Raw genomic sequence first — 454,018 nt, 5'->3', positions numbered from 1 at the left:
GAGGCCGCGCGAGCGCTGAAGTCCGATTGCCCGACGACGATGCCCGCCAAGAACGCGCCCAGCGCCATCGACGCGCCGAAGAGCTTGGCTGAGCCCACGGCGATGCCCAGCGCGAGCACGAGCACGCTCAACGTGAAGAGCTCGCGCGAGCGAGTCTTGGACACGTACCCCAGGAGGGCCGGCACGAAGCGCTTGCCCACAAGGAGCGTGAAGGCCACGAGGAGCGCCACCTTGACGACGGCGATGCCGACGGCGGAGAGGGCGCCCGCGAGCGTCGTCGACTTGCCGCCCGCCATCGCGGGGAGCAGCACGAGCACGAGCACCGTCAGCAAATCTTCGACGACGAGCCAGCCGACGGTCATGTGCCCCGTGCGCGTCTGCAGCGCCTCGTTGTCGGTGAGCACGCGAAGGAGCACGACTGTGCTGGCGACGGCGATGGCGAGGCCGAAGACGACGCCCGACGCGAACGAGGAGCCGAAGGCCTGCGAGACGAGCGCGCCAAGCAGCGTCGCCGCCGTGACGCCGACGAACGCCCCTGGGATGGCCACCATGCGAACGGCGAGGAGCTCTTTGACGTGAAAGCTCAGGCCCACGCCGAACATCAGGAGGATGATCCCGATCTCCGCCAGCTCGTGGGCGATCTCTGAATGGGCGACGAACCCCGGCGTGAAGGGCCCTACGGCGACGCCCGCGAGGAGGTACCCGACGATGGGCGAGAGCTTGAGGCGCTGGGCGCAGAAGCCGAGGACCAACGCCGCCGTGAGGCCACCGGTGAGCGTAAGGATGAGGTCCATGGGGGGCGTCTCGCGGCCGGCCCGTGGAGGCTAGGTGCGCCGGAGGTTCCCGACAAGGCGCGGTGGGGCCGAGGGATGGGTGGGCGCAACAAAACGTGGGCGACACCTTGTGTCGAGACGCAACTTCTCCGGCGCCTCTGCCGATAGACCTCGCATGAGTTCGTTCCGTCGGCACGAGGTGCTCGTCTCGCTGTTCCAGACGCGCCCTCCGCTGGCGGCCGAGGTCTTGCGACTCCTCGGCGTCGCGGTGCCGTCGGGCGCGCGCCTACGGACGGATTCGGCCGATCTGACGCAGATCACGCCGACGCAATACCGGGCGGATCTCGTGGTGGTGCTCGAGCGGGCGGAGCGGCCCGTGCTGGGCATCGTGGTTGAGGTGCAGTTCAAGCGCGACCTGGGGAAGCGCTACTCGTGGCCGGTCTACGCGTCGACGTTGCGAGCGCGACTCAAGTGTCCGGTCTGCGTGCTCGTGGTGGCGCCCACGGAGGCGATGGCGAAGTGGTGCGCCAAGCCGGTGGAGTTGGGGCCACACTTCACGTTTGCACCGTTCGTGCTCGGCCCGAGCGCGATTCCGTATGTTACTGACGAAGCGGAGGCCAAACGCGCGCCGGAGTTGGCGGTGCTGTCGGTGTTGGCGCACGGCCGCGAACCCGATGTCGTGCGCCTCGCGGTGCCGGCGCTCGCGGCCGTCGCGACGTTGGCGAGCGACTCCGGGGTGCTATATTCCGACGTCATCTACGAAGTAGTCTGGCTGGTGCGGCGCCCGCGGCGAAGGCAGCACTGGAGGAGCAGATGGACATCCGCAAGTACGAGTTTCAAAGCGATTTCGCCAAGAAGCACCAGGCCAAGGGCCGCGCAGAGGGCCGCGAGGAGGGCCTCGCGGAAGGTGCTCGCGGTGCGAAGGTCGCGGCGCTGCTAGCGTTCCTCGATGCTCGCGGTCTCGCCGTTTCCCCCGCGGAGCAAGAGACGATCGCCGCCTGCAACGACGACGCTGTGCTCACGCGCTGGATTCGCAAGGCGGCAACGGCAGCGACCGTCGCAGAGGTCTTCGCCGAAGGGTGACGGAGGGCGCCCGCGTCGCGCGCCTTTTCGCCTCTGCGTGAACGCTCAGGTCAAGAACACCAGCAGCCCCTCGCCGCTCTTGGCGCCACCTTCGATGAACTCCTTCAGGTCCACGAAGTAGCCCAGGAGGTACTTCAGGTTCTCGTCGCGCTCCGCGTCCCGGCTCCACACGTCCGGGTAGATCTCGAGGTGCGTCATGGCGGCAGGGTTGAAACGTTCCGCCAGCACCTCTGGCGTGAGCGGGGCCAGGGCGCCAACGAGTTCGCGCACCTCGGCGTTCAGGAAGGCGCGCGCTGGTCCGTAGCCAACATCCACGTCGCCGACTGGCCGCCCGCCCGCGACGAGGAAGTTGAGTGGCGCGCTCCCCTCCCAGGCGGTCCCGGTGAAGAGGTAGTGGAGCCCGTGCCACGCCTTGTCGACGTCGAGGTCGGAGAAGCCTTGTTCGTCCAAAAAGTCGACGACCGACTCGGGGTCCTCCAGCAGAGCCAGGAGCCGCGCGTCCGGCACTCGTCGAAAGTTTCCGATCATGCTCATGGCTCGTCCTCCCGGTGGCGGATGCGATTGTAGGTGGCGCGCAACGCGCGGAGCCACTGCTGCGGTGCGCCTCGTCCTTCTGGCCCCTCGCTCAGCCTCTGCCCTCTTGCGGAGCCTCAGGCTCCAGCCGCAGCCTGCACCTCCTTCTTTCTTCGCCCGGCCACGCAACGTCTCCAACGGCCCCGCCGAAGAGTCCTGCATGGTCGCCGGCGAGCACGTGGTGGTGCTCTCGCTAGTCTGCTCACGTCGCTGGCATGGGCCCGGGCTCGATTCCGCACTCCGCGGGCGGTCGGAGGCCACGCACCGCCGAGGCGACGCTGCTTTGTGCGCGCCTACGGCAGAACCGCGGTGCCTGATTCTGCGCCAAAAACCGTCGCATCGCACAGCCGGTACTTGCGGTTACCGCAATGCGTGGTACGGTATCTGTGCTCGCTGAGCCGGTCGCGCCCGATGCGCTTCGGCGCATCATCCGGGAGGCCCTTGCCACTGGGACAGTGTCCTTCTCAAGGCATGCTTGCGGTGAGCTGGAGAAGGACCGGAAGACGACGGGCGACGCTATCAACGTCCTCCGCGGCGGTGTCGTTCGTGCGGGCGAGCGCGAGAACGGCTCCTGGCGCTATCGCGTCGAGACCGCCCGGATGGTCGTCGTCATCGCCGTACGCAGCGAATCCGTCATCGTCGTCGTCACGGCATGGAAGGTGAAATCATGAAGTGCCTCAGTTGCGGAGCGAAGATGGTCACGACGACGGAGCCGCTCTTCCACTACACGGTGAGCGGTCTCTCGAACGTGTACCTCGCCAACGTGGATGTCTCGCGCTGCCGAAAGTGCCACGAAGAGGAGGTCGCGATTCCTCGCATCGAGCAGCTCCACAAGGCGCTCGCGACGATCATCGTGAAGCAGACGTCGCGACTCGCGGCAGAGGAGATCCGCTTCCTCCGAAAGACCATGGGCTTGTCGGGGGCGGACTTCGCTCGGCGCATCGACGTGACGGCGTCGCAAGTGTCGCGGTGGGAGCGTGGGCACGAGACGATGAGCCACATGGCGGAGCGGCTCTTGCGGTTGATGGTCGTGACGGAGAGCCCGGTGATGGACTACTCCACAGAACTCTTCGAGCGGATCGCTGAAGATGTGCCCCGATCGCGAAAGCGTGTCGTCGCCAAGACGGCCGGCGGCTGGCAGGCCCGGATCGCCGCTGCATAGGCCGCAAGCGGCGAGCACCACCGCGGGGGGGGGGGGCGCGCCGGCCCGAACTCGGGCGTGCAGGACTCTCGGTTTGGTGCCTCGCCCTTCTGGATTCTCGCTCAGCCTCTTGCTCCAGCCTTGTCCAACAGCCTGCTCGAGCATGGACCTGGGGTCACAACGTGCCCGACAAGGCGCGGTGGCACCCTAGTTTGGCCGACCACGAGGGCGACCGGATATGATGCCGCCATGTCGACGAGACCGCTGGCCAGGTGCGTAGGCGTCGCCGCGTCTCTCGCCGTCGTCGTCGCCGGCGCGGCGGTGACCTCGCAGGCTCGTGCCGACGATGTCTCCTGCGCCGTCTCAGCGGAGACCGCGCAATCGCTCCGCAGGGAAAAGAAGCTCCTTCGGGCCAGAGACGAGCTCGTCAAGTGTAGCGATCCCAAGTGCCCGAGCTTCGTTCGGGGTGACTGCGTGCGCTGGCTCGAGGAGCTGAAGGCCACGTTGCCCACGGTCGTCGTGCGGGCCGTCGACGGTGCCGGCAACGACGTCCTCTCCGCGAGGGTTCGTGTCGATCAAACGCTCGACGCATCGCTCGGCGTTGCCGTCCCTCTCGATCCCGGACCCCACGTGATCACGGTGGAGAGCGCCGGCGCACGCGGAGAGGCGAAGCTCCTGGTGGCGGAGGCCGAGAAGAGCCGCGTCGTGGTGGTGCCGCTCACGGCGAGCTCAGCCGGCGCGGGCGCTCCCGCGAAGCCCACACCCGAGGCCTTGAGCCCGGGGCCGAGTCCATGGGCTTACGTGGCGGGCGGGGTCGGTGCCGCGGGCCTCGTGACGTTTGGTGTGCTGCAGCTCGTCGCGCAAGGCGAATACGACGATCTCAAGAAGGAGTGCGGCAACGCCTGCGAGCCGTCGCGCGTGGATCCCATTCGAACGAAGGTGGTGGCGTCTGCCGTCGCGCTAGGGGTCGGCGTCTTGGGCAGCGGCGTGAGCCTCTGGCTCTTCACACGCCCGCGTTCGTCCGCCGTGGGCGGTGCGGCGAACGTGAGCGTTGCGCCGACGGCCGATGGCGGCGTGGCGACGCGGCTTCGTGTGAGGTTTTAGGTCCCCCCCCCCCCCCCCCCCCCCCCCCCCCCCCCCCCCCCCCCCCCCCCCCCCCGCCCCCCCCCCGGCCCCCCGCCCACCCCCCGCCCCCCCCCCCCCCCCCCCCCCCCCGCCCGGGCCCCCCCCCCCCCCCCGGCCGGGGCCCCCCCCCCCCCCCGCCCCCCCCGCCCCCCCCCCCCCCCCCCGCCCCCCCCCCCCCGCCCCCGCCCGCCCCGCCCCCCCCCCCCCCCCCCCCCCCCCCCCCCCCCCCCCCCCCCCCCCCCCCCCCCCCCCCCCCCCCCCCCGCCCCCCCCCCCCCCCCCCCTCCGGGGCCGGCGGCCGGGCCCCCCCCCCCCCCCCCCCCCGCCCCCCCCCCCCCCCCCCCCCCCCCCCCCCCCCCCCCCCCCGCGGCGGGGGGCCCCCCCCCCCGGCCGCGCCCCCCGGCCGTCCCCCCCCCCCCCCCCCTCCCCCCCCCCCCCCCCCCCCCCCCCCCCCCCCCCACCCCCCCCCCCCCCCCCCCCCCCCCCCCCCCCCCCCCCGCGCCCGCCCCCCCCCCCGCGCCCCCCCCCCCCCCCCCCCCCCCCCCCCCCCCGGCCCCACCCCACCCTCCCCCCCCCCCTACCCCCCCCCCCCCGCCCCCCCCCCCCCCCCCCCCCCCCCCCACGCCCCCCCCCCCCCCCCCCTCCCCCCCCCCCCCCCGGGGGGGGCCGCGCCCCCCCCCCCCCCCCCCCCCCCCCCCCCCCCCCCCCCCCCCCCCCCCCCGCGGGGGGCGCCCGCCCCCCCCCCCCCCCCCCCCCCCCCCCCCCCCCCCCCCCCCCCCCCCCCGGGGGCGGGCCCGCCCGCGGCGGCCCCCCCCGGCCCCCCCCCCCCCCCCGCCCCCCCGGGCCCCCCCCCCCCTCCCCCCCCCCCGGGGGGGCCCCCCCCCCCCCCCGCCCCCGGCCCCCCCTTTTTCCGGGGGCGGCCGCCGCCCCCCCCCCCCCCCCCCCCCCCCCCCCCCCCCCCCCCCCCCCGCCCCGCCGCCCCGCCCCCGCCCCCCGGCTCCCCCCCCCCGCGGCCCCCCCCTTGCGGGCCCGCCCGGCCTTCTGCCCCCCCCTTTTTCCCCGCCCCCCCCCCGCCCCCCGGGGGGGGGGGGGCCCCCGGCGGGGGGGGGGGGGGGGGGCCCCGGGCGGCCCCCCCCCCCGGGGGGGGGGGGGGGGGGGCGGGGGGGGGGGGGGCCCCCCCCCCCCCCGGGCGGGGGGGGGGGGGGGCGGCCCGGGGGGGGGGGGGGGGGGCGCGGGGGGGGGGGGGGGGGGGGGGGGCCCCCCGGGCCCGGGGGGCCCGGGGGGGGGGGGGGGCCCGGGGGGGGGGGGGGGGGGCCGCGGGGCGGGGGGGGGGGGGGCGGGGGGGGCGGGGGGGCGGGGGCCGCCGCCGGCGCCGGGGGGGGGGCGGGGGGGGGCCCCCGGGGGGGGGGGGGGGGGGCCGGGGCCCCCCGGCGGGGGGGGGGGGGGGGGGGGGGGGGGCGGGGGGCCCGGCGGGGGGCCGGGGGGGGGGGGGGGGGGGGGGGGGGCGGGGAAGGGGGGGGGGGGGGGGGGGGGGGGGGGGGGGGCCGGGGGGGCGGGGGGCCGCGGGCCGCCCCCCGCCCCGGGCCCCCCCCCCCCGCCCCCCGGGGGGGGGGGGAGGCCCCCCCCCCCGGGAAAAGCCCCCGGGGGCCCCCGCCGGGGGGGGGGGGGCCCCCCCCCGGCCCCGCGCCCCCCCGGCCCGAGAAAAAAGGGGGGGGGGGGGGGGGGGGGGGGGGGGGGGGGGGGGGGGCCGGGCGGGCCCCGGGGGGGGGGGGGGGGGGGGGGGGGGGGGGGGGGGGGCGGGGGGGGGGGGGGGGGGGGGCCGGGGAAAAGGCGCCCCCCCCGGGGGGCCGGGGGGGGCCCCCGGGGGGGGGGGGGGGGGGGGGGGGGGGGGGGGGGGCCCCCCCCCGGGGGCGGGGGGGGCCGGGCGCGGGGGGGGGCGGGGGGGGGCGGGCGAGGCCCCGCGGCCCCAAGAAAAAAGCGCCGGCGGGGGGCGGGGCGGGGCCGGCCGGGGGGGGGGGGCGCGGGGGGGGGGGGGCGGGGGCCCCCGGGGGGGCGGGGTGGGTTGGGGGGGGGCCGGCGGGGGGGGCGGGGGGGCGGGGGGGGGGGCCGCCCCAGGCCCCCCCCGCGCCCGCGCGGGCCGGGGGGGGGGGCGCCCGGGGCCGGCCTCGGGGGCCGGGGGGGGGGGGGGCCCCCGTGTCGGGGGGGCCCCCGGGCCTCTACTTCGCCCGTCGCGCCTTGAGCCGTTGAAAGTGCCTGCGCGCGAGGCCCGAGGCGTCGGCGGCGCGCGAGACATTGCCGTTGTGCGCCGTGAGCGCGCGCTCGACGTAACGTCGTTCGAGCTCGAGGTTGATCTTCGCGCGCGCCGCGGCGAAGGGGAGGTCCTCGTTGATCACCGCTTCGAGGAAGTCGCCGTCGCCCTCGCTCGGTGCGCCGCTCGCGCTCGCGCCCGACGCGTAGGCGTCATGCGGCAGCGCGGCCGCCGCGTCCTCCGTCACGGAGTCTTCGCCCAACGCGAGGGCTCGCGCCACGGCGTTTCGGAGCTCCCTTAGGTTCCCCGGCCACGCGTGCTCTTCCCAGCGCGCGACGAGGCGTGGGGAAGGCGTGCCCACGCCACCGAGCGCGGTCCAGATGCGCGGCGCGAGGAAGCGAACGTCGCCGGCGCGCTCGCGCAAAGGCGGCAGCTCGATGCGTCCGACGGCGAGCCGGTGAAAGAGGTCGTCGCGAAACCTCCCTGCCTGGATTTCGCGATCGAGATCGCGCCGCGTCGCGCAGAGGATCCGCGCCTCGAAGTGGATCCACTTGTCGCCGCCGACGCGTCGCACCTCGCCCCGCTCGATGGCGCGGAGGAGCTTGGGCTGAAGGTTGAGGTCGAGATCGCCGATCTCGTCGATGAGGAGCGTGCCCCCGTGCGCTTGTTCGAAGACGCCCTTGCGCGACGTGACCGCCCCCGTGAAGGCGCCGCGCTCGTGACCAAAGAGCTCCGACTCGACGAGGTTGGGCGGCACCGCCGTGCAGTCGAAGACCACGAAGGGCCCCGCTGCGAGCGGACCTTGCTCGTGCAGTGATTCGGCGAGGACCTCTTTGCCGGTGCCCGTCTCGCCTTCGATGAGGACCGGCACGAAGCTCGCAGCGAGCTTCTGCGCCAAGGGATAGATGCGGCGCATGGCGCGGCTCTGGCCCCACACGCGGCCGAAGTGCTCGCCCTCGGGCACCATGGCTCCGGACCCCGCGGCCCTGTGCGTGACGCGGAGCGCGGTGCCTCCGACGCGCAAGGTCTCGCCGCCCGAGAGCCAAGCCTGGCCGACGCGCACGTGATCCACGAAGGTGCCGTTAGTCGACCCCAGGTCGCGCACCTCGAGCCGGTTGCCGACGATCTCCAGCGACACGTGCCGCCGCGAGACGCTGGCGTCGGTGAGCCTCAGATCGGCCGTCGCCGACGTGCCCACGAGGAGGCGCGCCGGGCTCGCTCCGTCGAGCTCGATGGCGCTCCCCACGTCGGGCCCCTCGGCGACTTCTACAAGGAACGTGCCGTCGGGGAGCGTCGTGGCGGCCGTGCGAAGCAGCGTTCTCACATCTTCCACGGGCTCCACGCTACCACGCCGCAAAAGGCCGCTGGCGCTGGTAACATCCGGGGACGGATGAAGAAGATCGGCAGCTACGTGCTGCTCGGCGACATCGCGTCGGGCGGCATGGCGTCGGTGCACCTCGGTCGCATGTCGGGCGCCGCTGGGTTTACGCGCACCGTGGCCATCAAGCGGCTGCATCCGCAATACGCGCGCGATCCCGAGTTCGTGTCGATGTTCCTCGACGAAGCGAGGCTCGCGGCGCGCGTGCGCCACCCCAACGTGGTGCCCACGCTTGACGTCGTCGCCGCCGACGGCGAGCTCTTCCTCGTGATGGAGTACGTCGAAGGCGAGTCGCTCTCGCGGCTCCTCCACCGGTTCGCAGGCAAGAACGAGCGACTGCCGTTGCCGATTGTGGCGAGCGTGCTCGCCGGCACGCTGCACGGTCTCCACGCGGCGCACGAGGCGAAGGGCGACTACGGCGAGAGCCTCGACATCGTGCACCGCGACGTGTCGCCGCAGAACATGATGGTCGGCGCCGACGGCATGGTGCGCGTGCTCGACTTCGGCATCGCCAAGGCCGCGGGCCGCTTTCACACCACGCGCGAAGGCACGGTGAAGGGCAAGCTCCCGTACATGGCGCCGGAGCACATTCGCGGGCAAGCGGTGTCGCGCCGGACGGACATCTACGCGGCCGGCGTTGTCTTGTGGGAGTGCCTCGTGGGCGAGCGGCTCTTTCATGGCGACGAGGCGCACATCTTGGAGCGCGTCCTCTTGGGAACCATCCCGGCACCGAGCTCGAAGATCCCCGGCATTCCCCCGGCGCTGGATACCGTGGTGGCTCGCGCGACGGCGCGCGCGCCTTCCGAGCGCTACGAAACGGCCGCCGACATGGCGCAGGCCATCGAACGGGCGGTGAGGCCGGCGCTCGCGTCCGAGATCGCCCAGTGGCTCGATTGGGTGGCCGGCCACTCGCTGAAGGTGCGCGCGGCGCGCGCCGCAGAGCAGCTTCAGAGCGACTCCGACAGCGATCTCAAGGCGCCGCCGGTGCTGTCGCCGCTCGTCGATCCGGTCAATGAGAGCACCACGATGCTCCGCACGCCGACCGGCTGGGCGCGCTTCCGTGGCCGATCGCGGCTCGTACCGGCGGCGGTGCTCGTCGCGTTGCTCGGCGCTGGCGCCACCGTCCTCGCGATGAGGAGCGCCGCTTCGCCGTCGGCCGCGGCGCCGGCGCCTTCGAGCGACGACACGTCGCGCGCGGCCGCGCTCGCTCCCGCGAGCGCAGTGGCGCCTCCGCCGGCGTCCGCAGCTCCGGAAGAGCCTCGGCCCGCGGCCTCGTCGAAGGCGTCGCCGGTCGCGTCGTCGCCGCCCGTCGCGTCAGCGCGGCCAACGCCAAGCCCAACGCCCACCCCGAAGCCGCGTCCGCAGGTGAAGCGTGTGGATTGCACGATTCCCTTCACGGTCAACGCGCAGGGCGAGCGAACGTATCGTCGCGAGTGTCTGGGGCGCTGAACGAACCCGTCAGCGTGTGAGCGCTTCAGCGCGCGCAGCCGATGCGCTTGGTGTCGACCGCGATCTCGTCGAACCATAGGTCGAGGTTCGCCGTCGTTGTCGCCTGGACCCCAACTTGGAGCGTGTCGATCTGCGTCGTAGGCACGCCGCCGAGCGACACGTCGAAGGGCTCCGTGTCGAGCCACGCGCGCACCGTACCGATGCCGGCGTCGTCGGGCGCGATCTCCATCTCAAGGCATGCCCAACGATCGCGCGGGATCGCCAGCGCCGAGGGAGCGCCAGCGTAGTTTGGCGGTGCCCGCAACAGAAAGCGCCCGTCGCCAAGGCTTGCGACATCGGCCCCGGGGTAGCCGGCGCCGTTGAAGTAGAAGTAGAGCATCCCGGTGTTCGGGAGCGGTTGGCCGCCGGGCGCGTAGAGGAACACACGGGCGAACGTCGACTGCCAAGGTTTTGCGAAGGCGATGGGGGCGGCGACGTACGACGGGGCCGAGGTCACGCCAGCGTCGAGGTGCACGTGCAGCGCACCGGCGCCGCGAGCCGCCCGCGCCGTATCGGGGAACGCCGTTGGCGGCGTGTACCACGGTGCGCCGAGCGAGGCGCCCTCGAAGCCGTCGCACAGAAGCCAAGTGCCAGCGTCGCAGAGCGACGGGCCACCGAGGAGCACGGCGGGGCCATCACTACCTGCGTCCGGCCATGGAGTCGTGGGCGCGTCGGCGCTCCCATCGACCGCCGGACGAGCGTCCGTTGCCTTCGCCGCGTCCTCGCCGGCCGGGCCCACGCCGCCCCCGCTCTCGCTTGAGAGATCGCTCAACGAACGAAAGAACATGCACGACGAAAGAAGCGCCACCCCAGCGGTGAGTGCCACGTAGGTGGGGCGCATGTGCACGTGTTTGGTTTACGACGACGACGGCCTCGTGTCATCTCGGCTGCGCACCGGGGAGCCGGCTGCGTATCGCAAATCGTCGAGGTTCGTCGGCCGCCGCCGGCCAAGCGCTGTACCCTGGGCGGGATGCCATCCGACGGAAGCCGCAGCACGCCTTGAGCAACGTGGGCCTCTACCTCCTTGTGCTCATCGCCCTGACGTTGGTTAACGCCTTCTTTTCCGCGTCAGAGATCGCGATCCTCTCGGTTCGCAAGACTCGCCTTCGCGAGCTAGGCGAAGCCGGCGAGGGCGCGGCGTTGGTGGCGCTTCAGCTCCGCGAAGATCCGGAGCGGTTCCTTGCGACGGTGCAAGTCGGCATCACCGTCGTGGGGGCGACAGCGGGCGCGTTCGGCGGCTTGGTCCTCGACGAACCTTTCGCGGCGTTTCTGCGCGCGCACGGCCTGGGCGTCGTCGCCGCCGAGCGCGTGGCCTTTGCGCTCGTCGTTTCCTTGGTCTCGGTCCTCTCGGTGGTCGTCGGTGAGCTTGTGCCGAAGTCGCTCGCCCTTCGCTCCGCGGAGACCGTTGCGCTGCTTGTGAGTCGACCGCTTTACCTTCTATCCCGGCTCGCCGCGCCGATCGTCTGGGCTCTGACGAAGCTCTCGAACCTCGTGCTCCGCCCGTTTCGCGATCAAACCAACTTCACGGAGGCGCGCGTCACGGTGGAGGAGCTCCACCTGATGGTGGGTGAGGCGGCGGCGGCCGGCACTGTCGATAAGGAGACTGGCGAAATCGCGACGCGGGCCATCGAGCTCGGGAACCTCCGCGCCTATTCGGTCATGGTGCCGCGCCGCGAGGTCGTGTGGCTCGCCGCCGACGCGTCGCGTGAGCACGTGGAACGAACGCTGCGCGACACACCCCACGCGCGCTACCCGATCACCGGGCCTGATCACGAGGTGCAGGGGTATGTCTTGGCGCGGGAGATCTACGCGCAGCTCCTTGAAGGAAAACTCGACCTCGCCGTGCTCGTCCGCGATTGCCCGACGTTTTCGTCGGAGACCTCCGCCGTCGCCATCTTGCGCACGCTGCAGGGCGCTCGCACCGAGATCGGCCTCATCGTCGACGAAGGCGGCTTTCCCGTGGGCCTCGTGTCGATCGAGACGCTGGCCGAAGAGCTCTTCGGTGAGATCGTGGCGGAGCACGAGAAGCACTCGACGAGCATCATGCCGACGCCGGCCGCGCCATCCGTCGACGCGCCTCCCAAGCGATCGTTCTTGGTGCGCGGAGAAACGCCCCTTCACGAGGTGAACCGAGAGCTGGACCTCGACCTTCCCATCGACGCCAACGCGTCAACGCTGGGGGGGCTCGTGCTCGCCATCTGCGGCCGCTTCCCCGAGCGCGGGCATTCGCTGACGCTGCCGGGTGGCGTCGCTGCGCAGGTCGTCGAGACCTCGCCGCGGCGCGTGCTCCTGGTTCGCCTCGAGGTTGACGCGCGCTGAGTCCGGGCCGTCGGCAACCGTTTTCCGGCACATCCGCGCGCGTCGGAAGTCAGCTTCCGGCTTCTTCGAGGGTGCGCGCACTCCTTCCTACGATTCGGCACGTGGAACGCGTCGTGCTTTGGGCGCGCTCGCATCGCCCCCGAAAGGACGTCCACCATGGTTCGTTTTGCTCGCGCTCTCGTTTTTCTCCCGCTCGCGCTGTTGGCCCCGGCGTGCAGCGCATCGCACGATGCGGATGACGGCGACGCAGCCGCGACGGCGGAGCTTCGCGCGCTGTCGTCGGCCGAGATCATCGGCACGCTCAGCTACGGGGAAACGAGCGCACCGGTCTCCTACGAGAGCACGCCCACGTACCGCGCGTTTCGCTTTCAAGGCGCGGCTGGGGACCAAGTCGAAGCGTGGGTCCGTTCGACGGACGGCGACGCGCGCGGGTGGATTGTCACGAGCGCCTTCAAGAACGTTGTCTCCAACGACAACGCGGACGGCAGCACGCTCGACGCGAAGCTCGTCGCCACGCTCAAGAGCACCGGCACCTACTACGTCGTCTTCCGCGACAAGGCGTCGGAGGACGCCACGTTCACCGTCTCGCTGGCCAAGACCAACGCCGGCGGTACGGGAGGCGGCGGTGGTAACGGCGGCGGAGGCACGGGAGGAGGCAACGGAGGAGGCAACGGAGGAGGCAACGGCGGAGGCTCGGGCGGTGGTTCGTCGTCCGATCCCTTCAGCGCCGCGAGCTGCACCGGCGCTCCGCTCACGGCGTCGGACGTCTTCGGCATGCTCGACGTGAGTCGCGGCGTCCTCGAGAAGAAGGCCGGACGCTTCGCGCTCCGCCACCGCTCGCGCGCCTGTTACGCGGGGCAGGCCTGCTCCGCGTGGCGCGAGGGCGGCAGTGAAGTCACCGCGCCCTTCACGCACGTCACCGGGACCTTCACCACGGACGAAGCCGAGCGCTACTACCGCCTCCGCACCGAGGGTGACGTCATCGTCTCGTTCCAGGGGAACTCGCCCAAGGTTCGCGTGCGCGGCGACCAATTCCAGGGCTCCTGGGGCGCGAGCCTCACGCCGACCTACGTGTCCCAATCGCTCGAGCTGGCCGCCGTCTCACCGGGCACCGTCAACGACGCCGCCCTCCTCGTCGACTACGTCTGGAGTCCGTCGCTCGGTTGCCCCAACGGTCATTGCACCGGCAATGCCTCGGTGCCCGGCAAGGTGCAGGCGAATTGGTCCGGCAAGCCGCTCAAGGTGCACGGCGTGATGACGAAAGCCTGCGTGCGCCTCGTGCAGACGGGGTCCGAAGCGAAGAAGGACGCGAACAACAACGACTACACGCTCGAGAACGAGCTGGTCGTGCTCGGCAACTTCGCGAACGCGACGTGTCAGCCGAAGACGTGCGCCGAGGCCGGCTACACCTGCGGCCAGCTCGACGACGGCTGCGGGGCCAAGCTCGCGTGCGGCCAGTGTTCGAACACGCAGACGTGCGAGACGACGGCGGGGCCGAACCATTGCCGACCCGACACCGCGCAAGAGTCCTGCGCGCGCGGCGGTCGCGTGTACTGCCAAGGGCACACGGGCTGCTACGATTCCTGCTTCTGAGAGGCCTGCCCGCCGCGGGTCGCCGCCCGCCCCCTCCCCCCCCCCCGGGCCCCCGCCCCCGAGTGGGTCCAGGCGACCTCGCCAACCGACCTTGCGACGTTCAATAGGTCGCGAGGCTCGACATTCCGGTGACCACCTCGAGGTGGCACGTCGTCTTGAAGTCACCTTCGTCGATGCACTCAATCGAGAGTCGAGTGCCTGGCGCGACCGCGTCTCGCGGGCCGTGCAGACCTTCGATGATCACACCTAGGCCGCGGCCGCTAGGATGGCCCTCGAACGCGTTGAAAAGGCGACCCGCCTTCTCGCGCTCCGTGATCTCCGTCCGGTAGGTGACCAGGCCGCCGGCGCGAAGCTCACGAGCTACGGCCCGGGGGACGATGCCGACGTCGCACTTGATGTAAGAATCGGAGCCCATGGCCCCTGCGGTGACATCGGGCTCGCCGGGGTGATTCAGGCAACTCAGGCTGAAGACACCGGGCGTCGCGATGGTCTTGCTCCCGAGCGGGCGTTGGTGTCCTCGGGGTTCGTCGCGCCAGCCGCCGCCCGACACGGGTACGTTCATCATGTCGAACAGGCGCTCGGCGTTGGCCCCCCTGATGGTGTACGCGCCTGAGACGCCTTGAGGGGTGGGGACGAGCGACTGCTCGCACCGCAACGCACGCATGGGCACGTTCGAGCGGACGATGGGTGCCTCGAACCACGCGGCGACGATCGGCTCGCCCCGCTCGGTGGCCGCCCGCCCCGTGTCGTTCCAGAGCGCGGCGGGGAACGTGACCTCACCGTCGGTGAGCACTTCCCGCGACGCCGAGGCGGACGTGGCCTTGAACGCCACGGAGACGTCGTTGCCTCGACGCGTGGTGGTGACGTCAAAGACGCCGTCGCGCGGCCCCGCGTAGGCTTCGAGTCCGGGCGGGATCGCACCGGCCCGGCCTTCTGACACCATGATGGAAGGTTGCCCGATCGGGCGCAGGAAGAAGCGGAGCCCGCCGCAGCGTAGCTCGCGCTCGGGAAACACCGACGCCACTGGCGCCGTCTCGAGCGCCCCCTCCGAGTCCTCCTCCGGAGGCGCGGCGGCATCGCCACACCCAAGCGCGAAGAGGATCGATGCGGCCGCCAAGGTTCGTTTGGAGTTCATGCCGGCGAGGGAGCAAGGAGCGGCCGCGCGCGGGACGGCCGTGTGATCGAGAGAGGCGCCCTCCTCGCCCTGGAAAAACAGGTCGCCCGCGTGGGCGCGCCCTTCGCCCAGGAGAGACCGACGGGCATGGATCCCCGTGGCGAGACCATGGCTGTGAAGCCCCCTGCTGACGGGGAGCATCAGGCAAACCGAACGCGCGTCGCATCATGGGTAGCGGCACCGGCGAGTGTGCTAGTCCCTAGGCCGGTGCCCTCATTCAGTGGGCGCCGGCCGCCCTTTCGCCATGCGCACTCGCGAGGATCTCGCCAAAGACGCCGCCCAACACGTCGGCACCACGTTCGCGGGCAAGTGGCACATCGACGCGCTCTTGGGCATCGGGGCCTCGGCCGCCGTCTTCGCCGCAACCCACCGCAACAAGAGCCGCGTGGCCATCAAGCTGATGCACCGGCACCTCGCCTCCGACCCGCGGCGCAAGGAGGCGTTCCTGCGCGAGGCCTACGTCGCCAACAGCGTCGAGCACCCGGCCGTCGTACGGATCTTCGACGACGGCATCGAAGGCGGACAGCCCTTCTTCGTCGCCGAGCTGCTCTCGGGAGTGACCTTGGCGGACGCGCAACGCGAAGCCGGCGGCAGGCTCCCGTGGACAGACGTCGTGCGCGCCATGGAGACGCTCCTCGACGTCCTCGCCGTCGCTCACGGAGCGGGGGTCTTGCATCGTGACATCAAGCCCTCGAACCTCTTTCGCGAGGCGAAGGGGGCCGTTCGCGTGCTCGACTTCGGGCTCGCGTCGCTGGCCCCGGAAGACGCCGACCACGCCGACCTCTCAGAAGGGGGACCCTCAGAAGGGGGAGACGAGGAGCAAGGTCCCGTCGGAACGCCTGGCTACATGGCGCCGGAGCAAGCGTCGGCGCGCACCGACCTCATCGACGCGCGCAGCGATCTGTGGTCCGTCGGCGCGACGGCGCTCTTTCTGCTCACCGGCCGCTTCGTGCACGACGCGCAGACGACGCAAGAACTCATGGCGCGCATCGCCACGCAGCCGGCGAGGGCGGCTCGCGACGTGGCCCCGGAACTCCCCCCAGCCGTGGCCGCCTGGCTCGATCGAGCGCTCAAGTTCTCGCGCGTCGAGCGCTTTCAATCGGCGGAGGAGATGCGCTCGGCGCTCAGCGCCATCGAACGTGGGCTCGCGGAGACGTCGACGAAGGTCACCGTCGCGCGTGCCGCGGGCGAAGGTCCCACTGCGCAACCTCGCCCGTCATCGTGGGCCTTGTGGCTCCCCGTCCTGCTCGTCGCGCCGGTCGCCTGGTTTCTTGCGACGCGTGCGCCTGTGCCAGCACCGGCGTCTTCCGTCGATGCCGGGCCGCCGGCGCCGGCCAGTGTGAGCGCGGTGCCGGTCGTTTCGAGCGTCCCGCCGGCGCCGCCGCCGGCCGCATCGCAAGACGCTGCGCCCAGCAAGGTGATCGTGCGGTCGCCGCTGCGCGTCGCCCCGTCCGCCGTGGCGCCGCTGCCGTCGGCGAGCGCCGTGGATCCGCTCGACCGACGGATGTGACGAAGCGCGCGGCGTCGCTACGGGCCGAGCACATAGAGCGTATCGGCGAAGGGAACGTAGACGCTCCCGTCGGCGCCGAGCGCCGGTGCCTGGAGATCGGCGCTGCTCAAATCAATGGGAACGGCCCAACGCTCTGCGCCGTCAGGGGCCAGCGACACGACGCGCGCGTCAGGCGTCTTGACGTGCGCGAACACGAGATCACCGTCGCCGGTCGCGATGAGGCCGCCGCGGCGGCCAGAGAGCGGCGTGGCGGTGGTGGCTCCGTTCGACGCGTCGAGGAAGAGCAGGTCGAAGCCGTCGCCGAACCACGCGCCCGTGGTTGTCAGCGCAGGAAAGAGCGCTCCCGCATTTCCGCTGCCGGCGCCCTTCGTGGCGACGACGGTACCGGTGGAGGTGAACACGGAGAGGCCCGTCAGGCTGCGCACCACGATCTGCCCCTGGCCGTCGACGGCCGGCACCGTCGAGGGCTTCGACGCGAGCGGCTTCGTCCAATTGAACGTGCCGCCGGGGTTGAACGAAACCAGCCGCGCGTCGGTGCTCCCGAGGGCGGCCCCTTGCACGACCACGAGCGAGCCCGTCGCCGTCGCGGTGACGGCGCCATGAAAGAACGCAGCGCTCCCGTCCAACGCGAAGGTCCACGCGTCGCTGCCGTCGGAGGCAAACGCGCGAACGGAGGCGCCAGCCGTGACCACCACGGTGCCGTCGCCCAAGATCAAGGGCGCGCCCACCGCCGTGCCCAGCTGTTTGGTCCAATTGACGACGCCGCCGCGCGAAAGCGCGACCAGCGCGTTGCCCGCCGCCACATAGATAGGGCCGCCGGCCGCGAGGACCGGTGCGCCGACCTCGGGGACCACGTAGGCCGGCGAGCCGCTCACGTCGGTGCGCCAAAGCTCTTTGGTGCCGCCGATGGCGACGACGTAGTTGCGCAGCGAGCTGTCGGCCAGCTCGGTCACGAGCCCGTACGCGACGCCCGCGCCGTCGACGGCCACGCTGCTCGCGAACCACGTGAACGTCGACGACCCGGTCGTGGGTGCGAGCGCGACGCGGCGTCGAAGTTTCGGCGCCGCCAGCGAGGGTGCTGCCGAGCGGTTGGGGCGCGTCGGGCAAAACCCCGGCATGGGCCACGACGCGGTGACGTCGAGGCCGCCGCGATCGCCGCACTCGGGTAGCGATACCTGCGCGTCGCCGCCCGCGTCCTTGCTGCGCGCGTCCGCCGGCGGCGCATCGTCTGCTCTGTCGGAGGCGGCGCTCGCATCGGAGGCGTTAGCGTCGTCGGGGGATTCCTCCTCGCGCGCGACGCGGTTGAAGTCTGCGCCGATGAGGCCTTCGCACGCCGCGAGCGTCGCGACGCACACGACGGGAGCGATGCGGGCGCGCCAGGGCTTCACACAAGTGAGAATGGCCCAGCGGCGTCGTCGTCGCAACGTCGCTCGCGTGGATCGCGCGAGAAGACTTTTTCCGCATCGCGGAAACGTTTTTCCGAGCGAACGCTCAGAGCTCTTCGAGGTAACGAAACACCGTGCGTGGCGTCACGAGGAGGGCCTCGGCGGCAGCGGTGCGGTTGCCGCCGAAGCGCGCGACGACCTCTCGCACGTACTCCTTAAGGTACTCGTCGCGGGCCAACGCCAACGGGCGCACGAAGCTCGCGTCGGGCACGACACCGAAGCCCAGGTCGACCTCCGTGAGCGACGACCCCTCCGCCATCACGACCGCGCGTCGCACCGTGGCTTCGAGCTCCCTCACGTTGCCGTCCCATCGCGCCTTGCGCATGGCCGCGAGCGCCCCATCGGTGAACGTGAGCTCTGGCCGGTTCGCGGCTCGCCGCTCGCGCCGCAGGAAATGGGCCGCGAGCTCGATGACGTCGCCGCCCCGCTCACGGAGCGGCGGCAACGTCAGCGTCACGCCGGCGATGCGAAAATACAGGTCTTGGCGGAAGGCCTTCTGCGCGACCGCTTCTTCGAGCGCTCGGTTCGTCGCGCACACGATGCGCACGTCGACGGCGACGCTCGCCTCGTCGCCCACAGGCGTGACGCGGCCTTCCTGGAGGACGCGCAAGAGTGCGACTTGTTGCGCGAGCGGCATGTCGCCGATCTCGTCGAGGAAGAGCGTTCCGCCGTCGGCGGAGCGAAAGAAGCCGGGGCGATCGCGGACCGCCTGCGTGAACGCGCCGCGCTTGTGCCCGAAGAGCTCGCTTGCGAGGAGGTCTGGCGCGATGGCGCCGCAGTGAACCGCCACGAAGGGGCCGCTGGCGCGCGCGCTGAGCCGATGGATCTCGTGGGCCACGACCTCTTTGCCAGTGCCGGTCTCGCCGAGGAGGAGCACCGGCACCGTCGCCGCCGCCACCTTGCGGACACGTGCCACAAGTTCGCGCGTCGGCGCGGCACCGCCGAGGATGCGCGTCGCTTCGCCGCGCGGCGAGTCGCCTAGTTGGTCGAGCCGCGTCTCGAGCGAGGCGCGCTCCCGCGCCGTTTGCATGAGCGAAGCGGCGAGCTCGGCGTAAAGCGTGGCGACCTCGACGAGGCGCGCGTCGTCGCCGTTTGAGGCACGCGGCGCGTCGGCTCGCCGGCTCAGATAGAGGGCACCGCGGATGCGCTCGCCGGCGCGGACCGGTGCCGCGAAGACCGTGCGCCCGGCGCCGCCGAGGACGCTCGCCTGCGACATCAAGTCGGGGTCGATGCGCGTGTCGGCGACGAAGATCGGCTCGCCTCCGTCGCGGAGTCGTCGGAGTAGCGTTCGGCTGTAGAGCGCCTCTTCTTCCGAGAGATCGCCCCGAGTCGTCGACGCAAAGCTCGAAGCGTCGCCTTCTTCCGTGAACGCCAGCAGGGTCCCGGAGGTCGTTTGCGTGAGCGCGAGCGCGTCGTCGAGGAGCTGCGTCGCAAGCTCGCTGGCGCGAGCCGTCGCGGGCTCGTCGACCGACGCTTCCGCCGGAGCCGTCGTGGCCTTTGCCAGAGCGACCAGGCGGTGGCACAAATCGACGATCGTCGCCGAGGACGCGTCGCCCGGCGTCTTGGACGCGCTCGTCGTCGTTGTCGTCAGGGGCGCGCCGCTCCGTTGGAACCACAAGGCCGTGCGGCCCGCGATCATTAGATCGCCGTGTTGCAACAGGTGCGTCCGGGGCCGGTGGCCGTTGACCGCGAGCGGCAACGCGTGGCGCACGAGCAGGTAGGTCGTTCCGTCGCGCTGAATGGAGCAGTGAATGCTCGCCAGCTCCGGATCGGCGATCCGGAGGTTCACGTCGCTGCCACTTCCGACGGTGATCACCTCGGCGTCGAGGGGACACGTTTGGGGAGTGCCCGTGCCGTCGAAGAACACGAGACGGGGAGAGCCGTCCATCGCCCGAGACTACCCCATCGAGGGCGGTATCGAGCACGTTTGCGGCGGCGCGCGAGGTGTTACCTTCCGATCATGCGCGGCGCTGCATGTGGAGGCCTCCCGCTCGGCGTTGGCCTCATTGTGGCTGCCATGGCGTTGACGACGTTCGCGTCGGCGGAGCCGCTCAACCCTGCCGCCACAGCCGACGCGCTCTTTCGGGAAGGCCGTGCCGCGGCGAGCCGTGGCGACGTCGCGGCGGCTGCGAAGCTCTTCGCCGAGAGCGAGCGATTGAGCCCGGCACCGGGCACCCGGTTGAATCTGGCGCTCGCGGAAGAGCGGCTCGGCAAGCTTCTGCCGGCGTGGGAGCACGCTCGCTCGGCGCTCGACAAGCTCGAGCCTGCCGATGAGCGGCATCGCATCGCCGCCGAGCTCTTCGCGCGCCTCGACGCGCGCGTCCCTCGCCTCAAGCTCGTCGGCGACTTGCCCCCTTCGGCGCGCATCGAGCTCGATGGACTTGCGCTCGACGCGGCGAGCTTGCGCGTCGCCTTGCCGGTCGCCGTCGGTGAACACCGCGTGCGCGTCTCCAAAGACGGACACGCGGACGCGCAGCTTCGCCGCACCGTCGCCGAAGGCGAGCGCGCCGAGTTGCTTGTGGCCGTGGGGGCACCGCTCCCCCTTGCCGCAAAGGGCGCCGGAACCGCGCCGCCCGTCGCTCCATCGCGCAGCGCCTGGCCCCGAAAGGCCGCGTGGATAGGCCTCGCCGTGGGCGGCGCCGCGCTCGCCGCTTCGGCCGTCACCGGCGCGCTCGCGCTCAGTCGGAAAGGCGACGTGGATGCCGGTTGCGACGACACCGGCTGCGACGCGGCAGGGCTCGACGCCGCGCGCTCTGGCAAGACCCTCGCGCTCACGTCCACCGTCGCGGGCATCACCGGCGCCGCTTTTGTGGCGGCCGGCGTCACAATCCTGCTTGTGGTTCCGTCACCGGGAGCCCCGAGCCGCGGCGAGGCATTCGTGGGCTTGCGCATCCCGCTCCGCTGAGCTCAATCGAGCAGGCCGAGCGCGTGCGCCGCGCGCATCGCCACGACGCGGAGGTGCATGTCGGGAACGAGCGGAAGGTTCTGCCGTATTTCACGAAGCGGCACCCACCTGAGGCCTTCGCGCTTCGTCGGCTCCTGACGCTGCACCTCGAAGGCGTAAGGATGAACCACCTCCGGCGTGATGCCCGGCGCGGGGTGATACGACCCGCCGAGCGAATAGGCGCGGGCCGTTTGAATGCCGTATTCGGCGCGGAGGCGCTCTCGCGCAAACTCGAGCGCAGCCCGCCGCGCGCGGAGGCCACGGGGAAGCCGCCACGCGGGCGTGACCAGCAACGCCGAGCTGCCGGAGAACGCCTGCGCCGCGGGCAAGTCGTCGTCGTCCACGCCGAGGTAGAACTCGCCGCCGATGCGAGCCACCACCGCCGCCGCGAGGGTGCTGGGCGACAAGGTTCGCGGTACCACTCGCTCGAGCACCCGTTCGCCAACGACGCGCGCGTCCCCATCGAGCTCGCGGATGGTGCTGGCCGCGAGCTCGAGAAACCCGGCGCTCTCGGAAGCGCGAGCAAAGGCGCGTCGCCGCGGTCGCGCTTCGAGGGCGCCCCACGTTGTGACGCGTTCCGGCAGGACCGTCGCCGGCGCGAACTCGAGGGCCTCGCCGAGGTAGGGGCCCAAAGGCAGCCTTTCTTGAGCGAAGAGCGCGTGCACCGCCAGCTCGAGGCGCGCGTCGGGCAAGCCGCCCACCTGGGCGGCGCGCAGCACCTGACGAGCTTCGAGGGCGCGCACGCGTCCCGACGTGCTCCAGCCGGAAAAATTGGCGACGGTTTCGGCGATGAGCATCTCGTCGATCTCGACGAAGACCGTGCGCACCTCCTCTTGGATGCCGCCCGGCGACGGATAAAACAGCGGCCCCGGCGTCATCTGGTGAATCGCCTCGGGGCCAAGGCCGAGGACCTCGAAGAGCGCCTCTTCGACCGTTTGGCCGATGGGCTTTTCACCCTGCCTCGCGTTGAGCGGTTCGGTTACGTAGGGCGAGGGCCTTCCGCCGTCGAGCGCGTCTTCGCCGGCCGGCGCCGCCGCGAGGAGGGGACGCGGGTAGCTCATTCGAGCCACGACGAAGCGCTCCGGACCGCTCGTGAAGGTGGGCACGATGTCGACGAGCAGGTTGGGCTTGCGCACAAGATCGCGGAGGCGCCCGCTCTTCTGCTCTCGGTAGTGGGTCATTTCGAGGTAGCCGAGTGGCGCAGCGTCAGCGCCGACCTCGAAGCGCACGCCCTCACCGGGTAAGACACGCTCGCCGGCGATGACGTAGTTGGTGGGCGGCAAGTCGAGCGGCACGCCGGCCTCGTCGTAAAGCGCGCACTTGCCGTCGAGGCGGTTTCTCACGATCCACGGGTTGTGAATCGGCGCCGACGCGAGCAGGCGCAATCCCAGTGACGCGAAGACCTGCTCGAAGCGCTCTTGGGTGAAGTACGTGTACTCCTCCTTCACCTCCGCTTCCCAATCGGCGCGGTAGTCCTTTCGCAGCAAAAACTCGGCGGCGAGCTTGCGAGTGGTTCGAAAGCGCCGAAACCCTGGCGCCGGCTTCGGGCCCGCGTCGACTCCGCGCTCGAAGGTAAAGCCGGGCTCGTCGTGGAGGCTCCGAAACTCGCGCGCAAACCGCTCAAAGAGCGCCGCCGTCGAAGCGCTGCGCGGATCGTCGGTCGCGGCTCCATCGTTGTCCAAGACGTCGAGGAGCACGAGGTCGCTCTCCGGCCGTCGCCCTTGACGGGTCGGGTCGACGAAGTCACGGACGACGAGCACGCCGTGGGCCTTGAGAGCCTTGACCTGCACCATGAGCGCGTCCGCAGCGTTGCCGTGACGGTAGCCGCCGAACGACGTCACGTGGTGCAAGACGGAGCTGTTGAAGATGCCGTCGACGCTCTCATCATCGAAGACTGGCTTGGCGATGTCGCCGGCCACGAACGACAGGTTGTCGCGGCGGTACTTCTCCTTGGCCAACGTCACCATGGTCGGATCGAGGTCGACGCCCACGACATCGAGCTCCGGATAGAGCGCGGCGAGCGCTTCGCTGCCGGCGCCCGAGCCCATGCCCATGTCGGCGACGCGCCCGCGGCACAGAAGGTACGCGGCCGTCACGGCGACCTTCTGCTTCATCGCCGCGTCCATGCTCGCGAGGTAGCGTTCGTAGGCGGCCGGATCTCCACGGCGCGGCGGTGACGAAGGTCGGCTCATTGGACCGCCAGCGTAACCGCATGCGGCGCCGTTCGTGCGCGCTCGCGCGACGGAGCGCCTCGATTCGATCTACATTCGCGCCCCACGATGGGACGCGTCACCTTGGCCTTCGCGTTCGCCTTCGCGTTCACGGGCGCGCCCCGCCTCGCCTCGGCCCAGTCGACAGCGCCTCCCATCACCGACAACCGGTACACGCTCCAGTTTCATCAAGGCCCCGTCACCACGGCCACCCGCATCATCGGCCTCGGCGGCGCCTACGCGGCGCTCGCCGAATACACCGAGGGGGTCTACGCGAACAGCGCGGCCTCGGCGGTCCGTGTTCCGTGGAGTGTGTCCCGCTTCGACTACGACTTGAGCCCATCGATCACGGTCCCGGGCGCGTTTCAGCACACGGACTTTGAGAATCGAGGCCGCGTCGGCACGACCAACCGGTTCGACAACTCGCTGAACGTCGGCTTCGGGTTTCAGGCTCAATACGGCGCCTTCGGAGCCACCTTGGCCCTCGACTACAACTCCTTCGACTTGCGTGAAGCCGGCGCACGAACGCGAAGCGGCCAGATCGGTCTCCACCGCGGCATCACCTCCATCGGCTACGCGCTCTTCGAGGGCCAGCTCCTCCTCGGCGTCGGAGTCCGCGGCGCGTTTCTCGGTGTCGTCGACGGCATCCCGAACTTCGGCTCCGTCGGCATCGGTGGCCATTTCGGCGGCATCTATGCACCGGCGGGGCTACCGCTTCGGCTCGGCGCGAGCTACCGCGACGCCGTGGAGGTGACCAAGATCCGCGGCGTCGAGACGCGGTCCGATGGAGCCGAGGTCGCCGTGGGCCGCATTCTGCCGGACCGCGCCGCCTTGCCGTGGGAGTTGCAGCTAGGCCTCATGCTCGGCCTCGGCGGCTACCCCGACAACAACAAGTGGATCGACCCCGACGTCGACGAAGCGCCGCTCCGGGCACGGCTCGAGTCGGCGCGACTCGAGAGGGCCGCCGCCTACTCGCAAGAGGTCTCGAGCGCGGCGCCCGCAGCGCGCGGTGCGTTGCTCGCGCGACTCGAAGCCGACGAGCGCGCGCTTCGGGCCCAAGAGGACGAGGCCCTGCGACAGAACTTCCGTTGGCTCGAGCGGAAGCGCGCGGCGCGCTGGGAGAGTTGGTCGAGGCGAGGCGTCATGCTGGCCGGCGACTTGCTGCTGACGGGGCCCTCGTCGCGTCCGTCCATCGGCATCGAGGACTTCCTCGATCAGCGGGTCGTTCCCTTCGGGCAGACGCTCACCGTGTCGCCGCGTCTCGGCGTCGAGACGGAGCTTGTGCCGCACTACGTCAAGGTGCGAACGGGGACCTACGTCGAGCCGTCGCGCTTCGAGGAGGGCGCGCCGCGCCAACACTTCACGGCGGGCGTCGACTTTCGTCTCTTCGTCTTCAACCCGCTGGGCCTCTTGAGCTCCGCCCCCATGCGCCTCCGTCTCGTTGCCGATGTCGCGCCTCGCTACACCAACTACGGCTTCGCCCTCGGCACTTGGCACTGAGCGCCAAGCGCGCGCGCGTCACGTCACCTCCTCACGCTCGAGCAGCTCTTTGGTTGTCGCCGCGTCGACGCGCAAGACGAGCACCTTCTCACGCTCCACCACGACGAAGCCCGGCGGCGAGCCCTTCGGCTTTCGGATGTAGCGGCGCTCGGCGTATTGCACGTCGACGACCGTCTCGTCGCGAGCGTCGGAGAAGTGCGCCGCCAAGTGCGCCGCGTCCACGAGGTCTTCGGAAGGACACGTCTTGCCCTTTTCGAGGACCGCGATCACGTGCGCACCGGTGCGCTCCTTCGCGTGCACCCACAGATCGAACGGACGCGCGACGTGGAGCGTGAGCTCGTCGTTGTCTGTGGCGCCTTTCCCCACGAAGAGGCGCCGCCCACTCTGCGCGAGGAACGTGCGATACGCGACGCGGCGCCCAAGACCAAGGCGGTCTTTGCCGGTCGCCGAAGCGCCTCTCGCCGCCGCGCCCGGCAGCGTCACGTCGCGCGGCGCCACACGTTTGGCCTCGCGTCCGAGGCCCTCGATCTCTTCGAGCGACTCACTCGTGGTGAGCCGCGCCTTTAGATCGCAGAGCGCCGCGAGGTTCTTCTCCACGACGGCCAGGCGCTCCTCGGCGACGCGCGCGCCGAGGCGCAGTCGCTTGGCGCGCTTGAACATGGCGGCGACCTGCTCGCTCGCGCCCTTCGCCGGATCGAGGGCGACGCGCATGGGCACCGCCTCGCCCGTGGACCAGTCGGTCACGACGAGCTCGCGGGCGCCGCGTGGGGCACGTTTCGCTTCCGCCACGAGCCACTGAGCCTGTGCCGCGAGGGCGCCGGCTTCGTGGATCTTGGCTAGATCCCCGCGCACCGCCTCGGCGCGTCGCTCGATGCGTTTGGCCCCCTTGTCGATGGCGCCTCGAAGCTCGTCGCGCCTTTGATCGAGGGCCAGCGTGGCGACTTCAAGGACGAGCTCGCGGCCGCGCGCGAGCCAACGCTCCCGCGCCTCATCGGAGGCGTCGATGAAGGGCGTGAGCTCGCGGGTCGCGCCGCCGTCGACATCGCTGACGACGACGCGCGCGCGTTCCGCGACGATACGCCGGAGCGTTCCCTTCTGGTCGATGAGGATCTCGCGGGCCCCAAGCGCGAGGACGCGCGCGCCGACGAGCGATTCTTCGCGCGCCTTCATGCGCGGCGCGCCGCCCGGCAGCCGGCCGCCCCACGCGCGCTTTCGGTCATCGCCTTCGAGCAGCGCAACCTCGCCGCCGCCCCGCGTGGCGGCCGCCAGGATCCATGAGCTCTGGCCGGGGACCCGCACCTTGAGGACGAGCAGGCGGTCGGTGCTGTCGACCTCTTGCACGAGCGCGCTTGGTGCCTCGTCGTCCGTCATAGGAAGCGAGGCTAGCAGCGACCGAGAGGGGTTTATCTCGACGAAACCGCACTGGAGACGTCAGGTGAGGTTGTGTAGGGACGCAATTTCGGCCACGTCTTCCAGGCTCATGGTGTTTTCACGCGCGCTCGTCCCCTCGCTCCTATTTTCCATCATTGGCCTCGCGGCCGCCTGCGGCTCCAGCGACCGAGACCCGGTCTCCGCCAACGCGGACGGCGGCGCGGGAAACGGCGTCGGCAATGGCCAGCCTGGTTTCGGCGGTCCCGGCACCGAGCCGAGCGATGCCACGCCGCCCGCCGTCGGCACGCTGACGGGCAAAGTCGTGATGCCCGAGGGCACGATCCCCGTGTCCGACGCCCTCGTGTACCTCACCTCGCAGGTGCCGGAGCCGATCCCGACGGGCGCTTATTGCGACAAGTGCGTCGCGCTCTCGAGCTACGCCTTCACGTACTCGAAGCCCGACGGCACCTTCGAGCTTCCGGCGTACGCCACCGGCGACCAATACCTGGTGGTCCAGAAGGGCCAGTTTCGGCGCTACCGCACCATCACCGTCGTCCCTGGACCGCAGGTCGTGCCCGATGGACGCACGCGCCTGCCCGGCAAGAACAACGCGCAGCTCGGCGACACGGTCCCGCGGATGCTCATCTGGCCGGGGAGCTGGGATCACGTCGAGCGCTCCCTCAAGAAGATCGGTCTCGAGGAGTTCGACAAGTTCGAGCCGGGCTTCGACTTCAACGCTCCCGCCGCGAAGATGAAGGAGTTTCCGAACTACCACATGATCTTCCTGCCCTGCTCGGGCACCGTGAAGCTGGGCGAGTCGCCCCAATGTGGCGTGCTCGTCGACGACGGCCTCATGAATGCCAGCAAGGACTTCGTGGCGAAGGGCGGCAAGCTCTACGTCACCGACTGGAGCTACGAATACGTTCGGCAAGGGTGGAAGGGCGCGCTCACTTGGGAAGGTGAGTCCGCCCAAATCGGCTCGGCATGTCAGGGCGGCGGCGGCGAGGCGGCGGCGAGCTGGGACGATCCGTCGCTCAAGAACTGGATGGTCGCCATCGGCGAGGGCAGCGCCTCCGTTAAAGGGGCCTGGACGACCCTCAAGAGCGCCAACCCCGTGCCCGTCGTCGACGAGAACGGCGCCACGAAGACCGAGGCGCCCAAGGTTTGGGTCTCTTCCGGTGGCCGCCCGACGACGGTGTCCTTCCAAGACCGCTGCGGTCGCGTCCTCTACAGCACGTACCACACGGAGGGCTCCGACTCGTCGATCGGAGGCACCGGCGAGTTCCTGGCGCAAGAGAAGGCGCTCATGCACATCCTCCTCGAGGTTGGCGTCTGCGTGGGACCGAAGCCCCAGCCGCCCCCCAAATAGCGCCGGCAGCGCCAATGGGCGCCCGTTGATCGTTGACCCCACGGGGGCATCGGGGCAGCATCCCGGTTCGTCCAAAGAGGAGGTCAGGGTCCGCCAATGCCTATGGGTCGTCCCCGTTTCGATCCGCGCCAACAAGGTCGCGGCGGTTTTCAGACGCGCGTCAACCATCGAATTCGTGTGCCGGAGGTGCGCGTCATCGGCGCCGATGGCTCCATGCTCGGTGTACTCGCGACACACGACGCGCTTCGCATGGCGCAAGAGCAGGGCCTCGACCTCGTAGAGGTGAACCCGAAGGCAGAGCCTCCGGTCTGCAAGATCCTCGACTTCGGAAAGCACAAGTACGAAGAGAAGAAGAAGGCCGCTGAAGCCAAGCGCAAGCAGACGGTCATCGAGATCAAAGAGGTCAAGCTTCGGCCCAAGACCGACGACCACGACCTCGAGGTCAAGATTCGCCACGCTCGTCGCTTCATCGAGTCGGGCCACAAGTGCAAGATCACGGTGCGCTTCCGCGGCCGCGAGATCGCGCACCCGCAAAAGGCGCAAGAGCAGCTCGAGCACTTCGTCAAGGGCACGGAGGACATCGCGAACCTCGAAGCCCGACCGATGATGGAAGGCCGCACCATGACGGTGCTCCTCGCGCCGAAGCCGCAGGTCATGCAAAAGGTCGCTCAGGCCAAGATCGCCGCCGAGAAGGCGCGGCAGCTGGCCGAACGTGAAGGCCGTGAGCCGCCGCCGCCGAGCGCCTCGCTTCCGGACCTCCCGGATGACGACGACGACGACGATGACGACGACGATGATGACGACGACGACGATGGAGACGGCGAAGCGGAAGCCGAAGGCGGCAAAGCCTGACATCGCATGACCGCTCGGCTGAGTCGCTCGTGTCCTCGAGTCGTGTCTCGAGCAAGGGCGGCACCAGCCGAGCGGATGATTTGATCGCGAGGGAATGATGCGAAGAGGTGCCGTCGCCAGCGTCTTGGTCGCCCTAGCCCTCGCCCTAGCCCTCGCCGGCGGGCAAGCCCACGCCGCGCTTACGCCGAGCGAGCTGGCGCAAGTGCGCGACGCGGTCGCTGGCGCCCGCGGCGGCGCGTCGCCGGCGAAGATCCGAGCCCTCATCGCGCGTCCCGACCTGTCCGACGACGAGGCGTCGGCGGCGCTGTCGCAGGCGCTCCAACAGGTCGCGTTCACGCCGGCTCGCGCGCAGCTCCTCAAGGACGTCGTCTTTGGCGGAGCGTCGGTGGCCTCGCGGCCCGTGCTCGCCTTGGCTGTCGTGCGAGCGCTCCTCGCTCGCGCCGACGCGCTGCTCTTGAAGCAGGGCGCCGCGCTCCCCGACGACACCGACGCGCTCGCCGAGCTCTTGCGCATCTACGCCTACCTCGACAAGGAGATCGCCGGCGCGCCGGGCCGTCGAGGCGTCGGTCGCGAACCGCAAAACGGCATCTCGCTCGCGGCCTACGACGACGCGGCGAAGGCGCTTTCGCAGCACCTCGAGCGGCACGCCAAGTGGCTTCGCGACGACGTGAAGCTCCCGCCGGGCGCTACGCGTGTTCGAGCTCAAGCGAAGCTCGCGCTGCTCGACATGATGAACGAGAGCGCGACGATGCGCGTCGAAGCGGCCGACCGGCTCGGGCTCGTCGGTGCGCGGCGCTCGTTTTACACGGAGCTCGGCGTCCTCGTGCTCGACACGGGCGTTGCCGATGACGCACGCGTCGACCGCGTGCGCGCCATTGTGTCTCGCATGCCTGGCGCCCGCGACGGCACCAGCGCCATCTACTTCGGTGAGCTGAAGCCCGAGCTCGTGGCGCGCGGTGCGGTGCTGGGCGTCAAGAATTCACTCGAAGCCGGCGCCGGCCAGAACAAGGTCTCGCCGGCGGCCCGCGAGAATGTGTTCCCCGACGACGTCGAGCCGAGCGCGTCCGATCCCGTCTCCGTCGACCTCGCGCGCGAGCTCTCCACCTTCGTCGTGGCGCGCGCCATGGGGCGGCGGGCGGAGCTACAGGGGCGCATCGAGCGCGACACGCGCGCGGTCCAAGGTGACGCGTCGCGACTCTTCGGCGGCGAACTCAAGGGTGAAGCGCAGGCGGCGCTCGGCGTCTCGTTCTTGCTGCTCGACGCTCCCCGCACCCTCGATCTCGCGATGTCACGCTTCCTGAGCGGGCGGCCCGAGACGGCGGCGCTCTTCTCCGATGCCCTCGGTGTCCTCGCGACGCACGCGTCACCGCGTGAGGGATCCCCGGGCCTCGCCATCGCCCTCGGCCGGCCGAGCGGAGACGGCACGACGGAGACGGTGTGGGCGACCGAGGTCGAACTCTTTCCCGACGGCAGCGCCCGAAAGTTCACGCTCCTCGGCGCCAAGTGGGAGCTCCTGCGGGGTGAGTCCGGCGTCGTCACCGCGGTGCGGCGCAACGGCGGAGCCGTCACCTTGGCGGCGCTGCCGTCGGTTCGCGTAGCCGTCCGCGATGCCGCCGAGTGGCGCGGCGCCGGGCTCTATTTCACGCGGCTCGCCGGGACCCCAAGGGCCGGCATCGACAGCAACGGGCGCCTGCGGCTCGTCGGCACCGGCGATCGAAACTTCGATTCCATCTTCACAGCGACGCCGGGCCCCGACGTCGTCGTCGACGCGGACTTGAAGGTCTTCGGTGCCCCCGGAGGCTTGCTGGGCCGTGCGGCACCTGGCGAATCGGGCTTCCGGGGCGTCGGCCTCTTCGTCGACCCAAACCCGAAAGCGGGGACCATGAAGCTCGCGCTGCGCGCCGTGCTTGATTCGGGAGCGGGCTCGGAGATCGTGCCGTCCCAGGAGGTTCGCTACGCGCCAACGCTCCACGTGCGCATGGCCCTCAAGGGCAACAAAGTGGACGTGACCGCCGGCGGCGTCACCTTCAAGGGAACGCTGCCGCCGGGCTTGGCGTCCGGTGGCGTGGGCCTAGAGGCCGATCACGGCGCGAGCGTCGAGGTCTCAGGGCTGACGATCAAGAGGCACTGAGTTGGTGAATCGTGACGTGCGCGCGCGCTCAGCCGGCGCGGGCGACGCGCCGGTAGCCGATCTTCGTGAGCGCCTCGTCGACGACGTGGCCACGCACCTTCGGGTCTTGGTCGGCGTCGGCGGTGAGCACGAGGCGGTGCCCGATGACCGCCGGCGCGACGGCGCGGATGTCGTCGGGGACGACGTAGATGCGGCCGCTGACGAGCGCCCAGGCCTTCGCCGCTTGGACGAGCGCGAGCGTCGCACGCGGACTGGCGCCGAGCGCCACCTTGGGGTGACTCCGCGTGAAGGCCGTGAGTCCAACGGCGTAGTCGATGAGATCGTCTTCGACGTGAATGCGCGCCGCGATGCCCTGCAGGGTGATCACGTCGGCGGGGTTTAGGAGCGGCTTGATGACCGGCGGGTCGATGCCGTAGGTGCGCACCATCTGCGCCTCTTCACGGGCCTGCGGGTAGCCCATGGGCACGCGCACGAGGAAGCGGTCGATCTGGGCCTCGGGCAGCGGGTAGGTGCCCTCGAGGTCGATGGGGTTTTGCGTGGCGAGGACCACGAAGGGCAGGGGCAGCTCGAAGCGATCGCCCTCGATGGTGACCTGCCGCTCCTGCATGGCTTCGAGGAGCGCCGACTGCGTCTTCGCCGGCGCGCGGTTGATTTCGTCGGCCAAGACGACGTTCGCGAAGATGGGCCCGGCGCGCAGCGCGAAGGTCTGCTCCTTGGGCGACAGGACGTAGGTGCCCGTGATGTCCGCCGGCAAGAGATCGGGCGTGAACTGAATGCGTCGTCCGGTGCAGCCGAGTGCTGTTGCGAAGGCCTTGACCAAGGTCGTCTTGGCCACGCCGGGCACACCTTCGAGCAGCACGTGCCCGCGCGCCAGGAGCGCGATGATCATGAGGTCGAGCGCGCGCGTCGAGCCGATGTACGCCCGCGCGACCTCTTTCCTCAGGTCATCAACCCGTTCTTTGGCAGCGGCGACTTCGTTGGCGTTGGCTTGCACAGGGGATCCTTCTGACGCGACCGAACGCTCATTCTTTCACGGAACGCCCGGCTGCGTCATGGAAGCAACGGAGCTGCCGTCCCGCTTTCGACGTTCGGCGGCGTCGACGAGTCGCTTGATGGTCGCCGCCGTCTTGAGAACCTCCGAATCCGCCACGTTGCCCAGCGCCGCCGCGCGGCGAGAGACGACCAGCGTTTCGATGTGTGCGAGGCGCGTGAAGAGCTCCTTCAGCTCGTGGAGCTCGCCTGCGCGAAGCAACTCGCTGCGCTCGAGCTCGTTCAGCAGCGAGCCGTGGGACGGAATCCGATCGAGCTCGAGCAGGCCGGCGAAGCGCTCTTCGAGGGCGCTCTTGAGCTCCAGCATGGCCAGCGCTCGCGAGGTCCCCCGCGCCGCCAAGACCTCCACGTGTCCGGCGACGCCGCCCTGCGCGACGAGCGGGATGGGCCGCGTGAACCGGGGTGCCACGGGCCGATGAACGCGCGCGCCGTTGTTGCCCACCCAGAGGACGAGGCCGAGGCCGACCAACACGGCCAGCGCGTAGAGTCCTCCCGCCGGCAGACCGTCGCGCCGCACCGTTTGGGCCATGTCGCGGATGCCGCGCAGACGTTCGCCCAGCTCGATGGAGCTGCCGTCGTCGCCGTAGGTGCCGCGCTGCTCGAAGGCGCCGGTGATGACGTAGACGAAGCCGTCGCGCTTGCCCCACGTGTCTTGGTCAGCGGCGTAGCCGATGAGGCCGCGGGCGAAACCGCGGTTGCCCGGGTAGCGGAGCATGCGGTTCATCACGATCGACGGGTCGCCGACGGCGAGGAACCGGCCCTTGCCGACCATGCCGGCCACGGCCACGTTGACCGGCTCGCCGGCCGTTCGGCGAATCGCGAGCAAAGACGAGAGGTCGTTGTGCTTGATGCCCGTCGGATGGTTCAAGACCACGCGCTGAACGCCCGCGACGACGGGGTGCGCGCCGTCGGCTTCGGCCACCGCCAATTGGGCGTTGTCGAGGATCGTCGATGACGGATTCGCCGGCGCGGCGATGCGTCGCAAGCTGAAGTGTTCGAGGAGCGCCTCCCCGGTGCCGTAGTCGTCGAGGAGGAGCACGCGCCCGCCCTCGCGCATGAAGCGCGCGAAGCTGCCGACGTCGAGCGAACGCTCGGGGTGAATCATGACGACCGTGTCGATGGGGCGCAAAGCCCCGAGGTCGATGTGGTCCTGCGCGCGCACCCTCGCGTCGCCCAGGTCATCGCGCGCGAGGCGCACGAAGTCGGCGCACCCCTCCCAGTCGCTGCCGATGACGTCAAAGGGTCGCGCCGAGGCGGGCCGCGCGCCGAGCAAGACGAAGACCCAGACCAACGTACCGAGCGCGAAGCTGACCAAGCGCGCAGCGTCGGGGAAGGGGCGAGGTGGTCTCGGCATGGTGGGCATGACCCGGTGCGTCAAGCGGCGGACTCAATGACGCAGCAAGAAACCCCGAGTGTATCGGAAACTCGAGGGCCGTCGTGGGCGTCTGTCGTGGGCGATGGCGCCGGCCACCCCACATGCCCGGAGGCCTCATTTTTTGCGCGCATCTTGCCTTTGGCGCTTTGGTCGCTAACCATGAAAGGATCGGTTCCGCTTTGCAGGGTCCCCCATCTTCGGGCCAGAATGGAAGGCGTCCCCCATGCTCCCCCCCTTCATCATCGAACAGATTCGGAAGCGTGAAGAGGAAGCGAAGCGTGGGCGCGAGGAGCAGCCGCAGCTTGAGATGCCGCTCGAGCGGCCCCGGCCCCCGCAGGTGGAGCCCGAGCGGGACGACATCGAGCGCGGCATCGTGATCGTTCAGCTCTAGCTCTAGCGCCCCCGACGGGCGCCGCTTGGGCGCGGGTAAATCCGCGTGGACACGGGGGAACGGGCTTACTAGTCTGCGCCCCGTTGAAAGGCTTCGCACCCCCCCGTAGCCGAGCCCTCAGCGGGGCCGGCGGCCACGATCGCGGCCACGCTCCCGCCCCCGCAGTGGCGAGGCGCTTGCCTCGGCTCGGCGTCCTCGCGCTTGCCTTTCTCGCAGGCTGCTTCGCCTCAGGCGACGGCACCGAGCCGCCGCCCGACCGCTTCAATTTCCCGGTGGGTCTCGCCGTTTCCCCCGGCGGCGCGGTGCTCTTTGCCGCGAACTCCAACTTCGACCTCCAGTGGAGCGGCGGCACCGTCGAGGCGTACGATCTCGTAGCCGTCCGTCGGGACGTCGTGTCGATGATTCAGTCGCCGGCGACCTTCCCGAAGGACCGCCTCGTCGACCCGCGGGGGCTGGAGCAGTGCGGCGTCGCCAGTCCGCCGCAGGGCTCGGCCACCACCCTCGGGCAGCAGTGCGCGCCGCCGGTGCGCTCCGAGACCTATTTCCGGAACTCCGCCACCATCGGCGCCTTCGCGACCGACCTCCAGATGTCCCCCGACGGTCGGAGGCTCTTCATTCCCGTGCGCGGCGACGCGTCGCTCACGTGGCTCGACGTGGCGAGCGACAAGAACGAAAACCCCGCCGATCCCTTCCGGCTCGACTGCGGGCAAGGCGGCGAGCGCCGCTGCAACGCCGCCCACCGTGCCGGCAACAACCCCGACGAGCCCGGCAACACGCGCCGGCTGACCTTGCCGGGAGAGCCCTTCGGCCTCGCCCTCAGCGAACAGGGCGACTTCGCCCTTGTCACGCATCAAACGCAGACCAAGACGAGCTTGCTTCGAACCGGCGCGGCGGTCGCGGGCGGGCCGGCGACGGCTCCGTCGCTTCAATTTGTCGTCGACGGCGTCACCAACGGCGGCGTCGGCATCGCCGCCGTGCCCCACGACCCGGACGCGTTTCCCGCGTGCCTGCGAACCACGGCCAACGACCCGAAGTCCGCCCTGCGCGATCCCGCCGCGTGTGCCGCCGCGTTGCCGCGGCCCGCGTTTATCCAGACGAGCCGCGCCGCCGCAAAGATCGACCTGCTGCGACTCTACGAAGACGAGGGCTACCAGGGCGATCCGTCGCAGCCTCGCCGTCCGTTCTTGCAACGCGAACGACAGGTCGATGTCGTCGCCAACGCCGGCAACTTCGACTCTCGCGGCATCGCCGTGGATCCGACGCCGCGCATCGCGTGCAAGGCCCGCATCGGCAAGAACGTCACCGGCGCGGAGCTCGACCGGCAGGTCCTCGCCTGCGCCCGGCTACCGGCTCGCGTCTTCGTGGCCAACCGCTCGCCGGCGTCGCTGCTCATCGGCACGCTCGGCCAGGAGGGGGTCGATGGCGCGCTCTACGATCCCGATCTCCTATCCATCAAAACCAGCGTGCCGCTCTCCTTCGGCCCATCGCGCGTCTACCTGGCGCCCGTCGTCGAGACCGACGGAACCTACGGCCTGCGCGTCTTCGTCGTGTGCTTCGACGCGTCGGTGATTTACGTCTTCGACCCGAACTCGAACACCGTCGAGAACATCATCCGCGTCGGCGACGGCCCCTTCGCCATGGCCTTCGATCCGTTCGACCTCGGCGACGTCGCCAAGGGCAACGCCGTGCCCTTCGATTCCGTGAGCACCACCGTTCGCCGCTTTCGCTTCGCCTACGTGGCTATCTTCCGCAACTCGCACGTGCAGGTGCTCGACCTCGACAATTCGGTGCCGAAGATCGCGGGAAAGTACACGTATCAACAGATCGTCTACAACCTCGGCGAGCCTACGGCGCCAAAGGGAGGGCTCTAGGTCATGCGTCGCTTCGATCGCGTGGCCTCGGCGCTCACGGCTGGTGTCTTCGTCGTCGTCGGGGGCGCCGCCGTCAGCTGCAGCCGCACCGTCGACCCGGTGCCGCTTCGGACCTTCGAGCGCGCCCAGAACATGGACGTCGTCTGCCTCGAAGTGGCCGATGCTCAGGGCAACGCCTTGCCGCTACCGCGCCCCGCGGCTCAGAATCGCTGCACCGCCGCGCCGGCCGGCTCGCTGACCTTCGCGACGCACCACCTCTTTGGGCTAGTGACGCAGACGGCGCGCGGTGAAGTCGCCGTCGTCGACCTCACGGCGGGGCGCATCGTCGACCTCGATCAGTCCACTCCAGGCATCAACTTCCTCACCGTTGGGACCTTGCCCACCGACGTGGTCTCGGCGCCGAACGGTGCCATCAGCTTCGTGGCGACGGCCGAGCCCAACAAGTGGGCCATCTACGCCCTCCCGAGCGCGCCTCCTGCGCAAAACCCCCGCGAGTCGCGGGGCATTCTCGGCGACGGCTTTGGCATGGGCATTCCCACCATCGCCGATTTTCCGGTCTGCTCCCTCCCGCAGGCGCCATCCTCGATGGCCATCATGCCGCGGCCCGGCGACCCCTTCGGCGGCTACGATCTCGCAGTCATCTTGCCGGGTGTCGGCCGCTCGCCCACGAAGCTCGCGGTGATTTCGCCCGAGCCGCTGCTCGTCGGCGCCAAGGTCGAGAGCGGACCGGTGAGCATCGAGCCGGGCTCACTCTCGCCGTGCCCCATTCGCGCCGTGGTCGAGCTCAGCGGAAATATGCCGACGGCGGTGCCGCTCGGCGCGCGCTGGAGCGACGGCGTCGGCTACGTCGACGGCGGCGTGAAGACGCCCGTGCTGGTCGGCTCGACGTGTGCGGCGTCCGAGTCTACGGGGTCGCCCGACGGCGGTTCCGATGCAGGCGCGGGCGACGCAGCCGCCAGCGACGCCGCGTCGCCCGACGGCGGCGCCGACGCGTCACCGGAAGGGACCGTCGCGATCCCGCCCTTGCCCGGGGACACGCCGCGCGCGGTGCGCATGGCGAAAGACGGTGACACGCTCTACCTCGCCGACGAAGCGCTCCCGCTCATTCACGTGATCGACTGGAGCGACCCAGCCGGGCCCCGCGAGCTTTCGCCCCTCGTGGCTACGAGCGCGAGCAACATCGCGCGTCGCGTCTCGGTGGGCGCCATCGCCGTGAGCCCCGCGACGCGCGACTACAAGCGCTACCTCTACGCCGTCGACCGGCACGACGGCAGCATCATGGTCTTCGACGTCACCGAGCGACCCTCGGCGCAATCGAACGCGGCCCGCGTTCCCATGCGCAGACCCCACCCGGAGCTCAATCCGCTCGCGCCGGTGGATCGCATCGCCTTTGCGTCGGCGGTGGAGTCGCTCGCCTTCGTGCGTCACGATTTTCCGCTCGTCTCCGAGCAAGATCGGCCCCTCACGGCGGCGCGCACGGGGCTCTTGTGCAACCCAAATCCGAACGCGAACGCCGACCCCGATCGCGGCATCGAGCTCCCATTCCGCGATCCCGGCGCGTATTACCGCTTCGGCGCGCCGGCCGGCGCCGAGCTGCGCGAGCTCGGGCCCTTGCGGCTCCGGGGCGTGTTTGCGTTTGCGACGCTCACCAGCGGCCAGATGGCTGTCATCGACGTCGACGACTGGGATGCCCCGTGTCGCCGTCCCGATCCGATGGGCGTCAAGACCCGCGCCGCCGGCGCCGGGTTCGTTGAAACGGACGAGACCGCGTCGCTCGGGCCGCCGATCTTCTCGCAGCGCTCGGGCGCCGGCGTCCGCTCGTTGGGCGTGAGCGACCTTGCCCCGCTGATGCCCGAGCCGGCCTCGCGCGACGACCTCGATCCGTACCATGCGCCTGTGTCGTTCTACACGTCGAACGGCGGGGCCGTGTCGACGGGCGTCACCAACGAGGCGTTCTTCCCCGTCAGTGCGCCGCACCGGCCGCGCTCCCTCTTTCTCCTCCGTCGCGATCCGACCAACGGAATTCACATCCCCTACTTGCCGGGTCTTGCGCAGCTCCGCTCCAAGGGCTCGCCCATCAACACCGTGGGGCCCAACTCGCTCCGGCATCCCCTCATGCTGCCGACGTTCTCGGCGCTGCCCGACCCCGGTCAGGTGAAGACGCCGACGGAGCCGCGCCCCGCTGGGCGTGAGCTCAGCAAGGATCAGGCGCTCCTCGACGTCGCGCACTTGCCGCTCGAGAGCGCTACCGCCGACGTTCGCTTTGCCTGGGAAGACCCCGAGGTTCACGTCGATCAAGACTGGACGCTGACCTACGAAGGTATCGTCCCAGGTTTCGATCAGGTGACGGCGACCGTGGAGCCGAAGACGTCACCGGGCAACGGTCCCGACTACACGTCGGCTGTGTTGCGCGTTCCCAACGGCCTCTTGTGCCAGAAGGGCGTCGTCGATCAGCGCGTGGCGTCGCAGCGCTCCAAGGAGCTCCTCGACGCCTTCGCGTCGGCGACGCTCGCGAGCGACGGCGGCCCGCTGCTCGCGCCGCCGCGCCGCCTCGAGCACAAGCTCGGCGACTACGTTCAGGTCATCGACGACCTCTTGCCGTCGGATCACCCCTATTGGGGCACGCAGGAGCCCGCCGGCGATAGCTGCTGGGAGCCCGAGTTTTCGACCGCCGATGCCCGCTACGGCTTGTGCAGCCGGACCTTCGGCGTCGCCTCCGACGAGAGCCTCCGCCGCGATTTTCCCATCGTCGAGGCCTACGACGACCGGCTCGTCATCGGCGCCTACGGCGACGAAGATCCGGCAAACCCCACCGTGGCTCGGCGCGAAGTCGTCGTGCAAGACCCGGGCAAAGCGCCGTTCTTGAAGCTCCTGCGCTGCTGCTTCCATCGGCAGGTGCGCTTCAACGTGCGCGCGGGGGCCGAGTGGGTCGCCAAGGGCAGCGTCAGCGGCTTCCTCCACTCGATGACCAGCGGCGAGGGTGGTGCGTGCGTTCCGTCGTGTCGTCCCGAGGACGCGCTCTTGAACGGCCGCGCGCCGCAGCTCCCGCGGCCCCTCGGCATCGACGCGTCGGTGCCTCCGCCGAGCGGCCTCAGCGCCGAAGAGTGGCGCGCTCGTGTGGCGCGGCGCCGTGAGGCGCTCAAGGCGTTCTTGAGTCGCACGAGTCCGCTGGCCTTCCGAAACCCGATGTTCTCCGTCCTCATGTGGAACGAGACCGACGCTGCGCGCGGCGATTCGCCGCCGGAGCGCGACTTCGAGTGGGCGTTCGCGGTACGTGGGCAATATTCGCCCTTGGCCGTTAATCTCGGGGCGCGCACCGTCGCCGTGAGCCCGCAAACACTGAAGTTCATCGAGCCGCTGCGACAGCTCGCCGTCGTCGACGCTTCGAATCAGGGTCTGCAGCTCTTCGACCTTCGCACCTTGACCGCGGTTCGCGAACCGTACTTCTGAGGAGTCATGGCCAAGGGGGGCGCCGAGGCAACGCCGGTGATGCGGCAGTGGCACGCCGCGAAGGCGGCGCACCGCGACTCGCTGCTCTTCTTCCGGCTCGGTGACTTCTACGAGCTCTTCTTCGAAGACGCCGTGCTTGCGTCGCGGCTCCTCGACCTCACGCTGACGAGCCGCAACCGCGGCGCCGCCGACGAGATCCCCATGGCTGGCGTGCCGTACCACGCGGCAAGCTCGTACATTCAGCGGCTCCTCGACCAGGGCCACAAGGTGGCGTTGTGCGAGCAAATGGCCGACCCGAGCAAGGTGAAGGGCATCGTGCCGCGCGAGGTCGTGCGGGTCGTGACGCCCTCCATCGTCTTCGACGAAGCGGGGCTCGAGGCGCGCGAGAACCTCTACCTCGTCGCCGTCGCCGCCGAGGGCGGCGCCTTTGGCGTCGCGTCGCTCGACGTGTCGACGGGCGAGCTCTCCGCGTGCGCGCCGCCTGACGCGGCCGGCGTGCTCGCGGTGCTGGCGCGACTCGCGCCGCGCGAGCTGCTCGTCGAGCCGGGCGCCGCGGCCGTGGCGGCCGACTTTCGCGCCACTCGGCCTCACGTCGTCGTGCGCGAGACCGATGCTGCGCTCGCCGCTCGCGAAGTGAAGAGCGCACTGGCGGCGGTGCTCGGTGACGCGGAAGCGTCGCGCCTCTTTGGGGAAGAGGCGAACGGCAAAGCCGGCGCGGCGGGCAGCGGCGCGGCGCCTACACCGCTACTCTTGCGGGCCGCGGCCCGGTGCCTCCTCTTCGCGCGGGCCTGCGAGCCGGGCCGGGCGCTCCCCGTCGACCGCCTCGTCGTCCAAGAGCTCGGCGAGACGCTCGTGCTCGATGAGTCGACGCAGGGACACCTGGAGCTGGTGCGCTCCGTCGACGGTGAGAAGTCGTCGTCGCTGCTCGCCACCATCGACGAGACGAAGACCGCTGCCGGCGCGCGCCTCCTAAGGCGCCGTCTCCTGTCGCCGCGCGCCAACGTGGCCGAGGTGCGCCGCCGCCACGACGCCGTCGAGCTCTTCGTGACGCAACCGGGCCTGCGCTCGGAGGTCCGAAGCCGCCTCGCGAAAGTCTCGGATCTCGAGCGCCTGACCGTGCGCCTCTGCGTCGGCCGCGCCACGCCGCGCGATCTCGCCGCCCTCAGGACCTCGTTGGCCGAGCTGCCAGCGCTCAACAAGGCACTCACGGAGTGCCCCGACAAGAGCGCCCGCGATGCCTTGGAGGTTTCGGCGAAGGGCCCGTGGCTCGACCTGTGCGCCGACCTTTGCAGCGAGCTCTCCCGCGCCGTCGCCGAGGAGCCGCCGCTCAAGGTCTCCGACGGCGGCGTCATTCGCGAAGGTTGGGACAAGGAGCTCGACGAAGCGCGCTCCATGAAGCGCGACGGCCAACAGCACATTGTGGAGCTCGAGACGCGCCTCAAGGAGCAGTCGCACATCGGCAGCCTGAAGCTCCGCTACACGCGCGTCTTCGGCTGGTACATCGAGGTGACGCGCACCCACGTGTCGAAAGTGCCGGCGACGTGGCGGCGCAAGCAAACGGTCTCGACGGGTGAACGGTACTCGTCCGACGAGCTCGACGCGCTCGCGGCGAAGATCGCCCACGCCGAGGAGCGCTCCGACGAGCGCGAGCGAGAGTTGTACGCCGAGCTGGTCACGCGCCTCGCGACGCACGCGGCGAGGCTGCGCGCCGTGGCCGATCGACTGGCCGCGTGGGACGTGGCCTCGTCGCTGGCGGAGGTGGCGCACAAATACGACTTCGTGCGCCCCGAGGTCGACGAGTCGCTCGCCATTGAAATCGAAGACGGTCGCCACCCGGTCGTCGAGAAGCTCGCGGCGCTCGGCCGTTTCGTTCCCAACGACGTGCTCCTCGACGCGGGCGATGACGCTGCGAAGGCCGACCGCTCGCGCCTTTGGCTCGTGACGGGGCCCAACATGGCCGGCAAGTCGACCTTGATGCGGCAAGTGGCGCTCATCGTGATCTTGGCCCAAATGGGCAGCTTCGTGCCGGCGCGCCGCGCACGCATCGGCGTCGTCGACCGCGTCCTCACGCGCGTCGGCGCCAGCGACAACCTCGCCCGCGGCGACAGCACCTTCATGGTGGAGATGAAGGAGACCGCCAACGTCCTTCGGCGAGCCACCAAGCGGTCTCTCGTGGTGCTCGATGAGATCGGTCGAGGCACGAGCACCTTCGACGGGCTCGCCATCGCGTGGGCCGTCGCCGAATACCTTCACGACGTGGTGCGCTGCCGCGCCATGTTCGCGACGCACTACCACGAGCTGACCTCGCTCTCGGAGACGCGTGACGCGCTCGAGAACTGGAGCGTCTCGGCGCGCGAGCACGACGGCGACATCGTCTTCTTCCACAAGCTGCAGCGCGGCGCCGCGTCGCGGAGCTACGGCGTCGCCTGCGCGAAGCTCGCCGGTCTACCGGAGCTTGTCCTCGCGCGCGCGCGGACGCTGCTCACGGAGCTCGAGCGCGGGGCCGCGCCGGCCGCCGGGCAGCCAGCCCCAAAACGACGACGCGCACCGCAGCTCGGGCTCTTCGAAGCGGAGGCCCCTGCCGCGCCGGCGCCAGCGCCGCATCCGGCCCTCGACGCGCTTCGCGAGCTCGACCTCAACCGAATGACGCCCATCGAGGCGCTCTCGTTCCTCGCCGAGATGAAGAAGTCGCTGTAACCGCTACTCGGCCGCGCACGTCGACGCGGCCGGCGCTTTTGGATCGAGCAAGAAGTCGGTCACGAGATCGCGGACGCACTTGCTATGGATCGCCGCCGCGTGCCCCTCGCCCTCGTAGATGACGAGGTGTGAGCCGTTCCCGAGGGCGCTCACCATGGCGGCGCCGTCGGCGAAGCTCGTGATGGGATCGTGGCGCCCCGCGATGATCAGCGCCGGCGGCGCGGCGGCTGCGCCGGCCAACGACGGCGGCGGTCGGGGCGTCTGGAAGGGCCACGAAACGCAGAGCGGAAATGGCGCGAGCGCGCTTCCAGCCGAAGGCGACGCGACCAGGGTCTCGCGAAGCGAATTGACGGTGGTGCTGGCGTCGAAGGGCAGGTCGACGCAGCTCACCGTCAGGAGTCCTTCGAAGCGACCATCGTAGGTGCCGCTGGCGGAGCGGCCCAGCGCGAGGTCGGCGGCCGAGAGCGCCGTCGTCGCGTCGCCGCCCTCGAGGGCCGCGAGCGTCGCGCCAAAGGTGGTCCAGTTGCCGGTGCGCAGGCCATCGGCGACGGTGCCTTCGAAGTCGACCGGCGACAGCGTGCGGCCCGCGCCCGCGATTCCCGGCGGCGTTCGAACCTTGGCGCCGACCGCTGCAAAGGCTGCGGCGATCTCGGCCTTGGGCTTCCCGCCATGAAACGGGCAGGACGCGCTCGCTTCGCAGGCGCCGAAGAATCGATCGAGCCCCTCGTCACGGCCGGCGCCGCGCCGCGCGAGCTGCGCGTTCAAGTCCTTTGGCAAAAGCACCGGCGCATCAAAGGCGAAGGCCCGCGCGCGCGAAGGGAAGAGCGCCGTGTAGACGGCGCCGAGCCAGGTGCCGTAGGAAAATCCCAGATAGTTGAGCTTCTCTTCGCCGAGCGCTTGCCGAATGACGTCGAGGTCCCGCGCCGCGTTTTCGACGTGCATGCTCGAGAGGAGCGCGGCGTCCGCGTTTTTGGTGCACCCTGCAACAAATTCCTGACGCAGCGCCTCGGCCGCGGCCGCGGATCCATCGCCTCGGAGCGTTAGATCGGTCGCTCGCATGCGGTCGAGGAACGCGTCGTCGACGCACTTTGCCGGTGAACTCTGGCCCGTGCCTCGCCAATCGAAGGCCACGATGTCGAAGCGATCGATGGCCCGGGAAAATCCTACGCGGAGCTGCAGGTACTGTTTTGGCAGGTCCGTGACCATCGAAATGCCAGGACCGCCAGGGTTGACGACCACGGTGCCGGCCCGCTCCGCGGGCTTCTTCGCTGGGGCGCGCAGCAAGCGAAGCTCCAGCGTCTTGCCGGAGGGGTTTTGGTGGTCGAGCGGCACCAGCACGGAGCCGCATTCGAACGTCTCTTGGCAAGGCGTCCAAACGACGGGCGCGCCGATGACGGGGGCGGGAGGGCCTGCGTCGACGGCGGCGGCGGGCGGAGCTGCCTTGGGGTCGTCGGTGCAGGCGATGGTTGCGAGGGCGGCAAAGGAGGCGAAGCGGACGAGCTTGGTCATATCAGTCGCGACGGTAAGCGGCCGTGACGGCCTCGGCCTTGGAGCAAACGTGGAGCTTTCGGTAGAGGCTTCGAACGTGATGGCGCACCGTGTTGATGCTCATCGAGAGCATGTTGCCCACCTCGTCGTAGGTGGCTCCCTTGGCGAACAGCTCCATGATCTCGCGCTCCCGTTCGGTCAGCGTTGCGAGCTCCGGCGTGGCCTTGAGCTCGGCCCGCGGCGCCTTCTGCCGAAACTCGTCGATGAGGCGCCGCGCGATGGTCGGTGAGATGGGCGCGCCGCCGTCTCGCAGAACCGCCAACGCCTCGGCCACGCGGCCCGCGGCGGCGTCGCTCTTGAGGAGGTAGCCGCTGGCGCCAGCGCTCAGCGCTTGGAAGACGCTCTCGTCGTCGTCCCAAACGGTGAGGACGAGCACGCTCATGCCGCTGGCCGTCGCGAGAGCGATGAGCTCGGTTCCGTTCCCGTCGGGGAGGCCAAGGTCGAAGATGCCGAGCTTCGCCTTGCCCGAGGCGATGAGTTCGCGTCCGCCCTTCACGTCGCCGGCCTCTCCGGCCACCTCGAAGGCGGGGGCCTCCGAGATCTGTCGCACGAGGCCCCTTCGCACGAAGGGGTCGTCTTCCACGACGAGGACGGGCTGGCGCACGGTTGAACTATAGCCAGGATTTCCCACCGGGCTTGTCATTATCGGGCCTGTCATTTGAGGGGCCGAATCGCCTCCCGTGTACACTCCCGCTCGCATCGTGGCCGAGTCGCTCGCACCCAGCATCTCCGCGGAGAACCAGCCCGACGCCGTAGGAAGCTTCGACTCGGAGCGGGCCGAGGCCATCCGCATGCGTTCGCGGTGGATCTGGGCTGCGTCGATCGCGGTTTGGGTCGCCAGTTTCCTTTGGTTCGACCTCGCGGTGTTCCCCTCGCGAACGTTCGCCTTCGCCGTTCGCGGACCGGAGATCGTTCTCGCGGCCGGGTTCCTCGTTTGGCTGCGGCGGCCGAGGCCGCTCGTGGTGCTCGAGGCGGCGCAGGTGGTGGCGTGGGCGCTGATGGCTGCCGTCAGCGCGTGGGCCCTCTCTGCGGTGCCTCCCGACAAGCTCCCCGCGAAGGTCGCAAGCCTCGCCATCTCCGTGCTCGTCGTCTGCCCCCTCGCGGCTTTCTCGTGGCAAGCCACGGCGGTCATCGGCGTGATCACCGTCTTGGCCCTGTCGACGCTCCGCTTTCTTGGGCAGGGCTCGCTCCTGACGCTGGTGCTGACGGCCGTCGGCTTCGGTTACGGTGTCCTCATCGTCGCCGCCGCCGCCCGCGATCGACTCAAGCGCTCCGAATACGACGCGCGCGTCGCGCTCCGCGAGGCCAACTTGCGTCTGCGCCACGAGGACGAGCTTCGGCGGCGACTCTTCGTCAACCTGAGTCACGACTTTCGTACGCCGCTTGGCGTCATCCGGGGCGAAGCGGCGCTCTTGCGCGCCCTCGGCCGCGAAGAGGAGGAGGCCGCCGCGCTGCTCCGCATCGAGGGCAACGCTCGCTCCCTCACGGACTTGACCGATCAGTTGCTCGACTTGGCCCGCCTCGAGGCGGGACAACTCGCGCGGAGGCCGCGCCGCTGCGACGTCTCCATGTTCGCGCGCGACGCCGCAGCGCTCCTCGAGCGCCCCGGCGCGGAGCGACGCGTCGTCACGCGAACGACGGACGCGTGCGTGGCCCTCGTTGATCCGGGGCACCTGCAGCGCATTCTCCAGAACCTGGTCGCCAATGGCCTGCGTCACGCGACCGGCGTCGTGACCGTTCACGTGACCCGGGCCGATGAGCGCGTCGTCGTGGAGGTCTCCGACGACGGACACATCCCGGAGGAGCGCCGCGCAAAGATCTTCGAACGCTTCGTCACCTTCGCGGCAGAAGGGAGCACTTCTTCGGGCATTGGGCTCCCCTTGGCGCGCGAGCTCGCGACGCTCAACGGCGGGACGCTCGTGCTCTTGCCTCAGGCGACGACGACCTTTCGGCTCGAGCTGCCTCGCGTCGAGGGCCCCGCCGACCTTCACGCGGACGCCGTCGAGGCGCCGGACGCCGCCGGCCCCGCACGGGCCGCGCCGCCCGCGGCCGATCACACGGCGCCGTCGGCGAAGCGCGTGCTCGTCGTCGAAGACAACGAGGACATGGCGGCCATGTTGGTCCGCGTCCTTGGCGCGACCTTTCACGTCGAGCGCGTCGGGACCGTCGCGCAAGCGCTCGCATCGCTCGAGCACGACACGCCCGACGCGGTGCTCTCGGACATCATGCTCCCCGACGGTTCGGGGTACGACGTGCTCGCCGCGATTCGAGGTCGACGCGAAGGGGAGACGGTTCCGGTGGTGTTCGCCTCGGCTCTCGGTGAGGTCGACGAACGCGTCCGCGGTCTCGCCGCTGGCGCCGACGACTACGTCGCCAAGCCCTTCGCGCCGGAGGAGCTGCGCCGACGCATCCTGTCGGCCATCGAGCGGGCCGAGAGTCGGCGGCGCGCCCTCGACGTGCAGCGCGATGCGCTCCTCATGGAGATCCACGACGGCGTGAGCGCGAGCCTCTCGCGCGCGGCGATCCTCCTCGCCGATCCGGCGCCCGACGCCAGCTCGCACGCCCGCGACGCCATCAAGGACGGTCTCGACGAGGTGCGTGCCATCACGCGCCTCCTGTCGCCTCGGCCCACCGACTGGCGCACGCTCGTCGGGGAGATTCGTCGGCCGATGGCCGACGCTTGTCGCGCCGGCGGCCTCGCCTTCGAGTTCGATGCGGAGGAGCCCGAAAGCGCCACCGGTGTCCCCGCCGCCATCGCGCACACGTTGCGTCGTGTCGCGCGCGAGGCGACGACGAACACCCTCAAGCACGCGCACGCGAAGCGCCTCGTTTGCCGACTGACGCGAACACCGGCATTCGCGTTGCGGGTCGAGGACGACGGCGTGGGCCTCGCCCCCGATCGCCGCGAAGGGCAGGGGCTCGGCATCATGCAAAGGCGGGCGGCTCGCCTCGGCGCTGTGATCAGCGTTCGCGCCGGTGCCACCCGAGGCACCATCGTCGAGGTCACCTTTGGCGATGGGTGACGCCTCGCCGCGTGGTTTTTCCCTCGCGGGCTACGCGATGGTCGCCGGCGCCGCGGCTTCGTGGGGGCTCTGGCCGCTGTTTCTTCGCCGCGCGGAAGCGCGAGGCGCCATACCTCCGGAGCTCGAGTCGACGGTGGCGCTCGTGATGCTGACGGTTGTCGGTGGCGTGACCATGCTTCGCGATCGCTCGCCGGCGAAGGCGAGCGCGCGCGCGTGGGCCGGCGTCGTCTGGCTGGGCATCACCGACGCGCTCAACGTCGTCTTGTTCTTTCGCGCCATTCAGCTGACGACGGTTGCCGTCGCCGTGCTCACGCACTACCTCGCGCCGATTCTCGTCGCGCTCGGGGCGCCGCTCGTGCTTGGCGAGAAGGTCACCAAGCGAACCTTCGTCGCGGTGTTCGTGTCGCTCACGGGGCTCGTGTTGCTTCTTGATCCGCTACACGTGGCGTCGGCGTCGCCGAAGCTCATCCTCGGGGCGGCCTCGGGCGCCGCGAGCGCGCTGTTCTACGCGTCGAGCGTGCTCACCAACAAGCGCCTCGCGCCGGTCTTCTCTGGCAGCGAGCTGGCGTTCTATCACGGCCTCGTGGCGGTCCCGTTGGTCGCGGCGCTCGTCCCGGCCTCGGCCTGGATGTCGGTGGCGCGCGAGGCCTGGCCGTGGCTCATGGGCGGCGCCGTCGGTCCCGGCGCCGTGGCGGGGCTCGTCTTCGTTTGGGGCCTTCGCCGCGTGCCCGCCGCTCACGCGTCGGCGCTCACGCTCCTCGAACCCCTCGTGGCGGTGCTCGTCGGCGTCCTCGTCTTTGGCGAAGTGCCGACGCCCATCGGTGGCGTTGGCGCGCTCATGGTCCTCGCCGGCGCGGCCATCGTGGTCTCGTCGCGGAAAGCGGGAACCGCCGCATCGAGCGGCTAGCGTGGTGAGGCAGAACGACGCGTCGGCGAGTCGGAGCGCGCGCCCTTAGAACGGCGCGTGGTGCGCCTCCGGCACGCCCTGCTGCGTTGGCGGCTCAGCCGCTCGCGGCGACGTGCGCCGAATAGGCCGCCACGTCCATGAGGTCGCCCGCGTCGCCAGAGGGCGCGATGGCGACCATCCACGCTTTGCCGTAGCAGTCTTCGTTGACCAGCTCGGGCTTTGATTCGAGGTCGCGGTTCAGGCGGACGATCTTCCCGGAGACCGGCGCGTAGAGATCGCTGAGCGTCTTGACGCTCTCGATGGTGCCGAAGGCTTTGCCCTTCTCGATCGTGTCGCCCTCTTTGGCGTCGAAGCTCACGAGCGTGATGTCGCCGAGCTGCTCCACGGCGAACTGCGTGATGCCGACGACCATCTCGGTCGCGCTCGTCTTCGCCCACTCGTGGTCTTTGGTGTACTTGAGGTCCGCCGGGAACTGGTTCGACATGGGCGCTCTCTCTTCTTCTCGCTGGATCGGTTGGTCAGAGGTGAAATCGCAATCGCCTTCGCAAGGGAGGTCGGCTCAGGCCTTCTTCGCCTTGTAGAACGGCACGGGCACGACAACGGCTTCGATGTTCTTGCCGCGGCAGTCGACGAAGAACTTCGTACCGATGGCGGCCATCGCGGCCGGCAAGTAGCCGAGGCCGATGTTCTTGCCGACGGTCGGCGCCGGGCTGCCGCTCGTGCAGAGGCCGACCTCTTTGCCTTCGAGATCGCGCAGCGGGTAGCCGTGACGTGCGATGCCGCGGCCCGTGACCTCGAAGCCCACGAGCTTTCGCGAAAGGCCCGCGGCCTTCACCTTCTCGAGGGCCGCGCGACCGACGAAGTCGCCCTTGTCCATCTTGACGATCCAACCGAGGCCCGCCTCGAGGGGGTTGGTCGTCTCGTCGATGTCGTTGCCGTAGAGCGACAAGCGCGCTTCGAGGCGGAGCGTGTCGCGGGCGCCAAGGCCCGCGGGCAAGAGGCCCAGCGGCGTGCCGACTTCCATGAGGGCGCGGAAGAGCTGGGGCGAATCGTTCCAGGGGCAGAAGATCTCGACGCCGTCTTCGCCTGTGTAACCGGTGCGGGCGACTCGGCATGGGACGCCGGCGAGCGTGGCGTTCTTGAAGTGGAAGCTCCCGAGCGCCGCGAGGCCGGGGCCCTCGCCACCGAGGCCCGCCAAGATGGCGAAGGCCTTGGGGCCCTGGAGGGCGATGAGCGCCGTCTTGTCGCTCTCGTCGGCGAAGTCGCAGTGGTCGACCGACGCCTTCTGGAACACGCCCACGATCTTGTCGCGGTTCGACGCGTTGCAGACGACGAGCATCTCTTCTTCGCCGGTGCGGTAGACGATGAGGTCGTCGAGGATCGTGCCTCCCTCGTTGCAAGCGCAGGTGTAACGCGCCTGGCCGACCGCGAGGCCCATGACGTCACCGGTGACGAGGTAGTTCACGACGGCGCGCGCATGCTCGCCGCGCAAGAACAGCTCGCCCATGTGGCAGACGTCGAAGATCCCGGCGGCCGTGCGCACCGCTTGGTGCTCGGCGGAGATGCCGGCGTATTGGACGGGCATCTCCCAACCGGCGAAGGGCACGATTCGGCCCCCGAGCTTCTTGTGCTCTTCGTAGAGGGGCGTTCGACGGAGGGGTTGTTCGCTCATCGGAAAGGCCTCTTTTGCCTGGGTAGGGCCGTCCGGCACCCACGGCTCTCTGCTCTTACTCCCACCGGCGCCGGAAGGGTAGACTGTCCCCATGGCCACGCCGTGGGATCGCCCCAGCCGCGAATACAACGAGGAGTGGGTGCCGCGCTTCGTTCCGTATCTTCGCGACCTCGTCTCCGAGCTGGCCCTCGACGACGGAGAGCGCGTCCTCGTCCCGTGTTGCGGCACGGGCGCCGAGGTCGTCGCCGTGGCACGGGAGGTCGGCGCCTCGCACGTTCGCGCGACGGAGCTCGACGAGGCCCTCGCCAAGGAGGCCCGCGCGCGCCTCGACGCGGCGGGCTTCCCCGACGCTCAGCTGTCCGTGGCGCCCGCTGAGGACGTCTCGGGCGGCTCTTGGGACGCCGTCGTGTGCGCCTTTGGTCTCTGGCAGCTCGACCACCGGGTCGACGTGCTCCGCGCGTGGCGCGGCGCTCTGACGACGAAGGGCAAGGTCGGCGTTCTGACCTGGGGGCCCCCCGAGGAGCACGACCCGTTCGAGCGGATGATGCGGTGCCTCGCCGAGCGCGAGCCGGCGTTGGCGCTCGTGCCGCCGCGGATTCACTCAGGCCGCGACTCGATGGAGTCCATGTTTGAAGAAGCGGGCCTCAGCCTCGTTCGCCACACGGTGCTCCGCCACACGTTGTCGTTTCCGTCGGCGGAGGCGTTCGTGAAGGCGCTCCGCTATGCGCGGGGCTTCGACGTGGCCTTTGCGGCGCTCGACGAGACGCGCCTGGGCCTCGTCCTGGCGCGATTTTACGAGGAAGTTGGCGGGCCGAGCGCGCCGCTGCCCTGGGATCCGCCGGCCACGCTGGCCATCGCCGCAAACCCCGGCACCGAGGTCACGCTCTTCTCGCGGCCGTCGCTGCGCGCCAGCAAGCCTGCCTGACGGCGCCTTCCGCCAGCGAATGGCGCGAGAAATCCGCTTCGGGCCCCCTTGCTCCCAGGGCTCCGTGCGTGTAGTTCCTTCCGCCTGAACCTCGGGTCATGGCCGGAGCCAATCGGTCGGTCCGAGCCCCGTGAGGAGATCCATGGCGCGTTATCAGTTCACGTCTGAGTCCGTTACCGAAGGCCACCCGGACAAGATCTGCGATCAGATCTCGGACGCGATTCTCGACGGCATTCTTGCCCAGGACCCGAAGGCTCGCGTCGCTGGCGAGAGCCTCGCGAAGACCGGCATGGTCGTCGTCGCCGGCGAGATCACGACGTCCGCTTGGGTCGACATCCCGACCATCGTCCGCAACACGGTCCGCGAGATCGGCTACGTCCACTCGGACATGGGCTTCGACGCGACGACGTGCGCCGTCCTCTCGGCCATCGAGAAGCAGAGCCCGGACATCGCGCAGGGCGTCAGCGAAGGCGAAGGCCTCTACAAGGAGCAAGGCGCCGGCGATCAGGGCCTCATGTTCGGCTTCGCGTGCGACGAGACGCCGAACCTCATGCCCGCGCCCATCGACTACGCCCACCAGCTCGCGCTGCAGCTCTCGCAGATCCGCAAGATGGGCCAGGTTGATTTCCTCCGCCCCGACGGCAAGACGCAAGTCACCCTCGAGTACGAAAACGACAAGCCGGTGCGCATCGACGCCATCGTCGTGTCGAGCCAGCACTCGGAGTCGGTGAAGCACAAGACGCTCAAGGAAGCCGTTGTCGATCTCGTCATCGACAAGGTGATCCCCAAGAAGCTCATGGACAAGAACACGAAGATCCACGTCAACCCGACGGGTCGCTTCGTGGTCGGTGGTCCCATGGGCGACTGCGGCCTCACGGGCCGCAAGATCATCGTCGACACCTACGGCGGCATGGGCCGTCACGGTGGTGGCGCCTTCTCGGGCAAGGACCCGTCGAAGGTCGACCGCTCGGCTTGCTACTACGCGCGCTACATCGCGAAGAACGTCGTCGCCTCGGGCGTCGCGCGTCGCTGCGAAGTGCAGATCGCGTACGCCATCGGCGTCGCGAAGCCCGTCGGCGTTCACGTCAACACCTTCGGCACCGGCAAGGTCTCCGACGAGAAGCTCGAGAAGTACATCCTCGAGCACTTCGACATGCGCCCCAAGGCGCTCATCGACGAGCTCGGCCTCCTCGCGCCGGTCTACCGCCAGACGGCGGCCTACGGCCACTTCGGCCGCGCCGGCTTCGCCTGGGAGAAGACCAACCGCGCCGACGCCATCGCGTCGGACCTCATGGGCTCCAAGGTCAAGGCGGCTCCTGCGGCGGCGAAGGTTGTCGCGAAGGTCGTCGGCAAGGCCTCCGCCAAGACCAACGGCAACGGCGCTCACACCAACGGCGCGACCAACGGTCACGGCGTCAAGGCCGTGAAGGCGGCGAAGAAGCCGGTCGTCTCCGCGAAGCCCGTCGTCTCGGCGAAGCCGGTCGCGAAGGTCAACACGAAGGCCGCGCCCGCGCCCGCGCCCAAGGCCGGCAAAGGCAAGAAGCCCGCGAAGAAGGGCAAGATGCTCGACGCGACGAACTGAGTTCGCGCGCCTCGTCGAGTCGTCCACGAGCCCGGCTGCCAGCGATGGCGCCGGGCTCGCGGCTTTTGTTGGTCCAGTGCAGTGCAGCCGCCCAGGTCGACTTGGTCAGCGGGGCGCGGCCCCCTACGGCCAACTCGGGAAGATCTGGGTTCGCTACTTGCGCACCTTCACCACTTCGCCACGCGATTCCCTTGTGGGTCAACTGGCCTGGCGGTTGCTAGTCCCGTGACATGAGACCCTCCATCCTTTCTTTGCTCCTCACGTGCTCACTCTTCGCCTGCTCCGCGGGCCCAACGCCCGAAGCGGCTACCGATGAAGGCGCCGTCGTTGGCAGCGAGCCGAACCTCGCCCAGTTGCTCTCCGCGACTCGACACGTAAGCAGCCAGCGCGATGGCGCGTACGCCTCGGTCGGGCTGGACCGAAAGGTGAAGGCTGCTATCGCGACGCTCAAGCCCGCGGGCGAGGTAGCCGGCGGGGTCCCGTGCACGCAGCCGGCGACTACCCTCACGTTCGAAGAGATCGAGCTGTCGCCCCTCGCAACGGCGACGATTCAGTGCGGTCGCGGAAGTCTCGCCATCACCAACGGCGCCACTCACGCCATTGTCGTCGACGAAGCTGCTCTGGGCCTCGTCTTTGCGGAAGAGGCGCGCCTCGGCGACGCGATGTGGGAGTGGCACGACGTCACCGTCTGGGGCGGTGAGAAGGAATCCGAGGCGGTCCCCCGCGAGAGGGCCGGCAGCGCTGATCACGGCGCTGCGACTCGAGCAGGAGCCGGTATCGACGATTCCGTCACCGATTGGCGAGAGCACGTTCGCCATCCACCTGAACTCCGTGGGGGAAGCCCGCGGCCTCAACCGCGTCCACGTGTTCGTCAACGCGGCGAAACCCAGCGAGTCCGTTGGCGTCCGTGGCGAAATCGACCAAGGCGAAGGCGCAGTATCACCAGGATCGGCACGATCGTCGTCGACGCGACGCCCTTCCTCCGGATGGTCCCCGCGCTGATGAGGCGGGCGGCGGCGCGGGCCGGCCCGGTGAGCGTTCCGTAGAAGGAAAGAGGCCCGGTGCGAGCCGGGCCTCTGCGCTATCCTCCCCGCTCCACTCGAAGGAGAACGCGCCATGGCCACGCTTTTGGAACAGCTCAAGGGAATGACGGTCGTCGTCGCCGACACGGGCGACATCGAGTCCATGAGGAAGTTCCTCCCGCGTGACGCGACGACGAACCCGTCGCTCATTCAGCAGGCGGCGGGCATGCCCGAATACGCGCCGATCATCGACGAGGCGCTCGTTTGGGCGAAAAAAGAGATGGGCGCCAACGCGTCGCCCATCGCCGTCGTCAAGAAGGCCGTCGATCGCCTCGCCGTCGAGTTCGGCCTGCGCATCCTCAAGATCGTCCCGGGCCGCGTCTCCACGGAGGTCGACGCGCGACTCTCCTTCGACACGGCGGCGACCATCGAGAAGGCCCACTCGCTCATCAAGATGTACGAAGCGGCCGGCACCTCGCGCGACCGCATCTTGATCAAGATCGCCTCCACCTGGGAGGGCATCAAGGCCGCCGAGGTCCTCGAGAAGGAGGGCATCCACTGCAACATGACGTTGCTCTTCGGGATGCACCAGGCGGTCGCTTGCGCCGACGCCAAGGCCACGCTCATCTCTCCCTTCGTCGGTCGCATCCTCGACTGGCACAAGAAGGAGCACAACCGCGACTACGTCGGCGCGGAAGATCCGGGCGTCATCAGCGTCTCGCGCATCTATGCGTACTACAAGCAGTTCGGCATCAAGACGGAGGTCATGGGCGCGAGCTTCCGCAACACCGGCGAGATCGTCGAGCTGGCCGGCTGCGATCTCTTGACCATCTCGCCGTCGCTTCTGGCGGAGCTCGAGAAGACCGAGGGCACGCTCGTGCGCAAGCTCGATCCAGAGAAGCGCGACCCGAAGCTCGAGGCCATGAAGATGGATCAGGCGACGTTCCGCGCCATGCACGAGCAAGATCGCATGGCGAACGACAAGCTCGCCGAGGGAATCGCCGCCTTCAGCAAGGCCCTCGAGACGCTCGAAACGAAGCTCGAAGCGCGCCTCGCGAGCGTCTAAGCTCGCGCCGCCCGGTATCGGGCGAGTCGCGGCACTGCCCCGGCATTCGTTGCAAAGGCCCCGCTACGACGTCGCGGCGGACTCCAGCGGCGGCCCCGACGGCGCCGTCGGGGTGGGCGCGGCTCGCCGCTCGCGCGCCTGCTCGCGGCGGCGCATGAGGAAGAACACCACCGGAACCGTCATGCGTGACAGCGCCAGCGAGGCGATCTCGCCGGCCATCAGGGAGATCGCGAGCCCCTGAAAGATCGGGTCGAACAAGATCACCGCTGCACCCGCGACGACGGCCGCCGCCGTGAGCAGCATGGGCCGAAACCGAATCGCCCCCGCGTCGACCACTGCACGTTCGAGCGTTGCGCCTTCTGCCAGTCGTTGCTCGATGAAGTCGACCAAGATGATGGAGTTGCGCACGACGATGCCCGCGCCAGCGATGAAACCGATCATCGAGGTCGCGGTGAAGAACGCGCCTAGCGCACCGTGCGCCGGCAGAATGCCCACGAGCGAGAAGGGAATCGCGCTCATGATGACGAGCGGCGTCTTGAAGGACTGGAACCACGCAACGTTGAGCACGTAGATGAGGATGAGCACGGCCGCGAACGCCATCCCGAGATCGCGGAAGACCTCGTAGGTGATGTGCCACTCGCCGTCCCACTTCATGGCGAGCTTGTCGCTGAAGAACGGTTGCGTGGCCGTGTGTTGCTCGAGGCGGTAGCCCTCCGGCAGGACCATCTTGTCGAGCTTCGGGCCCAGCGCCAGGATCGCGTAGACCGGGCTCTCGACGGCGCCCGCCACGTCGGCCGTCACGTAGACGACGGGCATGAGGTTCTTGTGAAAGATGCTCTTGTCTTGGAGCGTGCGCTCTACCGTGACCAGCTCACCGATGCTCACGAGCTTGCCGTCTCGGCCCGCCACTCGCAGCGCCCGGAGACGTTCGAGATCAGAGCGCATGGCGCGATCGAGGCGCACTTGGATGGTCACGTCCTCACTCTCGCGCTCGTCGCGTACGAGGCCCGGTGACTCGCCGCTGGACGCGAGGCGGAGCGTTCGTGCGATCTCGACCTCACTGACGCCGCTCAGCGCCGCCTTCTCGCGGTCGACCACGAGCCGCTCCTTCACGAGGTCGTCCTCCACGTAGGTGTCCACATCGACGACGCCCTCACTCTGCTCGAGGAGCTGCTCCACCTGCTTGGCGACGGCGACCTGTCGCTCGTAGTCGGGGCCGTAGATCTCGGCGACCATCGTCGCGAGCACCGGCGGTCCCGGCGGGACCTCCGCCACCTTAAGCCGCGCCTTCGACGCTTCCGCGATGGGGCGGATGGCCTCGCGGACGCGCTTGGCAATGGCGTGGCTCTGAGCCTTGCGGTCTCCCCGCTCCACGAGGTTGACCTGGATGTCGGCGACGTTGGAGCCCTGGCGCATGAAGTAGTGCCGCACCAGGCCATTGAAGTTGTAGGGGCCCGAGGTCCCCACGTACGTCTGGTAGGAGCGGACCTCGGGCTGTTTGGCCACGACGTCAGCGACCGCCTGCGCGACGGCGTCGGTGCGTTCGAGCGATGTGCCCTCGGGCATGTCGACGATGATCTGGAATTCGCTCTTGTTGTCGAAGGGCAGCATCTTCACGCGAACCCACTTCACGGCCACGAGCCCCATGGCGCCGATGAGGAGCACCACGACGCCGCCGAGGAACCACCGCCTCAGGCTGGCAACCGCCAGGAGCGCGCCCATGACGCGGCGGTAGAGCAGGGTAGGGCGTCCTTCGACCTCTTCGTGGCCGTGCTCGCCGCCGCACTTCATGAGTCGAACGGTGGCCCACGGCGTCACGACGAAGGCGACGAGCAGCGAGAAGAGCATCGCCGCCGTCGCGCCGATGGGGATGGGTCGTATGTAGGGGCCCATGAGGCCGCCAACGAAGGCCATCGGGAGGATCGCCGCGATGACCGTCATGGTGGCGAGGATCGTCGGGTTCCCCACCTCGTCGACGGCTCGGATGGCGATGTCCGTCGGGCTGACGCCCTTGTTCTCCGGCAGCCGGCAGTGGCGCGTGATGTTCTCGACGACGACGATGGCGTCGTCGACCAAGATGCCGATCGAGAAGATGAGCGCGAAGAGCGTGATGCGGTTGAGCGTGTATCCGTAGAGCCAGAAGACCGTCAGCGTGAGCGCCAGCGTCGCGGGGATGGCCAACATGACGATGGCCGACTCACGCCGGCCGAGCGTCAGCCAAATGAGCAGCGCAACGCTCACGACCGCGATGCCCATGTGCAAGAGCAGCTCGTTGCTCTTCTCGGCGGCGGTAGCGCCGTAGTCGCGCGTGAGCGACACGCGAACGTCGCCGGGGATCAAGGACCCCTTCTGCGAATCGAGCTTGCGCGTGACGTCCGCGACGACGTCGACGGCGTTCAGGCCCTTGTGTTTTGCGATGGAGAGCGTCACCGCGGGCGCGGGGCCGTCACGGGCGGCTCGCTCGTCGTCCACGGCGGCGCTGCCAGCGCCAAATCGCACGTAGGTCGACGGTTCGTCGGGGCCATCCACGATGCGCGCGACGTCCCTCACGAAGACCGGGTGGCCGTCGCTCGCTGCCACCACGACGTTCCCGACGTCGCGGGCGTTGGTCAGCACCGAGCCCACCTCGAGCAGGAGCTCGCGATCACCGGTGTTCATCGCTCCCGCAGCGACCCGCTGGTTGGCGGCGCCCATCGCGTTGGCGACGAGGACGGGCGTGACACCGCGAGCGGTCATGGCTTCCGGGTCGAGAAGCACGCGCACCGAACGACGCTCGCCGCCGGTGATCGATACCTCGCTCACTCCGGGGACCTGCTTGACGTGTTGGCCAAGCTCGGCGGCCACGCGCCGCAACTCGTAGCCCGAGTAGCGGGTGCTCCATAGCGTGATCGCGAGAACGGGGACGTCGTCGATGGACCGAACCTTGACGAGCGGCGCCGAGGCGCCCGGGGGGACGATGTCCATGTGGGCCGCGAGCTTTTGCTGGAGGCGCACCATGCTCCGCTCTTCGTCCTCGCCGACCTTGAAGCGAACGATCACCGACGAGAGGCCGGGGCTGGAGGTCGAATAGACGTATTCGACCCCCGGGATCTCCCACAGGAGGCGCTCGAGCGGTTTGGTGACGCGCTGTTCGACCTCCTTGGCGGAGGCGCCAGGCATGCGCACGAAGACGTCGCTCATGGGGACGACGATCTGCGGCTCCTCCTCGCGCGGAAGCTTCCAGACGGCGAGCGCGCCGAGCAACACCGATGCGACGAGCAAGAGTGGCGTCAGCTTGGAGTGGATGAACGCGCGCGCGAGTCGGCCAGCGGCGCCGAGCTTGATGGGGGCGGTCACAGCTTTGCTCCGAGGCGAGCGCCGTCCTTCGCGCCGGTTCCGGGAGCGCCTACGACGCGCTCACCGGGACCGAGCCCCGAAAGAATCTCCGTCCACGGTCCCTGCGTTTCCCCGCGCGTGACCATCCGCAGCCTCAGTCGATCGCCCTCGGCGACGAAGACGCGATCGAGCGCTCCGAGCGAGGTGATGGCCGCCGTGGGGACGACGAGCCGCGACTTCTGCCCCGTTCGGAAGGTGACGCGCGCGAACATGCCAGGCCGCAGCCCCTGGGTCTCTTCGGGGAGGTCGACCTTCACGAGAAACGCGCGGGACGCGACGTCCACGGCAGGCACAACTTCGGAGATCTGTCCCGTGGCGGGCGCGCCGGTGGCACCGACGTCGACGGTCACGGCGTCGCCCAAGAGGACGCTCGCCGCGCGCGACTCCTCAACGTACGTCTCGACGCGCAGCCTGCCGTCCTGCTCGAGGACCAAGATGGGCATGCCCGGCGTCGCGAGATTGCCCGGGTCCGCGCGGCGCTCGATGACGCGCCCCGCGAAGGGAGCCGTGATGCGCGCGTAGTCGAGCGTGGCCTGCGCCTCACCGACCTCGGCCTTCGCTTGGTCGATGCGGGCCGCCGACGAGCGAACGCGCGCCTCGGCCATCGCTTCCTGCGCCGCGGCGGAGCGCCAACGCGCCTCGGTGTCGTCGAACTCCTGGCGAGACACGGCCTTCTCCGCGAACAAGGCCGCCGCGCGGTCGTGGCTGGTCTTCGCGATGCGCGCCGCGACCTGGGCCGCGCGTAGCGCGTTTTCGGCCTCCGTCTTCGCTTCAAGCGACTGCTCAAGGCCGGCGCGGGTCCGCCGAACGCCTGCCGCGACGTCGTTGGCTTCAAGCACTGCGAGAAGCTGGCCCGCGACCACGCGAGCGCCGGGCGTTACGGCAATCGTGCGCACGTAGCCTGTCGTCTTGCTCGTGAGGACTGCCGTCGAGCGACCACGGACCGTGCCGCTCGTGCGATAGAGCGTGTCGAGGAGCTCCTCGCGTGCGGGGGCCAGGTTGAGCGCGTCGGCGCCGAGCACGGGGACTGGCGGGCCATCGGTCGTGGGGGGGTGGCCGCAAGCGACCAGGTGAGGGAGCGCGGTGAGGAGCACCCACGGCATCGAGGTTCGGAAGGTGAAGGCCATACGTCGTCGGAGTTCGAGCCCCCAACGAAGCAGAAGGATTCGCGCGCCACCGAAAATGGCGGCGCGGGCCCTCCCTTTTTTGCGAGAGGACGGTGGAGGAGCGCCGCGGGCGCGGGGCGCCAGGCGTTGCGCACGCGACCGTCAGGGGCAGGTGACGGCGGCGAAGGTGAAGCCACCTACGCTGGAACCCGAGTGGGTGACGCCAATCGGCGTGAGGGCGCCTGTCGTCACATTGACGGTCACGAGATTGAACGGATTGGACCCCGCCAGCTGCCAGGCGTACACAGTCGACGTCGTCGGGTGGACCGCAATCCCTGTCAGCTGCGCGTTGCCAGCCGCGGGCCAGACGGTGGTCGGCGCGCTCGTCGTGGCGTTGATGGAGCTGAAGGCGGACGACCACGTTCCCGAGAGCGTCGCATCGACGGCGAGGAGCGAGCCCTGGTAGGGCGTCATGAGGTCAATGTCACCCGCGCTGGAGCCCAGCACGGTGAGCGCGCCCGTGGTGACGTTGACGCTCGCGAGCGCCTCGCTAGCGTTGTCGACGCCGTTCTGACTAAGGGCCACGTAGAGCGGGCTGCCGTTCCCACTGAACGCCAAGCCCTCGGGGAGTGTCACCGTTCCTCCCGCGATCGACAGCGTGGGGCCCGAAGTGACGACGCCCGTGCACGGATCGACGGTCACCAGCCGGTAGCTGGGGCCCGCCTCCACCACGAGGCCGAACATGGTGGTCCCGTTGAAGGCAAGGCGATACGGCTCCGGCGAGATGGAGCCCACGATCGCCTGCGCCGCCGTCGCCAGGTTGAAGCGCACGAGCATTCCGTCGTGCGTCGCAAAAAGCGCGGGGGCGGGGCCCGCGTCGGCTGCGTCGGCTGCGTCTGTGGACGGCGCATCGGCGCTCGCATCGGTGCTCGCTTCGAGCGCCGCGTCGGGGCCCGCGTCGGAGCTCGACTCTACAGCGGCGTCCTTGGGCGCGGTCGCATCGGCGGCGGCATCGATCGCCGACGCCTCGGCGACGCCCGTGTCGCTCGTCGACGTGCCATCCGTTCCCGCGTCGAGTCGAGCCGCGTCGAAGGATGCGTCCACCGTCGCCGGTGTTACGGACGGGTCCTCGTCGTCGCCACAGGCCACGGCCGCGAGGAGCGCGGCCAAGCTGATCACGACCCCACCCCCAAGACGGATCTTCATCCCCGCTGCGTAACAGGCCCCGGCACAGGCGTCACCCCCCGCGAAGCGTGGGGCCCAAGTAGGGCTTCCGTTGCCGCCGTGTCCTGGTCGGCGCGTCGTTCGATAGCGGGTCGAGGTCGCGGGCTCAGGAGCGCACGAGCTGCCTGGTGGCAGCTCGCGCGGAGGTGCTGGCCCATAGGCACCCCGTAAGCCCTCACTTCATCGACTTGGCAACCTCGTCGACGAGCGCGAGCGAAGCTCCCGACAATTCGAGCATCGTCTTGTTGAAGGCCTTCTCGGAGAAGGCCGCGCCAAGCCGGGCCTTGGTGTCCTCTTTGGCCTTGCGGATCCCTTCGGCTCCAACGCGGTACGCAAGCGCCTGCCCTGCAAAGGACGCGTAGCGGTCGACCTCGAACTCGATCTCGTCGTCGGCCATCGTGAGGCGATCTTTCATGTATTGAATCGCTTGGTCACGCGTCCAGTCCTTCGCGTGGATCCCGGTGTCGACCACCAGCCGCACGGCCCGAAGCATGAGGTTTCCTTGGGCCCCTAGGCGCGCGAGGGCCGTACCCCGGACGGTTCCCTGCTTGTAAGCGTTTGGCTGTTCGAGCCGAATCATTTCCGCGTAGAGGGCTGCGCCCTCGACCACGGACGTGGAGCCAAAGAGCGACCCATACGGCGAGATCGCATTGGCCTGCAGGCCCTTGGCCGCAACGTCTTGCAGGTAGTGCGTGAACTCGTGCGTCACGACCGCGTCGTGCTCGAAGGCCGGCTTGTCCTTCGTGAAGATCGTGAAAGTGTCGCTTCCGATCACGTAGTAGGCGGACCCGGCGCGATCGTCGACGTAGTCCACCGAGGGCGCGGCAACGGTCGTCCCCAGCCCCCAGACGTCGTCCACCCACTCGGACTTCAACAGCGACGCCACGACGCCGTCCACGTGGGTCTTCGCGGCCGCCGGGGTCGCTGGCGTCCACTCGGGCTGCGTCTGGATCTTCGCGAGCGCGTCGCTGAGCTTCGTGTCGGTGATCGACAACGCGGTCAGGTTCGTGCGCATCGCGGTGTCGAGCTCGGACACGCGTTGAAGCCCGAGCGCGTGGATGTCGTCGACCGAGAGCGTCGACCCGGTGTGGACCTTGACCTGGCTCGCGTAGAACGTCTTGCCAACAGTGCCCATGGCGCCGTACCCGAAGGTGGTGCGCGCGCTCGGAAGGATCTTGGTCTCGAGCTCGGCCGCGTGCTTGAGGATGGCCGGGACGACGACCGTCTCGACGATGGTGTTGACGAGCGGCTGCCATGCGTCTTGGTCGGTCTGCGACACCGAGTCCTCGAACACCAACGCCGCGAAGGGATTGTCGGCCACAACCCCGTAGTAGGTCTTGAGGTTGGCGATGGACGCCTCGACGATGGGCTTGGAGGCCACGAGCCCTTTGGCTGCGCCGGCCACGAGGTTGTCCGTCCTCTGCTGCAAGTACCGGGGGATTTCCTTGTACTTCGCAATGAGCGCGTCGATGTCGGCTTTGGCGCGAATCGTCTGGACCTGGGGCGTCAAGGACAAGTTGTCGACGACGTCCACGAGGTTGGACTGCTCCCAAAGCTCAGTGGTCGCATCACGTCGAGCAAGCGCGTCGAACAGGGAGCTCAAGGCTTTGTCATGCTCGATCTTCTCAACGAGTGTGAGCTTGGTGACATCTATCGTCTTGAGCTTGACGTCGAGGGCGGCGCAGCGGCCGTAGTACTTGGTGAACTCCGCCGGAGAGAGGTCGTCGAGCACGGCGTCGAACGTCGCGAACACCTGCGCTGGCTGCCCACGAAGGTGAGTGGCGGATGTGCTCGGCGAAGACGGCCTTGATGATGTCGCGCGGTGCCTGAAGCGCATCGATGTCCGGATACGCCGACGGCGTCGACGCGTCGACGACCGGCGTGTTGGGCGTCGGCGGCGTCGGCGGCGTCGGCGGGGACTCGACTTGCGGGGTGGTGTTCTCGCCGGTGGCGTCTTCGCTGCACGCGAAGAGCCCAAGGACCATGACGGCAACGAACGACAACGAACGCGGAGCGATGAGTTTCATAGGTCTCTTCTGATGCACGGGTGTTCGAGGGGGGCCTGTTTCATGAGAAGAACGCGCTCCGCAGGCGTGCGTCGCGGTCCGTCGGGGACGCGGGACTCTTGATTGGCGGGTCGCGCGCTGCTTGCGGCCGCGCCCCGCCGGTCAATCACTTCCAGGAGCACCCGTTGCCGCAGCACCGGCCGATGTACCAGCACGTGCCGCACTGGCTCCGGCACGTCGTCAAGCTCGTGTACTCGCGGCCGCAAGTGCCTTCGTACCGGTTGGTGCACACGGCTTGCGTGTCGAGGTTGGACTCGACGTCGACGGTGACTTCGTCGTCGGAGACAGACGACTCGGGCGGCGTGGCGCCGCAGGCGACGGAGGCGCAGGCGAGGAGCGAGGCGAGCAAGAGAACGAGCTTGTTCATCGAGACCTTTCGGAGCTTCGGGCACAGACGGCCGTTGCGGTGTGGACTTGCCCGGCGCGAGGCGAACTGATCTCAGTAAAGAAACGCGATCGTTTTTATGCCTCCCAACGGCCCTCGACGCAGGCGCCGGCGTGATGAGAGACGTCGAAGCCCCGCGATCGAGAGCGAGAGCGAGAACGAGCTCGCCGTCTTCCGCGGCCAGCCGGTTTGCGCACGACGTGAAAAGTCCCTGTCGCCCAGGGCGCACGCACTGTGAACGCGTGATGACCCCTCGCGTCGTTCCTCTCAAAGTTCTCGCACCTTCAGCGGTCGGCGGGGGGCCTTGTGGCGGGCACGCAGGTTGCGTAAGGCGCGCCCCATGCCCCTGAACCGAGTTCGTGTCGTTGGCGTCGCTGGCGCTGCCCTTTCCCTGGTCCTCATTGCCTGTAGCGGCGGCTCCGGCTCTGGCGGTGGCGGTGGTGTTACCGCCACCGGTTCGCCCGTCCCCGCCGACCAGATCGGCAAGGCCTACGTCCAGAAGCTCTGCGCGGCCATCCAACCTTGTTGTGCCCAGAATGGCTTCGCCGATGACTTCAAGACGTGTGAGCAAGGCGCCGCGGCCGTCCAGGCAGAGCTCGACAAGGAGCGCACCGAGCACCCCGAGTACGTCTACGACGCGCAGAAGGCGGGCAACTGCATCGCCAAGATGGCGGCCGCCCTCAGCACGTGCGCGCCCAGCAAGTCCGCGTTCGACGAGGATGACGATCCGGATTGCGAGGGCCTCCTCCGAGGCAACAACACCCCCGGCCAGTCCTGCAAGTCGTCGAGCGATTGCGGGCTGGGCGCGTATCGGTCCACGTGTTTCCGCCAGGGCACCAGCCCAAGCGACGAAGGCGTCTGCATCGCGCTCAAGGCCCCGACCGAGGGCGACTCGTGCATCACCACCGGCGTGGTGCCGAAGGCCGACACCACGTACGCATCGTGCGGCGTCGACCCCACGCTCCAGTGCGACCCCGAGACCAAAGCGTGCAAGAAGCTCGTGGTCAAAGCACTCGGCGACGCCTGCATCGGGTCGGGCCTCGAATGTGGCTCGAGCGCCTATTGCGACTCCGCGACCAAGAAATGCACGGCCAGGCTGAAGGCGGGCGCTTCTTGCGATCCCGCTGCGACGGCGGCGTGCGAGACCCGCTGCGACTCCGACACCAAGAAATGCCTGACCAACGAGATCCGCAAGAAGGCCTGCGCGGGCTCCCTCGGCTGAAGGCCTCGCTTCGGCGGAACGAGCGCCGAACTGACGTGCCTGCGGAACACCGACGACGCGACGCTCACGCGCTGGCTTCGCGAGCCTGCAACGGTGGCGACCGTCGCCGAGGTCTTCGCCGAAGGGTGACCGCACGCCTTCCGCCCCAGGTTTAGCCTCCGGCTGGCCACGAGCCGGACGAAGAGCGGATTGCCGTACCCGCGCTCAGGGGTGAGCGCCTAGGCCGTCCGCTAGACGTCGTTGATGGTGGCGTCACGCAGGAGCCGGTAGTCCTGCGCCGCTTGCCACTAACGTGCGGGCGAGATGGCGAATGTGCGCCACCAGGGCTCGTTCCGCGTGGGCCGGCCCGCCGGTGAGCCGCTCGAGCCGTTCGGTTCGGAAGCGGGGGATCGCACGTTCCGCGTCTTGCGTAACGACGTGCACCTCGCTCGTCGAGCTCAGGCACTCCACCACCAGCTGCGCAACACGTTCCCACGTGATGATGTCCCGATCGACGCATAGGTAAGCGGGAAGGGGATTCGGCGCCGCGGTGAGGAGGCGGACCACGTTCGCGACGGTGGACACATCCGAGAATTGACGCCCGTCGTCTCGCCTTGCCTCGATGGGACGGCCCTCCACGGCAGCAGCCACCATCTCCGCGATGCGATCAGGGCTCCGAAAGGAGCCATCAGCGAACGCTGGCGGACCGACAACGGGGCCGGGACGAACCACGACACCTGTCATCGGGTGGACGGCGCACGCGGCGCGGAGGAACAGCTCTCCCGCTGCCTTCGTGGCGCCGTAGAGATCGCTGGCGCCTAGGCAGCTCTCCTCGCACATCTCGCTCGAGAACGGGCGGTGCACGGCCGCCGACGAGATGTAGATGCACCTCTTCACGCCGACGCTTCCCGCCGCGTCGAATAGCCTCGCTGCGACGGCGACGTCTCGCACGTCGAGCTCCGCGCGGGGATCACCCCAGAGCAGCGCCGCATGCACGCACGCATCGTGCCCCGGCAGCGCGTCGGCAACGCGCGCGCCGTCTTCGAGGTCCGTCAGGGCGATGCTCAGCCGACGATGCTCTGCGAATGGCCCTAGCTTGCCTGGCGACCGCACCACCGCAGTGACCTCGTGCCCGGCCTCGAGCAGGTCGCGCAAGATGTGGAGGCCAACGTATCCGCCAGCGCCTGTCAGGAAGGTTCGAATGAGACTGCCTCGGCTACGGGCGCCGGCCCGCATGCCTCGATGAAGATCAGGCGCTTGTGTACCGCGAAGAGGCCGCGAATGCAGCCGTCGTCGGCACGTCTCCTCGTTGGCTCCCCGACCTGGGTTTCTCTTCTGTTCGTTGCGAGCGGTCGCAAGAAGGACCCCAGGACGGGGCGTGCCGCCCTCAGCGGGCTGCGCCGAGTACCTCGCGACACCGACCACCGCGACGACAGTCCCATCCGGCGCGCTCGCGATGGTCGGGTTCGACTTCGGGCCGCGGTGCGCCGCAACGGTGGTCCATTTGGACGAGCGAAACGCGTACCTCGTCGCGGCTCGGCACTGCCTCGTTCGTGTTGGCGTACCGCCGAGCCGCGCACGCGTGTACCTGCCCCGCGAAGACAAGGATGGAATGTTCTGGGAGCCGCGGCCCATTCGTCGCGTCTTCGTCGGCCCGGGCGGCGAACACGTGGAGCCGTGGGACGACTTCGTCTTCGATCTCGGCGATTGGAGCGTCCTTGAGGTCGAGCGCGATCCCACCATGGTCGCGATCCCGCCTGTCGTGGACCCACTACCGTGCGCTGCTCGCAGTGAGCGACCCTGCGGCCCGCGCCTTCTACGAGATCGAGGCCGAGCGCGAGAACTGGTCGACGCCCCACCTTGAGCGTCAGATCTTCATGTCCCCTCTTCGGCGTCGCGAAGCTCGGCACGAACCTGCTCGAACAGCTCGGGCGGCGGAGGGTTGCGTCCCATCTTTCCGAACAACTGAAGGGCCTACCGGTATCGCTCCGCCGCGCGGGCGCCGAAGCCCCTGTGAACGTCGCACCGGGCGAGCCCGAGCAACGCTCTCGACCGGAGTGCCGTCACATCCGACTCGGGCACGTCCGCACAGATATCGCTGGCCCGTCGATAGAGCGAGGCGGCAGACTCGCACGTGCCATCCTCGTCGGCGGTCGTGAAGATCGGCGCGGCTCGGCTCGAACGGCTGTCAAAACTCGCACTTGGAAGTCACGGCTTCCGCCCACGGCGCTCGAGTCGTCCCCGCGGGCCGCGGCGTCGCGCCCGCGGTGCGCCCTCATCGTTCGCACCAGTCTTCGATGCGTGGGGGGGAGGGCACGACCGGTGGACGCGTTACCCTGAGCCATGGCCGACGCGCTCGACGCCGTTCCGTGGTCGACCCTCGAGGTCCTCGAGGGATCGCCCGACGACCTTCCCATCCTCCTCCGGAAGATGCGAGGAGGATGGACGCCGACATCGCGCTTCGACGGACCCACGACCGACCCGGGCGACCTGCTCTACATGGCGATCGCGGAGCTGGGGTCGACGCAGGGAACGTGCCTCACGAGCGCCGCACCCGACGTCGCGTCGTTCCTGGTGGACGACGTGGACCACCTCGAAGGAGACAACGCCGTGTCGGTGCTCTCGATGTTGAGCGTGATCGCGCACGGCATCGGATGGCGCTCGGGAAAGGTCGACGACGAGCTCACCAAACGGTGCGCGACCGCCGTCGAACGTGGATACGCGTCATACGTTCGTCGGCTGAGCGATCCCTCTCCGGGAGTGCGCGAGTTTGCGGCGAGGCTCGTCGGCGCGTACCCCGCGCGAGCGCGTGAGGCGTGTCACGAGGTCGAGCGTCGCCTCTTCGTCGAGACCGAACGCCACATCGCCGAGATCTTGCTGAACGCTACGTGGGTCCGAGACGGCGGGCTCTCGTCGGAGACACTCGGCGAGCTCGCGCGCTCCGAAGCCGTGGTCTCTCCGGCGGCGGCGCTCTTGCTCGCACGCCGTGATTCGGACCCGGAGGTCGTTGCGTCCGTCGTCGCGCGGATCGGCCAGGCGTGGCCGTACGCGAAAACGAGCGAGATCGTCTGGCACCTGGCGAATGCGCCGGAGGACGCAGTGTTTCCACCTCTCCTCCGCACGTTTCAGAATGCGACGCACGAGGCCGCGTGGGACGTCGCGAAGTCGCTGCTCTGGGTCGTGGCGCGTTCGCGTCTCGGATCGCACCCGCCGCGACCTCCGCGACCGATGGTGTTTGTCGACGCGAGGATCGGGGAGGAGGGGAGGACGATCCCCGTCTTCGACGCGTCGCCATGCCCGGAAGACACCACCGAGCCTTCGGCGACGACGTACGAGGTGATGAAACTGGTCCAGTCCTGGAGCGGTCGCGACGAGAGCGACTTCGCCGACGCCCTCGCTTGGGCGGTGAACATCGCGCTGCCGGTCCCCCCGGCCGATCTTCGACCGGCGGAGCGCGCCGCACTCGAGGCGATCGCCGAGAATCCTTGGTACTGGAGCGCGAAGATCGACGGGACGGACACGAGCGATCTTCTCGAGGTGTTCGGCTTTCCGCGCGAGCGAGAGGCGGTCCTCGCGCTCCTCGAGTGACGCGGGGAAGGGATCACCCCGCGCGTAGCCGGCGGTATCCTCTGGGTTGGCCCTCGTGAGCTTCTTCAATACGTATCGCCGAATCGGTCGCGGGCAGAGCGTGAGCCATGCGTGGATCGAGCTTCACCGCCTCGTCGAGCGTATGCGCGCACGTTCGGCCTCCGCTTCGGGTTCGTCTTCGATGAGCTCGGGTCGCGCTTCGACTTCGCGCGCGCGCCGCGCGAGCGCTGGCCGAACCTCGCGACGATCAAGGCCGCCACACGCTTCCTCTACGGCGCACGCGCGGCGCTGCTCTCGCCGCTTCGTTTGCGTCGCTGGCTCTGGCCCGGCCGCGATTCCGCACGCCTCACGCGATGGCCGACCCATCGCGCCCGACGTGGCGTTCTCGGGCTTGGGCTACGGTCGCGGGACCCCAGCGCTTGCTACGACCAACGGGGGCCCTATACTGTTCCCTGTACAGGAAAGAATTATGCCGAAGGCCCTCTCCGCCGCCGAAGTCGTCGCGTTCACCGGGCTCGAAGAGCGCCGCGTGCGGAAGGACGTGGAGTACGGCTTCTTCGGCTCGGCGAGCCCGCCGCGCTTCGAGCTTCCTGCGGTGGTCTACTTTCGAGCCGTGGCCGAGCTTGGTTTCGACCTCGGCGTGGAAGACCGGAAGAAGCTCTACCTTCTCATCCGCGACGCTCTCAAGGCGAAGCCTCCTCCCGCTCGCCTCGCGCTAAGCGCCATCACCGAGCTCAAGCTCGGCGACATCGTGAGCGACGTGAAGCGAAAGCTCGAACGCTTCGAGGCGTGGAAAGCGAAGCTCGCCGTCGACGAACGCGTCTTGGGAGGAGAGCCGGTCTTCTCAAAGAGTCGCCTCGCCGTTCGCCAAGTCGGCGGCATGTTGCTGAAGGGCGCGTCGCCCGCGCACGTGCGCGAGGACTACCCCTACCTCAAGGACGAAGACCTCGAGTTTGCGAGGCTTTACGCGCTCGCTTACCCGCGAGTCGGTCGCCCTCGTGAAGCTTCTGCTCGATGAGAACATTTCGCCCAAGGTGGCGGAGAAGCTAGATCAAGGGCACTCGGGTCCCCGTCTCCGTCGTGCTCGACAACCTCGCTGCCGGGCTCTCCGAGGCGGAGATGAGCACGCACTCACGCAGCGTGGTCGAGCCAGGCGAGGATCGCCCGCCTCAGCGCGGCATGGAGCGAGATGCCCTCCTTCTTCGCGCGCCGTTCGAGCTTCTCCCAGACATCGTCGGGAAAGCGGACCGATCGCGGCGAGGTGCCTCCGACCTCTTCGAGCTTGCGTGGACGACCGCGCCCGACCTGGACGGTGATCCCTTCCTTCGCGATGCGCGCAGCGTAGGGATTCGAACGCGCCCGAACCTTGGTGAAGTCCACCTCCGGGATGTCCTTGAGAGACGCCTTCGAGGGCTCCTGATGCTTGCTCTTCGGCTTGGTCTTAGTCGCCTTCTTCATAACGCCTCCGTTCTGCACGGGTAGCCATCCGCGCGCTGATGAGCCGGATCTCGTCGTCGTGCCTCTCGATGAAGACCGTGACGAGCACGCGCTCGGTAAAGGACATGCCGATGAGGAGCGCCCGCTCTGGATGGGCGTCGTCATCCACGATGATGGCAAGCGGGTCGGCGAAGGACGTGACCGCCTCTTCAAAGGGGATGCCGTGCTTCTTCCGGTTCGCGCGAGCTTTCGTCGGGTCCCAGACATAGCGCACGAGGAAAGTGTATTACACTAGTGAAGCGGCGCAAGCGCGTCGCAGAGGTCTCCGCGCTCCGCCCTGGGAGCAAGCCAGGCGAGGTATCTACCTCGGGGCGGCGCTCGAGGTGCCCGCTGGCGGCGGAGGTGTCGGGGACGAGGAGGATGACGCGGCCGGGGCGGTGGGAGGCGCGCCCGGCGGCACGACCTGGGTGCGCGCGGCGACGGCTGCGACCCGGACGCGGCGCACGAGATCGACGAAGTCGCTAGCCTGCTTCTTGTGCTCGGCTTTCGAGTCCTTCGCCGACTTGTCGCGCGTGGCTCGCGCCTCGGCTTCGTTGAGCTTCGCTTCAAGCGCGGCGATGCTTGCCGCCAGGTTATCGATGTCACGCGTGATGACATTGATCTGCGCCGCGAGCGCCGCGATGGACTTGTCTAGCTCGGAGATGGAGGCCTCTAGCGTGGCAATGGCTTTGTTGAGGCGCGCCCTCGCTGCGGCTGCGGAGTCCTGCTCCGGGTCCAGCTGGGCCAGCTCGCTGCGCAGCGTGGCCGCCTGCTGTGCGACTCGGGAGCGTTGCGCCGCCACCAACGCCATTTTCTGGCGCGTCGAAGCGACGATGGAACTCAGGCTCTTGAGCTGGTCGCCTTTGGCAATCAAGGACTTCAATTCGTCGGACAGCAATCTCCCGCCGTCGGCATAGTCGGTCGTGCCGGGCGCGGCGATCCAGGTGGCGAGCGACGGGTTCGACTGTGCGCCCGCCAAGGTGGCAATGACGACCGCCGCGACGAGGGCGGCTCCGAAAGACCTGACGAAGCGCATGCCCATGGGAGCCTTCTCGGGGAAAGCTAGCCCTGCGTTCGCAGATCAGCTAGCGCAAAGGCCGCGAGCGTGGTGTTCTGCGGGCAAGGCGAGGCCGGAATGATGAGCGAGCCTTGGTGGGGCCGTCGCCCTTCACGCTGATCTTGCGAGGCTGCTCGGCGGGGGACGTCCTCTCGAACGCGGCTACGGGGAACGCGACCTTGTGCCTCGCCCAAATGACGAGAGCCCCGGAGCCAATGGCGCCGGGGCTCTTCGCTTCGCGTCGCGAGCGGCGTTCGTCAGATGTCGTAGTAGAGGAAGAACTCGTGCGGCGTGGGCCGCATGCGGATCGGGTTCAGCTCCTTGGTCCGCTTGTAGTCGAGCCACTCGTGAACGGCGTCGCGCGTGAAGACGTCGCCGCGGAGCAAGAACTCGTGATCGCGCTCGAGGGCGCCGAGCGCGTCTTCGAGACCGCCGGGCATCTGCGGGATGTCTTTGAGCTCTTCGGGGCTGAGCGCGTAGATGTCCTTGTCCATGGGCTCGCCGGGGTGAATCTTGTTCTGCACGCCGTCCAAGCCGGCCATGAGCATGGCGCTGAAGGCGAGGTACGGGTTGCAGCTCGGATCGGGGAAGCGAACCTCGATGCGGCGCGCCTTCGGTGACGGCCCGCTGATTGGGATGCGGATCGACGCCGAACGGTTGCGGCTCGAGTACGCGAGGTTGACCGGCGCTTCGAAGCCCGGCACCAAGCGTCGGTAAGAGTTCGTCGTCGGGTTGGTGAGCGCGGCGATGGTCTTCGCGTGCTTCAAGACGCCGCCGATGTAGTGGAGCGCCGTGTCGCTGAGGCCCGCGTAGCCGTCGCCGCCGAAGAGCGGCTTGCCCTCGAACCACAGCGACTGGTGCGTGTGCATGCCCGAGCCGTTGTCGCCGAAGAGCGGCTTCGGCATGAACGTGGCGCTCTTGCCGTTGCGCCGCGCGACGTTCTTGACGACGTACTTGAACCACATGAGCTGGTCGGCGCACTCGAGCAGCGGCGCGAAGCGAACGCCGAGCTCGCACTGGCCGCCGGAGGCGACCTCGTGGTGACCGACCTCGACCTCCACGCCCGTCTCCATGAGCGTCGTCATCATCTCGGCGCGCAAGTCGCCGAGCGTGTCGGTGGGCGACACGGGGAAGTAGCCTTCCTTGTGACGAACCTTGTAACCGAGGTTCGGGTACTCCTCGCGGCCGCTGTTCCAGGCGCCCTCGGCGCTGTCTAGGAAGTAGAAGCCGCAGTTGGGCTGCGACTGATCGAAGCGCACGTCGTCGAAGACGAAGAACTCCGCCTCGGGGCCCATGAAGCAGGTGTCGGCGATGCCCGTCTGGCGCATGTACGCGACGGCCTTCTTGGCGATGTGCCGCGGATCGCGCGAGTAGGGCTGCTTGGTGATCGGATCGAAGACCGAACAGACGAGGTGCAGCGTCGGGTACTTGTGGAACGGATCGATCTTCGCCGTCGACGGATCGGGGATGATCAACATGTCCGACGCGTTGATCGGCTGCCAGCCACGGATCGACGAGCCGTCGAAGCCGATGCCGTCCTCGAAGAGCGCTTCGTCGAGGCGCGAGACGGGGATCGTCGTGTGTTGCCACACACCCGGGAAGTCGATGAACTTCAGGTCGACGAATTGGACGTTGTTCTTCTTCGCGAGCTCGATGACTTCCTTGACCTTCATGGCTTCCTCTCCGTCCTTCCGCGGGGCGCCATGTTCGGAGGCGCCCCCAAAAACGTGAAACTCTCTCAGATGGCGTCTCGTCCGCGTTCGCCGGTGCGAATGCGCACCGCCTCTTCGATCGACGAAACGAAAATTTTCCCGTCGCCGATGCGGCCCGTCTTGGCCGACTTTTCGATGGCGTCGAGCACGTCCTGCACGAGCTCGTCGGGCACGACGACCTCGACCTTCACCTTGGGAACGAAGTCGACGACGTAGGCGGAGCCGCGGTAGACCTCCTTTTTGCCTCCCGTGCGCCCAAATCCCTTAACTTCGGTGACGGTCATGCCCTGCACGCCAACTTCGGCGAGGGCGTCTTTGACCTCATCGAGCTTGAAGGGCTTGATGACTGCTTCGACCTTCTTCATGGCTGCTCTCTCGGATCTCTCGAAGTCTTCCCGGGCCGGCGCCGGAGCGGGCGCTTGCGCGCCGCGGCCGAACGCGACGCCAGGCGTAGCAAGGCTCACGTTTCAGGAAGGTTTCGTCCGATGACTTCCTGGCCCATCGGCTCGTACCCGACGCCCGTGGAGCGCGTGCTGGTTGGTTCGGGGGCCGGTTCGGGGGCGAATGCCCTGTGGATAAAGCGCGACGACGTGACCCACGCCGACTACGGCGGCAACAAGGTGCGGAAGCTCGAGCACGTCCTTCAAGAGGCCGCCCAGAAGGGGCATCGCAAGCTCCTGACGGTCGGCGCGGCGGGGAGCCACCACGTGCTCGCGACGGCGCTCTTTGGCCAACGCGCGGGCTTCGAGGTCCATGCGGTGCTCGTGCCCCAGCCGAAGACGCCCGCCGGCCCGACGAACCTTCGCGCGGCGTTGGCGCAGGGCCTTCGGCCTCACGTCGCGTCGAATTGGGTGACCGCGGGCGCGAAGCTTGCGGCGCTTCGCGATGACGCGACGACCTTCGTGGCGGTAGGCGGCTCCGACATTCCCGGGACCCGCGGCTACGTCGACGCGGCGCACGAGCTTGCGCGCCAAGTCGAAGCCGGCGAGCTGCCGGAGCCGTCGCGCATCTTCGTGACCTTGGGCTCCGGCGGTACGGCCGTCGGTCTCGCGCTTGGTCTCGCCCAAACCAAGCTCAAGACCCGCGTCGTTGGCGTGTGCATCGCCGACCCCGCCGCGGTGATCCGCAAGTATGCGCGTTGGCTTCTCGGGCGCGTCGCCGCGCTGATCGCACCCGACGCGCGCGGGCGCGCCTCACGAAGGCGGCGCTCGAGCGCCTCACCTTTTCGAGGGACTTCCTCGGCAAAGGCTACGGGCACGCGACAGACGCCGGCGCGGCCGCGACGCGCGCCGCGCGCAGCGTCGGCATCACGCTCGATCCCACGTACACGGCGAAATGTTTCGCCGCGGTGCTGTCAGCCCTCGAAGGCACGGAGCCGACGGCCTCTACGCCCGTCTCGGGAGTCTCGGGAGACTCGGGAGACGGGGAGCCGCTCCTTTACTGGCACACGCTCTCGAGCGCACCGCTCGAGCCGCTGCTCGTGGGCGCGCCGCCGGAGCTTCCGCCCGAGCTCGAAAGGCTCTTTCGATGAAGCGTCTCCCGCTGTTTTTGACGTGCGCGCTCGTGCTGCTCCCGCTCGTGGCGGAAGGCGCGCCGCGCGTGACGGTCTTCGACGACGGCGTGAAGCTCCGCGGTGAGCGTGAGCGGCCGCTGCCCAAGTCGCCCTGGTCCGACGGCCCCATCGAGCAGTTTGCGCTCCGCGGCGAGACCCTGGGCCTCGAACTCGTCGTCGACGCCGACGAGGCGCTCTCGGGGCTGCACGTCGAGATCGTGTTTCCGAAGGCGCCGACCGTTGAGGCCGCGTCGTTCTCGCAACGCTTCGTTCACGTGAAGAGGCCGAGCGGCAACGACCGCGAGCCGGGCTCCCTCGCGTTCACCAAAGAGGCCGCCCCGCTGGCCGATGCGTTCGTCGGGCTTTTGGCCGACGCCCTCGTGCCGAGCCCGCTCGACTTGGAGCGTGGCGCGCGCGGAGCGCTGTGGGTTGACCTTCACGTCCCCGAGTCCACCGCCGCCGGCGCCTACGACGGAGAGCTCCTCGTCTCCTCCACGACAGGCATCGTGGCGCGACGCGCGCTGCGCCTCGAGGTCGGCGCGTCGGCGTTGCCGTACATGGCGGCGAAGGTCTCGCTCTTCTACGATCCGTCGACGCTCGACAAGCGCATGGGGAGTCGCGCCGCCGAGCCCTCGCTGCGTCGCCTCTTTCACGAGCACCACCTGAGCGCCTTCGCGGAGCGCCGCACGCCCGACGCCATCGACCTCGATCTCGAGGCCTTGCGCGGCGATCTCTATCGACCTCCCGCGTACCGCGGGCCCGGCGTTGGCGTCGGCGAAGGCGTCTTCGCCATCGGTGCCTACGGCTCCCTCGGTGAGCCAACGCCGCCGGGCCTCAAGATCGTGGAGCAGTTCGTCGAACGCATCGAGAAGGCCGGCGCGCTGCCCTCGACCACCGTGTTCCTCTACGCCGTCGACGAGGACTGCAAAAGTCCGCGCGCAAGCCGGTGGCGTGCGCTCCTCGAAGGCTCACCCGCCAGGCGACACGTGAAGGTGGGCGCGACGTGTCACGAATCGCCGCTTCGCCAAGCGGCCGAGCTGACGATGCTGCCGGCCACGTCGTACGACGCCTTCGCCGCCGACGCGGCGCGCGCGCAGGGAAAGCTCGTGTGGGCCTACAACGGCCTCCGCCCTCACGCGGGGCCGCTCATGCTCGACGTGCCGGCGACGGATCTTCGCGCCAACGCGTGGATCAGCGAACGCTACCGCGTCGAGCGATGGTTCTATTGGGAGTCGACCTACGTGCTCGATCAGAACCGAGGCGGGCAGGGGGGCGCCGTCGGCTGGGATCCGTACGTCGTCGCCGAGACGTTTCACAACGCCGACGGCGACTACGCCATGGGCGACGGCAACCTCGTCTACCCCGGCAAGCAGCTCCACGGCATGACGAGCTTCAACGAAGACGCCTTCTACCCCTCGGTGCGCCTCAAGAACCTCCGCCGCGGCGTCCTCGATGCAGGATACATTCAGCTCGCCAAGGAGCGGGATCCGCTCCGCGCCGACGCGCTCGTGCGCCGGATGATCCCCGGTGCGCTTCGCGAGGTGCAGCGCGTACCGGCGGCCTGGTCGAGCGACGCCGACGACTGGCGCAAGGCGCGGCGAGAGCTCTTCGAGATCATCCGGGGCCCAAAAGCTGCGCCGCCCAACGAGCGCTTCGGTCCGAGTCCCCTCGGTTGGGCCGCCGCCATCGCGACGTTCGTGGGCCTCGCTGGCGTTGGCCTTCGGGGCCGGAAGCGCTCCTGATCGGCCCTGCTCTTACGCCTCATGCGCCGGACAAGGATGGACCAGGAGGGATCCACTTGGCGCTGCCGACAGGCGCCCACACTAGGTTTTCAGGCGCCGGCGCACGGCATGGCCCCTGCAGACGTGGGCGCATGCTCCGCAAAGCGCTCCTTGGAATCGTCCCCGCTCTTGTCGCGTTTGGCTGTTCGGCCGCGCCATCCAACGATGAAGGGACCGACGCGTTTGGTGAGCTGACGAGCGACGAGGCGACCTTCCTCGACTTTCAGTTCGAGGGCGAGGTCATCGCGCCGAGCACCGTCGTCGCGCGGCAGGCGATCATCACGCAGCTCTATTACACCGAAGGCCGCCTCACCCACTTGGGCGGCAACTCGCGCCCCGGGTACGTGAAGCTCAAGGGCGTGAAGAGCGAGCCCGCCGGCGAGGGTCTGCAGAAGATCAAGTACAAGGCCGAGCTCCCGGTCCTGTGGCCCGCACGGACGCGCCAGCCCACGGAGTATCGCGTGGCCTACCCGCGGCAGGTCGATCAGGCGTCGCTCGACGCGTTCAACGCCAAATACGACGGACGCTGCGGCAAGAACGAATACGGCCAAGCCACCTTCTGGCACGACTTCGACCCCGGCGTGGAAGGCTGCACGCTCGACGCGGATGTTGTCGCCGTCCGCGCGCGCGTCGTCCCGAGCGCCGGCGTGTCCTCCGAGATCAAGTACCCCCAATACAACAAGCTCTACGAAGACGACCTCTTGAAGGTCGTGACCGTGGTTGGCCTCGACGGTTGGACCGACAGTCCGGGTGACGTGGGCGTTCACGTCTTCGAGCGCTTCATCAGCGACGTGAAGGGGCTCATCACCGACGAGCGCGAGGTGTCTCGCGGGGTCAACGACTTCGTCCTGCGTGACGTCACCGTGACCGGCAAAGTGAGCGGCAAGAACTACGAGCACACGTTCTTGCTCGTGAGCCAGATGGAGCACGCCAACGAGTCGTTCTACCGCCGCTTCGACGAGGTGACGGCGAAGGCCGACATCGTCACGTACGACGGCCACTCGGGCCTCGGCAAGAACATCAAGGCCGTGACCTCGCGCGGCGCCGTGGAGCGCGGCCAGTACCAGATCTGGTTCTTGGACGGCTGCAACAGCCTCGGCTACGTCGACGCGTCGTTCACCGAGCGCCGCCGCACCGCCAACGGTCGCACCGATCCGAAGGGCACCAAGTTCCTCGACCTCATCGGCAACGCGCTGCCGTCGCAGTGGCCTTGGGACGAGTCCACGAGCTTCAAGCTCGTCCGTGCACTCTCGAACCCCGATGCGCCGAAGACCTACGACCAGATCTTGGACGAGTTCCCCTCGAACCAAGTGGCCGCGGTCATCGGCGACGAGGACAACACGTACAACCCTCGCTGACGCCTCGCTGGGCCGAGCGCAGCGTCACCGTTCGCGAAGCAGCTCGCGCGCGACCTCGACGTCGGAGAACGAGACCTTCTCGGTGCCAATGAGCTGCTCGGTCTCGTGGCCGCGACCCAAGATCAGAATCGCGTCGTTGGGTGCCGCGTTCGCGAGCGCTTTGGCGATGGCGCGCCGCCGGTCGAGCTCTACCTCGACCTTGGCGCCGCCGACGATGCCGCGCTTGATGGCGGCGGCGATGTCTTGTGCTCGCTCGGTGCGCGGGTTGTCGGACGTCAGGATGATGCGGTCGGCCTTCGAGGCCGCGGCGCCCATGGGGCCGCGCTTGCCTTTGTCACGGTTGCCGCCGGCGCCGAAGACGACCGTGAGCTTGCCTTCGCCCTTGGGGCAAAGCTCTCGCGCCGTCGCCACCGTCCGGAAGATCGCGTCGGGCGTGTGCGCGAAGTCGACGACGACGTAGGGCGCACGCGCGATGACCTCGAAGCGCCCCGGAGGCGCCGGTGTCTTGGCGATGGCCTCCGCAGCCACGTCCGGCGGGACGCCGGCGAGCGTGGCGGCGAGCTGCGCGGCCAAGAGATTCTCCACGAAGATGCTGCCGATGCCTTGGGTCCGGAGCACGGCCGGCGAAAGGCTCGCGTCGCCTTCACACTCGACCGTGGTGCCGTCCCACGAGGTCGTGATGGTCTTCGCCGTGAGCTCCGCCGGGAACGTCGGCTCGCCGCGCGCAGCGACGGCGTAGGCTACGACCCGACCGGCCTTGGGCGAGACGATCTCCTTGAGGAGCGCGCACGCCGGGTCGGAAGCGTTCAAGACGATGGAACCGCCGTCGGTGACGTGCATGAAGAGCTGCGCCTTGCTCGCGAGGTAGTGCTCCGGCGTGCCATGCGAGTCGAGGTGATCGTGCGAGAGGTTCGTGAAGGCGGCGACGTCCGCCGGCCAAGCCTTCGCGAAGCCTAGGGCCAACGCTTCGCTGGTGTATTCGACGGCGGCGAAGCGGCCCCCGCGCTCGAGGCACCGCGCCATGTGCGCGATGAAGCCGTCGTAGTCCTTCGACAGATCGGCGAGCAGCTCGTCATCGAGGAACGCGCCGACCGTGGTGGTGCGTGCCACGGGCTTGTGCACCGCTCCGAGCGCGGCCGCGATCCACGTGGTCGTCGACGTCTTGCCGTTGATGCCCGTCACGCCGACGATGACCAATTGCTTCTTCCAGCTGGGGGGCGACGGAATCTGGGCCACGGCGACGAGCCTCCGTCCGCGATTCTACCGCTTGCCGGTCTCAGTAGTCGTCGCTGGAGCCGCCGCCGCCGAAATCGCCGCCGCCGGAGTAATCGCCCGACGAGCCGCCGCCAAAGGGGCCACCGCCGTCGTCGCCGCCGCCCCCTCCACCGCCGCCTCCTCCGCCTCCGAAGCCGCCTCCGCCGAAGAAGATGATGGGACCACCCCCACCGCCGTAGCCCCCGCTGTCGCGACCGTCGTGGCCGCGCCTCGGACCGCGCAGGCGGCCGATGAGGCTGATGAACCCAAAGAACAAGAGGAAGACGACACCGATGACGATGATGGGCGCGACGCCGAAGCTCGGACCTCCGCCCCGCACCCCCTTCTTGCTCTTGACGGGGGCGGCGGCCGGATCTTTCGCGAGCGCGGCGTAGATGCCGTCGACGCCTGCGTCGACGGCCTCGCGGAAGCGGTCTTCTTTGAGGAGCGGGCCGACGCGGTCGTGGAGGATGACGTTTGTTTGAAGATCCGTCAGCGCGCCGCCGACGCCCTTGCCCGTTTCGATGCGGATCTTTCGCTCCGCGGGGGCGATGAGGAGCAAGACGCCGTTGTCTTGGTCTTTCCCATCTTTGTCCTTGGAGCCGAGGCGCCAGGCGCGCGCGGTTTGGTACGCCACGTCCTCGACGGGATCACCCTCGAGCGACGCAGGGAGGTAGACCGCCACCACGAAGCCCGTGGCGCGACGATGCTTCTCGATCTTTGCCGACAGGTACGAGCGCTCACCGGCCGTCAGCTTGCCCGCGGCGTCGACGACGTTGCTCGTCATGGGCGGCGCCGTGTGACCCGCGCGCGCCACGAGCGGCGCGAAGAGAACCACGAGCGCTGCCGCAATCGCGAGCAGCCACGGCCTGAACGAGATCATCTTCATCGGGCTCCGATTCGAACGACGGTTCGCGGAGTGCCACACGACGCGACGGGCGCGCGCGCGTCTGCGCGCGCCTCGGGCGACGGGCAGCGCCGTCTCAGAAGGCAACTTTGGGAGCCGCCTCGGAGCCGGCCGTAGCCTGGAAGTACTCGCGCTTCTTGAAGGGCTTGCCCGTCGCCTTGTTGACGACGCTGCCGCTGATCTTGCCAAGCTCCGCGTTGTAGAGCTTGACCGCCTCGTTGAACTGTTCGCGGCTGCGAAGGAGTCGGTTCTCGGTGCCTTCGAGCTGCACCTGCAGATCGCGGAAGCCCTGATTGGCCTTCAGGTCCGGGTATTTCTCTTGGACCATCATGAGGCGAGAGAGCGAGCCCTTGAGCTCGTCTTGCGCCTTCTGGAAGGCCTTCATCTTCTCCGGATCGGAGAGGTCTTCGCTCGTGAGCTTGATGCTTGTGGCGTTGGCCCGCGCGTCGCTCACGCTCTTCAGCGTTTGCTCCTCGTGCGTGGCGGAGCCTTTGACGGTCGCCACCAAGTTTGGAACGAGGTCCGATCGCCGTTGGTATTGAGCCTGGAGGTCGGCCCACTTTTGGTCCACCGTCGCGTCGCGTTCGACGAGCTCGTCGTACTTCTGGCAACCGACGAGCGTGCTCGCCGGTACCGAGAGCGTGAAGAGCGCCGCGAGGAAGGTGAAGGCCCGGAACTTGCGGAGGAGGTCGATCATGGTCGTGCGCGAGAACGTAAGCGCGACCCCCGGGGTGTGCAATGGCTCCGCTAGCGATCGTGGCCGAAGCGGCGGGGGCGTCGTCTGGTGACGACATGGCGGGAATGAACCGGCGGAGCGGCGGGTCTCCATGACAGACCCGGCGGCGAGAACGCCCCGCGTCGCCCCAACAAGGAGGTCATCACCCAGCACCGTGACGCGCGACTGAGCCCGAGCGATCCTCCCCCGACGCTGGCTCAGCCGTTACCGAATGTCAGCCCCGCGGTCGTTCCTCCCCATGATCGCTGGCGACGATGTTCGGACGCCCCTCCCACGCGCGCTCCCGGGCGCGTGCGAGGGGCGCTTTTCTTTTGTCTCGTAAGTGTCGGAAAATACTTGGCGAGCGGGCGCCATGCGGGTCCAAAATCGTTGCGCCCTTGCACCTGGATCACCGAGTGCCATACCCCCGCTCGTTCGCGGAGGGTGCATGACTCGAGCGTGGTGCGTACTCGGAGCGTTGGCGGTGACGGTGCTCGGCGCGTTTGGGCCCATTGCGTTTGGCGCCTCGAGCGACGATCCGCAGGGCCTGGCTCCCATCAGCGATGAGTGGCGCGTCCGCGAAGGTGTGTGTGCGGCCTTCGGCAACGAAGCCTTCCTGTGTCCGGCCCTCAAGACGGGCAACCGAAGCGTCGAGCTGAAGCGTCGTCTCGCCGCACGCGTCTCCGTCTCCGCCGCGAACGCGCGCGCGCTCTAAGACTCGCTCTCCGAGCGTGGACGACGACGCGCCTTGCCGTGTCATTGCGCGTCCGCGCCTCTATGATTGGACGTCCGTGCAGCGCATCGCGTCTCGCTTGGTCGCCTTCGCCGCCGCGCTCCTTGGGTCGAGCTGCGGCAGCGACGTCATCGTGGGCATCAACCCTGTCGGCGATGCGGCATCGCCGGGAGCGGACGCGGGGGCCGAGGATGCGGCCGCTCTCAGCGACGCCAGCGCCGACGGCGCGTCCGGCGACGGCGCGGAGCCGTTGGTTGAGACCGGCGCGCTTGCCGCCGCTTCCCAAGGCGCGAATGGCTGGCTCGTTGCGGGGCACGCCGGCGGGCCGACGGGGAACGAGGCGAGCAGCGACGCCTGGTGGAGGTTCGTTGCAGCCGACGGAGCGGGACTCGCGGAGCAGCGCGTCGACGTCGCCGGCGGCAGCGATCGCATCACGGCGTCGCTCGCGTACCCAGACGGCGGTTACGTCGTGGCGGGCACGGCGACGAGCGGCGCGTCGACGCCGAGCATCGCCTGGTTGCGGCGGCTGCGCCCCGACGGCAGCGAGCTCTGGACGAGGACCTTCGACGACGGCGCAAACCCCATGACGGCCGAGGCGCTAGCACTCGGCACCACGGGCTCGATCATCGTCGCGGGAAACGAAGGAACGCCCATCGACGGTTGGGTCGCGCGGTTGCAAGCCGATGGCACCCTGTCCTTTCGGCTCGACTTGCGCGGCAGCGGCGGGAAGGGCACGCGCGTCTTCGCCGTGGGCGTAAGCCAACTCGACCACGTCTTCGCCGGTGGTCAGCGGACAGTCATCACCGACGCTGGCGTCGTGGACGTGCCCACGATCCTGCAAGTGGGGCCGCTCGGCGATCTCTTCAACTCGTCGACGTCGCGCTTCGCAGCGGGGACGACAGGGACTGTGCGCGGGGTGATGCTGGTCGCGCCCGACACGTTCGTCCTCTGCGCCGACACGAGCCTCGGTCCCGCTCTTGCCCGCATCGACGGACTCTTCACGAAGAGTGAGGTCTACACCTATGCGACGCCTGTCGTGACGCGCCTCGCAAGCTGCGCCTTCGCCACCGATGGCTCGGTGCTCCTCGGCGGCACCGCAGGAGCCGCGACGGGAGCCGCGCCTTGGATCGCGAAACATGATCTCGCTTCGTTTGCGCCGCGTTGGACGCGCAGCCCCGCGGTCGCGCGGCCGACCTCGGGCCTCGCTGTCGCCGCGGGAGCTGGCGGCGTTGGGCTCCTGGCAGGCCGAAGCGAAGGACCGAGCGCCACGTGGTGGAGCGTCGAAGCGCCGTGAAGCGTGAGCCCGTCGCTACGCGGCGAAGGCCGCCGCGAGTTGCGCGTCGATGGCGACGTCGGTCGTGGCCTTCGCGATGGCGAGCTCCGTGACGAGCATCGTTCGCGCCTGCGCGTGAAGCTTGCGCTCGCCGAAGCTCAGCGGCTTCGTCGCCGCAGCGCGGACCATCTCTCGGAGCACCTCGGCGACGGCCTGCCGCTCGCCGCTGCGAAGCATGTCGCCGTAGGCGCGCATGCGCTTCTGAAACGGGCGCGAGTCCCGTTCGAAGGGAGGCTCTTTGATGAAGGCCATCAGGGCGTCGGCCTCCGCGGCGCTCATGATCGGTCGAAGGCGCAAGGCCTCCGGTTTGGCGGCTCCCGCTTCGGGGACGGGAAGGAGCACCCTGCCGGCGGACGCCACGAGCTTCAGCTCGCAGAAGTGACGCGCTTTGCCGTCGACCTCTCTCTCCACGATACCGACGATCTCCACCACGCCGTGTTGCGGGTGCACGGCCCGCGCGCCCGGCGTGAGGAGCTCGCGCTTGCCCGGAGACTTGTTCTTCTTGGCGCTCGTTGGCGCGGCCTTGATACGTGAAGCGGAAGTCATGTCGGTGAAGCGTCCGGGGATGCCGCCCTATTCCCACGTCGCGCGCTGCTGTTGCACCTGACGCGATCGGTCGGCTGCGGGAATGTTCCGGCGTCGACGGACACGAGCTCAAACCCGCGTAAGACAAGCGAAGCGAGGTGTACGCACCGGGCACCTCAGTGAGTCATGGTGCTTCCTATCGACGCGGCCTTGTCGAGTCGCGGTTGCCCAGCCGCGCTCGGCTCGTACGTTCACGGCCGGTTCGACAAACGCCGGTTCGACAAACCCGGGGGCTTATCGGGGGAGCAGGAGCACACAGCATGACGAATCAAGATGCGATTGAAGATGCGCTGTCGGGGGTTCGCAAAGTGCCCGGCGTAGAGGCGTGCCTCGTGGTGTCTCGAGCGGAAGCGACGGTGCGAACTGAAGGGGGCCAGGCCGTCGATCCCGAGGTCCTGGCGTCCGCCGCGACCTTCGCCCGCATTCTTCTCTCAGGCACCGCGGAGCGGCTCGGCGAGTTTGTCGGCACGCATCGCTTCGCCGCGCGCCGCATCGAAGACGTCGTGGTGTGCGTCATCGCCACGGCCGAGACCGACGAGAACACGCTTCACCGGAAGCTCAACGTGATGGCCATCGACGTTCAAGTGCGTCGCTCGAAGGAGGGGCCCGAGCCCATCGTCGCGCAACTCCGCGACGCCTACTGGTCCACAGCGGGCGGGCTCTCGGCGATCGTGTTCGACCGTGCGATGGCCGACCTAGGGCAGTCGCGGCGCCTCGGCGACCTCGTGGAAGTGCGACGCGTGGTCGTGGAGCTGGCGTCGAGCGTGACACCGCCGGCGGCTCGCCTCGCGCTTCTTCGTCGCATCGACCAGCTCCTCAATGAGGCAACGTCGGCGAAGACGCCATCGACAACGATGCGCGCCGTCGGTCCCGCCCGCCGCTTCGCCACGCCGCCCACGAAGGGACGCAAGACGACCGTGCCGCAGATGGCCGCCATCGCGAGCGTCGCGCGGGAGACCATCGGCGCCTTCGGCGATCTCGTGGTGCGTCGTGCGCTCGAGACGATCCAGAAAGACGACACGACGCCCGTCGACGCGGAAGCGTTGCTGGAGGCCGTGGCCGCGCAGCTCCCCGAGCATAAGCGCGCCCAGTTTCTCGTCGAAGGCCGGGCGGCGCTTGAAGGCGGCGAGGCGCCCCGCTGAGCGCCTCGCTTGGGGATCGCGCCCCGGCCCGCTAGATCACTCCTCGTCGGTGCGCAGCTTGGCGAGGACGCCCAAGTCTTCGAGCGTCGAGGTGTCGCCCTGGGTGACGGTGCCAGCGGCGACGTCCTTGAGCAGGCGTCGCATGATCTTGCCGCTGCGCGTCTTCGGCAGCGAGTCGGTGAAGCGAATCTGATCGGGGCGCGCGAACTTCCCGATCTCCTTTTCGATGTGCTCCATCAGCTTGGCCTTGGCCGCGTCGCCGACGGGCTGACCCTGCTTGAGCGTCACGAAGACGACGAGCGCTTGGCCCTTGAGGTCGTCGGGCTTGCCGACGGCGGCGGCCTCGGCGACCGACGGGTGACTCACGAGGGCGCTCTCGATCTCCGCGGTGCCGATGCGGTGTCCCGCCACGTTGAGCACGTCGTCGATGCGGCCGACGACCCAGTGGTAGCCGTCTTCGTCTTTGCGCGCGCCGTCACCCGTGAAGTAGACGCCCTTGACCTGGTTCCAATAGGTCTCGAAATAGCGGTCGTCGTCGCCGAAGATCGTGCGCGCCATCGACGGCCAGGGCCTCTTCAGCGTGAGCTTCCCGCCCACGTTGGCGCCGCACGGTTCGCCCTTGTCGTTGACGATCTCGGCCTCCACGCCGAACATCGGCAGCCCCGTCGAGCCGGGCTTCGAGTAGCTCGCGCCCGGCAGCGTCGTCATCATGATGGCGCCCGTCTCCGTCTGCCACCAGGTGTCGACCACGGGACAGCGGCCTCCGCCGATCACGCGGTGATACCAGACCCAGGCCTCCGGGTTGATGGGCTCGCCGACGCTGCCCAAGAGGCGAAGGCTCGACATGTCGTATTTGTTGGGCCAGTCGTCGCCCCAACGAATGAAGGCGCGGATGGCCGTCGGCGCTGTGTAGAGGATCGACACGCCGTGTCGCTCGATGATGTGCCAAAAGCGGCCCGGATCCGGGAAGTTCGGCGCGCCTTCGTACATGAGGCACGACGCGCCAACGGAGAGCGGCCCGTAGACCATGTAGCTATGGCCCGTCACCCAGCCGACGTCGGCGGTGCACCAGTAGAGATCGCTGGGCTTCATGTCGAAGACGTATTTCGTCGTGACGTGGATGCCCGCGAGGTAGCCCGCCGTGGTGTGGAGCAAGCCCTTGGGCTTTCCCGTGGAGCCGGACGTGTAGAGGATGAAGAGCGGGTGCTCGGCGTCGAAGGCCGGCGGGTGCTTGGCCATCTGCATGAGGTCGGCGCTGACGTCGCGGGCGCGGAGGTCGTCCCACCAGATGTCGCGGCCTTCCTTCATGACCACCGGCGCCTTCTCAGGACCGATGCGGCGGCAAACGACGACCTTCTCGATGGTTGGCGATTGGGCCACCGCGTCGTCGGCCATCTTCTTCAGCGGAACGACGTTGCCTCGGCGCCACGCGCCGTCTTGCGTGAGCAGCACCTTCGCTTTGCAGTCGTTGATGCGATCGCGCAGGGCCTCCGCCGAGAACCCGCCGAAGACGACCGAGTGGGTCGCGCCGAGCCGCGCGCAGGCGAGCATCGCGATCGCCGCCTCGGGCACCATGCCCATGTAGATGGCGACGCGATCGCCTGGCTCCACGCCGAGCGAGGCCAGCGCCGCCGTCATTTTCACGACCTCGCGGTGGAGCTCGAAATACGTGAGCGTGCGCGTGTCGCCGGGTTCGCCTTCCCACACGAGCGCTGCGCGCGTGCGCGCCTCTGTCTGAAGGTGCCGGTCGAGGCAGCTCTCCGTCAGGTTGAGCTTGGCGCCCACGAAGAACTTCGCCTTCGGCAAGGTCCACTCGCAGAAGCTCGTCCACGGCTGCCGGAACACGAGGTCCTGCGTCTCGGCCTTCCAGAACTCGGCCGGCTCGGCGAGCGACTTCTTGTACATCGCCTCGTATTCGGCGTGCGAGCGGACGCGCGCCTTGTCGACGAACGTGTCGCTGGGGGCAAACCGTCGATCTTCCTTCAGACGTGACTCGATGCCGTCGGACATGGTGCGCTCCGCTTGCGAGAAAAGAGGCCGATGCTCCCGGGGAGTCCCCGAGGACGCGGCGAACGTACTCGCCTCGCTGGCCCATGAAAAGACGCCCGGCGCTCCTTTTCGGAAGGACTCACGGACGTCGGCTTCGCGCTGGTTCCGCGCTGGCTCCGCGCGTCGCGCCGTGGTTCATTCGCCCCATGAGTCGGCCCTTTCTGCTCTCGTTCGCGGTTCTCTCGATGGCTTGCGGTGGAAAGGCCCCGCCGGCGCCCGACGCGCCACCGGCCGCGGCGCCTGCCTCGGGAGGTGAAGGCGCCGCAGCAGGGCCAGCGTCAGGCCCGGCGTCAGGAGCGGCCTCGAGTGCCGAGCCCGCGAAGGCGTCGATGCCCACGGACTGCGCTTCCAAAGACGGAGACATTTGCCTGCCCGATGCGGCCTTCGTGAAGCGCCTCTGCAACGGCTCCTTCCCCGACGCGGCGCTTCGCTTCTTCCAGGGCAACGCGCCGTGGACGCGCGCCTACATGACGCGTGACGTTGATGGCTGGAACGCCGAGGGGGGCGCCGCCGCGCGCGCCCGCCTCGCGACCGCCGAAGAGGTCGTCCTCCTTCGTCGCAGGAGTCCGCCACCCGGCGGCATGCAAGTGGGGAGCGGCGCCGGCTTCCTCGTGCTGCGCGTCGACGGCTCTTGTTACACGTTCGACGACCTCGAGGTCACTCGCAAGAAGCCGAGTTCGCCGCGCAGCGGACCCGTCGTCTTCCGCTACCTCGACGAGGGCACGCAAAGCGCACTCTTGAAGAATGCACGCATCGAGGCCGCGTATCAGCGGCGGCGAAAGGAGTGCAAGGGCGCCACGAGCGGCTCTGTCACGAAGGCGTGCGAGTCGGCGGATGTGGACCTCGCAAGGGCCGTGCCGGAGGAGCTTCGCAAGGGCGGGCTCGAACTGCCGACGCCCGCGCGAATCCCGTAAAATCGACGGCCTTCGCCCGCGGAAAACACCTCGAGAAACCAAGGGCTTTTTCGCCTGTGGGTACGAGATATTGAACACCCCACCTTGCGGGCGGCCCCCAGAAGCCTCAGCCTGAACGGACCGATGACGACGCTACGCGGGAACGGTTGGCTGAGCGAAGCGCCCATCAACCTCGTCCCGCGTGAATGGCTCAAGATTCGCGGCCGCGCCGAGCTAGCCAAGTGCCTCTTCCTGCCAGCGTCGCCCTTCGCAAGGAAGGCGTCCCGTAGCACGCAGCCGCTCGACGCCGACACGCTCGTCGACGTGCACGTCGGCGATGAGGCTCGCGCCGATTGGCGGCGTGGCGAGCGGCGACCCACGCCCGTTCGGTCCACGGCAGAGCGCGAATACGTTCGCCGCGTCGCTCCGCTGCGCCACGCTCGCGTCTTTCAGATGCCTCTTCCTCTGGCGGAGGCCGATGCGCGCCGCGCCGCCGACGTCATGCCACGGCTCCCCGTCGCCGAGCCCTGGAGCTCGCCGTGGTTCTTGGGCTTGCTGCTCGTGCTCGCTCCGCCGATCGGTGTTGCCGCGCTGTGGACGTCCCCGCGCTACGACCGCGATGCGCGCTGGGCGCTGACGATCACGAGCTGCGTCTTCATGGCCTTCGCGGCCGTTGTCGCGTTGACGCTTCGATAGCGTCGTGAGTTCGGGGAACGGTCGCGGGCTACCGCTCCGAGCCGACGCGGAGATCGCGGAAGAGCCGCAGGCCGTCGCGGAGCGCCCAGCTACCGGACACGACGAAGATGACCGCCGCCGCGAGCGGCAGCAGCGACCGATCTCCCCGCGACATCGCCATGGCCGTCATGACGACGGCGCCGACGAGGCTCAGCGCTCCCGTGAGCGTGCGCTTGTAAGCGACGGCTTTTACGAAGCCACGATCGACGGGCCGGTTCATCGACTGCATCGGCGGACCATAGTGCGAATGGCGCCACGGCGCGACGGCCGAAATCGCTCCTCGGACGGCCAACGGCGAGGTTTTCGCCTTCGCAGTTGGCTCCTCGGGGCTTCCCGAGCACAATCCGCCCGTGGCGCTCTCCAAGCCGAAGCTCGTTCCGCAAATCAGCACCCTCTGGGACTACCCGTCGCAACACTACGGGGACGGTGCGCAGGGCAGTCAGGCGTTCCGTGGCGCCACGCCCTCCTACGTCATTTGGAACGTGGTGCATCGCTTCACGGCGGAAGGCGCCAAGGTGCTCGACCCGTTCTGCGGCAGCGGAACCACCCTCGACGTCTGCCGTGACCTCGGTCGACAGGGCCTTGGCTTTGACCTCGCGCCAACACGCCCCGACATCAAACAGGCAGACGCCCGCAGCCTGCCGCTGAAGAGCGGCAGCGTCGAGCTCGTCTTCATGGACCCGCCCTACGCCGACAACCTCGACTACTCCGACGACGCCCGTTGCATCGGCAAGCTCAAAGCCGACGGCCGCTACCAGCGCGCCATGCGCCTCGTCCTCACGGAGTGCGCCCGCGTGCTCAAGGACGAAGCCATGCTGGCCATCTACGTGTGCGACGTGTTCAAGAAGGACAAGGGCTTCTTCCCCTTGGGCTTTGAGCTCTTCGAGATGGCGAAGGCCGACTTCATCCCGCACGACGTCGTCTGCGTGACGCGCCACAACAAGACGCTCGAGATGGGGAACTACCGGCGCGCGGCCGACGAGGGAAACTTCTTCTTGCGCGGCTTCAACTACCTCCTTCTCTTTCGCAAGCGCTCGGCGAAAGAGAAGAAGGACCAGGCATAATGCGTCGCCGCGTGCGAGGTCAGCGCGAGTCGGTGTGGTGCATGGAGGCGAGCTGCGCCCGCAGTCGCTCGAGCGAAGCCTTGAGCTCTTTGCGGAGATCTTCGGTCTTCGGATCTTTGGGGGAGAGGCCCAGGAGCGCGATCTGAGCGGTGATCTTGAGCTTCTCCTTGTAGAGGGCCATCGAATGTTCGGTCCGCCACGGCGGCTTTCCGGCGGCGATGCCGCTCAAGAACTCCGACATCGTGAGGTCGCACTGGACGATGTCCTTGAGGTTCTTGCCCTCGATGGCGACGTCACTGCCGCTGCAGCTGCTCGGCGCGTCGACAGGCGCCACTAGTTCGCCGTCCTTGCCGAGGTAGATCGCAAAGGCGCGCTCGTCGCCGCCGACGCCGATGTGGCGATAGGGCGGCAGCACGATCTGAGGAATCGGCACGTGCCGCGGCAGCATCGAGACCTGATCCTTCTCGTTGACGAAGCGGAAGACGCGCGTGCCGGTCTGCTTCGCGCGGGAAGCGAGCGTGGTCGCGAACTCCTCGTCGCCGATGCGCGGCGAGCCGAAGGCGTAGAGCGCGGTCACCGGGATGTACTTCTCCTCGCAGGTGCCCGCCAGGTCGAGCTGGTTGAAGACCCCGCCGATGCAGCTGTCGAAGAGCAGGTGGTGCATGGCGATCTGCCCCACGGCGCCGCCGAGGCTGTGCCCGATGACATAGAGCGGAAGCTTCGATCGGCCCGCGTCGCCGTGCTCCTTGGCGAGCCGGTCGCGGATTTGCGACCACACAGACTTCACCCCGAGGAAGTACCCCGAGTGGGCCTTGCCAAGGCCGGCGCGGTTGTTCGAGACCACGCCGCCTGGGTTGACGCCGTTGACCTGCGCGTTGGTTAGCGCGTCTTGTAGGACGCCGTCTTCGCTGCCGCGGAAGACGAGGAAGCCGGCGCTAGCCGTCTTCACGTACATGCCGTTGGTGCCGTTGATGATGGGATGCGTTCGCGGATCGAGGCCGCTCTTCTTGGCCTCGAAGATGAGGACGTCCTTCTCGCGGACGTCGCCGACGCCGAGCTGCTTCAGCACCGCGGCCATCTCGGCGGGAGACTTCTCGAGGTAGACGGCCTTCGCCAAGACGGCGGCGCCGTAGGCGTTTCGAGCGTCGACGCCCTGCTGCTCTTCGGGCGAGTTCACGCGGAACTGGAAGCGGTCGCCCTGGAGCTCCGCCGGAAGCGACAGGGCGCCTTCCTCGGTCTCTTCGGTGGCGGGCTCGGAGGAGCAGCCGGCGCCGGCCAAGGCCAGCGTCACTGCGGCGGCGAGTGCGGATGCGGAGGATCTCATGGCAGGTGGTGTAGCAACCTACATGCCGGCCCTCCCGTGCCGAAATGAGCGGTTTTTGCGCCGCTCAGATGGACACGCCCCGATCCGGATGGCGCTTCGCGCGACCGGGAACGACCAAACGATCGCCAACGCATGTGCGGAGGATGTCCGTCAAATACCTCCGCGCTCGGGTCGCCCTCGTAGGCCACACACCCGCGTGACGGCACGGCCGGACCGCCACAGCGGGCTCCTGCCCGAGCGGTCCCGTCAGCGGCGGAGGGTGCGACTACTCGGCGGGGGTGGCCGGTCGCATCGTGAGCGGGCTCGTCCAGTGACGACGCTTCATGGCCTCGATGCGTGACAGGAAGAGCTTGCGCTGAAGCTCAAGCGGCTCGGGGAGTTGGGCTCCGAGCGACTGGAAGAACTCGCCGTCGGCCTCGAGCTCCGCTTTCCACTCGTCGAGGTCGATGGCCGTCGCCGCGTTGACTTGCTCCGCCGAGATGTTGAGGCCCGAGAGGTCGAGGTCGCCCGCCTTGGGGACCCAACCGAAGGGCGTCTCTTGGCCGCCGACGCGGAGCCGCGCACGGTCGACGATCCACTTGAGGGCGCGCATGTTCTCGCCGAAGCCTGGCCAGAGGAACTTGCCGTCTTTGCCCTGGCGGAACCAGTTCACCATGAAGATCTTCGGCGGGTTCTGGATCTCCGCCTGCATCTCGAGCCAGTGCTGGAAGTACTCGGCCATATTGTAGCCGCAGAAGGGCAACATCGCGAACGGGTCGCGGCGCACGACGCCGACCTTCCCCGTGGCGGCGGCCGTCGTTTCGGAGCCGAGCGTGGCGCCGAAGAAGACGCCGTGGGCCCAGTTGAACGACTGGATGACGAGCGGGATCGTCGTGGCGCGCCGGCCGCCGAAGATGATCGCGCTGATGGGGACGCCTTCGGGATCTTCCGCGAAGCGGGAGAGCGCCGGGTTGTTCGTCATCGGCGCCGTGAAGCGCGAGTTCGGGTGCGCGGCCTTCTCCGTTGACCCCTTCTTCCAGGGGCGGCCCTGCCAGTCGGTCAGCTCTTCGGGAACCTCGCCGTCTTTGCCTTCCCACCAGACGTCGCCGTCGGCGGTCTTCGCGACGTTCGTGAAGAGCGTGTCCTTCGCGACGGTGAGCATCGCGTTGGGGTTCGACTTCATGCTCGTGCCGGGCGCGACGCCGAAGTAGCCGAACTCGGGGTTCACGGCGCGGAGGCGACCATCAGCGCCGACCTTCATCCACGCGATGTCGTCACCAACGGTCCAGATCTTCCAGCCGCGGAAGCGCTCCGGCGGGATCATCATCGCGAAGTTGGTCTTGCCGCACGCGCTGGGGAACGCCGCAGCCACGTACGTCATCTCGCCCTCGGGGCTCTCCACGCCGAGGATCAACATGTGCTCGGCGAGCCAACCCTCGTTGCGGCCGAGGAAGCTCCCGATGCGGAGCGCGAGGCACTTCTTGCCGAGGAGGACGTTGCCGCCGTATCCCGAGCCGACAGACCAGATGGTGTTGTCGTGGGGGAAGTGGCAGATGAAGCGGCGGTCCGGGTTGCAGTCGAGCACCGAGTGGAGGCCCCGGTTGAACTCATCGCCCTGGCCGAGCTGCTTGAGCGCGATCTTCCCCATGCGCGTCATGATCCGCATGTTGAGGGCGACGTAGACGCTGTCGGTGAGCTCGATGCCGACCTTCGCGAGCGGCGAGCCGGGCGGGCCCATGATGTACGGCACGACGTACATCGTGCGGCCCTTCATGGAGCCCTCGAAGAGCGGCAGGACCTTCGCTTCGGCGTCGGCCGGCGACATCCAGTTGTTGGTGGGGCCCGCGTCTTCCTTCTTCGGCGTGCAGATGAAGGTGAGCTGCTCGACGCGCGCCACGTCGTTCGGGTTGGAGCGGTGGAGGTAGCAGCCGGGGAGCTTCGTCTGGTTGAGGGGCTCGAGGATCCCTTGCGCGACGGCCAGCTCGGTGAGCCGAGCTTTCTCCTCCTCCGACCCGTCGCAAAAGACGACTTGGTCGGGCTTGCAGAGGAGGGCCATTTCTTTGACCCAGTTGAGGAGGTGCGCGTTGTCCGTGAGGGGGGTCTTGAGTTCCATGTGGCGGGGTCGGCTTTACCCCAAATTCCACGGCGGCGCACCAGGCGGCGAGCGCTTTGTTGCGGCGACTCACGCATCGCGTCACGGCTGCGTCACCCCGCCAGCGCGCACGTCCAACGGTCCATGGCTTTCCGCGTTGCTGGCTCCCGTTCGACCGCGTCGCTCGCGACCGATACTCTTCCTTGGGTGCGTCGCTCCCTTCGCTCCATGCCGATGATCTGCGCGTCGCTCTTCGCAGCGACGCTTTCCGCTTGCTCGTCGGCACCTTCGACGGCCCACCTTGCGGTGCCAGCGGCGCCGCCTCCGAAGGACGACGGCTCCGCGTCGCAAGGTGGGCACGGGGGCACCGCCCACGCCGCCGCCTTGGAACAGCTCAAGGTCTCCAAGTTGGACGCGCGGAACGATAGGCAAAACAGCGTTCGCATGGTCCTCCCCGACGCGCCCAACTGGACGCGCGTCAAGTTCTGGGGCGTGCCCAGCCTGATGGCCTTTCGCTACGGCAAGGACCATCACGCCATCGTCGGCGGTTGGGTCATCGAAGGTGACGCCGCCGATGGCAGCGGCAGCTGCGCCAGGGCCTTCGAGCGCGTGGCGCAGCCCGTCGTCGACGCGTTCTCGGTGGAGCTTGAGCACGAGGCGCCCCACGCCTTTGTCTGGCATTTTCACAAGGATCCGACGCCGCAGATCGTCCCCGTCGACGCGGTCTTTGCAAAAATGGCGACCCTCGCCGCGCGCGAGCGATACGCCGCCGCGTATGCGGCGTACCCGGCCTGGCGCGGTCGCTGTTTGGTGGTAGGGGTTGCGGTGCCCGCTCGCGAAGACGAGCCGCGCGCCCGGCAGGTGCGCGACCGCTTCGTGCACGAGGTCTTCCCCAAGGTCGAGGTGCTCGCTGAGAGCGAGCCGAAAGAACGGTACTGACATTGGCTTTCGCCCGTCGTTCTCGGAGGACAGGTCGCGTCGTCTTCGCGTTCGCGGTCGCCACGGCTGCGGCATGTGGTGGCGCCAGCGAATTTACGATCCCCGATGGCGACGAGGCCGACGGGGCACCGGCGGCCGACGGTGGCTCGTTGGCGGAGAGCGACGGCCAAAGCCCGGGGAACGACGGCGGTGGCGGAAGCGAAGGCGGGGTTGACGCTGGCAGCGATGCGACGGTGACGGACGACGCGGGAGCAGATGGCTCTGTCGATGCCACGGTGGACGCCTCGGGGGCCGATGGTGCCTTCGTCGATGCGGGAAACGAAGGTGGCCACGACGGCGGCGCCGACGCGGCGACGAACGAGGCTGGAGGCGATGCGTCGTGGCCCGACGCGGCGACCGACGGCGGAGCCTTCGACGCGTCGGCGGACGCCGCCTCCGACGCCGGGGCGTTCGACGCTGAGACCGACGGCGGAGTCGTGGTCGACGGGGGCGTCGACAGCGGCGCCGACGCCGGCCTCGTCGACGCGGGGCTATGCCCCGCGCCGGACATCTTCGATCTCGATCGCCACGTTTACGTCGACAAGGCGGCTCTCGCTGCCGGCAACGGCTCGCTTGCGTGTCCCTTCACGACGCTCGCCTCGGCGATCCTGTTGGGCGCGCCGGCCGGCGGCGCCCAACTCACGATCCACGTGAACGGCTCCGGCGGCACCGTCTACAACGAAGCGGCGCTCGTCGGGCCCGCCGTGACGCTCACGTCGGCGTATCCCGGCGTGGGGGCCGCCGATCCGTCGCGCGTGACGCTCAAGGCGAACGTCGATTGCGCCGGCATCAAGTGCGCCGTGAACGTCCTCGGCGGCACCGTCGAAGGCTTCACAGTGCAAGCGGCGGCCGGCACCAACGTCCACGGTATCCGCGGCAGCGGCTCGCCCACGCTCCGCCATGTCACGGTCGACGGAGTCACCGGCAACGGCATCTACCTCGTCGCCGGCGGCGGCACCGTGGGCCCTGGCGTCTACGCGACCAACAACGGGGCCAGCGGGCTCGTCGTCGGCGGCGCCGTCAACAAGGTCGGCGCGCCGTCGCTGCACGTCGTCGCCGGGGGTCGTGGCAATCGGTTCAACGGCAACGCTCTCTACGGCATTCACGTCGCCGACGCCTACGCCAACGTGACGATCGAACAGGCCGACGCCCAGTCGAATCAGCACACGGGCGTCCTTTTGGTGCCCGAGGCGACCTCCGCTCACGCGCTCCAGAAGATCGACGCGAGCAAGAACGCGGTCGCCGGCATGCGCGTGTCGCGCGGCCCGGCCAAGGTCGCTGACGGTGCCTTCGACGAAAACGGCATTCACGGGCTCTTCATTGGCAACGGCACCGACCTCAATGCGACCGTGGTCATCGACACGGTGCGCAGCAACGACAACGGTGGCGACGGAGTCCGCCTCGACACGGCCCACACGGCTGAAATCAGCGCTCTCACGGCGCGCCGCAACGGCAAGAGCCCCGGGTCCCTGGGTGGCGGCGCCGGACTCTTCATCGGTGTGGGCACGAGCGCGAAGCTTCGCGGCTCTGTGTTCCTCGAGAACTCCGTGGGCGTTGTCTTCAACCAGCGACGCAATGGTAATGGCGTCGTGCTCTTGTTGTTCGATGTCGGTGTGTCGCTGGCAGATCTCGGCGGAAACCGCTTTGTGGCGACGTCGACGGGCAACAACAAACTCGGCGGTCTCTGCATCTCCCGCTCCGGAGCCGCGGGCAGTCAACTCGCCGTCGGTAACGCTTGGTCGGCCTGTGCGCCAACCCAGACGGCCATCACGGCAAGCGGCGCCGGCTGCTACGACGCGCCTTCGTACGGTGACGTGCTCTACGTCCCCTTCAGCACGGTCGTCGCGCCGGTCGATACGGGCGGCGTGTCGGCGCCGGCGTGTACGCGCGGGACTCCTTAAGGAACCGAGAAGAGGTGGTTCCGCGGCTTGAACCGCAGGAGTGCGGCCTTCACCTTGTCGTCGCTCGTCCAATCCACCAGGAACGCGGCAGCGAGGAGCGAAACGGCGGCCACGCCGACGGTTGAGACGAGGAGGATGTTGGTCCGGTCTTCGGCCGAATGGGCGTTGTCGAGCTTCGTACGCGACGTGCGATCCGCCTCGAAGGCGTCTTTCTTATCGAGCGTGTCGGTGTACGAATAGATCGTCGCGCCGGTACCGATGGCCGCGAGCGTCCCGCCAACGACCACGACCCACGGTGGCAGCGGCTTCTTGGACGCGTTGGTCGCGATCGGTGGAGGCGGTGGCGGCGTCTCGCGCGTGACCACCTCGAGGCTCACGCTGATGTGATCGCCAGCGGCCACGGTGATGACTTTGCGCACCGGCTTGCCGTCGACCTCGCCGGTGGCCACGTGCTCGCCAGGCACGACCCACAGGCGCGGCGTCGAGAGTGATGCGCCGTCGACCTTCACGCCGACGACGTCGTTGGTCACGACCTCGAGTCGGCCGAGGCGCTTGTCGAGCTCTCGGATGGCGCCGGTGGCGCGGTCGCGATCCGGTGCATCGGCGGGGGCCTCTCCCAGGTAGCGCTCGAGGAGGTTGGCGGCGCGAACGTCTTCGCCGGCGCGGAGCCAAGCGCGGGCGGCGGCCCAGAGCGCCGAGTGGTGCGGTGAAAGCTTGTAGGCTTGCTCGAAGCTCTCCGCGGAGCGGCGGAAATCACCCTTGCCGAAGGCGCGTTCACCCTCTTCGTAAGCCCCTTTGGCCGACTTCTTCTTGCCGGCATCGGAGCTCGATTCGCCCGCCGCTCGTTGCGCAAGGGCCGGTCGCGGCGACAGCACGCCGGCGAGCGCGACCGACGTCACGAGCGCGAGAAGGGTGGCACGACGGCGAGCCCACACGAAGGCAGGATAACCCGGCCATCACGGCTCCGCCCAAGTTGTGCGTCACGGCGAGCCGCGCCGGCTGCGGTCAAACGGCTTTCCGCCGCGAAAGCCGCCGTTCCGCGCCGATTTGTGGCCTTCGCACGAATCCGCGCCGCTTGTAAGCGGCCCGCCGCGACGCTACGAGTGCGATCGCCAAACCAACCCGAGGTTTCGATGTCCGTTTCCCTCTCGCATCCTGACCGTTTCGTCCGTCGCCACATTGGTCCTAGCCCGCACGACCGCGCGAAAATGCTCGCAACCCTGGAGGTCGCCTCCATCGATGCGCTCATCAACGAGACGATCCCGGCGAGCATTCGCACGGCGAAGCCGCTCTCGGTGCCGCCGGCCCTCTCCGAGTGGGAGCTCTTGGCGGAGGCGCGACGGCTGGCCGAGCTGAACGGCCGTCATCGCTCGTTCATCGGGCAGGGTTACTACGACACCATGACGCCGCCGGTGATCTTGCGCAACATCGTGCAGAACCCCGGTTGGTACACGCAATACACGCCGTACCAAGCTGAGATCGCGCAGGGACGACTCGAAGCGCTGCTCAACTTCCAGACGATGGTGTCGGACCTGACGGGGCTGCCGGTCGCCAATGCGTCACTGCTCGACGAGGCCACGGCCGCCGCCGAGGCGATGCACCTGGCCTACGAATTCAAGGGTGGCGAGAAGCAGAACGCCTTCTTCGTCGACTCGGGATGCCTCGCCTCGACGCTCGATGTGGTGAGGACACGCGCCAAGGCGCTCGGTGTCGACGTCATCGTCGGCGACTTCCGCACGGCCGATCTCACGCGCTTGGCGAGCGGTGTCTTCGGCGCGCTGGTTCAGTACCCAACGGCCGATGGCGCGATCTTCGACTACCGCGCCTTTGGCGAGAAGGTTCATGCGGCCGGCGGCCTCTTCGTGGTGGCGGCCGACCTCCTGGCGCTGACGCTCCTTTCGCCGCCCGGCGAGTTTGGCGCTGACGTGGCGCTCGGAAGCTCGCAGCGCTTCGGTGTCCCGCTCGGGTATGGCGGACCGCACGCTGCGTTCTTCTCGGCGCGTGAAGAATTTGTACGAAAGCTCCCGGGCCGGATCATCGGCGTCTCCGCCGACGCCGCCGGGCGCCCCGCGTTTCGCATGGCGCTGCAAACGCGCGAGCAGCACATCCGGCGCGAGAAGGCGACGAGCAACATCTGCACGGCGCAGGCGCTCTTGGCCATCGTGGCCGGCATGTACGCCGTGTACCACGGCCCCGAGGGGCTCAAGGCCATCGCGGAGCGTGTCCACGGCATGACGACGGTCCTCGCGGAAGGACTCCGCGCGAGGGGGCGCAACGTCGGCGACGCGCCGTTCTTCGACACCCTCGTCATGCACGGCGCGGAGGCGGAGATCGCGACATGCCACGCTCGTGCCAACGCGGCGCACGTCAACCTGCGCGTCATCGACAAGACGCGCGTCGGCGTGAGCCTCGACGAGGCCACGACCGTCGCCGACATCGACACGCTTCTTGCGGTCCTCGGCGGCGACAAGCCCAACGCCGAGACCGCTACGTCGCTCGCGGCGCGCGTGACGGCGGAGGTGCCGGCGGGGCTGAAGCGCTCGTCGACCTACCTCACCCACGCGGTCTTCCACGCGCATCGCTCGGAGACGGAGATGCTCCGCTACATGCGGATGCTCGAAGGGCGCGATCTGTCGCTCGCGCATTCGATGATCCCCCTCGGGTCGTGCACCATGAAGCTCAACGCGACAGCGGAGATGATCCCCATCACCGAGCCCGGCTGGAATTCCGTGCACCCCTACGCGCCGCGCGAACAGATTCGGGGCTACGAGGTCGTGTTCCGGGAGCTGGAGGCGGCGCTCGCCGACGCCACGGGCTTTGCGGCGGTTTCGCTCCAGCCCAACGCCGGCTCGCAGGGCGAATACGCCGGCCTCTTGGCCATCCGCGGGTACCACGAGAGCCGGGGCGAGGGGCATCGCAAGGTCTGCCTCATTCCTCAGTCGGCGCACGGGACCAACCCTGCGTCGGCGGTCATGGCGGGCATGCAGGTCGTGGTCGTGAAGACCGACGCGAGCGGCAACATCGATCTCGCCGATCTTGAGACGCAAGCCACAGCGCACGCGAAGGAGCTCGCTGCGCTGATGGTGACCTATCCGTCAACGCACGGCGTCTTCGAAGAGGGCATCCGGCGCGTGTGCGAGATCGTCCACGGCAAGGGCGGCCAGGTTTACATGGACGGCGCCAACATGAACGCCATGGTGGGCCTGTGCCGACCGGGCGAGATCGGCGCGGACGTTTGCCACATCAACCTGCACAAGACGTTCTGCATTCCGCACGGCGGAGGTGGGCCCGGCATGGGCCCCATCGCCGTCGCCGCCCACCTGGCGAAGTTCCTCCCGGGCCATTCTGTTGTGCCGCTGGAGGGCCGCGACGTGGTGGGCGCCGTTTCGCAGGCGCCGTGGGGGAGCGCGAGCATCCTGCTCATCTCTTGGGCCTACGTTCGGATGATGGGCGCCGAAGGCCTCACCGATGCGACGAAGATGGCCATCGCGAACGCCAACTACATCGCCAAGCGCCTCGCGCCGCACTACCCCATCGTCTACGTAGGCAAAGAGGGCCGCGTCGCCCACGAGTGCATCTTCGACGTGCGCGGCCTGAAGAAGACCGCCGGCGTCGAAGTCGACGACATCGCCAAGCGCCTGATGGACTACGGGTTCCACGCGCCGACCATGTCGTTCCCGATCCCGGGGACGCTCATGGTCGAGCCGACGGAGAGCGAATCGTTGGCGGAGCTCGACCGGTTCTGCGACGCGATGATCGCCATCCGCCAAGAGATCCGTCATGTCGAGGAAGGGCGCTGGCCGAAAGACCAGAACCCTCTCAAGAACGCACCGCATACGCTCTCGGCCGTCACGGCCAACGAGTGGACGCACCCCTATTCGCGCGAAGAGGCTGCCTTCCCCAGCGCCGCGACGCGCGAACGGAAGTTCTGGCCGCACGTCGCCCGCATCAACAACGCCCTCGGCGATCGCCACCTCGTCTGCACGTGCCCGCCCATGGAAGCCTACGCGCGCTGAGTGCGCACCGCAGGGCGCAGAAGCGCGTCAGACCAAACCCACGCTCGAGCGCCTAAATGTCGGCCAACGTTGGGGCGCGCGTCTTCCGCGCGGCGGTGCGCTTGGCCGCCTCGCTGAGGACGCTCGCCGCCGTGTCAATGTCGCCGGCCATGAGCAATGCGCTCCTCGCCTCCTCGGCGATGGCGCCGCGGGCAATGGACGCCAAAATCTGAATTTCGTCCTCGTAGCGGTCGGGCACGAGGAGCAACAAGAACACGATGCGGGCGGGCTCCCCGTCGGGCGCGTCGAAGTCGATGCCCTCGGGGGCGATGCCGAGGGCCAGGATCGGCTCCGTGAGTCCGTCGATTTGGGCGTGCGGAACCGCCACGCCATCGCCGAGGCCCGTGGGCGCCACCTGTTCGCGCTCGGTCACCGCGAGGCGGGCCTGCTCGGCGAGGTGACCCAGCTTCGGTTCGAGCATGGCCGCAAGCTCCCTTATCGCGTCGGTCGCGTTGCGACTCTTCAACGGCCGTATGAAGGCGCCGCGCCGGAGGAGCGTGACGACGCGCTCCTCTTCCTTCGTGTAGAGCAGGCGCTTCATCATGGGGCCGCTCAAGAGCGAAGTGCCGATGGCCATGACCACGAGGGCGACGAACACTTGCTCTTTCAGTAGCCCCGCCTCGAGGGCCAAGAGCGCGAGGATGATTTCCATGGCCCCACGCGCGTTCAGGCCAAAGCCCACAGCACCGGCCTCGCGCCAATTGAAGCCGCCCACCTTGGCGCCGAGCGTGCAGCCGACGACCTTCGTGACGCTCGCGATGGTGAAGACGAGAATGCAGAGACGCGGGTCGAAGGCTCGAAAGAAGTCGACGCGGAGCCCCAACGAAGCAAAAAATACCGGGGCGAAGACGCTCGTCACAAAATCGTGAATCGTGGCTCGCGTACGCTCGCGAAGCGACGGGCTGTCGCCAATAGCAACCCCCACGATGAAACTACCGAGGACGGCGTGCACGCCGAGCGCTTCCGTAACGGAGGCGCCGACCAGTGCCAGAACGATGACCAGCGACACGACGCCGCCGCTCGACTCACCGAAGCGAGATAGCAAGCGATCGATGGCGGAACGGCCCACGGTGAGCAGCGCGCCCCCGAAAGCCAAGGTAAGTCCGACGGTGATCGAGAGGCGTTGAACGTCGAGCGCACCGCCGCGCATCGGCCCCACGAGCACCGAGAAGCCGAGCCAACCAACCAGGTCGTTGACCATGGCGGCCGACATCACGACGAGGCCGAGATCGGTCTTGAAGAGTCCGAGGTCGAGTAGCGTCTTGGCGATGACCGGGAGCGCCGAGATGGACAGCGCGACGCCCATGAAGAGGGCGAAGAGACCGCGCCGGTCCGGTGCGATGAGATCGCTGTCGGGAAGCGCGAGGCCGAGAACGATGCCGCCGGCCAAGGGGGCGAGCATTCCGAAGGTGCTCGCAAAGATGGCCTCACGGCCGCGTCGCAGCACGATGCCGAGATCGACCTCGAGGCCAGCGACGACGAGGAGCAGCACCACCGCCAGCGTCGTGTAGCCCGAGAGCATCTGGCGCATGGCGGTGCCATGGAAGAGCGCCTGCCCCAAAGAGGGGAGCGCACGTGACAGCACCGTGGGGCCGAGGAGAATCCCAGCCAGAATTTCGCCGACCACCAGCGGGAGCCCCAGCTTGCGACCGAGCTCGCCCACGAGCTTCGCCGTGCCAAGGAGCACGGCAAGGGCGATGAGGAAGCGCAGCGTGTCGTGGTCGTTCAAGGAGGCTCTGCGTCGGACGCGATGGGGCGGGCAGCCTAGCGCACTTCGACGATTCCCACCTGCCGCGTCGCCGAACGCGGGGGCGCCGTCAGCCCGTCTGTGCCGCTTCCGCGACGACCGTGGCGGCGAAGTCGGCGAGCGGGATCGGGCCAAGCTCGCCGCGGTCGCGAGAGCGAACACCAACGGTGCCCGCCTCTTCTTCCTTGCCGCCAACGACGCAGAGGTAAGGCAGGCGCTGGAGCCGAGCGTTTCGGATCTTCGCGCCGAGTTTGTCGGGCCCCAGGTCCGCGGTGACGCGAAGGCCCCGGTCGGAGAGCTCGCCGGCGACGCGCTCAGCGTAGCCGTTGAACTTCTCGCTCACCGTGAGGATCGCGACCTGCGTCGGCGCGAGCCACGTCGGGAAGTTCCCGCCGCAGTGCTCGAGGTAGACGCTGAAGAAGCGCTCAAGCGACCCGAGCACGGCGCGGTGGAGCATCACGGGCCGATGTGGCTTGCCGTCCTCGCCAACGAAATGGAGGTCGAAGCGCTCCGGCAGGTTGGGATCGTATTGAATCGTCCCGAGTTGCCAGCTTCGCTTCAGTGCGTCTTGCACATGAAACTCGACCTTCGGGCCATAGAACGCGCCTTCGCCTTCGGCGATCTCGAAGGTGAGGCCCGCGCGCTTGAGGCCCTCGGCGAGGGCATTCTCCGCGAGATCCCAATATTCGTCGGCGCCGACCCGCTTCTCGGGACGCGTCGCCAGCTTGACGTCGACCTTGGTGAACCCGAAGGCGCCGTAGGCCTCGTAGAGCATCTTGATGAAGCTCTCCATCTCGGCCGGCACGCTCTCGGGCGCGCAGAAGACGTGGGCGTCGTCTTGGCAGAAGGAGCGAACGCGCGAGAGCCCGTGGACGACGCCGCCACGTTCGTAACGGTGCAGGCGGCCGAAGTCCGCCACGCGCCACGGCAGCTCACGGTACGAGCGAAGTCGTGAGCCGAAGATCACGCAGTGGCTCGGGCAGTTCATCGGCTTGATGGCGTACGCGTGCTCCTGCAGGTGCTCGGCAAATTGCTTCGCCGTGACGGTCTTCGCGGCGTCTTTGCCGGCGCCGCCGCTAGCCGTCGTGCCGAGGGCCTCTTCGAGGAGGTCTTCGGTCCACAGGCGGTACATGTTGTCGTTGTAGTTGCCGAGGTGGCCGCTCGTGCGAAAGAGCTTCGGGTCAAACGCTTGCGGGGTGATGACCTCCTCGTAGCCGTACTTCACGTAGAGCTTGCGCACGTAGTCGACGAGGCGGTTGTAGACGAACGCGCCCTTCGGCAGAAAAAACGGCATCGCCGGCGCGACGCCGTCGAAGAGGAAGAGGTCGAGCTCTTTGCCGAGCTTGCGGTGATCGCGAGCCTTCGCGTCCTCGATGCGCTTCAGGTGCTCGTCCAACGCCTCCTTCGAAGGAAACGCTGTGCCGTAAATGCGCTGGAGCATGGGGTTGCGCTCGTCGCCACGCCAATAGGCGCCCGCCACGCTCGTCAGCTTGATCGCGGCCAAGAAGCCCGTGCTGGGGACGTGTGGGCCGCTGCAGAGGTCGACCCACTCTTCGCCGCTCTTGCCGTGCCGGTAGAGGCTGATGTCATCGCCGGCAGGGATGCGCTCGATGATCTCCTTCTTGTACGTCTCGTTCATGCTCGCGAAGAGGCGGAGCGCCTCGTCGCGACTCACGATGTCGCGGCGGAACGGCGAGTCGGCCTTCACGATGGCGGCCATGGCCTCTTCGATCTTGGCGAGATCGTCCTCCGTGAAGCCGCCGCCGGGCTTGTCGAAGTCGTAGTAAAAGCCGTCTTCGATGGCCGGGCCGATGGTGACCTTGGTGCCCGGAAACAGGCGCTGCACGGCGTCGGCCATGACGTGGGCCGAAGAGTGGCGGATGACCTCGAGGCCCTCGGCATCGGTGCGCCGAACGGGCGTGAGCGTCTCGGTCTCCAGGACAGGCGTGAAGAGGTCGACGATGCGCGAGCCGATTTTGACGGCGACGACGTCCTTGTCGAGTTGGCCTTTCGCGGAGAGCAGGTCCTTCGGGGTCTTCTTCATGGCAGGACGCGCACTATAACGCAAACGCGCCGACGGAGGCGGCGCTGCGCTCGTGACGTCGCCTCCCGCTCGCGGCCGCTACTTCCGGACGCCGCTCCTCGCCTGGCTCGCGCGGAGGTGAGCCACCTCGCGCTTGAGCGCGTCGAGCTCCTTCGCTTGCTCCTGGATCGCCGCAACCAACGTGCTGGCGTAGGCGTAGAGGTCCACCTGGTTCTTCTCGGCGTCGCCGGCGAAGGTCGTGGCGTGATCTTCGAGGATGAAGCCGAGCTTGCGGGACCCGGAGAGCGCCGGGTCCGTGTACTCGTAGGTGGCGAGGCGAATGTTCTGAACCTCGGCGGCGAGCGCCTGGGCTTCCGACGGAGAGAGGTAGCGAATGTCCTTCTTGGCGCGGCGCGTTGACGCGGGGCAGCCAATCGTCGGCGATGGATCGCGACTCCAAACGCCCTGGACGCAAAGGAGGTTGTTTTCCCGTTCGCAGCCGTAAGAGCAAAGCTGGCCCGCCTTGGCGCATGGCGTGCCGAGCTTCGGCCGCGCCGGCGCGCAGGCCGGATCCGCGTTGGGCGCCTGGCAGGCCCACTGCGCCGCTGGCAGCGGTTGGCAGATGGGGTAGGGGTTCGGGCACGTCGTGCAGTTGCACTGGAGCCCGTCCTCGTAGACGCAGAGGGCCGACTCGGGCGTGCAGCTTTGCCCTTGCGCCGCTTGCCTCGAGGCGGGGCACTTCGCGATGGGGAGCGCCTGACACTTGGGCGACGTGACTTCCCACTTGCCAGTGTCGCCGCAGGTCGCGAGGGTGTGGCAGGACGCGCGCGGATCGTCGCCGAATTCGCAGACGAGCCCCTTGCGGGCGCATGACTCGTTCGCCGACGGCGGTGTGGGCGGGCACGACGCCGCGGTGCTCGACGCGTCGCCCAGCGCCGTCGGCGCGTCGCTCCCGGTGCCGCCATCGCTGGGCCCCGTGCCGGTCCCCGTGCTGGTCGTCCCGCCGCACGCGACGAGCGACACGGTGGCAAGCATCGGGACGCCGATTCGCCGAAGGAAGGTCCTCATCGCGTTCACCTCATCGCGGAGGCAAACACGTCTACGCGCTTCGCGCTAGCGTCGTCCCCGGGACCGTCAACGTGTGTGCCGCGTCTCGGTGGCTCGCCCGTCCTCGTCTAGCAAACAGATGGCTTCTCGGTAGTCGGCGACGCGATAGGCCACCGTGCCTTGCTCGGAGACGCGGACCAAAGCCCTGCCTTCGCTCGTCTCGTCCACGCGGTACCCCACCACCTCACCACGCGCGACGCACTCCACGAAGCGAGCGCGCTCGCGCTCGCGACGCACCGCGAGCGTCGCAGCGACGAGCCCCAGCACCGCGCCGCCCAGCCCGACCCAGAGGGTGGGGGGGCGGTCGTGGAACGACGGGGCCCGCGTCATCAGGGCGAGCGCCAGCGTTGAGAGTGTCGCGCACGCTCCGGCCACGATGGCCTCCCCCCGCTCAGCGCCAGAGAGCCCTTTCTTCGCGAGGGACTGGGCCCACGCGATAGGCAGGCCGAAACACGCGAGCGTGCACAGGAGCGCGGGGACCCAAACGATCGACCCGAAGACGGCGATGAAGAGGAAGGCACTCGGAGCGTTTTCCATCACCGTGGCCCACGTGGCGCCGCGAGCGGCGGCCGCCCACGCGCAGGCGGCCGCCGTGTTGAGGATGGCGAGAGGAACCGACGCGAGCCATCCGACGCGCACCTTCGTCCCAAACGCTGTCCGGGAGGTTCGGAGGAGCCACGCCCAAAGGAGGCCTGCGAAGAGCGTGGGGCCGCCGGTGGCGGCGCTGGGAACATCGGGTACAAGAACGCCGAACACCGCTGCCGTGCAGGCCGACAGCGACAGCGCCACCGCCAGGATGTTGAGCCGCGGGATCAGCCTGAGGGAGCGGAACGGCGGAACCTCGGGCACCAGGGAAGCATACGCTCGCGTCGCGCTCGGTATTCCGACGATGCGGGCTCCCACGGACGTGCGGCCATGTGTGCGCTTGCGCGCGCTCAGAACCGCATCGCCATCGAGACGCTGGGGCCAACCGTCGTCACCGCATCGGCCTGGTGCATCAACGTGGCGAAGAGCTTCACTTCGTACCGGTCCATCACCAGGCCCGGACCAAGGCGCGCCATGACGAGGGGCGGCCCATCGGAGAACGAGGTCATGTCGAGGGCGCCATACACAACGACAGGACGAGCGGGGTAGATCCTCGTGTCGAAGCCGTAGCCGACGCCGCTGGCGCCCGAGATGCCCGACGCGCCGACCTTCAACACGAGCTCGGCGGGCAAGCGCGACGACCCGAAGAGGCTGAGGCCCGCGTTGACCGAGTAGTAGTCGAGGGTGCTCACCTTCGTGGCGTCGGGCTCCCAGAGGCGCATGAATTGCCCCTCGATGCGGACCGAGCTGAGCGAGAGGCTGGCCTGCGCACGCTGGGCGAAGATGCCGGCCGCGAAGGCCGTACCGTCGGTGCCGACCTCGATCCACCGGCCCGGGGGCGCATCCTCTCCGTCGATTCGTGTGTACGCGCCGCCTTTCTCGCCAGCATAGGGGTCTCGCGCCGGCTGGTACCACTCGCGCTCGCCGGACGGGGTCTCTCTTGAATTGGTGACGACAACGGGAGCGACGATGGCTCGGATCAGACCGTACGCGATGACTCCCGCCACCTCGCCCGAAGCGCTCGAGGAATCGGACGAGGACGACCACGAAGACGACGAGCCCGACGACGAACTCGACGACGAACTCGACGATGACGAGGACGAGGACGAGGACGAGGACGATGACGAAGAGCCGGAAGGCGCGTGCGACTTCTTGATGTTCTCAAGGGAGCCGCCGGCCGCTGCCGGCAGTGTTTGCGTCAAGCAGCTCGCGAGGACCGTCGCCAGGAGGAGGGAGCGCACGCCCACGGTGAAGCAAGGCCCAAGCCAACCGCGCAGCGGGCATTTCAGGGCGCTTTGCAGCGTCCGGCGCGGCTCCGTGAACGGCGCGAGGTGTGGCTTCCCAGCGTCACCCGCAAGGGACGAACGACATCCGGCGCCGTGGGCCGGCGTCAGCTCACGAGCTTGCAGAGCGCATCGGTAAACTGCGCCGTCGTGGCGGAGCCGCCGAGATCGCCGGTGCGCACCTCGCCGCGCTCGTAGACCGTGGTGATGGCGGAGGCGATCTTGTCGGCGACGGGCGACTGGCCGATGTGGTGGAGCATCATGACGGCGCTCTGAATGACGGCCGTCGGGTTGGCGACGCCCTTGCCGGCGATGTCCGGCGCGCTGCCGTGGACGGCCTCGAAGACCGCGTACTTCTCGCCGATGTTGGCGCCGGGAACGATGCCCAAGCCGCCCACGAGACCCGCGCCGAGGTCGCTCAAGATGTCGCCGTAGAGGTTCTCGGTGACGATGACGTCGAGCTTGTTGGCGTTTTTGATCATTTGCAGTGCGCACGCATCCACGATGATCTCGGCGGGCTCGATGCGCGGGTACCGGGTCGCGACTTTGCGGAAGCAATCGAGCAAGAGGCCGTCCGACAGCTTCATGATGTTGGCCTTGTGGACCACCGTGACGCGCTTGCGGCCCATGCGTTCGGCATAGGCGAAGGCAAACTCACAGATGCGCGTGCAGCCGCGCTCCGTGATGAGCTTGATGGACTGGGCCACACCGGGAAGGATCATCAGCTCGAGGCCGGCGTAGAGGTCTTCGGTGTTCTCGCGAACGATGACGATGTCTGTGCCCGGGAAGCGTGGCTCGAGGCCCGGCAGGCTCCGGACGGGCCGGAGGTTGGCGTAGAGGTCCAGCGTCTGGCGAAGCGTCACGTTGACGCTCTTGAAGCCCTTGCCGATGGGCGTCCCGATGGGGCCCTTCAGCGAGACTTGGTTGCGCTTGCAGGCCTCAAGGACGTCTTCGGGCAGCGTCGTCCCGCGCTTCTCGGCGACGGCGGCACCCGCCTCGTGGACCTCCCAGTCGACGAGCGCGCCGGCGGCGGCGAGCACGCGTTGCGTGGCCTGCGCGACCTCGGGGCCGATGCCGTCGCCGGGGATGAGCGTGATGGTGCGTCTCGACATGCGTGAGTCCTCGCGTCGCCGCCAAGGCCGAGAAAAGCGGCTCAGACGTCGAAGCGACGGATATAGCGGTGCGGGAGAGCCGAGCCAAGTCTCGCGTGTTGGATGTTGGACGAGGGCGACGCGCGCCGAGGATCGGCTCCTCCGGATCGGGCGCTGTCGAAGCCCGCATCGAGCACGGCGGTGCCCGAGTCCTCCGGTACGGGCGCCCGATAGCCAAGGATGTGCGTGCGAGTGTCGCGGGTTGCTACCCTTCACGAATGGCGAAGGCAGAGCGCTCGGTTCCCCGTGAACGGCCTGGTGCATCACGTCGTCGAGTGGACGCCGTCGGCACCAAGTCGAGGACCTGCGGTCTTGCTCTTGCACGGGTTCATGGATGTCGCGTCGTCCTGGGACGAGGTCGCCGACGTGCTCGCGGGAGCCGGCTACCGCGTCCTCGCGCCCGACCTTCGAGGCTTCGGCGCCGCGCCCCGCGCTGCCAGTGGGACGAGCTTCTACTTCCCCGACTACGTCGCCGACGTCGACGGTCTGGTCCGCGAATCGGTTCGGCCCGACGAAGCGCTCTTTGTCGTGGGCCATTCCATGGGCGGTACGGTCGCGACCTTGCTGGCCGGCACCTACCCCGAGCGCGTGAAGAAGCTCGCGGTGCTCGAGGGCCTCGGGCCCGCCGACACGCCGCTGGACGAGGGCCCGCGCCGCATGCGCGAGTTTGTGGAGACGACGCGGCGATACCGTGGCGAGCGGCATCGCACGATGCGTGATCTCGAGGAGGTGGTGTCTCGTCTCCGCATGGGCCACCCGACCGTCGACGACGCCACGCTGCGCGCCCACGCGGAGCGCCTCCGTGACGGCTCCCGCTGACGGGGAGGGATACGTCTGGGCCTACGATCCGCTCCATCGCGCTCGCTCGCCGTACCCGTTCCAGGCGGCGGCTTTTCGAGCTTTCGCAGCGGCCATCCAGTGTCCCGTCTTAATCGTCTCCGGCGGCCCCACGGGTTTTCACCCGCTCGATGAAGACGAACGCGTGGGAGCCTTTCGCACGCGTGAGATCGCGGTCATCGACGACGCCGGACACATGATGCACTGGACGCGTCCCGAGCGGCTGGCGGCCCTCATCGTGGCGTTCTTCGCGCGCTGAACGTCTCGAGGCCGAGCACGGTGAGGACGACCCGGTCGCCACGGCACGAGGCCGAGGGCGAGGGTGGCGCGTTGGAGGAGTCCCTCGGGGTTCCTTGCGAGGAGAAGCTCCCGCGGCCGCGTTCAGGTCACGCGCCGGCAAACTCTTTGACGGTGCGTTCGAGCTCGTCGGCCTCGCTGCGGTCGAGAAGCCCAACGGCGACGACGCCGAGGCGCTTCGGGTCGGCCAGCATCGCCGCGGCGCGTTTCAGCTCGGCGCGCGTGATGCCTTGGACCACGCGGGCTCGCTCGGCCGCCGACTCGGTGTGACCCGTCAGGGCCGTGAGGCCCACCAGCTCGGCCATCTCCTCTGGCGAATCGAGCGTGCCCTGCAGATGCCACGTGTGGCGCTCCTTGGCCTTGTCGACCTCCGCCTTCGTGGGACCCTCGGTCGCGAGCTCGGTGACGAGCGTCAGGATCTCCCGTGTGACGCGGTGCGTTCGCTCGTGAACGACGCCGGCAGCGAAATCCACGACGCCGTCGTCTTCGTAGCCATCGTAGCCAGCGCTGACGTCGTAGCAGAGCCCTTGGCTGTCGCAGATGCGGTGGTAAAGACGCGTCGACATGCCGTCGTCGATGACGCGCATCAACAGCTCGAGCGCGATTCGCTCGGGCGCTGTGCGGCCGACGGCGCGAAAGCAAACGCGCAGCTCGGTTTGGCTCGAGGCGTTCTCGACGAAGCGATAGAGCGCCCGCTTCTGCGGGCTCGGTGCCACGAGCGGCACGCGGTCGCCGGCGGGCATCTTCGCGAAGTACTTCTTGGCGAGGGCCTTGGCCTCTTTGGCGTCGACGGCGCCGCTGAAACACAAAACAGCGTTCTGGCCGGTGTAGTGCTTCTGGTGGTGCTTGCGGAGGAGCGGCACGTCGAAACGGCGAACGCTCTTTTCGGTGCCGGTGATGGTGAAGCCGAGCGGATGAGAACCGTAGAGGAGCGCGCGGGACAAGTTGTCGGCGTCGACCTGCCGTCCGTCGTCGTCGAGGTCTTCGAGGATCTCCTCGGCGACGATGCCCTTCTCGAGCTCCAGATCTTGAAACTCGGGCTTCTGCATGACGTGCGAGAAGAGGCGCGTCGCCTCGGCGAGGCTCTGCGGCGGCACCGTCACGGAGAACACGCCAAAGTCCGCGTGGGTTGCGCCATACAAGTAACTTCCGATGCGCTCGAAGGCGAAGTTAACCTCGTGGGCCGTCTTCAGCTCATCGGTTCCTCGGTAGAGCATGTGCTCGAGGAAGTGACTGATGCCGTTTTCCGCCGCCGTTTCGAAGCGCGAACCGACTCGCACGTAGAGCGCGAGGTGCGCCCGGTGAAGGTGGGGCTGCGGCGCCACGATGACGCGCAACCCCGAGGCGAGGCGACTCTCGTGGACGGTGGCGTTGTCGAGCTGCAAGGCGATGGGCTTCCGCGTCACTCCTCTTCCGAGAGCGGGGCGGCGCCGGCGTCGCGCGACGGCTCCTTCAGGTACGACTCGTTGGTCTTGACCTCGGCCTTCGCAGTCTCGCGGAGGCGGCGCAGGTAGAGCGAGAGGGCTTCGTTCTGCTTCGACGCCAAGAGCGTCTGCATGTACGTCTCGCGCTCCTTTTCGAACTCTTCCTTGGTGGCAGCCTTGCGCTCCTTCAACATGACGGCCACGAAGCCGTCCTCGCCGCGGAGCAGCTCCTTGTAGAGCTCGCCGGGCTTGCCGCTGAAGGCAAACGACAAGACGTTGACGGCCGCTTCACCGGTCAACACCGGGATCGGATCGCCACCGCGGTTGAAGGAGCTCGACGACTGCACCGTGGGGCGCTCGGGATCGTTCTCGAGGGTGACGACCTTCGCCGCGTACGGCGGTGCCACGGAAGCGACAGCGGCGCCGGCATCGCCCATGGCCGCCGAGCCCGCGTCGGCGCCAGCGGCCGCCCCTGACGGCGGTGGCATGACCGGCAGCGGTGCAAAGGGAGCTGGCGTCGCCTTGATGGTCGCGAGGGTGTCCTTCACGGAGTCTTCGGCGCTCTTGCCGGCCTTCATGGCGGCGTAGATTTTATCGCCCAGGCTCTTGGCGGCTTCGAGCGACTTCGACTTCTGGAACATGTCACGGGCGACGAACTTTGGTAGGGCCGCTTCGACCTCGGCGGCCTTCGACGGATCATCGCGCATGATGAGGTGGAAGCCGAACTGGGTCTCGACGGCGCCGGGCGTTGTTTCGCCGGGCTTGAGCGCCTTGGCCGCGACCTTGAACGGCTCGACGAACTTGTCGAGCATCTCGTCACCGTAGGCGCCGCCCTTGGGGGCGCTGCCGGGATCTTCCGACATCTCGCGGGCGACTTCACCGAAGGGCTCGCCGCGCTTGATGCGTGCCGCCGCTTCCGAGAGGCGCCCGAGCGCCAACGACTTGGCCTCGATGGTTGCGCTCGGATCGACCTTCACAAGAATGTGGCGAATCTGCTTCTCCTTGGGGACGGAGCCGTCTTTGTGGGAGGTCACGGCCGCTTCGATGAGCTTCTTGTTCGCCTCTTCGGCGGCCCACTTCTCCACCTCCGCGTCGGTGAAGGACACCGCGTGTTTCGCGGCGAACTTCTGGGAGACGTTCACGTAGGTGAGGCTCGCGGAGCTCTTCTCGGCGATGTAGCCCTCGAGGGCTTCGACCTCGCTTACGCGCACCGGTGCTCGGATGAGGTCGCGCATCTTCGCCGCCAAGAGCTCCCGCGACTGACTCTCGCGGAAGTCGGCGGGGGAACGGCCGGCGAAGAGCTTCACCGCGCGCTCGTACGTCTTCATGTCGAACTGCTTGGTCTTCGGGTCGCGGAAGTTCTCGAGGAAGCGGCCCTGTTCGATGCGGAGCGAATAGGCCATCGACTCCTTGTCGCTCGGCAGGCTCAAGCGAACGATGCCCGCGACGAGCTGATCGTTGAGCTCCGGTTCGGTGACCGTGAGCCCTAGTCGGCTCGCGTCGCTGATGAGCAGCTCGCGCTCGATGAGACCATCGACGACGACGCGGTTGATGCCCATCGATTGGGCCTGCGACGGGTCGCCGCCCATGCGGCGTAGGAACATGCGCCGCGCGCCGTTGTAGTCGCGCGGCGTCACGCAGTGACCCCGCACCACGACGACGCACTCTTCGCGGAGCGACATGCTCTTGCCCGACGCGCGGCCGCCCATGCCCGAGCCGAACCCGAAAACGAAGACGACGACGCACACGACGATGAGGGCGCCGTAAACGACGGACTTAACGCTCTGACTTCGGAAGGCTTCCATTGAGGGGAGAGCCATTAGCATGGCGTCCCGCCCCCGTGAATGTGCCCGTGGCTCTAACTCACGTGCGCGGGAACGTGCCCGTGCCCGTGCACGATTCTCGGCTCAGTTGGCTGGCCCCGGAGCGTCCGCGGGCACGTTCACGTGTACCGGGGGACCGGCGCCCCTAGTGGCGCGATTCCGCTGTCTTCGCAACGGAGAGCGCCAAGCGGAGCGCAGGGAGCGCGCCTTCGACGCCCGGCTCATCCTTCGCGAAAACCACCTCGTAGAAGGTGTCGAGCGTGATCTGCGGGTCGGACGGGTCGGTCACCGGCGCGACGCCGGTGGCGACCTCCCCAAAGCCTTGCGCGAGCAGCGGAGCCGCCAGCGCCCGGACGCGCTCGAAGAGCGCTGCCTCGTCCTCGCTCGGGTATGCGGCGCGGCGAATGCCCATGACCAGCCGAACCTGAAGCGGCTCCGCCGCTCGGACGCGAACGCCCGAGTCGAGGATGAGGTTTTCGCGCGCTCGGTCCGCGAGGATGACATCCTCACCGGCCGTTCGGTAGATCTCAAAGCCTGCGGAGATCAGCGCCTTCTTGAGCTCTTGGGGGGTTAGCGGCATCGATCAGCCTCGAGCCGCGACGCCCCCCGGTCCGCTGGCCCGTTCTCGGGAACCTGCCATTTGGATTTTCGCGCCACGACTTGACTGCCACCAGATTCTCGACGCCGCGCCAAAAGGTCAAGGTGCTTCGGGCGACGGGACCCCGCGGAGGCGAAATGGTGGGATCGGCGCATGTCCATCGGCTCGAATCTGGTACGCGTGGGGTGACACCTGCCCCCACCTGGCCGGCACCGTTGCCCGGCTGAGCGCCCGAAACAATTGAGAGATCGGAGAGGTGGCTGCAACAGAGAGTTCTACGCGGCTCCCGTCTGTGGGCCCCGATCCTGCACACAGGCAAGGCATGGCACGACGGAAGGCAGCCCAAAGTTCGATCAGCGCGGGAATTTGGCCGAAAAGTCAACTCGGGGCCCAGAGCCTGTACAATGAGCACGCTCGCTTTGAAAAATCGTAGGAGCCTCACACCGACGGCGGGCATTCCCACCGACCCCAGCGTCCACCAAATGCGGCGGGCGGGTCCTCGTCGCGAGGTGAGCGAGCGCATCGCGGTCAAGCGCACCGACGAATCGGTCTTGTCCGGCTGGGCGCTCAACATCAGCCGCGGCGGTTTGCGGGCCATTCTCGAGACCCACCTCGATCTCGGGGAAGAGATCGAGGTCACCGTCGGCGAGGAAGACACCGAAAAGTCGAAGCTCACGCGCCGCGGTCGCATCGTCTGGATTCAAGAGGAGTCCGACGGCGTGGTGGTCGGCGTCGAGTTCATGGGGACGTCAGGGACCCACCGGTCGGCGCCTCCGGCACCTCCACCCCGAACCGAATAGCGCTCCCGCGGGGCCGATTCCGGCTCCGCCACAGGTTGCGGGAACAAGCTTCGCTCCGCGGGCGTCGAAGAAGGACGCCCATGACCAAGGCAGTTCTTTCAGGCTGGCTCGGCCTGATGGCGGCGTTCGCCGTGCTCTTCGCGCCGGCCCTAGGGTTCGCGTCCTCCCCGGGGTTCGAGACGGAGCCCACCCTGGACGTCCGCATCGCGGCGGGTCCCATCCTGGCCCACGGGGCCTCGTCGTCGACGGAGCTCAGGGTGCACGTCGCCGTGGCGTCCGGCTCGGGCGCAGCGCTGAGGAGCGTGGTCGCCTCGGGGTGGGTTCTCTTACATGACGTGAGCGAGCCGGGCGCGCGAACGGTTTACAGCACGCACGTCACGACCCCCGTCGACCTCCGCGTCAAGGCGCGCGCCGGTCGGCGCTATCAAGTGGAGTTCATGCCCGACGAGCCGGCGAGTCGCTTCACTCGTCACACGACGACAACGGAGATGCCGAGCGCGAAGCCAGCCCTCGTCCTCGCTGTCGAGCTCCCCGTTACGATCGCGCAGCTCGTCACCTCGTGCGCGGACTGCCCGCCCGTTGAGTCGACGGCCGGCGAGCTGCCACACTTCGTAGACTCCTACGACAACGTGGCGATGACGCTGTTATCTCCGGCGCGCCTCGATCGCGACAACCCCGCCGAATGCGCGGCCCTCACGACGTGGGTTCAGCGGGGCGGCACCCTGCTCTTCGTCGTCCCCGCGAGCGATGCGCGCCGCGAGGGCGGAGCGGCGCGGTCCCTCGGCTGCGGCCTCGGGACGCTGCCGCGTCTGGGCGAGGACCTCGTGACCGAGCGGCGCGGCAGTGGCACGGTCGCGTTCGTCCGAGCGGAGGTCCTCGATGTCCGACCGAAGGCCGTCCGTGTGCTCGCGAGCGCCTCTTCGCTAGCGCGTCGCACCCACGCCACTCCGGTAAGCATCAGCGGCGTGCGGCGCTTCGGTCACATTCAGGGGCCGTGGCTCCTTGGTGCCGCGTCGGCGCTCGTCGCATTCGCGCTCGTGGGCGTTCCTTTTGCGGCGCGCGTGCGGCGCGCGCCGCCCTTGCACCGGCGTCTCGCGTGGTTGCCCGCCTTCGCGGCGCTTGCGCTGTCGCTGCTCTTGACCCTCGGAGCCTTCGCCCGGCCAACGCCTGGTGAGACGCTCTTGGCGGTGCATGAGCACACGAGCGGTGTCGTCGGTGGGCGCGCGAGCGTGGCTCACGGATTCGTGAGACCTCATGGCGTCGTTCGGTCGAAGCCGCTCTTCATGGGCGGGACTCTCTCCGAGGTCGACGACTACGCGCTCGCCGATCGCGGCCACTTCCGTGTGGAACGCGACGGCACGGTCCTGCTCAACGAAGGCAAAGGCCGCGACTTCGTCTACTACGTCGAGTCTTCGGCGGTGGACCTCCGCGGTGCCATCACCATCTCGTGCAGCAAGACGGAATGCACCGTCGACAATCAATCGGGTCACGAGCTGCTCGACGCGGAGCTCGTTCTGCCGCGACGGGGACAGATCGCGCTCGGTCGCGTCGACAAGCGCGCGACGGCGCCGATGGCCCGGCTCCGCGAGTTCCGCTCCGACGAAGAGCGGCCGGACCTAGTCCAGGTCGGCGTGCCTGCCGTGCTCGTCGCGGAGCAGCGCCCCTACGGGACCTACGCACGAACGGTGCGCGTTACCTGCTCGCACGACTGCGAGGCCGCCCGATGAGCACGGCGATTCGCGTGGAAGGGCTCGGCCATCGCTTTGGCGACGTCGACGCCATCGTCGACGTGTCGTTTACCGTGGGCCGCGGCGATGTCTTCGGCTTCATCGGGCCCAACGGCGCCGGCAAGACGACGACCATCCGGTCCATCGCCACGCTTCACGAACCCGATCGAGGGCACATCGAGGTGGCCGGTGTCGATGTGCGCGCCCGTCCCGAGGAGGCGCGTCGCCTCCTCGGTTACATGCCTGATCACGCTGGCGTCTACGAGCGCATCACGGCCGGCGAATACTTGGAGTTCTTCGCCGCCGTGCAGCGTTTGCCGCCGGCGCGTGTCGCCGAGGTCGTGGAGCTCACGGGCCTTGGCGCAACCATGGACCGCTACGTCTCGGAGCTCTCCAAGGGTCTCAAGCAACGCATGCAGCTCGCGCGTATTCTCTTGCACGATCCGGAGGTCCTCATCCTCGACGAGCCGGCGAGCGGCCTCGACCCGCGCGCCCGCATCGAGCTGCGCGAGCTCATCCTCGAGCTGCGGCGCCAGAAGAAGACGATCCTCCTGTCGAGCCACATCCTGACGGAGCTCTCCGACGTGTGCACGCACGTGGGGATCCTCGAGCGGGGACGCGTCGTGGCGTACGGCGCCATCGGGGAGATCGGTCGGAAGCTGGACGCTGCGACGCGCGAGCCCGAAAATGGCGTCTATCGCCGGAGCGGAGACCCGAATGCGCGGTCGGCAAAGATGCGGCTCATCGGGGAGCGGTCGCGCATCGAAGCGGTGCTGGCGTCAGTCCCGGGCATCCGTGACGTCCTCGTGTCGAACCTTGGGAGCGTGAGCCTCCGCTATGCCGGTGATGAGCGAATTCTGTCGGCTGCCGTGCGCGCCCTGGTCCTCGCCGACGTCGGCGTGTGCGGCGTTGAACCGGAGCAGAACGAGCTCGAGAGGATCTTTCTTCAAGTGACGCGAGGTGACGCTTGATGGCGATAACAGGGCATCTCCACCGCCTCCTTTCGAAAGATCCGCTTTGGACCCGCGAGTGGCGGGCCTCGTCGCGGCTGCCGCGAACTCCTTGGGCGCTCGCGGCCACGTCGCTCGCCATGACGGGCTTGCTCTTCGCCGTCGGCGCGGCTCAGAGCTCGATGAGCTTCGCCGCCGACATCGGGCAGGCGCTCTTTCATGCCTACGTTGGCACGAGCATCCTCTTCGTCACGCTCGTCGGCCCGGCCATCGCCGCGAGCAGCGTCGCCCTCGAGCGGGAAGGGCGCACCTGGGAGGCGCTCGTGATGGCGGGCCTCTCGCCGAGCCGCCTGGATCGCGGAAAATTTCTCGGCGCCTACTCCCACCTTTGCCTCTACATCTTCGCCCTCATTCCGGCGGCGGGTCTGCCCCTGCTCTACGGCGGCGTGTCGCACCGCGAGGTGCTCCTCGGCGTCACGATGGTGTTCGTCGCGGGGGCGCTGGCTGTGCGCTTCGGTCTCTTGCTCAGCGCCGCCGTGGCGAGCACGCGCACGGCGCTCCTAACGACGGTCCTCGCTTCCTCGCTGCTCGCGCTTGGCGTGGCGAGTCTCGGCTTCGGTGTCGGTCGTTGGCTGGTGAGGGAGGTCTTCCAGTTTTTCGGTAACAGTGACGACATCGTCCCGGTCTTTTGGCCGTTGGCCATGACGCGCGCGGCGGTGAACCTTGACTACGTTCGGTACCTCGTGGTGGCGCCGCTCGCTGGCGTGGGCCTCGCGTGGGTCGTCATGCGCGAGCTCACACTGTGGTTCCTGACGCCGCCGGTCCCCGGCGCGCGCGCGCGGCTTCGTCTCACGTTCGCCGCCGCCACGCCGGTCATCGGGGTCGTTCTCGGCCTGATGCCGAGGCGTCAGCCGGCGGAGGTCTTCACGCTGCTCGGCGCCATGGCGGCATACGCCTTCGGTGCTCTCCTGGTCCTCGGCGGCCGCGGCGGGCCCGGTTCGCGTTTCGTGCGCACCCCCGGCGCCATTCTTAAGTCGTCGCTTCTCGTTGTGGGCGTAGGTTCGCTTGGTCTCGTCCTCATTCCCATCGTCGCCAACGTCGTCTCTGGCATCGCGTCGCTTCGACCCCTCGCAGATGGCGAGTCATGCACGACCGATCACTCGTATTCGGTTCGCGCGATGCTCTTCTACGCCCCGAGCTTTCTCTTGTTCCTCTCGGGCGCCTACGCGCTCCTCGAGGTGAGGCTCCCGTCGGTGTCGGCTCCGCGCGTCGCGCTCTTGGGGATCGCTTTCGCCGCGGCCGTGGGGCCAGTCGTCCTCTCGATGCTGCTACGCCTCGCGAACGACGGCGAGAGGGTCGACGCTCCCGCTGCCTTCAGTCCGTTCGCCGTTCTCGGGCCTCTCAACATCGGTTGGGAGCTGGTGCGCGCCGCCGCGTTCGCGTGGGCGCTTGTCGGCGTCGTGTTGCTCGGCGTTGCCGCGGCGCTGGCGCGCTCATCCGCCGCGGCTAGCCGCCAAGTCCGCACGCCAACTTGATGTCGGTCTCGCGCACGTTCGTGCCCTTGACCGTGGCGCTCTGACCGCCGTTGAACTCGATGCGGAGCTTCTCTTTGGCGCCAGCCGTTCGCTCGATCTGGATGATGCCACCGGCCGACGGGCACGCGCCGCGACAGCGTTGGTAGTTGTCGACGGTCGTCTTGATGCCCGAGCCGTCAACGGTTCCTTCGGCCGTGCCGTCGAAGCGGAGGCACTGCTCACCGAGGCGCCAGCCGAGCTGCCACGCCACGGTGCGGGAGACTTCGCGATCGCGCATGGTCCGACCCGACAACTGCGCCTCGTAGCCCATCACGCGGTTCGCGCCGTCGGCGGAGACTGTGGCCTTGGCGTGAAAGTCTGCGGTCGCCTTCTGGATGGAGAGCGCGTCTCCGGTGATGTCGAGCACGAGGGCCTGCTGCGTCCCGATGACGGTCGTGGAATACGTGACCGTGACCTTGCCTCGGAGGCGCAAGAGGCCCCAAGGGCCCGCGCAGCCGTTGAACTGGTGCGTGACCGTCGTGCCGCTGATCTCGGTGACCAGGCAGTCGCTCGGCAGGAAGAAGTTGTTGGTGGCGCGGGCCCACTGGACCGCGCGCGCCGGTTGATCGAAGGCCGTCGCCGGCGTCGAGAGCGTGAGCGACGCCACGAGCGCTGACACGTGAGACTCGAGGTCGGCCGAATCGGAGCCGTTCTCGGCGAGCGTCGTGGTGGCAGGCGAGGGCTCGTCGGTCTTCGTCTTCTCACAGGCCGTCGCCACCCCGAGCAGGGCGACGAGCAGCGAGAGGGAGGCGATTCGCACGGGAGGAAAGACGAGCATGAAGCGTGCCTCCAGCGGGAGCGGCATTCGGCGACCCCAACGATAGCCGCAAACGAAAGATCATGGGCTTCCGTGGCGTTTCCGGGACGCCCGTGGACGTGGCCACGTTCACCCTGGACCCGCGCGGTGCCCGGATAAATGAGGGAAAAAGTCGTGTACTGTGGGGGCGGTATGAGCGAGCAAGGGGCCACGCGGGCAAGGGTTCTCCACTGGTTCGTTCGAGGAGGGGTCGTCAAAGCGCCCGGCCGCGAGCCGCTCGTCGTCGACGTCGATCCGGTGCTCGTCGGCCGCGACGAGGGCGCTCAGATCGTCTTTTCTGACCCGGAGGTCAGCGCGTTTCACTGCGAGCTTCGCGCCGTGGCCGAAGGCATCGCCGTTCGGGATCTCGGCAGCACCAACGGCACGTTCGTGGGCTCGCTCCGCGTTCGCGACGTGGTCGTCACTGAACCCACGGAGCTTGTGGTCGGTGGCACTCGGCTCTCCCTCGAACCCACGGCCAAACGTCGCGTCGACGTCGGCTTCTCTGACCGCTTTGGCGGCCTCGTAGGCCAGAGCCCGAAGATGCGCCGCGTCTTCTCGGTGCTCGAGAAGGTCGCGGCGACGCCGCTCAGCATCTTGATCCTGGGCGAGACGGGCACCGGCAAGGAGGTCGTGGCCAAGTCGGTGCACGAGGCGAGTCCCCGTCGCGACGGCCCCTTCGTGGTGGTGGACTGCGGGGCTATTCCGCAAGCGCTCGCCGAGAGCATCCTCTTCGGCCACGAGAAGGGCGCCTTCACGGGCGCGCACGAGCGGCGCAAAGGAGCCCTGGGCGATGCGCACGGCGGCACGCTCTTCTTGGACGAGCTGGGGGAGCTGCCGCTCGAGCTCCAACCCAAGCTCCTCCGTGCGCTCGCGGAGCGACAAGTCAAACGCGTGGGCAGCTCGACCGTTGAACCGATCGACGTTCGCGTGCTCGCGGCGACGCGTCGCGACCTCGGCACGGAGATGAACGAAGGACGGTTCCGCTCCGACTTGTTCTTCCGCATCGCTCAAGTGAAAGTCGAGCTTCCGGCCCTGCGGGAGCGGGTCGCCGACGTTCCCTTCCTCGTGGAAGAGATCTGCAAGCGCGTCGGCTATCCGCAACACACCTCCGCCGTCACCGAGTGGATCGAGCAGCGTATGGCGGGCTACGACTGGCCCGGCAACGTGCGCGAGCTCGTCAACGTCGCATCGGTCGCTGCCACGTTGGCCGACACGCCCGGTGCCATCGACGACGTCTTGACGCTGGCTCGCGAACACACTTCCGACGGTGAGCCCCGCGGAGAAGGCATGAGCGGCGGCGGCCCTGCGCCCACGGGTACCTTCACGGACGCGAAGCGGACCGCCATCGCCTCCTTCGAGCGAGACTACTTCAGCGGCCTGGTGAAACGTTCCAGCGGCAACGTGAGCGAGATGGCGCGGCAGGCCGGCATGGAGCGTCACCACGTGCGCGCGTACCTGCGAAAGTACAAGCTCGAGAAGGCCTAGCGCTCGAGCCGCTAGCGCGCCGTGACTCTAAGGTCGGAATCGACGCTTGCGATGCGTGCAGGTTGCAGTTGGCCGCGTGAACGTGGCTGAGCGGGCTCCGAGCGCGCACGATGGGTCCTCTTAGGCCTAGCGGAGGGTCCCATGAAATACGTCGTTGTTCTTGGCGCAGCACTTCATCTTGTCGCTTGCGGTGGGAGCGTCGAGGCGCCCGTCGCCGAGGGCGCGCCGCCGTCGATCGTCACGCCCGGCAAGGAGCCCGGCGGTGAAGCCGCTGCGCAGGCGCCGGCGACGGTGGCGCCCGCAGCGATGTGCAATTCGCCGGCGTCGGTGACGTTCTCCGCCAACATCGTGGATATCGCCGTCGATGCGACGCACGTGTGGGCTCTCGTCGCTCCCGCCGCTGACGCGTGGCGCGTCGAGCGTGCGCCCAAGTGCGGCGGTGCCATCGAGCTGGTGGGCGGCGAGTCAGCCACCCAGCCAAACGACTTCTCGGGGGAGGCAACCATGCCGCTGCGGTTGGGCGTCTCCGCGTCCACCGCCGTCGTGCTTGCCTGGAGTGCTTCCCAGTCAGTCGTTCGGCTGACGCGATCTGCTGGCGGCGTCACAAACAACCTGATGACGACGCTCTACGGGCCGAGCCACCAACCAGCCTTCGCGCCCCACGGCGGCGGAGCTATGTGGGTGCTAAACCAGGACCTCCACGATACCGGCTTGGGGCTCGGTGACGACCGCATTGTCGCCCGACAGATCGCCACGGACCAACCGAAGCTCGACCCGCACGTCGATGATCTCTCCGTCGATGGCGCATTCGCGTTTGGCACTGGCGCGGGTCGCGTCTTTCGCGTCGATGTCGCGACGCAGAAGGTGGCGCGGTCCGGCGTGCTGTTGATGGCCGAGGGCAAGCGCTTGGTTCGTGCCCTCGCCGGAGCTGTCTTCGTCATCGGTGCCGACGTCGCGCGTCTCTCGGCGGATCTCTCGCAAGTTCAGGCCTTCCCGTTGTCCGAGCACGGAGACCCGTTCGACGCGGCCCTCCACCCCGATTACCTGTTCTTCACAAAACCGCGGAGCGGCGGTCACTCGGAACTCTATCAGATGCGGAACGACGGGCGCGCCGTCCAGGCAGTCCCTGCTGTGCCTGGCGAAGGTGGCGAGCTGGCGGTGGACATGGCAGCGGTCTATGTTGGTCGCGGGAAGATCGTCGAGCGGATCGCGATTCAACCGCTCGCGCCGCGATGACGCCGAGAGCGCTTCAGAACGCGCGCCCGATGCCGCGCGTCGTCGTGCCGCCTTGGCCAGCGCCGGCGAGTGACGGTCTTGCCTCGAGCCTCGTGCGACCGCCGAAGAAATACCACGCCGCCAACGCGCCGGTTGCCACCGCGAGCGTGATGGGAATCGCCAACGTGGCGGCGTACGTCGTCTTCTTCGCGTCGTAGTCGGCCTGCTTGCGGAGGTTGGCTTCGCTCGCGCCTGGCTCGCTCGACAGTCGGTTTTGCTCCTGGAAGTCTTTCGCCGACGAGAAGGTGAGGACCGGCGCGAGGACCGACAGGGCTGTGGCGCCGCCGGCCACGAAGAGCACTCCTTTGGGGAAAGGTCGCTCTTCGACGGGCCAGAGCGCCGCCGGCGAAGCGCTCAGCGTGGGGGGCGGGGCCTTCGCGGGAAGGCGCACCACGGCGGCCTGCCCGGCGGCGACCTCCAGCACTTGCCGCGATTCGCGCGGCGAGCCGGGCTCCAACACGACGGTGTGCTGCCCCGGCGCCACGTAAGCCGTGAAGCCGGCGAGGCGCGCCTCGCTGCCGTCGATCATGACGGCAATGGCGCGCTCGCCCTCCGCCGGGACAACGATACGTCCCTTGGTCGAGGCCATTTCCGCGAGCTTGGCGCGGGCTACGTCCTCCTCCTTCTGGATGAGCTCTTCGATGACTTCACCGCGCTGGCGCCGTTCGGCGACCTGCGACAGGAAGCTCTCGTAGCGCTCGACGGCGCGCGTCGCGTCGCCGAAGAGCTCGTAGGCGCGCGCGAGGTTAAAGGCCAGCCGCCAGCCGCGCGCCGCACCGAGCTCGCGGTACACGGGCTCCCAAAATTGAATCGCCTCAGAGACGTTGCCCGCTTGGTAGCGAACGAGCCCCATGCGGAACCTCTCGCGGTAGGCGCTCATCGGGTCCTGCGCTTGGGGCTCGGCCTCTTGCGCGCGAACGAACGTCGGCGCGCTCGCGAGCGAGAAGGCGAGCCACGCCTGGAGAATGCACCGGCTAGATCGCATGCGGATCCACGTCGAGCGCCTTTGGCGTTGGCGTTGGCGTTGGCGTAGCGGGCGACGGCCCGGACGGCGCTGGCGTGACGGCCTTGGCTCCCGACCGCACCGCCCCCGGTGAACGCAGCGCAGCGCCGCCGCTCCGAGCGGGTGCAGGGGAGGTCGGGGTGACTAGGGTCCGAGCGGACGCCGTCCCTTCGGGACTCCGTCCAGTCATGTTCGAGGTCGAGGTCGAGGTCGAGGTCGAGGTCGAGGTCGAGGTCGAGGTCGAGGTCGAGGTCGAGGTCGGGGTCGAGGTCGGGGTCGAGGTCGAGGTCGAGGTCGAGGTCGAGGTCGGGGTCGGGGTGACTAGGGTCCTAGCGGACCCGTCGACATGCCTTTCCTCCGTCCCGTCGGGACTCCGTCCAGTAATGTTCGAGGTCGGTGTCGCGACGTCGGCGCTCGACTGGCGTACGCGCCATGCACCTGCGCCCGCCAACACCACTGTCCCCGCGGCCGCCCACAGCCATACCCTCGCAGGCTTGCGCGCTTCCGAAGGCCTATCCGCGGGTCCCGCGGTAGCGCGGCTCGGTGTCGCGGCGCCCGGCGGCAAGCTCTTCGAGGGCACGGCATGCGCTGCCCCGGCGTTGGCGGCGACGCGCTCGAGCTCTGCACGCCTCGCGGCGCCCGCGTCGTCGAAGAGCGTCGCCATGAGCGCGGTCAGGGCTGCGCCCACGTCATCACCTGCGACCGCTCCCAGCACTTCCGCGGCGGCGAGGCCCGACGGAGGACGATCCTCGGCGGAGCGCGCTACGAGCTTTCCGTAGAGCTCGATGAGCGGCGCCGGCGCGTTGGGAGAGTGAGCCTCGAGTGGCGGCGGCTCTGCGAGGGCGAGCTTGCGCATGACCTCCATGTCCGTGCCTTCCCACATGCGCCGGCCGGCGAGGCACTCGAAGAGCACGGCGCCGAGGCTGTAGAGATCGCTCCGCCGGTCGAGCGGATCGCCCATCGCCTGCTCCGGTGACATGTACGCGGCCTTGCCCTTCACCTCACCGGTGCGTGTAAAGCCGCGCTGATCGTCGATCTTGGCGACGCCGAAGTCGACGACCTTCACCTGGCCGTCGTAGGACACCATGATGTTGTGCGGCGACACGTCGCGGTGCACGACCCGCAGCGGTGCGCCGTCGGTGCTCTTGAGTTCGTGCGCCGCGTGCAGCCCCTCGGCGACGCGTGCAAGCACGCCAGCGACGAGGGGCGGCGCAAGCGCGACGCCCTTCTCGCGAGCGACCGTGAGCACGCGCGAGAGCGGCTCGCCCTCGACGTATTCCATCGCCATGAAGAGCTCGCCGTCGAGCTCGCCGAAGTCGAAGGCGTGCACGACGTTGGGGTGTTGGAGGAGCGCCGCCAGACGAGCCTCTCGCAAGAACATCTCGGCGTGGTGCGCCTTGGCCTCCGGAAGGAGGCGCTTGAGCGCCACGATGCGGTCTTCGCCATCGGGACGCGCCTCGAGGGCCACCTCCACGGTGCCCATGCCGCCGCGCCCCAGTGACATGAGCGTCCGGTAGCGCTCGCCGAGCTGTGAAGAGGCGCTCTTCCGTTTCTCTGTCGGGGCGGCCGCAGACATCGAAGGATTAAGTGTAGGCTGAGTCGCCACGCTCCGCGAAGCGCTTGCTCTCCACCCCGTGTTTCTGGCCCTGGCGCTGTCCGTCGCCGGTGTCGCACTCGTGTGCACGGCCTCCTGCTTGCCCGATCTCCAGATCGACGCGGCCCAGCCACCTCGTCCGCCAGGGGAGGATCGGTGCGGTGACGGCCGCATCGCAGCGGAGGGCGACGCCGGGGAGCAGTGCGACCCTGGCGACGCTGGCGTGGCCCCGGGATGCACCGCGCAGTGCGCTCTCGACTGCGCCGACGGGGTTTTGGATCCCGCCACGAACCATTGCTACTTTCGCGAGAAGGACGCCACCTTCAAGCAAGCGGGCGCCGCCTGCGCGTCGCGCGGCGCCCACATCGTTACGTTTCGCGATGGCGCCGAACGTCAGCTTGCGTCGTCGCTGGTCTCGGCGCTCAGTTGGGTTGGCCTCACCCAGGAGGTGGCGTCGGGCGGCTACGCCGCTGCCGCGGCAGGGGAGCCTGGTTTCGCCGCCGAGTGCCCCGGCTGTTTCGCCCCGGGCGACGGTGGCCCGTTCCCAAGAAGCCCAAGCGCGCCGGGCAACTGTGTCGCCGACGACGGGCGCGCTCCGAGCTACCTCCTCGTCGACTGCGCCTCGCCGCTCGCGGTCGTATGCGAGCGAGAGCCGCCCGGCGCCTTCGGCGATCAATGCAGCGGCGGTTATTGCGTGGCGGTCCCTGAGACGCGCGGCAAGAAGCGGTATCTCTATGTGCCCGTCCCGGCCGCCGCCGAGGAGGCCAAGGGTGGTTGCGAAGCCCTAGGCGGAAGCCTCGTTCTCTTCGACAGCGCGAGCGAGCGCGAGGCCGTCCTCGCCGAGCTCCAGCGGCTCGCCCTTCTGCGCAGCGCTCGACTGATCGCCGACGAAGCTTGGGTCGGCCTCGCCGCGCCCGGCGACGGTGGCGGCTTCCTTTGGGATGACGGTCGGGCCGAGTCGACGCGGCCGCCGCTTTGGGGGGTCTCCGAGCCTCGCCGCGCCGAGGGGCGCGCCGTCGTGTTGATTGTTCCACCGACCGCCGTTACCGACATCAGTGTGCAGCTTGCACGCGTCGTCGATGAGCGCGAGCGCCGCCCCTACCTGTGCCAGTACTGAAGCTCGACGCAAGCGCCGCGCCGTACGCCCTCAGTCCTTCTTCGCGATGCGCTCCTTCAGGCGCTGCACGACGAAGGGGAACTGTTGCGTCGGCTCGCTCATCATCCGGTTGAACTGGTCGTAGTAGTTCTTCGTGAGGCTCGAGTTCTCAGTGACGATGTCGACGACCTTGAAGGCGCCACCGCCGGTGTTCCTCAAGACGTAGTCGACCTGCACCGAGGGCTCGCGTGCCTTGCGCTTGTTTGTCGCCTCGGTCTTCACGCGAAATTCGCCCGCGCGGCCCTCGCGGGCGCCCTTGTAGTCGACGCTCCAGTCGAGCGTCTTGATGAGGTTCTTCCGGTAGTTCTTCTCCACGAGGCGTCGCAACAGGTCGCGGACCTCCTTCTTTTGGTCCTCCTTCAGCGTGGCCCAATGGTCGACGCACTTCTTGGTCGTTGGGCACGGCGTGCCGAAGGCGCGGCGCGTGAGCTCGTCGTAGTCGACGTAACTGTCGAGCGTTCCGGAGATCAGCTCGTCGCGCTTGGCCGATGCTGGCTGGCGCAGCAAGTTTGCGATGGTCTCGTTCTGCCGTTGCACGTAGGCCTGCGCCTCAGACGACTCGTCGGCGCGCGCAGGAGCCGCGAAGCCAAGGATGGCGACGATGACAAGGGCGGACAGGGCCCGGGCGACGGGCAGCGCGAAGCGTGACAATTGCGAAGAAAGCGGTTGTTTCATGGGGTCTGGTGCCGAGGGCGAGCGGCGGGAGATGCGGCCCCGAACTTGGTGCACCGCGGGGGAAGTTTCAAGCGCTCAGTGGCGAAGACGAGCAGGGAACGTGCCGGAGTCGGTGGGCGTGGGGCCCGAGGGCGGGGCGGGGGCAAAAACGAGCTGAGAATTGCGCACTTCGGTGGGTTTGACGAAGGCTGGTGGGGGGGCATTCAGGAGCCGTTGCCTGCCCCCGCGAGGGACACCGTGAACGCCGTGCCACGGGGCGTTCGGTCACGGATCGTGATGACGGCGCCGAAACGTGCGTGATCATCAACGATGCGTTTGACCACAGCGAGGCCAATGCCGGCGCCCTGAGAGCGCGATGAATAAAACGCGTCGAAGACCGTCGGCTTGACGGCGTCTGGGATGCCCGGCCCTTGATCGCTCACCGTGAGCTCCACCACGCCGCCGGCTCCGGGGTGCACCTCGACGTCGACGTCGCCGCGGGCCGGGCTTGCCTGAATGGCGTTGCGAACCAGATTCCACGCGACTTGCCGCATGTGCGCGCCATCGCAGAAGGCGACGGCCGTGTCGGGCCCGGAATAGCGAACGAAGACCTCGCCGCTAGAGCGGCGGGCCAACTCGACGACCTCCTTCGCGAGCGCCGCGATGTCGACCTGCGTGGGCTCCGGTGTCATGGGCTTCGCCAGATCGAGCATGTCCCCGACGAGCTCGTTCAACCGCGTCACCTCCCGCTGCACGATGTCGCAGAGGCGCCGGTCTTCGTCTTCGAGTCCCGGCGCTTCGCGGATCATCTCGACGGAGCCGGAGATGGACCCGAGCGGGTTGCGGATTTCGTGAGCGAGCCACGCGGAGATTCGGCCGAGCTCCGCCAAGCGCTCCGTTCGACGAACGCGCGCCTGCGCTTCCACCAGCGCCCCTCCGGTGATGCGTAGCCGATCGGCGAGGTAGCCGCCCAGGAGCGCCACGATGCCGATGCCGAGCGCGTTGAGCAGGAACGGGTAGGCGAGAAACGAGAGCGACGCCGGATACGCCGCCTGATCGCTCGGCGCGTCGATCCAATGAACGTGCAGCGCTATGCCGAGCAGCCCATAGAGGGCCACGCCGATGACACCGGCGAGGGCCGCGCCGCGAGCGCCGATGAGCACCGCGCCGGTCAGGCAGGTGAGCGCATAGAACGCCGTGGCTCCGCTTGCGGGTCCCCCTGACACGTAGACGATGGCCGTCCAGACGAACTGGTCGAAGATGACCTGGACGTGCGCCAGCCGGCGAAGCGTCAGGCGGCGCCGGTCGTCGCTTTCGCCGCGGGTCGTGTGACGGAGCACGGCCGCGTAGACGGCGCCGAGCGCGTACGAGACTCCGATGGCGCCGAGCACGACGCGCATGCTTCGGGGGTAACGCCCGAGGCCGCCGTCGAGGTAAAAGAAGGCGACGGCGCCGAGGATGAGCGTCAGGAAGACGAGCCGAAGGCCCGTGATCCACGAGAGCCGCGACCTTAGGCCGTGGTCCTTGTCGTCGGGCGTCTGCGGCCCCGGCGCCCACAACGAGGGTCTCAAGGGAGACCTCGTGAGGGACGCGCCCGGTCCCATGGCAAACGTCGTTTGCCACGGTCCGCCCCTCGCCTCATCAGTCGGCCTTGATCTTGCCGGCCAAGCTGAAGATCGGAAGGTACATGGCGATCAGAACGACGCCGACGGTACCGCCGATGCCGACCATGATGGATCGGTTCGATGAGGCTCGTCATGGCGCCGACGGCGACGTCGACCTCGTCTTCGTAGAAGTCAGCGATCTTCGAGAGCATCGCGTCGAGGGCGCCCGTCTGTTCGCCGACGCCGACCATCTGCACGACCATCGGCGGGAAGACGGCCGTTTGCATGAGCGGCTCCGCCATGTTCTTGCCCTCTGAGATCTTGAGGCGCGTGTACATGATGGCTTCTTCGACGATCACGTTACCTGCCGTCTTCGCCACGATCTCCATGGCGTCCATGATGGGCACGCCAGACGAGAGCAACGTGCCCAGCGTTCGCGTGAAGCGAGCCACGGCGATCTTCCGCATGACCGGCCCCATGACGGGCAGGTTCAGCATCAGCTTGTGAAAGAACTTTTTCCCCTTCGGAGTCTTGTACGTGTAGACGACGGTCACGCCGGTCACGATGAACCCGAGGATGATGAACCCGAGGTTGCCGACAAACGCTTCTGAGACGGCGATGACCATCTGCGTGAGCGCCGGCAGCTCGTCCTTCGAACCGAGATCCTTGAAGATCGTTTTGAAGGACGGGATGACGAAGCCGAGCAAGATGCCCAAGACGGCCATGAAGACGACCACGACGACCGACGGGTACACGAGCGCACCCCGCACTTGGCGGATGAGCTTCATGTTCTTTTCGTAGTAGACGGCGAGCCGCTGGAGGATCGTGTCGAGGATACCGCCCGCTTCGCCAGCCTGAACGAGGTTGCAATAGAGGTCGTCGAAGACCTTCGGGTGCTTGCGCAGCGCGTCGCTGAAGGTCGAGCCGGTCTCGACGTGGGCCTTCACGTCGCGGAGCACGTTGCCGAAGATCTTGTTGTCGGTCTGCGTCGACAGAATGTCGAGGCACTGAACGATGGGAAGGCCAGCGTCGATCATCGTCGCGAAGAGGCGCGTGAAGGTGACGAGATCTTTCGTCCCTACGCCGGAGCCGATGGTGAAGCCCATCGACCGGCCCTTCTTCTTCACCTTCGTGGGCGTGAGGTTCTGTTGACGGAGCCGCGCGTTGACCGCGTCCTCCGTGTCGGCCTCCATGAGGCCCTTCTTCACTTCTCCCGTTCGGGCTCGGGCCTCCCAGACGAACTCGGCCATCTTTGGACCGATAGCGTATCGTCTGCATTCGCTGGTGGTCAAAAGGCGAGAGGTCGATCGGTGCAGCGGCTGTCGTTTGAGCAAGCCAAGGGCCCTGTAGACGTGGCGAAAGCCCTGGTTTCGTCGGCCGTGGCCCCCGCTGCGGCGGCGGGCTTCGTCCGGGAAGGGGACGCCACCGGCCCCGTCGTCGGCGGTTTCTTTCGCCCCGGGCCTGGGCGCGCCGGCCGCCGCGGACGGACCCGAGCGCGTCTTCTTCGACCTCGCGAGCCTGACGAAGCCGCTCTTCGCCGTGGCTCTGGCCAAGAGCGCCGTGGACCGTCGCACCCCGCTTGCGGAACTGCTTACGGAAGCCGTCGGGACGCGGAGCGCGAGCGTGTCACTCGAGCGGCTCCTGTCTCATCGCGCCGGTCTCGAGGCCAACCTGCCCGTGTTTCAGTGGCTCCGAGAGGCACGAGACGAGCCGACGCGTTTCGCCACCCGTCGCTCCGCGCTTGAGCGAGCCGCCGACGCGCGTCGCCCGGGACTCGACGGACCCATTCCCGACGAGGGCTTCCCTCCGCTCTACAGCGACCTCGGCTACATGTTGGTCGGGGAGGCCGTGGCCCGCGCGCTCGGCAAGGTCGATGCGGGCGCCGTCATCGAGGACCTCCTCGTGTCCGCGCTGGGGCTTGAGTCCGAGCTGGGTACGGCGCGGGGCCTTGAGCGCCAGGGCGTCCGGCTCGGCACGAGAGCGGCGCCCACGGAAGACGTCGCTTGGCGCGGCGGCGTGATTCGCGGCGCGGTGCACGACGAAAACGCTTGGATGCTCACCGGTAGCGGCGGGAGCGGCCACGCTGGCATCTTCGGGACTGCTGCCGCGGTGCTCCGCTTTGCTCAGTTCGTTCTCGAGCACCGAGCCGGGTTCCCATGGACGACGGCCCGGCGGCCCGGCGGCTCGTTGCGCGCCGGCTTCGACGGCAAGAGCCCCGAGGGGTCGAGCGCCGGCGAGCGCATGGGCGACGATGCCTTCGGGCACCTCGGCTTCACCGGCACGAGCCTCTGGATCGACCCGACGCTCGGCGTCGCCGTGACGGTGCTCTCCAATCGCGTGCATCCCTCGCGCGAGTCGACGCTCATTCGCTCGGCGCGCCCCCTTGCGCACGACGCGTTGGTGCGCCTTGCCCTCGAAGGCGCGCCATGACCGAGGACATTGCGCGCCAGCACCTCTTCCGGCGACTCGGCGTCACCGTCGCTCTCTTTCATTCGCTCCTTCTCGTGGGCACCGTGGGGTACTTCCTCCTCGGCGCGGGTCGCTGGACGCTCTTCGACTGCTTCTACATGACGGTCATCACCGTCGCGACGGTGGGCTACGGCGAGCTGCCGGAGATGGCCGGCGTGCGCGGCGCGCGGCTCCTCACGATCGTGATGATCATGGGCGGCGTGGGCATCTTGGCGTACCTGCAGGCGTCCGTCACGGTGCTGCTCGTTGAGGGTTTTTGGAAAGGCGTTGAGAGGGAGGCGCATGAACAAGGCCATCGGGGCGCTCAAGGACCACGTCGTCGTTGCCGGCGCCGGCTCCACAGGAAAACATGTCATCGAAGAGCTCGTGAAGGTCAACGAGGCCTTCGTCGTCATCGATCACAGCGGCGAGCACTTGGAGCGAATCAACGAGGAGCTCGCCAACGGTAAGCTGCTCTTCGTGCGCGGCGACGCGACCGACGATCGGACGCTCTTGGCGGCCGGCGTCGAACGGGCGCGCGGCGTCGTCGCGGCGCTGACCCACGACAAGGACAACCTGTTCGTCACCCTGAGCGCGCGCAGCCTAAACGCCCACGCGCGCATCGTGGCGAAGGTCGTTGAGCCCGAGGCGGAAGCGAAGATGCTCAAGGCAGGAGCCTCGACCATCGTCAGCCCTGCGATGCTCGGCGGCCGTCGCATGGCCAGTGAGGTCGTGCGCCCCGAGGTGCACCGCTTCGTGGAAGAGATGCTGGCTGACAAGGGCGCCAACTTCCGGATGGAAGAGGTCCTCATCTCCGAAGGCTCGCCTTTCGTAGGCAAGAGCCTCTCGGACCTGCCCACGCGCGGCGAACTGCGCATTCTCGTGGTCGCCGCGAAGATGCCTGGCGGCGGCTTCGTCTACGATCCGGAGGGTGAGCTCGAGCTGATCGTGGGCACGAAGCTCATCGTCTTGGGGGAAGCGCCCAGCATCGCGAAGCTGCGCGTCGTCGTTCAACCGGCCTCGCGCTGAGGCGCGCGACTACTTCGGGCACTCGACGCAAACCGGGTCGCCCTGGGCGCAGACCTTTTGGCACCCCATGGGCATGAAGCGACCCGGCGCCTGCGGCGCGGACGTGGGCACGACGCGCCCTGGAGCTTTCCCGCGCTCATCGACCTTCTTCTCCAGCACCTTGCGCTGCGCCTCAAGCTCTCGCACGCGCTCCTCAAGGCGGCGCCGCTCCTCTTCCGTCTTGCCCTTGGCGCCCTCCTGTATCGAGCGCGTCTGTTCGTCGAGCTTGTCGATCTGGCTCTTTAGATCGAGCGCTTGGGCCTGGGCCGCCGCCGCCTCGCTGCGCGAGCGGCTGACGACGGCGATGGTGATGGCGCAGATCCCCACGAAGCCCAGCGATGCGGCCCCCAACATCCACGTGAGTCGACGCTTGCCGCTCCTCTCGCGGAGCATGACGAGCGCTCGCTCGTGGGCCTGCGCTTCTCGCAGTGCCGCGAGGCTTGACGCGTTCGCGGCCTCGGCGCGCGCCCGCTCGAGCTCGGCTTGCCTCAGGGCCTCGAGCTTCGCCGCCTCCTCGCGGGCGCGGCGTTCGGCTTCGCGACGCCTCTCCTCCTCGGCGGCCAGGCGTGCTCGCTCCGCGCTCTTTGCCGCCTCCTCCTCTGCGAGGCGCGCGCGCAGAAGCTCGTCGTTCATCCGCTGTCGCGCCAGGTCTTCCTGGCGTACGCGGTCCTCTTCGAGGCCCATCAGCTCCTGGAGCGAGAAGAGGACCGAACTCTCGTTTTTCGTGGCCATGCGTCACTCCGCAGCGCATTGGACAGCGGTGGGCTGACATTCTTGGGCGGCGCTTCGAGGTCTCGCGGCGTTTCCCTCGTCCCGGGGCCGACCTACCGCTTGGTCGCCCACAGGAGCATGCGATCGCCGAATTCGTGCGTGCGATATCCGCCGTCGTCGGCGGAGCGCATCGCGGCGTCCAACACGCTCGCTGACGCGAAGGCTTCAAGCAGGCGTCCGTGGCTCGTCCCGGCCTCATGGAGGCCCGTCAGGACGCCGTCGACGACGGCGAGCCGGTGATCCCTGTCGAGAATCAAGCCGGTCTCGCCTTCGCCGACGTCGAGTCCGTCGCCATTGCGAAACGCTCCTTCGAGGGCGCGAACCACCGTGGTGCCGACGGCCACGACGCGGCGCCCTTCGCGGCGCGCCAAAGAGAGCGCGTGGACCGTCTGTGACGGAAGCGCATAGCGCTCGCGCAAGGGCAGGCGCTCATCGTGGGCCTTGTCGCCGATGGAGGAGAGGCCGGCGCCGTGGGTGAGCGTCGCAACGGAAACGCCCGCGTCGTGAAGGGCCATCACGGTGCTCGCCGTGAGCCCCAAGCCGGCGGACGGCGTTTCCACGGACCAAGGCCTCGCGGCGAACGGCGTCTCGATGTCCCATGCGGCGAGGGGAGCCGGCACGTGGGCGTATTGCACCGGGCGCCCGTGGCGAAACACGTAGGCCGTGAAAGCGGCTCGAGGCGGCAGTGACGCACCGCCCGGGACGTCGAGAAATTGAACGCGCAGGATGCGACGGGGATACGTCCTGTCGACGCCAACGACCTCTGCCGTCGCACCGCCGTCGAGGGCGATGGTGTCGCCCGTCGCGAGCTCGGGAGCGTCTTTGCGATGCTCCGTCGGCGTCTGATGGTCGCCGTCACCGAAGACGGCGACGGTCCACTGAGGCGCACCAGGGCCCTCATGCCGCTGCGCGAGCCGGAGCTCGCACCGCTTGCCGAAGGCGGTGGCACGGAGCGAGGCCGGCAACGTGCCCGAGTCGTTCACCGCGAGAATGTCGCCGCGCGTGAGCAGGCGCGGCAGGTCGCTCAGGCTCGCGTGGGCGACGTGGTCGCGGATCACCACGAGAACGCGAGGCTCGGTGGACGCGGGCGCGCTCGCGGGGGTCAAAGGGGCGCTCCGTGCCGATCGACGCGCTGCCCGCGAGAGCTCGTCGCGGGAGCAAACAGGTGAGCCACGAGATCGCGTGCGACCGCCGCCGGCTTTGCCAGCGCGGTGCGGTCGGCATCGGGCAAGGCCTCGGCGTGCATCCACGTGTCCATCTCGCCGGGGTCGACGCTGACGAAGCGAAGCGCCGGCCAGGGCAACTCCGCGGCCCAGACGCTCATGAGTTGATCGAACGCTGCCTTCGACGCGCCATAAGCGCCCCAGCGCGGGTAGGCGGCCCGCGCCGCGTCGCTGGTCACGTGGACGACGAGGCCACGTCGGGAGAGGTTCATGTGGCCCACGAGGGCTTTTGTGAGACGAAAAGGGCCTATGACGTTGGTCTCAAAGACCTCGCTCATTGCCTCGCAGGAGAGCTCATCGAGGGGCCGCAAGGGAACCGGCCCTAGCGAGCTGGCGCAGTGGATGAGAGCCGTCGTTGCTTCGAGCGTGTCAGCGGCGACGGCGGCGATGCGATGCGTGTCCCGCTGGTCGGACACGTCTGCGGCGAGGCCAAACACCGAGGCCCGGGGCGTCTCTTCTCGGATCTGGGCGACGACGCCATCGATGTCGCGTTGACTCCGCGCAACCAAGAGGACGCGCGCACCGCGCCGTGCGAGCTCGGCACCGAGCGCGGCGCCAAGGCCCCGACCTCCGCCGGTAATGAGGACGCCTTCGCGAAGTGGCTCGTGGGACTGAAGTGGCTGGTGCATAGGACCTCCAAGGGAGACCTTGGCGCCGCGATGCCCACAGGAGAGCCTTCGTGACAATGTGTTGGAATAAGGCCAACCTGTCGTCGCCATGAGAATGGATCTGCCGTCGCGCTTGGCGAGGAACCTGAAGCAACTTCGCGAAACGAGGGGCGTCACGCAGCAGCAGATGGCCAAGCTCGCGGGCGTGCCCCGCGCTACTTGGTCGCACCTCGAGTCGGGCAGCGCCAACCCGACGCTTTCCGTCTTGGATCGCGTCGCGGAGTCGTTGCACGTGACGCTCGAAGAGCTCGTGGCGGCGCCGAAGGCCGCGTGCGAGTTCTTTCCCAAAAGTTCGCTCCGCGTCCAGCAGCGCGGCGAGGCGCTGATCCACAAGCTTTTGCCCGATCCGATCCCCGGAGTGGAGATCGATCGCTTCGAGCTCCCCGCACGGGCGCGACTGGTTGGGGTGCCGCACACGCCGGGGTCGCGCGAGTACTTGACCTGCGAGCGAGGGCAGCTCCAGCTCGTCGCCGCGTCCGAGACCTTCACGTTGACGCCGGGCGACGTCGTCGTCTTTCGCGGCGACCAGCGCCATTCGTACTCGAATCCTGGCAGCGCCGTGGCCATCGCGTATTCGGTCGTGCTCGTGACGCGGTAGCCGCGTGGCCATGCTGCTCTGCCGCTCTCTCGAGGCGAAACGCTGTCGAGCCGCGACCGGCCGCGCTCCTCACGCGGCGAACGTCTGAGCTAGAGTAGCCGCATGTGTCGCAACATTCGCGTCCTCCACCACTTCAAGCCGCCCACCACCGACGAGGAGATCCGCGCGGCTGCCCTGCAGTACGTGCGCAAGGTCAGCGGGCTCGCGAAGGTGCCGGTCGTGCCAGCGAGTGGGGCCAACGGCGAGCGGAAGCGGGAAGGGGACGCGGAGCGGCGACGCGCGGCGAAGGCCTTCGAGCGAGCGGTCCTTCAAGTCGCGGCATCGACGAAGGTGTTGCTCGGGCAGTTACCCGAGCGCGGCGAAGCACGCACCCGCGAGGGGGAGCGCGAGAAGGCGCGCGCTCGCTTCCGCGCGCGCTCCGCCTAGTACCCTGACACTCTGAAGTCGACAGGTTCGAGTTCGCCCCGCGACGAGCGCGCTACGCCGTCAGTGGCGCCACGCACGCCCCTCGACCACCGACGCGACGCGGACGCGCGGGAGCTCATCGCCGAAGCTTCGTTGACGAAAGCGCCGCGCGGCGGCGGCGATTTCGTGCGGAGGACTCTCGACGATGAGTGAAAGCGCGCGTCCGAACTGCTCCGAGCGCACCGTGGCGGTGCCGATCTGCGCGTCCACGTCTTTGCCAAGCTCTCGGCCGACCCCTAGCAACGTGGCCCACGCGGCGTACGAATACGCGTCGAAGCGCTCGCGAAAGAGAGAGCGCGACAAGAGAAGAATGTCGAGGAGCGGCGTGCCGCCGTCGGCCATCTGAGCGAGGTGCGCCGAAAGCTCGTCGCGGGCGCGCGCTGGCAACGAGCCAAAGACGGCGCCGAGCGGGTTCTTGACGCCGAGCAAGTCGGCGAGCACCGGAGGCACGGGGACGAGCCCCGCCGTGTAGTCGATGCGGTGCTGCACCTCGTGACGCTCGACGGAGCCGGTGAAGCGACGCCTCAGCCCCAAAAACGCGTCGAGCATGGCTCGCGACCGAAGCTCGCCGTGGATGCGCTCCCACTCGTCGAGCTCCCTCCGCGGGACGCGATGGGCGAGGTCCTGTTCGTAGTTGGCTTCCGGCAGGTACCGCCCCGGAACCCGCAAGACGAGACCGAGACCCGGCAACAGCGCGACCCACTTTCGCACGAGGGCTCGCCGCTCCGCCAAGAGATCGGCGAGCCTCAAGAACTCGGGCCGCTTCGCCTCTGTCTGCAATTCGAGGCGCAAGAGCTCGCCGGCGCGCTTCTCAATGGGCTTCATCCAGGGTTCTTGGTCGGCGGCGCCGCGGTCGTCGACCAGCTCAAAGGGCTCGCCGCCCTTGAGCGAGGGGCCGATGATGGTGACGAGATCGGTCTCGACGGCGTCGAGCACGACGAGTGCGTAGGGCGTTCTTGGCCTCGTGAAGCCCAGAAAGGGGAGCTTGAGCCTCAGCCTGTCGAGTCGCCAAAGGTGGATCGCGGGAACGCGCGCGCTCTCGACCTCGAAGGTGACTTCCCGCTCGATGTAGTAGCTCATCAAGAGCGGCCGATGACGCTCCTGGGTGACGAGGACGTCGCCGTCGACGAAGATCGGAATCTTCTTTTTCCGCAGCGCTTCGTCGAGGGCCGTCGCCGCGCGCACGAAGCCGTCGACCTCCGCCGTCTTGTCGCCGCGTGCCGCTTCCACGACGTCCGCCGCGCGGAGCAGCTCCCGGACCGCTGCCGAAGCCTCGGCACCGAGCGCCGTCTCCGCGCGCGGTGTCCCGAGCTCGGCGATGAGGACCTGGCGCTCTCTGCCCTCGGAGACGAGCGCCTTTGGGAGCGTCAGGCCGAGCAATTGCCCCTCCGTCGAGTCGAGCGGATCGTAGGGCTTTTGCGCTCGGCGCCAACCGAAGGCGAGGGCACCGGCAAGGGCGATGACCCCGAGCGCCGCCGCAACGGCGCGCCGATGGCGCGTCGATGGGCCGCGGGCGCGCAGGGCCTCGAGATCCCGTTCTTCTTCCTCAAGCTCGTCGGTCGACGCCGAAGTCATGATCAACGACGAGAGCGGGGACGGGAAAAGAGCGACGAGAGCAGGAGCAGCGCGAACGCGCCGCCCGCGACATAGGCGGCGTAGCGCGCAAAGCGCGGCTCGCCGTGGAAGTGAAGCTGGAGGGCCGCCATGCCGGCGGCGATGCCGATGGCCGTGTAGATGATCTGCCGCGCCGCTGCGTAGACGGTGTGCGCGCCTTCGCTGAGACCGCGCACGCGGACCTCCATCTCGCCGCGCGTCGCGCGCGTCAGGTACTTGCGCAAGTCGTCCGGCAGCGTGATGGCTTTGAGGGCCATCTCGCGCACCGTCTCGACGGCGAGCTGCGTGAAGTCGCGGTTGCCGAGGACAAAGTCCTGCAGGTACGGCTGAATGATCGCCATCGGGTTCAGGTGCGGATCGAGGGTCGCGCAGCAGCCGTAGAGCAGGAGCAGGGTTCGCTCGAGGAGCACCCAGTCTTTCGGCACGTGAAACGCGTCTGACAGCTCGCGCAGGCCCACGTTCATGCGCCGGAGGTCGAGCAGGTTCTCGAAGCCCCGCTGCGGGTCGATCTTGATGTCTTTGAGGTTGAGGCTCTCGAGGCGCACCTCTTCCTGAAAGCGTCGGTGAAAATGTTCGATGACCCGTTCGGCCATCACCTCGTCGCTGGCGCGGGAGAGAAATCCCATCTTGCGCAGCGCGCGGATCAACCGGTCGGTGTCGCGCCGAAGGACACCTTCGAGAAACTCTGGGATCCCCTCGCGCATGTCCGTCGAGAGCTCAGCCACAGCGCCGAAGTCGAGGAGCACGATGGCACCGTCGGAGCGGACGAGGATGTTCCCGGGGTGCGGATCGGCGTGGTAGACGCCGTCGACGAAGATCATCTGGCAGTAGAGCCGTACGAGCCGCGTTGCGAGCTCGCTCTTGTCGAGGCCGAGCTCGTCGAGCCGCGCCACGTCGACGACCTTGCTCCCTTCCACGAAGGTGGTCGTGAGCACGCGCTTCGTCGAGAGCGCGCCGACCGGGGTCGGGAAGACGACCCGCGGGTCGGTGACGAAGTTCTTGGCGATGCGCTCGATGCTCTGGGCCTCGCGCTCGAAGTCGAGCTCCTGCTTGAGCAGCTCCTTCACTTCCTTGTAGTAGGAGTCGAGCCCCTGGATCGGCACGAACCACTGCACGATGGTGAGGATGCGGCGAATCGTCACGAGGTCGAGGCGGACGATGCGGTCGATGTCCGCGTGCTGAACCTTGACGACGACGCGCCGGCCGTCGGGCAGCGTGGCCTCGTGCACCTGGCCCAAGGAAGCGCTCGCGATGGGCTCTTCGTGGATGTGCGCGAATAGGCTCGCGAGGGGCTTATCGAGCTCCGACTCGATGCGTCGCTTGATCTCCGCGAAGGGCCGCGGCGGCACTTGATCCTGCAAGCCTTCGAGCTCGGAGCGGAACTCCGGCGGCAGGAAGTTCGACAGGATCGACAGGAGCTGGCCGACCTTGATGAAGAGTCCCTGCAGCTCCAGGATCGTCGCCTCGACGCGGCGCGCGTTCTTCTGGTGGACCGCCGTGATCTTCTGTTCGCGGTAAGCGCGACCGAAGAAGCGCGTCTTCAGGCCGAGCCACAGGTAGCTCGCGAGCACGATGAACGTCGTGGAGTAAGCGCGCACGAAGCGCCAGCTCGCCGACGGCGGCGGTCTCGTCGCGAGTCCCTTGCGGGCGGGCCGCACGGAGGGCGGCGGCGGGGACACGCTCCGCCGCGGCGGCGGCAGGCTCGACGGGCGCGCCTCCGGCTCACGTCTCGGCTGCTCCCCGCTGAGATTCCCCATGGCCGTGTGGGGAGGTTACCGCAAACGCCGCGGCGTCATGGGGTCCGATGCACCCGCTCTGGGCGCCGCTCGTCTCGCCCCCTCCGCGGCGTGGAAACGCTACCCTGGGCGGCGCCATGGCCAAGTACGTCCTCGCCATCGATCAAGGCACCACCGGCTCCACCGCCATCCTCGTCTCGCCGGAAGGCGAAACGCGGGGGAAAGCGACCACCGAATTTCCGCAACACTTTCCCAAACCCGGGTGGGTTGAACACGACGCCCGGGAGATATGGGCGTCGGTTGCCGCGTCGGTGTCCTCGGCGTTGGCGGCAGCGCGCGTCGACGCGCACGACGTGGCCGCCATCGGCATCACGAACCAGCGCGAGACGACGCTCGTTTGGGACAAGAAGACCGGCGAGCCGATCCATCGCGCCGTGGTTTGGCAGTGTCGTCGAACCGCCGACGTCTGCGACCGGCTCAAGGCCGAGGGCCACGCGCGCTCGATCCTCGAGAAGACCGGGCTCGTCATCGACGCGTATTTCTCGGGAACGAAGGTCGCTTGGATCTTGGATCACGTCGAAGGTGCCCGCGCGCGCGCCCAGCGCGGCGAGCTCGCCTTTGGCACCATCGACAGCTACCTCATTCACATGCTGACGGGCGGAGGCGTGCACGTGACCGATGCCACGAACGCGTCGCGCACGTTGCTCATGAACCTCTCGCGCGTCGCGTGGGACGCGAGCCTATGCGAGCTGTTCCGCGTTCCCGAGAGCATGTTGCCGAAGATCGTCGGCTCCGCGGAGCCGATTGCGACGACGCGCGGCGTTGGGTTCTTGCCCGACGGGATTCCCATTGCCGGCATCGCCGGTGATCAGCAGGCGGCGCTCTTCGGGCAAGCGTGTTTCGCCGAAGGCGACGCCAAGTGCACTTACGGCACCGGCGCCTTCGCGCTGGTCAACATCGGCGAGCGGCCGGTGCTCTCCGACGCGGGGCTCGTCACCACCGTCGCGTGGCAGCTCGGTGGGAAGACGACGTATGCGCTCGAAGGCAGCTCCTTCATCGCCGGTGCCGCGGTGCAGTGGTTGAGGGATGGCCTCGGCATCATCCGCTCGGCGGAGGAGATCGAAGCGCTCGCCGCGAAGGTGGACTCGTCCGGCGGCGTGGCCTTCGTGCCGGCCTTGGCGGGCCTCGGCGCGCCCTATTGGGATCAAGGCGCGCGCGGCACCATCACGGGCATCACGCGCGGCACCACGGCGGCGCACCTCGCGCGCGCGACGCTCGAGGGCATCGCCTTTCAGGTTCGCGATCTCTTGGCGGCCATGGCCCGCGACGCCAAGCGCGACGTGGCCCGCTTGCGCGTCGACGGCGGCGCCGCGAGAAACGACCTCCTCATGCAGTTCCAGGCCGACATCGGCCCTGTGAAGGTCGAGCGCCCGCACGAGATCGAATCAACCGGCCGCGGCGCCGCGATGCTCGCGGCCGTTGGCGCCGGGCTCGCCAAGATGGAGGACGCTTCGCGTCGCGTCCGTATCGAGCGGAGCTTCGAGCCCACGATGACGGAGGGCGACCGAGCCGCTCATCTCGCGCGCTGGAGCGACGCCATCCTTCGCGCGCGCAGCCGCTGAGGCACGCTGAGCCGACGCGCCAGCCCTCCAGACATGGCTCCAGACATGGCCCTACACGGGGCCGCATCGGCGGATCTTTCACCGGGGGCCGCCTCGTGCGATTCTGAAGCGTACTTCCCTTGCTTTAGTGCCCAGGTCGCCAGCCACGCCCGGGGCCACGAGCCTTCCCTGCTTGGTTGCCTTGAAGGAGCCGCACATGTCTGATTCCACCAGCGAAAGCCGCCCACCCGCCAAGGGGGAGCCGGTCATTCGCGACGTGCCCGTCGATTGGGAGGCGTTGGAAGACGCCTTCGAAAACAACGCCCCGGAAGTCCACAGCTACCTCCACCTCTCGACGGGCGAAGTCCTCCGAGTCGTGGATGGCGTTGCCGACCCGCAGATGCACGTTCGCATCGCGTCCGACACCAACTACCTCCGCATCGATCCGGTCAGCTCCCGCGAGCAGTATCGCTGGATGGAGCGGTACATCCCGATGGTTGAGGATGACGAGATCCGCGAGAAGCTGACCCGCGCCATCGATGGCAAAGGCGCCTTTCGTCGCTTCAAGGACGTGCTCATGTCGCACGCGACGGAGCGGGAGCGGTGGTTCACCTTCCGCAGCGAACGCCTACGCACCTTCATGGAAGCGTGGCTTAGCGCTCACGCCATCAACGTGGTGCCGCGGCCCACTTGGAACGAAGTGCCACCGAGCGTCGAGAGTGATCCCATGCCCGAAAGCGTCCCGTCGTCGCCGGACCTCGAAGGGCCGAAGTCCCAGTCGGGGAGGCGGATCCGCAGCGCCGAATCGCTCCGTCAACAGCTCCGAGAGCTTGGCGAAGCCATCGGGCCTCGCGATCTCGAGATGATCGTCTCGTTCGCCGAGTTCTTGAAGGCGCGGCGCGCCGCACGAAGCTTTGCACATCACCATGAGCACCAGCTGCAGGAGCGCGAGTCACGGACCGTCGCCGTGCCGCCCTCGACGCCGAAGCTCGAAGGCGTGGAGTAGCGCGTTGTCCCTCGCAGCGTCGGTCGTGCGCGCCATGGTTCTGGCCGCCGTGCTGGTTGCGACGCCTCCCGCCTCTGCCGACGACGGAGAGACGTGGCTCGACGGCACGGCGGTTCGCTATTACGCGCCCGAGACGGGAGGCGCTGCGAAGCCCCTGTTCCTCACGCACCGCGTCGTGGCGTTTCAGGCGAAGCTTGAGGCCAAGGGCGAGGATTCGGCCAGCGACGGCCCGCAAGAGCGGCACGTGCGCGCAGCTGTGGACCGGCTCGTCGTGGAGGGCATTCTCTCGGCGCTTCCCCGCGAACGAGCCTCCGACGCCAAAGAGCTGGCGGCCCTCATCGCGCTCTTCCGCCAGGCTATCGTCGAGCGCGTTGGCGAGGCGACGCTCACGGAGCTGGCCCGCAGTGAAGGTCTATCGTCGGGCGAGGTCGACTCGATCCTTCGCCATAGGGCCCGCGCGGCCCTCTACGCCGACCGCGCCCTCGGCGCCGTGCTCTACCCGTCGGAGGACCAGCTCCGCGACGTCTTCCGCACGGCGCCGCACCCCTACCGCTCGCGCGCCTTCGACGAAGCGCGCGCGGCCTTCACCGTTTGGTTCGTCGAGGAGCGGCTGCGCGCCCTGGAGACGGCATTTTTGCAGGCGGCGCGCTCGCGCATCCGCGTGCTCCCCGTGAGGCGCTAGCCGTGGCATTGCTCCTTTTGGTGGGGTTGGCGCCGTGATGCCTCCCCGCGCTGCCCTTGTTCGTGTGGCCGCGATCACCGCTGGCCTCCTGCTCGCCGCCGCCGCCGTCTCGTTTGTTCCGCCGCGGCGCGCGACGCCGAGGAGCGAAGGGAAGCTCAGGGTCGGGCTCGTCCTCGACATCGGCGGCCGCGGCGACAAGAGCTTCAACGACGCTGCCTATCGCGGCGTAGAGCGCGCTATGGCCGAGCTTGGCGCAACGGTTGTGACCATCGAGCCTGCGTCCAGCGAAGATCGTGAAGCGGGCCTGCGGCTCTTCGCGGCCCAAGGCATGGACCTCGTGGTCGGCGTGGGGTTCATCTTTTCGCATGACCTCGACGTCGTGGCGCGCGCCTACCCAAAGGTGCGTTTTGCATGCATCGACTACGCGCCTTCTGCCGCGCCTCCCGCCAACGTCAGCGGGCTCGCTTTTCGCGAGGAGCAAGGCTCGTTCCTCGTGGGCGCCGTGGCGGGCCTCGTCTCAAAGACGAAACACGTGGGCTTCGTGGGCGGCATGACCATCCCGCTCATCAAGAAATTCGAGGTCGGCTACGCCGCCGGCGTCGCCGCCAGCTGCCCTTCCTGCGTTGTGCACGTGGCCTACGCTGGCTCGACGCCGGAGGCCTTTAAGGACCCGTCAAAGGGAAAGAGCCTCACGGTCGCGCAGATCGGCGCGTCCGCTGACGTCATCTTCCACGCCGCTGGCGCCACCGGGCACGGCGTCTTCGAAGCGGCGCGCGACGGCCGCGTCTTCGCGATAGGCGTCGACTCGGATCAGCACGACGAGATGCCCGGCACGGTGCTGACGAGCATGGTGAAGCAAGTCGACGTGGCGCTCTTCGAGACGATTCGCGCCGTCGGTGAGGGCCGCTTCAAGGGCGGCATGTCGACCTTCGGCCTCCGGGAACACGGCGTCGACTACGTTCACGAGGGGCCCCACGGCGCGCTCATCCCGCGGGAGGTCGTGCTGCGCGTCGCGGCGCTCAGAGCGGAAGTCGAGAGCGGGGCTCGCCCCGTGCCGGAGCGCTAGCGCGCGCCGTCACTTCCCGCAGGAGACCGTCCCGATGGGTTGGCAGATGCCGTTGCAGCACTCTTCCTGCGTGATGGGACCAGGCCCATAGGGCAAGAAGCCAATGACCGGCCCCCCACCGCAGGCGCGCTTGCACATGCCGCAGTTGAGCTCGCTGAAAAGAAGATCGGCTTCACAGCCGGTGCCCTTGGTCCCAAGGTGGAGGTCGTCATCGCAATCCGCGAAGCTGCCCTGGCAGCTCGACCACCGGCACTCGCCGGCCTGGCAACTGACGCCAGTGGCGTTGTCGGGGCCTCGGAGCGTGGTGCAGTCGACGCAGCCGACGCCGCAATGCGTGGCGTCGCTGTCGGGCACGCAGGCGTTGCCGCACTTGTGCGTGAGCTTGTCGCACTCGACGCCGCAAATGCCGCCGCTGCACGTCGCCGAGCCGTTGGGTGGGGAGGGGCAAGTCTGGCCGCCACCGTCGCCGCCGCTGCAGCCCCCGCAGTGCCTTGGGTCGGTGGTCTTGTCGATGCAGCTCCCAGTTCCGCAGTTGAGGAGCGGCGGGGTGCATCCGCCGACGCAGTTCCCCACGGTTCCCGTGAGTTCACACAAGGGCAAGCCGGGCGCGCACTTGACGTTGCATCCGCCGCAGTTGTTCGGATCCGAGAGGCCCGTCTCGCAGCCGTTTTCCGGTTTGCCATCGCAGTCGGCAAAGCCCACCTTGCAGGTTGGCTTGCACACGATCGCGCCGGCGTCGTTCCCGGCACAGGCGACCGCGGTGGCGTTGTCACCGGAGCACGCTTCGCACGTCGTTGAGCCACACCCGAAGTTCGGGTCGACGGGGTTAACGCAGGCCTGGAAGCTCGCGCAGAGCTTCTGGCCCGGTGGGCAAGTGAGCGCCGAGTCGATGAGCGCGCCGCCGCCGCCGTCGGAGACCGGCGTGACGTCCCCCGTTGACGCGTCGACGGTCACGACGTCGGCGGAGCCGTCGGCCGCCGCCGAGACCAAGAAGCCCTCCTCGTTGCCGAGCAGCGAGTTGCATCCGGCGAAGGTGACGAGGGCGCACGTGGAGGCGAGCAGCGTTGCGCGAAGGCTCATTGGAGCACGCCTCGCACCGTCAGGCCGGCGCCGCCGGGGAGCGCCACCGGCGCGAAGCCCACGTTGGCGCGCTTGGCGTTGGGCGCCGTGAAGAAGAGGACGGCTCCAGCAACCGCGATCGGTGCGCCAACGGCCACGAAGACCGTGGAGAGATTCCCTGCAGAAAGAGCATCCGCCCTTGCGGCCACGCCTTGCGCGTCGCACGAGCGGTTGTCTGGCTTGCAGTGGTCGTCGCCTTCGCTCTTCTTCGACATGGACAGCAGGCCAAAGACCCCGCCGACACCTAGGCCCGCCACGCCCAGCGCGCCAACAATCAAGCCCGCGGTCCGTTGAGTTGCGCCGCGCTCACTTCCTTCGGGCACCTCAGATGCAGCCGCTGCGCTGGGCGTAGCAACCTGTGACGGGGCAGCCACCGGCAGGTCTTCGAGCTGCGGGACGCTGAAGCGCGCCGCGCCGCCGTTGGGTGGAATCTGCACCTTTCCCGACCAGGGCTTCTTGCCTGGCGCCGTCACCTCGACGGCGTGCTCCCCCGGGTCGACGGGCAACGCGAGGCCCCACTGCGCCTTGCCGACGACCGTCGAGCTCCGCTTCACGGCGAGGCCTTCGAGGGACGCTTGCGGTCCCTCGACGACGACCGTCAGGCGCGAGAGCTTGGGTTCGAGCGCGGCGGCGCGGGCGCGCGCGTCGCTCTCGCGAGCGGCTTGGCCGGCGGCCTTCGCCTGAGCCGCGACGTCGAGGAACGCAGCCCACGCGCTGGCGACGCGTCCGAGCTTCTCGTAACAGTCGCCGAGGTTGTAGAGCGTTCCCATGCCCGGGTCTTGCCGCTGACTCTCCTCAAACTGAGGGCACGCCGACGCGTAGTTGCCTTGCGCGGCGAGCTTCTTGGCTTCGTTGAAGAGCGCTTCCGCGGCTGCGGCGTCACCGGCGAGGGCGACCCGGGGAGCGAGAAGACACGCGAGCGCGCCGAGACCAAGAAGCCATCTATTTGCGATCATCCCAGGAAGCTTTCTGCGGCGTTTGAGGAGCGGCGGGCGCGGCGCCTGAGGCGGGGCGCTTGGGCCTTATGGGGCGAGCCGATTCAGGCGAGGACATCGGTTTTCCAGCGCTCGCTGCGAGCGGCGCGGGCGCCGTGGCGGTGGCGGCCGCTTGCGCTGTCGACGAAGGTTCTGCGACCGAGGGTGCGGCCGCCGGTGTCGGTGCGACGGTGGCCGGCGGCGCCGGTTGCGTCGATGCGGGAGGCGCGGCCCGCGCGGCGACGGAGTCCTGGGCCACCGCGCCCCGCGGCGCTCCCCGCAAGAGCACAAACGCGCCGCCGACGAGCAAGAGCGCCGCCGCGCCGCCACCCACCAGGAGCGCCGTGGGCGAACGCTTGGCCTTCGGTTGTTCGTTGCCCCACGACGAAACGGTGGCGCTGACGGGGCTGGCGCTTCGCGCGCCCTTGCCCGAACCGGTGGCCGAGGCGCCGGGAGGCGCCGGCGCGTTCGAAGCGCCCGCCATCGCCGCGGCCACCACGTCGCGCTCGCTCGTCGTGGAGGCTCGTCCTGCCGCAAACGACGCCGAGCGGGCGATGCGCCGCGCGGATTCCTGTCCCGAAGGGGACGAGAACGGGACGAGCAACGCGGCGAGCTCGGCGACGTTGGCGACGCGATCGCCAGGCTTCTTCTCGAGGCACCGAAAAATGACGGCCTCGAGCTCCGGCGGAACATCATGACGCACGGACCCAATCGACGGCGGCGTGTCTTGAATGATCGACGCGCAGACCTGCGTCATGGTCTCGCCAATGAAGGGTGGCCGTCCGCAGAGCAGCTCATACAGGATGACGCCGACGGCCCAGATGTCGCTGCGAGCGTCGGCGTCTTTCGTCGCCCGCATCTGCTCCGGCGACATGTAGAGCGGCGAGCCCATGACGGCCTGCGTGCTCGTCATGCTCATGCTCTCGGCGGGCCCACCGCTGAGCTTGGAGATGCCAAAGTCGAGCACCTTGACGACGGGGACCCCAGAGGCCGAATGGGTCAGGAAGAGGTTCGCCGGCTTGAGATCACGGTGGACGATGCCAAGCGTGTGCGCTTCGGCGAGCGCGTCGCACGCCTGAAGGACGTGGTCGACCGCCTCAAGGAAGGGGAGGGGCCCGCGCGCTTCGAGCAGCTGCTCGAGATCTTGCCCCTCAAGAAATTCCATCACGATGTAGGGAGCGCCCGAGTCGAGCGAGCCGACGTCGTAGACGCGCACCACGTGCTCGCTGCGGATCTTGATGGCCGCGCGCGCCTCTCGCAAAAAGCGCGTGACCGCCTCGCCGCCATTCGGCGAGCTCTGCGTTGCACCCCGCAGGAGCTTGATGGCGACGCGCTCCTCGAGCTGGAGGTGGGTGGCTTCGAGGACGACGCCCATGCCGCCTTCGGCGATGAACCGCTCCACACGGTACTTGCCGGCCAGGACTTCTCCCGCCTGAGGCGCGTCGGGCGACTTCAAAGAAACCTCCAAAAGGGCCGCGTCGATCCACGAGCGGCAGCGCGTAAGTATCGCAAAGGCCCTTCGGCACCGCAAGGAAGGGGCCCGGGCTGCTGGGCGTGCGCCAACGTAGGCGTCGACCGCACCGTGGTACGGTGCGCCATGGCTCTCGTACATGGCGGAAGGCTCGTGGCCAAGGCGCTGCGACGCCACGGAACCACCCACCTCTTTACCCTCTGCGGCGGCCACATTCAGGCCATCTACGACGGGTGTTTGGACGAAGAGATTCGCGTCGTCGACGTGCGTCACGAGCAGACGGCGGGGCACGCCGCCGACGGCATGGCGCGCGTCACCGGCCGGCCTGGCGTGTGCGCCGTGACGGCAGGGCCCGGCGTCACGGACGTCGTCACCGCCGTCGCGAACGCGCAGCGCGCAGGCATACCCATGATCGTCATCGGCGGCGCCGGGCCCAAGGCCCTCTGCGACATGGGCTCGCTGCAGGACATGGACCACGTCGCGCTCATGCGTTCCATCACGAAGTGGAGCGTGCAGGTGCCCGAGACGCGCCGCATCGTCGAGTACATCGACGCGGCCTTTCGCGTGGCGCAGTCGAACGTGCCCGGCCCCGTGTTTCTCGAGATGCCGCTCGACCTCTTGATGAACTACCACGACGACGCCGACGCTCCCGCGACGGCGCCCTTCGCGACGCCACCCCGGCCGGGCCCCGACGAAGGCGCCATCGAGAGCGCGGCGGCGCTCCTCGCGAAGGCGGAGCGGCCCGCGGTGCTCGTTGGCTCGCAGCTCAAGTGGTCGGCCAACAAGGATGTCCTACGCAAGGTGGCCGACGCATGGGACGCAGCGTTCTTTCTAAACGGCATGGCGCGGGGCGCCTTGCCGGCGGCGCACGCGCACTTGTTCTCCCGCTCGCGGCGCTTCGCGCTGTCGCAGGCGGACGTCGTTCTCGTGATGGGCACGCCCTTCGACTTTCGCGTCGACTATGGCCGCAGCCCCACCTGGGCGGAGGGAGCGAAGCTCATCCAGGTCGACCTCGATGGTGCTGAGCTCGGGCGCAATCGCCGCGTCGACGTGGCGGTGGAAGCGGACACGGGCCTCGCGCTCGAGGCGCTCTTTGCGCGTGTGCCGCAGCTCCAGGCGCCGGCGTGGATCGCGGCGGTGCGCGCCGACGAGGACAAGCGACGCGCGAAGATGGCGGTCGAGATGGCGAGCGAAGCCTCACCGCCGAACCCGCTGCGCGTGTGCGCTGAGCTTGGCAAGCGCCTCGGGCCCAACGACATCGTCGTCGGCGACGGCGGTGACTTCGTCGCAACGGCGGCTTACGTCCTCAAGCTCGAGTGGCCGCAGCTCTGGATGGACCCGGGCCCGCTGGGCACGCTCGGCGTCGGGCCTGGGTATGCCATGGCCGCGAAGCTCGCGCGGCCCGCCGCGCGCGTCGTCATGGTCTACGGCGACGGCAGCTTCGGCCTCCACGCGATGGAGTTCGAGGCCATGTGCCGCCAGGACATCCCCGTCGTCGCCATCATCGGCAACGACGCCGGCTGGACGCAGATCCGGCGCGGGCAGGTCGAGCTCTACGGTGATGCCCGCGCGCCGGCGACGGCGCTTGACTACACGCGCTACGAGAAGGTCGTCGAGGCGTGTGGCGGCGTGGGCTTTTGGGTCGAGCGCGTGGAGGAGCTCGGGCCCGCGCTCGACGCCGCCTTCGCCGCGAAGAAGCCCGCTTGCGTGAACGTGAAGATCGCGTCGAGTGACTTCCGGAAGGGCGCCATCAGTGTTTGATGTGATCGGGGAGCGTCCCACGCAGCGCGCGGGCCTTCTGGTTTTGGTTGCCGTCGTCTCGCTGAGCGGCGCTTGGGCCTGCTCCGAGTCGGCCGGCAGCACCGCGATGGATGACGCCGGCGTCGACAGCTCGCTTGCGACGGACGGCGGCTTGGCACCTCTGCTCGATGGGTCGCATGACGCCGCAGGCCTAGGCGACGCTTCGAGCGCGGGTGACGCCAGCGCAGCAGACGTAGCCGACGCGGGCCCGTCCGAACTCACCGATGCGGGAGTGCTCCTCGACTCGGGATTCGTACGCCTACCGAAGACGCCCGGCGCGATTTATTGCCGTCACGACGAGGACTACTTCAAGGATGCCGGTCTTCGCGACTGCGTCGCGGGAACGGAGGCGTGCTGCGTTGGTCTGCCGTCGCGCTGCGTCTCCGATGGCGGCGCTGCGTGTGGTTTGCATGTCGCGTGCGAGGGGGCCGAGGACTGTCCTTCCGGCTCCAAGTGTTGCGAGGGCGACACCAGCGCTGGCGTGCGGACATATTGCGCCGTCAACTGCGCCGGGGTCGACACCGTGGTCTGCAGCCGCAACAGCGACTGCTCCGGTGTGCCCGGTACGAGTTGCTGCCATGTCACCGTTGGCGTCGACGCATCGCCCGGGGCCTACGTCTCGCTCAGCACCGTCACGGCCCCGGCGTGCTTGCCGCCGGTCGCTGCGGGACGCGTATGCGACGTGCCGTAACGGGCGGACCGTTGTTGCCAGAGCGGGCACGCGCGCAGCGGCAAGAGGCCCGGCGTGCGCACCGTCGCCTAGCGGCGCGCCGCGTTGAGCTTCGCGAGATCGGCGGGCGTCACCGCCCGTCGTGACCGGTACCGCGTCGTCGCCGCCCATTTGCCGACCGTCGTCACGTGGTCGTCCACCAGCGCGATCTTGGTCTCCAGTTTGCCACCGATGGTTGCAGCATAGTCGTTGTAGGATGCAACGAAACACGCGGTGGCCTTGACGTCGCCACGGACGACGAAGGGGCCCTCCGTGAAGATGGCCTTCGCTTTTACGTTGCCGCCCACGCAGATGACGCGCCCCTCGAAGTTGGTGAGCCGTCCTTTTACCGTGAGATCCCCGGTGACGACGAGGACGCGCGCGTCACACGAACCGTCGACGACGAGATCGCCGACGTGCACCAGGTAGGCGTCGCCCGCGGCGTGGGACATCTTGACGGGCCTGCGCGTGGTGGCGGCGGCGGCGACGCGGAGGCCGGCGGCGAGCACATCGTCTTGCTCTTGGCCGGCGAGTTCGAGGAGCAACGCCTCGGTTGTGCCGCTGCTCGTCGCTGCAAAGAAGGCGCTCGCGGCACGCGCCAGCGCGCGGTCGACGCTCGGCGAGAACGCACGAGCAGCCAGGAGCCGCTTTCGCGCGAGCAGGAACGCCTTCTTGTCGAGATCACCGGCGGCCGCTAGCAGCGGCTTGCCCTTGGACTGCTTGGCGGCGGCCTTCGTGAGGCGTGTCAGGAGCGGTACGGCGTCTTTGCCATGTTTCCACGCCCGCGCTTCGTCGAGCGGCGTGCGGCCACTTTGGGTCTTCGCGTCGACGGGGATGCCCTTGGCGACGAGGAGCTTCACGATGGCGACGCGACCGAAGCTCGCGGCGCGATGCAAGAGCGTGCCCTCATTCGCCAGCTTGTGATCCCACGGCACGCCAGCTTCGAAGAGCAACGCGAGCGGGCGCTCGTCACCCGACGTGGCGGCGCTGAAGGCGGCGTCTCGCTGCCCTGGGCCTAGGAGGGCCTTCCAGTTGGCGCCAGCGGTGAGCGCTTCCTTCATGCGCGCGAGGCACCGCTCGGCCTTTGCGGCGTCGTCCTTCCAGCCGTAGAAGGGGTAGTCGCTGACGGCCTGAAAGAGCTCCTTGGTTGCGGCAGCACTCATGCGAGCAGCGTAGCGAAAGGCACGCTGCGTTACGACGAGGCAGGGCTCATCCCAACCAGACCACCGTCACCCCGTCGCCGCCTTCGTCCCGTGTGCCGGGTCGCGAAAAGAGGACGATGGGGTGGCCCTTGACCTCCTGCCGAAACGCGTCGCGAAGGGCCCCGGTCCCGTGGCCGTGAATGACGAAGACGACCCCGCGGTCCTCGTTGAGCGATCGATCGAGGAACTGCATGGCCATGGAGACGCCATCGCTGGTCCGCATGCCGCGCACGTCGACTGTGTTGTCGCTCGTTTGGACGGCCACCTCGAGGGGGGCTCGAGACTTCGCCTCGCTCCGGCTCGCGTCGTTCTTTTGCGTCGCGGCTCGTGCCGCGCGTCGATCCGGGGCCGAGCGAAGTTCGGCCTCCGTAACGAGGAGTTTGAGCGGTCCCGCGGCGACGCGAACGCTGCCGTCGGCGAGGACCTCGACGACCTCTGCTTCGAATCGGAGCCGAGGCACGTAGACCGTCATCCCCTTCTTCAGCGTGCCGCGGACCACCGGCTCTCGTCGGGCGTCCCGCTCTTCACGAGGCGGCTCGAGCGGGCCCCCGACGGCGACCTGGCTCGCGATCCGATCGAGGGTGCGACCGGCCTCCTTCACGGCGGTGGGGTCGAGCTTCCTTGCACGCAGCTTCTCGTGGACTGCACGGAGCTCTTCTTTCGCGCGGCGAACGTTTGCCACGAGGTTCTCGGTCTCCCTTGAGAGCAGCTGACTGTCGCCGCGCCGCACGGCCTCGATCTCTTCGTCGAGGGCGCGCTTGGCGGCGACAGCCTCCTCGGCCTTGCGCTCGGCGTCGGCGCGAGCCAGCTCGAGGCCGCGGCGCTCGATCTCGAGGCGCCTCACGACCTCGTCGAAGGTCTTGTCTTCGCGAGAGAGGAAGCGCTCGGCGCGTTCGACGACCAGGCTGGGCATCCCGAAACGTCTCGCGACGGCGAGGGCGCTGGAGCTACCGGGAACCCCGAGCGTGACCTGGAAGGTCGGCGACATCGTGGACAGATCAAAGCCGACAGACGCGTTCTCGAAGCGCCCGTCGCCGGACGCGAGCATCTTGAGACCTTCGTAGTGCGTCGTCGCGACCACGGCGCCGCCGCGGGCGCAGAGCGAATCGAGAACGCCGGCGGCGAGGGCCTCGCCCTCGCGGGGGTCGGTGCCACCGGCGAGTTCGTCGAGGAGCACGAGGGCGCGATCGTGCGTCGCCTCAAGGATGTGAACGAGGTTCTTTACGTGTGCGCTGAAGGTCGAAAGGCTCGTCTTGATGCTTTGGCTGTCGCCGACGTCGCTGAGGACGGCGTCGAAGAGCCCCACCTTGCTGCCCTCCTGCGCCGCGATGGGCAGGCCCGCCCGCACCATGAGCGCCGCCAGGCCCAGCGTCTTGAGCGCGACGGTCTTGCCGCCCGCGTTGGGGCCGCTCACGACCACGGCGCGACCCGAATGCGCCGCAAGATCGCTCGCGACGACGCCGGCCGCCGGCGGTGCCAACATGAGCAGCGGGTGCCGCGCCCGGTGGAGCTCGAGCATCGGCGCGTCGGCGATCTCGGGGATCCATAACTCGAGATCGAGGGCGAGGCGTCCGACGGCGGCTTTCACGTCGGCCCACGCCAGCGCGTGAAGCGCGGCGCGCAAGCTCTCGATGACGCCGTGCACTGATGTGGAGAGCCGCGCCACGATGGCGAGCTCTTCGCGAGCGACGTCACCTTCGAGCATCTTCAGGCGATTGCCCAGCGGGATGACCGCGCGCGGCTCCACGAACACCGTCGCGCCGCTGCCGCTCGTGCCGTGCACGATGCCGGGGAAGCGCTCGTGGGCGTCGGAGCGAACGGGCAACACGAAGCGACCTTCGCGCTCCGTCACGAAGCGCTCTTGAATGAGCTTTTCGTGGCGCGTCATGAGATCGTCCAGCTTCTGCATCATGCGCGCGCGCGCCGCGAGCTTCTCCCCGCGAAGGCGCTTGAGCTCGGGGCTCGCGCGATCGGCGATGGTGCCGTCGGCGTCGATGGAGGCTGCGATCTCTCGCTCCAAGTCGTCGAGCGATGGGTCGGTGCTGCACGCGGCAAAGAGCGCCGGCAGCTCGCTCTGACGGGCCTGGAGGAATCGCCGGAGGTTGCGCGCCGCGCCGATGACCGCGCACAGGTCGCGGAGCTCGTAGGAGGAGAGAACGCCGAGCGCGGCGGCCCGGGCGACGGCGTCGTCGACGTCTGGCAGCGAGGCCGTTGGCAACGGATGTCCGTCGCGGGCGAGGCGGCAAGCCTCCTCGCTCTCGCGGAGCAGCACCCTTGAAGCGGCGTGGCTCTCGCCAAAGGGGAGCGCGAGGGCGAGCCTCTTTCCGAAGGGGGTCTCGGTTCTCGCCGCGATGGCTAGAAGGAGCGCGTCCCATTCCAAGTCGGCCCGTGTGCGCTCCGGGCAGAGCTCGCTCTCCTCGAAAACGTATTTCACCAGGGCCTTGCGCCGAAATCGGGGCTTGCCAAGGTTGGCAAACAAGCCCGATTTCGGCGGGATAGGAGAAGACCGTTCATCCGTTGGTATTCTGGTTTCGAGCGCATCACGTCGTGCAATGCGCTCACGCTGTCCTCGCCGCCGCGGGGCCGCTACGGCTTGTCGCCGCCGCCGGGGATGGCTCCGCTCGGCATCGGGTTTTGTTCGCGCTCGAGGTAGCGGAAGATGGTCCGCGGATCGACGCCAAGGTCGCGCGCGGTCTGCGTGCGGTTGCCGTTGTTGCGCTCGAGAACCTCAGGGACGTATTTGCGCTGGAACTCTTCCTTGGCCTTTTCGAGCGGCAGGATGGGGCTCTCGGCGTTCTGGCCGAGGTCGAGGTCGTCGGCGCCGAGGAGGTTCCGATCGCAGAGCACGAGACCCTTGCGGATGCGGTTCTCAAGCTGCCGGATGTTGCCGGGCCAGTTGTGCTTCTTGATGGCGGCGAGAGCCTGCGGCGTGAAGCCCTGGACCGGGGAGGCGAGCTCGTCGGCGTACTTGCTGAGGAGAGCCTTGGCGATGATGAGCACGTCGTCGCCGCGCTCTCGCAGCGGCGGCAGGAAGATGTTCACCACGTTGAGCCGGTAATAGAGGTCTTCGCGGAAGCGGCCTCCGCGGATCTCTTCCTCGAGGACCCGGTTGGTGGCCGCCACGATGCGAATGTCGACCTTCTCGGGCTTGGCGTCGCCGACGCGGTACACGACGCGCTCTTGAAGCGCGCGCAGGAGCTTGACCTGTAGGTTGAGCGGCAGCTCGCCGATCTCGTCGAGGAAGAGCGTGCCCTTGTCGGCCACCTGGAACTTGCCGGGACGGCTCGCGACGGCGCCGGTGAAGGCGCCCTTCACGTGGCCGAAGAGCTCGCTCTCGATGAGGTTCTCGGGAATGGCGCCGCAGTTGATGACCACAAAGGGGCCCGTGGCGCGGTTCGAGCGGCGGTGCACTTCACGGGCGATGAGCTCCTTGCCGGTGCCCGTCTCGCCGGTGATGAGGACGCTGATGTCCGTCGTCGCGACCTTCTGGAGCTTCCGATAGACCTCCATCATCGACGGGCAGCTACCGATGATCTCGCCGAAGCGCTTGTCCTTGAGCTCCGCGGCGAGCTTCTCTTTGTCGGCGCGGAGCGTTGAGAGCAGCATGGCGTTTTGGAGAATGAGCGACGCTTGACCCGCGAAGATCGAGAGGACGTCGAGCTGCGAGCGCTCGAAGAGGCCTTTGACTCGGTCGTTGCCGACGTACATGGCGCCGATGACGTGACCGTGCGTGATGAGCGGCGCGCACATGACGCTCGAGAGCCTTAGCGCGAGCACACTCTCGCTCGTGCCGAACTGGGTGTCGCTGAGGGCGTCGCTGACGATGATGGGGCGGCCTGTGTCGAGGACCTTCTTGACGATGCTGTCGGAGATGACGCCGGCGGTGCCCTCGATGGCTTCGCGCTTCACATGCCGTGAGGCGCGGACGACGGGCTTCCCCGGCTCGACCGTTCGCGTCTCGTCGAAGGCGTTGTCCATCAGGAGGATGAGGCCCTTCTCGCCGCCCGTCACTTCAAGGACCGCGTCGAGCATGGCCTCGAGGAGCGCGTCGATCTCCCGCAGCGTGAGCAGCTTCTCGCTGAACTCGAAGAGCTTCCGCACGCCGGCCAGCGCCGCGTCTTGCGGCACCGACGGAGGACTCGAGCTGCCGGCGTCGGAGGTACCGGGCGCCGCGGCCTGCGGTTCGTCGAAGATGCTGAAGGCGACTTCGGCGGTGCCAAGCGTTACGCGATCGCCGTGAACGAGGCGCGCGCGGCGCTTCTTCTTGCCGTTGATGAGGATCTCGGCTGTGCGGTCGACCTCCTCGAGGTTGAAGTCGCGCCCATCGAAGAGCACCTGAGCGTGAACCTCGGCAACGCCCGCGGCCGACAACGGCACGTCGTTACCTAGCGCACGACCTACCGTCGTGATGGGCTTGAAGATCGAGAAGGCGCGGGGCGCCCCCTCCGAGGGGAACCATTTGAGGGTGGGCATTTGGGCCAGAAAACCCCCGCATCGTCACACATCTTGCCTCGCACGTCGAACGCCGTCTCCAGCGCACCGACGCCCGCGCCTCACTCGGGGGGGGCGGGGCGAACGACTCGGGCGGCGGCATTTTTTGTTGCCAGCATCTTCCCCCGCCCGCCGAGACCATGCTTTTCTACGCCCATGACGAGACTTCTTGTCGCCGTGGTCGTTTTCGGAGCTCTCGGTTGCCTCGCCTGCGGCGGCAAAGAGAAGCCCCCGCTCACGCCTGACCAGGAAAATCCGGCGCTCCTCGGTGACTCCGGCGTCGAGATGCCGACGTCGCCGCCGCCCGCCAAGAAGTAACGCGCGCCGAAGGCGTCAGAACGCTTTCGAGAGGGTGAACAGGTTGCCACCAGCCTCGCCGCCGCTTTGCCAAGGGAGGCTCGGCGGTTTTGGTGCTTGGGCCATGCCGAAATCGAAGGGGGGCTTGTACGCGCCGACCCTTGGCAGCCTGGCGAGCGACGGAAGCGACGCAAGCCGTGAAGGCGCCGACGCGTTGCCGCTGCTCGCGGTGAAGACCGTTGCGAGCGCGAGGCCCGCGAGGCTGCCCACGCTGACGGCGATGAATCCGCGTTTCGGCTCGCCGTCGACGAACAAGTAGAGCGGGAAGACGAGGGCGCCCACGCCGGCGCCGAGGCCGTAGCCGATCCACATCGACTCTTGCATGTGCCACGAAGGCGTCCATGCCGTCGTCGTGAGGCCCGACGCGAGGAAGCCCACGTTGTAACCGACGAGCCCAGCGATGGAGGCCCCGTCCTTCCAGTCGCGACCGCTCACCCCGACGCCGAAAACGGTTCCCGAGAGCAGGCCCCAGGCCGCTCCGCTTCCGACAAACGCGAGGCCACGCGGCTCCGGGCGCGCCCACTCGCCGAAGATGTAGCCGCCGACCCCGCCGGCCGTTGCGCCGAGAAACGTGATGGTCGAGTAGGTCCGGAACTTCGTGCCATCGATGGCTTCGTTGCCCGTGTATTGCCAGTGAACACCCGAGATGCCGAGGCCTTCGACGGCGCCCAACATGAGGCCCGCCGCAAGCGAGCTCGGGACGCCGCGCGCGGGGTCTGTTTGCCGATCCCAAACGTAGGCGCCGATGGGCATGGCTGCGCCGAGTGTGATGGGCGCGATGATGGCGAGCCCCGGATCGGAGATCTTAAACAGCGAGTCGATCCACACGCCGGTGCCCACGCCGTAGCCGATGCTCGTCGCGTAGAGCGCGACCATCTCGCCGTCGTCGCGTTTGGCGTTCGGGGGCGGCGCGGCTGGCGGCGGCGCCGGTGGCGGCGGCGCGCCGTATCCGGGCGGCGGATAGCCTTGTTGGGGAGGCGGGTATCCCTGCTGCGGCGGCGGATAACCCTGGGGCGGCGGATAACCCTGTTGGGGAGGCGGGTAACCCTGCTGCTGCGGAGGGTAGCCTTGTTGGGGCGGAGGATAACCCTGCGGCGGCGGTTGTTGCGCAGGTGGGAAGCCTTGCGGCGGCGGCTGTTGTTGCGGCGGCGGCGCGAAGACCGGAGGCTGCTGGGCCGAGACCGGCGCGGCCACGAGGGTCGCCGCGGACGAAAACAAGGCGGCTGCGGCTGCGGCTGCGGCGCGCGGGAGCGCGAGAGCGGGCATCGTGAGCGCGAGAAGGCGGGTTGTGCGCAAGCGGAACCTCGGGGCGGCGAGAGCGAATGACCGAACCATCGCGGTTGCGATCAGCTGGGCGGATAATCGAATTCGAGAGAAAGGTCGCGTGCCATGAGCGTCTTGGCGGCCTCGGCCACAGGCTTGTCCTGGTAGAGCACCGCGTAGACCTCGTGGGTGATGGGCATCTCGACCTTGAGCTTGTTGCTGAGGTCAAAGGCGCTCTTGGCTGTTTTTACGCCTTCGGCGACGTGCCCAAGGCTGGCTAGGATTTCGCCCAAGCGGCGGCCCTTGCCAAGCTCGAAGCCTACCGTTCGGTTTCGGGATAGCTCGCCGGTGCACGTGAGGACCAGGTCCCCCATTCCCGACAAGCCCGCCAAGGTCAGCGGCGTCCCGCCGCGTGCAAAGGCGAGGCGAGCGATCTCGGCCAGTCCTCGCGTGATCAGGATGGCCCGCGTGTTGTTGCCGAGGCCCATTCCCTCGATGGCCCCGGCCGCGATGGCGATGACGTTCTTGAGCGCGCCCCCACACTCCACGCCGATGACGTCGTCGCTCCCGTAGACGCGCAGGTACGGGGTGTGGAATCGATGCATCACGGCGTCGCGCACCGCCGGGTTGCGGGACGCGATCACGACGCCCGTGGGGTGCTCCAGCGCGAGCTCCTTCGCGAAGCTCGGGCCGCTGAGGAACGCGAGGCGCGAGGTGACGTCGTGGTGGAGTTCGGCGGCGAGGACCTCGTCCATGAACATGAGCGAGTCGTTCTCGATGCCCTTGGTGGCGCTCACCACCGTTGCCCCTCGGGGGACCATCGGCGACGCCATGCGGGCCACCTCGCGGGTCGCGTGGCTTGGCGCGACGAAGACGACGAGGTCGGCGCCATCCAACGCGACGGAGAGACTGCTCGTGGCGCTCAGCGTCGACGGGAAGCGAGCGGCGGGAAGGTATTTCGAGTTTTCGTGGGCGCGGTTGATCTCATCGGCGAGGTCGCTTCGGCGCGCCCAAAGGCGGACGTGATCCCCCTTGTCCGCGAGGACCTTCGCGAGCGCCGAACCCCAGGAGCCCGCTCCGAGCACCGCTACGTTGCCCATGCGTGGAACGTATCATCATCGGTTGCGCCTTCGCAGGTCCTCGTCGGTTCGGGAAAGCGGACCGAGCGGGGCGCGGGCTCGCCGCGCTACCGACGGTCGAGCCGGTCCATGGCCGCATGAGGTAGGCTGCCGCCCGTCAATGCGAAGCTCACTCCTCCTCGCTGCTCTGGTGGTCACCGCCGCGTTTACGTCTGCTGGCTGCGCGTCCTGCACGAGCGGCCTCGGGCAGAGGGCGCTCGGCCTCATCGAAGGGCCGATCAATGACCCGTCGAATCGGTCGCTGCGTCGCTCGATTCTCTCGTGGGGCCTCGACGTCTTCTGCAAGGAGATGCTTCGTCGGAACGCGCCGCTCAAGCTCGTGGAGGAGTCCCCCGTCATCGGCCGCTACTACCCGTCGCAGTGCACGCAGTCGGAGCTCGATGGGGGCGATCTCGTCGTGACCTTTCAGGGGCGGGGCTACGCGTACACGAACTTGTCGAAGAAGCTGGCTTTCGCGAGCGGAGGCACGGTCCGGTACGACCAGGACTTCAAGATGGACGGGTCGACCATGTACGCGCACTTCCGCTCGAAGGAGGTGCGGGCGGCGGCGTTCAACGTCATCGCCATCGAGCAGCCGCTGGCGAATCTCATGAACCAGATCAACCCCGTCGCCGACAAGTTTGGAAAGCAGCTGCTCGATCAGAAGATCGCCGAAGGCTTTACCGTGATCCGCGAACCGAACGGTGAGGCCGATTTCTCGATGGGCATCCTCAACGTGGGGCAGCGGCCGATGCACCCCTTCGCGGTGCACGGCGACGCGAAGATTGTCTATGAGAACCTGCGCACCGAGGTGCACCAGAACGAGCGGGACTTCATCGGGCCCATCGAGGTTGAGGACTCGGGGCGCGCGCTCTTCGTCACGGCGAAGGTCGAGGGAGCCGGCGCGATGGACGTCTTGTTGATGGCGGCCGATGCGGGCGCCGCGGCGCTCGATGCGTACCTGTCGCAACCGAACGTGGGACCCATGGCGCCGCCGGTAGCGAGTGAGGTGCTCTCGCCGGATGCGGAACTCAGGAAGACGTGGCCCGTGCCGAAGGGGCGCTACTACGTGGTCATCGACCACACGCCCTACGCGGGAGCGACCAACCCGCCGGCGAACCTCCTCGACGACCGCGCGGGCGTCGTGAGCTACGCCGTCCAAATCGGTGACGCCCCTTAGGCTGCCGCGTCCAATTCCCGATGTCATCGGGGCGGGCGTCCGCCAGGATTCTCGATTCACGCATGTCGCGCTCGTCGGCCGCCCGATTCTCGCTTGCAGGCGAGGGAGCCGCAGAGCGTCGTTTCAGGTCCGTGGGAGCGGCGCCGTACGGTGCGTCGAGATGGCGCCGTCTCCGCGATCGCAAGCGAACCTAGGAACGGCTCGCGCGCCCCCACGCGAACCCTGATATGGTGCAACGGTGAGCGCGGAGGACACGCTCTCTTTGATTGGCCGCACGGTGGGCGGGCACTTCGTCGTGGAGGGCGTTGTGCACGCCGGTGCGCACTCGCTCGTCTACAGGGCCCTGCATAAGGGGCCCGATGAACCCGTTGCATTGCGGGTGCTCACGTTTGGCGGCGCAAACGAACCCGGGGCCGTCGACGCGTTCGTGAAGCGTTGGAAAGCCGAGATGACGCCGGTTACGTCCATCGTGATCGGCGACCCCCAACTGGTGCGCACCATCGAACTTGGGACCGCCGCGGCCGGCAACGGCACCTTCGCGCCCTTTGCCGCCGTCGAGTGGGTCGAGGGAAAGTGCCTCGCGGAGCAGGTCGCAGCCCACGGGCCCCGATCGCTGAGGGACGCCATGGCGCTGCTTCAGCCGGTTGCTGGCGCGCTCTCCTACGCGCACCGTTCCGGGGTTGCGCACGGGTCGCTATCTTCCCGCGGGCTATTCACGACCGTGACCGAGGACGGGCCCCAACTCCGACTCCTCGACCTCGGCATGTGGGTCCGCCTCGCGGAGCTTGTCCGCGAAACCCCCGTCGCTGCGTCCCTGCTCGTGAGCGCGTGGGCCGCCCCCGAGCACCTCGAGCCTGCGCTCGGCGATGTCGGCCTGCCGACGGACGTCTTTTCACTGGCCCTTATCGTCGCCGAGGTGGTGCGCGGCAAGTCCGTCGTACCCGGCGACGCCCCCGAATCGATCATCCGGAAAGAGCTTCTCCTTCCCCGCAAGCCAAAAGACATCGGTCTCAACGTGGGCGCGCACGCCGATCGCGTCCTCGCTCGCGCGCTGCTTCGCGACCCCAACGCGCGTTGGCCCGATGTCGCCATCTTTTGGAACGCGTTGCAAGCCGCTCTGGCCGACGACGACGCGGGCGCGCCCGCCTCCTGGCCGGAGGATCATGACACCGCGAAGCGCTTCAAGCTCCCCGCAGACTTGCCTGCTGATCAGTTCACGCCCACGGGAAAAACGCCGACGGGCATGACCCCTACAGGTCCCACCGCGCCAAATGGGGCACCGGCAAGCGGCGGTGGCCTGCCCGACTTCGACGACGGCGAGACGACGGAGATGCCTTCCTTCGATGCGGCCGTCACCGAACCGCTCGCGCCGCCCAATTCCCGACGTCTCATTCGTCAACCCGACGACGACGACCTTACGCCCGTGCAGTTCACGAGCTCGCAGCGGCAACGCGCTGCAAAGCAGATCGAGCCGGAGCGCAAAGAAGACGATACCGACGAGCGCCCGCCCTTTGTACCGCCGCCGGCCAAGGCCAAGGCGACGCCGTCGGAGCGCCGTCGCGCCGCGAAGCCAGGTGACCCGCCGCCTGAGGTGGCCGGCACCGGCCGGGCCACCGGCCTTCGCGTGATGAAGCCGCCGCCGGCCGCTCAGGTGGAGGTCAACAACCTGCCGAGCATCATGGTTGACGACGGCGTCGCGACCGAGGAACCCAGGACCGAGGACAAGACCGGCCGCACGCCGATGCCCTTTACGGGCGAAGACGACACGACCGTCGTTCAGTTCGACCAGCGACCCTCGACCAAGCCGCCCCGCGACAGCGCACGACCGCCGGGCCGCGGCCGCGCGGCGCGCTCGATGCCACCTCCGGCGCCCGCCCGCCGGTACGGCGTATCGGGACGTCGTGCGCGAGAGCGCCGACAGTTGCTCATCGTTGGGCTCGTCGTTTTCCTGGGGGTCGCCGTTGTCGCGGGGCTCGTTTTGGGGCTCCGCGTGTTCGGTCGCTGAGCCCGCCCCCCGTCGTCGGCGCGCGTCGAGTCACTTGAGTCGGGGCAGCCTACGACCGCCATCGCCTCCAGCCGCTCCGGAGAAGGGCACACCAAGCGCCGGGGCCAACACCGAACGGACGCTCTGCGAAGCGGCGTTCGGTCCTATCCGGCGGCGGCCCCCGTGGTATATCGGCCCCAGCCCATGACCACGAAGCCGGAAGAGGCGGCTCCGCCCGCGGAGGCTCACGCGGCCGAAGCCCCGGATGCTGCGTCGGCGCCTTACCGAGACGCGGCCATGGCCCCTCCGGTGCCGCCGCCGTCGCCGCTGCGTGCGCCGCTCCGCTCTGCGTATTGGGCCTTCTGGTTCTTCCTGCTTCCGTTTGTCTTCGCGAGTCTCTTTGTTTGGGGCCTGACGCCGCCGAGCGGACTTGAGCACGCCGGCGTCCTCGGCGCGCTCGAGGCCATCGTTCGCGAGCAGCCCGTGCCCGTCGGCATCGTGGCGTTCACCGCCTTTGCCATGGCCCTGTGGTCCGCTCACATGCGCCTGCCGCTCGCACGGTATGCATTCCCGGCCCTCCGCTCGGACCTCCCTGAGGCCATGCGCGTGCCGTTTCAGCGCGCCCAGACGTTGCTCGAAGAAGCCGACGCCATCGTCGAGAAGAACGCCGCGACCATTCGCCGCGACCTGTCGGCGAAGGAACAGGCGCAACTCGAAGAAGACCTCGAGGGCCTCCGCAAGGCCATGAGCCAGCGTCCCTTTAGCGAAGAGGCGTTCGTGGAGGCGCTCGTGCGCGCCGACGGCGAGGTCGACGTTCGCCTGGGTCGCTTCCGCAAGAGCGAGATTCGGGAGTACGTCGAGTCGATCCTCGTCGCGGTGGCCGTCGCCATGGCGCTTCGCGCCTTCGTGGTCGAGGCGTTCAAGATCCCCAGCGGCTCGATGATCCCGACGCTGATGTCGGCGATCACATCTTCGTGAACAAGTTCACCTACGGGCCTGCGATCCCCTTCACCAAGGCGCGACTTTGGACGCGCATGCCGCCGGAACGCGGCGACGTCATGGTCTTCGCGTACCCGGAGCAGCCAGAGCAAGACTTCATCAAGCGCGTCGTCGCCCTGCCGGGTGACAAGCTCGAGGTCAAAGCGGGCCACCCCATCATCAACGGTTGGGAGGTGCCCAGCTGCCTCGTCGGTGAGTTTTCGTACACCGCGCCCGACAGCGGTGGCAAACGCACGGGTGAGTTGTACATCGAGTTTCTCGAGGATGAGGCTTACCTCACGCTGTTCGAGCGGGACCGCACCGAACCCTACCAAGGCCCGTACTTCGTGAAGCCCGGTGAGGCGTGGGTGATGGGCGACAACCGCAACAACAGCCACGACTCGCGAATGTGGTGGGGCGGGCAAGGCGGCGGCGTTCCCTTCGAGAACATTCGCGGTCGCGCGCTCTTCGTTTGGCTCAGCGTCTCCGATGTCGGCATCGACTGGTCCCGTCTCGGCGCGCCCGTTATGGGCCGCCCTCGCCTCCCGGCCGCGATGCGCGGCCTCGAACCGGCTCTGGCGAAATGCCTTCGTGAGCGCCCCTCGCTCGACCGCACCCAACCGCCGAGGCCCAAATGAAGCTCATCCTCCTTGTACTGGCACTCGCAGGAGCCTCTTGCGCGGCGGCCGAAAAGGCGGCGCAAAAAGACCCGCAGCGCTGCGAACGCGACCCCGATTGCGCCTCCAAGCAGGGCAAGTCTCAGGATTGCGCCACGTCCTGCGCGGACAACATCGCGTGCATGGAACGCTGTCAGCAAATTCGCCGCGGCACGTCGCCCTGATCGGGAAAAAGCCGCCCCCTTCGGGTGCACCTTTGCAGGCCCGTGCTAGCTACCGGTCGTGCTGACAGCGGGCGCCATCGTCGCAAACCGTTTCCAGCTTGGCCGCCAGCTCGGTCAAGGTGGCATGGGGGCCGTCTGGTCCGCGACGCACACGGTTACAGGCAAGACCGTCGCGCTGAAGTTCTTGAGTGGCCCGAGCGAAGCCGACGACGACTCGCGGCGTCGCCTGCTCCGCGAAGCGCGAGCTGCCTGTAGCGTTCGTCATCCGAACGTCGTGCAAGTGCACGACGTCCTCGAGCTTGAGGGGGGCGCGCCCGTTCTCGTGATGGATCTGCTCGAAGGCGAATCGCTCGGCGATCGCCTTGAGCGCCAAACCAAGCTCCCGCCCGACGAGCTCGTCCGCCTCGTGGTGCCGATGGTGTCGGCGCTCGAAGCGGCCCATGCGCGGGGCGTCATCCACCGTGACATCAAGCCAGACAACGTCTTCCTCGCGAATCGACCCGACGGCTCCGTCGACGTGAAGGTGCTCGACTTCGGCATTGCAAAGGTCACCAAGCTCGATGAGTCGAGCCACGAGACGGCGAAGCTTACGGGGACGGGCGCGATGATGGGCACGCCTTACTACATGGCGCCCGAACAGGTTTACGGCGAGCGTGACCTCGACGCCCGCACCGACCTCTGGGCCACCGGCGTCCTCATGTACGAAGGCCTCGCGGGGGTGCGACCTTCCGAGGGGGCGAACCTCGGACAGATTCTCAAGCTTGTCACCCTCGGACCCTTCAAGCCCCTCCTTGAAGCGGCGCCATCGACGCCGCCTGCTCTCGCGCGCATCGTCGAGGCATGCCTCCAGCGTGATCGCGGTCGGCGCATCGCCTCCGCGCGCGAGCTTCGCGAGGCCTTGGAGCGCTTCCTTGCGGGCAACACCTTCGATGGCGCCGCGCTGCCGGCCGTCGAGCCTCCGCCGCCAACGCGCGAACCGGTGCGGAGCGTGCACCGCGGCCGCCGTGCGCTCATCGTCGCAGCGGCGCTGGTGCTCGCGGGAGCCGCCGGGGGCTTCGCATGGCTTGCGCCGACGCGGCACGGCGCGCCCGTGGGAGCGCGAGCGACCGCGCCGGCGAGCCCCGCTCCTCCTTCTCCTCCCGCACCCGTCGAGTCGTCGCCCACGACCGCTGCGCCCCAGCGAGTCGGTGCCGGCAGTGAATCGGTCGCCGGCGCCGTGAGCGCAGAGCCTTCGAAGCCGCCCGCGCCAGAGAGGCCAGGCGCGCGCCCCCGGCGCGCCGCGAGCCCGCGCCAAAGTCACCCATCAAGCCCGACAGCGACCGCACCGCAGGCGGCGTTGTCGCTAAGCCGCCCTTCTGATCATGTTGCTCCGTCGAGTCGCGCTCTTGGCGTTCGCTGCTGCGCTCTTGCTCGCCTCGTCGGCGTCCGCCGATGAGGCGGACACGAAAGGCGCCCGCGATGCGTTTCTTCGCGGCGCGAAGCTCGTGCGCGAAGCGCAGTGGGCCGAGGCGCTTGCCGCCTTCGAAGAGTCGGCGAAGGTGCGGCCCCACGCCGTCACGACCTTCAACATCGGGGCATGCCATCGCGCGACGGGGCGCTACATGCTCGCGCGGCGAGATTTCGAGCGCGCCCTTCGCGAGCACAAGAAGAGCGGCGAGAAGGAGCTGTCGCCGGCCCTCGCCGAAGAAACCCGCCGCGCCGTGGACGAGGTGACCAAGCTCCAAGCCACGTGGGACCTCGAGCTCCTACCCGACGAAGCCACCCTTTCCATCGACGGCGCGCCGCTCGAGGCCTTCACCGTCGACGACCGCTCCGTTCTGCTCGCCGGCACACTGCCACCGGGCCCCGGCGCGCCCGCGCCGAAGGGCGCCTTCCGCGTGCTCCTTGATCCCGGCAATCATGTGTTGACGGTCTCGCGACGTGGCTTCGCCGACGCGGTCCGCAACGAGACCCTCGCGCCGGGGACGACCAAGTCGCTGCGGCTCGAGCTCGACAAGTTGCCCGCCACGTTGCGCGTCGCCTCCGCACCGGAGGGTGGTCAGGTCACGCTCGACGACTTCGATGTAGGGCTCGCGCCCCTTACGATCTCGAGGCCCGCTGGCCGCTACCGCGTGACGGTGAAGAAGAAGGGGTTCTTGCCCTTCGAGACGCAGGCCGTCGTCGACCCAGGGCAAACGGTTGACGTGACCGCGAAGCTCTCCGTTGACAAGCCTTCGCTCGTGCAAAGGTGGTGGTTTTGGGCGGGCGCTGGCGTCGTCCTCGCCGGCGCGGCTACGACGACGTATTTCCTCACCCGCCCCGAGCCAGAGCGACCGCCCGTCGACGGCGGCGGACTCGGCTGGGCTGTCCGCGCGCCCTAGACCTGAGCTGGCGTCCTCGCTCAAGGGAGCTTACGGCGCCGCGTCGGCGCCGGAGAACGTGAGTTCGAGGCGGCTCCGGCAAAGGCGCACGAGGCTGTCAAACTCCGGCGGGCTCAGGCGCAAGCGCTCGCTCAGGAGGCGCTTGGTGCGCAGCAGAATTTGATCGCGCGCCGACTGGATCCAGCGCGCCGCCGTCGCACGGTGCACGCCGTAGATGCGTGCCACCTCGTCGAGCGTGAGGCCTTCGGTCACGTGAAGGCGCAGGGCGTTGCGTTCGTCCGCATCGAGGGAGCGGACGGCGTCACGGATCGCGTCACGGAACGGCGCCGCGTATCTGGCGCGGATGTTTTCGAGCTCCGGGTCGTCGGTCGCCTGCGCCACGCGGAGCAGCGGTTCGGCGTCATCGGTCGGCGCTGGCTCGAGCTTCTCGTGACGCCGCACGTCGATGGCAGTTCGCACGATCACGGCGCGGAGGAAGCTCACGAGCGCGCCGCGCCCGGCGTAGTTGAGAATCCGCGGTGGCGAGCTGGCGTCACCGACGAAGAGCTTTTCGCGGACCCGCTGACTGATCTCGTCGATGGCGGCACGATCGAGGCGGAAGCGCGACAGCGCGCCGACGAACTCTGCGGCGTAGCGGCGCTCGAACTCGGCGAGCGCGGCGGCGCTTCGCGCGCCGCAGGCGACCACCAGCGCCGCCTCGCCGAGGTGCGCCGGCGCCACGTCCTTCTCGACGCAGAACTTCGCCACCTGAGTGACAGAAGTGCCAAGGGCTGGAAGGTCGAGGCCTTCGAGCGCGTCCATGAGCTCGGCTTCGTTCACCGGGGGCACATCGACAGCGTAGACCCACCGCCGAGGCGGGTCGATCCACGAAACGTCGGCGCCAAAGATTCACCGCGCGTCGCGATGGACTGTGGAGCGCGCAGAGGGACGGCAGGCACGCGGAATTGGGTGGCCCTCGCATCATCGGCCCGCGCAATTCTGCGTACGAATCGCCGACTCCCCGCACTACACTACTGCCGTGGGTTGCCCCGACGAGAATGTCCTCGCGCTGCTCGCCGACGGGGAGCTGCCGACCGACGTCCGCGCCGACCACGCACGCCACCTCGACGAGTGTGCGGCCTGTCGCGAAACCGTGGGTAGTCTTGTGCGCCTCCGCCACGACCCCGCCCTCGCGCACACGGTGGCCAGCGAGCCACCGCCGCCCGGCTCCGCAGGGCGCACCGCGACACCGGCGACGGTGCACAGCCTCTTGCCAGGCGACGTTGTGGGCCGCTACCAGCTCGAGCGCATCTTGGGCGAAGGGGGCCTCGGCGTCGTTTGGGCTGCTCGCCACGTGCTGACGCGTAAGCCCGTGGCCCTGAAGTTCACGAAGTTCACCGATCCCGATCTGACCAAGCGTTTCCTCCGTGAAGCACGCGTGGGTGGCGTCTTGCGTCACCCTGCCGTCGTCGAGGTCCATGACATCTTCGAGTCGTCCCCGAACGGGCCGCTCGTCATGGTGATGGATCTGCTCGTCGGCGAATCGCTCGATCAGCTGCTCGCTCGTCGTGGCCGCATCACCGTGCCAGAGGCGCTCTTCGTCTTGCGACCCGTGTTGTCGGCACTCGCCGCCGCGCATGCCCTTGGCATCGTGCACCGTGACATTAAGCCCGCGAACATTTTTCTCGAGAGCGCCCATGACGGAACCGGCGCTGTTTCCGGCCGACTCCTCGACTTCGGGCTCGCGCGCCTCACGGCCACGGAAGGCGCCGCGGCGGCGACGAGCGTGCTCACGCGCGACAAGGCCTTCATGGGCACGCCGCACTACATGGCCCCGGAGCAGCTCTATGGCGAGAGCGACATTGATGCGCGCGCCGACGTTTGGGCCGTCGGGGTCGTTCTCTACGAGTGCTTGAGCGGCAAGAAGCCCTTCGAAGGCGGCAGCGTCGGGCAAATCATGCGGAGCGTTTCGGCGCGCCCGCTCTCGCCGCTGGCCGAGGTCGTCCCCGACGTGGCGCCCGACGTGGCGGCGGCCGTATCGGAGTGCCTGGAGCGCGACCGCGCGAAGCGCCCCTTCGACGTGACGCTGCTCTTGGCCGTCGCCGACCGCTGGCTCGGCGTCGTGTAGGAACGTCGGTTAGCGCCAGTCGTGCGCGGCTTCGGGCCGCATGTTACCGAGCGCGAGGGTCATCAGTTCTTGCGGAACCCAAGGTCGGTGCGTAAGCGCCATCGCGCCCACGCGGCGCATCGCCGAGTGTTCCCTCAAGCAGGCCTGGGCGAGTTCGCCAACGGTTTCTGCGGAGGGAAGACGTGCGTCAGGCTCGCGCGACAGCCACGGGTCGAACGCCGCGCGAAGTTCCTCCCACGGCAAGGCGCGGAGCCCGAGGCTGTCCAGGTCCTCGATGGAGAGGCATCGCGCGGCCCGCCCGAGGCGCAGAAGCGCCGCACCGCAGCCCCGAAGGCGCGTCGCTGGCGTTGCTTCCGCGAAGTCTCGGAGTCGATTGCGTGCCGCGTGAACGAACCACGCACCTTCGTCTCGTGGTGAAAAGGCCCGTCTGATGAACGCGTTGTACGCCGCGAAGGGGTTGTCGAGGACCGCGATGCGTCGGGCGCAGAGCAAGGTGGCGCCTAGGTCCCCGAAGGCCTGCACTGCGTCGTTCGCGATGAAGCCGGGGGCGGCGTAGAGGCGAGCGTCGGTTTCGGCGAACGCGGCATACTGAGGCACACTGGCTCGAGCGTTTCGTGATTCAACGAGACGGAAGATCCCAAAGCGGCGACAGAGCCCTGTGAGCTCTGCCGCGCGGCTCTGCGGATGGAGTTCACTATCCAGCATCAGGACCGGCGCGTCGGCGGAAGGCCACGCCGCTCCCTCCGCCGGGACTTCGGGAACGTCTCCCCCGGCCTCCCGGATGGTGTCCTCGGGGAGCGCGGGGCTTGCCGGTAGCTCGCGCGCTGTCACTTCAGCGACGAGCGCTGAGTGCGAGACGATGGCATTCACGAGCGTCGCCAGGTCGCGATCGCACGGCCATGGTGGAAGGTCCGTGACCGCGTGCAGGGCTCGTACGATGGGCCCTAGCGCCGCACGAGCCTCTTCCCACGGAAGCGCCCCAAGTCCGATGCGGCGCCACTCGGCGATGCTGCTCTCTCTCTCGCAGGCGCGGCCCAGGGACACGAGGGCCGCCTCGAACGTGCGGCGCTTGACGAGATCAAGAAGCGCAGGTTCGGGCGGGCCCGCCGCCGCAAGGCTGGCGACCGCGTGCTGCACGTTCCACAGGAGACCTTGGTGGCGTGTGAACTCTTGGCGAACGAAAAAATCGTGAGCGATGAAGGGATTCGCAAGCGCGAGGCGCGCGGAGACAAGGTCAACGGAACGACCGACGAGCGTGCGTAGCTCGTCGGTTGCCGCGCGACACGGTCGACCGTTCGGATCGAAGATTCGCGCGCGAAAGGACCCGTAAAACACGAAGTCGAGGTCCGAGTCCGGCCGAAACGGGCCGTTCTTCGCCGAGCCGACGAGTCGCAGCCGGTCGACCTCCCAGCGGCGGCAGAACTCCCCGAGGGTCTGCGATGAAAGCTCGACAAAAGGGGAGGCGCACTCAATGACGGGGGCACCCGCCGCCATTATGCGTAGATGGCGCCGAAGCCGTAGTCACCGAAACCGGCGTCGTTGCTGGGGCCCTCGTTGAACGCGCCGGCATCGAAGCCGCCGTCGCCGCCGCCACTGCTATCACCCGTATCACCGGTCGGCGACTCACCAAAGGCTCCGTAGTCCGATGCGGTGGCGCCAAACGAGCCGAAGTCCTGGCAGCCGTCGTACGACGGCCCGTACCCGACGAGATTGTCGGTTCCCGGGGGGCAGGTGAAGCTGGTCGTTCCGTTCTCGTTTTCGTAGGTGATGGTGTTTCCCTCGGTGGTGTAGGTGATGCCGGGCCCGTAGCCGCTCGGATCGTAGTCGGAGGCAACGTAGACGTCACCGCCGGTCGAGAGAGAGAGTTCCAGATCCGAGAGGGGCGCGAGCGTCGTCGTATTCATCGAGGTCTCCTTGTTGGGGTTTGCGTCTCCAAGCGGAGCACGTGGAGTGCCAACTCACCGTGACGACGGAGAGCGTGGATGCGGCGAACAAGAAGGAGCGGTTCGCGCCCGCGCGACAGCGCGCACCACAGCCAGTTCCTCGCAGCCCCGTCGACCGAGGAGGCTCTCCCGTCATCGTCGTGTGCCGACGTTGCGGTGTCGCGAGCTACCCGTCCCTCGCTTTTGACCGTGGCGTTCATTGCCGTCATGCGCGGCGGATTGCACTGCTTCGCGGCAAGCTGCCGCCCCAGCGTGCACAAGCGGAGAGCGCGCCGCCGCGAGGCTCCCGTTACGGCCGCGGCCGAATCGGGGGCTCACGAGTGCCGTCGACGGGAGCCGACTTGTTGCGTCGACGCGCGCGCGACGCCGATGGCGTGAAGCGTCGCGGAGCGCTCCCTGTCCCTCAGCGGCGTCGCTCGAACTGATACCGCGCCGGCTCCTCGCCGTGGACGTGCACGGTGATCCGTCGCTCTTCGAGCCGCGCGACAGCAAAGGCCTTGGCTGGGCGGCCCGGCGCGTCGTCGTCCAGGTTTTCGATGAGGCTCTGCACCGACACGTAAGGGATGCCCTCGATCACGTCGAGGTGGTTCCAGTGGACGTGACCGTTGACCACCAGCTCGACCTTCCGGGATGCCTCGAACACGTGACGCAGCGCCCTTCGGTCTCGCACGAGCGCGAGGTGCGGCGCCTTCGCAAACCAGCGGTTGCCGGTGAGGTCCTGCTCACTCGCAGGATGGTGCATGAAGACGACCGTCGGCCTTTGTGTTTCCGTCAAGTCCGCCTCGAGCCATCGGAGCTGCGCCAAGGGAATGCTCACGTCGACGTCCCTCTTTTCCAGCGTGTGGAGCACCACGAAATGAAAGGGCCCCTCGTCGAACGAGTAATGGAGCGGCGCCTCGCGAGGCCTCCCCCAGCTGGCGTTGAGCTCCTCTTTCCCGAGGTGGATCACGTCGTGGTTGCCCGCCACGTTGACGACAGGGGCACCTCCCTCCTTGAGGAGCGCTTGGCAGCGTCGGTAACGCTCGAGGTCGGCCTCGTAGGACTCGTCCTCAATGTCGTCTCCCAGGTTCACGAGGAGTTCGGGCTTCACGGTCTCCCTTAGCTCGCGAACAACCTCCTCCGTCAGCCGTGCGGCGTGATGGCTGAGCTTTCGCAGCTTTCCCTCGAAGCGGGCTTCCGGGCCGAAGTGAAGATCCGTCATGAAGGCCAGCGTGAGCACGGGCAAAGGATGCCATGTTCCCGCGGCGGCGAGACCCTGTAAGCTGCGCCTCCGTGGCCGAATCCGACGTCGTCGTGCGGCTCCGTGACGTGGCGAAGTCCTTTCGTCCGCGGCCCGGCGAGTCGAAAGCACCCGCGGCCCTCCGCGGCGTGTCGTTGGACGCTCACGCCGGCGAACGCATCGTCATTGTGGGCCCCTCCGGCTGCGGGAAGTCGACGCTCCTGCGTCTCATCGCTGGCCTCGACGTACCCGACGGCGGCACCATCTCCGTCGGCGGCCGGTCCCTTGAGGGCGTCGCGCCGCAAGATCGCGACGTGGCCATGGTCTTTCAGGGCTACGCCCTCTACCCCCACATGACGGTGGCCGAGAACATCGCGTTCCCGCTGCGCATGCGGCGCATGCCGGCGGCCGAGCGCGAGGCGGCCCTCTCCGAGGTCGCGCGCGTGCTCCGCATCGAAGCGCTCCTTCGGCGCCGGCCCGCGGAGCTCAGCGGCGGCGAACGTCAGCGGGTCGCCATCGGCCGCGCCCTGGTTCGTCGGCCCAAGGTCTTCCTCTTCGACGAGCCGCTGTCGAACCTCGACGCCGCGCTCCGCAACGACTTGCGTGTCGAACTCGCGCAAATCCTCCGCACGCTACGGGGCGCTTGCCTCTACGTCACCCATGACCAAGTCGAGGCCATGACGCTCGCCGATCGCATCGTCGTCATGAGCCAAGGCGCGGTCCGACAAGTCGCCACGCCGCGCGAACTCTACGAGAGGCCCGCCGACTCGTTCGTCGCGACCTTCGTCGGGACTCCGAAGATGAACGTGGTGCCGGGCGAGGTGCGAGAGGGGCTCGTGCGTTTTGGTCCTTTCGAAGCGGCGGATGCGTCGGCTTCCTTGCCCTCGAGCGTCCTCGTCGGTGTTCGCCCCGAAGACCTCGAGGTCGTGGACGCGCCGGGCGACGGTCCTTTCGAGGTCGTGGCGACCGAGCCGCTCGGCGCCGAGACGGTGCTCTTCCTGCGCGCCGGCGACCTCGACGTTCGCGTGCGACGAAGTGGCTTCGAGGTGCGCCGCCCCGGCGAACGCCTTCACGTGCGCGCGCGGACTGAGAAGCTTCACTTCTTCGACCCGTCCAAGGACGGTCTTCGGATCCCATGAGCCCGAACCGCCTCGCGCGCCGTTCGGTCCTCCTCGCGGGCGCTGCCGCGTCACTTGGGTGCTCGCGGCTCCCGGAGGAAGCCAGAGGGCGCGTCGTCGTTCCCTTCTGGTTCGCGTACGGCGGCAAGAACCGCGAGGTGCTCTTGGACCTCGTGCGCCGCTACCACGCGTCTCAGCGCGACGTCTTCATCGATGCGGTCTTTCAGGGGGACTACTTCGAGGCGCTCGCGAAAGTGCGGACCGCGCTCGCGGCCGGTGCCGCGCCACCGCTCACGCACGTCGTTGGCGAGGTCGTGCCCTACCTCGAACGCGCGGGCGTGCTCGAGCCGCTTGACGCGTACCCAGCGCTGCGCGCCACGCGCTTGGTGAAGGCGCTCGCGCAAGAGGGCGCCTACGCCGACCAAAGCGACCGCGCTCGCGTTGCCGTGCCGTTCAACCGGTCGACGCCCATCATGTTCGTCAACGCGGACCTCCTCGAACGGGAGAGCGTTGCGACGCCTCGCACCTGGACCGAGCTGCGCGCCGCCGCGGTGCGCCTCACCACGCGCTCACCGGTGCGCTGGGGCTTCGTGGTCCCCGTCTCCTGGTGGTTCTGGGTGGCCATGATGGGGCAAGTCGGCGGGCGCCTCGTCGACGGCGCCGGTGCGTTGACGCTCGGCGGTGAGGCTGGCGAAGAGGCCCTCCGATTCCTCCAGCGGCTCGTTCACGATGACCGCGTGATGCGGCCGCCGCCGGGCCGCGACTACAACGCGTGGTCGGCGGCGAACCAGGATTTTCTCTCGGGCCGCGCCGCGCTCCTTTGGACCAGCACCGCGTACGTTCGTTACCTGGAGGACAACGCGTCGTTTCGCGTCGTGGCGGCTCCGCTGCCGTTCCACGTGCGGCCCTCCGTGCCGACGGGCGGGACGTTCTTCGTGATCATGAAGGCGGCGCCTGCGGAGAAGAAGGCGGCGGCGGCAGACTTCCTCGCCTACATGTGCCGCGCCGACGCCGCGGCGGAGTTTGCGACGCGCACCGGCTACATCCCTGTCTCCGAGCCCGCCATCGAGAAGCTCCGCGCCGAGGGCTATTACGCGCGCTTTCCCAACGATGAAGTGGCCGTGCGTCAGCTTGAGCACGTCGAGCCTTGGCCTTGGTCGCCGGCGCTCTTCCGAGTGCAGCGCGACATTGTCGACCCACGCCTCGAGGATGCGGTCCTTCGGAACCTTTCGCCGCGCGAGGTCTTCGCCGAAGCGCGCGCGCTCGCGGCCAAGGCCATGGCTACGCAAAGGCGCGGCTCATGAGGCCCAAAGCGGCGCACCACCCGCTCGTCCTTACGGGACCGACGGCCCTGTTTCTCTCGCTCTTCTTTGCCGCGCCGGTCTTCGCGTCGGCCGCCTTGAGCTTCTTCGAGTGGGATCTGTTGACGCCACCGCGCTTCGTGGGCTGGGAGAACTACCGTGAGCTGCTGTTGGGCGCGGAGCTCGCGCGCATCGGCCTGCGGACGCTCTCGTTTAGCGCGCTCGTCGTCTCGGTGGGAACGAGCCTCGGGCTCGGGCTCGCGCTTCTGCTTCGGAGGCCCGGCGTCTTGTTCGCGCTGGCCCGCGGCGCCATTTTCAGCGCCTACGTCGTCAGCTGGGTGGCCGTCGCGCTCTTGTGGTTGTGGCTCCTCGATCCCGACGCCGGGCTCCTCGCCCGCGTCCTCGCCCGCGTGGGCCTACCCCGCCTCATGTTCCTCACCGATCCTGATCTCGCGCTCGTGACGCTGGCTATGGTCACTGTCTGGAAGACGACCGGCTACGCCATGGTCATCTTTCTTGGCGCCCTCGATGCGATCCCGAAGGCCCTCTCCGAGGCCGCAGCCCTCGATGGCGCGGGGCCTTTCGCCCGCTTTCGTTTCGTGATCTTGCCGGAGCTTCGTCCGACGGCAGCCTTCGTGGTGACGACGAGCCTCGTAGCCTCGTTCCAGGCCTTCGACGTGGTTCGCATCATGACGCAAGGTGGGCCCGCGAAGGCGACGACGCTGTTCGTCTACGCCATCTACGAGCAGATCTTCCTGAACCTCAGCGTCGGCAAGGCCAGCGCCCTCGCGACGGCGTTCCTGCTCCTCCTGGTGACGCTCTCGTGGCTCAACCTTCGCCTCTTTCGCGAGCGGGGGGCGCGCGCATGATGACGCGACGCGCGCCTCGCGCCTTCTTCGGCTCGCTCGCGCTGCTGTCGGCGCTCTTGTGGGTAGGGCCGTATGCCTGGATGGTCCTCACGTCACTCAAGTCGCTCAAGGACATCGTTTCGCGTCCCGACGGTATCCTGCCCGAGCATCCGACGCTCGGCGCCTACCGCGAGCTCTTCGCCACGCTCCCCGTGGGGCGAACGCTGCTCCTCACGGTCGCCATGGCCACGCTCATCGCGATGCTCCAGATCGTCCTCGCATTGCCCGCCGGCTACGCGCTCTCCAAGCTCGAGTGGCGGGGCCGCCGCGTTGTCTTCGGCCTCGTCCTCGCATGCCTCCTTGTGCCGGCGCAGGTGACCTTCGTGCCGCTCTACCTCGTTTTCGCGAAGCTTGGCCTCGTCAACACGATGGGAGCGCTCGTCTTGCCGTTTGCCGTGAGCGCCTTGGGGACGTTTCTCGTTCGGCAGGCGCTCCTCTCGGTGCCCGACGAGATCGTCGAAGCGGCGCGCCTCGACGGCGCCTCCGAGTTCGTCATCGTCTACCGCATCTTGGGGCCCATGGTGGCGCCCACCCTCGCGTCGCTCTTTCTCGTGAGCTTCGTCTTCCACTACAGCGACTATTTCTGGCCCCTCGTCATGACGACCGACGACGCCGTGCGGACACTGCCGCTGGGCGTCGCGCTCTTGCGTGAACAGGGAAGCGGTGTTCGCTGGCACGTTCTCATGGCCGGCAACGTGGTGCTCTCGGCGCCCGTCTTGCTGCTCTTCTCTGTCGTGCAAAAACAGCTCGTGCGTGGCCTCGCGCGGTGACACTTGCCGCTTCGCCTCGGCTACACTGAGCGGCCCGATGCTCAAGCCCATCGACCTCGACGTCCTCGCGCGCACCACCGACGAAATCTTCTCGCTCGACGAGCTCAAGAAGAAGCTCGCGAAGGGCAAGCCGCTCCGCATCAAATACGGCGTCGACGTGACAGCGCCGTTCCTCCACATCGGTCATGCCGTCAACCTTTGGATGATGCGCTACTTCCAAGAGCACGGGCACAAGGTCGTGTTCTTGATCGGCGACTTCACGACGCGCATCGGCGATCCCACCGGCAAGAGCGCGGCGCGCAAGGTGCCGCTCAAGGAGGAGATCGAACAGAACGCGCAGCACTTCATCGAGCAGGTCGGCAAGGTGCTCCTGACGGACCCGGCGGTCTTCGAGGTCCGTCGCAACGGCGACTGGTTCGACAAGATGAGCGTGGCCGAGTTCTTTCCGCTCTTGTCGATGGTCACGCACGCGAAGCTCGTGCAGCGCGACATGTTCCAGAAGCGCATCCGAGAGCACCAAGAGATCTACATGCACGAGATGCTCTACCCGCTGCTCCAGGGGTACGACTCGTTCATGCTCGAGTCAGACCTGACCATCGTCGGTAGCGATCAGCTCTTCAACGAGCTCATGGGGCGCTTCTACCAGGAGCGCTTCGGGCAAGAGCCGCAGATCGTCATGACGACGAAGATCACGCCGGGCACCGACGGCAAAGAGAAGCAGAGCAAGACGCTAGGCAACTACATCGCCCTCGCCGACACGCCACGCGACAAGTTCGGCAAGGTGATGAAGATTCCCGACGCGCTCATTGTGCAGTACTTCGAGGTCTACACCGATCATCCGATGGCCGAGATCCGCGACTACGCGAAGGAGCTCGAGAGCGGGAGCGTGAACCCGGCGGTGCTCAAGAAGAAGCTCGCGGGACGCGTCGTCGCCCGTTACCACGGCGACGAGGTCGCCACGCAAGAGGCCAACTGGTTCGAGGAGACCTTCTCGAAGCGCAAGGCACCGGAAGACGTGCCCGAGGTCCTGGTGCCGGCGCAGATCACGGTCCTCGACTTGGTCACCCAGTGCGACAAGACACTCTCGCGCAGCGATGCGCGTCGCCTCGTGCGGCAGGGAGCGGTCTCGGTGGCGGGCGAGACGATTCGCGGAGAAGGCGAGAACGACGTCCTCACGGACCTTGGCGGCAAGACCATTCAGATCGGCAAGCGCCGCTGGTTCAAGCTGCAGGTGAAGTAGCGCGCAGCGTGTGCGGCCTTCAGCGGCTGTCCAGGAGCTCCACGAAGAGCGCGTCGAGCGGCTCGAGGCTCTCGACGTACCGATAGGGCCCGCCCTGCACGCAGTCGTAGTCGGCGTCGCTGAAGTAGTTCGTCCCGCGCGGCGTGGCGACGCTGAGCGTTCGCATCGTCCCGGTCTTGGTGCACTCGCCGGGACGCTTCTGCTCTTGGAGGTCGGCGAGCACGGCGCGCACGCGCACGAGCTCGGAGGTGGCGTCGAGGATGAGTTCGGTCGTCACCATTTCGCGAGGGCCCGATGCGCTCGGGAAGCATCGCCGCGCCAGGAGGCGCCGACTCTTCACGCTGAGCGTGTATTCCGCCGTGCCGGGCGCGCAGTGGTCGTTCGGGGAGCTGAGGGCGCCGAGGACCGATCGCTCGAGGATCAAGAAATGGCTGTCGCTCGGAACGACGCGCACCGTGTCCTCGTTGACGGGCGGCGGGGGCGTGGCGGCGGCGACGCTGCTTGAGGGCGTGGCGTCCCGCCCGACGACCGATGGCCCGCCGTCACGGGAGGTGGCCCGCGTGCCTAGGTCGAGGTCGACCACTCCGCCACAGGCCGTCACCGACGCGAGAAGCAAGAACGCGGCGCGCATGGGCGGGACCCTAGCACCACGCGTGCCAAGGTCGCCGTCCCCGCCGGGTATCAGAAAGGCGGGTGCAGAACGGGCGGCGCTTCCCGTCCCGTGCGCTTCTGCCGTGCCAGCCTGTGCCTCGCGGCGTTGAGGTCGCTGAACCGCTCGGGCACCGCTACTCTGGGCGCGCATGGAACCCTGGATTCCGGCCCGCGTCGGTGACTCGGTCGAGGACGTCGACACGCCGGCCCTCGTGATCGATCTCGACGTACTGCTGGGGAACCTCGACGGGATGGCCGCCTACGCGCGCGCCGCCGGCGTGCGCTTGCGACCCCACGCGAAGAGCCACAAGTGCGTCGCCCTCGCCAAGTTGCAGCTCGCGCGGGGCGCCGTCGGCCTTTGCGCCCAGAAGGTTGGCGAGGCGGAGCCGTTCGTGACGGCCGGATGTGCCGACGTCCTTGTCACGAACGAGGTGGTCGGAAGAGCAAAACAAGCGCGCTTGGCCGCCCTCGCCGCTTCGCACCCAGCGGCGCGCCTCGGCATCGTCGTCGACGACGCGAGCAACGTCTTCGCTTGGCGTGACGCGTGTCACGCGGAGGGCGCTCGCCTCGACGTTTACATCGAGCTCGACGTGGGCCAACGGCGCGCCGGCCTGGAGACCTCCGATGAGGTCGTTCGTCTCGCGGGCCTCGTCCATGAGGCCGAACGGCTCTCGCTCCGTGGCCTTCACGCGTATCTAGGCTCGGCGCAACACGTACGAACACCGGAGGGGCGCCGTGCCGCCACCGCCGTCGCCATCGAGAAGGCGAGGCTCGCGCGGGCCGCCCTCGCGGCTGCCGGGCTCCCGTGCGAGATCGTGACGGGCGGCGGGACCGGGAGCTTCCCCTACGAATCGGCCAGCGGTGTCTACGACGAGCTTCAGCCGGGCTCCTACGCTCTGATGGACGTCGACTACGCCAAGAACGTTGCCGACTCGGCGACACCGAGCTTCGCCTCGGCGCTGCACATCTGGTCCACCGTGATGAGCGTGCGCGGCGATCGCGTCACGCTCGACGTCGGCACGAAGGCGCAGTCGACCGACTGCGGCCCGGCGCAGCCGATCTTGCCCGGGTTCCGCGCGCACGCCGTCAACGATGAGCACGCGATCCTTGTGCGCGACGGCGATGGCGCCGCGCCACCGCTCGGCGCGAAGCTCCGCCTCGTGCCCGGACACGTCGACCCGACGGTGAACCTTCACGATTGGTTCGTGGTCGTTCGCGCCGGTCGCGTCGTCGACCTGTGGCCCATCGACGCGCGCGGCGGCTTCTATTGACGCTGCGCGGTGTCAGCGCCGCGATCGTAGACATCTTGAAAGCGCAACATGTCGCCCAAGAACCGCTCATTGTTTCGCGGAAAGCCGCAAGCGGGCGCGAAGGCGTCGGCGTCTTTGTAGGTGCCGAAGAGCCGATCCCAAAGCGGGAGATCGGCGAAGTTGTACCGGTGAACGTCGAGTTGATGATGAATCGAGTGAAGCTCAGGCGTCTGGATGAAGTACTTGAGCCAACGGGGTGCCTTGAAGTTGGCGTGGTAGAAGTACTCGCCCGTGGCCGCGAAGAAGTTGTTCCAGAACGCGCCCTCGAGCGACACGCCGCAGAGCGGATACAAGACGAGGGCGCCGAGGACCGAGTCGCTGAAGATCTCGACGGGGTGCTTGTAGAACGACGTGGCGACCTCGATGCGCGCCGGCGAGTGATGCACCTGGTGAAAGATGCGCCAGAAGCCGTTGCGGTGCCGCAGGCGGTGCCAGAAATAGAAGAAGAAGGTCCCGACGAGCCAAGCGAGCGCCCCCTCGGCGGCCGGCGAGCCGAGCCGAGCGAGGCCAGCAAGCGAGGGGCCGCCGAGCCACGTGTTCCACACGCGGTTGAGCCCCAGCGTGATGACGAGTTGAGCGCCATTCAAAAGGAGCGCGCGCGCGTACCAGCCCGGGACGTGAGGCAGCGCACGCCCCGGGCGCACGCGCTCAAGGACCAGGAAGAAGAGCGTCGAGCCGATGGTGAAGACGGTGGGAAGGGCAAGCGTCATGGGGCACGCGGCGAAGGGCGGCGCTAGCGCGCCGGTGTCGGGAAGGGATCGGCGCCACGGAGCCGTTGCTCCACGAGACGCAAGAGGAGAGGAAGGGTGAGCGCGAAGACGACGGCGACGTAGGCTACGACATCGAAGCCGACGAGCTTGCGGTCCAGCGACGTCGACATGATGCGCGCCGATAGGCTTGCGCCAAGGCCCGCCGCGAGGTGCTGAACGGTCGATTGCAGCGACATGAAGCTAGCCCGCTCCGTCGGCCGGGGAACGCGCGAGGTGAGCGCCTGGTACGCGACGTTTCTCACCCCGTTCGCAAACATGAACGACATGAAGACGCCGTACATGCTGCCGAGGAAATGTGTGCTCCACGGGAGCGTGGCGGTGGTGGCGAAGCCCGCGTAGATGACAGCCGCTTGGATGACCGTCCCCACGGTGCCAACGCCCACGGCGCCGAAGCGATCGACGAGCTTTCCGGCGGCGCGCGTCGTGAAGAAGCTCACGATGCCACCTGCGAAGTACATGTATTTGAGCTGCGCCGTGGCCAGGCCCAAGTTGTTCTGGACGTAGGTCGAGATGTTCGGGATGAGAATGAATGCGCCCATGTTGACCGTCGCCGTCATGGCGTAGGAAGCCAGGACCACGTCGCGGCGCAAGAGCTCGACGGGAAAGCGCATGCGCTCGGGCGCCTTGTGCCCGAGCAAGTGGCCCCGGAGCGGGGGCAGGCGCGCCCGCACGATGGCCGTGAGGACGAGGCCCGTAGCCGCGATGGCATAGAGCGGCGTCTTCCACGTGCCCATCTCGGAGAGTGCAATGCCCAGCGGGACACCGAGCACCGACGCTGCCGCGAAGGCGCCCATGACCGCGCCAAAGGCCTTCCCGCGTCGCTCCTGCGGCACGACATCGGCAATGATGGCGAGCGAGATCGACGTCGCGGGTCCGCCGAAGGCGCCGGCCAACATGCGGGCGAGGACCAACGTCGTCATGCTCGTGGCGAGGCCGCCGGCGGCGGTGCCCAAGGAGAGGCCGATCATGGCGACCGTCAGGGCCGCGCGGCGCCCGAAGCGGTCCAGGAACATCGAGCCAAAGAACCCGGCGATGCCGGCGGCGAAGGTGTAAGCCGCCGTCGCGTCGGCGAGGTGCGACTCGGCCATGCCGATGGTCCGCGCGAGCTGCGGCCCAAGGGGCGCGAGGATCATGAAGTCGCAGATGTTGACGAACTGAACGGCCGCTACGAGGAAGAGCACGGAGCGCTCATCCGGCGCTCGCTCCTTCACTGCAGCCTCACCCATCGGATTCGTCTACCGCAACTCGCCAGCGGGCGGGGGACTATCGGCGCGCGCGACGCGCCAGAAAGGCGGTCGCCCGCCGTCCCGAGCAAAAGGGAAGGGCGGGCGACATGCAGCGGGCGCGCTGCGAGCGTTCAGCTCTTCTTTTGGTCCTTGTGCTTGCGACCGTGGTGCGAGCGCATCTCGTGCATGGCGGAGCGGACCGCCTTCGCCTCGTCTTGTGTGACGACGCCATCCGCAACGGCCTGCTTGGTCGCAGCGTTCACCTTGGTGACGCCAGCCTCGAAGCGATCGCGGATCTCCTTGGCCTTGTCAGCGGCGACGTTCTTCTCGGCGAGACGCTCCGATAGCTTCACGCGCATCTTGTTCACGCGAGTGTCGATGCGCTTCTGGAACTCATCGGCCTTCATCGGGAAAGAAGGCTTGTCCTTGGAGCCCCCGTCGTGGGCGCTGGCGACGGCGACAGTGCCGAAGGTGAAGAGGAGCGCGGTCGCAGCAAGGAGCATTCGCATGGGCTTCATGAGGGTTCCTTTGTTTTTCTTGGTTGTCGGTCGAGGCGAAGCAAGCAGGGTCGAAGCAAGCAAGCAGGCAGGCAGCAAGTCGCGGGACATCGAGCCCACCTTGCCAGCGTTGCGGGCCGTTCTCTCCGGCTCGCCAGTAAGACGCGCTGGTGCCCCCAAACGATTCGCCCCTTTACGCTTCTTCACGGCGAGACCGGTGCGTCGCTATCCTCGCGAAATGAGGACCCATACCGGCTGGCTCTTTGCCGCCGTTCAGCTCTTCTTCACGCTCTCGTGGACGGTGTACGTGGTCTTCCTTCCCGAGCTTGCGGGGCGCGTGGGCCTGGCCAGCTCCGTACCGACGCTCTTGCTCGCGGACCAGCTCGTCTTTCTCGCCACCGATCTGTGGGTCGGCCGCTACGCGGACCGTGCCCGTGACGTCTTCGTGCGCGGGGGCCGGTGGCTCGTGGCGGCCGTGGTCAGCTCGAGCCTCGCGTTTGTCCTCGTTCCTCACGCTCGAGGTCGCGCGTTGTTCTTGATCGTCGTCTTCGTGTGGGTCGCCGCCTCCGCGGCCTTGCGCGTTCCGCCGGCAGCGTTCCTCTCGCGCTTCGCCGGCCCGCGCGCCGGTCAGCGCGGCGCGGCGGCGTACGCCATGGGCATGGGGGTGGCCGGCGCGCTCGCGCCCTACGTGCAGATGCGCATCCGCGGCAAGAGTCCCGTTCTTCCCTTTGCGCTCTCAAGTGCGGCCGTCGTGATCGCAGCGCTGGCCCTCGTCTGGGCTCTCCGCGCGGAGCTCGACAAGGCGCTCAAGGACGACGGCGACGCTCCGCTCGATGCTCCGAAGACCGACGCGCCGGCGACGGTCGCAACGGCGGCAGCTCTGACGCTCGCCGACAAGCGCCGCCTCGCCGTCGCGGTGCTCGGCGCCGCAGCGGCCGCCGCGCTGGCCTTCCAGGTTCACTTTGCGCTTCGCTCCGCGGGGATCTTCATCAAGCTCGCGGGGCTTCCGTCCCTCCCCAACTTGATGCCCGTCTTCTGGGTCGGCTTCAGCCTCTCCATCTACCCCGTATCCCGCCTCGTGACAGCCCGCGGTGCGTTGCCGACCATGATCGCCGCCACGGCCTTCGGCGCCGCGGGGTCGCTAAGCGTCGAGTTCGCGCCGTCGCTCCCGACGGCCGTTGTCGGTCAGCTGGTGACAGGGGCTGCGTGGGCTGCGACCTTCGTGTCGGCCATGAGCGCGTGTTCAAGCCTCGGCCACGAAGGAGAGGAAGGACGCCTCCTTGGGCGATTCTTCGCGTTGCTTGCCGCGGCGACGTTTGCAAGGCTCGCCATCGTCACCGCCGGTGTCGACAAGTGGCCTTTCGTGGCGGGACGCCTTCGGCTTCTGGCGGCCGTCGCCTGGGGCGTTGCGGCGCTATGGCTGTTGCTCCGCGCGCGTCACGAGGTCCTCTCGCGGAATTCGAAAGGGGAGGCCCCCGCGACTTGAGTGTTTTCGTCGCACCGCGCTGGCGAGGGCGCTGGCGAGCGCGCTGGCGAGGCTGCGTCCCCTTCAAGACAACGTCTGGAGGATGTCGAAGAGCGCGTCGGCCACGGCGCGGGCGCCTCGCGGACGCTTGTCGCGGTCCTTCTCGAGGCAGGCGTCGACGAGCGTCGCGAGAGCGCGGGGCGCGTCGGGCCGAAGGTCAAGCAGGCGAGGCGGCGCGTCGAGCAAGACTTTGGAGAAGATCTCCGTGAGCGTCGAGAGCTCCGTTGTCGCGCGCGTCGCGATGAACGGCGGACGCCCGGAAGCCAGCTCGAAGAGCAAGACGCCGAGCCCCCAAACGTCGGTCTCCTTTGAGGGGCGCTCGCCGCGGCATTGCTCCGGGGCCATGTAGGGCGGCGACCCGATGACGCGACCATCCTTGCCGCGCGCGCCCGCCATTCGCGCCTCGGCGGCGCCGAGCCCGACGAGCGTCGTGGCGGGACCGTCGACGTAGACGTTGGACGGCGACAGATCCAGGTGCAAGACACCGGCGGCATGCGCGGCGTCGAGTGCCATCGCTACGCGCGCGACCGCTTGGACCGCGTCGGGGAGCGCGAGCGGGCCAGCGACGAGCGCTTCGGCGAGGGCGCGGCCTCTCCATCGCCACGCGAAGTAGTGACCTTGGTCCGCGGCGCCGACGGCGACGAGCGCACCCAAGTGTTCGTGTTCGACTTTCGCAGCCAGCTCGGCGCGCTCCGCGAAGCGACGCTCTCCCGCGCCCGACTCGACGGCGCGAGCGGGCACGATCTCGAGGAGCAACGCGGCCCTCGTCGCCGTGTCGTCGGCGAAGTGACGGCGATCGGGGGCCGATTCGCGAATGCGAAAGCGACCGGCTATGAGCTCGCCGGGCGCGAGCGCGGCCCTCATGCCCACGATGGAGGTGGCGGCGGCCGCGTCGCCGAGCAGGGCCGTGAGCGGATCGCTGTTGCCCGTCGTCGAGAAGGTGCGCGCGTCGGCGATGTCGAGGATGCCCTCGCTCGTGGCGTCCACGACGCCGAGGTCGTGGGGGCCCGGCCTCGATGGAACGGCACGCTCCTCCCGCAGCGGCACGAGGCGCGAGAGTAGGCCAGCGTCTCCCTCGCGGCCACGTGTCGCCGCGTCGTCGAAGGTGAGGTCGCCAAGGGTGAAGCGCCCGCGTTCGCGTTCTCGTTTGGGCAGCGGGCGGGCGACGACGCGCGTGGCACCAAATGCCGATGAGCGAACGCGGACGTCGGTGGCGAACACCTGCAGGAACCTTCCGCGCACCGCGGCGTCGGCGGCCCGCAGCGCGCCGAAGACGAGCGCGCAGGTCCAGGTCAACATCGCCACGAGCAGCACCAACGCGAGCCGCGGCTCGTCGCCGCTCCAATCGAGGCGCGCAGCAACGACGGCGGTCGTGAGTCCGCCGCTCAAGAGCGCGAGGTGGCCCGCGGGCACGCGCGCCCGGCGGTGAACGAAGCCCCACGTCTGCAAGACGATGCCATGCTCGTCGAGCAGGGCCTGCGCCAGCAGGGCCGCGCCTTCGGTGCTTTCGGTGCGCATCACCAACGTGCGGCCGGCGGCCGAGAGGCGAACGCGACTTGGCGCGTAGACGCGCGCCGTGCGCGGCAGCTCGGTGGCGGCCAAGATCGGCGTGTCGTCGACCGAGATGCCGCGGGCATCGACGCGAACGACTCCCTCGCGCGCCGCGCCCGTGCGAGCGAGCCAATAGCCGCCGCCCAAGCCGAAGACGAGAAGGAGCGGCGCGAGGAGACGCAAGAGCAGCGCGCCGTCGGGGTCGCCCTGCCAGTTCTCGGAGGCAAAGACGAAGGCCGTTGCCCCGAGACCCGCGAGCACGGCAGCCACGGCTGCGAGATGTCGCAGGCGCCCGGTGACGACAACGTTCGCTCGGACCGCCGTCGCCATCGCTTAGGGCACCTCACTCGCGCGAGCGCAGCTCCGAGGTGGGCTCCCCGTCGTGCCCGACCGCCTCGTGTCCGACCCCGTCGTGTCCGACCCCGTGGTGTCCGATTGGAGCGTCAGTTCGCCTTGCACGAGTCCCTGAATCCTTTGCCGCAGCCGGCGCTGGGGGCAGGAAGGTCGTAGTCGTCGCCGACGAGGGCTGGAGACGCTTCGAATTGGATGACCATCGACAGTGCGTCGCACTTCTTGGATTTGAAGTCGTCGCGCGAATCGGTCATGAGGTCGGCAGCGGAGCAGACGACGCTCTTCAGGGTTTGGTAGAGCAACGCCTTCGAAGGGCTGCAAAGGAAGGCCTCCTCCTCCGGTGCGGGGGCCTGATCGACGCGTAGCGCCCCGAGCCGCGAGAGCACGTCGTCGATGCTGGACCGGCCCCCGAAATAGCCGTCGGTGAGGCGAAAGGCTGCTGGCGTTGCCGTCGGCGTGTCGGGGCTGCCTTGAGGAATGTCGGCGCCCGCAGCGTCAAGCGGCACGAGGCGCGCCGAGAAAACGGGGCTGCCTGTCTCGAGGACCTGCGTTCCGAATACGATCGGCACGACCGTGCGAACGTCAGAACGGCGGGCATCGAAGACGAGGCGGTGGTCTTTGACCCAGGCGCGTCCCACGTTGCGGAGCGGGGTTACGCCGCCGTCCGCGTTTCGGACGACGGACTTGGACGGCACGGACCACCGGTCGGTGCCATCGAAGCGCGCCGGGTACGGAGCGCGCGGCGCTCCCCCTTCGACGAAGTAGCCGCAGCGTTCATCGGCGAGCTCGACGGCATGCGGTTCGCGGATGCCGAAGGATTCGATGAGGGACACCTCGACCTCGTCATCGTTGGCCTTGCCGTTGTAGCGGCTCAAGAAGATGAGGAGGTTGAGGATCCCGCAGCGGGCGACCCGGTCAACCGTTCCGCTGTAAGCGAAGCTGGCGCTGGGCACGCGCTCGATCTGCTTGTTCAGCTCGAAGAGGGCGTTGTCGACGCCCCCATCGAAGTCGCATCCCATCGTTACGAGGGGGCGAGCCGGAAGAACGCAGCTCGGATCGGAGCGACTCACGCCAGTGCGCGAATCGCACGTGCAGGTACCGTCGAGATCAAAGCCAATGGGCGTGCCGGCGTCGGCGCGCCCCGTGAGGTTCGCCGAGCGAACGGCGAACACCAGCGGTGGCAGGCTCTCGCCCGGGTCGGACGCGTCAGGCGGCTCACCCGGGCCTACGTGCGCGCAGGGGTCGAGCCCCGCGGCGTCCGTCCCCGCTTCCTCCGAAGGGCTGACGACGAAGTGATCGTCGCCGATTCCTACGAGCGAATGGCAGGCCGCGAGTGTGGCGAAGACGAACGAGCCAACAAGCAGGACCCGCAGCGCCTGCGACTTCAAGGGCGCGCACCCCACGCCTAGAGAGCTCCCCCGACGACGACCGCCGCGCCGCCCGCGAGCGGCACCGTCGCGGCGCGGAACAACGCCCTGCCGGCCGAAGGAGCCGACGACTTGGCCGTGAAGAACAAGAAGGCCCCGGCGGCGCCCAGCACGGCCCCCGCTGCAACGGCTACGTTCGCGACCACCGCCGCGTCATGCGCCGACTGGAGGCGCTCCGATGCGTCGTCCTTCGCGCTTTGCGTCGGGCAACGGTCACTCGGACACAGGTCCTTCGCGCCTTGGTTCTTGCTGATCGCGACCGCCCCAAACACGAGCCCGACGGCGACGCTGGCACCGCCGCCAGCCATGAGCGCGACGCCAGCGCCGCGCTGAATGCGTGGCGCCTCGGAGCGTGGCGCCGGCGGAGCTTCCATCGATAGGTGGGCCGGTTGCACGGGCGTCGCGAGCGGCGTCAGAGTGTCCGGCGGGACGGAGGACTCGTCTTCAAGCGGAGCGATGGAGACGAGCTGCCGGTCCGCCGTCGGCCCCACCACGGCGGTGTACATCCGCACCCGCTTATTCGGTGCCGACACCTCGATGACGTGTGTGCCCGGATCGACGGGGACCTCGCTGCCGAAGGCAGCCTCCGCGAGAGGGCGCCCATCGAGCAAGACGCGGAGGCCGTCGGTCCTCGCCTCCGCGGGTACGCGCAACGTCACGTAGGAGACGCTGGGAAAGACCTTGGCCTCGTGCTCGCGCGCAAGGGTGACGCGATCTTCGCGCCGTCCCAGTGACTCAGCGGCGACCTGCCGAAATTGAGCCCACGCCGACGCCGCCTTCCCGATGGTCTCATTGCACAATGCAAGGTTCAAGAGGGTGCCGGTCGCGGTCTTGTCTAGCTCGTAGGACGCACGGAACTTCTCGCAGGCGGCCGCGTGCTCGCCTTTTTGCGTAAGGGTGCGGCCTTCGAGGAAGAGCTTCTCCGCCAAGGGGCGATCCTGCTGGGCGCGCGCCGGAGTCGCGGTCGTCGCGCAGAGGACCACCAGCGCGAGGACCGCGAAGGGATGTTTCGGCGCGGAGCCCCAGGAGCGTTCGGCCGGACTTGCGCTGGTGTGGAGCGCAATCACGTCGTCAAAGCCTAGTGGCTTTCAGCCGTTGGGTCGAGCTTCGTGCTCGTGCCCCTGGGCCCGCTCCTATTTCCCCGGGGTGTCGTCGGCAAGGCCTTGGGCGCACTGGGCGGCGCCGACGCCGACGCCGACGCCGACGCCGACGCGGTGAGCATGGCGAGCGGCGTCGTCGTGACCCTGTCCGTCACGCTGGCCGCGGCCCCGGCCGGTGTCGAGCGCTCGCCGGGAGGTGACGCTGGTTGACTCGCGGGAGCGGACGGGGGCCCTCCAGGGCCACCAGACGGGCCACCAGATGCGGGAGCTGAAGGGGCGCGCACCACGAGACCGATCCCTCCTAGCAGCGTCGCCGCGACGACACCGAGCACGAGCGGTCGCCAGCGCCGCGCGGCCGCAGCCGGAGGTTGGTTCGACGCCCGGTTGTTGGCGACCCAGGGTTTTGCCGTTGGGTTGGTCGACGGTCGGGCAAGGCTCGCGGCGCGTTGGGCCTCGAGATCGGTCGCCGAGGGCGTGCGGTCGAGGCTTCCGAGGCGGACGATTCGCTCCACGAGGGCTCTCGATGCTTCGCTGCCGAAGGGGAGCAACGCGACGGCCAGCTCCCCGACGTTCTGGAAGCGCTGCGCGGCGTCCTTCTCGAGCGAGTGGAGGAGCACGGCCTCAAGGTTCTTGTCGATGGCCGGGCGCAGCTGACGAATGTCTTTGGGCGGATCGGTGAGGATGCAGGCGATGACGCTCGCGTAGGTCTCCGCTTCGAAGGGAGGCTCACCGGTGAGGAGCTTGAAGAGAATCACACCGAGGGACCACACGTCGGAGCGCGCATCGGCGTTCTTGGCGCCGCGCAGCTGCTCGGGCGACATGTACGCGGGCGAGCCCAGGACCGCGTGCGATGTCGTGATCTCCGCCTGACCGAAGTCACCAGCGGTCTTCGAAATCCCGAAGTCGAGCACCTTCACCAGCGGCGCGCCGTCCAGGCGTTGGGTCAGAAAGAGGTTCGACGGCTTGAGGTCGCGGTGGACGATGCCGCGGGCATGCGCCTCGGCCACGCCAACGGACGCCTGAAGGATGAGGTCGACGGCTTCTGTGACCGGGAACGGCCCATCGCGCCGGAGCAACTCGCCGAGGTCGTGCCCCGTCAGGTACTCCATCACGATGTAGGGCACCCCGTTGGGTAGGTTGCCCACGTCGCTGACCTGCGCCACGTGTTCGCTCTTGATGCGCACCGCCGCTTTGGCCTCGCGAGAGAAGCGCGCGACCGCTTCTGCGCTGCCGGTGGCGTCGGGTAGCAAGAACTTCATCGCGTACGGCTCGCCGAGCTCGAGGTGCGTGACCGCGACGACGAGGCCCATGCCACCCTGACCAAGCATCGCGTCGACACGGTACTTGTTGGCGATGACGTCGCCGACTTGGGGGAGCTTCGCCAGGTCGCCACCCCCGGCGAGGGTCACCGTCCTTCCATCGGGTTCGGAGCGCACCAATGGGGATTCTATCGACGGCCCAGGCCCCGCTTCAAGTCGACCCGGCAAAAACCCTGAGGATGCGCGGGTTTTCGGGAATCATCTGCTTGAAACCTCAAGCATTTGTGCTCGGCCCCTCGCCCGCGACAGGTGGCCGCACCGATCGCCTTCGATCGCTCCGCCCTCCATCGCCCGGAGAGCGCATAGGCTGAGCCTCGATGCCCCTCAAGAGTTACGCGTCGGCCGCCCTAGTCCTCCTCGTGCTCGTGTCCAGCTGCGGCAAAGGTGGCGACTTCGAGGGCCGCGTGACCATGACCGTCGCCCGCGCTGGCGCGCCCTCTTCCGAGATGGTCTTCGAGACCGCGGCCGGCCACGTGCGACTCGCGATGACGTCGGCAGGCGCGGGTGCCGGCGGCTACGCGCTCGTTCGTCCCGATGGGCTCGCCGTCTTTGTGTCGGAGGCGGACAAGGCATGGTCCGATCTGTCGATGGCCAAGAGTCGTGTCGCCATGGCCGAAGCCAATCCGCCTGGCACCGGCGCGCCGACCATCAAGCGCACGGGACGCCAAGAGAAGGTGGCCGACCAGTCCTGCGAGGTCTGGGAGATCGCGCACACGAGCGGCAAGCGCACGGAGGCGTGTATCGCGCAAAACTTCATCGGCTTCGATTTCGGAAGCCTCATGCCTGGCGCAGGGCCCTTCGCTGGCGGCACCGACGACGTGAAGAAGGAGAAACTCTTCCCGATGCGGTCCGTTGAATACGACGCCGCTGGCAAAGAGACCTCGCGCATGATCGTGACGCGCGTCGAGAAGACGCGCATCGACAAGGCACGCTTCGACGTGCCCAAGGACTACGCCTACGCAAAGAAGTGAGCGAAGGCGGCTCGCGGTGCGGTGCGGCCAGGCATGGCCCGCCGTTCGTCGTAGCTGGCTCAGCGGCGCCTTCGCCGTCGAGTCATCAGGGCGACGCCCAGCATCATTGCGACAGCGTCCTTCAACGCCGCCGAGTTCGGCGCCGCGCGGCAGCCGCCGCCGTCGTCCGTCCTCGTGGGGACCGCGTCCGATTGCGTCGTGCTGCCACCGGGATCGGGCGCGCCGGTGACGGGCAGGGGAGCGCCGCTCACGGAGGAGCCGCCGCTCGCGGCGCTCGCGTCAGGAGTCGTCGAGGTGGTGCCGCCGGCGTCGGTCGATGGCACCGCGGCGGCGTCTTTCGGTGTCCCGCCGGCGTCGCCTCCGGTCGTCACGCCTGCGTCACTGCCAACGATCGCCGCCGTGCACTTGCCCTGCGAGCAGACGGGCTTCGAGGCGCTGCACTGGCTCGCGCTGTTGCACGCCTGACACCCGCCGGCGCCGGCGCAATAGGCGGACGCGCACTGGTCGGCGCGTTGGCACACGTAGCCGTTTTGGAGCGGCGCGTCGCACACGTCACGGGCTCCGACGATGGTCCCAGCATCGTTGACGATTCCCTTGTGAACGCACGCCGTTGATGCGCACATTGCGTCGGTGGTGCAATCGGCGCCGTTGGGCTGTGTGCCGTCGGGCGCCGCGAGGCCCTTGGCGCGAAGCCACGTCGCCGTCTCCGGCGGGTAGAAGCCGACGGCGAAGTTCAATGAGCCGGCGTTGCAGAAGGTCGCCGACGCGCCGCCTTGGGTCACTCCGGCGAGGCGGTCCGCGCCCGACGAGGAGTCGATGAGCGCGCCGCCGCTGTCGCCCTTGCACGTCGAGCCAACGGCCGACTTCGTCTCGACCCAGCCGCCGGCGAACGCCTCCAGCGTGACCGACAGCTTGTTGCGGGCCGTGTTGGCGATGGAGCCATCGGGGTCGACGCGGCCATAGCCCACGCTGACGAAGGGCGCGCCCTTCGCGTAGGTGGCGTAGGTCGCCGGCGGCACGATGGGCAAGAGCGGTGTCGCTCCGCTGGCGCCGTTGAAGGTCACGACGGCGAGGTCGTGTTCGTTGTCGTAGAGACCACCTTGCGTGGTCGGGAAGAGTTCGAAGCTCGACGCGACGAAGCTCGACGTGGGCGTCGCCGAGTTCGGTCCGAAGCGAATCCCTATGTCCGACGCCGGCCCCGCGAAGCCGACGTAGCAGTGGGCCGACGTGACGATCATCCCCGTCGTCCCGGAAACGCGAACGCCGGTCCCGGCGCAGCTTGCAGAGGTCGTTGGCGACAGCTTGAGGCTCAGCGAGACGACCGCCGGGTGCGTCGTGTCGGCGGAGCCGCCGACGATCTCTTGGCTCGACGTTCCGTGGCGGGTCCCTTCGTGTGGCGCTTCGCCTTCTCGAGGCTCTTGGGTGCACGCGAAGGCGGGGACGAGGGCAAGGAGCGTCAACGCGAGGAGCCTTCGCCGCATCGGTCGAGCCTATCGTGGGGCTCGCACCAATGGAGCCCCAGCGCCGGCAAGTTCATCGCGCCTTTCCGTACCTCTCTGGATGTCCGGCGACCGGAGCGCTATAGAGGCCGCCTCATGGCAACCCCCAAAGCGCCCGCGCTCTCCGGCCCCGCCCTTCGCCAGCTTCGTGCGCTCGGCCACGATCTCAAGCCCGTCGTGATGCTCGGCAAAGACGGCATCACCGACGCGGTCACGGCGGCCGCGAGCGCCGCGCTCAAGACCCACGAGCTCATCAAGGTGAAGATCCAGTCGGAGGCGCCGGTGGATCGCCACGAGGGCGCCAGCGCGCTGGCCGAGGCCACCGGCTCCGCGTTGGTGCAGGTCCTCGGTCGGACGTTCCTCCTCTACAAGCGCGCCCCGAAGCCGAAGATCATCCTCGTCAAGCAACGCTCTGCCTAGCGACCGGCACGAACATGCATCGATTCACGGGGATCGATGCACTAAGGTGCCGCCGTGAGCCAACCGACCGACCCCAACGCGCCCTTCGAGCCCTACATCGCACCGGCCACGGTGATGCGCGAGCTGTCGGTACGGGGCCTCATCCTCGGGACCGTGCTCGGCATGGTCTTCGGCGCCTCCTCCTTGTACCTGGTCTTGAAGGTCGGCCTGACGGTCAGCGCGTCGATTCCGGTTGCCGTCATCTCCATCACGTTCTTCCGGCTGCTCTCCAAGCTCGGCATGAAGGACGCGACGATCCTCGAGAACAACATCGTGCAGACAGCCGGGAGCGCCGGCGAGTCCATCGCCTTTGGCGTTGGCGTCACCATGCCAGCGATCATGATCTTGGGCTTCGACCTGGAGGTCACCCGGGTGGCGCTCGTGGCAGTGCTCGGCGGCTTGCTCGGCATCCTCATGATGATTCCGTTGCGGCGGGCGCTCATCGTCCAGCAGCACGGCGTGCTCAAGTATCCCGAGGGAACCGCCTGCGCGGAGGTCCTCAAGGCCGGCGCATCCCCCGAGTCGCTCGCCGCCGCTTCGCCGTCCGCGCGAGCGGAGGCCGCCCGCCTCGGTGGAAACGACGTGAGCGCGAAGACCATCTTCGCGGGCTTCGGCATCGGGCTCCTCTACAAGACCGCGATGGTGGCGCTGAAAGGCTGGCGCGACACGCCGGAGAAGATCTTCGGTGCGCCGCTCAAGGCCGGGAGCCTGTCGTGTGAGATCTCGCCGGAGCTGCTCGGCGTCGGTTACATCATCGGACCGCGCATCGCCTCGGTCATGTGCGCCGGCGGCGCGCTCGCGTACCTCGTCCTCATTCCGCTCATCAAGTTCTTCGGCGAGGGCATGACGGTGGCGCTGCCGCCGGGCACGATTCCCATCGCCCAGATGGAACCGGGGCAGATTCGCAGCGCCTATGTCCTCTACATCGGCGCCGGCGCCGTCGCCGCCGGCGGCATGATCAGCCTGGCTCAATCGCTGCCCACCATCTGGCGCGGCCTCAAAGAGGGGCTTCGCGATTTTGCGCCGCGCGCCAACGCGACCGGTGGAAGCGCGGCCGGTAGAAAGGCGACCAGCGGAGCAAGCGGCGAAACGCCCCGCACGGAGCGCGACCTGCCGATGAAGACCGTGCTCATCGGCATGTTCGCGTTGGTCTTGGCCATCACGCTCGCGCCTCAACTGAAGATGAACGTGGCCGGAGCCGTGCTGGTCGTCGTTTTTGGGTTCCTCTTCGTCACCGTGTCGTCGCGGCTCACCGGCGAGATCGGCTCCTCCTCCAACCCTATCTCGGGCATGACGGTCGCCGCGCTGCTCTTGACGTGCCTCATCTTCTTGGTGCTCGGCTGGACCGGCTCCGGCTACTACGTGACGGCCCTGAGCATCGGCGCCGTCGTTTGCATCGCCGCCTCGAACGGCGGCACGACGTCGCAAGATCTCAAGACCGGGCACCTCCTCGGTGCGACGCCGCGGCTCCAGCAAGTCGCCATCCTCATCGGGGCCCTCGCTTCGGCGCTCGTGCTTGGTCCGATTCTCCTTCGCTTGAACGACACGGGGACCGTCTACGTGCCGGTCGCCAGCGCCAGCGCCGCGGCCAACGCCAGCACCGCCGCGCCGATGCACGTCGAAGCGAGCACGCTCCACGTGCGCGAACCGCTGAAGGGTGCGCAGGCGCAGGCCGACGCGAAGAGCTACCTCGTCTGGCACAAGCAAGACGACGTCGGCGGCCCGCCCGGCAAATACCTCGTCGACGACAAGGGCGACGCCGTCTACCTCGTCGACCCGGGCATCAACGGCACGCACGCCAAGCGGCCCGACGGCACGCCGGTCGCAAAGTTCGACGCGCCCAAGGCCACGCTCATGTCGTACATCATCAAGGGCATCCTCGATCGGCAGCTGCCCTGGGGGCTCGTGCTCTTCGGCGCGATGATCGCCGTCGTGCTGGAGATGAGCGGCATCCCATCGCTCGCCTTCGCCGTTGGCGTTTACCTGCCCATCTCGTCGTCGACGCCGATCCTCGTGGGCGGCGCCGTGCGATGGCTCGTCGACCGCGGCCGTCGCAAGAAGCTCCTCCTAAAGAAGCTCTCGGAAGAAGACATGGTGGCGGAGAGCGACAAGAGCCCCGGCGTGCTTATGTCGTCGGGCTACATCGCGGGTGGCGCCATCGCCGGCATCATCATCGCGGCCGTCGCCGGCGCCTTTGAGAAGGTCGACGCGCGGCTCGCCGATTGGGCCACGAAGAACAATCCGCTCTTCGCGGGGCCGCACGCCAACGCTCTCTCTCTCGTGCCCTTCGTGCTGATCGTCGTCGCGCTCTACCTTGTGGGTCGCGAGTTGGTCCTCTCGGCGAAGAACGTCGACGCGGGCTGACGGTCGTCGCGCCGTCACGGGGCGCTGTCGGCCCGCTGCACGGCGCGATTGCGCGCGCTCTTTGCCTCTCGCCCCAAGAAGCGGCCCGTCGCGGTCTTCGCCTTGCGAAGCGCTTCCGGCGTGCCCTCGAAGACGATCTCGCCGCCGTCGCCGCCACCTTCGGGGCCGAGCTCGACGACCCAGTCGGCGCTTTGGATGACGTCGGGATGATGCTCAATCACCACGAGCGTGTCGCCGCGATCGACGAGGCGATGCAAGACCGTGACGAGACGCTTCACGTCGGAGAGGTGGAGGCCCGTGGTGGGTTCGTCGAGCACGTAGACCGTCGGCTCGTGTTGCAGGCCGGCGGTGAGCTCGGCGGCGAGCTTGAGGCGCTGGGCTTCACCGCCGGAGAGCGTGTTGGAGCCCTGCCCGAGCGCGATGTATCCCACGCCGAGATCGCCCAGCGTGCGGAGCGGCGAAGCGATCTTCTTGTGTGCCTTGAAGACCTCTGCGGCGTCGTCGGCGGAGAGCCGCAGGACGTCACCGATCGACAGGCCTGCGTAGCGAATCTCGAGCGTCGCAGGCTCGAAGCGCGCGCCGCCGCAGGACGCGCACGGCGTGACGACGTCGGGCAGGAACGACATCTCCGAGACGATGACGCCCTGCCCATCGCACTCGGCGCAGCGACCGCCGCTCCCGGTGTTGAACGAGAAGCGCGCCGCCGTGTAGCCGCGCACCTTCGCGTCGGGCAGGCTCGCAAAGAGGCGCCTGATGTCGTCCCAAATGCCGAGGAAGGTGGCAGGCACGGAGCGCGGCGTTCGGCCGATGGGAGACTGATCGACGGCGACGGCGCGCTTCACGGCGCGCGCACCCTTGAGCGTCGTGCGGCCCAAGGGCACGTCGGCCACGAGGCCGAGGGTGCGACGCAGCGCCGGGTAGAAGATCTTGCGAACGAGCGTCGACTTGCCCGAGCCGCTCACGCCAGCCACAACCGTAAGGCGCCCGACGGGCACGGAGAAGGTCACGTTCTTCAGGTTGTGCGCCGAGGCTCCGCCGAGCACCAGCGCGCTCGACGCCGGGCTGCGGTTCGCGCGTACGACGCGGGTCCGATCGAGGAGAGCCGCTGCCGTCGGGGAGCGCGGATCCGCGAGGACCTCGTGAGCCGGTCCCTGCGCCATGACGTGGCCGCCCTGCCGGCCGCCGTGTGGGCCAAGATCGAGCACGTGGTCCGCCGCGGCGATGGTCTCGGCGTCGTGTTCGACGACCAGCACCGTGGAGCCGGTCTTCGTGAGGGCCCTCAAGTTGTCCAAGAGGCGCCCCGTGTCGCGCGGGTGAAGGCCGATGGTCGGCTCGTCGAGGACGTACAGCGCGCCCGTGAGGCCGCTGCCAATCTGCGCCGAGAGCCGCAGCCGCTGCATCTCGCCGCCGGACAACGTGTAGGCCGCGCGGTCCAGCGCCAAGTACCCGAGGCCGACGTTCTCGATAAAGGCGAGCCGCCTAAGGAGCTCTTTGTGCGCAGCGTCCGCGATGGCCGCGGCGCGACCCTGGAACCGGAAGTTCCGCGCGACGCGATGCGCGCTCGCGACGTCGTGTGCCAGGAACGACGGATAGGTATGGCCGAAGAGCCGAACGCCGCGCGGCACCGCCGACAGGCGCGTCCCGCCGCACTCGCGGCACGGCTTCGCGCCGCCGTCGCCAATGTCGGCCTCCGGATCTTCGGTGCCGCGACCTTCGCACCGCTCGCATTGCCCTTGCTTCGTGTTGAACGAGAACGTGCGCGGATCGACCTCCGGCACGCCGGTGCCGCACTTGGGGCAGGTCCGTGCCGTCGACCACAGCTCCTCCTTCGGATGCGGCGCTGCCGTCGGCGGGCCGCGCCGCACGCGGAGGGCGCCGTCGCCCCACGCGAGCGCGCGCTCGTAGGTCGACCGTTCGAGGTCCCGCAGCGGACCGTAGTGAACGATGAGGTCGACGGTGTGCTCCACCGCCTTCTGGAGGCGCGGCGGCGGATCGATGGCGACGATGGCGCCGTCGACGCGCGCGCTCTGGAGGCCTGCGCGGGCCGCCTGCGTGAAGAGATCGAGGTACGTGCCCTTCCGGGCGCGCACCGCCGGCGCGTACACCGTGACGGGGTCTTCGCCCGGCGACTCAACGAGCGTGCGAAAGAGATCCTCTTCCGAGAACGACTGCACCGCGGCGTCGCAACGCGGGCAGTGAAGGTCACCAACCTTCGCGTAGAGGAGCCTCAGGTAGTGCGCCGCTTCCGTCACCGTCGCGACCGTCGAGTTGCCACCGGCGCGCGTGAGCCGCTGCTCGAGCGCGATCGATGGGGGAACGCCCAAGACGCGCTCCACGTCGGGCCTTGGCAACGTTGGAAGGAACTGCCGCGCGTAGGGCGTCAGCGTCTCCATGAAACGACGCTGGCCTTCGGCGAAGACCACGTCGAACGCGAGCGACGACTTGCCCGAGCCGCTCGGGCCCGTCACCACCGAGAGCTTGCCATGGGGAATGCTGCACGAGACGTGTTTCAGGTTGTGCTCGGTCGCGTTCTCGACGGTGATCGCGTTTGGGGCGCGGCCCCGGTCCAGCGCGCCGCGGCGCGGAAGCGTGGTGCGCTCTCGGAGCGCGATGCCCGTTCGCGAGTCCGACGCGGCGAGGTCCTCCGGGGTGCCCTGCGCCACCACGCGGCCGCCCTCGGGCCCCCCCCCGGGGCCGAGGTCAATGATCCAGTCGGCGCTTCGGATGACGTCCAGATCGTGCTCGACGACGAGCACGCTGGCGCCCTCATCCACCAGCGCTCGAAGCGCGTCGATGACGTAGCGCGTGTCGCTGCCGTGCAAGCCGGCGCTCGGCTCGTCGACGACGAAGAGCGCGCCTTTCGCGTCTTGCGCGAGGGCGCGGGCGAGCTTCAGCCGTTGCGCCTCGCCGCCGGAGAGCGTCGACAGCGGTTGCCCAAGGGGCAGGTACCCGAGGCCAACCCGGACGAGCGGCGACAGCGCTCGATGGAGGACCGGGTCCTTCGCCTCTCTTGGGTGGAAGAGTTCGAGGGCCCGCGACGCCGGGAGCTCGAGCACCTCCGCCACCGACAAGCCACCGTGTTTCACCGCCAGGACCTCGGGGCGGAAGCGTTTTCCGAGGCACGCGGCGCACAAAATGGCGACGTCCGCGAGAAACTGCATCTCGACGGTCTCGTAGCCCTCGCCGGAGCATGTCTCGCAGCGGCCCGAGCCGGGCCCGCCGACGTTAAACGAAAAGTGCGAAGGCCCCAGGCCTCGCATTGTCGCTCCCGGCTCGGCGCCGAAGCGCGCGCGGAACCGGTCCCACGCTTTCGTGTAGGTTGCAGCGTTCCCCCGCGCCGTGCGACCGAGCGGCGATTGATCCACAAGGACGGCGCGCTTGAGCGAGCCGATGCCGTCGACCGTTCGGAGGCCCTTGGCTTCCGGGACCGAGACGTCGCCGAGGGCGCGGGCCACGGCGCGGTAGATCACGTCGCCGGCCAAGGTCGATTTGCCTGAACCGCTCGGTCCCGTGAGCGCACAAAGCACGCCGAGGGGAACGTCGACGTCGACGTTGACGAGATTGTTTGCCGACGCTCCGCGGACGCCGAGTGCACCGCTTGCGTTGCGGCGCTCGGTGACGGCCGAGCCCTTGCGATCTTCGGCGCTCCAGGCCGCACCCGTTGGGAGGTCGGTTCGCTTCGCGAGGGCCGCCGGCGTGCCGTCGAAGAGGACGTGGCCACCGTCGTGCCCGGCGCCGGGGCCCAGCTCGATGACGCGGTCGGCGCTCTCGATGAGCGTGCGGTCGTGTTCGATCAGCACGACGCCGTTGCCCGCGTCGGCGAGCCGCTGAATGGCGCGGCCCAAGGCCGGCACGTCGAGCGCGTGAAGGCCAACGGTCGGTTCGTCGAGGACGAAGAGCGCGCCCGTGAGCGACGCACCGAGGGCCGTCGTGAGACCAGCGCGCTGCGCCTCACCCCCCGACAGCGTGCGTGCCTGCCGATCCAACGTCAGGTAAGCGAGGCCGACGTCTTCGAGGTAACGAAGCCGTGCCCCGAGCTCTTGTTGGAGCCGCTTGCCTTGCGGATCAGCGACGACAAGGGCATCGAGGCTCGCGCGCGCCTCTGCGATGGTGGCGGCGTGCCAGTCTCGGAGGTTCTTGCCGCCGACGCGGTAGCTGAGCGGCACCACGCCGAGGCGCGCGCCCTGGCAGGCCGTGCAAGGGACGTAGTCGCGGTAGCGGGCCAGAAAGACGCGGACGTGCATCTTGTAGGTGCGCGACTCGAGCCACTTGAACCACGCGCGGACGCCTGGGTACTTACCGCCCTCCCAATCGCCTTCGCCTTCGAGGACGAGGGCGCGCTGCGCGTCCGTGAGCGACGCCCACGGCACGTCGAGGGGGATCTTCTTCTTCTTGGCGAAGCGGATGAGCGTCTCGCGCTCCCACTCGGAGCTCGAGCCGCTCCACGCGCGAATCGCGCCCTTCGCGAGCGACCTTGAGGTGTCGGGGATGACCTTCTCCCAGTCGATCTCGATGGTGCGGCCGAAGCCGCGGCAGGCGGGGCACGCGCCGAGCGGTGAGTTGTACGAGAAGAGCGCGGCTCGCGCCGGCTCGAAGGCCTTGCTGCACCGGGGGCAGGCGAGGCCTCGCGCTAGCGAGAGGCGCCTCGGCGCGCTCTCGTCGGTGCCCTCGACGAGCAGCTCGGCTCGGCCTTCTCCGCGGAGCCACGCTGTCTCGACGGCCTGCTGCAGGCGCCGTGTCTCGCGCTTGGCGAGCGTTGCGCGATCGAGCACGACCTCGAGGCGCACATCGGGTGCCGTTGCCTCGCTCGGCCTCACGTCGTCGACGTCGCGCAGCGTGCCGCCCACGACGAGGCGGCGGTAGCCCTCCTTCGCGAGTGTTTCGCGCAGCTCCAGGAACGCCTCCGCATCGGCCGCGCGGACCACGTAGCTCACGCGCACGCGCTCCTTCTCCGTGCCTTGTGCGAGGAGTCGCTCGACGGCCTCGGCGGCCGCCGTAGGGACCGCCAGCTCACCGCAGTCGGGACACATGGGGACGGCCTCTCGCGCGAAGAGTCCCGCGAGGTACGGCTCCAGGTCCGCCATGGTGGCGAGCGTCGAGCGGCTCGACTTGATGGGGGCGCGCCGATCGACGGCGACGGTGGCGGCGACGGGATCGAGCGAGTCGATGGGGGGGCGCGGCAAGCGTTCGAGGAATTGGCGCGCGTAGGGACTGAAGCTCTCCACGAAGCGCCGTTGGCCTTCCGCGTAAATCGTGTCGATGGCCAACGACGACTTGCCGGCGCCGCTCGGTCCCGTGAGGCACACGAGCTCGCCCGGCTCAAACGTCAGGCTGACGTTCTTGAGGTTGTGCGTGCGCGCGCCACGAAGGACTGCCGGGAGCATGGCGCGAGAAGGTAGCACCTCGGGTGCGGCGCCCAAGGGTAGCCGCGTGACCGGTTGCGAACGCTTCGGCCCTATTGGCCGATGGGCAGCGTGAGGCGGAAGCAGGCGCCTCGGCCGGCGCTCGGCAGGAGCGTCAGCGTCCCGCCGTGGGCCCGCGCGATGCGGCGGGCCAGCGGAAGGCCCATGCCCGTTCCGCCATCGCGGGAGCTCACGAGCGGCTCGAAGATCTTGTCGCCGAGGCTAGCCGGGACGCCCGGGCCGTCGTCTTCGACATCAACGGTCAAGAGTCCTCCGCTCGCTTCGCAGCGGGTCTGGATGCGAGGCCTTTCACCGCGCACTTGCACGGCGTTCTCGTAGAGCACCTTGAGGGCGCGGGCGAGCAGCCGATCGTGCGCGCGGAGTCGAGCGTCGCCGAGCGCGTCGACGAAGTGGGCGCAGCCCTCCGGAAGCTCGGCGCGCGCCAGCGCCACCACCTCGGCGATGTCAACCCACTCCCGGGTCAACGGCTCGTCGCGGGCGAGCGAGAACACGTCGTCGACGATGGCGCGCGCTCCGCGCACGCTACGCTCGATCTTCTCGAGGTGCGGTGCGCTCTCGGAAGGCTCGCGTTTGGCGAGGTAGGTGCTGCCATCGATGATGAGCAGGAGGTTTCGGAGCTCGTGGGCCACCTCGAAGGCGACCTCGCCAAGGAGCGCAAGGCGCTCGGCGCGATCGTCGTCCCCTGCGGCCCCGCTCATTTCGGAGGCATCGTATCGCGCTTCTCGCGCCGTCGCTTCTTTCGTTCCACGACGGCCCGGCGGCGAGCCTTGAGCCACTCGGTCGGTGCGCGGCCTTCGAGCGCCGGTTGCTCCGTGTGGTGCTCGTCGAAGGTGCCCGGCTCGTGACCCAGCTCAAAGACGGCGACCTCGCGTTTTCCGCGCTCGCCGAGCCGCAGCGGCATCACGGCGGCGCCGATGCCCGCGCCGACGTAGACCGCACCATCCGGCGGCTTGGCGGAGCGCGAGCCGTAGAGTCCGTGCACATACTTATGGCCCGCGAGGCGCCCCACCGAGAGCTCGTGGAGGCGCGCCAACGTGATCTGGCCGGCGTGCGTGTGACCGGAGAGGACGAAAGGCACGCCGGCCGCCCAAAGGCCGTCGGCCTCTTCGCCGATGTGTGAGAGCCCCAGCGTGGCCACGTTGGGCGTCAGACTCGCGATGGCCTTCGCGCGGTCGGCGTGCCCCGTGTAGGCGTCGTCGAGACCGAGCACTTGGAGTTTCTCCCCGCGCAAGGTGAGCGTCGTGACCTCGTTGGAGAGGACCAGCGCGCCGGCACGACTGAGCGCCCAGCGGACGCCCTCGGCGCCGGACCAGTAGTCGTGGTTGCCGAGAACGGCGATGACTGGCACGTGGAACGCCGAGACGACGCTTGTGAGCTCGTCCAGGAAGCGCTGGCTGTGGCACACGAAGTCGCCCGTCAAGACGACCAAGTCGGGCTCGGCTTCGTTGGCCAGGGTGGCGGCGTCGAGCTGCGCGCGCATCGGCGTAATGCGGCCAACGTGCAGATCCGTCAAATGCGCGATGCGGAGGTGTGAGAGCTGCTCTTTGTAGGCGACGGGCCCGGCGAAGTGGCGAACGCGGATGTTCGAGCGCTCCGCCCTCGCGGCCGACGCCGCCGGAAGCGAGCCGGGCAGCCGCATGCCGCCGCTGTGCGCCTTCGACGAGGGGTCCTGCGGAACGGACCGCGGCGAGGGCGGGCCCGATGGCGGGCCGGGCGGCGAAGACCTGGCCTCGTGGGAACGTCGGCTCACTCTTCTCACGGTCGCGCGTTCTTGGGGCCTTCGCAAGGTCCGGCGGCGAAATGGACGTGCGCGCGCGCCGTCCCCCTTCGTGCTATGCGAGGCGTCGCCGTCATGCCTCCCGAACCTGCCGATACCCCCGAACATTCCGAGCTGGAGCGCCGCATCGCGCTCCGCCGCACGTTCGCCATCATCTCGCACCCCGACGCGGGTAAGACGACGCTTACGGAAAAGCTGCTGCTTTACGGGGGTGCCATTCAGCTCGCCGGCGCCGTGAAGGCGAAGCGCGGGCGCGCCGCAGCCGTCAGCGACTGGATGGAAATGGAGCGTGAGCGCGGCATCTCCATCACCACGAGCGTCTTGCAGTTTCCCTATCGCGGCCTCTGCATGAACCTGCTGGACACGCCGGGCCACGCCGACTTCAGCGAGGACACCTACCGCACGCTGCACGCGGTCGACGGCGCCGTGATGCTGCTGGACTGCGCCAAGGGCGTTGAAGCGCAAACGAAGAAGCTGTTTCGCGTCTGCCGCCAGCGCAAGATCCCGATTTTTACGCTGGTCAACAAGATGGACCGGCCGGGCCGTGAGCCCTTCGAGCTCATCGGCGAGGTCGAGCATGTGCTCGGCATCGGCGTCTACCCGGTGACGTGGCCCATCTATCGTGGCGCGACGTTTCGCGGCGTCTACCACCGCGACTCGAAACAGGTATTCATGTTTGACGCCGGTCGCGCCGGTTCCAGCACGCAAGCGGGCTCCGAGCGCGCCGACTACGTGGCCACAGGCGTCGATGATCCGCGGCTCAAGGACGAGCTCGGCGACGAAGGCTACGCGCGACTCAAGGAAGACTCGCAGCTCCTCGAGATGGCCGGCGACGCCTTCGATCGCGAGAAGTTCTTGGCCGGCGACGTCTCGCCGATGTTCTTCGGTAGCGCCGTCAACAACTTCGGCATCCAGGCGTTCTTGGACGATTTTTGCGCGCGCATGCCGGGTCCCACACCGCGCGTCTCGTCGAAAGGCGTCGTCGCCACCGACGAGCCGTTCTCGGCCTTCGTCTTCAAGATCCAAGCGAACATGGATCGGCAACACCGCGATCGCGTGGCGTTCATCCGCATCTGCTCGGGCAAGCTCGAGCGCGGCTCGAAAGTGAACCATGTGCGCGAGGGTCGCTCGGTGCGCCTCGCCAACCCGACGACCTTCATGGCGCAGGAGCGCACCATCGTCGAAGAGGGCTTCGCCGGTGACGTGCTCGGCGTTTACGACCCGGGCATGTTCGAGATCGGCGACACGCTCACGGCCGGCGAGAAATTCACCTTCGAGGAGATTCCGAGCTTCGCGCCGGAGCACTTCGTACGTGTGGCGATGCTCGATCCGATGAGGCGAAAGCAGCTCAAGAAGGGGCTCGAGCAGCTCGCCCAAGAAGGCACGATCCAGCTCTACACGCCGGAGCGCGGCGGTGATCCGATCTTGGGCGCCGTCGGCCGGCTGCAGCTTGAGGTCGTCAAGCACCGCTTGAAGAGCGAATACGACGTCGACGCGCGCCTCGAGCCGCTGCAGTGCGATTTTGCGCGCTGGGTATCCAAGAAGGGGGGTGGCGACTTCGACCTCTTGGCCTTCGACCGCGAGCGCCTCGGAATTCCTGCGCGCGACGTGCGAGGGCGCGCCGTCGTGCTATTCGCCGGTGACTGGCAGCTTTCGAGCGCGAAGCGCGAGATGCCCGACATCGTCTACGCGGAGACGGCGCGCGGCGGCGAAGCGACTCAGCACGAGTGAGCCGCGCTTTCGCGCGCGGAAGTTCGAGAGGAATGCGGAGGCACGTCCTTAGCGACGACTCTTCCGCAACCATTGGACGAGATCACGAGCCGCCTCTTCGTCGGAGACGACCTCTTGGAACGCGAGCGTTTGCCGAATCTTCGCCGAGCTCACGACGAGATCGTTGGCGAGCGGCCCAAGGAGCGCGAGCTCGGGCGCGAGGGGCGCGTCGTCGTCGGCCTCCACGAGGCGAACCGTCTTGCCTGTGACACGCGCGAAAAGCGCGACGCGCTCGGCCATCGTTGGCGTGTGGCGCTCGCCAACGTTGAACACCAAGAACTCCTCGCCCGCCCGAGGGGCCCGCTCCGCCGCACGATGCTCGGCGGCCAGCGCGATGGCGTGAGCCACGTTCGCCACGTGGGCGTGAGTCAGTCGCAAGGGCGCGCCAGCGCGGCAAGGTAGCTCGCGCTCCTGCGGGTCTGAGGGCTCGTCCGACGTTCCGGTCCCGTCGATGGCATCGACGATGGCGCCGAAGCGCCGCTTCGGATCGCGCGAGCCGAAGACCCCGGGCAGCCGCAACACCGTCGTCGGCACGCGTGCGGCGCGCTCGCGGAAGTGCGCCTCGACGTCCTTCTTGTCGTAGTCGGGGCCGCCTTCGTGCGGAACGCCGAGCGCCTGAAACGGCTTCGGCACGGTGAGCGGCGATTGTTCCGTGACGAGGTCCTCAAGGTGGGCGCAGGGCAAGCCGTTGAGCCGCCCGAACTGCGCGTAGACGTCGAAGCTCGATAGCACCACGAGCGGTGCGCCGGCCGTTTCACAGGCGAGCCCCGTCGCTTCCGCGTCGGCACGCGACATGGCGCGCGTGTCGACGACGACGTCGGCCTTCGCGCGCGCCACAGCCAACGTGAGCGCTGACGGATCGCGGCGATCGACGAACACGTCGCTCACGCCCTCGCACTCGAGTGTGGTCGTTCCGCGATGGAGCACCGTCACGCGATGCCCGCGCGCGACGGCCGCGACGACGGCGGCGTGGCCGATGAAGCGGGTGCCGCCGATGAAGAGCAGGTGGGCCATCCTCGAGCTCCCTTCTTGCTACGGCGCGGGCGCCGCTGCAGCCTCCGTGCCTTGCGGCGCCTTTTGGGCGAACACGAGGACGTCGAGGCCGAACGCGAGCGCCACGCCGACAACGGTCCCGACGAAGTCCCACGTGAAGTCTCTCCACGACGGCGTGCCCAAGCCCAAGGCGTCGGCGCCTTCTTTGGCGGCTCCGACGCCGAGCCCCACGGCGCCGCCGAGGAGTGCGGCATCGAGTCGCTTGTCGAAGAGCAGCGAGCCCAAGCCGTACCCGCCGGCGCCGAGCGCAGCGCTCGCCCCGAAGTGGAGCGCCTTGTCGCGTCCGAACCAAGGGTCGGGGTCGTCGCTCGCCCGTGCGTCGGTCGCCAGCAGCACCCCCGCGGCCGCGCCCAAAAACGCGAATCGCGAAATCCAAGGACGGTTTGGGTGTGCGCGTTTCATGAAGTGCTTCGATAGGGAGCTTCGGCAGGGGTGAAGGGAGCACATTCCCGGCCTCCGAACCGGCCTCAGCGTTGAGCAGCGTAGAACACAACCCGCGGCCGGGTTTCGGGTTATCCTTGCGAGGGTTTTGTCCGGGGGCCCCTCCGGTAGCTCTGGCGACCAGCGCGACCAGCGCGACCGCCCCTCGAAACACTCACCGATGCGCCCTGTTCCCAACGAGTCGAGAATCCCGGTTGGCCAGATCCTGGTCGGCAAGTACCGCGTGACGCGCGAAATCGGGCGGGGCGGAATGGCGGCGGTCTACGAGGCTGAGCACCTGTCGCTCGGCAAGAAGGTGGCCGTCAAGGTGCTCGCCGCCGAGCTCGCCGCGTCGACCATCGTCATCGAGCGCTTCTTTCGCGAGGCCCGCGCCGCCGCGAGCATCAAGAGCCCTTACATCGTCGACGTCTACGACTCCGGTCGCCTCGAAGACGGTCGCCCGTTCATTTGCATGGAGATGCTCGATGGCGAGTCGCTCTACGATCGGATGGCGCGCGTCCGCATCATCGACGTGGAGACCACGCTCCGCGTCATCTCGCACTGCGCGAAGGCGCTCGCGAAGGCCCACGCCGCGGGGATCGTTCACCGCGATCTCAAGCCGGAGAACATCTTCCTCACGAAGGACGAGGAAGGGCAGAACCTCAGCAAGCTGCTCGATTTTGGGCTCGCGAAGTTCTACGAGCCGGTGTCGTCGCCGGATCAAAAGGCCGCCCGCCTGACGCGCGAAGGCGCCGTCTTCGGAACGCCCGCGTACATGTCGCCCGAGCAGGTGAAGGGACAAGGCTCGGTCGATCATCGCGCCGACCTGTGGGCCCTCGGCTGCATGGCCTTCGAGTGTCTCATCGGGCGCCCCGTGTGGAACACCGACCAAGGTGTGGCGATGACCTTCGCGGCCATCGCGACGCACCCCTTGCCGGTGCCTTCGCAGATTCGCCCCGATCTGCCGAAGGCCTTCGACCAGTGGTTCTTCCACGCACTCGAACGCGACGCCGACAAGCGCTTCCAATCGGCGCAGGAGCTCGCGTCGGCGCTCGTGCGCGCGTTTGGGCGCAACTCGAACCCTCACCTCGGCGAGAGCGACGACTTCTTCCCACGCACGCCGGCGCCTTCCGCGGAGGCGTTCAACCTCATTCCCACGGCGCCGCGCTCCTCGCCCAACGGTTTGCCGGTGCCGCCGGCGCCGCCGTCGGGCCCGCGCGGTCCCTCACCGGCGCCCTCGGAGAAGACGCTCAGCGCCGCCGAGATGCCGCCCACGTCGCGCAGCTCGCTGCAGCAGCCGACGATGCTGCAGGCGCGTCCGCCGTCGCCGCTTCGCTGGGCCCTCTCGTCGGTGCTCCTGATCGTCACGTCGCTCGCCGCGTACGTCGTGTGGGCCAATTACCTTCGGCCTCAGCTCTTCGCGCCGACGGTCATGTCGTCGGCGGTGCCGGTGGCGTCAACGACCGCCTCGGCGGCGCCCATGGTTCCGCAGAAGCCCGACGAACCGAAGTGGGTGGCGGTCATCGGTGAGGGCCAAAAGCTCTTCGCCGAGGGGGACTCGTCGGGTGCGCTCAAGAAGTTGCAAGATGCAACCCTCCTCGGCGCAGCCCCCGTGGCCAAGCTCTTCGCGGAGCAGATCCGCATGACCCAGCAGTCGCAAGGCGCCTGCAAAATGGCTTCGTTCTCGAGGCCGCGGACGATCCCGTCGCAGGGTCTCGGTCGTCCGACCGTCGTGCCGCTCGGCCGCGGCTCGCTCGTCGCGTGGACCGACGACCACGAGCAAGCGGGGCGCGAGCACGTCTACGCCGTCGTCCTCGACGAGTTCGGTCGCGCCGTGTCGGCGCCGCGCGACCTCACGCCGGAAGCCAACGAGATCATTCGCGGCTCGCTCCTCGGCGTCGGTGATCGGAGCGTCCTGCTCTATTGGGACCGCGCCGGCCGCGAGCCCGGCGTGCGGGTGCGCTGGATCGACGCCGACGGTCGCATCGGCGGCGGCAGCATCCTCGTGGGCGCCGGTCGCCCGGGAAACTACTGGCCTGCCATCGAGAAGTCACCCGATGGCTTCATCGTGGCGTGGCACGACGATCGCGACCGCGACGGCGACGACATCTTCCTGCGCAAGCTGGGCCCGGAGCTCGAGCCGCTTGGTTCGGAGGTTCGCGCGACCGACTACGCCGCCTTCGCCGGCCGCCCGGCGCACGCTCGCGTTCCTGACTTGGCCATCGCCGCGAGCAACGTGTTCCTCACGTACACGCTCGAGCGTGGGACGCAGCGACTCGTCTACCGCATGCGACTAGGCCTTGGCGGTCCGGAGCTCGCGAAAGGCCTCACCGAGCGCGCTGGCAAGACGCCGGACCGCGAGCTTGGCAAGGCGATGCTCGTCAACGAGGACAAAGCGCCCGGCGATGCACCGACGGTCGCTTGCGGCACCGAAGGTTGCTTCCTCGCCTGGCACGGCGAGAAGGGTGGCGCCTACGCGGCGCTCATCGATCCGAGCAAGGGCGACGTTGTTTGGCGGAAGAAGTTCGCAGAGAAGGGCGCGCGCCCGTCGCTCGGTGTCGGCGCCGACGGCTCGGTGGTGGTGGCCTTCTACGAGCAAGGGCGCCTCAAGATGGCGCACCTGTCGCGGGACGCGACCGTGAGCACACCCAGCACCATCGCCAAAGCGAGCGCAGACCAGCCACGACCGTGGATCGCGCCGGGCAAAGGGAAGGGGGAGTTCTTCCTGGCCTGGCAAGACAACGAGTCGCCCAACCGCGCGGAGCCGTATTCGGCGCGCGTGGTGTGCCGTCCGTGATGCCGCCGGGCGCTCCGCCGCCCCACACAACGGAAACGGCAACGGCAGCGGCGACGGCGACGAAAATGCAGTCTCGTTCGCGAATCTTGCTCGAGGCGCTCGTCGCGAGCGCCCTTGTGACGGCCGCCGTCGCCGCCGCGGCTCGCCTGCCGGAGCGCTTTGTTGCGTTCTCCGTCGGCGGGGCGTTTCTGTTCGCCACGTGGGTCTTGGTTTGGCGCAAAGACGACGCGACGGTTCAGCGCTACGGGCTCGCCTTCGGCGGTCTCGTCCTGCCGGGGCGCCTCGATCCGCGAGAGGTCCTCTCGCACGGCCTTGCCGCGGCGAAGTGGGCCCTCGGCTTCGCGCTCGTGACCTTTCCGCTATTTTTTTTCGGGTGGCGCTTCTACTGGGCGCCCTCACTCAGGTTTTCCCTCGAGACCCACGCCCTCACCTTTCTGAACCTGGCGCTCGGGCAGGTCGCCGTCATCGCGCTCCCGGAGGAGGCGTTCTATCGTGGCTACCTCCAGACGCGCCTCGGCGAAGCGTTCGAAAAGAAGGTCCGCATCGCCGGCGCCGAGCTCGGCTTCGAGCTGCTCTTGGCGAGCCTCATCTTCGCGCTCGGCCACGTGGCGACGATTCGGAATCCCGGGCGCCTCGCCGTGTTTTTTCCGGCGTTGCTCTTTGGTTTCTTGCGGGCGCGAACGGGCGGCGTCGGCGCGGGCGTCATGTACCACGCGATGTGCAACCTCTGGAGCGAGGCGCTGGGGCGCGGCTACGGGCTTTATTGACGATTTCTGATAAGGTGCCCGCCCCGTGAAGCACCGATCGACCCTCCTCCACGCCGCGTCGTCTTTCCTGCACGTCGGAGCGCCCGTCGTCACGTCCCTGCTCGTCGCGCTCGTCGCCGCCTGCAGCTCGTCGTCGCCGTCCGACGGCAACGCGCCGGCGGCTGACACCCCGGGCACCACCGCCGACCTCGACGCGGCCCTGAAGGCGCGCGCTTCGGCCTACTGCGGACGCGTCTTCGAGTGCTGCGAAGCGGCGTCCTCGTCGGAGCTCTTGCAGGTGTTTGCCGGCGGAAAGATCACCGCCGACACATGCCAAGCGGGCGTCACCGAGTGGCTGAAGACCCAATACACGGCGGCTGCCACGAGCCTTCAGCGCAAAGATCTGGACTTCTACCCGGCCCGCGAGAGCGCCTGCGCCAAAGAGGAAGCGGCCAAGACCTGCACCGACACCTTCGCCCTCGGTCGCGCGACGTCTCCCGTGGTCGCGTGTGCCAAGGCCTTCGTTGGCAAGGTCAAAGACGGCGCGTCGTGCACCACGTCGAGCGCCTGCGCGTCAGGCTTCTGCAAGCTCGTCGGTGAGGCGGGCACCTGCGCGCCGGTCCCCGCCGAGGGCGACACCTGCGACGCCGCGACCGACTGCGGCATCGGCGCGCTCTATTGCTCGCGCGCCAACAAGCCGCCGGCGTGCGCCTTTGGTCAAGGCGTCTGCCGCGCCCGCGAAGGCAAAGCCGACGGCGAGGCGTGCTGCAACCCCGAGGAGTGTGCCGGTCAGACCTGTTTGCCCAACAAGAAGGGCCAGCCGATCTGCAACGCCACCAAGATCCTGAAGTGCAGCAAGTGACGGAGCCCCGCGCTTCCGGCGAGGCCGTGGCCCCGAGGCTCGCCGTCGCATCGTTCCAAGACATCGTCGCGCGCGCCCTCGCCGAAGACGTCAGCTCCGGTGATCTCACCAGCGAGGCCTGCGTCTCCGGTGATGCGCGAGCCACCGCCTACGCCGTTGCGCGTAGCGAGCTGGTCGTATGCGGCGGCGACGTCTTCCGTCAGGTGTTCATGGCGCTCGATCCGAAGAGCGTCGTGACGCTGCTCGTGCCCGATGGCGCGGTCGTCCCGGCGGCAACCAAGATGTGGCGTGTCGAGGGCGAGGCGCGCGCCGTGCTCGCGGCGGAGCGCACGGCCCTCAACCTCACGCAGCGGATGTGCGGCGTCGCCACCATGGCGCGGCGCTACGTGGCCGCGCTCCCGGAGAATTCGAAGACGCGCGTCACCGACACGCGGAAGACGACGCCCGGCCTTCGCGTCCTTGAGCGTTATGCCGTGCGCGTCGGTGGCGCCAAGAACCACCGTGACAACCTGGGCGCCGCCGTCCTCATCAAGGACAACCATGTCGTGGCCGCCGGCGGCATCACGCGCGCCATCGAGCGGGCTCGCGCCTACGCGCCCCACACCTCGCGCATCGAATGCGAGGTCGACTCGCTCGTCCAGCTCGACGAAGCGATCGCCGCCGGCGCTGACATCATCCTGCTCGACAACATGAGCGACGAGGTCGTCGCGGAGGCGGTCAAGCGCGCCAAGGGGCGTGCGCTCCTCGAGGCCTCCGGCGGCATCACGTTGCCGCGCATCGCCACCCTCGCGCGCCTCGGCGTCGACGCCATCTCCGTAGGCGCGCTCACGCACTCGGCGCCGGCGGCCGACATCGGCCTCGACTTCGAGGGCTGACGATGTTGCAGCCGCCCGCAAAGCTGAGGCGCCCGGGGCTCGGCCCACGCGGCGTGTTGCCAGACCTAGCCTCGCTGACGGAGCGCATCGCCGCCCGCGGCATGACCCTCGGAGCGCCGCTCGAGCTCCTCGCCGAGACGACCTCCACGAACGACCTCGCCAAGGACGCGGCGCGCTCCGGCGCGCCGCACGGCGCGACCTTCGTGGCGGAGCGCCAAACGGCGGGTCGCGGTCGGCAAGGCCGCGTGTGGCTCGGCGAGCCGGGCGAGTCGTTGCTCTTCACCGTGCTGCTTCGTGTGCCCTGCGCGCTCTCGCGCCTCCCTCCGCTCGCGCTGGTCGCTGGCCTCGCGGTGCGCGACGCCATCGCGAAGGCCACCGCCACCGAGCCGCAGCTCAAGTGGCCCAACGATGTACTCCTCGGGCAAAGGAAGGTGGCCGGCGTGCTCGTCGAGGGGATCGTTCAGGGCGAACGCGCGACGGCCATCGTGGTGGGCGTCGGGATCAACGTGCACGCGCGCGTGTTCCCCGAAGCCATCGCCGAGGTGGCCACGTCGGTGGCGCTCCACGCCGAACGGCCGCTCGATCGAGCGGAGCTCCTCGCGGACGTCCTCGCGGGGCTTGACCGTGACGTCGGCCTCGTCGCAGCGCGCGGCGTCGGCATGGTGCACGCGCGCCTCACACGCGCCGACGCGCTCGTCGGCCGAGCCGTACGCTCCGACGACGGCGACGCCGGCACCGCTGACGGCATCGACGTCGAGGGCCGGCTCGTCGTCGTCCGCGCCGACAGGACGCGCGCTCGTTGGAGCTCCGGCGAAGTGCACCTCGAGGCGTAGGCGTCGCGGCGGCGAGCCCCCACGCCGCTCGGCATCCTCAGGCGCCCTTGTCTTTGGGCGGCCACGTGAGGCCCGGCGGCGGAAAGGCTGGCCGCGCGAGCAAGTAGCCCTGACCGAAGTGCGCGCCGGCGACCTTGACGGCTTCGAGCTCCTCCGCCGTCTCGATGCCTTCGGCGACAACGAGGGCCCCGAGATCGCGACAGAGGACGACGATGGATTTCACGAGTCGGTGCAGCCGCGTGTCCATCGTGAGGCCCGCGATGAGCTCACGGTCGAGCTTGACGACGCGCGGCAAGAGGTCGGCGATGTACTTGAGGTTCGAGTAGCCAGCGCCGAGGTCGTCGACGACGAGGTAGACGCCGCGTCCGCGGACCTCACGCAAGATGCTTTGGCACAGGTGGAAGTGGCTGAGGGGCACCCCCTCGGTGATCTCGAGGTAGACGTCCTCCGTGTGACGGAAGATCGGGTCGTCGGGTTGGACGATGAATCGTTCGTTCAGCTCGCTGGGGTGAACGTTCAAGAACAGAGGGTGCGTCGGGCAGGCTTCGATGGCCAGCTCGCGGATCAACCGTCCGAGCTCGCCGGTCACCTTCTCCGTCACCGCCGCTTCGAACAGGGCGGGAGGTCCGTTGAAGTCGGGGCTCTTGGTTCGGACGAGCGCCTCGTAGGCAAAAACACGATGCGTCTTGAGGTCGACCACCGGTTGGAAGACGACGAAGAGGTTGCGCTCTTCGAGGAGGCGCCGAATGGGGGGGGACACAGGGGGCTGCTGCACGGGGCGGGGTGCGCCGGGGCCGGCGAAGGCGATAGGAGAACGAAGGGACTAGGCTATCGCGGTTGTCCGGTCTGGGCAGCCATTCTCCACACCTGCCCGAAGGGCCAGGCCAGTAGGGCCTTTCCGGATGGATCCCGCTCCACCCATCTGGCGAACGCAAAGCGACACCGATGTCGGAAATTGTCGGAGAAAGCGGCGGACCTTCGCGGATTCGTGCTGGCACGCATGTCGCACCGGGTGGGGCATGATCCGCATGGCCCGCGTCCTTCTTATGTCAGGTTCGGTGGCGTTGGCCGCCGGGCTCGCCGTTGGCTGCTCCCAGGCCAACCTCGACGACGAGACCGAGGACGAGCTGGCGCTCCAGGCAGGTCGAACCAAGGACAACGTCCTGACGGACAACGAGCTCTTGGGGACGGGCAATGCGGTCAACCCGACGGCGGAGGAGATTCAGAAGCTCCTCGAGAAGACGCCGCACGGGGGCAGTCGCTCGGTGCTCGCTGACAAGAAGATTGCGATGGAGGACGGCTCCGGCGAGCTCCCCGTCTCGCAGGTCATCTACAACGCCGCGAAGCTCGGTGGCGTCAACCCGCTCGCGCTCCTCGTTCGGCTCCAGCTCGAGCAATCGCTCGTCGGCACGAAGGCCGGCCAGCTCACGCCCGAGAAGCTCGACCAGAAGCTCGCCATCGCCTTCGGCTGCGGGTGCCCCCACGCGCCCATCTGCAAGACCGAGCCGCAGAGCTACACCGGCTTCTACAACCAGGTCTCGTGCGCGGTCCGCGTTCTCAAGCAGCACATGGACTCGGTCAAGACGCGGGGCAAGACGTCGAGCGGCTGGGGTACGGCTGGCGTGACGAAGACCACGCAGGACGGCGTCGAGGTGACGCCGGAGAACGCCGCGACGGCTGTGCTCTACACGTATACGCCTTACGCCGGGCAGGACTACGGCGGCGCCAAGTCGCCCGACTGCAAGACGTCGACGGGTCAAGCGGGCTATTGCGCCGGCAACGCGCTCCACACGTTCCTTTGGGACAGCTACGCGTCGGCCATTCGAGGCGGCGTGGCGACGCCTGCGCGCCTCGAAGCAGGCGTCCAAGCACCGGTTACCGATGCGTCGGCTTCGCCGGCGCCCGTCATCGAGCAGCCCGACGTCTACGAGCCCCCCACGCCGCCGCCGCCGCCCGGCGAGTGCAGCGACGATTCGGCGTGCACCAGCAAGACGGCCGGCAAGGCCTGCCTCTACGACTACACTTGCGGCTGTTACGCCGACAGCGACTGCACCTCGGCCAAGCCGGTGTGTGACACGTCCACGAACCGCTGCAAGGCGCAGCCGGCCAACCCGAACCCGAACCCGACGCCAACGCCGAACCCCAACCCGGGTCTGCCGCGGCCGAACGGCGACGCGGGCCTCGGCCGTCTCTCCGACGCAGGGGCTGCGGCTCCCGAGTTGCTCACGCCCGCGCCCACGGCGCCCCGTCCCGCTGACGCTCCGGAGAACCGTCCCGCCGCGGGCGCACCGGGCGCCGGCATGGGCTACAACGCCGGCAACGAATACGGCGAGAACACCAGCTACACGGACGGCGGACCGAGCAAGAAGAAGAAGGCTGCCGCCAAAGATACCGGCGGTTGTTCCGTTGGCTCTGCCGGTCGCGAAGAGCTCCCCAGCTCGGTCTTCCTCGTCGCCGGTGTGGCCGCCATCTTCGCGGGCCGTCGCCGTCGCCGCGACTGAGCCACGTCGCGCGCGGGCCGACAGAAGGCGGCGACCCCGTCGACCCGAAATCGGTCTAGGCTCGCGGCCCCATGAAGGCCGCCCGTCTCTTCCTCATCGGTTCCGTCGCTGCGTCGCTCGCCTGCGGGGCGCCTTCGGTGACTCCCGTTCTGCCGGGGCCGGACGCAGCCGCTCCTCTTCCAACCGCCGCGCCCGCATCGACACTCGGCGACGAGGACGTGGCCAAGGCTAGCAAGGCCTACCTCGATCTCTTGCTCGAGCTGCGGCCTGAGGCCGCCAGCGAGCTGGGCATTCACGACGCCGACGACCGCCTTGAGGACCGCAGCGCCGTCGGCCAACAGAAGATCATCGACCGGCAGATGGCCATGGCCGCGGACGTGGCGCAGCGCTTCGCCGGCGCCACGCTCTCACGCGCGGCGAGCATCGACCTCCGGATCTTGCGGAGCGCCCTCGTCGTCGACGCTCGCTTTCGCAAGGAGCAGCGACCCTGGGCGCGCCGGCCCGATTTCTACTCGGAGCCGATGCAGGCGCTCTTCCAGATGACCGCGCGCGACTACGCGCCGGCGGCGGAGCGCGCCAAGAACGCGCTCGCGCGCATCGAAGCGATCCCCGCGTCGCTCAAGGAGGCGCGTGGCGTCTTGAAGGAGCCGCCGGCCGTCTGGGTTCAGGTCGGCATCGAATCGGCGGGCGGCGCCAAGGAGTTCTTCGACACCATGCGTCCCTTCTTGGAGAAGGCGCTCCCGAGCGAGAAGCCGCGCATCGCTGCGGCGCTCAAGGGGGCCCGCGACGCCTACGCCGAGTGGAAGACGTTCCTCGAGAAGGACGTGAAGCCCAGCGCTCCGAGCGGTGGCGAGTTCGCGTCGGGTCGCGAGTTTTTCGATTGGATGCTCAAGGAGCAATACTTCCTCGCGGAAGACGCCGACGCGCTCTTGACCATCGGCATCCGCGTCTTCGGCGAGACCGTCCAGAAGCTCGAGGAGGTCGCGCATCGCATCGATCCCGAGGTGCCCAAGGAAGGCGGATGGCAAGTCGTGGTGCGCCGCGTGAAGGGCAAACACCCGAGCGCCGCCGAGCTCTTGCCGGCGTATCGCAAGGAGATGGCGAGGGCGCGCAAGTTCCTCGTCGACAAAGACGTGGTCGCGATGCCGCCCGGCGATCAGTGCGACGTCATGGATACGCCGCCCTTTCAGCGGAGCACCGTTTCGGCGGCGTACGACCAACCGCCACCTTTCGCGAGTCAGACCAAGGGCCTGTTCTTCGTGACGCCCGTCGACAAGACCATGACGCGCGCGCAGAAGGAGCAGATGCTCCGCGAGAACGACTACGGCGACATCGTCGACACCGTCGTGCACGAGGCGTATCCGGGGCATCACCTGCAGCTGTCCTTTGCGCGACTGCATCCGTCGACGATCCGCAAGGCCACGGGCCCTAGCATCTTCTCCGAGGGCTGGGCGCTCTACACCGAAGAGCTCATGAGCGAGCTTGGCTACTACAAGGACGAGGAGCGGCTCATGCAGCTCGTCTGGACGCTTGTTCGCTCGGCGCGCGTCATGATCGACATCGGCCTTCACACGAAGAACATGACGTTTGAGCAGGCGGTGAAAACGCTCACCGATGAAGTGGGTCTTGAGCGCGAACTCGCGATGAGCGAGGTGAAGCGCTACACGATGACGCCGACGCAGCCGCTCGCCTATTTGATTGGACGCGAGAAGCTCTTCGCGCTCCGCGAGCGGGTCAAGGCGCGCGACGGTAAGGCGTTCTCGCTGAAGAAGTTTCACGAAGAGGTGCTGACGAAGGGCACCGTCGCGCCCTCGCTCGTGGAGGAAGAGATCTTCGGGAAGTGAAGGGAAGATTGGCGCGAGACCGCTACGGCGAGCGCAACAGATCGCGGGCGTCGAGTTCGACGGTGCGCTCTTCCGTGCCGCGGCGCAGCGTCACTCGGGTCTTCGCGCCCTCCGTCTTCGCCAGCAGCGTCCACGGTCGCTCGTAGGGATCGAGCTTGGCCAGGGTCGCCGACCCGACGGCCACGACCTCGTCGCCGACGGCCACGCCGGCCGCGCTTGCCGCGCTTCCCGGGAGGACCTGGAGGACCTGCGTCTGCGTCTCGAACGTATCGCCGAGGCCGATGCCGTACGTGAAGTACTTGGTCGGCGCCTCGACCTTGCGGTCGCGCGCTGGGGCGAGTCGCACGACGCTCTTGTCCTGATCGAACGTCACCATCAGGCTCTTCAGCGCGTCGCTCGGGTAGACGCCCAGGAAGGGCTTCTGGTCAGGGAACGACGGCGTCTCGATGAGCCCGTCGTCGGCCGTCCGGACCACCACCGAGCGCAAGTCGAGGGAGCCGACGCGCAACGAGCCGACCGTTGACAAGCGAGCCCAAAATTCGCCGATGCCCGACGGCGTGAAGAAGCCAGGCAAGGACGCCCGCGGAGCCGCCGCGTCGAGCGTTGTGAACGCTGAGGCCATGAGCACGCCGAGCGAGGCTCCCGAATCCACGAGCAGCCATCCCTCGAGGGACTCGGCTGCGCCCTTGACGAAGAAGTAGTGCTTTCGGAGGTACGGAACGTCTTCTGCGGGGCCGACGTGCCCGCACGCAGCGAGGTTGTCCTCTTCGCGGCCCTCGGCGAGCCACACGCGCTTGCGCGGGTAGTCGAGCGTCAAGAACGACTTCCCAACGAAGTCCATGCCGAGAACACCATCGACGGGCAGCTTGTATTGCGCCATGTCGGCCGAGCTCACCCGGGCCAATTTGGTCGTGATGCCGAGCGCCTTGAGCGTGACCTCGTCGCTCGCCGCGAGCTTCTTGCCGAGCACCGATTGGGGGGCGCCGGTGTCGAGGAGGAAGGTGTAGGGGCCTTCGCCGTTGACCTCTACGTCTACGACCACCTTCCCGCTGAGATCGCGGAACGCAACGCCTTCGGGGCAGGCGGCCTTTGCCAACGGCGCGGGGGGAGGCGCTGCTTCGGGCACGATGGTTGGCGACGGTGCGACTGCCTCGCTGCTGCTGCAGGCCAAGAACCCAACGCTGACGAGGAAGAGGAGCGTGTGCTTCATGCGCCTTGGGTAGGCCTTCGGGGCGCCCTCGGGCTTGGCGAATCGTGCGAAGCGATCGGTGGATCGTGCGAAAGCGCACGGTGTGGAGGCGTTCAGTCGAAATGCGCCGGAGATTGCCCTTGGCATGGCAAGTGCCACATCGAGGGTGTGGAGCGCAGTCGCTTTCAGCTTGGGTCGCTTTCCTGCGAGGCTCGCCGCATGGGGCCCGTCGCGCTCCGGTCCTGGCGAGGCGTGCTCGCGGGCGGCGTCCTTTTCGGGAAGAACTCCGCCCATCATGGCGTCGAGGTGGCGTGGACTCGCGCCGGAGGCCTCGACTACAAGATGGGAAGCGCGCTCCTCGAGGCCAAGCCGGGGCAGCTCATCGCGGTCAACGCGCAGACGGAGCACGTCACGAGCTTCGTGTCGCCGGACGTTCGTTGCACGGCGCTCGAGCTCGACGCTGCGTTCGTCGACCGCGTTGCCGAGGGCGCAGGACGCTCGCCTCGGTTCGCGGCCGAGCCCTTTGCCTTGGTCGCCGACACGGCGTCGCTCGGGCACCTCTTGCTGGCGCTCGAGGAGGAGGCGCGAGCGGAAGATACCGACCCGCAGATCGTCGAGTGCATGGTGGAGGCGCTGCTGCTGTCGCTCTGGCGGCGACTTCCTTCGCCGGCGGCCGAGGCACCGCTCAGCGCCTCGATGCGCGCCGCCGTCGAGCTCATGAAGAGTAGCCTCGCCGAACCGCTCGACGTCGGCACGATCGCGAAGCAAGTCGGCATGAGCCGCTTCCACTTCAGCCGCCGGTTTCGGGAAGCGACGGGTCGCTCGCCCTACGAGTACCTCCAGCGACTTCGTCTGACTCACGCGGCGACACTGCTGGAGCGCGGCACGCCGGTCACCGTCGCGGCCATCGACTCGGGTTTTGCCGATCCGGGACGCTTCGCGCGAGCCTTTCGCCGCGAGCTGGGCGTTCTGCCGAGCGCGTACCAGCGCGCTCGCGTAACACGCCGCCGCGCCCTCGCGTGAGCCGCCGCTCCCGACCGCGTGGCGGGCCATCGGGCCCGGTCCAGGCGCCTTTGGCGGTGGCGGCGAACGCCGCAGCGAGGCCTAATTCGTCCCGGACCGGTAGTCATTTACGGATGCCTTGACGGAGCCGCGTTCGCGCGGAAGAAAAACGCCACATGCGCACCTCCAAAACGCCGCTCTCGCCCCTTGTCGTTGGCCTCCTTGGTGCGCTGCTCGGTGCGACGGGGTGCGGCAGCGATGCCCGGCCCTCGGGCGTTCAGGCGAACGCGGACGCCGGCGCGGGCTCTGGACCCGGCGGCGCGAACGGCGTGGGCTTCGAAGCCGACGCCGCACCGACGGGCGGCCAGCCCGCCGGTTGCCAAGGCGGCCAGCCCGGCACCAAGGCCTCTGACATCACCATCGACGCGGCCTACGCATCCAAATACACGGCCTTCGACCTCGGTGAGATCCCGGGTCTGCCGAACGCGAAATACGGCGGCATCGTCCTCAAGGCCGGCGATGACAACACGCTCCTCGTAGGCGGCAACGCCAACTACGCGGGCGCGGGCGTCTATGAAGTTCCCGTCATTCGCAGCGCGTGCAAGCACATCGTCGGCTTCGCCGGCCCCGCGAAGAAGAAACACGCCGCCGACTACATCGATGGCGGGCTCGTCTACGGTCCCGGTGGCACGTTGCTCTTCGCCGCGTGGCCCATGGACGAAACGGTGCGGCAAAGCACCAACGGCATGTTGGGCCTCATCCAGCCCGGCGCGAGCGGCCCGAGCAAGAGCATCCACGGCGTGACGCTGGGCGTGGCGGAAGCGCTCGCCGCGCTGAACTTCGTCCCCACGGGCTTTCCCGGCGCGGGTCGCTTGAAGCTCGTCACCTGGGAAGGCGGGAGCTTCTACGACGCGACCTTCAAGCTCGATGGCAGCGGCCGCGTGGAGGACGTCACGAAGGCCGACTACCGGCTCACGGTCCCCGGCGGTCCCGAGGGCTTCGCCTACGTGCCGCAGGGCTCGCCGCTCTTCGGCCCTCCGAGCATGGTCATGTCCGAGTGGAGCAAAAATGGCGTGGCGACCTACGAGGTGGCCTCCGACGGCGATCCCATCCTCGCGACGCGGAAGACGTTCTTGACGGGCCTCTCGGGCGCCGAAGGCGCGTTCTTCGATCCGCTCACCGGCGACTTCGTCTTCTCGACATGGAACACGATGCGCCCCGAGCGGATCGTGGTTGTACTGGGCTTCGCGCCGATCACCGCGCCTCGCTGAAGCGACGGCGCTGACGTCAGACGAGAGCCGGGAGCACCAGTTCGGCGAGGCGGCGGCGCGACTTCAGGAAGTAGTGATCGCTGCCTGGCAGCACCGTGAGCGCGGCACCGATGGTCGTGGCGAGCTCCTCGGCCTCGGCCACGTCGCAAAACTCGTCGTCGTCGCCAACGAAGATCGCGATCGGCGCCGCGACCCCGCGCGCGTCTTCGATCACGAACTTGAAGACGCGCACCGCCGGCGCCACCAAGACGACGCGATCGATGTCGCGGGCCTCGTGCTCCGCCGCGGCCGCGCGCAGCGTGACCCACGTCCCGAAGGAGTATCCGCACGCGGAGAGCTTCGCCGACGGTGCACGACGCCGTGCCTCGTGGATGGCCGCCCGCACGTCTTCCACTTCGCCCACGCCCTTGCCGTAAGCGCCTTCACTGGTCCCCACGCCGCGGTAGTTGAAGCGCACCGTGCCCACGCGCTCGCCTGACTTCTCCGCGAGCACCTTCGCGATCGCGAGCACCACCGCGCTGTGCATCGTGCCGCCGTAGAGCGGGTGCGGATGCGCGAGGACGACGACGCGCTCGGCGCCGGCAGGGACGCGCACCGCGGCCTCGAGCGACGGCTCGCCGGAGAGCCCGGGCAGCGTGACGTGCTCCTCGCCGGTGACCCACGCCGGCGGTGAAACGACGGGTTTGTCGGGAACGGGCGGAAGCTCTTTGACGCGCGGCACGGCGTTCTCGCCTACACCGGCTCGAGGTCGACGTCGCAGTTGATGTCAGCGCAGGCCTGCTCGAGCTCGCCGCGGAGCGCGCGGAGCGGCACGTTCTTGGGCACCGTGACGCGCATCTCGACGGTGAAGAGCGGCCCGCCGGCGAAGGGCGCCGACTCGAGGCGGCTCTCGAGCTCTTCGATGTTGACGGCGTGCCTCTGCAAGAGGCTGCTCACCTTGTGCACGATGCCCGGCTGGTCGAGCGAGTAGACGCGCAGCTTGAAGGGGAGGCCGGCCGTCGGCTTCCAGCCTTCGGCCTCGCTCGCGAAGGTGAGCGCGAGGCCCATGCGCTGCGCATGCGGCGGCAACTCGTCGCGCAGCGCGCGCGCCGCGGCCTCTTCGCCCGAGACGAGGACGATCATCGCGAACTGCCCGCTCAGGTTGACCATGCGCGCGTCGGCGATGGAGAGGCCGCGGTCGACGAGCAGCTTCGTAAAGTCACCAACGAGCCCGGGCCGGTCGCGGCCGATGGCCGAGAGGATCACTTGCGCCATGGGCCGAAGGTAGCAGAGGCCCGCGCGCCGCGGGAAACGTCGGCGTGGCAGAGCCAACACCAGAACGTCGGCCGCGCGCTACTTCCCGAGCGCGTCGAGCGCCGCCAACAGCGCGTTGGCCTGCGCAGCCATCTGCGTGACGTCCATCGCTGGCTGATCGCGAATCTCGAACTCGACGAGCTCCGCGGCAGGAATGTCCTGCAGAAAGCGGCTCGGGGTCCGCGGCAGCGGCTTGCCGCGCATCATCCGGTGCTTGCAGCGCGTCAAGATGAGCTCGCTGCGCGCTCGCGTCACGCCCACGTAGAAGAGGCGGCGCTCTTCCTCCACGTCCGACGGCGCTTGCACGCCGGGCCCGGCGGGAGCGCTCGCGTCGTTGGCGCGCGGATCGAGGGTGCGTTGGTGCGGGAGGTAGCCCTCTTCGCAGCCAACGAGGTAGACGACGTCGAACTCGAGGCCCTTCGAGCCGTGGAGCGTCGAGAGCGTGACCATATCGCCGTCGTTTTCGTCTTCCGCCTCGTCATCGAACTTCAGCGTGAGCGCGTGGACGAATGCGGCCAGGTCGTCGACGGGATCTTTGCCCCGTTCGCCTTCGCGGGTGTCGCGCCTGGTGAAGGTGCCGAGCAAGCTCTCGACGTTGCCCCACCGGCGCGCTGCCGCGTCGGTCGTCGGTGAGCTGGCGTCGATGTCGCGCCTGAGGCCGATGCGCGTCGTGAGCTCCCGCGTCGCTTCGGCGACGCTCGCGCGCTCGACGAGGAGGCGCCGCCTCAGATCGCCGACGACGCGCTCCAAGTCTTTGCAGCCGGCGCGAGCCGCGTCGGAGATGCCGTCGATGCCGTCGACGCGCTCGACGGCTTGCCACAAGGACCAACCGCGCGCCGTCGCTTGAAGCGCGAGCCGCTCGAGGCTCGTCTCACCGACGCCGCGGGCCGGCGTGTTGATGACGCGCCGCAGACTGATCTCGTCGGTTCGGTTCAGCGCGAGCTTCAAGTACGAGAGGACATCCTTGACCTCTTTGCGCTCGAAGAACTGTTGTCCGCCGACGAGCCGGTAGGGGACGCCTTCGCTGCGGAGCTGCTCTTCGAGGAGCTTGGCTTGCCCGTTGGAGCGGTAGAGCACGGCGGCCTGCTTCGGCCGCATGCCCTCGTCGCGGATCTTTCGCTTGAGCTCGCGCACCACGTACGCGGCCTCGGCGTCGGGCGATGGCGCGGCGCCGAGCAAGACCTTCGTGTTGCTGTCCTTGTCAGTGAACAGGACCTTGCGATGCCGCACGTCGACGCGCTTCGCGATGACCGCGTTGGCCACCGAGATGATGGGCTTCACGGAGCGATAGTTCTGTTCGAGCTTCACCACCGTGGCGCCGGCGAAGTGCTCTTCGAAGTCGAGGATGTTGCGGACGTCGGCGCCGCGCCACGCGTAGATCGACTGGTCGTCGTCGCCGACGACGCAGATGTTCTTGTGGCCTTGCGCGAGGAGCCGCAAAAGCTCGAGCTGCGCGCGGTTCGTGTCTTGGTACTCGTCGACGAGCAAGAAGTGAAACCGCTCCTGCCATCGTTTCAAGACGTCGGGCCGCTCTTTCCAGACGCGCGCCACCTCGCACACGAGATCGTCGAAGTCGTAGGCCGAGAAGGCGCGAAGAGCCGCCTGGTAGCGCGGATAGACGATCTTGGTGATCTCCTCGTAGGGATCGTCCGAGTCGGGCAAGTCCTCCGGCGCCTGGAAGGCGTTCTTGGCGTTGGAGATGCGCGCCATGATCGCCGGCACGTCGAAGCGGCGGCCGCCGTCGATGGTGCGCATGACCTCCTTAAGCGCGGCGAGGCAGTCGCCCTGATCGAAGATCGTGAAGGGCTGCTTCGCTTTTCGCCGCTCTTCGCCGAGGACCATGAGGCCGAAGGAGTGAAAGGTGGAGATGGTCATGGGCCGGGCGCCGAGGCTGGTCGCCCCGCCGCGGCGGCTCGCAGGCGCCTTGCCCTTTCGAGGCGCACCCTTGCCGAGCGCGTGGGAGATGCGCTCCGCCATCTCGCCGGCGGCCTTGTTGGTGAACGTGAGCGCGCAAATCGCGCCCTCCGGAACGCCTCGCTCGACGAGCCGCACGATGCGCTGCGTGATGACGCGCGTTTTCCTGAGCCAGCGCCCGCGAGGACGAGCAAGGGGCCGAATTGGTGTTCGACGGCCTGCTTCTGGGCGGGGTTGAGGGGGAAGCTCATACGAACTCTGGCGAAGGCGGTCTCTGGGGCGATTGTCTAAAGAGCACGGCTGCACCGGCGGCGGAAGATTGACAGGCGAAGACACAGCCTTCGTCACAACTTTTTGTGGGACACGGAGGCGCGGAGCGGCCGTCAGCCCTGTGGAAAACTCGGCGCCCGAGCAGGTGACAGGCGGGCTCTAGCGGGAGGCGGGCACTACCGGGAGGGTGGCTCGGCCTTGCAGTCGCGCGCCGCCAAGAGGAGCGCGCTTCTGTCCTTCTCGCCGTCCTTGTCGCCGCCTTTGGCGCGGCGCTCCAAGACCTGGCGGATGGCGCGAAGGCCCGCGACATCGCGGGTCTCGCATGCGCGCTTCGCGAGCGCGCCGATGGTCTTGGCGGCGTCAACGCCGCGCTTGGCGATGAAGCTATCGAGGCGCGGCGCAAGGACGTCAAACGGCGCCGCGACGCCTTTGAGCGCCGGCCAGAGCTGCGGCGAGAGCTCCACGCTGCGGGGGCCCTCGTCGAGGAAGCGCGCAAAGAGGCCCGCGTCGATGGGGCCGAACTCGGCGCCGAGGCGAGCGAAGGCTTCGTCGTCGCGTCCGCTCGCCGCGTAGTCCTCAAGGAGGATGCGGAGCAGGAGGGGCCGCAAGTCGGGCCGTCGCGGCCACAGGCGTGTGGCTTCGTGACGCAACGTCGTGCGCCTTTGGTCGCGCAAGCGGTAGTCGTCGAGATCGAGCACCATGCGCATGGACTCCGCGTGGAGCGCGCCGCCTCGTCGCTCGAGGGCGCTCAGCAAGATCGGCATGCGCTCTCGGGCGTTCGCCAACGCGGCCACGAGGAACTCCCGTCGCTTGGCGCGAACGAGCGCGTCGACGAGACGCTCGGCGTGGGCCTCCGTCGCGAGGAAGAACTCGTAGACGCTCGAGCAACTCCGGTTGCGCTCGAGCTTGCCGTCGCGCCCCTCGATGTGCACGCAGAGGGCCTGATCGAAGGCGTCGAAGTCACCTTCGTCGCGCGGCGCTGCTTCCGTGAAGAACCGCAGCGCGAGCGTGACGCGATCGAGTTCGGGCAGGAGCGTACAAGGGTCTGAGGTACAGACTTCGTCGCGCGGCGTGCGCCCCAGGAGCGCTTCGTAGAGCCCGCGTCGCTCGTCTTTGGGCATCTTGAAGAAGCGCTCGTCGACCCATCCCGCGTAGGCGTAGCGGAGCTCACGAAACGCCGGCGCCTGACGCTCCCTGTGGAGCACGAAGCCTACGTCGCGCGCGAGGTTCTTCTCCACCTCGGCGTGCACCGGTGTGCCGCGCGCGCGCTTCTCGAAGCGCACGAGCAAGAGGAGCCTCCCGGCGCGGGCTTCTTCGCCGGCCTCTTTGGACTGCGCCCGCGTGCGGACTTTGGGTCGCGACAAGAGCAGCCGCAGGTACGCTTCAAGTTCGTCGTCTGAAAGGCTCGTCTCGGTTCGCTTCGCGAAGCGTCGCTCCAGATCGCGTGCGAGGGCGCCATCGATGGCGGCGTCGAGGGCGTAGCGGCTCGGAAGCCACCCGTGGTGCGATGCCTCGCGCATCGTGAAGAGCAGCGTGCCGGTCTCGTCGTCGAAGCTCGCATCGGCGTGCTCCTCGGCGGCGCGGTACTTCGCGGCGACGCGGACGAGCTTTCGCCTCACGAACTCGAGAGCGAGGCCGTCTTGGCGGAGGTCTGAGAAGTAGCGCGCGAGGCCCTCAAGGGCGCTCGCCGTTTGCGTCTCGAGGCCCGATGCGGACCTCGGCGTGAGGGCCGCGTCGACGTCGACGCGGACGGCATGACCGAGGGCCTTCTCTAGCGCGGCTCCTGCGGCGGCGGTCCGCGCTTGCTCGGGCGCGATGCCGAGGCGCTCTTCGCCGTCGTCCCGGATGACGCGCACCTCGGTGCGAAGGCGAATCTCTCCGCCGGCGGGGCTCGCACCGGCGCACGCCACGAGCGAGAGCGCGCCGGCGACGACGCACGCGCCGCAAGCGAAACGCAAGCGCGCGCTCACGGGCCACGCCCTCGCCGCCGCCGCGCGACCTCGTCGGGGCGCATGCGCCGGATGCATGTGCCCTCGCGTGTCTCGGCACACGGCGGATCGCAGGTCTTTGGATCAAAAGAGCGCGTCACGTCGTCGAGGGCGCGTCCGGGCTTTGCCTTGGAGTTCTCCGTCAGGGTCACGGCGAGCGCCCGAAGATCGTCCTCGGCCTCGTCGTCGCAGAGTCGATGCCGAAGTTGGGAGAGCGCGGCATGCGGATCCTGCATGCGGAACTGACGCACGCGCGGGTCGTCGAGGAACGTAGCCAAGTAGGGACGAAGCAGGTTCGCGCGCGAGAAGTCCTTCGCGAAGGCGGGCCAGACGATGTGGGAGAGAGAGAGGGCGCGATAGCCAAGGTCGAGGTACGCCTTCGCGTCGACCGCCGAGGCGCCGCCGCCGACGCTCCGAGCGAACTCGTCGAAATCGATGCGGCGATTTCCGTACGGATCGAGGTGCGCCAAGAGGTAGAGCACGGTGCCTCGCGCGCCGGGGCGCGCCGCCCAGAGTCGCTTCGCCTCCGCGAGCCAAAGCTCAAGCGTGAGGCCGTGGGCGTGTTCTTCGGCGACGGTGCGGAGCGCGGCGCGCAGCAGCGGCGGAGCGCCTTCGACGGCACGCGTGAGAGTCACGAGCTTCTTCTCGCCGCCGCCGTAGTTCGAAAACCCCGCGCTCACGAACACATGCTCGACCAGAATCGGATCGTTTCGCGTGGCGAGCCGCGCGCCGAAGGCAGTCGTGGTGGCGTCGTTCGCCAACGCGAGGCGGACGATGCCGCCGTCGCACCGCGGGGCCAGGCTTCGGTTGTCGCGTTCGTCTTTCGGGTGCGGGCAGACCACGCGCTCAAAGTCGGCGGCGATGGGCCTTCCGCTTGAGGGAAGCGGATGGCCGGCTTTGGCCCACGCGTCGACGACGCGTGTGGCGAGGCGCATCGAGGGCTCCGCGAGGCGCGCGTTCTTGACGCCCAGTCCGAGGAGGATCTCGACGGCGCGCGCCCGCCACATCTCTGGGAAGGTGTCGAAGCTCCGCTCCAGCCACGCCGCCACGTCGTCGGTTGCGGTGGGGCTCTCGAGCTGCCCATACGCAAGATCGCGAAGGACGTGGTCGACGAGGAAGCGCCTTAACTGCTCCGCGTGCTCCGGTGCCAGTCCAAGCCCGTCCAAGCGAATCGCCGGCCCGATGCGAGCCAAGACCTCGCTCTTTCCGCCGCCGATTCCTGTCGTGAGCCAACGCACGAACCCTGCGCGCTTCTCTTTCGGTACGGCGGCTGGATCCATGGTCGCGAAGCGGCGCGCTTCTTCTGCCTGGGCGTCTCGCTGAATCAGATGCAGCGCTTCGCCCACGGGGAGCAGGTCGCCGCCCTTCTGCGTCTTGGTGATGATCACACTGCCGTCCTCGCCGAAGCGCCGCGAAGGGCCGCGGGCGCCGGGATCGTAACGAACCACGATGCGCGAGAGCTTGCGGCGGGCCGCGTCGTAGGCGCTTGGGTCTTGCATCTGCCAACGCGTAAGCTCGGTGGCCATTGTCTCGAAGGCGCGCGTGAGGGCGTGATCAAGCGAAGACGCGTGGTCGGTGGCGATGGCGGCGTCGAGGTCGAAGTCGAGCCGATGGCCGAGCAGCTCACGAACCTCTTTGGCGGCCGCGGAGAGGCGCGCGCTCGGTCCCTCGAGCGGTGAGCGGTCGTTGGGCGGATCGAGGTGAACCACCACGTCTTGAACGATGGTCGTGGAGGAGCGCGCGCTTGGGCCGCTCGCGCCGCAGCCGCCCGCCGCCGCGGCCATCAAGAGCGCGCATGCGAGCGCGCTGCGCCAGCCGCCGTTCCCCGCGTGTCGATCGCTACGCATGGCCTTCGCAGTGTGGCACAGCGGTAGGGAGTTCGACGACGGGGAGCGAGTGGTTCTTCATGCGCTCTGGCGCGGTCCCGAAAAATCCGCCCGACACCCCCTCGGAGATCGCCGCACGTCGCGAAGTCGCCGTATTCTTCGGCACCCATGAAGGCCTTCGCGTCGCGCGCTCTCGTCACGTCTTCCGTCGCCCTCTCCTTTGCGTGTGCCTCCTGCGGTGGAGAGCCGCCGCCGCCACCCGCGGCGCCCGTCGCGCCGGTTGCGCGTCCACTCGAGACAAGCGCGGTCGACACAAGCGCCGTCAAAGAGCCAGCGAACGTCGTCGTCATCGCGCGCGTCGGCCGCCCCACGGCGACCTTGAAGACGCTCTCCGAGTGGCTCGGCACGCCGTCGCCCAAGCCGGGCAAGCTCGGCGAGCTGCTCGCCGACATGGACATCGGCGACATCGTGGATGTCGCGCACCCGCTCGACCTCGTCCTGACGGTGGAGGGCAAGGCCATGAGCCCCAAACCTTCGTGGGCCGTGTCGGCGGCGCTCAAGCCGGGCGCGGACGCGGAGACGCAGCTCCGCGAGCACTTCGTCCTGACCCCCGGCGCCGGTGGCGTCGTGCGGCTCGACCTCAAGAAGGACTCGGAAGAGGACACCGATCGACGATGCGCCATCTACCCGGCCTATGGCGCGGCCGCATCGCGGCTCGTGTGCAGCGATTCGGAGGCGGCGCTCCGCGAGCTCGCTCCGTATCTCACGCGGACTCGCACGCGCCTCGCCGTAGCCAAAGATCTTGAGGTCGAGGTGCGCGGCGCGCCCCTCCGCGGCATTCTCTCGGAGGGACGTCAGCTCTATCCGGCGCTCGCGTCGGGCTTCTTGGGCGGCGCACGCGGCGGTGTGCCCGGCCTCTCGGCCATCGTGACGGAGGCCGTCGGCGACGTCATCGATCTTGGCGGCGACATCGAGCGCATCAACCTCGAAGCCTCGCTCAGCGACGCCGGCGCCGACGCCTCGCTGCGCGTCGCGTTCTCCGGCTCCACGTCGCTCTCGGGCCGCATCCTTACGGCCGGCTCCGACAAAGCGGGGCCGCCGCCGGCGGCCTTCCTCAAGCTGCCCGCTGATGTCGACGCCGCGTTTTTTGGTCGCGGTTGGGACGAGCGCGATCTCGCTCGACCCAAGGAGATCCTCTTCCAGTTCGCGCGCGGCCTCTTGGACAAGCAGGGCATTCCCTCGGCTGACGCCCAGGCGCTCGAGCGCGCCGTGAACGGCTACCTGTCGCTCGGCTCGCGCGGATGGGTCTCGGCGACGGGCACCGATTGGGACGGCGTGGTCACCGCCATCACGAAGCTCGAGGCGACGCGCGGGGGCAAGAGCCTTGCTGCCGCCGTGGAGGCGGAGACCAAAGCGCTCGAGAAGCTGCGCGGTTGGTCCGTATGGGGCGTCGAGCTTCCCGCGGCCGAGGTGCAGACGATGGCGAAGGACATCGTCACGGCTTACAACCGGCCGACGCTCCAGAAGGCGGTGCGCACGCAGGTCAAAGACGCGGTGCCGCTCCCGACCCTCAAGGTGGTGGCGGTGCCCGCCGCGGCCAAGCTCCCGAAGGACTCGCTGCACATCGAGCTAGCGATCACGCGACTCATCGATGAGCCCACGCCGGTGCCATCGCGGAGGGGCGACCAGCCGGCACCGAAGTCGAAGGCGAAGCCGAAGCTCGCCAAGCCGCTCAAGGTGCACGGCTTCGTGGTGCCCGACGGCGAGCGCACGTGGCTCGCGTGGGGACTCGAAGAGGCGCTCGTGACGGCGCGGCTTCGCGCCATCGTCAGCGGCGAGGGTCCCACGCTCGCGCAGCGGCCGGGCCTCGACTCGCTTCGCGCGGCTCAGCTCAGCGGCGGCGGGTTCTTCGGCGCGCGCGCCTTCGCGAAGCCGAGCTCGGGCCTGATGTCCATCCTTCAGTCGGCGGGCACGGTGCACTTCCCCGACGTCGAGGAGCTCCCGACGGGCGACTGGGGCAAGATGCCCTTGTGGCTCGGCGTGCGGGGTGAAGGCACAGGAGATCGGCGCGCCACCACGCTCACCGTGAAGGTACCGCGTCAGACGATCTCGGACCTCGCGTCGCGCGGTGCGCGCTTGGGGCGGATGTTCTGAAGGCGGGGTCCCTCGACGCCCGCGCGCTGAGAGGTACGGTTGTCCGCAATTTTCAGCACTTAGGGCCATGGGTGCTTTCGGGCGCTTGGAATATTCGGCCGGCGCCTTCGTATAACGAGGATGGGCGCGTTACAGGTCGACGAGCATCACGTTTCGAGTGAGGCGCGCGGGCCGGCGCCATCGGGCGTTTGCCTGGTGTTTCAGCCTCAAGAGGGTGCCATCGGCAACCTCGCGGAACAGCAGTGCTCGCTCAGCGAGCGCATCGGGGCCGCGTGGTCGCAGCTCGAGCGACGCTCCTACGATCCTTCCGCCAGCGCGGCGCTCAAGACCGTTGGCGAGCGACTCTCCGACATCGCCGACGTCCGCGAGTCGCTCGACGACGTCATCGCGAGCCTGTGGCTGGCGGATGCGCAGCCGAGGGTTCGCTCTGCGCTCGTCATGTACCTCGAGGGCGTGCAGCGCTGGACGCTGGCCGTCGCCGAGGCACTCGATTCGCTCGCCGTCGACCTCCTGAACTTGAGCGTCGATTGGTCGAGGCTTCGTGCCGACCTCGCCCTCGCGAAAGCCGAATGGCCGACCGAGCTCACCTCCGAGCTTGCGGCTGATGTCGATCGCTTGGGCGACGACGAGATCAGCGCGACGCTCGACGAGCTCCGCTTCGCGTTGCACTTGCTCGACGAGAATCTCACGCAACGCTTCGGCTGAACGCGACGCGTCAGCGGGGTCGAAGGGCTAGCGCGAGGAACGCCGCGAACGTCGTCAAGACGGCTAGCACGTCGCGAGCTTCGAGCCCGCCATCGCTCGCGCGAACGGTTAGCTCGATAAGCTCGTCGACGGCGTGCTCACCGCCACCGTTCAGGCGGGCGACGAGTCGATCGAGCCCCGGCGATGCCGCGAGCATCAGGCGGTTGCCGTTGATGTAGCAGGCGCGCCCGCCCTCCTTCTCTCGCACGAGGATGGGAAACCGGGCGTCGGAGAGCAGCACGTCGCCTGGTCTGATCACGACGTCATCGCGCCGCTCGATCGCCCCATCGAACATCAGGTTGGAGTCTTGCCGATCGAGTTCGTCCTGCACTTGCCCTTCGAGGTCGCGGCTCCGCAGCGCGTCTGCGTACGCCTGCGCCATCGCCTTCCAGTGAGCGAGTCGACGGGCGCTCGTCCTTGGGCTGCCATCTGCCACCGGGGTCGTCCGTTCGGTGAAGGGCGGTTGGCGGGCAAGAATCTTCGCCGCAAGCGCCATCGGGTCGTCGTTGGCCTCGATCCCGAGCGTGACCGCAGCGTTGAGGTCACCCTGCCCATCGACGATGTGCCAGTAGGACGGGGGCCAATACGTGACGTCGCCGACGCCCGCGATGAGTCGTATCGGCGGCTCGTCGTCGGGGACGCGCTTTCGGAAGGGGGTGTTGCGCACGGTCTCCAGATCGCTGTCGGAATGCCCCAAGCCCAGGTGCGTGGCGATGCCGGCGTACGGCCAGAGCCGCGTCCGCTTCTCACCCATGACGGGGAATGTGAGGATGTGAGCCTGATCCTTGTGCACGCCGAACGGCGTGGAGTCGTAAGGGCCGATGAACGACTCGACGCCGACGCGTCCCATCGCCGCACCCACGCGCTGGAAGAGCGCGAAGACCATTTCACGCGACGCGCGCCAGAGGTCGTGGGCGTAGGGGTGGAGTGTATTCAGGAATGCGCCCCACTGGCGTGAGCCGAGTTCACGCTCCAGGCGGGCCGCGTAGGCGCCGAAGCTCCCGTCACGCTCGGTCGGGAGCCACGCGGCGTGATCCTCGAGCACCTGCGCATTCGAGCCGTCACCGTAGAAGCTCACGCGAGCGCGCTTCTTGCCCGGGCGATGGCGCTCACGTGACGCGAGGTGCCGAGCGGACGCCGTCACGAAGACGTCGAAGAGGCCTTGCTCTGAGATCACGGGAGCGGCGAGCACCTTCTTGAACACCACGGGACGGCGACCCCAGTAGTCGCGGACCAGCGTGTCCCAAAACGCCTCCGTCAAGCCTTGCCCCTCGAAGTCGAACACTTCCACCGCTCGCTCGCTCATTGACATCGTCCTCTCCTGCAGCCCGAGCTCGCGCGCCGCCCTCTCCGCGGTCCCGCTGCCGGGCACGCAGCGCCGTGATGGTCCGTGGTGGCGCTGAGGTCAGCTGAAGAGCTGGAGCGGCCGACCGGCGCAATGGCGAACGAAGGTCTGGAGCGAGACGCGCGCTCCGCGGACGAAGCCGCGAACGGCGTGCGGTCGGCCCGTGTTCAAGATGATGAGGTCACCGGCCCGAGGCCGAAGCGTAGTCGGCGTTGGCAACAGGGCGTGAAGTTTGCGCTGAACTCGGTCGCGGTAGGGCCCGTCGAACGAGTGCTGGAGTAAGTAGGCGACGACAGCGACGAGACTTTGGACGTGCTCCGGCTGCTTCATCGCAAGGGGGAAGATGTTGAGCTCGCCGCCCTCGGCAGGAACCTTGAGGTAGGCGTTGGCGCTGAAGCAGCCCCGGCCCGCGTCGAGCAGCATCGACGAGTCGGTGTGGACTATGCCTTCTAGCCTCGAGAGTCCATCGAGCAAGCCTTCGGGTCTCATCACCCGCGCGAGCCCGACCAACATCTTTCGGCGGTAGGGGTTGTCGCTGCTGACGTTGGCGCCGGCGGGCCATAACTCGTCGAGCTCGAGCCGCAGCTTGTCCACCGGCGCCAAGCCAGGAGCGCACGCGCTTCGCAAGGCGCGCACCGATGGCAGCGCGTCGTGGAAGTAGGCCATGGCGCGCTCGGGCGACCACGAAAGGGCGTTCACAGGGATGCCCGCCCCGTAGGAGGTGTCAGTGCCGCCCCACGTCTTGAGTTCCCGCTCGTTGAGCCAGCGCGTGAGCGCCTTGCACGTGCGCGTATCGATGAACCCCGGCACGCGTAGCGCACACGTGCGATTCGCGAACAAGTCTTCGAGCGCGCCGGTAGTCAGCTCACGCTCCGTCGCAACCGGCGCGCCGTCGGACTCGAGGCGAACGTCGATGGCCTCGAGCTGCTCAAGCACCTCGGGAACACTCTTTCTTGCGCGGACCGGCCGATCCTCACGCGTCGCTCGCTGTCGGTCGAACTCAAGGCGAAGCTCTGCGTCGCTCATCGGCGCGAGCGAATCGCCCTCGAGCGTCAACGTGGTGCGGTGCGCGTGCATCGATGTGTCGACCATGGCGTTCTCCAGCAGAAGGGGACCGATTGGGCAGTCGTCCGGCGACGTGCCGCAAGAGCCGCGCGGCACCAGGTTTGCTCATCCCTCAAAGCGCCGTGATTCCGTCGGCGAGTTCGATGGCCGCGGCACCGTAGGCGTGCGGCGTGATCCCCGCCGCGTTCGCACGCGAGTGTTTTCGGTGTGTCTTGTCGATCGGCGGAGGCGGCGAGCGGTTGCACCACCACATGTTGAGCGTGAGGCGTTTCTTGTGGGCCAGCGGCGAGACTGGGATGACCATGTGCACGGCCGCGCGCGACACGTTGAAGAGCGTGAGGGTATTGAATCGCGGCTCGATCAAGGTGCCGTTAGGCGCCCAGAAGAGGCCACCGCCCCACTCGGGATTCCAGTCCTTGCTCAAGTTCAGGACCGCCACGACGCTCCTGTGAGACTGCGCGTCGTCGTGCGGGTGCGTGTAGTCGCCGGGGCGGTACCAGCTCGAGCTAAACTCCAGATGCCCGCTGCAGTCGCGCCCCGAGAGGCGCTCCATCATCGCCTTGGTGCTTGGCGCGCGCGCCAACGACCGCACCGCCAGCGCGGCTGGCGGGAGGTGGCGCTCCAAGTCTAGGCTGCGGAAGCGAAAGTGGCTGATCTGATCGAACTCCTCGACGACCTGCCACCTCACGTCATCTCGGTAGAGTTCATCGTGAAGCTGGTCCGCGACTGCGGGACGCAGCGCGTTGGGAATGACTATCGCGCGGCCTGCGGCGAGGTGCTCCGCGATCCCCGCGAAGGCCCCGGAAGCGTCGAACACGTCACGGCGGAAGAGGTCGGCGAACTTCTTGCCGTCGACTTCGGTGTCCTCCGGGATCGGTGCCATGTGTGCGGCCGGTGCCGGGACCACGAGCTCGCGGTCGTGCAACATGCCTACGATCGCCAGGACATCGTCGTACGAATAACCCGGGGTGCGCCGCTGAGCCTCGGCGACGGTGAGCGGCTCGGCGAAGAGCATCAGCACATCGAACGCTTCGCGAGGCACCAGGAGTTTCTTGGTCGTGTGCACCTCAACCATCCCATCCCCGAGGAAGCGGTAGAGAGGCGTCGACGCGAGTGCGTAACGCATCTCGTGGACTGGTTCGGCGTGGGTGCTTGACTTCGCCATCGCGTTTGCCGTGCTCATTCCAACGTGCTCCTCGCGGCCACGGGGGCCGTCTTCTTCAGGATCACCACGAGTCGCCACGCCGCCGGTTCGTCCAGGGCCGTGTCCTCGCGTAGCGCGCCGCGCACCGCTTCGACCGTGAAGCACCCCGACGCCGCCGCGAAACGCTCGATCTCCTCGACTCGGAAGATGCGCTCATCCGCCTCGTCTTCGATCTCCAGCACCGCTCCGGTGGGCGAGCGGAAGTTCATCCGCGCGACGCAGGTCGAGATCGAGCCGCGTGTGGAGCCAGTGGACCACGAGACGTCGATCACGCCGGCAGGGCGGGAGACCGTCCACGACTCCTGGACGGTCGACCGGCCCTCGAGCCCGGAAGGGTGCGGCAGCTCGATGACGTACATGCCGTCCGCGACGAGTGCCGCACCGACGGCACGGAGGTGCGCCACGAAACGCTCGTCGCTGAGGATGTAGGTCGCCGAACTGAGCATGTTCGCAGCCAGGTCCACGCGCGGCGTTCTGGCGAACGCGACCATGTCGCCGAGCGTGTAGTCGAGCGAGACGCCTCGCTCCGCGGCGCGAAGGAGCGCCAAGTTGCGCATGCTCGGCGACAGGTCCAGGGCCGCCACGTCGATGCCGCGCGCTCCCAGCTCGATGGCATGACGCGCCGGGCCGGCGGCGAGTTCCAAGAAGGACCGAAGCGGCCGACCACGGCGCGAGACGAACGCGTCCTCGAGGAACCTGACCTCGGCCGCAAAATCGCGGAAGTCGAACGCGAGCTCGTAGAGGTGCGCGGCGTCGTAGATGGCGCGATGGGGAGGAATCACGAGGCTTCTCCCGGTGTGCAGAGGACGCCGCTCGCGACGAGGCCATCGGCGATCTCCGCTTCCGCGTGCAAGAGCCCGATGGCCTCCCCTCGTTGCACGCGCTCGACGAGCCCGATCGCGCGCTCGTCGAGCGCGAAGGTGCGTGTCCCTACCATGACGATCGCTCCCCGGTGGTGACGGTCGATCAACAAGTCTGGCGCCACGCGAAACGTGCTCATGCGAGCCATCGTGCAACCTCAACGAGCATGGGCCGGAGGACGGCGAGCCCGCTCGCGTCGTGATCGCGGAGCGCGTTGTACTCCACGACGTCCATCGCCACCGGCTGCCGGCCAAGGACGCCTCTCACGAGGGCCAGGAGCTCGTCGCCGGATATCCCGCCTGGCACCGGGTCCGAAACGGCGCGCAGCGTCCTGGGGTCGACGACATCGACGTCTACGCTGAAGTAGAAGGGAGCACCTCCCACGAAGTCACCGATGCGGTCCAGAGCGGCATCGACACCCCGTTCGCGCACGTCGTCGGCCGAGAGGATCTGGCACGCCGAGTCGGCCCGGTCGAGCTCGTGCCTGGCGCCGACGACCAGCGTCGGGATCTCGAGCTCGCGCGTGGCGAAGTGGAACAAGCTCCAGTGGTTCAGCACTGGGTGGGGGTACGCGTCGTGGTGCGCGTCGAGCACGACGAGCTTGAGGCCCGGGTGACGCTTCACCATCACCTCCAGGACCGGAAAGGTGACGAGGTGCTCACCGCCAAGGAGCAGTCGGCAGTTGCCGGCTTCGGCCGCCGCGCGAACTTTGCGACACACCATCGCCGAGTTTTTCGTGACTTCGCGGACGATGACGGGAGACTCGAAGTAGGTGGCGAGTCGTGACGAGGCTTCGCCCGGGGCGTCCAGCATCGCGCCGGAGCACTCGCGGAGGGCCGTCAAGAGACGGAGCGCACCGAGCGCGATTCCGGCGACCCGCGAGGTCCCCTCGAAGGCTGCCACGTGGATCGGGCTTGTCATGCGACCACCCGCAGCGAGCGGCGCGGGGCCGTCGGAACGTCCCACTGGGGCCTCCGCGCCGGCATCTTGCCCTGCGCGCGGAGCGCTTCGTATTCGTCCAGCATCGCGCGATAGCCGGGGCCTTCGTTCTTGTGAATGTTGCAGTTGAGCTCGTCGGGAGAGTCGACCCGGCCATGAAGGAGGTACGCGTTGCTGCGGCATCCTCCAGCGCAACGCTTGCCACTCGGGCACGCCGTGGCGTTCTCGCATTGCACTCCCCGGTAGCGCTCGAAAGTGGGAAAGCGCTCCCACGCGTCTTCGAGCGACATCGTCTGAAGATCGGCCTGTACGAAGTCGGGCGACTCGGCCTCCGTCATCGTTGGGCACAGCGCCGCGCGCCCATCGTGCTTCAAGAACAGGTAGCTCGACCCGACGCCGCAGCTCGGCTCGACTGACGACGCGTCGTCTTCTCGTCCGATGGCGTCGCACGCCTTCCCGGCCACCGGCCCGTGCCGGACCAGGCGGCGAATGATTTCGTAGTACTTCGCGCTCGCGATCGCGAGCGGCCGCTCCGATGAGCATCCGCGACCGGCGGGAATGACTCGATCGAGGCCCACCTCCACGTCGAGGTCGTCGCGGAAGAAGGCGACCATCTCGTCCACTTCGTGGACATTCCGGGTGCTGAGACAAACGGCTACTCGAACGCGGACCCCGGCGGCCTTCAGCGCGCGAATCCCGTTTACAGCGCGATCGAAGGCGCCGGGCTTTCCCCGCAGCTCGTCGTGGAGCGCCGGCGTCCGAGCGTCCAGCGACACCTGCGCCCAGCGGACGCCCGCCGCGAAGATCTGCTCCGCCTTCTCCGGCGTGACCAGCGTTCCGTTGCTGTAGAGGCCCGGGATCATCCCCCGCTCCGAGATGGCGCGCAGGATCTCCATGATGTCACGGCGTACCAGCGGCTCGCCGCCCGTGACGTCGAAGTGCACAACGCCGAGCTCGGCCGCCTGGCGGACGACGTCGAGCACGAACTCGGTCGGCATGCCCTGCGATGCGCGAGGCGACGACGAGCAATAGCAGTGCGCGCACTCCAGATTGCAGACGAGGTTGACCTCGTACTGGAGTCGCTTGAGGTGATGTCGCCGGCGGATGCGACGGAGCACGGGGTCGGTGGCCTGTACCCGCTCGGTCAACCAACCAGCGGCCTTGGCGCCAAGCAGAAATTGCTCAAATTCTGGGTCGTCCTGCCACGATGTGTCGCTGCCGACGAGGAGCTCGAAGGCGTCGCCGTTGAGCACCGACGCCGACCGTTTGCCCGCGCGATCGAGGACGTACGCTCGGTCGTTCGCCTCGTTCATCAAGTAGTGGAACGCGTCTGACAATCGAAGTCGCGTGTTCATTCGGGGCCTCCGAGACGGTCCAGGGCAACGTAGAAGCGACCGTCGCCAACGGGCGGCGCCGCGAGGCATCCGTTGGTGCGATGGGCTCGCACGCGGAAGCCAGCGGCCTCCGCCGCGCGAGTGAGCGTATCGAGCGACCACACCCGCTGCGGCTGGTCAGACGTGACCTCGTTGGTCGTTCCGTCGACGTTCTCGACGACGATGCGCGCTCGCTCGAGCGAGAGCGGGGGCGTGACGGCGACGAGCGACCATGTCGCTCGAACCACGCAGTCGTCGTAGCGAACCGTCCAGCGTGCGCCCGCGCCGTGTGCCTTGTGGCCCATCGTTAGCCCCAGGTCGATCACGTACGTCGCGCCGCTCCGGAGCCGGGCGTGCATCTCGCGAAAGTGCGCGGCCACGTCGTCTTCGTCGAGGATGTATCGGAACGAGTTCGTGAAGGTAAATGCGGCGGCGTAGGTCCGGTCGCCGAGTGAGCGCGTCATGTCCGCGTTGACGTAGCGCGCTCGTGGGTGCGGTCGGCTTCGCGCGATCGCGAGCATCCCGTCGTTGATGTCGGAGCCGTCGACGTCGAAGCCACGCTCCGCGAGCGCGAGAGCGTAGCGGCCGGTGCCGCACGCGGGGAGGAGAAGTGGCCCGTCCGCGGAGCGGACGTTCGCGATCGCGAGAACGACGTCGAGCTCGCGGCTCACGTCCCACGCAAAGGCGAGATCGTAGGCCCGCGCGTCGCAGAAAATCTCGTCTGCACTCCAACGTTCCGAGGTTCGGCTCATGGTCGCCTTGCTCCTTGCCTGCTCGAACGGATGGAGCGCCGGGCCTCGCGTGCGATCGCCCGGCGCTCCGTCACGCGTCAGGCTTCCTTGCAGCGGTAGGCGACGATCCCGCCATCGACGTCCGAAAGGGAAGACTCGCCGAGCTCGATGATCACGGGGACCTTCTTCTCGACCTTCTTCTGCTTCTCCGTGCTCTTCTCGTCTTGGACCGTGTCGTTTGGCTTGATCTTCTCGTTCATTGTCATGCTCCATGTTGAGCGAGCAGAGCCTGGCTCTGCGCGCTGCGGGAATGCACGAGGGGTGCACGAGCTGCGCCAAGGCGCGACTCGTCGCCGAATGACCGCAGCGCGGGCGACACGGACGTGAAAGGTTCGAATTGGCCCCGTCGGGGACGGAGCGTCAGATTGCGGTGGGCAACGGTTTGCCGGCTACGTCTTGAAACTACCAGTGGGTCGGGCTCAGGCTCGGGGGCGCCGGGGGCCAGATCACGGCACTGGAGTATCTCGCGCTCCCCGCGCACCGTTTCTGGCACGAAGGTCCGCGCCGGCTGGGTCGCTTCGCTTCCCTTGGCGGTCTTGAACGCAGGCGTGGCCTGTGCGGCGATGTTCGTGAGCGACGGCGGTACCAACGATCTCCCGAGCAGGCTGCTGGGCGGACTTTCGCGAGGAGGTTTGCCTGCTCGACGCCGAAGGACGCGCGACGGAGCTGCGGCGCGCGCGCTGAGCCTCCCCGGTGGTTCGCCCACTCATCCTTCACCGATGCGGCGCGGCTGCCCACCGAGAAGTGGCGACGCTTCGCGCCATTGAGGTCGCTACCCACACGCGCGCATGCGCTCGATGAGCGCTAAGACGTCTTCGTCATCGTGGTAGAGGCCGAAGCCGATGCGCAGGCGATCGCCGCGAACGTCGGTGACGACGCCCGCCGCGAGGAGCTTGTCGTAGTGCGCCTTCGCGCGTGGCGTCTCGAACGACAGGAAGTGTGCGCGCTGCTTGTGGTCCAGGGAGCTCGTCAGATCGCGCGACGAAATCGGAAGGGCCGCCGCGTCGAGCGCTTCGATGAAGCGCTCTTCGAGGTGGCGCACGTGGGCGTCGATGACCTCGACGCTGAGGCCCTCGCGCTCGAGCCAATCCATGACGGCCACGAAGCGGTAAAGCGCGGTCGGATCGAACGTCGCTCCCAGAAAGCGGCCGCCACCGGGCGCGTAGTCCACGCCGCCGCCAGCGCTCGCGAGCGCACCGAAGGCGGCGAACCACCCCGTGTTTCGCGGCCGCTCCGCGTAGCCGGGTGGAGCATGCAAGAAGCACACGCCTTCGCCGCTCATGGCGTACTTGTACCCGCCGGCCACGTAGAAGATGCGCGGCGCTAGCTCACGCAGCGACGTCGGGAGGGCCATGAACGCGTGGTAGCCATCGATGACCACGACGGTCTTGTCGTCCCGCACCGACGAGACGATGCGCTCGAGCGGCTCTGTCACGTGCCCTGAGTCGAAGAACACGTGGCTCAAGAAGATGAGGTCGAACGGCTGGCTGCTCGCAGCCTCCGCAAAGCGCGCCACGAAGGTCTGCGGCTCGCGCACCGGCACGCGCGTGACCGCAAGGTCGCCGCTCTCTTCCAGGCGCCGCGCTTGCCTTGAGAACGAGTGAAACTCGCTGTCGGTCGTGAGGACGCGCGGCTTCGGTGCGTCGAGCGACGACAGGAGTCGCACCACGAGCTCGTGCGTGCTCGGCGCGAAGGCGACGGTGGCCGCGTCGGGGAGGTCGAGGACGCGAGCCACGTGCGCTTGCGCGCGCGGCCAGAGCTTGCCAAAGATGACGTCCCACTTCTGATCGACGTGCGTGGCGGCGTCGAGCCACGCCTGCGCCTGCGCGTCGAAGCTGACGTCGGGCCAGAGGTGATGGCTGTGCGCCGCGAAGTGGAGGCGAGGGCCTCCGGCATCGAGAAAGCGGCGGAAGAAGCGCTTGTAACTCGCTCGCGGCATCGCCGTCAGCCTACACGCGCGCGCAAACGGCCCCGAAATTTGGCCGCGACGGCGCGGGTGGGTAGATGTGGGTGCGTGCGGATCGGGTTCGTTTCCATCGCGCTTTTTTGCCTCGGGCTGGCGGGAACGGCTACGGCCGCGCCGAAACCCGGTCGCCCCGCTTCACCGGTGTCGGCTCCCGCCGCCGGACCGGCCGCGCCCATCGTCTTGGCGACGACGCTTCACATCAGCTCCTACGACGTGAAGGTCCACGTCGCCGCGGAGGCCGTCGCGTCCATCGAGCACACGCTGGGCCTCCGGGTGAGCGGCGGCGCGCTTCGTTCGTTGGAGTTTAAGGGCGCAGCGCAGAACGCCGAGTCGATCCTCGACGCCGCTGGAAACGCCGCCGCCTTTCAGGCGGAGGACGGCCGCGTCATTGGCGCGCGGGTCGTCGCCAAAGACGACGGGACGCTCCGCCTCGAGCCGCTGGAAGAGAAGGGGCTTAAACGTGGAAGTTACACGCTTCGATTCGCGCTTAGGACGGACCTCGCGAAGGGCGACGCGCTCGAAAAGGACGGCGTCCTCTATCGGCTCGGCTGGACGAGCCCGCCGATGTCGGAGGGGGTCGACGGCATGCGCGTCGTCTTCGATCTGCCGGCGGCGCCAACGGAGCCGCGCGTGGCCGAGGGGCGCGGGGAAGTCACCGACGGCCAGCCGGCCGTTGGGTCGATGATGCACACGCTACGCCGCACCGCGACGCGCGACGAAGTCGAGCTCGTGCGGCCGCGCGTCGCGAGGGGTGAAGCCGCCCGCTGGGAGATTCGCGTCGATCCGCGTGCGCTGCCGGGGGCTCGTCGTGGGAGCGCGCCTTCGGCCGGTGCTGTCGGAGGGCATGCGCCGCCCGCCGCGGCGAACGCCGCATCGAGCGAGTCGTCGCGCGCGGAGCTGCTGCCCTGCGCGGTGGCCCTCTTGGTCTTTGCCCTCGCCTGGCTCCGCAACCGAGCCCGCGCCGCTGGCCAGGCCACGACGCAGCGCCTCTTGCTCCTCCCGTGGTCGTCGCCGCGGGCTGCGAAGATCGTCCACACCGTCCAACCGTTCCTGGTCGCGGGCGGCTCGGGGGTCGCGACCGGTCTCTCGCAATCGGGGCACGCGGCCTCTGCGGCTCTCGTGGTTGCCGCGAGCGCGCTCTTGCTCGTGCGCGCGCCGGCGGAGGCGCCGACGGTGCGCGGAGGCGCCGACTGGTTGCCGCTTCGCTCTCGCGAGGCGCTGCCGGAGCCGACGCGGTCGCTCTTCGAAGCGAGCTCGCTTCGCGGCGTGGCGGCGCTCCTCGTGACGCTCCTCATGTTGACGCTCCTGGTCGTCGCTTCCGCGCGCGGTGAGGCGCCGATGATGGCGATTGGCGATCCGTTGCCCGTGGCGCTCGTCGTCGCGACGATGATTGCGGCCCTTTGGGTTCCCGATCCGGTCGCTTGGGAAAGGCTCCGCATTCTCGCGCGCAAGCTCCGCAGCCGAGGCCTCAAGATCGTTCCCTTCGGGCGCGTCCCGAAGGGCGGCTCTCGCGCCGATGAGCTCCGGCTGCGCGTCGTCCTGGGCAGCCCGATGCCGGGGCTCTTGGCCCTCGAGCTCGCGGAGCGCGATGGCGCCGTGGAACTCTTGGTACGCGTCCGCGAAGACTCGGCGGCTGCCCGCAAGCTCGCTTTCGCCGTTCACCGAGGCGCCGCGTCGCCGGCGGCCTCCCCGGAACGCGCCTCGGAGCCGCTCCCGCTCGTCGCGTCCATAGGCCGCGTCGAGGAGCAACGCGTCCTCATCTTCGCGCCCGAGACGCCGTCGCTCGGCGCGGCCTGCGCCCTCGCCGGCCACCTGACGGAGCTGCTCGCAGAGCGGCGCGAAGGCCTGGAAACTGCGCAGCGGCAGGTCGCGAGCGGCGAAGCGGCGTCGTTGCCCCAGGAGCGGCGCGGCCTTTTGCGCTTTGGATGGGGCGCGCCCGCGGATGCCAGCCCGCCGCCGACGGCGCCCGCCGTGGCCTGACGAAACCGCGCGGATTGCGATAGGCTGCCTCTCCCGCCAGGCGCCAGGCGCCAGGCTTCGGCCGCGGAACCCTGCGATGAACGAGAAGCGCCAAAGGCAACACGCCACCCTGTCCGCCTACCTCGAGCCGCTCGCTCTACGGAGGCGCGTCGCTGTCGTGGGCCCGGGCGCCGCGGCGCTCGCCGACGTGCTCCTCGAGGCCGGGGCACGCGCCGCTCACGCGTACGAGGACGGCCCCGATGCGGCGGCCGACGACGTCGTTGTGCACCCCATGAGCGAGCTCACCTCGGCCTTGGGGGGCACGTCGCGGCAAGGCGTGATCGAGCTGGTGATTGTGCCCGACGTCAGCGCCTTCGCCGATCTCGACGACGGCATGATGGCGGTGCGGCGCCTCGTGGGGCCTACGGGGCTCGGGGTCTTTGGTGCGAGCGCCGACGGTGCCGTCGGGTATTACGAATTTTATGACGCGGTTCTCGCCCAGTGGCCCGACGTCCGCATGGTGGGGCAGGTCCCGTTCCGCGGGGATGCGCTTGCCGTGCTGGGCGAGGAGGACGCCGCCGCGGACGTCACCGTCGACACGCAGCTCGCCGGCGAGGTCCCCCCCACATTCTTTCTCGCCGTCGGCGGACCGGCGGTCCTCAGGCCCTACGTCATCGTCCAGCGTCGCGACGACGAAGACGTCGCCGTTGAGGCTGCGCCGGCGCGCGACACGGCGCAACAGGAGCGCGCCGCCGCGGCGGCTCGCGAGCGCGCCGCGGAGACCGATCACCACCGGGCGGAGCTCGCCACCGCGCGACTGCGCGCCGAGGTCCTCGAGAGTCAGCTCGACGAAGAGCGCCAGCGCTCGAGCCTCGCCGAGGGCGCGCAGCGGCGCGCGGAGCAAGAGCTCTCGCGGCGCACCGACGCGCTTCAGAAGGCCGAAGCCGCGCTCGCCGGCGCCGATGAAGAGCGGCGCCAGCTCGCCTCCCGGGGCCGCGAAGTGGAGCGAGCGCTCGCCGAGCAGACGGACAAGTTTCGCGCCGCCGCGGCCCAGCTCGCCGAGCTCGAACCGGCCCTCGCGCGGCTCGCGGAGATCGAGTCGCTCTCGGTTCGCGCCGAGCAGTCGACCATGGTCGCCGAGGCGCTCGACGCCGAGCTCGCCATCGCGACCGAGGTCCACGGTCTCGAACTGGAGGCGCTTGAAGAGGCGCTCCGAGAGCGGGGTCGCGCCGTTCACGCGCTCGAGACCGAGCTCTTGCGGCGTGATCGCATGGTGAAAGAGCTGCTCCTGCGCTTCGAGACGCTTCAGCACGGCGAACCTCGCGTTCCGTCGTCGGCAGGCCCGGCGACGGTGGTGTCTCCGGTCGCCACCGGCAGCAACGCGCCCTCGGCGATGGCACAAGAAGAGCGGGCTCGCCTCCACGCGACCCTCGAGGCCCTGTCGCTCGATGCGGCGCGTCGCGAAGGCGAGCTGCAAGCGCTCCGCTGGCGCATCGACGAGCTTTCTCTCGCGAACGCACAAGCGTCGCAGCAGGCGCCGCAGCCTTCGCCCGAGACGACGCCATCTTTGGGCACAGCCGAGGGCGCAGCCGCGACGCCGCCCGCCACGAGCGCAAACGACGAGCTGGGGCGCCTCCGGGACGAGCTCGAGATGTTGCGCCAGGCGTTCCGGCAAGAGCACGAGGCGCGCGTTCGCGCCGAGGGGGCCCTCGCCGAGCGGTCCGCTCCCGCAAAGTCCGATGAGCTAGGCCGTTGACACGGGCCGCGGCAACCTTACCTTGGCGCCCACGCCAAGCTGCCGGTTGGGGACGTTGACCGTCCTACCGTCTCTCCGATTCCACGGATTCAGGGCACCAGGAACGCATGTCGGACAAGCCGAACTCCTACGAGGTCCTCGGTGTCACGCAATCGGCCTCGGCCGACGAGGTGCGGCGCGCCTACAAGAAGGAGGCGCTCAAGCATCACCCGGACCGAAACCCCGGCAACGCCGCCGCGGAGGCCCAGTTCAAGCTCGTCAACGAGGCCTACCAGGTCCTCTCGGACCCCGAGAAGAAGGAGATCTTCGATCGCTTCGGCCACGAAGGTCTCGAGGGCCGCGGCGGCTTCAGTAACGCCGGTGACGTGTTCTCGCACATGCAGGACCTCTTCTCCGAGATGTTCTCGGGGGGCGGCTTCGGGGGCTTCGGTGGCGTCCGCCGCGGCGCCGACATCCGCGTGCAGCAGCGGCTCACGCTCAGTGAGGCCGCCTTCGGCTGCAAGCGCGAGGTCACGGTCCAAACTCCAGCCCGCTGCGACGAGTGCAGCGGCTCCGGCGCCGCCGCCGGCTCAAAGCCCGAACAATGCAGTCAATGCCGCGGCACCGGGCAAATCTCCAACGCCCGCGGCTTCGTCATGTTCACGGCGCCGTGCCCGCGATGCCAAGGCCGCGGCCAAACGATTCGCAACGCGTGCAAGCCATGCGGCGGCGAGGGCGTCGTGGCCAAGCCGCACACGGTGGTGGTCGGCTTCCCCGCCGGCATCGACAGCGGCCAACGGCTCCGCGTGCAAGGGCAAGGCATCGCAGCGCAAGGCGGCGGGCCACCGGGCGATCTCTACGTCGAGGTAGAGGTCGAAGACGATCCGCGCTTCGAGCGCGACGGCGTCGACGTCATCAGCCGCGTTCAAGTGAGCTTCTGCGACGCCGCCATGGGCGCCAAGCTGCGGGTCCCGGCGCTGCGCGCCGAAGACGGTGACGGCGGCCAACATGAGATCGCGCTGCCGGCAGGGACGCAGCCGGGGTCGGTCTTCACGCTCAAAGGGCAGGGGATTCCCCGCCTCGACGGGCGAGGCCGCGGAGCCTTCATGGTGGCCATTCAGGTCGAGGTGCCGCAGAAGCTCTCCGCCAAGGCCAAGGAGCTCCTCGCCGAGCTGCAAGCGGAGCTCGAAGGCACCCCACGAAAGAAGGCCTCGGCCGGCGGCTGATGGATCGCGAGGCGCTCTCCGCGTTGCTTCGCTCGACGCCGAGCGTCGCCGTCACCGGCCGCGTCCAAGCGGTCACGGGCCTCGCGGTGCGGTTCACGCTGCCCGGTGCTCGTATCGGCGACGTGGTGCTCATCAAGCGCCGCGGCGAGCCACTCTCGTGTCAGGTCGTCGGCTTCTCCGGCGGCGAAGCCGTGGCGATGCCGCTCGGCGATCTCGCCGGCGTCGGCCCCGACGACGAAGTGGTGGCCACGGGAGGCCCGCTCTCGGTCGTCGTCGGCGGCGCCCTTTTGGGCCGCGTCGTCGACGGCCTCGGCCGCCCCATTGACGGCGGTCCGCCCATCAGCGGCCGTTCCGTCAGCGTCGAGCGCGCACCGCCGGCGGCCCTTGAGCGTCCTCCCATCGCGGCGTCGCTCGCCACCGGGGTTCGCGTCCTCGATGCGCTTACCACCTTCGGCGAAGGCCAACGCATCGGCCTCTTCGCCGGCTCCGGCGTGGGCAAGAGCACGCTCCTCGGCGCCATCGCGCGCGGCGCCGAAGCCGATGTCGTGGTCGTCGGTCTCATCGGCGAGCGCGGCCGCGAGGTCGTCGATTTCCTCGAAACGGCGCTCGGCCAAGACGGCCTTCGTCGGAGCGTCGTGGTGGTCGCCACCAGCGACGCGCCGGCGCTCGAGCGACTACGCGCCGCCGAGGTGGCGACGGCCATCGCTGAGTCGTTCCGCGACGAAGGCAAGCGGGTCCTCTTGCTCGTCGACTCGATCACGCGCTACGCGCGCGCGCAGCGCGAGATCGGCCTCGCCGCCGGTGAGCCGCCGACGCGGCGCGGCTATCCGCCGAGCGTCTTCGCGATGCTGCCGCGCCTCCTCGAGCGCTCCGGTCGCGCCGCCAGGGGCTCCATCACAGCCATCTACACCGTGCTCGTCGAAGGCGGCGATCTCGACGAGCCCATCGCCGACGAAGTGCGCGGCATTCTCGACGGCCACGTCGTGCTCGATCGAGCCCTCGCGGGTCGCGGTCGCTACCCTGCCGTCGACGCGCTTCAGTCGCTCTCCCGCGTGATGGATACGGTCGTGTCGCCAGAGCATCGTGACGCCGCACGCAAGCTCCGGACGCTTCTCGGAGCCTACGAGACCAAGCGCGACCTCATCACCCTCGGCGCGTACGCCAAGGGAAGCGACCGACTCGTCGACGACGCGCTGTCACGGATGCCCCGAATCGAAGCGTTTCTCGCGCAAGACCCCCGCCAGACGGCGGCGCTGGCGACGACCGTCGACGCCCTCACGCGGCTCGTCGGCTAGAGCCCTCATGACGGTCCTTCAGGTCGCCGATCTTCGCTTTGGCTACGGCGCCGATCTCCTCTTCGAGGGGATAACGTTCAACCTCGCCATGGGGGAGCGCGCAGCGCTCGTCGCACCCAACGGCGCCGGCAAGTCCACGCTGCTTCGGCTCGTCGCCAAGGAGCTCCAAGCCGACAGCGGCGCCGTGGTCGTCGCAAAGGATGTTCGCGTCGGTTACTACCGGCAGTCGCACGAGCTCGCGGCGGAGGGCGACGTGCTCTCGGCGTTCCTCTCCGGCTACCGCGAGGTGACCGAGCTCCGTGCCGCCTTGAACGAGGCGTCGCACGCGGCCGCGAGCGGCGAGGCCCGCGATCTCGCCCGGCTCGCCGAGCTCCAGGACCGCTACCACCTGACGCACGGCGACGAGCTCGAGCGCGAGGTGTCGGTCATCGCCGCGCGGCTCGGCTTCTCCCAACGCGATCTCGAGCGGCCCGTCGCGTCGCTCTCCGGCGGCGAGCGCGGGCGATTGCACCTGGGCGTCATCCTGGCGCAGAAGCCTGATCTGCTCTTGCTCGACGAACCGACGAACCACCTCGATCTCGACACCATCTCGTGGCTGGAGGACTACCTGGGTCGCCTTCGCGCGGCCGTGCTGGTGGTGTCCCACGATCGCGCCTTCCTCGACGCCATCTCGAGCAAGACCTTCGAGCTGGGGACCCATGGCCTCCGCACGTACCCGTGCCGCTACAGCGAATACGTCGTCCTGCGTGCCGAAGACCTCGAACGTGAGCGGGCCCTCGTGTCGCGTCAGCAAGCGACGATCGCCAAGACGGAAGATTTCATTCGTCGGAACATCGCCGGGCAAAAGACGAAGCAGGCCCAGAGTCGCCGCAAGATGCTCGAGAAGCTCGACCGGCTCGAACGACCCGAAGACGTCTGGCAGGTCGCCGAGAAGGTGGCCTTTCGCTTCGCGCCGGCGGCGCGCTCTGGTGACATTGTCCTCGAAGCCAAGGGGCTCGCTGCGTCGCGCGGCGAACGCGAGCTCTTTCGCCCCTTCGATCTGCTCGTGCGTCGCGGCGAGCGCATTGGCGTCGTCGGCCCCAACGGCGCCGGCAAGACAACGCTCCTCAAGCTGCTCACGGGTCGCGGCGCGCCAACCGATCGCGGCACCGTGAAGCGAGGCACGAATCTCGAAGAGGGCGTGTTCGATCAGCACCTCGGCGAGCTCAATCGCGGAAACACCGCCGTCGAAGAGGTGCGACGCATTCGCGGCGACTTCACGGTGGAGGCGGCGCGCCAATACCTCGCGCGCTTTCGCTTCTGGGGCGACGATCCGCTGCGCGTCGTCGGCGGCTTCTCCGGCGGCGAGTGCGCGCGCCTCGCCCTCGCCAAGTTGCTGCTGGAGCCGCGCAATCTCTTGTTCCTCGACGAACCGACCAACCATCTCGACATCCCGGCGGCGGAAATCCTGGAAGAGTCGCTCGTCAGCTTCGAGGGGACGGTCCTCTTCGTTTCGCACGACCGACGCTTTCTCGAGAACGTGGCGACGCGCATCGTGAGCGTCCGCGATGGAGACGTGGAGATCTTCCCCGGCGGCTTCCGGGACTTCGTGCGCGCGCACGCGCCGCCGCCGCCGCCGCCGACGGCGGTGGTTCAAAAGGCGCGCCGCGAGAAGGAAAAGGTCGAGGCGCCCAAAGACGACGCCCAAAAACGCGCCGCCCACGAGGCCCAGAAGGGCGAAGCGCGGGAGCGGGAGCGCCGAACGAAGCGCGTGGGGGAGCTCGAACGCGCCATCGCCGAGAGCGAGAAGCTTTTGGGCGAGCTTCGTGCGAGGCTCAAGGAGGCCCCCGGTGACGATTGGGAGAAGCTCGCCAGCATGGCTCACGAAGAACAGGTTCTGGCTCGCAAGGTCGACTCGCTCCTGAATGAGTGGGCGCGCTTGTCCACGGAGGCTCCGTGATGCTTCAAGGCGCGCGTGATCTGCCTCTGTCTTGCGTGCGCGTGCTCACGCCTTGGCTCGTGTGCCTAGCGTTGGTAGCGACCTCGGCCTGCAAGAAGAGCGCAACCGAGAGCGCCGTCGACGCGGGCGACCCCATGGTGTCGGAGTCGCGCGACGACTTGGTGCTCGCGTACATGGATCAGGCGGGCGACTTCCACGTGGTGTCGAAGCCAAGCCAGGTGCCCGAGAAGGCGCGCGACATCGTCCGCGTCACGGACCCCACGCGAGAGCTCGGCGGCGAGCTGGTGTTCGTGAGCGATCTGCGCGACGCACGCCCCGACGGCTCGTACCCGGTTCGGATCATCAAGCGCTCCGTGCTGGAGGGCATGGCGCGCGAGCGGCGCGCTGGCCGCGGGCCCGCCGTCCCACAGACACCTCCAACGGCGCCTCCGCCCAACCTCAACCCGCGTGACACGCCACCGGTGGCCGCGGCGCAGCCCAACGGCGCGCCCGACGTCATCATTTATGGCGCCGATTGGTGCGGCCCGTGCCATCAGGCGGCTGCGTTCCTCAAGTCGAGGAACGTGCCTTTTGTCGAGAAAAACATCGAGTCTGACGCCGCCGCGGCGCGCGAAATGAAGGACAAACTCCGGCAGGCCGGCATTCGCGGCGGTTCGATTCCCGTGCTCGACGTCAGAGGAAAGATCTTGGTCGGCTTCTCCCAGGTGGCCGTCTCTCAAGCGCTTCGCTGACGCGCCGTTCTTCCGTTTGTCTCATGTGGGCTCCTTGCCTCATCTGGGCTCCTTGTCTCATCTGGGCCCCTTGTCTCATCTGGGATCGGGTGCTGCCATCTCGCGGCGCGCTCCTTTGCCACGTGTCAGGCTGATGGGAGTACTCGAATGCTCGAGCCGAAGAAGTTGTTCGGAGGAGCGATCCTCTTGGTTGCGACGGGCCTCCTGGCCGGCTGCGCGACGCCTGCGGGCCGCCATTGGGGGGCTCCGGCCCGTGCGTCGACGCCCCTCGGACACACCGTCTCGCACGGTGCGGTGACGCTCTACGGCGCCGAGTGGTGCGCGCCGTGTCACGACGCGGCGCTCTACCTAAAGGTTCGTGGCGTGAAGGTCGCGGTGCGCGACGTGGGGGGTGATCCGGTGGCGCAAGCCGAGATGCGCTCGAAGCTGGACGGCGCCGGGCTCGTCGCGTCGGCGATTCCTGTGCTCGACGTGAGCGGGAAGATCCTCGTGGGCTTCGATCCTAGGGCGCTCGACCGCGCGCTCCGTCAGTGACGCGGGCACTGCGCGCGCACTCACGGGCAGGAGAGCTCGGTCACACCGATCGAGAGGGTTTCGTACGCGACCCAGACGCGCGAACCGCGGGCGGCTGTGGCGTGCACGGCCCCGTCGACGTCCAGCGCCCCTCCTCTGGTCAAGAGTTCGTCGATGGGGCCCCGCGCGCGGCCGTAGCGAATCCGCTTGGTCGCCGGCTCACGCCACGCGGCGAAAAGCTCATCGTTGTTGCCGACGACCGCGAGCGTCTGCATTTCCGTGGGCATCGCGTTGGCTTCGTCGAACGCCGGGGCGCCGGGCGCGAGTCGCCGCGACTTCCACTGGCCGTCGCCGTTTCCCGAGAAGAGGAAGAACTCGTCGCCGCGCGCCGCCACGCGGATGGCGTCGTTGTCCTCCGTGAAGGTCGCGACCTCGGAGATCTCGCGCCCGGCGGAGAAGGTGAACGCGTGGATTTGCGCGAAGCTTCGGACGGCGACGACGGCTCGCGTGGGCGATGCAGCCGCCGCCACGCCGCGCAAAAATTCGCTCGCCGTCTTGGCGTCGTGGAGCAAGGCCCTCGCGTCGTACGTACCTTGCCCGTACAGCTGCGAGAGACGGACCTCGCTGCGCATCCCGCTCGGCGGTTGCGGTCGGCCCATCGTTACCGCGAACAGCGCGTCGCGAAACGCGAGGACGGCTAGATCGGTCGTCTCTTGCGCAACAGCCCGGCCCGAGCGCGGGCGGAACGGGCCCCTGGCGGCGCGAGGTTGGTCAACGCGAGAAAGGTCCGCGGCGGTTTGATTGCACTCTGCCAGGTGGAGGTCACGACGACCGGCTCATCGCCAAAGTCGCTGATGACGCTGCGCGTGTCGCCCTGGGATGGCACACCCGCGAGCTCGTAGCGGAACCGGTGCGCGATCTCCGAGCCGGGCGTCCTCGTCTCGAACATCCAAGTCTTGATCAACCCGTCTTCGCGCATCCATTGCGACACGACGGCGCCCGAGTCGGTGGCCGCGATCGAGCTCCGAAACGCCTGCCATGGGCTCGGATAGGACTGCGCGCCTCGCACGACACAGCCGGCCGCGCTGGCGCTGGCGCTAGGCAGCGGAGCGGCGGGCGGTGTCTTAGGGCCCAAGACGATCGACGCTGCCCCGAGGCCGCCGGCAGCGAGCGCGGCTCCGAGGCCGACGACGAAATACGTCGAGCGCCGCTTCGCGGCTCGCGCGGGCGTCGCCTCGCGCGGTTCGTGTCGCGTGGCGATGGCGTCAGCCGGGTCAGGCGGCGCGACGAGCGGCATCGGCGGCGGCAACGTGCGCGTGCTCTTCGGCGCGCCCGCGTTCGCGACGCTCCCGTCGATCGTGACGCCATCGAGCAGCGCGAGCGGTGCCGTCGTCGAAAACGGCGCAAGCGCCGCCCCTAACTCATGGGCGGTCGCAAAACGAGCCTCGGGCTTCTTCGCCAAACAGCGGAGCACGATGGCCTCGAGCTCTTTGGGAATTTCGGCCCGTCGCGCGCTCAATGGGGCCGGGTCCTCCTCGAGAATCATCGCGGAGAGCGCAGGCAGCGCGTCCGCCGCGAAGGGGCGCTCGCCCGTCAAGAGCTCGTAGGCGACCACGCCGAGGGACCAGACATCCGTCCGCGCGTCGACGTTTTTGGCGCTTCGGATTTGCTCCGGCGACATGTAGCGAGGCGAGCCGAAGACCTCGGTCGTGGCCGTCAGCTCCGTGGTGTCGCCGAATGCGTGCGTCGCCTTCGAGATGCCGAAGTCGAGCACCACGACGCGCTCCGCCCCATCTGCGTCGCGGGCAACGAACAGGTTTGATGGCTTGATGTCGCGGTGCACAAGGGAGGCCTCGTGCGCCGCGGAGATGCCTTCGCAGGCCTGACGTAGGGCCAAGGCAGCCATCGGCACGGGGAGTGCGTCACGCGAGGCGATGACGCGAGCGAGGTCGAAGCCCTCCAGACGCTCCATCACCATGAAGGGGGTGCCGTCGTGCGTGTCTGTGTCGAGGACGCGAATGGCGTGAGCGCTCTCGATCGTCGCCGATGCCCGAGCCTCCCGCAAAAACCTCGCGTGTCCCGTCGCCGTGTCGCTCAGGTGCGCGGAGAGAATCTTGATGGCAACGGGCGCGCCGCTCTTGAGGTCCGTCGCGGCGAAGACGATCCCCATGCCGCCCGCACCGAGGGCGCTCTCGATGCGGTAGCGGTCAGCGATGAGGTCGCCCGGCCGGATGCGCGTGCGAGCACCGCTCATGCGGTCGCAGCATACATCGAGGCCGTGCGCTCCGGCGTCGCCGGAAGCGCTATCGGAAGCAGAACGACCCGCCGGCGCGCGAGGCCTCGAGGACAGCGCCATGCGCCGCGGACCAAGGCTCGCTCGGAGAGCGGCTGATGAGCTTCACTCCGTCGCCGCAGGCGCGGAGGGGAACGGCGACGGCTCGCTGCGGCGTGCCGCCGGCGGGGCCCCGAAGGCTCACGTGCAGCGTGCGGAACGCCTCCATGTCGACCTGGCAGTCGCAGCGCTCAATGGCCGTCGGCAGGCGATTCGACCACTCTTCGCCCTTGGATGAGGGGTCAAGGTCCACGAGTGACGCAAGCTCGGTGGTGGCGGCGGCGCAGCGCGTGAAGAGCTTCTCCGCGTCGGTTGCCACGGTCACGGCCCTTCCCGATTGGGACACCGGCGCGGCCAGCGAGGGATCGCGTGAGCCCTCGTGAGAGCCTGCGCTGCGTCGCGGCACCGCGCTACGCGCCTCGAAGACGAAAACGAGCTCGTCGAAGCCAACCTTCTGCGACGCGGTGGTGAGGGCAACGACGGCGCTCCAAGGTGCGTCGGGTGGCAACGCGAGGCGCGGCACGACGCGACGTGGCGGCCGCCCGGGATAGAGCACGGAGTCGAGCTCGCGCCGCGCGCTCATGGCGCCGGAGAGCTTCTCGACGAGGGGCCCGGCTTCCGCGGCGCCGAGCGGAGAGCCGTCGATGGAGACTTCGCGTCCTACGAGCGTGAGCACCGGCCCATCATGGGCGAGGCGTCCCGACGGCACGTCGTCGGGCGCCGTCGGACGCACGAGCTTCGTGCCCGCGGGCAAGGGCGTCTCACCGGCCGCCTCGGCGTCGACAGAGGCGACGAAGCGTTGAAGCTCGGCTACTTGTTCGGCGCAGCTCGGGCCGCGCGCGCAGGCTTTGCATCCGTTGAGCGACGTCGCCGCGAGGAGCGCCATCGCCGCGCGTCGCGATGCGCGCCTAGGGAAGGCGGGCGGCCTCAAGAGCGACCCTTCTGCTTGCGCGCGACGACGCGCTCGTAGACGTCGCGCCTCGCGCGGCCGCTCCAGGCCGCGAGGCGCTCGGCGACGCCCTTGGCGTGACCGCCCTTCGCGAGCTCAGCGTCGATGCGTTCGTCGAGCGCGTCGTCGGTGACGGAGGCGCCGGGCCTGTCTTGTGCGCCGAGCACGAGCGTCACCTCGCCGAGCCACTCGCGCTCGAGCGCTGCCAGCTCCGCCAGGGTGCCGCGCGTGAACTCTTCATGCATCTTCGTGAGCTCGCGGGCCACGCAGGCGGGGCGTGTCGGTGCGATGGCCGCGAGGTCCTCAAGCGTCGCTCGGACGCGGTTCGGTGACTCGAAGACGAGGACGCACTCGGTCGCGCTCGCGACGCTCGCGAGAGCTTCGCTTCGTGACGTCCCTTCGCGCGGGAGAAAGCCCACGAAGCGGAACGCGCCGCCGCCGAGGCCGCTGCCCACGAGCGCTGTTAAGACGGCGCTCGGGCCGGGGATCGGCACCACGGTGACGCCGCGCACGATCGCGGCGCGCACCAGCGCGTCGCCGGGATCGCTGACGACGGGAGTGCCGGCGTCGGTCAAGAGGGCGATGTCTTGGCCTTCCTCGAGCAGCGTCGCCAGTCGCTCCACTTGCGCGTCTGTGGAGTGCGCGTGGAGCGAGACGACACGTTTGCCCGCGATGCCGAGGTGCTGCAAGAGCGCCATCGAGTGGCGCGTGTCCTCGGCAGCGACGCACGGCGCCTCGCGCAAGATGCGCACGGCGCGGAGCGTGATGTCCTCGAGGTTGCCGATGGGCGTCGCGACGACGTAGAGCGTCAAAGGACCTCGGTCGCGTCGCCCAACTCTTCGCTCAAGAACAGGCGGAGCTTCGTCGTGAGCCGCTGTTCGAGCTGCCTGACGCGCTCCCGCGAGATGCCGAAGCGATCGCCGAGCTCCTGGAGCGTGAGCGGCTCGTCGGCAACCAGTCGCTCGTCGAAGATCGCCAGGTCCTTCTCTTTGCCCTCAAGCGTGACGCGGAACTCGCCGAGCTTCGCCTTGAGGAGCGTCTGCATCTCCTCGCTAGCGGCGAGGGCCTCCGGGCCGTCGCCCGTCGCGGGCATCAAGTCGATGCGCGTCGTGGAGCTTCCGTCGGCGTCGCCAACAGGCGCATCGAGGGACTTTTCGCCGGACGCGAGCCGCACGTCCATCTCGGCGACCTCGTGCTCGGGGACGTCGAGCTGCTTGGCGATCTCGGCGTGCGTCGGATCGATGCCCATGGCTTGGAGCTCGGCGCGCTTCTTTCGGAGATTGAAGAAGAGCTTGCGCTGGACCTGCGTGGTGCCCAGCTTGACGAGCCGCCAGTTGTTGATGACGTAGCGAAGAATGTACGCGCGGATCCAGAGCGCCGCGTAGGTCGACAGCTTGACCCCGCGGTAGGGGTCGTAGCGCTTGACCGCTTGCATGAGGCCGATGTTGCCTTCTTGCACGAGGTCCATGATGTTCTTGTAGGCGCGCCGGTACTCGTAGGCGATCTTGACGACGAGCCTGAGGTTCGACGTCACGAGCATGGCGGCGGCGGCGGGGTCCTGCGTCGTTTGGAATCGGATCGCCAGCTCCTTGGTCGCTTCCGGCGTGAGGAGCGGGTGGCGCTGGACCTCGCGGAGGTACGCGGCCATCGGATCGAAGCGCGTAAGCGCGCCCTCGCTCTTGCTCGCCGGTGCCTCGATGACCTCATCGGTCTCGACGACCTCGTCATCGGCTGGCTCCGCGGCGCCCACGATGGCGTCGTCGTCGACGAGCTCGGCGTCGACGGCCTCCGGCTCGTCGTCTTCGCCGTCCGCTTCGCCGTCGCCGGCTTCCTCGTCGTCGTCTTCGACCGCGCCCTTCGCCGGTCGTGGCGCGGAGCGCGCGGACCGTTTGACGGGCGCCGCAACCACGGCCGTCGCCGGGGCCTCACCGCCCTCGGGAGTGGCGTCACGCCCGCTTTCGGCGTCGCCGCTATCGTTTCGTCGACCCTTGGCCACGGAAGGGACCGAATCTAGTAACGCAGAGGCCCGTGCACAACCCCCGGCACCCTCATCTGCGCCAAATGGCCCCGCCCGGCGCCGAACCCAGGCAAAGCCCCGTATGCCAGGGGCGCGCGGCCGGCCTTACGGCCGTTGACAACGCCGCCCGGGTCCGCCAAAAGTCCTTTTGCATCCTAGCGATCGACGAGCCCGGGAATCGCTCGACCACGACGTGGTTCCAAAGAGCGCCTCGGGTCTTCGGATTGGCTTTCGGATCGGTATCGGCCATGGCCACGTCTCGATCGAAACGCCCCAAAAGCAGAGGTTCCAAGGATGGCGGGCCTGAAAAGCCCGAAGAAGCGTCGCGGGTGCCCGACGCCGCCGACCCCGATCCCGCGGGCCGGCTCTTGCACCGGCTCCGCGCCCGTGAGCCCGGCTCAACGCCGCCGGGGCCGGCGGCGGCGGCGTTTCAGCCTGGGGCCCGCGTGAAGGTCTTGCGGGGGCCGTTCATGGGCAAGTCCGGCGTCGTGCAAGAGCTCGACGGTCGCGGCGGTGCGCGCGTGATGCTGGGGCTCCTGTCGGCCCGCATCGACGTCGGCGACCTCGTGAGCGCCGCCGATGGCGGGCGCGACAAGCCGACGCTCTCCTCCTCTCACCGAAAGCCCCGCTGACGTGCCCCGCTGCGGCTTGTCCGCGACCGGAGCGCATCGTTCGTGCTCGTGCGTGAGGCGGTCGTGAGCCAGGAGCCTCCGAGCGGCCCCGCGGCCGACGCCGAGACCTCGCTCGGCGCGCAGTTCCGTAGACACTTGCCGGCGTATCTCTTCGGCGCCGTCGTCTTGGCGGTGTTCCAGCTCTCGATGAACCGCATCGACTGGAAGTCGAAGCAGGCCATCGACCTCATCTTCAGCGATCACCCTGGCGACGCGTGGTGGCCTGCGGCGCTCATGCTCCTCTTGGCCGTCGTGGCCTTCGTGACGCGGGTCGCGAGCCGCTGGTTCATGTTCAACGCCGGCCGCGACGTCGAATACGACCTGCGGCGCCTCTTGCTCTCGCGGCTCCATAAGCTCGGTGCCGCGTTCTATCGCACGATGCCGGCCGGCGAGATCATGAGCCGCTCCAGCGGCGACTTGATGCAAGTGCGCCTCTTGTTCGGCTTCGGCATCCTCAACGTCGTCAACGTGGTCTTCGCCTTCGCGAGCGCGCTCCAGGTCATGCTCGCCGTCTCCCTGAAGCTCACGCTCGTGTCGTTCGTGGCGCTGCCCATCTTGGTCTTGACGACGCGCGGCTTCTCGCGCGGCTTCTACCTTCGCACCAAGGCCACGCAGGAGGCCTTGGGGCGCCTCAGCGAGGTGCTCCAGACGAACCTCGCCGGTGTGCGCGTCGTTCGGAGCTTCGCGCTCGAGGAGCGCGAGCTCGTTCGCTTCGACGTCGCGAGCCGGGCGTACCTGGAGGCCAGCCTCGGCCTCGCGCGGCTCCGCGGCTTCATGCAGCCCATCATGGGCGCTGCCAGCGCCGCCGGCATGCTCGTCTTCTTCTGGGTCGGCGGCTCGTTGCTCCTCAAGTCTCCCGCCGCGGGCGGCATCAGCAAGGGCGATTTCTTCGCCTTCTCGCAAGCGCTGACGCGCATGGCGTGGCCGATGATCGCGCTGGGCTTCTCGCTCTCGATCCTCCAGCGCGGTCGCGCCAGCTACGCTCGCCTGAAGGAGATCTTCGACGCCGTGCCCGAGGTGACGGACGGCTCGCGGCCGCGTCCCTTGGCGCCAAAGGGCCACGTCACGGTGAAGGCTCTCTCCTTCGCGTACGGCAAGCGCGTCGTCCTCGACGCCGTGTCCTTCGACCTGCCGCCGGGAAGGTCGCTCGCCGTCGTCGGGCGCACCGGCTCCGGCAAATCGACCCTCGCGATGCTTTTGGCGAGGCTCCTGCCGACGCCGCGCGAATCGGTGTTCCTAGACGGCATCGACGTGTGCGATCTGCCGGTGGAGTTCGTTCGCGGCACCGTGGGTTACGCGCAGCAAGACGCGTTCTTGTTCTCCACGACGGTGGCCAACAACGTGGGCTTCTCCGTCCCCGACCCCGATGAGGCGGCGGAGCGCGTCCGCGAGGCCGCCAGCGAGGCGCACGTGCTCGAAGAGATGATGTCCTTGCCGGACCAGCTCGACACCGTCGTCGGCGAGCGCGGCGTGCAGCTCTCCGGCGGGCAGAAGCAGCGCGTGGCCTTGGCGCGCGCGCTTGTGTCGGAGCCGCCGGTGCTCGTCCTCGACGATCCCTTGAGCGCGGTGGACGCGAAGACCGAGCGCGCCATCTTGGACGCGATCTCACGGCAAGCGGCGAAGCGCAGCGTCTTGCTCATCACGCACCGCGTGGCCGCGGCGGCCCGGTGCGATCGCGTCATCGTGCTCGATGCCGGTCGCATCGTCGACAGCGGCACCCACGACGAGTTGGTGACGCGCGGCGGACTCTACGCGGCCTTCGCCGAGGAGCAGCGCGTGGCCAACGAGATGGCCGAGCTCAGCCTTGAAGAGCCAAGCGAGACGCCGCCGCCCGTCAGCTCCGTGTCGGGAGGAGCTTCGCCGTGAGCGTCACCCCGAGGAAGGCCCCCAAGAAGGACTCGGCGCGACGCGCCGAGGAGCGTCTGCGCGCGTTCCACGAAGAAGGTGCCGTGGAGAAGACGCACGACCTTCGGCTCCTCTGGAACCTCTACCCCTTCGTGCGGCCGCACCGGTGGTTCCTCGTGCTCTCACTCGTGACGCTCCTCTTGCTGACGGGCCTTCGCCTGACGATCCCGGTGCTCATGGGGCGCGTCGTGGAGCGCGCCGGCGCCTCCGACCCGGAGGGCATCTTGCACACGGGCCTCATGCTCGCGGCGACCACCGTCGTGGTGCAGCTCTTGGCCTTCGGTCAGGTCTACAGCATGCAGGTCGTGGGCGCGCGCGCCATGGCCGATCTGCGCCTCCACGTCTTCAAGTTCCTCCACACTCGCAAGCTCGGCTTCTTCGACAAGACGCCTGTCGGCCGCCTCGTCACGCGGGCCACCAACGACGTCGACGCGCTCGGCGAGCTCTTCGCCTCGGGCGTGCTCAACGCCATGGGAGACTTCCTGCTCCTGCTCGGCATCGTCGTGATGATGCTCGTGCTCGATTGGCGCCTCTCGCTCATCGCCTTCGCTGCGCTGCCCATCGTTGGGCTCATCGTCAACGCCGTGCGAAAGCGCTCGCGGCAGGCCTTCCGCGACATTCGCACCAAGACGGCGCGCCTCAACGCCTTTCTCAACGAGCAGGTGAGCGGCATCGCCGTGGTTCAGGCCTTCGGCAAAGAGGCCTCGATGGCCGATGAGTTCGACGACATCAACCTCGCGTACCGTGACGCGAACAAGCGCGCCATCTACTACGAAGCGCTCCTCGACGCGGCCATCGAGATGGTGTCGACGCTGTGCATCGCGAGCGTCTTGTGGTGGGCCGGCGTGCACCGGCTCGGCGCCTTCGCCGTCTCCTTCGCGCTCGTCGTGACCTTCACGCAATACATTCGGCAGTTCTTCGAGCCCGTGAGCCTCTTGTCGCAGCGCTACACCATGTTGCAGTCGGCCATGTCCGGCGCCGAGCGCATCTTCGAGCTCTTGTCCGAGACGTCGACCGAGAAGGAGCCGACAGCCGCGGAGGCCGAACGCCCCCGGTCCAGCGACCGCGAGGAGGCCATCGCCCTCGAGCACGTCACCTTCGCCTACAAGGCCGGCGTTCCCGTGCTCCGCGAGGTCACGCTCACGGCGAAGCGCGGCGAGCGCATCGCGCTCGTTGGCGCGACAGGCTCCGGGAAGACCACCATCTTGGGCCTTCTCCTGCGCCTCTACGACGTGCAGGAGGGCGTGGTTCGCGTCTTGGGGCGCGACGTGACCGCAACGCCGCGGCGCGAGCTCCGCGAGCAGTTCTCCGTGGTGCCACAAGACGTCTTCTTGTTCGCGGGCACGGTGCTCTCGAACGTCGCCATGAGCGACGCCTCGCCGGATCGCAAGCGCGCGGCCTCCGCGCTCGAGCGCATCGGCGCCCTTGAGCTCTTCAAGAGGCGCGGCGCCGACGCCGGCGGCGGCCCTTCGGTCGATGCGTGGCTCGACGCGCGCGTCGACGAGCGCGGCGCGAATTTCAGCGCCGGCGAGAGGCAGCTCCTCGCCTTCGCGCGGGCCATCTACCGCGACGCGCCGATCCTCGTGCTCGACGAAGCGACGGCGAGCGTCGACTCGGACACCGAGGCGCAGCTTCAGAAGGCCTCGTTGGCCGTCATGGCGGGCCGCACCTCGCTCATCATCGCCCACCGCCTCTCGACGATTCGCGCTGCCGACCGCATCGTGGTCCTCCACAAGGGCCGCATCGTGGAGGTCGGCACCCACGACGAACTGATGCGGCAGGGCGGCGTCTACTCGCGCCTCTACCGGCTCCAGTTCGCCAGAGGCACCAAGGAAGAAGCGGCCGTCAGCTAGGGTGCGGCTGCGACGTTGACAAGGTTCAGCGAACTCCGTACCAACTTGCGCGATGCACAGGTTGGTGAGGGTCCTTTTTCTGTGCACCCTCGCGCTCGTCACCGCCGACCCCGCGTTGGCGCAGCGCCCCAAGGCGCCGGTCGCCGCGCCGATCAGGCCGAAGCCGCTTGCGGAATCTCTCGAGGGGCAAGCACGAAGCGAGTACCTCGCGGCCCGTGTTCTCTTTGACGACGGTGACTTCGCCACGGCTCTCGAGAAGTACAAGTCTGTCTACGGCAAAGCGAGCGACCCTCGTCTCCTCTGGAATCTCGCAGCGTGCCACAAGAACCTTCGACGCTACGCGCGCGCGTCGGTGTTGCTCCGCCAGTACGTGAAGGAGGGCGGAGCGCTGCTTACGTCGGAAGACATCAAGGAGGCGGAGGAACTCCTCAAGGTCATCGACGAGCTGACGGTGCCCGTCACCATCACCGTCAGCGAACCCGACGCCGAAGTGTTTCTGGAGGATGAGGCGATTGGGCGCTCCCCCTTCAAGGCCACCGTTCTCGTCGATCTCGGGCAGCGTCGTTTTCGCGTCCAAAAGGCGGGCTTTCGGCCCATCGTCTCTACCCACCAGATCGGACCCATCAAGGAAGTGACCTTCAAGTTGGAGCCGCAACGCGCGGGCCTCGAGCTGACCATTCCGCCGACGGCGCGCGCCACCCTCGACGGACAACCGCTAGGCCAAGGTCCCCGGATCGTGACGGGCGAGGTCCCGGTCGGGCCGCACACGCTCCGCATCGAGGCGCCGCAGATGCGCCCCTACCAGGGTGAGGTGGTGCTCGAAGACGGAAAGACGCGGACGCTCGCCATCGACCTCGAGCGCGACCTCACTCAGTTTGGCGAGGTACGCGTCGCGGTCGGATGTGCCGATCCGCGTATCCGGACGCCCGACGACGGCCTCGTCGTCTTCATCGACGACAGCACCGACTCGGCGTCGCCGTTGGGCGTGCGCATGCGCATCGAGGGTGGCCGCGAGGTCCCGGCCTACGTTCCGTTTACCGTCACGTCGGGTGCCCATCGCGTTCGCGTTCGCTTGACCGGCTGCGAAGAGCTCTCCATCGCCGTGACGCCGACGGCGGCTCAGCCCAGTGTCGTCACAGGCATGCTCCCGCCGACGAATCCGTGGTTCAACGCGACGCCGGCGGGAACGCCCGATGGCCTCCGTGTCAGCGCCGGCCTGTCCACCGGCACGATTGAATTCGCCAAGTTTGACCAACTCTTTTCGGCGTTGTCGACGGCGGAGCGCACTTCGGCGGGGCTCGCGCTCGCGGGGCCCAGCGTCTCCGGGGGCTTCGTCTGGCGTTGGTTCACCGCGCTGCTCGACCTCCGCTACCTGGTCGGCTCGTCGGCCGGCGGCGTCGGCGTTGCCTACGACGGAGCCGCGCCTGTCGCGAGACCCCTCGAGGCTAGCTTCTCGACCGCCGATCTCGGCCTCCGCGGCGGGCTCCGCGTTCCCATTCACTCGGCGACCTTTGGCTTGGGGGTCGGCGCCTCGACGGGCCTCTTTACCATCGACGCCGCAACCGAGAAGACGACGCACAGCTACACCAGGCCCTTCGGATGGGCCTCGCTCGAGGCCAAGCCGCTCTGCGACTTCGGCGTCGGCGTCGCGTTCTCAGGCGGCGCTGCTGTGATGGACTTCGATGAAGGGAGTCGCGCGGCGCGCGCGGCGCCGGGGCTCGACACGAGCACGCTGTTCCACGTCTCCTACGAGCCCAACGTCCTTTGCCGCAACACACGCGCGGGACGCTACCGCCTCGAAGCGGCCGCCGCAGCGTCGCCCACGGCTGCTGCGCCCACGTCGCCGCCGGGTACGAACCTCACCGCTTCGCCGCCGACGCCGGCGCAGACTGGAGAAGCACGATGAGCCGGAAGAGCGCCGCCGGCGCGGTGATGATCGCTCTCCTTGCGCTTCTAGCGGCAGCCTGCGAGACCGAGGTCGGTCCCCGTGAGTTCAGCCCAGAGCGCTCGCTTGTGCTGGGCACGACGGCCAACGTGGTCACGCGCATCGTGACCGACGAGGCCAACGCGTATTGGTTCGACAACACGGGCCGCATCTTCTCTTGCCCAAAGACGGGGTGCGGTGGGGCGCCGCAAGAGCTCGCGACGGCGGGCCCCGCCTGGCCCGCGGGCCAACCGGTCGACGCTCCGGCGGCGGCGGTCGCCGTGGAGGGCGCGCTCTTCTACCTCTTCGCCGGCGAACTGTATCGGTGTGCGAGCACGGGATGTGGCGGCCGCGCAAACGTCGTGCTCTTGAGCGCACACGCCCCTTTCGTCGACATGCGCCTCGTGGGACGCGAGTTGTTGCTGGCCACGGCCGATTCGACTTACCGCTGCCCGGCGAGCGACTGCAACGTGGCTACGCTGCGCATGGTCGTGGGCACGTGCCGCGTCGACACCGAGTGTCCGCAAGGGACGACGTGTGTCGGCGGCGTCTGCAGCGCGTGCACCAACACCTGCGCGAGCGGTCTGCCGTGCCTCGCCGGTCGATGCGTCGCTTGCGACGGCGACTATGGGACCGGTAGCCGAAGCCCCTGCGCGTCCAAGGATCGGCAGCGCTGCGTCAAGGGGGCGTGCGAGCCTTGCAGCGTCAGTAACTGCGCGCCCGGGTGCGCGCCGCAAGGACACTGTCCGCGATCGTGCACGGCGGCGTCGGATTGCACAGACGCCCGCGGTTGCTCGTCGCAATGTGCTGCGTCGACGTGCACAAACCCGGTCTGCATTCCGCAACCACCCGGCGAGAAGAGCAACGGCGACGCGTGCAAGCAGAGTCTCGAGTGCCGCTCCGGTAGCTGCGCCAAGGACGGTCGCTGCGGGCAGCTCGATGGCGAAGCCTGCTCGTCGGTCGGCCAGAATCCGTGTCGCAACGGCACTTGCTCCGTCGGCAAGTGTGGCGGTGAAGCTCCCAGCGGCTCCATCGCAGCTCACGGCGACACCTTCTACTTCCTCCGCGGGACCTCGCTCGTTGCATGCAGTCTCTCGTCTTGTGCCACGACCGAGCGCCTCGTGTCGCAGAGCGCCGGCGCCGACGCTCGCATCGCCCTCGCCGACGACGCGAACGTGCTGCTTTCGACCACCAGCGGTCTCCGTCGCTGCGTCCTGCCGGCGTGCGAGGGCGACTTGCCGCTGGTGACGGGGCCCGCGAGCGGCGTGGCGCCCGGTTTCGTCGGCGACGAGCTCGTCTACGGGGACGGGGCGGCAACCTTCGTGTGCCCGCGCGCTGGCTGCTCCGGTGCGCCCACCATGCTGCGGCCCGAGGCGATTGAGCCGCGTCTCGACAAGCCGTCTCCGTCTCGTCGCGTGGCTGCGGTGGAGCCCAGCCGCGTCGTGTGGGCGACGTCGAGCCTCTACGGCAACCCTGGCGCCACGGTCCTCGTGACGCCGCGCTAACGTGCCCTGCCGGTTGAGACCCGGTTAGAAAGTGAGCCCAGGGCCGCACGCGGAAACCGGATCGACGGTGCACCAGGTTCCGCAAATTACGGGGCGCCAAGGGGATCGGCGTCTTTGGGGCCTTCCCGGCGCTCGGCTCGCGTCGGCACGCCCGCTGCAGCTCGCCCGAACATGTCTTCCTTTCGCACCCTTTCCTGGATCGCCGCGGTCTCGCTGGCCGTCGGTCTAGGCGCCTGTTCCAGCGAGCCCGAAGCCGAGGAGGACCCCGCCTCGGAGGACGAGCTCGTCCTCAGCACCCTGGCCGACGACCCCATCGCGGTGCCGCCCGTCGGAACGGTCCTGACGCAGCTCGCGCAGCCCAAGCTCGTAGCCGCGCTCGAGGCCGCGGGTCTTGCCCTGCCGGTCCATCTCGGCGCTTCGGGAAGAAGCACGACGAACGACAAGCTCCTGGGTCTCCCGCTCTACAAGTTCATCGCCGACGACGTCGCGGCCGATCTCGACCTGGCCCGTCAGCGCGATCCGAAACTCAGTACGCAAGTCGCCAACGGCGTCACGCGCATCCTTGACAAGGGCTGGATGCGCGCGCCCTACGCGAGCTTCGAGCTGATGAGCGTCGTTCCTCGCTTCGACCGACTCCCCTTGGTTGGCGAAGGCAGCTGCGGTGAGGTTCGCTTTCTCTACCGCCTCGCGTACACGCACCAGAAGAAGGATCCGACGGATATCTCGTATTCGCGTCTGCCGGTCGTCTTGAACGTCGTCTACGACGTGCCGCGCGCCACCGCCGGCGTCGGCGAGTGCGCGAAGGCCGCCGCCGCGTGGCGTGTGCCCGCCGGCGTGACGGAGGAGAGCGCCTACGTGAGCTACCTCGCGAAGGACCTCCTCGCCGTGTCGAAGCTTCGCTTTCGTCAGCTCGAGCTCAACGCCCAATTGATGCGGGTGCCGTCGGAGACGAAGACCGACATGGGCGGCGCCGCCGAATACGCGCTTCGCATCTACGGCCTGCGCGAGGGTACCCCGGGGCTCTTTCCGCTCGAGAACACGCCAGACGTGGCCCGCATCGAAGCCGACGCCCCGTTGAAGGCGGAGCTTGCCACCTACCTGCGCGAGCACGTTCAAGAGATCGACACCGGCACGCTGAAGCTGCCGGAGAAGTTCCTTGCCACGAAAGCCAGCGCCTTTTCGACCTTCGGCTCGGCCCGCCTCGCAAACAAGCCCTTCACGAGGCTCTTCTGGGATGCACAACAGAAGGTGGCGCCGGCGCTCACCGAGGCGTCGCTGGCGAACACGCGCTACGTCGGTAACCTCGCGGGGCTCGTTGCGCGCCTCGACGACATGACGTGCCAGGGTTGCCACCAAGGAGGCCGCGGCGTCGCAGGCTTTCACGCCCTCGGCGAAGACTCGCTGGCTCGCTCGCACGTGCTCAACGTGAGCCGCCTCGGCAACTCGCCGCACCTGCAGGCCGAGCTCGCGCGCCGTGCCGGCGTCATGAAGGAGCTCGCCACCGGCGCCGAGCCGTCGTCGTTCAGGCCCGCGTCGTTCGCCGCCGCCGACGGACGTGCGCCGCGCGGCGCGCCCTGCTTGATGGAGTCGTCGGTGTCGGCGTTCAAGACGCCCATGGGCTGCGCCGCGGGGCTCCAGTGCACGTCGCTGGCGGCGAACGCTCGCTTGCCCATCCAGCTCGGTCAGTGCCTCCCCGCGCTCGCCGGCGCGGGGAAGCGCGCGACGTACGCGCACGAGTTCGCGGGGCTCCCGTGCCTGGCGGGCACCGTCACAGACAACGTCGCCAATCCGATGCACGACGCGCTGCAGACGAGCACCTTCGCGTGCCGCGACGCGACGGGGGAGGCCGGCTACGCGTGCCGACCCGCGAGCATCGGCGTACCCGGTGGGCTGTGCACGCGCCTCTGTGCCTCGGGCAACACGCCCTTCGACAAGGACAACGAGCTCTGCGCCTATGCGGGTGGCAAGGAATTCGACGAGTGCGCTGGCAAGAACGACTTCTCGACATGCCTGGCGGGCGCCATCAAGGCCGGCCTGCGCGAGGCGTGCGACGAGTCGGCGCCGTGCCGCGAAGACTACATTTGCCAGCGGTTCATCAAGGCCCGCAAGACGCCGCCGGAAGCACCGGCGAGCGGCAAGGGCTACTGCGTGCCGACGTATTTCCTCTTTCAAGTGCGCGCCGACGGTCACCCGAATCCGACGCCCGTTCGCTGACGAAGAGAGTAGGTCGCTTCGTTGGTTGGTGATCGGCAGCGCTCTGAATAGCGGGGCTGCCGCCGCGTCCATCCGCCATGCGTTTCGCTCGCGCGCAGGCGGCCCGATTTGCCATGGGCCTCGCCGCCGCCTTGGGAGGCCTGACGACGGCAACCGCTTCATCGGCCGAGCAGCCTCGCGAGGAAGCCGTGACATGGGAACGCGGTGCGCTGGTCAAGGCGGAGACCCGCGAAGCGCCGGCGCTTGCGCCCGACGCCACGGCTCGCGAGATCCTGACGGGCCCGGCGCTCGTCGCGAACCGGTCCCGCGAACTCACCGTCGTCGTCGGCGCGCTCGGTGCGCCGGCCTACGGCACCATGGGGGCCGTCCTCTACGACAAGTCCCCGGGCGCGGGCGTCGGATTCATCGGCGCCGGCGCTGCCGCCGGCGCGGTCCTCGTCGGGGCGCTAGCGGCGCCGACGCTCAACGACGTGCGCGCTGTCGTCGCCTCGGGTTCCACCGGTGAGGACTCGGCAGTGTCGCCGGGGGACATGTCACGAAGCCTCGACCGACTCGTCGCGCGCGAAAGGACGATTCGAAAGATCACCAGCGGCGTCGGCATGGCGGGCGCCGCAACGGCCATCGTGGGCGCCGTCGCAACCGTCTCCGAGCACCGGGACATGGCGGCGTTCCTCGGCCTCGTCGGCGCCCTGCACGGCACGCTGGCCGTACACGACTGGGTCACGCCCTGGGAGATCGAAGCGCGTGCGGAGAAGGCGAGCGCGTCGCGTTTGACGCTCTCAGCGGCCGTCGCGCCGACGGCGGGCGGGGTCGTCGCGGCCGTGTCAGGGCAGTTCTGACCGCCGTTGCGCCCATTCTCTGGTCTCCGGGCGCCTACTCGGTCCCGCAAACGGGGAAGCGCCGCGGGAAGCGTTCTTCCGTCGGCGTCATCCAGCCGTGGGTGGGTCTCTCGCTGGCATCCTCCCGCACCATTTGCCTGGCGAGCCACGTTGGCGCTTGGCCCGCAGGCACAAGGGAAGCGATGTCGACGTTGAGGTCGTAGCGCAAGGCGCCTTCGAGCGCCGCCGCGTGGCACGTGTCGGGCGTCGCCGTGGATTTCGTGAAGAAGCACTCCGTCAAGAAGGCGCGGTACTCCTCCACGAACGCCTTCTCGGGCGCGATCACGTGCGCCGAGTAGTCCGAGAAATAGGCGCAGTCGGTGTGATTGAGTACGTGGTTGACCTCGTGGACGAGCGTTGACGCCAGCTCGGTGACGACGGTCGCTTCGTTGAGTGCAAAATACAGTCGATTGCCAGAGGTGTAGCCCAAGACTGCCTCAACCACGCCAGCGGTCAACGAGGGGTCATCGCCCCAAGTGTCGTCGTCGAGTCGTGGTGCCGAGCCGGTCGCGCAAGCGGAATGGCCGAGCCCCTTGCACATCCGCCAGCGGTCGAAGCCGCGAGAGTCCGCGAGCGAGCCGAGCTTCACGTGCCCCGAGCGAATCGTCCGGAGCGTCTCGGCCGCGAGGGCCCGCTGCTTGGCGGCGGCGCCGTTTGCCGCGACGCGCTCGAGCTCCGAGATGGCCGCTACGATCTTGCTCCGGGCCACGTCGGCGAGCGGCCGCGCTGCGCTGACGTCCACGAAGGCGCGTCCCACGATCGGATCTGCGGTGCTCGCGCCTTCCTGGGGCGTGCTGCATGCCGAGAGGGTTGCGAGGGTTGCCGAGAGGATTGCGGTGAGCCGAGTCGGGAGCATGCGCGACGTGCTGCATGTCGCGGGCCAATGGCGAGCGCTGGAAGAAGCCTCTGGCGGGCGCTGTTCTGCCCGATTTGACCCATGGCGTCCGCTCAAACTGCGCAATGAGAGGTGGAGCGGGTGGGGGCGGTGCTGCCCATCGCGCTGGCTACCCGCCGGATGGCCTTCGGCCTCTCCACACTTCGAAGTCGTCCCACCAGACCTCCATCGCCGCGCCCTTGCTCGTGAAGTGTTCGATGAGCGCCGCCGACGTGTAGAGCTTGAGGGGATTTAGGTGACTGAGACCGTCGGGCGAGGGATCGCTCGGGTGATGCGTGAAGTTGTGGACGTCCAACAGCACCTTCGTCGCGCCGCCCTCCGGTGTGACAGCGAAGTAGAACCGACCCGCAGCGCCGTTGCCCTCCTTGAAGTAGGTGTCGAGGCGCAGCCATTGACCGGTGGGGATGGGGAACGACGTGTCGGCGGCCTCCCAGACGGACGTCCACTTTTCCTTGCCAGCGTCGGTCACCTCAAGGGTTTGCCCGTGCGCTTCGAAGAAGAGGTCGCTCGGGACGGAGGCGCTCGGCTTTCCGATGTTTAGCGAGATGCGAAAGGGGAAGGGCTCTTTGGTCCAACCGCCGTTGTTCCAGAACTCCGCCAGGGTCAGCCAGTCGCTCTTCGCAGGATACGTGCGGTAGGCATCAAACGAGGCCGGGAGGAACAGCCGCGTCGACACGAAGAGCTCGCGGAGGCCGCTGTTGCCGTACACGGACATCTGAATCCGTCCCTTGTGGGGCGACGTGACGTTGGCCTCCGGGAGCCAATACTGGAGCACATGGTTCAGCGGGCGGCCGGGCTCGGTGATGACGTTCGCCTTTCGCTGCGTCGCAGTGCCTTCTTCATAAGCAATCGCCACCGAACCGATGCCCGGCGCGTTCTCGAAGTCCGCGACCCAATTGTTGGGGCCGGCCTTCGTCGGATCTTCCCCGACGACGCGGTCGTTTTGCGCGTTGGCGGCAACGACCGCGACGGTGCCCTCGAAGCCCGAGTGGAACAGGAGGGCGCCCGCGTCGGAGCCGGCGTCGGTGGCGAATCCCGCATCGAGGATCGGGCCGCCATCGCCGGCCTCGAGGCTCGCGTCGAAGGCGGCGTCGCCCCCGCCGCCGCTCGCGTCTCCTGCCTCGGCGAGGGCCGCGTCGGCGCCTGCACCGTCGACGCGTGCCTCCTCGAGGCCCGCGTCGCTGACCGCCGGCTCACCGCCGTCTGCGCGCCGATCGGAGGGCAACGCTCCATCGGCCTTGTCCTCTTCGGCGAGCTGCCCCGTGCCGGTGCCGCCGCAGCCCCAATAGACCAGCGCGAGGGTCCACGCGATGAGCCGAGACGTGCGGTGCATGGGGGCTCCACTGAGAGGCCTTGGGCGCGACGACACGTTGGGGCACCTTGACGCAAGCGCTTGGTGCTCGGGCGTGTCGGCGTCGCCGCGGCTCAAGCTCCGCGACATCACGGTCGGCATTCGAAGCCGACGCAGCCGTTCGCGTCGAGCTTCTGAACCCACGTGCCTTGGCACGCGTCGGCGGGCGGGAGCATCACCTGCGGGCACGCCGTGGCCGCGACGCATTCGAAGTTGGGGCAACCGTTGGCGTTGAGCTTCTGGACCCACACACCCTGGCACGAGTCCGGGGACGGAAGCGCGATGGGTGGGCAAGGTGGGTTCGGGACGCAAGCGAATCCCCTGACGCAGCCGTATTGATCCCTCTCCGGGACGAACTTGCCGTTCGGGCACTGGCTCTTCTCGGGGATCATCACCACCGGGCAGATCGGTGGTTCGACGCATTGGAAGCTGCGAGTGCAGCCGGCGTCGTCCTTCTGGGGGACGAACTGCCCGTTCGGGCAGTCGCACTTCGGCGGAAGCATGACCTCGGGGCACTCAACGCCACCTCCGCCGCCGTCAACGTCCTGATCCGTGCCGGCCACGCCCGATGAGACCGACCTGTCCTTCGCATCAGGGCCACTGCCGCTGCAAGCGGCGAGCGAAAGAGCAGTGAGGAGGTAGGAGAAAGTGCGAAGGATGGTCATGCGGAGCCTCTTTTCGGGGTGGAGGAGGGAGCGGCTTTGGCGAGCCCAGGGCCACTCGCGGTCGCTTGTTCTGTTTGTTGGCCACCACGCGCTCGTTTCGTTGGAGCGGAGAAAAAATCGTTGGAGCGGAGCAGAAAACGGCAGGCGCCGGCGTGCGAGAGAGAGCTCCCGCGAAAGAGGTTGCTCGGTGGCCCCGACACGCTCCTCTGGCGCGCAGAGCGAAACCTGCGCTCCGTCGGATGTGTCGAGCTCGCAGACGCCGTCGGTCGAGAGAGCGCGCGTCGCGCCGGCGAGGGGCAAAGGCAGCCCGATTTGGCGCTCGACCTCGCAGAGGTCCCGCTGCTGGCGAAGTCCGCTGAGGATGCGACCGATGACGACTTCGCCGGCCGCTGCGCTCAAGCTCGTCCCGTCGCTCGACGAAGGGCAGAGGAAGCGGCTGCTCGATTGGGCCTACCGGGCCGTAGGCGACAGCCGCGAACGCGGCTACGCGGAGTTTCGTTCTCGCTTGTCCGTACTCAACCCATCAAAATCGATGGGTCGAGATACTAGGGGAGGCAGCAAACGTCGGCGGGCGATGCCGGATTGTTGCAGAGGTAGCTTGACGCATCGCCCCTCTGACTGAGCGGGCAAGCCGTCGGCGCGGCGCACGTGCCGCCCGCTGCGTTGCAATCGAGCGGCGCGCAGGCCAGGCCGACGTCGCAGCCCGTCTTCGAGAACAGCCGAGCCGTTGGGCCGCCATCGCAGAGCGGGGGAGGGTTCTGGAAGACGGGGCAGTCGGGAAGGCAGCAGATGAGCGCGCTCGTGCCACAGCTCGCAGCGCTTGGGCGAAGGCAGACCGACGTGTTTGGCACGCACGACCCGCCCAGAGAAACGCAGTCTCTCTCTCCCCCATCGCCCCCGTCCACGAACGTCGGAGCAGCGTCGAGCTCCACGTCGCCGGCGCCGTCGCTGCCTCCACCTCCGCCATCAGGCAAGGTGAGGCCGCCGTCGGCGCTCTCCGCTTCTCCGATCACGAGCGCGCCGGCGCGGCACCCGCCGGCCCAGACGAGCGACAGCGACAGCGCGAGAACACTTCTGCGCCGCGGGCTCACGGTCGCGGCTCCGTGGCTGCAGGGCACGCGTCGAGGATGCGGCTTCGGTGCGGTGATTTTGGGTAGGTGCGAAGAAACGCCTGCGTCCTGGCCAAGGCGGAGGGAGCAGCCCGGAGGCAGCTCACGATCACCTCGGCCGCCAGGCGCTCTTCGACGAGCTGGCCTTTGGGATAGCGTCGTGCGTGCTCGGCGATCAGTCGCTCTGCCTCGCTCAACTCTCGGGCTCGCAGCGCGCCATCCATCGCGGCCACGAGCGGGATCTCTCCCGAGGCGGACGCGGCCGGGAGCGCCGCTGCGGCAGGCGGAGCTTTCGTGCGGACCGGCGGCGCGCTCGCGGCGACGGACGCGGCGGCGACCGATGCAGGCTCGGCCGGCGCGCTGGCCGCTAGTGCCACCTCTGGGGTGTGAGGCACGACGACGTGGGCGCTCGGCGACGAGCTCGGCGGTCCCTGCGTCGTGCTCGTCGCGGGGCCAGCTCTCCCGGCCTGGGGGGCCGCCTTCGGCCATAGAAGTGCGGCGGCGGCCAACACGAACGCCGCAAGACCGATGGGCACGGCGAACTTCGCGAACAAGGACCTTCCAACCGGTAGACCGGGCGTCGTCGCGGTCGTCGCGGTCGTCGCGACGGCGGTGCTGAAGGCCGCCGCGCCGAGCGTCGCTGCGAGCTTTGCCCGCACGCGGTCGCGGCGATCTGGCTCCGGCGTGAACGCGTCGCGTCCTCCTTCGAGGAGCCGCTTCGCGTCGTGATTCCATTCGTTCACAGCGAACTCCTTTTGCGCGCGCTCGTGGCCACCTGCGCTTGTTGATGCTCCTCGAAGGCCAGTTCGAAGGCACGTCGTGCGGCGCGGAGGCGCGTATAGATGGTGTTGATGTTCACTCCGGTCATCTCAGCCACCTCCGCCGCCGTCAGATCTTCGAGCTCGATCAGCACCAGGACTTCGCGCTTCTCGTCGTCGAGCGTGGCGAGGAGCGCCTCGACGAGGCGCGCCGTTTCGTTTCGCTCTGCCGTTTCGTTGGGAGCCGGCAACGTTGACGCGAATCGCACATCGCCGTCGTCTTGCGCAGAGAGGGGAGTGCCCTTCGCCTCCTTGCGGCGGTACCGGCGGCGATAGTCGCTCGCGACGCGCGTAACGATGCCGAGGAGCCATCGTCGAAGTGGCGTCTGACTGTTGTATTCTGCAATTTTGCGATGCAGGACCACGAAGCTGTCCTGCACTGCGTCCTCGGCGTTGGCCTCGGGGACACCAAGGCGGCGCGCGGCGCGCCACACGAACTCGAAGTGCTCCTCGTAAAGGTCCGCGAAAGACGGAGGGCGAGCGCCGATGGGCGGCATTTGCCCCTCTGTCGTCGTGCGTTCGATCACGGAGCCGTCCACTTCTCTTACCATTGGCCAAGGAGCGCGAGTTTCGTTGCTGTCAGAGGCGAAATTCCGGTCCCAGCCAGGCTTTGAGCGCCACCGGGCCCCGCTCGTGAACCGGCCCGAACGGGATAATGACAAAGGATTCCCGGCTAGTAGGCGCGGCCAGCCCGACGCCTAGGCGGAGATCGAGCCAGTCAGGCACGAGGCCAACCGCCAGAAAGGCATCGAGGCGCGCCGCCGCCACCCCCGACCGCAGCTCTTCCTGCCGCGCCACGCCTGAGGCCCGTCCCAAGATGCCCGAACCTTCCACACCCACGCAGACTCCCAGCCGCGTTCGGCCCTGGAGCACATCCGCGCACCCGCGGAGGCCCATCGCGGCGAAATCAAACGATGCACGCACCGTCTCGGACACCTGCTTCTGCTGGGACCTGGAGAGCGCCCCGTAGGCCTCCACCCGAAACCGGTGGACTTGCGCGCCCAGCGCCAGACCGAGGGTTGGGGCGAGCCCTGGCAAGGTGCCCAGGTCGAGGGCGGCCTCCGGGCGAACGGCAAGCCGCACTTGACGCTCACCTAGGCCTGCCGCGCGCGCGTCCGAGCGGGCCGGCGGCGCCGCGCCGCTGGGTGGTGGACGGGGAGGGGGGGGGGGGCGCGGGCCCGGCCTCGGGAGCGACCGGCGTGCTTGCCGCGGCCCGCGCCGAGGCAGCTTCGCGCGCTGCGTTCGCCATGGCCATTCGCACGATGACGACGGCGGAGTCCGTGAGGGCCTTGCAGTCGCGCCCCTCCAAGGCGCGTTCACCATGGGTTGCCTTGGTGTCGATCTGCAAGATGAGCCGGTAGGTTCCTGGCCCGCCGGTGATGGTGCCCTTCGCGGTTACCGGCGCGGTGTCGGCTGCGCTCTCGCGCAAGAGGGCGGCGACGGCCGCTTCTTCGGGGCAACCGCTCGGCGCCTTCCACTGGAGCGACACCGCATCGCCGGACTCGCCGCGCGCCTCACCAACGGTCGTGAGGGCCATCGCGAGTGAGATCGCAGGTGCGAGTCGCAGGCTGCGCGCCCGCGACGACGGAGGTGCGCTACGGCGAGCGTCTTTTGGGGCGCGCTCCACAACGAACCTCGGCCAACGTGCTTGCATCGGCCCCCCAGTGAATACACGAGTTCGGCGCGGCGCTCGACTCGCTCCATCGCGGGGCGAGGCGTCCGTCTGCAGGAATCTCCCGTTTTCGGGGCGCGTTCTGTATACGAAGGGGATATCGTGGAAGCCGCAAAACTACGCACATTGATGACCGACGGGCCCTCCTCCGATCCGTCCGTTCGCGCCGCTCAAAAGGCCAGCGAGACGGCCCTTGTCGCGGCAACGCCAGCGCTCGATGCGCCGCCCGCCTCGGAGCCTCGCGTGCAGAGGCCGCGCCGTGCGGCGCCCGCCGACATCGTGCGCCCCACGCGCGCCGAGGTGTTCCTCGATGCGTTGCGACACAACCTGCGCGTCGTTCGTCGGCACGCGGGTGGCGCCAAAGTGTGGGGCGTCCTCAAGGCCGACGCCTACGGTCACGGCGCACCGGCCGTCGCGCGCACCCTCGAGCGGGGCGGCATCGACGCCTTCTGCGTCGCGCTGCTCGAAGAGGGGATCGAGCTTCGCGAAGCCGGCATCCGGGCGCCCATCCTCGTGATGGGCGGCTACTACGGCGGCGCGCACGCCGAGGTCCTGGCGCGCAAGCTCGTGCCGGTCGTCTACGACCTCGGTCAAGTCGAGGCTTTCGCCCGGCTGGCGCGCGCTGGCGATGTGCCCGAGCCCATCGACGTGCACCTCAAGATCGACAGCGGCATGAGCCGCCTCGGCGTGCTCCCTCGCGAGCTCTCCGCGTTCGTCACCAAGCTGCGCGACTTCCCCGAGATCCGCGTGACGGGCCTCATGACGCACCTCGCGCAGGCTGACGCCGAGTCGGAGGCCGCGACGGCGGAGCAGCTGCGCACCTTCGACGACGCCACGGCGCTCCTCGCGTCGCTCGGGATCGTCCCCGAGGTTCGCCACGCCGCCAACACGGCGGCCGTCATGCGCGGCACCGGTCAACTCGACGCCGTTCGCGTCGGCATCGGTCTCTTCGGCTCCGCCCCGGTGCTGGGCCCCGAGCCGATGCCGGTCACGTCAGGGCGCGAGCTTCGGCCCGCGATGCGCGTGCGCACGGAGATCGTCGCCGTCCGCGACATCCAGCCCGGCGACGCCGTCGGTTACGGCGCGCTCTTTCGCGCATCGCGGCCGACTCGCATCGCCACCATCGCCATGGGCTACGCCGACGGCCTCTCGCGGCAACTCTCGAACCGTGGAGCGGTCTTGGTCCGCGGCAAGCGCGCCACCATCGTCGGCGCTGTCTCCATGGATATGGCGATGATCGACGTGACCGACCACCCCGGCGTTGCGGTGCGCGACGAGGTCGTCGTGCTCGGCAGCCAAGACGGCGTCCTCGGTCGCGACGTCATCACCTCGGAAGAGGTCGCGAGCCAGTCGGATTCGATCGCGTGGGAGGTCCTCACCTCCGTGTCGCGGCGCGTCCCGCGTTTCTACCGCGAGCCCTGACTCGGCCGGGCGCTCAGCTCGGCTCAGCCAGCGCGCCTCACTGGCAGGCGCTGGCGGGGAGCGGCGAGCACGTCTGGATGGCGAAGCCCTTGCAGCTTCCGCTTCCGCAGGAGCCGCTGCCGGCGCATTCGCCGTCGCCACGGCATGACTGCGAGAAGTCGCCGAGGCCGCAGGGGCCCGACTGGCAGAGCGAGCCCGTCGGCGTGACGCCGGAAGCGGAGAAGCAGCAGACTTCGCCGGAGCCGCAGTCGTCAGCCTCGTCGCATTGGAGCGCGACGTTGGCGCAGCTTCCCTTGTTCACGCAAGCCGGCTTTGCGCTCGCACCGGTGAGGTCGACGCAGCACTCTTGCGTGGCCGTGTCGCAGGTCGACGAGCCGCAGGAGAGCTTGCCCGGATCACAGGGTAGGCCGCCTGAGATGGCGGAGCACGGCACCGGTGCAACCGACCCTGAATCCTTCTTGGTCGCGCCCGCGTCGGTCGCGCTCGAGCCGCTATCGGTCGTCGCTGCCGCGCTCGCCTTCGCGTCCTTGCCAGCGTCCGTCAGGCTGCTGCCTGCGGGGACCGGATCGGTGGTCGAGGTGCAGCCGATCCAAGCGGCGACGAGCATCCAGGCGAGGTTGGTCTTGGGCATGAGAGGTCTCCCGAAGGGAAGGGACAAGCGGCCGAAGGGAGCGTCTATACCGGCCAGTCCCGCTAGCGTCCAGCGGAGCGGCTGATGAGACGCGAATCATAGGGCCAAGAGTCAGCTATGGTTCCGCTCGTGACGGCGGCCGCGAAGGACAAAGACCGAGACGGTGTGGTGCTCGGCGCGCTCTCGCGCGGTGTTTCTCGCATCATGGCGCCGTTTTTCGACGCCCTCGACGACATCGGAGCCACCGCGACGCTCGCCTTCCAGGCGGCGCTCTGGCTCGTGCGGCCGCCGTTTCGCGTCGCTCAGTTCATGCTCGCCCTCGACTTCATCGGCGCCGGCAGCACCTTCATCGTCTGCCTTGTCGGTCTTTTTACCGGCATGGCGTTCACCGTCAGCAGCATCGTCGGTTTTCGCCAGTTCTCCGCCGAGAGCATGGTCGGCGGCGTCGTGGCCTTGGCGCTCGCGCGCGAGCTGGCGCCGGTGCTGGCGGCGGTGGTCGTGACGGCGCGAGCCGGCAGCACGATGGCGAGCGAGCTCGGCAACATGCGGGTCACCGAACAGATCGACGCCATCACGACGATGGGCGTGAGCCCCGTTCAATACCTGGTGGTGCCGCGGGTTGTGGCGACGACCCTGATGCTGCCGCTCTTGGGCGTCCTCTTTTGGCTCGCAGGCATGGGCGGCGCGTACGTCGTGGCGGTCACGTGGCAGGGCATCGATCCTGGCATCTTCCAAGACAAGGTCCGCCAGTTCTTGGAGCCGGCCGACCTGCGTATGTTGGCGGTGAAGAGCTTCGTCTTCGGCCTCATCGTGAGCGTCATCTGCTGCAAGAAGGGCTTCTACGCATCGGGCGGCGCGCGCGGCGTCGGCGAAGCGACAGCCAAGGCTGTGGTCTCGAGCATCGTGGCGATCTTCGCCGCCGACTACATGCTGACGACGGTGCTGACGGAGTTCTGAGGCTTCCCGCGTGCGCCTCCTTGGCTGCGCTCGCCCTCGTCACGGGAACTAAATCAGTCACGCGCCTGCGCGCGGTCGGAAGATGGGCTTCCGGCTCTCGACGCGCTCGAGCAGCTGGGAGATCGCCTCGTCCGGTCCGTCTTCGCACATGCTGCGTAGGTCGTCGGTGAAGCCTTCCGCGAGCGCCTCTTCGGCAGCGTCGTCGGAAAGCTCGAGCGGCTCCAGGCCGTTGCCAGCGGAAGTCGCGTAATCCTGGACGACGAAATACGGGGTCTCGAGCGCCGCGGATCCACATGGACTGACACTCGTTGTTTACGCCGAAGACGCCGTCGCGCACGCGCACGTTACCGCCGACGATCACGTCCGCGGACGCGAGCAGCAGGTCCGCTTGGACGTCGCCGGCGACGAGGAGCCAGTTCTCGATGTTGCAAACGAGAGGGCCGCGCACGACGAGGTTGCCGGCGACCGCTGGCGGTAGTTCGTTGGCGACGCCGTCGAGAACGACGTCCTCGCCGATCCCGGCGTGACGTGCGAGACACGCAAGCACGAAACACTCGAACGGACCCTTTCCGCCGCCCACGCGCAGGACGCCCGCGAGATCCTCCGGCTGCTCCGTTTCGACCTCTGCCACGAGAGCCGCGAGGGCCGAGGGATCTTGGACGTAGCGCTGGCCGGCGAAGCTGGAGGCAACCCACTCGAGCTCCGAGCGATCGAACGTTGAAAGAGCGCTCCGGAGCTTTGCGATCATGAGCGGACGCTATGTCGCTCCTTTTGGCGCGTCAAACGGGCGTGCGAGCGGAGCGCCAACGTCGGTCCGGCTTCCAGTCCAGTTGAAACCCAGAGTCCAGGTTCGTCTATCGAGCGCTACGTCCACTTCTCTTCCGGGGCGGATACCCTCTGAAACGTCTTCTCTCATCGGGTATGCCAAGTCGCTCGGCCGGAGTTGAAGAGTTCAAGGAATGCTCATGGATACCGATGCACTCCGCAAGCAACTGGAGGTTCAGGCTTCGAGCCCGACGCTCGATCAAGAGGTACTCGGAGCATTGGTGGCCCAAGTGGCCGGCAACCCCGCCGGGGTTGCCCTCTTGCCGGAGCTCTTCAAGATCCTTGAGACGCATCCAGACGATGACTTCGGGATGCCCGGTCCTCTCGTGCATGCCGCGGAGAAGTTCATGGGCGAGGGATACGAAGAGGCGCTGGTCGATTCCGTGCAGCGGTCGCCGAACTTCTACAACCTCTGGATGCTGAATCGGGTGATCAACGGCGTCAGTGGACAAGAAAGGGCTCGCCTTCTACCGCTGATGCAGGCCGTCGCGGCACGTACAGACGTCAAGCCGGCGATCTGCAAGATGGCTACCGACTTCCTCAAGCCGTGACGCCCCAGCCGCATCCGGAGCAACCATCAGCGACCACTTTTCGGAACCGGGCCGTCGCCGTCATATGCTCGCTCCGATGACAAACCGTCGCCGACGCGCAACTAACGCGATTTCGAGGCGATCCAGCGAATCGAGATCGCGTCATGAACAAGGGACTCTTCCGCCTATCGCGACACCCCAACTGTTTCGGCGAGACGCTCGTCGCGTGGAGCTTCTGGTTGACGGCGCTCGACGCGGGCTCCACCGGCCTCCTCACGGTGTTCGCGCCGGTCCTGATGACGTGGCTCCTGCTCCGCGTCTCGGGCGTCACGATGCTTGACGAACACCTGCGGGCCACGAAGCCTGGGTATGTAGAATACATGGCTAGGACGTCGGCCTTCGTCCCCTGGCCGCGAAGGCGTGTTCCGCGCGGGCCGCAATAGGCGTCCTCGTTGAACACGCAACACGAGGTGGCCGCGGGGCACTTCGTATTGCCGCGCACACGCTCTCGCGGACCCCAGCGGCGCTCTGTTTGGCGGAACAGAAGGCGATCGAAGAGGCGTGCGAGGCGATTGCCGAGCGGAACCCCGAGCGTTCGTACCCGGCACGGCAGCCGAGATCGATGCTGGAGGCGCTTCGCGGAGCCGTCAGCGATACCTCACGCTTGCGTATCAACGGTCCGGCAAGGTGTCTGCGCGGCGAGCGCGCCGTGGAGCGGGCTCTCTCTGCTTCAGCCGAACGGATGGCCCCGCGGCCGCGCGAGCCCCGCTTCACCGCGTCCCGCCTTGCGGGTCATCAAGGTGAGGGGAAACTCGCGGTCGTACCAACGTTCAGCTCATGCCGATCCGCTCCATCACCGCGCCGGAGGCGCGATTCGCCGGCTCAGACGCGGCGCGGGCTCGGGGGCGCCTGGCGTGTCGAAGGCGAAGGCCGCCGTCGCTTCCGAAGCCAGACCCCTGTCGCCACCGGTCGGGGCGCAGCCGATAGCCGAGCCGGCGCTTGGGCTTCTGGACGGAGAGGTCTCGGTGGCGGAGCGAGCGCGCATCACTACTGCTCGAAGCAGTAGAGACGAGCGCGGGCGTAGCAGGGAGCGACGGCGTCGGAACCGCTCAGGGAGAGATCGCTCACGGCGGCCGACCACTCGTTGGCCTTCGTGCAATCGCCCATGGTGCCCTGAGGGGCGGGAGGCGCCGTGGCGGAACTAGCCCAACTGCCGCCCTTGGGGTCCTCACATCCCTTGGTGAACGAGCCGAGTCGCGTTCCGGTCCAAACGCCGCCTTCTGCAGTCTTTGACGACGCGCTCCGAGCTCATCGAGGATCGATCGCGTGCGATAGCGTTCCACCCAATTCGGCGACAGAAGCGACTGCCAGCGTGCCGTCGAGCAGGTGCCACGGACTCATGTCGGCGATCCGGGAGGTGGCGTGGACGGTCACACCGCCGACGACCCCCGACAGGAAAGCTTCCAGTTGCCGCCGAGGCGTCCGGCTGTTGCTGCGGCTTGGCAGAGCTTGTCGGCTCCGCTGACCCCGTCGGGTGCGTTGCCTGCCTGTTGCAAGTTGCCGTCGAACCTCGCCGAGGTGACGAAGAGCCGCTTGTGTGGAGCGCTCGCCGCATCGGCTCGCGAGGAGGCGGTCGTCTGCGGCGCGGCATCTGGCTGCGCGCTACCTTCACCTGGGCCGACGTCGCCTGTTCCGCTGGGAGGAGGGGCTTCGCCCGCCCCGCCACTGCAGGCCAGCGACGCGAGACCGACGCCCAGGAGCACGACCAACACTAGCTGTCGCCCCACCGCTCTGCTCGGTCGTCCCGGCCGAGGGCGCCCCTTCGAGCACGCACTTCGAAGCGTGACGGTCATTCACGCCGGCCTGAGCCACCACCCGACGGCGATCCGGGTGCTCGCCAAGCCACTTGGCTCGCACGGGCAGCGGCGCATCGCGCGCGCCGCCCTTCGTGACGTCGCCCGTCGTCCTCGTTTCGCTCCTCGTTGATGCCCGAATAGGTGAACCGGTGCCCCACCCCAGACGGTGACGTCGAAGGCCGGCCTTGATCGGTGCACCTTGCACCGATGCCGCCAGCCCGTGCACGCCGTTGTCGCAGCCGCAGCCGCCCTCTTGGTCGCTTCATCGCCCGTCACGCCTTCAGGCTGCGGATGTAGCCGAGGTCGACGAGATCTTTCGGTCGGCCTGCCGCGCGCTTGGCGCGCTCCAAATCGTCTAGGGTCAGGACCAGCATCTTCGTGTCGTCGATGGCGAGCTCGCTCGACGCGGCGTCGACGTGTTCGTTCTGTCGGTCTCGCGCGTAGGCGATGTCGAGTCTTCGGTTGCGCGCTGGACGCCTCGCGCGATGAGCGCAACGCCACCGATGACCGAGAACCCGACCTCGTGTTCAGCGAGCTGGGCGAGGAGGTCTCGGAGCTTCATTTGCGCGGGCCTTCCTTACCTCCACCGCAAGGGCGGACATCTCCTCCAACCAAATGATCCGCTCCGTCGGCGTCTTCTGCATCGACGCGCGAAGCAGCGCTTGGTCGATGTCACGAGCGAAGAGCTCGGCGAGGATGTCGAAGCACGTCGGCGGCACGGAGGGATGTCAGCACGACGGTCGCGACCTCGCCGTCGCGCAGGCGACTAGCGGCCGGCGCCGGATATGTCACGATTGTCAGCGTGAGCGATCTCTACGCCCTCTTGCGAATCTCTGAGACGGCGTCGGCGGAAGAGATCCTCGCGATGCGGCGGCAGCTCCTCGTCGAGCGTCACCGAGCCGATGTCTTGGCCGTCGGCCATCGCCTCCGTGAAGCCCAGCGCGCCATCGACATTCTCAGCGACCCCGAGAGACGAGCGGCCTACGACGCGGAGCGGCGGCGCAGCGCGCGTCGCGAGGGTGAGGGGCGTCTCCTCGTCGGCGCGATCCACGAGGCGGCGGTCCACGCGGAGCGCATCGGCCAAGCGGCCGTCGCGACCAACAGAGACGCCGTCGAGCGGCTCACGGCACTGCACGACGATACCGCGTCACGCGAGGTGACCCGTGCGAGGCGGCGAGCGCTGCTCATCGCCGCGGCGCGAGCCCTCTTGATCTTCGGCGCCGCGACGTTGGCCTTCTGGCTCGGCCGTTCGAAGTAGAGGCGAACGCCTAGAGCGATCAAGCTCCGCCGGTGACGAAACGATCGACGAACGCGAGCGCCGGTGGCGTGCGCACAGAGAGGGGCGCCATGTACGCTCGCGGAGTGTCCCGCCCGAGCCTCGCTCCGTACCGCTCGGCGCCGGATGGCTTTGGGCCGCTCCACGTCGAGCTGGCCCCCTACGGGCTTGGTCTCCTCGGTGCGTACGTGATGCCCGGCACCCTCGTCGTGGTCGCGGCTGGCCCCGGGCTTGTCGCGGCCATCATCTGGCGCGAGACGCAAGCGATCGGCGCGCTCCTCGTCGCGGTGGGGCTCCTCACGCTCGGCGTGACGCTCGCCATCGTCGCGATTGTGCGCGCACCGAGTCGCCGTGCGCGCGTGCGCTTCTACGAACGGGGCCTCGAGTTCGACGATGGGCGGCGACGCGTTCAGCGATGCCGGTACACGGACATCGTGGAAGTCCGTCGAATCGAGGGCGTGCGGGATCGTGAGGCCACCTTGGAGATCGAGCTCGCGGACGGGCGCATCGTCGTGCCGGCGATCTTCGACCACAAGACCGTTCAGGGGCGCCTCGCCGTCGCCCGCCGGCATCGGCGCCTCACGGGCGGGGACGGAAGCGCCGTGGATCTCAATTCGGAAGGAACCTGAAGGCGTGGACAGCGTCGCCCGCCCCGTCGGACCCGTCATGAAGAACGACGTCGTAGTGCTCGGCGAGCCTTTGTCGCGAGCCGCGCGATCGCGGCCAAGAATGTCGGGCAACACGAGGTCCTCGCGATCGGCTGCGACCGCGAGGAGCCACAGCGCCCGCGTGCCGCTCACCGCTGCAGGGGTCGTCAGCGGGAGCCCGAGGGGTGGGCGGCGCGACGTAGTCGGATGACGAGCTCGTCGATGAACGCGCGCAGCTCTGCGGGGGTCACGCCCGCGGGCAGCGAGGCGGTGTCGGGAATGCGGACTTCGGAGAGAAGCCAGGCCAACGTCGCCGGTGTTGCTCCGCCATCCTTCGCAAGCGCCGCGGGGAGCGCATCTTCCACCCGAAGCCCCGCACGCTCGAGGCAGAGGACGTCGACCAGGTCGCGCTCCTCCATCCTTCCGACAATCGCCGTCAGCTTGTTTGCGAGGATCTCGTCGGGTGGATCCACGAGGATGTCCCCGACGCGAGACTTCACGACGTGGAGCTGCCGACCGCGCTCCAGGACGGTATCGATCACCAGCGCATCATCTCCACGAACGAACGCGTAACGGCGAAATCCGGGCCCGTCCTGCCTGACCTCCACGGTCGCATGCAACGCCTCCGCGGCTGCGTCGATGACGAATCGCGTGCGCTGAAACGCTTCGGCGTCCACCGTGAAGAGGTCCAGGTCGTCGGTCGGCCGGTGGCCGAGGTGGTAACCGGCAAGCGCGGCACCTCCGGTGAGGAAGAGCGTGTCGCCGGAGCGCGCGAAGATGGCGGCGAGAGCCTCTCGTTGGAACGCGCTCAGCTTAGAGGAGACCATCTGTGCGCCACCCCTCGATCAGAAACGTCCAAAACGGCCCGCGTCTGCCCAGCCGTCGGGTGAGTCGGGGAAGAGCCTCCGCGACGTCCGAGGGCGTGACGAAGGACCAGACGTCGGTGTCGCGCGCCTCGCGCAGCATCTTCCCGAGGAGGCGATCTCGCTTGTCTGCATCGCTCCCACGGAGTGCATCGCGCAGGTCGGCGACGCTCACGTCCTCGTCCCACAGGAAGTATGGGCGTCGCTCTTCTTGTCGAAGGTCGAACGTCAGCGGCCGCATCCCCTTCATTCTGCCACAACGGCAGGGGACCGCTGCTGTTCTGAAGACGCCTCTAGGGCCTGCCGAACTCAGGGCGGGCAGGCGGACCGCGCTCCTCGAAGCGCTCGAAGCCTTCGCGTTCGATGTAGGCCGATTCGTCCCAACGTCGACGACGAGCAGACGTGTCACTGATTCACGGATTCAAGGCGCCTTGCCGAGCACGCGGCCGCTGCGGTCGATCCGCAGACGCTCTGTCCCACGCTCGACGATGGCGGTCTCACCTTCGAAGCGTTCGACGAACGACCACTCGAGCGCGATGACCTCGCGCCCCGAGCGATCGACGTAGCCCCATTTGCCGCCTTTGTACGTGTCGTGTTCGTCGCCGCGACCGCGCTTGCAGCCATTGCAAACGGGCACTCGGTCGCCGCACATCGCGTCCGCAAAATCCCAGCGGGGCTCGATGACCACTCTTCCACGATCGTCGATAAAGCCGACCTTCTTGTTCTTGATGATGCGAGCGACCCCGCTCACGAAGTAGTCGGGGCCGTTGTCGTATAGGACCGCTTCGGTGATGGCGCCGGTTTTGGTCACGAACACCGCGCGATCTTTCGGCGCCTCGACCCCGCCCGCCACGCCGCCCGGCAGAAACCCGGAGAGATACCGAAAACGCGGCGAGAGCACGATCTTGCCGCTGGCGTCTTTGAGGCCGACAAGACCCTCGTTGTTCGCGAACGTCGAAAGCCCTTGGGACGCTTCCTCGAACGGGGGAAACATCGTGGTCGCACAGGAGGGACCGCCGTCGTCGCTGCCCGCCGGCGGCGACGCGACCGAGGCGTCGACGACCGCGCGCGACGCGGCGCCAAGGCTTTCGCCGCCGTCGGGCTTCGAGGCGGAGGCCATGGCGGGAGGCGCGGCTGCCGGTACGGGCCCCCGCGTCGACGAGTCCGAACCGCAGGCAACGAACGACACCGCAGCCCAGAGCGAGAGCACGATCCGAGAACCCACCGCGCCAAGCACCACGCCACGAGCGTAGCGCGGGCGGCCACGCTCCTGTGCGACCGCGGGGACCTTCGCGAACATTCGAAAGGTCGGTTCACGGCGAACGGAGCGCACGATTGAAGACCTCCGACAGGTTGTGTTTGCAGCGCGTGGCCAAAGCTCGCGATGCGCATGCGCGCGCGATCACACCGTGGCAAGTGAGCGGGCCAGCCATCGCTGCGTTCGGTGTGCAGCGCCCGGTGTCCCTCAAGCGCCTAGCTCGGTCCCTGGGGTATGCCTTCGAAGGGCAAGCGGTGCACGCGAGCGTTTTCGAACATGGTCGAGAAGAATTGCAGGAGCGACGGGGCCGGGCCCAACAGCTTGCCAGAGTGGTTGACGACGAAGACCTTCTCCCCAGCCAAGAACGCGAGGATGCCGCCTCCATCGTCGACCAAGAATGGCACCGCGTCGTCGGTCGACAGCGTCGACCCGGCCGCGGCGAGCTCGGCAGCTCCTGCTTCCAGTGCGCCAGCTCGGTGGGCGCCAGAACCGAGAAGCGCGCCGGGCCGCCCTCTGTTGGGAAGTGAATGTTGCCGTGTCCGACCTCGCTCAGAAGCGTTTGGTAGTCGCGTGGAAGGGCCTCGACCTCGGCCGCGCCGAGGCGTTTGAACCCGTCGATGCCTTCTGCGTACTCGGATTCCTCGACCGAGGTGATGAACCCCTCTTCGAGCATGAACGGCACGTACCGCTCACGATAGAAATCAGCGTGCTGTGCAAAGACGTCCCCGAGTGTTTGCATGCGAGCGGCCTCCAAGAGCCTCCGCGAGCATCCGCCGGATTGGCACGTCGCGCAACGGTCGATTCGGACGCCGCGCGAATCGTTAACGCCGCCGACCTCAGGGCGGGCAGGCGGACCGCGCCGACGCGCTGTACGCGCTGATGTACGCGTTGCACGTCGTCGCGTCGTGCGTCCCGCAGTAGCAAGCGGGCCCGCCCGTGGACTGGTATTCAAAGCAACAGTTTCCGACCGACGTGCACGTCAGGCTCGGGTACGAAAGGCTGTCGGTCGTCACGAGGCAGAAGCACGTGCTGCTGTTGGTGCATCGCCACGTGGACGCCGCGCACACGCCCGCGCTGCAACCGCCCGAGCACGCTTGTTTTAAACCTTCACGGTTGCCGCAGCTGTCGTACCAATACGCGTCGCCGCCGTAACACTGGCTGGAGGCATGTGTACTGCAGGCGTTGCACGTGGCGCCTACGCAGCCGTTTGCGCATGCCTGCTTCAGAGCCTCACGCTTGCCGCAACTGTCAAACCAATAGACGTCGTCACCGTCGCAGGCGCTCGTCGCGTGGGAGTCGCAGGTGACGCAAGCTGAGCCAACGCACCCCCCGGTGCATTGCTCTTTCAACGCGCCGCGGTAGCCGCAGCTGTCGAAGTAGTGGACGTCTCCGTCGTAACACTCGAAGGTGGCTCGCGGGGTGCAACCGCCTGCTTCGCCTTTGGAGGGCCCCGCCTCGGGCTCGGAGTCGCGCGCGTCCGAGCTTCGAGCGTCTCTTCGCTTCGCAGCCGCGTCGCGCTCGTCGCTCGTTGGCGTGGCCAGAGCGTCGGGCCCACCGTCGCCGCCGAACATGGTGCCTCCACCGCCGGAGCACGCCGCCGCTGAGAGAACGGCGATGGCCGTCCCCAGAATCGCACGAGGCAGGCGAATGGAGGCAGGGCCGTGCATGCACCCCTATACGGGAGCTCGTGCGGGAAGATTCCTCAGGGCCTCCGGAAAGGCGCCGCGCTGACGGGCTTGACGCTCACGGGCCGCTCATTTTCCCTTCCGCCCGCTCTCTTCACGACCGAAGCTCGCTGTGTCGGCGCTGAAAATTGCCCTGGCGCGACGAAGGCGCGACGCAACCGTGCCCGCGGGGATCCCCGAGGCGATGGCGATGTCCGCCATACTCATCTCCTCGATGTCGTGAAGCACGAAGACGGTCCGCAGCTCGATAGGCATGTGCTGCAGCGTCCGCGCAACGAGCGCGCACGCCCGCTGCCGCTCGAGCACCTGCTCCGGGTTCGGTGCCGCGTCGACGGCGTCAATGAGCTCTTCGCCCAGGTGCTCGCCGTGCCGGCTGGCTTGGCGGTGGGCCGTCCAGGCGACGCGCCGCACGACCCCAAAGAGGTACTGTCGCTCGGCGCCTTCAGGCACCCCGGCGAGCTTCCGGGCCATGACGATGGCGACCTGTTGAGCCGCATCCTCGGCAACCGCGCCCGTCACACCGAAGCGACGGAGCGCGCGCGCCGTGAAGTCGGCGTGCTCGTCGAGTACGCGTCGCAGGCGCGCGTCGCGGTCCGTCGGGGACGCGACGTGTGGACTCCTGACTGGCCGAGTCGGGCTCTCGCGCGCGCTACCTGCTGCGTTGCTCGCGGTCATCGGTCGTCTCCTTGTGAGCCGCCCGCTGAGCCTCGTGGGCGCGGCGGCGCACGTCAGCGGCCAAGCCCGCAACGCGAGAACTCAGCCGCCGCCCTGCGACGAGGATCTCGTCGCGTTGTGCGCGCGCCGCATCGCGGGAGCGCTTCGATGCGAGCAGGCGAGGCGCGGCGCCTTGCGGCCGCGCCCCACCGGTCAATCACTTCCAGGAGCACCCGTTGCCGCAGCACCGGCCGATGTACCAGCACGTGCCGCACTGGCTCCGGCACGTCGTCAAGCTCGTGAACGAGCGGCCGCAAGCGCCTTCGTACCAGTTGGTGCACACGGCTTGCGTGTCGACGTTGGACTCGACCTCGACGTTGACTTCGTCGTCGGAGACAGACGACTCGGGCGGCGTGGCGCTGCAGGCGACGGAGGCGCAGGCGAGGAGCGAGGCGAGCAGGAGAACGAGCTTGTTCATGGAGACCTTTCGGAGTTTCGGGCACAGACGGCCGTTTCGGTCTGTACTTGCCCGGCGCGACGCGAACTGATCTCAGTAAAGAAACGTGATCGTTTTTATGCCTCCCAACCATCCTCGATGCGGGCGGCGGCGTGCCGCGGTGCTCCGGTTGTCGCGCGCCAAACCGGCCGTGAACGGGCGCCGCCGTGGCGTCGCCCCTCATCCATCGGTCCCATCGAGTCGCGTGCTGAGCTGCTTCATCAAGGGCTCGCTCAAAGGCTCGCTCTCGTGAAGCGCTTCGCGGAGGTCCTTCACGACGCTGCCGATGCGTCCTCCGAAACGTTCGCACACACGGCACCCGCGAAGGTGCCCCTCGACGGCTTCTCGGTCCTCTGCCTTGAGCTCGCCGTCGATGTAATCGCCCAGTCGCTCGAGGACCTCACCGCACGAGAGGCCGTTGACGATGCGCTCAGTGGTCATGATTCGGCTCTCCCTCCGCCGGGACGAGGTCTCGGTATGCGGCGCCTAGTCGCAACCGCGCGCGATGCAGTCGGCTCTTCATCGCCTGCAAGGAGAGGCCCGTCACCGTTGCCGCATCCTCGCCGGAAAGACCTTCGACGTCGCGCAGCGCCAGGATCTCCCGATCCTCCGTCGACAACATCGCGAAGGCCCGACGCACCCGGTCCAGCCGCTCGCTGCGCTCGAAAGCGATCTCCGGCGACACGTCGCCCCAACCGGCGCTCGCGCCGAGCTCCATCAACGAAGCGTCTTGCTCCTCGCGGCCCTGTGCGCGGCGAGACCGGTATGCCGCGTTGCGCGCGATGGTGAAGAGCCACGCGCGCAGGCCCGCGCCACGGTAGCTACCGGCAGCGCGAAAGGCCGCAAGGAACGTCTCCTGAAAGACGTCCGCAGCCGCGGCCTGCGAGCCCGTGACGTGGGCCGCCACTCGCAAGACGGCCGGTCCGTGACGGCGGACCACGACGCCAAAAGCCTCGCGGTCCCCCGCAGCGGCGAGCGCCATCAGCTCGTCATCGAGTGGTGTTTCGCCGGGCACGTGGAGATCCCGAAGAGAGTGTACAGCGGGCAGCTGCCGAGGAGTCCGGTGGCGAGCGGCACGAGGCCCACGAGGCCCCACAGCGATTGAGGGCCTACGAACACGAGGGCGAGGAGACCTAGGCCGAGAACCACGCGGGCCGCGCGTTCGACGGGGTGTTCGTTCTTGGGGAGGATGTTCATGGTCAGCGTCCTTTCTGCTGTCGACCATGAGAGTCGCGGGAGCAAAAAAGGATTCACCCGGCGCGCGCGCTTCTTGTCGCTCTGCTGGCGCGTCCCTTCGTTCGAAGCCAGCAAGCCATATCACCGCGGTGTCCGGCTTCGCTGGACGGGCGCAGGCGGCAACAACTCGCCTGTGTCGGCATGCCCCGGCCCACGCCCAACGCGCGCGTCTGTATCGCGCCGGTGACACGGTGAGGCGGCGGCCCCCCGACCGGCGCGCGGACCTGCGCAGGCCATCGAATGTTCGCGTAAGTGGCTGGCTGCGCCGCGTCGCACGGAAGCGACAGCGCGCGTCGGCACGCCCCGGCACGGCGCGTGCGAAGTCACTGCTCGTGCGGACGAACACGGCCCGCAACCAACCTCAGGAGAAAACATGAGCAAACTGAACAGCGTCTGGTCTCGCAAGCTTGATCGCGTCCTTGACGAAGTTACCGGCGACGCCGCTCTCGATCCGCCCGTCGAGCTGACCGTAGCGGACTGCGCGGATGTCGTCGGAGGCAACGAGGGGTGTGGAGGCAACTGCGGCAGCTGCAGCGGGACCTGTGACCCTGGTTTCTGCGGGAACCGCGACGCGAATGGCAATCCGGTCGGCGCTTCCGACAGCCTTGGTGGCTACTCGACCATGGACGGCTTCCCTGGAGCCTCGGGCACCTCGAGCGGCGGCGAAGGCGGTGGTGAGGGCGGCAACGGCGGTTGGTGATCGAAGGACTCGTTGGCCTCGCCGAGCGACGGCGCCAACGACAGCAGCACTCGCATTGTTTGAAGAAGGAGCGCACCTTGACTCAATCCGACAAGAGCACCGAGGACATGGTGCGACGCCACGCCTCGTCACCCACGCGCTCCTTCGACCGCGCGAGCGCCGCGAGCCGCGGCTCCACGGCGCGAGGGGCGCGTCCCCTCGCTGGCGTGGGGCTCGGTTTGCGCGGAGAGTTCGCGCGCCAACTGCTCGACGCGGGCGACGCGCCCGTCGACTTCTTGGAGATCGTGCCCGAGAGTTGGATGGGCTGTGGCGGGGAGCGGCGCCGACTCCTCGCGGAATGCCGGGAGCGTTGGCCCGTTGTTCCCCACAGCATCTCGATGTCGCTGGGAGGCGTCGACCCGATCGATCACGCCTTCGTCAGCGAAGCGCGTGCCTTCGCGCGCGACCTCGGGGCGCCGTTCTGGAGCGATCACATCGCGTGCGCCAAGCTAGCGGGCGCCTACGCCCGCGACCTGCTTCCCGTACCGTTTTCGTGGGAGGCGGTCGAGAACATCGTTCGCCGCACCAAGGAGACGAGGGCCGCCATCGAGCTTCCCTCGTGCTCGAAAACCCGACGTATTACGTCAAGCTCCCCGGCAGCGACCTCGGCGAGTCGTCGTTTCTCAACGCGGTCTTGGCCGAAACGGACGCGGGCTTTCTTCTGGACGTGAACAACGTCTACGTCAACAGCCAGAACCACGGCTTCGACCCGTACCTCTTCATCGATACGCTGCCGCTCGAACGCGTCGCGCAGGTCCACCTCGCGGGGCACACCCGGAGCGAGAAGTGGCTCATCGACACGCACAGCCAGCACGTATCGCCGCAAGTGTTCCAACTCTACGAACACACGCTGTCACGCGCCGGTCGCATGCTCCCGACCCTCATCGAGTGGGACTACGATCTGCCTAGCCTCGCGACGCTCCTCGAGGAAGTTCAGAACGTTCGGCGCCACGCGCATGCGGCCCTCGGCGTGTTGGCGACGGAGGCGGCATGAACCTCCACGAGGTCTACGCGGCCTTGGCGCCCCTGGTGCTTGCGGGCGGCGACCCGAAGGGCGCGGCTCGACGGCTCTTCCCATCGGCCCCCGACTGCGACGACGCGGAGCGGCTGGCGGCCTACGCGTCGTGCGCGGCCGGCAAGCGAGCGGCGTTCTTCACGTCGTTCTTCCCGCTCACGCGGAGCGCGGTCGTTCGCGCGCACGGGGAGGTCGAGTGGACGCGCCTCTGCCTCAACTACGTTCGGGCGCACCCGGCGACCCAACCGATGGTCGTTCGCGACATGATGCAATTCCCCGCCTACCTCGCCGATCGGGTGGCGCGCGTAGTTGACGAGGCGCCTCCTGCCGGCGACCCGGGCGACGGGGGCGCGGAACCCGTCGCCGCAACGGAGCGGGCGATTCTGCCTGCGTGGCTCGCGGAGCTCGCCGACTTCGAGCTCGTCGCTCACGTCGTGCGCCTCGACGCGGCAGAGGACGAGGCGGATGGTCCCCGCGGCGCCCTCGCGTTCGCTCCGACGCTCGAGCTACGGGACTACGCGTTCGACCTCGTCACGTGGGTCAACGGGCGGGCCGAGCTGCCGGCAGGTGAGCCCGGTGCAAAGCGCACGCTCGTGGCGTTCTGGCGTTCACGCGAAGGCAAGGCGAGGCGCCTTGCGCTGGGGCGCACCCACCTTGAGGTCCTTCGCGCGATCCGGCGGGGGAACGTGGCTCCCGAACGCGACGCCTCTGTCGAGGCCATGCTGGCCTGCGGCATTCTTGTCGTCGCCAAGGGCGCGTAGACACTCGCGCCCCGCGCATGCGGCTCCCGCGGCCGTGTCGATGGTCGCTTCTCGGTGAGCTGCACCACAAGTCGGTAGGTTGGCCGGCGTGCCCGCGTACACGGCGAATGGGCCGCCCCATCCGCTCGGTGCCGCCACAAGCGAACGCACCAGTACACGAGGCCGGCGCTGCCGCGTCACCGGCGCCAGATCGCCAGTGTGGACGAGAAGGCCGCACGCAACTCACCAGGCACCACGTCGAACAAGGACCCGAACACATGCTTTCAGGTGAGCGGCCTTTCGTACACCGACGGCAGCGGCTTCCAAGCCGAGTCGTATGCGTTCGGCACCGTCCCACTAAGCGACGGGGGCCGCGCCGCTTGCCGCAACCCCGCCGATCACGAAGCTAGGACCGAATTGGAGCACCAAGGTCCTTGGCTGCGCTGCCGCTGTGAGCACCCCGGCGCAAGCTCGAGGGTCGCTGACACTCTCAGCGCTTCGTTCGGCTCAACGTTTTCGACGTGTCCCCGAGGCCCGGTTCAGGCTCTCTTGGAGCGTCTGCGCATCGCCGCGACGGCGGCAAGGCCCATCACCAGACTCACCGAGTCTGCACCCTTGTGTGTGGCGGAGCAGCCGCAACCTTCGTTGCTGTTCGCGTTGTCCGCCGGCTCCGCGGGGGCTGAATCAGTGACTTGCACGGGAGCCACCGCTCCTGGAGCGATCGGTCCCGGCGCAGCCTCTGGGACGCTCGCGACTTGACCCCCAGACACGGGCCCGGCGATCAAGCCATCGTTGTCGGCAGTGAACGTGACCAACGTGCCTGAAAAGTCGACGGCGAGCGCCTGGTTCGGCGCGAGCCCCGCGACGTAGATTCGGCTTAGCGAACTGCGTGTGCGAGCGATCGGCAGTTGGTTCAGGGTGCCCGTAGCCACAAGGACGAGCGTGGTCCCAATCTCCGCGCCTTCCCATGACGATCCCGAAACGCGTGTCACTCGCGGGGCGGTATCGGTGTCGAGCGGCGCGTCACTCACCACGACCGCAGTCGAGAATGTCGTGGCGAAGGCCGCGGGCGCCGCAACCTCGAGGCGGCCCCAGTAGGGAGGCGTCCCGGTACTCTCCGTGGTGGGCGGGTAGTTCACTCCGTCCACGGCGTAGCGTTCGACGCCCGAGAAGGAGCGCAGTGCCCTCTGCGTCGGCGCCAGGAAGTGCATGCGCGCATGACCCCCACCGGTACTCGCGACTTGCGCGCTCGTCGTCCCATTGACGGTCGGAGCCAGCGGGAGCTGCCAGGCGATACGCGCTTCGCGCTCGACCGGAAGCGCAACGTGATCGACGACAAGCATCACAGGCAGGGCATGATCGTCGGGGGTCGGTACGAAGAGAACGTCACGCAAGAATGCGCTCACCTTGGTCGTCGCGTAGGCCTTGCTTGCGTTGCCCCGCGCCCAAGTGACTCCCTCTCGGGTGGCGTGGCGTTCGATGCCGTCGAGCTTAGCTGGCCCCGTCAGGTCGGCTACGGTCTTAGGCTCGGCAGCCCAGCTCGCGGGAATTCGTTGACCGCCGTCGTTGGCCCAACCGCGGAACGTTTCCCCAGGTAGGTCGACGAGCAACGTATTGTGCGCGATGGAGCGCGTATAGAAATTCTGATGGTGGGTGGAGCCGTAGCCGTCGTAGAAGCCGCCATCGCTCAGCAACGCACCCTTGTAGGAGAGCGCGACCGCGTTTTCATCTCGATGGTGGTGGTTGTAGCTGTAGAACGGCGATGACTTGAAGGTCACAACTGCCGGTACGCCGCTCCAGGTGTTGCGCGCGACCACGAAGCCCGAGCCCGAAAAGTGGCGACTAAGCGGCAGGTCGTCTGGCGCCTTCGGGGGCAGGTTGTTCTTTACGATGGACCGAATAACCGCGTGCGGGCCCCAGGCCGGTGGCAGGCGTTGCGCGAGGTGCTCCGCGTAGGCGTTGCCTCCAAAGGCCGCAGACATGGCCACCTGGCTTCGCAGCGAAGACGTGAAGTAGACGCCGAACGCATCGCCGGAGGCGGGAACGTTGAAGGCCTCATCGACGGCGTAGAGCGAGAAGTAAGCGGAGTCTCGCAAAAACTCCGGGTTCCAAAGCTCGCCGGTGGCCGACCACCACATCAGCATCGGCTCGACGCTCGAATACGCGCTGCCGTACATCCAGCCCATGTGATGACCGCCGCCTGCTCCCACGTGGTCGAGCGTTGGGACGTAGCCCTGCTGCCAATTGTCGACGACAGCTGTGCACTCGGCCGCGACGCGGCCGTCCTCTCCGTCGAGCGCGATGCACCCCGCGAGCGAGGTGGCGTTGCCCCAACGCGAGTGTCCACTGACGAAGTCCGGCGCCGCGACGAATCCGTGGTTTTCGTTCATGTGCGCCACGATGGCGTTGCGCGTGCTGGTTGCCCGCGTGGTGCCCAGTTGCGTGTGGAGCCAGTCGTAGATGACCGCCATCGAGAGCAGGCGATTTCGCCACGCGGTGTCGCCACCCGTCGGTGCGGCTATTCCGAGGAGCACGTCCAGATGGCTCAACGATGCGTTCACGAAGCGCGACTCTCCCGTGATCACAGCCGCCAACGCGGTCGGAAGCGCGACCGTATCGGGGTAGTCACCGCGAAGCTGCGTGTCGACGCCGGTCGGATTGGACAAGCTGCGGGTGGCGAAGCCAACGACCTCGTTGAGCTCGGAGTCGGACTTGGCGGCCCAGCGCAGCTGCCTGGCGCTGACGCTTGTATTGGTGAGAAAGATGCGAGGGTGGGTTGCTCGAATCTGCGCGCCTGCTTCTCGAGGCGCCCCGGTCGCGATCAATATCGCCGCCGCGACACTCCACCTAGTCCACTCGGTGGTCCACTTACCGCGGCGTCGGCTCGTCATCTCGCGCTCCGTTCTCCGTGGCCGCTCGGGATCGAGCGTCAGCCTGCAGCCCATTGCGCCGTCAATTGGACGAGACAGCAACGTAGTCAACCACAACGGCCGAGCCGCTGCCGGCCGACGCGCTGGGACCCGTGTCGACGACACCGACGTCCACGGCAAGGTTGGGGCCGCCGAGGTTAGGCTTCACCATGAGCGACGTGGCCGGTGCGCCGTCAACAGCGATGGCGATCCTCTGCATCGCTTCGTCGACCTCGAGCTCGAGGTCGACAAACTGGCCGAGCGGCAACGTCGTCACGGCGTCGAGTGCGGCTACCGTGCCCCCCGCCAAGGCGACCAACTTCACGTTCAACTTGCCCGTGTCGTCGCGCAGCAATGAAACGGCGTTGGTGCTCGATGCCAGCGCAAGGAGGGTGAGAAACGAGTGCTCGGACTTGGTGACCTTCAACCGCAGCTGAGCCCGCGCCCTCGTGGCATACGACAGCGGGGGGGCCGTGCGTGCTCTCGCGTACGAGCCCGTCGGCGACGACGGCGGAACCGACGCCGTGAGAACGCCCGCGGTCACAGAGACAACCCCGCCGTCAGAGCTCGCGATCGACCAGGTGGACCCACCATCGTTGTAGTCTTCGCACGCCTGGGCCGCCGGGAAGGCCTCGCATCCCGTGAATGGGGCAGGTGCGTCCGCCATGAGGCTCGCATCGCCTGCATCGGCATCGTGGCCCGAGTCCAAGGCGGGCGTCGCGACCTCAGACGACGCTGCGTCGTCGGGCGCGGCAGCATCGCCGGGAGCACTGCCGTCACCCGCATCAGGCGCTCCGACGCCCGGCTCCGCGAGAAGCGCCTGACACGCCCCAAGTGCGAACGCCATGCCCAGCAAGCTCATGGACGTGGCGCGCATTCGTCGATGCTAGCGCGGCCCAGGCAACGCTGGGGGACGTTCAGCGTACAGGCGCGCGCGCGTCGAGCGATCTTCTGTCGGTCTCTCACGCCCCCAGCGCATCCCGGGCGGGAGGGCTGCCGTGGGCAGCGAACCCTTCGAAGCACTGCTCGGAACGCGGGGCCCTATTTGCCTCGCGAGTGAACGCCTCAGTGCGCGTCGGACATCCCCGCGCCCGGCGCGAGCACGTCAATCTCCGCCATCATGCCGACCTCGGCGTGCTCGAGGATGTGGCAATGGGCCATCCAGCGACCGGGGTTATCGAGGTACGCGACGATCTCTATGGGCCCCGACGCCGGCACTTGGACTGTGTCACGGAGGCCGGGCCACGCCGCGTCGAGCACGCGGAAGAACTGGCCGTGGAGATGAAACGGGTGCTCGACGCCCACGGTGTTGTTCTCGAGCTTCAGCTTGAGCGTCGTTCCTTGCGGCACCGACAGCATCGGCGTCATCAAGTGCGCCTCGCCGTTGATCCGCCACTCTGCGCCGGCGCCCGTCTGCAAGTAGTCAAAGCTCATGGTGAAGCTCTGCGTCGGTGCCCGCTCGGGCACCGCCGGCGTCACCGGCGGAAAGGCGACCTCGCGCGGGCTGTTGGCCGAGTCCGTGACCCCCACCTCGAGCATGGTCGTCCGATCGTCTGGGGCTGCCGCGCCGGGAAGGAAGCTCACGAGGCGCGCCGCACCCGGCTGGTCGTAGGCGATCTCCAAGTCGTAGCGGCCGCCAACGGGCAACACGAGCGGCGACGGCAAAGGCAGCGGACTTGGCAACAGTCCGCCGTCGGTGCCGATGAGGCGTGCGCGAGCGCCCTCCACGAGTAGGTTCATGCGACGCGCGTTCGCGGTGTTGACGATGCGCCAACGCTCCACCTCGCCCTTGGTGGCCGTCTCGCGCGCGGTCGCCGCGTTGCGCCCGTTGGTCAGCATGAGCTTGCCGTAGCGACCTGAGAGCGCCGTGAGCCCGCCGAGGCTTTCGGCGGCGATGTTGCCGCTAGTGTCCAAGAGCACGTCGTCGAGCATCAATTCACGCTCGCGGTCGTAGACGGGCTCGTCGTTGCCGTGAATGGCGATGGGGCCGTAGAGGCCGCGCTCCAACTGATCGTTGGTGTGAACGTGCGGGTGGTACCAGAAGGAGCCCGCGTCGGGCGCGATCATGTCGTACGTGAACGTCTCGCCGTTGGCGACCGGCGTCATCACGCGCGGCGAGCCGTCCATGGCTACCGGTACACGCAAGCCGTGCCAGTGCACCGTCGTCGGCTCGCCGAGCTCGTTCTTAAAGTGGACGATGAGTCGATCGCCGGCGCGCGCCTGGAGGAGCGGGCCCGGCACAGTGCCGTTGAAAGCGAGCACGTCGATGAGCTTGCCGTCGATGGGCGCCTGCGCGCGCGTGGCCGTGAGGTGCACCTCGACGACGTGCGGATCCGGGTTCTCGTCAGAGAGCGTCGGCACACCGCCGATGGTGGGGATCGGCGTCGGAGGCTTCGGCGAGGCGCCGGCGTCGTGGGCGGGTTGCGGCGTCGTGCTCGGCGCTTGCGCGCCGTTTTCCCCCGACGAGGAGCACGCGGCGATGACGACGAAGGCACCCAAGAGAACGCGCATCCCCAGAGGCTGGCACCGCTGGTCGCAGTTCCCAACGGCAAAGATGCGCGCCGAAAAGCTTTCGTCCCGTTCCTTAGCGTCCGAAAAACTTTGCGTGCCGCGGCGCTACTGCGCGCTCAAGATGACGTTGTTGAGCCGCGTGATGTTGGCGCCGCCGGGGTAGCCGTAGCTCACCCAGCGAGTGAAGGCCGGATCGGCTTCATTGGTGCCCGAATAGGTGAGCCGGCTGCCCCATCCCCAGACCGTGACGCCGAAGGCCGGCCCGGTGAGCGGTGCACCTTGTACCGATGCCGTGAGCCGGTGCACGCCGTTGTCGCAACCACCGACACCTTGAAAGTTTCCCGTCGAGAGCGACACGCGTGCCGTCTGGTAGGCGCCAATGTTCTGCCAACCGGTGACGAGGCCGCTGCAGTCGAGGGACACGTCGGGGAAGGCCAAGCCTCCTTCGGTGGCGACCCGTTGTCGCACGAGCACCAGCTCCGTCTCCGGGTACGTCGGATCGGTGAAGAGCGTGTAGCGCGGGAGGAACTGCTGCGGCGGGATCACGTTGACGAACTCGGGGTCGCCCTCGCCGCTGAAGGGCTCCCCGCCGGTCATGTATTGCGCGAAGTAGAACGGGTGCGCCGCGTCTTGGCTTCGCACCACGAAGGGGCCCGTCGCGTTCCACTCGCGAAGCTCGCGCGCGTTGACCGACGTCGGCGCGCCAGCGAGGGCCGGCGTGAACGTGAGCTGCGTGCCGTCGGCGACGCCGACGATGCGCCAGGGCACCGGCTCGTTCTCGAGGGTCCCGTCCGGTTGGCGACGGCCGCGGTACCGAACGCCGACGTATTCGCTGCCGAGGGCCCGCACCGGCGGCAGCATTTGGTGCGCGCCGTCGGCGCGAACGCGGCTCAGCGGGATGTCCATGAGCGTCGAGCCGCCGATCACGGCGACGGGGCGCGTCGCCTGAATGGCGCTCCCCGTGAGCTCTTCCGGTTGCGTGAACTGCAGGTATTCCCCGCGCGCCAGCGTGTAGCTCGTCGCGACGTTCGCGCTCGTGCCTTGCACGCCGGGGCCCGCGACGACGGCGACGGTGGGCCGGACGCGGACGACGGTTCCGTCTTCTTGCGAGACGATGGCGAGCGTCGGGCCCGCGCGCGGCGCCGTGAAAAGCGTGGGCGCCGCGTACGCGTTGACGGCGACGTAGTTGTCTTCCCAGACGTTCGTGGGCAAGAGCAGAGTCGCGCCGGTCACGCGCGCGCGGCCCGCGCCGAAGGGGAGCATCTGATACGCGACGACCGGCACGTTGGTCTTGATATGAAACGCGCGGCCACGGCCTGTGCCGTGAATCGCCGCGTCGCCCACGACGGCTGGCGTGACGCCGGCGGGGCAGCCGGCGAGGCGCCGAGGCGCCGAAGGATTGCCGTCACCCGCCGCGGCCGGATCGCGCGAGAGGAACATCACCGCGACCTGATCCTTGGCGAGACCCTGCGCCGCGTTGTAGGGCGCATACGTGATGTTCTGGCCTGTGCCTACGGGGATGCGGGTGAACTGCTCGATGGGTAACGTCGTCCCGTTGCGCGCCACCTCGATGCGCGCCGGCTCGCCGCTCTCCCACTGGTTCACCACGAAGACCGCGAAGCACACGCCCTCCGCCTCCGGCACCGCGTCCATTTGCACGGCGAAGAACTCGCAGCCGTTCGACGTGTCTTGCCCGAGCGTGTCGAGGCACGGGTTTACGCACTGGCCTTCGCGGCAACGCTCCAGCGAGCTGCACTGAAAGACGCGCACTCCGCAGCGGTAGATGAAGCCCGGATCGGCGTCGTTGCAGGTGGGGCCCGCGTCGCAATCGGTCGTGACGTCGAGCGGGCCACCTTCGAAGAGGGGGCCGTCGAAGGGCCTCTCCCCGTCGCGCCGTGCGTCGCCGTCGCGTTGGTCCAAGGTGGCGTCGGTGGATGCCTCCTCCGTGGTGCCCGCGACGGTGCCCGTCGGAAGATCGGTGCGCGAGCCGCAGGCCGCCACGATGGCGCCGCACGTGAGGACGGCGAGGGAGATGCGAAGGAACACCATGACCGCGGGGCCGATGGTATCCCAACCGCCGCCCCGCGCGGCTCAGTCGTTCGGGCCGATGAGCCCGTACTTCCGCGCGAGCCAATACAGGTGCAAGTAGTCGCCGCCGGGCGCCTCGTACCCCTCGCCGCTGCGGTAGCCGTTGCCGACTTTCCAATACATGACGTCGGGGCTCCCCTCGAAGAGCGGGTGGGAGTTCAGGCCCTGCGTGCGATCCGACGCCGGGTAGTTCATCCAGTCGCCCTTCCATGGCAGCGACGGGTAGGGCGACATACAAAACTCGGGGTTGAGCGACCGATCGATGGTGAACGACACCTTTGGGTATTGCGCCTCCTCCATCCGGGAGAGCGCGTCCTTGATGAACGGCGAGGTCGCTCCGGCGCCAGAGCCGAAGGCGGCCTTCAAGAGGTGCCACGTCGGGAAGCGCTGCTTTTCTAAGTTCTTGTGGCTCGCGTCGATGTGCGAGCGCATTGCGTCGACGGCGTTGCCGCCGAGGTCCATGCGCTTGGCGAGGAAGACCTGGATCATGTCGCCGATGGAGGTGAGGTGCGTGCCGCTCCAGTCGACGATGCCTTGCGTGTACGTGACCGGTGTCGCCGCCAGCGCCGGCTTGCCGATGAGCCAGTAGCCCTCCGCCGTCGTCTTGTAGGAGAGCGCGTCGCCGCTGTTGTCGGTGACCACGGCGTAGAGCCACGCGGCAGGGAGCTTGTTCGTCCACGCGCTGGCGGGGGCGTTTGAGCCCCCGAGCTGCACGTCGTCGGCGAGGTGCTTCGCGTTCGTGCGAACGCGCGCGCAGAGCGCTTCGTGGCCCGTCTTGCCGCCCTCGCACAAGAGCTCCCAGCCCATCAAGTAGCCGTAGAAGAGGCCCTTGATCATGTCGTTGTTGCCACCGGCGAGCCACTCGAGGTTGGCGTTGGCACCGGTGCCGGCGTACCAAGGTGGCTGCGGGCTGCCGGTGGCCTTGCGCAGCGTGCGGGCGAACTGTTTCCAATCGCCCGTCATCTCCTGAAGCTTCAAGAGCGCATCGAGCGTCAAGACGACGTTGGCCTTTGCTTTCGGTTCGCCGGTGACCTGAAAGCGAAAGACCTGGCCGGCGAGGTAGACGGCGGTCCAAAGCGCGCCGTCGAAGGACTCGACCTGGCCCGAGTAGCCGGCGCCCGGCGCGCCGCCGTGGGGAATCATGCCTATTTCGGGATCGATGAAGCGTTCCTCGGCGGCTTTGTCGTAGAGGTCCGCTTTCTCCTTCATGGTGTGGCGAAAGGCGTCGGCGCGCGCCAACGTTTCGCCGAGGCTGATCTCGTCGACGACCTTGTCGACGACGCGGAGCGCCTTCTTGTTGGCGCGGTAGAAGTCGAGGTCGGTCTTGTCGATGACGTGCCCGTGCACCGCCGCCTGGAACTCGGGGCGCGGTACGTACGGCTTGATGACGTCGAGCGTGTGGTAGTTCGAGTAGAGGCTGAAGTTCGTTTGCTTCTCGGTCGCCGATGGCGGCGAATGAGCGGGGACGAGGCTCCGCTTGTCTTCGAAGATGGGCGCGGCGCCGAGCGGCTTTTGGGCCTTCCACGTGTCGGCGAGCGACACGCCGGCGCCGGTGATGGTGCCCGTCAATTGACCCACGCCAAAGCTGAACGTCCCCGTGAGCGGCACGGGGCCGTCGGTGGCCGTGCGCTTCGTCGTGCCGCGTGATGTGATGAAGTCGAGCCTCTTGAGCGAGGACTCGAGCGTGAGGCCGCTCCCGACCTTCTTGAGGGTGCCGCGGAAGAGCCAATGAAGCTCGCGGTCGCCCTCGACGGTGACGCCTTCGTAGCGCACCGTTCGGATGAACGAGTAGACGCCAGGCTTGCCGGCCTTGTCGGTGCGGATCTCGATCTGGCCCGTGTACGTGCCTCGGTCGTCCTTGCCCGAGACGTCCCAAAGGCCGGGCAGATCGCTGGCCGCGGCGCTGAGACCTGCGTCGCTCGGCGGCGTGGAGCTGGTCGCCGAGCTCGTCGGCGAAGGGCCTGTGGGCGTCGTGTCGGCGGGGGCCGCGTCGCTTCCGCAGCCGACCATCGAAAGGGTCCCCCAAGCAAAGGCCGCGAGCGAGACGTAGCGAGGCGAGACGCGCAGGTGAAGCATCGATCACTTTCGTAGCCGGTGGGCAAGCCTTCGCAAGTGCGAAGGCGGGCGACGCGGCGCGACTCGGAGAAGGCCCCATGTCTTCGGTGGCGTTTGTCGAGGTGGGGGCCGGTCCTGGTCAAGCTCCGATCGGTCCGTCATGGAGCGGGCGGCAAGCCGCTGCCGGCTTTGCCCGCTCCGGCGAGGAGCCGCCGCGGGCGGCACCAAAGGCCCCGCCCACGTTTGGAGCAAATTGGACCGCGGAGGGCCAGTTCGCCCCGCCGACGGCCGCTGCGAAGGGTGCCCGGTCTGGGCATGTGGCCTGCAGCGAAGAACGTCGATGCGCGAGTTATCGCGCCAAGGAGATTCTCAATGAACAAGGTCGAGTCGTTGTCCGAATTGTCGCTCGAGGAGTTGGCCGAGGTTGACGGCGGTTCGTTGGTCGCCGCCGGACGATTCGCGTGGGAGGCCTTCGGCGTGATCGGGCGAATCGGCACCATCTACGAGGTCGGTTCGTCGTTAGGCCAGCTCTCGAGTGGCTTCGAAGAAGGCGGCGGTGGCCGGCGCTGGGGCATGGCGGACATCCAGGCAGCCTGATCCACGAAGGCGCCGCCGGCTCGCGTCGAGGGCGCGAGTCAGCGGCGCTGGTCGATCTCGGCGCCGAGGTCGGCTGTTCCCGTCCATTCGTCGCCCACGCGCGCGAGCGTCTTGGCGTCGAGCGCTACGAACGTGGGAAACGCCGTGAGATCGTTCGCGACCGTGGGCCGCAGCGTCGTGAGCCCGGGATCGAGCAGCATGTTGAAGCCCGGGTGCTTGTTGCGCCACGCGATGACGTCGCTGTTGTTTGCCGGCTTTCCGACGCTCGCGCCTTCGACGAGCACGCTCACGAAGCGCACGCGATCGAAGCTGGTGGCGCCCTTGGCCAGCAGGTTGTTCGAGTTCACGTCCCACGCGCTGCTCATCATGAGGACCACAAGGTCGACGTCCTTGCGGGTTGCGTCGCCGAAGTCGCGCAGCGAGAGCTTCATCGACGTCGTGAACTCCTCGCGATACCCAGTGAGCTTGGTGTCGCGGTAGTCGGCGGTGACGCCTGCGTCGGCCCCGGTCTTCGGCGGCTCGGTGCCGTTGGGGTCCTTGAAGCACACCTTCTTGGGCGAGACGGTGGTCGACTCGCAGAGGTAGCCCTCGGGGCAGCGCGCGTTCGAGCAGTCGGCGGAGCAATAGATCTCGAGCCCGCTGCGCGCGTCGATCAGGCAAAGGCCGCCTTCGCAGCGGTCGCTCGTGATCGCGACGGTGTCGCCGATGCTCGTGCCGCCGCTGCACTTGCCGCCGAGCTTGTCGGCGCTGATCTCCGGCAGGTTCGACGTCGAAGGCGGGGCTCCGCCGTCTCCGCTGACGGGGCCGTAGTAGCTGGGTGAGCTGCACGCGCTGCTACCGAGAAGGAGCGCAACGCCGGCGAAGGCGAGCGTGCAAAAGCGGATCGAGGCCATGGCGTGGTGGACGTCCTCGGGGCGCCCGAATTCGCCGCGGATCGAAGAAGTCCTCGGTTCGCGCTATCGGCCGCGCCACTTCGGTCCGGCTTCCACTCCTGTTGAACTCGAATGGCTCGGTTCGCCGATCGCGCCGGCGGCGTTCTCTACTTGGTGCAGGCCTTGACGCCGTACTTCGCCTCCGCCTTCACCTTGAGCGGGTTGTCCTTCCTCTTCATCGGGTCGTCGGGCTTGTACTTGAGGCCCTCGTTGAGGTTGTCGAAGTCGTATTCGACCTTCGCAGCTCGCAGACCCTCGAACTTCAGCTTCGCGGAGTTCGAGACGGCGTCGCATTCGGCCCAGAACTTGTGGGTCAACTCGAGCTCCGCCGAGAGCTTGAGCACCGAGAGCTTGGCACTGGCAAACCCCTTGGGTCCCGGGTCGTCGTCGTAACCGTCGTTCAGGAAGGGCTGCACTTCGTACGAGGTGCCGACGCCAAAGCCGGCTTCGGCGCAGACCTGGAACCCCTGGCCCGGCTTGTACGCCAGCGAGAGGCCGCCGCCGATCCCCGTGTAGCCCGACCAGCCGATCTTCCAGAGGCCCAAAGGATCGCGGGCGTTCACCGGATCGTTGCCGACGTAGGCGTAGAGGTTCACCTGCCGACCGTCGAAGAGGATCGGGTCACGCGCCGTCCAGCGTCCCGCCGCCGGATCATAGTCGCGGTACCCGAAGCGCACGAGCTTGGTCAGCTCGTCGGGCATGCCTCCGGCGAAGCCAACGGGAAGCTCGAAGGCGCTCGGGTTTCCCCCGACGAGCCGACCGAAGTCGTCGTACGCGGCGGCCATCACGACGCCGCCCGACGTGTCGACGACGGCCCGTGGCGTTCCGACTTGGTCCGTCGCGACCCAATAAGTGACGCCGCCGCGCACGACCGCGAAGAGTCGCCCGTCGTCGTCATAGAAGTACTCGGAGAGCGTGCCGTTCGCCGCGCGCGAGTGGCTCACGCGAAAGGCCGCGTCTCCGTAGAGGTATTGCGTCGTGCCGCCGGCGTCGGTGCGAGCGACGCGCTGGCCGTAGCCGTCGTAGGTGTACGAAACGGTCTTGCCGCCCACGCTCGCCGAGAGCAGCTCACCACGGGCGCTCACGGCGAAGGTGTCGGCGCCGCGGCCGGTCATCTGCCCGGCGTCGTTGAACGCGTAGGCAACGGTCGCGCTCGTCGCCACCCGCCCGCCTGCGTCGAAGGTCGTTGTCTCGGACAGCGAGTCGTAGGCCCAGCCCGTTCGGTTTCCGTCGAGATCGTAGGTGTATTGTGCAAGTTGTCCGCCGTCGCGTGTGACGGCGGTGAGGTGCCCGTCGGCGTCGTAGCTGTAGCCGTAGGTGTGCGTGGCGCCGGCGGCCTTCTCGACCTTCGTGGCGATGCGACCCACGACATCGTAGGTCAGCGCAGCGGCGTATTGCGTCGCTCCGTTCACCGCCACCGTGCGGTCGGTGATGCGACCGAGCGCGTCGTAGGTGACGGTGATGGCGGGCGTTGAGCCGATGCGGATCGCGGTCGCGCCTCCGTTGGCTCCGCGCACCATGTTGAACGGGCCGGCACCGACCATGTTTCCGTCGGCGTCGTATGCGAAAGTCGTGGCCGCAGCGGCATCGAGGGTGCGCGACGTGACCCAGAAGTTGCTCGCGCCGGCGCTCGGCGCGTCGAAGCCGAACGTGTACGCGCCCTGGGCGGGGCCGGTGAACGCGATGCCGGTCACGTTCGGTCCGTCGTACGTCTGCGTGACGGTCTGGGCCGAGCCCGAAGCCGGCGTCCAGGTGATGGTCGCGAGGCGCTCCGTAGCGCCCGCGTAGGTGCGCGTCGTCATCGCCTCCGGGTAGACGGTATCGACGAGCCGACCGGCGCTCCGCGCGAACTGGATCACGCGGCCATCTTCGAGCGTGAGCGCGCTCAGCCTGCGGTTGGCGTCGAACGCGTAGCTCCGGGCCTTTCCGCTTGGCGACGTGTAGCCGGTGCGCAGGCCGTCGCTCGCGTAGGCCAGCATGTGAACGGCGCCGCTGGGGCTCGTGACCGACGTGAGCTGATCGGCCGCATCGTACGTGTACTCGGTGGAGCGGCCACTCGAGGACGCGATCTTGCTGATGCGTCCAAAGCTGTCGCGTGAGATCGTCGTCGTGTCGCCGCTGGCTCGTGTCCCAGTGGCAACGCGGCCCTCGGCGTCATACGTGTAGGCGTTCGTCACGTCGCCTTGCGCCGTGCTCGCGAGATGCCCGTCGGCGCCGTATGTCAGGAGGAGCGGAACCGTGACTCCCGGGGGCGAGACCTCGAGCGGTCGACCCGTCGCGTCTAGCTTCGCCGACGACACCCGGCCCGCCGGCGACGTTTGCGTTGTTACTCCCGTCGCGACATTTCGGTTCGTGACGTAGTTGCGGCCGTTCACGTTGAGCGTCGTCGTCAACGAGGTCACGCTGAAGGGATCGTTCGGCGTGGCTAAAGTGGCCGCCCGCGTCGCCGTTGCGACCATCTTGGTGCCGCCGGGCGTCGTCAGTTGCCAGGCCCTCACGAGCCGGTCTGAGACCACACCCCAGCGCGGATCGGGCGCCGAGTCGATGTGGAGCCGCGACCCATCCTCGAACTCGCGGTCGAAGGAGCCGGAGTCGTTCAGCGCCGTCGTGGCCACACCCCCGTGGGGCGACAGGTACGTGCGCTTCGTGCCGCCGCTCGCGAGATCTTGCTCGCTGTACGTGTTGACCTCGCCACCCGCCGACGTCGCGGTCCACGTTTTGGTCCCCGCGCTGAAGGCTTCGCTGACCGTGGTCGACGCGGTCGGCGACTGGTCCGTCGCGAGGCGGCCCTGCTTCGCTTCGTAAGCGAACGTGTGGCTCACGTTCCCCGGCGCCGTCTTGCCCACGAGGAGGCCGCCGGAGCCGTAGCTCAGCTGGGTCTTGCGGTTCGCCGCGTCGGCCACGCTCGAGACGTACCCGTCGGCATCGACCGTGACTGCCGCCTTCACGCCGCTCGGCGCGACGATGGCCGACGGATTTCCGTTGGCGTCGCGCTCGAAGGTCGTCACCAGGCCGTCGCGGTCGGTGATCGTCGACAAGCGCCCGTTCGCGTCGTAGCCGAACGCGAAGAGGGTTGCCCCGGTAACGGCATCCCGCGTCTTCAGGTGACGTCCGTACTTGTCGAACTGGAAGACCTCTGTCGCGTCGTCCGAGACGACCGTGAGATCGCTTGCCGAGAACGAGGGCATCGTCCGCGACAAGCTGCGCAAGGCGTTCGTGCCCGAGTGGTCGCCGAACCAAACATCGCCGCCCGGGCCGACGGCGATGCCGTAGGCCGCACCGATGCGCGCGTCGCGAGCCGGCACGTTGTCGAGGAAAGGTCCGGCACCGGGCGGGGCCTGCCCTGTGCCCGCCACCGTTCGCAGCGTCCCGTCGGGCGCCAAGCGACGAATGGCGATCGTGTCGTTGAGGAAGAGGGCTCCGTCGCGCGGATCGACGGCGAAGGTGATCGCGTCGTAGATCTTCGCCGCCGTTCCCGCGACGCCGTCGCCCGCGTACTGTTGGTAGCTTCCGGTTCCAGCGACGATGCGCGACGCGCCGTCGCGCCCCGAGCGCCTCACCCCGAGGCGGCCGCCATAGAAGACGTCGCCATTGGGGCCAACCTTCAGGTCCCAAAGACACACGCCCGTGCCGTCGAGCGCGTCTGGAGGGGAGACGAATCCGTCGGGCGAGATCCGCGTCAGGTTGACCGTCGTGCCACAGCTCGCCGGCTGGTTCGCGAAGTAGAGCGTCCCGTCGGGCGCCGTGTCGATGGCGCCGCCGCCGGCCGGGATGTCCATCACCTTCGTAACGACGCCGGCCGGCGTCATCTTCTCGATCCGCGTTGTGCAAACGACGTAGAAGTTGCCGTCGCGGCCGACGGTGAAGCGTGACCCGCAGACCGCCGGGGCGATCGCCTGGGTGACCGCGCCATCGGGCGCTCGCTTCATGATGCGCCCGCTGTGCAGGAAGAAGACGGCGCCGTCGGCCGCGGCGACCATAGGCCCCGGCACGTTCGCGTAGCCCGTCACTTGGCTCTTCAGCTTGTAGCCGAGCGCCGAGCGCTCCTCGACGGTACCGTCGCCGCGATAGAGCGTTCGTCCTTCGGCCGAGTAGACGTGGTGTGGTGTTGCGGTCCAGCCACCCAGGCCCAGGCCACGGCGATCCATCCCCCCGTCTGCGTTCACGAGGACGCGGAACGTTTGCCGGAGAAGGATGAACTCGCGCCCGATGGTGCTGATCGTCGCCACACCGCCACCGCCACCGCCACCGCCTCCGCCTCCGCCACCCGTCGGAAAGCGACCCCAGCTCGTTCCGAACGTGATGGGATCGACGTAGCGCGGCACGTAGGCGTACCCAACTCGCACCGTGGCCCAGACGGGACCTTGGATTCGCCGGCCGTAGCCGTCGCGACCATCCCACGTGAAGGTGTGATCCTGGTTCGCGGTCGGCGCCTTCGAGAAGCTAACCCTCTGGCCGGCGATCTCGATGTCGAGGATGACCTTCTGCAAAGACGCCGGTGGCTTGTTGCCGGTGAGCGTGATTTCGATTTCGGGTCCCTGCAGCCGCGCGGGCGCTGCGGCGCTCGAATAGTGAAGTCCGAAAGGGACTCCTGCGGCAAGCTTCACGGTCTCGCCGAGGCCACGGTTCTGCACGTCGATGACCGAGCCCGCCTGCGCGCAAGAGCGCGCGCTGGCGCGGCTCGCGCGCGGCGGCGGCAGGTTTGGGGCTTCCGCGTCGTCGGGGGGCACGACGGACCAGTTGCAGTCCCACGGCGTGAAGTGCGTGACCGCGGCGCGCCAGAGCGTCTTGCCGGCGGCGTACTTGTTGGCGACCTCTTTTCGCTCGTCGTCGGAGATGCCGAGCGAGGCGAGCTTCGCCGGGGCGTCGGCGAGGCCGTCCCCGTCGGTGTCGAGGTCGGCGAGGCCGCCGCTCAGCGCGACGACCTTCACCACCTTGCCGTCGCCCGAGGGGAGCCACGCCGACTTGATGCGATCGTAGGACCCCATGGGCACGCTCTTGCCGACAGGGAGTGCCATGAAGTTGTCGACGTACGTGATGACCGGCTTGCTGAAGCTCACGCTCGCGGCGCCCGCCGCGATGGCCTCGTCGACGCTCAGTTCGACGGCGTAGTTGTAGCCGATCGGAGCGGACATCTCGCCGGGCATGGCGCGCGGTCCGATGGCTCCGGCCGTGTATTCGGTGGCACGAACGGTGAGCGGTCCGCTCAGCGACTGTGTCGACCCGTTGGGCATCGTCATCGTTGCCGTGGTGCCGGCGGCGAACATCACGACGGCTTGCCGCGTGCCGTTGGCGTCGGTCACGACGCTGCCCGCGTGACTCTGCATCGGCGCGCTAAAGTCCACGACGGTCTTTGCCGAATCGAGCTGCAGGAGCGCGACCTCGTCTGCCCACGCGACGTCGCGCCACGGCGCGAGCACGCGCCGCTGACTCGCGATGAACGAGGTCTTGGTGAAGTCGACGACGAAGTACTCGCCGCCGTTGACGGCCATGTCGAAGGCGCCGTCGGCGCGGGTGAGCGTCGAACCGTATTCGGGGTGACCGGCGAGCCGCACCGTGACCCCACCGAGCGGCTTGTCGCCGCCGTCGACGACCTTGCCGCGGAGGATCGCGAACCGCTTCGGGTCGAAGGTGGCGGTTACGCCCGTCTGTAGGGCGTCTTGGCCCGTAAAGAGAAACTTGTTGGCCTCGAAGAGGTCCGTCGGGATCGAGGGATCGATGGGCGTGGCCAGGAGCGACGGATCGCACGGCAACGGGCAGGTGCCGCCGCAATCGACGCCTTTCTCAGCGCCGTTCTTCGCGCCGTCCGAGCACGTCGGCGCCTGGCAAACGGACGAAGTGCACACGAGGCTCTTGCAGTCGGTCGCCGCGGCGCACGCGAGGCCGGCGTCGCAGGCGCCGCAGGAGGCTCCTCCGCAGTCCTTGTCGCTCTCGCCGGCGTTCTTCACGCCGTCGAGGCATGTCGCTGCCTGGCACTTGCCAGCGTTGCATGCGTCGACCTTGCAGTCGCCGGCGACGGCGCAGTCCTTCCCGTTGTCGCACTTGCCGCAGGCCGCTCCGCCGCAATCGACGTCCGTCTCGGTGCCGTTCTTCGTGCCGTCGCTGCAGGCATCGAGCGCGACGCAGAGGTTACCCTCGCAGGCCCCGCTCGCGCAGTCGGCCGAGGCGTTGCACGCTTCCCCGAGGTTGCAGAGGCGGGGAGCACCGGCGCCGCAGCTTGGCTGCGAGGGGGGCGGGGTTGAGGACGTCGGCGCGGGAGACGGATTGGTGCCGACGTCCGGGTCGACACCGCCGTCAGGGCTCGTCGCGGTCGCGCCTTCTGGCTCGGCGCTGCTGCACGCCGCTCCGATGAGGAGGGCGACTAGGGGAGCGGGGAGAAGGACGACGTACCGGCTGCCGTTCTTGGAACGAAACATGTCGACTCCGTGTGCGGCCCGGCGCTCGGGCTGGCTTCGTCGAGCCAGGCTTTCATGGGTGCGAGGGAAGAAGAAGCGCACGAGCGCAAATTCTCCTGGCGCATTTGTGCGTCGTTTGCCGACAGGTGTGCGTGGCGCGGGGGCGGTCACGGTGTGGCGAGTGGTGAAGACGCGCGATGCCCGCGTCCCCTTGCGACGGCGATTAAGGCTGCACGCGTTCAGGGCTCGCCGACGTCATCTCGCGCGCTGTTGCTCGAGCCAATCGATGAAGCCCGTCACGCCGTCGCCCGTCGTTGCGGAGACTTCGACGGCGCGAGCCGACGGCATCACGCGCCCCAGGTTCTCCCGTAGCGCCGCGACGGACACGCCGGGCAGGTACGGGAGCAGGTCGACCTTCGAGAGGATCACGAGGTCGGCCTTGCGGAACATGACTGGATACTTCAGCGGCTTGTCGACGCCCTCGGTGACCGACAACACCACCACGTTGGCGGCCTGCCCGAGATCGTAGATCGCCGGGCAGACCAGGTTGCCTACGTTCTCGATGAAGAAGACGTCACAGGCGTCGACGGCCGCCGCCAGCGACGCGTCATGGAGCGCGTGGTGCACCATCGACGCGTCGAGGTGACACGCCGAGCCGGTGGTGATGGGCGCCGCGCGGACGCCAGCCCGCGCCAGGCGCTCGGCATCGAGCGACGTGGCGAGGTCGCCGCTGACGCCGGCCAGGCGAAGCCGCCCGCGGAGCGCGAGCGCCGCGGCTTCGATGAGGGCCGTCTTGCCCGAGCCAGGCGAGCCCATGACGTTCAAGGCTAGGACGCCGGCCGTTGCGAAGTGCTCGCGCAAGTGATGGGCCTCGCGATCGTTGTCCGAGAGGAGCGACGCGTGAACGTCCAACGAGACCTTGTGCGGATCGCCGCAACCGCAGACTTCACACATCGACGACCTCCAGCTCCAGCCGATCCAGGATGAGGTCTCCCCCTTTGGTGAGCCTCGCCTCGCCGTCGCAAGCGGTGCAGCGAAGCCGGTCCCCTTGGGTCAACGCCGCGCCACATGCGGCGCAGCTCCACGCGGCGCGCTCCAGGTCGATCTCGAGCGCCGCCGCCGCGTAGCCGCGCTCCGTGCGGCAGCCGTCGAAGGCGGTGCGGAAGAGGCCGGCGTCGACCCCCGCGAGCTCACCGATGCGCACCTTCATCAAGCGCACCGCGCGGCTCTTATGCGGAGCGATGGCGCGATCGGCTTGATCGAAGAGCGAATGGACCAGCGAGATCTCGTGCATGACGGCACGGTCCTAGCAGATCCTCGGCAGCGGATCGCCGTCGCGCTCGAAGAGGCGGCGCGTGCCGAAACCGGTGTCCATGAGCAAGCTCCCCTTCTCGCCGTCGGTGACCCGCCCGATGCACGCGGCGTCCCGACCGAGCGGGTGCGCGCGGAGCGCCGCGAGGACGCGCCCGGCAGCGCTCGGATGGACGCCGAGGAGCGCCTTTCCTTCGTTGGCGACGATGAGCGGGTCGATCCCGAGGAGCTCGGCCGCGGCGCGGCCCGCCGCGCTCATCGGCAGGGCCGCCTCGTCCAAGACAATGGCCACGCCGGCCTTGTCCGCCATCTCGGCGAGGGCGCTCGTCACGCCGCCGCGCGTCGGGTCCTTCATCGCGTGGAGCTCCGTACCTCCTGCCGCGAGCGCCGCGCGGATGAGGCCATTCAGCGGCGCCACGTCGGAGCGGAGCTCTCCCTCGAGGCCGAGACCGTTCCGGGCGCCGAGGACAGCGAGGCCGTGGTCGCCGAGGGTGCCCGTGATGAGGATCGCGTCACCGATCGCGAGGCCAGAGTCGCGCACGACGCGATCGGTGAGGCCGATGCCGCTCGTCGAGAGCACCACGCCGTCGACCTCTCCCTTGCGCATCACCTTGGTGTCGCCGGTCACGACGCGCGTGCCGGCCTCGCGACAGGCCAACTGCATCGACGCGTGAATGCGCCGGAGGGCCTCGATGGCGAACCCTTCTTCGACGATGACGCTCGAGGTGAGCGCGAGCACGTCGCACGCGCCCATCATCGCCAGATCGTTGACGACACCCGAGACGGCCAAGCGTCCGATGTCGCCGCCAGGAAAGAAGACCGGCGAGACGACGTGCGCGTCGGTCGTCACGACGAGCCATCGATCGCCGAGCGCGATCGCCGCGCCGTCGCCCATCGCCCGCGCCTCGGGGTCGGTCACATCGGCGAGGAAGACAGATTCGATGAGCGAGCGCATCGCCGGCCCGCCCGCGCCCTGCGCCAGCGCCACGCGCGCGCCGAGCTCATCACGTTCACGCTCTCGGCTCATGGCGACCCCTCGGCGTCGGCGAGGCCGTGCTCGTGCCAGATCCGGCACACTCCCTCGGTGCTCACCATGCATGCGCCAACCGGCGCCTCGGGGCGGCACGCTTTGCCGAAGAGACGACAATCGGTGGGCTTCTGGAGCCCCATCATGATCCCGCCGCACCGACACTCGGACGCGTCGGCCCGCTCGGCGACAGCCGGCGCCGCCGCGAGCTTGGCCGCGAACCGGACGCTCGCGTCGTGCGCCGCGTATGCTGCCCGGAGGCTCAGGTTGCCTCTCGAGACGCGCGCGATGCCGCGCCACTCGCCGTCGCTGGCCTCGAAGACGCGGAAGAGCGCGTCCATGGCGCGGCGGTTGCCCTCGCGCTTGACGCAACGAGGGAAGGCGTTGACGACCGTCGCACTCCCATCGAGGACGTGTTCGACGAGCAGCACCAGGCCGGCGAGGATGTCGAGCGGCTCGAACCCCGCAACGACGACGGGCCGACGGTACTTGGCGACGAACGACTCGAAGACTCCGTGGCCCGTGATCGTGGCTGCGTGCCCGGCAGCGAGGTAGCCCTCGATCCTGGTGTCGGGCGCGCTAGCCACCACGTCCATAGCCGCCGGGACCCACTTGTGCGCCGAGAGCACGAAGAGGTTGGGCGGCGGGTTGGAGAGCAGCACCGCCGCGGTCGCGACCGCGGTGGTCTCGAAGCCGGTGGCGAAGAACACCACGGGCTCGTCGCTGCCGCGCGCGATGTCCGCCGCCTGGGTGGCTGCGTAGATGACGTCGACGCGCGCGCCTCTGGCTCGCGCGTCCTCGAGCGACATGGCGCGGCCCGGCACCCGCAGCATGTCGCCGTAGGTCACGATGCGGAGGCCCTGCTGGGCGAGCGCCACGCAGGCGTCGATCTCCGGCGCATCGGTCACGCAGACGGGGCACCCGGGGCCCATCTGAACGAGCAGGTTGCTTGGAAATCGAGCCCGTAGCCCGTAGCGCGCGATCGCTTGCTCGTGGCTACCGCAGACGTGCATCACAGTAACCGGCTGGCTCGCGCGCCCCATGGCCTGCTCGAGGCGCGCCTGGAGCAGGCGCCCGCGCGCGACGTCACGGAACGCGAGCTGCGCCGTCATTTGGGCTCCGCGGGCTCTTTCTCTCGCGCCCGGCGCGCGTCCGGCGCGACGCCCTCCAGCTCTTCCTGCGTCATGGCCTCAAAGAACGCGAGCGTCTCGGCGAGGTCCTCCGGCGCGATCCGCCGGATGGCGAACCCCACGTGCACCAGCACGTGATCACCGATGGTCACCGCCTCGTCGACGACGTCGAGTGCGACCTTCCGGCGAACCCCCCAGAAGTCGACCAGGGCGGTGGTGCCGTCGATCTCGAGAATCTGGCCAGGCACTCCTAGACACACACGCTCCCTTACCTCGATTCCGAGGCCAGCGCGAGGACTGCGCCAAGGGCTTGGCCGAGCGCGATCCCGCCGTCGTTCAGAGGCACCTCGCGTGCCGTCACGACGCGCTCCACACCGAGGCGCGAGGTGAGGTCTCGCTCGAGGATGCGGTTCTGGAAGCTCCCCCCGGACAACACGACGCGGCATAGGCCCGTCGCGCCGATGACGCGGGCCACGACGGACGCCGTCGCTTCGACGACGGTGCGGTGGAACCGGGCCGCGACGCGGCCCGGTGGGGAGCCCGAGAGGAGCTCGTTTGCCACGGCGCGTACCGTGGGCCTCAGATCGATCTCGTGGGCGGCTCCGAGCTCTTCGTCGAGCGCGAGCGCGGAAGGAAGTCCGACTGGGTAAGCGTCTACTTCACCACGGTCAGCGGCCTCCTCGAGCGCGAGCGCGACGTGGCCGTCGAATCCTGCGCGCGGGAGAGACAGCGCGAGCGCGCCGATGGCGTCGAACCATCGACCCATGCCGCGGGCCTTCACGGTGGAGACCCCCGTCGCCACCATGGTGGCGATCGTCTCGAGCGATCGCCGCGACGGTCCGCCGAACACGTCGAACCGCGGCGCAAGAGCCAGGGCTTCTGTTCGGCCGAACGCTTCACACAGCGCGGCGAACGCGACGCGCCACACTTCCTTGATCGCGCGCTCTCCGCCTGCCAACGGGAGCGCCCGGAAGCTGCTCACGCGCTGCCAGCGGCCGTCGTCGACGAGCAAGATCTCCGCGCCCCACGACGTACCGTCAGTCCCCCAGCCGGTGCCGTCGAAGACGACACCGATGACCGGCTCGCGCAGGCCGAGCTCGGCGACCGCGGCGAGGACGTGAGCGACGTGGTGCTGGACGCCGATGCGCCGCCGCGCGGGCCGCGCGAGCGCGTAGCGCGTGGAGGCGTACTCGGGGTGCAGATCGTGAGCGAGCACGTTGGCGCGCAGCCCGAGGAGCTGCTCGAAGCCTTCGACGTCACGTCGCCACGCCGCCTCGCTCTCGACGAGATCGAGATCGCCGAGGTGGGGCGTCAGGTACGCGAGGTCGCCGACGACGAGGCACGCTGTGTTCTTCATGTGACCGCCGACCGCGAGCACCGGCTCGCGCGCGCTCGCCGGGAGCCTGATCGGTGCGGGAGCGAGGCCGCGGGCGCGACGCACGACGCGCGTACCGCCGGCCGAGGCGGCGACGACCGAGTCCTCGACGCGGCGCACGATCGGCCGATCGTGGAGCAGGAAGGCGTCGACGAGCCCTCCGAGGAGCGCACGCGCCGCCGCGTGATCGATCACCGCGGGCCCACCGGTGGGGTTCCCCGAGGTGACGACGAGGGGGCGCGCCACGCGCTCCGTGAGGAGGTGATGAAGCGGCGTGTACGGAAGGACGACCCCGGTGCGCCGCGACGGTCCGTTTACGTCACCCGCGAGCGAAGAGGAGGACCGGGCGGGCACGAGCACGATAGGACGCGCGGCCGAGGTGACCGCGGCACGCGACGCGTCGTCGAACTCGGCGAGCGCCTCCGCCGCGTCGACGTCCAAGACCATCACCGCGAAGGGCTGCGCGTCGCGTCGCTTGCGCCGGCGGAGCTCCACGACGGCGGCGGCGTTCGTGGCGTCGCAGACGAGGTGGAAGGCGCCGAGCCCCTTTAGGCCGAGGATCTTCCCATCGAGGAGCAGCGCCGCCGCGGCCTCGAGCGGTTCGGCGACCGCGAGCTCTTCGCCGCGCACGTCGGCGAGCCACACGCGCGGACCGCAGGCAGCGCACGCCACGGTCTCTGCGTGGAAGCGGCGATCTTCCGGATGCGCATACTCGCCGGCGCACGCAGCGCACGGCGTGAACGCCGCCATCGTCGTGGTCGCGCGGTCGTACGGGAGAGCCTCCGCGATGGCGAAGCGCGGACCGCACGCCGTGCAACTGGTAAACGCGTAGCCGTGATGACGGTCGTCGGCCGCGTCTACTTCGCGAAGGCACGCGGCGCACGTTGCGAGGTCCGGCGGCAGGACCATCGTGGCGCCCCCCCCCGCCTCGCTCGAGGCGATCGTGAAGTCCCCCTCTTCGCGCCAGGGTATGGGCGACGAGCTGAGAGCGCGCACGCGCGCCGCCGGCGGCGCGTCGCTCTGGACGGCGCGAACGAGCGCCTCTGCTGCGGACTCGGGACCGAACGCCTCGATGGTGACGCCCCGAGGCGTGTTCCAGACCTGGCCCGTGAGCCCGAGCCGCAGCGCGGTTCGATAGACCCACGGCCGGAAGCCCACGCCCTGGACGGTGCCCTCGATCTCGAGGCGCCGTCCCCAGGGCGGCGCCGGGGCGCGCCCTCGAGCCTCGGCGACGAAGAACGCCAGCGCGGCTTCCAGGTGCGCCTCTGCCGGGTCGGAGAGCGGTTCGCCGAGCTCGAAGCGCTCGCCACGGATCGCGAGGACCCACGACTCGGGTGGCTCACCGCTGATCCCGCGATAGGTCGCGAGAACCGCCCCCGGCGACATCGCGTGCGTCGAGGACGAGCCGTCACGCTCAGCCGAGAGCCGGGAGAACTCGAACGGCGGCGCCGCGCGCACGCTCGCGTCGACGAACACGACGCGGCGGCGTCCCTCGAGATCGAGAGCGTGCTCGATCTGAAGCTGGAAGTCGGTGACGAGCTCGATAGCTCCGCTCGCGATCTCGGTCGCCAGCGCCACGCTCACGCGCTCGAGGAACAGCGGACCCAACGCGTCGTCGCCGCGCGAGGGATTGCCGATCGCGAGGACGAGAAGCGGCGCGCGCGTCGTCAAAGGCGTTCGCCGTCCTTGACCAGACGCTCGACGAGCGCCCCTCTGGCGTCGACGATCTCGACCTCGAGCGGCATTTTGCCCAGGGCGTGGGTCGCGCAGGATAGGCACGGGTCGAAGGCCCGAATGGCCACCTCGATGTGGTTAAGGAGCCCTTCCGTCGGCTCGTGCCCGTCGAGGTACTGCCGCGCGACCTGGCGAATCGCCTCGTTCATCGCCTGGTTGTTGTGCGTCGTCGAGACGATGAGGTTGCACATCGTCACGAGGTCCTGCTCGTCGACCTCGTAGTGATGAATGAGGGTGCCCCGCGGCGCCTCGATGATTCCCACCGCCGTCTTCCCGCGCGGCCCGCCGGAGACGAGCTCCTCTCCCAGGAGCAGCGGGTCAGCGAGGAGACCCGCGATCATCTCGGCGGCGTGAAGCAGCTCGATCATCCTCGCCCAGTGGAACGCGAGCGGCGCATGGATGAGGCCGCCCGGCCAGCTCGCCATCAGCTCCTGCCGCGCAGCCTCCGCCAAGGGCGTTCCGATGGCGTCGCAGTTTTGGATGCGGGCGAGCGGCCCGACTTTGTACCAACCGTCGTCGGCACCACGCGAGGCGATGAACGGGAACTTCATGTAGCTCCACGAGCGAACGTTCTCGCGAAGCAGCGCCCCGTAGTCGTCGCACGCGACGCCGTCGAAGATGATTGTCCCGTCGGCGTCGCGCGCGCGCAGCACGCCGTCGTAGAGGTCGAGCTTGCCGTCATGCCCCACCAACGAGAGGAGACTTGAGCGGACGGTGCCGAACTGCTCGTAGAGATCGCGGTTCTGGTTGTGGAGCTCGGCGACGAGCCTCACGCCTGACTGGGCCCATGCGAGCACATCGGGGAGCGGCCGGAGGAGCTCGTCGCGCTCGTCAGCGGTGACCCGCTTGTTCACGCCGCCCGGGATCGAGCCGGTGCCGTGGACGCGCTTGCCCGCGGTGATCCGGATCACCTCTTGACCGAACTTGCGGAGCAGGATGCCCTGCCGCGCGATGTCCGGATAGGCGGCGAGGACGCCCACGACGTTGCGCTTGCCGACGTCGCTCGCGAAGCCGAAGAGCAGGTCCGGCGACGAGAGGTGGTAGAAGTGCAGCGCGTGCGACTGGAGGATCTGGCCGTAGTGCATGAGCCGCCGGATCCGCTCGGCGGCGGCTGTGAGCGTGCGGGCGCCGACGACGCTATCGAGCGCCTTCGACGCTGCGAGGTGGTGGCTTACGGGGCAGATGCCGCAGAGCCGCTGCACCATCACGGGCACCTCCCAATACGGGCGGCCCTGGATGAAGCGCTCGAAGCCGCGGAACTCCACGATATGGAGGCGCACCTGGTGCACCTTCTTCTGATCGTCGAGCAGGATGGTGACCTTGCCGTGTCCCTCCACGCGAGACACCGGCTCGATCACGACGCGCCGGAGCTTCTCTGGATGCTCCGCGGTGTCGAGAGGAAAGGTCATGGGCGTTCTCCGGTGGTTCAGTCGTAGTGGATGAGCCCGTGGCCCAGGTGAGGGGTGCGGCCGGCGATGAGGTCGGTGAGGAACTGCCAGATCGCATCAGCCGAAGGCGGGCAGCCGGGGAGGAAGTAGTCGATCTTCACTACGTCGTGCAGCGGGTGAACCTGCTTGAGCGGCAGCGGGAGCTCGGGATCGTTCGGAATGAAGCCGCGCTCGACGCCAAGGCCGGTGAGGTAGACGGTCTGCAGGCAGTCGCGAATGTCGAGGTGGTTACGCTGCGCGGGCAGGCCGCCGTTGATCGCGCAGGCGCCCACGGCGACCAGGATTTTGCAGTTCGCCCGCAACTCGCGGAGCTTGTGCACGTTTTCGGCGTTGCAGAGGCCGCCCTCGACGAGCCCGATGTCACAGGGCCCGCAGTGCTTGATGTCGGTGAGCGGGGAGGAGTCGAGTTCGATGAGCTCGAGGAGCGGCACGAGGCGCTCATCGATGTCGAGCAGCGACATGTGGCAGCCAAAACACCCCGCCAGCGACGTCGTGGCGACGCGGAGCTTCTTCATCTCGGCCACCACCATCTCACTCCTTGTCGTGCGGGGCCACGGCGACCTCGCGGATGGGATGCGCGTCGTACTTGCGCTCGCCGATGGGGATCTTGAACCCCTCGCGCTTCCTCAGGATGACGCCGACGGGACAGACGCTCATGGCCTTGTCGGTGACGGCGAGCGCCGTGTCCACGAGCTTGCCGGACTCGGAGCTGACGACGAGGTGTTTCGTGATGCCGCGCCCCGAGAGCGCGAAGACGCTCTTCTTGTCCACGATCGCGCTGGCGCGCACGCAGAGCTCGCAGAGGATGCAGCGGTTGAAGTCGAGGAGCACGTCGGGATGCGACGCGTCGAGGGGCCGGTCTGGGAAGAGCGGGCTGTAGTGCGCCGTCGTCATGCCGAGGTCGTAGGCCACGGCTTGGAGGGTACAGCTCCCGCTTGCCTCGCAAGAGGGGCAGAAGTGATTCCCCTCCGTGAAGAGGAACTGCACGAGCGTCTTTCTTACGTCGTTCAGCTCGTCGACGTTCGACTCGACGACGTCGCCCTCGTGCGCCGGCGTGGTGCAGCTGGCGTGCATGCGGCCGTTGACCTTCACGGTGCAGACTTTGCAGCTCCCGTGCGCCTTGAACTCCGGGTGAAAGCACAAGTACGGCACGTATTTTCCAGCGGCCAGCGCCGCCTCGAGGATCGACTGCCCCTCGTCGAAGGGGACGTCGATGCCATCCATCTGGAAGGTCCGTCGCTCGCGGTCTTGTGACGCGTTAGGTACGGGTGTGGTCACGGCCCATCCTCCTCGAAGTGCGCCGCCGCATCGTCGCGGGCTGGTGGCCTCGCGGGCAGGCGCGAGGGCCTCGTCGAGATCAAACGTCGGGAGCACCTCGAGCGATCGCAGGCGCTTGTCGAATGAGGGCCGGAACTTCGCCAGCGCATCGAGCACGGGGTTGCCGGCCGTCGCGCCGAGGCCGCAGTGGCTCGACGACCTCATCACCTGCGAGACCTTCGCCAGATCCTTGAGGTCGCGGCGTGAGCCCTTTCCGCTGACGACCCGTGTCATCATCTGGGCGCTGAGCGTGGTCCCCACTCGACACGGGGTGCAGAAGCCGCAGCTCTCGTGCGCGAAGAAACGCGTGAAGTTCTCGACGACGGCGAGCATGTCGCGCGTCCCGTCGAACACCATGAACGCGCCGGCGCTCGGTACGTCTTCGAAGGCGATGCGTCGGTGGAACTCAGCGCCAGACAGGAGCGTGCCGGAGGGGCCCCCGACCTGCACGGCCTGCGTATCGACGGCGCCGGCGTCTTCGAGCACCTGGCGAACGCCAACGCCGAACGGGTACTCGTAGATCCCAGGGCGCTTCACGTCACCGGAGACCGAGAGGATCTTCGTCCCCGAGGACTTCGCCGTGCCGACCGAGAGCAAGAGCTCCGCGCCGTGCTTGGCCACGAGCGCCGCGGCGGCGAGCGTCTCAACGTTGTTCACCACGGTCGGTGTCTGCTTGTAGCCGTGCGTGACCGGGTAGGGCGGTCGGTTCCGCGGGATCCCGCGCTTGCCCTCGAGGGACTCGAGGAGCGACGACTCCTCCCCGCACACGTACGCGCCGGCGCCGACGTGGAGCTCGATGTCGAAGTCGAACCCGCGCGCTCCTCGCACGTCTTTGCCGAGGAGACCCGTGCGGCGACGCTCGTCGAGGAGGGCGAGGAGCGGCGCGACGAGGAACGGATATTCGGCACGCAGGTAGATGAGGCCCCGTGACGCCCCCACCGCGAACCCCGCGACGGCCATCCCCTCGATGACAAGCTCGGCGTGGTTGGCGAAGAGCTCGCGATCCTTGAAGGTACCTGGCTCGCCCTCGTCGGCGTTGCACACGATGGTTCGCTCCGGCCCGGGAGCCGCGGCGCACGCCGCCCACTTCGCTCCCGTCGAGAAGCCAGCGCCGCCGCGGCCGCGCAGTCCAGAGCGAGTGATCTCCTGGACCGTGGCCGCCGCGCCGCGCTCGATGGCGGCGTCGAGGCCCTCACCGGGAGCGAGCGGCGTCGAGAGGAGCCGGTCGCGCCGCTCGACATGGGAGTGGATGGTGAAGAGGTTGTCGGGCCATTGGTCGACAGGGATGCGGCCACGGATGAGCGAGCTGATGGCGCCGATGCGCGCGGGCGTCAGCCTCGCGATGGCGCGCTCGTTGACGAGCATCGCCGGACCCTGATCGCAGAGCCCGGTGCAGCTCGTGACGCCGATCGAGAGCAGGCCGTCGCGGCTCACCTCGCCCGGCTCTAGCCGAAACGCGTCGAGCATGTGCTGGCGAAGCTGGCGGCTCCCCGCCATCTCGTCGGTGATGTTGTCGCTGAAGAGCACGCGGAACGCCCCCGAGGCTCCGCGGCGAAGAACGAGTAGAAGCCGACCACGCCCTCGACGTGACCGCGCGGTAGCGCGAGCGCACGTGCCAGCTCCGTGATGACGGAGGTCGAGACGTAGCCTTCGGCGGCCATCACGTCGCGGAGGATCTGCACGAGGCGCGACGCGTCCCCATGATGGCGCGCGACGAGCGCCGTCAGGTCAAGAGGCACGGGCGTCTCGCTCTTGCTGCGACGGAGTTCACGGCTCGGACGTTAGTCGCGAAGCGGAGGCGTTTCAATCGACGCCCGGCGCGCGATCGCGGGTCTCGTCGAGGCCAGAGCGGTCGAGGGTGCTCGCTCCGTCCGGGAGCGCCCGTGGGGGTTCGCGTGCTCTCGCGTGCTTTTGCGACGGGCACGTCGTCGCCGCCGAACGCGCACACGTTGCGCATTGGGGGCGAACGATTGCGCGGCCCCTACGCTTGACTCAGGCAGAGCCACAACGATGTTGACCTGTGTGATCGAGGCCTGAGCGTCATCGACGCACACAGAGGTGCTCTCATGAAGACTCCGCGTCCGTCCCCTAGAGTTCTCTCCGCAGCTACCGTCTTCGCCCTCGCGGGGGCCCTCTCTGTCGCGTCGAGCGCGGGGCCCACGCAGCCGGGGGCTCGGCCCGATCTCGGCAATTCGTCGCGCAGCGGCGGCACCACTCCGCCGGTCGCGCCGTTGACGCCCGCGAAGCTCGACCCCGCCAGGATAGGGGCCCCGAAGGACGTCGGCGCGCCGTCGTACACGCTCACCGCGTACGTGAAGAACGAGATGTTGCCCCCGCAGCCGTGGCCCGCGAACGCCGGCGTTCCTCCGTGGACGACAGAGATGAAGTCCGTCCCCACGGCGGCGGTCGCGGCGGCCAGCAACGCGGCCGCCGCCCAGGCGGCCTCCTCGGCGACCGACCCCTCGGCGGCATGGGTCGGAAAGAAGGGGAGCGGGGTTGGCGTCGAGGCATTCTCCGTAACCACCGGCTCTCCCTGGCCGAGCTGCCTGACGCTCGAGTACATGGCCCACCTGCCGGGTCAGGGCGACACCGGATGGTTCCAAGCGCCGACGCGCGTCGGGACGCTCGGAGCGTCGAAGTTCGTAGAGGGCATCGCGTTCCGGTTGGCGGGAGCGTGCGCCGAGCAATATGCGATCCACTACAACTGCCACCTCAAGGGCCTCGGCGATCAGACGATGATGTCCGCACCCGCGTTCTGCGGCACCCGCGGCCAAGGCCGGCCGCTCGAGGCCTTCGTCCTCTACATCACCCCGTCGACCGTCTCACCGACGGCGCTTGCGAGCGCAGCGCCCGGCAAGAGCACCGTAGACTTCCTCGTCACCCAGCTCGACTTCGCCGTCAGCCCCGACGTCTGGCTCGGGACCAAGGGGCAGGGCATCCAGCTCGCGTCGCTCTCCGTGCGGCCGGGGCCGACCGCCGGCGCAGCGCCTTGGCCCGCCTGCCTGAAGCTGAAGTACATGGGGCACGTGTCGAGGGTTGGTGACACCGGCTGGTACGACGCGCCTTCGTTCATCCAGGGCGGCCTCGAGGGCGTGGCGTTCCAGCTCGATGGCGCGTGCGCCTCGAGCTACGTCGTCGAGTACCAGTGCCACCTGCAGGGCATCGGCGACGTCGCCTTAATGAGCGGCCCATCGTTCTGCGGCACCCGCGGGCAGGGGCGCCGACTCGAAGCCGTCAAGGTGACCGTTCGCAAGAGGTGAGGCCCGCGCGTTGAGGGTCGAGGCCGCGCGCGGCGAGACGAGAAGGGCGGCAAGGCGTTGCCGATTCTGCCTGCTCTGGCGAGCCGCTGCCGCTCGGCGGCCCAAGGCTCCGCTCAAACTTGGACCAAGTTGAACCGACGAGGGTCAGTTCGGCGCGCCCACGAGCTCTTGGAGAGGCGGAATCCGGGGCACGAAGGCTGCATCGACTGAGTCACCCACGGAAAGGGGAGCTCATGGAAAACCCGGCCTTCCACCAACGCCACCACAACCTGGTCGTCCCGCCTATGCGCGAAGACAACCGCCTCGCTCCTCTGAACGAGCGGCAGCTCGCTGGCGTCATCGGTGGCGCCGATCGGATTCGCTCTTCAGGAACGCTCTTCCTGGCGGGGGTGCAGCTCTTCTTGGCAGGCACGCAGTAGCTCGCTCGAACCACCAGGCGCCCGACCTCGCGGAGCGCTCCCGCGCCGCGTGTCTTAGAGCCCGTGCTTTCGCAGCAGGCGGTGCACGTAGCTCCGATCGAGACCCGCCGCGTCAGCGAGGGTCGGGACCTCTCTTCGACCGTGCTTCGCGATGAGTCGCGTGAGGTAGTCGCGCTCGAGCCGATCAATCCACTGCTCCCGCAAGATCTTGAAGGGCACCTCGATGGAAACCGACAGGGTCCCGTCGGCGCTCGCAGGAAGGACTCTCGGCTCGGGCGCGCCGAGGTCGTCGCCGGACCGAGTGATGGCCCAAGCCTTCTCGGGCCCCACGGCGACAACCCGCTCCGCGAAGCTGCGAAGCTCGCGCACGTTGCCCGCCCACGGGCGCGTGAGAAGCGCTGCCACGATGTCTTTTGGCACTTGGACGGCGTGCCCTGCGAGAAAGACGTTGAGCAAGAGGGGGATGTCGTCGGGCCGGTCACGAAGCGGCGCCAGAAAGGCGGGCAGCACCGCGAGGCGAAAGTAGAGATCCTCGCGGAATGCGCCGCGCGCCACCATGCCGCGGAGGTCTTGGTGCGTCGCCGCCACGAAGCGGACATCGATGCGCCGGTGCTCGGCTTCGCCCAAGCGCCGAATCGTCTTGGACTCGAGGACGCGAAGCAGCTTGGGCTGCATCGCGAGGGGAAGCTCACCGATCTCGTCGAGGAACACCGTTCCACCGTCAGCAGCTTCGAGGGCGCCGACGCGGGCGCCAAGCGCGCCCGTGAACGCGCCTTTCGTGTGGCCGAAGAGCTCGCTCTCGAGCAAGGACTCGGGTAGGGCGCCGCAGTCGACGACGATGAAGGGGCCTTGGGCGCGGCGTGACGCTTCGTGCAGCGTGCGCGCCACGAGCTCTTTGCCGGTGCCGGTCTCGCCTTGGACCAAGACCGATGACTCGGTGGTCGCGTAGCTCGAGAGCAACATGAAAAACTCTCGCATCAGCTCGGAGCGCGCCACGAGCGCGCCGAAACGGTAGTCGGGCCACAGCGGGACGTCGCTGACGCTGCCGGTCTCTACGAGGATGCTGGTGGCGCCGAGGCGCAGGGTGCAGCCTGCGGTGACGCGCGCGCGCTCGACCATGACGCCGTCGACCCACGTCCCGTTGGTGCTGCCGAGATCGCGGATCCAGATGTGGCCGTCGCCGCGTCGCTCCAGCTCGGCGTGAAGTCGGGACACGCTGCGATCTTGCAGCGTGAGGGTCGCGTCGGTTGACGTACCCAGGAGCGTGCGCCCTTCGATGCTCTCGCGGTGTGCCCCCGCCTGATCGGTCCACGAGAGCACGAGGGATCGTCGGCGGGACACCAACGCTAGCGGCGGCTGTCGCTGAACCTCGGTCTTGAGGTCGTCGTCCGTGCTCACGCGGCCACGCTACCATTTCTCGCCCAGGGACGGCTCGAGCGGGGCATCGGTTCGCCAACGCCCTCGGAGCTGTGGTTTGACCCGTCCACGACCTCGGGACCAGCGTCCAACGAGGGGAGGACTGTCGTCCGCGACGCGCGCTTCGGCGTCGCCGCCGCCGCAAAAAGACGCGCCGTTGGGCCCGGTCTTCATCGGCACGCGACATGCTTCGGAGACTCGGCTGGGCCCGTCGAAAGGATGCCGCCACATGAACAATGTCAACAACACGCTTGTCGACTTGACTGACCTTGAGCTCGCGGAGGTGACGGGAGGCGAAGACGGCGGCTGCGGCGCTGGTGACTGCGGCGATGCGTCGCCCGCGTCCGACGGTGCCGGCGTACAAGGGTTCTGTGAGGGGCTCATCAGCAGTCTCGGCCTTGGGCTCAGCGCCGCAGGCGGGAAGGGCGGCGTCGCGGGCATGGTGATGGGGCTTGCCGGCGGTGTACTCGGTACCGCCGGCGTCAACGCTGCGGCCGTCGCCGGTTGCGTGGCCGTGGTCAACGGCCTCTTCAGCGACGCGGGGAGCGCCGTCGGAGGCGGCGTTGCGGACGGGGGGGCTGATGGTGGCTACGACGGCTACGGCGGGAACGGCACCGCCTGAGCTGTCCGAGGTCGAGGCGTCCTTCGCCTTTGACGCGCTGGCCACTCCACGCTCGCCGAGTCGATCCGCGAAGACTTCCTGGCGGGGGCGCCACTCTTCTTGGGCCACGGTACGCGCCAGGATGGCGACGGCTTCTAAGGTTTGAACGCGTCGAGGAGACGGTCGCAGTCGAGCAGCGGACGCCCCGCGGGATTCCGGTAGGGCGACGCGCACGTGCCGAGCATCAGCGCCAGGTCATGATGAAAGAGGCCGATGTTTGGCGCGTGGTACGCGTACGCGCCGTCGGGCACCGACGGGTCAAAGAGGTTGAACGTGGCGAAGTGCTTCGGATCACGCATCCCGACGTAGGCCTCGTGCAGCCGGGCGTGGAGGAAACGGATCTCGTCCGAGCGCAGGGGAACGCCGACGCTTGCCGCGTAGATCATGAACCCCGCAGCCTCGATCGGCAGAAAGCCGTTGATGGGGGTGCTCGCGTTCGTGAAGTCTAATGACACCCGGTCACCAAGCCCCTTGAGCAGGTCGAGGCCGACCGTGGTGGCGAGCCTTCGATGGGCGCCAAGGACCGCTGCGGCATGGTGGGACCGCTGGATCTGTCGCGCGTCGTCTTTGAGGAACGGCCAGGTCGTGCTCTCGAGCGGGATCAAGCCGGTTCCGCAGTCGAGGTTTCCTGGGCCGCTCGCGTGTGCCAATCGCACGGCCATCTTGCTCGGGCACTCGGCCGCCGAATAGTGAGCGAGCTGGGCGTCCGGCACGTAGACATTGCCCGCCGCGTCCCGCGTCGGAATAACGAAGTTGCGCGAGTCGACCTCGGCGGCCCAGGCGGCGTAGAGGGAGTCGAGCTGCTTTACGTCGGCCTGTGCAGCGGGCTCGAGGATGGGCGCACATGCCTGGACCTGCGCGGCAGCGCGAAGCATGTGCCCGATGTCATCCTTCGATCGACGGTTCATCACGTAGATGTCCCCGAGCGTCGGGTTGTTCGGGTGGTGAATGAACTGAGACATCTCCCAGTGATCGAGGCCGGGACGGCACTGGCTTCTGTCGATGAAGAGAGAGCGCCCGCCTTCGTTGGACGTCACCGAGGGCGGGTAGAACGAGCGGGAGAGCATGCGCGGGCTGGTGTCGCCGTAGGCGCGCTCCATCGCGACAGCCCACGCCGACATGCCGCGCGCCATCCGCCTCACGAGGTCGGCGGTCTTGGGTTCACCCCAAAGGAGATGCGCGTAACAGGCGCCCTCGATGTACGGCGACGACGGGATGCCAGAGTTGTGGGACCCGTGGTTCGGGTGTTGGTAGGTGACCGTGCCAGACGCCTTCGTGACGTTGACGGTGCCGTACCAATACGTGCCCCACCAGTAGCCGCCGTTCGGATCGGTCTTGGGCCATCCGTGGACCCGCTCGTCGAGAAAATCGAAATAGCGAGTCTCCTTGAGGAGCGTGATGAGCTCGTCGGTGGCCGCCTGCAGCTGGGCGACGGTGAGGGGAGTGCCCTTGTCCGCGCGCTGGTAGCTCACCGGCAAGATGCTCGGAGGAAGCCGCGGCGCGCCAGCATCCGAAGCTCCGCCGTCGCTCGCGTCCGGAGCGCTCGGTGCGGTCACTCCGCCCGAGTCGACCGCTTCCGGCCCGGGACGGCGGCCAGCGTCTTCGCTGAGGCCAGCCGGCTCAGGGGCGCCTCCCGTCGCTGCTGGGCCGCACGCGGCGATTGCGCAGAGCAGCACGGCAACGCGACGAGGGGCGTGGCCAGAGGTGCGGCCGGAGGCGCGACAGCATCGATCGTGCGTCCTGTCCGTCATTGGCCTGGCTGATAGCAGACTTCGAACCGACCGCCCCGGGGCTCCCCGATTAACTCCCGGTTCGGCTGCCTCGCGTCTCGCGAAGTGGCCCCGCGTCCCCGCGACGCGCGTTCGGCAAAGCACCCTCGCCGATGGGAGCCCGACGGCCGATCATGTTATGGCGCTAGGCGATGCGGAGATGGCTCCGGCACTGGCCCCACCTGCGAGCCACCTTTGTGGCGTTCCACGTGCTCGCCGTGCTCGTGCTCTCGCTCCCGCACCCGGCGAGCCTGAAGCGGGCGAGCGACTGGCAGAGGCCGCAGGTCCAAGCGCGCTTCGCGCGGCTCTCCGGCGCGCTCCGTGGCCTCGGCATGACCCTCGAGGACGGCGCCTTGCAGCGGGCGACGTGGTCCGCGGCCCAGAGCTACCTTCGCGTGCGGGGAGCGTTGGCGTCCGCGTTCGAGCCGTACGCGCGCGCGGCCGGCTTCGGCCAGGGGTGGAGCCTTTTCTTGAGCAGCGGCCGCGAAGTGTCCCGCGTGCACATCGAGCTCGAGCGCAACGGACGCTTCGAGCCGCTCTTCGTGCGCGGCTCGCGCGAGCACCGGTGGCTCTCGCGCGAGCTCGACGGGGACCGAATGCGCAAGCTCTTCGGCTACGCGATCCGAGGGCACGACGACGCCTGGAACGCGTTCGCGCGATGGGCAGCGCGGCGAGCGGCACACGAGTTCAAGGACGCCACGGCGCTGCGTGTACGCACCTTCGTCTACGACGTACCGCCCCCGCATCGTCCACGTGACCTGGCTCCTGACGGACCGCCACCGGTCGGCGAGCTTCGTCGCGAGATCGTTGTCCCGCTGGGGCCAATCCGATGACGACCGGCATGACGACCGGCATGACGACCGGCCTGACGGCGCGTGACGGCCGCGTGACGACCGCGTGACGGCCCCCTGGCGCATGCGATGGGGCCGCCGCTGGCGCGCGTGGGTCGCGCTCTGTGATCGACGCGAGCCGGCGCTCGCACTCGCGCTCTTCCGCATCGCGGTGGGCACGGTGCTCGCTGGGACGCTGCTTTCGGTGGTGTTCGACGGGACCGTCGTGGCCCTTTGGGTCGACGCCGCCCATGGCGGCATCTTCCCGTCGCCGCGACGCACGGTCCTGGTCGACCTCCTCGGCGGGCCGACGCCGCCGGTCGTTTGGGGCCTTGTGTGGACCGCCGTTGTCGGCGGCATCGGCACGGCGATCGGCGCCTTCGGGCGGCTCTCACCGCTCATCGCGGTGCAGGCCTACGCCGCGCTTTACCCGACCAGCATCAACGCGAGCAGCGATTGGTTGATCGCGAACGGTCTTTGGCTCCTCGTGCTGGCCGACGCGACGGCGACGCTCTCGCTCGACGCCAAGCTGCGTCACGGGCGCTTTGTTCGCGACGACGTCACCGTGATGGCGTGGCCGCGCTACCTCGCCATCTTCCAGCTCGTGTGCGTCTACGCCTTCGCTGGCTTCGAGAAGATCGGCGAGGGCTGGACGTTCGCCGAAGGCTACACGGCCATCTACAACGTGCTGCAGCGCCCCGACCGGGCGCGGTTCGAGCTCGACTTCCTTCCGAGCGTTTATCCCGTCACGCAAGCCATGACCTTCGTCAGCGTCTACTGGGAGATGTCCGCGCCGCTCTTGCTGCTCTTCTACTACTACCGGGCCACGTCTGAGTCTGAGCAAGAGGGTGGCCGTGGCCGGCTCCGGAGCTTTGTTCTTCGCCACGACGTGCGGCTGTGGTTCCTGGCCTTCGGCGTCCTCTTTCACCTGGGCATCGCGGCCACGCTCCACGTCGGGCCCTTCTCGTACATCGCGCTGTCGTTCTACTTCTGCTTTCTTCACCCCGACGAGCTGCGCGCGCTGTGGCGTCGTGCCTTGCGGCGATTCCCGAGCGCGCCCCGCGGGGCGACAGGCTAGAGCGAGTTCGCAAACACGGGACGCCGAAGTCGGGCTCGCAAAGGCTGGGCAAGCAAGCTCTCGTCTAGCGCTCCGTGGGCAGCTTCGCCTCGTTCCACGCGAGCATGCCGCCCACCATGTTCATGACGCGCGCGAAGCCCGCCTGCGCGAGCTCCGCCGCGGCGCGGCCGGAGCGGCCCCCGGAGCGGCAAATTACGACGACGTCATCGTCTTTCGACCACGACTTGGCCGTAGCGCCTACCGTCGCCAAGGGCACGAGCTCCGCGCCCTTCACGTGGCCAAGCTCGCCGGTGAACTCGTGGGGTTCGCGCACGTCGACAAGCCGTGTTTGGCCCCTGTCTTCGGCCACGGCGGCGGGGCTGACTTCGCGAAAGCCCATCGGGTGGGCGGAGCAGCGATCGAAGAGCTTCATGGCGCCTAGCCTCCCACGACTAGGCCTTCGTCACTAGTCGTCACCGGCCGAGTTCCCGCCTCGGGCCGAGGACTCACCCCGCGTGGATGGCGCCTGCTGCAGCGCCCGCCTCAAGGCGCGTCAGACGTGCTCCGCGCGCGACGTCGCTCCACCAGCACACCCACGAAGGTCGCGAAAAGCGCGAGTCCCAGCGCGGCCTGCATGAGCTCCTTCTTACTCATCGCCGCGCCAAGCGCTGGCGGCACCTGTTGGGTGAGCATGAACGCGGCCATCGCCAAGACGAACCAGCCGAAGGCCCTCCGAAGCCGCTCCGGTGACACGCGCGATGCCAAGGCTCCGCCGATGAAGCTGCCGCCGACGGCGGCGGCCGTCACGATGCCCGCGACGGTCCAGTCGAGGCGCGCGTGCGAGAGGTGGCCGGCGAGCGCGGCGAAGGAGTTCATGGCGATGACAAGGAGCGAAGTGCCGACGGCGACTTCCATGGGAAGCCCTCCGAGCAGCACGAGCGCGGGCACCACCAAGAAGCCGCCGCCGGCGCCCACGAGGCCCGTGACCGCGCCCACCAGGACGCCGCGCAGGAGAACCGGTCCCGCGGAGGTGGACGCGCCGGCCGCTGGCTTTCGCCGTCCGCGGAGCATCGCGAGCGAGGTAACCAGCATCATGAGGCCGAAGGCCCCGAGGAGCAGCGGCCCCGGCAAGCGATGGGCGAGCTTCCCGCCGCCGTAGGCGCCGACCATGCTCGCGGGGCCGAAGAGGAGCGCCGTGCGGAGGCTTATGCGACCGGCGCGCGCGTGTCCCACGCTCGCGGCGAGGGCCGTGACACCGACGACGAAGAGCGATGTCGCGACCGCCTCGTGTGCCTTGAGGTCGAGCACGTAGACGAGGATCGGCACCGTCAGGATCGAGCCACCGCCGCCGAGGAGACCGAGCGCGACGCCGATGAGAACCGCGAGAAGTGCTGCGTAGAGGAGCATGGGGGGAATGGCGCGCGGGTCAGTTCGGCACCGCGGCGCTCGTGGGGCCCTCGCCTCTCACCCGAAGGCCAGCATCTTATCGATGGGCAGGCGCGCCTTCTCCAACAGCTCCGGCGCCATCTCGAGGCGAGGCTCAAGGTCCCGCAGGCACAGGTAGAGCTTCTCGAGCGTGTTCTTCTTCATGAAGGGGCACTCGTTGCATGCGCAGTTCGCCTCCGGCGGCGCCGCGATGAAGACCTTGTCGGGGGCGGCCTTCTGCATTTGATGCAAGATCCCCGCTTCCGTCACGACGATGAACTCCTTCTTCGGGCTCGCCACGGCGAACTTCAAGATGGCCGTCGTCGACCCGATGAAGTCGGCGTGACGCAAGATGTGCTCTTCGCACTCGGGGTGCGCCAACACGAGCGCGTCTTGATGACGAGTCTTCAGCCCCACGAGCTTCTTCTCGCTGAAGGTTTCGTGCACAATGCAGCTACCCTGCCAAAGGCGCATGGGGCGGTCGAGCTTCTTCGCGAGGTAGGCGCCGAGGTTCTTGTCGGGCGCGAAGAGGATCTCCTGGTCTCGCGGGATCGACGAAACGATGCGCTCCGCATTCGACGACGTCACGATGTAGTCGGAGAGCGCTTTCACCTCGGCGGAGCAGTTGATGTACGACATCACGATGGCGCCGGGATGCGCCGCCTTCCACGCCGCGAACTTGTCCGGCGGGCACCCGTCGGCGAGCGAGCAGCTCGCCGTGAGGTCCGGCAAGACGACGATCTTGTCGGGGTTCAGGATCTTCGCCGTCTCGGCCATGAAATGGACGCCGGCGAAACAGATCACGTCGGCTGTGGTCTTCGCCGCGGCTTGCGCCAGCTGCAGCGAGTCGCCGATGACGTCGGCCAGGTCTTGAATCTCCGAGTCTTGGTAGTAGTGCGCCAAGAGGACGGCGTTTCGCGCCTTCTTCAGCTTCTTGATCTCCTCTTCGAGATCCAGGCTCGGGTCGATGGGGGCGGGCGCGCCAGCGAGCGGAAGCGACATGCGCCGAATGTAGCGCCAATCGCGCCAGCGAGGAGGGGCGCTGCCAGGTTTCGCGCGGGCTCTCGCGTCAGGGGAGGCGGCTATTCGGGCCGCCGCGTTGGCGGCGGGTCTTCCGTGCCGCTGGGCTTCGGCGTCGCGGCTTCGGCGATGAGGCGCGACGCGATGTGCGGTCCCAGCGCGTCGGTCATGAGGCGTTTGACGAAGTCATGCACCTTGGTCCGCGCGGCGTCGTCTTCGAACAAGAAGCGGATGCCCATGCCCGGCGGGTGCTCCTCTTTGGCGGCCTCCTCCGGCACGACCCACATGACCTCCCCACGGAGCTTGAGCTGGCCCTCCGCCGACGGGAACGAGAGCACGAAGACGAACTCGGTCCCCACGTCGAGCGGCTTGGTCGTTCGGATGAACGTCCCGCCCTTCGAGATGTTCTTCGTGTAGTCCGCGAAGAAGGTGTTCAGGCGCTTGTAATCGACGCGAAGCGTGATGCTCGCTCGGTCAGCGGCGCGCCGATCGCTCGCGCTTTGGTCCGAAAGACCTTCCGACATCACGGTGGAGCCTACCAGCTCGCTTGCGCGGACCGGGAGCGCATTCCGTGCTTCGGCTCCGCGGCGATGGCGACCCGGGAAGAGGGGGTAAGTCGCGCCAACGAGCCGATTTACGGCCCGCCCTGGGGCTTTTTGGGTTCCTTGTTCGCAAGGCCCAGGGCTCGGGCTAGACTACCGGGAACGGAAGATGCTGCCCGGGACCGTCCTTCGGGACAAGTACGAGCTCGTGGCCTCAATCGGCCGAGGGGGCATGGGAGAAGTCTTCCATGCTGTGCACCTTCCATCCGGCACAGACGTGGCCGTGAAGGTCGTCAACCGCGAGATCGTCGACGACACGATGATGGCGCGTCTTGAGCGCGAGGCCGCGGCGGCGACGCGCATCCAGAGCCCCTACGTGCCGCGCTTGCTCGACGTCGACCGACTCGAGTCGGGCGAGCTGTTCCTCGTGATGGAGCTGCTCACCGGCGAGACCCTCTCGGAGCGGCTCAAGCGCGGCGGCGTGCTGTCCTGGGAAGAGGTTTACCACATCGGTGACAACGTCCTTCGTGGCCTCATCGACGCGCACGACGCCGGCGTGGTGCACCGCGACCTCAAGCCCGGCAACATCTTCATCGAACACCTCGACGGCGGCCTCGCCCGCGCCCGGATTCTCGACTTCTGCGTCTGCAAGCTCGACGAGCACGACCCGAAGAAGCTCACGGTCACCGGCGAGTCGGTCGGCACCATCGCGTACATGGCGCCGGAGCAGATCCGCGGCGCGTCGAAGGTCGACGAGCGAGCCGACCTCTACTCCTTTGCGATGATCGTCTACGAGGCCGTGTGCGGGCGCATCCCGTACGAAGCGCAGGGGCAAATGGCCCTTCTTGCGGTGAAGCTCGAGCGGCCGGCGCGCGCCATGAAGGGCTTGAACCTGGTGCCCGTGCCTTCGGGGCTCGACTCGCTCCTCGTCAAGGCGCTGTCGCGCCGACCCACGGAGCGACCGGCCAACGGTCGCGAGATGCTCCGGGCGTGGCAAGGTCTCGGCGGAGCCACGTCGCAGCCCGTCGTGCCCGTGCCGCCAGCGGTTCCGACGTCCCCGTCGTCGCCGCCCACGCAAGTCGTCGTCACCTCCGGCGCGACGCCGTCGATGCCGCCCGAAGAAGACCGACCGCGCCGGCCGTACCTGGCCATCGGCGCTGGCGTGGCCCTCGCGGGCCTCATCCTCGTGACGGCGCTCTCGCGGCGCGGCTCCGCGCAGGTCGCGGAGGACGTGCCCGCGGCAGAAGCCAAGCCCGCGGCGCTCGCGCCCGAGTCGCCGAGCGCTCCCGAGCCGGCGGCCCCTCTGCCGGTTCAGACCGGCCCCGTCGCCGCGCCGTCGGCCCCGATGGCGCCCACCACTGCGCCGGTCGCACCGTTCGTCGAGGTGGCTCCCGTCGCCCCGCCCGTCGCCCCGAGCTCGCAGCCCGTCGAAGCACGACCGCCGCAAGTGACGCCGAGTGTCGAGGTCGAGCTCGACGAGCGGAATGCGAGGCGGGGCCCCAAGACGCCGGCCACGCCGCGACCAACGCCGGCGGCACCGCCACTCAAAACGGCGCCGGAAATCCGCGCGTCCGCCAAACCGCCGACGCCGCCGCCAGTGTCTACGCCTCCCAAAGGCAAGGGCCCAACGCTCGTCGAGCAGCCCCGCTACTAAGGACGAAAAGTCGTGCGCAAGCTCTCCCGGTGGACCGCGGCGTCGCTCGCCATCTTGCTCTTCGCCTCGTCGCCCTCGGCCCTCGCCGGCGACGAGGGTCGCGATCAATCGCGGGCCGCCTTTCGTCGCGGTGTGACGGCGGCCAAAGAGAACAACTACGTCGCGGCGCGGGAGGCCTTCGTCGAGGCCTACCGGCTCTTTCCGCACCCGAGCATCTTGCTCAACCTCGGCATCGCTCGCGCGAGGACTGGCGAGCTCGTCGACGCGGAGCAAGATCTCGTTCGGTTCATCGCCGACGACGGTGGAGCGACCGCCGACGAGGTGAAGAGCGCGCAGAAGACGCTGACGGAGGTTCGCGAGAAGCTCGGCACGTTGGCCCTCGAGGTGAAGCCCGCGGGGGCGCGCGCGACGCTCGACGGAAAATCCATCGCGCTGCTCGTCGCGCGCCCCACGCTCGTTCGAGCCGCGCCGGGGCCTCACAAGCTGCGCGTCGAAGCCGACGATCACGAACCGACCGAGCAAGCCGTCGAGGTCGTCTCGCGCATCGAAACGCCGATCTCCGTGGAGCTCGTGGCCCACGCCAAGCCGCAAGATCCGTCGGCGTCGACGGGCGGCATCAACCGCTCCACCTTGGGCTTTGGCCTCCTCGGCGGGTCGGTGCTCCTCGCCGGTGCGGGGACGTTCCTCGGGCTTCGCGCCATGGCGCTCGCCGACACGTACAACAACGTTCAAGATCCGCAGCAGCCGAGCACGAAGACCACCGGCGTTCTCTACCGGACCTTCGCCGACGTCGCCTTCGTGGGTGCCGTCGCCTGCGGCGCTGCGGGCGCGTATTTCTTGCTCGTCAAGCCGAAGCCGGCCGGCGCGCAAGCGGGCCTCGTCATCTCGCCTCAGCAAGCGAGCTTCGTCGGCGCCTTTTAGGTGCGGCGAATCGAGCGCTACTTCGTGCAAAGCCTCGGCAGGCACGACCAGCGCTGCGTGTCCGCCGCGAAGAGGCAGGTGAAGCCCTCGCCGCAATCGACGTCGTCGACGCACGCGTCGCTCTTCGTGTGACAGAAGTAGCCGAACGACCCGGGCGGGACGTTGGACCGGCAGTTGTCCCAGAGCGAGGCCCCTGACGGCGAGCAATAGCCGCCGCCACCCCCGCAGTCGCCATCGGTGACGCAGTTGCCGCGAAAACACGTGTTTGCGCCCCGTCGGGTCTCGTTGCGGCAGTCGCAGACACCCGCGCCGCAGTCTCCGTCGGCGCTGCACTCGTCGTAGGAGCAGACGGCGGAGAACGTGGGACCGTAGGTGCAGCGGCCGTTCTTCCCGGCGGTGCAGTCCGCGTCGGCCTTGCAGTCGCCGGGCGCGCCGGGGGGCGTGCCTGCCGGTCGCGGCGCGGTGCAAGGCGCGGCAGCGGTGCGGTGGACCGTGGGGACCTTCTGCGCGGCCGAATCAGCGGACGTGCCGCCGTCGCCGGCGTCAGCGTTCGGCGCGACGACCGACCCGCCGGAGCAGTGTGCTGAGCCAAGGATGCAAGCGAGCGCGAAGAGGACGCGGGTCATGTCCGACTCATAGCATCGCCCGCTCCGCGCGGCAGCGCATGCGTCGACGCCGCCCCCATCGCGCGAAGGCTCGGCCTCGCGTCAGAGCGACTTGCCACGCTGGCCTTCGACCTAAAGGGCTCAGCCCACGACGTGAACGCGAATCGTGTTCGTCGAGCCGCTCACGCCAATGGGAGAGCCGAAGACGATGACGATCCGCTCGCCGGGGGAGGCGAGTCCGCTCCCCAGCAAATCTCCGTTGGCCCAATTGACGAGGCCGTCGATGTCTTGGAGCGGCGGCATCTCGCGCGGCAGCACGTTCCAGTAGAGCGCCATCCGGCGGCGCGTTCGCTGCATCTGCGAGTAGGCGATGACGGGCACCGGGCTCCGCGCCAAGCTCACGTGCAGGGCGCTCGAGCCGCTCTGCGTGAAGGCGACGAGGAACTTGGCGCCGATGTCGCGCGCCGAGTTGCACGCGCCGCGCGCCACGGCTTCCGGGATGCCCGTCGCGCGGCCCGCGGCGTAGGGCGGGTTGTGATCGAAGAAGGTGCTCTGCTCCGCCTCGAGGGCGATGCGGCTCATCATCGACGTGGCGAGCACCGGGTGCTCGCCGGAGGCCGTTTCGCCCGAGAGCATGACGGCGTCGGTGCCGCCGAAGACGGCGTTGGCGACGTCGCTGGCCTCGGCGCGCGTCGGGCGCGTCGCCTGGGTCATCGATTGGAGCATCTCGGTGGCGACGATCACGGGGCGGCGCACGCGGCGCGCCACGCCGATGATCTGCCGCTGAATGACCGGCACGCGCTCCGGCGGGAACTCGACGCCGAGATCGCCCCGCGCAACCATGACGGCGTCGCTCGCGAGGACGATGCTCTCGAGGTTCTCGATGGCGTCGGGCGTCTCGATCTTCGCGACGATGGGCGTGGGCTGCCCCCACTCCTCGGCGATCTCGCGCACGAGCTTCACGTCTTCGGCCCGCCGCACGAACGACAGCGCGATGTAGTCCATGCCCTGCGACAGGCCGAAGATCAGATCTTCCTTGTCCTTGTCGGTGAGGGGCCCGATGCGCATCGTTCGCGTCGGCAGGTGCACGCCGACGTTGTTTCGCATGCCGCCGCCCTGCTCCACCTTCCCCTGAATGGCGTCGCCCACGACGGAGAGCACGCGGACGTGCACCTTGCCGTCGTCGAACATGACGCGATCGCCCACGCGGACGTCGGCGGCGAGTCCTTCGTATTGGATCGGGATTTCACGCTCCGAGGTCGTCTTGTCGCCTTCCACGAGCGTGACGTCGGTGCCATCGACGAGCTCGAAGGGCGCGGGGAAGCGCCCCGTGCGGATCTTCGGTCCGCAGAGATCTTGCAGCGCCGCGACGGCCTTCTTGGCCTTCTTGCTGGCGTCGCGGAGGCGCGTCAGGCGGGCCGCGTGATCGGCGTGGCTGCCGTGCGAGAAATTGAAGCGCGCGACGTCGAGCCCGGCTTCAAGCATCTTGCCTAAGACTTCGGGCTCGTCGCACGCGGGGCCGAGCGTGCAAACGATCTTGGCGCGGCGGAATTGCATCGGCGACAACGATGCCACAGTTCACGATGCCCGGCGTCGCCAAATGGGCGCTCGTTTCCGCAGCGGACCCCCTGCACGTGACGCGGGGGCGCGCTATAACGCTCGCCGTGGCGACGCATCGAAACGAAGGTGGGCGAGGCGAGGGCGAGGGGACTGAGCAGAGCCTCCTCGCTTCGGCTCCCTTGGAGGAGCTGGCGGCGCGCTTCGGAACGCCGCTCTACGTCTACGATCTCGACGCCATCGAGCGCGAAGCGCGGGAGCTCGACGCGGCGTTCGCGGGCGAGCCGCACCTCGTGGCCTACGCCATCAAGGCCAACAGCGCCGGTCCCATCGTGAGGCGGCTGGCGGCCGCCGGTTGCGGCGCCGACGTCGTCAGCGGCGGCGAGCTCGAGGTCGCCCTCGCGAGCGGCGTCTTGCCCGAGCGCATCCTTTACAACGGCGTCGCCAAACTCGACGACGAGCTCCGCCGCGCCATCACCGTCTCCGAGCACGGCATCGGTTCGATTCACATGGAGAGCGTCGAGGAGATCGACCGCGTCGCGGCCATCGCGCGCAGCCTCGGTCGCAAGGCCCGCGTGGGCCTGCGCATCAACCCCGAGATCGACGACCTCGGCACCCACGACGCCATCGCCACGGGCCACGACGAGGCGAAGTTCGGCGTCGCCTTGGCGGACGTGGGCCTCGCCCTCGATCGCATTCGCAAAGAGCCGTCGCTCGATCTTGGCGGCCTCACGGTCCACGTCGGCTCGCAGTTCACGAGCACCGACGACTACCGTCGCGGCGCGGCGAAGCTCTTCGCCATCGCGCGCGAGGTGCCGGAGCGATCGTCGTTCCGCTTCCTCGACACCGGTGGTGGCTTCGGCATCGACTATGGAGAAGGTTGCGACGCTCGCCCCAAAGACTTCGTGCGCGCCGCGCAAGAGGAGCAGCGAGCGGCGGGCCTCGCGGGCATTCGTCTCGTGGTGGAGCCGGGGCGCCGCTTGGTGGCGTCTTACGGCGTCCTCGTCGCGCGCGTCGTGCAGCGAAAGAAGGCGACGCCGCTACCTTGGGTCTTCGTCGACGCGGGCATGAACGACCTCCTCCGGCCTGCGCTCTACCAAGCGCGGCATCGGGTCGTGGCGCTGGGCGCGAGCTCGCGGCCGAAGAGCGCCGTCCGCGTCGCCGGTCCCGTCTGCGAGAGCTCCGACGACTTCGGCGCCTTCGAGCTTCCCGACGACGCGACGCTGGTGGCGTTCCTCGATGCGGGCGCTTACGGCTTTACGATGGCGAGCCAGTACAACGGCCGCGCGCTCCCCGCCGAAGTGTTCCTCTCGCGCGCCGCCGAGCCGCTCGTCCACGGCCGCGCCGAGGTCGCGGCGTGGGTGCGCGGTCGCGTCGGCGAAGCGGCGCCCAAGAACGGCGCGTGACACGGGGAAAGCCTGCCGCGGAGGGCCGTCGTGCGGCCCACGAGAAGGGACGCCCGGGGGGCGTCTTGTGTGCTATGCATCCCTCCGAGTTTGGCGGATCGGTACGCGCCCCCCGTCATCGAAAGCCGCGGCGCCCAAGAATTTCGCCAACCCATGAAGACTGCCATCGACACGACGCCGGATGCGGCGCGCAGCTACCTCGATCAGATCGGCCGCCTTGGCCTCCTGACGCGAGAGGGCGAAGTTTCCATCGCCAAGCGCATTGAGCTCGGCGAACAAGCGGTGCTCCGCGCCGTCGCCGCCACGAGCGACGGCGCGAGCGAGATCGCCCTTCTCGCCGAGCGATTGAAGAGCGGCAAGCTCAGGACGCGCGACCTCGTGCGCGGTGGCGGCGTCGAGGACGACGAGTCTTGGGAAGAGACGGAGCGCAAACGCGTGCTTCGCCTCATGACCGTCGTCGCCAAGCTGACCGACGGCGGCCGCGCTTCCTTGAAGAAGCGCCCCGAGGTCGTCGAAGCGCTCGTCTCGATGCGCCTCAACCCGCGCACCATCGAGGCCTTGGCTCGGCGACTCGGCGACTCGGAAGAGCGCCTTCGCGCGGGCGCCACTTCGCGTCGCGAGTCGACGCGCGCTCGCGTCGCTGGCGTCGCCATCGAAGACGCCGTTCAGCTCGCCGCGGCCGCGCGCGCCGAGCTCGTGCAGGCGAACTTGCGGCTCGTGGTCTCGATCGCGAAGCGCTACGTCAACCGCGGCCTCCAGATGGTGGACCTCATTCAAGAGGGCAACATCGGCCTCATGCGCGCCGTCGAGAAGTTCGAATACCGACGCGGGTACAAGTTCAGCACGTACGCCACGTGGTGGATCCGGCAAGCCATCTCGCGCGCCATCGCCGAGCAGGCGCACACCATTCGCCTCCCGGTCCACGTCTTTGAGCTCGTCGGCAAGGTGCGCCGCGCCACGCAGCTCTTGGTGCAGGAGCTCGGCCGCGAGCCGACGGCCGACGAGATCGCCGACAAGCTCGAGATTCGCTCCGGCCACGTGCAGCGCGCCATCCGCGCGATGCGTCAGCCCATCAGCCTCGAGACGCCCATCGGCGAAGACGAAGGCGCGACGCTCGGCGACATGGTCGAAGATCGCGGCTCTCCCTCGCCGCTCGAGCTGGCGGCGCACTCGCGCCTCTCGAAGGAGACGGAGCTGATGCTGGCGACCTTGACGCCGCGCGAGGCGATGATCCTCCGCATGCGCTTTGGCGTTGGTCAGAAAGATGAGCACACGCTCGAAGAAGTCGGCCAGCGCTTCGGTGTCACGCGCGAGCGCATTCGCCAGATCGAGGCGAAGGCCCTGGGCCGCTTGCGGCAGCGCGGCCGCGCGAACCACCTGAAGGCGTTCATCGAAGCGTGAGCCACAAGACGACGAAACGGTAACGAGCAGCGTCGAGGGAACGGCCCTCGCTGGTATCGGGCCAGAGGCACCCGGAGAAGACGGAGCGCAACCCAGTGAACCACTACCGAAGGAACAATGAGGCGACGCAACGCATCGCGGAACGTCGCCGTCGCGAAGACGAGGCCCCGCGCCTCATCGCCGAATGCCCCACCTTGGCGACGCTGCGCCTCGAGCTCCACGAGCAGAGCGGCGGCAGCCCCGTCGCGGAGCCGGGACACGTGCGGCGCATCGTCGTGGCGCACGCCCCCGCGCTCTTCGATTTGCCCTGCGGCGATCCGCGCTGCAAAGACGGCGGCCACGACATGACACGCCTCGTCCTAGACGGCCTTCGTCACAAGGAAGAGCGCTTCGAGGGCGAAGACGCCTGCAACGGCTCCACGGGAACCGGCCGCTGCTCGCGGTCGATCCACATGATCGCCATCGCGACGTACAACGCAGCGCCAAGCGCGACGTAGCGAGAAGGCGATTTGGCGCAAAGCGGCCGAGCGCCCCTAAGCGGTTGCGCGCTGTTCGGCGGTTGCGGCACGGGTTGCCATGGCAAAGCCGATGGCACGGGTTGCCCGTAGCGCACCGATCCGAAGTGGCAAAACGGTGATTTAGGGGTCCCTCGCGGAAACTAAGGTCTCCCGGCCGCGCACAAGGGTCATTCGGGCGCGCATAAGGTCTCCCCCGCGCGCGCGAAGGGGGCACGCGCGCGCAAGAGACCATCCAACGCGCGACAAGAGGGTCACCGCGGCGCGCGATCGAGCATGCGCCACGCGGAATTGACCATGCCATGGTGGGCAGCGAGCTTGCGCTGACGCGCGGAGGGCATCGCGTTCGCGTTTGCGAGTCCGCGCGCCGGACAACAAGGTCGCGAGGCGCCGATCGCCGACGCAGCGGCGACGGAGCGGGGCTCCATTGAAGGAGGGAACGATGGAAGGGAGGGGAGGAGGGGGACGCGGGAGGGGGGAGGCGCTCAGCATTGCCCGTGCCAGCGTTGGCGGTGACCAAGCACGTCGCCGCCGCCGCCCTCAATTGGTCGAACGTCGGCTTCTGGAAGTTGCAGTCCTTCGGTGGGCCGCCATCAGCGATGACGCAGCAGGCACCGCGGTAGATCTCGCCCAGGTCCGCGATCTCCGTCTTGTCGAGTCCCAGATTCACCGCAACGAAGAAGTTGAGCCAATCCCATTCGACACCCGCACCCGCCGCGCCGGCGCCGCTGTCGGCGCACTTGTTGTCGAGCCACTTCACGGGGCCGTCGCAGGAGCGCGGGACGGGGATGGGATCGGTCGAGGTGTTGCCGCCACCGAGGTCGTTGATGGCTTCCTTGTAGTAGACGAACGTGCACCCGCCGGTGGCTTGTGAGAGGTCGTTCCAAAGCCGGCTCGCCGTGAAGTGACCGTAGCCCTCCGCCTGCGCGGCGGAGGTTGCTTGTTTCGACGTCGGGCAGTGACGCTTCACTTCGCCGAGCGTACCAGTCGGAAACCGAGCCCCGGAGAGCGCACATGCCGCGCAGCTTGATCCCTATAGCCCGATCGCTGCATGACTGGGTATGCCGAGGTGAAGCCGCCGCGCGTGACGGCCGCGAGGGCCGTGGCGAGCGCGGCCCGCTCGAGTGTCGCACCGGGGTCTGTGCGAGGCTGCGTTCGGTAGGAGTCGCCGTGGAAGGCGTCGTTCTGCCACTCGCCTGCGTTGCCGGCCATGTCGTAGAGGCCCCACCTGTTGGGCGCACGCGTCGCAACGGGGCGAGTCGAGTAAGTGTCGAGCCCTCCGAGCCAGACCCGCGTGTTCCAGCAGTACCAAGCGATGGTGTTGAGCGTCGGGTCTTCGGCGCAGCGACTCGAATCACCAGACAGCGAAAGGTCACCTGCGTAAGTGCTGCTGCGCGTGCCCGCCCGCGCCGCGTACTCCCATTCGGCTTCGGTGGGCAGCCGGTAGCCGTCGCAGTCGTAGAGGCTTTGGCCCGTCTGTTGCGCCTCCTCGCAGACCATGCCGCTCGCCAGGTCGCCGATGCAGCGGTCGAGGACGTAGCACCGCGGTAAACCCTTCGCGTCAGAGAGCTTGTTTGCGAAGGCCAGCGCCTCAAACCAGGTCATGTTGCCGACGGGGCAATCGGAGCTTGTCCCATCGCGCACCTGCCCTTCGACCCGACTTGGGTTTTGCACGCCGAGGCTCGTCCACTTGGCCTGCGTCACCTCGGTCTGCTGGATCCAGAAGTCGTGGGTCAGCGTGGTCTCGGTCTCCGGCTCGCTGTCACGACCACGGCCCCATTCGCACTCGGGAGAGCCACGCACGTAGCAACCCTTGGGGATGAAGCACCAACCGTCTTCGCACCGTGCGGCGACGCCCGGGTGTCGACACTCGGCGCTTGGCTTCGAGCCAAAACACCCGTCGCTGTGCCCCGGGTTTTCGACGGCCGCGGGGGCGGGCGGCGCCGCAGTCCGGGCGCACGCGGCTAGCGCAAGTGCTAGAAGAAGCGAGGCCGCCCCTGGAGAAGCGTCAATGGTTGATGCCATTGGCGAGCCCTTCGTTGCGGAACTTGGTCGCCCTAGGCGTGTTTTGCCCGCCGTAGTACGTCTCCGCCGCGAGTCTCAGCTGGTTGAACGTCGGCTTGTGGTTGTTGCAGTCAATCGGCGTCGTTCCACCCCCGCACGCCAAGCGGTAGATCTCGCCCAGGTCGGCGATTTCGCTCCTGTCGAGTCCCCGATTCACGGCCACGAAAAAGTTTAGCCAGTCCCATTCGACACCCGCCCAAGGATGCACTTCACCTCGCGGTGCGCACGAGGCGGAAGCCTCTACCCTGAATGTGCTCGTGCCTTGACATCGAAAACGGGTATGCGGGCCGCGCCAGGACAGGGTAGCCGAAGGCGAAGCCTCCACGCGTCGAGCCTTGCTGATAGGTATCGGGCGCTGTGCGCGCAGTCGCGATCGTGGCGCCCGGATCGACGCGTGGGGCCGTGCCGTAGCCCGCACCGTACGTGGTGTCACTGGTGCGCTCAGCGGCGTTGCCTGACATGTCATAGAGCCCCCACTGATTGCGCTCCAGTTTCGCCACAGGATGGGTCGAGTACGTGTCGACACCTCCGACCCATACCCGCGTGTTCCAGCAGTACCAGGCGATGAGATTGAGGGTGGGGTCGTCGGCGCATCGGCTGGAGTCGCCCGTGAGGGAGAGGTCGCCGGCGTAGGTCGCGGTTCGCGTTCCCGCTCGGGCGGCGTACTCCCATTCGGCCTCGGTGGGCAGGCGGTACCCGGGGCACTCGTAGACGGACGATCCCACCTGCGTCACGCCGGTGCAGACCAGGCCGGCGCCGGGCGCGCCGGTGCAGCCGTTCAGGCTGTAACACGCGGAGAGGCCCTTCGATTCGGACAGTCGGTTCGCGTACGCGATGGCGTCATACCAAGTCACGTTGCCCACGGGGCACGAGGGCTCCGCGCAGTCGAGCACGATGCCCTCGCCGGACGTTACGCTTGGGTTTGGCAGGCCTGCTCCCGTCCACTGTGCTTGAGTGACTTCGGTCTGCTGCATCCAGAAATCATGCGTGAGGGTCGTTTCGTTCTCCGGCTCCGTGTCGCGACCGCGGCCCCATTCGCACTTCGGCGAACCCATGACGAAGCAGCCTTTGGGAATGAAGCACCAGCCGTCCTCACAGCGCTCAACGACTGCCGGGTGCTTGCATTCGGGGGACGCAGGGCCGCCGTCGCAACCATCGCTTACGCCTAGGCCGATGGTGCGTGGAGCTGGCGTGACCACGGGTTCGCGACGGCAGCCGAAGACCCAAAGGAGCAAGCAGAGAGCCAGTGTGGAGCGGCTCAACCGCAGAACGCCACCCCCTCGCCAGGCTTGGCTGCTAGTGGTTGATGCCATTCGCGAGCCCCTCGTTGAGAAACCTCGATGCCTTGGCCAGTCCTCCGGGGCTCGTTCCGTAATACGTCGCCGCCGCGAGCCTCAATTGGTTGAACGTCGGCTTCTCGTTGTTGCAATCCTTCGGCGTCACTCCTCCACCGCACGCCAGCCGGTAGATCTCGCCCAGGTCCGCGATCTCCGTCTTGTCGAGCCCGCGATTCACCGCGACGAAGAAGTTGAGCCAGTCCCATTCGACGCCTGCGCGGTGATGTAGGTGTGCAACGTCACTTGGCGGTCCGCGCGAGGCGGAAGCCGAGTCCTTGCCACCGCTCGTGCCGCGCGCGCGAAGACGCGTACGCGGACCGCGCAAACACCGGAAACAGGAAGGCGGACCCTCCGCGCACTGCGCCCGCCTGGAAGGTGTCGACGGCCGTCGACGCTGGGCCGACGGCGTGGCCCGGGTCCACGCGTGGCACCTTGCCATAGCCCGCACCGTTGGAAATGTCGCTGGTGCGCTCAGCGGCGTTGCCTGACATGTCATAGAGCCCCCACTGATTGCGCTCCAATTTCGCGACAGGATGCGTCGAGTAGGTGTCGACGCCTCCGACCCAGACCCGCGTGTTCCAGCAGTACCAAGCGATGAGATTGAGCGTGGGGTCATCCGCGCAGCGGCTTGAGTCGCCGGAGAGAGAAAGGTCGCCGGCGTAGGTCGCGGTTTGCGTTCCTGCTCGGGCCGCGTACTCCCATTCGGCCTCTGTGGGCAGGCGGTAGCCGGGGCAGTCGTAGACGGAAGGACCGACTTGCGCGACGGACGTGCACACGAGCCCCGCGCCGACTTCGCCGGTGCAGCCGCCGAGCGCGTAGCAGGCCGTAAGGCCCTTGGAATCGGATAGTCGGTTTGCATAGGCAACCGCGTCAAACCACGTCGTGTTGCCGACCGGACACGACGAGTCCGCGCAGTCGAGCACGACGCCGTCGCCCGAGGTCACGCTCGGGTTGGGCAGGCCTGCTCCCGTCCACTGTGCTTGAGTGACTTCCGTTTGTTGCATCCAGAAATCATGCGTGAGGGTGGTTTCGTTCTCCGGTTCGCTGTCGCGGCCGCGCCCCCATTCACATTCAGGCGAGCCCATCACGAAGCAGCCCTTGGGGATGAAACACCAGCCGTCTTGGCAGCGCTCCATGACCGCTGGGTGCTTGCATTCGGGCGAGCGCTTGCCTTCGCATCCGTCGCTTACGCCGAGGCCGATGGTCCGGGGCGCTGGTGTCCCATTCGCCTCGCGGCGACATGCGGCGGCCGTCGCAAGCCCGGACACGAGCAGCAGAACAAGGGCGCTTGCGCGCACACAAGCGTCAGTGGTTGATGCCATTGGCGACCCCGAGGGCCTCGAACCTCGCCGCCTTTGCAGGTCCTCCGGGGCTCGTTCCGTAGTACGTCGCTGCCGCGAGCCTCAGCTGGTTGAACGTCGGCTTGTGGTTGTTGCAGTCAATCGGCGTCGTTCCGCCCCCACATGCCCAGCGGTAGATCTCGCCCAGGTCCGGCGATCTCCGTCTTGTCGAGTCCCCGATTCACCGCGACGAAGAAATTGAGCCAGTCCCATTCGACGCCAGAACCCGCGCCGCCGTCAGCGCCGCCGCACTTGTTGTCGAGCCACTTCACGGGGCCGTCGCAGGAGCGTGCCACAGGGATGGGATCGGTCGAGGTGTTGCCGCCACCGAGGTCGTTGATGGCTTCCTTGTAGTAAACGAAGGTGCAACCACCGGTGGACTGGGAGAGGTCGTTCCAGAGTCGGCTCGCCGTGAAGTGACCGTAGCCCTCCCCCTGCGCGGCGGAATGCTCTTCCTTCGACGTGAGGCAGTGGCGACGATTGCCTTGGATATACGCGTCCGTGCCCCCATCCAAGAGGGAGCCGACCACCTGGCAGTTGCACAGAACGGAGGGCTCTGACGCAAAGACGTCGTAGTCGAAGCCTAGGTTGCCGAAGCGAAAGGACGCGATGTTGTGGCCGAACTCGTGGCCCACGACGAACTTGAAGAACGAGTCATGGACCGTGTCCGGTGCCGGCCCTACGTAGAACGAACGTTTGGTAGGGCTGTAGCAGGCGGGCTCGCTCACGCTGCCTTCGCAGCCAAGGTCCCCATACGCACGGTAGTAGCGACCATCGACCACCCCCATGGTTGGGTCCGCGAACGAGCGCGCGAGCACGATGAGCGTGCGCGTCAGCGTGTCTTGCATCCAAGGCCTGAACTCGATGATGCCGGCGCTCGCGGCCGTGGTGAAACCATACGAGAACGCCAGCGATTGGGACGAAATGACGGCCTTCTGTGTCTCCGTGGCGCCAAAGCGCATCGACGCGGGAAACACCGTCCGCGTCCCGCTGGTGCCTGTTCGGTAGCTCGCCGTCAGCGTCGCCGTTGGCGCCGGCGGGACCTCCCGCGCCATGCGAGAGGTTACGGTGAGGATGTAGCTCGACGAGGGAGCAAGCGGCACGAGCGCGCAGCCGTTCGCGTCGAGCACGCCTCGCCAGTGGAGGATACCGGTCGAGCGCTTCACGATTGATGCGCGGGCCCACGAGGCGGGTGAGTGCTCGACGACGCGGAACCGGTAGTTGTCCTCGCCGTAACCCGAGTCCGTGAACTTCCCCGCCCAGTAGCCGCAGAGGTAGTAGGTGGGGCCGCTCTCTGGCGCGGGCGCGGCGCCGGTCACAAAGATCTTCGTCGCATCGGAGAAGAACTTGTGGTCCAGCGGCATCATGCCGTGGGTCGTCCCTCCGACGAAGACGCGATTGCCCAGCTCAGCGAGAGGCCGGAACACGCCCGCCGGCGCATCCCAGACCTGCCCGGCCAGCGAGAACACCGGCTCGACGGCGTTCTTGAGCTGCGTCGCGAAGGCCCCGCGCTCAAGAATCACCTCGCCTCCCGATGACCCGAACGTCGTGTAGGGATCGAGGTCCGGCACTGAGTTCTGCGTCGCCCCGTAGAACGTGGCCGAGCCGAAGCCCGCCGCGAACTGGTAGAAAATCGGCAGGGCCTGGACGAACGCGCTCACGCTGTTGTGCGTGTACTCCGCAGTGAGGCCCGCCATCGATTGCGTGCCGACGCTCTGTACCGGCAGATTGCCGACCGGCATGGTCACGGTGAGTGGTGTCGTTCCGACCGTGTAGGTTCCGACGGTTCGGATCGATTCCCGATCGTCGAGGCCGCGCGCCTCGACCTTCAGCGTCACGGACTTGCTCGCCGACGTCATGTTCGTGATGCGCACCGAGAGCAGATCCGCAGCGGTCCGAACACCCGTCACGGGCAACCACTCCACCTTGACGGGGATGCCGATGGCGGACTCGCCCTCGGTAGTGCGACCGCCCCAGGTTTCGGCGCCGCCCGCGCCCGCCGAGAGGACGCCACCGCGTTGAAGTGCGACGGCCACGTGCCCGTCCCGTGCGGCGGGAAGATTCGCGTCGGCCGTCCAGGTGTTCGTGTCGACGTTGTAGAGGACGGTCGTCGCCAAGCTGGTGGCGCCGTTCTTTCCTCCGACCACGAGGATCTGCTCAGGGCTGAGCGTCACCGCTCGATGCTGGGCGCGTGGTGCGGCGAGCGCGGGCGCCGTGCCGCTGAAGACGCCCGTGTAGACGTTGTAGAGCTCGGTCGACGCGAGGCTGCCCGCTGCGTTGGTCCCGCCAACGACGAACGCGAGTCCCGATGCGAGAACGTTGAGTGAGAAGTCCGCGCGCCCAGTTGCGAGGCTGCCCGTCGTCGCCCAAGTGTTGGCCGTTGGATTGTAGAGCTGCGCGCTCGCCGAGTACGCGCTTCCCGTGTAGCCGCCGGCCACCAAGATGCGACCATCGGGCAACGCCTCCGCGCGATGGAGCCAACGGGCGACGGCCATCGCTGGGCCAGCCGTCCAGGTATTGGTCGCCGGCGTGTAGAGTTCGGTTGTGCCAAGCGGCACGGTTTCGCCGCCACCGGCGATGAGCACCTTGCCGTTCGAGAGCACCGTTGCGGTGTGCTGGTAGCGATTCGAGACCATGCTCGCGACGAGCGTCCAAGTTCCCAGCGCCGGATCGTAGATCTCGGCTTCCTTGTAGGGCCCGCCGGATCCGACGCTCTGGTTGTAGCCGCCAGCAACAAGGACCTTGCCGTCCGGCAGTGTGGTTGACGTGTGGGACCCGAGCTTGCTCTTGAGCGCGCCCGTGTTCGCCCACGTTCGGCTCGTGGGGTCGTAGAGGATAGCGGAGGCGTTGTACGTGGTCCCGACGCGACCGCCAGACACGAGCACGCGACCGTCGCGGAGCACGCTGGCCGCATGATCACGACGGGTCGCGCCGATCATCGTGCCGGTCGCCACCCAAGCGGGATCGACAAGAGCCGGATACGTGAGTGCCGTCTTGCTCCAATCGAGTCGCACGACGCACTCGCTCGACCCGGGGGGAACGGGCGAGCGTCCCCACGGCGCACGCGGATCACGGTCAACCGCGCAACCCGACACCTGGACGTCGGGCTCGACGATGGCGCCCGTTGCCGTTTCGAGGCTGGGCTTGGCCATGCGCAACGCTGGCGTCCCGCTTTCGGTCAAGAACTCGACGGTTCCCTCGACAACGCGAACGCCCGCGATCCCGCGCTCGAGGGACACCTCGTATTCGACGGCCGAGGAGGGAAGGGGTTGCTCGAGCAAGAGGAAGTCCTCGGTGCCGTGAGCATGTGGATGTTGCACGTAACTGCCCGCGCTACCGTTTAGCGTGGACGCGTAGACAATGTCGCCGTCGACGAGCGCTCCGCCACTGGTCTCGAGGCCACGAAGGCGCACTGCGATGGCGGCACCGCCACCTTCGACGCGGAACGGCTTCGCCGCATCTGTCGGCAGCGTGGCCGCAGCGAACGCGGTACTTGTTGACCACCCGCCTGAAGGCGGCGCGTTGGGAGTGGCACTCCAGCCGGCTGCCGCGACTGCGATGCGCGCATCCCCAGTCGATTGCGGGAACACCCCGCGGAACGAGGTCCTCAAGCGATCACGGAGCGCCGCCGCAGCCGTGGTCGTCAACGGCGCGAGGCTTGCTCCGCCCGCCCGCCCGCTCGCTTTTTCAGCCTCGTGACCACACGCTGCCGTAGCCAACAGCACCGTGAGCATGATCCGCTTCCGCATGGGAACCCCTCTGGCGCGAAGCCGCGCGTTTCACGAAGAGAGCACGAGCGCGCGCTCATTGGAATCCCACCCTGGTAGGAGAAACCCCGCACCCTTGTCTACACGCGCGACCGCGCACGAGCGCGCGGCGCGGTTCGCTCGGCGGGCTCCCGTTTTGTCACACCACGGCAGCGAGCCTCGGGCCGTAGACTGCTCGTCGGGATGAAGCGCGAGTTCTTCTATCAAGACGATCGGTCCAACAAGTTCTGGACCGTGGGCGTGGAGGGCTCGGTCGTCGTCACGACGAACGGCCGCATCGGGGCGAAGCCTAAGGAGACGCGAAAGGCGCACGCCAACCCAGCGGCCGCCGAGCGAGAGGCCGAGAAGTTGATCGCCGCGAAGCTGAAGGCCGGCTACCGGGAAGGGGCCATCGCCGAAGCCCCCGCGCACCAGAAGCCCGACTGGGGCACGATGGCGATGTCCGAGACCGTCTTCTGGCGAATCATCAAGCTCTTCAACTGGAAGAAGACCGGCGACGACGACGCCGTGCTCGAGCCCGCTCTCGTCGCGCTCGCCCAGATGCCGGTGGAGAACATCGAGAAGTTCGAGGCCATCCTCGCCGAGAAGCTCTTCGCGCTCGACACCGAAGCGCACGCGCGAAACACCGGCGAGGACGCCTACGTCGACGACGTGCCTTACTTCTCCGTCGACACGTTCCTCTACGCGCGGTGCGTCGTGGTCGCCAACGGAGAGGAGTTCTTCCGCAAGGTCCTGGCCGATCCGACCGCCATGCCGAAAGACATGGAGTTCGAGAGCCTCCTCTACCTCTCCGGCTCTGCCTACGCCCGGAAGACCGGCAGCGAGTTCGAGTATCACCCGCCCGCCGACTACGAGACCTTCAGCAACAAGGCCGGTTGGGGCGCGTAACCCGAGCGTCCACGAGCCCTCACGAGCGGAGACACGCGAGATGAGCACGACGAAGCCTGCCGCGAAGCCGGTCGCGAAGACCGTGACCGCCTTGGCCGCCGCCGCCGCGAAGGTCTTCGAGGCGCTGCGCGACGCGCACCGCGACGAAGCGTTCTACTTCTTCGCGCTCTACACGACCGAGGGCGGGAGCTACGCGGGAGCGACCGCGTGGTCCGAAGAGGCGCTCTCGCGCGTCATCGCCGAGTACCAGGCCCGAGACGCGCGTCGGAGCGTCGCCTCGCTCACGCGCGACCTTCGCTTTTCGGCGCCCGACTCGCCGTACCACGACGCGGGCGGCGAGGCCTTCGCCGCGTTCGAGGGCGGGCCGTCCCTCCACGAGGCGTGCTTCTTGGCCCTCGAGAAGCTCGACCGAGAGGGGTTCTTCGGTGAAGGCGCGGCGCGCGAGGCCTGCATCGTAAACGTGGTCTACGGCGACATGAGCCACGAGCGCTGGCTCGAGCACGCGAAGCGACTCAACCCGTCCCGAGCCGTGGCCCCCGCACTCCCCTATTTGACGCTCCACGTCCCGAGCGGCCCGGTCACGCGCTTCGGCGCGGGCGCCTATCAGGCGAACGCCCTCACGCTATCGCGCGATCGCTCGACGCTCGCGTACTCCGGTTCCGGCGGTGAGGTCGGGATCCTCCGCGTCGCGACGCGTGAGTCGCTCTATGAGAAGCGTCGTCGGGGCGAGCATTGGGCGAGCGCCCTCGCCCAAGACGGGAGCGAGCTCTTCCTCGGCGACGCCGACAGCGTGCTCCGCCTCGACGTCCGAACCGGCAAGACGACGGTTCTCGCGAAGACCCCTGCCTTCTAAGGCGCTCTCACCGGACGGAACGAAGCTCGTCGTGAGCACGTGGGAGCGCCCGCTAGTCGCGCTCGACACCACCACCGGCAAGGCCGCGTGGAAGGTCCCCACCGTGAAGAAGGCGGCGATCGCGTTCTCGCCGTGCGGCCGGTGGTTTGCGGCGGCGGCGACCGTGCGGGACAACGCCAAGAAGGCCTGGCTCGCCACGCTCTCCTGCCTCGCTGCCGAGAGCGGACAGGTCCTGTGGACGGTGCCCTTGGGCGAGGGGCTCCTTGTGAGCCTCGCGTGGTCGCCCGACGGCGAGACGATCCTGGGGGCGGCGGGAGACTGGGCCCTCGCGCCCGACGGCGAGCGCCGCGGCACCGCCACCCTCACGTTCTTCGCCGCCATCGACGGTCGCGCGTGCGGGCAAGTGCCCTGGTCGAGCGGCGTCGACGCCATCGCCATCGCGCCCGGCGGCAAGCGCTTGGCGATCGCCTCGCACGATCAGCTGGTCGTGCTCTCGTTGCCGGACGGCGCAGAGATCGCTCGCGGGACGGGCGGCCAAGAGAGCCTCATCGACTGCGCGTTCGGCGGCGACGGCACCGTCCTCGCCGTGGGCCGCGACGTCAACCTCGGTCCCGCGGTGCTCGAACTTCGCGCAACGTGACGACAGCGGCGTGCTTGGCGAGGGCGCTTGCCTGAGGAGCGAGCGCGCCGCCCCCGCTCGTTACCCGTGTTTCGTCCCACGCCCCGGCGTCTGCCGCGGCGCCGGCATCGACTTGCTCGGCGGCGTCGTGCGCGTACGAATGACCGAACCCTCGAACACGATCTCGACGCCCACGGTTCGCGCGCGTCGCACGAGGCGATCGAGGTCGACGCCGCTTTGCAGGAGCAAGCCCGCCGGTGGAGAAGGCTCCACGAAGAGCTCCGCCGTCGCACGCCGCGTGCGCAGAAGCTCGCGGACGTTCGGATCGTCGACCCACAAGAAGCCGCCGGCGGAGACGAACGTCCCGCGGCCCACGACGACGCTCGCTTGCACGAGCGTTCGTGAGAGCGTCTCGGGGAGCGGCGCCACCGCTTCGAGGCGCTTGCGCACCAGCTCGGCGTCGTAGCCAGCCGAGAGAGCGCGCGCGAGCGTCTGCGGTGCGACGATGAGATCGAGCGACTCGGTGATGCGTCCCAGCTCCACGATGGTCGAGAGCGCCACGACGGCGAAGACCTTGGTCGACGGCGCGACCCGGAGCACGTGCGTGTCGAGGAACTTCGCCTGGCCTTCTGCCGGCGCTGGGGTCCCTGAGAGCAGCGCGCGGCCGCGGGGCGTCAAACGAAGCACGAGCGGCACATCGCCCGACGCATCGAGGCCGCTCGGCGGCTCGGCGTCGACGTCGTGATCTTCCTCGCCGAGATCGATCAGGCCGAGCGCCGGCAGGCTGATCTGCACGATGCGCTTGGCGATCTCCATCGGGTCGACGGCTTCGACGTTTTGCCGCTCGGCCCAGCGCCTGAGCAACCTGGTGACGCCGGCCACGCGGTGATCGCTGCGCAGATAACCCGCGAGCGCGCTCCAAGGCACCCAGCCGCCGCCTTCCAGCTCGCGGAGCGACTCGAGCACGAGGTCCTTGATGACGGCGGAAGGGCTCGACTCACGGCTCTCGGGGGCGATACGCAAGAGCTCGGGCTCTTGCCGCGCCTCGTCCCACGCCCCGCCGCGACGCCACGCATCGAACAGGGCCGACGTGAGATCGTGCATGGGAAGCGAGCCCGGCGGCGCCGCGGGGCTCGTCGCCGACGTGTCCCAAAGGCCGATGGCCCGCGACAGGGCCACGACGAAGGCGACCGTCGACGGCTCGCGCCCGAGCCGCGTCGCGAGCTTCTGCACCAGCGACTTGGGCGTCCCGATGCCGGCTCGCACTTCGGCGCCCGCTTCGCGCGAGGCGAGCGCCAGCGCCATCGCGAGGATCGACACGTCCGAGCTGAAGCGCGCGCGTCGCGGCGCGTGGTCGTTCGCGAGGATGAACGACTTGAGCTTCGCGCGTCGTCGGTCCCGCGCCTCGTGATCGAAAGCGCCCACGATCGCCGCGACCTCGCGCGGGATCACGTGCCGGTTGGGAAACACGGGGACGAGAAAACCGCGCCGCTCGAGCGCGAGACCCACGCCGCGACGGGACGCCGTGGGCCCTGACGCTGTGCGGAGGCGGAGCGGCTCGCGCTCCAGCTCGAGCAGCTCCTCGGTGTCGACCTCGCCGCCTTCGCGCTCGATGGCTTCGAGGACGCGGCGCTCCGACGGGCCGAGCTCGTCGACCTCACGGCGGAGCCTCGCCGGATCGGAGAGCGCCTCCCACGCGGCCTCGAGGGCGAGCGCGATGGGCGGCGTCGCAGAGCGCCCCAGGTAGTGCGCCGCGACGGCGCTCGTGGTCTCGAACGACGCTTGCGCGAGGAGGGCCCGAATGCCGCGCGGATCTTCGCCCTCCCACGCGTGGATCTGCACCACGTACGCCGGCGGCAAGACCAGCTCGACCTTGCGATCGTCAAGCTCCGTGGGGCGCACGCTTCGCGCGAACATGATGCCGCGCGCGCTCAGCGGCTCGAGCGCCGCCGGCACGCTCGCGACGCGCAACCGCCCGCGCGCCTCGGCCACCCGGTGGAGTAGCTCGACCGAGGCTGGCGGCAAACGCGCCGGGTCGCGGAGCTCCGGGAGCGACACGAGCGTGCGGGCTACCTGGGCCGCGACGTCGAGGCGCTTGGTCGGATCGATGCGGATGCCGACGCGCGCCACGAGCGCGTCGAGCTCACCCGCAGGCAGGGCCCGAAGAATCTCCGGCAGTCGTACCGATTCGTTCGGGCGTTGCGCCATCTGGTCGGTCTTCTGGCCACGGGCCCGCTCCGGCGAGGCCACGCGGACAGTCACTAGGTGTAGCATCGCCCCGCCGCCTGCGGCTACGCAAGTTGGTTCACGAACTCCTCATGTACGTCGCGCGGTGCCATCAAGATCCAGGTTGCCCACGGTGAAGGCACGTCGCTCACCAGGCGTGCGCCTCGATTGGAAGGGCCGGTCGTGGGAGCCCAACAGCTCCAACTCCGTCCAGATCACGCCGGCGGTCGTGGAGCGCGTGGAGCTTGGCGCCGGCAAGGCCGTAGGTGGTCAGCTCGTTGCCGGCGACGTGCTGCAAGTGGCGGAGCACCTGCGCCGCCTCGGGATGGCAGGTTCGGTCAAGTTGGCCTACGTCGACCCACCGTATTTGTCGCAAGCGGACTACGAGCACGAGGCGCGCCTCGACGGCCCCGCCGACGGTCGCGTTCGTCGCGCCGCGGCCTACGGCGATCGTTGGGGAGAGAGCGACGGCGGCGTCGGCGCTTACCTCGACATGTTGGCGCCGCGCCTCGACGCGCTGGCCTCGCTCTTGTGCGAAACGGGAACCCTCTGGGTGCAGCTCGATTGGCGCGCGACGTACCTCGCCCGCGTCCTCATGGACGAGATCTTCGGACGCGAGGGCTTCAAAAACGAGATCGTCTGGCGTCGTGCCCCGAACCTCGGTCGGCAGGCCGCGAGCGGTCAATTCGGGCGCACCCTCGACAGCATCCTCGTCTACGGCGGGCCCAAGGCGCGCCTTTCGCCGCCTACGCGTCTCGAGCCCATCGAGCCCGGCGCCGTTCGTTGGGACGACGCCGGTCGTCCCTTCACGACGGCACCACGGGGAGACTACACGGATCTATCCGTGGCGCGGCTCGAGGCCGAGGGCCGCATTCACCGCACCGCGACGGGCAAAGTCTACGTGAAGTACTTCCTCGTGAAGGACGACAAGGGCACGCTTTGTCGCGAGCGTCGCATCGACGCGCTGTGGACCGACGTGCCGCCGCTCCGCCACGCGAGCGTCGGAGAGCGCACCGGCTACCCGACGCAAAAGCCTGTCGCGCTCTTGGAGCGCATCATCGCCTGCGCGACGGCTCCCGGTGAGCTCGTCGTCGATCTCTTCGCCGGCAGCGGCACGACGGGGGAGGCGGCCCATCGCCTCGGTCGTCGTTTCGTCTTGGGCGACGCGAGTCCGATGGCCATCGCGACGGCGCGCGCGCGGCTCCTGCGCGCCGGCAGTCCGCTCTCCATCGAGTCGGTCGGCGTGCGGCCCGAACCCAGCGCTCCGCCGGAGGTGGGAATCGAGGTCGGCGCCGACGGGGCGGCGCACGTCGAGCTGCGGGCGCCCAAGGAGCCGCTCGCGTGGGCCGTCGGGATCCTTCACGGCGATGGCGCGTGCGACGTCTTGTGGCACGCCGAGCGGAAACCCGGGGCGAAGCCCGTCGCGGCGCCCGTCGCGACGACGGTGCAGCTTCCCAAGGGTGCAACCTCCCTCTTCGTGCGAGCCTTCGAGGACGACGGCGCCGTACGCGAGGGCACTTTTGCGGTACGAATGCCCAAAGGTCGGGGCGCGCGCGCTCCACGGAGTCGCACATGATCCTTCGTGATCCGGTCCACGGTCTGGTGTCCTTCGAAGACGGCGAAGAGTCCATCGTCCCCAAGCTCATGGATACGCCCGAGGTCCAAAGACTCCGGCGCATCCGCCAATTGGGCGTGACCTCGTATGCGTTTCCCGGGGCCGAGCACACGCGTTTCGCCCACGCGGTGGGGGCGGCGCAAGTGATGAAGCTCCTCATCTTGCGGCTCCGAGCCATTCACGGCGAGTTGCCCTTCTGGCAACAGCTCACGAGCGACCGCGCGTCCGATGCGCTGGCCGCTGCGTGCCTCCACGACCTCGGCCATGGTCCGCTCTCGCACCTCTTCGAGGACGCGATCCCCGGCGTTCCTCACCACGAGGAGTGGACGCTTCGCATCGTCCTCGACCCTGGCACGGCAGTGCACAAGGCCCTCCTCTCAGTCGACGCCGGGATGCCCGAGCGCGTCGCGGCGCTTGTGCGCGGCGAACACCCGCTCCCGTATTTGGCCAAGGCCGTCAGCGGCACCTTCGACGTCGATCGCTGCGATTACCTGCTCCGCGACGCCCACGCCACGGGGGTGCGCTACGGCCACTACGACCTCGAGTGGCTGCTCCGAAGCTTGCGCTTCGCCAAGGTCGAAGATCCCTCGCGGGCGCCCGCGCTCGCCATTGACGGCGCCAAAGGCCTCCCGGCCATCGAGGCGTTCCTCCTCGCGCGCCTCTTCATGTTCCAGCAGGTCTACCTCCACAAGGCCACGCGCTCCGCCGAGTGGATGATCCGCGCGACGCTCGCGCGGGCCGCGTCGCTCATCATGGACGGCGAGCGCTTGGCCGGCACCCCGCGCGCCATCGAGCTGGCGGCGCACGGTGAGCCGATTCCCCTCGGCGAATACCTCGAGCTCGACGACGCGGCGCTCACCGTCGCGATGCACGCGTGGGAGAGCGCGCGCGATCCGGTCCTCTGCGATCTGGCGCGCCGCGTGCGCCAGCGAGAGCTCTTCAAGACCTACGAGCTCTTCGGCGAGCAAGCTAGCCCTGCGGGCCGCGAACGCGCGCTCGCGGTCGCTCGCGAGGTGGCCAAGAAGCACGGTCTCGACCCTGATGTCTACGTCGGCCTCGACGTCGCCAGCGACGTGCCCGTGGCGGCGGAAGCCGACCCGCTCTTGGTCGTCTTCGCGAAGGGGCCGCCGCGCCCGCTGACGGAGGTCTCGTTCCTCCTCGCGCGCCTCGCCGGGCAGGTCCTCTCGCGCGTGCGCATCACCATGGTGCCCAAGCTCCGCGAAGAGGTCGTTCGCGCGCTCGAGGCCAGCGGCGCGGCCGACTGACGACGGCCGTGAAGCTCGCGCCGGTCGCGGCCACGCGCGCGCCAAGGTCGCCAAGCCCCGCCAGCCGCTATTTGACGCCGAGCGCTTCCTTGACGCGGTTTGCGAGGGCGCAGCCGTTGACCTGGCGTTGCATCGCGTCGAGCGTCTCGGGATCTTGCACCGTCTGCTCGCCCACGAATCGGAATCCGCCTTCGCCGCGACGGCGGACGCGCGCGATCTCGGCGCCAGTCTTGAGGTTCCAGACGCGAACGCGCGCGTCATGAGAGACGAGCTGGAGCGCCTCCATCGTGATGGCGCCGCCATCGACCTTCTCGAGGGCCTCGGGCGCGTCTTCGTCGAGCACCAAGAGGAAGAAGGCGGCGCGCTTCACGATGTCGACGGCGAGGGGGATCTCCTCGCGGGTGGCCTTGTCGAACTGCTGCTCGAAGACGCGCAGGCGAAGGTCGTCGCTCGAGAGCTTCACCTCGTTGGCCCACTCGTCGGTGAGGACGCGCGTCGACGCATAGGCCTGACGCAGGTTCCACGGTTGCTCTTGGCCCACGCCACCGTCGGGGAGCTTCGGCGGCGTCGTCGGGCGCAAGAGGCACGCGGCGAAGGCGTCCTTCACGGAGCTCTTGGCCGCGCTGCGCAAGGCCGCCGCGTCCTTCGCCTCGGCGAGGCGAAGCCGTAGGTAGATGCCCGGCAGCGAACGGAAGTCGGTTCGGCCGGCCTCCGCATCCACCCAATCGCCAGGCCAATCGCGCCCGGTGTCGAGGACGAGCTTCTCGAGCTTGCCCGAGAGCGCGAACCAATCGGGGCCGAGCGTCGTCTCGACGGCGCGGCGCTTCGATAGGAGATCGCCCTTCGATTTCTCGAGGACGCGGTGCGAGACGAAGCCGTAGCCGAGGAGAATCAGCGCCAAGGCCGAGACGGCCATCAGCACCACCCGCGGCGTCATGCGCGCGAAGCGGCCTCGTTTTCGCTGGTCGCGCCCTTCGTTGACCGACTTCAGACCGCGACGCCGACTGGTCGGGTCGCTCCCATCGGGGCGTCGGTCCACGCTTCTGGGCTCGCTTCTGGGCTCAGTGAGGGGCTCAGTGCTTCGTCTTGGGAATCTGGTCGACCATGAAGCTGACGTTCGGGTAACCCGCGAAGGCTGACGTCTGGAAGACGCTCTTCACGACGATGGCGGGAACGTTCTGGTCGATCTGAAGGACCACCACGCCAGGGAACTCTTTGCCCGCGGGGTGGGTGGCCTTCCAGAGCTCGCGCTTCTGCTTGAGGAGGTTGAAGAGCTCTTCGACGCGCTGCAGGCGCCCCGACTCCTCGATGGCGTGGGTGGTGCCGGCGGCGTTTCCGTCGACGAGGATCTGCGTGCTGATCACACCGACGAGCGGCGCGTCGACCATGTCGAGCGTGTTCTCCGCTTTGGGGAGCGTCACACCCTTGGGGATCGTGGGCTCACCGGAGGCGCTGAAGGTCATGAGAAGGAAGACGACGGTGACGACTAGGAAGTCGATCATGCTCGTCAGGTTCAGGGCGGCGCTGGTGGGGCGCCCGCCGAGACCCATGACCTTCTTCTTGACGAACTTCAGCCGCACGTCATGCATCAAACGACGGCCGGGCTCATGAACGGGCATGGCGGATCCTTAGGCTCAGTTGACGGAGAAGGTGACGTTGAAGGCGGGAACCGGCTCGGCTTTGCCGCCGACGTTGATCTGGCGCCGAGTCTGGTAGATGGCGTCGATGACGCCGATCAGCTTGAAGTACTCGGTCTTGTTGTCGGTGTGCAAAATCGCCTGGTCGAGCTTCTTGTCGCTCGGGTCGCGGTGCGAGCCGACGTTCTTCCACTCGTCGGCGATCTTGGCAGCGAGCTCGGGGTAGCGAGCGCTTGCCTGCGACTTGTTCATGGTGACGGACTTCGCGTCGTTGCGCGGGACGTCGATGGAGTTGACCACCGTCGAGCCCTGCTTCCAGACGAGGACGAACTTGTCCTCCTGACGCATCTCGACGTGCAGCTGCTTCTCGGGCTCGACCTTTTCTTGCTCGACGTCGGGCCGCGGCGGTCCGGGCACCTGGGCGTCGGCGTTGATGCGAGCCATCTGCGACCAAACGGCCGTGATGAGAAGGAAGGCGATCGTGACCATCAAGAAGTCGATCATCGGGATCATGTTGATCTCCGAGTCCAGCGACCTCCGGCCACCCCCTCCGCTGTCTACGCTTACACCACCCATGGTTCGCTCCTACGAGTCGCTGCTTGATCGGTTCGGTCGGTCTGCGACCTGCACCGGGTTTGGGCCCTTACCAGGGACTGCTTCCCTGGCCGAAAGTTCCCGAACCCGGTGCTGGACTGGCAGTCACCGACGGTTCTCGTCGCTCTTCAGGCCGCGGCCGAAACGCCGCTGAGGTTGACCTTCTGGCGGTTGTTCACGACGAGGTTGAGGATCTGAACGCTGGCCTCGTTGATGTCGTCTTCCAGGCCCTGGGTCTTGCCGTTGAGAACGGCGTAACCGATGAGGCCGATGATGGCGACGATGAGACCGAAGGCCGTGCAGTTCATGGCCTCGGAGATACCTTCAGCGAGGATGCGGGCCTTTTGGCTCGGGTCGACGCTCTCGCCGGAGACGGCGCCGAAGCTCGTGATGAGACCCGACACGGTTCCGAGGAGACCGGTGAGCATCGCGAGGTTGGCGAGGAGGGCGAGGTAGCCGGTGCGCTTGGCGATGCGCGGGATTTCGCGGAGCGCCTGCTCGTCCATGGCCGCTTGGACCTCTTCGTCGGGGCGGTTGACCTTCACGAGGCCGGCCTGAACGATGCGCGCGAGCGGCGCGTTGGCGGCGCTGCACATCTTGACGGCCTTGGCGACGTCACCGGCGAGGATGCACTTCTGCATCGTGGCGAGGAAGACGTCCTTGTTGATGGAGGAGCCGAACAGATAGATGGCGCGCTCGATGATGATGCCGATCGTGAGGATCGACCAGAAAAGGATGGGGTACATGCCCCATCCACCTTCCTTGAAGTGCTTCCAGAGAGATGCCATTTCCGTTGTCCTCCTCGATCCTGTTTGGCTTCGTCGCGGCTCTCTCGAGCCTTCGCGTCAGTGACTTGGTGAAAGTGGGGGGTGCCGAAGTTCCGCGCGGCGCGCCCTGCTGGAGCAATTCTTGAAGTCGAAACGCGTGGCGCCCTTCGATAAGTAGCGGCCCTGCTTGCCGGCTTCAGGCTCCGAGGCGAAACCGGCGCGGGGACGTTATCGGATTGTCCCGCCCGGTGGCAAGCAGCCTTACACGTGAGATGTACGTGATCGTGACTTCTTGCGCCGGCGGCGGCGGTGGCCACGAAGAAAGAACGTCGCCGGTGGGCGACGAAGAGGGCAAGGAAAGCGAGGCGGCGGGCGCGCAAGGCGCTGCCCGGCGGCCCAGGCTCGTTAGACTTAGCTCCATCGATCGCCTTTGCTCGGAAAAACCGAGCCATTTCGAATGTTCGGCCGCCGATGAAAAAAAAGCACCGGTGGCAGAACGCGGAGGCGGCCCGCGAACGCGGAGGGGCCGCTTCGGGGAAGGGGAGCCGCGCGCCGGGCCCAAAAGGCGACCGGCCGGCGGCGAATCCTCCGCCACACTTCATGAAGGACCTCCCTCGCGTTGACTTCCAGAATCCGAAGCTTGTATCGTCCTTCCCACAAAGCGCCCCTCGGAGTCCCTCGATCCAACTTCACGCGTGTTCGCGTGGCGTCGAAAGAGGAGAAGGGCGCGGTGGTCGAACGGCGACAAAGCGCGAAGCGCTCGAAGCGCCGATCGATTAGGCAAGTTTCCACGCACAATCGCAATCAGCGGAACGAAGCGGCACAACAGCCGCAAGGAGCATCGGGGATGTTCGTCCTTCTTGAAGGAGCTCAGGCAGCGGCGGCGCAGAGCAGCTCGGGCGGCAACAGCCTGATGGAGGCGTTCAAAGAGAACCCCACCTTCCTCGCGATCAACCTAGTCGTGAGCGCCATCGTCATCGCGATGGTCATCGAGCGCGCGGCGTTTCAGCTCGGCAAGTACCGCGTGAACTCGAAGGAGTTCTTCGCGCAGATCAAGAAGCTTGTGACGGCCGGCAACATCGACCGCGCCATCAAGCTTTGCGACGCCGGCGACTACCCGACGTTGCAGCTGGTCAAGGCGGGGCTGACGCACGCGAACAAAGGCGCCGACGAAATCGACGCCGCCATGAGCGAGAAGATCGGCGAGCTCAAGCCCGCCGTCGAGAAGCGCATCGGCTCGTTGTGGTCGCTCGCCAACATCGCGACCCTCATCGGTCTCCTCGGCACCGTTGTTGGTCTCATTCACACCTTCGGCGCCGTCGCCGCGCAGGGCCTCTCGGCCGCTGACCGCCAGCGCATCCTCGCCAACGGTATCGCCGAGGCCATGTACAACACAGCGCTCGGTCTCCTCATCGCCGTCGTTTGCATGATCGCGCACCTCATTCTCCACCAGCGCGCGAAGAACATTCAGCACGACCTCGACGCGACCCAAGAGCGCGTCTTCAACCTGCTCACGATCCAGACGCGTCCCGGCAGCCTCTGATCCCGCTCTGATCCCTCAAGCTGATCTCAGACCCGGACCAAGGACGGATCGATGAACAAGGAGCCTGAACGCCTTAGCGCCGCGCAGCGGAGCAAGGTGCGGCGACTGTCGCAGCAGAAGGAGCTCGCCCCCGACGAAGAGGGCGGCGAGCTCAACATCGTTCCGTTCCTCGACATCATCATGAACGTGCTGATGTTCGTGCTCGCGACAGTGAGCGTCACCTTCACGGCGACCATCGACACCAACCCGCCGCGGGCCGGTGGCACGGGGGCCCGCGCTCCGACGACGCCGACCTTGGGTCTAACGATCCTCGTCGTCCCCGACGGCTTCAGCTTGAAAGCGCGCGGCGGCAACGTCGCGGCCGGCTGCAACGACGCGGGCCCCGGCCTCGCCGTGGGCAAGGCCACCGTCGATGGCAAGGTCGACTACGATTTCGCGTCGCTGACCAAGTGCGTGAAGAAGCTCAAGAACCTCTCGCCTGACTTCAAGGACGAGGTCTCTGTGACCATCAGCGCGAACCCGAACATCCCCTATCAGGTCGTGATCAGCACCATCGACGCCGTTCGCAAGGACGACGAGTCGGGTGAGGAGCTCTTCCCCGACGTGAACTTCGGATTGGCAAGGTGAGAGCGTGACGATGCAACCTCAAGGTGCCGGTGGAGTTGGCGCACCGCCGACGGGCGGAGACGGAGGCGGTTTTACGCCGCCGCCGCCGCAGAAGCCGGCCAGCATGGCCACCTACAAGCGCCTGCTCCGCAAAGAGATCCGCCGCAACGCGCACCCGCACGAGGTCAACTTCCTCAACATCACGGCCATGCTCGACATGATGACGATCATTCTCGTCTTCTTGCTCAAGAGCATGAGCCAGACTTCGGCGTCGATTCCCCAGTCGCCGGACCTCACGATTCCGAAGAGCATCCTCACCAAGGAAGCCTCGCAAGAGGGAGTGCCGGTGCTGATCTCGAAGTCGCAGATCGTCGTGGACAACCAGCCGATCCTGCCGGTCCCTGCCGATGCGACGCACGGCGTTGAAGGCAAATACAAGCGCGGCGGTCCCAACGACCTCTACATCGTTCCCTTGGCCACGACGCTGCAGTCCTGGCGCGACCGCGACAAGACCATTCGCGCGGCCACGGGCAAAGATCCGAGCTTCAGCGAGGCGATCATCATCGCCGACAAAGACACGCCGTACCGTCTGCTCGTCGAGGTGCTCTTCACGCTCGGTCAGACCGAGTTCTCGAAGTTTCACCTGATGGTCATGCAGGGCTCGAAGGGCAAGTAGCACTCGCGCTACCAGGCGGTCCCGTCGTCCGAGTTGCCGCTCGCGCTGCGTTCGCGCCAACGCCGGCGCGAGCTTCGCTCGCTACTGCGGCAGGCAATATTGCGACTGGTAGCAGCACTCACCGGTCGCGCACGTGCCTCCGGTGCAGGCCGGCGGCGTGGTCCCCGACAGCGCCAACGCGATGATAAACAGGCTGTAGCTCGGACTCGAACCGCAGGCCGCCGTCGTGGGCGTCGGCGCCACGCTCGTGTCGGGGACGTCCGCGTCGGGGCGTCCGCGTCCACGAGGGGCCGTGCGTCCACCGCGTTCGTCGGCGCAGCGTCGGCGGCGCTACTGGTCACGGCCCGAATGCTGGACGCTTCCGGCCCGCCATCGCTCTCCGAGAGCGCCGCGGCGCCTTGCTCAAGCTCGAGGCCCGTTGCGCAGGCTCCCGAAACGACGACCAGCGGAAGGAGCAACGTGAAGAGGGGGCGTGCGGCGACCATGGCGCGAAGACTCTACGCGCGAAAACCGCCACCGTAAGTGTACTTTTTCGATGGGTGCGGGCGCGCAGCCGCCGCAGGCGCGTCAGAAGACGCGTGTTCCGCCCTGGAAGCGGCGAATCGAGACGTTCATGAGGAGGCCGATGCCCATCAGGATCGTCAGGACGCTCGAGCCTCCATACGAGAAGAGCGGGAGCGTCACGCCGACCACCGGCAGGAGGCCTGTGACCATGCCGAGGTTGAAGAACGCGTGCCAGAAGATCATCGCCCCGACGCCCACGGCCACCACCGCACCGAAGCGATCTTTGGCGAGGCTCCCGATCCGAATCGCCCAGAGCACGAGGAACGTGTAGAGGCCCACGAGCGCGAGGCAGCCCAAAAAGCCCCAGTCCTCGGCAAACACAGCGAAGGGAAAGTCGCTGTGCTGGTCTGGCAGGAACTGGAACTGGTTCTGCGTGCCGCGCATGAACCCTTGGCCGACGACCTGCCCGCTGCCGATGGCGATGCGAGCGTGATGGGCGTGCCAGTTGGCGCCGAGGATGTTCGCCTCGGGGTTCAGGAACGAGATGAGGCGCTGCTTCTGGTAGTCCTTGAGGACGTAGTTCCAGGCGACGGGGAGCGCGATGGCCGAGGCGACGCCGAGCTTGAGGACGCTCGCGAGGCGCACACCGGCCAAGACACAGATCGTCGCGAACACGAGCCCGAGGATCAGCGCCGTGCCGAGGTCCGGCTGCCGCATCACCAGGCCTACCGGCAAGAGTGCGAGGGCCGCCGGCACGACGAGATCGCCCAAGGTGCGGCCTTCGGCCCGCGGATCGTCGTGGAGGTACTTGGCGAGCGCGATGATCAGAAAGAGCTTCATGAACTCGCTCGGCTGAAAGCTGAACGAGCCGATGTAGATCCAGCGAGAGCTGCCCCGAATGTCGCGACCCAAGACGAGAACCAAGAGCAGGAGCACCACGCCGAGCGCGTAGAGCGGATAGGCGAAGCGCTCGTAGAGGCGGTAGTCGACGGCCGCGATGACCGTCGCGAGGATTCCGCCCGTGACCAGCCAATAGACCTGTTGAACGTAGACCTCGGAGAGCGCCGCGCGCGCCGCGCTCGTGGCCGAATACAGGTTGATGACCCCGATGACGGCGAGCATCGCCGCCACGAGGAACAGCGGCCAGTCGAAGTTGTCGCGTGCGCCATGAACGGTGCGGCCACGGCTGCCGAGCGCAAAGTTCATCGCTGCGCTCCTTCTCGGGAAAGGCGAATCATCGAGGGTCGCCCTTCGTGCCTTGCCGCGGGGGCATCGGTCGTCCTGCGCGCTGCGCGGCGAGGCGCGCGTATTCGCGGATCACCTGCATCGCGATGGGGACGGCCGTCGTCGGGCCGGAGCCGCCGTGCTCCACCAGCACGGTGACGGCGATCTCCGGGGCGCGCGTCGGGTAATACGCGGCAAACCAAGCGTGGTCGCGCGTCAGAAAATACGCGCGCTTCGGATCGTCGGCGTCGGGACGCGCGTTGCCCGTTTGCGCCGTTCCGGTCTTGCCCGCGACGTCGAGGGTCGCGTCCTTCATCGGGTAAGCGGTGCCCTTCGGGTCGGCGACGACGGCCGCAAGCGCCTCTTGAATGCGCGTCAGGTGCTCGGCCTTGAGGCCGACCTTGCTCCGCACGCGCGGCGGGAAGTCTTGCACCACGCTGCCGTCGCTCGTCTCGACGGCGCGCACGATCTGCGGAAGGTACAGCGTTCCGCCGTTGGCGAGCCCCGCGTAGGCGAGCGTCAACTGCATCGGCGTGACCGTGGTGGCTCCTTGCCCGATGGAGGAGTTCAACGTGAAGCCGATGCGGAACTGGCCTCGGTACCGAAGCGCGTACCAGGAGCGCGTCGGGATGCGACCCGGCGCTTCGGGGTTCACGCCGATGCCGGTCTTCTGCCCAAGGCCAAACTCGGTGGCCGCCTTGGCGATGCGATCCATGCCGACGATCTCGGCGAGCTTGAAGAAGTAGACGTTGCAGGACTCGGCGAGCGCGTCTTTCAGGTTCACCTTCCCGTGCACGTGTGCGCAGCGGAAGATGCGTCGACCGAAAGACAGGTAGCCGTCGCAGCGCTCCGTCTCCTCGGGTCCGAGGAGGTTGTCTTCGAGGCCCGCGAGCGCCGAGAAGGGCTTGAACGTCGAACCCGGTTGGAACGCGCCGCTGACGGCCCGATCGAGGAGCGGCCTGAGCGGGTCGTTCTGCAGCCGCGCGAAGGTCTCGCGAACGCGCGCCTTGCCGCTGCCGCCGGACAGGTCGTCGGGATCGAAGTCAGGCTTCGAGTAGCTCGCGAGGACGCGACCGGTTCGCGCGTCGGTGACGACGATGGCGCCGGCGGGGTGAGGTCGCATCGCCTTCTCGATGCCTTGCATGAGCTCCATGTCGAGCGTAAGCCGGAGGTCGCGTCCCGGCAGGGGCTCTTGCCGCGCCTGTCCGATGAGGACGCGATCGGCCTCGGCGCCCGTGCGGTAGCGACCGCGCGCATCAACGACGCGTCGCTCCCAGCCGCGTTGGCCTCGGAGGTAGCTCTCCCAAGCGTGCTCGACGCCGGTGGCGCCCACGAGGTCCGAAGCCTCGTAGGAGAGCGGGTTGACCTTCTGCCGCTCCTCCGCGCTCAGCTTCTCGTAGCCCGGGGGTCGGACCTTCGCGAGGCCCTCGGCGTCGATCTCCGCGACGTAGCCGAGCGTGTGCCCTCCCAAGTGGCGGAACGGGTAGAACCGTACCGGGTTGCCGACGACCTCGACGCCCACGAACTCCGGCTGGCGCTCGCGGAGCTGCGCTACCAGATCGCGGTCGAGATCCTCGCGCACCAAGAGCGGTCGCCAGCAGGGCGAGCGATCTTCGTCGGTCGTGCAAGCTTGGCGCATTCGCTCTTCAAAGCGACCTCGCTCGTCGGGGTTGAGCCGAAGCGTCTCCGCGACACGCGGCCAGACCTCCGGGGCCGCTTCGGCGCGAGCCTTGCCGGGTCGCGAGCTCGGCATCACGCGGCCCGGGACCACGAACACGTTGTACGAGATGCGGCTCGAGGCCAAGACCAGGCCCCGCGCGTCGCGAATGACCCCGCGCGTCGTGGGGAGCGTGACGCGTCGCAAGATGTTCTCGCGAGCAATCTCCGCGTAGTCGGCGCCGGTCACGATTTGCAGGAGGAAGAGCCGCGCGACGACCGCGAGGAACGCCACCAAGACGAGGCTCACAAGGACTCGGTAGCGCCGTCGGAACTCCGACGCGTCGGAGCGCGGGACGAGCATGCTCATGGAACGACGCCGCCCGCAGGACGAATGGTGGTCTGCGTGCTCGCGTGGATCCGCATGGCAATTCGAAACACGAGCGGCGCCATGAGCCCCGTGGCGAGGACATGGGGGATGACCAGCGGGTAGAGCATGCGAGGGACCCACGCGTCGCGACCGAAGATGGCCAGGAGCACCAGGATCATGCCCGAGTGGATTCCGGCAAACACGGTCGCGAAGGCCGCTTGCATGAGCACCGTCTGCGCCGAGAGTCGCACCGACGCGGCGCGCGCCAGGAGGAACACCGCCACGTGCGCGAAGGTGTAGAGGCCCACCGGCGCTATGGCGACGAGGTCGGTGACGTAGCCCAAGACGAACGAGACCGACGCGCCACGCGCGAGCGAGTAGTCGTGCACGCCCATGAAGACGATGATCGGGAGGACCAGCGACGGCACGAGCCCGGGGATCTCGAGCGAGCCGAGGACGCGAAACGAGTTGGCCTGAATCAGGAGCAAAAAGAGTCCCGCCACGAGGAACGCTGAGTTTCGCATCACCGGCCTCCCTTGGGCTTCGGTAGCGGGTCAACGGCCACGTCGTCGAGCGGCGGTGTCAAGAGGATGAGCACGGCGTCGATGCGAGAGAAGTTCACCGTCGGCACGGCTTCGACCTCTTGGTCGCGCCCCAGCTCGCGCTTGATGACCTTCGTCACGCGCGCCACCGGTAGGCCTCGGGGAAACCACTTGCCCTTGCCGCTCGTAACCAACAGATCGCCCACTTCGACTTCGTCGCGCGCGTCGACCATCTCGACGCGGCACGCGTAACGCTTCGGATCGCCCGTTCCCCGCACGAAGCCGCGCGCACGAGTCCGTACGTCTTCGACGTCGATGCCGAAGGCCGCGTCCGTCGAGAGCTGGACATCCACGGCGTTGCCGTTCACCCGGAGCACGGTGCCGACGACGCCGTCGGGGACGACGACGGGCATGCGCGCGCGCACGTCGCGCGCGCCGCGGTCGAGCACCACGCGACTGACACGGAAGAACTCGGTGAAGTTGGTGCCCACGACGAGCGCGCTCGCGGTCTCGCCGGGGGTGGTCTCCTTGAGCTGCAAGAGGCGGCGGAGCTCGCCGTTCTCCGCTTCGCGGCCCTCGAGGCGATGCACAGTCTCGCGCAGGCGCGCGTTCTCGTAGGCGAGCCGGGCGTTCTCGCCCTTGACGTCGACGAGGTAGAAATAGTCGGCCGCGAGGTTGGAGACGCCGCGCGCGAGGCTCGCGGTCCAGAACTCGATGGGGGCCGTGACTCGGAGCAGCAGCCGGTCCATGGCGTTCAGGTTCTCCGGCCTCCGCATGTTGGCGCGGAGCACGAAGAACGGCACCGTAAGGAGTACGACGACGATGGCTAGGTCGCGATAGCGCTTGAAGGCCGACACGGGCTGAACCCTCGGGGTGACGTTGCTTCGCGTGTTCTCCTCGAGTGCGCCGGAGCGCCATCGGCGCGCGAATGCGCCGGGCCGAGCCACTCGAACCACGCGCTAGCTGATCGTCACCTCCTTCAAAAGCTCCATGTGATCGAGCGCTTTGCCGCTGCCCAAGACGACCGCGCTGATGGGGTCGTCGGAGACCATGACCGGCAGGCCCGTCTCCTCGCGCAAGAGGACATCCAGGTTCTTGAGCAACGCGCCGCCGCCGGTGAGGACGATGCCCTTGTCGACGATGTCGGCCGCGAGCTCGGGCGGCGTCTTCTCAAGGGCGAGGAGCACCGCTTCGACGATGGCGTTTGTGGGTTCGGCGAGCGCTTCCCGGATCTCGTCGGAGTTGACGACGACGGTCTTCGGCACGCCGGCCACGAGATCGCGCCCCTTGACCTCGCTCGTGAGCTGCTGCTCCAGCGGGTACGCGTTGCCGACCTGCATCTTGATGCGCTCGGCCGTCTGCTCGCCAATGGCGAGGTTGTACTTGCGCTTGAGGTAAGCCTGAATGGCCTCGTCCATCTTGTCGCCGCCGACGCGAACGCTCTGCGAGTACACGATGCCGGCGAGCGAGATGACCGCGACCTCGGTGGTGCCTCCGCCGATGTCGACAACCATGTTGCCCGAGGGCTCCGTGATGGGGAGGCCGGCGCCGATGGCCGCCGCCATGGGCTCCTCGATGAGGTAGACCTCGCGCGCCCCGGCGCTCTCGGCGCTCTCTTTCACGGCGCGCTTCTCGACCTCCGTGATGCCGAAGGGCACGCAGATGATGATCCGCGGCTTGACCAGGGTCCGCCGGTTGTGGGCTCGCGCGATGAAATACCGGAGCATCGCTTCGGTGATCTCGAAGTCGGCGATGACGCCGTCGCGCAGGGGCCGGACCGCGCGGATGTTGCCGGGCGTGCGGCCGAGCATCTCCTTGGCCTCACGGCCGACGGCGAGCACTTTGTTGCCGCCCCGGGCGTCGCGCTGGACGGCGACGACGGACGGTTCGCAAGACACGATGCCCTTGCCCTTGACGTAGATGAGCGTGGTCGCCGTCCCCAAATCGATGGCGAGGTCGTTCGAGAACAGGCCGTGGAGCCAGTCGAAGATCATCGGGTGGGGATTCTCCGGCGCCGTTGGGTCCAGGAGTGAACCAGGGGCGGGCGGAGCTTCTACCACACGACGTCGGGCCGTCTAGCGCCAAAGCCCGGCGAGCTGAACAAGTGTGAGGTGTTCGACGAACGGGGGGACCGCCGCTCTCGGAGCGAGACGTGTTTGGCCCGTGCGCGAAGAGACAGGCCCGCGCCCGACGGGCAGCAAAAAGCGCTCGCCGGCGACCTGCCAGCGAGCGCTCGAAAGGCGAACGAGCGCGAAGAGCCTCGAGGGCTCGACTCACCCCTTCGAGATTTTGCCTTCTTTGTGCGGATGATGTTTCCGGCACGTAGAGCAGAACTTGGTGATCTCGAACTTCTCGGACATCGTCCGCTTGTTCTTCGTGGTCACGTAGTTCGCACGGTTGCAGTTGCCGCAGGTCAGCTTGATGATGTCGCGCATCGCGAGCTCCGGGATTCAGTGGGCGCCAGGCGAAGCCGCGGCGCCCCAAAAAGAGGGGTCAGCGGAAGTACTCTCACGGTCTTCCGCCGTCAAGACTCGTCAGAGGGCACGTCAGTCGTCGTCGCCCGTGCCGCCCTTCCAGTCGTCGTCGCGCTGGCGCTTCTCGCCGCCGCCGAAACGGCGCTTCTTCGGGCCGTCCTCGTTGGCCGGGCCCGCCTTGCGTTTGCCCCGATCGTCGAAGGCTCGTCGTGGGGGCGCGGGCGGGCCGCCGAAGCCACCCCCTGCGGGCGGTCCGCCGAAGCCGCCGCCGCCGAAGCCGCCGCCGCCACCGCCACCACCGAAACCTCCACCGCCGCCACCGCCGGCGTAGCCTCCACCACCCTCGCGAGGCGGCGGACGATCACCCTTGGGGTGAGCCAAGTTGACGACGAGTCGCCTTCCTCGAAACTCTTGTCCCGAAAGCGAGGTCGCCGCCGTTTTCGCGGTCTCGGAACTCGCCATCGTGACGAAGCCGAAGCCGCGCTTGCGGCCGTCCGGGTCCGTCGGGAGGTGAACGCGCACGACCTGGCCTTCTCCGGCCACGCCGCCAATGAGGGTCTCAACCTCCTGGATGGTGCAGTCGTAGGGCAGATTGCCGACGTAGAGAGTGCGGTCCGGGGCCTGCGCAGCGCCCCCAGGGCCGGCTGGCCGCGGCCCGCGATCCATCGGGGGGCCGCCCGGCGCGCCACCGCCGAAGGAGCCGCCGCCCCCGAACGTACCTCGCGAGGGAGGCCCTTCGCCCCGTTTCGGGGGCTCCTGCGAGAACGGTCGGACAGAGATGGATCGGCCCGCTTGAAGCGACCCGTCCAAAACGTCGCGCACCGCCTGTGCCTCTTGTGCGGAGGACAGGGTTACGAATCCGAAGCCTCGCGGGCGTCCTGTTGCCCGGTCCTTCGGGAGGCTCACGTTGATAACCGTGCCTCCCGCCGCTTCGAATACTTGCTTTAGCGCCTCTTCCGTCATGCTGTCGGGCAAACCGGCCACAAACAGCTTCGCGTCGTCACTCGCCATGGTGAAAAAAAACGGACCCTCCCGAGCCCTGGCGGCGGCGCAAGCCGACGCCCAGTCTGAACAGCACGGCGCTGCCGCTCGCGGCATGCCGTCCAGAGAGGATATCGGGGGACGCCGGCAGGTCAACACAAGACATCGGCCCGCCGGAAATGAGGACCGATTTCCCGCGCGGCGTCTTCGAGCGGCGCGCGGGCGGATTACCGTGACGTTCCCGCCGCAAGCGCTGGGATCGACAGGGCGAAAGTCGACCCGCCCGCGCCCTCGGAGCTCTCGACCCACGCCCGCCCGCCGTGGCTCTCGGCGATGTGCTTCACGAGCGAGAGGCCGATGCCGCTCCCGCGAACGGGCGCGCCCGTGGGCGCGATGGCGCGGTTGCCTCGGACGAAACGCTCGAAGATCCGCTCGCGATCTTCTTTGGGTACGCCGGGCCCTCGGTCGATGACGCGGACGATCAACTCGCTGCCCTCGCGGGAAGCCCGGACGCGGACGACCTTCCCGTCGGAGGCGTACTTGAGCGCGTTGTCGATGAGGTTGATGACCGCAAGTTGAACGGCGCGCTCATCGAGCATCGACTCACCGAGCTCGCCAACGATGTCGCACGTCAGCTCCACGCCTTCACGCTCTGCGTGGTGCCGGTAGGTGGTGACGGCGCGGGTGACGGCAGCACCGAGGTCGCCGACGGCGAAGTCGTAGGCGTCGTGACCCCGATCCACCTTGGCGAAGTCGAGAACGTTTTCGATGAGGCTCGAGAGGCGCTCACTCTCGGCGACGATGATGTCGATGTACTCCTTGTGCTTGCTCGCGTTGGCAACGCGCCCCGACTGGAGCATCTCGCCGAACATGCGAATGAGCGCCAGCGGCGTCTTGAGCTCGTGGCTCACGTTGGCGACGAATTCGCTCTTGAGCTCGCTGATGCGTCGCTCCTTCCAAGTCGCGAAGAGGATCGCCATGACGCCGGCCACGACGACGAGGCACGCGAAGGCCACCATGATGAGCTCGAGGAGTCGCCGATTGGCGACGCGCGTGGCTAGCTCCTCGCCGGTGGCGGGGACGACTTGCAGCGACCAGTTGTAGAGCGTCGTAGGGAAGCGCACCGAGACGGTGAACTGGCCCGTTCGCAGCTGCGGGCCGAAGATGATGCGCCCCTCTTCGTCGACGACATTGACGCGGCTCGGTGCGGCGCCGCCGACGGGCTCGGCGGTGAGGCTCGGGAGCGCGTACTTCACGATGCGCCCAATGTCGTGCCACGCCACCACGAGGTAGCGCCCGCCGGCCTGTTGCTTTTGCCAGTAGCTCACCAGGTAGCTCTGGCCGCGGTAGACGCGATGCAGGTGCCTCAGCTGATCGAGCGGCTGGCCGCCGAGCTCCATGTCGCCGAGCATCCGCACGACGAGGAGCCGACGAAAGGCCTCGTCCTCTGCGAGGGCTCCGCTCGCGCGCGACGCGAAGCTGAGGACGTTGCGCGCTTCGTCGAGGACGAGGATCGCGCGGATCGTCGGCGTCTCGCGAGGGGCCGTCGGAAGCCAGCGCTCCGTCAGCTCGAGCACGTGGGCCGGGTCGGCGATGGCCATGATGGCGCTGTCTTGCTCGACGATGCGCTTGTCGATGCGGTCAGCCTTCTCGCGAGCGAGCGCCAGCGTGGCTTCGAGCACCGACTGCTGGCGGAGCTTCTCGATTTGAAGCGTCGTCCGAACGGTGAAGTACGCGAGGACGCCGACGGCGACGAGCACCGCAGGCACCAGGAGGAAGGTCGCGATGCCTTGGCGCGCGCGTTCCTTCATTGTTGTGTCGGCTCACGTCACGTCGACGCGCGCGATTGCTCGAAGGCGCGACTGACCTTCTCGGCCTCGAGGACCACGCCGCGCGCGGCGACGAACTCCGCGTATTGCTCCGCCATGTACGTGAGCGCGTTGCCTTCCAGCTCGCTGAAGGGCGCGCCGTCGAGCGGGTTCACCAGCTCGATGACACCGAGAAAGCGGCCCGCTTGCATGACCGGGGTCACGATGATGCGCTTCGCCCCGCCGAGCGACGCAAAGCGACCCGCCGCGATGCTGCCATCGGCGGGAGGTTCGTTGACGACGACCGAGCGGCGCTTGCGCATCGCCTGCGAGAGCAGCGCGTCGGACTCTCCGGTGCGCTCGAGGAGGTGCTTCTCCGTGCTGCCGCCGCGCACGCAGACGATGACGAACTCGCGCTTGTCGATGTCGTAGAGGTGGAGATACGCGGCCGCGGAGGGCAGCTTCTCCATGGCGACGGCGAGGCAGAAGTGCCCGCCCTCCAGGGCGTCGCTCAAGAAGTGGACGGCGTGCATGTCCTCGAAGAGCTGCGCGATGAGCTCTTCGCCGGGCACGCGCTTGTCGCCCATGGCCCTGCGGCGCGCGGTGTCGGTGACCGAGAATCCGCCTGACGACGACGGTCGAGCCAGGCTCGCGGACGGGGCTGCGGCGGGCGGAGCGGGAAGTGGCACCGGGACGAACGACGAGACCTTGGCGACGGCCTGCTCGCCGAAGGTGGCCCCGGGCGCGGGCGCCGACGATGCGGTGGGCGGCGGCGGCGGCGGAGGAGGAGGAGGAGGAGGAGGAGGGAGGAGAGAGCGAGGTCGGCCGGCGGCGGCGCGTGCCGCGGGATCGCCGAGGCCGCCAGGCTCGACGCCATCTCCGGCGGGATCGACATCGTCGGCGCGTCCGAAGGTGTCGGGGCGTGGCTCGCGGCGGCGCCGGCCGAGCGCCGTGGGTACGAAAAGCTGACGGCCGGGGTCTTCCAGTCCTTCCACGCGAGCACCACGATGGGCTTGACCTTCGCGTTCGCTGGCGGCGCATCGAAAGCTGCAATTTGCACGAATTTCCCGCGGGGCTGCGACGACAGCTCGGTCTCGAGGTCGGCGAGGTGGGTGCGCAGTGCGATCTCGATGCTGGTCTCACTGGAGCCGGCCGTCACCAAGACCGCTTCTTCGCGGTAGTGAAGGGGACTCGCGGCCGAAGGGGCCTGCTCGCGCCGGGAAAGGACCGGCAACGGCGAGCGCGGCGCGGCCGGCGGTGGCGGCGCCGAAGGCGCGAGGCGGGCCGCGGGTCGGCTCGCAGGTCCGGGGCGCGGCGCCGACGACGGTGGCGCCGGTGTGACGGCGGGCGCTGTTGGCGCCGCCGGAGCCGGCGCGGCCGGCGGCGGGGCTGCGGCGGCGGTCGCCGCTGCTGCTGCGGGTGCTGGCGCGAGCTTCGGTTTGGATTCGGGCACGCGAGGCTGCGACGTGGGCGCCGCCGGGGCTTTGGGCGCAGGCGCGGCCGGGGGCCGAGGCGCCGCCGGTCGCGCGCCAGCCGCGCCCGCGGCCGTGTTTGGGCGAACCGTCGGCGTCGCAACGCCATCGTCGAGCACCCCCAACGGGAGCGCCGCGTCGCCTTTCTTCACCACGTAGCGAAGGCGGGCCATGGGGTCGACAGCGCGGCAGCCGTCTTCGAGCAGCTCGATGGAAAAACCGCTTATCTGGCCCTCTTCACCGCGCAAGCGGCGCGTGTCTTGGAGGGCTTTCTGCCAAGTGTCGGCCTCGACGCCGTATCGCTTGGCGTCCGTTTGGCCAAGCGCGTTCACCTCGACGAGAAACCGCATGGGAAGAAGGCGGAGCGTACCGAGCGCTACCGTGCACGGTCAACGTGAACCGCTCCGACAGTGCTTTTCCCACCAGGCGGTGGCGGGCGCCACTACTCGGCGCGAAGGCCCTCGGAGGGCCGCATCCGCGCCGCGTAGAGCGCTGGGAAGGCCGTCGCGATGAGGCAGCAGCCCACGGCGAGGCAGCCCGTGATCACGAACTCCGTCGGCCGGAGGTTCACCGGGAGGTGCGAAATGAAATAGACCTTCGGGTCCAGAGGAAAGCCGTACGCCAAGAGGAGTCGACAGGCCGCGTAGCCGAGGATCAGACCCAGCGCTGTGCCCACGATGCCGATGATGGCGCCCTGGTAGAGAAAGATCCGAAGGACCGCCGCGTCGCTGGCGCCGAGCGCCTTGAGGAGGGCAATCTCCTTCTTCTTGTCCAAGACCACCATGATCAAGGTCGCGACCACCGTGAAGGCGGCGACGACGAGGATGAGCGCCAGCACCACGCTCATGGCGATCTGCTGGATGAGGAGCGCCGTAAAGAGACCGCGGTTGAGCTCCATCCAGTCCATCGTGTGATAGACGCTGTTGCCGAGCAGAGCGTCGATGGACCGCGCGATCGTTCCCGCGTCGTCAATCGTTGCGACCTTCATCTCGACACCGGTGACGCTGTCGCCTTGGTCGTAGAACGCCTGGGCCTCGAAGATGTCCGTGTAGACGAGCTTCGAGTCGTATTGATCGAAGCCGGCCTCGAACATTCCGACGACGCGGAACTGTTTTGCGATGGCCGGCCTCGCGCCGGAGGCGCCGAAGCTGAAGCCGATCATTGGGCTCGTGACTTGAACGCATTGACCGATGTCGGCGCCGAGCTGCACACCGAGCGAGCGGCCGATGACGATGCCCGGCAGCCGCTCGTCGACGCCTTCCTTGGAGCAAGGATCGTCGTCGAGGCCCGGTAGCGGCACGTCGTCGGTCGGCAACTGGCTCTGAAACCCGCCCTGCGGCGTGACGTCGCCGACGGGGCCGCCCGGGACCGGCGCATTCTCCGGCGCCGCGCTGGCCAGAGCGGCTGCCTTTTGGTCGTCCTTGTCGATCTCGCGCCTGAGGACGTCGAGAAAACCTTCGGTGCCTGCGTCCCGATCGAGAGGGCGAAATAGGTTCTCCCGGTTCGCGTCGCTCGCCCGCTCCGGCGCCTTCGCGCCAGGCCGCCTTAGGCCGTCGAGCGAGCCTTTGACCATGTGCTTGGGTAGGTCCAGGACCTTGCGCATGAGATCGGGGTCGACGCCCTTCAAGAGCACGCCCGTCGCCGTCCGGTCGCCGCGCGTCACCATCATCGGGTTGATGATGAAGGGTGCCACGCCGGTGACCCCAGGCACCTTCTCTACCTTGGCCATGACGTCGCGGTATTCGCGAAAGTCGATGGAGTACTTGAGCACCAGCACGTGCGCGTTGACGCCCAGCACCTTCTCGCGGAACTGGTCTTTGAATCCGCCCGTGACGCTCATCACGATGGAGAGCGCGGCCACCCCGAGAATCACCCCCAACATCGCGAAGGCGGTGCCGAGCGAGACAAACGCGCCCTTCTTCGACGCCATGTAGCGGAGGGCGAGCTGGAGCGGATAGCCCATCGGTCGAGTGTCAGTAGCAGCGCGCCTTGGACTTTCGCAAGCGTCGCTTGCGATATATTCCTCTCGGCCGTGGCCGAAGCACCCGATCCGAAGAGCGCCGAGACCCTTCCGGCGCCGCCGAGCGCCGACGCGGGGGCCGGCGATGGACGAGGTGGTGACGCGCTCGAGGGCTCCGTCCTCGATGGGCGGTACCACGTCGAACGGCTCCTCGGCGAAGGCGGTGTGGGGCGCGTGTATCTGGCCCGCCATCGGTTCATCGACAAGCCCGTGGCCCTGAAGGTTCTAAGGTCCGGGGTCGCCGGCAGTCGCGAAGCGCTCGATCGGTTCCTCACGGAGGCGCGGGCCGCGTCCACCATTGGCGACGCGCACATCGTCGAGGTCTCGGACTTCGGCGAGCTCTCCGACGGCTCGCGCTACCTGGTGATGGAGTTCTTAGACGGCGTGAGCCTCGCGGAGGTGGTCCGCGGGGGGCCGCTCCCGCTGCCGCGGCTCCTCTGGATTTGCCGGCAGATCGCCGATGGTCTCTCGGCGGCGCACCGGGCCGGCATCGTCCATCGAGACTTGAAGCCCGACAACGTGATGTTGGTGCGGCGCGGCGCGGAGCCGGACTTCGTCAAGATCCTCGACTTCGGCATCGCGAAAGTGACGGCACCAGAGGGCGCCCGTGAACCGCTGACGCAGGCCGGCGCCGTCTTCGGAACGCCGCACTACATGTCGCCGGAGCAAGCGGCGGGCACGCTCGTCGATGAGCGTGCCGACGTCTACGCGCTGGGCGTCATGATGTACGAGATGCTCTCGGGCCGCGTCCCCTTTGACGCGGAGGTCGTCGCGAGTGTCCTCTCGCAACATCTCTACAAGGCGCCAACGCCGGTCACGCAGGCGTCGTCGCGCGCGGACATCTCGCCGGAGCTCGAGCGCCTCGTCATGAAGTGCCTCGAGAAAGATCCGCCGAAACGCTTCGCGTCGATGGCGGAGCTTGAGCGCGCGCTCAACGCCCTGATCGTCGCGGCCGAGGCGCCCGCCAGCGAGGCGCGGGCCGCTCAGCCCGTTCAACAGGGCACGCCGTCGCGTCTCCGGAAGGGGCTCGTCGCAGTTGTCGGTGTACTCTCGGTGGCGACGCTCGCCGTCGGCGCGCTCCGCCGAAGGCCTTCGGCGACTCCCGTGCCCACCTTGCAAGTCGCGACGGAGGCCACTCTTTCCGGCCCGCTCGTGATCGCGCCAACGCGGCCGTTGCCCTCTACCGTGGCAGAAGCACCGCCGCCGGCTAGCGCGGCTCCTGCCGTCGAACCCGCCGTCTCCGCGCCCAGCGGCGCGACGCTTGCTGCTCCGGCCCCTCCGCCGCAGGCCCGCTCGAGCGCCATCAAGGCAAGGGCGTCCACCGCGCCGAAGCGCCCAGTCGCGCCTTCGATTTCGGAACACGACGATCCGTGGCGAAAGACGGTCCGCTAGGTCTTCTTCAGAACCGGTAGACGAGGGCGCACTTCTTCGTCAGCGCGTCGACCAGCGTTCGATGGCCGAGCACGGAGCCGGTGGCGCGTTCGAGGAGGGCCGGCGCGGGGAACGTCTTTCCGTGGCGGTGCACATTCGCGCGGAGCCACGAGAGCAGCGAAGCAAAGTCGCCACGGCAGAAGGCCTCCTCGAGGTCGCCGGTCGCGCGCTCGGCGGCGGCGAAGAACTCAGCCGCCATGAGGTTTCCAAACGTGTACGTGGGGAAATAGCCGAAGAGCCCGGCGCTCCAGTGTCCGTCTTGCAGGCAGCCCTCGGCGTCGCTCGAGGGCGGGACGCCGAGCTCCCTCAGGTACGCCTCGTTCCACGCGCCCGGCAGCTCGCGCGCCGCGAGATCGCCCGCGAGGAGCGCGCGCTCCAGCTCCGTGCGGACGACGACGTGGAGGTTGTAGGTCACTTCGTCGGCGCGCACCCGATTCGGCCCCGGCTCCACGGCGTTGATGGCTCCGACGAAGTCATGCTCGGGCACGTCGTCGAGGGTGCCGGGCCAAGTGCGGCGCAGCTCGCCGTAGAGGCATCGCCAGAAGCCGGGACTGCGGCCGACGAAGTTCTCCCAGAGTCGCGACTGGGACTCGTGCACTCCGTAGGACGCGGCCTCGCCGCGCGGCGTCCCGAAGGCCGAAACCGGCAGGCCCTGATCGTAGAGCGCGTGGCCCGCCTCGTGGAGCGCTCCAAAGAGGCCTTCCTGGAGGTCCTCCTCGTAGAAGCGCGTCGTGATTCGGGTGTCGTCGGGGCCGAGGTGCGTGCTGAAGGGGTGGGCCGACGTGTCGAGGCGACCGCGCCGCCAGTCGAAGCCGAGTCGCGTGATGACGGATTCCGCGAAGCGTCGCTGCGCTCCCACCTCGACGCGGCGTCGCAAAACGTCGCTCCGCGGTTGGACAGCGGCGCCGCGGACCCGCCCGAGGAGCGCGCGGAGCTCGCGCGCGAGGGGAGGAAGAGCGAATCGATCGACGCCGCGGTCATGCCAGGCTCGAACTCCTGGAGCAGCGCCTCCCATGGCGTCTCGTGGTCCACGGCGAGCGCCGCGCCCTCCTCGCGCTTTGCTTGGAGCACCGCTTCGAGGTGCGGCAGGAAGGCCGCGAAGTCGTCGGCTTTGCGGGCGCTCGCCCAAGCGTGCTGGGCGACGGAGGTGAGCCGCGCGGTGCGCTCGACGAGCTTGCGCTCGAGGCGACACTTTCGTGACGTCGAGCGTCGCCACTCACGCAGGTTCGTGGCCCTCTCGCCGGTGCCCCTCGCCAGGTCGGTGCTGGAGAGCTCCTCGAGTCGCTCGAGGGCTCGCGGCGCGATGAACTTCTCGTGCGCGATGCCCGCGAGCTCCGCGATCTGGTCCCCTCGATGCGCGACGCCACCCTCCGGCAACATCGTCTCGCCGTCCCACTCGAGGACGTTCTTCGCGGAGTCGATGAGCGCGTGGCTTCGAAAGTGGAGGAGCAGCTCGGCGTAGGCGTGATCGGCCTGCATGGGTGCAGGTTAGCCGAATGTCCCTGCAGGGGCTCAGCGCGAGAGCGCGAACTTCGACCCGTCCCACGCGTACCGCAGCGACGCCACGCCGCCCCAAGGCAACAGCAACGGTTCGAGCGCGCCGGTGCCCGGTTGCTCTTGGCCCCAGGGGTAGGTCTTGTCAGTCCAGCCAACGGCTCGTCCCGGGCGTACGTCGACCTCGAAGGTCTTTCCGCCCTTCGCGGGGACGAACTGCACGAGGCCTTGCACTCGCTTTGCGCCGACCTCGCGCGCCGTCTCGATGCCGAACACGCGGGTGATCCCTTGCGCCGTCACGCTGTAGACGAACAACGTCTCGAGCTCGACCTTCGCCGCCCCTTGCTTGCTCGCCCCTTGCGCTTCGACGCGGCGCACGCCGCGGACGATGAGGTCCGCCGCGCCGTCGCCGTTCAGGTCGCGCGTCGTCATCTCCCGCACGTCACCTTCCGACTCGAACTGCGACAGCGTCAGGTACGCGTAGCTTGTGCCGCCTTTGAAGCCAGGCCCGAAGACCACGATGTCGCGCCCGATGAGCATCACGCGTTCGGGGCGAGCGTCCTCGGCGACGTGCACGAGCGTGTCGGTCTTGGGCTTCACGTCGTCGGCGACGCCGCGCTCCTTCTTGAACTGCTCGAGGAGCTGCTTGGCCGTGTCGCCGCCCTTCTTCTGAACCGGCGTCGGCGGCGCCGCCGCCACGGTCTGCGTGACGGCGTTGGCGGGCTTCTCGGCGGGCGCCGCCTCGGCGGCCTGCGCGACCTCCTTCGCCCGAACGAACTTGGTGCCGTCGAAGCGAAAGGACCGGGACTTCACGGCGCCCCAAGGCAGGAGAACGGGCTCGACGTCGGTGGTCACCGGCTCCTTGTACGTTTGGACGCTAAAACCCACCGGCGCCGCCGTGCTGATCTCGATCTCCTTGGCGCCGGCCCGCACCGCGTTGGTGACCTTGCGCGTTCCGTCGGTAACGAGGATCTCGTGGGCGAAGGTGGTGACCGGCTCGGCGCCGCCGAGCAGGCTCCACACCTCGAAGTGCTCGCGGCTGCCGCCCTTGGTATTGTAGCGACGGCGGACCACCAGATCGGCCTTGCCGCGTCCCGTCAGATCGCGCGCCTCGAGCTGCACGAGCTCGGCGCCGAGATCGCGGAAGAAGAACTCGCGCCCTTCGCGGTAGCCGGGGCCGCAGATCGTGAAGTAGTTGCCGAAGACGGACACCCGCTCCTTCATGGCGTCGCCGGCCACGTCTGCGTAGAGCTCGAACTTCGGCGCCTCACGAATGAGGCCCTTCGGCGCCAAGAGCGCGTCGACGAGCGCCTGCTCTGGCTCCGTCGGCAGCGCCGGCAGTCGTTTGGCGTCGCTCGCGTCGCCCTCGCCGGTCGCGAGGATGCTGCCCGTCGCGTCGGCGTAGTGGAGCGCGCCGCGCAGGCCCACGCGGAGCTGCGCGGCCTCTGGGAACGTGCTCCACGGAAGCGACGCTTCGAAGCTCACGCCGCCGTCGTTCGGCGCTTCGACGATCTTCGCGCCAGAGACGGCCTGTCCGCGGAGCTTGACGCTGCCCGCGCTCTCACCGGCTTGGCCCGGCTCGAAGCGCACCTCGTAGGTCGCGTAAGCGCCGCCGCCGCTGGGAAACGCGATGATGAGCGACGCCGCGGAGCGACCCGCGACGAAGCCCTTGTCGCCGATGTCGCCGCCCACGTAGATGCGCTCGGCGTCGTACTGCACGGCCGCGGAGAACTTCACCTTCGGCGTGCCCTTCACGATGACCTCAGCGGCGGTGCGCTGAGGCCACTCGAGCAGGACGCCGTCCATCTTGAGCTTCGAGTCTTTCGGCAAGAGCTCGGCCTTCAACGACGTCGCGAGCGAGGCGCCCGCCGTGGCGTTGCTCCCGAGGGCCGACGTTCCACCCTGGGCGACCATCGCCTCGCCGACGGATTCGTTGGCGCTCCTTTGCCCCGCTTGCACCGGCGCCGCGGCGGGCGCTCCGCCGCACGAGGCGACGGCGAGGAGCAGCGGCACGCTCCAGGGAGCGACAGAATACGGGCGGGCTCGGGCGGCGAAACGCGGCGACGTAAACATGGAATCCCCGGAGCGTGGCTAGGACTTCAGGCGGTGGCGCTCTTCTTCACGTCTGGTGATGGCCGCGTGACGAGCTTCACGAGCTCGACGACCGGGATGATCGATGCCGACAGCGCGACCAGGACAAGCCAGTCGTTTGACGACATGGGCAGGGTCTTGAAGACGGGCCGGAGCCCGGGGACCAAGACCGCGAGCAGGTGGATACCGGCGCTCACAGCCACGGCCAGGACCAGCGGCAAGAACACGATGGGCTTGAGGCCAAGGATCGACACGCGCGATGAGCGGCAGTTGAACGCGTGAAAGAGGGGACTGAGGGCCAAGAGCGAGAAGGCTACCGCGCGGCCGTAGTCGTGCTTCAAGCTCTCGCCCACGGACCAGGGCCAGAGGTAGCAAGCGATGCCGCACCCACCCATGAAGAGGCCCACGAGGATGATGCCCGCGTACTCGCGCGGTCGAAGCAGCCCCGTATCGTTGCGGCGCGGCGGCTCGTGCATCTGGGAGTCATCGGGGGCGTCGATGCCGAGCGCGAGCGCCGGCAGACCGTTGGTGACCAGGTTGATCCACAGGATCATCAGCGGCGTCAGCGGGTGCACGTTCGGGAGGAACGAGGCGACGAACACCGCGACCACCAGGCCGGCGTTCGACGAGAGTAAGAAGTAGATGAACTTCTGGATGTTCCGGTAGATGGCCCGGCCTTCGCGGACCGCGTGGACGATGGTGGCGAAGTTGTCGTCGGCGATGACCATATCGGCGGCCTGACGCGCGACGTCGGTCCCGCCCTTCCCCATGGCCACGCCGATATGAGCCTCGCGAAGCGCCGGCGCGTCGTTGACTCCGTCGCCGGTCATCGCGACAACGTGGCCGCGAGCCTTGAAGGCCCTCACGATGCGGAGCTTCTGCTCGGCCGTGACGCGCGCGAAGACGCGCACGCGGTCGACGCACTCCTCGAGCTCCTGGTCGGTCATCTTCGTGAGCTCGGCGCCGGTGCGCGCCTCGGCTCCCTCCGGGAAGAGACCCAACTCGCGGGCGATGGCCATCGCCGTGAGCTTGTGATCGCCCGTGATCATCACGGCGCTGACGTGAGCATCGGCGCAGGCTTGGACCGCCTCCTTCACGCCCTCGCGGGGCGGGTCGATCATGCCGACGAGACCCACGAACGTGAGATCCTTCTCGATGTCGTCGTGGTCGTTCAAGTCGACCACGAGCCGCTCTTCGCTCGAGCGAAGGACGCGCCGCGCCACGGCGAGTACACGCAAGGAAGCGCTCGACATGCGCTCCACTTGTTCGTTGATGCGCTTGCGCGTCTCGTCGTCGAGCGCGGTCACGCCACCGTCCGTATCCACACGGGTGCACATCGGGAGAAGCACTTCTGCCCCGCCCTTCGTGTGGACGATTTCGCGCCCCTTGGCGTCGAGCGTCAGGATCGTCATGCGCTTGCGATCACTGTCGAAGGGCACTTCCTTGAGGAGCTGATGCCCCGGCGTGAGCGATTCGCGCGGAAGGCCGCCCTTGGCCGCGAGCGTGAGGAGCGCCGCCTCCGTGGGGTCGCCGATGCCTTTCCACGTCCCTTCGCTGTTGATGTCGATGGTCGCGTTGTTGCAAAGTGCAACGATTTCGAGGAGGTGCCTTAGCGGTTTGTCAGGCACCGACACGGCCGCGCCGCCGGCCTCCTGGACTTCGCCGCGCGGATCGTAGCCGACGCCCGTGACGTTGTAGTTCGCGCCGCCGGCGTAGATCTCCCGGACCGTCATCTCGTTTTGCGTGAGCGTGCCCGTCTTGTCGGAGCAAATGACGGTGGCCGCACCCAGCGTCTCCACGGCCGCCAGCTTGCGAATGATCGCACCGCGCTTCGCCATGCGCTGCATGCCAAGGGCGAGAGTGATGGTGGTGATCGCCGGCAGGCCCTCAGGAATTGCTGCGACGGCGAGGCTGACAGCTTCGAGCAGCAGCTCCGTCCAGCTCCGATCGCCCTTGGTGAGACCACGGATGAACAGCAGCGCCGACAAGAGGAGGCACGCCCAGAGGATCTTCTGTCCAAAGACCTCGAGCTTCTCTTCCAGAGGGGTCTTGCCGGGCTCTGCCTGGCGCATCAATTCAGAGAGCTTGCCGAGCTCGGTGCGCACCGCCGTGGCCACAACGACAGCGCGGCCCTTGCCGCGCACGACGTTGGTACCGACGAACAACATCGTGGTTCGATCGCCCAAGGGCGCGTCTTCCGGCACCAGCGCGGCCGCGTCCTTTCCCACGGGAACGGACTCCCCGGTCAAGGCCGACTCTTCCGCCGCCATGTCGATCGACTGCACCACGCGAGCGTCGGCGGGGATGGCGTCGCCGGCCTCGAGCTCGAGCACGTCACCCGCGACCAGCTCCGCGGCGGGCACGACGGCGACCTTGTCGTCGCGGCGCACGCGCGCGTTTGGCGTCTGCATCTTCTGCAGCGCCTCGAGGGCCGCTTCCGCTTGGCGCTCTTGGTAGAAACCCAAGACGGCGTTCAGTCCCACGATCAGGAAGATCGCGATGGCATCGCCGAAGCGCGAGAGGGCCGGCTCGTTGGAGCGGCTCATGCCCTCGACAAGCGCGATGATGGCCGCGACCAGCAGCGTGAGAACGATCGGGTTGGCGAACTGCGCGAGGATACGCTTCCAGGCGCTCGGCGACGGCGGCGGTGGCAGCTCGTTCTTTCCGTCTTTGGCGAGGCGCGCCGTCGCTTCGGCCGTCGTGAGGCCCTTGTCGAGGTTCGTCGCGTAGTGCGCGACGAGCGCATCGCAGTCGAGCGAGTGGGCGACGTGGTCGCGCGGAGAGCCCGTGCTCGAGGGGGACGATTGAGGGGTTGGCGCGAGGGACGCCGCGGGGCCTTTTGTCGTCATGAACCCGCTTTGCGCTGCTGCGCGACCTGCTCGGCTTCGAGCTCTTCGAGCGCCGCCGCGAGCTCCTCTTGTTCGGCGCGGGTGAGCTCCGCCTGCTTAGCCTCGGGGCTGGCGTCGACGCGGGCGCCGGCCGCGGCCTTCGGCGCTTCCGCCTTGGGCGCCTCCGGTGGCGCGAGCCCCATCTTGCGCTTCAGCGCCAAGAGTTCTTCATCGGCCTCCGACGACTTCTCAAGGTCCTTGAACTTCGACGCCAGGACGTCGCCCGTGTACTCCTCGGATAGCTCGGCCCCGGCTTCCGCCTCGGCTTCGAGCTGATCGACCTTCTGCGCCATGCGATCGAAGGTCTCGAAGGCGCTCTGATCCTTGAGACCGCTCATCGTCTCTTGAATGGCCTTCTGCGCCTCGGCTCGCTTCTTCCGGGCGATGAGGACGTTCTTCTTCCGCTTCGCTTCCTCGATCTTGCTGTTGAGCATGCGGAGCGCACGCTTCAATTGATCGACGGCTGCCTTCTGCTTCTCCCACTGCTCCTTGTAGGCCGTGGCGAGCGAGTCGTGCTCCTTCTTGCGGGCCAGCGCGTCTTTCGCCAGCTCCTCGTTGCCGGCCTTCAACGCCATCATGGCGCGGCGCTCCCATTCGGCCGCGCTGGCCATCTCCTGCTCCATCTGCTTCATGAGCCGCTTCTCGTCGGCGATGGAAGCAGCGACCTGCTTTTTCGCTTCGATGAGCTGCGTGTTCATGTCCAGAACGACCTGGTTCAACATCTTCTCCGGGTCTTCGGAGCTGCTGATGAGGTCGTTGAGGTTCGATTTGATGAGCTGGGCGAGCCGCGCGAAAATTCCCATGGCCTTGTTCCGGAGGGGTGAGCGTGTGACGACGTGATCGGGCGCGAACCGTGACGAGAGCCGCGTGCTTACGCGCGGGGAGGAATGGATTCGGGGCGAACGAGGCGCGCCAAGAGCGGCACCTGTTGCGCGAGCGCGAGGTCGACCTCGTCGAGCGTCGCTTGGAGCTCGTTCATGTCGAGGTTCTCGAGCTCAAGGGCGCTCGAGAGGACGATGTGCTCCTTCTCGAGGCCGTAGGCCGTGTGGACCAAGCCCTCGGCGTTGTACTCGAGGAGCTTCCGCAGCAAGGACACGTTGGCGCTTCGGGCATCGGCGATACGAACCCGCACCACGACGAGCGGCGGATCAACGCGAACGACGATGGACGGCATCGAAGGGCTCGAGTGGACGAGGAATGTCCCCTTTTCGCCTTCGACCGTCTCAAACGTCCGATGCATCTGACTGAGATAAGCTTCGACGTCCTTTTCGGTTCGCATGCGGCCCGTAAGGTAGTCACCCAGGGTCGCCACCGCTAGTGTCCTCTCTTGGCTGAGGTGGCCTCCGCCATCCGGCGACTCCTTACTTGGGGGCCGTCGGTCGTGATTCAACGAGGACGCTCCGGGGCGGGCGCACGCCTCGTCCAGGACTTCGCCCCCTTTTTTTCCCCGCGGCGGCCCGGTCGCGCCGTTACATGTGCAAGCGGGACCTTCGAATGACCAAGAAAGCTCTTTGGGGAAGCGATGGGCCCCTGCTAGAGTCGGAGACTGCGCGATGCCGCCGGAATCAGGGTCCCTGATCGGTCAGGTCGTCGGGGGCCAGTACAAAGTCAGACGCCTCATCGGTTCCGGTGGGATGGGAGACGTGTACGAGGCCGACGCCAAGAACGGCGAGAAGGTCGCGCTGAAGGTGCTCCATGAGCGCGCGGCCCAAGACCCCGATCTGGTCGCCAGGTTTCAGCGCGAGGCCACCATCGCATCGCAGGTCAAGTCGCCCTACGTCGCCAGAATCCTGGGCGCAGGGAAGGACCGAAGCGGCAGGCTGTGGATCGCCTTCGAACGCCTGAGCGGCGAGCCGCTTGATGAGCGCCTCCGCCGAGAGCACTACCTGGCGTTTTCTGAGGTGGGCCCCATCGTCGACGACTCGCTTCAGGGACTCGAGGCGGCCCACAAGGCGGGCGTCATTCACCGCGATATCAAGCCCGCCAACCTCTACATCGAGAAGCGCAAGCTCACGGTCCGGGAGATCCAGGCGGGCGAGACCGAAGAGCGGACCCGAATTCTCGACTTCGGCGTATCGAAGATTCGTTCTCGCGGAAACAAGCCCAAGACAGAGCCCTCGCTGACGGCCTTCGACGCCACGCTCGGCAGCTTCGCCTACATGGCCCCTGAGCAGGTCCGCGGCTCCGCGCGCGTCGACGAACGCGCTGATCTCTACGCCCTCGGGGCCGTCGCCTTTCGCGCCCTCAGCGGCCGGTTGCCGTTCGAAGGGACGAACGCATTAACCCTCATCGCGCTCAAACTCGACCGCGAGCCGCCGTCGCTGGCGTCCGTCACGGGCGACGAATGGCCCGTCGTCATTGAGCGCTTCCTCGAGCGCATGATGGCTCGCGATCGCGAACGGCGCTTCGAGACGGCCAGTGAGGCCCTTACGGCGTGGCGCAAGGTGCTCGACGCGATGGGCTCCGGTGGGGCCGCCGGCGTGCCGCAGCCCCGGCCGCGGTCCGCGAGCATCCCTGACGAAGACGCGACGGCGGTCACGTTCGCCGACACGATGACTTCGTCAGAGACGGATGGCGGCGGCCGCAAGGGCCGGTAACGGCCTGATGTTCGCGTCCTCGTCAACGAACGTGCTTTTCTAGAATCGATCGTGGTACAACGCGGCCGTGGAGCAGACCATTGTCGCCCGGGGCAAGGTGGAGGTTCGCGGCGGGGCCGTAAAGGTCTCGAAAGGGAACGCGAACAAACCGAAGCTCGAGATCGGACCGGAGACGCTCGTCGTCGGCCGCAACGAAGCTTGTGATCTCGTCCTCGACGATCGCAAGGTGAGTGCGGTTCACATGGAACTCGTCGCGACCGAGCGGGGCGTCCGCGTCCGCGACCTCGGCTCCCGCAACGGTTCCTTCGTGGGCGATACCCGCGTCGGTGAGGTCTACCTCACCAAGCACACGTGGATCACGTGCGGCGACACGATGCTGGAGTTTACGCCGGCGCAGCCGGAACAGGTCGACGTGCCCGAGGTCGGCGCGTTCGGCCCCGTGGTCGGCAACAGCCCCGCCATGCGCGCCGTCTTCGAGCGCCTGCGAAAGGCGGGCCCGACGGATCTGACGGTCCTCATCACCGGCGAGACGGGCTGCGGCAAAGAGCTCGTCGCAGCGGCCATTCACCAGGCCTCGAACCGCGCCAATCGCCCTTTCATCGTCGTCGACTGCGGCGCCATCGCGCCGTCGCTCGCCGAGAGCGCCCTTTTCGGTCACGAGCGAGGCTCGTTCACCGGCGCCGTCGAGAAGCGCATTTCTCCCTTCGTCGAAGCCGACGGCGGGACCATCTTCTTGGACGAGCTCGGTGAGCTCCCCGTTGATGTCCAGCCGAAGCTCCTTCGCGCCCTCGCCGAGCAGCGCATCAAGGCCGTCGGCTCCAACACCTACCGGCCCGTGAACGTCCGCGTGCTCGCCGCGACGCGCCGCGATCTCGTCCGCGAGGTCAACCACGGCAACTTCCGAAGCGACCTTTATTTCCGCGTCGCGCAGGTCAAAGTCGAGTTGCCGGCGCTGCGCCAGCGGCTCGAGGACATCCCGCTCTTGGTGCGCCGCATGGTCGGCGACATGGGCGACAAGACTGCGTACGACCGAATCCCGACGGACTCGCTCGAGCGCCTCATGCGCCATGACTGGCCAGGCAACGTCCGCGAGCTTCGAAACGTGGTCGCGGTGGCGTTGGCCTTCGGCAAAGACGGCCCCCTCGACATCGCGCAGTACCTCTCGCCCCTCACCAGCTCGGCGGCCGAATCGACCCCGACCCGTGGTCGCACGTTCCAAGACGCGAAGCGCGAGGTCCTCGCCAAGTTTGAGCGCGACTACTTCACCGCGCTCTACGCCGAGTGCAGCGGCAACGTCAGCGAGATCGGGCGCCGGGCGGCCATGGAGCGCGCCCACGTGCGCGGGTACCTCCGGCGCCACGGCATCGGTGACTGGAAAGACAAGGGCGGCAGCGACAAGGATCGCCTCTAGAAGGCTCCTTCGCGCGCGCCCACATGTGCGCCGCCCTCGCCGTTGGATCGTGAAACGCCATGGAGGTCCTCGAAAATTCGGGGTGGCGAGGGCCTTCTGTCTGCGAGAGTCGCATCTTTGCGCACGTCCGCTGAGGCCGAACTCATCCAATCTCGCAGGAAATTGGCGGGTAGCGCTCCCCGCCGCGTGCGCGAGGCCTTTGGCGACCGTTGGCATCCTCTTAGCAAGCACTCCCGTTGTCTGGAGTGCCCCCATGAATTCCATGATCCGCCGTTTCCAGTCCCTGTTCGTGCGGCCCGAGACCGCTAGCAAGCCGGCCCCCGCGGCGCGCGTGTGGCCGCCGCCTCCGCAAGGCGAGCGCGAGATCACGCTCCGCAGCATGGCCGAGAGCGGCGTGCGCGAGCGACGCCCCTTGCCCTTGCCCATCGACGCCACGCTTCGAAGCGCGAGCTACGACGACGGCGGCCTTCGAGCCGGGGCCCAGGAGCGGATGGCCCCGCACTCGCCGCTCGACGATGCGCGAACCGACGAGATCGAGGCCGCGCCGCCGACGATGAAGTCGGAGCGCCCCAAGATGCTTCGGCCCATCGTCGCGGAGGAGCCAGAGGCGGAGACGCTCGACCGGGACACCGCCGACGGCGCCTGTGCACTTCCGCCCGTGCGGATGGAGCCCAACGGTCCTTGGGAGGCCGACGAGCCGGCCGTTCGCGGCGTCGACAGCGCCGCCGCCACTCCCGCGAGCAGCCGACCCGCGTTGCCACGCCGGCGCGCGTCGACGCCGTCCCAGCGAAGCCAGCCGTTCTGTGTCCTTCAGCTCAGCTGTCCGGCGTCGTCGGGCGCCCTCTGGCCCGATGACGAAGAGGAGGCGGCGCTCTCGCCGCTTCGTCCCGCGTCGGCGCCGCTCTCAGAAGACTCGATGACGCTGACCGGGGAGCTCGTGGCCGCCGCCGGAATGGCGGGACAGAACGGCGGAAAGGCGAACCGACTCTAGCGCCCGCGGAGCTCCGCCCGACCGCCTTCGAGTCGGTCGGATCCGAGGGAGGCGAGAACGACGAGGGACACGGGGACGCCGAGTCGGTTTAGGCTTGGCTCGATGTTCGGCGTGCCTCGAGGCTTCTCCCTCTTCTCCATGTTGGCGAGCGCGGTCTGCGCGGGCCTCTTGGCGCGCATGGCCTGGGACAAGCCTCGGCTGGCGCTGCCGATCTTGCTCGTCCTTGTGCTCTCGCTCCTTCCCGCGGTGCTCGCACGGCGGCGCATGATGCGCCTGCTTCGGAGCGGCGACGTCGAGGAGATTCTGGGCGCGTGGGCCCCGAGCATGGGCCGCCTCGTGCATCCCGAGACCACGACCCCGATGCTCGTCGCGACGGCCTACGCGTCGCATGGCTTCGTGGCGGCGGCGCGGCGCGCGCTAGGGCGGGCGGCGCGCGGGCCCGCGTGGGACGCGGCGGTGGAGCAAAGGCTCGTGCTCGACACCTTGCTCGACACCTTCGAAGGCGAGCAGGCGCGCTCTCTCATGCAGGCCGACATGCTCGAGGCGTTGCCCCGGCCGAAGGCAGGTTTTTGGGTGAATCGGCGCGTGGTGGCGCTCCGGCGTGGCGTCGCCGCGCTTGCCCGGGCCTTCGCGCATCGGAGTCGCCAAGACGACCTGCGCTCGCTCAGGCGCGCTGCCAAGAACTCGCCGCTGGTCCACTGGGCGATGCTCTATGGCGAGGCCATCGTGGCCATTGACGCGGGCGACCGCGCCCACGCGGCGCGCCTCCTCGCCGGGGCGCCAGCTTGGCCCGGCGAGAGCGCGTTTCGCTCCTTCCATGGCGAGCTCGCGGCGCACATGGCCAAAAGCCAAGCGACCGACGACACGAGCCCAAAACCGCTATAGACTCCTAGGAATGTTCGCGCCGCCCGCGCGATCTCGTTCGCCACGGCTCCCGGAGCTCGGGAAATACGAGGTCATCGAAGAGATCGGTCACGGTGGCATGGCGACCGTCTACCGCGCTCGCGATCACCGCCTCGCGCGGGATGTCGCCGTGAAGGTCATTCATCCGCACCTCCGCGAATCCACGGAGGTCGCCGTTCGCTTTCGCGGGGAGGCGCACGCCGTCGCCAAGCTGCGTCACCCGAACATCGTCGAGGTCTTCGACGTCTCCGCCGACGACGAGCCCGAGCAATACCTCGTCGTCGAGCTCTTGCGGGGGGCGACGCTGCGCAAGATCCTCAAAGACGGCGGCGAGCTGCCACCGGAGGTCGCGGCGTCGCTCGCGGTCGAGCTATTGGGCGCGCTGGCCCACGCGCACGCCGAGGGGGTCGTTCACCGCGACATCAAGCCGGAGAACGTGATCCTCGAGCACAAGGCCTTCGCGGAAGGCGCCACGCTCCCCGAAAGGGTTCGCGTCAAGCTCACCGATTTTGGCATCGCCAAGCTGCTCGACGCGCAGGGCGTCACGTCCACCGGCCAGGTCTTGGGCAGCCCGGCGCACATGGCTCCCGAGCAAATCGAAGGCGGCGAGGTCGACGCGCGCGCTGACGTTTTCGGCCTCGGCGTCTTGCTCTACGAGTGCATGGTCGGTCATTTGCCGTTTGAAGGCGCCAACCCCGCGCAGGTGCTCCGTCGCGTCCTCGAGGGCGTTTACCCGAGTGCCGAGCGGGAGCGGCCCAAGGTCGGGCGGGCGTGGTCGACGATCCTCGACGGGGCATTGGCGCGTGAGCCCAAGGATCGCTTCGCCGGCGCCAACGCGATGCGCGACGCCATCGTGAGCGAGCTCGCTCGCGTCGGCGTGAGTGACACGAAGGCGCTCTTGGCGGACTACTTCGACGCGCCGCAAGAATGCTCGGCGAAGCTAGAAGAGGAGCTCGTCCCGCGTCTCGCGAAGCTGGGCACCGACGCCCGTCGCGAAGGACGCCACATGGACGCGGCCTCGTACACCAACCGCGCGTTGGCGTACGCGCCCAACGACCCCGCGCTCTTGGCCAGCGCGTCGAGCCTAGGCCGCATCGATGCACGGCAACGCGCGTTGCGGCGTGGCGTCCCCATTGCGGCCGTGATGGTGACCTTTGCTGTCATCGGCTATTTCGGCAGCCGGTTCTTCGTGCGCCCGCCGGCGACCGCGAAACCCATCCCATCGCGCGTCGTCGACGCGCCGGCGCCGAGCTTGGCGGTCGCGCCTTCCACGCCGCCGCCCCCGCCCTCCGCGCCGACGACAGCGCCGCTGCCGGCTCCGCCGGTCGTCCGGACCGTGGCTTCGGCCGTTGTGGCCAAGGCGGAGCGTGAGCTCGTCGTTCGCTCGGTGCTCCCGACCTACGGCGTCACGCTCACGCTCGACGGCACGCCGGTGCCGCGCATCGAAGCGGGCAAGCGCATCACGGCGAGTCGCGACGCGCACACCATCAAGCTGACCTGCGCCAACGACGCTTGCGAACCGGAGGTCCGAACGGTGGCGCCGGGCGACCAGGACGTGGAGCTCGACATCAAATTGGCGATGCGGCCAGCGACCTTGGTGGTCGAGACCAAGTCGACCTCGAAGTTCCAGATCCTGGAAGTGCCGATGCCGGTGTTCGGGCCCCGCGAGATCGTCCGCGTTCCGCTCGGCACGTCGGGCAAAAAGACCGTCACTGTGGCCGAGCTCTCGCCGCCGAACCGCAAGGAGCTGGTCGAGCTAGCGGCCGGCAAACAGAGCAGCGTCACCATCGAATAGACTGGCTGGCTAGCGGGCTGGCTAGCTGCCTGGCTAGCTGCCTGGCTTGCGGGGCGGGTTCAGGGCCATGGAAATGGGGGCTCACGCTCCGATAAGCTCAGCTTCGATGCGTCGCGGTGCCCAGGCTTGGCTCTTCGCGGCCACGTTGCTCCTCTCGGGAGTCGCGTGGGGCAACGAGCTCGCGGACCTCGATCGCGGCAAGAACGCCTATCGGGCCCGCGCCTACGAGGAGGCCGACACGCGGTTTCGGGCCATGCTCGACCCGAAGAGCGGCACGTTGAAGGAGCCGACCGTCGTGACGGAAGCGCTCATGTATTACGGAGCCGTGAAGCTTGCGCGCAAGGAGCCCGCAGAAGCGAGCCGCATCTTCGAAGAGCTCCTGACCAAAGAGCCGCTCTTCGAGCCGGACCCCTTGAGCTTTCCCACCGACGTCCTCGACTTCGTCAGCGACACGAGGCACCGCTTGCGCGAGCGGCTCGCCGCACAAGCGCGTGAGGTCGCGCGCCGCGACGCGGAGCGCAAGGCGCGCGAGGAGGCGGACCGCAAACGCGAGGCCGACCGCGTCGCTCGACTCGAGCGCCTCGCCTCAGAAGAAACTGTGCGCGAGCCCCGCAACCGGTACGTAGCGTTCATTCCTTTCGGCGCTGGCCAGTTCCAAAACGGCCAGCGGGCGCTCGGCTGGACGCTCCTTGGCGTCGAGACCGCGCTCGTCGCCGTGGGCACGGCGGTTGTTCCGTTTTACCTCGCCGAGCGGCGGGCCATGAACGAGACCTACGATCCGTCGGCACGTCCCGATGCCACGGCGCAAGCCGAGTCACACCGCGATTCGGCTCGGACGCTCCAGATCGTGAACCTCAGCGCCTACGGGATCTTCGCGGCCACGGCCCTGTTCGGTGTCGTCCAGGCGAACCTCGCATTTTCACCGGAGGTCGTTCGCGTGCAAAGGCGGAGCCCGACGGAGCTGCCGCCGCCGAAGGCACCGGCGACGCCGACCGACACGCCTTCGCATGAGGGCGTGTCCGTGGCTCCGCGGATCACGCCGAGCGCCCGAGGGCTCGCGCTGGGCGTCGAGGGACGCTTCTAACCAGAGCGAGTGCTAAAGAGCGCGGCGGACGAAGATCTGCTCCAACGTCTCGCGCTTCGGAATGACGCTCGACACATGGGCGCCTGCGGCGAGGGCTGCCGTGAGCACCTCGTGAACCGCATCGTCGCCGCTCACCTCAAGGACGTGCGCCGAGCCGAGGGCCCGGAGCTCATGCCCCTTCGTGCGGAGGTCTTCGGCGAGCGCATCGGACACCTTGTCGAGCGTGATCTCGGCCGAGCGAGCTTCGCCGCCCACGAGCTCGCGGATCGTGCCCTTCAGCACCACCGTTCCCGCGCGCAGGATGCACACGCGATCGCACAGCATCTCGACGTCACTGAGGATGTGACTGGAGAAGAAGACCGCGCGCCCTCGGCGGCGCTCTTCGATGATGAGGTCGCGCACCTCTTTGCGGCCCACCGGGTCGAGGCCGCTCATGGGCTCGTCGAGTATGAGCAACTCAGGCTCGTGCACCAATGCCGCCGCGAGGCCGGTGCGTTGCAGCATGCCCTTCGAGAGGTTGCGAGCCGGCCGATCGATGGCTTCGCTCATGCCAACCCGCTCGATGACCGCCTCCACGCGCTTTGGGAGCGCGGCGCCCGAGACCCCTGAAAGGCGGCCGCAGAGGGAGACGAACTCGCGCGGCGTGAGGTAGGGGTAAATGTACGGGTTCGCGGGCAAGAGGCCGACGCGGTTCATGGCCTCGGGCGAGGGCGCCGCTTCGCCGAGGATCGAAGCGCGACCACCGGTTGGGCGAATGAGCCCCGTCAGCATCTTGAGGGTCGTCGTCTTGCCGGCGCCATTCGGGCCGAGGAATCCGAAGATCTCGCCCTCGAAGGCCTCGAACGAAATGCCCCGCACAGCCTCCACCTTCTTGCCGGAGAAGGGCTTCTTGAAGGTCTTCTTGAGCTCGAAGACGCCGAGGACCGTTCGGTCTGCCACGCGAGTTACTCCAGCTCGGGCTCGCCGGCAGCCCCGTATTCGTGCAGCTTGTATTGGACCTTGCGCGTCGAGATGCCCAGGATGAGGGCCGCCTTCGAGGTCGAGCCACCGCATGCTTCGAGCGTCTTCAGAATGGCGTAGCGCTCCAAGTCGGCGATGGTGGAGCCCGGTACCGGCGGTGGCCCGCCCCGCTCGCCATCGGGGACGACGGCCTTCGGCAGGTGGCGCAACTCCACTTGCGCGGTGTCGCACAGCACGACGGCGCGCTCGACCACGTTCTCGAACTCGCGCACGTTGCCCGGCCATCCGTAGTTCGATAGGCGCTCCAGCGCGTCGGTGGAGAAGCCTTCGATGGTGCGGCCGTTCTCCGCGGCGTAGCGCCTCAGGAAGAACGAAGCGAGCGTCGGGATGTCGCCACGCCGCTCCCGGAGCGGCGGCAAGTCGACGGTGACGACGTTGAGCCGGTAGAAGAGGTCCTCTCGGAAGCGGCCTTGCTTGATCTCCGACTCGAGGTCCCTGTTCGTCGCGGCGATCACGCGAACGTCCACCTTGAGTGTCTCGTTGCCGCCGACGCGTTCGAAGGTTCGCTCTTGGAGGAATCGCAGCAGCTTGACCTGCGTGCCCTGGGGTATCTCGCTGATCTCGTCCAAGAACAGCGTGCCGCCGTCGGCCTGCTTGAAGCGACCCTCGCGGCGACCGACGGCGCCGGTGAAGGCGCCTCGCTCGTGGCCGAATAGCTCGCTCTCGAGCAAGGACTCGGCGAGGGCGGCGCAGTTGAGTCGAACGAAGGGCTTGTTCGCGCGCGTCGACGCGCTGTGGATCGCTTCGGCGATGAGCTCTTTTCCTGTTCCGCTCTCGCCGGTGACGAGGACGCTGGCGCGGCTCGGCCCCACTTGCGCGACGAGGTCGAGTAGCTGCTTCATGCGCGGGTCGCTGGTCACGATGAGGCCCGCGGCGTTGCGCTCCCTCAGGCGGTCGCGCAGCTGGCGCGTCTCCTGGACGAGCCGCGCCTTCTCCATGGCGCGCTCGACCACCGCCGTCAGTGACTCGAGCTCCAAGGGCTTCGTGAGGTAGTTTTCGGCCCCCTTTTTGACCGCGAGGACCGCGCTCGAAATGGTCCCGAAGGCCGTCATCACGACGAACACGGCGCCGGGCATGGCGCTTTTCGCCTTCTCCATGAACGCAATGCCATCGAGGCCCGGCATCTTCAGGTCTGTCAGGACGACGTCGGGCTGAAAGTCCTCAAGCTTGCCAAGGGCCTTGAATCCGTCCGCGGCGGTCTCGGTGGTGTAGCCCTCGTCGTGGAGAATCTCGCTGAGCGCCGCGCGCGCGTTGGCTTCGTCGTCGACGATGAGGATGCGGCCGCGCGGTTCTCGTCGTCCGCGCAGCGAGGCCTCTCCAGCGGGCTCGCGAGACGCCGCGGGGACGTCGACTGGCGTGGCCGGCGGCGCCGCTGCGTCGCTAGCCGTCCCGACGCTGAAAGGCGGCGTTTCTCTTTCGTGACTCCCGCGTGCGTTTGGGCTCGTAACCATCGCTCCGCATCTTCCCACGTCCTTGGTCCGAAAAAGAAGGCCCAGCACGTTGGTCGGCGCTCGAATCGGCCCGCGGAGGCGTGTTAGCCTCCCGCCCCAACGATGAACCGACTTCTATTGGTTTCGCTTGGCTTGCCGTCCTCCCTCGCCCTCGTGCTCGCTGCGTCCACGGCGTCGGCGCAGGTCACCTTCGGAGGGAGCGCGAGCGGAAGCGCCGCGGCTCCGGCTCCGGCTCCGGCTCCCGCCGCGCCGAAGGTGCCGGCAGCGGCTGCAGCCGCGCCAGTGGCCGCCGCGCCGCCGCCTGCGTCGGCTCCCGTCGTCGGGGCCCTCGCCGAGGGCGACAACAACAAGGAGGGCAACGAAGCCGACGCCGAATGGGCCGAACGCGATCGCGCCCTCATGGAGTCGAGCACGCTGCACGGTCAGCTAGGCCTCCTGCGAACTCCGCACGCGCAAGGCGGAGCGCCGGGCCAGTTTCGTTTAGGCTTCACGACCGAGTACTTCTCCGCCGGCTTCCTCTGCACCGCCAAGTTTCCTTGCCCGAGCACAGCGCCCGGCGGCACCGCCGTGCAAACCGACTCGCTCGATCACTTCGGTGGGACGATCTCCCTCGGCGTCTCGATCGCGAAATGGCTCGAGGCGTACGCCTCGACGAGCGCCTACGGCAACTCGAGCAACGCCAATCGTCCCTCGCTCCTTCAGGTCCTCGGCGACACGAACCTCGGAGCGCGCGTGCACGGCGCTCTGGCAAAGACGTTCCATGTCGGCGGCTTCGCCGAACTCTGGCTCGTCAACGGTTCGGGGCGCGTGGGTCTCGAGGGCGGCGGCACGGGCTTCAAGTTTGGGCCCGTCGCCACCCTCGACCTCCGCGGCATGCAGAAGCCGGTGCCGCTCCGCACGAGCCTCGCGCTCAACTACATGTTCGACAACACCGCCAAGGTCGTTGAACGCACCGAGCAGCTCCGCGGTCAGCCGGTGACGCGCATCGAGCGCTTCGGTCTCGGCGTCAATCGCGTCGACCACTTCGACATCGGCCTCGGCGTCGAAGGCCTCTTCGCGGACGAGCGCGTGCGCCCCTTCGCCGAATACACGGTCATCGTTCCCGTGAATCGGCAGGGTTACGCGTGCCGCCTCAACAACCCGTCGAGCGACCTCTGCATGAAGAACGAGCCGCTTGCGCCGCAGCGGATCACGTTGGGCAGCCGCTTCCTCCCGTGGAAGCGCGGCTTCGGTCTGACGGCGGCCTTCGACTTCGGCGTGTCGGGCACCAAGACCTTCGTCGAGGAGCTGGCGCCGGTCGCGCCGTGGACGCTCTTCCTCGGCGCCGGCTGGAACGTCGACACGCAGGACCGGCCGCCCGTCGTGAAGCTCCGCACGGTGGAGAAGATCATCGAGCGGACCGTGGTGCGCGGTCGCGTGAAGGGCTTCGTCCACGAGAAGGACAAGCAAGAGGGCATCGCCAACGCCATCGTCGCCTACGAGAACCACCCCGAGATCACGTCGATGGTGACGGGGCCCGATGGCCGGTTCACGACGCAAGAGCTCGGCGAGGGCGGCTACGGCTTCCTCGTCAAGGTCGATGGCTACAAGGACGGCCAGTGCACGGCCACCGTCGTGAAGGGCGCGCCCGAGGTCAACGCCGATTGCGTCCTCGAGGCGCTGCCGCGCGTCGGCACCATCGTCGGTCGCGTTCGCGACGCGGCGACGCAAGCCCCCATTCAAAGCGCGACGGTCAAGGTCGTCGACGCGGCGAAGAAGGAGAGCTCGCTCGGGACCGACGGCCAAGGGTCGTTCCGCGTGGCCGACGTTCCGCCGGGCACTGTGAGCTTCACCGTCGAAGCCGACGGTTACCTCGTCCAAGTGATGCCCAGCGACATCAAGGCGCGGCAAGACAACCCCGTCGACATCTTGCTGACGCCGAAGCCGAAGAACGCGCTCGTCACCGTCGGCAAGACCGAGATCACCATCAAGCAGCAGATCCAGTTCGCCGTCGATTCGGCCGTCATCCTGCCGGAGTCGCAGGCGCTGATGACCGAAATCGCCGACGCCATGATCCGCACCGCTCGCATCCGTCGCGTCGAGATCCAAGGTCACACCGACAACACCGGCACGCCGGACCGCAACAAGACGCTCAGCGAACAGCGCGCCGAGGCCGTGCGAGGCTGGCTCGTCGACCATGGCGTGGGTCCCGATCGCATCGCCGCGAAGGGCTACGGCCAAACCAAGCCGCTTGTGCCGAACGTGACTGCCGCGAACAAGGCCCGCAATCGCCGGGTTCAGTTCGTCATCCTCGAACAGGACCCGGCCCCGGCGGCCACACCAGCCACGAGGAAGTGAGTCGCCGCGGCGCCCGCGGGCGCCGCTATTTGGCGAGCTTGTAGACGACGCCCGCGCCGACGTCCGTGAAGTAGACGAAGTCGGCGTCGAGGGCGACGGCTCCCGTCTGAACGAAACCGCTCGCGAGAAGCGCAGCCGGCTGGCCCGGGCCTGGGGTGCGCATGACAGCCTGCCCCGTGGCGAGGTACACGCCGCTCGCGTCCGCGGCGATCCCTCGCAGGCCCGTCGTGCCCGTCATGAGGCTTTCGGATGGTCCGCCAGCGAGTGGGAGCGAGACGGCCCGATCACCAGAGGCGACGAGGAGCGCTCCGCCGAAGAGCGCGAGGCGCGTCGGCGCGGTGACGCCGGTGAGGAGCGTCGTCGTCACGAGGGGCGAGCGCGCGGTTCTGAGGATTCGGCCTCCTGCAATGTCTACCGTGAAGAACGCGTTCGCGTCGGCTGCCACGGCGCCCACCTCGCCGAGGCCTGACGCGATGACGGTCCCTTGCGAGTTCGTGCTCGTCTTGGGCACCGTCCGTAGCTCCGGTCCATTGCCGAAGACGACGTCGGCCGCGTCGAGGATGATGCCTCCGATCAAGGTGTCGAAGCGACTCGCGGGAATCACGCTTCCCGGCGTCCCGTCGCTCGCGTGACGGCGTACCTGCACAACGGCTGAGGGGACCGCCTGCGGAAGCGCGAGCGTGTAGTAGACGTGACTCCCGTCGGTGGCGAAGGCTCTCGGGAAACCGCTCTCCTGGGCGATGTTGACGAGCGCTCCTCCGCCCTTCGATACGCGCCGAATGTGGTTCGGGTCACCGGGCGTTCCCGCGGCGCCATTGTTCAGGAAGAACACGAAGGCGCCCTCGACCGCGAGCTCGGCAGGGCCCGACTGACCCGATGCGAGCACGACCGGCTGACAGAGCCCCGCCACGCAAGTCGAGCCGCGGCAGTCGTGGCCGCACGTGCCGCAGTGTGCCGCCGTCGTGTTCGTGTCGGTCTCGCACCCGTCGGCGGCGATGCCATTGCAGTCTGCACGCGTGTTGCAGCCGGCATCGGCGGTCGCTCCGGCGTCGCTGCCGAAGGCGCCAGCATCGCCCGGACCGACTTCGAGCCACGCGTCGCCGAGCCCCGCCGCGTCGACGGCCACCGGGCGTGCTCCGCCGAGACGAACGTCACCGCCGCAGGCGACGAGAGCGGCCAAGGTGAAAGGCGCCGTGCGTCGCACCAAGCTACTCGCCCCCGTCGCGTTCACCGAGCAGGGAGCGCACCCGCCGCGCGTGGGCGCTCCCTGGGTGCTTCCGTTGAAAGTTGTCTCCCAGGCGCCTGGCCTCTGTCATGTCGCCGTTCGCCACGCGCGCCTCGATGCGAAGCAGATCGGCCTCTTGCCTCAACGTCCCCTGCGGGAACGCGCGATCGTAAGCCCCCAGCTCAAGAAGTGCAGCGGCCGGTCCCTGCGATTTCAGCGCCTGTCGCGCCTTGTCGAGGGCGAGGATCTCTTGGGCGAGGTCGGCCGGCGCGCCGCTCGCAACCGGCTTAGGGGTCGGGGTCGGGGTCCGGGAGGTCGAGGTCGAGGTCGAGGTCGGGGTCGGGGTCGAGGTCGAGGTCGAGGTGACTAGGGTCCTGACGGACCCGTCGACATGACTGGACTCCGTCCCTTCGGGACTCCGTCCAGTAATGTTCGAGGTCGAGGTCGAGGTCGCGCTCCAAACGGCTGCGCCCACGAGGGCCAAGCCGACCCCACCAACGAGCCACCACTTGAGCGTCGCCGAGGCCCCCGTGCTGCTTGCTGCCGCGCCGCCGCCGCCGGCCTCGAGCGCTAGCTTGAGCGCCTCCGCCTTCACGGCCGGCGAAGGCGCATCGTTGATGCCGCCGCGGAGGAGGCTCTTGACGAACTCATCCTCGTTGGCATCGCCGATGAGTCGCTTGGGATCGGTCACGAGCGCCCTCCTTCCAGCGCGGCGCGGAGCCGCTTCGCGCTCTTGTCGAACTGCTCGCGGGCGCGCCGCAGGCGCGACGCCGCGGTGCCGCCAGGAATCTCGAGCGCGGAGGCGATCTCCGGCACCGTCATGCCTTCAAGCTCGAAGAGGACGAAGACCTGACGTGCGTCGTCGTCGAGGCCCGCGAGCGCGCGGTCGAGCAGCTCGCGCGCTTGCGCGTCGGCCATCGATTGCTCAGGGTTCGGCCGCGGGTCGGCGAGCCCCGCGACGTACTCTTGATCGCTGAGGTCTTCGCGCTTTCGCGCGTAGGCGCGGCGTTGCTCCGCCATCACGTTCGTCAGCGTTCGGTAGAGAAACGCGCGCTCTTTGCCTGCCTCGATGTCGTCGATGCGGCGCGACGCGACGATGAACGTCTGCTGAGCCGCGTCGTCGGCCGCCGCGTCGGGGAGGCCGAGACGGCGAGCGGTGCGCCAGACGAAGTCGAATTGTGCTCGCACGAGTCCCTCGATGCGCACGGAATTGCTGCTGCTTTGGCCGCTGACGGGGATCGCGGGACGATCCCCTCCGGGCTCCATGGCCGCTGGGCTGCCCGATCGATCGACAAATGGAACGACACCCTTCGAGAGATCCTTCGGGGTCGGTGTGGTCATGGCCGCACTCCCACGACCAGGCCGGCGAGCACTGAGACGGGCGGCGGCTCGAAGACGGTCACAGTCGGGTCGAAGTAGAAGCGCTCGCGCAGGAGCAGCGCAAGCGCGCCAGCCTCGGCGCCAACGAAGGCGTGTGGCAAGACGTAGAAGGTCGCCGTCGCAAGGCCGCCCGTGGCGACCCAGGCGCGGCGCTCGCGTTGCCCGTCGGGGACGTTCGCTCCTGCCGTCGCCAGAAGGGTGCCGGTCTCGACCGCAAGGCAGGGCGTGACGACGAACCGTCCGAAGGCCGTTCGAAGGGGACAAAGATCGAACCTTCCCCCGAGCCATTGGAACGTCGCGCTCCGGTCTCCTCGTGTCGCCTCGGAAGGAAGGGCGCCCATCAGCGTCGCCCTTGCCGAAGGCCGAAAGGACCTGCCCGGCCACTCGACGTCGACGAACAAGCCTGCCGTCGGGACGAGCGCGGGCCCGACCCCCGAGCGCACACCGAGCGTCGCGCCAGCGGCCCATGCGGCTCCGGGGAGCGGTGCGGGCCCGCGCGGCGCTAGCCTCAGAGGCGTCGCCGTCTCATTCGCCTCGTCTTGGTGGAGGAAGAACAGCCCATCGAGCGGGTCCAACGGTCGCTGCGCAGGGGGCGCGCCTCCGTTGGCGGTCGTTGACGCTTCCGGATCAACGGTGAGCGCGGCGATGAGCGCAAGCGCGTCGACGACCTCGAGGCACGTGCGCGCGCTGACGCTGCGTTCGCCTCGCGGCGTCCGTCCTTCTTCGACGATGAGCGAGCCGGCAAAACGCCTGGCGCCACCCGTGACGCGGACGCGGACCGTGCGTGCGCTGGCGTCGTCTTCGTCGCGCGCGGCGCGAGCGCGGTCCGTCCGCGCGAAGAACCGCGCGCGGAACGAGTCCGCGCTCGGGCAGGACGCAGCCGCAACGTATTCGATGCGGATGGCCTCCGTGTCGACGGGCCCGCTCACGGGCGGCATGCTACACGGGCACGCTCGCTTCCGCGCGCCGCCTTGACCCGCGAATCCGACAGAGCGCCAAGCGACCCTCGTCGCGACGTTGTCCTCGGCTCAGCGATTCATCCAGTGATCACAATAGGTTGTGACGCTCCGTTAGCAACTTTCGAATCCGACGCCGCCGAGCTTGCGCGCCCCCGAAAGGCCGGCTATATCGCTGCCGGCCTCAGCTGGTGGTTGTGTGACGCGGACCCCACGCCGGGAGCCCGCGTTTTTTTTTGCCTCGTCCCCAGCGTAACCCTCCAAAAACCTCGCCAATCCGCATGTCCCCCGCTCCGTTCACCCTCGACCGTGCCCGGCTTGATCCGGTCCTCGCGCCCATTGCGCGCGCCCACGGTGCGGAGGTCATGGACGTGGAATTTAAGAGCGAGCCGAGTGGCTGGGTGCTTCGCATCTTCGTCGAGAAGTTCGGCTCAGCCGAGCGAAAGGCGTCGACGCGCGAGGCCGCCGTTGACCTCGACACCTGCTCGAAGATCGCGCGCGATTTGAGCCCGGCGCTCGATGTCGTGGAGGTGGTGGCGCACCGCTATCACCTCGAGGTGTCGACCCCCGGCGTCGAGCGCCCTCTCCGCACGGAGGCCGACTTTTCACGGTTCGCCGGCGAAAAGGCCAAGGTGAAGCTTGAGCGCGCTGTGCAAGGGCAAAAGGTCCTCGTCGGCATTCTCGGCGAGACCAAGGGCGGTTCGGTCACGCTGGTCGACGGGCCGCGCAGCTACGAGTTTCTCGTCGCCGATGTCACCTCGGCTCGCCTCGTCTTCGAGTTCCCAAAATCCGAGAAGCCTGGAAAGGGCCCCGGAAAAAAGGGCGCGCCCACGTCAAGACGGTCTGGTGACCTTTCCGGCCCGCCCTCGTCGCGTGCCGTCGGGGCGCCGGAAAGCGCGCCCGCTAGCAGCCCATCCCTCTCGTCGGATCCGCCTTCGGCGGCTCCCTCTTCAAAACGCGTCCAGAGGTAAAAAATGGCCACCGTCAACCAGCCCATGCCGCAAACCGAGAGCCTCCTCAAGGTCATCGAGGAAGTCGCCGAAGCCAAAGGCATCGACCGCGCACGTCTCGTCAAGACCGTCGAAGAAGCCATCCTCAAGGCCGCGCAGAGCGCCTTCGGTCCGACGCGTGAGCTCGAGGCCCGCTTCAACGAGCAGACCGGTCAGGTCGACCTCTTCCAATACATGACCGTCGTCGACGACCCCTCCGACGACGAGCGCGAGATCGCGCTCGAAGACGCTCAGCAGGTCGGTCTCGAAGCGGAGCTCGGTGAAGAGCTCGGCTTCCAGATCTTCTGGCACCCGTCCGACGCGAAGAAGGCGGCCGAGCAGGACAAAGAGTTCGGCGACCTGCTCAAGGTGAAGCAGGCGCGAAACTCCTTCGGTCGCATCGCGGCGCAAGCGGCCAAGCAGGTGCTCCTTCAGCGCGTTCGCGACGAAGAGCGCGACCTCATCTTCAACGAGTTCAAGGACAAGAAGGGCGAGCTCATCAAGGGCGCGGTTCGCCGCTTCGAGAAGGGCAACCAGATCATTGTCGACCTCGGCCGCACGGAAGCGATCCTGCCGTTCCGCGAGCAAACGCCGCGCGAGACATACCGCCCCGGCGACCGCATCGTGGCCTTCGTGAAGGACATCGATCGCGAGGCCCGCGGCCCGATGATCATCCTGAGCCGCGGCGACGCGAAGCTCGTCGAGAAGCTCTTCGAAGCCGAGGTTCCGGAAATCTACGAAGGCATCGTTCGCATCGTCGCCTGCGCGCGCGAGCCCGGCGCCCGCTCGAAGATCGCCGTTGCTAGCCGCGACGCCGACGTCGATCCCGTCGGCGCGTGCGTCGGCATGAAGGGCTCCCGCGTTCAGGCGGTCGTCCAAGAGCTCCGCGGCGAAAAGATCGACATCGTTCCCTACGATCGCGACCCGGCACGCTTTGTCTGCGCGGCCATCCAGCCGGCGGAAGTGAACAAGGTCATCGTCAACGAGGGCGAAGGCCGCATGGAACTCGTCGTCCCCGACGAGAAGCTCTCGCTCGCCATCGGCCGCAAGGGCCAGAACGTTCGCCTCGCGGCGCAGCTCACCGGCTGGAAGCTCGACATCATCAGCGAAGCGAAGTTCAAGCAGATGGAGGAAGAAGCCATCAGCGCGCTTCAGCAGATCGAAGGCGTCACCGAGGCCCTCGCGCGGAACATGTACCGCTTGGGCTTCCGCGCCCTCGAGGAGGTCGCCGAGGCGAGCGAGCAAGAGCTCACCTCGATCCAGGGCGTCACGGCGGAGTTTGCCGCCACGCTCAAGGACAGCGCCGAAGGCACGATGGAGCGGCTGCGCCAGGAGCGCGTGAAGGCTGCCGAGTCGCGCGTCGAACCGCTCACGGAGAAGGAGCGCCTCCTCTTCGTCCGTGGCGTCGGCGAGCGAACCCTCCAGCTGCTCGAAGAAGCGGGCTACAAGAGCGTCGAAGACCTTCTCCGCGAGGACGAAGACAAGCTCGCCATCAAGACAGGCCTCGGCATCAAGAAGGCGCGCGTCATCAAGCACGGCGCGGAGCAATTCATGACGCACGAGTGGAAACACATCGACGCCGCTCGCAAAGCGGCAGCAGCAAGGGCGCGTGAGGCGACCGCCTGAAGCGCGACGGAAAGATGAAGGACGAGCCCGTGGACCTGTTGGTGGATGAAGACATGCCGCTCCCTGAGAAGGGAGCGCGCACGTGCGCCGGTTGTCAGAAGACCGGTCCGCGCGATGCGTTCGTGCGTCTCGTCTCGACGGGCGACGACGGCGACGGTTCGTCGGTGGTGGTGGATGCGGCGGGCGGGGCCTTCGGCCGCGGCGTGCACGTTCACGCCGCACCGGCCTGTCTCGAGAAGGCCGCCAAGGGCGGCCTCTCGCGGGCCTTCAAGGCCAAGGTGACGGTCTCTGCCGCCGAGTTGGCGGAGCGCATCCGTGACGCCTACGGGCGCCGCGCCACCGGCCTGCTCATCACGGCTTGGCGAAAGCGTGCTCTCGCCATCGGCGCCGACGCTACCGCGGCGGCGCTCATGGAGCACGAACACGCGGCTGTGGTTGTGGCTCAAGACGCCGCTCACGCGGCGACGCTTGGCGGAGTTCAGCAGGCGGTCCGCGATGGCCGCGCCCTCGTGTGGCTCGACCGTGCGGCGCTCGGCGCGGCTCTCGGGCGCAACGAGGTGGCCGTCGCAGCGGTGCTCGATGGCCCCATCGGGCGCGCGCTAGTGGCGGCCGTCAATGATGTTTTGGCGCCGCTCGCCGCGTTCGGCGCGCCGGTCGCGAAAGACGATGTGCGGGGTGATGCATGCAGGTCTCGGGAGGTTCGATGAGCAAGGTACGCGTCTACGAAGTGGCGAAAGAGCTGAACCTCGACCCGAAAGCGGTGGTCGGGCTCTTTCAGGCCGTTGGGATCTCCGAGGTCCGCAATCACATGAGCTCCGTTGAGCCCGAGGCCGTCGAGCGCGTGAAGCGTCACCTCGAGAAGCAGCGGACGCACGACGTCGTCGAGGAGCGGGTACGCACCGACGGTCGCGTCATCAAGCGACGCGCGGTTGCGAAACCGGCAACAGACGTCGCCGCTCCCTCGTCAACGGCTTTGCCGTCGGCGCCGCGCAGCGTCCGCGACGTGGCCGCCGCGATGCCGTCATCTCCCGAGATGGTTGCCGCCGCGCCCCCGGCGCCGCTATCGACGCCGGACGTGCGGGACCGTGAGAGCGGACGCCTGCAGCCGATGGTCGAAGAGCGCCGCAGCTCGCGCGAGTTGCCCGCCGAGCGGAAGAGCGCCCGCGACGTGATGATCACGCCGGCCGAGGTTCCGTCGCCGCCCCCGCCGGCGCCGACGCCCCCTCCAACCGACGTCCAAGCTGCCCCCGCGGTGCCCGCGCCGGAGATCACGGCGCCGCCGCCGTCGGCCGTCATCCCGCCGCCCGCTTCCGTTCCCAACGTCGCGGTCCCTGCGCCGGAGCCCATGGTCGCGGCGCCCGTCGAGCCCGTGGCACCGCGCGTCGAAGAAGCGCGCGAGCCTACGCCCGCGCCCGCGCCCGCGCCCGTAGCGCCGGCCGCGTCGCCGAGCATTGAGCCCGCGCGGCCGAAGACCGGCGTTGAGTATTGGACCGGTCGTCCCGGCGTTCCGATGCCGACGCCGGCCAGCGCACAGCGCACAGCCATCGGCGGCGGCGCCGCCGGCGCGATGGCGCGACGCGTTCAATACGATCCGCGCGCGGCGCAAGGTGCCGGCGCACGGCGACCGGGTGCGCCGCAAGGCCCCGGTGGCCGGCCCATGATGGGCATGCGTGGCGGCGCGGGCATGCGCGGCCGACTGGGTGCGGGCTTCGAACCGATGCGACGCGGCGGACCGGCCTCGACGCAGGAGATGAGCGCCCACAAGAAGGTCATCCGCATCGAGGAGAACATCACGCTCAGCTCGATGGCGGCCAAGATGAGCCTCAAGGCGACGGAGCTGCTCGGCAAGCTCCTCTCCATGGGCATGACTGGCGTTCACATCAACACGACCCTCGACGCCGACACGGCGAAGATCCTGGCCTCCGAGTTCGGCTGGGAAGTCGAAGACGTGGCCGTGAGCGAGGAAGACAACATCGCCGCGGCGCGTGGTGAAGAAGGCGAAGCGCCGGTCATCGACACGGATCACGTGCAACGACCGCCCGTCGTCACGGTCATGGGACACGTCGACCACGGCAAGACGAGCCTCTTGGACCGTATCCGCAAGACCAACGTGGCCTCCGGCGAGGCCGGCGGCATCACGCAGCACATCGGCGCCTACAAGGTCCCGACGTCGCGCGGCGTGGTGGTCTTCCTCGACACGCCAGGCCACGAGGCCTTCACCGCCATGCGCGCCCGCGGCGCCGGCGTCACCGACATCGTCATTCTCGTCGTCGCCGCCGACGACGGCGTGATGCCCCAGACGCGCGAGGCCATCAACCACGCCCGCGCCGCCCATGTTCCCATCATTGTCGCCGTCAACAAGATCGACAAGCCGAGCGCAGAGCCCGATCGGGTGCGCCGCGAGCTCGTTGAAGCCGGCCTTCAGCCGGAAGAGTGGGGCGGCGACACGATCTTCGTGAACGTCTCCGCGCAAAGCGGCGAAGGCGTCGACCAGCTCCTCGAGATGGTCGGTCTCCAGGCCGAGATCCTCGACCTCAAGGCCAACCCCAAGCGCGCCGCTAGCGGCACCGTCATCGAGGCCCTCCTCGATCGCGGTCGCGGTCCCGTCGCTCGCGTCCTCGTGCAAGATGGCACGCTCAAGGTCGGTGACTTCGTCCTCGCCGGCTCCGGCTTCGGCAAGGTCCGCGCGATGACCAACGAGCACGGCAAACAGGTCCACGAGGCCGGGCCTTCAACCCCCGTCGAGATCCTCGGTCTCTCCGAGGTGCCCGGTGCAGGCGATCCGCTGCACGCCGTCAAGGACTCGAAGAAGGCGATGGAGATCGCCGACGGCCGCAAGGGCAAGATGGCCAAGACGCTCATCCCGGCCACCGCGAAGGTGTCCCTCGAAGAGCTGTCGAAGCGCATCGCCGAGAGCGGCCTGCTCGAACTCCGCGTCATCATCAAGGGCGACGTCCAGGGCTCCGTCGAGGCCGTCGCCGACGCCTTCGCCAAGCTCTCCGGCGACAAGGTGAAGATGTCGATCATCCACGCCGGTGTCGGCGCCATCACGGAGGGCGACGTCAACCTCGCCACCGCGTCCAAGGCCATCATCATCGGCTTCAACGTTCGGCCGGCGGGCAAGTCGCACAGCCTGGCGGAAGAGAACAAGATCGAGATTCGCCTCTATTCGATCATCTACGACGCCGTGAACGACGTTCGCAGCGCCATGGAAGGGCTCCTCCCGCCGACGCTCGTCGAGAAGGCCAGCGGCAAGGCCGAGGTTCGTCAGATCTTCAAGGTCAAGAACGTCGTCGTGGCTGGCTGCTACGTCATCGAAGGCGTCTTCAAGCGCAGCGGCAAGGCTCGCGTCATTCGCGACGGCAACACCATCATCTGGGACGGCAAGGTCGCTGCCCTCAAACGCTTCAAGGACGACGCCAAGGACGTGGCCGAAGGCTTCGAGTGCGGCATCAGCCTCGACGGCTTCAACGAGCTCAAGGACAAGGACATCATCGAGAGCTACGACGTCGAAGAGATTCGGCAGAAGCTCTGAAAGTCCTCTCGCGAGAGGGACGACCTGCGGGCCGTCCCTCTCTTCCTCCATCCCGCTATGTTCGTCGGCGTCTTGCGGCTCTCGTTTCATATCCCCCACGCGAGGTCCCTCAAGGACAAGCGACGCGTGGTTCAGAAGATCCGGGATCGCATTCGCAACCGCTTCGATGTCTCCGTCGCCGAGGTGGCCGCGCAAGATCAATGGCAGCGAGCCGTCTTCGGCGTGAGCGTGGTGTCCGGCGAATCGAGCGTCTGCGATTCCGTTCTGGAACAGGTGGCTCGCTCCGCCGAGCTCTCGGAAGATGCCCAGCTGACGGATCGCGAGACGGAGCTCATCACCGTGGGAGACGAACTCTATGGCTGACGTAAAACGTTCTGTTCGCGTTGCCGAACGAGTTCGCACGGAGCTCGCGCACATTCTCTCGCGCAAGGTGAAAGATCCGCGCGTCTTGGGCGTGATCGTGTCTCGCGTCGAGATGACCGACGACTTGGGCCTAGCGAAGATCTACTTTCGGCTGCTGTCTGGCGACGAGGCCGCCGCGAAGAACGCCGAGGTCGGTCTCGGTCGCGCGTCGCCGGTCATGCGCAGCGAGCTGACCAAGGCGCTTGCGCTTCGCACCGCGCCGGAGCTTCGGTTCTTCTACGACACGGGCCTCGATCATCGGAGCCGCGTCGAAGAGTTGCTCATCGAGATCGAGCGCGACAAGAAGAAGAGCGAGAGTTAGCGCGGGGCGCCTTGGTCCTCGCGATCAGCTCGCGGGCCAACGGTCGGTCACGATCGACACCGAGACCGCGTGAAGGGCGTTCCAGCGGCTCCCGCGCGCCAGGATTGGTCCGAGGAGTCCTTTGACCTTCAAGGACGGGAGGGCAGTGCGTTGCACCAGGCGGCAACCGGGGTCGCAGCCGGGCGCGGGGGCGCGGGCACGGTCGGGCGGTTTCCGTGCACATTTCCTCGACTCCGTGTCGGCCCCCTTCTTGCTGGAGGCGTGCGTCATCATCAACGACTACGCCGTGACTCGAAAGGGATCCTCATCATGTCCGCCAAGTCTCAGGTCGGGGGAATGCTCGTGAAGGTCGGCGGTTTTGCCGCTCTCGCAGGCGTCATCTCCAGTGTGCTCTCGCTCATCGGCTACAACCTCCGGATCCTCATGTGGATCGACGTTTGGGGGGCCGCCGCGGGCTGGGGCATCCGTATCGCGCTCGTCGTGGTCGGTGCCGTCGCGTTCGTCCTCGGCAATGCGATGGGAGGTGACGAAGAAGGCGTCCCGTCCCGCGGTCGCTAGCTTCGGTCCGCGAGTGCGCAGGCGCCGCAGCGCGCGCCAGATCGCGTTGGCATCGACCCGGCCCGACGCAAGGCCCAAGGGACGAGTGGGCCAACGCTCGACCTGTGAAGCTAGGCCCTGGCTTCAACTGGAAGCCGGACCGAAGCTGTTGAGCGTCGAGGCCCGCGTGGTCGCCCTCAGTCGTCCTCTTCGCCCATCGATCGAATCACGCGCGTCACTTCCCGTGCGAACCATTCGCGGACGCTTGGCGCCAGGTACTCGCTGAAGCCCTCGTCGTCGTCGTGGTTCAGAAAGACGGGGGACGGTGCGGCGTCGCTGCGGAGATCGTGGACCACGAAGACGTCCAGGCTGTGGGAGTACGCGAACGAGATGATGCTGTCGCGAAGCTCGGGCGCGAGCATCACCATCGCGCCGGCCTTGGTCGACGTGACGCCTCTCGGCGAAGACAGTTGTTGCTCTGGCTCCGAATCGGCGAACCACTCTTCGTAATCGCCTTCGAAACGTTCGCGAGTGTCGCCGACGGAACCGACTTCGGTGATGCATGCAAGGCGCGCGTCGGCGGCGTAGCCCGTGCCGAGGAGTTCGCTAGGGTCGACGAGGCGGTAGTTCATGAAGCCTCGTGCCCACCGCGCTCGAGCGGGCTCTCCCAGGAAGCGCCAGAGCTCGACGATGCCCTCGGGCAACCTCTCCCCGAATCGTCTTTCGGCGGCGGCGATCGTTTCTTCCATCTCGCGCGAAACTGCGTTCGGTGCGGCGCGATACTCGCGGATTGCCCTGACGAAGTCGTCGATCCGATCGGCGAGCACGATCTGCGTGGTCAGGACTTCGTCGCAACGCGCCGCGTCGACGACCATGGCCCGCTCGACGAAATCGGCGGCGCGCGAGGCGGCCCCGGCGATGGGTTCGCCCGGGGGCGCGCCGCCATACTCGTGAATGAGTCGCATAAGAGCCGCGTCCATGGGCCAGGATTCTCCCACATCAGCGCCGTTCGCCGCCGCTTGGTGCTCGCGCACGGCTCGGCAGCTCGCGAACTCACCGCGGACGCGCATCCTCCCCGCCATTCCAACGGCGGCTCGGATTGCCGTCTGCCCTCATCGACAGCGTCGTGTACGCGGCTCACGATGTCCTGTTTGGGACAACGTGTCCCCGTTCGGACAGCGAGTCCCGCTCCCCGCCCTGAACACCCAGGGAAACGAAGAGAATTGCGGGTGCCCCCCCGGCTGGCACGAGCGCTGCATTGGTGCGGGACATGAACCGAACGAACGACGGGCTGGTAGCGCTCTCCGACGACTTCCTCGACGACGTGCACGGCGGCCTCATCGGTAGCAGCGAACCCGGGCTGCTCTCCTTGGGGAGCGACACGTCGAACGAGCTCATGACGACGTTGACGTGCAACCTCGCCGGTAGCGTCCTCGGGGACGCTGGGGGGATTGTCGGCACGATGGCGGCTCTTGCCATCGGCGGTACCGTCGGCGTTGTCCTCGCGCCGGTCTTGGTCGCTGTCACCAGCAACGCGTTCGAGAACACGACGCGAGACACGTGCTTGAATGCGGGCGGCGGAACGACAGACCTCGGCAACCTCTCGGGCACCGTCGTCGCTCCGTGACTTCGGGCCGTGTGGCCCGCGGAGGTACTCGGCGAGTTCCTCCGGTGCCACTGCCTCGTCGCGCTGGCGCTCTGCCATTCCGTGCCCGCGGCTCGCTCACGCGATTCCTTTTCGACCACGGCCGTCAAAGGCGGAGCGCCCCACCAGGGGAGGTATCGGGCCGAGAGCAGAACCTGGCGCTTCGTCAGCGGCTCGCCTCAGCGCAGCTTGGTCACGTACCAAGCGCCGCGCCACGAAACGAACTCGCCGACCTCGATGCGCTGCTGCCGGCCGTCGACGGTGAAGAGCAGTTTCGAATGGCGAACGCGCCACAGAGGTTTCTTGAAGTCGCGCTTCTTTGGCACGACGCGCGTGATCGCCTGACCCACTTCGAGGGCCACGAATTGGGCGTCTTTGCCTTTGAGGCGCCGGCTCAGCGTGCGTATGTCGCGCTGAAAGCCCCCGAGGATCTTCTTCTCCCAGACCTTCGCCGGATCGGTGACGTCACGCACCGCGAGGAACGCTTCGCGCGGGAACAGGATGTCCGTCGCGAGCTCCGGGTTGTCCTGCACGATGGCCTCGAGCAGGTGTTTGCCGCGGAGTGCAAGGTCTGCCGGCGCTGTTGGCGGCAGGGCGTCGTCGGCCGGGAGCGGGCCTGCGTCGCGCGTCGTCGTCGAGAGGCCGGCGTCCACGGAAGCGAGCGGCGAAGACGCGTCGAGCGGCGCCACGCCCGTCACTGTGCGCGTGCCCGCCTCCACGCCGGCGTCGTTCCGCACCTCCCGCTTCGGGCAACCGACGAGGAGCAAGAGGGCCATCCCAAGGCCTAAGCGCCGGAGAGCGGCAGCCGCCAAGGAAGGGACTCTTGCGGCCGTCGTTCGCATGCGGATCGGAGTCGGCGAGACTCAGGCGAGGTTCGGCAACGTGACGACGTCGACCTGGAGCACTTCCTCGAAGGCGCGAATCTCGCTGAGGCACACTTCCGTGGGCCGAGAGACGACGCGGAGCTTCGCGCAGGCCGCAGAGCCGCCTTCGAAGACCGTGTTGGTGACCTCTTCGACGTTGTTCCCGTGTCGCTTCAGGACCGAGAGCACGTGGGCGAAGGTGCCGACCTTGTCGAGCATGCGGATGACGATCTGGAATTTCGCCACCGAGCTCGAGGTGTTGACCACGTTGGGAACGTGGCCTTCGAGCAAGAACGAGCGAATGACGCGGACCGTCTCCGTCGCGATGGAGAGCTGCGCCTGATCGGTCGAGGCGGCGATGTGCGGCGTGCCGTAGACGAAGCCCGAGCCGGCCGTCGCCGGCGCGAACAGGTCCGAATGGTATTCGCCGCGACCCTTGGGCTCGTCGGGGTAGACGTCGATGCCGACGCGCAGGCCGCCCCGCACAGCGGCGCGGAGGGCCGCTTGATCGACGAGGTCTGCGCGGGCCGTGTTGATGAGGATCGCGCGGGCGGGCATCGCGTCGAAGATTCGCTTGTCGACGATCTTTTGCGTGCGATCGGTGAGCGCCAAGTGGAGGCTCAAGATGTTCGACTTCGAGGCCAGCTCCTCGAGGCTGCCGGCGTAGCCGATGCCGAGCTCGGCGGCCCGCGACGGCGTGAGCGAGCGGCTCCAGCCGAGGACGTTGAGGCCAAAGGCCTTCGCCCGCTGCGCGACGTCGCGCCCCACGGCGCCCATGCCGGCCACGCCGAGCGTCTTGCCGAAGATGCCCTCGGCCTTGCTGTATTCGCCGCGCTCCCACTTGCTGGACCGCAACGACGCCATGGCGTCGGGGATGCGACGGTCGATGGAGATGAGGAGACCGAAGACGAGCTCGGCGACGGCGCCGGCGTTTTTTCCGGGGCAGTTCGCCACGTAGATGCCGCGGCGGCTGGCGGCCTTCGCGTCAATGGTGCTGTAGTTCGCGCCGGCGCGGACGATGAGGTGAAGCGCGCGCGCCTTCTCAACGGCGGCTTCCGTGACCTCGGTCGACCGAACCACGAGGATGCCCACGTTGGTGATCTTCTGTTCGAGGGTCTCCCGCGTGATCTCGGGTTCGTAGATCACTTCGATGGGGAGAGCGCGAAGCTCTTCGATGGCACGGGGGTGAAGCTTGTCGGCGATGAGGAGACGCATCGGGGCGGCATCGTACACGAGGTTTCACCACGATCGGCTTCAAAACCCCGATTCGGCGGCCGATCGGCTACGACTCGAGCCGCAGCGGGACGCCGGCCAGGCGCAGCGCTCCGTCGCCCGAGTCTTCGACCTCGGCGGAGAGGTCGACGAGTGCAGCTCGCGTGAACTTCGCGTCGTAGGGCCCACCGGGCGCATCGGGCTTGACGCGAGTGCGGAGGTTTCCGTCCGCCGAACAGGTCGTTTGCGCGGGGTCGAGCGGCTGCTGCGAGCCGTCGGTCAGCTCCAAGACGAGCCCCGCAGGGCCGCGAGAGACGGCGGCCACGAAGTAGGGGACGTCTTCGACTTCGAAATAGGTCCAGTCGTAGCCGTTGTTGAGGATGTAGCGGTTGTCGTCGGGGTGCCGCGAAATCCAGGTCGCGAGGGCGCGTGCGAGGCGGGGATGGTCCACGACCTGCCCGTCGTGGAAGAAGCGACCTTGGCCGTCCAGGCGAATGGTGCTCTCCCTCGAGCGGCCCTCCGGCGGGGGCAACCGAAAGAACTCAGGATGTTCGCCGGGCCGCACGGTGGAGTTAAAGCACGGACGGCTCTGGAAGGCTCGGTGGGCGCATCCAGGCCCGCAACTGGTTGAAATGTGAAGTGGTCAACGCCGCTCGCGGTGTCGCGGCGCCGCTTGACCCGGCCGCCCGACGCCTCTAGAAGCCACTTGTTTCAGAGAATTTTGAAACTTGTGGAGCCCGAGCCGTCGGGGGACGTCAATGCGCGTGGAAAGCGACAAGATCCGTTCGATGTTCGATCGCATCGCTCCGCGATACGACGCACTCAATCGGCTGCTCTCCGCCGGCATTGATCGAAGCTGGCGTGAGCGCGCCATCAAGGCCCTCGCCGCTGCGCCCCCCGGGCCGATGCTGGACTCCTGCGCCGGTACGCTCGATCTGACCGCGCTCATGTGTCGCGCGTTCCCCGAGCGCGAGCTCGTCGCGGCCGACTTCTCCAAGACCATGCTCGACCTCGGCGCGCACAAGGCTCGCTCCGCGCGCACCGTCGTGGCCGACGCCATGGCGCTCCCCTTTGACGACGGGGCCTTCGCCGCGATGGTTTGCGGCTTCGGGATGCGAAATCTTGAGGACCTGCGGCGGGGCGTCGCCGAGGCTCGTCGCGTCCTTCGGCCCGGCGGCATCTTCGTCACGCTCGAGTTCTTTCGCGCCGAGCGGCCCGCCACCCGCGCATTTCACGCGGCCTACGCGAACGTCGTCCTGCCCACCGTGGGCGGCATCGTCTCGGGCGACCGCTCGGCCTATGCCTACCTCGCCAAGAGCATGCAATCGTTCGCGTCGCGCACGGAATACGAGGCCGTGCTGCGCGAGGAAGGTTTCGTGCGCGTGCGCGGCGAAGACCTCACGCTCGGCATCGCGGCGCTGGTCCACGCAGAGGTGCCCCGGTGAGCGCGAAGCTCCCCTCGAAGCGCGTCGTCGTTGGCATCACCGGCGCCAGCGGTGCGCCATACGCCAAGCGGCTCGTCTCCGTGCTCGAAGCGCGCGCCGCATCACGCGGCGACGTCGAGCTCGCCGTTTGCCTCTCCTCGACGGCACCGGAAGTGTGGACGCTCGAGTGCGGCGGGGATGTCCGTGAGGCGTTCCGTTCGAAGATCTGGGGCGGCCGTGACTACGGAGCGCCCTTCGCCAGCGGCAGCGCCGGTTGGCAAGCGATGGTCGTGGTGCCCTGCTCCATGAGCACCGTCGCGCGCATCGCCCACGGCATCAGCGACTCGCTCCTCACGAGGGCCGCCGACGTGATGCTCAAGGAGAAGCGTCAGCTCATTGTGGTGCCGCGCGAGTCACCGCTGAGCGTTGTGCACCTCGAGAACCTCACGACGGTGGCGCGCGCCGGCGCCCTCGTCATGCCCGCGTCGCCAGGCTTCTACAACAAGCCCGCGGACATCGGCGACCTCGTCGACGGCGTCGTGGCGCGCATCCTCGACCACCTCGGCCTCGACCACGATCTTTCCAAACGTTGGGGACAGCCATGACAACGCAAGCACAAGGCGCCTTCGCAGAGCGAGCCATCGGCGACGGTGGCCTGGAAGCCGTTCTCGCCGCGCGCCGCGCCGGGCGCGATCTCACCGCGTTCCAGTCTCTTGTTCTCGGCGCAGACATCCTCGCCCTTGGCGCGCTCGCCGACGGCATCCGTGCCGAGGAAGTCGGCGAGGTCGTTCGAATCACCGTTCGCGACGCAGAGGCCGTGGATGCGCGAGCCGCGGATGTCGTGCCGATGCCCGACGCATCGCCCGACGCCCGAGGACTCCTCTACCTGCGCGCCGTGGCCGCGGCCCGAATCTTGGGCCCTAAGGCCGCACCGGTCGTCGTCGATTGGACCGTCACGGGCATGGAGCTCGCTCAGCTGGCGCTGTCTTTCGGCGCCAGCGAGCTCGCGGGACCGATTGTCTCGAAGCGCGGCCTGCCCATCGCGAAAGACGACACCAAACGCGTGAAGGGGCAGGGCATGGTCTCGGCGGCGCTCCTCAAGCAGCAAGAGCTCGTGGAGCTGATCCGTCGCAGTGGCCGCGAGCCGGTGGCGACCGAAGGCGCGACCGAAAGCGCCACCGACTTGGCGGCTCTTGCGGACGTGAACGCGGTGAAGGAGAGCACGACATGACGTCGTTCGAAGACGTGGCGACGAAGGTGAAGCGCGGCGAACGGCTCGACGCCGATGACGCACTCGCGCTCTTCATGGAGCCCGACCTCTTGGCCGTGGGCGCGCTCGCCAACGCGGAGCGGGAGCGGCGCCACGGCGACCGCACCTTCTTCAATCGCAACATGCGCGTGGAGGTCACCAACGTCTGCATGGCGTCGTGCCTGTTCTGCTCGTTTGCAAAGCTAGAGGAGGGCAAGCCGGGCGCGCACACGATGACGCTCGCGGAAGCCTGGAGCGAGCTCGAGCGCCGGATGGACGACCCGCCGGGCGAGATCCACATCGTGAACGGGCTGCACCCGGGGCTGCCCTTCGCCTATTACGAAGACCTCCTCCGCGGCTACAAGCGCATCAAGCCCGACATCCACTTGAAGTGCTTCACCGGCGTTGAGATCCACTTCTTCGCCGAGCACTACAAGATGACCTACGAAGAGGTCCTCACCAAGCTGCGCGCCGCCGGCCTCGACGGCCTCCCTGGCGGCGGCGCGGAGATCTTCCACCCGGAGGTGCGCAAGCGCATCTCCGACGACAAGGCCACCGGCGAGCAGTGGCTTGAGGTTCATCGCGTGGCGCATGGCATGGGCATTCGCTCCAACGCGACGATGCTCTACGGACACATTGAGACTTTCGAGCATCGCGTCGATCACCTGATGAAGCTCCGCGCGCTCCAGGACGAGACGCGAGGCTTCCAGGCCTTCATTCCCCTCGCGTTTCATCCCGACGGCAACGGCATGAAGAACCTGCCGGCGCCGACCGCCATCGACGACCTGCGCAACATCGCCGTCGCGCGTCTGGTGCTCGACAATTTCGAGCACATCAAAGCCTATTGGGTGAGCATGACGCCGAAGATCGCCCAGGTGGCGCTCCGCTTCGGCGCCGACGACATCGACGGCACCATCGTTCACGAGACCATCTACCACTCGGCTGGCTCTTCCTCCCCGCAAGAGCTTCGCGAGGAAGATCTCATTCGGCTGATTCGCGAGGCGGGTCGCGTTCCGGTCGAGCGTGACACGCTCTACAACGTGGTTCGCGAGCACCCTCGCAGCGTCATGCCCGAGGCCGCCATCAAGGTTCGCGATCGCAAAGCGGCGCGCCACCTCGAGGTGCTGTCGTGAACGCAACGGGCAATAGCGTGAAGCTCCGCCTCGCGGCCGTTGGGTACTTGAACGCGCGCCCGCTGTGGGAGCCGCTCCTCGAAGCGCCCTTCGCGGAGCACATCGATCTCACGACGGCGCTCCCGAGCGAGGTGGCGCGCCGCGTCGCCGAAGAGGAAGCGGACCTCGGCCTCGTACCCGTAGCGGCATTGGCGTCGCTCGGCGGCGCGGCGCTCGTGCCGGGCATCGGCATCGCAGCGCGGGGCGCCGTGGAGAGTGTTCTGCTCGTGTCGCAGAGTCCGCTGGCCCAGGTCCAGCAGCTCGCGCTCGATGCGTCTTCGCGAACGAGCGCCGTCTTGGCTCGACTCGTCTTCCGCCACCAGGCGAGGCGCTCTCCGCCCGCGCACGTGATGCCGCCGGCGAAGGCCCTATCGGCGGCCCGCTCCGATGAGCGCGTGGCCTCGCTGATCATCGGCGATCCGGCGCTAGCGGTGCGCGGCGAGTTTGCTCACGTCGTCGACCTCGCTGCGGCGTGGCGCGACTGGACGGGCCTGCCGTTCGTCTTCGCCGCATGGGGCGGCCGCGCTGGGACGAACCTCAAAGGACGCATGCACCTGCTCGGTGAAGCGATGCGTCTTGGGCTCGCTCGGCGCAGCACCATCGCCGCCGCGCATTCGGCAGCGACGGGCCTCTCGCGCGAAGCGCTCACGACGTACCTCACGGACCGCATCGCCTACGAGCTTGGGGAGGATGACCATCGCGGCCTCGCCCGTTTCTTCCGGGAGGCGCACGCCGCCAAGCTCTTGCCGGCGACGGAGGTGACGTTGTTCGCCGAAGGCGGCGAGTCCGTCACCGTCCCGGCGACCCTCGCGTTGACAGAAGCCTCGGCTGGGGGCGAAACCAATGCGGCGGCGGGGCGGCGCGAGCCGAGCCTCGATACGCTGCTCGCGCGGGGCGCCGAGGGCGACCGGTTGAGCGCTCACGACGGAGAGCGCATCCTCGCGGAAGCGAGCCTCTTTGATCTGGGCCTCGCCGCCGATGCGGCGCGCAAGCGGAAGCACCCCGACGGAGTCGTCACGTACATCGTCGACCGCAACGTCAACTACACCAACGTCTGCACCACCAGCTGCCGCTTCTGCGCGTTCTACCGACCTGTGGGCCACGCCGAGGGGTACGTTCTTTCGCGGGAGCAGCTCGCGACGAAGCTGCTTGAAGTGAAGGCCGCCGGCGGCGTGCAAATCCTGCTCCAGGGAGGCCTGAACCCTGACCTTCGGATCGGTTGGTACGAAGACCTGTTCCGGTGGATCAAGAGTGAGTTTTCGCTGGGCCTGCACGCGCTGTCACCGGAGGAGATCCTCCACCTCGCACGCCTCGAGGACCTGTCGGTGAGGGACGTCCTCGTGCGGCTCCACCAGGCGGGGCTCGATTCGGTGCCGGGCGGTGGCGCGGAGATCCTCGTCGATCGGGTGCGCCGCAAGATCGCCAAGGCGAAGTGCACGAGCGAAGAGTGGCTCGACGTCATGCGCGACGCGCATCACCTCGGACTCCGATCGAGCGCGACGATGATGTACGGCACCGTCGACACGGCTCGTGAGCGCGTGCTTCACCTCGCGAAAATTCGCGATCTCCAAGACGAGACCGGAGGCTTTACCGCGTTCTTCTGCTGGGACTTTCAGCACGAGGAGGGGGTGCGCATCGCTGCCGGCGACACCGGCACGCTGCTCTACCTGCGGACCCAGGCGCTCTCGCGGCTCATGCTCGACAACGTCGACCACGTTGGCGCCTCGTGGGTCACGCAAGGCCCCGAGATCGGCCAGATGGCCCTCCGCTTTGGCGCCGACGATTTCGGCAGCGTGATGTTCGAAGAGAACGTCGTGTCGAGCGCCGGCACGACCTTCTGCATCAACGCCGACGAGATCGAGCGACGCATTCGCGCTGCCGGCTTTCGCGCCGTTCGCCGCAACGTCCGCTACGACTGGCTCGGCGAGCCGGCCTAACGCACCATGAAGCTCTTTCACGCCGACGCCATCGTGATCGCCGACGGGCCCGTCCTTCGTGACGGCGCCGTCGTGGTCGCAGGCGACGGCACCGTGGTCTCCGTGGGGCCGGCGGCGGAGGTGCTGCGTGGCGCGCACGGCGCCTCGGTGACGCGCGTTTCAGGCGTCATTCTCCCCGGGCTCGTCAACGCGCACACACACCTCGAACTCTCGGCACTCGCGGGCCGCGTCCGCGGCGGCAACGGCTTTCTGTCTTGGGTCGACGAGCTCCTCGGTGCCCGTAGCGAGACCGGGGATGACGAGAGCGAGACCGCCATCCGAGCGGCCGTCGCGTCCCTCGACGCCGCATGCACGAGTGCCGTTGGGGAAGTGACCAACACGCTCGCCGCGGTGCCCGCCTTGGCGTCGGCGGGCATGGCGGGGACGATCTTTCACGAAGTCTTCGGGGTCGCGCGGGGCGCGGCGCTCGCGCGTTCGGATTCACTCCTCGCGGAACTTGCCGCTCGCTTTCCCGTGTGGCCCTCCAGAGATCTCTCCTACGCGCCGAGCCCGCACACGCTCTACACGACCCACCCCGATGCCGTGCGACGCCTCCTCGCGCTGGCGCGGGCCCGCGGCGCACGTCCCGCCGTTCACCTTCTCGAGCACGCGGCCGAGCGACAGGCTCTTGAAACAGGGCAGGGGCCCGTGCCGGCGTGGCTCGCTCGCCGCGTCCCCGACGTCGAAGCCTTCCTCTGGCCTGAGACACCGGCGCTCGACTACGCCGACGCGCTCGGCTTGCTCGCGCCGGGCACGCTCCTTGTCCATTTGACCGTCGCGACCGCGCGCGAGCTTGAGCGCGTGGCCGCGTCGGGCGCGAGCGTGGTCTTTTGCCCGCGCTCCAACATGCAGATTGAACGCCTTCTCCCGCCGCTCGCCAGCGCGCTTGCCGCGGGCCTCGAGCCTGCGCTCGGGACCGACTCGCTGGCGTCCTCGCCCTCGCTCGATGTCCTTGAGGAGGCGCGAGCGCTCTTCGACGCGTTTCCCGACGCCGACGCCGCCACGCTTCTCCGCATGGCGACGTGGAACGGCGCGCGCGCCCTGGGTCGCTCGGACCTCGGCCGCGTGACCGTAGGGGCACGGCCGGGGCTCTTCGCCATCGACCTTCCCGAAGCCCACAGCGCCGACGACGTGGCGGCCGTCGTGCTCAAGGCACGCGGCGCGTCGCGTCGCTGGCTTGTACGGCGCACGGTGACGGGCGCGGAGGCACCATGACGAGCACCTCGTCCTTGAGCAAGCTCCGCTCGTACGCGACGCTCGTTGCGTTTTCGCACACGGTCTTCGCGCTGCCCTTCGCGGCGTCGGCCGTCGTGTTGTCGCTGAAGGAGCCGCATCTCGAGCTCACAGTGACGCGCGCGGCGCTGATGGTCGTCTGCATGGTCATGGCGCGAACGAGCGCCATGGCGTTCAACCGCTGGGCCGACCGCGACATCGACGACAAGAACCCGCGCACCAAGACGCGTCCCATTCAGAGCGGGGCCGTGCGCGCCGGCGAGGCGCTTGTGCTAGCCCTGGTGACCGGCGCACTCTTCATCGGCGCCGCGTCGCTGCTAGGGCGGTTGCCGGCCCTCTTGGCGGCGCCGGTGCTCGCCGTGCTCCTCGGCTACTCCTACGCGAAGCGCTTCACCTGGGCCGCCCACGCGTGGCTCGGAGTGGCCCTCGCCCTCGCGCCTGGCGGCGCCTGGATCGCGATGGGCGCGCAGCCGGGCGCCGGCGTGCTGTGGCTCATGCTGGCCGTCGTCACCTGGCTCCTGGGCTTCGACGTGCTCTATTCGCTACAGGATGAGGCCTTTGACCGGAAAGAGGGGCTCCACTCGATCCCCGTCCGCTTCGGCGTCACCGGCGCTCTCGTCTTGAGCGCCGTTTCTCACCTCGTGACCGTGCTGGCGCTCGCGATGGTCGGCGTGGCGCTTGGTCGAGGGGCCGCGTTCTTCGTCGCGGTTTTTGGCGTGGGAGCGCTGCTCGCCTGGGAGCACGCGATCGTCGGGAAGGGGAACCTTGCGCGCATCGACAAGGCGTTCTTCGACATCAACGCCTACGTGAGCGTGACGTTCTTCGCCCTCGTGGTCGTCGACGAGCTGATGAGGCGCGGTCTCCTCCGCGTGACCGGCGCGCTCTTGCATGCGCTCCCCGAGGTGAATTCGTGATCATCGTCTTCGCAGAAGGTCTCTCCAAAGACAGCGTTGAGCGCGTCGAGATCGCCCTTCGGCGGGCCGGCGGCGAGCCTCGACGCCTCGCATCGGAGGGCGCGGCGGGCCGCCTCGCGCTTGAGTGCAAGCAAACCCTCTCGGCCGACGCGCGCGCCGCCATCGCCACGCTGCCGGGCGTTCAGTTCGTTCTTGATGGCGACGCTCCCTATCCGAAGGTGGCCTCCGCCGCGGGAGCCGTGAAGGTCGGTCGCACGACCCTCGGCAACGGAGAGCTGACGCTCATCGCTGGACCTTGCGCCGTCGAGTCGGAGGAGCAGCTCGACGCCAGTGCGAGGGCCGCGCGCGATGCCGGCGCCACGATTCTGCGGGCGGCGCCTTCAAGCCGCGCACGAGCCCGTACAGCTTCCAGGGCCACGGCGAGCCCGGTCTCCTCATGTTGCGCGCCGTGGCCGACCGCTACGGCCTTGCGGTGGTGACCGAAGTGCTGTCGCCGGAGACGGTCCCGCTCGTCGCCGAGCACGCCGACATGCTCCAGGTGGGGTCGCGCAACATGCAAAACTTCGCGCTCCTTCGCGCTGTCGGTCGCGCGGCGCGCCCCGTGTTGCTCAAGCGCGGCATGAGCGCGACGCTCGACGAGTGGCTCCTGGCGGCTGAGTACATCGCCGACGCCGGCAGCGATCGCGTGGTGCTCTGTGAGCGCGGCGTGCGCTCCTTCGATCCGGCGGCGCGCAACCTCCTCGATCTCGCGGCGGTGCCGCTCTTGCGCGAGCGCACGACGCTTCCCATCGTCGTCGACCCGTCCCACGGCGTTGGCGTTCGCGGTGCGATCCCGCCCATGGCGCTCGCGGCGGTGGCGGCCGGCGCCGACGGCATCATGCTCGAATGCCATCCCGACCCGGGCGTCGCCAAGAGCGACGGCTTTCAGGCGCTCCTGCCCGCGGAGCTCGCCGCGTTGGCGGTGCGCCTTCGCGCCGTCGCGTCGGCGTTGCGGAGCAGCGCAGTCGGGCCGTGAGTTCTCGCCCTCTGCGCGCGCTCGCTCTCGTTGCCTTGCTCGTGTCGTGCAAGGACAAGCCGAAGGATCGGCCCGCGAATGCCGTCCCGGATGCGGCGCCGCCGCAGGCGCTACGGCCATTGGCGAGCGCGAGCGCGAGCTCTCGCCGTCCGCCGCGCGCTGCCGCAGCCGAGCTTCCGCCGCTGGACGGCGGCGCCGCCGGCTCGTGCCGCGTCGTTCTTGGGCCGGTGCAGCAAGCGCTCACGGGCCCCGCGGCGTTGATCGCGTCGGCCCGCGGGCTCGAGGTGGTCCAGCACAGGTCGGGCATCGCCGTCGTGACGCTTCAGCCCATCGTGCCGCCAAAAGCGGGGGCGGCGGTGCGCGTCACGCTCGAGGCCGGTGTGGCCGAGAAGGCGTCGCGACCGCCGTGCGCCGTGGCGGATCGTTTTGCCTTCTGCTCCGACGCGCAAGGCCGCGTCCACAAGTCACTCCGCGAGATGGCGTCCGACGAGCTGCTCACCACGGCCCTCGCGGGGGCCCGCGTGACGGCCGCCCCATTCGGCGACGGGCGCACCGTCGTGGGCACGATCCAGACGCGCAAGTCGAGCCTCGGCGAGGAGGTCTTCGAGGCCTTTGCGAAGGTCGACGGTGAAGCGCCGGTGCGCATTTCGGAGGAAGGGTCGGGCGCGTCGGATGTCGTGCTCGCGGCCCGCCGGCCAGGAGAGGTCGTCGCGTTCATGACCGATGCACGCGTCTCCATGTCGCCGGTGCACGTGCGCACCTTGCGGTATGCGGGCAAGCTCGAGGTGATGCCCGACGTCGTCGTGCACGTGGCCGGCGGCTCGACGCGCTTCCTCCTGGGCGCTCAAGGCACCTCCGCCAAGGGCGACGTCTTTGGCCTCGTCGCCACCGAGAGCGAGAAAGGCTTCGGCCTCCTGTCGATTCCCCTCGAGCCGGAGACCAAAGAGGAGGCACCGTTCGCCTTTTCTCCGTATCCGAACGGCCTCGACAGTGCGGCGCTGGCAGCGACGCGCGGCGGAAACAACGTGTACGTCGCCCGTGTCAGGCCCACGACGGCGCCGGGCCAAGCGTCGACCCGTGACGACGCCGGCGCGACGCTGCCGCCCTACGTGCTCGAACTCGGGCGGCTCGATGACCGCGGTCGCTTCGCATCGCTCGGCTTTGTCCCGACGGCAGGGCCCGTGAGCTTCGCCGCCGTCGAGCTCGATTCCTTCGGCGCCCTGTGGCTCTACTACACCGATCCCGCTGGTAGCTGGCTCGAGCGACGCGTCTGTCCGTAGCGGGATCTGCTATGCCAGTCTCTGCTTTCGGAAGACGCCCCATGCCCGACGACACCAACCTGTCTGCGACGCGTGCCTATTACGACGAGTTCGCGCCGGCCTACGAGAACCAGCGCCGTCCCAACGATCCCGTTGGCTATCACGCGCTCGTCGACGATCTCGAGATCGATATCGTGCGCCGCTACGGTCAGGGCCAGGACGTCCTCGAGTGCGGCTGCGGGACGGGGCTGCTCTTGGAGCGTATTCGCGCCTTCGCCCGCGCCGCCAAGGGGATCGATCTCTCGCCTCGCATGCTCGAACGCGCGCGCGCTCGCGGCCTTGACGTTACCGAGGGCAGCGTCACCGCCCTCCCCTTTGCAGACAACTCCTTCGACGTGACCTGCAGCTTCAAGGTCTTGGCCCACGTTCCCGACTTGGGCGGCGCCCTCCGAGAGATGGCCCGCGTGACCCGTCCTGGCGGGATCATCTTGGCCGAGCTGTACAACCCCGTGAGCCTCCGGGGCGTCGCCAAGCGCTTCGGTCCCGCCGGCAAGATCTCCGGCGCCACCAAAGAAGATGCGGTTTACACGCGATTCGATTCGCCCTGGGTGCTGCCGCGCGTCTTGCCACCGGGGGCGCGCGTCGAGCAGACCTTCGGGGTTCGCATCGTGACCCCCTTCGCCGGGGCCATGCGCGTGCCAGGCCTTCGGTCGCTCCTTCGCACTGCGGAGCATCGACTCATGGACTCGCGGCTCTCCGTCTTTGGCGGCTTCTTCGTGGCGGCGGTGCGGAAGGCGTCCTAAGCGCGGAGATCGCCGCCGCACGGGTGCTCGCGATCCCCCTCGGCGAATTGCCCGCGGCAGACTCCGCCGGGAACGTCGGCCGAGCGCAACTCGGGCCCCTCACGGGCGCTCGAAAGCGGCTATCCTCGTCCCCGATGTCGCTCGCGAAGACGGCCGCGAAGGCCACCACGCTCCTCCTTGGGTTCGGCGTTGCTGCCGGTCTCGCCTTTCGGCTCGGTGGAGGCGGACTGTGGGAAGGCCTCACGCCCGCCATTGCTGCCAACAACGCCGTCGTGGCTGGGCAGGCCAAGGCGCAGTACGATCTGACGGCGCTCCGCGTCGTCAACGAGGTCCTAAAGCTCGTCCGCGATCGCTACGTGGACCCGAAGCGCGTGCGCCCCAAGGAGATGCTCCTGTCGGCGCTGAACCACGTGCAGAGGGACGTTGCCCAGGTCATCGTCCTCCACGAAGAGGGCGCGCCGAGCGTCAAGATTCGCGTCGACACGCAAGAGAAGGAGTTCCGCGTCGACAACGTCCAGGGCCCTTGGGACGTGAGCGCCCGCTTGCGCGACGTCTTCGCGTTCCTCCAGGACGGTCTGCGCAACACGGAGGTGGACCTGCGAGAGGTCGAATACGCGGCCTGCAACGGCATGCTCCGCACGCTCGATCCGCACAGCGTCCTCTTGTCGCCGGAGGCGTACAAGGAGATGAACCTCGGCACGACGGGGCAGTTTGGCGGCCTCGGCATCGTCATCTCGATTCGTGATCAGCAGCTTACGGTCATCAACCCCATGGCCGGCACGCCGGCCTCACGTGCCGGCATCAAGAAATACGATCGCATCGTCAAGATCAACGGCGAGTCGACGCTCAACATGGGGCTCACGGAGGCCGTCAATCACCTCCGCGGCGCGCCGGGCACGAAGGTCACGGTCTACATCCATCGCGACGGCGACGGCGGCTGGGCCGGCGTTCGTCCCTTCGAGTTGGTGCGTGAGACGATCAGCGTCCAGAGCGTCGAGAAGAAGCTCATGGAAAACGGCGTCGGCTACGTCCGGCTGAAGCAGTTTCAAGCGCGCACGGCGGCCGATCTCGAGGCCGCGCTCTCCGACCTCAAGAAGCAGGCGGGCGGCGAGCTGCGCGGCTTGGTGCTCGACCTCCGCGGCAACCCCGGCGGTCTCCTCGATCAGGCGACGCGTGTAGCCGACAAGTTCCTCGTCGAAGGCCCCATCGTCGCGACCGTCGGCAATCCAAGCGAAGGGCGCGACGAGAAGAGCGCTCGCGCGGACGGCACGGAGCCGAACTACCCCATCGCGTTGCTCGTCAGCGGCTCGTCGGCGAGCGCCAGCGAGATCGTCGCCGGTGCGATGAAGAACCATGACCGCGCCGTGCTGATCGGCGAGACGTCGTTTGGCAAGGGAAGCGTTCAGCTGGTCTTCGACCAGATGCCCGACAAGGCGGCGCTGAAGCTCACGATCGCGCAGTACCTCACGGAGCCCGGCGACGTATCCATCCAAGGCGTGGGCGTGACGCCCGACATCGAGCTCGATCCCATGACCGCGGACGCGCAAGAGATGGACCTCACGGTGGACACCGGAATGGTCAAGGAGCGCGACCTGTCGCGCAGCCTCTCCAACGCGCGGGCGCGCGAGGGGCAGCGGCCGAGCGAGGTCGTGCGCTACTACTTGGGCTCAAAGGATCGGCAGGAGCTCCGTGAACGGGGCGGCGATCCCGACGAGACCTTCGCGCTCGATTTTCCCATTCGCTTCGCCCGCGACTTCGTCCTGAAGGTCGCCGCCGGCAAGCGTCCCGAACAGCTCCGGGCAGCCAAGACGTACATCAACGACGTTCGTGCCGGCGAGGTCGCCAAGTTGGTCGCCGAGCTCAAGCCCATGGGCGTCGACTGGGCTGACGCGCCGCCCGATGCGACGCAGCCGGTGCCGACGGAGGTCAAGGTCGAGACCGACAAGGCTCAGAACGAGGTGAGCGCCGGTGATCCGATGCAGCTTCGCGTCACCGTTACCAACAAGGGTACGACGCCTCTCTACCGCCTCTACGGCGTCACCAAGAGCGACCAGTGGCTCTTCGACAACAAGGAGTTGGTCTTTGGTCGCATCGACCCGGGCAAGAGCCGCACAGTCACCGCACCCCTCGGTCTGTGTGACGTCGAAGGCCGGAAGCTCGGCTCGACGACGCCGCTGCCAAAAGACGCGCCGCGCGTTTGCAAGGTCCCGAAGGACACGCTGACGCGCGCCGATGGCGTCAAGATCAAGTTCGAGGAGGCCAAGGGGCGAGCGCCCGCCGACGCGGAGGTCCGCGTGACGGTACGCGCTCAAGAGCGGCCCACCTTCGCCTACGGCTACCAGGTCGTCGACAACCGCAAGGGCAACGGCGACGGGCGTCTCCAAAAAGACGAAGGCGTCACCATGTACCTCACGGTGAAGAACGTTGGCCGCGGCCGCTCCTACGAGACGCAGGCCAACTTGCGTAACCTCTCCGGCGAGGGGCTCTTGCTCCACGAGGGCCGCTTCGACGTCTCCAACATGGCGCCCGGCGAGACGCGTCGCGTAGCGTTCACGTTCGACGTTCAACCGTCGCTCACCGAGGGCGAGGCCAAGGTCGAGTTGACGATCACCGATCGCGACCTTCGCGAGGCGGTCTCCGAGAAGGTTCGAATCCCTGTGGTGGCGGCGGCCCCGCTCGCGGCGGCGTCGGGGTCCGTCAAGGGAAAGGCTACCGTCGATCTCTTCGAGTCGCCCGACGCATCGGCACGCGTCATCGGCAAGCTTACGCAAGGCGCAGCGCCGGAGCTCGGTCGCAGCGGCGACTTCATCAAGGTGGCCCTTGGCAGCTCGCGCTTCGCGTTCGTACGAGCGCGCGACGTGGAGACTGGCGGCGGCGCCGCGCCGGTCTTCGAGGAGGCCATGTGGAAAGCGCCCCCCTTGCTCGAGCTGAACGCGCCGGTGCTCGCCACGCGAGAGGCACAGACTTCGCTGAAGGGCGTCGCCGCCGACGGTGAGCGGCTCCTCGACGCGTACGTCTTCGTCGGAGCACGGAAGGTCTTCTACCGCTCCAACCGCAACGGCACCGACGCGAAGCGAATGCCCTTCGAGGCGAACCTGCCGCTCCGGCCCGGCGTCAACGTCGTGACCGTCGTGGCTCGGAAGAATCCCGACACCGTCGGCCGCAAGACCTTCATCGTGCGCCGCGATGGTCCTGCCGGCGAGCTCTTGCAGACGCCGAAGACCGACGAGGACAACAGCGAAGCCGCGGGCGGAGCCGATGACTAGCGTTCGCTTGCACATCAACGTTGATCACGTCGCGACGGTTCGCAACGCTCGCGGGACGACCTATCCGGACCCCACCGAGGCGGCGCTCGAGTGCCTCGGCGCCGGCGCCGACGGCATCACCGCACACCTTCGCGAAGATCGCCGCCACATCCGCGACGAGGATGTGGAGCGGATTCGCGCCGCCGCGGGCCAGACCTTCAACCTTGAGATGGCGGCCACCGACGAGATGGTCAAGATCGCGCTGCGCGTAAGGCCGGACGTCGTCACGCTCGTGCCGGAGCGACGCGAAGAGCGCACCACGGAGGGCGGGCTCGACGTCGTGGGCGGTGGAGCGGCGCTGCGCAAACACGTCGCGGCGCTCCGCGAGGCCAAGATTCGCGTAAGCCTCTTTGTCGCGGCCGACGCCGCGCAAATTGACGCGGCGAAGGCTCTTGGCGTGGAGCAAGTCGAGCTCCACACGGGCGACTACGCGCACGCCGAGGGAAGCGCCACGGCGCGCGAGCTTCGCCGCCTCGGCGAGGGCGCTCGGCACGCGCATCAGGCGGGCCTCGAAGTGGCTGCCGGGCACGGACTCACCCAGGAGAACGTGCCGCTGCTCGTTCGGATTCCCGAGATCGTCGAACTCAACATCGGGCACGCGGTCGTGGCTGACGCGCTCTTCGTTGGCCTCCGCGGCGCCGTCCTCGCCATGCGGCGGGCCATCGATTCACAGCGAGACGACACATGATCCCCGTTCTCTCGCGCGAGGCGATGAGGCGTTTCGACGCTCGAGCCATCGAAGCGGGGGTGCCGGGCATCATTCTCATGGAGAACGCGGGCCGCGGCGCCGCCGAGATGGTCCGCGAGAACCTGAAGGCACCGAGCGCCGTTGTCGTTGTTGTCTGCGGCACCGGCAACAACGGCGGCGATGGCTTCGTGCTGGCGAGGCAGCTACGGGCTTTCGGCGTCGAGCCGCGCGCGGTGCTCGTCGGCGATGTCGAGCGCATCGCTGGCGACGCACGCATCGCCTACGACGCGTACCTCGCCATCGGCGGCACCGTGGAGGTGGCTCCGACGGACCTGGATGCCACGGACTTGCGCGCCGTGCTCCTCGATGCCGATGTGGTCGTTGACGCCCTCTTTGGCACGGGGCTCGACCGGCCGCTGGCGGGCCTCCTGGCGGAGGCTGCGGAGGGGATCACGCAATCGAAAGGCTTTCGTGTCGCACTCGACGTCCCTTCAGGCATTCAAGCCGACACGGGCGTGGCCCTCGGCCCGTCGGTGACGGCCGATCTCACGGTGACGTTTGCGTTCACGAAGCTTGGCCTGATGACGCCGCGCGGGCGAGCGCACGCGGGCTTGGTTCGCACCGTATCGATCGGTGTTCCGTGCGAGCTCCCTCGCGATATTGCCGCGGCCGCCGAACTCGTCGAGCGGTCGGACGTTGCCTCTTGGCTCTCTCCGCGCGGAGCCGATGCACACAAATACACGGCCGGTCACGTGGCCGTTCTTGGCGGCTCGCACGGGAAGTTCGGCGCGCCGCTGCTTGCGGCAGAAGCGGCGCTTTTGGCGGGCGCTGGCGCCGTCACGCTGCTCTCGTGGCCGGAGGTCGTTCAGAAGCTCGAGGGCCGCGTTCGCGAAGTCATGGTCGCGACCGCTTTCGGTGACGCGACGACTGACGTGAACGCGATCAGCGCGGCCCTCGATGGCAAGAAGGCTGTCGTCCTCGGGCCGGGTCTCGGCCTCGACGACCGCGCTCGAGCGCTCGCGGACGCGGTGTTGTCCAGCTACCTCGGCCCTCTCGTTCTCGATGCCGACGGGCTGACGCTCTTTGCCGGGCGCGTCGACGCGATAGCGGCGGGCGTGCAGCGGGCGAGGGTGCTCACGCCCCACGCCGCCGAGGCAGCGCGCTTGCTCGGCGGGACGGCGCAGTCCGTGGAGGCCGACCGCGTCGGCGCTGCGAGGAGCCTTGCCCATCGTTCGCAGTCGATCGTGGTCTTGAAGGGCGCCCATTCGGTTATCGCCGATCCCGACGGCCGCATCCTGCTTGGGCCCATCGGCTCGCCGGCTCTGGCGACGGCCGGCTCTGGCGACGTGCTCTCGGGAGCCGTCGGCGCGATGTTGGCGATCATGCCACCGCTCGAGGCCGCGGCGGCGGCGGTCTACTTGCACGCCGAAGCAGGACATCGCCTCGCGAGCGTGGTGGGGGACCGTGGCGTGTTGGCCTCGGCGGTCGCGCGCGAGTTGCCACTGATCCTCGGTGAGCTCCTCCGCGAACGCCGCCGCGGCTAAGTCGCGCCCCGCGCCGCCAGAGCGCGCGCCGGCTGAGCGCGGACCGGTTTGGCGGTGGGGGCGCGGGCCCTCGGCGCAGAATCGACAATTAGCATGCTCATTGGTGACGGCTGGGCCCCCGCCGCGGCCCGCCCCGCGCCCGCCCGGCCCGCGGCCCCGCCGCGTCCGCGCGCTGTTCTCGTGGCTCGCCGCCCACGCGCTTCGGCGCGGTAGACACGCACCGGGGGCGGCGACCTGCCTAAGTCCCGGAGAGCATTGCCCGCTCACGGTGGCACCGCGGATGCACCACGGGGTCTCGGAGGCGATGCCCAAATGGATTCTTCTTCGTTTGCCGTGTGTGTGCGTTCGGGATTCGATGCCGACGAGGTCTTCGGCCCCAAGAGTGAGACACGCCCGACTCCCGCGTCGCCCAGCAAGAAGACGAAGGCGAGCGCCGCTGACGCCCTCGCCCGCGAGTTCCAGCGTGAGTTGGTGCGTCTGCTACCGGAGCTTCGCGGTCGCGCCATGCGCCTCGTCGGTGACGCGTCGCGCGCCGATGACCTCGTGCAAGACACCTTCGAACGGGCGCTGCGCTTTCAGGGCCAATACCAGGCCGGCTCAAACCTACGCGCTTGGGCGGGGCAAGTGCTCTTCAGTGTCTTCGTCACCCGCTACCGGCGCATTCGTCGCGAGCGCAACGCCCTGCGCGTGCTCGCGCAAGATCCCTGCGCGTGGACCACGCCGGAGCCGCTCGCCCCGCAAGTGCCGGTGGGACTTTCGTCGCGCACCGAGGCGAAGCTCGCGGCGCTCCCGGAAGCGTTCCGCGACGTGGTTGTGCTCGTCGACCTTGCGGAGCACTCGTATCGCGAGGCCGCCGACGCGCTCGGCGTGCCCGTCGGCACGGTCATGAGTCGCTTGCACCGTGGCCGCAAGCTCTTGGCCGCCGAACTCGTCGCTTGACCCGCGTCAGCGAGGCCGCGGTGCCCAGGGGACGTCGGCGACGCCGCGCAGATGGTTCTCGCGCCTTGCGAGGACGAAGAGCAGATCGCTCAGTCGATTCAGGTAGACGACCACACCCTGGCGGGGCTCAGCGTCGTCCATGTTGAGAACGCATCGCTCTGCGCGACGGCATACGGTTCGCGAGTGATGGAGGAGCGCCGCTTGCGCGGAGCCGCCGGGGAGAACGAAGTTCTTTAGCGGTGCGAGGCCGACCTCGCCGGCGTCGATGGCGCGCTCCAGCCGCTCCGCATCGGTGCCGTCCAAGAGCCGCATGCCGAGCTTGTCTTCCTTGCCGGGAACGCACGCGAGCTCCGCGCCCAAGGTGAAGAGATCGACCTGCACCTCACTGAGCACCGCGTCGATGGTCGGGTCGAGGCCTTCGGCGCGCGCGACGCCGAGCGTGGCGTTGAGCTCGTCGACGGTGCCGTAGGCTTCGACGCGAAGGCTGGCCTTCTTCACGCGCGCGCCGCCGAAGAGTCCCGTCGTGCCGTCGTCGCCTGTCTTCGTGTAGATCTTCATGGCGCGCCGATGATGGCACAGCTCGCCATCGTCGCTCGCCCAATCCGTTGGCTTCGCGCCCGCTCGGTCAGGCCCTGCGGCCGATGGCGAGGAGCGTTTCTGAGCGAGCCTTCTCGTGCTCGCGAGCGAAGGCGAGCGCCCGCTCAATGAGCTCGCCCGCACTCACGGAGTCCTTCTGCCAAGACTCCGAGGCGCGCAAGGCTCGCCGCGCGGTATTGCGCTCTCGCTCCGTCGTCGCGTCGTGGTCGGTTTGCACGGCCTCGGCGAGGCTCCGGACGACGTGCGAGGTGTCGCCGAGGCCTTTGCCGGTGGCTTCGAGCCCCTTGGCGACGAAGGGCAACACCGAGGCCTTGGCCGTCGAGCCGGACGCCTCAGCAGCGCTCGCGCCTGCGCCGGTCGTAGCGGCGCCGTTCCGCATCGCGACGGCGGAGGTCACGGCACTCCCCACCGACGCGAGACCACCGGCGGCGGTGAAGGCGCCAGCGAGGAGCGCGTGTTCCCGGGTCGACGCGGCGCGGGCGCGCATCTCGTCGACGATGCGGTCTTCGGCGACGCGCGCCGAGCGCTCCAGGTTCGCTTCCGACGCGCGCGCCGTCTTTGCCCGCGAGTGCCCTTCTTCAAGGACCAGCGCGGCGAGTTCGATCGCGACATTGCCGAGTGGCAAGGGCATCGGTAGCGCCGCCGCGGGTGTCGTCGGACTGCCCGCTGGTGTTTGCGACGTCCCGGCCGTCGGCGGCGAGACCGGCGTCGCCGTTGCCGAATGGATACTGTTCATGCGCGGCTCCCAACGAGTAAGAGGGTTTCGTTTCGGGTGTTCGATGCCTCGTGGAGTCCCGTGAGGGCGTGTTCCAGCGACGCGTCGGCCTCCTTCACGGCGCGAAGCAAGCCCTCGATGGATCGCTCGAGCCGCGCCCGCTGGTGCGCGGCGAGTTGCCGGTCGGCGACCGCCTCTTGCATCGCGGCCGCGAACTCGCCGTTTCGCGCGTGCGCTCCCCCTTGAATCACTTGCGCGGCCCCGCCAAGCGCGCCGGCGGCGACCCCCGCGATGCGTGCTGCGTTGGCCCACGCCGGTGCCGCGCCACCGGCGGCGAGGAGGCTCGCTCCCCCCGTGGTGGCGGCGCCCGCTACGCCGACGCCTACGCGGATCCAACCGGCAGTCTTCGCGTCGACGCCGCAGGCCTCGAGCATGTGGAGCTCGCCGTCGGCGACGCTCAGCGCGGACAGCCCGACCCCAACCAGCACCACGGCTACCGGCGCCGCCGTTCCAAGCGTCGCCACGGTGGCGGCCGCCGCGGCGACCACGGCTGCCCCCTTGGCGACGATCGCCGCTGCCTTTTCGAGATCGCTCCAGAAGCGCGGGCTGTTCCACGCCTCCTCGAGGTTCTCTGTCGCGTGCTCTAGCGCCTCGCCCAGGCGCAAGTGGACCACGTCGTCGACGAAGTCCCCGATGAGCTTTCCGATGGACTCGAAGAATCCTCGGCCCGACTCATGGCTCTTTTCGTGCTCGCGCTGCGTCGCGGCCGCTTCGCGCGCAAAACACTCGGCGATGCGCTTGCCGGCGCTCTCGACGTTGTCCTTTGCGGCCGTCGATTGGTCGCCGCGCCGCTTGACAACGATGCGGTAGAGCTCGGCCTCGGCGCTGGGGAGCGCGTCCTTGCCGAACTCCGCGGGCGCCGGCATGAGCTCGCGAACGACGCGCCGCCCCAAAGGGCTCGGGCGCTCCAACTCTGCGACGTCGCGCGCGCCCCGCGCCGGCTCGACGACGCTCACGAGCGTGCCTCCTCGCTCACGAGCGCCACAAGGGCCGGCTCGCCGCTCTGCTCCGCATGTTCTGCGGCGCGCGCCAGCGCCTCATCGCCTTCGTCACCGCGACCAAGGGTTCTCAGAAGGCGCGCGCGCGCAACCTCGAGGCGCACTGGGTGCCGCGCCAGCACCCCGCCGGTGCCGTACATCTCGAGCGCCATCAGCGACTGTCCGAGGGCCTCGTGGCACGAACCGAGCCCGAGCCACGCTCGCTCATCGGTCGGCGCGAGGAGCGCCATGGCGCGGAAGACCCCGCTGGCGTGCGCCGGCCTGTCGCCTTCGAGGAGGAAGTGGCCCGTCGCGTAGAGCGCCTCGGTCGCTCGGCGGCGGTCGGCGATGGACTCTTTGGGCTTCGAATCAATGTGAAGTTGCATGGTTCACCTCCCGACGTTCTGAGCAATCTTGTTGGCCGTGTCGCCGACCGACTGAATGAGGTTCGTGGCCACCTGGATGGCCATCTGGCGCTGCGACATGAGCGACTGGAGCGAGATCATTCCCAGCTCCATGCCGTGGCTCAGCTCGCTGGCGAGACCCTTGAGGTGATCGATGCCTGGCTTCAGGTCGTCGACGCTTAGCGCGTTGACGGCTTGACCGTCGGCATCGGGGGCCAGCGTCTTGCTCCAGTAGTCCGGCTCGCTCATCTCGGACCGAAGCGCGAGGCCACCGTCGGTGCCCACTTGGGAGATGAACGCTTGCTGCGCGCCTTCGAGTTTTCGCCCCAGCGGTGTGTCGGGCCCCACCGTCGCGATGGCCGCCTGGTATGCACGGATGATGTCGTGGGCCGCCTTTCCGCCCTTCTGAACGCCGCCCGTGAGGCTTGCAAGACTGCTGATGAGGCGCTCGAGCTCGGCGGCGTCGTCGACGGATTTTTTCTGACCGGCGAAGAGGCCCGCGACGCGCGCGTCGAGATCGGCGAGCCGACCCTGACAATAGGTCATGAGCGCGTCCATCGTGAGCGTCCCCACGACCATGGGCGGCGGCGCCGCTTGGGCGACGAAATAGGAGGAGTGCGTACGGATGTTGTCCACGGTCACCCTCGCAGAGCGCTCGCCGAGCGCGGCAGGAGGGATGGCGTGAACGCCGTGAGGGTCGTCACGTCGGTGAGCTCGCCGATGGCCTCGAGGGTCTTCGGATCGAGCTCGATGGCGACGACCTCGAAGTCGTTTGCGGCGGTCGCGACGCGCTGCCACTCGCGCGTGAGCGCCTCGTATTGGGCCTCGAGGGCGCAAAGATGGTTTCTCATGGATGCCTCCTTGGTGAGGCTTTCCGGGCCTCAAAGAAGACATCGGCCTTGCCGATGGAGAAGTTGCGCGGGCGTGACGAAAAAAAGGGCCGCTACCTCTCAAGGCCTCGCGCCTCTTGGCGCGGGCCGGCGACGGGCCTTCAGCGCGGCGAGCTGTCGGCGCATCGTTCGGCGAGCCACGCGTCGACGTCGAGGAAGAGTCGCTCCGTCACGATTCGAGGCAGGTCACCGTGTGCGCCCCTGACCGGACAGGTGCGAATCTGCGCCGCGAGGGGGCCCTCCATGAGGGCCACGTATTCGCGCCACCCGGCGCTCGCCGGCGAGTAGACGAACACGAAGCGTCGCGCCGCGTCGCCCTCGAGCCATCGCGTCACCACGTTGGGACCCGTCACGCCGTCGAAGCGAGCGCCGTCAGAATACGACGGGTCCAACATGATCGCGGTGCTCTCCGTCGCCGCCCCCGCTGCGAGGCGCCGCAAGAGGGGAAGCCGTCCGGCGCTGTAGCCTCCCACGACGCTGGCTCCCGATGCGTCGATGAAGGCCGTGTCGTTCCAAAAGCTGGAGAGTCGCGGCAAGCACAGTCCGGGCGCCGCAAGCTCGCGCCCGAAGCCGTTCATGCCGTGGAAGAAGAGCGCCTGATCGCTGGGCTCGCACGAGGTCCCCGTGAGCGCGTCGCCCGATGTCCCGACGTCGCCGGCCGAACCGCTTGAGCCGCAGCCCACAGAAGCCACAACGAGAACGGCGAGGACCGACCGGGTTGCCATGGTTTCCCGTCACGCACGAGGCATGCCGGCGGCGGCCGCCTCCGCGAAAGTGCGAAGCCTTGACGGAAGGCCGGGCGGCGGCCCGCATTCTCCGCTTCCGACGGACTTTGCCGCGGCGCCTCGCGAGGGGAGGGGGGAGGCTCGTCCATCCGTGTCTCGCGACGGCGTCGCGCCCGCGACGTCACCCGCCCCCCTCCGAACGCCGGAGCGCCTCGACTCGCGCTCGCAGCACGTGCTTGGCGACGCGCGCCGTCGGCGTTCGCGGAAGCTCATCGACAACGTGCATCGCGCTAGGGACTTTGAAGTCGGCAAGCCGCTCTCGCGCCCATTGACGCAACTCGTCAGCGCTCGCGCCGGCCCCGCTGCGAAGGAGTACGAACGCCACGATCTCGTCTTCGCCGAGTGCCGACGGCACGCCCACCGCCGCGGCTTCGCTCACAGCCGGGTGACTCGCCAGAACGGCCTCAATCTCGGCCGCCGCGACGTTCTCTCCGCGCCTCCGAAGCACGTCCTTCTTGCGAGCGACGAAGGTGTAGCTTCCCGCCGCGTCGCGTCGCACGAGATCGCCGGTCCCAAACCATGGCCCCGTGAACGCGGCCTCCGTCTCGCCCGCCCGACCCATGTAGCCACGCATCATCGCGGGGTTTCTTAGCAAGAGCTCCCCCGCCTCGTCGTCGGCCGCATCGGTGCCGTCGTCGCGCACCACGCGCGCATGGTTGACGACGCCGAGGCGCGGGTGTTGGCGCAAGACGCCCATGGTCCCGTAAGGGCGCGCGTCGCGCGGCCAAACGGTTCCGAAGGTCGTCTCGGAGAGGCCGTAGCCTACGGTCATCGAGAGGCCGAAGCGCGCCTCGAAGGCGCGATGCTCCGCTTCTGGGAGGGCGAGCGCCGCGTAACAGAGGCGCACGCCGTGAGCGCGATCGTGTGAACCAGCGGGGGTGTTCGCGAGGATCCGAATCATGGCGCCGACGGCGTTGAACTCGGTGGCGCCGAGCCGCGCGGCGTCGGCCCAAAATGTCGAGGCGGAAAACTTGGGAAGCAGCGCCAAACTTGCGCCGGCCCCCAACGCACCCATCACCGAATAGGCCTGCGCGTTGATATGAAAGAGCGGGAGCGCCGCCAAGAGCCGGTCCTCTTCTCCCAGGCCAACCCAAGCGGGGAAGCTCTCGGCCGTGAGCGTATACGTGCGATGCGTTTGCTGGACTGCCTTGGGCTCGCCGGTCGTGCCAGAGGTAGCGAGGAGCACGGCCACGTCGTCGGGGTGAACGGCGGCCCTCGGCGAGCCGCTGCCTGCCGCCGCGAGCGCCTGAGGGGTCGTTACCTGTGGCGGAGGCCCTCCGTTCAAGTCGTTGACGGCGAGGGTCGCGAGGTCCAGCGCTGCCTCGCGTGCTTCGGTGACGACGACGCGCGGTCGTGTTGTGTGTAAGATGCCTGCAACTTCGCGGCGCTTGAGGCTTGGCTGGAGCGGCATCGCGGCGGCGCCGAGGCGGTTGGCCGCGAACCACGTGAAGAGCGCCTCCGGCTGGTTTCCGAGGATGAGCGCTACTCGGTCGCCACGTCCGACGCCGCGCTCGAGAAGGCCTGTGGCGTATCGATCGACGATTGCTAGGACCTCGTTCAACGACAGCGCGGCGCCGTTGGCGAAGAGCCACGGTCGCGGGCCGCACGAGGCCGCCCGCCATTCGAGCAGATCGGGAATCGTCTCGGGGAAGGGCGGGGCGCTCATGGATGCATGGAGGCTAGATGGCGACTGCGCTTCGTGCGACCGTCCCTCCGGTCCCGTTCACCGAGCCTAGGTGCGATGCCCAGGCATTCACAAGGCGGAAGAAATGTTAGAGGTCGGCGCGATGAAGCGAGAGTTCGTCATGCAGCGTGGCGCCACGCGCGTCGTCTTCGGCGACGGCGCCAGGGCGCGCATCCTCGGCCCGATCGCCGAGCTCGGCGCAGCCCGCGTCTTGGTGGTGGCAACGCCGGGGCGCGCCTCGGAAGCGGCCGCGCTGGCAGCGCAGCTCGGTGAGATTGCCGTTGGGGTCTTGGCCATCGCCAAGGAGCACGTGCCGCGCAACGTGGTCCTGCAAGCGCGGAGCGAGGCCGAGCGCGTTCACGCCGACGCGGTGCTCGCGTTTGGTGGTGGCTCGGCCATCGGTCTCGCGAAGGCCGTAGCAGCCGAGCTACCCGTGAAGGTCATCGCCGTTCCGACGACCTACTCGGGGTCGGAGATGACGCCCGTCTTCGGGATCACGGACGGTGGCGAGAAGGTCACGCGCCGAGACGAGCGGGTGCGGCCCGCGCTGGTCATCTACGACGCGACGCTCCTCTCTGCGCTTCCGCGAAGTGTTACCGTCGCGAGCCTGTGGAACGCGATGGCGCACGCCGTCGAAGCGCTCTGGGTGTTGGGGCGAGACCGTGCCACCGAACTCTCCGCCGAGGAGGCACTCCGCCTGCTCGCCAGCGGCGTAGCCGCTCTTGCGGCAAACCTCGACGACGACGGCGCGCGTCGCGCGGCGCTCGAGGGCGCGTACCTCGCGGGCGGCGTCTTCGGTGACGTGGGCGGTGGACTGCATCACAAGCTCTGCCACGTCCTTGGTGGAGGCTTCGCGCTCCCGCACGCGGCGACCCACGCCGCGCTCTTGCCGCACGTCGTTGGCTTTCACCGCGAGGCTGCACCCGACGCGATGCGGGCCATCGCCACCGCGCTCGGCGTCGTCGACCCAGTGCTCGGCCTCGAGCGCCTCGCACAAGCCACCGGCGCGCCGCGTTCGCTTGCGAGTCTCGGCATGCCGAAGGACGGCATCGCACGCGTGGTCCAGGCCATCTTGGCGTCGCCCCCGTCTTCGCCGCGCTCCCTCGACGCGCCATCGCTTGAGGCGCTCCTCGGAGCGGCGTGGGCGGAACCGCCGCGTGGGGAGTCACGGCCGCTGCGGGCGCCCGACAAGCTTGACGGCCCTGCGGGGCTCGGTGCGCCGCATCAGTCGGAGGCGTTGGCGGACGCGTTGCCGCGTACGCAGAACGCCCCGCGTCGCGGCCCCTTTGGCCTCTATCCGGAGCTCCTGAACGGAACGCCGTTCACCGTGCGCAGCGCAGAGAACTCACGCGTGTGGATGTACCGCATTCGGCCGTCGTTCTCTCACGGCGAGCTCTTGCCGCTGCCTTCGCCGCGTTTTGGCGCGCCGCTCTTGGACGCGTCGCCGAACCGCGAGCGATGGTGCCCGCTCCCGATACCGGTCCCTCCGCAGGAGGTCGACTTCGTCGATGGGCTGGTCACGCTGGGCGGCGCCGGCGACCCGACGTCGGGCCCCGGGTACCGCGTTCACCTCTACGCCTCGAACGCAGACATGTCCGACTGCGCGTTCTCCAACGCCGACGGCGATCTGCTCATCGTTCCACAGGAGGGCACGCTCGAGTGTCGCACCGAGTTGGGCTGGCTGCGTGTCGCGCCGGGATCGGTGCTCATCGTGCCGCGCGCCCTCAAGTTCGCCATCGGACTGCCCGACGGCGTGGGTCGAGGTTGGGTCCTTGAGGTCTTTGGGCGTCGCTTGCGTCTTCCGGAGCGGGGTCCCATCGGCTCCAACGGTCTCGCCGATGCGCGTCACTTCATCGCGCCGGCGGCATCTTACGAGGACCGGACACCGCCGGCGGGCTTCCGTCTCGTCACGCAGTTGGGCGGACGCCTCTTCACCGCGACGCAGGCGCACTCGCCCTTCGACGTTGTCGCGTGGCATGGAAATCACGCGCCGCACGCCTACGATTTGTCGCTCTTCAACGCCATGGGATCGGTCAGCTTCGATCACCCCGACCCGTCCATCCTCACGGTGCTAACCGCGCCGCTCGACGATCACGGACGCGCCATCGCTGATGTCGTCGTATTTCCGGGTCGATGGGAGGTCATCGAGCACAGCTTTAGGCCACCGTTTATGCATCGAAACGCAGCGAGCGAGATCAACATGGTCGTGCGCACGCCGTCGCCCTCCGCCGGGTATGACCCGGGCTGCACCTTTCTCTCGCCGTTGCTGACGGCGCACGGCGTCTCAACGGCAACCTACGACCACGTGCTGGCGATGCCCGACGACGCGGTCGAGCCCCCGCGGCGCATCCCCGACGAGTCCTTATGGCTCATGTTCGAGTCGGCGATGCCCTTCCGTACGACGGCGTGGGCGCGCGAGGCGCCTGAGCGCGACGCGACCTTCCGCGCGCTCTCGGAGGGGATGCGGTCCCGTTTCGATCCGACGCGTCGATAGGCCGGCGCTACGCGGCGTGTTCGCCCGCGAAGAGCTGCCGGTCGAGCGCCATTGCCATGGCGCGGGCGTGCGCCGGCGAGGGGAGGCCGAGCGCCCGGAACATGGACTCGCTCTCTTCTGTGCGCGTGCCCGTGTGCCGGCACGACGCGAGTAGGTCGCTTTGCGCGACTGCCATAGCCGACTTGACCTCCGCGCGCTCTGCCTCGGATAGCTGGGGAAGGATCCACGCGTGCACGTCCCACGCGAGCTGTGCGTGCGCCGTCTCGTCGACGTAGATGCGCTTCATCGCCACACGCAGCTCGACCATGGTGGCCGTCGACGCTTGGTGCCCTGCGACGAGGGCGCCGAAGGTCTCGCGAACGCATCCCTCCACGGCGTTCTCGATGGCCACGGCCTTGAGCGTCCGCGCCGGCCTGTCATGCACCGGTCGCGGCGTGAGCGTCGCCCCCGCCTTGCGCGCGAATCGCTCGAGCATGCGCGTGTGGCGGACCTCATCGGCTTCGGCGACCCTCGCGGCGGTGACCAGCGACGCTGGCGCCCCATTGAGCTCCAGTTCGAGCGCCAGGATGCGGAACGCGTCAACGCTCACGCGCTCCAACTCGGCGGCATACGCAAGCCACTCGGCCACGGTTCGCGGCGTCGGGGTGGCGTCGTCGTAGCCGGCGGGGCGTCGTCCTTCCACGCAGGTGAAGCAGTCGAACGACGGACCGGGCAGGTCGTCGGCGAGGTACTCTTGGCAACCCCAGTACTTCGTGCCTGTCGTCACGGGGCACGCGAGCGCGCACTCCGCCGGCGTCAAGCCGTCACTCGGGTCAACGCCCTTCGGTGTCCCGCACGCGTGGTAGACGACGTCGCCGCAGTTGACGTTCGCGCGAATGATCGCCGGGGGTGTCGTGCACGTGGGCGTCGGCTTGGGAGGCGGGCTCGCGTCCGGCGTGGACGGTGCGGCAGCGTCCACTCGGGTCGGGCCGATCGGGTTGCCCGCGGTGGTCGCGGGAGGCGCAGGGTTCGCTGCGCCCGCGTCGTCGCCTCCGCGCCCAGGAGGCAGTGGATCATCGGCTGTCTGGCCCCCGCACGCGAGGAGGGCCGTTGACGAGAGGACGTTGGCGAGAAGCGTGGCCAGGCGCATGGAGCGCCGAGAGCACCTTTCGTGCCCGCGCCCGCAAGCCTGAGCGGTGGTCTTCGCAGCGAAACCTCGCGCGGCAGCAGAGCGCGGCCGTGCCACCGTGTGCCGCTGGAATGACAGGCGGGACGCAGGGTCGAAAGAAGCCGCAGTGTCGCGAACGCTTTCACAGTGTCGGAGTAGTGCTAGGTCCTTGGCCACGCCGGCCGTCCTACCTCCGAAAAATCTCCTCGGCCGACGCCTCGGTCGCCTCTCGTGCGCCGCGAAAGACGTCTCGCGCGCGGAGGACGATGCGCGCCCGGATTCCGCCGTCGACGGCTTGCACCGAGAGAGGCTCGAGCGGTTGCTCCGTCCCCATGAGCCGCCCCACGTTGCTGGCCAAGAGCCGATCGAGGGTCGCACCGACGCGCGCTTCGGCGCCGGCCTCCTTGGGAAACTCCCCGAGCACCCAGAGCACGATCTCGAGCCTGGCCTCGCGCGCTCTAGCGTCGCCGTTCGCGCTGCTCTCTTCGATGCGTGCGCCCACCGCCAGCGCCGTCGCCGTTCGGAGGACGCCGCCGCCGGCAGCGGCCCACTCGCCGGAGAACGGTCCGGGCACGAAGAATCGAGCGGGGAAGGCGCCGAGGCGGGCCGCTGCGCTTCCTAGCGGCTCACTTGCGAGCGCGGGGCGGGCCTTCTTCAAGCGGCCCAACGCGAAAAGCTCCGCCGCGCGTTGCGGTCCCGCGCGCCCTCGCTCCACGCTCGCGCCGCGCGTGCCAAGGAGCAAGAGGCGCTCCGGTTCGCTGCCTCGCTGCGCCACGACATGGACAATGCCCTCGCCGTTCGCGTGGCGTTCCGTCACGCGAGTCCGCGCCGCGAACGTCGCTTCGATGCGCGGCGCGTTGAGGAAGCCCCTCACCAGCACGAGGCCCGTTCCTGGGAACGACGCGACGGCGAGCTCGTCGAAGCCCGTGAGCGCCGCGCCGTGGCGCGCCTCGAAGTCTGCCAAGCGCGCCGCGGGGAACAGTTGACTGAGGGCATCGAAGGCCGCCGGCGACGCCGCCAAGGTCTTGGGCTCCACGAGCACGAGCCACTCGAGCCCCGCCGCCGCGACGAGGTTGCCCAGCGGCGCGAGGCGAACGGCGGGTTCGACCGGCGTCGCTTTTGCGGCGGTCGGGGCGCCGCCGCATCCGATGATTGGGAACGCGAGCGATATCGCCAACGCGGTCCGCTGGAGCACGCCCGTTCGAAAGGCCGCGCTCACGTCGGTGCCGCGGCCCCCGTGGTCATGTCACTCGAGGCAGAGGTCAATCGCCGTCGTCTTCGGGATCGAAGTCGTCGTCCTTGTCGTCGTCGTCGTCGTCGTCACCGCGGATCGCGCCGTGAGCGCGGCTGGCATTCACCAGCTCGCGGAGCTCCTTGCCGACCTTGAAGTAAGGCAGGCGCTTCGCCGGCACGACCACTTGCTCGCCGGTCCGAGGATTTCTGCCGTTGTAAGACTTGTAGGGACGCACCGTGAAGCTCCCGAAGCCCCGAATCTCGATGCCCTCGCCGCGGTGGAGCGCTTCCGTCATCGCGTCGAACACGCAATTGACGACGAGCTCGGCCCGCGCCTTGGTCAACTCGCTTCGGATGGCCAAGGCGTCGATGAGTTCGCTCTTCGTCATAGCCTCCCCTGTGCCCCTTCCTGTCGGCAGCCGCACGAGGCAAGCCACCGGAATCTTTAGGAGAGCGCGAGCGACTCCCCAGGTCAAGCACGGTTTTGGAGTGACTCGCCGCCTGCTAGGGCGCTTTCCGCAAGGTCACACGGTCGAGGCCTGCGGGCGCGCCTCTCACTTCGAGCTTGAGCCGTCCCGGCGCCACCAGGTCCACCGACCGGGCGCCTAGCTCGTAGACGATGGCCTTCGGCAGAGCGGCCTTCGGATCGCTCCATTCGAGGGCGCCTACCTCCGTGCCTTTCGAGAAAACGCGGAGCTTCGCCACGGCGCCTTGGCCTTGCAGGACCGCGGCGCCATCGATGGTGTAGCGCCCGTCTTGAGGGATCAGAAGCTCGAGCTCGGCCTCCGCCGGCGCGCTGGGATCGTCGGGCGTGAGCCGCAGGTAGCGGTCGCCGGACGCGATGCCGCTGGCCCACGCCGGCTCCGCGTAGCCGCCACGTTGGTGGAGCGGAGGCCACTCGGCCTCGCTCTCGTAGCGAAAGACACCGACCCCGCTCGAAGGCGGCGTGAAGAGCTCGAGCGACGACTTCTCGGGGCCGAAGACGTAGCGATGCGTGCTCGGGCGACCGAGCGAATCGTAGAGGTACCGATCGCGGTCGTCACCGCGCAGGCGCACAGACATCATCCCGTGGCTGGCCGAGACGCCCGGTGCGTGCGCCAAGTTGAACCCGTGATCGGTGTCGAAGAAAATGAGCCCGTGGTCCTTGTGCGCCTCGCGCACCAGATCGGGCTCGAACATGGGGCGGCCTCCGTCGCGCTTCATGAGTTGCACGTGATCGTGCGACGCGCGCAGCGAGAACGCGAGAACGCTCGCCGCGAGCGTCACGGCGATGGCGCGCCCTGAGTCGAGGAACGTCTTGGTGAGGGCCACGGCGAAGAGCGCGTGTTCGACGGGGATCACGTCAGCGTAGAAGCGCGCGCCGCCCCCCGGGTAGGAGCCGTCGAAGTAGAAGGGCGCGTAGGCGAGGATCTGTCCCAAGACGACGAGCGCCGCCGTTCGGGCCGCGGCGACGCGGCGCACGAGCGGCCACGACAGCGCCATCAGCGTGGCCGTGAAGAGCTCGAAGTTGGTCACGTCCAAGAGGTGAATCTTGAGGCGCCTGAGCGTCGTGAGCAGCGCCGCGAGCGGACCGAAGCCGCCGGTGAGGCGCGTTCTAACGAAGTCGCCGTGCTCGAAGAGGCAACCGATGCCGGCGCCAAAGCCGTAGCGGAAGCAGTCGCGCGGACCGTCGGAGGCGGCGTAGTAGGCTTTCTGCGTGGAGCCGAGCCACGAGCCGGTGACCGCCGCCTGCGAGGCGAGGAGGAGCCACACGCCGGGCGCCATGAAGACGGCCACCCGCAGCGCCGCGCGAAGCCGAGAGCGCTTCGTTCCTTCCGGCGGCCGGCCTGCGAGGTGCAGGGCGGTCGCCACGAGGAGCGGAAGCGCTGACACGGGGCGCGTGGCCACGAGGCCGCCGAGCGCGAGTCCCAGCAGCGACAGCGCGGGCCGGTTGCCCGTTCGGCGAACGAGGAGCAGCGCCGCCAGGCCAAGCGTGACGGCCAGCGCCGCGGCGCCGTGCGACATTGTATCGGCCGTGTGGTAGCGAAGTGCCGCGGTGACGACGGAGAAGAGTGCGGCGCCGCGCGCAGCGCGTTCGACGTCGCGCTCCTCGGCCTCACCGAAGGCCGCGATGCCGAGCTCGCGGGCGAGAAAATACGTCGACGCCGCCAGGCCCGCCGCCAAAAACGGACCGATGACCATCGGCGCGCCGATGATGAAGCCGAAGGCCAGGAGCAGCGGATAGCCCGGCGGGAAGATGCCGCCGAGCTGCGACGGCTCGGAGAAGAGCAGGAAGCGCCCTCGGAAGGCCGCCGTCGGCGTCGGCACGTCGAAGGTGAAGCCGCCCTGGGCGAGCGTTCGTCCCTCGAGGAAGTAGCTCGTCGCGTCGATGATGCGTGGGCCACCGCCCAAGTAGTGCGCCACGTACGCGAGCGAGAGGAACGCCGCCGCGAAGGCGACGCTCATCAAGAAACGCGCGCGCGTTGGTCCTCCGCGGCGCGGCGCTTCGAGCCAGTGCCACCCGTGGCCAAAACGAGCCGCGAGGACCAAGGCCAAGAGCCCGAAGGCGAAGGTCCCCCAGGCGCCGACGTCGGCGGGCATGATGAACGCGAGAAGCGCCTTGAGCCGAGTCACTGCGTCACCCAAACGTGGTGGTCCACGAAGTCGTTGGGGCCATCATTGACGAGCTCGACGCGAAGCGGCTCTTCCGTCACTTGGACCGTCACCACCGATTCGGTCCAGCCTTCGGTCTCGGGAAGCTCGAAGGACGCGACATCGCGCCCCGCGACGCGAACGCGCACGCGCGTGGCTGGCTCCGGCGAGGAGCGAATCACGAGGTGCGCAGCCGCGCCGGCGCGGAGCCCGCGAAGGCGAAAGCTCTCGGCGCGGCCGGCTCCGATGCGGCGGCCGCCGTCGAAGATGGATGCGCGAGGATCGGAAGGGTCGGGGAGAATCTTCATGTCCGTGAAACCGCCGGCCGGCTGCGGAAACCGATACCCGTGTGCGCGCTCGCTGACCAGATCGGCGATGTCGACGGCGTCGCGAACCACCTCTCCGGCGGGGATTGTTCGGGGGCGTTCGCCGGAGCCGAGGAGGCTCCAATCGGTGCGGTAGATCACGTCTTCGTAACCGCCGCAGATCACGTTTCCTTCGACGGGGAACCGCGCCAAGACGTCCTTGGCGAACCAGGTTGGCAAGACGCCCCACCAGGTGGGGTAGATCGCCATGATGTCCGGCCGCTCCGCCGCCGGCATGCGCTCGATGAGCTCGAGGCTCGCCGCAAGGCCGTGGACGCCGGCGCGCGCGAAGGGCAGTTGGTGGAAGCCGCCTAGGCCGATGATGTCGAGGCCGCGGGCGCCCGACGCGTACACGAGCGCGCCGGCGTCTCCCACCAGGATTCGCTTCGGCTTGATCTCCGCGAGCCAGCGCCCCGCCACCAGGTGTTGATCACGAATGTTGCGTGAGGCCCTTGCAAAGAACCACTTCTGATCGCGCAGGCGGTCGCTCTGATGCGTTTGGAACAAGAAGAGCGCGGCGGCGACGGCGATGGCGCGCACGGCCCAAACCTGAAGGAGTAACGCCACGGTGAGGCCCGCGAAGAGGGCCAGGCCCCACGGGAAGCGAAGCTCGGCCGCCGTGCCGGCCGGCCGCGTCCCGACCCCGATGATCTGGATCGCACCGGCGCACACGAGGGCCAAGAGGGCGAACGACGGTGCCCGCCGTTGCTTAACGAGGCCGTAGGCCCCGAGCGCCGCGGCCAGGATCAGCCACGCGACGGCTGGCATCGTGTATCGCTCGTTTTGCCAACGGACCTGCCCATTCAACGCAACGACGGCGATCCAAAGGAGGATCTGCGCCCAAAGGAGGAGCGCATACCGCCGCGTTTCTTTGACCGCCAACGAAGCGGCCGCGAGGGCGGGCAAAATGAAGCCAAAGCCCGGTGAGTCGGCGAAGTGGTAGTCGACGTTTCGGAAGACGGCGTAACGAACGTTGAAGAGGTAGTCGTCGAGCTTCTCGCTCGGCGTCATGTACGGGTGGTTGATGGCGAGCTTCACGATGGCGCCATTGGCCGAGAGCTCGCCGGTGAAGGCGGCGTTGGCCCACGTTTGGAGCGCCAACGCGAGGGCCGCCGGCGCGCCCGCGAGCGCGAGCACCATGAGCGCTTGCCGCATTCCGGCGCGCCTTCGGACGCCCTCGGCGGCCATGACGCCGAGCGCTGCCAGCGTCGTCGCGCCTTCCGGGCGCGTCGTCACCAACAGCACGCCGGCCGCGCCCAAGAGGAGAGAGCGCGCGCGAAGGCTCGCCTGTCCTGGTCGATCGGGCTGCATCGATTCGATACCCAACGCGGCCATGAGCGCGAGGGCCCAGGCGCCGAGAAAGACGGCCACCTCCATGCCGCTCCAGAGCGACCAAGAGAGCGCTCCCAAGGACACGAGCGCCGGCGGCACGAGGAAGCTCGCCACCGACGGCTCGGCGCCCGCGCCCTTTGGGAAGAGATGACGGGCCACGAGCATCGTGCCAAAGACGCTGACGGCGGCGACGATGCCGGCCCAGACCATGAGCTTTTCGCCGGTGTAGCCGCCGAGGTAGCCGGCGGCGAGGACGAAGGGGTAGCTCAGGCTCGTGTTGCCCGACGAATAGCCGTTGCCTGCGGTCCATCGAAAGGGCTCGCCGCGCGCGGTTTCGCGCGCATAGTCGAAGTGAATGAAGACGTCGTCGAGGGGCGCAGACCACTCGCCGCCCGTTTGATCGAGCATGGCCCGGTAAAACGAGACCGCCGACGCGAGGGTCCACGCCGCCGCCCACAGCACATAGAGCGTTGAGGCGACGTACGCGGACGGCGCGCGCCAGCCGCGCCGAGCGTCAAAGGCGGACCGCGGCGTCGTCACGGACTCCTCACGCGCCCGCGTATAACGCACCCGCCGGAAAGTCTGAAGCCACGAATTGTCCAAGACTCCTTGAGCTTTGGCGGCGGTGCCACTAAGCGTAGTCGCGCATGAGACCCGTGGCGCGCGTTCGCGCTCGCAGTGCACGCTGCATCGTTGCGGCGCTCCTCGTGGTAGCGGGGCCCGCCCTGTTTCCGCGCCACACGGCCGCGCAAACGCCCGCGCCCGCGGCTCCAACGCCGCCGGCTCCCCCGCCACCGGCCGCGCCCGACGAAAAGCCGCGTGACGGATCGAGCATCCCGCGTGGTGCCGCCGGAGCTGCCATCATCGCGCCCAAAGAAGAGGCGCCCACGGCACCGCAGGCCGTCACCGTCGAACCACCAAAGCTCGTCAAAGACGAAGGCGCCGTCTACCCGCAACAAGCCGTAACCGACGGCGTGCGGGAGAAGATCACGGTCGTTCTCGTTCTAGAGATCGATGTCACCGGCGCCGTTCGCAAGGCGACCGTCGAGACCCCCCAGGGGCACGGCTTCGACGAAGCGGCGCTCGAAGCGGCGCGCAAGCTCGTCTTCGAGCCGGCCAAGCGCGCCGACCGCGCCGTCGCGGCGAAGATTCGCCACCGCTACGCGTTTACGCCCCCGGAGGCGCGCTTTCGCGGGCGCGTGCGCGCTCGCGACACCGATCGCGCTGTCGGGGCCGGCAAGATCACGCTCACGGGGCCCGACGGCCAGGCGCGCACCACAGACCTCGCCGCCGGCAGCTTCACGTTCGAGGGACTCGTCGCCGGCACCTATCGGTTCAAGATCGAAGCCGAAGGTTTCGTCGCAGCGGAGGGGACGCAGGAGCTCGGGCCCGGCGAGGAAGTCTCGAACGTCCTTCGTCTCGAGCGCTCCGCCGCCGCGGGTGCAGCGGCCCCGAAGGAGCCCGAAGGCGACGAGGACGGAGTCGAAGAGGTGCGCGTTCGCGGCGTGCGTCCGCCCCGCGAGGTCACCAAGCGCACCATCGAGCAGCGCGAGATGAACCGCATCCCCGGCACCGGCGGCGATGCGCTCCGCTCGCTCCAATACCTCCCCGGCGTTGCCAGGCCGCCGGGCCTCGCGGGCCTGCTCATCATTCGCGGCTCGTCCCCCAACGACACGAACACCTTCGTCGACGGTACGCTCGTACCGCTCATCTACCACTTCGGCGGTTTGAGCTCGGCCATCCCCACCGAGCTGCTCGAGAAGATCGATTTCTATCCCGGCAACTTCTCGGCCCAATACGGCCGCGTGATGGGCGGCGTCGTCGACGTCGGCATGCGCGATCCCAAGAAGGACAAGCTTCACGGGCTCGCGCAGGTCGATCTCATTGACGCGCGCGTGCTTGCCGAAGGCCCCATCGGCAACACCGGTTGGAACTTCGCCGTCGGTGGTCGTCGCTCCTATTTTGATCTCTGGCTCAAGCCCGTGCTCGAGGCTGCCGGCTCCGGCGTTTCAACGGCCCCCGTCTATTACGACTACCAAGCGCTCCTTTCGCGGGATCTCGGCAAAGACTCGTCGGTGCGCTTCGCGCTCTTCGGCTCCGACGACCGGCTCAAGATTCTCGTGAAGAGTCCCGTCGCGTCGGACCCGGCCATCGGCGGAGGCGTGTCGGCGCACACCGGCTTTTACCGCCTGCAAGGTCGCTACAAGACGAAGCTCGGCAAAAATACCGACTTCAAGCTGATGAGCGCCATCGGGAGCGACTTTATTGAGTTCGCCCTCGGCGACAACTACTTCACGCTCGAGTCGTTTCCGCTGTCGACGCGCGTCGAGGTCTCTCAAAAGGTGAGCCCCGGCGTCACCGCCAACGTCGGCATGGACATGCTGTACGCGCCCTACGACGTGCGCGTTCGATTCCCACCGTTTCCCCAGCCTGGTGAGCCCCCGTCGGGGCCCATCCTCTCGCGGCCGCCGCTCGTCTCGGAAGACAAAGACGCGATCTACCGCCCTGCGCTCTACACGGAGCTCGAGCTGGTCCCGCAAGTGGGCACGCGCCTCGTGCCCGGCGTCCGCGTCGACTACGCCAAAGACACCCGCTCGTGGGACCTTTCGCCGCGCATCAACTTCCGCCAAGACGTCGTTCGCAATCCCCGGACGACGCTCAAGGGCGGCGTCGGCGTGTTCATGCAGCCGCCGCAGCCGCAAGAGACGAACCCCGTCTTTGGCAACCCGAGCGTCAAGTCCAACCGCGCCCTCCACTACGGACTCGGAGCCGAACACGAGCTCACGCGCAACATCGAGCTGGGCCTCGAGGGCTTCTACAAGCAGCTCGATCGGCTCGTGGTGCAGGGCAAGGGCAACCAGGGCCGCGGGCGCATCTACGGTCTGGAGGTGCTGCTTCGCTACAAGCCCGACGCGCGCTTCTTCGGGTGGCTCGCCTACACGCTGTCGCGGAGTGAGCGGCAAAACTCGCCGGCCGATCCGGTGGTCCTCGCGCCGTTCGATCAGACGAGAGCCAGAACTACAACTTCACGCGGAGCACCTTCGCGACGGGCATCCCGCTCCTTCCGAGCATCGGCCTTCGAGGAGAGTTCTAGTCATGCGTCCGACTCCCTTCGTGCCCGTTGTCGCGACCGTCACGCGCGGTCGCCTCGCGCTCGCTGCGCTCCTCGCCGCCTCGAGCGCGTCGTGCCTCTCCGTCGACTTCGACCCGCCGTCGGTGGTCAACGGCGTTCGGATCCTCGCGTCGCGCGCCAACAAGCCCTTCGCGAAGCCCGGCGACACGGTTGAGATCGAGGTCCTCGCCCACGACGGCCGCGCCGACAGGACCCGGCCGATGCAGATCTATTGGATCCCCACGGCGTGTTTCAACCCGCCGCGAGATCTCTACTACCTCTGCTTCGCGCAGTTCGCGGGGCGGCAGACCGCAGCACAAGGCGCGGGCGCCGAGCCGGCCCTGCCGCTCCAGCCGGGGCTCGACCTCACGGCGTTCTTGCCCAAGGGGCCGAAGTTCAGCATCACGTTGCCCAAAGACGTCGTCTTGTCGCATCCACCGTCGCCGGGTGCGCTTTCGCCCTACGGGCTCGGGATCGTCTTCAACATCGCCTGCGCCGGTCGCGTGAAGCTCGAGGAACTCAGCGACAACCCGCAGAGCGTGCCGCTCGGTTGTTACGACGACGCCGGCAAGAAGCTCGGCGCCGACGATTTCGTCATCGGCTTCTCGCGCGTCTACGCCTACGACGACAAGACCAACGCGAACCCCGTCATCGACGGCCTCACCTTCGACGGCAAGCCGCTCGGACCGGAGGGCATCGTCGTCGACCGCTGCACCAAAGAGAAGTTCAAGGAGTGCGAGACGAAGAAGCTCGGCGCGCTCGTCCCTGACGCGAGTTGGGAGCCGAACGACCTCTCGAAGGGGAGCGACGGGCAAGCCGTCCGCGAGCAGCTCTGGGCCACGTTTCACAGCACCATCGGCCGATTCGACAACGAGCTGCGGCTCCTCTTCGATCCGCAGGCGGGCCGCGTGGGTGAGTCGGAGAACGAGCTTCGCATCCCGAAGGAGCCCGGCGCGGGCCTCGTATGGGTCATCGTGCGGGACAACCGAGGCGGGGCCGCGTGGCGGGAAATCCCCATTACGGTCAAGTAGCCGGTGAAATTTGGTCCTGGCTCGAGGCGGGACGCAAATAGGTGCTCCGCCGCCGCCGCATCCGCTGGTGCGGCCCGTGCGCCGATGTCATCCTTGAGCCTCGGTATGCGTCCTCCTCGCTGGCTCTTGGCGCTCGCGGTCTTTCCCATGCTCGTCGTGGCTTGCGCCAAGGCTGAGCCGCAGTCGCACCTGGCGGCGCAAGATCTCGAGCAGCCGGAGGACGCGGAGTTCGACTCCGGCAAGATCATCAGCATCGATGAGCTCACCGACAGCACCGTGACCGGCGAGCTCTTGCGTGCACTCATCACGTATCGCGCCACAGAGAAGACCAACCGCAAGAACCCCTACGGGCGCGACAGTTTCCTGGCGACGTACTTCTCGAACGGTCTCTCGGCCATCGACGCGCTCCTGAACGCGTCGGAGCAATACCGCGTCAATCCGCTCGTCTTGCTCGTGCGCGCCGAGATGGAGCAGGGCCTCGTTGGCCTCGACTTCTATCCCATCGATTCGCCTCAGCGCGTCGAGTACGTCTTTCGGTGCGGCTGCTCGGGCCCCGACACATGTGATCCGGCCTTCGCCGGCTTCGATCGCCAGGTCGAGTGTTTGGCGCGCCAGTACCGCATCATCCTGACGGACATGGAGACCAACGGCGGCGTGACGGCCGGCGGCTGGTCCAAGGGGCGAGAGGGCCGCACCGTCGACGGAAAGAACGTGACGCCGTTCGATGAAGGTACCGCCGCGGCGTACCAATTCGATCCGCGCGTCGGCACGCTCAAAGAGGGTGGCAACCGGCTCTTTTGGAACATCTGGAAGCTCTACGCGCGTTCGTCGGCGTACCAGGGGCCGTCGGGGCAGGGGCAATCGGGCGCGTGGATCGGCGATCCGTGCACGCGCACCGAAGCGTGCAAGGCGATTCCCGGTGGCGTGTGCATCAACAACTACCCCGGCGGCATGTGCTCGGCGCGCTGCACGAGCGTGGGCGATTGCCCAGCGCGCGAGGGCCGCGAGTCGGCCTGCATCGACACGGGGCAGGGCGCCTATTGCTTCACGAAGTGCAACTCCAACGTGTCGAACTCGTGCCGCGGTGGATCGGCGGAGTGGGCGTGTTGCGCGGCGCCGCCCTATCCGCCGGTGCCTCAGCAGGATGTGAGGATCGCGGTTTGCGTGCCGGTCGAGTCTGGTAGGCAAGCGTGTGCGCCGTGAGGCTTGACGTTTTTAGGATCGTCGTCGACCCTCCGCCGATGCTCTCCTCTCCTCTCCTCTCCTCTCCTCTCTCTCTCTAGGCTTTCGCGCGCCGCTGTTGCGCTGATCGTCGTATGCGCTCCCATGTCCGGATGCGCCGATAGCGACGATGCACGCGACGACGTCAACTTTGGCAGTACCCAGCAATCCCTCTGCGGCTCCAAGCTCGGCCATCGGATCACGCACTTCGGTACATCCGAGTTCTATTTCTCAACGCCGAAGCTGTATCAAAGCTGGTTTCTGGTCGATACGTGTACCGGGGCGCTCGTAAACAGCGGTACCCCGTGGACGCCAATTACGGTTGCCGCGAATGGTCGCGCGTTCGGACCGCACGTGCTCACCATGGGCGTAGGGATGTCTTCGTGGGACAAGAACTTCCGGCGCGACGCGTTCTACATTTCCGATACCGGTTCGGTAGCCCATGTCTTCAGCAACGATCGCGGTTCCAACTGGGGTGCGGACGATTGGGGCGCCCCCTCCGGCTACAACTTGTATGGCCAGATGGGGGTGGCGTCCTGGGGATCCGGACGTGTCGATGTCTTCGTTTTGGGAAAGACGGGCTCGCTAAGCTCGACCGACGCGACGGGGAACAGCCTCTTCCATCGGTCGTGGGATAACGGCTCCTTCTCAGCGTGGAAAAACGTTGGTTCCGCTCCGTACGTGTTCAATGCACCCTCGTCATCGACACAGGACGTCGGCGTCTCTGCCGTGTCGTGGGGCCCCAACCGGATCGACGTTTTCGCAAGAGGCTACGGTTCAACGCTAGCGCACTGGTACTCAACGAATGGCACCTCGTTCGGCTCAGACACTTGGCCGACGGGGTACGCGCCTTTCAATGCACCGGATGTCGCCTCTTGGGGCGACCAACGCCTCGATGTCTACTACGAGCGGTACACAGTGGCGGCGCCGGTGGTCACCGACCAGCTGAAGCATCTCTGGTGGGACCATGGAGGATCTGCCGAGGACGACTGGGGCACGCACAACGCGGCTTGCTCGCCTTACCCCTTGGCAGGCACGCGCACCGGGCTGCTGGGCGCCGCGGCCACAACCCTGCCTACCGGCGTTTGGATCGCCCCGTCTTGGTCGTGTGGGGTCAACTCAGGAAACAACTCGCCGCTCTATCAGTTCCACCACCGGTGGACTAACGCCGGCGGGAGCACCGTTCACGCATGGCAGGAGGTCACGCCAAGCCTTGCATCAGTGTCGGGCATGTTTGCCTTCTCAGCCTTCGGCGATGGTGCCGTCGTGGTCAGCGACCTCTAGGTCGTCGTCGGCGCCAATGAGGGAGCTTCACCGTCGCGGGCGCGTCGCCGCACTGGGCGGACGCGCCGCGGCCGGCTGAGCCGGCGCGCCCACGCGCGGGGGCTCCGGCGGCATGTAAGGGTCCTCCATGCGGACGCCCGGATCTTCACCGAGCACGTTCGTCGCCGTTCCGTCGGCGGCGATGCGTCGCCCCGCGATGGGCGCGCCCTCGGGCCCTTGCAGGCCCGAGGTTCCGGCGCCGGTGAAGCCGAAGGCGCCGGTCACGGTGATGTGGGGGGCGAGCCGCGAGAAGGCCTCCAAGAAGTCGCCCCATGGGTATTGCCCGAAGGCCAGGTTGCAGGCCTGAAAGACGATGCGTCCGCCCGGCTCGATGCATCGCCCAAGGCGCGTGGCGAGCTCGCGCTCGCGGGCGTTCGCGGCGAGCGAGCGCGCCGACACCAGCTCGCCTCGTCGCCCCAAGATGAGCGACCCCGCGCGCCGCACGTCGTTGCCACGGCCGTAGAAGTCTCGGCGGCCTTGCGCTTCCGGCGCGTCGCTCTCTTCGAAGGCGACGCGCGCCTGCTGCGCCGCATCGTCATCCTCGTCGGGCGTCCCCCAACGGCCCATGACACCGCTTCCGTGGCACGCGATCTCGAGCTCGTCGATGGGCCGCTCCCTCTGGTAGCGCTCGACGAGCGCCACCAGCTCCGCGAAGCCGCCAGGCCGATCGTTGCCGTTGGTGGCGCGGCGAGCCTCCACGGGGGCTTCCTCCTTGCCCATGACGTCGTCGAAGGCGTTGACGATAACCTTGCGCGGCGGCAGTCGCGGCGTCGCCGCTGGGGTGCAGGTGCCGCAACTGCTCGGCGTCGACGTCTGCCGCGGGGGACCTTGCCAGGGGCGTCGTTCGGACATGGCCCGCACGAAGGAAGTTTCGTGCCGCTTGAGCCCCTCGCGGCGTGTGACCACGGCCCTGCAATGACTCGGAAACGCTCCCTGCTTCCCGCGAGCGTAGGCCGCGCGCGGCTGCCCAATGTGCCTCCACGTTGCCGGGATGCTGGGGCCGATCACCCTTCGCGGGCGCGGCGAAGCGTAGTCACGGCGTCGATGGATACCTGTCCGCTCGCCAAGATGGGCTCATCTTCCGGATGCGCCGCAAGGCGTGCTTCAACCCGTGCGAGCGCCTCCAGGTAGACAACCTCTCGTCCCAGGCCCGCGCCCTTGCCGTCGCCGCCGCGGTAGGTTCGCTCCGCGATACGAAGCGCGTCGTTTAGCGGTGAGCCGCTCTCGAGGAGCGCCGTCGTGCACTCCGCGAAGTCGGCGCCGCCGCGCATCGTGACAACGGCCCGGTGGCGCGCCGAGAGCTCGCGCGCGCGTGCGCCCCGCAGGAAGCCGGCACGGCGTTCGAGGAGGAGCGCGTAACCTTCTTGGTCGTCGGCGCCGTGAGCGGTGCCGAGCGCAAAGAGCGCGAGCGACGCCTTTGAGGCGCGATGCCGCGGCAGCGCGTGGCCCTCGATCTCGTGGAGCGTCGTGCGCCGCGCGGCCTCGTCGGTGAGCCGTCGCCCCACAGCCACGAGCACCACGCCGTCGCCGGTGGCGGCGAGCGGGAGAAGGCCCTCGCGGAGCTCGACGCGAAACGCCATCCGATGCGCGCCGATGGCGGCGCGAAGGCGTGAAGCCAGCGACGCTGGCTCGTCGCCGTCGCTCGTGCAGGTGGGCTCGGATGTCTCGTCACTGCGCTCGTCGGCGAGCGAGGCCGCGAGCTTCGCACCAGCGACGCCGTCGCTGGGAAATCGAAGCGCCGCGCGTTCGCCGAAGCCGGGCCGACCGACGGCCTCGATGAGCGCGACCTCCTGCGCTAGCTCATCTGTCCGCGCCCGATAGAGCTCGGCGAGTGGTTCTTCGCGGACGGTCGCGGCAAGCGCCGCATCGACGCGGCTCAACGACGCGCGGAGCGAAGCCACGTCGGCGCGCGTGTATCGCCACGAGGGGAGCGAGCGCTCGCCACGAGCAAACACAAGGGCCAGGCGCTCGTGCTCCTCGGCGCGATTGAGCGGCGTGACGGCGCCGAGCAGGCCCACGCGCCGGACCGCATCGCGAAGCGTTCGATCCAGGTCAGGGGCGAGACCAGGGAAGGGGGCCACCACGAGCACCACGATTCCACTCTCGCGGTCCGTCGTCGATGAAAACAGGGCTTCGTGACACGCCGAAGCCCTCGACGCGGCAACGACGCTAACGATAGTCTCACCCCGCCCTTTGGGCTCTACCCCCATGCGCAAGAACTACGTCCTCGACACCAACATCCTCCTCCACGATCCGCGGGCGATTTTTCGCTTCGAAGACAACAACGTCATCATCCCGATTTATTGCATCGAGGAGGTTGACCAGTTCAAACGCGAGGGTTCGGAGCGAGGGCGCAACGCGCGCTCCATCGCGCGCATCCTGGACGAGCTCCGTGAGCAAGAGGGCTCGCTGTCGAAGGGCGTGCCGCTGAAGAGCGGAGGCACGCTCCGCGTAGCCGTGCCGGCGAAGCGCCCGGAGCTCCCGAGCGCCATCGACAAAGCCGCGATGGATAACGCCATCTTGCAGACCGCCTTCGACATCCGTGAGGCCGACCCGGCGAGCCCCGCGATCTTCGTCACGATGGACACGAACCTCCGCATCCGCGCCGACGCCCTCGGCATGATGGCGGAGAACTACGAGAACATGCGCGTCGAGGTCGACGAGCTCGGCACCGGCGTGCGCGAGATTGACATCGATCGCGCGAGCATCGACGCCTTCTTTCACGAAGGTCGCCTCTCGGCGAAGAACTTCGAGAACATGGGCGCGAACCTCTGCGTCCTGCTCCGCGATCGCGAAAACCCCAGCCACACGGCGCTCGGCCGCTACGACGCCAACCGCGGCGAAATCATGGCGCTGCGCACGCCGCGCGAGGGCGTCATCGGTGTCCGGCCGCGCAACAAGGAGCAGAGCTTCGCCCTCGATCTCTTGCTCGACGAAAATATTCGTCTCGTCACGCTCGTCGGCAAAGCCGGCACCGGCAAGACGCTCCTCGCCATCGCGGCGGGCCTGAAGCGCACCGTCGAAGACGGGCAATACACGCGCCTCTTGGTCTCGCGGCCCATCATGCCGCTCGGTCGCGATCTCGGGTTTTTGCCCGGCGATGTGGACGAGAAGCTCAACCCGTGGATGCAGCCCATCTTCGACAACCTCGAGTTCCTCTTCAGCGGTTCGCGCAAGGGGCCGCGCGCCTACGCCGAGCTGCTCGAGAGCGGGCAGATTCAGGTCGAGCCGCTCACGTACATTCGCGGTCGGTCGCTGCCGCAGCAGTTCATGATCGTCGACGAAGCGCAGAACCTCACGCCGCACGAGGTGAAGACGATCATCACGCGCTCCGGCGATGGAACGAAGATCGTGCTCACGGGCGATCCGAACCAGATCGACAACCCCTACGTCGACAGCGCGTCGAACGGCCTCACCATTGCCGCCGATCGCTTCCGCGGCGAGAAGGTCGCGGGGCACATCGTCCTGGCGAAGGGCGAGCGCAGCGAGCTCGCGGAGATCGCGGCGAACCTCTTGTAGAGGCGTCTTCCAGGCGCTTGCGGGGATTCTCTTGAGGCTGAAAGCGCCGCGGGCGGTTCCGCCTACCGCCCGCCGTCGCGCGCCACGAAACACCCAAAGTCATCGCCGTGCGACTGCGCATGGACGCACTTGGCGTCCGGCCCTAGCGCCTTGCAGTCGCCGTCGACCTTGCAGCGCCGCAGGCACTGGTATTCGCCCGGCAGCGTCATGAGCAAGCAGCTGTCGCCCGTTCCGCAGACGCGTTTGGGCGACGACTTGTCGTCGTAAATCGACGTGCAGACCTGACCGGTTGCGACGACGCTGACCGGACGTCGATCGCACCCGACGACGAGAACGAGCAGCGCGAGCCCCACGGCAGCGGAGAGCTTCATGAGCGTGGAGCATAGCCGGTCGCGTCGGACTCCACCGGGCGGCGCAACGCGCGCTGGCTAACGCGGCGGTGTGTCGCATGTCAGCTCATAGAGAACCCCGGGTTTGCGTGCGCGGCCGACGACCGTCGGGCCCGGCCTTCGGCAGCGCTCTGTGACTTCAGGCAAACACCAGCCGGGCGTCGTTTCCGCCGCGGGAGCCGCCTCGTCGCAGGCGCCCTCGGCCAGTTCGAGCGCGTCCACGTCGCACGCGGCTAGCCCCGCTCCGTCTGTGCCCGTGATGCCGGTGGCCGAGGGGCGCCAGCCGCGCTCGGGCTCGCAACGGGAACCTTCGGGGATGAGCACGCGCACGGCGCACCTCGCCGGTGGCGTATCGGCCGCGGAGCGGCACACCCTCCACCAGCCATCCGCCCACGCCGGAGCAAGCCTCAGGTCCTCGCAAGAGGCGAGGATGTTGGTGTCGATACCCTGCCGCTCAACCCACGCGGCGAGCCGCGGGGCCACCCGCGGGGCGACTGCGCATCGATTGCTAGGTCCTTGCGGCAGGACCACCGTCCACTCTCTGCTGGAGTGGTAGCCCGCTCCTTCAGCGGCCGAGTCGTCGGTTGTCGTTGCCAGCACGACGCGTGGCGACCCGGCTTCGTGCAAGCGTGCCGTTCGCTCCAAGAGCGCGTCGAGGAAGCCGCTCGTCGCCGCGACCGTAGGGGCGCGGTCAATGGCGCGCTCGACGGCGGAGCGGAACAGCTCTCCCTGTTCGGAGCTCGCGACGTTCTCGTGCCATACGAGGTCAGGGGTGTCCGCGCTTCCCCGTGACCAGGTATCGCTGCCGTCGAACGCGACGACGAGCGCCGTCACGTTGACCGCGCCGCGCCCCTCGACCAAGTCTTGTACAAAGCCACGCGTCGCATCCTTGAGCGCGCCGCGCAATTCGCGACCGGCTGGCGTGTCCGGCACGTTGAGCGCGAGCACAAGCGGCATTGCACTAGTCCACGGCTCCTGGACGAAGGTGACCCACTGGTTGAGTCGCCCCGCGGGCACCGTGTCCCGTTCGCTCGACGGAATGCCGCAGGCGGCGAGGGAAAGGAGCACCCACGTCCCGAGCCTTGCGCGCATCGCCCGCCTCGAAGCACGCGCCGTACCGACGCACGCGCGCGGTCGTTTCCGCTGGATTTGCCACGACACGACTCTGCCGACGGCCCGCGGTTGGCTCCCCGCCAACCGAGGTGACGATCGCTCGGCCCTACTCACGGCGTCCGGCATCCCTTATGGTGATCGCGTGGCTTCCAACGCGCTCGCCTCGTTCGTCGCGCTCGCGCTCCTCGTGGCTGCGACGGGCTGCTCGTCGGTGCGCGCAAGCGGCGTGGCCACCGGCCCCACGCGTCTCCCGCCGCGCCTCGGGCCCGTCGCTGTTTACGCTGCCGGCTACCCCGTCGGAGGCACCGACTTGGGCGTCGTGCAGGTCCGCGCCTCCCAGAGCGAGGCCACCATTGACACGCTGCTGCCGGTCTTTGTCCGTAAGGTCGCCCAGCTGGGCGGCAACGCCGCGGTCATTGAGAAGGTCGAGGCGCGCTTCGAGGTCTCGACGCACACCCACGTCGAGTCGTACACGTACCCGTGCGGCTTCTACACCTGCATCGGCACGCGCTCCTATCCCGTTGCCGGCGAAGTCATGACGCTCGTGATGCAAGGGCGAGCCGTGACCGTGCCCGCCTCCACACCCGAATCGACGCTGGCCACGCCGCCGCCTCCGGGCGGCGCCGCACCGGCGCCATCCTCGCCCGCGACGCAACCCGGAGTTGGCCTGTGAGGGGGCGCGTTCAAAAGGCGGTCGGCATCCTCGGCGTCGCCGCGCTCGCGCTCGCGTCAACGGCCTGCGGTTACACGGAGCTTCACGAGGCGCTTCTTCGCCCGGCGAGCGCGCCCACGAACCGCGTCGAGATCTACTTGGGCGACACGTTGCCGCCGCGACCCTTTTACGAGGTCGCCCTCGTCCAAGTGCTCGGCTACGGCAGCGACGCCGATGTCGAAGATCTCAACGGGGCGCTCCAAGCTCGCGGGCGCGGTCTCGGATGCGACGGTCTCGTGCGCGTCCGCTTCGACCTCGGTCGGTCCATCGGGCAAGGGTACGGCGTGTGCGTCCGCTGGGCCGAAGCCCAACATGGCACCGTCATCACGACGCCAGCTCGCGTCCCGCCCCCCGACGCGCCTCGCGAAGGCACCTCCAAAGAGCATGGCCTCTGAGCGACTCTTGCGAGCCGCGCCGACGCTCCTGTTCGGCCTGTCGGCCCTTGCGTTGGCGGTTCCAGCTCGCGGCGAGGAGTCCGACGATGACGACAGCGAGGCCGACGCGCGGGCTCCGCTCGTGTCGTTGCCGCCACCGCCCGTCTCCGTCTCCAAGGACGGGATGATCGGCATTCCTGCGGCGACCTTCGCCATGGGCTCGAGCGACGCTTCGTCACCGCCGAACGAACGCCCGCCGCAGCTCGTCACCGTCAAGACGTTCCTCATCGATCGCACGGAGGTCACGGTGGGGGCCTATCGAGCGTGCGTAACGGAGGGCCGCTGCGCGGCGCCGAAGCGATCCAGTGCAACCTGCACGTATGAGCGAGGCGACGCCGAATTGCCAGTCAATTGCGTGACCTTCGCCGATGCCGACGGCTTCTGTCGCGCCCGCGCCAAGCGGCTCCCGACGGAGGCCGAGTGGGAGCTCGCCGCGCGGGGGCCCTCGCTCCACGCGTTTCCGTGGGGCGCCGCCAAGCCGTCGTGTGCGCTGGCCGTGACGCTGGTCCGCGACACCACGTCGAAGTCGTGCGGCGGCGACGGGCCAACGCGCGTCGGGACACACGCGGCTGGCGCGAGCCCGTTCGGTGTCCTCGACATGAGCGGCAACGTTGAGGAGTGGGTGAGCGACTACTACGCGGAGCACCGCGGGGGCCTTGCGCCGCGTTCTGGAGCGAGTCGCGTCCTGCGCGGCGGCGGATGGCTCTCATGGCCATCGGCCAGCCGAACAACGACGCGAGGCTATGGGTCGGCGCTTGAAGCGGGGCCCAACGTGGGCTTTCGATGCGCGAAAGACTCGCGGTGACCGCCCTCACGCTTCACGAGAGCGCTTCTCCATCCGGTGAGCTCTACAAGGTGTCGCTCGATGTTCGCGAAGGGACGCTGATCATCGTCTGCGGCGCCGAGGCATTCGCCGTCCCCGATGGAGCACTCGCGGCGACGATGGCGCGTTATGGCGGCCCCTTCGATCCCACCGAGCGCGTCGCCGACGCGGGGGTCCTCGCTTTGGGCGCCACCGAGCGGCTGCGCCACGTGCGGCACCTCGCACGCTTCGACGTCGTCGCGCGCGACTTTGTTGTCCACGAGTCGCCAAATCAGGAAGCCCTGTGTGCGCTCGCCACCACGGTGGCGGGGGCTCTTGAGTTCGTCGCTCGCGCGTCAGCCGGGGCGCGGTCCGCGCCGCCGCGTGGATGACGCGACGTGGTGACGACGCTCTGCCCGACGAGGCAACGAGGGGCACTCATCGACCCAGTGGCGTCGAGCTGGGCACCGCGAAATCGCCGCCTCCTCGGAGGCACAATTGGTGCTTCGGGAGAGGGGCGTGATGTCGACTCCCCAATTCACCTTGTCAGCGCTGGCGATCTTCGCGGCGAGCCTGCCCGCGCTCGCCGCCGCCTGTGGCACCGCGGCAACCAACTCACCTCGTAGCGAGCCCCTAGCCGACGGCGCGCCGCCCACGCCTGAGCGCGGTGGGCCCGAGGCATCGCCGCCTGCTTTTCAAGGGGGGCCCATCGGGTGCGCCGGTGATGGCTCCGCCGTCGTCGACGGCGCGTGCCAGGGCTGCGTGGATCTCACGCTCAACATCACTTTCGCGGCCACCAGCGAGCTGACGCTGTTGCCCACCTTCACGCTCGACGGTGAAGGCTTCATCAAGCGCGATGGGCTCCTCCATCGCGTCTTCGCCATGAGTCGCTGGGGAAAGGGGCACGTGGTCGCGCTCGCCGACACGAACGCCGCCGCCGCGCTCTTTCAGGCGGGCGACTTTCGCGGATACCTGGGCGCAAAGGCGAACGCGCGCGTGGCGTCGTTCGGCAACGGGTATTGCGATCCATCTCAGGGGCCGGCCCCCTACACGTTTCCTTCTTGGCTCGAGTACCAGGGGCAGAATCTGCCGCCACGATACTCAGGGCACCCTGACCTGCTCGCCGCCGACTTCGACGCCGTCGTTCTGTGCGGCTTCAGCATTCCGTGGTCCACCAGGTGGGCGGCCGATCTCGAGGCCTTCGCCAAGGTGTACGGGAAGGGTTTCATGGCCGTGACCGAGTTTGGTGGAGGGGCTACGGGGCTCGCCACTGCGAAGGATTTCGCCGAGCTAAACCTCATCACCGAGCTGGCGGGCCTTCGCTTCGAAGACGTTCAGCTGGGCGGCGGCGACAACAAGGGCGACGAAGGCCTCCTCGCCACGACGCTCACGTGCGTTCCCGACTTGCCATTTCAGGTGAAATAGTCGAGAAAACGCCTCGTCACGGGGGCGGCTCCCCGGATCGCACCGGTCCCAGGGCCTCCTCGCATTCGCGTCTCGGCCTTGCGGCAGCAAGCCCGAAACGTTCCCCATGCTACGCCAAGGATACGAATGAAAGCGATCCTCGCCGTCACGCTGTTGCTTGCCACGCCGTTGGTCTCAGGGTGTGCTTCTCACGCGAGTCAGCGGGCCGCCATTGTGCACGCGGATCTCAAACGAGGCGGCGTGTGCTTTGGCTGCGAGGCTCAAGCGAGTCCGCGAGGGGCTGTCGCGCCTCCGTCGACCAACGTCCTTCCGCCCCCGCGCGAAACCTTCCTCGCGATTGGCGACTCCCTTCTGCAAACGCTTGAGCCGCCGGGACCGGAGGATGCGCTCGATCGCGTCGACGCCGAGCTCTTGGCGACGTTTGACGCGTTCGACGTCGGCGACAAGAGCGACCGTGCGGGCCAAGCGGATCAACGCGCGAAGAGCGCAGCGCCGCGGGCTCGCGACGAACGGCCTCTCGTGACCTGGGGCGCCACGCCACCGGCGACCGACGAGGCCGAGTGGGCCATCAAGCGCTACCCCATCGGACGCGAGTAGCGTTCCGGGTTCGCCGCACCCCTACGGGCGCGCCGGAAAGTTACCGCGCTGCCTGCGGTCTGGAGACCTCGCTGAGCCTGGGGCGCATGAGGGCGTGCTCCTCAACATTTTGAAATGACAGAACGGGCGAGCAGGCGCGCCGATTGCTTCGTCGGGCCCCATGCAGGCTCGAGTCATCACCCGGTTGGCCGTTGTTGCGCTCACGGGCGCGCTCTTCTTCACCGGCGGCGTCGCAGGTGCCGCGCCGGCGGGACACCCGACCCCCTCATCGGAGCCGCTGGTGATGCTCGATACCGCGGCGACGGCGACACCCGCGCAAGCAACGGCGCGTCCAAAGAAGGCCAAGGCTACGAAGGCGAAGGGGCCAAGCGCCAAGGGCAAAGCGGCGACTGCACGTCGGGCGCCTCCGAAGGCCGCGAAGGTCGCGGGCGGTCCGTGCACCAACACAGGGCGGGCCGTGGCCCACGGAAAGTCCCGCCCGAAGGCGAAGCCCGTTGCCCGCCGCTGAGGCGCTCGGTCGCTCTGCACCACGCTGGTTAGCTGCCGGCAGGCGCCAACAAGGCGCGGCATCACGCGATTTTGGCGTTCGTTAGCATGCAAAGTAGCGCCCTTCGTGGCGTCGCCCCCCGCCCCCGGGGGTCCCGCGCGTGGCGCCCGCGCCCGCCCAGGGGGCTTGAGCCGCACCCGCGGGAATGCGCCCCCCGCTCGCTCGGTTGCGAAGCCATTGCCCCCGCGCCGCGACGAGGCGTGGGTCCGCCGCCCATTCCACGCCGGCGCCGCGAAGTGCGCGGCAAGCGACGCCTTTTTGGTGGCCGGCTTGACGGGGAGTGCGCCCCCGACTACTTGCCACACCGGCGCCGGCCGTCCGAAAAACCGCTAGAAAAGAGCCCTTCGTTGCACGCGAACCTTTCCTTCTTTCAGAATGTCCCACCGAAGGCCGGAACACCCGGTGTGGTCCAAGAGAGCGCGCCTTCGGGCGCGCCCGGCGGTGCGCCCACCGGACAAGCGCCTCCGCCGCCGAGCATGATCAGCATGCTCTTCCCGTTCCTCATCCTCTTGCCCTTCGTCTGGATGATGTTCCGTCGTCAGAAGAAGGACCAAGCGGCGCGCGCGTCGCTGAAGAAGGGCGATCGCGTCGTCACCCAGGCCGGCCTCGTCGGTGAGCTCGTCGAGCTCGCCGAGCCCGTGAGCAAGCTCAAGATCGCCGCCGGCGTGACCGTCGAGGTCCTGTCCTCGTCGCTCTCGCCGCTCGCTGCGCCGGTCAAGAAGGACGACGTGAAGCTCGACGCCAAAGTCGCCACCGAGAAAAAGTAATGAACACGTCGAAGCGAACTCCGCTCGTCATCATGGTGATCGCGGCGCTCAGCGCCTATGCGTTCTACCAGTCCGATACCTTCTGGGGCATCGTCGTCTGCGCGCTCGCCTTCGTGTGGGCCTCGTTCACGCTCCTGCCGCTCGTCGACGTGGGCTGGCGGTTGCGCCTCGGCTTCGCCGTGTCGCTCTTCATCGGCGCCTTCGTTTGCCTCTGGCCGACGCTCGACAACATGAGCGACGGCAAGATCAAGTGCCCCGCCTACGTGCGCGATCGCATCACCTTCGCCATCGCGCCGGGCCTCGACCTCCGCGGCGGCCTCCGCCTCGTCTACACCGTCGAGGTCGACGAGGCGATCCGCGACAAGCAGCACCGCTTCGCCGACGACATGCGGCAAGAGCTCGCGACGATGTACGGCTTCCACTCGGGGAGCGGGGTCTTGAAGCGCGAAACGACCCAAAAGCTCGCCGAGAAGGCCAAGGTCTCCTTGCCCGAGCCAAACGTCGTGCGCGTCACGTTCAACGACGCCGCCGACGTGGCGAAGCTCGACGACCGCTTCACCAAGAAGTTCGCCTCCGAGCTCTCGCAAGCGCGCGGCCCTGGCGCCGCCGACGTCACCTTCCGCATTCGCTCGGAGGTGGAGTCGCAGATCCGCGAGCGTGCCGTTGCCCAGGCGAAGGACACCGTCAACCGGCGCGTCGACGAGCTCGGCCTCCGCGAGGCGAGCGTCACGACCCGCGACGAAGACATCATCGTCGAGGTACCGGGCCAAGATCAGAAGGCCTTCGAAGAGATCAAGGACATCATCCGCCGCACGGCTCGCCTTGAGTTCAAGATGGTCGACGACGAGGCCGACTTCTTCGGCAAGGCCGTCAACCCGAAGGACGTGCCCGAGAACGTTCGCGTCGAGCGCGAATCGGCGCCCGCCGGGCCCGGCAAGAACGTCGAGTCGCACTACTTGCTCTTCATCAAGAAGACTGACGAGTCGATGCCTGACGCGCTCAAGCGCTTCAAGAAGTGGACAGCCACGCTCCCCGTGCCCGACGACCACCAGATCGGCTACGAGGCGTACCAGCAAGCCGACGAGGTCGGCGGTCCCCTGAAGGACGTCGGCTGGCGAACGCTCTACCTCTACTCGCGCGCGGAGGTCACCGGCGATTACATCAGCGACGCCAGTCGCGCCATCGACTCGCAGAAGACGCCGCCCGAGTACTACGTGGCGCTCACCTTCAGCCCGCAAGGCGCCGACCGCTTCGAAGAGGTCACCGGCGCCAACGTGCAGCGTCGCTTCGCCATCATCCTCGATGACGTCATCGACTCGGCGCCGGTCATCAAGAGCAAGATCGGCGGCGGCCGCGCAAGCATCACCATGGGCGCGGGCGATCCGGAAGACCAGCTGAAGAAGGCCGAGAAGCTCGAGCTCGTGCTGAAGAGCGGCGCGCTCCCGGCGCCCATCACGCCGTCCAACGAGTCGCTCATTGGCCCCACGCTCGGCCGCGACGCCATCGGCGAAGCCGTCAAGGGCGCCGTCGGCGGCTCCGTCCTCGTTCTCGTCTTCATGTTCATCTACTACCGGAAGGCTGGCCTCGTCGCCGACCTGGCGGTGCTCTTCAACATGATGCTCCAGATGGCGCTCCTCGCCTCCTTCAGCGCCACCATGACGCTGCCAGGCATCGCCGGCCTCGCGCTCAGCATCGGCATCGCCATCGACGCCAACGTGCTCATCAACGAGCGCATTCGCGAAGAGCTGCGCGCCGGCCGCTCGGTGCGGCAGGCCGTCGAGTCAGGCTACGAGAAGGCGTTCTCATCGATCTTGGACGGCCACGTCACCGTCTTCATCTCGGCGCTCATCCTCGCGCAGTACGGCACCGGCCCCGTGAAAGGCTTCGCCATCACGCTCATCGTCGGGATCATCTGCAGCATGTACACGGGCGTCTTCGTGACGCGCATCATCTTCGACTGGTGGGCCCGCGGAGCAAAGCTCAAGCGGCTCAGCGTCGGCGCAGAATTCTGATCGGAGCGGGAAAATGGAGTTCTTCAAGCCAGGTCGTCGCTTCGATTTCATGGGTCAACGGAAGTTCTGGATTCCGTTCTCCCTCTTCATCGTCTTTGGGGCGCTCGTCTCGCTCTTCGTGCCGGGGCTCAACTACGGCACCGACTTTCGCGGCGGCACGGAGGTCGAGGTTGGCCTTCTGAAGGCCGTCAACGTCGGCGAGCTCCGCCGCGGCGTCGAGGAGATCGGCTTCCACGCGCCGGACGTCGTTCAGGTGACAGACCTCAAGAACCCAAACCACTTCTTGATCCGCGTCTCCGACGTCACGGCCATCGATGAGCCCGCGAAGGAGAAGCTGAAGAAGGCGCTGTGCCTCACCGAAGATCCGAAGGCGGCGGCCGATGAGGTTGCCTGTCCCGTCGGTGCGCGCGCCACAGAGGTCAAGTTCAGCCTCGGCGGCGACAAGATCCACACGCGCTACGACTCCGAGCCCAACATCGAGAAGATCAAGGCCCAGATCGCCAGCGTGTCGGGCGTCACCATGCGCGCCAGCGCGACGAACCCGCAGATCACCAACCCGCGCGATCATCGCGTCGAAATCCAGCTCCAGTCGAAGGGCGACCAGCTCATCGAGGGGCTGCGAAAGAAGCTCGGCGCCGACGTCGTGCCGGAGCAAGCGCTTCGCATCGAGTGGGTCGGCCCAAAGGCCGGCAAGCAGCTTCGCGACAGCGCCCGCAACGCGGTCACCATCGCGATCTTCTTCATCATGCTCTATGTCGCGGTCCGCTTCGACATGCGCTTCGCGCCGGGCGTCGTCCTCGCCTGCGTTCACGACGCCATGTTCGTCATCGGCGCCTTCGCGCTCCTCCAGAAGGAGTTCACGCTCTCCACCATCGCCGCCGTGCTCACCATCATCGGCTATTCGATGAACGACACCATCGTCGTCTTCGACCGGATCCGCGAGAACCTGTCGAAGCACCGCGGCAAGAGCTTCTACGACATCATCAACCTCAGCGTGTCGGAGACGCTTTCGCGAACGATCCTCACCTCGGGCGCCACGATGCTCAGCGTCTTGGCCTTCTTCATCTGGGGCACGGGCGTCATCAAGGACTTCGCCTTTGCGATGGTCATCGGCATCGTCGCCGGCACGTACTCGAGCATCTACGTCGCGGCGCCGCTCACCGAGTACATCGACAAGCGCGTTCGCGACGGGAGCACGGGCACCAAGCGTCGTCCGCCGGGCCCCCCGGCGGCGCAAGCGGCGCGCGCCTAACGAACCTTCGCCGAGAACGACCGCCGCTGCTCATGCGCGATGCGGCGGCAGCGGCGCTTCCGCAGGGGCCCTGCCGTGAGTCGCCTAGCGCGGCTCGCGGCCGCCGGCGGGCGCAGGGTTGAACCAAACACGATCGGTCGGGCCCTGGCGCATGACGGTGAGCCGCAAGAAGTCGATCTCAAGCATCGCGAAACCGCCGCGGGCCGCCGCGGCGTCGTCGAGCGTGCCGACCTGCGCCCCGAGGGCCAGTCCCAGGCCCCAAGGAGCGCCGAGCGTCACCACCCCCTGAAATGGGTAGCGACCGAAGTCTCCGCCGTTCCACCACCGTCCAACCATTCCGGCGTCGACGGCCACGCCGAACTGGCCACGCGCGAAGCCGCCGGTCGTCGCGCGAAGCGCCAGACCGAGGTCCGTGCCGAGGCTGAAATAGGTGACGGTGCGAAGGAGCCCTCCCACCACGACCGCCGCCCGAGGGCTCGAGCCCACGCCAACGCTGAGCGACAGTGGCGCGACCGTCTCGTCAGCTCCAGTTTTTTCCGAGTGTTGCAGCGCAACGCCGGAGCCCACGCCCAACCACGAGGTGACGTCGGCGCGGGCCACGGAAGGCGTGAGCGCGAACGTTGCTACGCAGGCGGTGCGAACGAGGAAAGTAACGTTGGGACGCACACGCCGCTGCTACCACGACGGCGCGTCGGTGTCTCGAACGGCCTCTTTTCCCGTCTCGCCGCTGGCGACAAGGATTGTGTTCATTCCGTGACGAAGAGGTTCAAAACGGGGCGCGGGCCGACTATGGTCCGCCCCGAGAGTCGCGGAGCCAGGTCGCAAGCCGGCGCCCGCCGACCAAGAGAGGGAAGGGCGCGTGTCGCAAGTATTCGTTCAGCGGTACATCGTCGACGAGAGCGACATCGACTACCTCGGTCACGCGAGCAACATCGCTTACGTGAAATGGGTGCAGGACTCGACGGTGGCGCACTCGGAGGCACGCGGCCTCAGCGTCGAGCGATACAAGGAGCTCGGTGGCATCTTCGTCATTCGCCGCAACTCCATCGACTACCTCCGCTCCGCCGTCCTCGGCGACGAGCTCGAGATTCGCACGCAAGTGACAGCGCTCGTGGGCGCCAAGGCTGAACGCCTCACCGAGTTCGTGCGCGTCAAAGACGGAGCGCTCATCGCCCGCGCCGAAAC

The 454,018-nt window shown here is 68.4% G+C and carries 376 protein-coding genes and 7 pseudogenes (1 of these 383 cut by a window edge); 179 read left to right on the top strand and 204 right to left on the bottom strand.

Features of this window, described 5'->3' with window-relative positions; translation table 11 throughout:
- Together IPG50_20570 and IPG50_20565 are read right to left on the bottom strand one after the other, a co-directional pair.
- Positions 1–794, bottom strand: a 794-nt coding sequence (locus IPG50_20570; GenBank protein ID MBK6694580.1) for a cation:proton antiporter, incomplete at its 3' end; no start/stop codon positions are given.
- Positions 795–1,214: 420 nt separating this feature from the next.
- On the bottom strand, positions 1,215–1,529 hold the full coding sequence (locus IPG50_20565) for a hypothetical protein (protein ID MBK6694579.1): 315 nt from the start codon (positions 1,527–1,529) through the stop codon (positions 1,215–1,217).
- Positions 1,530–1,586: 57 nt separating this feature from the next.
- Here IPG50_20565 and IPG50_20560 point away from each other — a divergent pair, with 57 nt between their 5' ends.
- The gene (locus tag IPG50_20560) at positions 1,587–1,856 is read left to right on the top strand and encodes a hypothetical protein (protein MBK6694578.1); all 270 of its coding nucleotides are present in this window, start codon (positions 1,587–1,589) and stop codon (positions 1,854–1,856) included.
- A 45-nt stretch (positions 1,857–1,901) separates the two neighbouring features.
- Here IPG50_20560 and IPG50_20555 read toward each other — a convergent pair whose 3' ends face one another.
- Positions 1,902–2,390: a YfbM family protein gene (locus IPG50_20555; protein MBK6694577.1), complete on the bottom strand. Its 489-nt coding sequence runs from the start codon at positions 2,388–2,390 to the stop codon at positions 1,902–1,904.
- 407 nt (positions 2,391–2,797) lie between these two features.
- Between IPG50_20555 and IPG50_20550 the strand changes: the two genes are divergently transcribed.
- From IPG50_20550 to IPG50_20540, 3 genes are all read left to right on the top strand, one after another.
- Positions 2,798–3,100, top strand: a complete 303-nt coding sequence (locus IPG50_20550; protein MBK6694576.1) for a hypothetical protein — start codon at positions 2,798–2,800, stop codon at positions 3,098–3,100.
- Positions 3,097–3,591: a helix-turn-helix domain-containing protein gene (locus tag IPG50_20545; GenBank protein MBK6694575.1), complete on the top strand. Its 495-nt coding sequence runs from the start codon at positions 3,097–3,099 to the stop codon at positions 3,589–3,591. The genes IPG50_20550 and IPG50_20545 overlap by 4 nt, the downstream gene beginning before the upstream one ends.
- Before the next feature lie 228 nt (positions 3,592–3,819).
- Positions 3,820–4,674, top strand: coding sequence for a hypothetical protein (locus IPG50_20540; protein MBK6694574.1), 855 nt, complete (start codon positions 3,820–3,822; stop codon positions 4,672–4,674).
- A 2,236-nt stretch (positions 4,675–6,910) separates the two neighbouring features.
- On the opposite strand, the gene IPG50_20535 is transcribed toward IPG50_20540, so the two are convergent.
- Positions 6,911–8,275, bottom strand: coding sequence for a sigma 54-dependent Fis family transcriptional regulator (locus IPG50_20535; GenBank protein MBK6694573.1), 1,365 nt, complete (start codon positions 8,273–8,275; stop codon positions 6,911–6,913).
- Positions 8,276–8,332: 57 nt separating this feature from the next.
- Between IPG50_20535 and IPG50_20530 the strand changes: the two genes are divergently transcribed.
- The gene (locus IPG50_20530; GenBank protein ID MBK6694572.1) at positions 8,333–9,769 is read left to right on the top strand and encodes a serine/threonine protein kinase; all 1,437 of its coding nucleotides are present in this window, start codon (positions 8,333–8,335) and stop codon (positions 9,767–9,769) included.
- A 25-nt stretch (positions 9,770–9,794) separates the two neighbouring features.
- Here IPG50_20530 and IPG50_20525 read toward each other — a convergent pair whose 3' ends face one another.
- Positions 9,795–10,649, bottom strand: a complete 855-nt coding sequence (locus tag IPG50_20525) for a hypothetical protein (GenBank protein ID MBK6694571.1) — start codon at positions 10,647–10,649, stop codon at positions 9,795–9,797.
- Positions 10,650–10,807: 158 nt separating this feature from the next.
- Between IPG50_20525 and IPG50_20520 the strand changes: the two genes are divergently transcribed.
- Positions 10,808–12,127: an HlyC/CorC family transporter gene (locus IPG50_20520; GenBank protein ID MBK6694570.1), complete on the top strand. Its 1,320-nt coding sequence runs from the start codon at positions 10,808–10,810 to the stop codon at positions 12,125–12,127.
- A gap of 156 nt (positions 12,128–12,283) precedes the next feature.
- Positions 12,284–13,720, top strand: coding sequence for a hypothetical protein (locus IPG50_20515; protein MBK6694569.1), 1,437 nt, complete (start codon positions 12,284–12,286; stop codon positions 13,718–13,720).
- A gap of 100 nt (positions 13,721–13,820) precedes the next feature.
- On the opposite strand, the gene IPG50_20510 is transcribed toward IPG50_20515, so the two are convergent.
- Positions 13,821–14,855 carry a hypothetical protein gene (locus tag IPG50_20510; protein MBK6694568.1) on the bottom strand — a complete coding sequence of 345 codons (1,035 nt, stop codon included), beginning with the start codon at positions 14,853–14,855 and terminating at the stop codon, positions 13,821–13,823.
- A gap of 283 nt (positions 14,856–15,138) precedes the next feature.
- On the opposite strand from IPG50_20510, the gene IPG50_20505 reads away from it, so the two are divergent.
- Positions 15,139–16,404 (top strand): serine/threonine protein kinase, encoded by a 1,266-nt coding sequence (locus tag IPG50_20505; protein MBK6694567.1) that lies wholly within the window; start codon positions 15,139–15,141, stop codon positions 16,402–16,404.
- A gap of 17 nt (positions 16,405–16,421) precedes the next feature.
- Here the strand turns inward: IPG50_20505 and IPG50_20500 are convergent, their stop codons facing one another.
- Complete coding sequence (locus IPG50_20500; GenBank protein MBK6694566.1) at positions 16,422–17,828, bottom strand: PQQ-binding-like beta-propeller repeat protein; 1,407 nt, start codon at positions 17,826–17,828, stop codon at positions 16,422–16,424.
- A gap of 67 nt (positions 17,829–17,895) precedes the next feature.
- On the bottom strand, positions 17,896–19,737 hold the full coding sequence (locus tag IPG50_20495) for a sigma 54-interacting transcriptional regulator (GenBank protein MBK6694565.1): 1,842 nt from the start codon (positions 19,735–19,737) through the stop codon (positions 17,896–17,898).
- A 72-nt stretch (positions 19,738–19,809) separates the two neighbouring features.
- On the opposite strand from IPG50_20495, the gene IPG50_20490 reads away from it, so the two are divergent.
- Entirely contained in the window at positions 19,810–20,754 is a 945-nt protein-coding gene (locus IPG50_20490; protein ID MBK6694564.1) for a hypothetical protein, read from the top strand.
- A 2-nt stretch (positions 20,755–20,756) separates the two neighbouring features.
- Here the strand turns inward: IPG50_20490 and IPG50_20485 are convergent, their stop codons facing one another.
- On the bottom strand, positions 20,757–22,985 hold the full coding sequence (locus IPG50_20485) for a methyltransferase domain-containing protein (GenBank protein ID MBK6694563.1): 2,229 nt from the start codon (positions 22,983–22,985) through the stop codon (positions 20,757–20,759).
- An 87-nt stretch (positions 22,986–23,072) separates the two neighbouring features.
- Between IPG50_20485 and IPG50_20480 the strand changes: the two genes are divergently transcribed.
- Positions 23,073–24,503: a hypothetical protein gene (locus IPG50_20480; protein MBK6694562.1), complete on the top strand. Its 1,431-nt coding sequence runs from the start codon at positions 23,073–23,075 to the stop codon at positions 24,501–24,503.
- Positions 24,504–24,521: 18 nt separating this feature from the next.
- On the opposite strand, the gene IPG50_20475 is transcribed toward IPG50_20480, so the two are convergent.
- Positions 24,522–25,874, bottom strand: coding sequence for a DUF814 domain-containing protein (locus tag IPG50_20475; protein ID MBK6694561.1), 1,353 nt, complete (start codon positions 25,872–25,874; stop codon positions 24,522–24,524).
- Between the two features lie 109 nt (positions 25,875–25,983).
- On the opposite strand from IPG50_20475, the gene IPG50_20470 reads away from it, so the two are divergent.
- The 3 genes from IPG50_20470 to IPG50_20460 all read left to right on the top strand — a co-directional run bounded on the left by IPG50_20470 (position 25,984) and on the right by IPG50_20460 (position 30,226).
- On the top strand, positions 25,984–27,243 hold the full coding sequence (locus tag IPG50_20470; protein MBK6694560.1) for a hypothetical protein: 1,260 nt from the start codon (positions 25,984–25,986) through the stop codon (positions 27,241–27,243).
- Positions 27,244–27,345: 102 nt separating this feature from the next.
- Complete coding sequence (locus IPG50_20465; protein MBK6694559.1) at positions 27,346–28,095, top strand: translation initiation factor IF-3; 750 nt, start codon at positions 27,346–27,348, stop codon at positions 28,093–28,095.
- A 94-nt stretch (positions 28,096–28,189) separates the two neighbouring features.
- Entirely contained in the window at positions 28,190–30,226 is a 2,037-nt protein-coding gene (locus IPG50_20460; protein ID MBK6694558.1) for a hypothetical protein, read from the top strand.
- Between the two features lie 28 nt (positions 30,227–30,254).
- Here the strand turns inward: IPG50_20460 and IPG50_20455 are convergent, their stop codons facing one another.
- Complete coding sequence (locus IPG50_20455; GenBank protein ID MBK6694557.1) at positions 30,255–31,220, bottom strand: MoxR family ATPase; 966 nt, start codon at positions 31,218–31,220, stop codon at positions 30,255–30,257.
- 36 nt (positions 31,221–31,256) lie between these two features.
- Positions 31,257–32,591: a hypothetical protein gene (locus IPG50_20450; protein ID MBK6694556.1), complete on the bottom strand. Its 1,335-nt coding sequence runs from the start codon at positions 32,589–32,591 to the stop codon at positions 31,257–31,259.
- Positions 32,592–32,874: 283 nt separating this feature from the next.
- On the opposite strand from IPG50_20450, the gene IPG50_20445 reads away from it, so the two are divergent.
- The 4 genes from IPG50_20445 to mutS all read left to right on the top strand — a co-directional run bounded on the left by IPG50_20445 (position 32,875) and on the right by mutS (position 41,060).
- Positions 32,875–33,042: a hypothetical protein gene (locus tag IPG50_20445; protein ID MBK6694555.1), complete on the top strand. Its 168-nt coding sequence runs from the start codon at positions 32,875–32,877 to the stop codon at positions 33,040–33,042.
- Between the two features lie 176 nt (positions 33,043–33,218).
- A complete protein-coding gene (locus tag IPG50_20440; GenBank protein MBK6694554.1) occupies positions 33,219–34,913 on the top strand; it encodes a hypothetical protein in 1,695 nt (564 codons plus the stop codon).
- A gap of 3 nt (positions 34,914–34,916) precedes the next feature.
- The gene (locus IPG50_20435; GenBank protein MBK6694553.1) at positions 34,917–38,363 is read left to right on the top strand and encodes a beta-propeller fold lactonase family protein; all 3,447 of its coding nucleotides are present in this window, start codon (positions 34,917–34,919) and stop codon (positions 38,361–38,363) included.
- A 6-nt stretch (positions 38,364–38,369) separates the two neighbouring features.
- Entirely contained in the window at positions 38,370–41,060 is a 2,691-nt protein-coding gene (gene mutS / locus IPG50_20430; protein MBK6694552.1) for a DNA mismatch repair protein MutS, read from the top strand.
- A 3-nt stretch (positions 41,061–41,063) separates the two neighbouring features.
- On the opposite strand, the gene IPG50_20425 is transcribed toward mutS, so the two are convergent.
- Positions 41,064–42,569 carry an alpha/beta fold hydrolase gene (locus IPG50_20425; GenBank protein ID MBK6694551.1) on the bottom strand — a complete coding sequence of 502 codons (1,506 nt, stop codon included), beginning with the start codon at positions 42,567–42,569 and terminating at the stop codon, positions 41,064–41,066.
- A 1-nt stretch (position 42,570) separates the two neighbouring features.
- Positions 42,571–43,212: a response regulator transcription factor gene (locus IPG50_20420; protein MBK6694550.1), complete on the bottom strand. Its 642-nt coding sequence runs from the start codon at positions 43,210–43,212 to the stop codon at positions 42,571–42,573.
- A 76-nt stretch (positions 43,213–43,288) separates the two neighbouring features.
- Here IPG50_20420 and IPG50_20415 point away from each other — a divergent pair, with 76 nt between their 5' ends.
- Positions 43,289–45,631, top strand: a complete 2,343-nt coding sequence (locus tag IPG50_20415) for a response regulator (GenBank protein MBK6694549.1) — start codon at positions 43,289–43,291, stop codon at positions 45,629–45,631.
- Complete coding sequence (locus IPG50_20410; GenBank protein ID MBK6694548.1) at positions 45,624–46,538, top strand: DMT family transporter; 915 nt, start codon at positions 45,624–45,626, stop codon at positions 46,536–46,538. Before IPG50_20415 ends, IPG50_20410 begins: the two co-directional genes overlap by 8 nt.
- Before the next feature lie 94 nt (positions 46,539–46,632).
- On the opposite strand, the gene gcvH is transcribed toward IPG50_20410, so the two are convergent.
- Together gcvH and gcvT are read right to left on the bottom strand one after the other, a co-directional pair.
- Positions 46,633–47,022, bottom strand: a complete 390-nt coding sequence (gene gcvH / locus IPG50_20405; GenBank protein ID MBK6694547.1) for a glycine cleavage system protein GcvH — start codon at positions 47,020–47,022, stop codon at positions 46,633–46,635.
- A gap of 75 nt (positions 47,023–47,097) precedes the next feature.
- Positions 47,098–48,210 carry a glycine cleavage system aminomethyltransferase GcvT gene (gcvT, locus tag IPG50_20400; protein MBK6694546.1) on the bottom strand — a complete coding sequence of 371 codons (1,113 nt, stop codon included), beginning with the start codon at positions 48,208–48,210 and terminating at the stop codon, positions 47,098–47,100.
- A gap of 91 nt (positions 48,211–48,301) precedes the next feature.
- Between gcvT and IPG50_20395 the strand changes: the two genes are divergently transcribed.
- The 4 genes from IPG50_20395 to IPG50_20380 all read left to right on the top strand — a co-directional run bounded on the left by IPG50_20395 (position 48,302) and on the right by IPG50_20380 (position 52,805).
- Complete coding sequence (locus IPG50_20395; protein ID MBK6694545.1) at positions 48,302–49,135, top strand: methyltransferase domain-containing protein; 834 nt, start codon at positions 48,302–48,304, stop codon at positions 49,133–49,135.
- A 142-nt stretch (positions 49,136–49,277) separates the two neighbouring features.
- Entirely contained in the window at positions 49,278–50,717 is a 1,440-nt protein-coding gene (locus IPG50_20390) for a methionine adenosyltransferase (protein ID MBK6694544.1), read from the top strand.
- A gap of 230 nt (positions 50,718–50,947) precedes the next feature.
- A complete protein-coding gene (locus tag IPG50_20385; protein MBK6694543.1) occupies positions 50,948–51,763 on the top strand; it encodes a hypothetical protein in 816 nt (271 codons plus the stop codon).
- A gap of 70 nt (positions 51,764–51,833) precedes the next feature.
- Complete coding sequence (locus IPG50_20380) at positions 51,834–52,805, top strand: transaldolase (protein MBK6694542.1); 972 nt, start codon at positions 51,834–51,836, stop codon at positions 52,803–52,805.
- Positions 52,806–52,868: 63 nt separating this feature from the next.
- Here the strand turns inward: IPG50_20380 and IPG50_20375 are convergent, their stop codons facing one another.
- From IPG50_20375 to IPG50_20360, 4 genes are all read right to left on the bottom strand, one after another.
- Positions 52,869–56,141, bottom strand: a complete 3,273-nt coding sequence (locus IPG50_20375) for an efflux RND transporter permease subunit (GenBank protein ID MBK6694541.1) — start codon at positions 56,139–56,141, stop codon at positions 52,869–52,871.
- Positions 56,138–57,307, bottom strand: coding sequence for an efflux RND transporter periplasmic adaptor subunit (locus tag IPG50_20370; GenBank protein ID MBK6694540.1), 1,170 nt, complete (start codon positions 57,305–57,307; stop codon positions 56,138–56,140). The genes IPG50_20375 and IPG50_20370 overlap by 4 nt, the downstream gene beginning before the upstream one ends.
- A 141-nt stretch (positions 57,308–57,448) precedes the next feature.
- The gene (locus IPG50_20365) at positions 57,449–58,492 is read right to left on the bottom strand and encodes a hypothetical protein (GenBank protein ID MBK6694539.1); all 1,044 of its coding nucleotides are present in this window, start codon (positions 58,490–58,492) and stop codon (positions 57,449–57,451) included.
- Positions 58,493–58,685: 193 nt separating this feature from the next.
- Positions 58,686–60,263, bottom strand: coding sequence for a DUF885 domain-containing protein (locus IPG50_20360; protein MBK6694538.1), 1,578 nt, complete (start codon positions 60,261–60,263; stop codon positions 58,686–58,688).
- Between the two features lie 86 nt (positions 60,264–60,349).
- On the opposite strand from IPG50_20360, the gene IPG50_20355 reads away from it, so the two are divergent.
- On the top strand, positions 60,350–60,550 hold the full coding sequence (locus tag IPG50_20355) for a hypothetical protein (protein ID MBK6694537.1): 201 nt from the start codon (positions 60,350–60,352) through the stop codon (positions 60,548–60,550).
- A 132-nt stretch (positions 60,551–60,682) separates the two neighbouring features.
- Here the strand turns inward: IPG50_20355 and IPG50_20350 are convergent, their stop codons facing one another.
- Positions 60,683–60,943, bottom strand: a complete 261-nt coding sequence (locus IPG50_20350; protein ID MBK6694536.1) for a hypothetical protein — start codon at positions 60,941–60,943, stop codon at positions 60,683–60,685.
- Between the two features lie 358 nt (positions 60,944–61,301).
- Here IPG50_20350 and IPG50_20345 point away from each other — a divergent pair, with 358 nt between their 5' ends.
- Positions 61,302–62,183, top strand: coding sequence for a hypothetical protein (locus tag IPG50_20345; GenBank protein ID MBK6694535.1), 882 nt, complete (start codon positions 61,302–61,304; stop codon positions 62,181–62,183).
- A 252-nt stretch (positions 62,184–62,435) separates the two neighbouring features.
- Here IPG50_20345 and IPG50_20340 read toward each other — a convergent pair whose 3' ends face one another.
- Complete coding sequence (locus IPG50_20340; GenBank protein ID MBK6694534.1) at positions 62,436–63,398, bottom strand: NAD(P)H-binding protein; 963 nt, start codon at positions 63,396–63,398, stop codon at positions 62,436–62,438.
- A 371-nt stretch (positions 63,399–63,769) separates the two neighbouring features.
- On the opposite strand from IPG50_20340, the gene IPG50_20335 reads away from it, so the two are divergent.
- The 3 genes from IPG50_20335 (at position 63,770) to IPG50_20325 (ending at position 66,768) form a co-directional block, all read left to right on the top strand.
- Positions 63,770–64,321 (top strand): hypothetical protein, encoded by a 552-nt coding sequence (locus IPG50_20335; protein ID MBK6694533.1) that lies wholly within the window; start codon positions 63,770–63,772, stop codon positions 64,319–64,321.
- A 184-nt stretch (positions 64,322–64,505) separates the two neighbouring features.
- The gene (locus IPG50_20330; GenBank protein MBK6694532.1) at positions 64,506–65,750 is read left to right on the top strand and encodes a hypothetical protein; all 1,245 of its coding nucleotides are present in this window, start codon (positions 64,506–64,508) and stop codon (positions 65,748–65,750) included.
- 469 nt (positions 65,751–66,219) lie between these two features.
- Positions 66,220–66,768 carry a DUF433 domain-containing protein gene (locus IPG50_20325; protein ID MBK6694531.1) on the top strand — a complete coding sequence of 183 codons (549 nt, stop codon included), beginning with the start codon at positions 66,220–66,222 and terminating at the stop codon, positions 66,766–66,768.
- Positions 66,769–66,881: 113 nt separating this feature from the next.
- Here IPG50_20325 and IPG50_20320 read toward each other — a convergent pair whose 3' ends face one another.
- The 5 genes from IPG50_20320 to IPG50_20300 all read right to left on the bottom strand — a co-directional run bounded on the left by IPG50_20320 (position 66,882) and on the right by IPG50_20300 (position 70,360).
- Positions 66,882–67,208 carry a CopG family transcriptional regulator gene (locus IPG50_20320; protein MBK6694530.1) on the bottom strand — a complete coding sequence of 109 codons (327 nt, stop codon included), beginning with the start codon at positions 67,206–67,208 and terminating at the stop codon, positions 66,882–66,884.
- Entirely contained in the window at positions 67,192–67,461 is a 270-nt protein-coding gene (locus tag IPG50_20315) for a BrnT family toxin (GenBank protein MBK6694529.1), read from the bottom strand. Before IPG50_20315 ends, IPG50_20320 begins: the two co-directional genes overlap by 17 nt.
- Positions 67,462–67,548: 87 nt before the next feature.
- A complete protein-coding gene (locus IPG50_20310) occupies positions 67,549–68,268 on the bottom strand; it encodes a hypothetical protein (GenBank protein ID MBK6694528.1) in 720 nt (239 codons plus the stop codon).
- A 272-nt stretch (positions 68,269–68,540) separates the two neighbouring features.
- Positions 68,541–69,956 (bottom strand): type I glutamate--ammonia ligase, encoded by a 1,416-nt coding sequence (glnA, locus tag IPG50_20305; protein MBK6694527.1) that lies wholly within the window; start codon positions 69,954–69,956, stop codon positions 68,541–68,543.
- 65 nt (positions 69,957–70,021) lie between these two features.
- On the bottom strand, positions 70,022–70,360 hold the full coding sequence (locus IPG50_20300; GenBank protein ID MBK6694526.1) for a P-II family nitrogen regulator: 339 nt from the start codon (positions 70,358–70,360) through the stop codon (positions 70,022–70,024).
- A 120-nt stretch (positions 70,361–70,480) separates the two neighbouring features.
- Between IPG50_20300 and IPG50_20295 the strand changes: the two genes are divergently transcribed.
- The 3 genes from IPG50_20295 to IPG50_20285 all read left to right on the top strand — a co-directional run bounded on the left by IPG50_20295 (position 70,481) and on the right by IPG50_20285 (position 74,686).
- A complete protein-coding gene (locus tag IPG50_20295; protein ID MBK6694525.1) occupies positions 70,481–71,632 on the top strand; it encodes a pyridoxal-phosphate dependent enzyme in 1,152 nt (383 codons plus the stop codon).
- Positions 71,523–73,289 carry a DUF4091 domain-containing protein gene (locus tag IPG50_20290; GenBank protein MBK6694524.1) on the top strand — a complete coding sequence of 589 codons (1,767 nt, stop codon included), beginning with the start codon at positions 71,523–71,525 and terminating at the stop codon, positions 73,287–73,289. The genes IPG50_20295 and IPG50_20290 overlap by 110 nt, the downstream gene beginning before the upstream one ends.
- A 131-nt stretch (positions 73,290–73,420) precedes the next feature.
- Positions 73,421–74,686, top strand: a complete 1,266-nt coding sequence (locus IPG50_20285; protein ID MBK6694523.1) for a hypothetical protein — start codon at positions 73,421–73,423, stop codon at positions 74,684–74,686.
- Positions 74,687–74,710: 24 nt separating this feature from the next.
- On the opposite strand, the gene murE is transcribed toward IPG50_20285, so the two are convergent.
- The 3 genes from murE to IPG50_20270 form a co-directional block, all read right to left on the bottom strand.
- Positions 74,711–75,922 (bottom strand): UDP-N-acetylmuramyl-tripeptide synthetase, encoded by a 1,212-nt coding sequence (gene murE / locus IPG50_20280; GenBank protein ID MBK6694522.1) that lies wholly within the window; start codon positions 75,920–75,922, stop codon positions 74,711–74,713.
- A 40-nt stretch (positions 75,923–75,962) separates the two neighbouring features.
- Positions 75,963–76,829, bottom strand: coding sequence for a TPM domain-containing protein (locus IPG50_20275; protein ID MBK6694521.1), 867 nt, complete (start codon positions 76,827–76,829; stop codon positions 75,963–75,965).
- A gap of 94 nt (positions 76,830–76,923) precedes the next feature.
- Positions 76,924–77,544, bottom strand: coding sequence for a LemA family protein (locus IPG50_20270; protein ID MBK6694520.1), 621 nt, complete (start codon positions 77,542–77,544; stop codon positions 76,924–76,926).
- Between the two features lie 466 nt (positions 77,545–78,010).
- Here IPG50_20270 and IPG50_20265 point away from each other — a divergent pair, with 466 nt between their 5' ends.
- On the top strand, positions 78,011–78,277 hold the full coding sequence (locus IPG50_20265; GenBank protein MBK6694519.1) for a hypothetical protein: 267 nt from the start codon (positions 78,011–78,013) through the stop codon (positions 78,275–78,277).
- Positions 78,278–78,353: 76 nt separating this feature from the next.
- Positions 78,354–79,589 carry a hypothetical protein gene (locus tag IPG50_20260; protein MBK6694518.1) on the top strand — a complete coding sequence of 412 codons (1,236 nt, stop codon included), beginning with the start codon at positions 78,354–78,356 and terminating at the stop codon, positions 79,587–79,589.
- Positions 79,590–79,604: 15 nt separating this feature from the next.
- Here IPG50_20260 and IPG50_20255 read toward each other — a convergent pair whose 3' ends face one another.
- Positions 79,605–80,174, bottom strand: a complete 570-nt coding sequence (locus IPG50_20255; protein MBK6694517.1) for a hypothetical protein — start codon at positions 80,172–80,174, stop codon at positions 79,605–79,607.
- Positions 80,175–80,473: 299 nt separating this feature from the next.
- Between IPG50_20255 and IPG50_20250 the strand changes: the two genes are divergently transcribed.
- Entirely contained in the window at positions 80,474–81,355 is an 882-nt protein-coding gene (locus IPG50_20250; protein MBK6694516.1) for a hypothetical protein, read from the top strand.
- Between the two features lie 36 nt (positions 81,356–81,391).
- On the opposite strand, the gene acs is transcribed toward IPG50_20250, so the two are convergent.
- On the bottom strand, positions 81,392–83,365 hold the full coding sequence (gene acs, locus IPG50_20245; protein MBK6694515.1) for an acetate--CoA ligase: 1,974 nt from the start codon (positions 83,363–83,365) through the stop codon (positions 81,392–81,394).
- 185 nt (positions 83,366–83,550) lie between these two features.
- Between acs and IPG50_20240 the strand changes: the two genes are divergently transcribed.
- Together IPG50_20240 and IPG50_20235 are read left to right on the top strand one after the other, a co-directional pair.
- Entirely contained in the window at positions 83,551–84,318 is a 768-nt protein-coding gene (locus IPG50_20240) for a hypothetical protein (GenBank protein MBK6694514.1), read from the top strand.
- Between the two features lie 123 nt (positions 84,319–84,441).
- Positions 84,442–84,993: a hypothetical protein gene (locus IPG50_20235; GenBank protein ID MBK6694513.1), complete on the top strand. Its 552-nt coding sequence runs from the start codon at positions 84,442–84,444 to the stop codon at positions 84,991–84,993.
- Between the two features lie 28 nt (positions 84,994–85,021).
- Here IPG50_20235 and IPG50_20230 read toward each other — a convergent pair whose 3' ends face one another.
- Complete coding sequence (locus tag IPG50_20230) at positions 85,022–85,261, bottom strand: hypothetical protein (GenBank protein MBK6694512.1); 240 nt, start codon at positions 85,259–85,261, stop codon at positions 85,022–85,024.
- 121 nt (positions 85,262–85,382) lie between these two features.
- On the opposite strand from IPG50_20230, the gene IPG50_20225 reads away from it, so the two are divergent.
- Positions 85,383–86,096 carry a DNA methylase gene (locus IPG50_20225; GenBank protein MBK6694511.1) on the top strand — a complete coding sequence of 238 codons (714 nt, stop codon included), beginning with the start codon at positions 85,383–85,385 and terminating at the stop codon, positions 86,094–86,096.
- Positions 86,097–86,115: 19 nt separating this feature from the next.
- On the opposite strand, the gene IPG50_20220 is transcribed toward IPG50_20225, so the two are convergent.
- Both IPG50_20220 and IPG50_20215 read right to left on the bottom strand, forming a co-directional pair.
- A complete protein-coding gene (locus IPG50_20220; protein MBK6694510.1) occupies positions 86,116–87,420 on the bottom strand; it encodes a lipase family protein in 1,305 nt (434 codons plus the stop codon).
- Positions 87,421–87,685: 265 nt separating this feature from the next.
- The gene (locus IPG50_20215) at positions 87,686–89,512 is read right to left on the bottom strand and encodes a phosphoenolpyruvate carboxykinase (GTP) (protein MBK6694509.1); all 1,827 of its coding nucleotides are present in this window, start codon (positions 89,510–89,512) and stop codon (positions 87,686–87,688) included.
- A 207-nt stretch (positions 89,513–89,719) separates the two neighbouring features.
- Between IPG50_20215 and IPG50_20210 the strand changes: the two genes are divergently transcribed.
- On the top strand, positions 89,720–90,430 hold the full coding sequence (locus IPG50_20210) for a hypothetical protein (protein MBK6694508.1): 711 nt from the start codon (positions 89,720–89,722) through the stop codon (positions 90,428–90,430).
- Positions 90,431–90,432: 2 nt separating this feature from the next.
- Entirely contained in the window at positions 90,433–92,370 is a 1,938-nt protein-coding gene (locus IPG50_20205; GenBank protein MBK6694507.1) for a right-handed parallel beta-helix repeat-containing protein, read from the top strand.
- Here the strand turns inward: IPG50_20205 and IPG50_20200 are convergent.
- Positions 92,367–93,305, bottom strand: coding sequence for a hypothetical protein (locus IPG50_20200; protein ID MBK6694506.1), 939 nt, complete (start codon positions 93,303–93,305; stop codon positions 92,367–92,369). The genes IPG50_20205 and IPG50_20200 overlap by 4 nt on opposite strands.
- 198 nt (positions 93,306–93,503) lie before the next feature.
- On the opposite strand from IPG50_20200, the gene gcvP reads away from it, so the two are divergent.
- Positions 93,504–96,386, top strand: coding sequence for an aminomethyl-transferring glycine dehydrogenase (gene gcvP / locus IPG50_20195; GenBank protein MBK6694505.1), 2,883 nt, complete (start codon positions 93,504–93,506; stop codon positions 96,384–96,386).
- A gap of 52 nt (positions 96,387–96,438) precedes the next feature.
- Here gcvP and IPG50_20190 read toward each other — a convergent pair whose 3' ends face one another.
- The 6 genes from IPG50_20190 to IPG50_20165 all read right to left on the bottom strand — a co-directional run bounded on the left by IPG50_20190 (position 96,439) and on the right by IPG50_20165 (position 104,282).
- The gene (locus IPG50_20190; GenBank protein MBK6694504.1) at positions 96,439–98,154 is read right to left on the bottom strand and encodes a cation:proton antiporter; all 1,716 of its coding nucleotides are present in this window, start codon (positions 98,152–98,154) and stop codon (positions 96,439–96,441) included.
- An 88-nt stretch (positions 98,155–98,242) separates the two neighbouring features.
- On the bottom strand, positions 98,243–100,216 hold the full coding sequence (gene thrS / locus IPG50_20185; GenBank protein MBK6694503.1) for a threonine--tRNA ligase: 1,974 nt from the start codon (positions 100,214–100,216) through the stop codon (positions 98,243–98,245).
- Between the two features lie 78 nt (positions 100,217–100,294).
- Positions 100,295–101,263: a hypothetical protein gene (locus tag IPG50_20180; protein MBK6694502.1), complete on the bottom strand. Its 969-nt coding sequence runs from the start codon at positions 101,261–101,263 to the stop codon at positions 100,295–100,297.
- Between the two features lie 66 nt (positions 101,264–101,329).
- Positions 101,330–102,151, bottom strand: coding sequence for a hypothetical protein (locus IPG50_20175; GenBank protein MBK6694501.1), 822 nt, complete (start codon positions 102,149–102,151; stop codon positions 101,330–101,332).
- Between the two features lie 86 nt (positions 102,152–102,237).
- Entirely contained in the window at positions 102,238–103,128 is an 891-nt protein-coding gene (locus tag IPG50_20170; protein ID MBK6694500.1) for a hypothetical protein, read from the bottom strand.
- A 149-nt stretch (positions 103,129–103,277) separates the two neighbouring features.
- Entirely contained in the window at positions 103,278–104,282 is a 1,005-nt protein-coding gene (locus IPG50_20165; GenBank protein MBK6694499.1) for an isocitrate/isopropylmalate dehydrogenase family protein, read from the bottom strand.
- Positions 104,283–104,567: 285 nt separating this feature from the next.
- Between IPG50_20165 and IPG50_20160 the strand changes: the two genes are divergently transcribed.
- Entirely contained in the window at positions 104,568–105,140 is a 573-nt protein-coding gene (locus tag IPG50_20160; GenBank protein MBK6694498.1) for an alpha/beta hydrolase, read from the top strand.
- Positions 105,124–105,417 carry an alpha/beta hydrolase gene (locus tag IPG50_20155; GenBank protein ID MBK6694497.1) on the top strand — a complete coding sequence of 98 codons (294 nt, stop codon included), beginning with the start codon at positions 105,124–105,126 and terminating at the stop codon, positions 105,415–105,417. The genes IPG50_20160 and IPG50_20155 overlap by 17 nt, the downstream gene beginning before the upstream one ends.
- 127 nt (positions 105,418–105,544) lie before the next feature.
- Here the strand turns inward: IPG50_20155 and IPG50_20150 are convergent, their stop codons facing one another.
- From IPG50_20150 to IPG50_20140, 3 genes are all read right to left on the bottom strand, one after another.
- Positions 105,545–106,840: an insulinase family protein gene (locus tag IPG50_20150; GenBank protein MBK6694496.1), complete on the bottom strand. Its 1,296-nt coding sequence runs from the start codon at positions 106,838–106,840 to the stop codon at positions 105,545–105,547.
- 17 nt (positions 106,841–106,857) lie between these two features.
- Positions 106,858–108,684 (bottom strand): SurA N-terminal domain-containing protein, encoded by a 1,827-nt coding sequence (locus IPG50_20145; protein MBK6694495.1) that lies wholly within the window; start codon positions 108,682–108,684, stop codon positions 106,858–106,860.
- A 163-nt stretch (positions 108,685–108,847) separates the two neighbouring features.
- The gene (locus IPG50_20140) at positions 108,848–109,282 is read right to left on the bottom strand and encodes a hypothetical protein (protein ID MBK6694494.1); all 435 of its coding nucleotides are present in this window, start codon (positions 109,280–109,282) and stop codon (positions 108,848–108,850) included.
- A gap of 527 nt (positions 109,283–109,809) precedes the next feature.
- On the opposite strand from IPG50_20140, the gene IPG50_20135 reads away from it, so the two are divergent.
- The 4 genes from IPG50_20135 to IPG50_20120 all read left to right on the top strand — a co-directional run bounded on the left by IPG50_20135 (position 109,810) and on the right by IPG50_20120 (position 114,312).
- Positions 109,810–110,100 carry a PilZ domain-containing protein gene (locus IPG50_20135; GenBank protein ID MBK6694493.1) on the top strand — a complete coding sequence of 97 codons (291 nt, stop codon included), beginning with the start codon at positions 109,810–109,812 and terminating at the stop codon, positions 110,098–110,100.
- 80 nt (positions 110,101–110,180) lie between these two features.
- Entirely contained in the window at positions 110,181–111,827 is a 1,647-nt protein-coding gene (locus IPG50_20130; GenBank protein MBK6694492.1) for a hypothetical protein, read from the top strand.
- On the top strand, positions 111,824–112,798 hold the full coding sequence (locus IPG50_20125; protein MBK6694491.1) for an ABC transporter ATP-binding protein: 975 nt from the start codon (positions 111,824–111,826) through the stop codon (positions 112,796–112,798). The genes IPG50_20130 and IPG50_20125 overlap by 4 nt, the downstream gene beginning before the upstream one ends.
- Positions 112,799–112,917: 119 nt before the next feature.
- The gene (locus IPG50_20120; protein MBK6694490.1) at positions 112,918–114,312 is read left to right on the top strand and encodes a hypothetical protein; all 1,395 of its coding nucleotides are present in this window, start codon (positions 112,918–112,920) and stop codon (positions 114,310–114,312) included.
- Here IPG50_20120 and IPG50_20115 read toward each other — a convergent pair.
- Complete coding sequence (locus IPG50_20115) at positions 114,284–115,111, bottom strand: hypothetical protein (protein ID MBK6694489.1); 828 nt, start codon at positions 115,109–115,111, stop codon at positions 114,284–114,286. The two genes, IPG50_20120 and IPG50_20115, sit on opposite strands and share 29 nt — an antisense overlap.
- A gap of 189 nt (positions 115,112–115,300) precedes the next feature.
- On the opposite strand from IPG50_20115, the gene IPG50_20110 reads away from it, so the two are divergent.
- Positions 115,301–116,635, top strand: coding sequence for a sigma 54-interacting transcriptional regulator (locus IPG50_20110; GenBank protein ID MBK6694488.1), 1,335 nt, complete (start codon positions 115,301–115,303; stop codon positions 116,633–116,635).
- Between the two features lie 141 nt (positions 116,636–116,776).
- Positions 116,777–117,871 carry a hypothetical protein gene (locus IPG50_20105; GenBank protein ID MBK6694487.1) on the top strand — a complete coding sequence of 365 codons (1,095 nt, stop codon included), beginning with the start codon at positions 116,777–116,779 and terminating at the stop codon, positions 117,869–117,871.
- A 13-nt stretch (positions 117,872–117,884) separates the two neighbouring features.
- On the opposite strand, the gene IPG50_20100 is transcribed toward IPG50_20105, so the two are convergent.
- On the bottom strand, positions 117,885–118,895 hold the full coding sequence (locus IPG50_20100; GenBank protein MBK6694486.1) for a hypothetical protein: 1,011 nt from the start codon (positions 118,893–118,895) through the stop codon (positions 117,885–117,887).
- Positions 118,885–120,417 (bottom strand): serine/threonine protein kinase, encoded by a 1,533-nt coding sequence (locus IPG50_20095; protein MBK6694485.1) that lies wholly within the window; start codon positions 120,415–120,417, stop codon positions 118,885–118,887. Before IPG50_20095 ends, IPG50_20100 begins: the two co-directional genes overlap by 11 nt.
- A 130-nt stretch (positions 120,418–120,547) precedes the next feature.
- On the opposite strand from IPG50_20095, the gene IPG50_20090 reads away from it, so the two are divergent.
- The gene (locus tag IPG50_20090; protein ID MBK6694484.1) at positions 120,548–121,624 is read left to right on the top strand and encodes a C-type lectin domain-containing protein; all 1,077 of its coding nucleotides are present in this window, start codon (positions 120,548–120,550) and stop codon (positions 121,622–121,624) included.
- A 30-nt stretch (positions 121,625–121,654) separates the two neighbouring features.
- On the opposite strand, the gene IPG50_20085 is transcribed toward IPG50_20090, so the two are convergent.
- The 3 genes and pseudogenes from IPG50_20085 to IPG50_20075 form a co-directional block, all read right to left on the bottom strand.
- A complete protein-coding gene (locus tag IPG50_20085) occupies positions 121,655–122,338 on the bottom strand; it encodes an ABC transporter substrate-binding protein (GenBank protein ID MBK6694483.1) in 684 nt (227 codons plus the stop codon).
- Between the two features lie 203 nt (positions 122,339–122,541).
- Entirely contained in the window at positions 122,542–123,888 is a 1,347-nt protein-coding gene (locus tag IPG50_20080) for a two-component sensor histidine kinase (protein MBK6694482.1), read from the bottom strand.
- Between the two features lie 70 nt (positions 123,889–123,958).
- Positions 123,959–125,171, bottom strand: a pseudogene (locus tag IPG50_20075) (type II secretion system F family protein).
- Between the two features lie 289 nt (positions 125,172–125,460).
- Here IPG50_20075 and IPG50_20070 point away from each other — a divergent pair.
- Positions 125,461–126,351, top strand: coding sequence for a beta-lactamase family protein (locus IPG50_20070; GenBank protein ID MBK6694481.1), 891 nt, complete (start codon positions 125,461–125,463; stop codon positions 126,349–126,351).
- A 321-nt stretch (positions 126,352–126,672) separates the two neighbouring features.
- Positions 126,673–127,398, top strand: a complete 726-nt coding sequence (locus IPG50_20065) for a TrkA family potassium uptake protein (GenBank protein ID MBK6694480.1) — start codon at positions 126,673–126,675, stop codon at positions 127,396–127,398.
- Between the two features lie 9 nt (positions 127,399–127,407).
- On the opposite strand, the gene IPG50_20060 is transcribed toward IPG50_20065, so the two are convergent.
- The 3 genes from IPG50_20060 to IPG50_20050 all read right to left on the bottom strand — a co-directional run bounded on the left by IPG50_20060 (position 127,408) and on the right by IPG50_20050 (position 130,060).
- Positions 127,408–128,169 (bottom strand): hypothetical protein, encoded by a 762-nt coding sequence (locus IPG50_20060; GenBank protein ID MBK6694479.1) that lies wholly within the window; start codon positions 128,167–128,169, stop codon positions 127,408–127,410.
- A gap of 92 nt (positions 128,170–128,261) precedes the next feature.
- Complete coding sequence (locus IPG50_20055; protein ID MBK6694478.1) at positions 128,262–129,314, bottom strand: S-adenosylmethionine:tRNA ribosyltransferase-isomerase; 1,053 nt, start codon at positions 129,312–129,314, stop codon at positions 128,262–128,264.
- The gene (locus tag IPG50_20050; GenBank protein MBK6694477.1) at positions 129,311–130,060 is read right to left on the bottom strand and encodes an SDR family oxidoreductase; all 750 of its coding nucleotides are present in this window, start codon (positions 130,058–130,060) and stop codon (positions 129,311–129,313) included. Before IPG50_20050 ends, IPG50_20055 begins: the two co-directional genes overlap by 4 nt.
- A gap of 94 nt (positions 130,061–130,154) precedes the next feature.
- On the opposite strand from IPG50_20050, the gene IPG50_20045 reads away from it, so the two are divergent.
- Entirely contained in the window at positions 130,155–130,697 is a 543-nt protein-coding gene (locus IPG50_20045; protein MBK6694476.1) for a helix-turn-helix transcriptional regulator, read from the top strand.
- A gap of 102 nt (positions 130,698–130,799) precedes the next feature.
- Positions 130,800–131,123, top strand: a complete 324-nt coding sequence (locus IPG50_20040; GenBank protein MBK6694475.1) for a DUF2277 domain-containing protein — start codon at positions 130,800–130,802, stop codon at positions 131,121–131,123.
- 60 nt (positions 131,124–131,183) lie between these two features.
- On the opposite strand, the gene IPG50_20035 is transcribed toward IPG50_20040, so the two are convergent.
- Both IPG50_20035 and IPG50_20030 read right to left on the bottom strand, forming a co-directional pair.
- A complete protein-coding gene (locus IPG50_20035; GenBank protein ID MBK6694474.1) occupies positions 131,184–132,737 on the bottom strand; it encodes a hypothetical protein in 1,554 nt (517 codons plus the stop codon).
- 2 nt (positions 132,738–132,739) lie between these two features.
- Entirely contained in the window at positions 132,740–134,533 is a 1,794-nt protein-coding gene (locus IPG50_20030) for an AarF/ABC1/UbiB kinase family protein (protein MBK6694473.1), read from the bottom strand.
- Positions 134,534–134,649: 116 nt separating this feature from the next.
- On the opposite strand from IPG50_20030, the gene glpK reads away from it, so the two are divergent.
- The 4 genes from glpK (at position 134,650) to IPG50_20010 (ending at position 138,867) form a co-directional block, all read left to right on the top strand.
- Positions 134,650–136,134, top strand: a complete 1,485-nt coding sequence (gene glpK / locus IPG50_20025) for a glycerol kinase GlpK (GenBank protein MBK6694472.1) — start codon at positions 134,650–134,652, stop codon at positions 136,132–136,134.
- A 196-nt stretch (positions 136,135–136,330) separates the two neighbouring features.
- Complete coding sequence (locus IPG50_20020; GenBank protein ID MBK6694471.1) at positions 136,331–137,119, top strand: hypothetical protein; 789 nt, start codon at positions 136,331–136,333, stop codon at positions 137,117–137,119.
- Between the two features lie 4 nt (positions 137,120–137,123).
- Entirely contained in the window at positions 137,124–137,801 is a 678-nt protein-coding gene (locus IPG50_20015; protein MBK6694470.1) for a hypothetical protein, read from the top strand.
- Positions 137,802–137,838: 37 nt separating this feature from the next.
- Entirely contained in the window at positions 137,839–138,867 is a 1,029-nt protein-coding gene (locus tag IPG50_20010) for a BMP family ABC transporter substrate-binding protein (protein MBK6694469.1), read from the top strand.
- 9 nt (positions 138,868–138,876) lie between these two features.
- Here IPG50_20010 and IPG50_20005 read toward each other — a convergent pair whose 3' ends face one another.
- From IPG50_20005 to IPG50_19995, 3 genes are read right to left on the bottom strand one after another with little or no spacing between them, the layout of a single operon-like run.
- Entirely contained in the window at positions 138,877–139,947 is a 1,071-nt protein-coding gene (locus IPG50_20005) for a hypothetical protein (GenBank protein ID MBK6694468.1), read from the bottom strand.
- Positions 139,944–140,942, bottom strand: coding sequence for a hypothetical protein (locus IPG50_20000; protein MBK6694467.1), 999 nt, complete (start codon positions 140,940–140,942; stop codon positions 139,944–139,946). Before IPG50_20000 ends, IPG50_20005 begins: the two co-directional genes overlap by 4 nt.
- The gene (locus IPG50_19995; protein ID MBK6694466.1) at positions 140,929–142,416 is read right to left on the bottom strand and encodes a serine/threonine protein kinase; all 1,488 of its coding nucleotides are present in this window, start codon (positions 142,414–142,416) and stop codon (positions 140,929–140,931) included. The genes IPG50_20000 and IPG50_19995 overlap by 14 nt, the downstream gene beginning before the upstream one ends.
- Before the next feature lie 141 nt (positions 142,417–142,557).
- Here IPG50_19995 and IPG50_19990 point away from each other — a divergent pair, with 141 nt between their 5' ends.
- Positions 142,558–144,192, top strand: a complete 1,635-nt coding sequence (locus tag IPG50_19990; protein ID MBK6694465.1) for an acetolactate synthase — start codon at positions 142,558–142,560, stop codon at positions 144,190–144,192.
- Positions 144,185–144,922 carry a hypothetical protein gene (locus IPG50_19985; GenBank protein MBK6694464.1) on the top strand — a complete coding sequence of 246 codons (738 nt, stop codon included), beginning with the start codon at positions 144,185–144,187 and terminating at the stop codon, positions 144,920–144,922. Before IPG50_19990 ends, IPG50_19985 begins: the two co-directional genes overlap by 8 nt.
- A 68-nt stretch (positions 144,923–144,990) precedes the next feature.
- On the opposite strand, the gene IPG50_19980 is transcribed toward IPG50_19985, so the two are convergent.
- The 3 genes from IPG50_19980 to IPG50_19970 form a co-directional block, all read right to left on the bottom strand.
- Positions 144,991–146,103: an ankyrin repeat domain-containing protein gene (locus IPG50_19980; GenBank protein MBK6694463.1), complete on the bottom strand. Its 1,113-nt coding sequence runs from the start codon at positions 146,101–146,103 to the stop codon at positions 144,991–144,993.
- A gap of 46 nt (positions 146,104–146,149) precedes the next feature.
- Positions 146,150–148,579 carry a Smr/MutS family protein gene (locus IPG50_19975; protein ID MBK6694462.1) on the bottom strand — a complete coding sequence of 810 codons (2,430 nt, stop codon included), beginning with the start codon at positions 148,577–148,579 and terminating at the stop codon, positions 146,150–146,152.
- 149 nt (positions 148,580–148,728) lie between these two features.
- Positions 148,729–150,615, bottom strand: a complete 1,887-nt coding sequence (locus tag IPG50_19970; protein MBK6694461.1) for a sigma 54-interacting transcriptional regulator — start codon at positions 150,613–150,615, stop codon at positions 148,729–148,731.
- Positions 150,616–150,789: 174 nt separating this feature from the next.
- On the opposite strand from IPG50_19970, the gene IPG50_19965 reads away from it, so the two are divergent.
- Entirely contained in the window at positions 150,790–150,951 is a 162-nt protein-coding gene (locus IPG50_19965) for a hypothetical protein (protein ID MBK6694460.1), read from the top strand.
- Positions 150,952–150,966: 15 nt separating this feature from the next.
- Here IPG50_19965 and IPG50_19960 read toward each other — a convergent pair whose 3' ends face one another.
- Together IPG50_19960 and IPG50_19955 are read right to left on the bottom strand one after the other, a co-directional pair.
- Complete coding sequence (locus IPG50_19960; protein MBK6694459.1) at positions 150,967–152,286, bottom strand: hypothetical protein; 1,320 nt, start codon at positions 152,284–152,286, stop codon at positions 150,967–150,969.
- Positions 152,287–152,336: 50 nt separating this feature from the next.
- Positions 152,337–153,353: an NAD(P)-dependent glycerol-3-phosphate dehydrogenase gene (locus IPG50_19955; GenBank protein MBK6694458.1), complete on the bottom strand. Its 1,017-nt coding sequence runs from the start codon at positions 153,351–153,353 to the stop codon at positions 152,337–152,339.
- A 139-nt stretch (positions 153,354–153,492) separates the two neighbouring features.
- Here IPG50_19955 and IPG50_19950 point away from each other — a divergent pair, with 139 nt between their 5' ends.
- The 7 genes from IPG50_19950 (at position 153,493) to IPG50_19920 (ending at position 160,714) form a co-directional block, all read left to right on the top strand.
- Complete coding sequence (locus IPG50_19950; GenBank protein ID MBK6694457.1) at positions 153,493–154,551, top strand: hypothetical protein; 1,059 nt, start codon at positions 153,493–153,495, stop codon at positions 154,549–154,551.
- 238 nt (positions 154,552–154,789) lie between these two features.
- Complete coding sequence (locus IPG50_19945; GenBank protein MBK6694456.1) at positions 154,790–156,556, top strand: hypothetical protein; 1,767 nt, start codon at positions 154,790–154,792, stop codon at positions 156,554–156,556.
- Positions 156,557–156,739: 183 nt separating this feature from the next.
- A complete protein-coding gene (locus tag IPG50_19940) occupies positions 156,740–157,513 on the top strand; it encodes a S26 family signal peptidase (protein MBK6694455.1) in 774 nt (257 codons plus the stop codon).
- Positions 157,510–158,151 carry a signal peptidase I gene (lepB, locus tag IPG50_19935; GenBank protein ID MBK6694454.1) on the top strand — a complete coding sequence of 214 codons (642 nt, stop codon included), beginning with the start codon at positions 157,510–157,512 and terminating at the stop codon, positions 158,149–158,151. The genes IPG50_19940 and lepB overlap by 4 nt, the downstream gene beginning before the upstream one ends.
- Positions 158,148–158,354 (top strand): hypothetical protein, encoded by a 207-nt coding sequence (locus IPG50_19930; GenBank protein ID MBK6694453.1) that lies wholly within the window; start codon positions 158,148–158,150, stop codon positions 158,352–158,354. The genes lepB and IPG50_19930 overlap by 4 nt, the downstream gene beginning before the upstream one ends.
- A 58-nt stretch (positions 158,355–158,412) precedes the next feature.
- The gene (locus tag IPG50_19925; GenBank protein MBK6694452.1) at positions 158,413–159,789 is read left to right on the top strand and encodes a serine/threonine protein kinase; all 1,377 of its coding nucleotides are present in this window, start codon (positions 158,413–158,415) and stop codon (positions 159,787–159,789) included.
- The gene (locus tag IPG50_19920) at positions 159,716–160,714 is read left to right on the top strand and encodes a PEGA domain-containing protein (GenBank protein ID MBK6694451.1); all 999 of its coding nucleotides are present in this window, start codon (positions 159,716–159,718) and stop codon (positions 160,712–160,714) included. Before IPG50_19925 ends, IPG50_19920 begins: the two co-directional genes overlap by 74 nt.
- Positions 160,715–160,744: 30 nt before the next feature.
- On the opposite strand, the gene IPG50_19915 is transcribed toward IPG50_19920, so the two are convergent.
- Positions 160,745–161,533 (bottom strand): sigma-70 family RNA polymerase sigma factor, encoded by a 789-nt coding sequence (locus tag IPG50_19915; GenBank protein ID MBK6694450.1) that lies wholly within the window; start codon positions 161,531–161,533, stop codon positions 160,745–160,747.
- Between the two features lie 199 nt (positions 161,534–161,732).
- Between IPG50_19915 and IPG50_19910 the strand changes: the two genes are divergently transcribed.
- Entirely contained in the window at positions 161,733–162,821 is a 1,089-nt protein-coding gene (locus IPG50_19910) for a serine/threonine protein kinase (GenBank protein MBK6694449.1), read from the top strand.
- A 9-nt stretch (positions 162,822–162,830) separates the two neighbouring features.
- Here the strand turns inward: IPG50_19910 and IPG50_19905 are convergent, their stop codons facing one another.
- The 3 genes from IPG50_19905 to IPG50_19895 form a co-directional block, all read right to left on the bottom strand.
- Positions 162,831–164,315, bottom strand: coding sequence for a nucleotidyltransferase domain-containing protein (locus tag IPG50_19905; protein MBK6694448.1), 1,485 nt, complete (start codon positions 164,313–164,315; stop codon positions 162,831–162,833).
- Positions 164,315–164,725, bottom strand: coding sequence for a hypothetical protein (locus IPG50_19900; protein MBK6694447.1), 411 nt, complete (start codon positions 164,723–164,725; stop codon positions 164,315–164,317). The genes IPG50_19905 and IPG50_19900 overlap by 1 nt, the downstream gene beginning before the upstream one ends.
- Before the next feature lie 442 nt (positions 164,726–165,167).
- Positions 165,168–165,965 carry a metallophosphoesterase gene (locus tag IPG50_19895; protein ID MBK6694446.1) on the bottom strand — a complete coding sequence of 266 codons (798 nt, stop codon included), beginning with the start codon at positions 165,963–165,965 and terminating at the stop codon, positions 165,168–165,170.
- Positions 165,966–165,997: 32 nt separating this feature from the next.
- Here IPG50_19895 and IPG50_19890 point away from each other — a divergent pair, with 32 nt between their 5' ends.
- The 5 genes from IPG50_19890 to IPG50_19870 are packed head-to-tail and all read left to right on the top strand — an operon-like array spanning position 165,998 to position 171,320.
- Entirely contained in the window at positions 165,998–167,122 is a 1,125-nt protein-coding gene (locus tag IPG50_19890; GenBank protein ID MBK6694445.1) for an ABC transporter ATP-binding protein, read from the top strand.
- Complete coding sequence (locus IPG50_19885) at positions 167,119–168,405, top strand: extracellular solute-binding protein (protein MBK6694444.1); 1,287 nt, start codon at positions 167,119–167,121, stop codon at positions 168,403–168,405. Before IPG50_19890 ends, IPG50_19885 begins: the two co-directional genes overlap by 4 nt.
- Complete coding sequence (locus tag IPG50_19880; protein ID MBK6694443.1) at positions 168,402–169,271, top strand: sugar ABC transporter permease; 870 nt, start codon at positions 168,402–168,404, stop codon at positions 169,269–169,271. The genes IPG50_19885 and IPG50_19880 overlap by 4 nt, the downstream gene beginning before the upstream one ends.
- Positions 169,268–170,080 (top strand): carbohydrate ABC transporter permease, encoded by an 813-nt coding sequence (locus IPG50_19875; GenBank protein MBK6694442.1) that lies wholly within the window; start codon positions 169,268–169,270, stop codon positions 170,078–170,080. The genes IPG50_19880 and IPG50_19875 overlap by 4 nt, the downstream gene beginning before the upstream one ends.
- A 37-nt stretch (positions 170,081–170,117) precedes the next feature.
- A complete protein-coding gene (locus IPG50_19870) occupies positions 170,118–171,320 on the top strand; it encodes a tyrosine--tRNA ligase (GenBank protein ID MBK6694441.1) in 1,203 nt (400 codons plus the stop codon).
- Positions 171,321–171,339: 19 nt separating this feature from the next.
- Here the strand turns inward: IPG50_19870 and IPG50_19865 are convergent, their stop codons facing one another.
- Positions 171,340–171,951, bottom strand: a complete 612-nt coding sequence (locus tag IPG50_19865; GenBank protein ID MBK6694440.1) for a hypothetical protein — start codon at positions 171,949–171,951, stop codon at positions 171,340–171,342.
- 169 nt (positions 171,952–172,120) lie between these two features.
- Here IPG50_19865 and IPG50_19860 point away from each other — a divergent pair, with 169 nt between their 5' ends.
- A complete protein-coding gene (locus IPG50_19860) occupies positions 172,121–173,242 on the top strand; it encodes a DSD1 family PLP-dependent enzyme (GenBank protein ID MBK6694439.1) in 1,122 nt (373 codons plus the stop codon).
- Here the strand turns inward: IPG50_19860 and IPG50_19855 are convergent.
- From IPG50_19855 to IPG50_19845, 3 genes are all read right to left on the bottom strand, one after another.
- Complete coding sequence (locus IPG50_19855; GenBank protein MBK6694438.1) at positions 173,236–173,991, bottom strand: sterol desaturase family protein; 756 nt, start codon at positions 173,989–173,991, stop codon at positions 173,236–173,238. The genes IPG50_19860 and IPG50_19855 overlap by 7 nt on opposite strands.
- 23 nt (positions 173,992–174,014) lie before the next feature.
- Entirely contained in the window at positions 174,015–175,277 is a 1,263-nt protein-coding gene (locus IPG50_19850) for an MFS transporter (protein ID MBK6694437.1), read from the bottom strand.
- A gap of 131 nt (positions 175,278–175,408) precedes the next feature.
- Positions 175,409–175,795: a hypothetical protein gene (locus tag IPG50_19845; protein MBK6694436.1), complete on the bottom strand. Its 387-nt coding sequence runs from the start codon at positions 175,793–175,795 to the stop codon at positions 175,409–175,411.
- Positions 175,796–176,012: 217 nt separating this feature from the next.
- On the opposite strand from IPG50_19845, the gene IPG50_19840 reads away from it, so the two are divergent.
- Positions 176,013–177,260, top strand: coding sequence for a hypothetical protein (locus IPG50_19840; GenBank protein MBK6694435.1), 1,248 nt, complete (start codon positions 176,013–176,015; stop codon positions 177,258–177,260).
- Positions 177,261–177,323: 63 nt separating this feature from the next.
- On the opposite strand, the gene IPG50_19835 is transcribed toward IPG50_19840, so the two are convergent.
- The 4 genes from IPG50_19835 to IPG50_19820 all read right to left on the bottom strand — a co-directional run bounded on the left by IPG50_19835 (position 177,324) and on the right by IPG50_19820 (position 183,164).
- Complete coding sequence (locus IPG50_19835; protein MBK6694434.1) at positions 177,324–179,180, bottom strand: serine/threonine protein kinase; 1,857 nt, start codon at positions 179,178–179,180, stop codon at positions 177,324–177,326.
- Between the two features lie 113 nt (positions 179,181–179,293).
- Positions 179,294–180,589 (bottom strand): hypothetical protein, encoded by a 1,296-nt coding sequence (locus IPG50_19830; GenBank protein ID MBK6694433.1) that lies wholly within the window; start codon positions 180,587–180,589, stop codon positions 179,294–179,296.
- Between the two features lie 17 nt (positions 180,590–180,606).
- Positions 180,607–181,695 carry a hypothetical protein gene (locus tag IPG50_19825; protein MBK6694432.1) on the bottom strand — a complete coding sequence of 363 codons (1,089 nt, stop codon included), beginning with the start codon at positions 181,693–181,695 and terminating at the stop codon, positions 180,607–180,609.
- Positions 181,696–181,706: 11 nt separating this feature from the next.
- On the bottom strand, positions 181,707–183,164 hold the full coding sequence (locus tag IPG50_19820; GenBank protein MBK6694431.1) for a serine/threonine protein kinase: 1,458 nt from the start codon (positions 183,162–183,164) through the stop codon (positions 181,707–181,709).
- A gap of 200 nt (positions 183,165–183,364) precedes the next feature.
- On the opposite strand from IPG50_19820, the gene IPG50_19815 reads away from it, so the two are divergent.
- Complete coding sequence (locus tag IPG50_19815; protein ID MBK6694430.1) at positions 183,365–184,018, top strand: DUF4412 domain-containing protein; 654 nt, start codon at positions 183,365–183,367, stop codon at positions 184,016–184,018.
- A gap of 59 nt (positions 184,019–184,077) precedes the next feature.
- Here the strand turns inward: IPG50_19815 and IPG50_19810 are convergent, their stop codons facing one another.
- A complete protein-coding gene (locus IPG50_19810; GenBank protein MBK6694429.1) occupies positions 184,078–185,499 on the bottom strand; it encodes a trypsin-like peptidase domain-containing protein in 1,422 nt (473 codons plus the stop codon).
- A 114-nt stretch (positions 185,500–185,613) separates the two neighbouring features.
- On the opposite strand from IPG50_19810, the gene yhbY reads away from it, so the two are divergent.
- Both yhbY and IPG50_19800 read left to right on the top strand, forming a co-directional pair.
- Entirely contained in the window at positions 185,614–185,937 is a 324-nt protein-coding gene (gene yhbY / locus IPG50_19805) for a ribosome assembly RNA-binding protein YhbY (protein MBK6694428.1), read from the top strand.
- A gap of 114 nt (positions 185,938–186,051) precedes the next feature.
- Positions 186,052–188,340, top strand: a complete 2,289-nt coding sequence (locus IPG50_19800; protein ID MBK6694427.1) for an oligopeptide transporter, OPT family — start codon at positions 186,052–186,054, stop codon at positions 188,338–188,340.
- A 14-nt stretch (positions 188,341–188,354) separates the two neighbouring features.
- Here IPG50_19800 and uvrA read toward each other — a convergent pair whose 3' ends face one another.
- The 3 genes from uvrA to IPG50_19785 form a co-directional block, all read right to left on the bottom strand.
- Entirely contained in the window at positions 188,355–193,724 is a 5,370-nt protein-coding gene (gene uvrA, locus IPG50_19795) for an excinuclease ABC subunit UvrA (protein MBK6694426.1), read from the bottom strand.
- Positions 193,725–193,795: 71 nt separating this feature from the next.
- A complete protein-coding gene (locus tag IPG50_19790; protein ID MBK6694425.1) occupies positions 193,796–194,461 on the bottom strand; it encodes a HAMP domain-containing histidine kinase in 666 nt (221 codons plus the stop codon).
- Positions 194,458–195,402 carry a metallophosphoesterase gene (locus IPG50_19785; GenBank protein MBK6694424.1) on the bottom strand — a complete coding sequence of 315 codons (945 nt, stop codon included), beginning with the start codon at positions 195,400–195,402 and terminating at the stop codon, positions 194,458–194,460. The genes IPG50_19790 and IPG50_19785 overlap by 4 nt, the downstream gene beginning before the upstream one ends.
- A 213-nt stretch (positions 195,403–195,615) precedes the next feature.
- On the opposite strand from IPG50_19785, the gene IPG50_19780 reads away from it, so the two are divergent.
- A complete protein-coding gene (locus IPG50_19780; GenBank protein MBK6694423.1) occupies positions 195,616–197,271 on the top strand; it encodes a peptide chain release factor 3 in 1,656 nt (551 codons plus the stop codon).
- A gap of 48 nt (positions 197,272–197,319) precedes the next feature.
- Here the strand turns inward: IPG50_19780 and IPG50_19775 are convergent, their stop codons facing one another.
- Both IPG50_19775 and IPG50_19770 read right to left on the bottom strand, forming a co-directional pair.
- Positions 197,320–198,324: a hypothetical protein gene (locus IPG50_19775; protein MBK6694422.1), complete on the bottom strand. Its 1,005-nt coding sequence runs from the start codon at positions 198,322–198,324 to the stop codon at positions 197,320–197,322.
- An 18-nt stretch (positions 198,325–198,342) separates the two neighbouring features.
- Entirely contained in the window at positions 198,343–198,765 is a 423-nt protein-coding gene (locus IPG50_19770; protein MBK6694421.1) for a hypothetical protein, read from the bottom strand.
- A gap of 199 nt (positions 198,766–198,964) precedes the next feature.
- Between IPG50_19770 and IPG50_19765 the strand changes: the two genes are divergently transcribed.
- The 5 genes from IPG50_19765 to IPG50_19745 all read left to right on the top strand — a co-directional run bounded on the left by IPG50_19765 (position 198,965) and on the right by IPG50_19745 (position 204,896).
- Entirely contained in the window at positions 198,965–201,580 is a 2,616-nt protein-coding gene (locus IPG50_19765) for a serine/threonine protein kinase (GenBank protein ID MBK6694420.1), read from the top strand.
- A gap of 65 nt (positions 201,581–201,645) precedes the next feature.
- Complete coding sequence (locus IPG50_19760) at positions 201,646–202,347, top strand: CPBP family intramembrane metalloprotease (GenBank protein MBK6694419.1); 702 nt, start codon at positions 201,646–201,648, stop codon at positions 202,345–202,347.
- 25 nt (positions 202,348–202,372) lie between these two features.
- Positions 202,373–203,188 carry a hypothetical protein gene (locus IPG50_19755; protein MBK6694418.1) on the top strand — a complete coding sequence of 272 codons (816 nt, stop codon included), beginning with the start codon at positions 202,373–202,375 and terminating at the stop codon, positions 203,186–203,188.
- 26 nt (positions 203,189–203,214) lie between these two features.
- Positions 203,215–204,063 (top strand): carboxylating nicotinate-nucleotide diphosphorylase, encoded by an 849-nt coding sequence (gene nadC, locus IPG50_19750; protein MBK6694417.1) that lies wholly within the window; start codon positions 203,215–203,217, stop codon positions 204,061–204,063.
- A 2-nt stretch (positions 204,064–204,065) separates the two neighbouring features.
- The gene (locus IPG50_19745; protein MBK6694416.1) at positions 204,066–204,896 is read left to right on the top strand and encodes a biotin--[acetyl-CoA-carboxylase] ligase; all 831 of its coding nucleotides are present in this window, start codon (positions 204,066–204,068) and stop codon (positions 204,894–204,896) included.
- A gap of 37 nt (positions 204,897–204,933) precedes the next feature.
- On the opposite strand, the gene IPG50_19740 is transcribed toward IPG50_19745, so the two are convergent.
- The gene (locus IPG50_19740) at positions 204,934–205,656 is read right to left on the bottom strand and encodes an EAL domain-containing protein (GenBank protein MBK6694415.1); all 723 of its coding nucleotides are present in this window, start codon (positions 205,654–205,656) and stop codon (positions 204,934–204,936) included.
- Positions 205,657–205,915: 259 nt separating this feature from the next.
- Here IPG50_19740 and IPG50_19735 point away from each other — a divergent pair, with 259 nt between their 5' ends.
- Positions 205,916–207,397, top strand: a complete 1,482-nt coding sequence (locus tag IPG50_19735) for a hypothetical protein (GenBank protein ID MBK6694414.1) — start codon at positions 205,916–205,918, stop codon at positions 207,395–207,397.
- A 71-nt stretch (positions 207,398–207,468) separates the two neighbouring features.
- Positions 207,469–209,241, top strand: a complete 1,773-nt coding sequence (locus tag IPG50_19730; GenBank protein MBK6694413.1) for a DUF885 domain-containing protein — start codon at positions 207,469–207,471, stop codon at positions 209,239–209,241.
- 22 nt (positions 209,242–209,263) lie between these two features.
- Here the strand turns inward: IPG50_19730 and IPG50_19725 are convergent, their stop codons facing one another.
- The gene (locus IPG50_19725; protein MBK6694412.1) at positions 209,264–210,451 is read right to left on the bottom strand and encodes an aspartyl protease family protein; all 1,188 of its coding nucleotides are present in this window, start codon (positions 210,449–210,451) and stop codon (positions 209,264–209,266) included.
- A 198-nt stretch (positions 210,452–210,649) separates the two neighbouring features.
- Here IPG50_19725 and IPG50_19720 point away from each other — a divergent pair, with 198 nt between their 5' ends.
- Together IPG50_19720 and IPG50_19715 are read left to right on the top strand one after the other, a co-directional pair.
- Positions 210,650–211,453 carry a helix-turn-helix transcriptional regulator gene (locus IPG50_19720; GenBank protein MBK6694411.1) on the top strand — a complete coding sequence of 268 codons (804 nt, stop codon included), beginning with the start codon at positions 210,650–210,652 and terminating at the stop codon, positions 211,451–211,453.
- A 155-nt stretch (positions 211,454–211,608) separates the two neighbouring features.
- Positions 211,609–212,703 (top strand): hypothetical protein, encoded by a 1,095-nt coding sequence (locus tag IPG50_19715; GenBank protein MBK6694410.1) that lies wholly within the window; start codon positions 211,609–211,611, stop codon positions 212,701–212,703.
- Between the two features lie 16 nt (positions 212,704–212,719).
- On the opposite strand, the gene IPG50_19710 is transcribed toward IPG50_19715, so the two are convergent.
- The 5 genes and pseudogenes from IPG50_19710 to IPG50_19690 all read right to left on the bottom strand — a co-directional run bounded on the left by IPG50_19710 (position 212,720) and on the right by IPG50_19690 (position 220,015).
- On the bottom strand, positions 212,720–213,424 hold the full coding sequence (locus tag IPG50_19710) for an alpha/beta fold hydrolase (protein ID MBK6694409.1): 705 nt from the start codon (positions 213,422–213,424) through the stop codon (positions 212,720–212,722).
- Between the two features lie 11 nt (positions 213,425–213,435).
- Complete coding sequence (locus tag IPG50_19705; protein ID MBK6694408.1) at positions 213,436–213,957, bottom strand: hypothetical protein; 522 nt, start codon at positions 213,955–213,957, stop codon at positions 213,436–213,438.
- Between the two features lie 78 nt (positions 213,958–214,035).
- A pseudogene (locus IPG50_19700) lies at positions 214,036–216,104 on the bottom strand (UvrD-helicase domain-containing protein).
- Between the two features lie 252 nt (positions 216,105–216,356).
- Positions 216,357–218,150 carry a hypothetical protein gene (locus tag IPG50_19695; protein MBK6694407.1) on the bottom strand — a complete coding sequence of 598 codons (1,794 nt, stop codon included), beginning with the start codon at positions 218,148–218,150 and terminating at the stop codon, positions 216,357–216,359.
- Positions 218,147–220,015 carry a hypothetical protein gene (locus tag IPG50_19690; GenBank protein MBK6694406.1) on the bottom strand — a complete coding sequence of 623 codons (1,869 nt, stop codon included), beginning with the start codon at positions 220,013–220,015 and terminating at the stop codon, positions 218,147–218,149. Before IPG50_19690 ends, IPG50_19695 begins: the two co-directional genes overlap by 4 nt.
- Before the next feature lie 147 nt (positions 220,016–220,162).
- Between IPG50_19690 and IPG50_19685 the strand changes: the two genes are divergently transcribed.
- On the top strand, positions 220,163–222,148 hold the full coding sequence (locus IPG50_19685) for a hypothetical protein (GenBank protein ID MBK6694405.1): 1,986 nt from the start codon (positions 220,163–220,165) through the stop codon (positions 222,146–222,148).
- A 120-nt stretch (positions 222,149–222,268) separates the two neighbouring features.
- Positions 222,269–222,853 (top strand): hypothetical protein, encoded by a 585-nt coding sequence (locus tag IPG50_19680; GenBank protein MBK6694404.1) that lies wholly within the window; start codon positions 222,269–222,271, stop codon positions 222,851–222,853.
- Positions 222,854–222,863: 10 nt separating this feature from the next.
- Here IPG50_19680 and IPG50_19675 read toward each other — a convergent pair whose 3' ends face one another.
- The 10 genes from IPG50_19675 to IPG50_19630 form a co-directional block, all read right to left on the bottom strand.
- Positions 222,864–224,198: a hypothetical protein gene (locus tag IPG50_19675; GenBank protein MBK6694403.1), complete on the bottom strand. Its 1,335-nt coding sequence runs from the start codon at positions 224,196–224,198 to the stop codon at positions 222,864–222,866.
- A 99-nt stretch (positions 224,199–224,297) separates the two neighbouring features.
- Positions 224,298–225,329 (bottom strand): hypothetical protein, encoded by a 1,032-nt coding sequence (locus IPG50_19670; GenBank protein MBK6694402.1) that lies wholly within the window; start codon positions 225,327–225,329, stop codon positions 224,298–224,300.
- A gap of 85 nt (positions 225,330–225,414) precedes the next feature.
- Positions 225,415–226,485, bottom strand: coding sequence for a 2OG-Fe(II) oxygenase (locus IPG50_19665; GenBank protein ID MBK6694401.1), 1,071 nt, complete (start codon positions 226,483–226,485; stop codon positions 225,415–225,417).
- On the bottom strand, positions 226,482–227,288 hold the full coding sequence (locus IPG50_19660; GenBank protein ID MBK6694400.1) for a class I SAM-dependent methyltransferase: 807 nt from the start codon (positions 227,286–227,288) through the stop codon (positions 226,482–226,484). Before IPG50_19660 ends, IPG50_19665 begins: the two co-directional genes overlap by 4 nt.
- The gene (locus IPG50_19655) at positions 227,285–227,506 is read right to left on the bottom strand and encodes a hypothetical protein (protein MBK6694399.1); all 222 of its coding nucleotides are present in this window, start codon (positions 227,504–227,506) and stop codon (positions 227,285–227,287) included. The genes IPG50_19660 and IPG50_19655 overlap by 4 nt, the downstream gene beginning before the upstream one ends.
- Positions 227,503–228,288 carry an arginase family protein gene (locus IPG50_19650; GenBank protein ID MBK6694398.1) on the bottom strand — a complete coding sequence of 262 codons (786 nt, stop codon included), beginning with the start codon at positions 228,286–228,288 and terminating at the stop codon, positions 227,503–227,505. The genes IPG50_19655 and IPG50_19650 overlap by 4 nt, the downstream gene beginning before the upstream one ends.
- Positions 228,285–229,661 carry a radical SAM protein gene (locus tag IPG50_19645; GenBank protein ID MBK6694397.1) on the bottom strand — a complete coding sequence of 459 codons (1,377 nt, stop codon included), beginning with the start codon at positions 229,659–229,661 and terminating at the stop codon, positions 228,285–228,287. The genes IPG50_19650 and IPG50_19645 overlap by 4 nt, the downstream gene beginning before the upstream one ends.
- Positions 229,658–230,431 carry a class I SAM-dependent methyltransferase gene (locus IPG50_19640; protein ID MBK6694396.1) on the bottom strand — a complete coding sequence of 258 codons (774 nt, stop codon included), beginning with the start codon at positions 230,429–230,431 and terminating at the stop codon, positions 229,658–229,660. The genes IPG50_19645 and IPG50_19640 overlap by 4 nt, the downstream gene beginning before the upstream one ends.
- Positions 230,432–230,508: 77 nt before the next feature.
- On the bottom strand, positions 230,509–230,670 hold the full coding sequence (locus IPG50_19635; GenBank protein MBK6694395.1) for a hypothetical protein: 162 nt from the start codon (positions 230,668–230,670) through the stop codon (positions 230,509–230,511).
- Positions 230,671–231,242: 572 nt separating this feature from the next.
- Positions 231,243–232,409 (bottom strand): aminotransferase class V-fold PLP-dependent enzyme, encoded by a 1,167-nt coding sequence (locus IPG50_19630; GenBank protein ID MBK6694394.1) that lies wholly within the window; start codon positions 232,407–232,409, stop codon positions 231,243–231,245.
- Positions 232,410–232,577: 168 nt separating this feature from the next.
- Between IPG50_19630 and IPG50_19625 the strand changes: the two genes are divergently transcribed.
- The 7 genes from IPG50_19625 to IPG50_19595 all read left to right on the top strand — a co-directional run bounded on the left by IPG50_19625 (position 232,578) and on the right by IPG50_19595 (position 241,855).
- Positions 232,578–234,416, top strand: coding sequence for a hypothetical protein (locus IPG50_19625; GenBank protein MBK6694393.1), 1,839 nt, complete (start codon positions 232,578–232,580; stop codon positions 234,414–234,416).
- A 76-nt stretch (positions 234,417–234,492) separates the two neighbouring features.
- Positions 234,493–236,151, top strand: coding sequence for a hypothetical protein (locus IPG50_19620; protein MBK6694392.1), 1,659 nt, complete (start codon positions 234,493–234,495; stop codon positions 236,149–236,151).
- A gap of 107 nt (positions 236,152–236,258) precedes the next feature.
- Positions 236,259–237,356: a molecular chaperone DnaJ gene (gene dnaJ / locus IPG50_19615; GenBank protein ID MBK6694391.1), complete on the top strand. Its 1,098-nt coding sequence runs from the start codon at positions 236,259–236,261 to the stop codon at positions 237,354–237,356.
- Positions 237,356–238,651 carry a FliI/YscN family ATPase gene (locus IPG50_19610; GenBank protein ID MBK6694390.1) on the top strand — a complete coding sequence of 432 codons (1,296 nt, stop codon included), beginning with the start codon at positions 237,356–237,358 and terminating at the stop codon, positions 238,649–238,651. The genes dnaJ and IPG50_19610 overlap by 1 nt, the downstream gene beginning before the upstream one ends.
- A 7-nt stretch (positions 238,652–238,658) precedes the next feature.
- On the top strand, positions 238,659–240,590 hold the full coding sequence (locus IPG50_19605; GenBank protein MBK6694389.1) for an ABC-F family ATP-binding cassette domain-containing protein: 1,932 nt from the start codon (positions 238,659–238,661) through the stop codon (positions 240,588–240,590).
- Positions 240,587–241,321: an NrdH-redoxin gene (locus tag IPG50_19600; protein ID MBK6694388.1), complete on the top strand. Its 735-nt coding sequence runs from the start codon at positions 240,587–240,589 to the stop codon at positions 241,319–241,321. The genes IPG50_19605 and IPG50_19600 overlap by 4 nt, the downstream gene beginning before the upstream one ends.
- Before the next feature lie 147 nt (positions 241,322–241,468).
- On the top strand, positions 241,469–241,855 hold the full coding sequence (locus tag IPG50_19595) for a hypothetical protein (protein ID MBK6694387.1): 387 nt from the start codon (positions 241,469–241,471) through the stop codon (positions 241,853–241,855).
- Between the two features lie 20 nt (positions 241,856–241,875).
- Here the strand turns inward: IPG50_19595 and IPG50_19590 are convergent, their stop codons facing one another.
- Genes IPG50_19590 through IPG50_19570 form a run of 5 tightly spaced genes read right to left on the bottom strand, consistent with a single transcriptional unit; the run spans position 241,876 to position 247,111 of the window.
- The gene (locus IPG50_19590) at positions 241,876–242,493 is read right to left on the bottom strand and encodes a hypothetical protein (protein MBK6694386.1); all 618 of its coding nucleotides are present in this window, start codon (positions 242,491–242,493) and stop codon (positions 241,876–241,878) included.
- A 38-nt stretch (positions 242,494–242,531) separates the two neighbouring features.
- Positions 242,532–244,088 (bottom strand): serine/threonine protein kinase, encoded by a 1,557-nt coding sequence (locus IPG50_19585; GenBank protein ID MBK6694385.1) that lies wholly within the window; start codon positions 244,086–244,088, stop codon positions 242,532–242,534.
- Positions 244,089–244,137: 49 nt separating this feature from the next.
- Entirely contained in the window at positions 244,138–245,097 is a 960-nt protein-coding gene (locus IPG50_19580; protein MBK6694384.1) for a hypothetical protein, read from the bottom strand.
- Positions 245,094–245,927, bottom strand: a complete 834-nt coding sequence (rsmI, locus tag IPG50_19575) for a 16S rRNA (cytidine(1402)-2'-O)-methyltransferase (protein MBK6694383.1) — start codon at positions 245,925–245,927, stop codon at positions 245,094–245,096. Before rsmI ends, IPG50_19580 begins: the two co-directional genes overlap by 4 nt.
- Positions 245,924–247,111, bottom strand: coding sequence for an RNA polymerase factor sigma-32 (locus IPG50_19570; GenBank protein MBK6694382.1), 1,188 nt, complete (start codon positions 247,109–247,111; stop codon positions 245,924–245,926). Before IPG50_19570 ends, rsmI begins: the two co-directional genes overlap by 4 nt.
- 350 nt (positions 247,112–247,461) lie before the next feature.
- Between IPG50_19570 and IPG50_19565 the strand changes: the two genes are divergently transcribed.
- From IPG50_19565 to IPG50_19535, 7 genes are all read left to right on the top strand, one after another.
- A complete protein-coding gene (locus IPG50_19565; protein MBK6694381.1) occupies positions 247,462–247,764 on the top strand; it encodes a KOW motif-containing protein in 303 nt (100 codons plus the stop codon).
- A 186-nt stretch (positions 247,765–247,950) separates the two neighbouring features.
- Complete coding sequence (locus IPG50_19560) at positions 247,951–249,669, top strand: ABC transporter ATP-binding protein (protein ID MBK6694380.1); 1,719 nt, start codon at positions 247,951–247,953, stop codon at positions 249,667–249,669.
- The gene (locus tag IPG50_19555) at positions 249,666–251,561 is read left to right on the top strand and encodes an ABC transporter ATP-binding protein (GenBank protein MBK6694379.1); all 1,896 of its coding nucleotides are present in this window, start codon (positions 249,666–249,668) and stop codon (positions 251,559–251,561) included. The genes IPG50_19560 and IPG50_19555 overlap by 4 nt, the downstream gene beginning before the upstream one ends.
- Positions 251,562–251,613: 52 nt before the next feature.
- The gene (locus tag IPG50_19550) at positions 251,614–253,467 is read left to right on the top strand and encodes a PEGA domain-containing protein (GenBank protein MBK6694378.1); all 1,854 of its coding nucleotides are present in this window, start codon (positions 251,614–251,616) and stop codon (positions 253,465–253,467) included.
- Positions 253,464–254,990 (top strand): hypothetical protein, encoded by a 1,527-nt coding sequence (locus IPG50_19545; GenBank protein ID MBK6694377.1) that lies wholly within the window; start codon positions 253,464–253,466, stop codon positions 254,988–254,990. The genes IPG50_19550 and IPG50_19545 overlap by 4 nt, the downstream gene beginning before the upstream one ends.
- A gap of 171 nt (positions 254,991–255,161) precedes the next feature.
- Entirely contained in the window at positions 255,162–257,204 is a 2,043-nt protein-coding gene (locus IPG50_19540; protein MBK6694376.1) for a hypothetical protein, read from the top strand.
- Positions 257,205–257,281: 77 nt separating this feature from the next.
- Positions 257,282–258,043: a hypothetical protein gene (locus IPG50_19535; protein ID MBK6694375.1), complete on the top strand. Its 762-nt coding sequence runs from the start codon at positions 257,282–257,284 to the stop codon at positions 258,041–258,043.
- A gap of 34 nt (positions 258,044–258,077) precedes the next feature.
- Here the strand turns inward: IPG50_19535 and IPG50_19530 are convergent, their stop codons facing one another.
- The 8 genes from IPG50_19530 to IPG50_19495 form a co-directional block, all read right to left on the bottom strand.
- Entirely contained in the window at positions 258,078–258,938 is an 861-nt protein-coding gene (locus IPG50_19530; GenBank protein MBK6694374.1) for a hypothetical protein, read from the bottom strand.
- Between the two features lie 148 nt (positions 258,939–259,086).
- Positions 259,087–260,310, bottom strand: a complete 1,224-nt coding sequence (locus IPG50_19525; protein MBK6694373.1) for a hypothetical protein — start codon at positions 260,308–260,310, stop codon at positions 259,087–259,089.
- Between the two features lie 107 nt (positions 260,311–260,417).
- Positions 260,418–260,993, bottom strand: a complete 576-nt coding sequence (locus tag IPG50_19520; GenBank protein ID MBK6694372.1) for a hypothetical protein — start codon at positions 260,991–260,993, stop codon at positions 260,418–260,420.
- A gap of 545 nt (positions 260,994–261,538) precedes the next feature.
- Positions 261,539–262,084, bottom strand: a complete 546-nt coding sequence (locus tag IPG50_19515; protein ID MBK6694371.1) for a hypothetical protein — start codon at positions 262,082–262,084, stop codon at positions 261,539–261,541.
- On the bottom strand, positions 262,081–262,845 hold the full coding sequence (locus IPG50_19510) for a hypothetical protein (GenBank protein ID MBK6694370.1): 765 nt from the start codon (positions 262,843–262,845) through the stop codon (positions 262,081–262,083). The genes IPG50_19515 and IPG50_19510 overlap by 4 nt, the downstream gene beginning before the upstream one ends.
- The gene (locus IPG50_19505; protein ID MBK6694369.1) at positions 262,842–263,447 is read right to left on the bottom strand and encodes a sigma-70 family RNA polymerase sigma factor; all 606 of its coding nucleotides are present in this window, start codon (positions 263,445–263,447) and stop codon (positions 262,842–262,844) included. Before IPG50_19505 ends, IPG50_19510 begins: the two co-directional genes overlap by 4 nt.
- A gap of 52 nt (positions 263,448–263,499) precedes the next feature.
- Positions 263,500–264,003, bottom strand: a complete 504-nt coding sequence (locus IPG50_19500; protein MBK6694368.1) for a hypothetical protein — start codon at positions 264,001–264,003, stop codon at positions 263,500–263,502.
- A 7-nt stretch (positions 264,004–264,010) separates the two neighbouring features.
- Positions 264,011–264,457, bottom strand: a complete 447-nt coding sequence (locus IPG50_19495; GenBank protein ID MBK6694367.1) for a hypothetical protein — start codon at positions 264,455–264,457, stop codon at positions 264,011–264,013.
- Positions 264,458–264,871: 414 nt separating this feature from the next.
- Between IPG50_19495 and alr the strand changes: the two genes are divergently transcribed.
- Positions 264,872–266,014, top strand: a complete 1,143-nt coding sequence (gene alr / locus IPG50_19490; protein ID MBK6694366.1) for an alanine racemase — start codon at positions 264,872–264,874, stop codon at positions 266,012–266,014.
- Positions 266,015–266,051: 37 nt separating this feature from the next.
- On the opposite strand, the gene IPG50_19485 is transcribed toward alr, so the two are convergent.
- Positions 266,052–266,645: a hypothetical protein gene (locus IPG50_19485; protein ID MBK6694365.1), complete on the bottom strand. Its 594-nt coding sequence runs from the start codon at positions 266,643–266,645 to the stop codon at positions 266,052–266,054.
- A gap of 204 nt (positions 266,646–266,849) precedes the next feature.
- On the opposite strand from IPG50_19485, the gene IPG50_19480 reads away from it, so the two are divergent.
- The 5 genes and pseudogenes from IPG50_19480 (at position 266,850) to IPG50_19460 (ending at position 272,718) form a co-directional block, all read left to right on the top strand.
- Entirely contained in the window at positions 266,850–267,602 is a 753-nt protein-coding gene (locus tag IPG50_19480; protein MBK6694364.1) for an ABC transporter permease, read from the top strand.
- Between the two features lie 965 nt (positions 267,603–268,567).
- A complete protein-coding gene (locus tag IPG50_19475) occupies positions 268,568–268,978 on the top strand; it encodes a hypothetical protein (protein ID MBK6694363.1) in 411 nt (136 codons plus the stop codon).
- Positions 268,979–269,061: 83 nt separating this feature from the next.
- Positions 269,062–269,400: pseudogene (locus tag IPG50_19470) on the top strand (DUF1295 domain-containing protein).
- 2,215 nt (positions 269,401–271,615) lie between these two features.
- The gene (locus IPG50_19465; GenBank protein ID MBK6694362.1) at positions 271,616–272,071 is read left to right on the top strand and encodes a hypothetical protein; all 456 of its coding nucleotides are present in this window, start codon (positions 271,616–271,618) and stop codon (positions 272,069–272,071) included.
- A gap of 89 nt (positions 272,072–272,160) precedes the next feature.
- A complete protein-coding gene (locus IPG50_19460; protein ID MBK6694361.1) occupies positions 272,161–272,718 on the top strand; it encodes a hypothetical protein in 558 nt (185 codons plus the stop codon).
- Between the two features lie 185 nt (positions 272,719–272,903).
- Here the strand turns inward: IPG50_19460 and IPG50_19455 are convergent, their stop codons facing one another.
- The 10 genes from IPG50_19455 to IPG50_19410 form a co-directional block, all read right to left on the bottom strand.
- Positions 272,904–273,563 carry a nucleotidyl transferase AbiEii/AbiGii toxin family protein gene (locus IPG50_19455; GenBank protein ID MBK6694360.1) on the bottom strand — a complete coding sequence of 220 codons (660 nt, stop codon included), beginning with the start codon at positions 273,561–273,563 and terminating at the stop codon, positions 272,904–272,906.
- On the bottom strand, positions 273,550–273,840 hold the full coding sequence (locus IPG50_19450; protein ID MBK6694359.1) for a hypothetical protein: 291 nt from the start codon (positions 273,838–273,840) through the stop codon (positions 273,550–273,552). Before IPG50_19450 ends, IPG50_19455 begins: the two co-directional genes overlap by 14 nt.
- Positions 273,841–274,020: 180 nt before the next feature.
- Entirely contained in the window at positions 274,021–274,719 is a 699-nt protein-coding gene (locus IPG50_19445) for a WG repeat-containing protein (GenBank protein MBK6694358.1), read from the bottom strand.
- Positions 274,720–275,072: 353 nt separating this feature from the next.
- On the bottom strand, positions 275,073–275,261 hold the full coding sequence (locus IPG50_19440) for a hypothetical protein (GenBank protein MBK6694357.1): 189 nt from the start codon (positions 275,259–275,261) through the stop codon (positions 275,073–275,075).
- 432 nt (positions 275,262–275,693) lie between these two features.
- On the bottom strand, positions 275,694–275,924 hold the full coding sequence (locus IPG50_19435; protein ID MBK6694356.1) for a hypothetical protein: 231 nt from the start codon (positions 275,922–275,924) through the stop codon (positions 275,694–275,696).
- A gap of 687 nt (positions 275,925–276,611) precedes the next feature.
- Positions 276,612–277,217: a sigma-70 family RNA polymerase sigma factor gene (locus tag IPG50_19430; protein MBK6694355.1), complete on the bottom strand. Its 606-nt coding sequence runs from the start codon at positions 277,215–277,217 to the stop codon at positions 276,612–276,614.
- A gap of 196 nt (positions 277,218–277,413) precedes the next feature.
- Positions 277,414–277,674: a hypothetical protein gene (locus tag IPG50_19425; GenBank protein MBK6694354.1), complete on the bottom strand. Its 261-nt coding sequence runs from the start codon at positions 277,672–277,674 to the stop codon at positions 277,414–277,416.
- Between the two features lie 198 nt (positions 277,675–277,872).
- On the bottom strand, positions 277,873–278,133 hold the full coding sequence (locus IPG50_19420; protein ID MBK6694353.1) for a zf-HC2 domain-containing protein: 261 nt from the start codon (positions 278,131–278,133) through the stop codon (positions 277,873–277,875).
- Positions 278,123–278,674, bottom strand: coding sequence for a sigma-70 family RNA polymerase sigma factor (locus tag IPG50_19415; protein ID MBK6694352.1), 552 nt, complete (start codon positions 278,672–278,674; stop codon positions 278,123–278,125). Before IPG50_19415 ends, IPG50_19420 begins: the two co-directional genes overlap by 11 nt.
- On the bottom strand, positions 278,674–278,889 hold the full coding sequence (locus IPG50_19410; GenBank protein ID MBK6694351.1) for a DUF2892 domain-containing protein: 216 nt from the start codon (positions 278,887–278,889) through the stop codon (positions 278,674–278,676). The genes IPG50_19415 and IPG50_19410 overlap by 1 nt, the downstream gene beginning before the upstream one ends.
- A 412-nt stretch (positions 278,890–279,301) precedes the next feature.
- Between IPG50_19410 and IPG50_19405 the strand changes: the two genes are divergently transcribed.
- The 3 genes and pseudogenes from IPG50_19405 (at position 279,302) to IPG50_19395 (ending at position 281,443) form a co-directional block, all read left to right on the top strand.
- Positions 279,302–279,628, top strand: coding sequence for a hypothetical protein (locus IPG50_19405; protein MBK6694350.1), 327 nt, complete (start codon positions 279,302–279,304; stop codon positions 279,626–279,628).
- A 107-nt stretch (positions 279,629–279,735) separates the two neighbouring features.
- Positions 279,736–280,661 (top strand): annotated as a pseudogene (locus tag IPG50_19400) (DUF692 domain-containing protein).
- Complete coding sequence (locus IPG50_19395) at positions 280,658–281,443, top strand: putative DNA-binding domain-containing protein (protein ID MBK6694349.1); 786 nt, start codon at positions 280,658–280,660, stop codon at positions 281,441–281,443. Before IPG50_19400 ends, IPG50_19395 begins: the two are co-directional and overlap by 4 nt.
- Positions 281,444–281,961: 518 nt before the next feature.
- Here the strand turns inward: IPG50_19395 and IPG50_19390 are convergent.
- The 5 genes from IPG50_19390 to IPG50_19370 form a co-directional block, all read right to left on the bottom strand.
- A complete protein-coding gene (locus IPG50_19390; GenBank protein MBK6694348.1) occupies positions 281,962–284,088 on the bottom strand; it encodes a heparinase II/III family protein in 2,127 nt (708 codons plus the stop codon).
- Positions 284,089–284,374: 286 nt separating this feature from the next.
- Positions 284,375–285,208 (bottom strand): hypothetical protein, encoded by an 834-nt coding sequence (locus tag IPG50_19385; protein MBK6694347.1) that lies wholly within the window; start codon positions 285,206–285,208, stop codon positions 284,375–284,377.
- Positions 285,209–285,396: 188 nt separating this feature from the next.
- Positions 285,397–286,842 (bottom strand): multicopper oxidase family protein, encoded by a 1,446-nt coding sequence (locus IPG50_19380; protein ID MBK6694346.1) that lies wholly within the window; start codon positions 286,840–286,842, stop codon positions 285,397–285,399.
- Between the two features lie 105 nt (positions 286,843–286,947).
- The gene (locus tag IPG50_19375) at positions 286,948–288,891 is read right to left on the bottom strand and encodes an IgGFc-binding protein (protein MBK6694345.1); all 1,944 of its coding nucleotides are present in this window, start codon (positions 288,889–288,891) and stop codon (positions 286,948–286,950) included.
- 42 nt (positions 288,892–288,933) lie between these two features.
- On the bottom strand, positions 288,934–291,006 hold the full coding sequence (locus IPG50_19370; GenBank protein ID MBK6694344.1) for a hypothetical protein: 2,073 nt from the start codon (positions 291,004–291,006) through the stop codon (positions 288,934–288,936).
- A gap of 351 nt (positions 291,007–291,357) precedes the next feature.
- Here IPG50_19370 and IPG50_19365 point away from each other — a divergent pair, with 351 nt between their 5' ends.
- Complete coding sequence (locus IPG50_19365) at positions 291,358–291,582, top strand: hypothetical protein (GenBank protein ID MBK6694343.1); 225 nt, start codon at positions 291,358–291,360, stop codon at positions 291,580–291,582.
- 38 nt (positions 291,583–291,620) lie between these two features.
- Here IPG50_19365 and IPG50_19360 read toward each other — a convergent pair whose 3' ends face one another.
- The 12 genes and pseudogenes from IPG50_19360 to IPG50_19305 all read right to left on the bottom strand — a co-directional run bounded on the left by IPG50_19360 (position 291,621) and on the right by IPG50_19305 (position 309,912).
- The gene (locus tag IPG50_19360) at positions 291,621–292,475 is read right to left on the bottom strand and encodes a hypothetical protein (protein ID MBK6694342.1); all 855 of its coding nucleotides are present in this window, start codon (positions 292,473–292,475) and stop codon (positions 291,621–291,623) included.
- 146 nt (positions 292,476–292,621) lie between these two features.
- Positions 292,622–298,930: a hypothetical protein gene (locus IPG50_19355; GenBank protein MBK6694341.1), complete on the bottom strand. Its 6,309-nt coding sequence runs from the start codon at positions 298,928–298,930 to the stop codon at positions 292,622–292,624.
- Positions 298,931–299,164: 234 nt separating this feature from the next.
- Entirely contained in the window at positions 299,165–299,863 is a 699-nt protein-coding gene (hypB, locus tag IPG50_19350) for a hydrogenase nickel incorporation protein HypB (GenBank protein ID MBK6694340.1), read from the bottom strand.
- Positions 299,856–300,203, bottom strand: a complete 348-nt coding sequence (locus tag IPG50_19345; protein MBK6694339.1) for a hydrogenase maturation nickel metallochaperone HypA — start codon at positions 300,201–300,203, stop codon at positions 299,856–299,858. Before IPG50_19345 ends, hypB begins: the two co-directional genes overlap by 8 nt.
- Positions 300,204–300,215: 12 nt before the next feature.
- Positions 300,216–301,247, bottom strand: coding sequence for a hydrogenase expression/formation protein HypE (gene hypE, locus IPG50_19340; GenBank protein MBK6694338.1), 1,032 nt, complete (start codon positions 301,245–301,247; stop codon positions 300,216–300,218).
- Positions 301,244–302,359, bottom strand: coding sequence for a hydrogenase formation protein HypD (gene hypD / locus IPG50_19335; protein MBK6694337.1), 1,116 nt, complete (start codon positions 302,357–302,359; stop codon positions 301,244–301,246). Before hypD ends, hypE begins: the two co-directional genes overlap by 4 nt.
- Positions 302,356–302,637, bottom strand: coding sequence for a HypC/HybG/HupF family hydrogenase formation chaperone (locus IPG50_19330; protein ID MBK6694336.1), 282 nt, complete (start codon positions 302,635–302,637; stop codon positions 302,356–302,358). Before IPG50_19330 ends, hypD begins: the two co-directional genes overlap by 4 nt.
- A gap of 8 nt (positions 302,638–302,645) precedes the next feature.
- Positions 302,646–305,423, bottom strand: coding sequence for a carbamoyltransferase HypF (gene hypF, locus IPG50_19325; protein ID MBK6694335.1), 2,778 nt, complete (start codon positions 305,421–305,423; stop codon positions 302,646–302,648).
- A complete protein-coding gene (locus IPG50_19320) occupies positions 305,420–306,895 on the bottom strand; it encodes a Ni/Fe hydrogenase subunit alpha (GenBank protein MBK6694334.1) in 1,476 nt (491 codons plus the stop codon). The genes hypF and IPG50_19320 overlap by 4 nt, the downstream gene beginning before the upstream one ends.
- A gap of 17 nt (positions 306,896–306,912) precedes the next feature.
- Positions 306,913–307,464 carry an NADP oxidoreductase gene (locus IPG50_19315; protein MBK6694333.1) on the bottom strand — a complete coding sequence of 184 codons (552 nt, stop codon included), beginning with the start codon at positions 307,462–307,464 and terminating at the stop codon, positions 306,913–306,915.
- Between the two features lies 1 nt (position 307,465).
- Complete coding sequence (locus tag IPG50_19310) at positions 307,466–308,212, bottom strand: (2Fe-2S)-binding protein (GenBank protein MBK6694332.1); 747 nt, start codon at positions 308,210–308,212, stop codon at positions 307,466–307,468.
- A pseudogene (locus IPG50_19305) lies at positions 308,209–309,912 on the bottom strand (NAD(P)H-dependent oxidoreductase subunit E). The gene IPG50_19310 and the pseudogene IPG50_19305 overlap by 4 nt, the downstream one beginning before the upstream one ends.
- 405 nt (positions 309,913–310,317) lie before the next feature.
- Here IPG50_19305 and IPG50_19300 point away from each other — a divergent pair.
- Positions 310,318–311,511: a hypothetical protein gene (locus IPG50_19300; GenBank protein MBK6694331.1), complete on the top strand. Its 1,194-nt coding sequence runs from the start codon at positions 310,318–310,320 to the stop codon at positions 311,509–311,511.
- Positions 311,512–311,744: 233 nt separating this feature from the next.
- Positions 311,745–311,930 carry a hypothetical protein gene (locus IPG50_19295; protein MBK6694330.1) on the top strand — a complete coding sequence of 62 codons (186 nt, stop codon included), beginning with the start codon at positions 311,745–311,747 and terminating at the stop codon, positions 311,928–311,930.
- 54 nt (positions 311,931–311,984) lie between these two features.
- On the opposite strand, the gene IPG50_19290 is transcribed toward IPG50_19295, so the two are convergent.
- A complete protein-coding gene (locus tag IPG50_19290; GenBank protein ID MBK6694329.1) occupies positions 311,985–313,328 on the bottom strand; it encodes a sigma 54-interacting transcriptional regulator in 1,344 nt (447 codons plus the stop codon).
- 247 nt (positions 313,329–313,575) lie between these two features.
- On the opposite strand from IPG50_19290, the gene IPG50_19285 reads away from it, so the two are divergent.
- Complete coding sequence (locus IPG50_19285; protein ID MBK6694328.1) at positions 313,576–313,968, top strand: hypothetical protein; 393 nt, start codon at positions 313,576–313,578, stop codon at positions 313,966–313,968.
- 134 nt (positions 313,969–314,102) lie between these two features.
- On the opposite strand, the gene IPG50_19280 is transcribed toward IPG50_19285, so the two are convergent.
- Entirely contained in the window at positions 314,103–315,479 is a 1,377-nt protein-coding gene (locus tag IPG50_19280; GenBank protein ID MBK6694327.1) for a hypothetical protein, read from the bottom strand.
- 449 nt (positions 315,480–315,928) lie between these two features.
- Between IPG50_19280 and IPG50_19275 the strand changes: the two genes are divergently transcribed.
- Positions 315,929–316,609 (top strand): hypothetical protein, encoded by a 681-nt coding sequence (locus IPG50_19275; protein ID MBK6694326.1) that lies wholly within the window; start codon positions 315,929–315,931, stop codon positions 316,607–316,609.
- Between the two features lie 82 nt (positions 316,610–316,691).
- Positions 316,692–317,684: an HTTM domain-containing protein gene (locus IPG50_19270; GenBank protein MBK6694325.1), complete on the top strand. Its 993-nt coding sequence runs from the start codon at positions 316,692–316,694 to the stop codon at positions 317,682–317,684.
- A 64-nt stretch (positions 317,685–317,748) separates the two neighbouring features.
- Here the strand turns inward: IPG50_19270 and IPG50_19265 are convergent, their stop codons facing one another.
- From IPG50_19265 to IPG50_19250, 4 genes are all read right to left on the bottom strand, one after another.
- The gene (locus IPG50_19265) at positions 317,749–318,096 is read right to left on the bottom strand and encodes a rhodanese-like domain-containing protein (GenBank protein MBK6694324.1); all 348 of its coding nucleotides are present in this window, start codon (positions 318,094–318,096) and stop codon (positions 317,749–317,751) included.
- 110 nt (positions 318,097–318,206) lie between these two features.
- Positions 318,207–319,070 carry a sulfite exporter TauE/SafE family protein gene (locus IPG50_19260; protein MBK6694323.1) on the bottom strand — a complete coding sequence of 288 codons (864 nt, stop codon included), beginning with the start codon at positions 319,068–319,070 and terminating at the stop codon, positions 318,207–318,209.
- A gap of 57 nt (positions 319,071–319,127) precedes the next feature.
- Positions 319,128–320,090: a quinolinate synthase NadA gene (gene nadA, locus IPG50_19255; protein MBK6694322.1), complete on the bottom strand. Its 963-nt coding sequence runs from the start codon at positions 320,088–320,090 to the stop codon at positions 319,128–319,130.
- An 80-nt stretch (positions 320,091–320,170) separates the two neighbouring features.
- On the bottom strand, positions 320,171–320,632 hold the full coding sequence (locus IPG50_19250) for a TIGR02266 family protein (protein MBK6694321.1): 462 nt from the start codon (positions 320,630–320,632) through the stop codon (positions 320,171–320,173).
- A gap of 187 nt (positions 320,633–320,819) precedes the next feature.
- Here IPG50_19250 and IPG50_19245 point away from each other — a divergent pair, with 187 nt between their 5' ends.
- Both IPG50_19245 and IPG50_19240 read left to right on the top strand, forming a co-directional pair.
- On the top strand, positions 320,820–322,304 hold the full coding sequence (locus IPG50_19245; protein ID MBK6694320.1) for a protein kinase: 1,485 nt from the start codon (positions 320,820–320,822) through the stop codon (positions 322,302–322,304).
- A 12-nt stretch (positions 322,305–322,316) separates the two neighbouring features.
- Complete coding sequence (locus IPG50_19240) at positions 322,317–323,225, top strand: PEGA domain-containing protein (protein ID MBK6694319.1); 909 nt, start codon at positions 322,317–322,319, stop codon at positions 323,223–323,225.
- A gap of 17 nt (positions 323,226–323,242) precedes the next feature.
- On the opposite strand, the gene IPG50_19235 is transcribed toward IPG50_19240, so the two are convergent.
- Together IPG50_19235 and pyk are read right to left on the bottom strand one after the other, a co-directional pair.
- Positions 323,243–323,851, bottom strand: a complete 609-nt coding sequence (locus IPG50_19235; GenBank protein MBK6694318.1) for a hypothetical protein — start codon at positions 323,849–323,851, stop codon at positions 323,243–323,245.
- Positions 323,852–323,971: 120 nt separating this feature from the next.
- Positions 323,972–325,387 (bottom strand): pyruvate kinase, encoded by a 1,416-nt coding sequence (gene pyk / locus IPG50_19230; protein ID MBK6694317.1) that lies wholly within the window; start codon positions 325,385–325,387, stop codon positions 323,972–323,974.
- Positions 325,388–325,494: 107 nt separating this feature from the next.
- Between pyk and lysA the strand changes: the two genes are divergently transcribed.
- From lysA to IPG50_19215, 3 genes are all read left to right on the top strand, one after another.
- Complete coding sequence (lysA, locus tag IPG50_19225) at positions 325,495–326,793, top strand: diaminopimelate decarboxylase (protein ID MBK6694316.1); 1,299 nt, start codon at positions 325,495–325,497, stop codon at positions 326,791–326,793.
- A 153-nt stretch (positions 326,794–326,946) separates the two neighbouring features.
- Entirely contained in the window at positions 326,947–328,194 is a 1,248-nt protein-coding gene (locus IPG50_19220) for a sigma-70 family RNA polymerase sigma factor (GenBank protein MBK6694315.1), read from the top strand.
- Positions 328,195–328,289: 95 nt separating this feature from the next.
- Positions 328,290–328,691, top strand: coding sequence for a hypothetical protein (locus tag IPG50_19215; protein ID MBK6694314.1), 402 nt, complete (start codon positions 328,290–328,292; stop codon positions 328,689–328,691).
- Between the two features lie 984 nt (positions 328,692–329,675).
- Here IPG50_19215 and IPG50_19210 read toward each other — a convergent pair.
- The 6 genes from IPG50_19210 to IPG50_19185 all read right to left on the bottom strand — a co-directional run bounded on the left by IPG50_19210 (position 329,676) and on the right by IPG50_19185 (position 337,199).
- Positions 329,676–330,512: a formylglycine-generating enzyme family protein gene (locus tag IPG50_19210; protein ID MBK6694313.1), complete on the bottom strand. Its 837-nt coding sequence runs from the start codon at positions 330,510–330,512 to the stop codon at positions 329,676–329,678.
- A 205-nt stretch (positions 330,513–330,717) separates the two neighbouring features.
- Complete coding sequence (locus IPG50_19205; protein ID MBK6694312.1) at positions 330,718–330,930, bottom strand: hypothetical protein; 213 nt, start codon at positions 330,928–330,930, stop codon at positions 330,718–330,720.
- Between the two features lie 52 nt (positions 330,931–330,982).
- The gene (locus IPG50_19200) at positions 330,983–331,828 is read right to left on the bottom strand and encodes a formylglycine-generating enzyme family protein (GenBank protein MBK6694311.1); all 846 of its coding nucleotides are present in this window, start codon (positions 331,826–331,828) and stop codon (positions 330,983–330,985) included.
- 241 nt (positions 331,829–332,069) lie between these two features.
- Positions 332,070–332,288: a hypothetical protein gene (locus IPG50_19195; GenBank protein MBK6694310.1), complete on the bottom strand. Its 219-nt coding sequence runs from the start codon at positions 332,286–332,288 to the stop codon at positions 332,070–332,072.
- Positions 332,289–332,349: 61 nt separating this feature from the next.
- Complete coding sequence (locus IPG50_19190; protein MBK6694309.1) at positions 332,350–333,432, bottom strand: formylglycine-generating enzyme family protein; 1,083 nt, start codon at positions 333,430–333,432, stop codon at positions 332,350–332,352.
- Between the two features lie 116 nt (positions 333,433–333,548).
- Positions 333,549–337,199: a hypothetical protein gene (locus tag IPG50_19185; protein MBK6694308.1), complete on the bottom strand. Its 3,651-nt coding sequence runs from the start codon at positions 337,197–337,199 to the stop codon at positions 333,549–333,551.
- Between the two features lie 201 nt (positions 337,200–337,400).
- On the opposite strand from IPG50_19185, the gene IPG50_19180 reads away from it, so the two are divergent.
- The 3 genes from IPG50_19180 to IPG50_19170 are packed head-to-tail and all read left to right on the top strand — an operon-like array spanning position 337,401 to position 339,598.
- Positions 337,401–338,105 carry a DUF4240 domain-containing protein gene (locus IPG50_19180; GenBank protein ID MBK6694307.1) on the top strand — a complete coding sequence of 235 codons (705 nt, stop codon included), beginning with the start codon at positions 337,401–337,403 and terminating at the stop codon, positions 338,103–338,105.
- 40 nt (positions 338,106–338,145) lie between these two features.
- Complete coding sequence (locus tag IPG50_19175) at positions 338,146–338,958, top strand: DUF4303 domain-containing protein (GenBank protein MBK6694306.1); 813 nt, start codon at positions 338,146–338,148, stop codon at positions 338,956–338,958.
- A 31-nt stretch (positions 338,959–338,989) separates the two neighbouring features.
- Positions 338,990–339,598 (top strand): WD40 repeat domain-containing protein, encoded by a 609-nt coding sequence (locus IPG50_19170; GenBank protein MBK6694305.1) that lies wholly within the window; start codon positions 338,990–338,992, stop codon positions 339,596–339,598.
- A gap of 60 nt (positions 339,599–339,658) precedes the next feature.
- On the opposite strand, the gene IPG50_19165 is transcribed toward IPG50_19170, so the two are convergent.
- A complete protein-coding gene (locus tag IPG50_19165; protein MBK6694304.1) occupies positions 339,659–341,827 on the bottom strand; it encodes a hypothetical protein in 2,169 nt (722 codons plus the stop codon).
- 109 nt (positions 341,828–341,936) lie between these two features.
- On the opposite strand from IPG50_19165, the gene IPG50_19160 reads away from it, so the two are divergent.
- Positions 341,937–343,379, top strand: coding sequence for a site-specific DNA-methyltransferase (locus IPG50_19160; GenBank protein MBK6694303.1), 1,443 nt, complete (start codon positions 341,937–341,939; stop codon positions 343,377–343,379).
- A complete protein-coding gene (locus IPG50_19155) occupies positions 343,376–344,683 on the top strand; it encodes an HD domain-containing protein (GenBank protein ID MBK6694302.1) in 1,308 nt (435 codons plus the stop codon). The genes IPG50_19160 and IPG50_19155 overlap by 4 nt, the downstream gene beginning before the upstream one ends.
- Positions 344,684–344,750: 67 nt before the next feature.
- Here the strand turns inward: IPG50_19155 and IPG50_19150 are convergent, their stop codons facing one another.
- The 4 genes from IPG50_19150 to IPG50_19135 form a co-directional block, all read right to left on the bottom strand.
- A complete protein-coding gene (locus IPG50_19150; protein ID MBK6694301.1) occupies positions 344,751–345,620 on the bottom strand; it encodes a hypothetical protein in 870 nt (289 codons plus the stop codon).
- A gap of 136 nt (positions 345,621–345,756) precedes the next feature.
- Positions 345,757–346,272, bottom strand: a complete 516-nt coding sequence (locus tag IPG50_19145) for a biopolymer transporter ExbD (protein MBK6694300.1) — start codon at positions 346,270–346,272, stop codon at positions 345,757–345,759.
- A 45-nt stretch (positions 346,273–346,317) separates the two neighbouring features.
- Entirely contained in the window at positions 346,318–346,896 is a 579-nt protein-coding gene (locus IPG50_19140; protein ID MBK6694299.1) for a biopolymer transporter ExbD, read from the bottom strand.
- A gap of 146 nt (positions 346,897–347,042) precedes the next feature.
- Positions 347,043–347,702, bottom strand: coding sequence for a MotA/TolQ/ExbB proton channel family protein (locus tag IPG50_19135; GenBank protein MBK6694298.1), 660 nt, complete (start codon positions 347,700–347,702; stop codon positions 347,043–347,045).
- An 889-nt stretch (positions 347,703–348,591) separates the two neighbouring features.
- Between IPG50_19135 and IPG50_19130 the strand changes: the two genes are divergently transcribed.
- Genes IPG50_19130 through IPG50_19120 form a run of 3 tightly spaced genes read left to right on the top strand, consistent with a single transcriptional unit; the run spans position 348,592 to position 350,506 of the window.
- A complete protein-coding gene (locus tag IPG50_19130; protein MBK6694297.1) occupies positions 348,592–349,224 on the top strand; it encodes a MotA/TolQ/ExbB proton channel family protein in 633 nt (210 codons plus the stop codon).
- A 51-nt stretch (positions 349,225–349,275) separates the two neighbouring features.
- Positions 349,276–349,851 carry a biopolymer transporter ExbD gene (locus IPG50_19125; protein ID MBK6694296.1) on the top strand — a complete coding sequence of 192 codons (576 nt, stop codon included), beginning with the start codon at positions 349,276–349,278 and terminating at the stop codon, positions 349,849–349,851.
- Positions 349,852–349,861: 10 nt separating this feature from the next.
- The gene (locus IPG50_19120; GenBank protein MBK6694295.1) at positions 349,862–350,506 is read left to right on the top strand and encodes a biopolymer transporter ExbD; all 645 of its coding nucleotides are present in this window, start codon (positions 349,862–349,864) and stop codon (positions 350,504–350,506) included.
- Between the two features lie 81 nt (positions 350,507–350,587).
- Here the strand turns inward: IPG50_19120 and IPG50_19115 are convergent, their stop codons facing one another.
- The 11 genes from IPG50_19115 to IPG50_19065 form a co-directional block, all read right to left on the bottom strand.
- A complete protein-coding gene (locus IPG50_19115) occupies positions 350,588–350,749 on the bottom strand; it encodes a hypothetical protein (protein ID MBK6694294.1) in 162 nt (53 codons plus the stop codon).
- Between the two features lie 324 nt (positions 350,750–351,073).
- Positions 351,074–352,216, bottom strand: a complete 1,143-nt coding sequence (gene rodA, locus IPG50_19110) for a rod shape-determining protein RodA (GenBank protein ID MBK6694293.1) — start codon at positions 352,214–352,216, stop codon at positions 351,074–351,076.
- 28 nt (positions 352,217–352,244) lie between these two features.
- Entirely contained in the window at positions 352,245–354,260 is a 2,016-nt protein-coding gene (gene mrdA / locus IPG50_19105; protein ID MBK6694292.1) for a penicillin-binding protein 2, read from the bottom strand.
- Positions 354,257–354,784, bottom strand: a complete 528-nt coding sequence (mreD, locus tag IPG50_19100; GenBank protein ID MBK6694291.1) for a rod shape-determining protein MreD — start codon at positions 354,782–354,784, stop codon at positions 354,257–354,259. Before mreD ends, mrdA begins: the two co-directional genes overlap by 4 nt.
- Positions 354,784–355,578, bottom strand: coding sequence for a rod shape-determining protein MreC (locus IPG50_19095; GenBank protein ID MBK6694290.1), 795 nt, complete (start codon positions 355,576–355,578; stop codon positions 354,784–354,786). Before IPG50_19095 ends, mreD begins: the two co-directional genes overlap by 1 nt.
- Positions 355,579–355,761: 183 nt before the next feature.
- The gene (locus IPG50_19090; protein MBK6694289.1) at positions 355,762–356,796 is read right to left on the bottom strand and encodes a rod shape-determining protein; all 1,035 of its coding nucleotides are present in this window, start codon (positions 356,794–356,796) and stop codon (positions 355,762–355,764) included.
- Between the two features lie 279 nt (positions 356,797–357,075).
- On the bottom strand, positions 357,076–357,237 hold the full coding sequence (rpmG, locus tag IPG50_19085) for a 50S ribosomal protein L33 (GenBank protein ID MBK6694288.1): 162 nt from the start codon (positions 357,235–357,237) through the stop codon (positions 357,076–357,078).
- Positions 357,238–357,348: 111 nt separating this feature from the next.
- Positions 357,349–357,942 (bottom strand): RNA-binding protein, encoded by a 594-nt coding sequence (locus IPG50_19080; GenBank protein MBK6694287.1) that lies wholly within the window; start codon positions 357,940–357,942, stop codon positions 357,349–357,351.
- A gap of 542 nt (positions 357,943–358,484) precedes the next feature.
- Positions 358,485–360,068: a HAMP domain-containing histidine kinase gene (locus IPG50_19075; GenBank protein MBK6694286.1), complete on the bottom strand. Its 1,584-nt coding sequence runs from the start codon at positions 360,066–360,068 to the stop codon at positions 358,485–358,487.
- A gap of 17 nt (positions 360,069–360,085) precedes the next feature.
- Positions 360,086–361,060: a GAF domain-containing protein gene (locus tag IPG50_19070; GenBank protein ID MBK6694285.1), complete on the bottom strand. Its 975-nt coding sequence runs from the start codon at positions 361,058–361,060 to the stop codon at positions 360,086–360,088.
- A 919-nt stretch (positions 361,061–361,979) separates the two neighbouring features.
- Positions 361,980–363,500, bottom strand: a complete 1,521-nt coding sequence (locus IPG50_19065; protein ID MBK6694284.1) for an ABC transporter permease — start codon at positions 363,498–363,500, stop codon at positions 361,980–361,982.
- A 69-nt stretch (positions 363,501–363,569) separates the two neighbouring features.
- On the opposite strand from IPG50_19065, the gene IPG50_19060 reads away from it, so the two are divergent.
- Positions 363,570–364,949, top strand: coding sequence for a serine/threonine protein kinase (locus IPG50_19060; GenBank protein MBK6694283.1), 1,380 nt, complete (start codon positions 363,570–363,572; stop codon positions 364,947–364,949).
- A gap of 7 nt (positions 364,950–364,956) precedes the next feature.
- Here the strand turns inward: IPG50_19060 and IPG50_19055 are convergent, their stop codons facing one another.
- The 6 genes and pseudogenes from IPG50_19055 to IPG50_19030 all read right to left on the bottom strand — a co-directional run bounded on the left by IPG50_19055 (position 364,957) and on the right by IPG50_19030 (position 372,740).
- Positions 364,957–366,003, bottom strand: coding sequence for a hypothetical protein (locus IPG50_19055; GenBank protein MBK6694282.1), 1,047 nt, complete (start codon positions 366,001–366,003; stop codon positions 364,957–364,959).
- Positions 365,940–366,467: pseudogene (locus IPG50_19050) on the bottom strand (carboxypeptidase M32). Before IPG50_19050 ends, IPG50_19055 begins: the two are co-directional and overlap by 64 nt.
- A 33-nt stretch (positions 366,468–366,500) precedes the next feature.
- Entirely contained in the window at positions 366,501–368,495 is a 1,995-nt protein-coding gene (locus IPG50_19045; GenBank protein MBK6694281.1) for a hypothetical protein, read from the bottom strand.
- Between the two features lie 86 nt (positions 368,496–368,581).
- Complete coding sequence (locus tag IPG50_19040) at positions 368,582–371,422, bottom strand: cation-translocating P-type ATPase (GenBank protein ID MBK6694280.1); 2,841 nt, start codon at positions 371,420–371,422, stop codon at positions 368,582–368,584.
- Positions 371,419–372,264, bottom strand: a complete 846-nt coding sequence (locus tag IPG50_19035) for a PspA/IM30 family protein (GenBank protein MBK6694279.1) — start codon at positions 372,262–372,264, stop codon at positions 371,419–371,421. Before IPG50_19035 ends, IPG50_19040 begins: the two co-directional genes overlap by 4 nt.
- Positions 372,265–372,332: 68 nt before the next feature.
- Positions 372,333–372,740 carry a hypothetical protein gene (locus tag IPG50_19030; GenBank protein ID MBK6694278.1) on the bottom strand — a complete coding sequence of 136 codons (408 nt, stop codon included), beginning with the start codon at positions 372,738–372,740 and terminating at the stop codon, positions 372,333–372,335.
- 355 nt (positions 372,741–373,095) lie between these two features.
- Here IPG50_19030 and IPG50_19025 point away from each other — a divergent pair, with 355 nt between their 5' ends.
- From IPG50_19025 to IPG50_19000, 6 genes are all read left to right on the top strand, one after another.
- Complete coding sequence (locus IPG50_19025; GenBank protein MBK6694277.1) at positions 373,096–374,058, top strand: serine/threonine protein kinase; 963 nt, start codon at positions 373,096–373,098, stop codon at positions 374,056–374,058.
- A 67-nt stretch (positions 374,059–374,125) separates the two neighbouring features.
- Positions 374,126–375,469, top strand: a complete 1,344-nt coding sequence (locus IPG50_19020; protein ID MBK6694276.1) for a sigma 54-dependent Fis family transcriptional regulator — start codon at positions 374,126–374,128, stop codon at positions 375,467–375,469.
- Positions 375,470–375,722: 253 nt separating this feature from the next.
- Positions 375,723–376,460, top strand: coding sequence for a hypothetical protein (locus IPG50_19015; protein ID MBK6694275.1), 738 nt, complete (start codon positions 375,723–375,725; stop codon positions 376,458–376,460).
- A gap of 102 nt (positions 376,461–376,562) precedes the next feature.
- Positions 376,563–377,345: a hypothetical protein gene (locus IPG50_19010; protein MBK6694274.1), complete on the top strand. Its 783-nt coding sequence runs from the start codon at positions 376,563–376,565 to the stop codon at positions 377,343–377,345.
- Between the two features lie 10 nt (positions 377,346–377,355).
- A complete protein-coding gene (locus IPG50_19005; GenBank protein ID MBK6694273.1) occupies positions 377,356–379,158 on the top strand; it encodes a serine/threonine protein kinase in 1,803 nt (600 codons plus the stop codon).
- Between the two features lie 106 nt (positions 379,159–379,264).
- Positions 379,265–380,242, top strand: coding sequence for a hypothetical protein (locus IPG50_19000; protein ID MBK6694272.1), 978 nt, complete (start codon positions 379,265–379,267; stop codon positions 380,240–380,242).
- A gap of 12 nt (positions 380,243–380,254) precedes the next feature.
- Here the strand turns inward: IPG50_19000 and IPG50_18995 are convergent, their stop codons facing one another.
- A complete protein-coding gene (locus IPG50_18995; GenBank protein MBK6694271.1) occupies positions 380,255–381,295 on the bottom strand; it encodes an ABC transporter ATP-binding protein in 1,041 nt (346 codons plus the stop codon).
- Positions 381,187–382,713: a sigma-54-dependent Fis family transcriptional regulator gene (locus IPG50_18990; protein MBK6694270.1), complete on the bottom strand. Its 1,527-nt coding sequence runs from the start codon at positions 382,711–382,713 to the stop codon at positions 381,187–381,189. Before IPG50_18990 ends, IPG50_18995 begins: the two co-directional genes overlap by 109 nt.
- A 102-nt stretch (positions 382,714–382,815) precedes the next feature.
- Here IPG50_18990 and IPG50_18985 point away from each other — a divergent pair, with 102 nt between their 5' ends.
- The gene (locus tag IPG50_18985) at positions 382,816–385,050 is read left to right on the top strand and encodes an OmpA family protein (protein MBK6694269.1); all 2,235 of its coding nucleotides are present in this window, start codon (positions 382,816–382,818) and stop codon (positions 385,048–385,050) included.
- 25 nt (positions 385,051–385,075) lie between these two features.
- Here the strand turns inward: IPG50_18985 and IPG50_18980 are convergent, their stop codons facing one another.
- The 4 genes from IPG50_18980 to IPG50_18965 all read right to left on the bottom strand — a co-directional run bounded on the left by IPG50_18980 (position 385,076) and on the right by IPG50_18965 (position 388,584).
- The gene (locus IPG50_18980) at positions 385,076–386,230 is read right to left on the bottom strand and encodes a hypothetical protein (protein MBK6694268.1); all 1,155 of its coding nucleotides are present in this window, start codon (positions 386,228–386,230) and stop codon (positions 385,076–385,078) included.
- Between the two features lie 28 nt (positions 386,231–386,258).
- Entirely contained in the window at positions 386,259–386,966 is a 708-nt protein-coding gene (gene bamD / locus IPG50_18975; protein ID MBK6694267.1) for an outer membrane protein assembly factor BamD, read from the bottom strand.
- Positions 386,963–387,541 carry a sigma-70 family RNA polymerase sigma factor gene (locus tag IPG50_18970; protein MBK6694266.1) on the bottom strand — a complete coding sequence of 193 codons (579 nt, stop codon included), beginning with the start codon at positions 387,539–387,541 and terminating at the stop codon, positions 386,963–386,965. Before IPG50_18970 ends, bamD begins: the two co-directional genes overlap by 4 nt.
- A gap of 71 nt (positions 387,542–387,612) precedes the next feature.
- A complete protein-coding gene (locus IPG50_18965) occupies positions 387,613–388,584 on the bottom strand; it encodes a hypothetical protein (protein MBK6694265.1) in 972 nt (323 codons plus the stop codon).
- 308 nt (positions 388,585–388,892) lie between these two features.
- Here IPG50_18965 and IPG50_18960 point away from each other — a divergent pair, with 308 nt between their 5' ends.
- The 7 genes from IPG50_18960 (at position 388,893) to IPG50_18930 (ending at position 396,043) form a co-directional block, all read left to right on the top strand.
- A complete protein-coding gene (locus IPG50_18960) occupies positions 388,893–389,582 on the top strand; it encodes a ribosome maturation factor RimP (GenBank protein ID MBK6694264.1) in 690 nt (229 codons plus the stop codon).
- A gap of 3 nt (positions 389,583–389,585) precedes the next feature.
- Positions 389,586–391,226, top strand: a complete 1,641-nt coding sequence (nusA, locus tag IPG50_18955; GenBank protein MBK6694263.1) for a transcription termination/antitermination protein NusA — start codon at positions 389,586–389,588, stop codon at positions 391,224–391,226.
- A gap of 14 nt (positions 391,227–391,240) precedes the next feature.
- Entirely contained in the window at positions 391,241–391,933 is a 693-nt protein-coding gene (locus IPG50_18950; GenBank protein ID MBK6694262.1) for a DUF448 domain-containing protein, read from the top strand.
- Positions 391,930–394,761 carry a translation initiation factor IF-2 gene (gene infB, locus IPG50_18945; GenBank protein ID MBK6694261.1) on the top strand — a complete coding sequence of 944 codons (2,832 nt, stop codon included), beginning with the start codon at positions 391,930–391,932 and terminating at the stop codon, positions 394,759–394,761. The genes IPG50_18950 and infB overlap by 4 nt, the downstream gene beginning before the upstream one ends.
- Positions 394,762–394,818: 57 nt before the next feature.
- The gene (locus tag IPG50_18940; protein ID MBK6694260.1) at positions 394,819–395,124 is read left to right on the top strand and encodes a DUF503 domain-containing protein; all 306 of its coding nucleotides are present in this window, start codon (positions 394,819–394,821) and stop codon (positions 395,122–395,124) included.
- A complete protein-coding gene (rbfA, locus tag IPG50_18935) occupies positions 395,117–395,485 on the top strand; it encodes a 30S ribosome-binding factor RbfA (GenBank protein MBK6694259.1) in 369 nt (122 codons plus the stop codon). The genes IPG50_18940 and rbfA overlap by 8 nt, the downstream gene beginning before the upstream one ends.
- 336 nt (positions 395,486–395,821) lie before the next feature.
- Positions 395,822–396,043: a hypothetical protein gene (locus IPG50_18930; protein MBK6694258.1), complete on the top strand. Its 222-nt coding sequence runs from the start codon at positions 395,822–395,824 to the stop codon at positions 396,041–396,043.
- A gap of 176 nt (positions 396,044–396,219) precedes the next feature.
- On the opposite strand, the gene IPG50_18925 is transcribed toward IPG50_18930, so the two are convergent.
- The gene (locus IPG50_18925; GenBank protein MBK6694257.1) at positions 396,220–397,002 is read right to left on the bottom strand and encodes a hypothetical protein; all 783 of its coding nucleotides are present in this window, start codon (positions 397,000–397,002) and stop codon (positions 396,220–396,222) included.
- 290 nt (positions 397,003–397,292) lie between these two features.
- Here IPG50_18925 and IPG50_18920 point away from each other — a divergent pair, with 290 nt between their 5' ends.
- Positions 397,293–397,649, top strand: a complete 357-nt coding sequence (locus tag IPG50_18920) for a hypothetical protein (protein MBK6694256.1) — start codon at positions 397,293–397,295, stop codon at positions 397,647–397,649.
- Positions 397,650–397,846: 197 nt separating this feature from the next.
- Here IPG50_18920 and IPG50_18915 read toward each other — a convergent pair whose 3' ends face one another.
- The 3 genes from IPG50_18915 to IPG50_18905 form a co-directional block, all read right to left on the bottom strand.
- Positions 397,847–398,443 (bottom strand): hypothetical protein, encoded by a 597-nt coding sequence (locus IPG50_18915; protein ID MBK6694255.1) that lies wholly within the window; start codon positions 398,441–398,443, stop codon positions 397,847–397,849.
- Between the two features lie 87 nt (positions 398,444–398,530).
- Positions 398,531–399,745, bottom strand: a complete 1,215-nt coding sequence (locus IPG50_18910) for a D-3-phosphoglycerate dehydrogenase (GenBank protein ID MBK6694254.1) — start codon at positions 399,743–399,745, stop codon at positions 398,531–398,533.
- Between the two features lie 67 nt (positions 399,746–399,812).
- Complete coding sequence (locus IPG50_18905; GenBank protein ID MBK6694253.1) at positions 399,813–400,307, bottom strand: hypothetical protein; 495 nt, start codon at positions 400,305–400,307, stop codon at positions 399,813–399,815.
- A gap of 223 nt (positions 400,308–400,530) precedes the next feature.
- Between IPG50_18905 and IPG50_18900 the strand changes: the two genes are divergently transcribed.
- The 14 genes and pseudogenes from IPG50_18900 to IPG50_18835 all read left to right on the top strand — a co-directional run bounded on the left by IPG50_18900 (position 400,531) and on the right by IPG50_18835 (position 417,263).
- Entirely contained in the window at positions 400,531–401,187 is a 657-nt protein-coding gene (locus IPG50_18900) for a ubiquinone/menaquinone biosynthesis methyltransferase (protein MBK6694252.1), read from the top strand.
- Positions 401,184–401,771: a UbiX family flavin prenyltransferase gene (locus IPG50_18895; protein MBK6694251.1), complete on the top strand. Its 588-nt coding sequence runs from the start codon at positions 401,184–401,186 to the stop codon at positions 401,769–401,771. Before IPG50_18900 ends, IPG50_18895 begins: the two co-directional genes overlap by 4 nt.
- The gene (locus IPG50_18890) at positions 401,768–402,397 is read left to right on the top strand and encodes a hypothetical protein (GenBank protein ID MBK6694250.1); all 630 of its coding nucleotides are present in this window, start codon (positions 401,768–401,770) and stop codon (positions 402,395–402,397) included. Before IPG50_18895 ends, IPG50_18890 begins: the two co-directional genes overlap by 4 nt.
- Positions 402,394–403,548 carry an aminofutalosine synthase MqnE gene (mqnE, locus tag IPG50_18885; protein MBK6694249.1) on the top strand — a complete coding sequence of 385 codons (1,155 nt, stop codon included), beginning with the start codon at positions 402,394–402,396 and terminating at the stop codon, positions 403,546–403,548. The genes IPG50_18890 and mqnE overlap by 4 nt, the downstream gene beginning before the upstream one ends.
- 17 nt (positions 403,549–403,565) lie before the next feature.
- Positions 403,566–405,524, top strand: coding sequence for a dehypoxanthine futalosine cyclase (gene mqnC / locus IPG50_18880; protein ID MBK6694248.1), 1,959 nt, complete (start codon positions 403,566–403,568; stop codon positions 405,522–405,524).
- Between the two features lie 6 nt (positions 405,525–405,530).
- The gene (locus IPG50_18875) at positions 405,531–406,778 is read left to right on the top strand and encodes an amidohydrolase family protein (GenBank protein MBK6694247.1); all 1,248 of its coding nucleotides are present in this window, start codon (positions 405,531–405,533) and stop codon (positions 406,776–406,778) included.
- Positions 406,775–407,710 (top strand): UbiA family prenyltransferase, encoded by a 936-nt coding sequence (locus IPG50_18870; protein ID MBK6694246.1) that lies wholly within the window; start codon positions 406,775–406,777, stop codon positions 407,708–407,710. The genes IPG50_18875 and IPG50_18870 overlap by 4 nt, the downstream gene beginning before the upstream one ends.
- A 239-nt stretch (positions 407,711–407,949) precedes the next feature.
- Positions 407,950–408,725, top strand: a pseudogene (gene aroF / locus IPG50_18865) (3-deoxy-7-phosphoheptulonate synthase).
- The gene (locus IPG50_18860; protein MBK6694245.1) at positions 408,722–410,005 is read left to right on the top strand and encodes a hypothetical protein; all 1,284 of its coding nucleotides are present in this window, start codon (positions 408,722–408,724) and stop codon (positions 410,003–410,005) included. Before aroF ends, IPG50_18860 begins: the two are co-directional and overlap by 4 nt.
- A gap of 41 nt (positions 410,006–410,046) precedes the next feature.
- Complete coding sequence (locus tag IPG50_18855) at positions 410,047–410,787, top strand: class I SAM-dependent methyltransferase (protein MBK6694244.1); 741 nt, start codon at positions 410,047–410,049, stop codon at positions 410,785–410,787.
- A 134-nt stretch (positions 410,788–410,921) separates the two neighbouring features.
- Positions 410,922–414,053 carry a PDZ domain-containing protein gene (locus IPG50_18850; protein ID MBK6694243.1) on the top strand — a complete coding sequence of 1,044 codons (3,132 nt, stop codon included), beginning with the start codon at positions 410,922–410,924 and terminating at the stop codon, positions 414,051–414,053.
- Complete coding sequence (locus tag IPG50_18845) at positions 414,046–414,780, top strand: pyridoxine 5'-phosphate synthase (GenBank protein ID MBK6694242.1); 735 nt, start codon at positions 414,046–414,048, stop codon at positions 414,778–414,780. The genes IPG50_18850 and IPG50_18845 overlap by 8 nt, the downstream gene beginning before the upstream one ends.
- Positions 414,777–416,324: an NAD(P)H-hydrate dehydratase gene (locus IPG50_18840; protein MBK6694241.1), complete on the top strand. Its 1,548-nt coding sequence runs from the start codon at positions 414,777–414,779 to the stop codon at positions 416,322–416,324. The genes IPG50_18845 and IPG50_18840 overlap by 4 nt, the downstream gene beginning before the upstream one ends.
- 312 nt (positions 416,325–416,636) lie before the next feature.
- A complete protein-coding gene (locus tag IPG50_18835) occupies positions 416,637–417,263 on the top strand; it encodes an RNA polymerase sigma factor (protein MBK6694240.1) in 627 nt (208 codons plus the stop codon).
- Between the two features lie 6 nt (positions 417,264–417,269).
- Here the strand turns inward: IPG50_18835 and IPG50_18830 are convergent, their stop codons facing one another.
- The 8 genes from IPG50_18830 to IPG50_18795 all read right to left on the bottom strand — a co-directional run bounded on the left by IPG50_18830 (position 417,270) and on the right by IPG50_18795 (position 423,357).
- On the bottom strand, positions 417,270–417,821 hold the full coding sequence (locus tag IPG50_18830; protein ID MBK6694239.1) for a cob(I)yrinic acid a,c-diamide adenosyltransferase: 552 nt from the start codon (positions 417,819–417,821) through the stop codon (positions 417,270–417,272).
- 67 nt (positions 417,822–417,888) lie between these two features.
- On the bottom strand, positions 417,889–418,596 hold the full coding sequence (locus tag IPG50_18825; protein ID MBK6694238.1) for a hypothetical protein: 708 nt from the start codon (positions 418,594–418,596) through the stop codon (positions 417,889–417,891).
- Complete coding sequence (locus IPG50_18820; GenBank protein MBK6694237.1) at positions 418,593–419,591, bottom strand: hypothetical protein; 999 nt, start codon at positions 419,589–419,591, stop codon at positions 418,593–418,595. Before IPG50_18820 ends, IPG50_18825 begins: the two co-directional genes overlap by 4 nt.
- Positions 419,588–419,998: a hypothetical protein gene (locus IPG50_18815; GenBank protein ID MBK6694236.1), complete on the bottom strand. Its 411-nt coding sequence runs from the start codon at positions 419,996–419,998 to the stop codon at positions 419,588–419,590. The genes IPG50_18820 and IPG50_18815 overlap by 4 nt, the downstream gene beginning before the upstream one ends.
- 3 nt (positions 419,999–420,001) lie before the next feature.
- A complete protein-coding gene (locus IPG50_18810) occupies positions 420,002–420,652 on the bottom strand; it encodes a hypothetical protein (GenBank protein ID MBK6694235.1) in 651 nt (216 codons plus the stop codon).
- A 2-nt stretch (positions 420,653–420,654) separates the two neighbouring features.
- Positions 420,655–420,867, bottom strand: coding sequence for a hypothetical protein (locus tag IPG50_18805; GenBank protein MBK6694234.1), 213 nt, complete (start codon positions 420,865–420,867; stop codon positions 420,655–420,657).
- Between the two features lie 140 nt (positions 420,868–421,007).
- The gene (locus tag IPG50_18800; GenBank protein MBK6694233.1) at positions 421,008–421,631 is read right to left on the bottom strand and encodes a hypothetical protein; all 624 of its coding nucleotides are present in this window, start codon (positions 421,629–421,631) and stop codon (positions 421,008–421,010) included.
- Positions 421,632–421,812: 181 nt separating this feature from the next.
- Entirely contained in the window at positions 421,813–423,357 is a 1,545-nt protein-coding gene (locus IPG50_18795) for an AMP-binding protein (GenBank protein ID MBK6694232.1), read from the bottom strand.
- A 121-nt stretch (positions 423,358–423,478) separates the two neighbouring features.
- Between IPG50_18795 and IPG50_18790 the strand changes: the two genes are divergently transcribed.
- On the top strand, positions 423,479–425,869 hold the full coding sequence (locus IPG50_18790; GenBank protein ID MBK6694231.1) for a homogentisate 1,2-dioxygenase: 2,391 nt from the start codon (positions 423,479–423,481) through the stop codon (positions 425,867–425,869).
- Positions 425,870–425,876: 7 nt separating this feature from the next.
- Here the strand turns inward: IPG50_18790 and IPG50_18785 are convergent, their stop codons facing one another.
- The 5 genes from IPG50_18785 to IPG50_18765 form a co-directional block, all read right to left on the bottom strand.
- Positions 425,877–426,998, bottom strand: coding sequence for a hypothetical protein (locus IPG50_18785; protein MBK6694230.1), 1,122 nt, complete (start codon positions 426,996–426,998; stop codon positions 425,877–425,879).
- Positions 426,999–427,203: 205 nt separating this feature from the next.
- On the bottom strand, positions 427,204–428,211 hold the full coding sequence (locus IPG50_18780; GenBank protein ID MBK6694229.1) for a hypothetical protein: 1,008 nt from the start codon (positions 428,209–428,211) through the stop codon (positions 427,204–427,206).
- Positions 428,212–428,278: 67 nt separating this feature from the next.
- Positions 428,279–428,638: an integration host factor subunit beta gene (locus IPG50_18775; GenBank protein MBK6694228.1), complete on the bottom strand. Its 360-nt coding sequence runs from the start codon at positions 428,636–428,638 to the stop codon at positions 428,279–428,281.
- Between the two features lie 115 nt (positions 428,639–428,753).
- A complete protein-coding gene (locus IPG50_18770) occupies positions 428,754–430,862 on the bottom strand; it encodes a hypothetical protein (protein ID MBK6694227.1) in 2,109 nt (702 codons plus the stop codon).
- A complete protein-coding gene (locus IPG50_18765; GenBank protein MBK6694226.1) occupies positions 430,859–433,117 on the bottom strand; it encodes a hypothetical protein in 2,259 nt (752 codons plus the stop codon). The genes IPG50_18770 and IPG50_18765 overlap by 4 nt, the downstream gene beginning before the upstream one ends.
- A gap of 107 nt (positions 433,118–433,224) precedes the next feature.
- Here IPG50_18765 and IPG50_18760 point away from each other — a divergent pair, with 107 nt between their 5' ends.
- From IPG50_18760 to IPG50_18745, 4 genes are all read left to right on the top strand, one after another.
- Positions 433,225–435,864 carry a TonB-dependent receptor gene (locus tag IPG50_18760; protein ID MBK6694225.1) on the top strand — a complete coding sequence of 880 codons (2,640 nt, stop codon included), beginning with the start codon at positions 433,225–433,227 and terminating at the stop codon, positions 435,862–435,864.
- Complete coding sequence (locus IPG50_18755) at positions 435,794–436,720, top strand: hypothetical protein (protein ID MBK6694224.1); 927 nt, start codon at positions 435,794–435,796, stop codon at positions 436,718–436,720. Before IPG50_18760 ends, IPG50_18755 begins: the two co-directional genes overlap by 71 nt.
- Positions 436,721–436,825: 105 nt before the next feature.
- Positions 436,826–437,923: a hypothetical protein gene (locus IPG50_18750; protein ID MBK6694223.1), complete on the top strand. Its 1,098-nt coding sequence runs from the start codon at positions 436,826–436,828 to the stop codon at positions 437,921–437,923.
- A 123-nt stretch (positions 437,924–438,046) separates the two neighbouring features.
- Positions 438,047–439,225 (top strand): hypothetical protein, encoded by a 1,179-nt coding sequence (locus IPG50_18745; GenBank protein ID MBK6694222.1) that lies wholly within the window; start codon positions 438,047–438,049, stop codon positions 439,223–439,225.
- A 27-nt stretch (positions 439,226–439,252) separates the two neighbouring features.
- Here the strand turns inward: IPG50_18745 and IPG50_18740 are convergent, their stop codons facing one another.
- Both IPG50_18740 and IPG50_18735 read right to left on the bottom strand, forming a co-directional pair.
- Positions 439,253–440,116: a hypothetical protein gene (locus tag IPG50_18740; GenBank protein MBK6694221.1), complete on the bottom strand. Its 864-nt coding sequence runs from the start codon at positions 440,114–440,116 to the stop codon at positions 439,253–439,255.
- Positions 440,117–440,268: 152 nt separating this feature from the next.
- Positions 440,269–441,357 carry a DUF1704 domain-containing protein gene (locus IPG50_18735; protein ID MBK6694220.1) on the bottom strand — a complete coding sequence of 363 codons (1,089 nt, stop codon included), beginning with the start codon at positions 441,355–441,357 and terminating at the stop codon, positions 440,269–440,271.
- Between the two features lie 115 nt (positions 441,358–441,472).
- On the opposite strand from IPG50_18735, the gene IPG50_18730 reads away from it, so the two are divergent.
- Entirely contained in the window at positions 441,473–442,783 is a 1,311-nt protein-coding gene (locus IPG50_18730) for a PhoH family protein (GenBank protein ID MBK6694219.1), read from the top strand.
- 62 nt (positions 442,784–442,845) lie between these two features.
- On the opposite strand, the gene IPG50_18725 is transcribed toward IPG50_18730, so the two are convergent.
- Both IPG50_18725 and IPG50_18720 read right to left on the bottom strand, forming a co-directional pair.
- The gene (locus IPG50_18725) at positions 442,846–443,154 is read right to left on the bottom strand and encodes a hypothetical protein (protein ID MBK6694218.1); all 309 of its coding nucleotides are present in this window, start codon (positions 443,152–443,154) and stop codon (positions 442,846–442,848) included.
- Between the two features lie 57 nt (positions 443,155–443,211).
- Positions 443,212–444,264, bottom strand: coding sequence for a hypothetical protein (locus tag IPG50_18720; protein ID MBK6694217.1), 1,053 nt, complete (start codon positions 444,262–444,264; stop codon positions 443,212–443,214).
- Between the two features lie 163 nt (positions 444,265–444,427).
- Between IPG50_18720 and IPG50_18715 the strand changes: the two genes are divergently transcribed.
- The 10 genes from IPG50_18715 to secF all read left to right on the top strand — a co-directional run bounded on the left by IPG50_18715 (position 444,428) and on the right by secF (position 452,833).
- Positions 444,428–444,958 carry a hypothetical protein gene (locus IPG50_18715; GenBank protein ID MBK6694216.1) on the top strand — a complete coding sequence of 177 codons (531 nt, stop codon included), beginning with the start codon at positions 444,428–444,430 and terminating at the stop codon, positions 444,956–444,958.
- Complete coding sequence (locus IPG50_18710) at positions 444,955–445,392, top strand: hypothetical protein (GenBank protein ID MBK6694215.1); 438 nt, start codon at positions 444,955–444,957, stop codon at positions 445,390–445,392. Before IPG50_18715 ends, IPG50_18710 begins: the two co-directional genes overlap by 4 nt.
- Complete coding sequence (locus IPG50_18705) at positions 445,382–446,236, top strand: SUMF1/EgtB/PvdO family nonheme iron enzyme (protein MBK6694214.1); 855 nt, start codon at positions 445,382–445,384, stop codon at positions 446,234–446,236. Before IPG50_18710 ends, IPG50_18705 begins: the two co-directional genes overlap by 11 nt.
- Positions 446,215–446,625: a hypothetical protein gene (locus IPG50_18700; protein MBK6694213.1), complete on the top strand. Its 411-nt coding sequence runs from the start codon at positions 446,215–446,217 to the stop codon at positions 446,623–446,625. Before IPG50_18705 ends, IPG50_18700 begins: the two co-directional genes overlap by 22 nt.
- Before the next feature lie 130 nt (positions 446,626–446,755).
- Positions 446,756–447,658, top strand: a complete 903-nt coding sequence (locus IPG50_18695) for a hypothetical protein (protein MBK6694212.1) — start codon at positions 446,756–446,758, stop codon at positions 447,656–447,658.
- Between the two features lie 126 nt (positions 447,659–447,784).
- Positions 447,785–448,255, top strand: coding sequence for a hypothetical protein (locus IPG50_18690; GenBank protein ID MBK6694211.1), 471 nt, complete (start codon positions 447,785–447,787; stop codon positions 448,253–448,255).
- 160 nt (positions 448,256–448,415) lie between these two features.
- A complete protein-coding gene (locus IPG50_18685; protein MBK6694210.1) occupies positions 448,416–448,763 on the top strand; it encodes a hypothetical protein in 348 nt (115 codons plus the stop codon).
- Positions 448,764–449,149: 386 nt separating this feature from the next.
- Positions 449,150–449,569, top strand: a complete 420-nt coding sequence (locus IPG50_18680; protein ID MBK6694209.1) for a preprotein translocase subunit YajC — start codon at positions 449,150–449,152, stop codon at positions 449,567–449,569.
- Positions 449,569–451,581, top strand: coding sequence for a protein translocase subunit SecD (gene secD, locus IPG50_18675; GenBank protein MBK6694208.1), 2,013 nt, complete (start codon positions 449,569–449,571; stop codon positions 451,579–451,581). Before IPG50_18680 ends, secD begins: the two co-directional genes overlap by 1 nt.
- 13 nt (positions 451,582–451,594) lie before the next feature.
- On the top strand, positions 451,595–452,833 hold the full coding sequence (secF, locus tag IPG50_18670; protein MBK6694207.1) for a protein translocase subunit SecF: 1,239 nt from the start codon (positions 451,595–451,597) through the stop codon (positions 452,831–452,833).
- Positions 452,834–452,917: 84 nt separating this feature from the next.
- Here secF and IPG50_18665 read toward each other — a convergent pair whose 3' ends face one another.
- Positions 452,918–453,499, bottom strand: coding sequence for a hypothetical protein (locus IPG50_18665; GenBank protein MBK6694206.1), 582 nt, complete (start codon positions 453,497–453,499; stop codon positions 452,918–452,920).
- Positions 453,500–453,692: 193 nt separating this feature from the next.
- Here IPG50_18665 and IPG50_18660 point away from each other — a divergent pair, with 193 nt between their 5' ends.
- A protein-coding gene (locus IPG50_18660) for an acyl-CoA thioesterase (GenBank protein ID MBK6694205.1) crosses the window boundary here: on the top strand, positions 453,693–454,018 show its 5' portion. 145 nt of this gene lie beyond the right edge of the window; only the first 326 of its 471 coding nucleotides appear in the window; its start codon is at positions 453,693–453,695; its stop codon lies off the right edge, out of view.

This window comes from Myxococcales bacterium (assembly GCA_016703425.1).
Lineage (GTDB): Bacteria > Myxococcota_A > Polyangia > Polyangiales > Polyangiaceae > JADJCA01.
Note: the sequence above shows the minus strand (reverse complement) of the source record. Positions and strands in the feature narration are given on the sequence as shown.

Bases quoted from the DNA above. Each gene is read 5' to 3' on its own strand.
- IPG50_20565 (MBK6694579.1), bottom strand. From the start codon at position 1,529: ATGACGTCGGAATATAGCACCCCGGAGTCGCTCGCCAACGTCGCGACG.
- IPG50_20560 (MBK6694578.1), top strand. From the start codon at position 1,587: ATGGACATCCGCAAGTACGAGTTTCAAAGCGATTTCGCCAAGAAGCAC.
- IPG50_20555 (MBK6694577.1), bottom strand. From the start codon at position 2,390: ATGAGCATGATCGGAAACTTTCGACGAGTGCCGGACGCGCGGCTCCTG.
- IPG50_20550 (MBK6694576.1), top strand. From the start codon at position 2,798: ATGCGTGGTACGGTATCTGTGCTCGCTGAGCCGGTCGCGCCCGATGCG.
- IPG50_20545 (MBK6694575.1), top strand. From the start codon at position 3,097: ATGAAGTGCCTCAGTTGCGGAGCGAAGATGGTCACGACGACGGAGCCG.
- IPG50_20540 (MBK6694574.1), top strand. From the start codon at position 3,820: ATGTCGACGAGACCGCTGGCCAGGTGCGTAGGCGTCGCCGCGTCTCTC.
- IPG50_20530 (MBK6694572.1), top strand. From the start codon at position 8,333: ATGAAGAAGATCGGCAGCTACGTGCTGCTCGGCGACATCGCGTCGGGC.
- IPG50_20525 (MBK6694571.1), bottom strand. From the start codon at position 10,649: ATGCGCCCCACCTACGTGGCACTCACCGCTGGGGTGGCGCTTCTTTCG.
- IPG50_20515 (MBK6694569.1), top strand. From the start codon at position 12,284: ATGGTTCGTTTTGCTCGCGCTCTCGTTTTTCTCCCGCTCGCGCTGTTG.
- IPG50_20510 (MBK6694568.1), bottom strand. From the start codon at position 14,855: ATGAACTCCAAACGAACCTTGGCGGCCGCATCGATCCTCTTCGCGCTT.
- IPG50_20505 (MBK6694567.1), top strand. From the start codon at position 15,139: ATGCGCACTCGCGAGGATCTCGCCAAAGACGCCGCCCAACACGTCGGC.
- IPG50_20495 (MBK6694565.1), bottom strand. From the start codon at position 19,737: ATGGACGGCTCTCCCCGTCTCGTGTTCTTCGACGGCACGGGCACTCCC.
- IPG50_20490 (MBK6694564.1), top strand. From the start codon at position 19,810: ATGCGCGGCGCTGCATGTGGAGGCCTCCCGCTCGGCGTTGGCCTCATT.
- IPG50_20485 (MBK6694563.1), bottom strand. From the start codon at position 22,985: ATGAGCCGACCTTCGTCACCGCCGCGCCGTGGAGATCCGGCCGCCTAC.
- IPG50_20480 (MBK6694562.1), top strand. From the start codon at position 23,073: ATGGGACGCGTCACCTTGGCCTTCGCGTTCGCCTTCGCGTTCACGGGC.
- IPG50_20475 (MBK6694561.1), bottom strand. From the start codon at position 25,874: ATGACGGACGACGAGGCACCAAGCGCGCTCGTGCAAGAGGTCGACAGC.
- IPG50_20470 (MBK6694560.1), top strand. From the start codon at position 25,984: ATGGTGTTTTCACGCGCGCTCGTCCCCTCGCTCCTATTTTCCATCATT.
- IPG50_20465 (MBK6694559.1), top strand. From the start codon at position 27,346: ATGGGTCGTCCCCGTTTCGATCCGCGCCAACAAGGTCGCGGCGGTTTT.
- IPG50_20460 (MBK6694558.1), top strand. From the start codon at position 28,190: ATGATGCGAAGAGGTGCCGTCGCCAGCGTCTTGGTCGCCCTAGCCCTC.
- IPG50_20445 (MBK6694555.1), top strand. From the start codon at position 32,875: ATGCTCCCCCCCTTCATCATCGAACAGATTCGGAAGCGTGAAGAGGAA.
- IPG50_20435 (MBK6694553.1), top strand. From the start codon at position 34,917: ATGCGTCGCTTCGATCGCGTGGCCTCGGCGCTCACGGCTGGTGTCTTC.
- mutS (MBK6694552.1), top strand. From the start codon at position 38,370: ATGGCCAAGGGGGGCGCCGAGGCAACGCCGGTGATGCGGCAGTGGCAC.
- IPG50_20425 (MBK6694551.1), bottom strand. From the start codon at position 42,569: ATGACCAAGCTCGTCCGCTTCGCCTCCTTTGCCGCCCTCGCAACCATC.
- IPG50_20410 (MBK6694548.1), top strand. From the start codon at position 45,624: ATGGGTGACGCCTCGCCGCGTGGTTTTTCCCTCGCGGGCTACGCGATG.
- gcvH (MBK6694547.1), bottom strand. From the start codon at position 47,022: ATGTCGAACCAGTTCCCGGCGGACCTCAAGTACACCAAAGACCACGAG.
- gcvT (MBK6694546.1), bottom strand. From the start codon at position 48,210: ATGAGCGAACAACCCCTCCGTCGAACGCCCCTCTACGAAGAGCACAAG.
- IPG50_20395 (MBK6694545.1), top strand. From the start codon at position 48,302: ATGGCCACGCCGTGGGATCGCCCCAGCCGCGAATACAACGAGGAGTGG.
- IPG50_20390 (MBK6694544.1), top strand. From the start codon at position 49,278: ATGGCGCGTTATCAGTTCACGTCTGAGTCCGTTACCGAAGGCCACCCG.
- IPG50_20385 (MBK6694543.1), top strand. From the start codon at position 50,948: ATGAGACCCTCCATCCTTTCTTTGCTCCTCACGTGCTCACTCTTCGCC.
- IPG50_20380 (MBK6694542.1), top strand. From the start codon at position 51,834: ATGGCCACGCTTTTGGAACAGCTCAAGGGAATGACGGTCGTCGTCGCC.
- IPG50_20370 (MBK6694540.1), bottom strand. From the start codon at position 57,307: ATGGCCTTCACCTTCCGAACCTCGATGCCGTGGGTGCTCCTCACCGCG.
- IPG50_20365 (MBK6694539.1), bottom strand. From the start codon at position 58,492: ATGAAGATCCGTCTTGGGGGTGGGGTCGTGATCAGCTTGGCCGCGCTC.
- IPG50_20355 (MBK6694537.1), top strand. From the start codon at position 60,350: ATGTCCGGATACGCCGACGGCGTCGACGCGTCGACGACCGGCGTGTTG.
- IPG50_20350 (MBK6694536.1), bottom strand. From the start codon at position 60,943: ATGAACAAGCTCGTTCTCTTGCTCGCCTCGCTCCTCGCCTGCGCCTCC.
- IPG50_20345 (MBK6694535.1), top strand. From the start codon at position 61,302: ATGCCCCTGAACCGAGTTCGTGTCGTTGGCGTCGCTGGCGCTGCCCTT.
- IPG50_20340 (MBK6694534.1), bottom strand. From the start codon at position 63,398: ATGCGGGCCGGCGCCCGTAGCCGAGGCAGTCTCATTCGAACCTTCCTG.
- IPG50_20335 (MBK6694533.1), top strand. From the start codon at position 63,770: ATGGAATGTTCTGGGAGCCGCGGCCCATTCGTCGCGTCTTCGTCGGCC.
- IPG50_20330 (MBK6694532.1), top strand. From the start codon at position 64,506: ATGGCCGACGCGCTCGACGCCGTTCCGTGGTCGACCCTCGAGGTCCTC.
- IPG50_20325 (MBK6694531.1), top strand. From the start codon at position 66,220: ATGCCGAAGGCCCTCTCCGCCGCCGAAGTCGTCGCGTTCACCGGGCTC.
- IPG50_20320 (MBK6694530.1), bottom strand. From the start codon at position 67,208: ATGAAGAAGGCGACTAAGACCAAGCCGAAGAGCAAGCATCAGGAGCCC.
- IPG50_20310 (MBK6694528.1), bottom strand. From the start codon at position 68,268: ATGGGCATGCGCTTCGTCAGGTCTTTCGGAGCCGCCCTCGTCGCGGCG.
- glnA (MBK6694527.1), bottom strand. From the start codon at position 69,956: ATGAAGGTCAAGGAAGTCATCGAGCTCGCGAAGAAGAACAACGTCCAA.
- IPG50_20300 (MBK6694526.1), bottom strand. From the start codon at position 70,360: ATGAAGAAGGTCGAAGCAGTCATCAAGCCCTTCAAGCTCGATGAGGTC.
- IPG50_20295 (MBK6694525.1), top strand. From the start codon at position 70,481: ATGACTTCCTGGCCCATCGGCTCGTACCCGACGCCCGTGGAGCGCGTG.
- IPG50_20290 (MBK6694524.1), top strand. From the start codon at position 71,523: ATGAAGCGTCTCCCGCTGTTTTTGACGTGCGCGCTCGTGCTGCTCCCG.
- IPG50_20285 (MBK6694523.1), top strand. From the start codon at position 73,421: ATGCTCCGCAAAGCGCTCCTTGGAATCGTCCCCGCTCTTGTCGCGTTT.
- IPG50_20275 (MBK6694521.1), bottom strand. From the start codon at position 76,829: ATGAAGATGATCTCGTTCAGGCCGTGGCTGCTCGCGATTGCGGCAGCG.
- IPG50_20270 (MBK6694520.1), bottom strand. From the start codon at position 77,544: ATGATCGACCTCCTCCGCAAGTTCCGGGCCTTCACCTTCCTCGCGGCG.
- IPG50_20265 (MBK6694519.1), top strand. From the start codon at position 78,011: ATGACTCGAGCGTGGTGCGTACTCGGAGCGTTGGCGGTGACGGTGCTC.
- IPG50_20255 (MBK6694517.1), bottom strand. From the start codon at position 80,174: ATGACTTCCGCTTCACGTATCAAGGCCGCGCCAACGAGCGCCAAGAAG.
- IPG50_20250 (MBK6694516.1), top strand. From the start codon at position 80,474: ATGACGAATCAAGATGCGATTGAAGATGCGCTGTCGGGGGTTCGCAAA.
- acs (MBK6694515.1), bottom strand. From the start codon at position 83,365: ATGTCCGACGGCATCGAGTCACGTCTGAAGGAAGATCGACGGTTTGCC.
- IPG50_20240 (MBK6694514.1), top strand. From the start codon at position 83,551: ATGAGTCGGCCCTTTCTGCTCTCGTTCGCGGTTCTCTCGATGGCTTGC.
- IPG50_20235 (MBK6694513.1), top strand. From the start codon at position 84,442: ATGACGACGCTACGCGGGAACGGTTGGCTGAGCGAAGCGCCCATCAAC.
- IPG50_20230 (MBK6694512.1), bottom strand. From the start codon at position 85,261: ATGCAGTCGATGAACCGGCCCGTCGATCGTGGCTTCGTAAAAGCCGTC.
- IPG50_20220 (MBK6694510.1), bottom strand. From the start codon at position 87,420: ATGAGATCCTCCGCATCCGCACTCGCCGCCGCAGTGACGCTGGCCTTG.
- IPG50_20215 (MBK6694509.1), bottom strand. From the start codon at position 89,512: ATGGAACTCAAGACCCCCCTCACGGACAACGCGCACCTCCTCAACTGG.
- IPG50_20210 (MBK6694508.1), top strand. From the start codon at position 89,720: ATGCCGATGATCTGCGCGTCGCTCTTCGCAGCGACGCTTTCCGCTTGC.
- gcvP (MBK6694505.1), top strand. From the start codon at position 93,504: ATGTCCGTTTCCCTCTCGCATCCTGACCGTTTCGTCCGTCGCCACATT.
- thrS (MBK6694503.1), bottom strand. From the start codon at position 100,216: ATGAAGAAGACCCCGAAGGACCTGCTCTCCGCGAAAGGCCAACTCGAC.
- IPG50_20180 (MBK6694502.1), bottom strand. From the start codon at position 101,263: ATGAGGACCTTCCTTCGGCGAATCGGCGTCCCGATGCTTGCCACCGTG.
- IPG50_20165 (MBK6694499.1), bottom strand. From the start codon at position 104,282: ATGTCGAGACGCACCATCACGCTCATCCCCGGCGACGGCATCGGCCCC.
- IPG50_20145 (MBK6694495.1), bottom strand. From the start codon at position 108,684: ATGGAAGCCTTCCGAAGTCAGAGCGTTAAGTCCGTCGTTTACGGCGCC.
- IPG50_20140 (MBK6694494.1), bottom strand. From the start codon at position 109,282: ATGCCGCTAACCCCCCAAGAGCTCAAGAAGGCGCTGATCTCCGCAGGC.
- IPG50_20130 (MBK6694492.1), top strand. From the start codon at position 110,181: ATGACCAAGGCAGTTCTTTCAGGCTGGCTCGGCCTGATGGCGGCGTTC.
- IPG50_20125 (MBK6694491.1), top strand. From the start codon at position 111,824: ATGAGCACGGCGATTCGCGTGGAAGGGCTCGGCCATCGCTTTGGCGAC.
- IPG50_20120 (MBK6694490.1), top strand. From the start codon at position 112,918: ATGACGGGCTTGCTCTTCGCCGTCGGCGCGGCTCAGAGCTCGATGAGC.
- IPG50_20110 (MBK6694488.1), top strand. From the start codon at position 115,301: ATGAGCGAGCAAGGGGCCACGCGGGCAAGGGTTCTCCACTGGTTCGTT.
- IPG50_20105 (MBK6694487.1), top strand. From the start codon at position 116,777: ATGAAATACGTCGTTGTTCTTGGCGCAGCACTTCATCTTGTCGCTTGC.
- IPG50_20100 (MBK6694486.1), bottom strand. From the start codon at position 118,895: ATGCGATCTAGCCGGTGCATTCTCCAGGCGTGGCTCGCCTTCTCGCTC.
- IPG50_20095 (MBK6694485.1), bottom strand. From the start codon at position 120,417: ATGTCACTGGGGCGCGGCGGCATGGGCACCGTGGAGGTGGCCCTCGAG.
- IPG50_20085 (MBK6694483.1), bottom strand. From the start codon at position 122,338: ATGAAACAACCGCTTTCTTCGCAATTGTCACGCTTCGCGCTGCCCGTC.
- IPG50_20065 (MBK6694480.1), top strand. From the start codon at position 126,673: ATGAACAAGGCCATCGGGGCGCTCAAGGACCACGTCGTCGTTGCCGGC.
- IPG50_20060 (MBK6694479.1), bottom strand. From the start codon at position 128,169: ATGGCCACGAAAAACGAGAGTTCGGTCCTCTTCTCGCTCCAGGAGCTG.
- IPG50_20050 (MBK6694477.1), bottom strand. From the start codon at position 130,060: ATGCACCAGCCACTTCAGTCCCACGAGCCACTTCGCGAAGGCGTCCTC.
- IPG50_20045 (MBK6694476.1), top strand. From the start codon at position 130,155: ATGGATCTGCCGTCGCGCTTGGCGAGGAACCTGAAGCAACTTCGCGAA.
- IPG50_20040 (MBK6694475.1), top strand. From the start codon at position 130,800: ATGTGTCGCAACATTCGCGTCCTCCACCACTTCAAGCCGCCCACCACC.
- IPG50_20035 (MBK6694474.1), bottom strand. From the start codon at position 132,737: ATGACTTCGGCGTCGACCGACGAGCTTGAGGAAGAAGAACGGGATCTC.
- IPG50_20030 (MBK6694473.1), bottom strand. From the start codon at position 134,533: ATGGGGAATCTCAGCGGGGAGCAGCCGAGACGTGAGCCGGAGGCGCGC.
- glpK (MBK6694472.1), top strand. From the start codon at position 134,650: ATGGCCAAGTACGTCCTCGCCATCGATCAAGGCACCACCGGCTCCACC.
- IPG50_20020 (MBK6694471.1), top strand. From the start codon at position 136,331: ATGTCTGATTCCACCAGCGAAAGCCGCCCACCCGCCAAGGGGGAGCCG.
- IPG50_20010 (MBK6694469.1), top strand. From the start codon at position 137,839: ATGCCTCCCCGCGCTGCCCTTGTTCGTGTGGCCGCGATCACCGCTGGC.
- IPG50_20005 (MBK6694468.1), bottom strand. From the start codon at position 139,947: ATGAGCCTTCGCGCAACGCTGCTCGCCTCCACGTGCGCCCTCGTCACC.
- IPG50_20000 (MBK6694467.1), bottom strand. From the start codon at position 140,942: ATGATCGCAAATAGATGGCTTCTTGGTCTCGGCGCGCTCGCGTGTCTT.
- IPG50_19990 (MBK6694465.1), top strand. From the start codon at position 142,558: ATGGCTCTCGTACATGGCGGAAGGCTCGTGGCCAAGGCGCTGCGACGC.
- IPG50_19980 (MBK6694463.1), bottom strand. From the start codon at position 146,103: ATGAGTGCTGCCGCAACCAAGGAGCTCTTTCAGGCCGTCAGCGACTAC.
- IPG50_19970 (MBK6694461.1), bottom strand. From the start codon at position 150,615: ATGCCCACCCTCAAATGGTTCCCCTCGGAGGGGGCGCCCCGCGCCTTC.
- IPG50_19965 (MBK6694460.1), top strand. From the start codon at position 150,790: ATGACGAGACTTCTTGTCGCCGTGGTCGTTTTCGGAGCTCTCGGTTGC.
- IPG50_19955 (MBK6694458.1), bottom strand. From the start codon at position 153,353: ATGGGCAACGTAGCGGTGCTCGGAGCGGGCTCCTGGGGTTCGGCGCTC.
- IPG50_19950 (MBK6694457.1), top strand. From the start codon at position 153,493: ATGCGAAGCTCACTCCTCCTCGCTGCTCTGGTGGTCACCGCCGCGTTT.
- IPG50_19940 (MBK6694455.1), top strand. From the start codon at position 156,740: ATGACCACGAAGCCGGAAGAGGCGGCTCCGCCCGCGGAGGCTCACGCG.
- IPG50_19930 (MBK6694453.1), top strand. From the start codon at position 158,148: ATGAAGCTCATCCTCCTTGTACTGGCACTCGCAGGAGCCTCTTGCGCG.
- IPG50_19920 (MBK6694451.1), top strand. From the start codon at position 159,716: ATGTTGCTCCGTCGAGTCGCGCTCTTGGCGTTCGCTGCTGCGCTCTTG.
- IPG50_19905 (MBK6694448.1), bottom strand. From the start codon at position 164,315: ATGGCGGCGGGTGCCCCCGTCATTGAGTGCGCCTCCCCTTTTGTCGAG.
- IPG50_19900 (MBK6694447.1), bottom strand. From the start codon at position 164,725: ATGAATACGACGACGCTCGCGCCCCTCTCGGATCTGGAACTCTCTCTC.
- IPG50_19895 (MBK6694446.1), bottom strand. From the start codon at position 165,965: ATGACGGATCTTCACTTCGGCCCGGAAGCCCGCTTCGAGGGAAAGCTG.
- IPG50_19890 (MBK6694445.1), top strand. From the start codon at position 165,998: ATGTTCCCGCGGCGGCGAGACCCTGTAAGCTGCGCCTCCGTGGCCGAA.
- IPG50_19885 (MBK6694444.1), top strand. From the start codon at position 167,119: ATGAGCCCGAACCGCCTCGCGCGCCGTTCGGTCCTCCTCGCGGGCGCT.
- IPG50_19880 (MBK6694443.1), top strand. From the start codon at position 168,402: ATGAGGCCCAAAGCGGCGCACCACCCGCTCGTCCTTACGGGACCGACG.
- IPG50_19875 (MBK6694442.1), top strand. From the start codon at position 169,268: ATGATGACGCGACGCGCGCCTCGCGCCTTCTTCGGCTCGCTCGCGCTG.
- IPG50_19870 (MBK6694441.1), top strand. From the start codon at position 170,118: ATGCTCAAGCCCATCGACCTCGACGTCCTCGCGCGCACCACCGACGAA.
- IPG50_19865 (MBK6694440.1), bottom strand. From the start codon at position 171,951: ATGCGCGCCGCGTTCTTGCTTCTCGCGTCGGTGACGGCCTGTGGCGGA.
- IPG50_19860 (MBK6694439.1), top strand. From the start codon at position 172,121: ATGGAACCCTGGATTCCGGCCCGCGTCGGTGACTCGGTCGAGGACGTC.
- IPG50_19855 (MBK6694438.1), bottom strand. From the start codon at position 173,991: ATGACGCTTGCCCTTCCCACCGTCTTCACCATCGGCTCGACGCTCTTC.
- IPG50_19850 (MBK6694437.1), bottom strand. From the start codon at position 175,277: ATGGGTGAGGCTGCAGTGAAGGAGCGAGCGCCGGATGAGCGCTCCGTG.
- IPG50_19845 (MBK6694436.1), bottom strand. From the start codon at position 175,795: ATGAAGCCCATGCGAATGCTCCTTGCTGCGACCGCGCTCCTCTTCACC.
- IPG50_19840 (MBK6694435.1), top strand. From the start codon at position 176,013: ATGAGGACCCATACCGGCTGGCTCTTTGCCGCCGTTCAGCTCTTCTTC.
- IPG50_19835 (MBK6694434.1), bottom strand. From the start codon at position 179,180: ATGGCGACGGCGGTCCGAGCGAACGTTGTCGTCACCGGGCGCCTGCGA.
- IPG50_19815 (MBK6694430.1), top strand. From the start codon at position 183,365: ATGCCCCTCAAGAGTTACGCGTCGGCCGCCCTAGTCCTCCTCGTGCTC.
- IPG50_19810 (MBK6694429.1), bottom strand. From the start codon at position 185,499: ATGCGGCGAAGGCTCCTCGCGTTGACGCTCCTTGCCCTCGTCCCCGCC.
- yhbY (MBK6694428.1), top strand. From the start codon at position 185,614: ATGGCAACCCCCAAAGCGCCCGCGCTCTCCGGCCCCGCCCTTCGCCAG.
- IPG50_19800 (MBK6694427.1), top strand. From the start codon at position 186,052: ATGCGCGAGCTGTCGGTACGGGGCCTCATCCTCGGGACCGTGCTCGGC.
- uvrA (MBK6694426.1), bottom strand. From the start codon at position 193,724: ATGCTCCCGGCAGTCCTTCGTGGCGCGCGCACGCACAACCTCAAGAAC.
- IPG50_19790 (MBK6694425.1), bottom strand. From the start codon at position 194,461: ATGAGCGGGGCCGCAGGGGACGACGATCGCGCCGAGCGCCTTGCGCTC.
- IPG50_19785 (MBK6694424.1), bottom strand. From the start codon at position 195,402: ATGCGGCTGCCCGGCTCGCTTCCGGCGGCGTCGGCCGCGAGGGCGGAG.
- IPG50_19780 (MBK6694423.1), top strand. From the start codon at position 195,616: ATGCCTCCCGAACCTGCCGATACCCCCGAACATTCCGAGCTGGAGCGC.
- IPG50_19775 (MBK6694422.1), bottom strand. From the start codon at position 198,324: ATGGCCCACCTGCTCTTCATCGGCGGCACCCGCTTCATCGGCCACGCC.
- IPG50_19770 (MBK6694421.1), bottom strand. From the start codon at position 198,765: ATGAAACGCGCACACCCAAACCGTCCTTGGATTTCGCGATTCGCGTTT.
- IPG50_19765 (MBK6694420.1), top strand. From the start codon at position 198,965: ATGCGCCCTGTTCCCAACGAGTCGAGAATCCCGGTTGGCCAGATCCTG.
- IPG50_19760 (MBK6694419.1), top strand. From the start codon at position 201,646: ATGCAGTCTCGTTCGCGAATCTTGCTCGAGGCGCTCGTCGCGAGCGCC.
- IPG50_19745 (MBK6694416.1), top strand. From the start codon at position 204,066: ATGTTGCAGCCGCCCGCAAAGCTGAGGCGCCCGGGGCTCGGCCCACGC.
- IPG50_19735 (MBK6694414.1), top strand. From the start codon at position 205,916: ATGATCCGCATGGCCCGCGTCCTTCTTATGTCAGGTTCGGTGGCGTTG.
- IPG50_19730 (MBK6694413.1), top strand. From the start codon at position 207,469: ATGAAGGCCGCCCGTCTCTTCCTCATCGGTTCCGTCGCTGCGTCGCTC.
- IPG50_19725 (MBK6694412.1), bottom strand. From the start codon at position 210,451: ATGAAGCACACGCTCCTCTTCCTCGTCAGCGTTGGGTTCTTGGCCTGC.
- IPG50_19720 (MBK6694411.1), top strand. From the start codon at position 210,650: ATGGGGCCCGTCGCGCTCCGGTCCTGGCGAGGCGTGCTCGCGGGCGGC.
- IPG50_19715 (MBK6694410.1), top strand. From the start codon at position 211,609: ATGCGCACCTCCAAAACGCCGCTCTCGCCCCTTGTCGTTGGCCTCCTT.
- IPG50_19705 (MBK6694408.1), bottom strand. From the start codon at position 213,957: ATGGCGCAAGTGATCCTCTCGGCCATCGGCCGCGACCGGCCCGGGCTC.
- IPG50_19690 (MBK6694406.1), bottom strand. From the start codon at position 220,015: ATGCGTAGCGATCGACACGCGGGGAACGGCGGCTGGCGCAGCGCGCTC.
- IPG50_19685 (MBK6694405.1), top strand. From the start codon at position 220,163: ATGAAGGCCTTCGCGTCGCGCGCTCTCGTCACGTCTTCCGTCGCCCTC.
- IPG50_19680 (MBK6694404.1), top strand. From the start codon at position 222,269: ATGGGCGCGTTACAGGTCGACGAGCATCACGTTTCGAGTGAGGCGCGC.
- IPG50_19675 (MBK6694403.1), bottom strand. From the start codon at position 224,198: ATGAGCGAGCGAGCGGTGGAAGTGTTCGACTTCGAGGGGCAAGGCTTG.
- IPG50_19670 (MBK6694402.1), bottom strand. From the start codon at position 225,329: ATGGTCGACACATCGATGCACGCGCACCGCACCACGTTGACGCTCGAG.
- IPG50_19665 (MBK6694401.1), bottom strand. From the start codon at position 226,485: ATGAGCACGGCAAACGCGATGGCGAAGTCAAGCACCCACGCCGAACCA.
- IPG50_19655 (MBK6694399.1), bottom strand. From the start codon at position 227,506: ATGAGCACGTTTCGCGTGGCGCCAGACTTGTTGATCGACCGTCACCAC.
- IPG50_19650 (MBK6694398.1), bottom strand. From the start codon at position 228,288: ATGACAAGCCCGATCCACGTGGCAGCCTTCGAGGGGACCTCGCGGGTC.
- IPG50_19645 (MBK6694397.1), bottom strand. From the start codon at position 229,661: ATGAACACGCGACTTCGATTGTCAGACGCGTTCCACTACTTGATGAAC.
- IPG50_19640 (MBK6694396.1), bottom strand. From the start codon at position 230,431: ATGAGCCGAACCTCGGAACGTTGGAGTGCAGACGAGATTTTCTGCGAC.
- IPG50_19635 (MBK6694395.1), bottom strand. From the start codon at position 230,670: ATGAACGAGAAGATCAAGCCAAACGACACGGTCCAAGACGAGAAGAGC.
- IPG50_19630 (MBK6694394.1), bottom strand. From the start codon at position 232,409: ATGCCGCGAGCGAGTTACAAGCGCTTCTTCCGCCGCTTTCTCGATGCC.
- IPG50_19620 (MBK6694392.1), top strand. From the start codon at position 234,493: ATGAACGAGAAGCGCCAAAGGCAACACGCCACCCTGTCCGCCTACCTC.
- dnaJ (MBK6694391.1), top strand. From the start codon at position 236,259: ATGTCGGACAAGCCGAACTCCTACGAGGTCCTCGGTGTCACGCAATCG.
- IPG50_19610 (MBK6694390.1), top strand. From the start codon at position 237,356: ATGGATCGCGAGGCGCTCTCCGCGTTGCTTCGCTCGACGCCGAGCGTC.
- IPG50_19605 (MBK6694389.1), top strand. From the start codon at position 238,659: ATGACGGTCCTTCAGGTCGCCGATCTTCGCTTTGGCTACGGCGCCGAT.
- IPG50_19595 (MBK6694387.1), top strand. From the start codon at position 241,469: ATGCTCGAGCCGAAGAAGTTGTTCGGAGGAGCGATCCTCTTGGTTGCG.
- IPG50_19590 (MBK6694386.1), bottom strand. From the start codon at position 242,493: ATGGGCCGACCGCAACCGCCGAGCGGGATGCGCAGCGAGGTCCGTCTC.
- IPG50_19585 (MBK6694385.1), bottom strand. From the start codon at position 244,088: ATGAGCGGTGCTCGCACGCGCATCCGGCCGGGCGACCTCATCGCTGAC.
- IPG50_19560 (MBK6694380.1), top strand. From the start codon at position 247,951: ATGAACCGCATCGACTGGAAGTCGAAGCAGGCCATCGACCTCATCTTC.
- IPG50_19550 (MBK6694378.1), top strand. From the start codon at position 251,614: ATGCACAGGTTGGTGAGGGTCCTTTTTCTGTGCACCCTCGCGCTCGTC.
- IPG50_19545 (MBK6694377.1), top strand. From the start codon at position 253,464: ATGAGCCGGAAGAGCGCCGCCGGCGCGGTGATGATCGCTCTCCTTGCG.
- IPG50_19540 (MBK6694376.1), top strand. From the start codon at position 255,162: ATGTCTTCCTTTCGCACCCTTTCCTGGATCGCCGCGGTCTCGCTGGCC.
- IPG50_19535 (MBK6694375.1), top strand. From the start codon at position 257,282: ATGCGTTTCGCTCGCGCGCAGGCGGCCCGATTTGCCATGGGCCTCGCC.
- IPG50_19530 (MBK6694374.1), bottom strand. From the start codon at position 258,938: ATGCTCCCGACTCGGCTCACCGCAATCCTCTCGGCAACCCTCGCAACC.
- IPG50_19525 (MBK6694373.1), bottom strand. From the start codon at position 260,310: ATGCACCGCACGTCTCGGCTCATCGCGTGGACCCTCGCGCTGGTCTAT.
- IPG50_19520 (MBK6694372.1), bottom strand. From the start codon at position 260,993: ATGACCATCCTTCGCACTTTCTCCTACCTCCTCACTGCTCTTTCGCTC.
- IPG50_19495 (MBK6694367.1), bottom strand. From the start codon at position 264,457: ATGGCCCTCACGACCGTTGGTGAGGCGCGCGGCGAGTCCGGCGATGCG.
- IPG50_19485 (MBK6694365.1), bottom strand. From the start codon at position 266,645: ATGCCCAAGACCAACCTCGCCTGGATGCTCGTCGCCGCTTGGATCGGC.
- IPG50_19480 (MBK6694364.1), top strand. From the start codon at position 266,850: ATGGCGCCGTTTTTCGACGCCCTCGACGACATCGGAGCCACCGCGACG.
- IPG50_19475 (MBK6694363.1), top strand. From the start codon at position 268,568: ATGGATACCGATGCACTCCGCAAGCAACTGGAGGTTCAGGCTTCGAGC.
- IPG50_19460 (MBK6694361.1), top strand. From the start codon at position 272,161: ATGTACGCTCGCGGAGTGTCCCGCCCGAGCCTCGCTCCGTACCGCTCG.
- IPG50_19455 (MBK6694360.1), bottom strand. From the start codon at position 273,563: ATGGTCTCCTCTAAGCTGAGCGCGTTCCAACGAGAGGCTCTCGCCGCC.
- IPG50_19450 (MBK6694359.1), bottom strand. From the start codon at position 273,840: ATGCGGCCGCTGACGTTCGACCTTCGACAAGAAGAGCGACGCCCATAC.
- IPG50_19445 (MBK6694358.1), bottom strand. From the start codon at position 274,719: ATGGCCTCCGCCTCGAAGCCCGACGGCGGCGAAAGCCTTGGCGCCGCG.
- IPG50_19430 (MBK6694355.1), bottom strand. From the start codon at position 277,217: ATGACCGCGAGCAACGCAGCAGGTAGCGCGCGCGAGAGCCCGACTCGG.
- IPG50_19425 (MBK6694354.1), bottom strand. From the start codon at position 277,674: ATGAACAAGCTCGTTCTCCTGCTCGCCTCGCTCCTCGCCTGCGCCTCC.
- IPG50_19420 (MBK6694353.1), bottom strand. From the start codon at position 278,133: ATGACCACTGAGCGCATCGTCAACGGCCTCTCGTGCGGTGAGGTCCTC.
- IPG50_19415 (MBK6694352.1), bottom strand. From the start codon at position 278,674: ATGGCGCTCGCCGCTGCGGGGGACCGCGAGGCTTTTGGCGTCGTGGTC.
- IPG50_19410 (MBK6694351.1), bottom strand. From the start codon at position 278,889: ATGAACATCCTCCCCAAGAACGAACACCCCGTCGAACGCGCGGCCCGC.
- IPG50_19405 (MBK6694350.1), top strand. From the start codon at position 279,302: ATGAGCAAACTGAACAGCGTCTGGTCTCGCAAGCTTGATCGCGTCCTT.
- IPG50_19395 (MBK6694349.1), top strand. From the start codon at position 280,658: ATGAACCTCCACGAGGTCTACGCGGCCTTGGCGCCCCTGGTGCTTGCG.
- IPG50_19385 (MBK6694347.1), bottom strand. From the start codon at position 285,208: ATGCGCGCCACGTCCATGAGCTTGCTGGGCATGGCGTTCGCACTTGGG.
- IPG50_19380 (MBK6694346.1), bottom strand. From the start codon at position 286,842: ATGCGCGTTCTCTTGGGTGCCTTCGTCGTCATCGCCGCGTGCTCCTCG.
- IPG50_19375 (MBK6694345.1), bottom strand. From the start codon at position 288,891: ATGGTGTTCCTTCGCATCTCCCTCGCCGTCCTCACGTGCGGCGCCATC.
- IPG50_19370 (MBK6694344.1), bottom strand. From the start codon at position 291,006: ATGCTTCACCTGCGCGTCTCGCCTCGCTACGTCTCGCTCGCGGCCTTT.
- IPG50_19365 (MBK6694343.1), top strand. From the start codon at position 291,358: ATGAACAAGGTCGAGTCGTTGTCCGAATTGTCGCTCGAGGAGTTGGCC.
- IPG50_19360 (MBK6694342.1), bottom strand. From the start codon at position 292,475: ATGGCCTCGATCCGCTTTTGCACGCTCGCCTTCGCCGGCGTTGCGCTC.
- IPG50_19355 (MBK6694341.1), bottom strand. From the start codon at position 298,930: ATGTTTCGTTCCAAGAACGGCAGCCGGTACGTCGTCCTTCTCCCCGCT.
- hypB (MBK6694340.1), bottom strand. From the start codon at position 299,863: ATGTGTGAAGTCTGCGGTTGCGGCGATCCGCACAAGGTCTCGTTGGAC.
- IPG50_19345 (MBK6694339.1), bottom strand. From the start codon at position 300,203: ATGCACGAGATCTCGCTGGTCCATTCGCTCTTCGATCAAGCCGATCGC.
- hypE (MBK6694338.1), bottom strand. From the start codon at position 301,247: ATGAGCCGAGAGCGTGAACGTGATGAGCTCGGCGCGCGCGTGGCGCTG.
- hypD (MBK6694337.1), bottom strand. From the start codon at position 302,359: ATGACGGCGCAGCTCGCGTTCCGTGACGTCGCGCGCGGGCGCCTGCTC.
- IPG50_19320 (MBK6694334.1), bottom strand. From the start codon at position 306,895: ATGACCTTTCCTCTCGACACCGCGGAGCATCCAGAGAAGCTCCGGCGC.
- IPG50_19315 (MBK6694333.1), bottom strand. From the start codon at position 307,464: ATGGTGGTGGCCGAGATGAAGAAGCTCCGCGTCGCCACGACGTCGCTG.
- IPG50_19300 (MBK6694331.1), top strand. From the start codon at position 310,318: ATGAAGACTCCGCGTCCGTCCCCTAGAGTTCTCTCCGCAGCTACCGTC.
- IPG50_19295 (MBK6694330.1), top strand. From the start codon at position 311,745: ATGGAAAACCCGGCCTTCCACCAACGCCACCACAACCTGGTCGTCCCG.
- IPG50_19285 (MBK6694328.1), top strand. From the start codon at position 313,576: ATGAACAATGTCAACAACACGCTTGTCGACTTGACTGACCTTGAGCTC.
- IPG50_19275 (MBK6694326.1), top strand. From the start codon at position 315,929: ATGCGGAGATGGCTCCGGCACTGGCCCCACCTGCGAGCCACCTTTGTG.
- IPG50_19270 (MBK6694325.1), top strand. From the start codon at position 316,692: ATGCGATGGGGCCGCCGCTGGCGCGCGTGGGTCGCGCTCTGTGATCGA.
- IPG50_19265 (MBK6694324.1), bottom strand. From the start codon at position 318,096: ATGAAGCTCTTCGATCGCTGCTCCGCCCACCCGATGGGCTTTCGCGAA.
- IPG50_19260 (MBK6694323.1), bottom strand. From the start codon at position 319,070: ATGCTCCTCTACGCAGCACTTCTCGCGGTTCTCATCGGCGTCGCGCTC.
- nadA (MBK6694322.1), bottom strand. From the start codon at position 320,090: ATGTCGCTTCCGCTCGCTGGCGCGCCCGCCCCCATCGACCCGAGCCTG.
- IPG50_19250 (MBK6694321.1), bottom strand. From the start codon at position 320,632: ATGTCGGAAGGTCTTTCGGACCAAAGCGCGAGCGATCGGCGCGCCGCT.
- IPG50_19245 (MBK6694320.1), top strand. From the start codon at position 320,820: ATGCTGCCCGGGACCGTCCTTCGGGACAAGTACGAGCTCGTGGCCTCA.
- IPG50_19235 (MBK6694318.1), bottom strand. From the start codon at position 323,851: ATGACCCGCGTCCTCTTCGCGCTCGCTTGCATCCTTGGCTCAGCACAC.
- pyk (MBK6694317.1), bottom strand. From the start codon at position 325,387: ATGCAATTCCGCCGCGCCAAGATCGTTTGCACGCTCGGCCCCGCGTGC.
- IPG50_19220 (MBK6694315.1), top strand. From the start codon at position 326,947: ATGAAGACTGCCATCGACACGACGCCGGATGCGGCGCGCAGCTACCTC.
- IPG50_19200 (MBK6694311.1), bottom strand. From the start codon at position 331,828: ATGGGTTCGCCGAAGTGCGAATGGGGCCGCGGTCGCGACACGGAGCCG.
- IPG50_19190 (MBK6694309.1), bottom strand. From the start codon at position 333,432: ATGGCATCAACCACTGACGCTTGTGTGCGCGCAAGCGCCCTTGTTCTG.
- IPG50_19185 (MBK6694308.1), bottom strand. From the start codon at position 337,199: ATGCGGAAGCGGATCATGCTCACGGTGCTGTTGGCTACGGCAGCGTGT.
- IPG50_19180 (MBK6694307.1), top strand. From the start codon at position 337,401: ATGAAGCGCGAGTTCTTCTATCAAGACGATCGGTCCAACAAGTTCTGG.
- IPG50_19175 (MBK6694306.1), top strand. From the start codon at position 338,146: ATGAGCACGACGAAGCCTGCCGCGAAGCCGGTCGCGAAGACCGTGACC.
- IPG50_19155 (MBK6694302.1), top strand. From the start codon at position 343,376: ATGATCCTTCGTGATCCGGTCCACGGTCTGGTGTCCTTCGAAGACGGC.
- IPG50_19150 (MBK6694301.1), bottom strand. From the start codon at position 345,620: ATGACGCCGCGGGTGGTGCTGATGGCCGTCTCGGCCTTGGCGCTGATT.
- IPG50_19145 (MBK6694300.1), bottom strand. From the start codon at position 346,272: ATGCATGACGTGCGGCTGAAGTTCGTCAAGAAGAAGGTCATGGGTCTC.
- IPG50_19140 (MBK6694299.1), bottom strand. From the start codon at position 346,896: ATGGGTGGTGTAAGCGTAGACAGCGGAGGGGGTGGCCGGAGGTCGCTG.
- IPG50_19135 (MBK6694298.1), bottom strand. From the start codon at position 347,702: ATGGCATCTCTCTGGAAGCACTTCAAGGAAGGTGGATGGGGCATGTAC.
- IPG50_19125 (MBK6694296.1), top strand. From the start codon at position 349,276: ATGAACAAGGAGCCTGAACGCCTTAGCGCCGCGCAGCGGAGCAAGGTG.
- IPG50_19120 (MBK6694295.1), top strand. From the start codon at position 349,862: ATGCAACCTCAAGGTGCCGGTGGAGTTGGCGCACCGCCGACGGGCGGA.
- rodA (MBK6694293.1), bottom strand. From the start codon at position 352,216: ATGAACTTTGCGCTCGGCAGCCGTGGCCGCACCGTTCATGGCGCACGC.
- mrdA (MBK6694292.1), bottom strand. From the start codon at position 354,260: ATGAGCATGCTCGTCCCGCGCTCCGACGCGTCGGAGTTCCGACGGCGC.
- mreD (MBK6694291.1), bottom strand. From the start codon at position 354,784: ATGCGAAACTCAGCGTTCCTCGTGGCGGGACTCTTTTTGCTCCTGATT.
- IPG50_19095 (MBK6694290.1), bottom strand. From the start codon at position 355,578: ATGCGGAGGCCGGAGAACCTGAACGCCATGGACCGGCTGCTGCTCCGA.
- IPG50_19090 (MBK6694289.1), bottom strand. From the start codon at position 356,796: ATGATCTTCGACTGGCTCCACGGCCTGTTCTCGAACGACCTCGCCATC.
- rpmG (MBK6694288.1), bottom strand. From the start codon at position 357,237: ATGCGCGACATCATCAAGCTGACCTGCGGCAACTGCAACCGTGCGAAC.
- IPG50_19080 (MBK6694287.1), bottom strand. From the start codon at position 357,942: ATGGATCGCGGGCCGCGGCCAGCCGGCCCTGGGGGCGCTGCGCAGGCC.
- IPG50_19075 (MBK6694286.1), bottom strand. From the start codon at position 360,068: ATGAAGGAACGCGCGCGCCAAGGCATCGCGACCTTCCTCCTGGTGCCT.
- IPG50_19065 (MBK6694284.1), bottom strand. From the start codon at position 363,500: ATGGGCTATCCGCTCCAGCTCGCCCTCCGCTACATGGCGTCGAAGAAG.
- IPG50_19055 (MBK6694282.1), bottom strand. From the start codon at position 366,003: ATGGGAGGCGCTGCTCCAGGAGTTCGAGCCTGGCATGACCGCGGCGTC.
- IPG50_19040 (MBK6694280.1), bottom strand. From the start codon at position 371,422: ATGACGACAAAAGGCCCCGCGGCGTCCCTCGCGCCAACCCCTCAATCG.
- IPG50_19035 (MBK6694279.1), bottom strand. From the start codon at position 372,264: ATGGGAATTTTCGCGCGGCTCGCCCAGCTCATCAAATCGAACCTCAAC.
- IPG50_19030 (MBK6694278.1), bottom strand. From the start codon at position 372,740: ATGCGAACCGAAAAGGACGTCGAAGCTTATCTCAGTCAGATGCATCGG.
- IPG50_19025 (MBK6694277.1), top strand. From the start codon at position 373,096: ATGGGAGACGTGTACGAGGCCGACGCCAAGAACGGCGAGAAGGTCGCG.
- IPG50_19015 (MBK6694275.1), top strand. From the start codon at position 375,723: ATGAATTCCATGATCCGCCGTTTCCAGTCCCTGTTCGTGCGGCCCGAG.
- IPG50_19010 (MBK6694274.1), top strand. From the start codon at position 376,563: ATGTTCGGCGTGCCTCGAGGCTTCTCCCTCTTCTCCATGTTGGCGAGC.
- IPG50_19005 (MBK6694273.1), top strand. From the start codon at position 377,356: ATGTTCGCGCCGCCCGCGCGATCTCGTTCGCCACGGCTCCCGGAGCTC.
- IPG50_19000 (MBK6694272.1), top strand. From the start codon at position 379,265: ATGCGTCGCGGTGCCCAGGCTTGGCTCTTCGCGGCCACGTTGCTCCTC.
- IPG50_18995 (MBK6694271.1), bottom strand. From the start codon at position 381,295: ATGCGGTGGCTCGACCTCGAAGGCGGCCCTCATCCTGGGCATCTCGAC.
- IPG50_18990 (MBK6694270.1), bottom strand. From the start codon at position 382,713: ATGGTTACGAGCCCAAACGCACGCGGGAGTCACGAAAGAGAAACGCCG.
- IPG50_18985 (MBK6694269.1), top strand. From the start codon at position 382,816: ATGAACCGACTTCTATTGGTTTCGCTTGGCTTGCCGTCCTCCCTCGCC.
- IPG50_18970 (MBK6694266.1), bottom strand. From the start codon at position 387,541: ATGGAGCCCGGAGGGGATCGTCCCGCGATCCCCGTCAGCGGCCAAAGC.
- IPG50_18960 (MBK6694264.1), top strand. From the start codon at position 388,893: ATGTCCCCCGCTCCGTTCACCCTCGACCGTGCCCGGCTTGATCCGGTC.
- nusA (MBK6694263.1), top strand. From the start codon at position 389,586: ATGGCCACCGTCAACCAGCCCATGCCGCAAACCGAGAGCCTCCTCAAG.
- IPG50_18950 (MBK6694262.1), top strand. From the start codon at position 391,241: ATGAAGGACGAGCCCGTGGACCTGTTGGTGGATGAAGACATGCCGCTC.
- infB (MBK6694261.1), top strand. From the start codon at position 391,930: ATGAGCAAGGTACGCGTCTACGAAGTGGCGAAAGAGCTGAACCTCGAC.
- IPG50_18940 (MBK6694260.1), top strand. From the start codon at position 394,819: ATGTTCGTCGGCGTCTTGCGGCTCTCGTTTCATATCCCCCACGCGAGG.
- rbfA (MBK6694259.1), top strand. From the start codon at position 395,117: ATGGCTGACGTAAAACGTTCTGTTCGCGTTGCCGAACGAGTTCGCACG.
- IPG50_18930 (MBK6694258.1), top strand. From the start codon at position 395,822: ATGCTCGTGAAGGTCGGCGGTTTTGCCGCTCTCGCAGGCGTCATCTCC.
- IPG50_18925 (MBK6694257.1), bottom strand. From the start codon at position 397,002: ATGGACGCGGCTCTTATGCGACTCATTCACGAGTATGGCGGCGCGCCC.
- IPG50_18920 (MBK6694256.1), top strand. From the start codon at position 397,293: ATGAACCGAACGAACGACGGGCTGGTAGCGCTCTCCGACGACTTCCTC.
- IPG50_18915 (MBK6694255.1), bottom strand. From the start codon at position 398,443: ATGGCCCTCTTGCTCCTCGTCGGTTGCCCGAAGCGGGAGGTGCGGAAC.
- IPG50_18910 (MBK6694254.1), bottom strand. From the start codon at position 399,745: ATGCGTCTCCTCATCGCCGACAAGCTTCACCCCCGTGCCATCGAAGAG.
- IPG50_18900 (MBK6694252.1), top strand. From the start codon at position 400,531: ATGTTCGATCGCATCGCTCCGCGATACGACGCACTCAATCGGCTGCTC.
- IPG50_18890 (MBK6694250.1), top strand. From the start codon at position 401,768: ATGACAACGCAAGCACAAGGCGCCTTCGCAGAGCGAGCCATCGGCGAC.
- mqnE (MBK6694249.1), top strand. From the start codon at position 402,394: ATGACGTCGTTCGAAGACGTGGCGACGAAGGTGAAGCGCGGCGAACGG.
- IPG50_18875 (MBK6694247.1), top strand. From the start codon at position 405,531: ATGAAGCTCTTTCACGCCGACGCCATCGTGATCGCCGACGGGCCCGTC.
- IPG50_18870 (MBK6694246.1), top strand. From the start codon at position 406,775: ATGACGAGCACCTCGTCCTTGAGCAAGCTCCGCTCGTACGCGACGCTC.
- IPG50_18855 (MBK6694244.1), top strand. From the start codon at position 410,047: ATGCCCGACGACACCAACCTGTCTGCGACGCGTGCCTATTACGACGAG.
- IPG50_18850 (MBK6694243.1), top strand. From the start codon at position 410,922: ATGTCGCTCGCGAAGACGGCCGCGAAGGCCACCACGCTCCTCCTTGGG.
- IPG50_18845 (MBK6694242.1), top strand. From the start codon at position 414,046: ATGACTAGCGTTCGCTTGCACATCAACGTTGATCACGTCGCGACGGTT.
- IPG50_18840 (MBK6694241.1), top strand. From the start codon at position 414,777: ATGATCCCCGTTCTCTCGCGCGAGGCGATGAGGCGTTTCGACGCTCGA.
- IPG50_18835 (MBK6694240.1), top strand. From the start codon at position 416,637: ATGGATTCTTCTTCGTTTGCCGTGTGTGTGCGTTCGGGATTCGATGCC.
- IPG50_18830 (MBK6694239.1), bottom strand. From the start codon at position 417,821: ATGAAGATCTACACGAAGACAGGCGACGACGGCACGACGGGACTCTTC.
- IPG50_18825 (MBK6694238.1), bottom strand. From the start codon at position 418,596: ATGAACAGTATCCATTCGGCAACGGCGACGCCGGTCTCGCCGCCGACG.
- IPG50_18815 (MBK6694236.1), bottom strand. From the start codon at position 419,998: ATGCAACTTCACATTGATTCGAAGCCCAAAGAGTCCATCGCCGACCGC.
- IPG50_18805 (MBK6694234.1), bottom strand. From the start codon at position 420,867: ATGAGAAACCATCTTTGCGCCCTCGAGGCCCAATACGAGGCGCTCACG.
- IPG50_18800 (MBK6694233.1), bottom strand. From the start codon at position 421,631: ATGGCAACCCGGTCGGTCCTCGCCGTTCTCGTTGTGGCTTCTGTGGGC.
- IPG50_18795 (MBK6694232.1), bottom strand. From the start codon at position 423,357: ATGAGCGCCCCGCCCTTCCCCGAGACGATTCCCGATCTGCTCGAATGG.
- IPG50_18790 (MBK6694231.1), top strand. From the start codon at position 423,479: ATGAAGCGAGAGTTCGTCATGCAGCGTGGCGCCACGCGCGTCGTCTTC.
- IPG50_18785 (MBK6694230.1), bottom strand. From the start codon at position 426,998: ATGCGCCTGGCCACGCTTCTCGCCAACGTCCTCTCGTCAACGGCCCTC.
- IPG50_18775 (MBK6694228.1), bottom strand. From the start codon at position 428,638: ATGACGAAGAGCGAACTCATCGACGCCTTGGCCATCCGAAGCGAGTTG.
- IPG50_18760 (MBK6694225.1), top strand. From the start codon at position 433,225: ATGAGACCCGTGGCGCGCGTTCGCGCTCGCAGTGCACGCTGCATCGTT.
- IPG50_18750 (MBK6694223.1), top strand. From the start codon at position 436,826: ATGCGTCCTCCTCGCTGGCTCTTGGCGCTCGCGGTCTTTCCCATGCTC.
- IPG50_18745 (MBK6694222.1), top strand. From the start codon at position 438,047: ATGTCCGGATGCGCCGATAGCGACGATGCACGCGACGACGTCAACTTT.
- IPG50_18740 (MBK6694221.1), bottom strand. From the start codon at position 440,116: ATGTCCGAACGACGCCCCTGGCAAGGTCCCCCGCGGCAGACGTCGACG.
- IPG50_18730 (MBK6694219.1), top strand. From the start codon at position 441,473: ATGCGCAAGAACTACGTCCTCGACACCAACATCCTCCTCCACGATCCG.
- IPG50_18725 (MBK6694218.1), bottom strand. From the start codon at position 443,154: ATGAAGCTCTCCGCTGCCGTGGGGCTCGCGCTGCTCGTTCTCGTCGTC.
- IPG50_18720 (MBK6694217.1), bottom strand. From the start codon at position 444,264: ATGCGCGCAAGGCTCGGGACGTGGGTGCTCCTTTCCCTCGCCGCCTGC.
- IPG50_18705 (MBK6694214.1), top strand. From the start codon at position 445,382: ATGGCCTCTGAGCGACTCTTGCGAGCCGCGCCGACGCTCCTGTTCGGC.
- IPG50_18700 (MBK6694213.1), top strand. From the start codon at position 446,215: ATGCGCGAAAGACTCGCGGTGACCGCCCTCACGCTTCACGAGAGCGCT.
- IPG50_18695 (MBK6694212.1), top strand. From the start codon at position 446,756: ATGTCGACTCCCCAATTCACCTTGTCAGCGCTGGCGATCTTCGCGGCG.
- IPG50_18690 (MBK6694211.1), top strand. From the start codon at position 447,785: ATGAAAGCGATCCTCGCCGTCACGCTGTTGCTTGCCACGCCGTTGGTC.
- IPG50_18685 (MBK6694210.1), top strand. From the start codon at position 448,416: ATGCAGGCTCGAGTCATCACCCGGTTGGCCGTTGTTGCGCTCACGGGC.
- secD (MBK6694208.1), top strand. From the start codon at position 449,569: ATGAACACGTCGAAGCGAACTCCGCTCGTCATCATGGTGATCGCGGCG.
- secF (MBK6694207.1), top strand. From the start codon at position 451,595: ATGGAGTTCTTCAAGCCAGGTCGTCGCTTCGATTTCATGGGTCAACGG.